Origin of the sequence: Achromobacter sp. AONIH1 (assembly GCF_002902905.1) — a bacterium.
GTDB lineage: Bacteria > Pseudomonadota > Gammaproteobacteria > Burkholderiales > Burkholderiaceae_B > Achromobacter.
In genome coordinates this window covers 5129702-5584183 of sequence record NZ_CP026124.1, presented here as the reverse complement: position 1 = coordinate 5584183, position 454482 = coordinate 5129702, and the positions used below count along the sequence as shown (strand labels likewise).

Genomic DNA, 454482 nt, shown 5'->3' with positions numbered 1-454482 from the left:
GACGAGATGTTGTTGAGGATAGGCCCGTTCACCTTGCCCGCCCCGTAGGCGGGTGGGGCGGGCGCCCTGCCATAACCGGGATGGTGCTGACGGTCCGGCCGCCGCGAGGCGTGGCCGGGCGGGAGCAGGCCGTCTGTCAACTCATGATCTGAAAGGGAGGATTGATCACATGGACTTGAAAATCTTTGACCGGATGGAGTCGGAAGTAAGGGGCTACATCCGGTCGTTCCCCGTGATATTCAGCCAGGCCAGGGGCTCGACGCTGATCGACGAGGAGGGAACCGAGTACATAGACTTCTTCAGCGGCGCCGGCACGCTGAACTATGGCCACAACAATCCTGTCCTCAAGGAAAAGCTGCTGGACTACGTGCGCGCCGATGGCGTGGTGCACGGCCTGGACATGGCCACCAGCGCCAAGAAGGCGTTCCTGGAAACCGTGGACCGCGTGCTGCTCAAGCCGCGCAACTGGCAATACACCTTGCAGTTCACCGGACCCACCGGCACCAACGCGGTCGAGGCGGCGCTGAAGATCGCGCGCCAGGTCAAGGGCCGCCCCAATGTGGTGTCGTTCACGCACGGCTTTCACGGCGTGAGCGGCGGTTCGCTGGCGGCGACCGCGAACATGAAGTTCCGCGACGCGGCGGGCTACGCGCTGGCCAACACCAGCTTCATGCCGTATGACGGCTACTTCGGTCCCGACGTGGACACCATGGCCTATCTTGAGCGCATGCTGGATGACCCCAGCAGCGGCCTGGACAAGCCGGCCGCCGTGATCGTCGAGACCGTGCAGGGCGAGGGCGGCGTGAACGTCGCCACGCTGCGCTGGCTCAAAGAGCTGGCCAAGCTCTGCCAGCGGCACGACATGCTGTTGATCGTGGACGACATCCAGGTCGGCTGCGGCCGCACCGGCACCTTCTTCAGCTTCGAGGCCGCCGGCATCCGGCCGGACATCATCACGCTGTCGAAGTCGCTGTCGGGTTTCGGGCTGCCCATGTCGCTGGTGCTGATGAAACCCGAGCTGGACGTCTGGAAACCGGGCGCCCACAGCGGCACGTTCCGAGGCAACAACCTGGCCTTCGTCACCGCCACGCAGGCGCTGGAAACCTATTGGACCAACGCTGCCTTCAGCGCCGAGATCCAGCGCAAGGAAAGCCTGGTGCGCGACTGGCTGGAAAACCTGGTGCACAGCTTTCCCAATGCCGGCCTGTCGGTGCGCGGCCGCGGCCTGATCCAGGGGCTGGTGTCCAACGCCTCGCCGGCGCTGGCCAACCGTATCGCCAAGCGCGCCTTCGGCAAGGGCGTCGTCATCGAGACCTCGGGCGCGCACGACGAAGTGCTCAAGCTGTTGCCCGCGCTCACCATCGAGGAAGGCCTGCTGATGCGCGGCCTGGAAGTGATCGAGGCCAGCGTGTCCGAGGCGCTGGCCGACGAAGACGGGCAGTCCGCCCGCATTCTGAAATTTGGAGGTAAACGCGGATGATCGTACGCAATGTCAAGGACGTGATCGGAACGGCGGACGAAGTCCGCACGGACACCTGGGTCAGCCGCCGCGTGCTGCTGAAAAAGGACGGCATGGGATTTTCCTTCCATGAAACCACGATCTTCCCGGGCGGCCGCACGCACATCCACTACAAGAACCACCTGGAAGCGGTCTGGTGCGTCGAGGGCGACGGCTCGATCCAGACCATCGCCGACGGCAAGACCTACGCGCTCGAACCGGGCGTGGTCTATGCCCTGAACGAGCATGACGAGCACTGGCTGTGCGGCGGCAAGGAGCCGCTGCGCGTCATCTGCGTATTCAATCCGCCGCTGACCGGTCAGGAGGTGCACGACAAGGACGGCGTCTATGCGTTGCCCGAGGCGGGCGCCGACGCGGTCGCGGCCTGAACAAGGAGGCGAACATGATTTCACCTGCGCAAGATCCGTACGCCTCGCGTACGGATCGCGGTTCCGCCATCATTTCCCGCCAGGATCCGGTGGTCCACGGCGACGGCCTTTACGCCGATGCCCTGGATGCCGCGCAACTGGAACGGTACGAACGCGACGGCTTCCTGCTGCTGGAAGATCTGCTGTCGCCCGGCGAGGTCCGCGCCCTGGCGGCCGAGGTCGAGCGCATGACGCGCGACCCGTCCATCATGCGGCGCGAAGAGGCCATCACCGAGCCGGGCAGCAACGCCGTGCGCTCGATCTTCATGGTGCATGTGCTCAACCCCGTGCTGGCCCGCCTGACGCGCGATCCGCGCCTGGTCAACGTGGCGCGCCAGATCCTCGGGTCCGAGGTGTACGTGCACCAGTCGCGCGCCAACATGAAGCCGGGCTTCAAGGGCAAGGAGTTCTATTGGCATTCGGACTTCGAGACCTGGCACGTCGAGGACGGCATGCCCGCCATGCGGGCGCTGAGCTGCTCGGTGCTGCTGACCGACAACAACGCCAACAACGGCCCGTTGATGCTGGTGCCGGGTTCGCACCGGCAGTTCATTTCCTGCGTCGGCCAGACGCCCAACGAGCACTACAAGCAGTCGCTCAAGAAGCAGGAGTACGGCGTGCCGGATCCGGTCAGCCTGCAGCTGCTGGTGGAGCAGGGCGGCATCCAGGCCATGACGGCCAAGGCCGGATCGGTGGTGTTCTTCGATTGCAACACCATGCATGGCTCCAACAGCAACATCTCGCCCTGGCCGCGCGCCAACGTATTCATGGTCTACAACAGCATGGAGAACACGCTGGGTCCGCCGAAGTACGGCCTGACGCCAAGGCCCGAGCACATCGCCACGCGCAAGGCCTTCAAGGCGGTCACGCCGCTGGACGCGCTCAAACTGGTCGGCGCTTGAGGCAGGATTGCACCGCGATCGGCGCGCCAGCATCCCCTACGTGGAGCGCCGGCGCGCGCAGCCCAGGCCGCGGCCTGGGCTTTTTTTCGACCTTCCGCTATGCTCTGGCGACTTTCACATCTCGCCATCCGCGCCATGTCCGCCCGTATCCTTAGCCTGCATATCTATCCCATCAAATCCTGCGCCGGCATCGATCTGAGCGAATCGCCTATCGACCGCGCGGGGCTGGCGCACGACCGGCGCTGGATGTTGATCGACGGCAGCGGGCAGTTCATGACGCAGCGCCAGTGGCCGCGCATGGCGCTCATCCGCACCGCGATCGACGACGGCGCGCTGCGCGTGTCGGCGCCCGACATGGCCGACCTGCTGATCGCGCTGGACGGCTCCGGCCTGGAAGCGGGCAGCGAAACCGTCACCGTCTGGAAGGACAGCCTGCCCGCGCTGCGCGAAAGCGCCGCCGCCGGCCGCTGGTTCTCGGATTTCCTGGGCACGCCCTGTCGCCTGTACAAGGTCGATCCCGCCGCGCGCCGACCGGCCAAGACCGATTGGGTGTCGCGCTGGCTGGATGCGCATCCGGACGAGTCCGAGCGTTTCTCGGGCACCCATCATTTCGGTTTCGCCGACGGCTTTCCGCTGCTGGTGGCCAACCAGGCCTCGCTGGACGACCTGAACGCCCGGCTGCGCGCGAAGGGCGCGGCCGAGGTGCCGATGGACCGGTTCCGGCCCAATATCGTGGTGCAGGGGGACTGGGAGGCATTCGAAGAGGACCACACCGCGCTGATCGAGGCGGCGGACGTGCGCATGGCTTTCGTCAAGCCCTGCACCCGCTGCTCGATTCCGGACATCGACCAGCGCAGCGCGCAGCAGTTCGACGAGCCGGGCCGCACGCTGGCGTCCTACCGTAACCTGGACATCGGCGTGGTGTTCGGCCAGAACGCCATCCTGGACGCGCCGGCGCAGGCGCGCCTGAAGGTTGGCGACGCGGTGCGGATCGAACTGGATTTCTAGGCCCGGCGGACATGGCCGCCGGGTGGGGGGGCAGGACCGGATTGGCGTCAGGCCGACGACAGCTTCAGGCCGACCAGCCCCAGCACGATCAGTCCCACGCTGACGATGCGCATCCAGCTGGTGGATTCCCCGAACAGCACGATGCCGGCGATGAAGGCGCCGATGGTGCCGATGCCCACCCAGATGGCATAGGCGGTGCCCAGCGGCAGCGTTTTCATGGCCAGGGCCAGCAGCCAGAAGCTGATGGCCATGCAGGCCACGGTGACGAGCGAGGGGACGAGGCGGGTGAATCCGTGCGTGTATTTCAGGCCCACGGCCCAGACGACTTCAAACAGGCCCGCGAGCACCAGGATGATCCAAGTCATGACGACTCCTACGAAAGCCGCGCCGGCATGACCGATGCGCCGATTGCCGGCGCGCCGCCGGCGCGATGGGGTCGTCCCCGGGACAGGATGCGCGGCTTGTTTGATCGCGCGCAGCCGCGGGCCGTCCCGCAGCGGCAAAAATTATAGAATACCGGCTTTCGACGGCAAAACCGGGCGCCGTCGTCCTTCCGTCCCGTTCCGGGCGTCGCCGGCCGAGGCTGGCCGCCAGGACGGGATTCTTGCATCACTTCGCGCTCCGGGTCGCGAAACCAGGATATTTTCTACCATGCAACGCATCATGCTGCGGGCCAAGCTGCACCGCGTCACCGTCACCGAAGCCGACCTGCATTACGAGGGGTCCTGCGGCATCGACGAGGACCTGCTGGACGCTGCCGGCATGCGCGAGTTCGAGCGCATCGAGCTCTACAACGTCACCAACGGCGAGCGCTTCGACACCTACATCATCAAGGCCGCCCGCGGCAGCGGCGCGATCTCGCTGAACGGCGCCGCCGCCCGCCGCGCCCAGGTGGGCGATCTGATGATCATCTGCACCTACGGCCCCATGTCCGAGGAAGACTCGGCCACGCACAAGCCGAAGGTCGTGCTGGTGGACGACGCCAACCGCGTCAAGGAAATCCGCAAGTTCCCGGCCTGAGGCCGGGCCGGGCGGGACGCGCGCGATGGCGCGCCCCGTCAACCCCATACTGTTTCATGCCATGAGCTTCCAGGTCATCATCCAACCCAGCAAGCACCAGTTCCCGGTCGAGCCCGGCCAGACCGTGCTCGACGCGGCCCTGGCCGCGGGCATCGTGCTGCCCTACAGCTGCCGCAACGGCGCCTGCTCCACCTGCAAAGGCAAGGTGGTGTCCGGGGAGTTCGACGCCGGCCAGTACCCCGCGCAGATCCTGTCGCCCGAAGAACTGGCCGACGGCTATACGCTGTTCTGCCAGGCGCGGCCCGAGTCGGATCTGGTGGTGGAATCCACCGAGGTTCGCCTCGCCAGCGATATCCAGATTCGCAAGCTGCCCTCGCGCGTGCAGACGATGGAGCGCGCCGCGCCCGACGTCGCCGTGCTCAAGCTGCAGTTGCCGGCCTCCGAGCAGTTCCGCTATTACGCGGGCCAGTACGTCGAAGTCATCCTGAAGGACGGCCGCCGCCGCAGCTATTCCATGGCCGGCGCGCCGCACACTGGCAGCCCGCTGGAATTGCACATCCGCCACATGCCCGGCGGCCTGTTCACCGACCATGTGTTCGGTGCCGGCGCCACGCAGATGAAAGAGCGCGAGATCCTGCGCCTGGAAGGGCCGTTCGGCTCGTTCTTCCTGCGCGAGGACAGCGACAAGCCGGTGGTGCTGCTGGCCAGCGGCACCGGCTTTGCGCCGGTCAAGGCCATCGTCGAGCACATGATCCACAAGAACATCCAGCGTCCGGTGTCGCTGTACTGGGGCGGTCGCCGTCCGCAGGACCTGTACATGGACGCGCTGGCGCAGTCGTGGACCGAGGCGCTGCCCGGATTCCGTTACGTGCCCGTGGTCTCCAACGCGTTGCAGGAAGACGGCTGGACGGGCCGCACCGGCTTCGTGCACGAGGCCGTGATGCAGGACATCGCCGACATGTCGGGCCACCAGGTCTATGCCTGCGGCACGCCCTTGATGGTGGACGCGGCGCGGCGCGAATTCAGCGTCCAGTGCGGCCTGCCGGCGGAAGAGTTCTACGCCGACGCCTTCACGTCGGAGGCCGACCTGGCCAAGGCCGCTGGCTGAGCCGGGCCTGGCCTGGCCGGCTGGGTGCAAGGGGCGGATCGGGCAGGCTGGAGCCGGGCCGTCGGATTCCGCCCCAATTTTTGCCTGCGGGCATCGTAGGCGGCGGCAGGCCGCCGGAGTAAACTGCAGTGTCATTTCGGCAGCGGCCTGGAGCGGCGCGCGGACATCGGGTCCGACGCCAGACTCCGCGCATGGAGCAATGCGGGCATGAAAGTAGCGGTATTGGGTAGCGGCATCATCGGAATTTCCAGCGCCTGGTGGCTGAGCCAGGCGGGCCACGACGTCGTGGTGATCGACCGCTGCACCGGCCCCGCCCAGGAAACCAGCCTGGCCAACGGCGCGCAGATCTCGGTGTCCTACGCCGAACCCTGGGCCAATCCCCAGGCGCCGTTCAAGCTGCTGAAGTGGATGTTCCAGGAAGACGCGCCGCTGCTGTTCCGCCCGCAGCTCGACTGGCGCCAATGGATGTGGGGCCTGGCGTTCCTGCGCGAGTGCTTGCCCGGCAGGCTGGCGCCCAACATCCGCGCCATGGTCCGCATGGCCGAATACAGCCGCGCCACGTTGCGCGCCATGCGCGCCGACCTGGGCATCCAGTACGACCATCTGGAGCGCGGCATCCTGAATTTCTATCGCGATCCGCAGGAATTCGAAAATTCCCAGCGCGCCGCCGGGCTGATGCGCGACTTCGGCGTCGAGCGCCGCGTGGTGTCGGCCGACGAGGTCATCGCCATCGAGCCCGCGCTGGCGCCGCATCGCAATACCATCGTCGGCGGCGACTACACGCCGGAAGACGAAAGCGGTGACGTGCACCTGTTCACGGTCGCGCTGGCCGAGCATTGCGCGCGGGCCGGCGTCGAGTTTCGCTACAACACCCAGGCCACCCGGCTGCTCACGGCCGGCGGCAACGTGCAGGGCGTGGAGCTGATCGATCCGGACGGCCGCTACGGCACGCTGTCGGCCGACGCCTACGTGGTGGCGATGGGCAGCTTCAGTCCCGCCATGCTGCGTCCACTGGGCATCCCCTGCAACGTCTATCCGGCCAAGGGTTATTCGGCGACCTTCCCGATCGTCAGGCCCGATGCCGCGCCCGTGGTCAGCCTGACGGACAGCAGCCACAAGATCGTCTTTTCGCGGCTGGGAGACCGGCTGCGCATGGCCGGCACGGCAGAGCTGTCGGGCTATTCCCGTGGCCTGAACACCGCGCGTTGCGAGGCGCTTACCCGCCTCGCCCGCCAACTTTTTCCCGACGCGCTCGATTTCGAGCGCGTCGGCTATTGGTCGGGCCTGCGCCCGTCCACGCCTTCCAACGTGCCCATCATCGGCCGCAGTCGTATCCCCAATTTGTATGTCAACACGGGACACGGTACGCTCGGCTGGACGATGGGTGTTGGCTCGGGCCGGGCCCTGGCTGACGTGGTCAGCGGGCGCCAGCCTGAACCGGAATTTCCTTTCCTTGGTCTGTGAACCTATGAAGAAACTGCAATTGGCGGGTGTTGCCCGCGCGATGTTCGCCAGCCGGCGGGCATGGGTCTTTGGCGCCGCCATGGCGGCCGCGGGCGTGGCGCATGCCGCCCCCGTGGAAATCCAGGTCTGGCATACGCTGACCGACGCGAACAAGGCCGAGTTCGAAAAGCTGGCCAAGCAATACAACAAGGAGCAGGATCAGGTCAGCGTCACGCTGCGCGCCTTTGCCTCGCAGGCGCAGCTGCAGCAGGAAACCACTGCCGCGGTCAAGGCCAAGAAGGCCCCCAATCTGCTGCAACTGGCCGACAACCGTTCGCCCGAAGTCGTGGCCGAGCACAAGGCCGTGATGCCGATGTACGAACTGCTGGCCAAGTATCCGATCAAGGACCTGAACTGGTACGTGCCCGCCACCAGCAGCTTCGTGCGCGACGGCAAGGGCCGCTTGCTGGCCTTCCCCTGGATGGCCGAGATACCGGTGATGTTCTACAACACCGCCGCCTACAAGAAGGCCGGGCTGGATCCGCAGAAGCCCGCCCGCACCTGGTCCACCCTGCAAGGCGAGCTGCTCAAGCTGCGCGACGTGGCCGACATCGACTGTCCCTATGCCTCCAGCGACCAGGTCGCGGTGCACCTTGAGAACCTGGCGCCCGTGAACGGCCAGCTGTTCACCAGTAACAACAATGGCCTGGACGCCGTCACCAAGAAGACGCCGGCGCCGACCATGCAGTTCGACACGCTCTACATGCGCCACATCTCGCTGATGGTGAGCTGGAAGCGTTCGCTGCTGTTCATGGCGCACACGGCCGACAACGGCGCCGACAAATTGTTCGCCAAGGGCGAGTGCGCGGTGCTGACGTCCAATTCCGGTTCGTTCGGTCAGTTCCTGGCGACCAAGTCGCTGTCCTTCGGCGTCGCGCCGCTGCCGTACTACGACCAGGCCACCAGCAATGGCGGCCAGCCCTTCGTCAGCGGCTCGGCCCTGTGGGCGATGGAAGGCCATCCGAAGGACCAGGAAAAGGCCACGGCCCAGTTCCTGGCCTGGCTGTCCAAGCCCGTGGTCGCCGCCGAATGGCACCAGCGCACCGGCTATCTGCCGCTGACCGAGGCCGCTTTCCGCGCGTCCGATGTGTCGTTCTACAAGAGCATTCCCGGCGCGCAAGCCGTGATCGCTTCCATGAGCGCCCGTCCGTCCGCCAGCAGCCGCGGCTTCCGCATGGCGAACTACACGCGTATCGAACCGGTGCTGAACCAGCAGCTGACCGACGCGTTCGAAGGCAAGACCCCGCCGATGGCCGCGCTGAACAACGCCGCCAACCAGGCGCGCACCATCGCCACGCAACGCTGAGCGCGACGCCGTCGGCGGTCGCCTAAGGCAAGGCCCGGTCCTCGGACCGGGCTTTTTTTCGCCCTGCCGACGCGCCGGACCTGGTTGCCAGTCATCGCCGGGCCGCGTCTTTCCGGCCTGTGCCGTCACCCGGCGCGACGGTACGGGGATAAATCCGTCCCTCCGTACATGCCAGTCTGGCGCCGGATTTCGCCGCCCGCGATCATGCCTGCAAGCGTGCGCCGTCCGGCGCGCCGGTGACGGAGGAGAAGGCATGTCTTGGCGGATCATCATCGCGGCCGGCTTGGGCGGGCTTGGGGCGTGCGCAAGCCCGCCGGGCATGGACGGGGCGGCCTGGCCGGTGCCGGCGCCGTCGGCGTGCCCGTTCGATTTTGGCTGGCGCCTGTCCGGCGATCAGGCTGTCGCGCCGATGCAGGTATTCGACGACGGCCGCAAAACCTGGCTGCATTTCGCTCCAGAGGCCCGGCTGCCGGCCATCCTGGGCGTGGACGAAGAGGGCGAGCGCCCGCTGCCCCATACGCGCCGCGCGCCCTACGTGGTGCTGCCCGGCGTCTGGCCCGAACTGCGCTTCCAGGGCGGCGGCCTGAGGGCCACGGCGCTGCGCAATCAGGAGCCGGGCGGCAGCGTCCGGGAGGGACTCCATTGCCGCCAACCCTCTATATAATCAAAGATTCGCCTAAATTCCGCGTCGTCCACGATGAAATCCTCCGAGATTCGCCAGCAGTTCCTGCAATTCTTCAAGTCCAAGGGACACACCATCGTTCCTTCGTCGTCGCTCGTGCCGGGCAACGACCCGACCCTGCTCTTCACCAACTCGGGCATGGTCCAGTTCAAGGACGTGTTCACGGGCAAGGAGACGCGCTCGTATTCGCGCGCGACGTCGTCGCAGCGCAGCGTGCGGGCCGGCGGCAAGCACAATGACCTGGAAAACGTGGGCTACACCGCGCGCCACCACACGTTCTTCGAGATGCTGGGCAACTTCAGCTTCGGCGACTACTTCAAGCGCGACGCCATCTCGTACGCCTGGGAGCTGCTGACCCAGGTCTACAAGCTGCCCGCCGAGAAGCTGTGGGTCACGGTGTACCAGGAAGACGACGAGGCCTACGACATCTGGGCCAAGGAAGTCGGCGTGCCGGCCGAGCGGATCATCCGCATCGGCGACAACAAGGGCGCGCGCTACGCCTCCGACAACTTCTGGCAGATGGCCGACACCGGCCCCTGCGGCCCGTGCTCGGAAATCTTCTACGACCACGGCCCGGACGTATGGGGCGGCCCCCCGGGATCGCCCGAGGAAGACGGCGACCGCTACATCGAGATCTGGAACCTGGTGTTCATGCAGTTCGAGCGCGACGCCGCCGGCAACATGCCGCGCCTGCCGCGTCCCTGTGTCGATACCGGCATGGGCCTGGAACGCATCGCCGCCGTGCTGCAGGGCGTGCACTCCAACTATGAAATCGACCTGTTCCAGCGCCTGATCGCCGCCGCCGCGCGCGAGACCGGCGTCAAGAACCTGGAAGACAACTCGCTCAAGGTCATCGCCGACCACATCCGCGCCTGCTCGTTCCTGATCGTCGACGGCGTGATCCCCAGCAACGAAGGCCGCGGCTACGTGCTGCGCCGCATCGTGCGTCGCGCGCTGCGCCATGGCTACAAGCTGGGCCAGACCAAGCCCTTCTTCCACCGCCTGGTGCCGGACCTGGTCGCCGAAATGGGCGAAGCCTATCCCGAGCTGGCCGCGATCGCCGAGCGCGTGGCTCAGGTGCTCAAGCAGGAAGAAGAACGCTTCGGCGAAACGCTGGAGCACGGCATGCGCATCCTGGACGGCGCGCTGGCCGGCGTGGCCAAGGGCGGCCAGCTGGACGGCACCACGCTGTTCACGCTGTACGACACCTACGGCTTCCCGGTGGACCTGACCGCCGACATCTGCCGCGAGCGCGATGTCGACGTGGACATGGCAGGCTTCGAGGCCGCCATGGAGCGCCAGCGCGACCAGGCCCGCGCCGCGGGCAAGTTCAAGATGGCCGAGGGCCTGAGTTACGAAGGCGCCGACACGCGCTTCGAAGGCTACGAGCAGCTCGAGCTGAGCGGCGCCAAGGTCACCGCCCTGTACGTGGACGGCACCCAGGTGCAGCAGGTGCAGGCCGGCCAGAGCGCGGTCGTGGTGCTCGATGCCACGCCGTTCTACGCCGAATCGGGCGGCCAGGTCGGCGACACCGGCCTGCTGGAAGCCGACGGCCTGCGCTTCGCCGTGGCCGATACGCTCAAGATCCAGGCCGGCGTGTTCGGCCATCATGGCGTGCTGGAATCGGGCACGCTGTCGGTGGGCGACAGCCTGCTGGCCCGCGTCGACGCCGTGCGCCGCGCGCGCACCGTGCGCAACCACTCCGCCACCCACCTGATGCACAAGGCGCTGCGCCAGGTGCTGGGCGCTCACGTCCAGCAGCGCGGCTCGCTGGTCGATCCCGACAAGACCCGTTTCGACTTCGCGCAGGACGCGCCGCTGACCGCCGAGCAGATCGCCCGCGTGGAAGCCATTGTCAATGCTGAGATCCTGGCCAACCAGCCCACCGTGGCGCAGGTCATGCCCTATGACGACGCGGTCAAGGGCGGCGCCATGGCGCTGTTCGGCGAGAAATACGGCGACACCGTGCGCGTGCTGGATATCGGCTTCTCGCGCGAACTCTGCGGCGGCACCCACGTGTCCCGCACCGGCGACATCGGCCTGTTCAAGATCGTGTCCGAGGGCGGCGTGGCCGCTGGCGTGCGCCGCGTCGAAGCCATTACTGGCGACAATGCGCTCGCCTGGGTGCAGAACCAGAACGCGCTGCTGACGCAGGTCGCGGGCATGCTGCGCAGCACGCCGGCCGATCTGCCCGCGCGCATCGCGCAGGTGCAGGATCAGGTCAAGGCCCTGGAAAAAGACCTGGAGCAGTCGCGCAGCAAGCTGGCCGCCAGCGCCGGCAACGACCTGGCGTCCAGCGCCGCGGTCGAGGTCAAGGGCATCAAGGTCCTGGCCGCCAGCATCGCCGACGTCGATCCCAAGGCCCTGCGCGGCATGGTCGACAACCTCAAGGATCGCCTGAAGCCCGCGGTTGTGCTGCTGGCGACCGGCGCCGAAGGCAAGATCAGCGTGGTGGGCGGCGTCACGGCCGACCTGACCGGCCGCGTCAAGGCCGGCGACCTGGTGGGCTTCGTGGCCGGCCAGGTGGGCGGCAAGGGCGGCGGACGTCCGGACATGGCCATGGGCGGCGGCACCGACGCCGCGGCCCTGCCTGCGGCGATCGCCAGCGTGCAGAAGTGGGTGGAAGAGCGTCTCTGATGAATGCGTCGGACGTACAGGCAGGGCAGGGCGGCGAGACGCCGGTTTTCGATATGGAAGTCGACGCCAGCGGCCTGACTTGCCCCCTGCCCATCCTGCGCGCCAAGAAAGCCCTGGCGCAGATGGAAAGCGGGCAGGTGTTGCGAGTGGTCACGACCGACCGCAATGCTGTCCGCGACTTCCAGGCGTTCTCGCGCCAGACCGGCAACGCGCTGCTCGCGCAGCAGGAGTCGGACGGCGGCTGCACGCATTTCCTGCGCAGACGCTAGGCGGCGAGCGGGTTCCGGCCCGGATTTGTACAATGCAGGGATGTGGCGTTTTGGCGTGCTGTTTGTCGTATAAAACGCGCTTCCCAATGAAATTTGGCGCCTGGATTTGCCAGCCGGCTTCTTTAGGTGCTAGAATTTCCCGTTTTTCACAACTAATTCAAGGGATTACCTATGGTGGTGATTCGCCTGGCCCGCGGTGGGTCCAAGAAGCGTCCGTTCTACAACCTGGTGGCTGCTGATTCGCGCAACCGTCGCGATGGCCGTTTCATTGAACGCGTGGGTTTCTACAACCCGGTGGGCAATGATGGTGCCGAGAACCTGCGCATTGCGCTGGATCGCGTGCAACACTGGACCAGCAACGGCGCCCAACTGTCGCCCGCTGTCGAGCGTCTGGTCAAGGATTACTCGGCCAAGGTTTCCGCCGCGGCCTAAGTGCCTGCGCGGTAGCCCTGCCGGTTTTTTCTGCCTGCTACAGCTTCAATAGCTGCCATTACGCAACCCATACTCACGACATGTCTGCTGCCGCACCCTCCAACGCGGCGCCTGCGGATCTGATCGAGCTGGGCCGCATCACTGCGGCCTACGGCATCAAAGGCTGGGTCAAGGTGCAGCCACACTCGGCGCAAGCCGAAGTGCTGCTCACGGCTTCTGAATGGTGGTTGACTCGCCCTGTGCCCGAATCGGCGCGGGGCGTTGTCGCGTCTGGGCCGGTCGCATACAAGGTCCTGCAATCCCGTTCCCAGGGCGCCACGGTCGTGGCGCAGTTGGCGGGCATTGCCGATCGCGATCTGGCCGAAGCCTTGCGCGGATTTTCCGTGCAGGCCTCGCGCGGGTCCTTCCCCGCGCCCGAAGAAGACGAATACTACTGGGTCGACCTGATAGGCTGCGCGTTGTATACCAACGCCAATGGCGAACCCGCGCTGATCGGCGTGGTGGACGAGGTCTTCGACAACGGCGCCCACGCCGTGCTGAAGGTCCTGTGCCAGAGGGAAGGGGCCGACGGTCCCGAAGCCATCCTCAATGCCAAGGGCAAGCCTGCCGATATGCTCGTTCCGTTCGTACGCGCGCACATTCTTTCCGTGGACCTCGCCGCTCGCCGCATTGACAGCGACTGGCCGCTGGACCTCTGATGCGTATCGACGTCGTTACGCTCTTTCCCGAAATGTTCGGGGTAGTGCGCGACCTCGGCGTCACCGGCCGGGCGCACGCCCAGGGCCGGTGGTCCCTGCATGCCTGGAATCCCCGCGACTTCACGCACGATGTCCATCGCACCGTGGACGACCGTCCCTATGGGGGCGGTCCGGGCATGGTGATGATGGCCGCTCCGCTGGAGGCGGCTGTCAGCGCCGCCCAGCAGGCGCGGGCTGCCCAGGGGCTGGGGCCTGCGCCGGTCGCCTTGCTGGCGCCGGTGGGGCGCCGCTATGACCAGGCCGGAGCCGAGGCCCTGGCCGCGAGCGACGGGCTGATCCTGATCTGCGGCCGCTACGAGGGCGTTGACCAGCGGTTCATCGAACGTTGCGTCACCCAGGAAATCTCGCTGGGCGACTTTGTGCTGTCCGGCGGCGAGATCGCCGCGCTGGCGGTCATCGATGCCGCCGTGCGCCTGCTGCCCGGCGTGCTCAACGATGGCGACTCGGCCTTGCAGGATTCGTTCAACGACACGCTGTCCGGCTTGCTGGACAGTCCGCATTACACGCGCCCGGAAGTCTATGAGGGCGCGGCCGTGCCCGCGCCGCTGCTCAGCGGTCACCATGCGCACATCGCCGCCTGGCGGCGCGAGCGCTCGCTCGAACTGACGGCTGCCCGGCGACCCGAGCTGATCGAGGCGGCCCGTTCGCGCGGCCTGCTCGACAAGGCCGATGAGCGCCATCTGGCGGCATTGGCCGGACTGCCTGATCCCTATCCGCCCAGGCCGGCGCGTCGCCGCAAATCCAAACCGTCCCAGGCCAGCTGAGTCGACGGCTTGGTTCCGGCCGCTGGAACCCGCCGTATTGCGTTGCTGCCTGGCGCGCTGCGCGGTGCATTCATCGCGAGGTCGGGCGCCGGCAAGAACCCGCCAAAAATGTGGACGGTCAAGAGCGGCCAGTAAAGAACGGTCGATAAAAAACCCCGGACCTGCGTCCGGGGTTTTTGCCATCAGGGCCTTGCGCGACGATCAGGCGCCCAGCTTGGCGCGCTGTTCCTGCACCTTGCGCAGCGTTTCGCCGAATTGCGCGACGCGGGCCTTTTCCTGCTCGACGACCGCGGCGGGTGCGCGTTCGACGAAGCTGGCGTTGGACAGCTTGCCGTTGGCCTTGGTGATCTCGCCTTCCAGGCGGGCGATTTCCTTGTCCAGGCGCACGCGTTCGGCGGCGACGTCGATCTCCACGTGCAGCATCAGGCGGCTGGCGCCGACCACCTGCACCGGCGCGCCGGCATCGGGCAGGGCATCCAGCACATCGACCTGGCTCAGCTTGGCCAGCGCGGCCAGGTAGGGCGCGTTGCGCTTGAGCATGTTCCGGTCTTCGCCCTGGGCGCACAGCGGCACCTTCTGGGCCGGCGACAGGCTCATCTCGCCGCGCAGCGCGCGCACGGCCTCGACCTGGGCCTTGAGTTCGGCCACGTCGCCTTCCGCCGCCGCGTCCTGGGCGGCGGGGTTGGCGACCGGGAAGGGCTGCACGCTGACGCTGCCGGGCACGCCGGCCTGACGCTTGCCGGCCACCACCGAGACTGTCTGCCACAGTTCCTCGGTGATGAAGGGGATGATGGGGTGCGCCAGGCGCAGCACCGCTTCCAGCACGCGGATCAGCGTGCGGCGCGTGCCCAGCTGCTGAGCGGGCGTGCCGGTCTGGATCTGGACCTTGGCCAGCTCCAGGTACCAGTCGCAGTATTCGTCCCACACGTAGCGGTACAGCGCGTTGGCGACGTTGTCGAAGCGGTAGTCGGCGAAGCCGCGCGCCACATCGGCTTCCAGCGTCTGCAGCTGGCTGATGATCCAGCGGTCGACGAACGAGGTCTCGCCGGCGTCCGAACCCGTCAGGTCATGCCCCTCGGTGTTCATCAGCACGAAGCGGGTGGCGTTCCAGAGCTTGTTGCAGAAGTTACGGTAGCCCTCGCAGCGCTTCAGGTCGAAGTTGATGTTGCGGCCCAGCGTGGCATAGGCGGCCATGGTGAAGCGCAGCGCGTCGGTGCCGAAGGCGGGGATGCCGTCCGGGTACTGGCGGCGCGTGGCCTTCTCGATGGAGCCGGCCTGCTTGGGGTTCATCAGGCCGTAGGTGCGCTTGGCCACCAGCCCATCCAGGTCGATGCCGTCGATCAGGTCCACGGGGTCCAGCGTGTTGCCCTTGGATTTGCTCATCTTCTGGCCGTCCGCGTCGCGGATCAGGCCGTGCACGTAGACGTGCTTGAACGGGATCTGGCCGGTCATGTGCGTGGTCAGCATGACCATGCGGGCGACCCAGAAGAAGATGATGTCGAAGCCCGTGACCAGCACGCTGGACGGCAGGTAGCGCTGCAGGTCCGGCGTGTTCTCGGGCCAGCCCAGCGTGGTGAAGGGCACCAGGCCGGACGAGAACCAGGTATCGAGCACGTCGGGGTCGCGCGTCAGCGCGCCGGTCACGCCGGCGGCGCGGGCCTGTTCGATGGCTTCGGCCTCGTTGTGGGCGACGAACACCTGGCCGTCTTCCGAGTACCAGGCGGGGATCTGGTGGCCCCACCACAGCTGGCGCGAGATGCACCAGTCCTGGATGTTGTTGAGCCACTGGTTGTAGATGGTGGTCCAGTTGTCGGGGTAGAACTGGATGCGGCCGTCGGCCACGACTTCCAGCGCCACCTGGGTGATGCTCTTGCCCGGGTTCAGCGTGCCTTCGGGCGCCGGCTTGCTCATGGCGACGAACCACTGGTCGGTCAGCATGGGTTCCAGCACCACGCCGGTGCGGTCGCCCTTGGGCTGCATCATCTTGTGCGGCTCGACCTTGACCAGGAACTGCTCGGCTTCCAACTGGGCGACCACTGCCTTGCGGGCCTCGTAGCGCTCCATGCCCTGGAATTGCTTGGGGCCGTTCTCGTTGATGTGGGCGTCCAGCGTGAAGATCACGATCATGGGCAGATCGTGGCGCAGCGCGCAGGCGTAGTCGTTGAAGTCGTGCGCGCCAGTGATCTTGACGCAGCCGGTGCCGAATTCGGGGTCGACGAAATCGTCGGCGATGATGGGGATGTTGCGGTCGCACAGCGGCAGCTCGACCAGCTTGCCGACCAGGTGCTTGTAGCGCGGGTCTTCCGGATGCACGCAGAGCGCGCCGTCGGCCAGCATGGTCTCGGGGCGCGTGGTGGCGATGGTCAGGCCGCGCAGCGTGACGCTCTGGCCGTCCTTGTCGGTGATGGTCTGCGGGCCGTCGACGAAGGGGTAGAGGATGTGCCACATGTGGCCGTCGGTTTCCTCGGACACCACTTCCAGGTCGGACACGGCCGTCAGCAGCTTGGGATCCCAGTTGACCAGGCGCTTGCCGCGGTAGATCAGGCCCTGTTTATGCAGGCGCACGAAGGTCTCGACCACGCCGCGCGACATGCGCTCGTCCATGGTGAAGTACTCGCGCGGCCAGTCGGCGGACGCGCCCAGGCGGCGGACCTGTCCGGTGATCGTGCTGCCGGACTTTTCCTTCCATTCCCAGACTTTTTCGACGAACTTCTCGCGGCCCAGGTCGTGGCGCGAAACCTTTTGGGCGTCGAGCTGTCTTTCAACGACGATCTGCGTGGCGATGCCGGCGTGGTCGGTGCCGGGAATGAACACGGTGTCGTTGCCCGACATGCGGTGGTAGCGCACCAGGCCGTCCATGATGGTCTGGTTGAAGGCATGGCCCATGTGCAGTGTGCCCGTCACGTTGGGCGGCGGGAACTGGATCACATAGGGCGTGGCTTCCGACCCCGTTTTTACGTGCTGGCCGGCCGTGAAATATCCGCGCTTCTCCCATTCCGCGTACCAGCGGGATTCGAGTTCGGCGGGTTCGAAGCTCTTGGAAAGCTCCGGGGATTCGGTGGCGCCAGCGGCGGCGTTCGGGGTTGCGGCTTGGGTCATTGCAGGGTTCCGGCAGACAGGTGGCCCGGTCGATGGAGGCGGGCAGCAAACCGATCATTTTAAGATGTAATGCGGTCTTCTCGCCGTGTTAGAATACCGGGTTACTGTAAACCTTTTGGAAGTCCCTGAATTCATTGAGGATTCATTGAAAAAGTTCATATTGAAACTTCAATGAAAACGCGGTGAGATTTCAGAACATGCCGTCCAGCGCGTCCGTTGGGCATTGCCGGACCATTACTTCGGCAGGGCCGCGGGCCGGCGGATTCCCTCAGACGGAATGCCGGCGGCCTGGCGGGATATCGGCGCAGGCCGGCATGGGATGGACATAGGTGGGCAGTGTCGAATCCTGCCTCGGCCGTGTGGTACGGGCCGGCCTGGAACGGTGATGCGTTCCGGACCGCTTGCGCGCAGGCAGCGCGACGGCGCCTGAAGGGTGAAACCGACAGGCGCGGAACCATGCCGGGCAATTAATCAGAAACCAGTCAGAAACCAGTTTTCGGAGTTCTCCATGTCCATCCAACGCACCCTCTCGATCATCAAGCCCGACGCCGTCGCCAAGAACGTCATCGGCCAGATCGTCGCCCGCTTCGAGCAAGCCGGCCTGAAGGTCATCGCCGCCCGCCTGCAACAGCTGTCGCGCGCCGATGCCGAGCGCTTCTACGCCGTGCACAAAGAACGCCCCTTCTTCAAGGACCTGGTCGACTTCATGGTCTCGGGCCCCGTGTTCGTGCAAGTGCTGGAAGGCGAAGAAGCCATCCAGAAGAACCGTGACCTGATGGGCGCCACCGACCCCAAGAAGGCCGCCCCGGGCACCATCCGCGCCGATTTCGCCGACAGCATCGACGCCAACGCCGTGCACGGCTCCGACGCTCCGGAAACGGCCGCTGTCGAAGTCGCCTTCTTCTTCCCCGAAATCAACATCCACAGCCGTTGATTCTCGCGGAAACGCCGTAATCGTTTTTTAGCTTTGCCAGGTCATGGAATCCGTCGAACGAATCAATCTGCTGGGGCTTGATGGCGCCGCCCTGTCCGAACTCGTCGGGCAATGGGGGGGCAAGCCGTTTCGCGCCCGCCAGCTGCAGCGCTGGATGCACCAGCGCGGCGCCGATTCGTTCGACGCCATGACCGACCTGGCCCGCGAGTTCCGGGGCCAGTTGGCCGAGCGCTGCCGCATCGAGGCCCTGCCGGTCAATACCGAGCAGCGTTCGTCCGACGGCACGCGCAAGTGGCTGTTCGACGTGGGGCAGGGCAACGCCATCGAGACGGTCTTCATCCCCGAAGACGATCGCGGCACGCTGTGCATCTCCAGCCAGGCCGGCTGTGTGGTGAACTGCCGTTTCTGCTCGACCGGACACCAGGGCTTCAACCGCAACCTGAAGACCAGCGAGATCATCGGCCAGCTGTGGTGGGCCAAGCGCGTGCTCGAGGCCAATATCGGCACGGCGCGCCTGGAAAGCGCCAAGGCATCCGAAGACACCCGCGTGGTCAGCAACGTCGTCATGATGGGCATGGGCGAGCCTCTGCTCAACTACGACCAGGTCCTGCCGGCGCTGCGCCTCATGTTGGACGACAACGCCTACGGCCTGTCGCGCCGCCGCGTCACCGTGTCGACCTCGGGCGTGGTTCCCATGATGGACCGCCTGTCGCAGGACTGTCCGGTGGCGCTGGCCGTGTCGCTGCACGCGCCCAACGACGCGCTGCGCGACGAACTCGTGCCGCTGAACAAGAAATACCCGTTGAAGGAGCTGCTGGCCGCTTGCGAGCGCTATCTGGCGCATGCGCCGCGCGACTTCATCACTTTTGAATACTGCATGCTGGACGGCATCAATGACACCGACCAGCACGCCAAGGAATTGATCCAGCTTGCACGACTGGTGCGCTGCAAGCTCAACCTGATCCCGTTCAACCCTTTCCCCGAGTCGGGCCTGAAGCGCTCGCCTTCGGCGCGTGTGAAAGTCTTCGCGCAGCGCCTGATGGACGCGGGCATCGTCACGACGGTGCGCAAGACACGGGGAGACGACATTGATGCCGCTTGCGGCCAACTGGCCGGGGAAGTGCGCGACCGCACCCGGATCACCGAGCGCAACGCCGCACAGCGCCAGACCATACCAATTAAACAGGTGCATGCATGACGCAGGAATTGGCTTCCGCAGCGGTGTCCGAGACGTCCGCGGCCGGTACTGGAAAGATCGGCTCGGCGCTGCGCGCGCTGCGCGAATCCAAGGGCTGGTCGGTGGACGAAGTGTCCAGCCGGATCAAGTTCTCCGCCCGTCAGATCGAAGCCCTTGAAAACGAGCAATGGGCCGACCTGCCCTCGGGCGTGTCGCTGCGCGGCCTGATCCGCAACTATGCGCGTCTGCTTGGCGCGGACTCGCAGGCCATCGTCGAGTCGCTCGATCCCAAGGAACGCGTCACCGGGCCGGTCAAGCTCAGCCCGGGCGCGCTGCATTCCGCGCATTCCATTCCCCAGTCCGGGGCCGACGACGAGCGTTCCTCGTCGGCGTCCTGGGGCTGGCTGATCGCCATCGTGCTGGTGCTGGCCGCCGGCGTGGCCTATGCGTTCTGGCAGGGCTGGCTGCCCCAGCATTGGCTGGCGTTCGACTGGCTCCCCAAGCTGTCCAAGTAAACCCGGTTTCCCCGATGCAAGAATCCTCTCTGCCTTGCCAGGATGCGCCGCCTCCCGATGTGGGAGCCGCGCCGCGCCGCGCCACGCGTTCAGTGGACGTGAAGTGGGGCGAGCGCGTGGTGACGATCGGCGGCAGTGCGCCGGTGGTGGTCCAGTCCATGACCAATACCGACACCGCCGACGCCATCGCCACCGCGATCCAGGTCAAGGAACTGGCGCTGGCCGGTTCCGAAATGGTGCGGATCACGGTCAACACGCCGGAAGCCGCCCGTGAAGTCGCGGCCATCCGAGAGCAGCTCGACCGCATGGGCGTGGACGTGCCGCTGGTGGGCGACTTCCACTACAACGGCCACAAGCTGCTGACGCAGTTCCCGGAATGCGCGCAGGCCCTGTCCAAGTACCGGATCAATCCGGGCAACATGGGTGGCGGCAAGCGCCGCGACGACAATTTCGCGCAGATGATCGAGGTTGCCTGCCGCTACGACAAGCCGGTGCGCATCGGCGTGAACTGGGGCAGCCTGGACCACGAGCTGATGGCCCGCAAGATGGACGAGAACAACCAGCGCGCGGTGCCCTGGGAGGCTCAGGCGGTGATGCGCGACGCGCTGGTCGTGTCCGCCATCAGCAATGCGCAGCGCGCGGAAGAGCTGGGCCTGCGCCGCGATGCCATCATCCTGTCTTGCAAGGTCAGCCATGTGCAGGACCTGATCGCCGTCTATCGTGATCTGTCCGCCCGTTGCGACTATCCGCTGCACCTGGGCCTGACCGAGGCCGGCATGGGCAGCAAGGGCATCGTGGCCTCGACGGCGGCGCTGGCCGTGCTGTTGCAGCAGGGCATCGGCGACACCATCCGCATTTCGCTGACGCCCGAGCCGGGCGGCGACCGCAGCCGCGAGGCCGTGGTGGCGCAGGAAATCCTGCAGACCATGGGTCTGCGCGCATTCACGCCGCTGGTGGTGGCCTGCCCGGGTTGCGGCCGCACCAGCAGCACGTTCTTCCAGGAGCTGGCCGACAGCATCCAGTCCTATCTGCGACGGCAGATGCCTCTGTGGCGCACGCAGTATCCGGGCGTCGAGAACATGAACGTCGCGGTCATGGGCTGTGTGGTCAACGGGCCGGGCGAAAGCCGGCACGCGGACATCGGCATCAGCCTGCCGGGCACGGGTGAAGTGCCCGCAGCGCCGGTGTTCGTGGACGGCGAGCGCACGGTCACGCTCAAGGGTGATCACATCGCCGAAGAGTTCCAGGCCATTGTCGAAGACTACGTCGCGCGCCGTTACGGCGCGCACGCCTCTCACTAAAAGTAAGGGTAGGGTCGTTGCGTGCGCCGGCAGGCGCGCGGGACGGCATGATCAAGATGACTCAAGCTTTCCAGAAAGTGGCCGCGATACGCGGCATGAATGACCTGTTGCCGGGGGCCAGCGCCCGCTGGGAACAATTCGAGGAAATCGTGCGCAGCTGGCTGCGCGGCTACGGCTATCGCAACGTGCGCACGCCGGTGCTTGAGCATACGCGCCTGTTCGCGCGCGGCATCGGCGAGGTCACCGACATCGTCGAGAAGGAGATGTACACCTTCACCGACGCGCTCAACGGCGAATCGCTGACCATGCGTCCGGAAATGACGGCCGGCATCGTGCGCGCATCCATCGAGCACAACCTGCTCTACGATCGCCCGCAGCGCGTCTATTCCATCGGCCCCGTGTTCCGCCACGAGCGCCCGCAGCGCGGCCGCTACCGCCAGTTCCACCAGATCGACGTCGAGGCGCTGGGCTTCGCCGGTCCCGACGTGGACGCTGAACTCATCGTCATGCTGGCCCGCCTGTGGAAGCTGCTGGGCCTGACCGACGTGCGGCTCGAATTGAATTCGCTGGGCCAGCCGGCCGAGCGCGCCGCGCACCGCGCCGCGTTGATCGAGCACCTGGAAAAGCACCGCGACATCCTCGACGAGGATGGCCAGCGCCGCATGTACACCAATCCGCTGCGCGTGCTGGACACCAAGAATCCCGCCATGCAGGAAATGGCCGACAGCGCGCCGCGCCTGTTCGATTTCCTGGGCGAGGAATCGCGCGCGCACTTCGACGGCGTGTGCCAGCGCCTGGCCGATGCCGGCATCGAATACCGCCTGAACCCGCGCCTGGTGCGCGGGCTGGACTACTACAACCTGACCGTGTTCGAGTGGGTGACCGATCGCCTGGGCTCTCAGGGCACGGTGTGCGGCGGCGGCCGCTACGACGGCCTGATCGAGCTGCTGGGCGGCAAGCCGGCGCCGGCTGTGGGCTTCGCCATCGGCATGGAACGCCTGCTGGACCTGTGGGAGCAGAGCGTCGAGGTCCAGGCCGAGCCCGAGTGCGAGGTATACGTGGTGCACCAGGGCGAAGAGGCCCAGCGCCTGGCCGCGCAGGTCGGCGAGGACCTGCGCGACGCCGGTCTGTCGGTGATCGTGCACGCGGGCGCGGCCAGCTTCAAATCCCAATTCAAGCGCGCCGACGGCAGCGGCGCGCGGGTTGCGGTTATTCTTGGCGCCGACGAAGTGGCCGCGCGGACCGCCAGCGTCAAGTTCCTGCGGGCCGACGCGCAAGGCGAGGCCGAGCAGCGGCAGGTTGCCCTGGCGGAGTTGGCCAGCGTATTGAAGAACAAGGGTTAAGGCATGGCATACGATCTCGAAGAACAGGAAAAACTCGACGCAATCAAGGCCTGGTGGGCCCGCTACGGCACGGTGGTCATCTCGCTGGTGGCCGCCGTGGCCCTGGCCTGGGGCGGCTGGTGGAGCTGGAAGGCCTATGAGTCGCATCGCGCGAACCAGGCCATGAGCTACTTCGAGGCGCTTGAGGACGCGGCGCGCCTGGGCACCGCCGATTCGGTCGTGCGCATCAAGACCGCCGCCGCCACGCTGCGCGAGCAGTACGGCTCCACCGGCTACGCCGCCCGCGGCGCGCTGGTGGCGGCCCAGGCCCTGCTGATCCAGAAGGATACGGACGGCGCGCGCGAGCAGCTCGAATGGCTGGCCGCCCAGAACAAGAACCCGTCCATGCAGTCCGTCGCGCGCCTGCGCCTGGCGGGTCTGCTGCTTGACCAGAAGCAATACGATGCCGCGCTGACGCAGCTGAACAGCCCGCCGCCCGCGTTCGCGGCCTTGTTCGCCGACCGCCGTGGCGATATCCTCGCTGCCCAGGGCAAGCGCGACGAGGCGCGGGCCGCATGGCAAAGCGCCATCGATGGCCTGGGAACCGCGAATCCGCTGACCCAAGTCGTGCAATTGAAACTGGATGCCCTGAGCGGAGCCTGACTGTAATGCGTAAATTTGCCACTGGCCGTGCCCTGCGCGGCGCCGTATGCCTGACGGGCCTGCTGGTCCTGGGCGGTTGCGGCATGTTTTCCCGGGACGACGGCCGTTACGACCCGGCGCCCCTGACCGAGTACAAGGCCGGCATGTCGGTGCGTCAGGTCTGGTCCGTTTCGGTGGGCAGCGGCTCGGGCCTGGGCTTCGCGCCCGCCGTCGTCAACGACGCCGTCTATGCCGCCACGCCCGACGGCTCGGTCGGCAAGTTCGACCTGCAAAGCGGCCGCCAGATCTGGAAGGTCCGCGCCGAGACCAAGCAGCTCTCCGCCGGCGTCGGCAGCGACGGCACGACCACGGCCGTGGCTTCGCCCGACGGCGACGTGATCGCCTTCGACGATACTGGCAAGGTCAAGTGGAAGGCCCGCGCCACCAGCGACGTGACGATTCCGCCCGTGGTGGGCTACGGCATCGTCGTGGTGCGCAGCGGCGACTATCGCATCCAGGCCTTTGACGCCAACAGCGGCGACCGCCTCTGGAGCGTGCAGCGGCCCGGCCCGGCCCTGGCTCTGCGCAGCGCCGCCCAGATGGTGCTGGCCGAGGGGCTGGTCATCACCGGCCTGCCCGGCGGCAAGCTCATGGCCATCGCCTCCGACAGCGGCAACGTCCAGTGGGAAGGCACCGTGGCCACGCCGCGCGGCGCCAGCGACCTGGAACGCCTGACCGACGTGGTGGGCTCGCCCCGCATCGCCGGCAACCTGCTTTGCGCGGTTGCCTACCAAGGGCGTATCGTATGCTTTGACGTGACGGCCGGCGGCCGTCCGATCTGGGCCAAGGACTTCTCCAGCGTCAGCGGCATGAGCCTGGATGAGCGCTTCGCCTACGCGTCCGACCAGAACAGCGTGGTCAGCGCCTTCGCGCTGGACAATGGCGGCAACGTCTGGAAGCAGGCCGCGCTGAAGAACCGCCAGCTGACCGCGCCGGCCCTGCTCGGCGGCGCGCTCGCCGTCGGCGACCTGGACGGTTACGTGCACTTCCTGTCGCGCAGCGACGGCAGCCTGATGGCGCGCCTGTCGGTGGGCGGCGGAGCGATCGTCTCGCCGCCGCAGACCACGTCGCAAGGCGTGCTGATCCAGACGGGCAATGGCAACCTTGCCCTGATCGGCTCCAACTGAAACCCATAGAACAAAAGCCCTTACCGTGTCTTTCAAGCCTGTCGTCGCCCTGGTCGGCCGCCCCAATGTGGGGAAGTCGACCCTTTTCAACCGCCTGACGCGATCGCGCGCCGCGCTGGTGGCCGATTATTCCGGCCTGACCCGCGATCGCCACTATGGCGAGGGCAGGGTGGGCGAGATCCCGTTCATCGCGATCGACACGGGCGGCTTCGAGCCGGTGGCCAAGGACGGCATCCTGCTGGAAATGGCGCGCCAGACCCGGCAGGCCATCGCCGAGGCCGACGTGGTCGTGTTCCTGGTGGACGCGCGAGCCGGCCTCAACGCCCATGACCACGAGATCGCCCAACTGCTGCGCAAATCCGGCCAGCAGCGCGTGCTGCTGGCGGTCAACAAGGCCGAGGGCATGGGATCCGGCGCCGCCGTGGCCGAGTTCCACGAACTGGGCCTGGGCCAGCCGTATGCGATTTCGGCAGCGCACGGCGATGGCATCGTCGACCTGATCGAGCTGGCGCTGAAGGACCTGGCGCCGCCGGTCGAGGAAGAGCCCGTCGAGGAAGGCCCGCACGATCACCGCATCAAGCTGGCCATCGTCGGCCGTCCCAACGTCGGCAAGTCCACGCTCATCAACACGCTGATGGGCGAAGAGCGCGTCATCGCGTTCGACATGCCGGGCACCACGCGCGACGCCATCGAAATCGACTTCGAGCGCGACGGCCGCCGCTACACGCTGATCGACACGGCCGGCCTGCGCAAGCGCGGCAAGGTGTTCGAGGCGGTCGAGAAGTTCTCGGTCATCAAGACCCTGCAGGCCATCGAGGCCAGCAACGTGGTCCTGCTGATGCTGGACGCGCAGACCGAAATCTCCGAGCAGGACGCCCACATCGCGGGCTTCGTGCTGGAGACGGGCCGCGCGGTGGTGGTCGCCATCAACAAATGGGATGGCCTGGACGCCGACCAGAAGGAACGCATCGAGCGCGAGTTCCAGCGCAAGCTGCGCTTCCTGTCCTTCGCCCGCATGCACACGATTTCGGCGTTGCGTGCACAGGGCATGCGGCCGCTGCTCAAGTCCATCAACGCCGCCCACAGCGCCGCCTTCGCCAAGCTGTCCACGCCCAAGCTCACCCGCGAGCTGCAGGCCGCGGTCGAGCAGCAGCCGCCGCCCCGCAAGGGCATCTTCCGCCCCAAGATGCGCTACGCGCACCAGGGCGGCCAGAACCCGCCGCTGGTCGTCATCCACGGCAACGCGCTGGATGCGGTGCCGGATTCCTACCGGCGCTACCTGGAAACGCGTTTCCGCAACGCCTTCGACCTGGCCGGCACGCCGCTGCGGATCGAATTCAAGTCATCGCACAATCCTTACGCGCAGGAAGATTGACCCCATGAGCAGATTCTGGAGCCCCGTGGTGGGGACGTTGAGCCCCTACGTGCCGGGCGAGCAGCCCAAGCTTCGGAATCTGGTCAAGCTCAATACCAACGAGCATCCCTACGGGCCGTCGCCCAGGGTGCTCGAGGCCATACGCGGCGCCTGCGACGATACGCTCAAGCTCTACCCGGATCCGTCTTCCGACAGCCTGCGCCAGGCCATTGCCGACAACTGCGGCGTGCGCCCGGACCAGGTCTTCGTGGGCAATGGCTCCGACGAGGTGCTGGCGCACGTGTTCCTGGCGCTGCTCAAGCATCCGCGTCCGCTGCGCTTTCCTGACATCAGCTACAGCTTCTATCCGGTCTACTGCGGCTTGTACGGCATCGACTATGAAACGGTGCCGCTGACCGACGATTTCCGCATCGATCCGGAAGACTACCTGCCAGGCCGCAATGGGCCGGCGGGCGCCATCATCTTCCCCAATCCGAACGCGCCCACGGGTCGGGCGCTGGCCGTGGGCGACATCGAACGCATCGCGGCCGGCAATCCCGACGCGGTTGTGGTGGTGGACGAGGCCTATGTCGATTTCGGCGGCGAATCGGCCATTCCGTTGATCGCGCGGCACGACAATGTGCTGGTGGTCCAGACCCTGTCCAAGTCGCGTTCGCTGGCGGGGTTGCGGGTGGGTTTCGCCGTCGGCAGTCGCGAGCTGATCGACGGGCTGGAGCGGGTCAAGAATAGTTTCAATTCCTACCCCATCGACCGGCTGGCCTCGGCCGGCGCGATCGCCGCGCTGCAGGACCGCGAATACTTCGAGCGCACGCGCCAGGCGGTGATCAAGACCCGCCAGGACATGGCGCGGGGGCTCGGCGCGCTGGGATTCGACGTGCTGCCTTCGGCGGCGAACTTCGTCTTCGCCCGCCACCCGGGCCACGACGCGGCGGCGCTGGCCGCCGCGCTGCGCGAGCGCGGCATCATCGTGCGCCATTTCCGGCAGCCGCGCATCGAGCAATTCCTGCGCATCACCGTCGGCACGGACGAGCAGACAGGGCTGTTGCTGGCCGCGCTGGCGGACATCCTGAACGCCCGCTGATGGCCTCGCCAAGGATGTTTTTCCGGCCGGAAATCTCTTGTGCCACTTTGTGCGTGGCGCAAGTAGCACGGGCCGGGAAAACCCTGTAGAGTACGTATTTCGGTGCGCGCCACCAACATTTTCAGCGCGCCGCCACTTAAATAACAAACAAATGGAGCCTGGCCAATGAGCAATAAAGGGCAAACTCTGCAAGATCCGTTCCTGAACACGCTGCGCAAGGACCATGTGCCCGTGTCGATCTACCTGGTGAACGGCATCAAGCTTCAAGGGCAAATCGAATCCTTCGACCAGTATGTGGTGCTGCTGCGCAATACGGTCACCCAAATGGTTTACAAGCATGCCATTTCCACCGTGGTCCCGGCCCGCGCCGTGAATTTCCAGGTGGAAGTCCCCGCTGAATAAACCTGCTCCGGCCGCTTTACCTTTTATTGCCCGCCTGACGGTCCACGTCGGCGGGCATTTTCGTCGCCAGGACGAAATTCCCGTTTCAGGGGAATACAGGCGCCCGCTGTCGCGCCCTGGTTTGGTTTCGGGCTTCAAAATGGTGCATGTATGCGCGCACTGATCATCAGCGTCGACCTCGGGGACCCGGATTTCCTTGCCCATGCCGAGGAATTCGCCATGCTGGCCAAGGGCGCCGGCGCCGAAATCGTCGGCACGCTGACGGCGCGGCGCGACCGCCCCGACGCCAAGTTCTTCATCGGCTCGGGCAAGGCGGACGAGGGCGTGGGCATGGCCCAGGCCCTGCTGGCCGACATCGTGCTGTTCGACCAGCCCCTGTCGCCGGCCCAGCAGCGCAACCTGGAACGGCTGTTCAACCTGCGCGTGGTCGACCGGGTCGCGTTGATCCTGGATATCTTCGCGCTGCGCGCCAAGAGCCACGAAGGCAAGCTGCAGGTCGAGCTGGCCCAGCTGCAGCATCTGGCCACGCGCCTGACGCGCATGTGGAGCCACCTGGAGCGTCAGCGCGGCGGCATTGGCATGCGCGGTCCCGGCGAATCGCAGCTGGAAATGGACCGCCGCATGATCGGCGCCAAGGTCAAGGTGCTGCGCGAGCGCCTGGACAAGGTCGAGCGCCAGCGCGTCACGCAGCGCCGCGCCCGAGCCCGGGGCGGCGCGCTGTCGGTGTCGCTGGTGGGCTATACCAACGCCGGCAAGTCCACGCTGTTCAATGCACTGACTCGCGCCGACAGCTACGCGGCCGACCAGCTGTTCGCCACGCTGGACACCACCACGCGGCGGATCTGGATCGAAGGCGCAGGCTCGGTCGTGGTGTCCGACACGGTGGGCTTCATCCGCGACCTGCCGCACGGCCTGATCGCCGCGTTCCGCGCCACGCTGGAGGAAACCGTGCACGCGGACCTGCTGCTGCACGTGGTGGACGCGGCCAGTCCCCAGCGCGATGAGCAGATATTCGAAGTGAACAAGGTGCTGGCAGAAATCGGCGCCGCCGCCATCCCGACCATTCTTGTATATAACAAGATCGACAGGGCCGGACTGGAGCCGCGAGTGGAGCGCGACGCCCATGGTACGATTGCGCGAGTATTTGTAAGCGCCACCGAGCGCGCCGGTCTGGATGCGTTGCGCGGGGCAATTGCAGAGATCGGACAGATTGTGGGAAACAATGCCTCGAATTTCCAAACTATTCAATCTGAATGACCCCGGCTGGGGTCGTGGCAACAACAACGGCTCCGAGCCGCCGCCCAAGCGGCCGCAAAACGGAGGCGATGGTCCGCCCGACCTGGACGAGGTTTGGCGCGATTTCAATAATCGCATCGGCTCGCTGTTCGGGCGCAAGGGCGGCGGGGGAAACAACCGTCCTGGCAACCGTGGCGGCATGCAGCCGCCTTCGCCGCGCGGCGCCCGCATCGGCCTGGGCGTCATTGCCCTGGTCGCGATCGGCGTCTGGGCGGCCAGCGGCTTCTACATCGTGCAGGAAGGCCAGGTCGCGGTAGTGACCCAGTTTGGCAAATACAAGAGCACATCGCAAGCCGGCTTCCAGTGGCGCCTGCCGTATCCCATCCAGAGCCATGAAACCGTCAACGTGTCGCAGCTGCGCACGTTCGAAGTCGGTTTCCGCGGCGGCGCGCGCAACAAGGTGCTGCCCGAGGCGCTGATGCTCACGACGGACGAGAACATCGTCGATATGCAGTTCGTCGTTCAGTACCGCCTGCGCGCCGACGGCGCGCCCGATTACCTGTTCATGACCCGTGACCCGGACGAGTCCGTGCGCCAGGCCTCCGAGACCGCGATGCGCGAGATCGTCGGCAAGCAGACCATGGACTTCGTGCTGTACGAAGGCCGGACCACCGTGGCCAGTCAGGTTCAGGCGCTGATGCAGCAGATCCTGGATCGCTACCAGACCGGCATCCAGGTCAGCACCGTGGCCATCCAGAACGTGCAGCCGCCCGAGCAGGTGCAGGCCGCGTTCGACGACGCCGTCAAGGCTGGCCAGGACCGCGAGCGCCAGATCAACGAAGGCCAGGCCTACGCCAACCAGGTCGTGCCGCTGGCCAGCGGTCAGGCCTCGCGCATGCAGGAGCAGGCCGAGGGCTACAAGGCCAAGGTGATCGGCGATGCGCAGGGTAATACCGCGCGCTTCACCAGCATCCTGGGCGAATACGAGAAGGCGCCGGCGGTCATGCGCCAGCGCATGTACCTGGAGAGCATGCAGGAGATCTTCACGCGCGCCAGCAAGGTCATGGTCGATACCAAGAGCAACAACAACATGTTGTATCTGCCCCTGGACAAGATCATGCACCTGGCCGCCCAGGACGCCGCCAAGTCCGCCGCTGCCGCCGGCTCGGCTTCGTCCTCGCTGGTCAATCCGCCGTCCCAGCCGCCGCTGCGCAGCGGCGCCGTGCCGGCCGCGCCATCTTCCGGCAGCAGCAATAGCAACACGCTGCCTCGCGACCGTGCGTCGCGTTAATCCGGAGGACCACTGATCATGCAACGTCTCATGCCTATCCTGGTCGGCCTGCTCATCGTGCTGGCCGCCCTTTCTTCCTGCGTCTTCGTGGTGCGCGAGCGTGACTACGCCCTGGTGTTCTCGCTGGGCGAAGTGCGCAAGGTCATCAGCGAACCGGGCCTGTACTTCAAGGCGCCGCCGCCGTTCCAGAACGTGGTGACGCTGGACAAGCGCATCCTGACCATCGAAACCAACGACGCCGAGCGCATCCAGACTTCCGAAAAGAAGAACCTGCTGATCGACTCCTACGTCAAGTGGCGCATCGCGGATCCCCGCCTGTACTACGTGACCTTCGGCGGCAACGAACGCGCCGCGCAGGAACGCCTGCAGGCGCAGATCCGCGACGCGCTGAACGCTTCGGTCAACGTGCGCACCGTGCGTGACGTCGTTTCGTCCGAGCGCGACAAGGTCATGGCCGAAATCCTGACCAACGTGGCCAAGCGCGCCGAGCCGCTGGGCGTGCAGGTCGTCGACGTGCGCCTGCGCCGCATCGAGTTCGCGCCCGAGATCTCCGAGTCGGTGTATCGCCGCATGGAAGCCGAGCGTACCCGCGTGGCCAACGAGCTGCGCTCGATCGGCGCGGCCGAGGGCGAGAAGATCCGCGCCGAAGCCGACCGCCAGCGCGAGGTCATCGTGGCCCAAGCCTATGCCAAGGCGCAGGGCGTCATGGGCGAGGGCGATGCCGCGGCGGCATCGATCTATGCACAGGCCTATGGCAAGAACCCGCAGTTCTACACGTACTACAAGAGCCTGGAAGCCTACCGCGCTTCGTTCTCGAAGCCGGGCGACGTGCTGGTGGTCGACCCCAGCTCCAGCTTCTTCCAGTTCATGAAGGATCCGGGCGCGGCCCTGGCGCCGGTGACCGTGCCGGCCAAGTAAGCCCGCACGGCCCCCGGCCGGCAAAAGCCCCTTGGCTCGCCAAGGGGCTTTTGCTTTGCGGCCCGCGCAGATCGGGTCGGGAATCGGGGACGGCTTGAGCCTCGGTGCGGGGCGGCTGGCGCGCGTCGCTGAACCATGTACAATACCGCGTAAGCTAGAAAACATTCCGCAGCGGCTGAGCGGGCTTACGCCCCTCAGCCGCTTTTCGTTTGGGCGACGCCCACGCATCACTAGGCGTTCTTCAGGGAAACACTCATGGGTAACTGGTTGCTGCCCGAGAGCCTCGCCGACGTACTTCCGGCCGAGGCCCGGCGCATCGAGGAACTGCGCCGCGAACTTCTCGATCTGTATCGCACTTACGGTTTCGAGCTGGTCGCGCCGCCCCTGGTCGAATACATCGATTCATTGCTGTCGGGCACCGGCAGCGATCTGGATCTGCGCACCTGCAAGCTGATCGACCAGCTTTCGGGCCGCACGCTGGGCGTGCGGGCGGACATGACCCCGCAAGTGACGCGCATCGACGCCCACCTGCTGAACCGCGCCGGCGTGACCCGCCTGTGTTATTGCGGCAACGTGCTGCACGCTCGCCCGGCGGACCTGCTGTCCAGCCGCGAGCTGCTGCAGATCGGCGCCGAGATCTACGGCCATGCCGGCTTCGAGGCTGACCTGGAAATCATCCAGCTGGTCCTGGAGACCGTCGCCATCGCCGGCGTGCGCAATCCGCGCCTGGACCTCTGTCATCCCGGCGTGCTGCGGGCCATCCTGGAATCGGATCCGGTGGCCGAGAGCCTGTCGGAAGCGCTGTTCCCGCTGCTGCGCGAGAAGGACGTGCCCGGCCTGGTCGAACTGGCCAGGCGCGCGCCCGGCCTGCGCGACGAGACGCTCAACGCGCTGCGCCTGCTGCCCAACCTGTACGGCGGGCCCGAGGTGCTGAAGCAGGCGCGCCGCGAACTGCCGCTGTTGCCCGGCGTGGCGGCGGCGCTGGACGCGCTGCAGGCGCTGACCGATGCGATGCCCGACACGGCATTCAGCATCGACCTGGCCGATGTTGGCGGCTATGGCTATCACTCGGGCGTGAAGTTCGCGCTCTACGCTGAAGGCTGGCGCGATGCGCTGGTTTCCGGCGGCCGTTACGACGACGTCAGCCGGGCTTTCGGCCGCGCGCGTCCGGCCACCGGCTTCAGCCTCGATTTACGCAAGCTGGCGGCCGGTCTGCCGCCGGCGGAACGGGCTCGCGCGGTGCGCGCGCCCTGGGGCCAGGAGCCCGCCCTGACCGAGGCGGTGCGCCGCCTGCGCCGGTCGGGGGAAATCGTCGTTCAGGTATTGCCCGGTCACGAGCAGGATCAGGACGAATTCGTTTGCGATCGCGAGCTGGCGCTGCAGGATGGCGCCTGGACGGTCAGAACGCTGTGACTAACCCCCTCTTGGCGACAAGAGGGCCGCGGGGAGATTTCCGGATTTCCCGAGAAACTCGATATTGATTCGTAACATGAGCAAGAACGTAGTCGTGATCGGCACCCAGTGGGGTGACGAGGGCAAGGGCAAGATCGTCGATTGGCTGGCGGAGTCCGTCCAGGGCGTGGTCCGCTTCCAGGGCGGCCACAACGCCGGCCATACGCTGTGGATCAACGGCCAGAAGACGATTCTGCGCCTGATCCCGTCGGGCATCATGCATCCCGGCGTGACCTGCTTCATCGGCAATGGCGTGGTGCTGTCGCCCGAGGCCCTGCTCAAGGAAATCGAAGAGCTCGAGGCCGCCGGCCTGGACGTGCGTTCGCGCCTGCAGATCTCCGAGGTCTGCCCGCTGATCCTGCCGTACCACGTGGCCGTGGACAAGGCGCGCGAAGCGCGCAAGGGTGACGGCAAGATCGGCACCACCGGCCGCGGCATCGGTCCGGCCTACGAAGACAAGGTCGCCCGCCGCGCCATCCGCGTGCAGGACCTGTTCAATCCCTCGCTGTTCGACGAGAAGCTCGCCGAGGTGCTGGATTACCACAACTTCGTGCTGACCAAGTACCTGGGCGCCGAGGCCGTCTCGGCCAACGAAGTGCGCGATCAGGCCATGGCGCTGGCTCCGGCCATCGCCCCCATGGTCAAGGACGTGTCCAGCAACCTGTACGCCATGCAACAGGAAGGCAAGCGCCTGCTGTTCGAAGGCGCGCAGGGCGCGCTGTTGGACGTGGACCACGGCACCTACCCCTACGTCACCAGCAGCAACTGCCTGGCGGGCGCGGCCTCGGCCGGCGCCGGCGTCGGTCCGCAGTCGCTCGACTACGTGCTGGGCATCACCAAGGCCTACACGACCCGCGTGGGCTCGGGCCCGTTCCCGACCGAGCTGGTCGACGAGATCGGCACCCGCCTGGCCACCATCGGCAAGGAATTCGGCTCCGTCACGGGCCGTCCGCGTCGCTGCGGCTGGTTCGACGGCGCCGCGCTCAAGCGCTCGGTGCGCCTGAACGGCATTTCCGGCCTGTGCATCACCAAGCTGGACGTGCTCGACGGTCTGGAAACCATCCAGCTGGGCGTCGGCTACCGCGTCAACGGCGAATTCCGCGACGTGCTGCCCTACGGCGCGCATGCCGTGGCCCAGGCGCAACCGGTGCTGGAAGAGCTGCCGGGCTGGAGCGAATCCACCGTCGGCATCACCGAGTACGACAAGCTGCCGGCCGCCGCCCGCCGCTACCTGGAACGCGTGGCCGAAGTCTGCGGCGTGCCCATCGACCTGGTGTCGACCGGCCCGGACCGCAACGAGACCATCGTCCTGCGTCACCCGCTGAAGGGCTGAACGCCGGCCGGGCCGCGTTGCGGCTCGGCTTCGCGCCGGTCTTGATGTGAAAAGCCCCCGTTCATCGGGGGCTAATGAGATGGTCAGCCCGATCCCCACGAAGCGGTACGCTGAGTGGGGATTGTTCTTTTTGGGAGACCTCTCATGAGCACCGTCACGCTGATTGGCATCGATCTGGGCAAACACAGCTTCCATCTGCATGGGCAGGACGCGGCCGGCAGGATGATGTTTCGCAAGAAGTGCTCGCGCCAGGATCTGTTCAAGTTACTGGGCAACACACCGCGCAGCACAGTGGTGATGGAGGCCTGCGCCGGCGCGCACTGGATGGCGCGCCGCATCGAAGAACTGGGCCACCAGGCCAAGCTCATTTCCCCCCAGTTCGTGCGCCCCTTCGTACAGGGCAACAAGAATGACTTCGCCGATGCCCAGGCGATCTGCGAGGCGGCCTCGCGCCCGAGCATGCGGTTCGTGAGCGTGCGCAATCAGGCTCAGCAGACCGTCTCTGCCCTGCATCGGGTGCGTGAATCACTGGTCGCTCAGCGCACGGGCGTGATCAACCAGGTGCACGCCTTTTTGCTGGAGTTTGGCATCAGCCTGCCTCGTGGTCAGGCGATTCTGCGACGCTTGCCAGCGGTTCTGGCCGAACACGCGCTGCCGCCCCAACTAGGCGCGCTGCTGGAGCGGCTGCGATCGCACTTTCAGTATCTGGATGAGCAGGTAGGCCAGATTGAGCGTGAGCTGTGTCTACAGCTGCGCGAGGATGAACGCAGCCAGCGGCTGCTTCAGATCCCCGGCATCGGGCCAATCACTGCTAGCGTGCTGATGACTGAGCTGGGCGATGCGCGGCAATTTGGTTCGGCGCGCCAGTTCGCCGCTTCGGTAGGCTTGGTGCCTCGCCAGTACAGCACGGGCGGCAAACCCACGCTCCTGGGCATCAGCAAACGGGGCGACAAGAACCTTAGACGATTGTTGGTACAGGGCGCTCGCGCGATCATGCGACACGTGGAGCGACGAACCGACCGGCTAGGCGCCTGGGTGCGCGAGCTGCAGGCCCGACGTCACTCGAACGTGGTCGCTTGTGCGCTGGCCAATAAATTGGCGAGGATCGCCTGGGCCATCCTCGCCAATGGAACGAACTACCGAAGTGAGCAGACTGTAGCGCCAGCCTGACCTTCATCACCGTTTTACGCAGTCACTTCCTGGTTTTGCGACGCGAGTACGTGAAGACATAAACGGCTCAACGGCCTGGCAAGAAACCTGACATGAAATCCAGCACCGCGATGCTGAGGGGCTTTTTAGGTTTGCCGGGCGCGACTCTCATCATGGAGCGGGGGGCCTAGCCCCAACTGACTCCGAATAGATTTGAGCAAGCCCAATTTACGCCTACACCGCCTCGCTTGCAAAAATCGGGCTGACCATAGATTTTCCATTGCTGCGCGCTTCCCGAGGAAACGTGTTGCCAGGCAGGCCGCACGCGCGTGGCGACTGCGGTTGCGCAGCCCTTATTTCGGTTGCGCCGCCGCCAGCGGCCGCTTCAGCAGTCCGATCGCCAGCGCGCTGACCAGCGTCCCGGCGATCAGCGCCGCGACATAGCCCAGCAGGTGCGTGACCGCGCCGGGAATGGGCAGCACGAAGATCCCGCCGTGCGGCACCTTCAATTCCGCCCCGATGGCCATCGAGATGGCGCCGGTGACGGCCGAGCCCGCCATCAGCGACGGGATCATGCGCAACGGGTCGCGCGCCACGAAGGGAATTGCGCCCTCGGTGATGAAGGCCAGGCCCAGGATGCCGGTGGCGCCGCCGGCTTCGCGTTCTTCGGCGGTGTAGCGGTTGGCGAACAGCCGCGTGGCCAGCGCGATGGCCAGCGGCGGCGTCATGCCGGCGGCCATGGTCGCGGCCATGGGCGTATACACGTGGCTGGCGATCAGCGAGGTGGAAAAAGCATAGGCCGCCTTGTTGACCGGGCCGCCCATGTCGAAGGCCATCATGCCGCCCAGCAGCATGCCCAGCATGACGGCGCTGGCGCCCTGCATGCCGCGCAGCCAGTCGGTCAGGAAGGTCTGCGCCGCCGCCACCGGCGCGCCGACCACCTGGGTGATCAGCAATCCGGTCAGCAAGGTGCCCAGCAGCGGCAGGATCAGCACGGGCTTGAGTCCCTGCAACTGCTTGGGCAGCGGGATACGCCGGTTCATGAAATCCGTACCGTACCCGGCGATGAATCCGGCCACGATGCCGCCCAGGAAGCCCGTGCCCATGTTCGCCGCCAGCAGGCCGCCGATCATGCCGGGCGCGATGCCGGGCCGGTCCGCGATGGAGTAGGCGATGTAGCCGGCCAGCGCCGGCACGATCAGCGCGAATCCGCCTTGCGCACCGATCTGGAACAGCGCGTGGGCCAGCGTGCCGGCCTGGGATTCGTCGCTGGCGTAGATGCCGCCCAGCGCGAAGGCCAGCGCGATCAGCAGGCCGCCGGCCACGACGAAGGGCAGCATGAAGGACACGCCCGTCATCAGGTGTTTGTACGGTCCCGCGCGGCGCGGCTGGGCCTGGGTCGGGCCGGCGGCGTCGCTGCTCGCGGCTTGCAGACTGGCCTGCTCGAAGGCGTGCGCGATCAGGGCCTGGCCGTCGCTGATGGCGGGCTTGGTGTTGGACGCATGGACGCGCTTGCCGCCGAAGCGCGAGCGGTCCACCTCGCGGTCGGCGGCGATGATGACGAGATCGGCCGCCGCGATTTCCTCGGTCGTCAGCGGTGTTCCCGAGCCCACCGATCCCTGCGTCTCGACGCGGATGTGATGACCGAGGGCGTGGGCGGCCTGTGTCAAACCCTCGGCCGCCATGAAAGTATGGGCGATGCCGGTGGGGCAGGACGTGACGGCAACGATGCGTTTGGCGCCGGCGCGAGGAGCGCCAGGGGACGCGGCGTCGGAGGAGAGGGGCGCCGCATTGGCGCCGGCCGCGTGGGCGGCGGCCCGGGCGCCCGCGCCGGTGTCCGGGGCCTGTCCCTGCGCGATCGCTGCCGCGATGACGCGGTCGGGCGCCGCCAGCGCTTCATCCAGGCCCGCCACGCCGCGAGCCAGTCCTGCCTGCGGCACGGCCGGCTGCGCGCCGCCGATCAACAGCAGGACATCGCCGGGCTTGGGCGCGGCGCCGGCATAGGCCTGCTGCATGCCGGCGGCGTTGCGGATTTCGATATCGCAGTCCCAGCCGCGTTCCGTGGCCGCCTTGCGCAGGGCCGCGCTCGCAAGCGCGCCGGCGACCGCACTGCCGCCGGCCTCGATGGCTATCCAGATCTTGTTCATGCTTGGTTTCCCGGAGTCGAGATGGGCCGCAGCGACACGCGCTCGGCCAGTTCGGCGACGATGGTCGCCGAGGGCAGGTTGGGGCCGGCCAGCCCGAGCTTGGCGACGGCGAAGGCGACCGCCAGGCGCGCCACGCGCTCGGTATCCGCCTGTTCGGCCAGGGCCGCGGCGATGCCGGCGACCATGGCGTCGCCCGCGCCGACGGTGCTGGCCACGGCGGTGGCTGGCAACTGCGCATGCAGCACGCCATGCTCCGTGGCGAACAAGGCGCCTTGCTCGCCCATCGATACCGCCACCAGTCCCAGGCCCTGTTCGCGCAGCCGTTGCGCTTGCGCGGCGATGTGCCTGACCGTGTTCAGCGGCTGGCCCGCCCATTCGGCCAGTTCGTCGCGGTTGGGCTTGATGGCCCAGGGCAGGGCGGGGCCCGCCAGCGCATCGGCCAGCGCATCGCCGCTGGTGTCCAGCAGTACGCGCACGCCCCGGGATTGCAGCCGGGCGATCAGGCGGCCGTAGTGGTCCGGCGGGCAGCCTAGCGGCAGGCTGCCCGCCAGCACCACGAGCGCGCCGGGTTCGGCCAGGGTCAGCAAGGTGGCCTCGGCTTCAGTCAGCAGTTCCCCGGTCGCGGTCAGGCCGGGCAGATTGATGTCGGTGGTGGCGTCGCTGTCCACCAGCTTGATATTGGTGCGGGTCGCGCCGTCGGCCCGCACGAAGCGGTCCTCGATGCGCTTGGCGCGAAACAGGGCCTCGAAGACGCCGGCGTTCTCGCGGCCCAGCAGGCCCGTGGCGGCGACGTCCAGCCCCCAGTCCGCCAGGCAGGAAGCGACGTTGACGCCCTTGCCCCCGGCATCGTGCCGGATCGACTTGGCGCGATGTACGTGTCCGCGTTCAAGCCTGTCCAGTGTGACGGTGGCGTCGACCGCCGGGTTCAGGGTGACGGTGATCAGCTTCATGTCATGTCTCCGTCCAGCGCGCGCACGGCCTGTGCGCTGGTCAGTGTCTGCGCGTGCGTGGCCAGGGCCTGCAGCTCGGGCAGCGCCGAGCGGCGCAGGCGCGCCTTGACCGGGGCGATCGCGCGCGGCGCCATCGACAGCTCCGCCACGCCGAGGCCCGTCAGCAGCGCTGCGCCAAACGGGTCGCCGGCCAGGTCGCCGCACACGCCCACCCATCGCCCATGCGTCCGCGCGCCTTGCACGGTCTGCGCGATCAGGCGCAGCACCGCCGGGTGCAGGCTGTCGGCTTCGCTTGCGAGCGCCGGGTTCTGGCGATCGATTGCCAGCGTGTACTGCGTCAGATCGTTGGTGCCGATCGAGAAGAAGTCCGCGTGCTCGGCAAACGCATCCGCCAGCAGCGCCGCGGCCGGGACTTCGATCATGACGCCCAGCGCGATCCTGGGCGCGGCCAGTTCGGCGCGCACGCGCTCGCAGGCATCCTTAAGCTGAAGCAGTTCGGCCAGCGATGTGACCATGGGAAACATGATGGACAGGTCGCCCCCTTGCGCGGCGGCGCGGTAGAGTGCGCGCAGTTGGGGTTCCAGCAGATCGGGGCGGCGCAGCAGCAGGCGCGCGCCGCGCACGCCCAGGAAGGGGTTTTCCTCCACGGGCAGGCCCAGGTGCGGCACCTGCTTGTCGCCGCCGATGTCCAGCGTCCTGACGATCAGCGGTCGGCCGGCAAGCGCGTCCAGCATGCCTCGATAGGCGTGGAACTGTTCGTCCTCGCCGGGCGTGTCGTGGCGCTCGAGGAACAGGAATTCGGTGCGCATCAGGCCCACGCCTTCGGCGCCCTGTTCGAGCGCGGACGCGACCTGTTCGGCGCGGATGATGTTGGCGCCGATGGCGACGGTATGGCCGTCCCGTGTATTGGCCGGCAGTTGACGCTCGGCGGCGGCAGCCTGGCGCGCGGCCTCGGCCTGCGCGATCCAGGCACGCGCGCTGTCCAGGTCTGCCTCGGTGGGCGACAGGTGGATGCGTCCGGCATCGCCGTCGATGATCACCTGCGCGCCGTCGACAAGATCCAGCAGCTCCGCGCCCGCGGCGACGATCGCCGGCAGTCCCAGGGTGCGCGCCAGGATGGCCGTATGCGAGGTGGGGCCGCCCAGCGTCGTCGCCAGGCCGGCCACGCGGCGGATATCCAACGCGGCGGTATCGGAAGGCGCGAGATCGGCGGCGATCAGCACGACCGGGTCGCCGTGCGTGGCGGCCTGCTCGGAGTCGCCGGCGAGCGATGGCTCCATGTGCCGCAGCGCACGCAGGCCGACATCGCGCAGGTCGGCCGCGCGGGCGGCCAGCATCGGATTGCCCAGCGCGGAAAGGCGTTCGGCCTGGGCTTGCACCGCTTCATGCCAGGCCCAGGCCGCGCCGTGGCCCGCTGCCATCAGCTGGCAGGTGTCGGTGATCAGGCCGACGTCGTCGAGCAGGCCGGCCTGGGCCTGGAAGATCGCGGCATCGGCCGCGCCCAGGCGCTTGGCGGTGGCATCGGCCAGGGCCTGCGTTTCCTGGCGGGCAGCGGCCAGCGCGGCTTCCAGCAGCGCCTTGCCGTTGAGTAGCGGCGCGGGGCGATCGGGCACCTGCGCGTCGGCGCTGGCAAGTCGGCGGACGCGGCCGACCGCCAGGCCCGCGCTGGCTGCGACGCCCGTGACGGCGGCGAGCGCGGTGACGGGCTGCCAGGTCCGGCCTGGCGCGGCGGAGGGCGCCTGCGCCTGGGCGGCGCTGCGTTCCTGGGCGGTCAGGCCATTGACCACGGCGAGGAACTTCGCCAGCGCCGCAGGCGCTTCGCTGCCCGACGCGGAGAACACCACGCGCGCCTTGGCCGTCAGGCCCAGCTGCAACAGGTCGACCAGACTGCGCGCGTCGGCGCTGTCCGCGCCGTGCCGCACCCGTATCGGCAGGCCGCTGGCCTGTGCGGCCTGCGCCCAGGTCGAGGCCGGCCGGGCATGCAGGCCGGACGGATAGGAGACGATCCATTCCAGGCTGTGCTCCAGATCGGTGGCGGGCTCCGCGGCTGCCGCGGTCTTTGGCGCAGCGGCGGTCAGTGCTGCGATGATGTCCTGCGGATCGCGGGTCGCGGCCAGTTGGCGCAGACGGGCCTCGTCCTGAATCAGGCCGGTGAGCCGTTTGAGGATGGCGATATGTCCATCCGAGCGGGCCGCGATGCCGACCACGAGCCGGACGCGTTGGCCGGGGTTCCATTCGATGCCGCCTGGAATCTGCAGCACCGCCAGTCCATCGCGGCGCACCAGATGGCGGTCTTCGACCCGGCCGTGCGGAATGGCCACGCCGGCGCCCAGGAAGGTATCCGCCAGGGCCTCGCGCTGCGCCATGCTGTGCCCGTACCTTTCGTCCGTGCAGCCGCCGGCGGCCAGGAGCTGTCCGAGCAGTGCGATGGCCTGCCGCTTGTCGGTCACGGCCGCATCCAGGCGCACGCAATCCGGGCGCAGCAGGGATTCAACCTGCGTGGTTGTCATGATCTGTCTCCTGGAACCCATGCTTGGGAAAACGTTTTCTGGATTTTAGAAGAAAAAGTGCCTGGATCTCAAAGGGTATTGAAAATACAATCGGGATTCCCTGGGGCGCTTGTTTTTTCTATTTCAGGAAACGTTTTCCAATGAAGGTGGGCATCAAGGATGTGGCCAAGGCGGCCGGCGTGTCGCCGGCCACGGTATCGCGGGCGCTGGCGGGCAAGGCCATCGATCCGGAGATGCGCAGCCGCGTCGAAGAGGCCGTCCGGCGCACCGGCTACCTGCCCAACCTGGCGGCCCGGCGCCTGCGCTCGCGCCACAGCAATACCATCGGCCTGATCGTCGCCGACATCCGCAATCCGTTCTTCACGGCCATCAGCCGCAGTGTCGAGGATCTGGCCTATGCGCGCGGCCTGCGGGTGATTCTCTGCAATACCGACGAGAATCCCGAAAAGGAAGAGATGTACTTGCGGCTGATGGAAGAAGAGCGCGTGCTCGGCGCCATCTGCGCGCCGACGCGGCGCACGGCCGGGCAGGTCGGGCGCGTGCGGCGCGGTTTTCCGATAGTGATGGTCGACCGGGCGGAGCAGGGCCAGTTGCACGATTGCGTGGTGCTGGACAATGCCGGCGCGTCGGCGGCGTTGGTCGAGCATCTGCATCGCCAGGGATATCGGCGGATCGCAGGCCTGTTCGGCGCCGCGTCCGCCACCGGCGCGGAGCGGCGCCAGGGCTACGAGTCGGCGATGCAGCGTCTGGGGCTGCCCGTGCGCGCCGCCTATGTCGAGCACCGCGCGGGCGATGTGGATGCCCGGCTGGCGGAGCTGCTGGCCGCGCCGGGCCGGCCCGATGCCCTGATCGCCAGCAACGGACTCATGCTGCTGGATGTCATCCGCGCCTTGCAGCGCGCTGGCCTGGTCGTGCCGCAGGATATCGCCCTGGCGGGATTCGACAACGAGCCGTGGACGGAGATGGTCGGGGGCGGCATCACGCTGATCGAGCAGCCGGTGGAGGAAATCGGCCGCAGCGCCATGATGCTGTTGCTGGACCGCGTCGAAAACGCCGCCGCGCCGCCGCGCCGCATCGTGCTGGACGGGCATTGTCTGGAACGCGGCTCGACACCCGCGCGCCGGTCCTGATATCCGCGGCGCCGGCCGCCGGGTTATGATTTCGCCACATCGCCGCCGCAGCTCACGCCAGCAGGCGGCCTTTTCGTATTTTCATGCAGGAGAATTCCGCCTATGAGCGCGCCGACCAATGATGACAGCCATCTGTGGGTGACGTGGGACGACTACAACCGCCTGATCGAGCGGCTTGCCTTGCAGGTGCACCAATCCGGTTGGCAGTTCGACAAGATTCTTTGTCTGGCGCGCGGCGGTGTGCGTGTCGGCGATGTGATGTCGCGGATCTTCGACGTGCCCCTGGGCATCCTGGCCACCAGCAGCTATCGCGAGGCGGCCGGCACCAAGCAGGGTGATATGGACATCGCCCAGTTCATCACCATCACGCGCGGCACCCTGTCCGGGCGGGTGTTGCTGGTGGACGACATGGTGGACACCGGCATGACCTTCAACAAGGTTTTCGACCACCTGAAGAACCAGTTCGCCGAGATCACCGAATTGCGCAGCGCCGTGCTGTGGTGGAAGGGCCACTCTCAGGCCACGCCGGACTACTACGTCGACAAGCTGCCCACCAATCCCTGGATTCACCAGCCGTTCGAGGACTACGACAGCCTGCGGCCGCACCAACTCGAAGCCTGGATCCGCAAGGGCTCCAAGAGCTGAGCCGCCGGATCGCGAGGCGGCAGGGCGGGGCCGGGCGCCGATTGTGCCCGGTCTATGGTCAAAATCCGGCCGCCCGTGCTAGAATCGCTGGTTATCGCTAAACCGAACTTGGCTTTCCGCCCTTCCTTTGGGCCACGCCTTGGGCATTCGAATAAGAATGCCCAACATTGGCGGGGCCGGACTGCAAGGTGAACTGTGTCTCACGGGTAACGGGAACAGCCAGCTGAAATAGCGTTAAGAGAGATTGTCAGGAGATCCCAGCCGGGGTTGTACTGGCGCCAGAGCCGGGCGTTTGAACGCCAGGGCAGGCGCCGGCAGGCTGGACCTGTGCAGCGTCGCTGGTAAGCAAGCCAGGTTTATCATCAACTTTTGTTACCCCTTAAGCAGGCCCAATACTTTATGCCTATCGTTCGACTGAAGGAAAACGAACCGTTTGAAGCCGCTCTGCGTCGCTTCAAGCGCACCATCGAAAAGACCGGTTTGCTCACCGAACTGCGTTCGCGCGAGTTCTACGAGAAGCCCACGGCCGAGCGCAAGCGCAAGCACGCCGCCGCGGTGAAGCGCCACTACAAGCGGATTCGTAGCCAGCAACTGCCCCCGCGCCTGTATTGATCTTTGATTCCCGAATCTATTGATTCCAGAATCATTCATCCAGGATTTGCTCGCCCGGGTCGACGTCGTCGATGTCGTCGGGCGATACGTGCAGTTGCGAAAGGGTGGGGCCAACTTGCTTGGCCTGTGCCCCTTTCATAACGAAAAAAGCCCGTCGTTCACTGTCAGCCCCACCAAGCAGTTCTATCACTGCTTCGGTTGTGGAGCGCATGGCAGCGCCATCACCTTCCTGATGGAGCATACGGGCGCCAGTTTCCCCGAAGCCGTGCGCACGCTCGCGGCTTCGGCGGGAATGACGGTACCCGAAGAAAATCGCAGCCCCCGACAGCAAGCCGAAACCGCGCGCCGCAAGGCCGAGGAATCCCGGCACACGCAAGTGCTGGACGCCGCCCAGGCGCAGTACCTGAAGCTGCTGAAGGCCTCGCCGGCCGCGATCCGCTATCTCAAGCAACGTGGCCTGACCGGCGAGATCGCCGCGCATTTCGGGCTGGGCTGGTCGGGCACCGACCGCCATGGGCTGTCGCAGGTCTTTCCCAATTACGACGATCCGGCGCTGGTCGAGGCCGGGCTGGTGATCGAGTCGGAAGACGGACGTCGCTACGACCGCTTCCGCGAGCGGGTCATGTTCCCCATCCGCAATGCGCGCGGCAGCCTGATCGGCTTTGGCGGCCGCATCATCGGCAAGGGCGAGCCCAAGTATCTGAATTCGCCCGAGACGCCGCTGTTCTCCAAGGGACAGGAACTGTACGGCCTGTGGGAGGCCCGCCAGGCGATCCGGCAGGAAGGCCAGGTCATCGTGGTCGAGGGCTACATGGACGTGGTCGGCCTGGCGCAGCAAGGCATCGCCAACGCGGTGGCGACGCTGGGCACGGCGACGACGCCCGACCATGTGAAGAAGCTGCTGCGCGCCAGCGACAAGGTCATCTTCAGCTTCGACGGCGACGGCGCGGGCCGCCGCGCGGCCTGGCGCGCCCTGCAGGCCTGCCTGCCGGTGCTGCGCGACGACATCGCGATCCGCTTCCTTTTCTTGCCGGCCGAGCACGATCCCGATTCCTATGTGCGCGAACTCGGCGCTGAGGCGTTCCGGGCCTGCCTGGGCGAAGCCGTCGCCTTGTCGCGATTCCTGCTGGACGAGCTGGCCTCGCGCCACAACATGGACGAGGCCGAAGGGCGGGCGAGCTGTCTGCACGAGGCCAAGCCGCTGCTGGCCGCGATCCCGGAATGCGCGCTGCGCGTCCAGATCGAGCGCGAGATGGCCAAGTTGGTCCAGCTCACGCCGGAAGAAATGGCCCAGGTGCTGGCGCAGCAGCCGGCCAAACCATTCGGCGCGCCGGCGGCTGCCAAGGCGCAGCCGGCAGGCGACGCCCCGACCGGATCCTCGGGATCGGATACGGGCTTCGTGGATGGGGGCTATGACTTCGCCGGCCATGACTTTCACGACATTCCGGCGGAAGAGTCCGATTACACCGATTACGGGCATTTTCACGGCGCCCATGGCGAGCCCGCCGGTGCGCCAGGCGGTCAGCAGGGCGGCCAGCGTCGCCAGGAATGGAAGCCCAAGGGCGACTGGAAAGGCAAGGGCGACTGGAAGGGCAAGGGCAATTGGAAAGGCCGGCGCGAGGACGACGTCGGCGGTTTCGAAGGCCGCCGCACCATGCCGTCGCTGGCCAAGCGCCTGCTCGGCTTGCTGCTGGCGCATCCCGAGCTGGTGGACTCTATGGGAGACCAGCAGCTTGAAGTGATCGACCACGGCCCCCATCTAGGTCTTGTGCGGGACTTGATCATGCTGGCGCAATCCAGCGGCGCGCGCCATGTGGGCGCCTTGCTGGAGGCGGCCGAGCCGGATTCGGATCTGGCCACCGTGCTCAAGGGCCTGCGCGCGGACGTGCTGTCGCAGGAGGATCTGCCCGATCCCCAGACCGAATGGGACGACGCCTTGCGGCGCATCGAGTTCGACTCGGCCAAGCTCGAAATGGCCAAGCTGGCCGCGGGCGGGCTGGCGACGGAAGAGGCGCGCAAGCGTTACATGGAGCTGAATCAGCGCATGATGGTGCTGAAAGGTGCCGGCATACGCTAAATACGTTAAAATCAAGGGTTTTCCGCACTGGCTGCGGATAAGTCCTTGATTGTGGCGGGGCCGGATTGGTCAGAAGTGCCGGGAGGCCCAGGCGGCAGGATCTATTTCCGCCGTATGTGATCTAAGCACCATGGCGGTCGCATGGCTTGGGCGGCCGGATCCAGGACGGATCCGAGGGTTCAAGGCAGGGCCGTAGCGCCGGGCAACAGGCAGGAAAGCAGGCAGGACAGCAGCGCAAGATTGCGGGGCCGGATTGTCGGACAGTTGCCAGTCGGGTCCCGAGTTTGCCGGATGTGCGGTTTTCGCGGGCCTTGTGTAAAGCCGGAAAAGATTAAGCAGAATCGAAGTGCAGTTTGGCGAGTCTGGCGTTTGGCACGTGTTTTCGCGGCTGAGCGGCAACGGCAAGTCCGGATGCCCCGCCTGAAAAACGCGGGTGCTTACGTCAGGGGCGCCAAGCTTGTTACACAGTTAATTACTATACAGAGGTGAATCGAGCAGTTCGGCGGATGATGCTTCCGCGTAGCGTTCGAGGTTTGGGTGCTGTGTCTACTCAGCTGCTAAGGGCAACGACCCGATAAGCAAGCGTCGCCTATTTATAGGCAGGCAGCCCCCCCGACGCCCGGGCATCCCCGCGGGATGAGTCCATGTATGCCAAGCGCCCCAACGGTTTCGCACCGGCATGGCGCAAGGCGGGTCCGCAAGGACAGGCGCTGCGACCAACGCAGCCGCATGGAGTCGGCCGGTTCATCAGTTTTACCCGCAACGCCGCCGCGGCAGGCCCAGCCTCCCGCGGCTCCGCGCGGTGCAACATGCCCGAACGGGTTGCGACGACCACGGAAGCGACTATGACCAAATCCACTGGCAAATCCTCCTCTGCAATTGATGCGGCTGAAACCAAGGTCACGACGGCCAAGCGCGCCGTCAGCATGGCGGCGGAAAAAGCGCCCGCCAAGACTGCGGTGAAGGTCGCCAAGCCCGCTGCGAAGACGGCCGTCAAGAAGGCCGCCAAGACCGCCGCGGCGGATAAGCCCGAGAAGGCCACCAAGACCCGCGCCAAGAAGGCCGAGGACAAGCTGGCCGACCTGGTGGGCAGCGCGCGCCCGGCCCCCAGCGGCCGCCGTCCTGGTCGTCCGGCCAAGAACGCCAACAATGATTCCGACGGCTTCGACGATCCGATGGACGGCGAAGGCGAAGTCCTGCCCGACCTGAAGCCGCCCAAGCGCGGCGGCAAGCGCGGCAAGGCCGATCCCAAGGACCTGATCGCCCGCGGTCCGGTGTCCGCCGAGGAATACGAAGCCCGCCGCAACCGCCTCAAGCAGCTGATCAAGCTGGGCAAGGACCGTGGCTACCTGACCTACGGCGAAATCAACGACCATCTGCCTGACGACCTGGTCGACGCCGAGGCCATCGACGGCATCATCAGCACCTTCAGCGACATGGGCATCGCGGTCTATGACCAGGCTCCCGACGCTGAAACGCTGCTGATGAGCGAGAACGCGCCGGTCGCGTCCAACGACGACGACGTCGAGGACGAAGCCGAAGCCGCGCTGACCACCGTGGATTCCGATTTCGGCCGCACCACCGATCCCGTGCGCATGTACATGCGTGAAATGGGCTCGGTCGAGCTGCTGACCCGCGAAGGCGAAATCGAAATCGCCAAGCGCATCGAAGACGGCCTGAAGCACATGGTCATGGCCATCTCGGCCTGCCCGACCACCATCAACGAAATCCTGGCACACGTCGTGCGCGTGCGCGAAGGCCAGGCCCAGATCGACGAAGTCGTCGACGGCCTGGTCGACCCGGAAGACGGCGAGGAATACGCCGGCGCCGGCGTCAGCGCCGACGAAGACGAGAGCGATGACGGCCCGGCCGGCGGCATGTCCAGCAAGCAGCTGGAAGACCTGCGCGTCAAGGCCCTGGCCAAGTTCGACGAAGTCGGCAAGCAGTTCGACAAGATGCGCCTGTCGTACGAGAAGGACGGCTACAAGTCGGACATCTACGTGCGCGCCCAGGAATCCATCCAGAACGAACTGATGGGCATCCGCTTCACCGCCAAGATGGTCGAGAAGCTGGCTGACACGCTGCGCAACCAGGTCGAGGAAGTGCGCCAGCTCGAGCGCGCCGTCCTGCACACGTGTGTGGACCGTGCCGGCATGCCGCGCACGCACTTCATCAAGGTCTTCCCCGGCAACGAAACCAACCTGCAGTGGGTGATGGACGAAGTCGCCGCCGGCCATCCCTACGCCGAGACGCTTGAGCGCCAGATCCCGGCCGTCCAGGAACTGCAGCAGAAGCTGATCGACCTGCAGACGCGCGTCGTGTTGCCGCTCAAGGACCTGAAGGACGTCAACAAGCGCATGGCCACCGGCGAAGCCAAGGCCCGCAAGGCCAAGCGCGAAATGACCGAGGCCAACCTGCGCCTGGTGATCTCGATCGCCAAGAAATACACGAACCGCGGCCTGCAGTTCCTGGACCTGATTCAGGAAGGCAACATCGGCCTGATGAAGGCCGTGGACAAGTTCGAGTACCGTCGCGGCTACAAGTTCTCGACCTACGCCACGTGGTGGATCCGTCAGGCCATCACGCGCTCCATCGCCGACCAGGCGCGCACCATCCGTATCCCGGTTCACATGATCGAAACGATCAACAAGATGAACCGGATCAGCCGCCAGATCCTGCAGGAAACCGGCGCCGAGCCGGATCCCGCGACCCTGGCGCAGAAGATGGACATGCCGGAAGACAAGATCCGCAAGATCCTGAAGATCGCCAAGGAACCGATCTCCATGGAAACGCCGATCGGCGACGACGACGATTCGCACTTGGGCGACTTCATCGAGGACACCTCGACGCTGGCGCCTTCGGACGCGGCGCTGCACGGCTCCATGCGCGACGTGGTCAAGGAAGTGCTAGACTCTCTCACCCCGCGTGAAGCCAAGGTCCTGCGCATGCGTTTCGGCATCGAAATGAGCACCGACCAGACCCTGGAAGAAGTGGGCAAGCAATTCGACGTGACCCGCGAGCGCATCCGCCAAATAGAAGCCAAGGCACTGCGCAAGCTGCGTCACCCCAGCCGGGCCGACAAGCTGAAGAGCTTCCTGGAAGGGCAGTAAGTTTCCTGGGCCTCTAGCTCATGCCTGGTTAGAGCAGCGGACTCATAATCCGTTGGTGCCGAGTTCGACTCTCGGGGGGCCTACCAAGTAAACATGCGGGTCTCGGAGCAATCCGAGGCCCGTTTTGTTTTCCGCAATCCTGGTCCATTTCCGCAATTCGGATTACCGCGTGGGCGCCGCCTTGTCGCCCTTGCGGCGCCGGACGTACCTTTCGGTGGTCGTGACCGACCCATGCCCGAGCTATTTCTGGGCTTGGCGGATGTCGCCGGCGGCCTCGGTCTTGTCGGTGCCAGCTTTGGCGCGCAGGTCGCGGAACTGGAACGCCGCGTTGGGCACGCCGGACGCTTCCCTGGCCTTGTCGGACCGGTCACGCAGCGCCCCAGCGGTCAGCGGCAGTCCCGCCTCGTTCACGACCAGGTATAGGCTCACCACCTTGTTGTCGGCGCGGTATCGGGCCTTCCGGGCCTTGATCCGATCGAGCACTTGGGCCAGTTCGCCGGTGATCTCGGTGCGCAGCTTCTGAGCGGTCTTGCCTTGGCGCACGTGCAGGAAGCCGTCGCGCATGTCCGTTTCCAGAAAGCGCAGGGTGTCGGCCGGCCGCTGGCCCGCTAGGTAGGCCAGGTCCATCGCATCCTGCAACGGCTCATCAGCGACCTTCCAGACCAGCGCGTGTAGGTATCGCGGCCGCGCTCCTTGTTCTTGCGCACGCCCTGCGCGGGTTGGGAGCGTCCGTCAGCCCGATCTCGCGCGCGTAGTTGAAGATGGCGCTGAACAGCGCGATTTCCCGGTTGGCGCGCACGTGGATCGCCGCGTGGTCAGGGGTCAATATGCCGTGCGTCATCTATTTCTCCTCACGCCGCACTTCAACGGACGCGATTAGCTGCCGCGAAATCTGCGCACCCAGCGCGAATAGCATCCGTTGTTCCACAGTCTGGTGCTGCGGCTGGGTGCACTCTGAGCACAGCTTGCCTTGCGCATCGATGTAGACCCAAAGCGGCGAATTGGTCCAGTCAGGGCCTGATGTGTACTCCGGTACGGCTGCGACGATGTGCTCGCCGCGGCCGAGCTGGATTTGCGGCTTGGGCTTTGTCATGATTGCTCCTTGTGCTCGTCCAGCGCGGCTCGACGCAGCAGCGCTTCACCGGCCTGGGACAATGTCCACTTGTCGAACGAGATCCGGCCGTGCTCGATGTTGTGATCGCCGTACTCACTCAGGATCTCCAGAGCCTCGATGTTGTCAGCGGCAGGGGCGCTTGCCAGGGCGGCCCGCCGCTGCCACGACCTCCAGGCATCCGGAACGTCCGGGAATGTCAGCGGAGTTGCGGCTGGCACGGAGAAGAGCGTGCGATAGGATTCGTCGAATGCCGCCCGCTCGCCCTGAGCTACAGGGGCGCGCAGCCTGGACTGCAGGTGGTCGAGCCGGTCGATCAGTTCGCCTTCTTCGTCGGCCACGCTCCCGGCCTGGCGCGGTTGCTGCACGACGTATTCGAGGTCTTGCACGGACACCAGGGCGGCTTTGTTCTGGTTGGTCATGCTGCTTTCCCTTCGCCCCACCTACCGAGAGAACGCCGCCCAAGTCGCCAGCTATACTCGCCAGCGTTGCCAACAGACCGAGGTGCACTTTGACTGCTTACACCGAAGCCATCGCGCCCGTTGATAGGGCCATTGCCGAAGAACTGATTCAGGAAACGCCGGAGACTTGGCCAGAGGCGACATTGAGCGTTGTTTCCACACGCGATGAGACGACGCCAATTCAAGTTGAGATTCGAGGGCCCGAGGAATCGACTGAGCGCGTGGGTGCTGGGCCGTACCTGTGCGAATTGCTCATCAAGCACTATGACGTGTCCAGACAACATGGCGTCAACTGGTCCGGGCTTACCTATGCGATTTCCCTTACGGAGGAGGGGGACTGGCGCTATAGAGTGCATTACCACTACGAACAGTGAAGCTGAGGGCAGTAGTTGCGATGCGATAACCGCCTGACTTTTTGAGTTCATGCGGCATCCCTCTGTCGGTGGGCGGAAATGGCTTCATCGATTGCGGCGTTTATCTCAGCTTTGAATAGATCGCCGTCATTCATGATGGATTCGTTGCCGTCAGGATTACTCAGATAGACGGCCTCTGCGTGGTATTCAAGGGCTTTACGAATGCTCCAGCCTTCGGGCAGCGAGCGGCATGCGCGCTCCAGCGCTCGGCCCATCGCCAGATACTCATGGTCGCGGGTGTGGTCGGTCGCGGTCACGTTTCGCTCCTTTGGTTCGGGGGGGGGGCCGGCGAGCTTTCCGGCTGAACATGACCTTGCCGGCCCTGCGCAGCGATTGAATGCGGCGGTCAATGATGTGGATTGCGGCGATGTTGTGCTCGCGGTGTAGCGCCAGGGCTGCGTCACCGGCTTTGCTGCCGTTGATCTCATGGCCGAAGCGATCGCCGGCGCGGATCCGATCCAGGATCGCGCGGTCCTGGGTGCAGTACGGCAGGCCAGTGAGGATTATTCTTCGGTGTCCCAATACGCCTCGGGGGCGGATTCAGGCTCGACGTCCTCGTCTTCCAGCACCCAGCGCAGCTGCGTAATCGCCTTGGGCCTCAGCAAGCGCGGCCTGAATCTGTTTCTTCGATTTGACGCGGGGGAGGCGCCCAGCACGGCGGCCTGCCTGCGGCTGTGCGCATGGGGCTTGGCACCGTTGCCGGCGGCAACCAGTTCGGCCTCCTTCGCGCGCTGCTCGTCCGGCTGGAGCTTCACCAGGGTCTTGACGTGCGTCAGCGTGATGTTGCCCGACTCAAGGGCATTCTTGACGTTGGCCGGGCAGTCCAGAATCGCCAGCGTGTCGCGTATCGTGACCGTGGAGCAGTCGAACTGCAGCGCCAATTCGCTTTTCGAGCATCCCCGATTCAGCGCGGCCGCCATCTTGTTGGCTTGCCCCGCGGCGTGTCCGCCTGCCGGATTTCGTTTTCGCTGATCATGCCGGCGGCGACCTGATGTGCGGTGCGTCCACGGCGGGGACCAGCAGGGTCGGTTTGCCTTCGGCAGCCAAGCGCTTGTCTGCTTCAAGCGTGTGCTTCACGCGTTGGCGACCGGCAATGACAAGGGTCTTGCCAGATTCGGGATCCTTCCACACCAGGATGGATTGCAGTACGCCCAACGCCATGATGTTCAGCACCATCGCTTCGTCAAGCGGAAGGTGTACGCGTTCGTCGTAGAGCGGGTGGTCGTGTTCCGTGATCAGGTGCAGATCCTCGGGTGCGAACATCAGTACATTGGATTTGCCGCTGGCGCCGTATACGTCGATGCTGTTCTTAGCCACGCCTGTTTTTCGTTGAGAGGTTGAAAAATCGAATTTCGGGTTTGGGTCAGATCAGTACTTGATCCAGCCGAGAATGGGTTTTTTGGTGGCCGTGCTGATACGCGGGGGGCGCCGTTCTTGTTCACGGTTTCGCCACGGACCATGACGCGTAGGCGGGACGTGTGCTCGGTCTTGCGGGCCAGCCTGATGTAGTCGTTGGCGAACTGCGGGGCATCGAACGTTCCGGACAACTGGACCAGTTTGGAAGTGGCCAGGTAGTAGTCCGTTTTGGTGGCCATCCAGTCCACCAAGTCGGACGGCCGGACGCAGGCCCGAACTTCGGGCGTCATCTGGTTGCGGTGCTTCTTCCACGCCTTCTCTGCGGCTTTCTTGGCAAGAGGCTCGGTCATGCCGAAAACGCGAAATGCGCTCTTAGGGGACCCCGAAGGGAATAGGGGAGTCGGCCGCCCATTGCTGCCGTGGCTGACACTCCGAGGAGGGTTAGGATACGATGCGCCAGATCCTGATCAGCGAGAGGAGCTTCATGAAAAATGGTTGTTCATGGCTGCCGGAGGCGGTGGCGATCGCCGGCGTGGCCATCGGTGTTGGCGTTGCGTTTCAGGGATGGCCTAGCTGGCCCAAAGTCAACGGTGCAACATGGGCGTCGTGGGCTCAGGCCGTGGGTACCGTTGTCGCAATCATTGCGGCCTATTTCGAAGGCCGGCGACAGGCGGCGGCTGCATTGCGGGCTGCTCGTGAATCTGCCACCGTCGCGCTCAAGAGCAAGCGCGCGTCGGTACTGGCGGTAGTTGACGCGGCCTGTGGGCGTACGGATGAAATCTGCTCGGTGATTCAACCAACCGAAGAGGGGCGGGCGGGTCTGTGGCTTGTCTACCACGCCTCAATCGTTGAAAGCATGAGCGCTGCGTTGAGTGCTGCGCCTGTTTTTGAACTGGAGTCGGCACCTGCGGTCGAGGCTCTATTGCGCTTTCGTGATCAATTCGTCTTCTTCGGAGACGCTGTTGGGAGATTTCATGCCGGGCCGCATGTTGACAACCAATTCGAGCAAATTCGGCGCCAATTTGACCTGACGGATGACGCACAGAGACAGCGATTTCAGGAGTCCCAGGATCTTTGGTATCACATCGCCGTATCGAACATCGAAACCCATGTGAAGGCGATGCGGAGATACAGAGCGACGCTGGCCAATTCGCTAAATGGCGGCGCCGAAGTGGAGGCTGGCGCAGTGGCTGCTTAAGGTGGGGGCAGCGTCACGGTCGGCATTGTTAGATTTGTAGCCGCAGCAGCCATCCCAATATTTCTGGGCCGAACAGGAAAGAGCCAACGAGCACCAAGCTGGCGGGCCATGCCCTCAGCGGGATATCTGCGTTCGTGCTCCAGCTTCCGTCGCCTGCGTGTCCCTTCGGCGCGATGAAGTTGCTCAGCTTGCACGCGCCGGTCGAAACGAGTCGCAGGGGGCGGAGTCGCGCTGGGGCAGCGCTTGTGCTGACGCTGTTCACGTAGGTCTCCTGGTATCTGCTGCCGCGTGGCGGCGTGCGATGTAGTCGCCAAGGGGAGCCAGCAACAGCCACGCGAACGCGAGCTGGCCCAGGCCCTTGGCGAGGGTTTCGATGTAGGTCATGGGGATTTGCGCGTTAGGCGCCGTGAAGGCCAGATAGATGTCGAATTAGCTGCGGCGCGCGGGCTTGTTCAATATCATCTCACCCATGTTAATGGGGAGAACCTGCCGTGAAACGTAATGCTGGAGATTTTGATCGTTGTCCAACTGGCGATGAGGTTTTTGTTCGCCAACCTCGGCGCGTCAGGCAATGGATTCAGAGGGCGGTGCTTTTCTTAATCGTTGGATCGGTACTCCTGTGTGTGGCCCGTTATGCAACCCTGATCCTTGAGCTTGCGGCGGACTCAATGCGTTCGAATGAGAACCAACTTGCCAGTTGGATGCAGGGGTTGATCGCGGTGGGGACTTTTGGAATCACAACGGTCTTGTTGTGGCTCCAAATTCATGGTCAAGTTGCGTCGAGGGAAGACGAAGTTGACGATGGGCTGTATCGGACCGTTGCTAGCTTCGCGTTGATTGCGGATCGCTTGATCGCGCACATCAAGGAAGGGCGGACTGATGAGTACGTCAATGACATCCACGATCAGCCTCACTTTCTTTTAGTACAGCTGCAAGAAGCGCCGTTCTATGCATTTCCTAATGGGGATACTCTGGCACACGCAATTTCAATCGCGGACCAATTGAGTCGAATCCTTCAGCGTCGGAGCTCGGCTGCGACAATCGTGGCGAAGCATGATGCGAATGATCAAGTGCATCTTCATCAGGCTATCAAGGCAATAGAAGGCGAACTTCATTTGCTTCGAGTCGCTGCGGTTCACTGGGCGCCTACGTACAAAGGGTGGCGTATTCGGAAGTCGCTGGCTCGTGCCTTGCACCCTGCAATTGGACGATAGTGAAGCGATGTAGACGTTCGAGAGGTTCGCCCCAAGAAGCTGTGTCGATGTGCTTGCTGGTTTTTTGGGTTACTTGCTTACGCGTGGCCAAAGTTGGCAATGTCGATCAGTTCTTCCTGGACTCGTATGAGGGCGGCGAGCATGGGGAAAGTCTCCAGGGGTTGATGGGGCGGGATCAGGCGACAGCGTCTGCCGATGCCCCGCGCACTGCGAGGCATGAGCATGAGCCGGGGGCTGTCATTGAAGGCCGGCAGGCGCGGCGGATGGCGAATTTTTCGAAGGTGCCCAAGTCATTCCTCTGTGGTTGCTGGGGCTGTCACAGTGCAACCTGCTCGGCGCGAGCGTCCGCGCGGATCTTTTCTTTGTCGGTCATGGCGTCTACTTCGGTAGCCCGGCAAGCCGGGGTGGGTGGGGTGACGCCACATTAAGCCTGATACGCCAGATGAATCAACGGATAAGGCCTGCCCTGATCATCAAGCGCCGACCGGCCGATGCGCTTGAACCCCATCCTTTCATAGAAACCCACGGCCTGGCCGTTCTGCTCATTGACGTCGGTCGTCATCCGGGGATGCAGCGCAAGGCCGTGGCGCACCAGCGCGGCGCCGATGCCGGTGCCGCGGCAGGCCGGGTCGACGAACAGCGCCTGCATGTGGCCGTTGTCGATGAGCATGAATGCCTGCGGATAGTCATGCGCGTCCACGGCAAGCAGCAGCGGCGCCTGGGGCAGGAAGCCGCACACCATCTCGTCGATGGCCTGGCGGTCTTCAGGGGAAAGAAAATCATGGGTGGCGTCAACCGCGCGGCGCCAGATTTCGACGACGCGGGCGCCCTCGCCGGGGCGGGAAGATCTAATCGTTATCATCGCAATAGAGTAGTCCATTGCCCGTTGACGATCAAGCCGGCGCTTGCCGGCAAGCCGCGAGGGCGGCGCCCGCAACTCCTGGTCGGTGATGCGGGCCATGCATCAGAATTGATGCGTGTATGTCAGTTGCACCGTATCGAGTCCCGGATTCGGTCGCTTGATGCCCGCGTTGGAGAAATGCGAATAGCGCACGCCAACACGGCTGTTGGGCGTCAGCAGAAAGCCCACGCCGATGTGGTCGCCAAACTGAAACGCCGAGCCGATGTTCCGATTCGAGAATCGTGTGCGCGTGAGCACCGTGGCGCCCACGCCGGCCTCTATGTAGAAGCGTTCGCTGGTCCACCATCGGAACATCGGGATCGCGCTGAACTGCCAGGCCTGGCCGGGCGAGCGCGGGCGGTCTGCGGTCCAGTACGAAACGCCGATCTCCGGCGTCAGGTCCAGGCGGCCCCAGCGTCCGCCGAATCGCGTGGTCCAGACCGAGGGCGTTTCATAGTTCAACGTGTAGCGCTGGTATCGATCCCCGACGCCATAGTGCACGCTGATGCCGCCTTGCGTACCACCGGAGCTTGCGGTGGCCGGGCCCGCGGCATTGAATAGCATCAGGCAAGTGATGCCTGACAAGATCCCGTTCCTGCTGGATTGCTTCCTGCTTGTTTTCTGATTGTTGGTTTTCATGTTGTCGACTGAAAGATGAGTGCAACGCAACGGCAATCCGCCCTTGGATGAATCGAGAATCCGTGGCGGGCTTCCGGGATGCGGGCGCAGATATGGCAGCCTCTCTCCGCTATGGAGGCCTTGTCCATGCAAGCGTCGCTGCCGAACCAATTTGTTCAACAGTCCGGTCACTCTATCAATCGCGTCGACGAGAAATTTGAAGTTTCGTGAACAATTGATCGTCGGTCTTGCGAGTTGTTCAAGAAAACTGACTTCTTTTTGTCATGCCGTGGGGAACGGCCACATGCGGATGCCGGGTATTCGCGCTCAGCAGGCCCCTGGGGCCACCATGCCCGCATGGTAGGCATGAAAGTGCTCGCGCCGGGCCGGCGCGGGGATGCCCAGGCTTCGGGCCGCGGGCAACAGGGTTTCATCAACGAAGTGATCGAAGTCCTCCTGCGACCGCCAGGCGTCGACGATGCGCCAGCCATTCGGAACCGCGCCGCAGGAATGGAAGAGGATGCCTGCGGGCGCGCCTTGCGCCTGCAGGCTTGCGCCCAGTCTGTCGTAGGCCTGCCGATCCATGCCGGCGAATTCGAGCAACGTCATGATGGTCATCGCGTCGGGTCCTGGAGATGGGCGTCTGTGCTGTGGCATACAGGCTGGCGCCTGTCGTGGGAGGCCATGATACTGCCGATGCATGCGACGTTGCGGACAAGGACGGCGCGAGCGGTGGCTCGGTTTTTGGGTGCGATGCGTTCGGACGATTGCGACGGGAAAAAGAAATCCCCGGCTGTACCGGCCGGGGATCAAGTCCACAGCATGCGCTCTTTTAGACTCGTCCGTCCATGTGATGTGGCGCTGTGCCAAGAAATAGCATGGAAGCTTTTGTGTAAAAGACAAATCTGCCATCGTCGTTGCGGATGAGCGCAACAGGCGCGCAATGAAAAAAAGCGCATGCCTGCTTGCGCGGGCATGCGCTGCGACGATTCCCGTCCCTTCGCGGAGGAGGGATGTCCGTCAAATAGACCGATTGCCGCTGGCACGCCGTGGGTCTGTCTCGACCTGTCTCATTGCAGGCGGCGTGCGGTTGGAGGCCGGCTATCGGCAGGAGCGGCGCGTCACGCCTTCAGGCTCGCATCCTGGCGTGCCGCGCCGACGCTCGTCAGAACGCGTGCCGCAAGCCCACGCTGACGTCCGTGTACTTCGCGTCCCTCAGGAACGCATAGTTGTTGGTATAGGACGCCAGTCCGTAGATGGCGGTTCGCTTGGACAGGCTGTAGGTATAGCCGAGCGAGAACGTGTTGGTGGTGGCGTCATCGGAGGTCAGGCGCGAATTGTTCGCGTCGGCGCGCTGCCAGGACGCGAACATGCTGCCGGCCGCGCCGACCGGCGCTGAAATGCCTGCCAGGTACGAGTTGGACTTGAAGCCGTCGACGAAGGCGTTGGTTGGTATGCCGCTGAATTTGCCGATCGCGGCGCCGGCGGGCAATGAACTGCCGCCAAACCAGCCATCCGTGGTACGGCCATACGCGAGCAGGAGTTTCACGACCTCAAAGTCGTATGAGGCGCCGATCAGGTACGAGCGAGGGGTGGCGTTGCGCTCGCTCGGCTGTGACAGCTTGTTGGAGCCGTTCAGCTGGTCATAGGAAAGGAACGCGGCGAGCGGTCCATTCAGGTAGCGCAGCCCGGCCGTGACGGCGCGGGTATTGTCCGCTGTCGCGAATCCGGTTTCGCCGTCCCGCTTGTCGTCGATGTTGCTCGAGTAGCTGATCGCTGCGGTCAGCCCGCCCATGGACGGTGTTTCATAGAGCACCATGTTGTCGTAGCGGCCAAAAGCCGCTCCGCTCAGGCCCAGGCCCGCGCCGGTGTTCCACTGCGTGAAACCGTTGCCGAAGTTCGCGCCGAATAGGCTCAGCATGTACTGAGTGCCGATGTTGAATTGGCGGCCGAACTCGAGTTTTCCCAAGTCAGCGCTGGTCAGGCCGGCCACGGCGTCGCGGCCAAACAGCCGGTTGTTCTGTCCCGGCGTGCCATTGGCCGAGTTGAAGCCCGATTCCAACTTGAATGTTGCATACAGCCCGCCTCCCAGGTCTTCCTTGCCGCGCAGGCCCCAGCGGGATCCTGCGGTGGTTCCGTTGGTCATGCCGACATGGCTGTTGTCCAGGCGATTGACCGCGCCTGTCTTCGGATCGCGGTAGTCGCCGCTTACCTTGGCGTAGCCGAGGCCCGTGTCGATGACGCCATACAGCGTTACGGATGATTCGGCGGCAACGCTTGCAGAGGTGACTGCAAGCGCAGTGGTCACACTGGCCGCGAACAGGTGTTTCTTCATGGAGTGGCTCCCCTTGTTTGGTTTTGATCGCTATCGGGTAGATCGCCATTCGCGCGCGGCAGGGGACGAAACCGCCGGCGGCATGACGCCACCGGCAGCTGCCCAGTGCATGCCGTCCCCTCTTCGCGGCAGCCTGGTCAACGCACTCTAGTCCCGTGCTTCTGTCATTCACCGAACAGGGGAATTACATGTTGATCCGCTTCTGTAACGATGGCGTCGCGCCGTGCTGGGGGGCGACTGATGGATGAGGGAAAACGATAGGCGCGTTCGCGTATCGATTCGGCGTGGCGGACACGCATTCGCCGCGCTGCAGGCTTGTTCTTGGTGATGTGAGCGAGCGCGTCGGGGCAGGAATGATGATGGCGGCGTGCATGTCGCGCGGGTCGACGCCGGCATGTGCCGCATGTCAATTCTCAGACTGATCCTGGTGCCACCCAATGGCGCTGCCGATCCATCGGTGGCACGAGCGGAGCCGTCAGTCGATGATGTCGGCGCAGGCGTCCGTCGGCGTTGCGACGGTGTGGCCGACGACGGGAACAATCTTGATGGCGGCCGATGCAACGCGGCAGGGCGCGGCGGCCAGGCCACAGCCCGATGCGAGCGCGCAAAGCGCCGCGACCAATAGCCATTTCATTTGATCAGTGTGAATCCTGGTTGATCGAAACGAAATTGTGCGGCGTCGCGGCGCGCGGAATAGTGGAGATTTGCGGGTCGACTGTAAGGATTCTTGCTTGCCGTGGCACGGGATGTAACCGCACGCGGCCGATGCCGCGTGCTACGCGCCTTTATAGGCGTCGAGCAGCGCCCGGCCTTTGTCTGTCAGCACGATGATGGATCCGGCGCTGGCGGGACCGTGGGCGGTGTCGACCAGGCCGTTGGACGTCGCGTCTTCCCAGGCGGACAGCCGGGGGCAACTGGTTTTCCAGGCTTCCATGGTGTCGGCGTAGCTGCGGGGGCGCTCGGACAGCCAGGCCAGGAACTGCAGCAGATTGCCCGTCTGGGATGTGCCGGCTTCGATAAGAGGGCTGCGGGACATGATGGTCTCCGGCATGTCGTGAATGCCACGCCAGATTACTCCCGAGGCTCGCCCGGCGCCAATGCCTGGCGATGGACATCGTCGCCGCGGGCGAAGCCGCCGTCCGGCGCGGGATGATGGCGTTGCGCCGCCCGCGCCGGGTTGGCTGCCTGGCGGCGTCAGTCCGGCCGCTTGCAGGCCTGCAGCTGTTCGAGCGGCGTGGTCGTGTCCAGCAGCGCGGCTTCCGTGCTGGGGACCTTGTTCATGCGGGCGATGCCGGTCCGGTCCACGATGTACAGGCGCGTGCCGCCATCCTCCATGTCGCGGCACACCCAGCCTTTGACGGCGCTGGCGCCGGGCGCGGGGTTCTGCAGTTTCTTGAGCTGTTCGATCGTGTCCTGCATTTCCTTCTGGGACACGGCAGGCGCGGATTGGGCGAGGGCGGCGCCGCTGGCGGCGGCGAGGGTCAGGCAAAGCAATAGCGCTTTCATCGGATGCAGGCTATCTATACAGGTGTGGGGACGGAGGAACGTCGCGTCGTGCATGGAAGGGCGCGATGCGAACGTGGCGGAGCCGCTCGATTGTATGGGATGAATCTTGCAGCCTGCGGGCGCTGGCGCAAGGGCGCGCGGGGGCGGTTCGCGCGCAATGTTCACGCAATCGACCCCTTCGATACTGGCGGCCGTGGCGGGGATGCGCCCCGCGTTTCGGGAAAAGCCATGCTCCAGGAATTCGCCCATACCGTTGCTTCCAGGCCGTCGCGCCTGGCCTTGCTGCTTGTCGCCTGCGCCTGCCTGGCGCCGGCCGCCGCGCCGGCCCAGGATTGGGTCTACGGCGGCCCGCCGGTGATCGTGATGCCGCCGCCGGCCGTGGTGGTGCCCGCGCCGCACTACGACCCCTGCCGCGATGGCAGCATCAACTGGGGACGTCCCGTGAACTGCGAGGAGCTGATGCGGCGCGGTCAGGGGCCGGTCATACTCTACGGCGCCGAGCCGGCATATGATCCGTGCCGGGACGGCCGCATCCATTGGGGACGGCCGGTGGATTGCGAGGCGCTGTTTCGCGGCCGCCGCGCGTTGCCGCCCGTGATCCGGTACTAGGGATAGGGAGACTGCACGTGCGGATTCTTCTGGTCGAGGACGAGGCGGGCATGGTCGACGCGCTGACGGCCGCATTGCGCCACCATGGCATCGCGCTGGATCACGCCGGCACGCTGGCCGCGGCGCGCAGCCTCGCCGACAGCGGCCAGCACGACGCGGTGCTGCTGGACCGGCGGCTGCCGGATGGCGACGGGCTGGAGCTGCTGGTCCGGCTGCGCGCCCGGCAAGAGGGCGTGCCGGTCATCGTCATGACGGCGGTGGGCGAGCTGGCCGACAAGGTCGGCGGCCTGAACGCGGGCGCGGACGATTATCTGGTCAAGCCCTTCGCGTTCGATGAACTGCTGGCACGCCTGCGCGCCGTGCTGCGTCGTCCCGTGCTGATGCAGCCCGACGTGGTCCGGCTGGGGGGACTGGCGTTCGACCTGACACACAGCGAGGCCAGCGTCGCGGGCCAGCGGCTGGAACTGCCGCGCCGCGAATTGCTGGTGCTGGAAACCCTGGTCCGGCGGGCCGGCCGCACCGTGGTGCGCGCCGCGCTCGAGAGCGCGGTGTTCAGCCTGGATGATGATATCCAGTCCAACGCGCTGGACACGCATGTGTCGCGCCTGCGGCGCAAGCTGGAACAGGCGTCGGCGGGCGTGGAGATCTGCGGCATCCGCGGCGTGGGTTATCTGCTGCGGGCCCTGCCGTCCCAGGCTGTCGCATCATGACGGCGGACGGCCTTTCCGATCCGCCGGCCGGACGCCGCGCCTCGCTGGGACGGCGGCTGGTCTGGCGATTGGTGCTGGCGCAGGTGGGCATACAGATCCTGGTCGTGGCGCTGTTGTTCGTCACCGGCAATCTGGTCGAATTCTCGTCGCAGGAGAACACGGTGGAGATCCTGCAGGAGGCCGTGGCGCGCGATGCGTCCGGCGCGCTGGTGCTGCGCGACACGCCACGCCTGCGCGGCCTGCGCGCCGAGCAGCCCGATCTATGGGCCGTGTTGCGGGACGGCCAGGGCAGGGAGCTGCGCGATGGGCCCGTGCCGCCGGAATTCGCCGCCGTTGGCGGCGCGCTGGACGGCGTGGGCCAGGCGCGGCTGGGCTGGAACCTGGGCGATCCGCCGCGCGGCACGGCGCGGATGCGCAAGGTCGAGACCGGGGCGGGGCGCGTGGCCGTGCTGACGGGGCCAGCCAGTTCGATCACGGCGCGCAATGCGCTGATCGGGGCGGGCCTGGTCCTGTGGAAGATGGTGTTGCCGATCGCGTTGATGACGCTCGCGGCGACGCTGCTGGCCACCCATCTGGTGGTGCGGCGCACGCTGGGCGGATTGCGCGCGGCGGCCGAGCAGGCCGGTCGCATCGACATCGATCGTCGCGAAACGAGACTGCCCCTGGGCGACGTGCCGGAAGAAGCCGCCGCGCTGGTGCGGGCGGTCAACGGCGCGCTGGCCAGGCTGGACGAAGGCTATGCGCGCCACCAGCGCTTCCTGGCCGATGCCGCGCATGAGCTGCGCACGCCGATCGCCATCCTGAACATGCGCCTGGAGGCCTTGCCGGCCGGGCCGGAGCGCGCCCGCCTGCTGGAGGACGCGGCGCGCCTGTCCTTGCTGGCGGGACAATTGCTCGACGCGCAGCGGCTGGAGCGCGACAGCGCGCCGCTGCTGCCGCTGGACCTGGTCGAGCTGGTGCGCGGCGTCACGGCGGAGCTGGCGCCGCTGGCCGTTGGCGCCGGGTACCAGATCGCATTCGAGTCGGGGGCAGGGCCGGTGACGGTGGCCGGGGATCGGCCCGCGCTGGAGCGGGCCGTGTCGAACCTGGTGCAGAACGCCATCCAGCACGGCGGCCGTCGCGGCGTCATCACCTTGCGCGTTCATGGCGTTCGCGCGGTCGAGGTCTGCGACCAGGGCGACGGCGTGCCGCCAGGCTGGCGGGAAGACATCTTCAAACCCTTCGTCAAGGAGTCGCCGCACAGCACGGGTGCCGGCCTGGGCCTGAACCTGGTGGCCCGCATCATCCGCCGCCACGGAGGCGAAGTTTCCGTGGCGTCCGGGCCGGACGGCGGCGCCTGCTTTCGCCTTGATTTTCCCGAGCCTGGCGACGCCGATGTCGCGGCCGAACTCTCCCGGAGTCCGATATGAAGTTTCGCGTCGTGGCCTTGCGCCTCGCGCGTTGCCGTTCACTCGCGCGCGAGGCGCTGCGGGTGCTCGCGTGGCCCGCCATCCTCTGCGCCGGACTGGCCGGCACCAGCGCCGCGCTGGCGACGGCGTCGCCGATGTTCTGGTTCAATCTGGTCTATCTGGGCGTGGTCCTGTTGATCCTGGCCTGCGAGCGCATCCTGCCCTATGAGCGGGCCTGGCAAGCCAACGACGGAGAGATGCGCGAAGATCTGGCTCATACCTTGTTCACCAAGGGCGTGGCGCAGCTAGGGGCCTATCTCGCCACGCTGGCCGGCGCCGCCTCCGCGATCGCATTGCAACCCGCCGCGTCGCAGGCCGGACCGTGGCCCGCGCAATGGCCCATGGCCCTGCAGGTGGTCCTGGGGCTGGTGGTGGCGGAGCTGGGCCTGTATGTGGCGCATCGCGCCGCGCATGAATGGCGGCCGCTATGGCGCTTCCATGCGCTGCATCACAGCGTGCGCCGCCTATGGGTGATCAACACCGGGCGCTTTCATATCGTGGACACGCTGATGAAGATCGCATGCAGTCAGACGCCCTTGTTGCTGCTGGGCGCGCCCTTGCGCGTGTTCCTGTGGGTCAGCGCGGCCACCGCCTTCATCGGCCTGCTCACTCATTGCAACATCGACGTGCGCACGGGCTTCCTGGATCGGATCTTCAGCACGCCGCCGCTGCATCGCTGGCATCACTCCAAGCGCCTGCCCGAGGGCAATCGCAACTACGGTGAAAACGTGGTGCTGTGGGATAGGCTGTTCGGCACCTACTATCATCCGCGCGACCGTCGTCCACCGGTGGATATCGGCATCAGCGGGCGGATCCATGACGGATTCCTGCGCCAGTTGTGGCAGCCGTTCTCGGCGCGCGGCGCGCGCGACATCATGGAGCCCGCCGCCAAGGCGGAACGGCCGGCCTCGTGAGTCGGCCAGGATCCGTTGGCTGCGGTGAGCGGCCAGGTCTTCGGATGGGACAGCGCATGTCAGGCGGCGTGCTGCGATTCGGCGCGCCGCGCCTCGGGCGCAGGCCAGCGCAGGATGAAGCGCGCGCCGCCCAGCGGGCTGCCATGCACGCTGATGTCGCCATGATGCGCGGCCGCCACGCGCTGGACAATGGCCAGCCCGAGGCCGGCGCCGCCGGTGCCGCGGTCGCGGCTCTCGTCCAGACGGATGAAGGGTTCGAAGATCTTGTCGCGGTCCCTGGCCGGTATGCCCGGGCCGTCATCGTCGACGATCAGTTCGTAGGCGCCGTCCGCGCGAGCGGCCAGGGATACATGCACCAGGCGGCTGGCATAGCGTACCGCGTTCTGCACCAGGTTGAGCAGCGCCCGGCTCATGTAGCGGCGGTGCAGGCGGACCTGCGGCGGGCAATCGCCGTGCACTACGCAACGCACGGCGCGCGCTTGCGCCAGGTGGTCGACTTGCGCCAGCGTGTCGCCGAGCCAGTCGCGCGCGTCGATGGTTTCCTGCGGCATCATGTCGTCCGTCGGCCGTTCCAGACGCGCGTAGACCAGCAGTTCCGCCACCATGCTTTCCAGCTCGTCGATGTCCGCCTGCATGTCCTGCAGGATATGCTCGCGGCGCGCGCCGCTGCGGTCCTGCCGCAGCAGGTCGACTTCGAAGGCCAGCCGGGCCAGCGGCGTGCGCAGTTCATGCGAGACGGCGTTGGTCAGGCTGCGCTGGTTCTCGATCAGCGCGGCGATGCGCTCGGCCATCTGATTGAAGCTCTCGCCCACGTGCCGGATGCCGGCCACACGCGACAGGCGCACGCGGGTGCCCAGGTCTCCCTGGCCCATCAGCTGCGTGGCGTTGCGCAGCACGTTCAGGTCGCGCCAGATCGGCAAGGCCCACAGCAGGAACAGGGCGGTGGCCACGATCAGGCTCAGGAGCAGCCAGGCGCTCCACGCCAGCAGCCTGTCGGCCGGACTGTCGCCGGGCTGGCGTACCTGCAGCCATTGCGCCGGCTCGCCGGGCAGGGGGAAGAGGTAGATGCCGTTGTCTTCGCGAAAGACCACGCCCAGGCGGGTGAGCTGGTCCCGCTCCTTGTCGCCCAGCCTGACCTGTTCCTGGGGCAGCAAGTGGATGTCGGCGCCATACAGCGGCGCGATCTCCGCGTGGAGGATGCGCGCCCGGTCCGCCGGCGCGATGGCATCCAGTTCCTTGTGCAGGGCATGCAGTTCGCCGCGCACCGCGCGCAGGGCGACGCTCTCGATCTGCGGCCTGAAGAAATAGTTCAGGCTCCGGTCCACCATGAAGTACGCCACGAAGAAGCTGACGATGGCGACGACGAGTATGCGGAGGATGAATTTGATCATGGTGGACGAATGCGCGCGTGGCGCTGGCGAAGTGGCGCGGTCGTACTGCCAGGCGCGCTCGGGTTCCGGCTGGCTCTGTGCCGAATTTGTGAATAAATTTGCAATCCGGACCCGCTTTGTCCGTTGGCGGCGCAGGCTGTCTGGCGGCGGGACGCTCGCAACCCAGGCCGGGCCTGCCGTCGTGTGGAACGCTGGCTGCCGCGTTGACAAATCTTGCTCAAATCTTGACTGTTGGCTTGCATCTCGATGCGCCGGATCTGTCTATGATGACGATCCCTTTTTCGGGCAGGTGCCGTGGCTGCCATGACATTCCGTATGCGTCGTCGTGTCGGGCAGATCCGTCCGTGGCGGCGCGGCGCGGCCAGCGCCGCGCTGGCGTTGCTGGCGTCGCTCCTGCCGCTGGCCGCCCCGGCGGCGCAGGCGCAGGGCTCCTGCCTGGAAATCGTCCTGCTGGAAAAAGGCGGACGCCTCGCGTTGCGCGCCAGCGATGGCAAGACCGCCCTGACCGTGACCAGCGAGCGTTCCGTCAATGCCATCGCCAAGGAGTTCCTGAAGGTCTATGAGGCGTTGGATGGCAACCAGGGACTGGATGCCAGGTTCGATGCCAGGCTGGAGCTGCTGTCGGTGGAATTGCTGGGGCCCTTGCGCCCGGCCCTGAGAGAGGCGGCTTGCGTGGTGTTCGAGATCAACCCCCGCTTCCTGCATTTCGCGCTGGATCTGCTGCCGGTGGACGGCGAGCCCTTGTTCCTGGTCAAGCCAACCGCCTTCGCCCTGTCCCGGCCATCGCCCACGGCAATCGAAGGGCCTGCCGTCGGCGGACCGCTGCGCGGCCTGATCGTGCGCGATCCAGAAACGGATCCGGAGAATGGCGCGGGCGAAGCGCAGCGCTTGTTCCCGGCGTCAGACCTGTTGCACATCGAGCAGGCCGATCCGCGCATGTTCGCGCACGCGGACTACGACTTCCTGCTGATCAGCGCATACGGATCGGTAACGCCATCCTGGGGATCGGCGCCGGCGGACGAGGATGACGTCATCGAGCTGGGCGAGCGGGACATGGAGGCGGACGCGCTGGACGGGTCCCGGTTCAAGCTGGTCTATCTGGATTCGAGCCAGCTGGGCATCAGCGAATCATTCATCGCGTCGGCGCGCCGCAATGGCGTCCGCCATTTCCTGGCGCCCCTCATCAACAACGAGGCCGGCAATTCATCCACGCTCATGATCCGCTATTTCTTTGGAGGCTTGAGCCAGGGCCGCTCGCCGATGGACGCGCTGTTCCAGGCGCGCCGCGGCATACATCAGGAGTTCCAGGGCAAGGCAGGCCGGACCGAGCGGCTGTATTACGCCTATCCTTTCCGGCTGTATTTGCTGTGACCGCCGCGTCAAACCGGCGCGTCCCGCTCCAGGGGAAAGCCTTCATCCATCCAGCCGGTGATGCCGCCGGCCATGATCTTCACCGGATAGCCCAGGCGCGCGAGCGCGGCCGCGGCACGGGCCGCGCCGTTGCAGTGCGGCCCCGCGCAGTACGTCACGAACAGCGTGCCGGCTTCGTATTGCTGCCGCATGCGCGAGGCGATGATCTTGCGCCGCGGCAGGCTGAGCGCGCCGGGCACATGGCCTTGCGCATAGTTCTCCGGGCTGCGCACGTCCAGCAGCACGAAGCCGGGATCAGCCTGCTGGCTCAGCGCCTCGTGCGTGTCCCAGCAATCCGTCTCGAACCGGAACGCAGCCTCGAAATGCCGGACGGCCTCATCGGCGGGGGCGGCGGGGATCTGGGTCACGGCATTGACTGGCATGTTGGGGCTCCTGGTTCGGGATGAATGCGCAAGCGCGCGCAGGCCCTATTGTTGTCGGCCGCGCATGAGCGGACAATTGGCGGATTCGCCATTTATCGATCAAATCATGCCAAAACCGAAATTGCCCCGGAAACCGCTGAATCCCCTGGTCGCGGCATTGGTGTACGACGGCTTGTGCGTTTTCGAATTCTCATGCGCGGCCGAGGTGTTCGGCCTGCCCCGGCCTGAGTTCGGCGCCGACTGGTACCGCTTCGAAACCTGCGCCGTCGGCAGGCGCAGGGTCAGGAGCCAATACGGCCTGATCATGGAAAGCGATGGCGGGGTGGACAGGCTGGCGCAGGCCGGCACCATCATCGTTCCGGGTTGGCGCGGCGCTGACGAGCCGGTGCCGGCCGCCGTGATCGACGCCTTGCGCCTGGCCCACGCGCGCGGCGCGCGCCTGCTGTCGATCTGTTCCGGGGCCTTTGTGCTGGCGGCGACCGGCTTGCTCGACGGCAAGCGCGCGACCACGCACTGGCGCTATGCCGATGCCCTGCGCAGCCGGTATCCGCGCATCCAGGTCGATGCGGACGTGCTGTATGTGGACGAGGGGCAGCTGCTGACGTCGGCGGGCAGCGCGGCGGGCCTGGATCTGTGCCTGCACCTGCTGCGTCGCGATTACGGGCCGGCCAGGGCCAACCAGGTGGCGCGTAGGCTGGTGATCCCGCCGCATCGCGAGGGCGGTCAGGCGCAGTTCGTGGAGTCGCCGGTCGACCAGGAAGAGGGCGGTTCGCTGGCCCCGGTGCTCGATGCGCTGCGCGCGCGTATCGACCAGCCCTTGCGGATCGCCGATCTGGCCGCGAGCGCCGCCATGAGCGAGCGCACGTTCCTGCGCCGCTTCCAGGCGGCCACGGGCATGACGCCGGCCGATTGGATCGTGCGGGCCAGGCTGGATATCGCGCGCGAGCTGCTGGAACGCACGGGGCTGTCCATCGAGCAGATCGCCACGCGGACGGGGCTGGGCACGGCCATGACCATGCGGCATCATTTCCGCCGCAAGATGGGAGTGAGCCCCACTGAATACCGCCGCCAGTTCGGGCAGCGGGAGGGTGTGGCGGTCGCGTAGCGCGGTGGCAAGGGTTCAGGCGCGCATCCGCGCCTGACGCCGTCGGGGCAGGCCGCCGGTCAGCTGCGTGAGCCGGCGTCGCATGGGCGTGGAATAGTAGCGCGCGACCAGGCTGCCCAGCAGCGCCGACAGCAGCACGGCCAGCGCCGCACTGGCGCTGAGCGCGGCCGAGCACCAGCCGTCGGCCGCGATGGCGTTGCGGCACGACACCGAGGCCAGCAGCATCACCGGGAACATGTGCGTCAGATAGATCTCGTAGCTGTTCACACCCATCCAGCGCAGGAACGCCAGGCATAGCCCGGGCGGCTCCAGGCTCGGCTTGCGGCGGCTCCAGGCGATCAGCAGCAAGGCCGCGCCGATTTCCAGCGCCGTCACGTTCAGGCCGGCGCCGGTCAGTCCCAGCGCGTAGGTCGCCTTGCGCAGGAAGAACACCAGCGCGAACAGAACGCCGCCGCACAGCATGAACAGGCGGGTCGGCACATGGCGCGCGCGGGCGCTGTACAGCGCGGCCAGGCAGCCGATGGCGATGCCGTCCAGGCAGGAAAGATAGGAGTGGTCCGCCCAGATCTCGTTGTCGGGGAAGGCGACGCGGGCGAACGGCCCCAGCGCCACGAACAGCAGCAGCGTCAGCTTCAGCAGCCGTTCTCCCGTCGCCAGCGCCAGCATGCAAAGCAGCGGAAACGCCAGGTAGAACGCCTCTTCCACCGACAGCGACCACAGCACGTTCCAGGCGGCGGGCAGATAGCCGGTGCGCGCTTCCAGCCAGTTCAGGTGCATGCCCAACGCTGCCAGCGCCGCGCGCGCTAGGCTGGTGGTCTCGATGACGAATCCGGGCACGTCCAGCCCGTGCAGCGCCGCCAGCACGATCAGCAGGAGCAGCAGGCAGGGATAAATGCGCGCCGCGCGCCGCAGCAGAAAGGCGCGCCAGGGTACGGCATCCAGGGATCCCCAGCGTTCCAGCGCCGAGCGCGTGACGAGGAATCCGGAGATAACGAAAAAGATGATCACGCCGTAGTAGCCGCTGCGGAACACGATGTTGAACAGCGCCTGGGGCAATATCCTGCCAAGCAGGCTCTGCTCCTGCGGCATGTGGATCTGGATGTGCAGCAGCACGACGCACAGCACGGCGCAGCCCCGCAAGGCGTCGATCGCCGGCGTGCGCTGCGCGTCCATGCTGATGTGCGCCAAGGCGGCCGACGGTCGGTTTGCTGGCATGGGTAGTCGGGCGGGGGTGTGCAGCCGCCATGCTAGCCAGGCATTCGTGATGGGATTGGCGGACTCTGTATGGATTTTGTAATCGCGACGGCCTTGCGTCTTGAAATTAGGATTTTTCCAAATTAATATTTTTCCGAAATGAACGACACTTTCAAGGCACTCTCCAATCCCACCCGCCGGGAGATCATCGCCGCGTTGCGCGAGGGGCCGATGGCGTCCGGCGATATCGCCCGGCTGTTCGACATGAGCTGGCCCACCATCACCGGGCATCTGGCCGTCTTGAAGGATGCCGGGCTGATCGAGGCCGAGCGCGCCGGCACCTCGGTCCGTTATCGGCTGGTCTCCGGCGCGTTCGAGGATGCGCTGGCGTTCCTGCTGGATCTGGCGGGAGCGGGGCGCCCGGGTGCGCGGGCGTCCAAGACCAGGAAACCGGGAACATCATGAAAAGCGTGGAATCATCGGACGGCCTGCTGGGCAAGGGCGTTTATGCGCTGTTCGCGGCGCAGGTCGGCCTGGCCGCGTACATCGCTCTGTACGGACCGCAGGGGCCGTTGCCCATGCACTTCGACATGCACGGCAATGTCGACCGTTGGGGCAGCAGGCTGGAGGCCGCGGGCGTCCTGCTGGGCTTCGCCGTCCTGACGCTGGGCCTGGAGTCCATGATGAAACGCGTGCTGGCGCGCGCGGACGTGGCGGCCGGCACCCGCAAGTCCCTGGTGGCGGCCCGCGTCTGCACGGCGCTGGGCTTTGCGTTCGTGACCGCGCTGCTGGTGGCGCTGGGGCTGGGCCGGGTGCAGCCGGGAGCGGACCCGCTCTGGATCGCCCGTTGGGGGCTGGTGCTGGCATGGGTGGGAGTCCTGGTCGTGGGCGCCTTGCTCGGCAAGGCCGGGCCCAATCCCTGGGTAGGGCTGCGCGTCTACTGGACGCGGCGCAGCCGCCTGGCCTGGGAGCGGGCCAACCGCATGCTCGGCCACATCTATTTCCTGGGCAGCCTGACCGGACTGGCGCTCTTGCCCATCGTGGATGAAGCGCACGGCTACGCACTGCTGCTGGCCGTGGTCCTCGGCGGCGCGCTGGTGGCCACGATAGAAAGCTGGCGGGTCTGGCGCGCGGATCCCGAGCGACAGGCTTGAGGCCGACCGGGGCAGAGGCACCGGCATGCGGCGCAATGGCGTCCCCAAATGGAAGAGCGCCCCAGCTCTGGATGAGTCTGAGGCGCTCCTGCCCGGCTTCGCACGCGATGGGTGTCAGACAGCCCGGCGAGTCCAATCTACTGCCGGGGGTAGCGGCGGGCAATAGGGAAAACCCCAGAAAATCAGGGTGTTACACGTCCCCATATGGCGGGGCGCGGGCCGTGGCCGGCCGGCGGCGGCAGCCCGGATTGCTGCTGTCAAGGCGAGCGGGCCGGTTTTGTCCGTCTCGGCATGCGCGAATGGTCGGGCGTTCGCGCGCCGCCGACACTGTGGATCCCTACACAGTGTCGGAGAACGGAAATGCGGCGCAATTTGAAGCGGCAGGCGGGCCAGGGCATGACCGAATACATCATCGTCGTGGCCCTGGTGGCGGTGGCGGCCATCGCGGTCTATCAGTACTTCGGCCAGGTGGTGCGCGCGCAGGTCGCGGCCATGGCCCATGAGCTGTCCGGCGAAGACGGCAGCGCGTCGCTGCGCGCGGGGCGGCAGGCCGCGCAGAAGGCAGCGGGCGAAACCCGGGCCGTGTCACTCAAGGCCTATGGCGGCAACGTGGCGGGCGGCAAGTGATGGCGCGCCACGGCCATGCGTCGGCGCAGCGCGGGCAGGCCTTGGTCGCGGGCCTCGTCCTGCTGGCCGGCGCCGTCGCGGCGCTGGTCGCCATGCACAGACTGGGCAGGATCATCGAGCAGCGCGTCCGGCTGACCCACGCCGTGGACGCGGCCGCGTACAGCGGCGCGCTGCTGCAGGCGCGCCACCTCAATGCCATCGCCTATGCCAATCGCAGTCAGATCGCGCATCAGGTTGCGATGGCGCACCTGGTCACGCTGGCCGCGTCGGCGCGCTACCTCGATAGCGCGCAGGCGCAGGCCCGACGCCGCAACCCGCCTCCCAGTCTGCTGGGTAATCTGTTCGGCGCCCGCGCCGGGCAGGCTTATCGCGACATGCAAGGCCTGCCCGGCGCCGGGGCCGGCCTGGCGGATGCGCTGGCGCGGCACGACGCCGTCGTGCATGGCGTGCTGGCGGATGTGGCGGCGGCCGAGGCCCGCGACCTGATCGCCGAGCGCGACCGCATCATGTCGCGGGTGTTGCATGCCAGTTTTTCTGGCGAGCAAGCGGATGGGACGCACACGGTCGAAGTCGTCGACACGCCGCTGGCCGGTCTGAGCCTGCGCGTGCTTGATGACAGCGCGGCGGGATTCATCGAACGCATCGCGCCCGGCTCCGGCTCCGGCCTGGCCGATGCCGCGCGGGCGGCGGCGCGGCGCTACGGTTTCCTTGCGTCTCGCGATGCCACCCGCAGTGGCGCGACGGCGGTGCTGTCGTCGTGCCCATCGCTGCGCAACGAGCTACGACGCGGCGGCGCGACGTGGCTGGGGCCGGACGGCCGTTGGGCGGCAGTCGACACGCAGTCCTTCCACGCCTTGCGCAGCAATCGATGGATCGGCTGCTATTTTCGCGAGTACGCAATGGGTTGGGGCATCGCGCTCGATGGCGCCAGCCCGCCGCCCGCGAGTCTGCGCTACGCGGACGCGCCACCGGCGGACTTCTCGCAACAGGACTTCTGGCGCTGGGTGCAGGCCTTTGCGGGCTGGGACCTTGTGGCCGGGACGGGCAATCCGTTGGCGAATTCCTACGGCATGGCCCAGGGGCGGCAAGCGGCGGGCTCGGGGCTGCCCGCGTACCACGATATCGCGCGGTCCAGGCGGGGGCTTCCCTTGAGTTTCACTGTGCAGGCGCGCCTGGCGCCGAATGGCGTGCCGGAAACGGCGCGGCCGGGCAATCCGTATGCCCGGACCATCATGGCGTCCAGCACGGCGCAGACCTATTTCGTCCGGCCGTCGCCGAGCCCGGATGGGCGAGACGAGCTTGCCACCTTGTTCCGCCCGTATTGGCAGGCCCGGCTGGCTGCTGCCGGGCCTGCGGAGGAAGGCCAGGAGGGCAGGCCATGAGGGACGTGTGCCTTCCGCTTGCCGCGCAACGCGGGCAGGCCTTGATCGAGTCCGTGCTGTTGCTGTCCTTGCTGACGTTGTTGCTGCACGCCGCGCTGGGCCTGGGGCGGGCGCAGCTTGCGGCCATGCAGCTGGGCAATTCCAGCCGCAAGGCCGCCATGACCGCCGCGCGCGGGCAGGCCATGTCCTTGCACGACGTGCGCAATGGCGTGGCCCTGCGCGGCGTCGCGCAGGTGGCTCGCGGCGGATCCGCGTCCGCCGCGAGCCAGTCCTTGCGCAACGATTGGTTGGGCGAGGCCCGGCTGGTGCAGGTGCGCGCCGATACGACGGTCGCTATGCCACCGCCGTTTTCCGGTTTGCGCATCAGTCGCCAGGTCCAGGTGCTGAGCGGGGCGGGACATGCACGCGATGATGCGGACGCGCAGCGTCGTGTCGGCGCCGCGAGCCTGTCGTGGCGGCGGGTATCGCAGGTTTCGCAGGAACGCGCGCGCGCCATGGGTCAACTGCTGGAGACGGCCGAGTCCCCTTGGGGCCGGCCCGCGCTGTCCATGGATTGGCTCGCGGCATGGCATGACGTGGCAGCGGCCGACAGCCTCTTCGCGGATGGGGGGCGGCCGTGAGGTTACTCCTGTCCCCGTTCTTTGCCACATCCTGCGCACGGGGCGGCGCACGCCCGGCGTCATGCTTCGGCTCCGTGGCTGAAATATGCCGCCGCGCGCTGGCCGCGACGTTGGCCTTGACGGCTGGCGCGTTGCCCCGCGCGGGCGCCCAGACCGTGCAAGCCTTGTGGCCGGATGCGGCGACTCGCGGGCTCGTCACCGATGGCATGGCATTGGCGGTTACGCGGCCCGCAACGCCTGCCAACCTGCAGCTGGCCGCCGGTGCCCGGCGGCAGTGGTTGGCCGACCGTCTCTGGCTGTATGGCCAGCCGGCGGGCGTGCTCGTGTTCGACACGCCGCAGGACGTGCCGGAACTCATACGTTCGCTGTCCGGGCAGCAGCCCGCCCTTGTTGATCTGCATGTGTTGCCTGGACAGGTTTTGCTGTCGGGAAAGGTGGGCGACGCGCAATGGGTGGCGCAGATGGAAGCCGTGGGGGCGCGGCGTACCGTCGGCAGCATTTCTCAGGTCCGGCTTGGCGCGCCGGCCGCTTTTGTGCCGCCCGCGTGGCTGCCTGCGGACGCGAGCCTGAAGCTGGATTTTGAAATCCATGAAGACGGCCGCCGCATGCGGGAACAGATCTGGCGCAGCGCCTTGTCCCCGCGTCGGGCGCAGGCCTTGGCGCAGCGTCGCCTGCGCGACGCGGGTTGGCGCGCCGCGCGAGTTCCGGCAGGCGCGGCGCAGCGCTGGGAACGGGACGACGCGGCATTGCAATGGACCGCGACCCCGGTGGAACAGGGCAGCGGCATATGGATCAGGAGCTGGACACGATGAAAACCCTGTTGATGCGGGCGTGGCGCCGTTTTGGCGCCTACGGGCTGGCGCTGGCAGCGGCCCTGGCCACGGCCTGGGCGGTGCGCGAACATGTCGGACAAGTCGAGCCCGAGCCGGTGGCGGCCAACGCGCCCGTTGTCGAACGACTGGTGGCGGCCGAGGACCTGGCGGCGGGCACGCGGCTGGACGAATCGCACCTGCAGCGACGGCAGGTTCCCGCGGCCTGGGCGCCCCGTGCCAGCCTGGATCCGCTGGCGGCGCAAGCATTGCTGGGCGCGGTGCTGTCAGCGGATATCGATGCGGGCGAGATTATCCTGCCGGCACATCTGCTGGGCCAACCCGCCGGGCAGGCGTCGACGGCGCCTGCGGCGCAGCTTGCATTGCCAGCAGGAATGCGCGCCTTGAATGTGACCGTTGCCGATCTCGGGCCGTTGGCTGGCCGGCTGCGCGTGGGCGACAGCGTCGACGTCTACGCATCCTTTGTCCACGACGGCAAGCGCAACGCCGCTCCGGTGCTGTTGGCGGCCCGGGTCCTGTCCGTCGGCGCGCCGGCCGACGATGGCGCGCCGGACACGGCGAACGCCATGCTGGCGGTCCGCCCCGAGGATGCCCTGCGCTTCGTCGCTGCCCGACAGGGAGGCATCCTGACGGCCATGCTGCGTCACCGGGACGACGCGGTGGCCGTGCGCGACGAGGATCAGGCCGATCCGGCCGCCTTGCAGCGCATGCCCGCCGAACTCCCTCCGGCGGGCGGCGTTGTCATCCTCTACGGAGACCGGCTGGACGGCCGGGCGCCGCGCGGTGCGGGCGACGGATACGGCGTCGGGGCAGACGGGGGGGCGACATGGCGCTGAACCGTTATCGGCTGGCCGCCATGCTGGGTCTGTGTGGCTGCCTGGCGGGCGTTCAGGCGCAGACCATCCTGGTGGAACTGGAGGTGGGGGAAAGCCGGGTGCTGTCCCATCCGGGCGTGCGGCGCGTGGCGGTCGGCAACGGACAGGTGTTGCGCGCGGCCGACGCCGACGGGCAGGAAATCGTCATTTTCGGCCGCGCCGAGGGCGAGTCCTCGGTGCATGTCTGGACGGACGCTGGACGGCCCACCGCCTATGCGTTCAGAGTCGTGCCGGCAGGCGTGGCGCGCCAACGTGCCGAGGTCGAGGCGCTGCTCGCGCGCATTCCGTCGGCCCGGAGCATGCACGTCGGCGGCAGCATCGTCATCGAAGGCGACGATCTGTCCGACCAGGACCGCGCCCGCATCGCCGCGCTGGCCGAGCGCTATCCGTCAGTGCTGGACCTCACGGGACAGGTCGGCTGGGACCGCATGGTGCTGCTGGACGTGCAGGTCGTGGAGATCCCGACCTCGCGCCTGCGTGAGTTCGGCCTGAAGTGGGATGGCCTGACGCAAGGCGGGGTGAATGTCGGGCTGGCCTGGGACGGTGGCTCCACGAGTCGTCTGGAGCGGCCCGGCGAATCGCCGGTCGCCACGAACGGCCCTGTTTCCAACGCGGCCGGCTATTTTGGCGTCAATGCGCTGCTGTCGGCGCGCCTGGCCTTGCTGGCGCAGCGCGGCGAGGCGGTCATGCTGGCCCAGCCCCAACTGCTGGCGCGTAGCGGCGCCAGCGCGACCTTTCTGGCTGGCGGCGAATTGCCCTATGTGTCCACGGATGCCAATGGCAGAAACGCCACGGTGTTCAAACCCTATGGCGTATCGCTCAAGATCACGCCGCGCATTGACCGCAACGACGTGATCCGTTCACTGATCGAAGTCGAGGCGAGTTCGGTGGACACCAGCCTGAACCTGCCGGGCGGACCCGCGCTGCGCATGCGCCGCGCGTCCACCGAGTTCAATGTCCGATCCGGCAGCACATTGGTCATCGGTGGCTTTCTGTCGCGCGAGCAGGGCCGGGACGTGAGCGGTTTGCCAGGGTTGCTGGACGTGCCTGTGCTGGGGGCTTTGTTTGCGTCGCGTCGCTATCAGTTGCGCGAAACCGAGCTGGCGATCTTCGTGACGCCGCGCATCGTGTCCGCGCAGGATCCCGGCCTGGCCGAGCGGGCGCGACGCGGCCGGGACCTGCTCGACGCGGCGTTTCCCGACCCCCCGCGTCTGGGCACCTCGTCCCTGGCCGCCGACCCTGGCCCGGCGGCGGGGTGGGACCCCTACCGCGGCCCCGGGTCCCAATGGTCGGACGCCGCTGCCGTGCGTACGCCGCACAACCAGGAGTGATGCCGTGCTGGATATTGAACTGAACTTTCCCGATGCCGCGCCGCGCCGGATGAGCCTGCCGTCGCCGGTGCTGGTGGGACGCGCGGCGCCTTGCGGGCTGCGCATTGCCCATTGGCGCGTGGCGCGCAGGCACGCGTGGCTGCGCGCCGTCGAGACGGGCGTGCTGCTGGAAGACCTGGATTCGCTGTCGGGAACCCTGCTCAACGGCGCCAGAGTGGAGCGTCTGGCGGCCGTGCTGCCGGAGGACGATATCTTCATCGGGCCATGCCGCCTGCGGGTGTCGCGTGGCGCGGTCCCTGACGTGCAAGTGCCTGTGGCCACGCCGGCAGGGCCGCATTCCGGCGCGGCGCCGCTGCCGCGCGAAACCGACATCCTGCTCGAGTCGGCGTTCGCATCCAGGCTGGCGCATCGCCGGCGCCTGCATGCCGCGCTGCTGGAAGCGCTGGACCTGCGGCGGCGCGACCTGGCCGGCGTCAGCGATAGCGCCTTGCGCGCCGAGGCGGGGCGGTTGCTGACGCAGATCGTCGCCGACGATCAGGACATGCCGGCGGGCGTCGACCCTGCCGCGCTATGCCAGGAAGTGCTGGACGAGGCCGTGGGCCTGGGGCCGCTGGAACCCTTGCTGGCCGCCGCCGATGTGACCGAGATCATGGTGAACCGCCACGACGAGATCTATGTCGAGCGGCAAGGTCGCCTGTACCGCCATCCGGCCGCGTTTTCCAGCGAGCAGTCCGTGCGCTGGGCGATCGATCGCGTCGTCACGCCGCTGGGCCGCCGTATCGACGAAGCGGCGCCGATGGTCGACGCCCGGTTGCCGGACGGGTCGCGCATGCACGCCATCATCCCGCCCGCCGCGATCCGGGGCGCGAGCCTGACGATCCGCAAGTTTCCCGGGCGCAGCCTGACGCTCGATGCGCTGACGCGTGGCGGTTCGTTGAGCACGGCCATGGCGGCCTTCCTGGCGTTCGGCGTGCGAGCCCGGCGCAACCTGATCGTTTCGGGCGGCACGGGGTCCGGCAAGACCACGCTGTTGAACGTGCTGTCCAACGAGATTCCCGACGCCGAGCGCGTGATCACCATCGAGGATGCCGCAGAGCTGCGCCTGGAACACGCGCACCGGGTGGCGCTGGAGGCGCGTCCGCCCAACGCGGAAGGCAAGGGCAGGATCGACATTCGCGAACTGGTGCGCAATGCGCTGCGCATGCGGCCGGACCGGATCGTCGTCGGCGAATGCCGCGGCGGCGAGGCGTTCGACATGCTCACGGCGATGAATACCGGTCACGAAGGTTCGCTGACCACGTTGCACGCGAACTCGCCGCGCGATGCGCTGGCCCGCCTGGAAGCCATGGTGCTGATGGCCGGGCTGGATCTGCCTCTGGCCGCCGTGCGCGAGCATATCGCCGCCAGCGTCGACCTGATCCTGCAATCGGCGCGCCTGGCCGATGGCCGGCGCCTGGTGACGTCCATCGTCGAACTGACCGGCATCGAAAGCGGCCGCATCCAGCTGCAGGAGCTGTTCCGTTTCGATCGCCGGCAGGGATTCGTGGCTTGCGGCGTGTTCCCCGCTTTCGCACGGGTTGGAAACGAGATCGGAGGCCTGTGCGACCCTGCCTGGTTTCAGGCGCCGCCATCCGAGGCGGTCGACGGCGCGAGTCGTCCGGGCCGAGGCATGGCGGAGCGGCCATGACCGGAATCGCGGCCGGACTGGCCATGTTCTGCGTCGCGTTGCTGGCAGGGCGGATGCTGGCAGCGCGCCGGCGTCGAGCGGCACGGGCTGTCCCATGGCCCTTGAGCGCCTTGCACCGGGCTCGGATCCGCCGGCGCGCCAGCATGTTCGAACGGCAGCTGTCCGTGGCCTTGCCGATGCTGAGTTCCTCGCTGCGCGCCGGCGCCGCACTCAACACGGCACTGCGCCATCTGGCCGAGAACGGCGAGGCGCCGTTGTCGCAGGAGCTTGGCCTGCTGCTGCGCGAGCAGCGGCTGGGCATCCCCTGGGATGAGGCGCTGGCCCGGCTGGAACAGCGGGTGCCGTCCGAGGCAACCGCCCTGACCGCCGCGGCCTTGCGTATCGCCACGCGATCCGGCGGCAATCTGGCCGAGGCGCTGGACCGCATCGCGGACACCTTGCGCGCCCGTTCGCAGTTGCAGGCCCGGCTGCGGGCGCTGACGTCCCAGGGGCGCATGCAGGCCTGGATCGTCGGCGCCTTGCCGGTGCTGCTGCTGGCGGTGCTTTACCTGCTGGAACCGGCGATCATGAACCTGCTGTGGCGCACACCGGCCGGCTGGGGCGTGCTGGCGCTGCTGGCCGCGCTGGAGACCGCTGGCGTGGTGCTGATCCGGCGCATCGCAAGGATCGATGCATGAGGCGCCGCTCCGTGCTCCGAGGCAGACATGCCGCCTGATGTCGCAACGGCCGTCGCAGCGGGTTGCGCGGGCTGGCTGACATGGCTGGCATTGCGATGGCTGGGGGTGGGGCGGACGCGCAGGCGGGCAGCCCGCCTTGCGCGCGACATCGAGCGCGGCCTGCCCTTCGTGTTCGACATGATGGTCCTGTGCGTGGAAGCCGGAATGAGCGTGCAGGGGGCGCTGCAACTGGCCGCGCGCAGCGGTCCGCCGGGCCTGCTGCGTGACGCGCTGGACCGCGCGCTGGTCGAGATGCGCGCCGGCGTGCCGCAAGCGGTCGCGATCCGGCTGCTGGCCCGGCGCAGCGGCAGCACCCTGGCGGCCCACTGGGCCGTGGCGATGGCGCAGGCAGAGGCCCTGGGCGCAAGTCTGGGGCCGGTGCTGCGCACGCTGGCCGCTCATGGCCGCGACGACAGGCGGATCCGGGCGGAGCAGATGGCCTTGCAGGCGCCGGTGAAAATGCTGTTGCCGCTGATCGGCTGCATTTTTCCCTGCACCTTCATCGTGCTGGCCTTTCCTGTCGTGGTGCAGCTGTCGTGGAGCCTGCCTTGACACGCCGGGCGCCGCCGATGGCGCGGCTCCGGCTGCTGCGGGTGGATGGTTGGTGGGGGCGGATGCGGGGGCTGGCGTGGCGCAAGCCGCCGGGCCCGAGAGTGGGCATCCTGCTCACGCCGTGTTTCGCGGTGCATACCTTCGGCATGCGCCATCCCATAGACGTGGCCTTCGTATCGCGCTCGGGACGCGTGCTTGAACTGCGCCGGGCGCTGGCGCCGCGGCGCGTGGCGCTATGCCTGGGCGCCGTTGCCGTTGTCGAGCTGCGCGGCGGCGTCGTTGATGCCGAACACGGAGGTATAGGCCGGATAGAAGCTGCAGTACAGCACGCCGCCCGCCGCGATATTGAACGGCACCTGCAGCGTGCCCGCGAACTGCGGCGACAGGCCGATGGTCACGAGCATGCCGGCGCACAGGTCGATGAACAGGAACACCATGACCCAGGCGGCGCCGTACACCAGGAAGGCCCATTTGTTGCGCCAGCAGGCGACGCCGGAGAAGAACAGCGCCTGCGTCAGGCGCAGACCGTGCCAGGCCACCAGCACTGGCGCATGCCAGAACAGCGCGGCGACGATCACGTACAGCACGCCAAAGACGGTCAGGGGGACCATCAGGGCGGACAACAGCGGCGTGATGTCCTTTTCCATCGAGGCCACGCGCACGGCCTCGGACAGCGAGCCGGAGAACGGCAGGAAGGCCAGCAGGCCGATCACCATGCAGAGCGCCGCATAGAGCAGGCCCATGAGGAACAGCTTGCGAAAGACGCCGGGTTTCTGCAGCGGCTTGGGCCACATGGACGGCAGCATGACGCGGTCGGCCTCGACGTGCTTGCACGCGGACAGCGTCATCAGCGTGACGATGGGCATGAGCGCCACGAACAGGATCGGCCCTACCGGCGGGATCGCCGTCGCGAAAATGACCAGGAGGCTGATAGCCATGGCCCAGAGGAACATGGCCAGGGGCTGCTTGCGGAACAGGCGGAAACCGTCCCGGACCCATTGCCAGCCGGAAGACGCGGGGAGGTATGCTGCTTGCATGGTGTGGTCTGTTGGATGATCTCTCGAAAGTGAACGCGCTGTGCCCCCCATTATGGGGGGCACGATTGTTACGGCAACTCCGGCAGGCCCGGGAGGTGGCGCGCTTGCAACACTCTTTCGAAATGGCGGGGGTCGTGCGGCTTCAGCGTCTGGGCCGGCCTGGGCAGGAAATAGTCGTACAGGCGCGACAGCCAGAAGCGCAGCGCGGCGCCGCGCAGCATCAGCGGCCAGGCCTGCCGTTCGGCGTCGGTGAAGGGCCGCACCTCGGCATAGGCTCGCAGCCAGGATTGCACCAGCTCGGGAATGAACGCGCCGGTGTCCCGCTCGATGCACCAGTCGTTGACGCTGACCGCCACGTCGAACAGCCAGGTATCGCAGCCCGCGAAATAGAAGTCGATGAAACCGCCCATCAAGGGGTCGTCGAAGGTACCGGCGAACAGCACGTTATCGCGGAACAGGTCGCAGTGCGCAGGACCCGAGGGCAGACTTTGCCAGGACGCGGTGGCGCTGGCGGCCTGCTGTTCGGCCAATTCCGTCGACAGCAGGCGGGCCTGGCCTTCGTCCAGGAAGGGCATGACCTTGGGGGCGGTTTCCAGCCACCAGGACAGCCCGCGCAGATTGGGCTGGCGTATCGGGAAGTCCTGGGCGGCCAGATGGGTGCGGGCCAGCGTGGCGCCGGCCAGTGCGCAATGCGCTGCGCCGGGCGCGGGTTCGTAGCCGCCCGGTAGGCGCGTGACGATGGCGCAGGGCTTGCCGTGCAGGGTCGTCAGGCGCGTGCCGTCGCGCAGGGTCTGCGGCTGCGGCACCGGGATGCCGCGTTCGGCCAGCTGGTGCATCAGCTCGATATAGAACGGCAGCTGCGCGTGCGTCAGCACCTCGAACAGCGTCAATACATATTCGCCGCGCGAGGTGTAGAGGAAGTAGTTGGTGTTTTCTATACCTGCCGTGATCCCCCGCAGCGAAATGAATTCGCCCAGGTCGAAATGCGCCAGCAGGGCGCGCGCGTCGTCGTCGGATACGGGGGTGAATACGGCCATTGAGCTTGAGGAAACCAGGGGTTGACGGGCGGGCGGCTTGGGCGCGGGCGCGCCTGTCCGGGCGACCGCGGCGCAATTTTAGACCACATGGCGGGCGCGCTGCGCAAGACCGCTGGCAGCGCGGCGGGCAGAATCTCCGCGGGGGCCGTAAAATACCGCATCCCCTTGTTTTGACGAGCTATTCTTGGACTCCCCCGACTGGCGCCTGTGCGTCGCCCCCATGATCGACGTGACCGACCGCCATTGCCGTTATTTCCACCGGCTGCTGGCGCCGCGGGCGCGGCTGTACACGGAAATGATCACCACCGGCGCGCTGCTGCATGGCAACGTCGCGCGGCACCTGGATTTCGACGAGGCCGAGCATCCCGTGGCCTTGCAGCTGGGCGGCAGCGAGCCGGACGCGCTGGCGCAATGCGCCAGGCTGGGCCGTCAATGGGGCTACGACGAAATCAACCTGAACTGCGGCTGCCCCTCGGAGCGCGTGCAGCGCGGCGCGTTCGGTGCCTGCCTGATGGCCGAACCCGACCTGGTCGCCGACTGCATCAAGGCCATGCAGGACGCCGTGGACATCCCCGTGACCGTCAAGCATCGCCTGGGGCTGGACTACGACGACTCGTATGCATTCGTTCGCGACTTCGTCGGCAAGATCCACGACACCGGCTGCCGCGTCTTCATCGCCCATGCGCGCAACGCGGTGCTCAAGGGCCTGTCGCCCAAGGACAACCGGGAAATCCCGCCGCTGCGCTACGACGTGGTCGCGCGGCTGAAGCGCGATTTTCCGGATTCCGTATTCGTGCTCAACGGCGGCCTGGCCGATGCGGCCCAGTCGGTGGGCGCGGCGGCCGAGTTCGACGGCGTGATGCTGGGCCGCGCGGCCTGGCATACGCCGCGCGTGCTGTCCGAGGTGTCCTTGCAGCTCTGGCCCTCGGTCCGCCTGCCCAGCGACGCCCAGGTGGTGGACGCCATGACGGCCTACGCCGCCAGGCAGGTGGCCCAGGGCGTGCCGCTGCGCGTGATGACGCGCCCCATGCTCGGCCTGGTCAACGGCCAGACCGGCGCGCGCCGCTGGCGTCGCATGCTGTCCGACCCGACGCTGTTGGCCGCCAACAATCCCGGCCTGATCTACGACGCCTGGCGCACCCAGACCCAGGCCCCGAGCCGCCACGACGCCACGCTCGAAGCCGCCCAGGCCGGCATCTGAGCGACGCACAAGCGACAAACAAAAACGCCCCGGGTACAAGCCCCCGGGGCGTTTGAATTTACGGCACACGCCAACCTCTCAAGAAGAACGCCACCTCACAAACTGGCAACCCTCTCCCAAAGCCGGGCCGCACGGAGCCGGCTTCGCCGGTCCGTAGCGGCGCCCCCTTGAGGGGGGAAGCGCGAAGCGCTTCGGGGGGGGGCTTATCCCTCCGGTCCGTAGCGGCGCACCTTGAGGGGGACGCGCAGCGCTCGGGGTGGGCCTACCTTTCAGCGCCTTCCAGCGGCCAGTCGCGGATATACGCCTTGAGCATGTTGTTCTCGAACTTCTGCGCCGCGACGATGGCCTGCGCCATGTCATAGAAAGAGATCACGCCCATCAGCGTCGGGCCGTCCATGACGGGGATGTAGCGCGCGTGTTTTTCCAGCATCAGGCGCTGGACCTCGTCGGCGCTGGTGTTGGGCGACACGCTCACCGGGGCGTCGTCCATGATGGCGCGGATGGTGGTGTCGCCCAGCATGCCGCCATGCTCGTGCATGTGGCGGATGATCTCGCGGAACGTGAGCATGCCCGTCAGGGTGCCCAGTTCCATGATGACGAGCGAGCCGATATCCTGCTCGCTCATGGTTTGCACGGCTTGCGACACCGGCATGTCCGGCGACGCCGTATAGAGCGTGTCGCCCTTGACGCGCAGAATCTCGCTGACCTTCAACATCGGTTCCTCCCGGGCGGGTTGCGCCCTGATTTCATTTAAGTGTTCTTGCGCGCTTCCGTCTCGAGGACTGGAACCACTTCATTTCCGGTATTTTGCGCTTCTTGGCACAGATCTTCCAGCGTGGGCGCCGGCTGGCCGCCCAGGACGGACGCCGCCACCCGCAGGATTTCGGCGTCGTTGCGCACGCGCGGGCGGGTCTGGTCCAGCAGGAAGCGCTCCACCACGGGCGCCATCGAGGTCTGGCGGGCGTCGCAGGCCAGCATCCAGTTGCCTTCCGTGCTGCGCGCGATCAGGCCCATGTCGTTCAGGGTTTCGAGCACGGCGTTCAGCTCGTCCTGGTGCAGCCGCAACTGCCTGGCCAGGGCGCTGGCCGCCAGGCCAGGCGGGTTGGCGGCCTGGGCGCGGCGCAGCGCGCGCAACGCGTCCAGCGCATCGACGTAGGCCGCGCCCGGGTAGCGGTTGATCTCCCAGCGTCCCAACCGGATCAGCGGCGCGCTGGCGGCCAGGGTGGCGCCCAGCAGCACGGCGAGCCAGGACAGATAGATCCACAGCAGGAAGATCGGCAGGGTGGCGAAGGCGCCGTAGATGATGGTGTAGGTGGGGAAGCGGGTCAGGTAGTAGGCGAAGGCCGACTTCATGATTTCCAGCACGATGGCGGTCACGAAGCCGCCAACCAGCGCGTCGCGCCACAGCACGTCGCGATTGGGCACCACCACGAACAGGCCGGCAAAGCCGAGCCCCGTCAGCATCAGCGGGATCAGGGACACCGCCATGCTGACGATCTCGGGCACGTCGCGCACCAGCCCCATCGATTCGCGCGCCACGAAGGACGTGGCCCAGAGGCTGGCCCCTGCCACCACCGGCCCCAGCGTGATGACCGCCCAGTACACCAGCGCCCGTTGCGGCAGCGGCCGCTGGCGGGTGACGTGCCAGATGTCGTTGAACGCCTTGTCGATCGTCATGATCAGCAACAGCGAGGTGACCAGCAGGAAGGCGCCGCCGATGGCCGTCAGCCGGGAGGCCTGGCGCGCGAACTGGTTCAGGTACTCCATGATGTTGTCCGAGACGGACGGCGGCATCAGGCTGTTGGCCAGGAAGTCCTCCAGCGCCACGCGGAATTCCTGGAACACGGGAAAGGCGGTGAACAGCGACAGCACCACGGCCAGCATGGGCACGATGGCCAGCACCGTGGTGAAGGTGAGGCTGGACGCGACCTGCAGCAGCTTCTCTTCGTCGGCGCGCTGGGACGTGAAGCGCCAGGCGCGGCGGACCCTCGTCACCCAGGACGCGCGCGGGGACGAAGGCGCAGTGGCCGCCGACGCGGCGGCGGCTGGCTCGGCGGGGCGATTCATCGGGTGATAATAGCAGCATGAACCCTGAACTCAATCCTCGCCTGCGCCTGCTGGCGTCGGCATCGCTGTTCGCCCTGATCGTGCTGTGCGTGGCCTGGGAAAGCGTGGTCGCGCCGCTGCGTCCCGGCGGGTCCTGGATGCTGCTCAAGGCGCTGCCGCTGGCCTTTCCGCTGCGCGGCATCCTGCGCGGCAACCTGTATACCTATCAGTGGGCGTCCATGCTGTCGCTGCTGTATCTGATGGAAGGCGTGGTTCGCGCCATGTCCGATCCCGCGCCCTTGTCCGTGGCCATGGCCTGGGGCGAGATCCTGCTGTCGACCGTCTTCTTCGTCAGCGCCATTTTCTATGTGCGGCCCGCCAAGCGCGCCGCGCGGAGGCAACGCGCATGACTGCCCGCACCTTGAACGCGCTGACCACGGTCAATTCCTTCGCGGCCCTGCCCGACGCCTTCTATACCCGGTTGGCGCCGCAGCCGCTGAACCATCCGCGCCTGTTGCATGCCAATCCCGATGCCGCCGCGCTGATCGGGCTGGACCCGTCGGCTTTCGCGACGCCGGAATTCCTGGCCGTGTTTTCCGGCCAGCAGCCGCTGCCCGGCGGCGACACGCTGGCCGCCGTCTACAGCGGCCACCAGTTCGGCATCTGGGCCGGCCAATTGGGCGACGGGCGCGCGCATCTGCTGGGCGAAGTGCAGGGGCCGGCCGGCAGCTGGGAGCTGCAGCTCAAGGGCGCCGGCATGACGCCGTATTCGCGCATGGGCGACGGCCGCGCGGTGCTGCGCTCGTCGGTGCGCGAATACCTGGCCGGCGAGGCCATGCATGGCCTGGGCATCCCGACGACGCGCGCGCTGTGCCTGGTGGCGTCGGACGATCCGGTGTACCGCGAGACCGTGGAAACCGCCGCCATCGTCACGCGCATGGCGCCCAGCTTCGTGCGCTTTGGCTCGTTCGAGCACTGGTCGGCGCGACGCGATCTGGACCGCCTGGCGACGCTGGCCGATTACGTGATCGACCGCTACTATCCCGAATGCCGCGAGACGCGGGCGGGCGAGCCGGCGGACCCGAACGCGTCCGTCACCAACCTGCTGCGCGAAGTGACGCGGCGCACGGCGCTGCTGATGGCCGACTGGCAGTCCGTGGGCTTTTGCCACGGCGTGATGAACACCGACAACATGTCCATCCTGGGACTGACGCTGGACTACGGTCCGTATGGTTTCATGGACGGGTTCAAGCTGGCGCACATCTGCAATCACTCCGACACGCAGGGCCGCTATTCCTGGAACCGGCAGCCGTCGGTGGGGCTGTGGAACCTGTATCGTCTGGGCGGCAGCCTGCACAGCCTGACGCAGGACGCGGATGCGCTGCGCGCGGTGCTGGACGAATTCGAGGCGGTGTTCACGCGCGCGTTTCATGCCCGCATGGGCGCCAAGCTGGGCCTGGCGTCGTGGCGTCCCGAGGACGAGGCGCTGCTGGACGACCTGCTCAAGCTCATGGATGCGAACCAGGCCGATTTCACGCTGTGCTGGCGCCGCCTGGCCGATGCGGTGCTGGGGCGTCGCAGCGCGTTCGAGGACCTGTTCATCGATCGCCCCGCTGCGTCGGCATGGCTGGATCGCCTGCTGGCGCGTCAGGCCGCCGATGGCAGGCCGGCGCAGGACACGGCCCAGGCCATGAACCGGGTCAATCCGCTGTACGTGCTGCGCAATCATCTGGCGGAGCAGGCGATCCGGGCGGCGCAGCAAGGAGACGCGGGCGAGATCGGGACGCTGCTGCAGCTGTTGCGCGACCCATACACCGAACGCAGTGGTTACGAGGCGTATGCGGCGCTGCCTCCGGATTGGGCGGGCGGCATCGAAGTCAGCTGCTCGTCCTGAGCAGTGGTTTAAGGTTGCGAAAGCGGGGGCAGGCGCTGATCTGACGGCTATTTACGCGAAAAACCAGTGTTAGGAAGTGAAATATGGCGGTTTTTTTCACTGCAATCATTCGTTTCCATTGTAAAAGTCGTAAGATTGTCGCCTGCGGGACACTCGGGATGGCTTGCCGCATCCCTGGGGCATTTGTCGACAATATTTGAATAAAGCACTCTGAATATGCCTGGCGCGGATGGTTTGCTGTGTATCGGCTTGCTTGAGGATGATGCGGACTTCCGGGAGGAGTTGGCGTTGGGCCTGGGCGGCTATGGTTTCCGGGTGGCGTTCGCCTGTGACAATGCGGCGGCGTTCTATCGCCGGCTGCAGGAGCAGCCGTGCGACATCGTCATACTCGACGCGCACCTGCCCGGCGAGGACGGTTTCTCGGTCGCGACCCGCTTGCGGGCGCTCAGTCCGGTTGGCATCGTCATGCTGACCGGCCGCAGCGCGCTGGAGGATCGCGTGCGCGGCCTGGAGGGCGGCGCCGACGTGTACATGACCAAGCCGGTCGACCTGCTCGAACTGAGCTCGGTGATCCGCAGCCTGGCGCGCCGCATGCGGCTGGCCAAGGCGCCGCGGCCCGCCGATGCCGAAACGCGCACGCCGGCCGAGTCTTCCTGGTCGTTGCAGGATGGCGGCTGGATCCTGGTCGCGCCCGATGGCGCTTCGCTGCACCTGAGCGCGCAGGAGCGGACGTTCCTGATGGCCTTGATGGACGCCGCTGGCAGCGCCGTCAGCCGGCAGGCGCTGGCTGAATTGTTCCTGCCCGAGAGCCCGGGCGGGTTCGAGTTGCGTCGCATCGACGTGCTGGTCAGTCGCCTGCGCGCCAAGGCGCAGAGCGCCGGCCTGAAGCTGCCCGTGTTGTCTGTGCGCGGACAGGGCTACGTGTTCGCGGCCTGAGCGCTGCGTCCGCCGGCCGCGTCAGGCGGCGGGCGGTGATACCGGCAGGGTGATGACGAAGCGGCTGCCCGCGCCGACCCGGCTGGTCATGGTCAGCGAGCCGCCCTGGCTTTCGCAGATGCGTCGCGCCAGATAGAGCCCGACGCCCAGTCCGGATGTCTCGCGATGCGCCGCGCGCCGGAAGCGCGGCTCGAAAATTCGCTGCTGGTCTTCTTCCCCGATGCCCGGGCCACGGTCGACGACGGCGATCCATGCCTGGTGCACGCCGTCCTTCATGCTCGCGCCGGCCTCGATCCGGATGGGCTCGCTGGCGGGCGAATACTTGACGGCGTTATGGATCAGGTTGCGCAAGACCACGCTGGTCAGCGAACGGTCGCAATAGGCGGGCAGGGCGCCGTCCGCGTCCAGCACCAGGGCATGCGCGGTATCGGGGCGCATGGCGGCCACGACGTCGCGCGCCATCGTCGCCAGGTCGATGGCTTCGCCGCGCGGGGTCAGCGCCTGTTCCTCGCGGCGGTCCTGTGTCAGCAGCTGTTCCAGCAGTTCGGTCATGCGCGTCACCGAGCGGTGGATACGCGCCAGACGGTTGTCCACGGCCTCGCCATTGCCCGCCAGGATCATGTCCAGCGACTGCGCCGCCGCGCTGATGGTGGCCAGCGGCGCGCGCAGTTCGTGCGACAGCAGGGCGTTCATCTGGCGCTGCGTGTCCAGGGCGCCGGCCAGTTCTGCCAGGCGCAACTCGTCCTGGGCCTGATGACCCGCCGCCGCGGGCGGCTGGACGGGCGTCGGCGCGGCGCTGGCGCGCGCATGCCGATCCTCCAGGGCGCAATACCAGAGCGCAAGCGCCACCAGCAGCAGGCGCGCCAGTTCCAGTAAGCTGTCCGGCGCGCCTGCGCCGGCGCCCGGCCAGGCATCGCGCCCGATCAGCCAGACGGACAGCGCATGGCCGGCGGCCAGGACCAGGCAGGCCACGCGGCGCGGACCCGGGCGCGCGCCGGCGGCCAGCAGGGCCGCCGTCAAGGGCAGGCTGGCCGCCGCGCAAGCGCCCGCGATGGCGGCAGATGCCGCGCCGTCATGCGTTTCGTAGATGAAGATCAGGGCCAGCGAGGCCAGCGCGGCCAGTCCGATGCTGCCCCAGCGGCAGGCCGCCGCCAGCCCGCGCAGGCCGCCGGATCCCGCGAGGAAGGGCGCTGTCAGCGCGAGCAGCGCGGCATAGGAGCCTGCCTGCAGGGCGCCGGCCGGCAGCAGGTTTGGCAAGGTGCGGAACAGCCCTTCGAGCAGCAGAAACACGACGCCCGCGGCCTGCACGCTGTCGCGGGTCCGCGTCCACGCCGCGGCGCAAACCAGCGCGCACGCCAGTGCGGCGCCGGCGATCAGGCCCGCGTGCACGCCCGCCTGGGCGGCAAGGTCCGCCTGGGCCCAGGCGGCGCCGGGCCACGCCAGCAGAGCGCACAACGCGCCCGTCTAGCGTCGGGTGGATGCCGCCGCGGCGCGGGCGGGCGGCAGGCGAGTGCGGGAGCGGGGCAACAGTCCTTCCGTCAACTAGGAACCCATTGGTGGTCGGGAGCAAGATCATGCGGGCGGGCGAAGTTTACGCCAGCGCCGCGCAGGGCGTGGATGCCGATTTTCTCCAGAATGGATTGCGTGGCTGTGTCCGGCACGTCCTCGGCGTATACGGCCATGCCCAGCGTTTGAGCCGCCGCCGCGACCGTGGCGGCCAGATGCTGGCTGCCGGGGCTGTGCAGCAGCCCGGCGACGAACCCGCCGCCAAGCTTCAGGTAGGAAAACGGGAATTCGTGCAAGTGCTCCAGGGCGCCGAATTGCTGTGACAGGCGGGTCAGTCCTACGCGCGCGCCGGCTTGCGTGGCCAGACGGCACAGCTCGCGCATCTCGGTGTTCTGTTCGAGCAGGCCGGCGGCATCCACTTCGATGATCAGCCGCCGGGTGAGGGCGGGCCGGTCGCCGAGCATCTTTTCCAGCCGGGCCAGGAACCCGGGTTGAGACAGCGAGCCCAGCGCCACGGGCGCCGCGAGCGCCCCATGTTGCGCGTACAGCCAGTCCAGTCCCAGCCGCAGCGCCTGGATATCGCATTCGGCCGACAGGCCGAGCCGCACCGCCGGCGGCATGAAAATGGAGGCTGGCACGGGGTCGGCGCCCGACGCGTCATGCAGCGTCAGGCTGGCCTCGTGATGCAGCAGCCCGCCCGAGACGTCCTGCAGGGCCTGCACCGCCAGCGCGAACTTGTGCTGTTCCAGCGCGGTGGTCAGCGCGTCGTGCCAGCTGTATTCGCCGATGCGGGTGCTGTCGGCGGCCTGGCTGGCGGGCGCGACCTGGTCATCGTCGGCGCTTTCGGAGCACATCAGCGCATGGTCCAGCCGGGCCAGCGTGTCGCTCATGCCGTCGCCGGGCGCGAATTCAGCCATGGCCAGCGCCCAGCGGCACCAGCCGTGCTTGCCCATCGGCACGCGTAGCGAGCGCAGCTCGCGGCGCACGCGCTCGGCCAGCACGCCGGCTTGCGGTGCGCTGCTGCGCGGCATCAACAGGGCGAAATCGGAGCCGCCGATCCGGGCCAGCAGCGCCTGGGAGCCGCCTTGCGCGTCGACCAACCTGCGCAGGCGGTCGGCGGAAGAGCGCAGCCACTGGTCGGTGAACGCACGCGACAGGTGGCGGTTGATCTGCGCCAGGTCGCGCTGGCGGAACATGAGCAGGTGGCCGCCCGCCTCGGCGGTCCGGTCGCTCAGCGCCGCGCGGAAACGGTCCATGAAATACTTGCGGTTCGGCAGCCAGGTGACGGCGTCGCGGTGGATCTCGCTTTGCAGCGACTCGATCCGCGCGTTCTGCTCCTCGACCGTGGCGTCGACCCGGCGGCGGGCGTCGACCAGGGCCTGGTCGACGCTTTCCAGGCCACAGGAGCCGGATGGCGAGGCATCGGCGCCCGGCGCCAGGGCGCGCACGCGCTGGCTGATGTCGCGCGACGCGCTGGTTTCGATGCGGCGCGCCAGGCTGATGGCGAACAGCGCCCAGAACAGGCCGGCGCTCAGCGCCAGTCCCACGGCGCGGACGCCGCCCTGCCAAAGCGTATCGTTCGCCAGCGTGGCGTCGCCCTGGACGGTGACCGTGCCGCGCGCGGCGCCGTCGGGGCTGGCATAGGGGAGCGAGACCGCCGGCGCGCGCAGGGAGAACCAGCGTTCGAGCCAGGCGCCTGAGCTGGCGTCCGTGGTGGCGTCCGGGCCGCGATCCACGCTGTCGCCGGATGCCTCGTCGGCAATCCTGATACGTGCGTACAGCCCCTGGCTGTACAGTTCGTCAGCCAGAACCTCACGCTCGTGAGGAGTGGAGGGCGCGCGGCCCAGGACCCAGGCAAGCGTGCGCGCGCCGCTTTCGCTTTGCTGCGCCAGTTGCCGGCTCAGGTGGCGATGGGCTGTCAGCATGCCCAGCGCCTGGGCGCCGAGCAGGACGATGCCTGCGAGCAGGGCGGAACACAGGAGTAACCGGCGTAGTTTCGACATGTGTGCGGAATTCCCTTCGTGGCCAGCGCCGTTGCCGGTGTCGCGGATTGCCGGCTAGCCCGTCAAAAAGGGGGACGACGGGCCGCCGATGTGCCCGATCGGGAAGAAACCTGGATAAGAAACGTGACACACGTTACTAATACCTCAGCGGCGCTTCCTGCGCTGTAATTCGGCATGTCACAGAACATACAGAATATTACGAAATCTGCTGCGACATCAGACAACCTGTGCAATTATTTCGCTCGTGATAATTGCTCCCGATGACAACTATTGAGATAAGGCGTATTAATTTTTCGGGCTCATGTGTCGTAGTAGGAGCAAGGCATGGCGCGATGCGGCGGCCGGTAACCGCTATCGCAGGACTGTCATGCATAAACGCGAGCAATCACCAGACAGCAGCAATCGAGGGAAACGGGGCGCGTTGCCCCCAGAAGTGTGGCGTTTTTTTGCGAAAATAATGCATAATTTAAAAAATGTTACAGACCTTGGGTTCAACTCCGGACCGCGACGCCAAGGGTTTCTAGATAGGGGGGCTCCGTGCGTGAGAGTTACCTGCTCGCACTGTGCCTGACGCTCGCGGGCGCACTTGCGGCGATATGTTTGCTTTTCGTGCGGAGGGAGCGCGTGCTGCGCCATCGCCTGACGCGCGACGAGGCGACCGGGGTCCTTAGCCAGCGGGAACTGCAGCGCCGCGCGCGCGCCTGGCTGGTCCAGGCCGAGGGCCATGCCCGCCGCGGCGCTTTTTTCCTGGTGCGTTTCGAGCAGTACGCCGAGATCAGCGCCATGCTGCGCGCGGGCGAGGACCAGGCCTTGCTGGCGCTGGTCGCGCAGCGCCTGAGCCTGGTCGCCCGGGCGCTGGGCGGCATCGTGGGCCGCTGCGGGCTGGACACGTTCACGGTCTGCGTCCCCGATGTGGACGAGCAGGGCGCCGCCCAGGTCTCCACCAAGCTGCTCGAGGACCTGGGCGCGTCCTACGAACTGGGCGGCCGTCCGCTGATCGCGGTGTTCCGCGTGGGCGCGGCGCTGTATCCCGAACATGGCCGCACGGTCGAGGAACTGCAGCGTTGCGTGCAGGTGTCCATGGTGCCGCTGAAGGAGCGCGAGGGCCCGGGCTGGAACATGTTCGATTTCCGCCTGCTGGCGCGGCAGCGGGACCGGCAGGGCCTGGAGAACGATCTGCGGCTGGCGCTCACCACGCGGAACATGGAGCAGTTCGAGCTGTACTACCAGCCCGTCTGCGACAGCGCCTCCGGCCTGGTCGAGGGATGCGAGGCGCTGCTGCGCTGGCATCATCCCGTGCTGGGCAGCGTCTCGCCGGCCGTGACCATCGAGCTGGCCGAGCGTAGCGGCCTGATCGTGCCGCTGGGCGCATGGATCCTGGAGCGGGCGTGTTCCCAGGCCACCCAGTGGCCGGCCGCCTGGCGCGTGCACGTGAATCTGTCGGTCAAGCAGATGAACGAGGACGGCCTGGTGCAGCTGGTGGCCGACGTGCTGGCCGAGACCAAGCTGGCGGCGCGCAAGCTGGTGCTGGAAGTCACCGAATCCATCTTCATCCTGCACTACGAACGGCACGTCAAGATCCTGAACACCCTGCGCGCCAAGGGCATCGGCGTGGCCCTGGACGACTTCGGCTGCGGCTATTCCAGCCTGAACCATCTGCGGCACCTGCCGATCGACTGGGTCAAGATCGACCGTAGCTTCATTTCCGCGCTGGAGTCCGACGCCGGCAGCAGGGAGGTCGTGTCGGCGCTGTTCGGCCTGTGCCAGGCCATGCACCTGCCGGTGGTGGCCGAGGGCGTGGAGACCGAAGGCCAGCGCGAGATCCTGAAGGCGCTGGGCTGCCGCGTCATGCAGGGATTCCTGCTTGGCCGGCCCGCGCCGGCGGCGGAAATCCAGGCTTTGGCCTCGGCGGTGTCATAATCTGGGTTGCGTGCAAACCCCGACCTCATTGGCTTCCTTATGTCCGGCAATACCCTCGGTACCCTTTTCACCGTCACGAATTTCGGCGAGTCCCACGGGCCGGCCATTGGTTGCGTTGTCGACGGCTGCCCCCCGGGCCTGGAACTGGACGCGGCCGACATCCAGCGCGAACTGGATCGCCGTCGTCCCGGCACCTCGCGCCATGTGACCCAGCGCCAGGAAGCGGATCAGGTCGAGATCCTGTCGGGCGTCTATGAAGGCGTCACCACCGGCACCCCCATCGGCCTGCTCATCCGCAACACCGACGCGCGCAGCAAGGATTACTCCAATATCGCCGACACCTTCCGCCCCGGCCACGCCGACTACGCCTACTGGCGCAAGTTCGGCGTGCGCGATCCGCGCGGCGGCGGGCGTTCGTCGGCGCGGCTGACGGCGCCCACGGTGGCGGCCGGCGCCATCGCCAAGAAATGGCTGGCCGAATGCCACGGCGTGCGCGTGCGCGGCTACATGAGCCAGCTCGGCCCGATTCCCATTCCTTTCGTCTCCTGGGACGAAGTGCCCAACAATCCGTTCTACGCGCCCAACGCCGACATCGTCCCCGAACTGGAAGCCTATATGGACCAGCTGCGCCGCGACGGCGATTCGGTCGGCGCGCGCATCGAGGTCGTGGCCGAGAACCTGCCCGCCGGCTGGGGCGAGCCGATCTATGACCGGCTCGATGCCGACATCGCCCACGTCATGATGGGCCTGAACGCGGTCAAGGGCGTGTCCATCGGCGCCGGCTTCGATTGCATCGCCCAGCGCGGCTCCGAGCATGGCGACGAGATCACGCCCGACGGCTTCCTGAGCAACAACGCCGGCGGCGTGCTGGGCGGCATTTCCACCGGCCAGCCGGTCACGGTGTCGCTGGCGATCAAGCCCACGTCCAGCATCCGCGTCGAGCGCCAGTCGGTCAATCGCGCCAACGAGCCCGTCATGGTGCAGACGCTGGGCCGCCACGATCCCTGCGTCGGCATCCGCGCCACGCCCATCGCCGAAGCCATGCTGGCCCTGGTGCTGATCGATCATGCGCTGCGTCACCGCGCGCAGTGCGCGGACGTTTCCGTCTGATAAGCTTGCCGTCCTGTCGCCATGATGGCGGATCTGAGGTCTTCATGAGTCGGATTTTCCCTGCCATGCGCGCCCTGGGGGCCGCCTTCGTCTTTGCCGTGCTTGCGGGTTGCACGGGCATGAACACCACGCAGTCGGGCGCCATTGGCGTCAACCGCACGCAATACATGTCCAGCATGGTGCCGGCTCAGGCGCTGGAGCAGGAGGCCGGCCAGCAGTACGGCGACATCCTGAAGCAGGCCAAGGCCAAGAACCTGCTGGACCGCGATCCCGCGCAAGTGGCGCGCGCCCGCACGATCTCGCAGCGGCTGATCGCGCAGGCCGGCGTGTTCCGGCCCGATGCGGCGAGCTGGAAATGGGAAGTGCACGTGCTGTCCAGCGACGAGGTCAACGCCTGGTGCATGCCGGGCGGCAAGATCGCCGTCTACACGGGACTGCTGAACAAGATCAAGCCCACCGATGACGAGCTGGCCGCCGTGCTGGGCCATGAGATTTCCCACGCCCTGCGCGAACATGCGCGCGAGCGCGTGTCGCAGCAGATGGTGACCAATCTGGGGCTGTCGGTGCTGTCCATCGCCACGGGGTCCAAGGAGGCCGGCGACCTGGGCGGCAAGCTGACCAGCGTGATGTTCACGCTGCCCAACAGCCGCACCCATGAAACCGAGGCCGACCGCATGGGCGTGGAGCTGGCCGCGCGCGCCGGCTACGATCCGCGCGCCGCCGTCACGCTGTGGCAGAAGATGGGCGCGGCGGACGGTGGCCAGGCGCCGCCCGAGTTCCTGTCCACCCACCCGTCGGCCGCCTCGCGCATCAGCGATCTGCAGGTGGCGTCGGAGCAGGTCCTGCCGCTGTACGAGCAGGCCAAAGGCAAGGGCCGCGCGGCCCGCTGAGGCGCGCCGCCGTCCGGCGCCGATGGCGCCGGCGTCGGATCGTGCAGGGCAATCCCGGGCGGCTACCGCGCCATCATGCCCAGCGCCTCGAGCAAGGGCAGCAGCGCCGCCCGCTCGGCCCGGTATTCCTCCTCGAAGGCTTGCGGCGTGTTGCCGATGGCCTCGAAGCCGATCGATACCAGGAATTCCCTCATGTCCGCGTCCTGCACGCTCACGCCGATGGCCTGCGCCATGCGCGCCAGCGCCGCGGGAGGCATGCGGGCGGGAGCGGCGATGCCGGCCCAGGTCGGGTTGCCGAAGACGAAATCGTCGTAGCCCGCTTGCGCGAAGGTGGGCACGCCGGGCAACAGCGCGGCCCGGCCGCCGCCGACCACGGCCAGCGGCTTGATCCTGCCCTGTTCGATCAGCGGCAGGGCCACCTGCGGCGACAGGAAGGTCATGTCCACTTCGTTCGCCAGTACGTCCTGCAATGCCGGCGGCGATCCGCGATAGGGCACCTCGGTCAAGGCCACGCCGGCCTTGCGCGCAAGGCTCTCCATCACCTGCGCGGGCATCGTGCCGGGTCCCCACGATCCGTAGGTGACGTTGGCCTTGCCCGGCTTGAGCAGGGCGACCAGCTCGGCGAGCGAGCCCGGCCCGAACTTCGGATTCGCCACCAGCACGGTCGGACTGGCGCCGATCTTGCTGATCAACGCGAAATCCGCCTGGGGATCGTAGGGCAGCGACTTCATCACCGCCAGCGCGGTGATGAAGGGCGAGTTGGTGGTGACCAGGAAGGTGTGCCCGTCCGTGGCGCGGGCGACTTCGGCGGCGGCCAGCACGCCGGCCGCGCCGGGCTTGTTCTCGACCACGACGGCCACGCCGAGCTGCCGGGACAGCGATTCCGCCAGCCGGCGCGAAATCACGTCCAGCGGCGCGCCAGGCGGCGAGGAGCAGATCAGCCGCAACGTGCGCGACGGAAAGGTCTCGCGCGCCGGCGCGGCGGTCGCGGACGCCGGCAGGGCGAGGGCGCCGGCCAGCGTACCAGCCAGGGCGCGGGCGAGGAATCTGCGGCGGGTATGCATGGGGCTTCTCCTTGGGTGACGAGAGGTCAGGCCTGGGCCGCGGCGCCGCTCGGCGCGTGGCGCGCCAGGAAGGCGTCCAGCGTCCGATTGAAGGCGGGCGCATCCTCGAAGTAGGTGGAGTGTCCGGTGTCGGGGAAGGTATGGGCGGTGGCGCCGGGGATCAGCGTGGCGACGTGCAGATGGCTTTCCCCGTTCAGGAAGTCGTCGTGCGAACCGCCGGCGACGAGTGTCGGCACGGCGTAGCCGGCGAAGTCCCGGGGATGCAGCCGGACGCGCTCGTCCATCATCGGCGTGGAGTCGAAGCCGGGGTTCAGCTGCTTGATCTGGCCGTACAGGAACATCAGCTCCGGGCGTTCCCGGGCAGTCTTGCGGTTCCAGCCCACGGCCGCGTCGCGTTCGGCGCCGGCCTCGTTGAAGATGCCGGTGGCGCGGCGCAGCGTGCGCCAGTTTTCCTCCGAATAGGCCGGCGTGGGCGAGCCATTGATGAACAGGCAGCTCACGCGTTCCGGGTGGCGCACGGCCAGCGGCAGGCCTGCCCAGGCGCCCAGCGACTGGCACACCAGCGCCGCGGACGCGACGCCCTCGGCATCCAGCACGGCCAGCAGGTCGTCGGGGAAGTCCGCCGGATGCGAGACCACGCCGGGCGCCAGCACCGAGCGGTGAAAGCCCCGCAGATCCATCGTGATGACGCGGTAGCGGTCGCGAAAGTGCATGACCTGCTGGTAGAAGGCCAGCGTGTTGCCGCCGCCGCCGTGGATGAAGACCAGGGGATGGCCCGAGCCATGCGTTTCATAGTAGAGCGTGGCGTCCTGGCGAGCGATCGTGGGCATGGCGATGTCTCCTTGAGGGTTGTTCTTGTGTATTGAGTGTTGGCGCATTGTTCGGCACGGCGCCGCGCCGCGCAAAACACAAATTGTTTGAGGCATGCGTTTTGCTTATCGCCTCCGGGACGCGCGCCAGGCGCGGGGCCTGTCCGCGGATTGCCGCGCCTGTGGCTTATTGCTATCGTTCGCGCGAACGCGGGCATTCCGGACGGAAGCCCCCGGACGCGGATATTCCATTACACGCGGGCATTCCTCTTGGGGCCGCCATGAAACTCAAGCAATTGCAGGCCCTGCGGGCGGTCGCCGAAACCGGCAGCCTGCAAGGCGCGGCCGGGCGTCTCTGCGTGACCCAGCCCGCCGTCAGCCGCGCGATCATCGATCTGGAGTCGGAACTTGGCGTTCCGCTGCTGACGCGGACGGCGCGCGGGGCATCGTTGACCGGGTTCGGCGCGTCCATCCTGAAATGGGCGCTGCTCATCGACCGCGAGGTAGGGCGCATCTACGACGCCGCCGATGCCGAGCGCGGCGCCGCCGGAGGCAGCCTGTGCATCGCGATCACGCCCGTGTCCGCCACCGAGGCCTTCCTCGACGCCGTGACCGCGTTCGCCGCCGAGCGGCCCGACGTGCGGCTCAGCATCCTGGAGCTGCGCCGCGCGCAGATCGTGGCCGGCCTCAAGGACGGCAGCCTGGATATCGCCCTGTATACGGAATACGGCCTGCTGGAGGACGCCGCGCCGCACTACCGGCTGGAATCGCTGTATGAGATCGGCTCGGCGCTGGCTGTCAGCGGCGGATATGCGGGTCCGCTGGATGTCAGCGCCGAAGACCTGCAGGCGCAGCGCTGGATGGTGCTGGATGCGGCCAGCGATGAATCAAGCCTGATGCGCGTGCTGTTTTCCAAGCACGGCCTGGCGCCGCCTGCGCGCGTGCTGCGCTGCTCGTCCGCCTATGTCTACGCCAATCTGGTCACGCGGATGGATGTGGTGTCGATCTGGAGCGATGCCGGCGCGAAAGTGTTGGCCGAGCGTCTGCGCAGCGGGGCGCTGCGCAGGCTGAACGTGGCCGGCGGCATGCCGCAAGGCGCGGTGTGCCTGGCTTACCCGGACGAGAACCTGATGACGCCGGCCGCGCGCGATTTCATCTCCTGGCTGCGCATGGCCTTGCGCAAGCCGGGTTCGAGCGCGGGCGTGACCGTGGGCATCGACTAGCGCGGAGCGCGGGCCGGCCCGGCGTGGACCGCCGTCAGGCGGCCATGACCCTCAGCCCTGCCGGCCCTGCGGCCTGACGCCGGGACCGCGCATCACGTTGATGCCCAGGCCGGCCAGGATGCGCTGGGTTTCCGCGTCGGGCACGTCTTCCGCATATACCGCGATGTTCAGGGCGCGCGCCGTCTGCAGTACCGAGGCCGTCAGCTGCTGGCTGCCCGGGCTTTGCGACATGCCGCCCACGAAGCCGCCGCCCAGCTTCACGTAGGACAGCGGCAGCGTATGCAGCTGCGCCACCGCGCCGAATTGCTGCGCCAGCCGGCGCACGCCGATATGCGCGCCAAATTCCGACACCACCCGCGCCAGCGTGGCGATCTGCTCGTGGCATTCGACCAGGCCGTGAGCATCGATTTCCAGGAACAGCCTGGGCGCCAGCGGGCGCTTCTCGGTCAGCAGCAGGGCCAGCTGGCGGAAGAATTTCTGGCCGCGCAACGAGGGCAGGGCGACGCGCACGGCCAGCTCGCCTTCGTTCGCGGCCAGCCATTGCAGGCCCAGCGCCACCGCCTGCAGGTCGCAGTCGGCCACCAGGTCCAGCCGCACCGCCGGCGGAATGAAGAGCGTGGCGGGGATGGGCATCTGGTCCGCGGCGGTGCGCAGCATCAGCATGGCCTCGGTCCGCACCAGGCTGCCGTTGGCGCTGGTCAGTGTCTCGGTGGCCAACTCGTAGCGGTTTTCCTCCAGCGCCGACTGGATGGCCTGCTTCCAAGCCTGTTCGCCGGCTTCCGACGGCGATTGGGTATCCGTGGCGCCCAGGATCACCACCTGGTCGTTGCCGGCGCTCTCGGCCCGCATCAGGCCGAAATCCAGGCGCGACAGCACCGGACCCGCCTGGCTGCCGGCGCTGTAGTCGGTCATGGCCTGGGCCCAGCGGCACAGATGGCCCTCGCCCACGGGGATGCGCGAGGCGTGCAGGTCGGTGCGCACGCGCTCGGCGATCATCATGGCTTGCGGCGCCGCGCAGCGGGGCAGCAGCAGGGCGAAGTCCGAACCGTTCAGGCGGGCCAGCAGCGCCGATCCCGCGTTCAGGCTGGCCAGCGAGGCCTGCACGCGCTCGCAGACCGCGCGCAGCCATTGGTCGATGAACTCGCGCGGCATGTGGCGGTTCAGATCTGCCAGGTCGCGCTGGCGCAGCACCAGGACATGGCCGCCGGTTTCGCCGCCGCGTCCGGAATCGGTCGGGGCGGACGCCTCCAGCGCGCGGCGGAATTCGTTGACGAAGTACTTGCGGTTGGGCAGGCCGGTGACCGGATCCTGGTTCAGTTCCAGCTTCAGCGACTCGATCTGGGCATTCTGTTCCTCGACGCTGGCGTAGACGCGCTCGCGCGTCTGGTTCAGCGCCTGCACCACGCCGGACAGTTCCGGCACGCGCGCCTCGACCTGCTGCGGCGGCGTGCTTTGGCCGATGCTGCGCACGTGCTCGCTGATCTCGCGCAGCAGGCGGTTCTTGATCCAGCGCACCAGCGCGAAGGCGAACAGGGCCCACAGCACGCCGGCGCCCACCACCAGCGCCACCATCTTCAGGCTGCTGCGCCACAAGGCTTCCCAGGCGTAGGCGTCGTTGGCGACCAGTGTCACCTCGCCGATCTGCCGCCAGCCGTCGCTGACCGCGTGGCTGGCCGTGCCCGAGGCCAGCGGCGCCAGCGTGCGGAACCAGCCCGGCACCGAGGCGGCCGTGGCGGTGGAGCGGCGCTCGATCAGCACCTTGCCTTCCGGATCGCTCAGGCGCACCAGCGAGAAATGGCCGCCGTCGAACAGCGCCGACACCAGCAATTCCTGCAACACCGGGTCATTGTTGGCCGGCTGCGACAGGGACAGCGCCAGCGACACCGAGGCGTCCGTGCTCTGCACCTGCAGCTGGCCGGACAGGTATTCGCGCGCGGCGTTGACGCTCAGCGCCAGGGTGCCGAGCAGGATCACGCCGATGGCGATGGTTACGCTGAGCAGAAGCTGTCGAAGTATGGACATGGTCTTATTTCCAGGCGTCAGGGGCGGATGCCTTCCCGTTCCATTCGTTGAAGAAGGTCGCGCCAGCGGCTGAGGCGGTCAACCGGCGCGGCGGGCTTGCCATCCACATAGACCCCGTCGGCGTTGAAGCTGAACACCGGCGTCAGGTCGCGGCGCTGCGTGGCGGGCAGGATCGTCGAGATCAGGCTGTCCAGCACCAGCGGTACTGCGTTGGGCGTTTCGTAGTAACCCAGCACCATGTGGGCGACCTGCGAGCTGCTGGCCGGGCCGCCGATGCGGGCGCGGACGTAGATGAAGCGCAGCTTGTTGGCCGGCACGCCCATGGCCAGCAAGGAGAAGTATTTGCCGATGACATAGTCCTCGCAGTCCCCGGCGCCCTTGCCCAGCGATTCCAGCGGCGTGGCCCAGTAGTCGGGCTGGCCCCAGATCACGGAGTCCTCTCCGGACATCACCGAACGGTTCCAGAAGTCGTTGACCAGCGTCAGCTTGTCGCGCTCGGCCGGCGGCAGCGGGCCGCGCAGCAATTGCAGCCAGCTGGCCACCGCCTTCGCGCCCTTGGGGCCATAGCGGCTGGCCGAGAGGCTTTGCAGCTTGTCGGCGTTGATCTCCAGGGCGAACGAGCCGCCCCAGATGCAGACCAGACAGAGCAAAGCCAATCGGCACAGGTTCAGCGCGACGCGGAAACGGCGGGTCGATGGCATGAAACGGATTTTCACATTTTTCGCGTTACTACTGGCGACATCCGTCGAAAAAATGCAGGGGGAGGGGAGGCCGAATCCGGCCAACCCCTCCCCCGGGTACTGCGTACTACGGTTTAGCTGTGGTCGACGTTCAGCTTGCCCTTCTGCAGCAGGTCATTGATGATGGCCTGGTTGTTGAGCTGGCCGCCTTGCGTCAGGTCGACGTTCTCCAGCACGATCTTCTGGTCGGCGCCCTGGGCAGCGAGCTGGCCCTTGGTGTTGACGTCGATGACCGTGTTGTTGCCTTCCTTGTGGAAGTTCAGGTACTGGGTCAGCGTGCTGTCCTTCTCGCCGACCAGCAGTTCCTTCAGATCCAGGATGTCGCCGCCATCGGTCGGCTTGGCGATCGAGAAGTCCTTGATCGTGTCCACCGCCGGCTTGGCCGTCGTGCCCTGGTCGTTCAGCTCCCACTTGAAGGTGTCGCTGCCGGCGCCGCCGACCAGCGTGTCGTCGCCCTTGCCGCCGACCAGCAGGTCGTTGCCGTTGCCGCCTTCCAGGTAGTCGTTGCCCGAACCGCCGTACAGCTTGTCGTCGCCGTCGCCGCCGTACAGCTTGTCGTCGCCCGCGCCGCCGTAGATGATGTCATTGCCATCATCGCCGTACAGGGTGTCGTTGCCGCCCTGGCCGTAGATGATGTCGTCGCCAGTGCCGCCGTGGATGATGTCATCCCCGCCGCGCGGGTCGTCGGGCAGATTGAAGTCGGCGTGGTGGTCCTTGATGTACTGGTACAGGTCGCCGTTGGTCGGCGCATGTCCGTCGCGCATCTCCAGGAACACCTGCAGCGCCTTCAGGCCCGAACCCGCCGCCAGATCGGCCGGACGGCCGCCCACGGAGGCCCAGTTCAGGACCGCGCCGTCAGTGTTGAGCGTATCGCCGAAGATGATGTCGTTGCCGGCGCCGCCGTTGATGATGTCGTTTCCGACAGCCGCCGGATCCGTGCTGGTCGAGCCGCCTTGCAGCGCGGCGGCGAGATCCTTGGCGGTGTTGACGATCTGGGGCTGACCGGTGGGGCCGGTGACAGTCTGGTAGCCTTCCCACCAATTCCCGGTCGGGAGCGAAACCGAGCCGGTCCCGGTGACATTGGTGTTGTCGAAGAACTTCAGGTAGCCCTCGTTGACGCCATTGCCGATACCGATGGCATGCACGGTGCTCTTGCCGCTCAGGCTCTTGAAGGCATTGATGGCATCCAGCATGTCGCGGTACTCGGTGGAATTGCCGCCGCCGTTGCTGCCGTTGTTGCTGAAGGTGGGGTCACCGTCGGTCAGGAAGTACGTGACATTCTCGAACGGCTTGCCGTTGGCCGAGGTGGGCTGTTTGTTGAACCAGCTGACCGTCGTCAGGAATGCGTCTTCGTAGTTGGTGCCGCCATTGGCGGACAGCTTTTCGATGGCCTTGATCAGGTCGCCGACGTTGTCCTTGGTCAGGCCGTTGATGCTGTACTTGCTGGAAGCCGACGACTCGAAGCCGATCAACGTCACGTTGACGATGCCGTCATGCTTGGACAGGGTGGTGGCCAGGTTCTTGAGCGCGTCGATGGTGAGCTGCATGCGGCTCAGGTTGTTCGTGCCGGAGGCATCCTTCATGCTGCCCGACGTATCGACGACGATTGCGATGTTGTAGTTCTTGCCCGGCTCGACTGTCGTGACCGTGCCGCCCTTGTCGCCAAGGATGACGTCGTCGCCGCTGCCGCCGTTGATCGGCGGATTGGTGCCGGTGCCGCTGCCTTCGTTGCCGCCCGAGATGAAGTTGTTGGTCTTGATGGCGAAGTTGTAGTCGCCCGACGTGTCCTTGCCGCCGTTGGCCGTGCCGCCGTCGTCGCGGACCTGGAAGCCGAACGAGGTGTCCTGGCCCGAGGTGGACGGCGTGTAGACCAGCTTGCCCGCGGCGATATCAGCGGCCGAGATCGCGGTGTTCGCCGTGACCGGCTGGCCGTTCAGCGTCAGCGTGCCGTCGGTCGGCAGGCGCGTGATGATCACGCTCTGCAGGTTGTTGCCTTCGGCGCCGTCGTTGAAGTTGAACTCGGCGATGTTGAACGTGTGGCTGGCGCCCACGTCCACGCTGGTGGCGTTGTCGGCGGCCACCGGCGCGTCGTTGGTGCCGACCACGTCGATCGTGATGGTCTGCTTGGCCGAGCCGTCGGTGGAGCTGACTTCGAAGTTCTCCTTGATCACATCGCCGGCCTTCAGGTTCTGCACCAGCGGCGAGTCGTTGTTCAGCTTGTAGGTCCAGTTGCCGTTGGCGTCGATCGAGAACGTGCCGTACTTGCCCTGGACATTGGTCTGGGCGATGACGCCGCTCTGGCCGGCGTCCGCATCGGTGACCGTCAGCTTGCCGGACGAGGTCTGCGTGAAGTCCTCGATCACCTTGCCGGTGCTCTGGCCGGTGATCTTGGCGATGTCGTTGGTGCCGGTGATTTCGACGGAGATGGTCTTGGTGTTGATGCCGCCATTGCCGTCGCTGACGGTCACGGTGATCTTGTCGGTGACCTTCTGGCCTTCAGTCAGGCCCTGGACGTTGGAGCTGTTGTTGTCCAGTACATAGGTCCACTTGCCATTGGCGTCGATGGTGAAAGTGCCATACACACCCTTGCCATCGCCACCCAGGGTCCAGGTGTGCTTGTCGTTGACGTCGACGTCGGTCTTGGTCAACTGGCCGGACGTGGTCAGCGTGCCGTCTTCCTTGACGGCGCCGGTGAGCACGCCGCCCATGACCGGAGCGTCGTTGGTGCCGTTGATGGTGATGACGACCTGGCCCTTGGTGCCGTCGGCGGTGGTGACGGTGAAGGTCTCGACCAGTTTCTCGCCGACGCCCAGGGCTTGCACCTTGGGATCGGTGTTGTTGAGGTCGTACTTCCAGTTGCCGTCCTTGTCGATCGAGAACGTGCCGTGCTCGCCCTTGACGTTGGTCTGGGCGTTGAACACGGCTTCGCCGGCGTCCTTGTCGGTGACGTTGAGCTTGCCGCCGGTGGTGAGCGTATCGTCTTCCTTGACCGTGCCCGCGCCGTTGCCGGTGATGACGGCGCCGTCGCTGGTGCCATTGACCGTGATGGTGATGGTCTGAGTGGCCGTGCCGCCGTGGCCGTCGTCGACGGTCACGGTGATCTTGTCGGTGGCGGTCTCGCCCTGCTTGAGGGCCTGAACCTTGTCGCTGTCGTTGTTCAGCGTGTAGGTCCAGTTGCCCTTGTTGTCGACGGTCAGCGTGCCGTACTCGCCCTTGCCGCCGTTGCCCAGCGTCCAGGTGTGTTTGTCGTTGACGTCGACATCGGTCAGGTCGAGCTTGCCGGTGGCGGTGGTGGTGCCGTCCTCGGTCACCGCGCCGTCGGTCTTGCCGGTCAGCTTGGGATCGTCATTGGTGCCGTCGATGGTGACGGTGATGACGCTCTTGGTGCCGTCGGCGGTGGTGACGGTGAAGGTCTCGACCAGTTTCTCGCCGACGCCCAGGGCTTGCACCTTGGGATCGGTGTTGTTGAGGTCGTACTTCCAGTTGCCGTCCTTGTCGATCGAGAACGTGCCGTGCTCGCCCTTGACGTTGGTCTGGGCGTTGAACACGGCTTCGCCGGCGTCCTTGTCGGTGACGTTGAGCTTGCCGCCGGTGGTGAGCGTATCGTCTTCCTTGACCGTGCCCGCGCCGTTGCCGGTGATGACGGCGCCGTCGCTGGTGCCATTGACCGTGATGGTGATGGTCTGAGTGGCCGTGCCGCCGTGGCCGTCGTCGACGGTCACGGTGATCTTGTCGGTGGCGGTCTCGCCCTGCTTGAGGGCCTGAACCTTGTCGCTGTCGTTGTTCAGCGTGTAGGTCCAGTTGCCCTTGTTGTCGACGGTCAGCGTGCCGTACTCGCCCTTGCCGCCGTTGCCCAGCGTCCAGGTGTGTTTGTCGTTGACGTCGACATCGGTCAGGTCGAGCTTGCCGGTGGCGGTGGTGGTGCCGTCCTCGGTCACCGCGCCGTCGGTCTTGCCGGTCAGCTTGGGATCGTCATTGGTGCCGTCGATGGTGACGGTGATGACGCTCTTGGTGCCGTCGGCGGTGGTGACGGTGAAGGTCTCGACCAGTTTCTCGCCGACGCCCAGGGCTTGCACCTTGGGATCGGTGTTGTTGAGGTCGTACTTCCAGTTGCCGTCCTTGTCGATCGAGAACGTGCCGTGCTCGCCCTTGACGTTGGTCTGGGCGTTGAACACGGCTTCGCCGGCGTCCTTGTCGGTGACGTTGAGCTTGCCGCCGGTGGTGAGCGTATCGTCTTCCTTGACCGTGCCCGCGCCGTTGCCGGTGATGACGGCGCCGTCGCTGGTGCCATTGACCGTGATGGTGATGGTCTGAGTGGCCGTGCCGCCGTGGCCGTCGTCGACGGTCACGGTGATCTTGTCGGTGGCGGTCTCGCCCTGCTTGAGGGCCTGAACCTTGTCGCTGTCGTTGTTCAGCGTGTAGGTCCAGTTGCCCTTGTTGTCGACGGTCAGCGTGCCGTACTCGCCCTTGCCGCCGTTGCCCAGCGTCCAGGTGTGTTTGTCGTTGACGTCGACATCGGTCAGGTCGAGCTTGCCGGTGGCAGTGGTGGTGCCGTCCTCGGTCACCGCGCCGTCGGTCTTGCCGGTCAGCTTGGGATCGTCATTGGTGCCGTCGATGGTGACGGTGATGACGCTCTTAGTGCCGTCGGCGGTGGTGACGGTGAAGGTCTCGACCAGTTTCTCGCCGACGCCCAGGGCTTGCACCTTGGGATCGGTGTTGTTGAGGTCGTACTTCCAGTTGCCGTCCTTGTCGATCGAGAACGTGCCGTGCTCGCCCTTGACGTTGGTCTGGGCGTTGAACACGGCTTCGCCGGCGTCCTTGTCGGTGACGTTGAGCTTGCCGCCGGTGGTGAGCGTATCGTCTTCCTTGACCGTGCCCGCGCCGTTGCCGGTGATGACGGCGCCGTCGCTGGTGCCATTGACCGTGATGGTGATGGTCTGAGTGGCCGTGCCGCCGTGGCCGTCGTCGACGGTCACGGTGATCTTGTCGGTGGCGGTCTCGCCCTGCTTGAGGGCCTGAACCTTGTCGCTGTCGTTGTTCAGCGTGTAGGTCCAGTTGCCCTTGTTGTCGACGGTCAGCGTGCCGTACTCGCCCTTGCCGCCGTTGCCCAGCGTCCAGGTGTGTTTGTCGTTGACGTCGACATCGGTCAGGTCGAGCTTGCCGGTGGCGGTGGTGGTGCCGTCCTCGGTCACCGCGCCGTCGGTCTTGCCGGTCAGCTTGGGATCGTCATTGGTGCCGTCGATGGTGACGGTGATGACGCTCTTGGTGCCGTCGGCGGTGGTGACGGTGAAGGTCTCGACCAGTTTCTCGCCGACGCCCAGGGCTTGCACCTTGGGATCGGTGTTGTTGAGGTCGTACTTCCAGTTGCCGTCCTTGTCGATCGAGAACGTGCCGTGCTCGCCCTTGACGTTGGTCTGGGCGTTGAACACGGCTTCGCCGGCGTCCTTGTCGGTGACGTTGAGCTTGCCGCCGGTGGTGAGCGTATCGTCTTCCTTGACCGTGCCCGCGCCGTTGCCGGTGATGACGGCGCCGTCGCTGGTGCCATTGACCGTGATGGTGATGGTCTGAGTGGCCGTGCCGCCGTGGCCGTCGTCGACGGTCACGGTGATCTTGTCGGTGGCGGTCTCGCCCTGCTTGAGGGCCTGAACCTTGTCGCTGTCGTTGTTCAGCGTGTAGGTCCAGTTGCCCTTGTTGTCGACGGTCAGCGTGCCGTACTCGCCCTTGCCGCCGTTGCCCAGCGTCCAGGTGTGTTTGTCGTTGACGTCGACATCGGTCAGGTCGAGCTTGCCGGTGGCGGTGGTGGTGCCGTCCTCGGTCACCGCGCCGTCGGTCTTGCCGGTCAGCTTGGGATCGTCATTGGTGCCGTCGATGGTGACGGTGATGACGCTCTTGGTGCCGTCGGCGGTGGTGACGGTGAAGGTCTCGACCAGTTTCTCGCCGACGCCCAGGGCTTGCACCTTGGGATCGGTGTTGTTGAGGTCGTACTTCCAGTTGCCGTCCTTGTCGATCGAGAACGTGCCGTGCTCGCCCTTGACGTTGGTCTGGGCGTTGAACACGGCTTCGCCGGCGTCCTTGTCGGTGACGTTGAGCTTGCCGCCGGTGGTGAGCGTATCGTCTTCCTTGACCGTGCCCGCGCCGTTGCCGGTGATGACGGCGCCGTCGCTGGTGCCATTGACCGTGATGGTGATGGTCTGAGTGGCCGTGCCGCCGTGGCCGTCGTCGACGGTCACGGTGATCTTGTCGGTGGCGGTCTCGCCCTGCTTGAGGGCCTGAACCTTGTCGCTGTCGTTGTTCAGCGTGTAGGTCCAGTTGCCCTTGTTGTCGACGGTCAGCGTGCCGTACTCGCCCTTGCCGCCGTTGCCCAGCGTCCAGGTGTGTTTGTCGTTGACGTCGACATCGGTCAGGTCGAGCTTGCCGGTGGCAGTGGTGGTGCCGTCCTCGGTCACCGCGCCGTCGGTCTTGCCGGTCAGCTTGGGATCGTCATTGGTGCCGTCGATGGTGACGGTGATGACGCTCTTAGTGCCGTCGGCGGTGGTGACGGTGAAGGTCTCGACCAGTTTCTCGCCGACGCCCAGGGCTTGCACCTTGGGATCGGTGTTGTTGAGGTCGTACTTCCAGTTGCCGTCCTTGTCGATCGAGAACGTGCCGTGCTCGCCCTTGACGTTGGTCTGGGCGTTGAACACGGCTTCGCCGGCGTCCTTGTCGGTGACGTTGAGCTTGCCGCCGGTGGTGAGCGTATCGTCTTCCTTGACCGTGCCCGCGCCGTTGCCGGTGATGACGGCGCCGTCGCTGGTGCCATTGACCGTGATGGTGATGGTCTGAGTGGCCGTGCCGCCGTGGCCGTCGTCGACGGTCACGGTGATCTTGTCGGTGGCGGTCTCGCCCTGCTTGAGGGCCTGAACCTTGTCGCTGTCGTTGTTCAGCGTGTAGGTCCAGTTGCCCTTGTTGTCGACGGTCAGCGTGCCGTACTCGCCCTTGCCGCCGTTGCCCAGCGTCCAGGTGTGTTTGTCGTTGACGTCGACATCGGTCAGGTCGAGCTTGCCGGTGGCGGTGGTGGTGCCGTCCTCGGTCACCGCGCCGTCGGTCTTGCCGGTCAGCTTGGGATCGTCATTGGTGCCGTCGATGGTGACGGTGATGACGCTCTTGGTGCCGTCGGCGGTGGTGACGGTGAAGGTCTCGACCAGTTTCTCGCCGACGCCCAGGGCTTGCACCTTGGGATCGGTGTTGTTGAGGTCGTACTTCCAGTTGCCGTCCTTGTCGATCGAGAACGTGCCGTGCTCGCCCTTGACGTTGGTCTGGGCGTTGAACACGGCTTCGCCGGCGTCCTTGTCGGTGACGTTGAGCTTGCCGCCGGTGGTGAGCGTATCGTCTTCCTTGACCGTGCCCGCGCCGTTGCCGGTGATGACGGCGCCGTCGCTGGTGCCATTGACCGTGATGGTGATGGTCTGAGTGGCCGTGCCGCCGTGGCCGTCGTCGACGGTCACGGTGATCTTGTCGGTGGCGGTCTCGCCCTGCTTGAGGGCCTGAACCTTGTCGCTGTCGTTGTTCAGCGTGTAGGTCCAGTTGCCCTTGTTGTCGACGGTCAGCGTGCCGTACTCGCCCTTGCCGCCGTTGCCCAGCGTCCAGGTGTGTTTGTCGTTGACGTCGACATCGGTCAGGTCGAGCTTGCCGGTGGCAGTGGTGGTGCCGTCCTCGGTCACCGCGCCGTCGGTCTTGCCGGTCAGCTTGGGATCGTCATTGGTGCCGTCGATGGTGACGGTGATGACGCTCTTGGTGCCGTCGGCGGTGGTGACGGTGAAGGTCTCGACCAGTTTCTCGCCGACGCCCAGGGCTTGCACCTTGGGATCGGTGTTGTTGAGGTCGTACTTCCAGTTGCCGTCCTTGTCGATCGAGAACGTGCCGTGCTCGCCCTTGACGTTGGTCTGGGCGTTGAACACGGCTTCGCCGGCGTCCTTGTCGGTGACGTTGAGCTTGCCGCCGGTGGTGAGCGTATCGTCTTCCTTGACCGTGCCCGCGCCGTTGCCGGTGATGACGGCGCCGTCGCTGGTGCCATTGACCGTGATGGTGATGGTCTGAGTGGCCGTGCCGCCGTGGCCGTCGTCGACGGTCACGGTGATCTTGTCGGTGGCGGTCTCGCCCTGCTTGAGGGCCTGAACCTTGTCGCTGTCGTTGTTCAGCGTGTAGGTCCAGTTGCCCTTGTTGTCGACGGTCAGCGTGCCGTACTCGCCCTTGCCGCCGTTGCCCAGCGTCCAGGTGTGTTTGTCGTTGACGTCGACATCGGTCAGGTCGAGCTTGCCGGTGGCGGTGGTGGTGCCGTCCTCGGTCACCGCGCCGTCGGTCTTGCCGGTCAGCTTGGGATCGTCATTGGTGCCGTCGATGGTGACGGTGATGACGCTCTTGGTGCCGTCGGCGGTGGTGACGGTGAAGGTCTCGACCAGCTTCTCGCCGACGCCCAGGGCTTGCACCTTGGGATCGGTGTTGTTGAGGTCGTACTTCCAGTTGCCGTCCTTGTCGATCGAGAACGTGCCGTGCTCGCCCTTGACGTTGGTCTGGGCGTTGAACACGGCTTCGCCGGCGTCCTTGTCGGTGACGTTGAGCTTGCCGCCGGTGGTGAGCGTATCGTCTTCCTTGACCGTGCCCGCGCCGTTGCCGGTGATGACGGCGCCGTCGCTGGTGCCATTGACCGTGATGGTGATGGTCTGAGTGGCCGTGCCGCCGTGGCCGTCGTCGACGGTCACGGTGATCTTGTCGGTGGCGGTCTCGCCCTGCTTGAGGGCCTGAACCTTGTCGCTGTCGTTGTTCAGCGTGTAGGTCCAGTTGCCCTTGTTGTCGACGGTCAGCGTGCCGTACTCGCCCTTGCCGCCGTTGCCCAGCGTCCAGGTGTGTTTGTCGTTGACGTCGACATCGGTCAGGTCGAGCTTGCCGGTGGCAGTGGTGGTGCCGTCCTCGGTCACCGCGCCGTCGGTCTTGCCGGTCAGCTTGGGATCGTCATTGGTGCCGTCGATGGTGACGGTGATGACGCTCTTGGTGCCGTCGGCGGTGGTGACGGTGAAGGTCTCGACCAGCTTCTCGCCGACGCCCAGGGCTTGCACCTTGGGATCGGTGTTGTTGAGGTCGTACTTCCAGTTGCCGTCCTTGTCGATCGAGAACGTGCCGTGCTCGCCCTTGACGTTGGTCTGGGCGTTGAACACGGCTTCGCCGGCGTCCTTGTCGGTGACGTTGAGCTTGCCGCCGGTGGTGAGCGTATCGTCTTCCTTGACCGTGCCCGCGCCGTTGCCGGTGATGACGGCGCCGTCATTGACGCCGACCACGGTCACTTCCACGGTGGCCGTCGAGGTGGCGCCGCTGGGGTCGGTGACGACGTAGGAAATCGTGGTGGTGGCGGTCTGGCCTTCGGGCAGGTGCTGGAAGCTGGTGCCCGGCACGAACACGTAGCTGCCGTCCGGCTGCACGATGAAGGTGCCGCCATTCGAGCCGGTGACCGCGACGCCGCCCGGGGTCATGGGGCGGCCGTTGATCGAGACGATGCTCAGCGGATCGCCATCGGGGTCGCTGTCGTTGGCCAGCAGGTTGCCGCGGATGGTGGTCTTTTCGTCGCCGCGGGCCGTGTCGTTGACGGCGATGGGCGCGTTGTTGGTGTTGCCGGCGCCGCCAGCGCCGCCGCCACCGCTACCGCCGAGCAGGTTCAGCGTGTCCAGGCCGCGGTTCGGATTCGGATAGGCCAGATCCAGCGGGGACGTGGTTTCAAGGATGCGGGCCAGGCGCACGAAACTGCCGCCGCCATCATCGCCAGGACCGCCGCTGACCACGGCGGCGGTCGGATCCAGGACTTCAAACGGGTCCTGGCCGGATTGCAGGGCCGCCAGCAGGCGCTCGGAATCGGTGCCCTTGGGCGGGGTGACGGCGGCTTCGGTCGGATCGGGCAGCGCCCCCGATACGTCCCCATTCATGGCGACCTGACGGCCTTCGCCGATCACGATGGGCATGCCGTTTTCCACTTGCAGGGCGACGGTGGCGCCCGAGGCGGTGACGACGTCGCTGCCGGCGGGGACCTTGCTGCCTTGATGCAGCTCGGTCAGCGAGCCGTCGCTATTGCGAATCCAGGCGCGGCCGGTGAGTTCGGTGACGACGGCGGGAGAGGAGTTGGCCATGATGGGTTCCGTTGAGGGATTGATCCAAGATGGCCAGATACTAGAGGAGGCCCGCAGGCCGGGGTATTGTCCTTGAGGACAATTCAGGAGGGGATTTTGCTGCGGGATTCGCTAGGCGAGGAGATGCCGTGCACCAGCAGCGCCAGCTGCAGGCGGTCGGACACGCCCAGTTTCTCGAAAACCGCCGACAGATGGGCCTTGACGGTGCGTTCGGTGATGCCCAGCGCCTCGGCGATCTGGGCATTGGCCCAGCCGCCGGCCGCGTAACGGGCGGCGGTGGTCTCGCGCTCGGTCAGCAGGCCGCCATCCCAGTCGCCGGCGTCCTGGCCTTTCTCGGCCACCAGGCGCAGCAGGCGGCTGACCAGGGAACGGCCCATCCAGATGCCGCCCGTGGAGATGACCTCCAGGGCCTGTGCCAGCGCCTGCGGCGGGGCGTAGCTGTGGCAGTAGCCTTGGGCGCCCGCGGCCAGGACCTGGGTGCCCTGTTCGTCGTGGGGGCTGGCGCTGGCGACCAACAGGCTGAGGCCGGCCAGGGTCTGCGCCCAGGCGGCGTCCTGCCAGGACGGCAGCCGCGGCAGGTCGGCGTCCAGCACGGCCAGGGAACGGCCCTGGTCGCGCCAGCGCTGCAGGTCGGCCAGCCCGCGCCCGCGGGCAACCAGCCAGCGCTCGGGATCGAGCTCTCGCCAGCGCTGCCACAACAGATCGTCGTGCGTAATCAACAAGACGGGAACGGATTTCATAAAGCCTTCTCGCTCTCCTCTAATCAAGTAAGGGGGGTCAACGCTCGGTAAAGGCGTTGGCCTTGGCGCGCAGGACCGGCTTGAGCAGGTACTGCAGCACGGTGCGCTTGCCAGTCAGGATGTGAACCTCGGCCACCATCCCGGGGATGATGGGCAGGTTCTTGTCCCCCACGGTGCTGCGATCGGTGCGGACCCGCACCACGTAGTACGAATTGCCTTTCTCGTCCGTCACCGTGTCGGCGCCGATCTGCTCGACCTTGCCTTCCAGCCCGCCATAGATGGCGAAGTCGTAGGCGGTGAATTTCACCTCGGCCTTCTGGTCGGCATGCAGGAAACCGATGTCGCGCGGCAGGATGCGCACTTCCAGCAGCAGCGTGTCGTCCTTGGGCACGATCTCGATGATGTCCTTGCCCGGCTGCACCACGCCGCCGACCGTGTTGTTGAACAGGGTCTTGACGGTGCCGCGCACCGGCGCGCGCACCTCGGCCAGCTTGACCCGGTCGGCCAGCGCCAGCTTGCCCTCGCGCAGCGTGGACAGCTTGGTGTTGGTCTCCGACAGCTCGTTGCGGGCCTGGTTGCGGATATTCAGCTCCGATTCCTCGAGCTTGCTCTGGGCTTCCTTGATGGAGGCCTGGATACGGTCGATCTGGGCCTCGGCGCCTTTCTGTTCGCCGCAGTAGCGAGCCACGTCGCGCTGCAGGCGCAGCAGGTCCACCTCGGACACGGCGCCGCTCTTGAGCAGCGGACGGGTCACCTGCAGCTCGCGCGAGGTCAGGCCGCAGCTGGCCGAGGCCTGGTCGCGCTTGGCAATGGTTTCGCGCAGTTCTTCCTGGCGTTGCTTGAGTTGCTCGCGGGCGACGTTGACGGTGGCGTTCAGCTCGCTGGTGCGCGCCTGCCAGGCGTTGCGCTCCATTTCGATCAGGTTGGGCGCCTGCTTGAGCACTTCCTCGGGCGCGACGAAGGGCTCGCCGGTCGCCAGCGCCTTCAGGCGCGCCGACTTGGCCAGCAGCGACAGGTACTCGGCGTTGTTCTCGCCCAGCGAGGAGGCGAAGCGGGTGGAGTCGATCTTGAGCAGGATCTGGCCGGCCTCGACCTCCTGGCCGGGTTTCACCAGGATTTCCTCGACGATGCCGCCGTCCAGGCTCTGGATGATCTGCACCTGGCGCGAGGGCACGACCTTGCCTTCGCCGCGCACGACTTCGTCGATGCTGCCGAAGCCTGCCCACAGCAACAGCAGGGCAACGGCCAGCAGGCTGGTCCACAGCAGCACGCGGGCGCCGCGCGCCTGCGATTCGTGGATGACCCATTCGGCGTTGCCGACGTAGTCGTTGCGCTGCTGCGGCTTGCCCTTTTCGGCGCCGTCGAGCAGGCGGTCGAAGCCGTACACGAAGACGTTGCGCAGCCTGAGCCAGAGCCGCGTCAGCAGGCCCGGCCGGGCGGCGGGTTTTTGGGTGGCGATGTTCTCCATGAGTCCCTCAGCTTCCGCGTCCGACGCGTCCTTGACGCAGGGCTTCGATGACTTGCTCCTTGGGGCCGTCGGCCATGATCTGGCCGTTGTCGATCACGATGAGGCGGTCGACCAGCTCGAGCAGGGCGGTGCGGTGGGTGACCAGCATGATGGTCTTGCTGGCGCTGACCTCGCCCAGGCGCTTGCGCAGCTGCGCCTCGCTCTGGTGGTCCATGTTGCTGCTGGGCTCATCGAGCAGCAGGATGGGCGGGTCGTTGATCAGCGCGCGGGCCACGGCCACCGACTGGCGCTGGCCGCCGGACAGGGACTCGCCGCGCTCGCCGATCAGCATGTCGAAGCCATTGGGATGCAGGTTGGCGAACTCGGACACGCCGGCCAGGTTGGCCGCGGCCAGGATGCTGGCGTCGTCCGCATAGGGCGCGCCCATGGCCAGGTTGTGCTTGAGGCTGCCATAGAACAGCAGCGGATCCTGCGGCACGTGGCCGATGGCGCGGCGCACGTCGGCCGGATCGATCTGGCGCACGTCCACGCCGTCCAGCAGCACGGCGCCCTCGGTGGGCTTGTACAGCGCCAGGGCCAGCTTTTCCAGCGTGGTCTTGCCCGAGCCGATGCGGCCGATGATGCCGACCTTTTCGCCCGGCTTGATCTTGAACGACACCTTTTTCAGCGCCGGCTGCGAGCTGCCGGGGTAGGCGAAGGTGACGTCGCGGAATTCCAGCGCGCCATGGAAGACCGGGCGGTGCAGGAACTCGGCCTCGGCGGGGCGTTCGATCGGCAGCTTCATATAGTTGTCGATCGAGGCCAGCGAGGTGCGCGCGTTCTGGTACTGCATCAGCAGCCCGGCGACCTGGCCCAGCGGCGCCAGGCAGCGGCCTGCGATCATGGACGCGGCGATGATGCCGCCCATGGAGATCGCGGATTCCTGGGCCTGGTACACGCCGATCACCACCACGGAGATCGACACCAGCTGTTGCACCGCCGCCACGAAACCCACCGTGGACGAGGAGATCAGCTTGAGCTTGCCGCCGGTCTGGGCGATGAACTCGGTGGCGCGTTCCCAGTTGCGCTGGATCGCGCCCTGCGCGTTCAGCGTCTTGACCGCTTCCAGGCCGGTCAGCGCCTCGACCAGGGTGGCGTTGCGCTGCGACGAAGCCTGGAACGAGGCCATGGTCAGCGCTTCCATGCGGGCCTGGGCGGCCAGCGACACCAGCAGGATCAGCACGATGGCGACCAGCGGCGGCAGCACCATCCACGGCGAGATCCAGACCAGCGCCAGCAGGAACAGCAGGATGAAGGGCAGGTCCACCAAGGTGGTGATGGTGGCCGAGGCGATGAAGTCGCGGATGGACTCGAACGAGCGCAGATTGGCCGCGAAAGAGCCTACCGACACCGGCCGGCCCTCCATGCGCAGATCCAGCACGCGCTCCATGATCTGCGCCGACAGGCGCACGTCCACGCGCTTGCTGGCGCTGTCCACCACGTGCGAGCGCGCGGTGCTCAGGATCATGTTGAAGACGACCACCAGGGTGATGCCCAGGGCCAGCACCCAGAGCGTTTCGACGGCGTTGTTGGGCACCACGCGGTCATAGACGTTCATGGTGAACAGCGGCATCGCCATGGCGAAGATGTTGATCAGCAGCGCGGCGATCAGCGCATCGCGGTACAGCCGCCGGTTTTCCATGATGGCGGCCCAGAACCAGTGGCGTTCGCGCACCTTGGCCACTTCGGGCGCGCGGGCGTCGAAGCGGAACTGCGGCCGCACGAAGCACACCAGGCCGGTGTATTGCAGGGCCAGTTCCTCGGGGCTCATCTCCACCGAGCTGCCGCCAAGTTCGGGATGGCTGACCAGGTACTGGCCGCCTTCCTTCTTGAGCAGCAGGCAGGCGCGCTCGCCCTGCAGCAGCAGGATGGCGGGCAGCAGGTCCTGGGGGATCTCGTCCAGCGCGCGCTTGACCACCCGCGCGGACAGCTGCGCGCGCGCGGCGGCGCGCGGCAGCAGGGCCGGGGTCAGGCGGTGGGCTTCCAGCGGCAGGCCGGCGGACAAGGCCTGGGCCGTGGTGGCGACGCCATGCAGCCGGGTGACTTCCACCAGGCAGTCCAGCAGCGGATCATCGTGGGCGGCGCGGGCGTCGGCGCGCCATTCACGGGAGGCCTTCTCAGATAACTTGTCCATCTTCGTCATCCAGCAGGTCCAGATGCTCCGCGAGACGCGCGCGATGCTGCTTGCGCTGCGTCAATTTTTGTTGTGCCTGCACAGGCAAATCGGTCAGGCGCAAGGTGCCATTGGCGATCAAAGCGTCGATCAGGTCTTCCAGAACGCGGACGAAGTCCGCGTCCAGTTGTGAGAAACCGTTGTTCTCAGTGGCCATGTGGCCTCCCTTGCCCAGGCCGGAATCACGGCCTGGCTTGCGGCGCGCGCCGGGCGCCGTCGGCGCCGGAAGCGTTGACCGGCACCAACGTCGGCGGCAGCGTGCCTTCGTTGTATTGCACGCGCACGGGAGCCAGGCGGGTAGCGTCGGGAACCGTCGAATTGCACTGCTTGATCACTTCGTCGGACACCACCAGCTTGCCGTTTTCCTCGGGCATCTCGTTGCGCGCGGGCTGCAGCGACAGCGCCGGCAGCAGCGCGTGCGAGAGCGCCAGCCAGCGGTACTGCGCAAGCTTGAGGTCATATTGCGCATTGGTCAATGCGCGGCGCGATTCGAACAGCTCGTTTTCGGTGTTCAGCAGGTCCAGCAGGGTGCGCTGACCGATCTGGAATTGCTGGCGATAGGCGTCGCGGACCTTGGCGGTGGCGACTTCGTGGTCACGCAGGAACGGCATGCGCTGGTTCAGGCTGGTGATGTTGTTCCAGGCCACGGCCAGGTCCTGCTGCACGTTGCGGCAGGTGTAGTCGCGGATGTCGCGGGCGGCATAGGACTGCGCGGACGTCTGGCGCACGCGGGCCGAGTCGGCGCCGCCGCGATACAGGTTATAGGACATCATCAGCTGGACGCTGGTGCTGTTGATGCGGCGGTTTTCCGGGGTCGGATCGTTCTGGTTGCGGCCGGTGGAGGCCACGAACTCGAACTTCGGCGAAAACGCGCCCTTGGCCGAGGCGATGCCGGCTTCGGCGGCCTGCAGGCCAGCCTGCTTGGACAGGAAGCTGGGGTTGCGGCGCAGCGAGTCGTTGAAGTCGCCAGGCTTGGCGGGCAGCTTGGCGTCGACGTCGGGCACCGGCTGCAGCGTTTCGGGGGGCAGGGCGCCGGTCACGCGCTGGAAGCGCTGCTGCACGTCCAGCAGGTTGGCGGTTTCCGTCATGAGGTTGGTCTGCGCCAGGGCCAGGCGGCCGCCGGCCTGTTCCAGATCCACGCGGCGGCCCACGCCCGATTCGGCGCGCTGGCCGATCTGCTTGAGCGTTTCTTCGTGCAGCGAATAGTTCTGGCGCGCCAGCAGCTCCATGTCGCGGTAGCGCTGCAGGTCGATATAGGCCTGGGTGGCGGCCAGCGCGGTGGCGTCGCTGGTGGCCAGCACGTCATAGAAGCGGGCCAGCTTGTCGAAACCGGCCTGCTTGACGTCATTGCTGGTGCGGAAGCCGTCGAAAATCAGCTGGCGCAGTTCCAGGTTGTAGCCCGGGCGGCTCCATTGCTGGGAACCCACGCCCGGTACGTTGTTGCGGTATTCGCGGCCCACGTAGCCCTGCGCGTTGACCTGCGGGAAGAACGCGGCGCGCGCCACCGACTGGCCTTCGAGCGAAGACTGGAAGTCGTGGTACTTGGCCTGGATTTCCGGGTTGCTGAGCAGGGTCTGTTCGATGACCTGATTCAGGGTGGTGCCTTCAGCCGCGGCGGGGTCTGCGCCGGTGGCGGGTTGCGCGAATGCTGCGGGAGCGAACGCGAGAGCGATGACGAGAGTCGTGCGCTTGAGCAAGAACGTAGCCATGATGATTATTCGCGAGTCGAGTTGGGTTTAGATGGCCGACATAATGTATGTAAATGTCAAAAGAGACGATTAAAGATTTGTTAATTCGTAAACGATAATCGCCGGCCGTCTGGTGCTTTTTCGCGCAACATCGATGAAAACGGTCGAACTTGCACGATTCTTCCCTTTGATGACAGGTTTTATTCTTAAAAATGCGTTTTGTTTCGCATTATTTCGAATCAGCTTTCGAAAGGGAAAGCAAGTTTATAGCGTTTTGCTAACTCTGTATCAAATTAGTTTAAATTGACGAAGATATGTGATTATTTGTCGGAATTTGATGCTTGCGACGGATGCGCGTTCGCGCTTGTCTCGAACATGGGCGGCGGCGGCAGCCGGCGCCTGGGCCGCCATGGCGGCATGGGCATCATGGTAGTGTTAATACTAGGATAACTACTGTGGTTGTACTAGGTTCAGCGCCTGTGCATAATTCCCACATGCCGCAGCGGCCGGCACGGGCAAGCCAGTCTTGATCCCGCGCCGGCACAAGACGGACCGTCCATCAGCCGAGCGCATCCATGGCCCAAACCCTTTACGACAAACTCTGGGACGCCCACATCGTCCATCAGGAATCAGACGGCACCTGTCTGCTCTATATCGACCGCCATCTGGTGCATGAAGTCACCAGCCCGCAGGCGTTCGAAGGCCTGGCCATCGCCGGGCGCAAGCCCTGGCGCACCGGCGCCAATCTGGCTGTCGCCGATCACAACGTGCCCACGCTGAACCGCGCCCAGGGCATCGACGATCCGGTTTCCAAGCTGCAGGTGGACACGCTGGACGCCAACTGCGACAAGTACGGCATCACCGAATTCCGCATGAATGACCTGCGCCAGGGCATCGTGCACGTGATCGGACCGGAGCAGGGCGCCACGCTGCCCGGCATGACCGTGGTCTGCGGCGACTCGCACACCAGCACGCACGGCGCGCTGGGCGCGCTGGCTTTCGGCATCGGCACGTCCGAGGTCGAGCACGTGCTGGCGACGCAGACGCTGCTCATGAAGAAAGCCAAGAGCATGCTGATCAAGGTCGAGGGCGAGTTGCCCTTCGGCTGTACGGCCAAGGACGTGGTGCTGCACATCATCGGCATCATCGGCACGGCCGGCGGCACCGGCCATGCCATCGAATTCGCCGGCAGCGCCATCCGCGCGCTGTCCGTGGAAGGCCGCATGACCGTCTGCAACATGGCCATCGAGGCCGGCGCCCGGTCGGGGCTGGTGGCGGTGGACGACAAGACCGTCGAATACTTCCGCGGCCGTCCTTTCGCGCCCAATGGCGTGCTGTGGGACCAGGCCGTCAAGTATTGGCGCACCCTGCACACCGACGAGGGCGCGAAGTTCGACACCGTGGTCGAGGTCGACGCGCGCGACATCAAGCCGCAGGTCACCTGGGGCACCTCGCCCGAGATGGTGCTGCCGGTGGATTCCCGCGTGCCGGATCCCGACCGCGAAAAGGACGACGTGCGCCGCAGCGGCATGGAGCGCGCGCTGGAATACATGGGCCTGAAGCCCAACACCCCGCTGACCGATATCCGCGTGGACCGCGTGTTCATCGGTTCCTGCACCAACTCCCGCATCGAGGACCTGCGCGCCGCCGCGGCGGTCGCGCGCGGCAAGCGCGTGGCGTCGAATGTGCGCCAGGCCATGGTGGTGCCGGGTTCCGGCCTGGTCAAGCAGCAGGCCGAGCGCGAAGGGCTGGACAAGATCTTCATCGAGGCCGGCTTCGAATGGCGCGAGCCCGGCTGTTCGATGTGCCTGGCCATGAACGCCGACCGGCTGGAGCCGGGCGAGCGCTGCGCCTCCACGTCCAACCGCAACTTCGAAGGCCGCCAGGGCCAGGGCGGCCGCACGCACCTGGTCAGCCCGGCCATGGCCGCCGCCGCCGCCGTGGCCGGCCACTTCGTCGACGTCCGCTCGTTCCGCTGAGCGCCCCGCACCGAGATCCGACATCATGCAAGCATTCACCACACACGAAGGCCTGGTGGCTCCGCTCGACCGCGAAAACGTCGACACGGACCTCATCATCCCCAAGCAGTTCCTCAAGTCCATCAAGCGCACGGGCTTCGGCCCCAACCTGTTCGACGAACTGCGCTACCTGGACCACGGCGAGCCGGGCATGGACAACAGCAAGCGTCCGCTGAATCCGGACTTCGTGCTGAATCAGCCGCGTTACCAGGGCGCGTCCGTGCTGCTGGCGCGCAAGAACTTCGGCTGCGGCTCGAGCCGCGAGCACGCGCCCTGGGCGCTGACGCAGTTCGGTTTCCGCGCCATCATCGCGCCGTCCTACGCCGATATCTTCTTCAACAACAGCTTCAAGAACGGCCTGCTGCCCATCGTGCTGTCCGAGCTGGAAGTCGCGCGCCTGTTCGACGAAGTGAAGGCCTTCCCGGGCTATAAGCTCAACATCGACCTGGACCGCCAGGTGGTGGTGGCGGCCGACGGCCGCGCCATGAAGTTCGACATCGAGCCGTTCCGCAAGTACTGCCTGCTCAACGGCTTCGACGACATCGGCCTGACCCTGCGCCACGCCCACAAGATCCGCGCTTTCGAGGCCGAGCGCCTGGCGCGCCATCCCTGGCTCGAAAGCCGTCCGATCGCCTGAATCTCCATACCGACCACTGGATCCCTAAGCACATGACCCACAACATCGCAGTCTTGCCGGGCGACGGCATCGGCCCCGAAATCGTCGAGCAGGCCGTCCGCGTGCTCAAGGCGCTGGACGTGCCTTTCGACATCAAGCAGGCCCCGGTCGGCGGCGCCGCCTTCGACGCGTTCGAGCACCCGCTGCCGCCCGCCACGCTCAAGCTGGCCAAGGAATCGCACGCCGTGCTGTTCGGCGCCGTGGGCGACTGGAAGTACGACAGCCTGCCGCGCGAATTCCGTCCCGAGCAGGCCATCCTGGGCCTGCGCAAGGCGCTGGGCCTGTTCGCCAACCTGCGTCCCGCCATCCTGTACCCGGAACTGGCCAGCGCCTCGTCGCTCAAGCCCGAGATCGTGTCCGGCCTGGACATCCTCATCATCCGCGAGCTGACCGGCGACATCTATTTCGGCACGCCGCGCGGCGAGCGCGCCTCGCCTGACGGCGCTTTCGCCGGCGAGCGCGAGGGCTTCGACACCATGCGCTACGCCGAATCCGAAGTGCGCCGCATCGCGCGCATCGGCTTCGAATCCGCCCGCAAGCGCGGCAAGAAGCTGTGCAGCGTGGACAAGGCCAACGTGCTGGAGACCTCGCAGTTCTGGCGCGACCTGGTGATCGAGGTGGCGCGCGAGTATCCGGACGTGGAGCTGTCGCACATGTACGTGGACAACGCCGCCATGCAGCTGGTGCGCAACCCGCGTCAGTTCGACGTCATCGTCACCGGCAACCTGTTCGGCGACATCCTGTCGGATGAGGCCGCCATGCTGACGGGCTCCATCGGCATGCTGCCCTCGGCCTCGCTGAACGCGGGCGGGCAGGGCCTGTACGAACCCAGCCACGGTTCCGCGCCGGACATCGCCGGCCAGGGCATCGCCAATCCGCTGGCGACCATCCTGTCGGCCGCCATGATGCTGCGCTATTCGCTGAACCTGGCGCCGCAGGCCGACCGCATCGAGGCCGCCGTGCGCCGCGTGCTGGCCGACGGCTTGCGCACCGCCGACATCTACGAGCCCGGCACCACCAAGGTCGGCACCGCGGGCATGGGCGACGCCGTGCTCAAGGCGCTGGCCTGATGCGCGCGCATGCCGCGCCTTCCCGGCGCGGCATGCCGTGCTTGCAGGGGCCGTGGGATGCCTGTCCCCGCCGCCGCCTGGCGGCGCCGGTTCGCGGCAAATCTTGCGGCCCCGTTTTCCGCCCCACCCGATGAAAACGCGCCGCAGGCGCCGGCGCGCATGCCGGCCGCGTGGCGCGCCGGCCACTATTCAAGCTGCGCCGCAACATATCCCCGTGCATTCTGATAAATTGTCAGGAGTTGCACGCCTTTTTCCCTCCCCGGACTAGTCTCCACCTTTATAGAGCGATTGAAATGAAGCAAGCAGTAGGCCTTGTCGGCTGGCGCGGTATGGTCGGCTCGGTGCTCATGCAGCGCATGCGCGACGAGAACGACTTCGCACTGATCGAACCGGTGTTTTTCTCCACCAGCAACGCTGGCGGCGCCGCGCCCACCTGGGCCGATGGCGCGGGCCCGCTGCAGAACGCCTACGACATCGACGCTCTCAAAAAACTGCCCATCATCATTACCGCGCAGGGTGGCGACTACACCTCCGAGATCTACCCGAAGCTGCGCGGCGCGGGCTGGAACGGCATCTGGATCGACGCCGCCAGCACCCTGCGCATGGCCGACGACGCCATCATCGTGCTGGACCCGGTCAACCGCCCGGTCATCGACGCGGCGCTCAAGCGCGGCGTGCGCAACTTCATCGGCGGCAACTGCACGGTCAGCTGCATGCTGATGGGCCTGGCCGGCCTGTTCAACAACGACCTGGTCGAGTGGATGACCACCATGACCTACCAGGCGGCCTCGGGCGGTGGCGCGCAGCACATGCGCGAACTGCTGACCCAGTTCGGCGAGATCAACCAGGCGGTCAAGCCGCTGCTGGACGATCCCGCGTCCGCCATCCTGGAAATCGACCGCGGCGTGCTGGCCAAGCAGCAGGATCCGGCGCTGCCCCACGAGCACTTCGGCGTGCCGCTGGGCGGCAACCTGATTCCCTGGATCGACAAGGATCTGGGCAATGGCATGTCCAAGGAAGAGTGGAAGGGCGAGGTCGAGACCAACAAGATCCTGGGCCGCGGCGCCGCCTTCGGCACGCCCGCCACCCCGATCGACGGCCTGTGCGTGCGTATCGGCGCCATGCGCTGCCACAGCCAGGCGCTGACCATCAAGCTCAAGCGCGACCTGCCGATCGACGAGATCGAATCGCTGATCGCCCAGGGCACGCAGTGGGCCAAGGTCGTTCCCAACACCAAGGAAGACACCGTCCGAGCGCTGACCCCGGTGGCCGTGACCGGCACGCTGGACATCCCGGTGGGCCGCCTGCGCAAGCTGTCGATGGGCCCGCAGTACCTGGGCGCCTTCACCGTGGGCGACCAGCTGCTGTGGGGCGCCGCCGAGCCGCTGCGCCGCATGCTGCGCATCGCGCTGGCCGAAGCCTGATCCCGGTTCGCGCGCCGCGCGCAGGCGCGGCGCAGGGTCGGCCGCCAGGCCGCGACACAAGGGCACCTGCGGGTGCCCTTGTCGCATGCGCGCCGCGCGCGGCGCGACAAAGCCCTGCCGGGCCAGCGCCGCCGCGCCTTTCAGGTTTGTGAAACGCGCGGCATCCATTACACTTTTCCGATGTATTGAGGCCGGTTCTCACTGCTGTGCCGGGAACGGGCGCATGTCCGCCATTCGATCGCAAGTACGGAATTCCAAGCTTATGACCCAGCGTTCGCGCCAAGTGATGCAAGCCCGCCGTCTCAAAGCCCTGCAGTGGGCGGTAGCGCTGGCCCTGGGCACGAGCGTCTGCGGGTCTGCGTATGCCATGCGCGTGGGTCATTCGCGCGTGGTTTCGGTGCCGGGCGCGCCGTTGCAGGCCGTGGTCGGGCTGCAGGAACTGACACCCGACGAGATCGCATCGCTGCGCGTCTCGGTGGCCGACGAGGCCGCCTGGCAGCGCGCCGGCCTGAAGCCGCCGGTGCCCCTGGCCGACCTGGTGGTGGGCGTCGAGAACGGCATGGACGCCACGCGCAAGAACCTGCGGGTCCGCTCGAGTCAGGCGCCGGCCAGCGGCGCTGTCGATCTGTTGCTGGACATCAGTTCCAGCGCCGGCCAGCGCCAGGTCCAGGTCAGCATCCTGGTGCCGCTGCGCGGCGCGGGCGCCGACGCCACGCCGGCCTCGGTGGGCGGCAAGGCGCGCGCGGGCGCCAGCGCCGGCGGCGCCACGCTCAATGTCAAGCCAGGCGACACGCTCTACGCCATCGCGCAGCGCAACGCGGTGCCGGGCGCTTCCATCTACCAGATGCTGGTGGCCCTGTGGCGCGCCAATCCTCAGGCCTTCATACAGAGCAACATGAATCTGCTCAAGGCCGGGCAGAAACTCTCCATTCCCGACGCTGATGCCGTGCGCGCGATCGATCCGGCCGAGGCGCGCCGGATCTTCAACGAGCATGCCGAAGCCTTCGCCAAATACCGCTCGCGCCTGGGCGCGGCGGCGGGCGCCAATCCCACCGTGGTCAAGGGGCAGAGCGCCGCGTCCGGCACTGTCAGTCGTTCCGGCGATACAGGCGCCGCTTCCGCCGCGTCCGCCCAGGACCGCCTGCGCCTGTCCAACGGACAGGACGGTGGCCAGGCGCAAGCCGACGCCCAGGGCGATGCCAAGGCGTCCGCCGGACACGCGATGGCCGATGCGCAGGCGCGGGTGACTACGTTGCAGGGCAACGTGGACGCGTTGAACAAGGCGGTGGGAGAGCAGGGCGCGGCAGGACAGGCCGGTGCGACGGGCGCTGGCGGCGTAGCGGGATCGGCGGGTGCTGCCGGCGCTGCGGGTGCTGCGGGCTCGACGGGGGCCGCTGGGGCGGCTGGATCTGGCGGTGCGGCAGGCGCGGCCGGTACCGCGGGATCCGCCGCCGCGGCGGGTGGTGCTGGCGCCGCCGGATCGACTGGCGCGACCGGCGCGCCAGGCGCTGCCGGATCGACCGGAGCAACGGGCGCCGCCGGGTCGGCAGGAACGACGGGCGCGGCAGGCGCCGCGGGTTCGAGTTCTGCTGCGGGAGCGGCGGGCGTCGCGGGTGCTGCGGCTTCCGTCGGCGCCGCTTCGGGTGCGGCCCAGGCCGCCGCTTCCGGCGCTTCGGCACCAGAAGGCAAGAGCGCTGCGGACCAGAAGCCGTCCGATCTGCTGGCCGGCGCGCCGTCCTGGCTGACCGACAATCTGCTGGTGATCGTCACCGCCGTGCTGGCGCTGCTCGTCTTCATCATCGCCTGGGCGCTGCGCCGCGCCGGCGCGCGCCGTGGCGATGACGACGAGGAAACCTACGCTTACGCCGAGCCGGCGCTGGACACGGCCGCGCTGAACCGCAAGCTCGAGACCATCAGCCTCGACCTGGACGAGCCGCCTTCGGATGAACCGCGCCGCCCTGGCGCTCCCAAGGCCTGATCGATGTCCAGAGTCGCATTGGGGCTGGCCTACGACGGCTCGGCCTGGCAAGGTTGGCAGACGCAGCCGCACGGCCAGACCGTGCAGGACACGCTGGAGGCCGCGCTGGCCAGCTTCTGCGGCGTGCCGGGCACGGTGCCCACCATCTGCGCGGGTCGCACCGACACCGGCGTGCACGGCGCCATGCAGGTCGTGCACCTGGACACGGCGCTGGACCGGCGCATGGAGTCCTGGGTGCGCGGCGTGAACGCCTTCCTGCCGCCGTCGATCTCCGTGCAATGGGCCAGGCAGGTTCCGGACGATTTCCACGCCCGTTTCTCGGCTCGTTCGCGCACCTACGTCTATCTGCTGTGGCGCGGCCGCGTGCGTCCCGCATTGTGGGCCGGGCGCGCTGGCTGGTGCTTCCAGCCGCTGGACGTGGCCGCCATGCGCGCGGCGGCCGGCGCCCTGCTGGGCGAGCACGATTTCTCCAGCTTCCGCTCGTCGCAGTGCCAGGCCAAGCATCCGGTGCGCCACCTGCATCGCCTGGACATCGAGGAACGCGGCCCGTTTCTTGTTTTTACGCTTCGGGCCAACGCTTTCCTGCATCATATGGTGCGCAACATCATGGGCGCGCTGCTGCAGGTCGGGCAGGGCAGGGAACAGGCGGAATGGATGGCGCAGCTGCTGTCCTGGCGCGACCGCAAGCGCGGCGCGCCGACCTTCGCGCCTGACGGCCTGTACCTGTCGGCCATCGAGTACCCCGAGGCCTTCGGCCTGGACGAGCTCGACGGCGGCGCGCTGCTGTTGTCGCCCTTCACGCAAACCTGGGGCTAGCGGCCGGCTGCGGCCTGCCGTTCCCTTTCGCTCGAGAGGTTCCTGCCATGCGCCGCCGCGCCTTCCTCAAGCAAACCGCCCTGGGCGCCACGGCCGGCGCTGCCGCCCTGGCCTTGCCGGCGCATGCGCAGGAAGCGCCCGTGGTGACATGGCGGCTGGCATCCAGCTTTCCCAACGAATCCCCCACGCTGTACGCCGGCGCGGAGGACGTGGCGCGCTATGTCAGCGAGGTCACCGATGGCCGTTTCAGCATCGTGATCGCCGCCGGCGAGGATGCCGTGCCAACCGGGCAGGTGCTGCAGGCCGTCAGGGACGGCGTGGTCGAATGCGGCCACACGGCCTCGACCCGCTATTTCGATATCGACCCGGCGCTCAGCTTCGACGCCGGCGTGCCGTTCGGCCTGAACACGCGCCAGATGCACGCCTGGATGACGCAGGGCGAGGGCCTGGCGCTCACGCGCGTGCTGTTTGGCAAGCACAACATCCTGAACTTTCCCTGCGGCTACACCGGCGCGCAGATGGGCGGCTGGTTTCGCGGCGAGATCAAGACCGTCGATGATCTGCGCGGCCTGAAGATCAAGGCCAACGGCTTCGCCCGCCAGGTGCTCGCGCGCATGGGCGCGGCGCCCGTGGATATGCCGGTGGCCGACACCTACGCCGCGCTGGAACAGGGCGAGGTCGACGCGGTGGCCTGGATCGGTCCCTATGACGACGAGAGCCTGTCGCTCTACAAGGTCGCGCGCAACTACTACTTTCCTGGCTGGTGGTCGGGCACGTGGCAACTGTCGCTGTACGTGAACCAGGCCGCGCACGACGCCTTGCCCAAGTCCTACCAGACCGCGCTGGCGCTGGCCTGCCGCATGGCCAGCGCCAACATGATCGCCAAGTACGACGCCGGCAATCCCGATGCGCTGCGCCGCCTGGTGGCCAAGGGCGCGCAGCTGAAGGCGTTTCCCCGGCCCGTGCTGCAGGCCTGCCGCGAGGCGTCGCAGAAGGTGTTCCAGGAGCTGGGCGCCAAGGACCCGATGTTCAAGAAGCTCTACGACAGCATGACGGCGTTCAGGGACAAGGAGATTCCCTGGTTCCGCGTCGCCGAGGGCGGGTTCGACGGCCTGATGGCCGCGCCGGCCCAGTCGGAAGCCTGAGCGTTTCCGTCCTGCCTGCGGCTCCGGCGATATACTGTTTGCCGATATGCTCCTTGCGCAAGGCGTTCGCATTGCCCGTATGCGGATGCCTTTGCTGCTGCGGTGTGTTCCGCCCCGACGGCGCACGCGAACCTGGGGCCTGTAGTTTTTTCGCCGCGCCTTGCGCGGCGCATGCCTGGAACTCCATGCGTACACGCATCAAGATTTGCGGCCTGACCCGCGAACAGGACATCGACGCCGCCGTCTCGGCGGGCGTGGATGCCATCGGCTTTGTCTTCTATCCCAAGAGCAAACGCTGCCTGACGCCAGCGCGCGCGGCCCAGCTGCGCCGCCGCGTGCCCGCCTTCGTCGACGTGGTGGCGCTGTTCGTCAATCCCGCCGATGACGAGGTGCGCGCCGTGTTGGATCAGGTCGGCCCCGAGCTGCTGCAGTTCCACGGCGACGAAACGCCGCAGCAATGCGCGCACCACGGCCAGCGCTTCCTGCGCGCGTTCCGCGTCGGCGCGCCCGGGCTGGATACGGCCGCCGGACTGGCCGCGCAATGCCGCGCCTACGGCGAAGCCGCGGGCTGGCTGTTCGACAGCTACAGCACCGGCTATGGCGGCAGCGGCCTGGCCTTCGATCACGCGTTGCTAGACGAAGTGCGCGCCGATCCCTTGTCGCGCCCGCTCATCCTGTCCGGCGGCCTGAAGCCGGAAAACGTGGGCCAGGCGGTGCGCTTGCTGCGGCCGTGGGGCGTTGATGTGAGTAGCGGCGTCGAGGTCGAGCAAGGAATAAAAAGTTCTGATAGAATCTCTGTCTTCGTTGCAGCGACGCAAGAAGCTGATGCGAATTGAAGAGAGTGAATTAAATGCAGGCCAGCGCGGCTGCGAAGTTCGGAAGCTTGAGTCCTGGATTCAAGGCTTTTAGAGCGAAGCAAATAAAGCCGCGCGGCGCAATGAAACAAGCAAAAAATCTGAAAAGACGATTTGCATGCTTCAAAAAAGCACTATATAATTCTTCTTCTTTGCAGGCGGTTAGCTCAGCTGGTTAGAGCGCCACGTTGACATCGTGGAGGTCGTTGGTTCGATTCCAATACCGCCTACCAAATTCCTGCAAAGTGCTGTGAAGCACGGCAAAGAAAAAGCCGCCAAGTCCATGACTCGGCGGTTTTTTTGTTTTTGCTGCCGGGGTTTGCGGGGAAGCGCAAGACAGATGACGTTCGGGCACATGTGGCGCGCAAGGCAAATATAACCGGAGCGCGCCGATACAAGCCAAGGCCAATACGGCCGGTAACCGGTGCTAGAGCCTTGTTTCAAGGAACGGCAATACACTTCGCCCACCTTGAACTCTGCGTGTATGACATGAAAATTCTCTGTGGCCTGATCGTGATGGCTTCGTTGCTTGCGGGCTGTGCCGTGTACACCCCCGATGGCGCGGTGATCGTTGACCCGCATCGCGGCGGCGGCGGCGGTGGCGGCGGGTTCTGTCCGCCGGGGCAGGCAAAGAAGGGAAATTGTTGAGTGGGAACGGCGGATCGCCGTTGAAAAGGGCGCTCCAGGCACGGGGCGCCCTTTTCCTTTGCGTGGGTCCGGCCAGGTTTGGGCAGTCTTGAAGCCGGGGCAGCCGAAATCGGCATTGCCTTCTGTTTCGTGCGGGCGCGGGACCATCGCGTCAGGCTGGAACCAACATGACGACGGGCGTCACCCACCGGCTGTTCTCAATTGCAGAGGGAGTGGCGCCATGGTTGACAAGGTCTATGAGCAGCCTGGTATCAACCGTATTCCGCCCCGCGAACGGGAGGACGGAAATGGCAAGCCATCGCCTTCAACCACGCTTTCGGTCACGCCGCTTGACGATCCAAAACCTGTCGTAGTCCCGCGCTTCAAGCCCAAGCCTGATGTCGGGGCGTTCAAGCCATCGCCGGCGCCCGCGCCGATCAATTTGGCGACCAGGCAGGCGGCGGAGTCGATCGCCAAACCAACGCCAAAAACGGCGCTGAAACCGGCGCTCAAGCCGGAGTTCAAACCGGCGTCCAAACCGACGGCAAAACCAAAGGCCAAGCCGGAGATCCTCAACGCTGCGCTCGCCAATCAAACCGGCAAACGCGATTTTGCCGATGGCGAGAGTCTGCCAAGATTGGCTGTGCAACAGGCCATCTTTCGTTTCGCGCTGGAGCAGAGCAAGCGCATTGATGACACGGATGACTATATGAGGATGAGCGAGGCCCTGGGGCTTGTGAGCAAAGCCACGCGGAAAATCGTTCATCCGTTCGTCGAACTCCACCATGCGATCGACAACGATGATTTGTCGCGCTTGATTCGTTTGCAGAAGAAGGGCTTTATCCAGTACTCAGGATCGACGGTCCTGCGGGCAGATGTGACCTTGCCGGCGGCCGGCCTGAGAAAGCTGCCCGATTGGGTCAGGCATATCGATCTGGCGCATGCGTCTTATCGTCCCACCGCGCAGAATCAACAATCGCGCTATTTCTGGGAGATGCTTTCCGACCTCAAGAAGAGATCGGTTTCCCTGGACACGCTGGTATTGCCGCACTGCGTAGCCTACCTTGACGCGGCACAGGAGTTCCTGGATCGGGGGCTTCGATTCGAGCAGGCCGAAGGTCAGGGGTTCGAGACGCTGAGGAAGCTGGTGGTGCCCGGCGAGCGCGTCCCCGGCGGCTTGCCAAGTTCGCTGCTGAGATGCTGCCCCGCGCTGGACACGCTGGTCATCGAGCATTTTGACGACGACAGCGACCTGACTGCCGTTGGGGCGCTGCGCAACCTCAAGAGACTGGAACTGAAGTTCAGGGGCAGCTATGCGGCGCCCATCGATCTGCTCATGGGGAAGCTGGGCGTCATGACTGGCGTCGAGGAATTCGATGGCGGCACCATCGACCGTGCGTACCTGCTTCCCTCGTTGGAACGGCATTTTCCCCGGCTCCGGTCTTTTACTTGCGGGGAGGGTTTCATGGCCCCGCAGACGGTTCCCGACGGCATGCGTCTTGATAACAACAAGCACTTGTCGGCGGTGACATGGCTCGACGCGGAGGTTCCCAAGGCGACGCTCGACATGCTTGATACGCTGCCCAGGCTTGACACTTTGCGAGCGCCGAATTTTCCAATTCTTCCTCCTCAGGTCGGCCAGATGCAGCAATGGGCGGATCATCAGATCTTTGGCAAGATCAAGGCGCTGGAACTCGCCTGGTCCAGGATGAACGACGCGACGGTGGCGGTATTGCGAGCGCAGCTGCCGGAATGCGAGTTCGTGGGTCTGCCTGGCGATCTGTCGAGATATGCGCAGCCATTGCGTGCAAATACTGCCCCCTGATGCGTCCAGTGTGACGCAGCGGCAGGATGCGCCCGCGCCCAATGGACGGAACGCCCGCGATCGCGGGCGTCACTAAGCTCCTGACCGATCATCGGTCTGGAGGTTGCAAGATGTCCATCGTGCAGAACTATCGCAATGCCAAGCTGCTGCTGAACGCGGCGCGCAAATCGCGGGCGCCGCTGGGCAAGCTCGGCAACGCCAACATCGCCGCGGCGGGCCAAGGCGATAGAACGCCGCCGCGTGCGCCGTCACGTTTGCGCGAGCGCTGCAGCGTGGCGATCCGTTCGCTGTCTTTCGCTCTCAAGGCCGTGGTTGTCCCGCAGCCGCGGCTGTTCACTGTGGTCAACAACGTTGCTTACGGTTATCCGCTGGAGGAAGATCCGCTCGGCCTGGTCATGAAAGCGCGGTGGAACGACCGGATCGCCGAGTTGTATAGCGCCCTGACGGAACAGCAGACGGCCGATCATCCCTTGGACCTCGCGCCGACGCCGCGCCAGCGTCTGGCGCTTGAGCGCTTGCAGGCGCTGGCGGATACATGGACTGGGCAGGGGCGGTCGCTGCTGGCGCTGCGTCCCGCGACGCTCGATCATCTGGCCCGGCTGCGCCCCGATGATCGGTTGGATATGGAGACCACCATCAATGCGCTGGACTTCGCCGACGAGATGTCGCCCGAGCTGAGGGCGGTGGCGCTACCGTTCGTCCGGGCGCCGGCGCTCAATACCGGGCAGCAAGTGTCCCTGTCCGTCGCGGCCATGGATGCATAGAACAGGCTCCCTGGCATGGCGCCGCCGGCTATCTTGATTCGGCCCTCGTTCGCGTGCCGCTTAGCTTCGCGTAAGGTTTCGCTGCTACCGTGATTCCAGCGCCGTTGTCTCGCGTGAGACGGCGTCCATTGTCATCACCCGTTTGCAAGAGTGTTGCAATGCCGAGCCGTATTGTCGAACGCAACCACCACGGGAGATGCGCCATGATCGATGGACTCTGGCTGCTTCAATGGAGCATAGAAGGCACGGAACGCAGTGGCGTCATCGTGGTGAACGAGGGCCGGGCGTTGGGCGGCAACGCCGGCTTCATCTGCACGGGCATGCTGAGCGCGACCGGCGAGAATGTCATCGGCCAGCTGCACATCCGACAGGTCAACCAGGCGCTGCCGCCGATCCTGCCCGGGCTGACCGATTACCGGCTGAGGATCGTCGGCATGCTGCACGGCGACCGCATCGACATCGCGGGCGACATTCCGGATCGTCCGGAATTGACCGTGCGGATCCGCGCGACCCGGCATGCCGTGTAGCGACGGGCCGAGTCGATATCGGTCACTTGCATTCCATCGAATAGCCGCAACGCAGCTGGTCCGGAATATTCCTGCCTTCGGCGCCGTCGATCAGGCCGGCGGGCACGTCCCAGGTGGTGAGTTCGCTGGGCGGGCCGTTGCCTTGGGCGCGGGCATGGATCCACAGCTTGTCGCCGTTCCATGAGAAAGCCATGGCGCTGACGGCATGGCTGTCGGACACGCGCAGGTTGAGCGCGATCTGTCCGCTTTTCATGTCGATTACCGTCACCGCCGATTCGCCGCCGCTGATCGCCAGCAGGCGGCCGTGCGCGCTGCGCGCCACGCTGGACGTGTAGTTCGCGGCGGGCGTGGCCAGATCGAAGCGGGGCAGGCCGCTGGCCGGATCGATGATGCGGAATATCTGGGCGCCTTCGGCATCGGTCGCGGGCGCCAGCGCCCAGCCGCCGGCATGGCTGCCGAAGAAGAGCTTGCCGGTCGAGGTCTTGATGCTGCGGCTGACGCGGGCCGTGTCCGGGTCGATGCCGTAGCCGTCGCGATCGGCGGCCCAGAACAGGCCATCGCCGAAATGGATGGCCGGGCTGTGGATCCAGGGCAGGGCGTGTTCCACCGCATCGCTGGCGGCGCTGCGCGGCTTCGCGTCCCAGGTGTGCTGGCTCCAGGGGCCTTGCGGCGTCAGCGTGTATAGCTGGTCATCCAGGCGCAGGGCGACGCCGCCGCCGGCGCGTATGGTCCAGTTGCTGACGCGCCAGGTTTGCATGCCGGGGGCGGGCGCGTAGGCTACCGGCTTGCCGCCAGGCCGCCAGGCCTGCAGGCGGGGCGCGCCGTGCTCGTCCGTGGACAGGCTCCAGACCTGACCGTCCGGAGCGATTTTCAGGCCGCGCGCGCCGTTCAATCCGCTGACGGCCTGCCGCTGTACGCCATCGCCTTGCGTCACATAGCGATGCGTCGCGGCGCCGGAGGCCAGCAGGCTGCCGTCAGGCAGGGCGAGCAGACGCCAGTCGGCGTTGTCGTAGCGGCGCAGCTCGGCCTCGTCGGCGGGCAGGGCGATGCCGGGCAGGCTGGTCGGCGTCAAGGCGGAAGCCTGGAGGGTCGACGAGGCCGGCAGGGGCCTGCCGTGCGCGTAGGCGTCGAAATAGGCCTGCATGATGTGGCCGGCGCTGGCCGGAGGCAGGGCCTGCATGCGCGAGGCCAGTGCGTCCAGATAGCGCTCCAGCGCCGGGTCCAGGTGTTCGGCGGCGTGGGTGTCGCGCTCGATGTGCGGATCCGGGAAGCAGGTCACGCCGACCATGCAGCTCATCAGCTTGAACTGCCGCGTGACGGTGGCGGCGGTGCCGCCGTACCAGACCAGGGTCAGCGGCGGCGTGTCCACCAGCGACGAGAGGTCCATGACCGTGCCGTAGTCGATCTGCTGCGCGCGCGATTTACCCTGCGTGCGCTGGAACGACCAGCGCGCGATGGGTTGTGCCACGAACGGGACGGACTTGAGCGTGTCGTCGGCGTAGTCCTGTTGCGATGCAATCGCGTCGCGGAAGGCGGTGTTCTCCTCGCGCGTGATCGCGCCGGTCTTGAGCGCCTGGTCCAGCACGGACGCCGCCTGCGCGCCGGCCTGGGCGGCCAGGGCCTGGCGCAGCGCCGGGAGATGGCGGGCGCCGACCTGCACCCAGTAGAACTCCATGCCCGACAGGGGCGCGGTGTCGTCGCGCGGCTGGAATCCGCGCAGCGCGGCCGTGGCGGCGAAGCCCTGTTCGATATCGCGCTTGACCGTGGCGTAGGGTTGCGGGATCAGGTAGTAGCGGCCGTGGACGTAGGCGGCGCCGGGTTCGGGCTGCATCAATATCCGGGCATCGTTGGCGTCAGCGGCGGCTGCCGCTGACGCTGCCGCCAGCATCAACGCCACGCCGGCCGCGCGGGCGGCCCAGGCGCTGGAGGCGCGGACCTTTGGGCCGCGCGGGCGCATCCATGAGGACTGCACTGTGGAGCTCCGAAGAAGAAGGGGGCCGACAGGGGAAAGCGTCTTGCGGCGCGATCCGGACGGCGCGCGCATTGTCGCATGTCGGTCTTAGTCGAACGCCGCCGCTCTTGCTTCGTCGGCCCGGAACGCGAATGCCGCCTGGATATCGCTTTCCACCACCCGGCCCCGCGACAGCGGCGGCAGCCGATCGGGCGCGAAGAAGTCGGCATCCATCGTTTCCAGGCCCGGCGTCGGCGTGCGCTCATCGCCGTCGCGCGCGCACAGGAAGAACAGCTTGTAGAAATCCCGCACGTCGGGCTCGTATTCGCGCTTGGCCTTGTGGCGCACGCTGTACAGGCGCGTGGCGGACACGGCGATGCCCGCTTCTTCGCGGATTTCCTTGATCACGTTCTCGGCTGGCGACAGGCCGACGTCGGCATAGCCGCCCGGCAGCGTCCAGCAGCCGTCGCTTTTCTCGCGCACCAGCAGGATCCGGTCATGCTCGATGAGCGCGCCGCGTACATCCACCTTCGGCGTGGCGTAGCCCTGGGCGAAATCGGAGACCAGTTCCAGGATGCGGGCCGGCGGCACGCCGCCCAGCTCGGCGAGCATGCGATGGGCGATGTCGGCGATCTCCTGGTAGCGTTCACGGTCGTATTCGTCGCGGCAGAAGTGCAGGCCCGTGGAGGCGATTGCCTGCAAGCGCTTGGCCTGGGTCAGCCATGTGTTGTCCATTTGCGGAACTCCTGGAATCGGATCGGGACAGGATTCAGTTATAGCGCGTCACCGGAAGGCTTTGATTGTGGAGGGCGAGGAGGCGCATTTTCCGGAAAACAGGAAAACCCCGTTTCAAAATCACGGCCTTGACGATTCTTGGCATTATCGGCCCCGCATTGCTCCTATACTGGCGCAGCTTCAGGCCGCCATTCCGGTGTTATTCGAATCGCGCGGCCGCACGACAGGCCTTGCGGTTCCGCTGATGGCCTTACCCCTTATCCCCGGTTTGACTTCGAGACCATGCGCCCCCCTTCCTTGAATGAAGGCGTTAATCCCTTGGCGCCGCCTGCCGACGCCGCCGGTATATTGCTTGCGGTAAACCGATTATTGGCCGACGCCCCCGAGCAGGGCTTCTTCCATTATCTGGTCGATCAGGCCCGCGCCGCGCTTGGGGCGGATATCGCGTGGGTGCTGCTGACGCGCGATGGCGAGTCCGAGCTGATCGTCGCGGAGCGCTCCGACGCGCCCTTGCGCCAGGCTGCCCAGGCGATGCACGTGGCCTTGGCGGCGGGCGGGGATGCCTTCCGGGTAGATGAAGGCGGTGGCACGCTGCCGGACGCGCCCTGGTTCGTCCGCGAAGGCGCGCGGGCCTGCACAGCCAGGGCCTTGCGCGATCCGGACGGCGCGTTGCGCGGGCATGTGGCATTGGTTTTCCGGCGGGCGGTGCCCGCTGCCGCCGCGTATGGCGATGCCCTGGGCATCCTGGCGTCCTATGCGCGGCGCAGCGTGCTCGGCTATCGCGAACTGCGCCGTCGCGCCGACGATTGGCGCGGGCTGGTGACGCAGTATGAGGCGCTGTTCCACAGCGCGCCGGTGCTGATCAACGCCTTCGACTCGGACGGCCGCTGCACCTTGTGGAACGAGGAGTGCGAACGCCGCTTCGGCTGGTCGATCGCCGAGATCAACCGCCAGGACGATCCGCTGGCGCTGTTCTATCCCGATCCCTCGGACCGGGCGCGGGTGCGCGAAAGCGTGGACAGCGCGCCGTGCCGGACGTTCCGCGAGTGGCACCCGCTGACGCGCGCGGGCGAGCGGCTGACCGTGATGTGGTCGAACGTCAGCCTGCCCGACGGCCGCATCATCAACATCGGGCTGGATGCCACCGAAAGCCGGCGGGCGCAGGCCGCGATCGCCAGGATGGCGACGGTGGACAGCCTGACCAGCTGCTGGAACCGGGCCGAGATCCTGCGGCGCATGAGCCTGAAGCTGAACGCCGCGCGCCTGGATCCGGGCGCGGCCTTCACCGCGCTGATGCTGGACCTGGACTTCTTCAAGCAGGTCAACGATCGCTACGGGCACCTGGCCGGCGACGCCGCGCTGCGGCACTTCTGCGACCAGCTGCGCGCCTGCGTGCGCGGCGGCGACGCCATCGGACGCCTGGGCGGCGAGGAGTTCCTGGTGCTGCTGGACGGCGATGATCCCGGCACGGCGCTGGCGGTCTGCGACCGGCTGCGCGAGGCCCTGCGCAACCATGCGCTGGAATTCGGCGACGATCCCCTGATACTGTCGGCCAGCGGCGGCATCGCGCGCTTCGTGCCGGGCGACACGGGCACCTCGGACGTGATCCGGCGCGCCGACCTGGCGCTGTACCGGGCCAAGCGCGAGGGCCGTGATCGCGCGGTGGTGTACGACGGCTGAACGCGGCGCTCCGGGCCGGCCGGGCGGCGCCATCGGCCGCATCGCTTTTGCGATATCCTGCTGTCCATCATGATGAGAGCGATCTGGCTGGTTCTGGGCTGCGTGATGGTGGCGCTGGGCGTCATCGGCGCATTCCTGCCGGTGATGCCGACCACGATTTTCCTGATCCTGGCGGTGGGCTGCTTTTCCCGCTCTTCTCCCAGGCTGGAAAAATGGCTGCTGGACAGCCCCACCTATGGTCCTTCGCTGCGCGCCTGGCGCGAGCAGGGCGCGGTGTCGCGCAAGGGCAAGACCTACGCCACGCTGGGCATGGCGGTCGGCTACGCGCTGTTCTGGTGGGGGGCGCATCCGTCCTGGCCGCTGGCCCTGGGCGTGGGCCTGTTCTTCATCGCCAGCGCGGCCTACGTGCTGTCGCGCCCCAGTCCGCGCGCGCAGGCGCCGTCCGGCGGACCGGACGACGCCTGAACCCTCAATGCGAATGCCGGGGATCGCCGCGCGTTTCCACCACCTTCAGGTATAGCGTCGCCGGCTCCAGGCAGCCGCCGGTGGACAGCTGGCCGACCATCTTCCGATAGATCTCCTGCCATGGCGTCTGCGCGGTCGGCGGCTGCATGGCCGGCTCGGCGCGGCGCTTCTCCAGCTCGGCCTCGTCGACCAGGGCCGTGACCGAGCGCTGGTTCAGGTCGACGCGGATGCGGTCGCCGGTGCGCAGCAGCGCCAGCCCGCCGCCCACGGCCGCCTCGGGCGACATGTTCAGGATCGAGGGGCTGGCCGAGGTGCCGCTCTGGCGGCCGTCGCCCAGGCAGGGCAGCGAGTCGATGCCGCGCTTGATCAGGTGCGAGGGCGGGGCCATGTTGACCACCTCGGCGCTGCCGGGATAGCCGACGGTGCCGGCGCCCCGGATCACCAGGATGCAATGCTCGTCGATGTTCAGCGCCGGGTCCTCGATGCGCGCGTGATAGTCCTCGGGGCCGTCGAACACGATGGCGCGCGCCTCGAAGGCGTTCTCGTCGCCGGGCTCGGACAGGTAGGCGCGGCGGAAGGCCTCGCCCACCACCGACATCTTGATGACCGCGCTGTCGAAGAAATTGCCCGACAGCACGATGAAGCCGGCGCGGTGCTTGAGCGGCTGCGCGCAGCTGCGGATGACGTCGGGATCGCGGGTCTTGGCGGCGGCGGCGATCTCGCCGATGGTCTGGCCGGACACGGTCAGGCAGCCGTCGTGCAGCCGGCCGGCGGCCTGCAATTCATGCAGCACGGCGGGCACGCCGCCGGCGCGGTGAAAGCCCTCGCCCAGGTGCTCGCCGGCGGGCACGCAGTTGGCCAGCAGCGGCACGTCTTCGCCCAGCCGTTGCCAGTCGTCCAGGCTCAGGTCGATGCCGGCGTGGCGCGCCATGGCGATCAGGTGCGGCGGACAGTTGCTGGACGCGCCCAGCGCCGAGGCCACCACGATGGCGTTCTCGAAGGCTTCGCGGGTCAGGATGCGCGACGGCCGCATATCCTCGCGCACCATGTCGCAGATGCGTTTACCGGTGGCGTAGGCCATCTGGCCGCGCTCGCGGTAGGGCGCGGGGATGCTGGCGCAGGTCGGCAGCGACATGCCCAGCGCCTCGGCCAGCGAGTTCATCGACAGCGCCGTGCCCATGGTGTTGCAGTGGCCGACGGACGGCGAGGACGCGGTCGCCAGCGTCATGAAGCCTTCGTAGTCGAGCTTGCCCGCCGCCATCAGGTTGCGCGCGTGCCAGATCACCGTGCCCGAGCCCACGCGCTGGCCGTCGTGCCAGCCGTCCAGCATGGGTCCGCCGGACAGCACGATCGCGGGAATGTCCACGGTGGCCGCGGCCATCAGGCAGGCGGGGGTGGTCTTGTCGCAGCCGGTGGTCAACACCACGCCGTCCAGCGGATAGCCGTGCAGGATTTCCACCAGTCCCAGGTAGGCCAGGTTGCGGTCCAGCGCGGCGGTGGGGCGGCGGCCCTGTTCAGCCAGCGGATGGACCGGGAACTCCATCGGGATGCCGCCCGCGTCGCGGATGCCGGCCTTGACGCGCTCGGCCAGCGCCAGATGGTGGCGATTGCAGGGCGCGAGGTCGCTGCCGGTCTGGGCGATGCCGATGATGGGCCGGCCCGATTGCAGCTCCTCGCGCGTCAGGCCGTAGTTGAGGTAGCGCTCGACGTAGATCGCCGTCATGTCGGCGTGGGAGGGGTCGTCGAACCATTTCTGGCTGCGCAGTCTGCGGGGTGTCTGGGACATGGGAATCTCGCGTGCTTCGTTGCTTGCTTCGGGGGAGCCGCGCCCCGGGACGATGCCCCGGGGCGCAGGACTCAGTTGCGGGCCTTCTGTATTTCCTCGTTCAATTGCTTGATCAGTTCGGGGCCGAGTTCCTGCGTGTACTTGTCGACGACCGGCTGCACCTTCTGGCGCATGCGCGCCACTTCATCGGCCGACACGGTGTTGATCTTCATGCCGTGCTGCTCCAGCGTGCCCATGGCCTTGAGCGAGTCGGCGCGGCTGTCCTGGCGCTCGAAGTCGCGCGACGACGCGGCGGCCTGGCGGATCAGCTGCTGCTCGTCGGCCGACAGCTTGTCCCACCATTTCTTCGAGGCCAGCACCACCCAGGGCGTGTAGACGTGGCGCGTGATGGTCAGGTAGGGCTGCACTTCATAGAACTTGCTGCTCTGGATCGTGGTGATGGGGTTTTCCTGGCCGTCCACCGTGCGCGTTTCCAACGCCGTGAACAGTTCGGAGAAGGGCATGGGCACGGCGTTGGCGCCCAGCGTATTGAACACGCCCAGCGCGATCTGGTTCTGCATGACGCGCAGCTTGATGCCTTGCAGGTCCTCGGCGCGGGCGATGGGGCGCTTGGAGTTGGTCATGTTGCGAAAGCCGTTCTCCCAATAGACCAGGCCCACCAGCCCCTTGGCCTCCAGCTTCTTGAGCAGGTCCTGGCCCAGCGGGCCGTCCAGCACCGCGTCGGCTTCCTTCTCGCTGTTGAACAGGAACGGCAGGTCGAACACGCCGAATTCCTTGACCATGCCGGCCAGCGGCGCGGTCGAGCCCACCATCATTTCCTGGGCGCCGCCGGCCAGCGCGCCCTGCATCTGTTCGTCCGAGCCCAGGTTGGCCGAGCCGAAGGTCTTCATCTTCAGCTTGCCGCCGCTGATCTTCTCCAGTTCCTGCGCCAGGTGGCGCGCGGCGCGGCCCTGCACGCTTTCCTCGTTCAGGCCGTAGCCGAAGCGGATCAGGCGCGGCTTGACGTCGGCCGCCGAGGCGGCGCCCGCCACGGCGCAGGACAGGGCGGCGGCCAGGACCAGGATGCGGGTCTTGAGCGGGGTCTTGATCGGGGTATGGAACAGCTTGAACATGTCTTTCCTCCTTGGCTTTTCTCTTATGGGCGCCTTAGTGCATCCAGCGCGCGGGGACGGTGATCAGTTCGGGGAAGATCACCAGCAGGACCAGCAGCAGCGTGTAGGCGACCACGTAGCGCCACACGCCCCTGCAGATGGTTTCCATATTGATGCGGGCCACGCCGCAGACCACGTTCAGCACGGTGCCCACCGGCGGCGTGAGCAGGCCCACGCAGCCCACCATGACGAACATCACGCCGAAATAGACCGGGTCGATGCCGGCCTTGGTGATGACCGGCATCAGCACCGGCGCCAGGATCAGGATGGTGGGCGTCAGGTCCATCACCGTGCCGACCAGCGTCAGCAGCACCAGCAGCGCGAACATCAGCAGCCTGGGCTGGTCCAGCACCGGATCGAGCAGCGCGATCAGGTCCTGCGGCATGTCGGCCAGCGTGATCATGTAGGACGACACCATGGCCGCCGCCACCAGGAACATCACCACCGCGGTGGTGCGCGCGGCGTTGATGAACAGCGGCATCAGGTCGCGCGCCTTGATCTCGCGGTAGACGAACAGGCTGACCAGCAGCGCGTAGACCGCCGCCACCACGGCCGCCTCGGTCGGCGTGAAGATGCCGCCGCGCAGTCCGCCGATGATGATGACGGGCAGCATCAGCGCCCAGCCCGCCTCGCGCAGCGCCCGCAGCCGTGCGCCCCAGGGCTGGCGCGGCGAGGGCTTGATGGCGCCGTGCTTGCGCGCCACCCAGGTCCACACCGCCACCAGCGTCAGGCCCATCATCAGGCCCGGTGCGATGCCGGCGAAAAAGAGCTTGGTGATGGACACATTGGTGGCGACGCCGAAGATGATGAAGGAGATCGACGGCGGAATGATGGGCGCGATGATGCCGCCGGCGGCGATCAGGCCGGAAGCCTGGCCGGCGTCGTAGCCTTTTTCGCGCAGCATGGGGATCAGCAGCGAGCCGAGCGCGGCGGCGTCGGCCACCGCCGAGCCGGACAGCGCCGCCAGCAGCACGCTGGCGAAGATGGCCACATAGCCCAGGCCACCCTGGATGTGGCCGACGAACATGCTGGCCAGGTTGACGATGCGGCGCGAGATGCCGCCGGCATTCATCAGCTCGCCGGCCAGCATGAACAGCGGCACGGCCATCAGCGTGAAGCTGTTGGCGCCGGACAGCATGTTCTGCGACAGGATCTGGGTATCGAAGAAATCCAGCTGGAACATCATGGCGATCGCGCTGAGCAGCAGCGCGAAGGCGATGGGCATGCCCAGGGCGATCAGCCCCAGCAGCACGATCAGGAAGACGGTCAGGATCATCTTTCGGGTCCGGGCGGTGTGGGGAGGGGATCAGTCCAGCGGATTCTCGGCGCTGGATTCGGCCGGCAGGGGGCCGCCCGCCAGGACGCGGACCAGGTCCACCAGCGTCAGCAGGCCCATGGCCGCCGCCGCATACAGCGCCGCGGCGTTGAACACCGCCAGCGGCAGGCCGGTGACCGGCAGGCGCGTGTCCAGGCCGATCAGGGTCTGGGTCCAGCTGCCCTCGGCCATCAGCCACAGCACCCACAGCGTCAGCAGCTGGCACAGCACGTGCGTGACGCGCCGCGCGGCCGGGCCGAAACGCTCGACCAGCATGGTCACGCCGATGTGCTGGTGTTCGCGCAGCGCCAGCACCGAGCCCAGGAAGATCATCCAGACGAAGGCCAGCCGCGACAGTTCGTCGGACACGTTGATGCCGGAGTTGAACAGGTAGCGCAGCGCGACGTTGCCGAACAGCAGCAGCACCATGACCGCCAGGCAGGCGACCATGAGCAGTGTTTGCAGACGGGCACAGCAGTCGGCGGCGCGGGCTAGCGCCGACGCGCCGGGCCGCCCGGGCGGGGAAGCTCGCATGGGGGGGTGTCTCCTCGTTTTTTCCGTCCGGCATCGGGTTCCGGCGGGTATTTGTGTTTCGGATGTTAGTGCTAACATTTTCCGTTTGGCAAGCCCCGCGCTTTCGTTCAGACTACGCGCTTCCCTCCGCCTTCCCGGTATGTCCTGGCCCAGGCCCATGTCGATCCGCAAACCTCGAAGCACCCGCGCCGGCCGCGTCACCATGCAGGAAGTGGCGCGGCGCGCGGGCGTGAGCGCCATCACCGTGTCGCGCGCGCTGCGCACGCCGGACAAGGTGGCCGAGCCCGTGCGCCTGCGCATTGCGCAGGTCTGCCAGGAGCTGGGCTATGTGCCCAACCACGCGGCCAGCGCGCTGGCCTCGGCCCGCTCGCAGACGGTGGTGGTGCTGATCCCGTCGCTGAGCAATGTGGTGTTCGTGGACATCCTCAGCGGCATCAAGGAGGCGCTGGACGCCCAGGGCTATCTCATGCTGATCGGCGTCACCGGCTATTCGCCCGAGGCCGAGGAAAACCTGCTGCGCACCTATCTGCGGCACGCGCCCGACGGCCTGATCCTGACCGGCATCGACCACACGCCCGGCGTCTGGGACCTGTTGCGCGCCCGGCAGATTCCCACCGTCCACACCATCGAGACGCTGGACGACGGCGCGGACATGAGCGTGGGCTTCTCGCAACTCGAATCCGGCTACGCGGCCGGGCGGCATCTGCTGGATTGCGGCTACCGGCGCATCGCCATCGTGGGCGCGCAGCTCGATCCACGCTCGCTGCGCCGCTGCGAGGGTTGCCGCCAATCGCTGCGCGACGCCGGCGCCTACGATCCGGCGCTGGAGATCATGACGCCGGAGAAATCCTCGATCGGCCTGGGGGCGGCGCTGATGGACCGGGTGCATCGCGAGCATCCGGATTGCGACGCCGTGTTCTTCGTCAACGACGACCTGGCCCAGGGCGCGGTGTTCCAGTGCGCGCGGCTGGGGCTGGCCGTGCCGGGCCGGATCGGGCTGGTGGGTTTTCACGATCTGGCCGGTTCGGCCTGGACCACGCCGCCGTTGTCCACCATCGCCACGCCGCGCTACGAGATCGGGCTGGCCGCCGCCGGCCTGCTGATGCGCCACCTGGCCGGCGAGGCCATCGAGCGGCGTCACGTGGACCTGGGGTTCGAGCTGGTGCGCCGGCAGACGACCTGAACCGCCGGCGGCCAGGCGCTGAATGGCGCGTCGCCGTCAGCGCCGCAGCGCCAGGAACATGCCCGCCGCCATGATCAGCAGCATGCCGGCCATGGCCAGGCTGTCGGGCGGGCGTTGCAGCCAGAAGGTGCTGAAGATCACCGCCAGCAGCAGCTGGAAGTAGTTCAGCGGCGCCAGCGTGGCCGCCGGCACGCGCTGGAAGGCGGAGATCAGCAGGATCTGCGCCAGCCCGCTGCACAGGCCCAGGCCCACGATCAGCGCCAGGTCCGGCGCCGCCGGCCAGGGATCGGGCAGGAAGAACGGCGCGGGCAGCGCGGTCGCGATCAGGCAGATGAGGGCGGTGTAGGCATACTGCACCGGCCCCGGCACCGGGCCGGCGAGCTTGCGCGTCAGCACCTGGAACACCGCGTAGCTCACCGCCGACACCGCCATCAGCAGTGTGCCCAGCCAGGGCAGGTCGGCGCCGGGCCGCACGATCAGCAGCATGCCGGCGAAGCCGACGGCGACGGCGGCCCATTGCGCCGCGCGCACCCGCTCGCCCAGCAGCCAGGGCGACAGCGCCACCATGATCAGCGGCGACGTGAAATAGATGGCGGTGGCTTCGGACAGCGGCATCCAGATCAGCGCCGTCATGAAGCAGGTGCCGACGGTGGCCAGCATCAGGCCGCGCAGCACCAGCAGCCCCTTGTGTGGCGCGTCGCGCAGGCGCGGCCGTCCCGCGCGCCACAGCAGGAACAGCGCCAGTGTCGCCACGGCGACGTAGCGCACCACGTTCAGGAAGGGCGCAGGATAGTGTTCCAGCAGCCGCTTGGCGCCGGCGTCGAAGGTGGCGAAGGCGACAAGCGCGGCGAAGAACAGCAGCACGCCGGCGCGCCGCGAGGCGGCCGCGCCGGCGGCCGGCGAGGACAGGGCCTCGGAGCGGGCGGGAGGAGGCATCGCGGCGTTCAGCTCCGGCCCAGGCCTTGCAGGAAGGCGTCCAGCGCCGGCCCGATGGCCTCGACCATGTAGCCGCCTTCCTGCACCACCACGGTGGGCAGTCCCAGGGCGCCGATGCGCGCGCCGATGTCGCGGTACGCATCGATGTCCAGGCGCAGCACGCTGATGGGATCGTCCTTGTAGGTGTCGAAGCCCAGCGCCAGCACCAGGGCCTGGGGCGCGTGGCCGGCCAGCGCCGCCAGCGCCGTGTCCAGCGCGCGCAGGAAGGGATCGTTGCCGGATCCGTGTGGCAGCGGCAGGTTCAGGTTGAATCCTTCGCCTTCGCCATGGCCGCGTTCATGGGCATAGCCGCTGTAGAACGGGTAGTAGCCGGCCGGGTCGGCGTGCAGCGACGCCGTCATGACGTCGGCGCGGCGGTAGAAGATCTGCTGCGTGCCGTCGCCATGGTGCGCGTCCACGTCCAGCACCGCCACGCGGGCATGCGTGCGCCGCAGCCGGGCTGCGGCGGCCGCGCTGCTGTTCAGGTAGCAGAAGCCGCCGGCGCGGTCGCGGTGGGCGTGATGGCCGGACGGGCGGCACAGCGCATAGGCCGCGCCGCCGTGCGCCGCGACGTGGTCGGCCGCCGCGACCGCGCTGTGCGTGGAGCGCAGCGCCGAGCGCCAGGTGTGCGGGCCGATGGGGCAGGACAGGTCGCTCAGGTAATAGCCGGTCTGGGCGACGATGGACGGCGAGGGGCAGGGCGGCCGGCCGTCCGCCTCGACGCGGCCGTTCAGGTAGGGCGACAGGTTGGGCAGCACTTCCGGGCCGGGATCCACGCCGGGCCCCTTCAAGGCCTGCCAGCGGGCGTAGGCGTGTTCCAGATAGTCCAGATAATCGGCGCTGTGCACCGCCAGCAAGGGTTCACGGCCGAAATCGGGCGGCGCCTGCACCGCGATGCCTCGGGCCGCCAGCGCGGCCTGCAGGCTGCCGGCGCGCGATGGCAGATCGGTGGGCGCGCTGATGCGGCCCAGCCGCATGAACTGGCGCGGCTCGTGCAGCAGTTGTTCGTCGGAGAAAAAGGCTTGCATGGGGTTCCCGTCAGTGCGATGCCTGTTTGATCTCGACCTCGACGAATACGAACTCGGCTTCGCCCGGGTTGATCACATTGTGTTCCACGCCAATCGAGCGATAGTACGACACGCCGGCGGTCAGCTGGCTGGTGACCGGGCCGTTGGGCGTTTCCAGCAGCAGCGGGCCGGTGGTCTGCGGCACCACCACGTAATTCATGCCGTGGCGGTGCCAGCCGGTCTCGCCGCCCGGCGGGAAGCGCCATTCGGTGACGGTGACGAATTCGTTGTCGATCTGCACGGTGGGAACGGCCTGGGGGCGTTGCATGGATGCGTCTCCTGTGTGGTGTGGGGGGGCGTCATGCCGCCTGGGCGCGGGCCTGGGTCGGATCCCAGTGCTGGCCGGGCACGGCGGCGATCAATTGCTTCGTATAGGCGTGCTGCGGGCGGTCGAAGATCTGCGATGGCGTGCCGTGTTCCACGACCTTGCCGCGATGCATGACCAGCACGGCGTCGCAGATCTGGGCGGCCACGCGCAGGTCGTGGGTGATGAAGACCAGGGCGATGCGCAGGCGCTGTTGCAGCTCGCGCAGCAGCTCCAGCACCTGGGCCTGCACCGATACGTCCAGCGCCGATACCGACTCGTCGGCCACCAGCACCTTGGGCTCCAGCGCCAGCGCGCGCGCGATGCCCACGCGCTGGCGCTGGCCGCCGGAGAACTGATTGGGGTAGCGGTCGAAGGCGGATGGCTCCAGCCCCACCAGCGCCAGCAGTTCGCGCGCCCGCGCCTCGGCCGCCGCCTGCGGCACGCCGTTGGCGCGCGGGCCATCGCTGATGATGCGGCCCACGGTGTGGCGCGGATTGAGCGAGGCGAAGGGATCCTGGAAGATCATCTGGATGTCCTTGCGCATCGGGCGGAAGCGCGATTCGGGCATGGCGGCGATGTCCTGGCCGTTGAACAGCAGCTGGCCGCCATTGATGCCGACGAGCTTCAGCAGGCATTTGCCGATGGTGGACTTGCCCGAGCCGGACTCGCCCACGATGCCCAGCGTCTCGCCGCGCCGCACGCTGAAGCTGACGCCGTCCACCGCGTGCACCTCGCGCCGGCCGCCGAGCCAGCCATGGCCGATCACATAGGTCTTGCGCAGGTCGCGCACGTCCAGCACCGGCGGCTCGCCGCCACCGGCCGCGCGTTCCTCGCCGCGCCGATGCGGCACGGCGGCGATCAGGCGCTGGGTGTAGGGATGGCGCGGACGATTCAGCACCTCGTCCGCCGGCCCCTGTTCGACCAGCACGCCTTTTTCCATCACGGCGACGCGGTGCGCGATCTCGGCCACCACGCCGAAATCGTGGGTGACGAACATCACGCCCATGCCTTTTTCCTTCTGGATGCGGGCAATCAGCGCCAGGATCTGCGCCTGCGTGGTCACGTCCAGCGCGGTGGTGGGCTCGTCGGCGATCAGCAGCGCCGGTTCCAGCGCCAGCGCCATGGCGATCATCACGCGCTGGCGCTGGCCGCCGGACAGGCGGAACGGATAGGCGTGGTACAGCGTGGCCGGATCGGGCAGGCCGACGAAGGCCAGCAGTTCCAGCGCGCGCGCCAGCCGCGCGGGGCCGGGATAGGCGTCGTGCACGCGCATGACTTCGCTGATCTGCTCGCCCACCGTCATCAGCGGGTTCAGCGCCGACAGCGGCTCCTGGAAGATCATCGCCATGTCCTTGCCGCGCATGGCCTGCAGGCTGGCCTCGTCCTGGCGCAGCAGGTCCGCGCCTCGGAACAGGATGCTGCCCTGCTGCGGCGTCAGGTAGTCGGGCAACAGGCCCATGATGGCGTTGGCGCTCATGGATTTGCCGGAGCCGGATTCGCCGACGATGCACAGGATCTCGCCGGCGCGGATGTCGTAGGACACGTCGCGCACCGCATAGGCGCGGTCGCCGCCGGCGGGCAGGGCGATGCTGAGGTTGCGGATGGACAGCAGCGGGGCGTCGCCCGTGGCCGGCGCGGCGGCCGGCATGCCTTGGGGTTTCATGGCTGGGCTCCTATTCGCCGCGCTTGCGCAGCTGCGGGTTGAGGGCATCGTTCAGGCCTTCGCCGATCAGGTTGATGGCCAGCACGGTCAGGAGGATGGCCACGCCCGGCCACACGCTCATCCACCAGGCTTCGCGGATCATGGTGCGGGCCGCGCCGATCATGAAGCCCCAGCTCATCTCGTTGCGGTCGCCCAGCCCCAGGAAGGACAGCGAGGACTCCGTGAGAATGGCGGTTGCCACCATGAACGAGGCCGACACGATGATGGGCGACATGGCGTTGGGCAGGATCTGGGTGCCGACGATGCGGGCCGGCGCCTGGCCGATCACGATGGCCGCCTGCACGAACTCGCGCTGCTTGAGCGTCATGAACTCCGAGCGCACCAGCCGCGCGGCCGGCGGCCACGACACCAGCGCGATGGCGCCCATGATGGAATACACCGAGGGCCCGATGATGGCCACCAGCACCACCGCCATCGCCAGCTGCGGGATGGTCTGGAAGAACTCGGTGAAGCGCATCAGCGCGTCGTCGATGCGGCCGCCACAGTAGCCGGCGATGGCGCCGACCACGATGCCGAAGCCCAGCGCCACGGCGGTGGACAGCAGCCCCACCAACAGCGACACGCGCGCGCCCCAGACCAGGCCGGCGGTGATGTCGCGCCCCAGCATGTCGGTGCCGAAGGGATAGTCGGCGTTGGTGAAGGGCGGGATCAGCGGATCGGCCACCATCATCCACGGCGATTCTTCATACAGCAGCGGCGCGGCCAGGGCCACGGCCACCACCAGCAGCACGATGACCAGGCCGGCCACCGCGCCATGATTGCGCATATAGCGGCGCGCGAAGGATTTCATGCGGCGGCTCCCTGTTGCGCTCCCGCGCCGATGCGCGGATCGATGAGCCGGTACAGCACGTCGGTGAGCAGGTTGAAGACCACCACCATGATGGAAGTGACCAGGAAAATGCCCAGCAGCAGCTGATAGTCGCGCTGCAACAGGGCGTCGAACATCAGCCGGCCGATGCCGGGCCAGGCGAACACGGTCTCGGTCAGCACCGCGCCGCCGGCCATCTGGCCCAGCTGGATGCCCGCGAAGGTGATGACCGGCAGCAGCGCGTTGCGCAGCACGTGGGCGCGGATCACGCGCCCCGGGCCGACGCCCTTGGCGCGCGCGGTCTTGACGAAGTCCATGCCGATCACCTCCAGCATCGAGGCGCGCGTCAGGCGCACGTACACGGCCATGAAGAAGCAGCCCAGCGTCACGGTGGGCAGCACCAGGTGCTGCGCGATGTCGCCGGCGCGCGCCCAGCCCGTCAGGCCCGCGCCCACGGTTTCCATGCCGAAGGCCGGCAGCCAGCCCAGCACCACCGAGAACAGCAGGATGCCCATCAGCGACAGCCAGAACAGCGGCGTGGCGTACAGCAGCAGCGCGCCCGTCATGACGCTGCTGTCGATCCAGCGTCGCTTGTTGCGGTAGCGCGCCTTGGCGGCGACCACGCCCAGCAGCACGCCCAGCACGATCGAGAACACGAAGGCGCAGGACATCAGCAGGAAGGTGGCGGGCAGCCGCTCGACGATCAGGTCCAGCACCGGCACGTGGTTGCGGTAGGAAAAGCCCAGGTCCAGCTGCGCCACGCCCTTCAGGTAGAGCATCAGCTGCGTCAGCAGCGGCTGGTCCAGGCCAAAGGCCGCGCGCAGCTGCTCGATGTAGGCGGCGTCGCCCGCGCCGGCCTGGCCGGCCAGCACCGCGGCCGGATCGCCGGGCGCGAGCCGGATCAGGAAGAAATTGATGATGACCACGCCTAGCACGACCACCAGGGCCTTGCCGATGCGCGAGACGAGGAAAGACAGGAATTTCATGCTCGGGTCCTCCGTGGGCGGACTGGCCGCCGCGCGGTCCCGGCGCCGCCGCCCCGCGCGGCGGCGCCCAAGACGCTTGCTTCTGGACTTATTTCTCGATGTAGACGTCGTCGAACGACTCGTTCAGGCCGATGGCCGTCCTGACCAGGTTCTTCACGTTGGCGCGGTACAGCGTGGGGAACTCCATGTCCACCAGGAAACCGTTGGCCACTTCCTTGACCAGCGTGGTCTGCAGCTGGCTGTACAGCGCCTGGCGCTTGGCCGGATCGATCTCCGAGGCGGCGGCTTCCCACTGCTTGTCGGTCTCGGGGTTGCTGTAGCCCTGCACGTTGGCGAAGGGCGAGCCCTTGACGATGTTCGACGAGATGTACAGCCGCTGCACGCCCAGCGCCGGATCGCCGTACTGGTAGGTGAAGTTGGTGGTCAGATCGAAGTCCCAGTTGCCGGTGCGGCTGGCCCAGCCGCCGGCGTCGGTGGACTCCAGGTTGACCTTGAAGCCCAGCTGCTCCAGCGCCTGCTTGGTGTATTCGGCCAGGCGGTCCCAGGTGGAGCCGTAGGGGAAGCTCAGCTGGCGGATGGTGTAGTCGCCCGGCTTGATGCCGGATTCCTTGATCAGCGCGCGCGCCTGCTTCATGTCGAAGGGCATGGCCGGCATGTTCTTGTCGTAGAACATCTCGGTGGTGACGAAGGGGCTGGTGGCGACCTTGCCCAGGCCGAAGAAGATGTTGTTGACCACCATGTTGCGGTTCATGGCCGCCATCACCGCCTGGCGCACCTTGAGGTTGTCGAACGGCGGCTTGCGCATGTTGAAGATCAGGTAGGCCTGGGGCGAGAACATCTCCCAGCCGGCGGTGGTGTATTCCACCTTGGGCAGGGCGCGCAGGCGCTTGATGTCGACGTTGTCCACGTCGCCGCCGCGCAGCACGTCCACGCTGCCGCGCTCGAAGGCCACGGCGCGCGAGGCCGCGTCCGGGATCACGTTGAAGACCAGCTCGTCCAGGTAGGGCTTGCCGGGTTTCCAGTAGTCGGGGTTGCGCGCCAGCTTGATGTACTCGCCGCGCTTCCATTCCTTGAACATGAACGGGCCGGTGCCGACCGGCTTCTGGTTGGCCGGGTTGGTCATGTAGTCGGTGCCGGCGTAGATGTGCTTGGGCATGATGGGCGCGAAGCCCGGCTCGAACATCAGCATGAAGGCGGGGAAGGGCGACTTCAGCTTGACGACCACGGTCTTCGGGTCCGGGGCCTGCACCGACTCGACGAATTTGTTCAGGATCACGCGCGCCCGCGCATGCGTCTTGGGCAGCATGTCGGACAGCGAGAACACCACGTCGTCGGCGCTGAAGGGCTTGCCGTCATGCCACTTGACGTTGTCCTGCAGGTGGAAGGTGTAGCTCAGCCCGTCGGGCGCGGCTTCCCAGGACTTGGCCAGGCCGGGCTGCGGCTTCAGGTCGGTGGTGTAGGTCAGCAGGCTTTCATAGATCTTGCCGGCCACGAACTGCGTCGGTCCCTGCTGGTTGATGGCGGTGACGATGACCGGCGGTTCGGGCTGGACGATCATGTTCAGCGTGCCGCCCTTGGTCTGGGCCAGGACGGACGCGACCGGCAGCAGGGCCGCCAGGGCCAGCGCGCCCAGGACCTTGCGGGATGTCAGGCGGAACGTCGGGCGATGCATCGGGCGATTCCGTTTGTTCGTGTTCACTGCGAGCCTCCGGGCTGGAAAAAGGGGGGATGAGGAGCGCACGCCCTTGCGGCGGTCGCGGTGTATTGCAAGCAAGCCTCATGCCACCTGGGTTCTCGGGGTACTGCGGGTCTGTTCGCTACAACGGTGCTGCGTGCCGGCGCCGCGTTCTGGTGCGGGACCCGGTGCATGCCGGGCGCCGCGCACCATCGCGGCGTTTTCTGGGTATGGAATTCAGCGCGGCGCTGGCGCCACGCCGCACCAGTCCACGATGAACTGCGCCATCGCCGTCGCCACGCGCTTCATGCTGGCGATCGACACGGATTCGTCGATGCCATGGATGTTGCGCGCCTCGGGGCCGTAGCAGGTCACGGGCAGGTCTGTCATCAGGCGGAAGTGGCGCGCGTCGGTGGTGGCGGTGCAGGCCAGCTTCGCCGGCGCCTGGCCGGTGGCCTTTTCATGCGCGGCGGCCAGCGCCCGCATGGCGGGCGCGTCCAGGTCGAACTCGCAGCCCGGCGCGAACTGGCCCTGCCAGCGCAGCTGCACGGTCAGCGCCGGATTCAGCCGCGCCACCGTGGCGCGCACGCGCGCGGCCACGATGTCGCGCGCGGCCTCCGGCGTCATGTCCGGATAGAAGCTGAAGCGTATGCCCAGCGTGCAGGTGCAGGGCACCGACGAATTCCATTCGCCGCCTTCGATGCGGCCCAGGTTGAAATTGATCGGATGCGGCTGGTCGGCGAAGGCGGGGTGGCGGTGCTCGGGCGCGTTCCACTGCGCCTCCAGTTCCTTCAGGTCCGCCATGACGGCGATGCCGGCCTCGATCGGATTCACGCCCGAGCCCATGTAGGCCACGTGCGCGGGCTTGCCGGTCAGGTCGACGAACATCCAGCACACGCCCACCTGCGCGCGCAGCATGGCCTCGCCGAAGGGTTCGGGGATGATCACCGCGTCGAAATCCTCCAGCCGGGCGCGCGCCGTGGCCCGGCTCAGGGCGTTGAGCGTGGCCAGCGTGCCGGCGCCGGTGTCTTCCTCGTTCAGCACCGCGTTGAAGCCGACCGTGCCGGCCGGCCTCAGGCCCATGTCGAGCAGCGCCTTGTAGGCGGCCATGGCGCAGACGATGCCGGCCTTCATGTCGCCGCTGCCACGGCCGTACAGCCAGCCGTCCACCACCGCCGGCTCGTAGGGCGGGCGCGACCACATGGCGGCGGGGCCGGTGGGCACCACGTCGATATGGCCGTTGAACAGCACCGAGCGGCCGCCCGGCGCGGCCGGGACGTGGCGCGCCAGCAGGTTGTAGCGGCCATCGTCGGGGCCGCAGGGGCAGGCGTAGAGCGGCAGCGCCTTGAGCGCGGCGTCGTCCAGCAGGATGCGTTCGGGCGCCAGCCCGAGTTCGCGCCAGGCCTGCTCGATGTAGCGGGCGGCGGGTTGTTCCGCGCCCGATGGGCTTTGGGCCGCGACGAAGTCCGACAGCGTCCGGACCATATAGGGTTCCAGGGCGTCGATGGCGGCGGCGATGCGTTGCGTGTCCGGCTGCAAGATTTTTCCCCTTTGCATGTTCTGGGACGGTGCGCGCGTGAGCGATGGGCGGCTACACGGTGAGATCGATCCAGGTGGTCTTCAGGTCGCTGTACTTGTCCAGCGCGTGCAGGGACTTGTCGCGGCCGAAGCCCGATTGCTTGACGCCGCCGAACGGCACGGTGACGTCGCCGTCGGCATAGCAGTTGACCCATACCAGCCCGGCGCGCAGGCGGCGCGACAGGCGGTGGGCGCGTCCCAGGTTGGCGGTCCACAGGCCCGCGCCCAGGCCGTAGGAGGAATCATTGGCCAGCGCGATGGCCTCGTCCTCGGTGCCGAAGCGCTGGGCGGCCAGCACCGGGCCGAAGATCTCCTCGCGCATCAGCGCGCCCTGGGGGCCGGCGCAGTCGAAGATGGTGGGCTCGATGTACCAGCCGCCGCTGTCCGCGCGCACCTGGCGGCCGCCGACGCGCAGCCGCGCGCCCTCGGCCTGGCCGGCGGCGATGCGCGCCATGACCGAGCGCGTCTGCCGTTCGTCCACCATCGCGCCCAGCGCGGTGGCCGGGTCCAGCGGATTGCCCGGCGCCATGGCGGCCGCGTGGCGCGCGACCTTGTCCATGAAGGCGTCGTAGATGCCGTCCTGCACGTACAGGCGCGAGCCGGCGATGCAGACCTCGCCCTGGTTCGAGAAGATCGCCAGCGCGGCGATCAGGGCGGCGCGGTCCAGGTCGGGGCAATCCTCGAACACGATGTGGGGCGACTTGCCGCCGCATTCCAGCCAGACGCGCTTGAGGTTCGATTCGCCGGAATACGTCATGAAGCGCTTGCCGGTGGCGGTGGAGCCGGTGAAGGCCACGCAGTCCACGTCCGGGTGCAGGCCCAGCGCCCGCCCGGCCACCGGGCCTGCGCCGGGCAGCACCTGGAACGCGCCGGCCGGGATGCCGGCCTGCTCGACCAGCGCGGCCAGCCGGATCGCGCTCAGGGACGATTGCTCGGCGGGCTTGAGGATGACGCTGTTGCCGGCCGCCAGCGCCGGCGCGACCTTCCAGGCCGCCATCAGCAAGGGGTAGTTCCAGGGCACCACGGCCGCCACCACGCCCACGGGTTCGCGGGTGATGGTGGCCAGCGCATTGGCGCCGGTCGGGGCGATCTCGTCGTAGCGCTTGTCGACCGCCTCGCCGTACCAGGCGTAGGTCTGGATGGTTTCCGGCAGGTCGAACTGCAGCGCGTCGCGGATGGGCTTGCCCATGTCCAGCGTTTCCAGCAGCGCCAGTTCCTCCTTGTGGGCCTCGATCAGCGCGGCCAGGCGCAGCAGCGCGGCCTTGCGCTCGCGCGGCGCCAGCGCCGACCAGGCGCCGGCCTCGAAGGCGCGGCGGGCGGCGGCCACGGCGCGGTCGACATCGGCCTGGCCGCAGGCGGCCACGTCGGCCAGCTTGCGGCCGTCGATCGGGCTGCGGGCCTCGAATGTCGCGCCGTCGGCGGCATCGGCGTAGGCGCCGTCGATGTAGGCGCGGCCTTCCGGGCGCAGCGCGGCGGCTTGCGATTGCCAGTAATCCAGCGTGTGCAGTGTCATGTCGTTCAGCTCCCGCTGCGGCCGGCGCGCGCCACCATGGCGTCCAGCAGCACGTTGCAGCCGGCTTCCAGGTGCTGCGGTTGCGCGTCCTCGATTTCGTTGTGGCTGACGCCGTCCTTGCAGGGCACGAAGATCATGGCGGTGGGCGCGACCGAGGCCATGTACACCGCGTCGTGTCCGGCGCCGGTGACGATGTCCATGGCCGGCAGGCCACGGCTGGCGGCGCCCTGGCGCACCTTGCCGACCAGGTCGGGATCGAAGGGCGTGGGCCGGAAATACTGCACGTCCTTCAGTTCCACCTCGACATGGTGGGCCGCCGCCACGTCCTTGCAGGCCTGGCGCAGCGCCTGGTCCATGCGGGTGAGCGTGGCTTCGTCCTCGTGGCGCAGGTCGGCCGTCATGCGCACCTGTCCGGGGATGACGTTGCGCGAGCCGGGATGGGCGTGCAGCTCGCCCACCGTGCCTCGGCCATGCGGCTGGTTGGCGTTGGCGATGCCGATCACCGCCTGCACCAGGTGGCTGGCCGCCAGCAGCGCGTCGCGACGGATCGGCATGGGCGTGGGGCCGGCGTGCATTTCCATGCCGGTCACGATGATGTCGTACCAGCGCAGGCCCAGCGATCCGGTGACCACGCCCACGACCTTTTCCTCGTGCTCCAGGATCGGGCCCTGCTCGATGTGCGCCTCGAAATAGGCGTTGACCGGACGGCCGCCCACCGGGTCCGCGCCGGCGTAGCCGATGGCCTGCAATTCGTCGCGCACCGACAGGCCCTGGGCGTCGCGGGCGGACAGCGCGGTTTCCAGCGTGAATTTGCCGGCGAACACGCCCGAGCCCATCATCACCGGCACGAAGCGCGAGCCTTCCTCGTTGGTCCAGATGGCGACTTCCAGCGGCGCTTCGGTCTGCACGCCGGCGTCGTTGAGCGTACGGATCACTTCCAGGCCCGCCAGCACGCCGTAGCAGCCGTCGAACTTGCCGCCAGTGGGCTGGGTGTCGATGTGGCTGCCCGTCATGACGGGGGGCAGCGTGTCATCGCGGCCGGCGCGGCGCGCGAAGATGTTGCCCAGCTGGTCCACGCGCACGCGCATGCCGGCGTCACGCATCCAGCCCGTGACCAGGTCGCGGCCCTGGCCGTCCAGCGCGGTCAGGGCCAGGCGGCAGTTGCCGCCCTTGGCGGTGGCGCCGATCCGGGCCAGGTCCATCAGGGACTGCCACAGCCGGTTGCCGTTGACGGACAGAGGGGAATTGCTCATGGTCGGCCTCTAGGGTTCAGGAGTGGAGGGGAGCGGCCTGGCGCGCCAGGGCGGCGTCGCGGATGGCCGACAGGGTCTGGCCGGGCGCGATGCCGTCGGCGTCGTAGCGGATGTCCAGCAGCGCGGGCAGGCGTTCGCGCTCGGCATAGGCCAGCGCGCGCTCGAAGGCGGCGGCGAAGTCCTCGGTGCGCGTCACGATTTCGCCGTAGCCACGGTAGCCGCGCGCGATCTGCGCGAAATCGGGATTCTCGAAGCCCAGCGCGATCGGACGGCCGGGAAACTCGCGTTCCTGGTGCGCGCGGATGGTGCCCCACATGCCGTTGTTGAACACCAGCACCACGACGCCCAGGCGGTACTGCTGGGCCACGCCGAGTTCCTGCATGTTCATCTGGAAGCAGCCGTCGCCGGCGTAGCAGACCACCGTGCGCTGCGGATGTTCGAGCTTGGCGGACAGGGCCGCCGGCAGGCCGTAGCCCATCGCGCCCAGCGTCGGCGCCAGACTGGTGCCGGGGCCGGCGAACTGGCGGTAGCGGTGCGGATAGAGCGCATAGTTGCCCGCGCCCACGGTGACGCAGGCGTCGGCCGGCAGGCGTTGATTGACGCCGGCGGCCAGCGCGTCCAGGCTCAGCGGGCCGGGCGCGGGCAGCGGCTCCAGGCTGTCCAGGTATTCCTGGTGGGCCTGGCGCACGGCCTGCGCGCGGGACGCGGCATGGCCGGGGATCAGCGTCGCGGCGGCCTCGGCGAATTCGGCCGGGCCGGCCACGACGGCCTGCCAGGGCTGGTAGACGCGGCCCAGTTCTCCCGGGTCGGGGTGCACGTGGATCAGCCGCTGCGCCGGCAGCGGGCAGGCCGGCAGCAGATAGCCTTCGGTGGTGGCCTCGCCCAGCCGCGTGCCCACGGCCAGGATCAGGTCGGCGGCCGCGAGGCGCGCGCGCAGCGCGTCCGTCATGCCCCAGCCGACCTGGCCGGCGGCGTTGGGATGGCGCTGGTCGAAGCATTCCAGCCGCCGCCAGGCCGTGCCGACCGGCAGCTCGAAGGCCTGGGCGAAGGCGGCGATGCGCTCGACCGCCCTGGCGGTCCAGCCGCTGCCGCCCAGCAGCAGGAAGGGATGGCGCGCGGCGTCCAGCGCGGCGCGCAGGCGTTCGAGGTCCGGCGCGCCGGGATGGTTCGGCACGCGTTGGTAGCGCGGCATGTCCGGGACGGCGGCCGTGCCCCACAGCGTGTCTTCGGGCAGCGCCAGCACCACCGGGCCGGGCCGGCCGCTGGTGGCGGTGGCGTAGGCGCGGGCGATGAACTCGGGGATGCGGTCGCAGCGGTCGATCTGGGCGACCCACTTGGCCATGGGGCCGAACATGCGGCGGTAGTCGATTTCCTGGAAGGCCTCGCGCTCCATGAAGTCGTTGCCGACCTGGCCCACGAACAGGATCATGGGCGTGGAATCCTGGAAGGCCGTGTGCACGCCGATGCTGGCGTTGGTGGCGCCCGGACCGCGCGTGACGAAGCAGATGCCCGGCTCGCCGGTGAGCTTGCCGTAGGCCTCGGCCATGTAGGCGGCGCCGCCTTCCTGGCGGCATACGACGGGTTCGATGGCGCCCGCGTGTTCGTGCAGCGCGTCGATGCAGGGCAGATAGCTTTCGCCCGGGACCAGGAACACGCGCCGCGCGCCGTGGATGCGCAGCTGCTGCATCAGTATCTGGCCGCCATTGCGCGGGACAGGAGGTACTACCGTCATGCAGGCACTCCCTGGAGTGGGCGCCGGGGGCGCCGATGGGTTTCGGAGCGACCGTCGCGGCGTCAGGCCGTCGGCGGTCGCGCGCAAGGGTCAGAGATCGGGGCGGATGCTCCCGTCGTCGTCGCCGAAGTCCTCCCGCAGGCGCGCCAGGATGCCGATCAGGTGCACATGCATGGCATGGCGCGCGCGGATCGGGTCGCGGGCGAGGATGGCGGTGAGGATGCGTTGGTGCTCGGCGTGGGCGACTTCCCACACCTTGGTGTTGACGAAGTAGTCCTGCATCCGGCTGAACACGGGGCTGCTCTGGCTCAGGTTCCACAGGTGCGCCACGCTGGCGGCCAGGGCGGCGTTGCCGCAGGCGGCGGCGATGGCGCTGTGAAAGGCGCGGTCGTGCTGGCCGGGCATGTCGGTCAGCGACATGCCCTCGTGCGCGGCGCGGATGGCGGCCAGCTGCGCGGGCGTGGCCTGTTGCGCGGCCAGCGCGGCGCATTCGGGCTCGATCAGCATGCGCGCTTCCAGCAGGTCGAAGGGGCCGATGTCCTCGGCGCCGGCGGCGGGCGCGGGCGCCGGCGGCGCCGCGCCTTCGCGGGCGGTCACGAACACGCCCGAGCCGACGCGCACTTCCACGTAGCCTTCGATTTCGAGCGCGATCAGCGCCTCGCGAATCGAGGCGCGGCTGACCTGCAGCTGTTCCGCCAGTTCGCGTTCCGACGGCAGGCGACTGCCGCGCGGGAAATCGCCCGCGCGGATCCGGCCGGCGATTTGGTCGGCGATCATGCGGTACAGGCGGGTGACGGCAACGGCTTGGAAGGTGGTCATGGCGGAAGAAGAATGCCGCGAATCTTGGTCAAGTGGTCAGGCCAGTAAATATAGACCTGAAAATCCAGATAAAAGAAAAATATATTGAATTTAAAGGGAAAACGATCTCAGGGTATGTACTGAGAACTATCTGGTGGTCAGGCCAATTTGCCTGAAATTCGGCCCCTGACGCCGCTCCGCAGAATGCTTTACAGATTCTGAACAAATGCTAAACAAAAGCCCGTCCCAGGCCCCGGGGATGCGTCTGATAATGCCGTGCCGCCCGATGCCGGGCGATCGGCGGGACCGGCGGCCGCGATGCGCGGGAAATGGGAGCAAGAGGGTTGAAGGACACGCTGCACGCCATCCGGCCGCGAGCCTGGCAGGTCGTTCTGGGCATGATCGCGTTCGCCGCGCCCTGGCTGTGGCTGCTGGAGCGCTCGACGCTGGCGCCGCCGACGGACAATATCGAGCAACTGACCTGGGTGCGCAGCCTGGAGTGGGGCTACTACAAGCATCCGCCGCTGCCGACCTGGCTGTTGTGGCCCTTCGTGCAGGCGCTGGGCTGGTCCGCGTGGACCACCTATGTGCTGGGCGCGCTCTGCACGCTGGGCGGGTTCTTCATCTATTGGCGCATGCTGCGCGGCATGCGCGGCGGCGCGTATGCGTTGGTCGCGCTGCTGGCCGGGCTGTGCGTCACGTTCTACAACGGCCGGCTGCATTTCTACAACCACGAGATCCCGCTGATCACCTTCGTGGCCGGCGCGGCGGCCGCCTGCTGGCGCGCCTGGCAGACGCGCAAGATCGTCTGGTGGGTGGCGCTGGGCCTGTGCCTGGGCCTGGGCGCGCTGTCCAAGTACCAGGCGGCCGTGGCCGCGCTGTGCGTGTTCGTGTTCTGGCTCAGCCAGCGCGGCTGGCGCGATCCGATGCAGGTGTTCGGCCTGCAGGTGGCGGCGCTCACCGCGCTGGCGGTCTTCTTCCCGCACCTGTACTGGCTCATCGAGCACAACTTCGAACCGCTGGGCTATGCGATGTCGTCCTCGCTGGGCGCGGACCTGTCCTGGGGCGCGCGTTCGCGCGAAGTGGGGCGCTGGTGGGGCGACCAGATCCTGAACCGCGCATTGCCGGCCTGGGCCTTGCTGGCCGCCCTGTGGCTGGTCACGCGCCGGTTGCGTCCGGCGGCTCCCCAGGTGGCGGCCGATGTCGCGCCCGATGCGGCGCGCGCCCTGCTGCTCGCGTTCGGGCTGGTGCCGCTGCTGTTCGTCAGCATGATGGCCCTGGTCTCCGGCGCCCACGTGCAGCTGCATTGGGGCACGCCTTATCTGCTGTTCGTGGTGCCGGCGGCGTTGGAGTTGGCGGGCGGCGGCGCCTGGACTCGGCGGGTGCCCCCGCGCGCCGCGCTGGTCGCCTTCCTCGTGGTCCAGGCCGCCCTGATGCTGCGCATGGCGCTGGTGGCGCCGACCGGCGGCGCGATCGCGCGCAAGCCGGACGATTGGCGCTATTTCGATTCGCGGGCGCTGGCCGAGGCCCTGCATGCGCCGGCCATGCGCGCCTTGGGCGGACCCGTCAGGCTCGTGTCCGGGCCGCCCGCCGAGGCCGGCGCGCTGGCCCTGCGCCTGCCGGAGCGGCCCCTGGTGCTGATCAAGGGCGAGCCGCGTTTCAGCCCCTGGGTGCCGGCCGACCTGGCCAGCCGTTGCGGCGCGCTGGAGCTGAAACGGGCGCCGGCCCGGCCCGAGGGTTTCGAGCCGGTGGCGGCCGAGTTCCGCAACCTGTACTGGCGCGTCAGGCGCCCGGACGGCAATGGCTGCGGCGCCTCGGACCCTCATGCTTCGTAGCGGCCGCCATCCGGGGCCGCTCCCGGGCCGCGCCGCGCGGCGCCCGGAGCCGGCGCGAACGGGCCTAGGCGTCGGCCGCGCCGGGCTCGGGCGTCTGCGTGAAGGCGCGCACCAGCCGGGCGATGCCGTCCAGCTCGTCCTGGGCGCCGGCCACCCAGGCCGGCACCTCGAAGGGGCTGTCGGACGGCGCTTCGTGCATGTGCGCCTTCAGGTCGCCCAGCAGTTCCAGCGCCATGTCGGTGGCCTGGGGATTGCTGCGGGTCGACAGCGCGATGGCGATGGCCAGCGCCTGTCTCATGGCCAGCAGGCGGCCATCCAGTTCTGTACCCATGTCTGTGTCCATGCGGGACTCCTAGTCTTGCCGGTTCGGGGGCGAGGGCGGATTTTAAGGGACGCGCCGGCGGAGCAGCCGCCAGGGCGTCGGGGCGCGCCCCGTTTGCGCGAGATCAAGGCGGCGCGCGCGCCGCGAGCGAATAATCCAAGGTATGCAAGCCGCCCTACGCCCTCAATTCTCGCAAGCCCCGGCGTCGTCCGCCGCCGAGCCCTTTTTTCCTCCCCAGCTCCTGGCGCGGCTGGACAAGAATGGTCCCCGCTATACCTCGTACCCGACCGCCGACCGTTATCACGGCGGCTTCGGCGAGTCGGCGTACCGCCAGGCGCTTCGGCAGCGGCGCGCGAGCAGTCCGTCCGAGCCGCTGTCGCTGTACGTGCACATTCCGTTCTGCGATTCAGTTTGCTACTACTGCGCCTGCAACAAGGTCGTGACCCGGCATCATGACCGCGCCGCCCGCTATCTGGACGCCCTGGCGCGGGAAATCGCGCTGCACGTGGAGGAACTGGGAGCGGGCGTGCCCGTGTCGCAGCTGCATTTCGGCGGCGGCACGCCGACCTTCCTGTCGGATGAGGAACTGACCGGGCTGATGGGCGACCTGCGGCGCGCCTTCCGTTTCGAGCCCGAGGCCGAGATATCCATCGAGGTGGATCCGCGCACGGCCACGCCCGAACGCCTGGGGCTACTGCGCACGCTGGGTTTCAACCGGCTGAGCTTCGGCGTGCAGGATTTCGACCCGCGCGTGCAGGTCGCGGTGCACCGGGTGCAATCGTTCGAGGACGTGCGGGCGCTGGTGCAGAGCGCGCGGGCGTTGGGCTACGCCTCGGTCAACGTGGACCTGATCTATGGCCTGCCGCTGCAGACCACGGAATCGTTCGCCTGTACGATTTCGCAGGTGATCGCGCTGCGACCCGACCGCATCGCGCTGTACGCCTATGCGCACCTGCCGGAGCGGTTCAAGCCGCAGCGCCGCATCAACGAGGCGGACCTGCCCGACCGCGCCACCCGCGTGGGCCTGCTGAGCGCGGCCATCGAGGGGTTCCTCAAGCATGGCTATGCCTACATCGGCATGGACCATTTCGCGCTGCATTCCGATTCGCTGGCGCAGGCCAAGCAGCGCGGCGAGCTGCACCGCAATTTCCAGGGCTACAGCACGCAGCCGGACCGCGACCTGGTGGCGCTGGGCGTGTCGGCCATCGGCCGCATCGGCAATACCTACAGCCAGAACGTCAAGACGCTGGACGCGTACTACGAGGCCATCGAATCCGGGCGCTTCGCGACCGAGCGGGGCCTGGAGCTGAGCCCCGACGATCTGGTGCGGCGCGAGATCATCATGGACATCATGTGCCAGGGCGACGTGGACTTCGCCCAGGTCGAGGCCCGGCACGGCCTGCGCTTCGGCGACTACTTCGGCCGCGAACTGTCCCAGCTGGCGAATCTGGCCGAACTGGGCCTGGTCAACCTGCGCGCCGGCGGCGTGCAGGTGACGGGCCTGGGCTGGTACTTCGTGCGCGCCGTGGCCATGACCTTCGACGGCTATCTGCGCGCCGCCAGCAGCGGCGCCAGCTACTCGCGCATCATCTGAGGCGCGGGCGCGCCCCGCGCCTGCCTCATCCGGCGAACTTCTCGCGCAGGTACAGGGCCAGGGATAGATCGTCCGAGAGCTCGAGCTTGCGCATCGCGCGGCGCTTGTGCGTGCTGATGGTCTTCTTGCTGCGCATCAGGCGGGCCGCGATCTGCGTCACCGACAGGCCCTGGCTGATATGGCGCAGGATCTCGACTTCGGAGGTCGTCAGCTGCGCGTGCGGCGGCGTCGGCCGGATGGCGCGTATCTTGCCGTCCTGCACCGACAGGAAGGCGTCCTTGCCACTGAGCACGCCACGGATCATGTCCGGCAGCAACACCATGCCCCATTGCTTGGCGAGATAGCCGCTGGCGCCGCCACGGAAGGCTGCGTATTGCGTTTCGTGCCGGTTGCCCGCGGAAAAGGTGATGAGCGCCATCGTCGGGTGATAGCGCTTGAGCCGCCGCAGGTAGTTCACGCCGTCCCAGGGTTCCTGGGGCAGGTAGAAATCGATCAGCGCCACGTCGCAGGGCGAGGCGGCCAGCTTTTCCAGCAGGCCCCGCGCCGACGTTTCCTGGTGCACGACCCGGAAGCCCTGGCGCATTTCCAGGTAAGCTCCCACTCCCAGCGCCACGACGGGATGGTCGTCCAGGATGGCGACCCGGATGGGGGCGGGCGGGCGCGACAGCAGCAGGTGTCGGCGGCCGCCCGAGCGGGCGGCGCCGGGACCCGGGCGTTCGGGACCCGAAGCGTCAGACGCCGAGAATGATGTCGTATTGACCGGTTTCATCGATGCTCCGCTGGCAGGTGGACAAGACTGGGATGGCGCGGGGCCATCGAGGGCGGCCATGGTTCGCATCCTCAATAGTCTTAAATTTGCGAAGTCAGATTACGTTTTAGTATGGCTATCCGGATGCGACTCAGGCCAAAATCGGACCATTGCACCGTCAGATTCGCGGCGTGACGGACACAAGGGCATGAAGGCGGGCACATCGGCCGGTATTTGCGCGATAAGCAGGCGATCAGCGCGGAGCGGAGCGGGCCTGTGGAGATACGCGGCAGGCGCCGCAGAGCGAGAGCATGACCAAGAAGATTCTGCTGCTGGGCAGGGATGGGCAATTGGGTTTTGAACTGCGTCGCAGCCTTGCGCCGCTGGGCGTGGTGTCGGCGGCGGGCAGGAATGACTGCGATCTCACCTATCCCTTGCAGATCGCCAGGCTCGTGCGTCGGGAAAAGCCCGATGTGATCGTCAATGCGGCGGCCTGGACCGCCGTGGAACGCGCCGAGGCAGACCCGGTGCGCGCCATGCGGATCAACGCCGAGGCGGCTGGCGAACTGGCGGCGCTGGCCGCCGCGCGCGGCGCGCTGATGGTGCACTACTCGTCCGATCATGTGTTCGACGGCGCCAAGTCCGCGCCCTATGTCGAGGATGACGAGGCCGCGCCCCTGAACATGTACGGACGCAGCAAGCTGGCCGGCGAACGCGCCGTGCAGGCGGCCAATCCGGCGCACCTGATCTTCCGGGCGTCCTGGGTCTATGGCGTGTTCGGCCACAGCTTTCTCAAATCCATGCTGATGGCCTTGCGCCAGCCCGAGGCCTTGCGCGTGGTCGGCGACCAGCGCGGCGCGCCGACCGACGCGGCCTATATCGCCGACGTCACCGCGCTGGCCGTGGCGCGCTATCTGCATGGCCAAGGCGACTATCCGTTCGGCCTGTACCACCTGAGCGCCTCGGGCGATGCCAGCTGGCATGAGTACGCCTGCTTCATCGCGCGCCAGGCCCGCCGCGCCGGCCTGGCCCTGACGCTGACGCCGGCCGACATCCACGCCGTGCCGGCCAGCGAGTATCCGAACGCCGCGCAGCGTCCGGCCAATGCCACGCTGGACTGCGGCCGGCTGGCCCGGGCCTTCGGGGTGCGCGCGCCGCACTGGCATGACGGCGTGACGCATGCGCTGGCGGCCATCGCGGGCACGCGGAACCTGATCTAGCCTTCGGGGGCGTGCAGCGGGCCGGGCTGGCGCGGCGGCAAAGCGGCGGCGACGCGTCGGGAACGACGCGATCAAGCGGCAACGAAGAGTCCAGGAAGAGCGCGGGAAGAGCCCATGAAGAAGCCACGAAGAAACCACGAAGAAACGGCGGGAAACATCTGCACGGCATTGTGTTGCGTCTTGGCGCGCGCAGGCGGACTACCATAGGCCGGCGCGCAAGCCCGCCGGACGCATGGTCGGGCGCGGCCTGCGCCTTATTTTCCGAGAGGTCGCCATGAAGAAAACCATCGTTTCCGCTTTCCTGTTCGCCGTCGCCTGCACGGCGGGTCTGGCGCAGGCGCAGACCGCCGCGCCCGCCAGCCAGGAATTCCAATACCCCAGCGTCCGCTCCAAGGACGGCAGCCTCTCGCCGCCCTCGACGCTGCGCATCACCGTCACGGGCGAGGCCGGGGCGCAGGCGCCGGCGGCGATCAGCGATACCCCGGCCAGCAGGTCCGAGTACGAACGCTGCCGCCGGGTCTCGGACCGCGCCGCAGTGTCCAACGCGCAGATGCAGACCGGCGTGGCGCAATGCCTGCGCGAGCTTGAACAGCGCCGCCAGCAGCAATAGCGGGGCGGCCAGGACGGCGGGCCGGGGCGCCCCGGCGGACGAGGGCGGGGGCGGGCAAGGAGCGATCCGGCGCGGGCAGGGTACACTTGTGCGCCGTTTTGCCCCCAAGCCTTTGAATTCCATGATTTCCTCCGCATGCGGCGTCGACTTCGGCACGTCCAATTCCACCGTGGGCTGGAGCCGCCCCGGCCAGCACGCGCTGCTGTCGCTCGAGGACGGCAAGCCCACCCTGCCGTCGGCCATCTTCTTCCATGACGAAGACAACGAGGTCAGCTATGGCCGGGGCGCCATCGCCGACTATCTGGCCGGCTACGACGGGCGCCTGATGCGCTCGATGAAGAGCCTGCTGGGCAGCTCGCTGATCGACGGCTCCACCGAGGTCCAGGGCCGTTCGATTCCGTTCCGCGTGCTGCTCACGCGCTTCATCGCCGAACTCAAGCGCCGCGCCGAGACCGCCGCCGGCCGCGATTTCCAGCGCGTGGTGCTAGGCCGACCGGTGTTCTTCGTGGACGACGATCCGGCCGCCGACCAGACGGCGCAGGACACGCTGGGCGAGATCGCCCGCCAGGTCGGCTTCACCGATATCGAATTCCAGTTCGAGCCGCTGGCCGCGGCCTTCGACTATGAATCGCAGATCGACCGCGAGGAACTGGTGCTGGTCATCGACATCGGCGGCGGCACCTCCGACTTTTCGCTGATCCGGCTGGGCCCCGGCCGCGCCGGCAAGGCCGACCGCCGCGAGGACATCCTGGCCTATGGCGGCGTGCACATCGGCGGCGCGGACTTCGACAAGCAGCTGAGCCTGGCCCACGTCATGCCGCTGCTGGGCCTGGGCAGCCAGCTGCGCAGCGGCAAGGACGTGCCGTCCACGCAGTACGGCAATCTGGCCTGCTGGCACACCATCAACCAGGCGTATACCCGCAAGGCCGCCGAGCACTTCGCCTACATCCGCGCCGAGGCCGGCGATCGCGCCAAGATCGACCTGCTGCTGAATCTGGTCAAGGAGCGCGCCGGCCACTGGGTGGCGGTGCAGGTGGAAGAGGCCAAGATCGCGCTGTCCGAAGCGCCCGAGGCCCGCATCGACCTGTCGCGCGTCGGCGCGGGGCTGGCCGTGGACGTGACGCGGCCGTCCTTCGACGCCTGTGTCGGCCGGCTGATCGAAAAGGTGGAAACCACCGTCGGCGCGCTGCTGCGCGACGCCGGCGTGGCGGCGGCGGACGTGGACACCGTGTTCTTCACCGGCGGCTCCAGTCGCGTGCCCCGGCTGCGCGAAAGCGTGTCGGCGCTGGTGCCCGGCGCGCGCAGCGTCGAGGGCGACCTGTTCGGCAGCATCGGCGCCGGCCTGGCGCTGGACGCGTTGCGCAAGTTCGGCTGAACGAGGTATTCGGCGCGCCGGTCTCGCCGGCATTCTCTACCCCCTGATCCGCGCGGGTACGCGCGAGGCCGTCCCCGCTACGGCGCCAGCATCGCAGGCACGCGCGCGGCCAGCGCGTCGATCGCGGTGCGGGTCTTGGAGGGCAGGTGGCGCGCCTGCGGCCAGACCGCGTGCACCTCGTGGGCGGCCAGCTGGTCGCCGTGCATCAGCACCTCCAGCTCTCCCGTGCCGACATAGCGCGCCAGCATCCAGCAGGGCAGCCAGGCCAGGCCGGCGCCGGCGATGGCCGCGTCGGCGATGGCCTGCAGGTCGTCCAGGCGCAGGCTGGGCCGCAGGCGCAACTGTGTCGCGCGGCCATCCTCGTCCTGCATCGTCCAGGCCTTGTCCTGGCCGCCGCGCGCATAGATGATGCCGGCGTGCGCCTGCATCTCCTGCGCCGTGACGGGACGGCCGTGAGCGGCGATATAGGCGGGCGACGCGCCGATGCCCATTGTCTGCAGGCCCAGCCGGCGGGCCGCGAGGCTGGAACTGTCCGGCAGGTCGCCGACGCGGATGCCCAGGTCATAGCCTTCGTCGATCAGGTCCACCACGCGGTCGCTGAACGAGATGTCGACCTCCAGCTGTGGATAGCGGCCCGCCAGCTCGCGCAGCACCGGCGCGACGCAATGCCGGCCAAACACCAGCGGCGCGGTGACGCGCAGGCGGCCCTGCGGCTCGCGGCGGCCGCTGTCCAGCTCCGCCTCGGCCGCCTGCAGCTCGGCCAGCGCGCGCACGCAGCGGTCGTAATAGGCCTGGCCGTCGTCGGTCAGGCTTTGCTGGCGCGTGGTGCGGTGGAACAGCCGCACGCCCAGCCGGGCCTCCAGCCGCGCGATGGACTTGCCGACGGCCGAGCGTGTCAGGCGCAGGCGCTCGGCCGCCAGCGCGAAGCTGCCGGCCTCGGCCGCCTGCACGAAGGCTTCGATGCCGTTGAGCCGGTCGTGGACATTGCGGGTATTCATGGCAATCCTTGATTGGTGCCTTTCGGGAATCATTGAAAGGAAAAAAATGCGCCACTAGGGATATCTATTCCCCTATATCTTAGCGATACCGGGCGACGCCGGCACGGCGCGCCTTCCATTACGTATCGCAAGGAATCTCATCATGCAGGCCTATCACGTCACCGGCGGCAAGGGCATCGAATCGCTCAAGCGCGTCACGCTGGAATCGAAAGCGCTCGGCCCGTACGACGTGCGCGTGCGCGTTCACGCCGTGTCCCTGAACTTCCGCGACCTGATGGTCGCGGACGGCATTTACCTGAAGGGCAGCGGCGCGCCCGTGATCCCCGCCTCCGACATGGCTGGCGTGGTCGCCGCCGTGGGCGAGCGCGTCACGCGTTTCCGCGTGGGCGACCGTGTCATGGGCGCCTTCATGCCGGACTGGGTCGATGGCGAGCCCACGCCGGCCAAGACCGCGCTGGCGCCGGGCGCGGCCACCGATGGCGTGCTGGCCGAGGAAGCCGTCTATGCCGAACACGGGCTGGTCGCCACGCCGGCGGGTCTGTCGGACGAAGAGGCCGCGACCTTGCCCTGCGCGGCGGTGACCGCGTGGAACGCCCTGTTCGTCGGCGGCCGCGCGCAGGCGGGCCAGACGGCGCTGCTGCTGGGCACGGGCGGCGTGTCGATCTGGGGGTTGCAGCTGGCCAAGGCCGCCGGCCTGCGGGCCATCGTCACCTCGTCCAGCAACCGCAAGCTGGAACAGGCGCGCGAACTGGGCGCGGATGTGCTGATCAATTACCGCGAGACGCCCGAATGGCAGGTCGAAGCGCTGCGCCAGACGGGCGGCGACGGAGCGCACGTCGTGGTGGAAGTGGGCGGGCAGGGCACGCTGGAGCGCTCGGTGGCCGCCGTGCGCATGGGCGGCACGGTATCCATGATCGGCGGCGTCAGCGGCTTTGGCGCGACGCCGGTGGCGCCGCTGGCGCTGATCGGCGGCGCCAAGCGCCTGGAAGGCATTTTCGTGGGCAGCCGCAAGATGCTGGAGGACCTGGCCCGTTTCGTCTCGGTCGCCGGCATCAAGCCCGTGATCGACCGGGTCTTTGGCTTCGACGAGGCGCCGGCCGCCTTCGCGCACCTGGCGTCCGGCAGCCATTTCGGCAAGGTGGTGATCCGGGTAGCGCCGTAGGCGCGGGGCCGGGCGCGCGGCCCCGCGGGACCGTCGCGGCGCGATGGTAAGCTCATGCACTCCTGCCGGGCGGACGGCGCAGGCCGCCGCCCTCCCGGCCGCCATCCGCACGCGCCATGACGACCAAACCCGAATCCCATCTGCACGAAGAGCTGGTTTCCAGCGTGGCGGCCTATGACGGCCGCTTCCTGAAGATCCGCAACGACACCGTCCGCCTGCCCAACGGCAACACCTCCACGCGCGAATACGTGGTGCATCCCGGCGCCGTGGTGGTGATCCCGCTGCTCGACGACGGCCGGGTGCTGCTGGAGCGGCAGTTCCGCTATCCCATCGGCCGCGTCATGACGGAGTTTCCCGCCGGCAAGCTGGACCCGGGCGAGGATCCGCTGGCCTGCGGCAAGCGCGAGCTGCTGGAGGAAACCGGCTATACCGCCGCGCAATGGGCCCACGCCGGCGCGCTGCACCTGGCGATCGCCTATTCCACCGAGATCATCCACATCTTCTTCGCGCGCGGCCTGCGCGCCGGGCCGAGGCAGCTGGACCAGGACGAGTTCCTGGACGTGATCAGCGCCCAGCCGTCCGAGCTGTATGAGGCCTGCGCCCGGGGAGAAGTGACGGACGCCAAGACCCTGACCTGCACGCTGTGGCTGCAGAACGTGCTGTCCGGCGCCTGGCAGCTGGACTGGCGCGACGACGCGGCCGGCTGAGCCCGTCCGCCTTCCGCCATGCCCTCGCATCCGGTCCTGATCCAGCCCTCGGGCCTGCGTTTCGATGCCGACGAGGACACGCCGCTGCTGCTGGCCGCGCAGGCCGGCGGCATCAAGCTGCCCAGCTCCTGCCGCAACGGCACCTGCCGCGCCTGCATGTGCCTCATGCTGGAGGGCGAGATCCGCTACCGCATCGAATGGCCGGGCCTGTCGCGCGACGAGAAGGAAGAGGGCTGGATCCTGCCCTGCGTGGCGCATGCCGTCACGGCGCTGGAGATCCAGTCCTTGCAGGCCGCGCCGCTGGAGCCGCCCGCGCCCGCGCCCGAGCGGGCGCTGACCGGAGCGCGACGCTAGCCGGCGCATGCCGGCGTGTGGCGCGTGGCCGGCGCGGGCCTATTGCGGCGGGCCGCCCGCGTCAGGCCCGCTTGCGCCCGCTGTCGCTATTCATGTCGGTGCATGGCCGATTCGCGGCGCGTGTCGCGCATGGTCGCGTACACCAGCAGCGACAGGAAGATCACGCCGGCCAGGTAGTAATAGAACCATTGCTCATGCCCCTGCTGCTTGAACCACAGGGCGATGGCGGGCGCCGTGCCGCCGAAGATCGACACGGTCACCGCATACGGCACGGCCACGCCGGTGGCGCGGATGTTGGTCGGGAACAGCTCGGCCTTCACCACGGCGTTGATCGAGGTGTAGCCGGCCGTGAAGACCCAGGCGCCGCAGATCAGCAGGAAGGCGATGAAGGGCGAGCGCGTCTGCGCCAGCGTGTACAGGATGGGCACGGTCAGCAGCGCGCCCGCGACGCCGAAGAACACCAGCAAGGGCTTGCGCCCGATGCGGTCGGACAGCGCGCCATACAGCGGCTGCAGGATCAGCGCGAAGATCAGCGAGGCGGCGATCACATAGGTGGTGACGATGTCAGAGAACCCCGCCGTCTGCCGGACGAAGGTCTGCATGTAGGTGGTGAAGGTGTAGAAGGCCGCCGTGCCGCCCGCCGTCAGGCCCACCACGATGGCCACCTCGCGCGGGTACTTCAGCAGGCCGCGCAGCGAACTGGTGCGCGGCTGGGTCTTGCTGGCGGCCTTGTAGGAGTCGGTCTCGGGCATGTCGCGCCGCATGAAGGCGGTCACGATGGCAAGCAGCGCGCCGATCACGAAGGGGATGCGCCAGCCCCAATCCACCAGCTGCTGGTGAGTCAGGAACACGTTCTGCAGCAGCAACAGCACCAGGATCGCGCTGAGCTGGCCGCCGATCAGCGTCACATACTGGAAGCTGGAATAGAAGCCGCGGTGCTCGGCGTCGGCGATCTCGGTCAGGTAGGTGGCGCTGGCGCCATATTCCCCGCCCAGGCTCAGCCCCTCGATCACGCGCGCCAGCGCCAGCAGCGCCGGCGCGGCCAGGCCGATGGAGGCGTAGGTGGGCGTGAGTGCGATGATCAGCGAGCCCACGCACATCATGCCCACCGACACCATCAGCGACAGCCGCCGGCCGTGCCGGTCCGCGATATGCCCGAACAGCCAGCCGCCCAGCGGCCGCACGATGAAGCCGGCCGCGAACAGCGTGGCGGCATTGAGCTGCTGGACGACGGGATCGTGCGAGGGGAAGAAGGCGGGGGCGAAGTACAGCGCGAAGGCGGTGTAGGCGTAGAAGTCGTACCACTCGACCAGGTTGCCCATGGAGCCGACGAAAATGGCCTTGATGCGGCGCTTCGCGTCGGCGACATCCAGATGCGTGTGCGTCATGGCGGTCCTTGCTGCTTGCCGGAATGGGAAACGCCGGCGCGGCCGCAAGCGCGCCGCCGCCAGCATGTCCCTATATTGCTCCCGGCCGCGCGAAATTGCACGCGCCGCCGCGCCATCGTTCAGCTTGCTGTCATGATTGGAGGGCGCCCTGGACGGTGCCTGGCGGGCGCTACTTGCCGCGCGGCTTGATCGGCTCGCAGGGCGCGGCCTTGTCCGTCCCGCGCGCGCCTTCGCCCAGCAGGGCCTGGGCGCCGCATTCCGAGCCGAACATGTTCTTGCCGTCGTGGCCCACGCCGCGCACTTCGTAGCCGGCGCGGTGCAGCGTGACCGGCTTGCCGCCGCGCGACGCGAGCAGGAACTCGTATTGCAGGTAGGCGGTGCCGCGCGCCAGTCGCGTGGAGCCCTGGGCTTCGGCGCCGCAGGTCTTGTCCAGCAGCCGGTGCTCGGGGTTGTTGTCGGCGCCGCCTAGCAGGTAGGTGACGTCGCGCGCCGCGTAGCGCACGAACAGCCGGGATTCCTCCTGGCCGCGCGCGTAGGCGGGCAGCTTGTCGGTGCCGTACTTGTACTGGTTGTAGGTGGGGCAGATGCCGCGTTCGTAGGGCGCGTAGCCCTTGCCGTCCGGGCGTGGCCGCTCGTTGGTCAGGTACAGGTAGGAAGAGGGATTGGCGATCACGTAGCGCAGCGCCAGCCCGTCGCGGCGCAGCGGGCCGTCGACGTTGTTCAGCACGGCGTAGCGTTGCACCAGCTGCGCGCCGCCGGAATGGCCGGCCAGCACGATGCCGGCCAGCGCGGGCAGGCGCTGGCGGTCGTCCAGGCTGCGCAGCAGGTCATCCAGAACCTGGAACGAGCTGACCGGCGCCGGCCGGCCGGCGGCCTGCACGCTGTCCTCGCCTTCTTCCCAGCTGGCCTTGCGCCACGCCGCCATGCCGGCGAAACCGGAATCGATGGAACCGGAAAAACGCGGCGCCAGCACCAGCGTGTCGCGCGCGCGCTCCGGATTGCGTTCCAGCAGGTCGGCCACGTATTCGTAATAGCGGTCGGCGTCGCGCTTGACGCCGTGGATCACCACCACCACCTGCTTGATGTCGGCCAGTTCGCCCTTGCCCAGCGGACGGTTGGCGTAGACCGGGATCTTGTAGCGATGGCCCGGCTTGCCCAGCTCGACGGTCTGCCAGCGCGCCGGCTTGGCCGGCTTGGGCGCGGGCGTGGCTTCGTCGTAGTCGTAGGGATCGGGCAGGGGCGTCTGCGCGGCGGCCGCCAGCGGGGCCATCAACGCCGCCAGCATCAGGCTGGCGGCCGGCAGGAAGGCGCGCGCGCGGCGCATGGGCGGCTTCAGCAGCTTTCTTGGCCCAGCAGCTGCTTGAGCGCAGGCTGGTCGAGGATGCGGACTTCGCGCTGGTTGATGCGGATCAGCCCATCGCGCGCGAAGCGCGAGAACAGCCGGCTTACCGTTTCCAGCGTCAGGCCCAGGTAGTTGCCGATTTCCTCGCGGCTCATGCGCAGCACGAACTCGGTGGACGAATAGCCCAGCGAGGCGTAGCGCTGCGACAGGTTCAACAGGAACGCCGCCAGGCGCTGCTCGGAACGCATCGAACCCAGCGAGGCCAGCATCTGGTGCGAACGCGTGATCTCGCGGCTCATCAGACGGCGGAACTGCTGCTGCAGCGAGGGCAGGTGGGTGGCGACGCGGTCGACTTCATTCAGGCGAATGACGCAGACTTCGGAGTCTTCCAGCGCGACGGCGGCCGACACGTGCTTGCCCTCGAGCATGCCGTCCATGCCGACGATCTCGCCGGGCAGGTGGAAACCGGTGATCTGGATCTGGCCAGTCGCGTCTTCGAGCTGCGTCTTCAGGCTGCCGAAGCGCACGCCATAGACCGCATCGAGGGGGTGATCCAGCGAGTACAGCGTCTTGCCCTTTTCAAGGCGCACGCGTTCCTTCACCAGTTCGTCCAGCTTTTCTACTTCGGCGGCTGCCATGCCCACGGGCACGCACACGTGTCCCAGCATACACGTGGAGCAATGGGCGGCATCTGGGGCTACGGGGACCCTTTTTTGCATATTGACCTCTATAGCGCCCGTCGAGCGGCGGGTAGCCGATGCGGGCATGAAGCGTGATGACAATTGGTATTGTAGTCCGTTGTTACTACGGGTGTCTTACGCGCTCGCGGCGTCCTTGGACAGGGACGCCGCGCGAGCGTTCCCCGCGTGGCGGTAAACGACCCAGTCCGTGACGTGATCGACGGCCGCGATGTCGCTGGCGGCGCCACGCCGCGCGGGATCTATCGGGTAGTACTGACAGGGCAGCTCCGCGCCGTCCGGGCCCGGCTGCGCGAGGCGCGCCAGCACGTCGCGGCGCAGGAAGCAGCCGGGCCGGCCGGGATGGTAGTCCTCGATCTCGTCCATCAATTGGATATGGGCCGGCTCGACCTGATAGATATCTCCTAGGACGCGACGCCCGTCAGCCACGGGAATCAGGCCGGGCCAGGCGCCGAAGTCGACCAGCCGGCCCGGCACGCTGGCCGCGCCGACCCGCCGTACCGCCGGCAGTCCACGGTCGGAGGCGGTCCGCTCCAGGTCGTTGATCTCGCCCGCGCGTAGCGTGCCGTAGACAAAAACGTATATGCTCATGATTCCTCAGGTTGCCGCACGTCGATAGAGTCCGCAAGGCCGGCAGGGTATTGAAATTCCCCGTCCCGGCCGCATATTCAGGTCATCGAGCCAGCCGGCGATGCATCGGTCAGGCTCCTCAACAAGCCAAACGACCACTATGCGATTCGACAAACTTACCACCAAGTTCCAACAGGCATTGGCGGACGCCCAGAGCCTGGCCGCCCGCAACGATCATCCCTACATTGAGCCCATACATGTGCTGTCCGCGCTGCTGTCCGATCCCGACAGCGGGGCCGGCAGCCTGCTGGCGCGCGCCGGCGTCGCCGTGAACCGGTTGCAGCCGGCCATCGAGCAGGCGCTCAAGTCCCTGCCTCAGGTGCAGGGCGATGACAACGTCCAGGTCGGCCGCGAGCTGCAGGGCGTGCTGACGCGCACCGACAAGGAAGCCGCGCGCCGGGGCGACACCTACATCGCCAGCGAGTTGTTCCTGCTGGCGCTGGCCGACGACAAAGGCCCGGCCGGCCGCATCCTGCAGGAAGCCGGCCTGCAGAAGAAGGCGCTGGAAGCCGCCATCGACGCCGTGCGCGGCGGCGAGTCGGTGTCCGCCGCAGAGGGCGAGTCCAACCGCGAGGCCCTGTCCAAGTACACGATGGACCTGACCGAGCGCGCCCGCCAGGGCAAGCTCGATCCGGTGATCGGTCGCGACGACGAGATCCGCCGCACCATCCAGATCCTGCAGCGCCGCACCAAGAACAATCCCGTGCTGATCGGCGAACCCGGCGTCGGCAAGACCGCCATCGTCGAAGGCCTGGCGCAGCGCATCGTCAACGACGAAGTGCCCGAGACGCTGCGCGGCAAGCGCGTGCTGTCGCTGGACCTGGCCGCGCTGCTGGCCGGCGCCAAGTTCCGAGGCGAATTCGAAGAGCGCCTGAAAGCCGTGCTGAAGGAACTGGCGCAGGACGATGGCAGCAACATCGTTTTCATCGACGAGTTGCACACCATGGTCGGCGCCGGCAAGGCCGAGGGCGCGATGGACGCCGGCAACATGCTCAAGCCCGCGCTGGCGCGCGGCGAGCTGCATTGCATCGGCGCGACCACGCTGGACGAATACCGCAAGTACATCGAGAAGGACGCCGCGCTGGAGCGCCGCTTCCAGAAGGTGCTGGTCGACGAACCCGACGTGGAATCGACCATCGCCATCCTGCGCGGCCTGCAGGAACGCTACGAGATCCACCACGGCGTCGAGATCACCGACCCGGCCATCGTGGCCGCGGCCGAGCTGTCGCACCGCTACATCACCGACCGCTTCCTGCCCGACAAGGCCATCGACCTGATCGACGAGGCCGGCGCGCGCATCCGCATGGAAATCGATTCCAAGCCGGAAGTGATGGACAAGCTCGACCGCCGCATCATCCAGCTCAAGATCGAGCGCGAGGCCGTCAAGAAAGAAACCGACGATGCCTCCAAGCGCCGCCTGGGCGTGATCGAGGACGAGCTCGAAAAGCTGCAACGCGAGTACAACGACTTCGAGGAAATCTGGAAGGCTGAAAAGGCCGCCGTGCAGGGCACGCAGGCCATCAAGGAAGAGATCGATGGCGTGCGCGCCGAGATGGCCGAGTTGCAGCGCAAGGGCCAGTTCGACAAGCTGGCCGAGCTGCAGTACGGCAAGCTGCCCGACCTGGAGGCGCGCCTGAAGGCCGCCGAGATCGGCGCGGCCGAGGCCGCCACCGAGGCCGAGGGCGATGAGGGCCGGCCGCGCCTGTTGCGCACCCGCGTCGGCGCCGAGGAAATCGCCGAGGTCGTGTCGCGCGCCACCGGCATCCCGGTGTCCAAGATGATGCAGGGCGAACGCGAGAAGCTGTTGCACATGGAGGAATACCTGCACAAGCGCGTGGTGGGCCAGGACGAGGCCGTGCGCCTGGTGTCCGACGCCATCCGGCGTTCGCGCGCCGGCCTGGCGGATCCGTCGCGGCCCTATGGCTCGTTCCTGTTCCTGGGCCCCACGGGCGTGGGCAAGACCGAGCTGACGCGCGCGCTGGCCGAGTTCCTGTTCGACTCCGAAGAGCACATGATCCGCATCGACATGAGCGAGTTCATGGAAAAGCACTCGGTGGCGCGGCTGATCGGCGCGCCTCCGGGCTACGTGGGCTATGAAGAGGGCGGCTACCTGACCGAGGCCGTGCGCCGCAAGCCCTACAGCGTGGTGCTGCTGGACGAAGTGGAAAAGGCCCATCCGGACGTCTTCAACGTGCTGCTGCAGGTGCTGGACGACGGTCGCCTGACCGATGGCCAGGGCCGCACGGTGGACTTCCGCAACACCGTCATTGTGATGACCTCGAACCTGGGTTCGCATCACATCCAGAGCCTGGCCGGCAAGCCCTACGAGGTGGTCAAGGAAGTGGTGTGGGACGAGCTCAAGCAGACGCTGCGGCCCGAGTTCCTGAACCGCATCGACGAGGTGGTGGTGTTCCACGGCCTGGAAGCGCAGCACATCGAGTCCATCGCCCGCATCCAGCTGCGCCGCCTGGGCGAGCGCCTGGAACGGCAGGAGATGCGGCTGGAAGTGACCGAGGCCGCGCTGGCCGAGCTGGCGCGTTCGGGCTTCGATCCGGTGTTCGGCGCGCGGCCGCTCAAGCGCGCGATCCAGCAGCAGATCGAGAACCCGGTGGCCAGGCTGATCCTGGAAGGCCAGTTCGGTCCGCGCGACGTGGTGCCGGTGGACTGGCAGGACGGCAAGTTCGTCTTCACGCGCACCTTGCAGTAAGCGGGGCCGGGCGCGGCGGGAGCCTGCCGCGCGCCGACACGACCCCGGCGGCTCAAACCCGAGCCGCCGGGGTTTTTTTACGCGCCTCGCATGCGAGGCGGGGCCGCTCCCCCGCGCGCGGGTTCTCGCGCGGGCTCTCGATGCGCCAGCGCGGCCTACGAGGCGTCCGCGTAGTCCTGCCGCTGGGCCTTCATCTGCCGGCCCAGCGTCTGCAGCGCCCGCAGCGCCACGGCCATGCCGCGCCGCGTGTCCTCGTCACGCAGCAGGCCGATGAGGCCCGTCAGGCTGGGCGGCCGTTCTTCCCGCAGCGTGCGGGCGTGGGCGTCGCGCAATGTATTGGCGGCGATCCAGGCCGCGCTGGTGGCCTGCTCGGACAGCAGCGCCAGCTTTTCCACCATGGACTGGTCCAGCAGGTCCACCAGGTCCGAGGCCAGCGACAGCAGGTCGGCGATGTTGTCGAGCCGGCCGGCCTCGGCCAGCAGGCCCAGCCGGTCGGCCAGGGCGCGCGCGCCCGGCCCGCCGCCGAGGAAAGGGGCGGACGCGGGCGTGTCGGCGGGCAGCGCGGCGGTTCCTTCGTGTGGCGCGTTCATAGCATTCCCCTTGCGACGGCCCAGTACAGGCCGCGATTGAAGCCGTGGCGCAGCAGGCCGCCGAGCTTGGTGGGCGGCGTGGGCAGCACGTCGTGGGTGTAGTCGTACCAGAGCGGCATGCCGGCGTTCAGGCCCATCTGGGCCACCGCCTGCACCCGGCCGTCATAGGCGCTGCAGACCTGGCCCAACCGGATCTCGCCGGCGATGTTGTTGGCGATGACCGGCGCCTGGTTGTGGCAGGAGCCGCCGGCCTTGCTGACCGGCAGGTCGACCGTGTCGCCGATCACGTAGACGTTCTCCAGTCCGTAGACCTTCAGGGTCTCGTGGTCGGTCGGCAGCCAGCCCTCGTTGTTCTCGGCCTGCGACACGCCCGACTCCAGCACCACGTCCACGGCGCGTATCGGCGGCGTGGCCATGAGGATGTCGAAGGGCTGTTCGCCGCCTTCCTCCGAGTACGCGATGCGCCGTTCCGGATCGACCCGCGACAGCGTGAAGCCACGCTGGAAGCGGATGCCCTTCTGTTCGAAGATGCCGGGCAGCACCTCGCAGGTCGGGCGCTGCAGGAACAGGCAGTTGCGCAGCAGCTGCGAGGTGGTCGGGTAGGTGTAGACGATTTCCACCTTGTCGCGCACGCCGCGACGCCGCAGGTAGTCGTCCAGCATCAGTGTGGTCTCGATGGGGGCGATGCCGCATTGGTGCGGAACGTTGGGCGTCTTGGGGAAGGTGACGCTGACGAAGACCCGCCCGCGTTCGATGCGCGACAGGCGGTCCGCCAGCTGGCGGGCGGCGGCGTACTGGTAGAAGTGGTCGCCGGCTTCTTTCAGCCCTTCGATGCGCTCAGGGGATGGCACACAGCCTGTCGCGATGACCAGATAGTCATAGCCATGGCGTTGCCCGCTCTGCGTGGACAGTTCCTGACGGTCGAAATGAAAGCGCGTGACCTTGTCCACGCGGAATTCGATCTCGGGTCGCAGCAGGGAGCGTTCCGGCCGCTTCAGTTCTTCGCGGAAGAAGAGATTGAAGGCCACGTACATGAAGGCCGGCTTGTAGTAGTGATCCGGCGAATCCGAGAGCAGCGTGATGGAGACTTCGCCGCGTTGGATCTCGGGGTACAGCTTTCCGGCGAGCTGATTGGCCAGCATGGTGCCGCCTACGCCGCCGCCTACGACAACAATACGCTTGCTCATAAACCACCTCCAGGTAGAGAGAAGTTTCTGGGACCAAGTGCAATTGCGTCTGTTGGTGTAGCAAGCGGGGATGACCGCGTCAACCGGTCCATGCGGCGCCAGGCGCGGCGCGGATGTCCGTTACGCGTCCGCGCCGCGCCTGGCGCTGGCCGGCTCAGTATCCGAGGGCCGCGTCGGCGCAGGTGTCGGGGCGACGTCCCGCCTGCAATGCCGCCAGGTTGTCCAGCGTCTGCCGCGCGATGGCGGCGGCCGGCGTGCGGGTGGCGATGTGGGGCGTGATCATCACCTTGGGATGTCGCCACAGCGGATGGTCCGGCGGCAGCGGCTCCTGCGGGGTGGCGTCCAGCGTGGCGTAGGAGAGCTGGCCGCTGTCCAGCGCCGCCAGCAGGGTGGCGGCGTCCAGGTGCTCGCCCCGGCCCGCGTTGACCACATGGGCGCCGCGCGGCAATCGGGCGAAGGTCGCGGCGCCCAGGAAGCCGCGCGTCTCGTCCGTCAGCGGCAGCAGGCAGACCAGCGTGTCGGCCTGGGCCAGCAGCGCCGGCAGGCCGTCGGCGCCGTGATAGCCCGTGATGCCCTCGGCCAGATCGGGCTTGGGCGTGCGGCTCCAGCCCGAGACGCGATAACCCAGCGCCGCCAGCGCGCGCGCGGCGGCCAGGCCCAGCCGGCCCAGCCCGGCGATGGCCACGCGGTGTTCCGATGGCGGCACGATGGGGCTCTCGCGCCACACCCCCTGGGCATGGTTGCGCACGTAGTCGGGGAAATGGCGGTGATGGTTGATCACCGCCCAGGCGACGTAGCTGCTCATGCCCGCCGCCATGCCCGCCTCGGCCACGCGGCAGACCGGCACGTGGCGCGGCACGGCGGGGTCGGCGTAGATGTGGTCCACGCCGGCGCCGATGGACTGGATCAGGCGCAGGTTGGGCAGCGCGCCCAGCAGACCGGCGGGCGGCAGCCAGCATACCGCGGCGTCGATATCGGCCGGATCGCCCAGGTCGTCGGCGGTGCGCCAGGCGATGTCGGGCCGCAGCGCCTGGAACGCCGGCACCAGGTAGCGCATGTCCAGCACCCGGCTCAGCAGCGCGATACAGGGCGGCCGATCGGTGGCGTGCAGGGGCAGGGCGCTCATGCCGCGACCTCCGCCAGCCGCGCGTGGCCGCTGATGCGCGCGCGTCCGGAAACGATGCTGGCGAAGTCGGGCACGGCCCGCACCAGTTCACGCGTGTAGCCCTGGCCGGGCGCGCCGATGATCTGCGCGGCGGGCCCGCATTCGATGATGCGGCCCTGCTGCATGACGGCGATGCGGTCGCACATCTGCGCCGCCACGCGCAGGTCGTGGGTGACGAATAGCATGCTCAGCTGGAACCGCCGGCGCACGCTGGCGAACAGCTCCAGCACCTGGGCCTGCACGGATACGTCCAGCGCCGACACCGGCTCGTCCGCCACGATCAGCTCGGGCTCGCTGGCCAGCGCGCGGGCGATGCCGATGCGCTGGCGCTGGCCGCCGGAGAACTCATGCGGATAGCGTCCGGCGGCATCGGGATTCAGGCCGACCAGCTGCAATAGTTCCGCCGCCCGGGCGCGGGCGCGTTCCGGCGCCATGCCTTGCGCCAGCGGGCCGGCCATGATCGAGCGGCCCACGGTATGGCGCGGGTTGAGCGAGGCCTGCGGGTCCTGGAACACCATTTGCACACGTCCCGGCGCGGGGCGCGCATTGCCCGCCTGGCCGTTGAAGAGGATCTGGCCGCCGTCCGGCGCCAGCAAGCCGGCGATGCAGCGGCCCAGCGTGGACTTGCCCGAACCGGACTCGCCCACCAGGCCCAGCACCTCGCCGCGCTGGAGGGTGAAGCTGATGCCGCGCATGGCGGCGGTTTCGCGGCCGCGCCGGAACAGGCCGCCGCCGGACACATAGGTCTTGTGCAGGTCGCGCACGTCCAGCAATACCGGCTGGCGCGCGGCCTCGCGCGCCGTGTCGGGCATGCCGTGCGGGATGGCGGCGATCAGCTTGCGGGTGTAGTCGTGACGGGGATGGCCCAGCACGTCGGCGGCCGCGCCGGCCTCGACGATCTCGCCCAGCTGCATCACGGCCACGTGGTCGGCGATCTGCGAAACCACGCCGAAGTCATGGGTGATGAACAGCACGGCGGTGCCGCGCTTGGCCTGCAGGTCGCGGATCAGCTCCAGGATCTGCGCCTGGGTGGTGACGTCCAGCGCGGTGGTGGGCTCGTCGGCGATCAGCAGCGCCGGCTCCAGCATCAGCGCGCAGGCGATCATGACGCGCTGGCGCTGGCCGCCGGACAGGCGTCCGGGATAGCTGGCGGCGATGCCCTCGGGATCCGGCAGCCGCACGTCGCGCAGCGCGCCCAGGATGCGGGCGCGCTTGTCGGCGGGCGACAGGCGCAGGTGCGCGTCCAGCGCCTCTTCGAGCTGGTCGCCGATGCGCATCACCGGATTGAGCGCCGACATCGGATCCTGGAAGATCATGCCGATGCGGTTGCCGCGCAGCGCGCGCCATTGCGGTTCGGCCAGGGCCAGCAGGTCGTGGCCCTGGAACACGATGGCGCCGGCCACCGGCGCCACCATGGGCTGCGGCAGCAGGCCCATGACGGCGTTGGCGATCATGGACTTGCCGGAGCCGCTTTCGCCCACGATGCACAGCGTTTCGCCGCGACCGATGCGCAGGCTGGCGTCCTTGACCGCGAGCGGGCGGTCGGCGCCGGCCGGCAGGCGGATCGACAGGTCGCGGATGTCGAGCAGGGCGTCCCCGGATGGCGGGGCGGCGGCATGGGAGGTGACGAGGTTCATGCGCGGCTCCTGGGATCCATGCGGGTGTTCAGCCCGTCGCTCAGGCCTTCGCCGATCAGGTTCAGCGCCAGCACCGTCAGCAGGATGGCCACGCCGGGGAACAGGCTGATCCACCAGGCCTGGCGCAGCGCGGTGCGGGCCGCGCCGATCATGTAGCCCCAGCTCATCACGTTGGGATCGCCCAGGCCCATGAAGCTCAGGCTCGATTCCAGCAGGATGGCCGTGGCCACCATCAGCGAGCCCATCACCACGATGGGCGCGGCCGCGTTGGGCAGGATCTGGGTGACGATGATGCGCAGGTTCGATTCGCCCGCCAGGTGCGCGGCATGGACGAAGTCGCGGTGGCGCAGCGTCAGGAATTCGCTGCGCACCAGCCGCGCCACCGGCGGCCACGAGACCAGGGCGATGGCCGTGACGATGGACGCCACCGAGGGCTGGAAGATCGCCACCAGCACGATGGCCAGCGCGAAGCTGGGAATGGCCTGGAACAGCTCGGTGAAGCGCATCAGGCTGTTGTCGATCCAGCCGCCGTAGTAGCCGGCCAGCGCGCCGACCGACACGCCGATCAGCAGGCCCGCCAGCGTCGAGACCAGCCCGATCAGCAGAGAGATGCGGGCGCCGTAGGCCAGCCCCGAGCCGATGTCGCGGCCCATGGTGTCGGTGCCGAACGGCAGGCCGGCCAGGTCCAGCGGCGGCAGGAAGGGGCGCTGCACCATGGCCCAGGGATCGTGCGGCGCGACCAGCGGCGCGGACAGCGCCAGCAGCAGCACCACGGCCATCACGGCCAGCCCGGCCAGGGCGCCCTTGTTGCGGCGGAAACGCCGCCAGAATCCGTTGTTCATTGCAGTTCTATCCTCGGATCGGCCAGCGTGTAGAGCAGGTCGGTGATGATGTTGAACGCCACGGCCAGCGCCGCCGTGATCAGGAACGTGCCCAGCAGCAGGTTGTAGTCGCGCTGCACCAGGGCGTCGAACATCAGCCGGCCGATGCCGGGCCAGGCGAACACGGTCTCGATCAGCACCGTGCCGCCCACCATGGAGCCGGCCTGGATGCCGGCCAGCGTGATGACCGGCAGCAGTGCGTTGCGCAGGATGTGGCGGCGTTGGATGCGGCGCGGCGACAGGCCCTTGGCGCGGGCGGTCTTGATGAAATCCATCTGCGCCACTTCCAGCATGGCGGTGCGCGTCATGCGGGCATACACCGCCATGTAGAAGAGCGCCAGCGTGGCCGCCGGCAGCACCAGGTGACGGGCGATGTCGGCCGCGCGAGCCAGTCCCGCGTGGCCCGCGCCCACCGTTTCGAAGCCGAAGCCCGGCAGCCATTCCAGCTTGACCGAGAACAGCAGCACTCCCATCAGCGCCAGCCAGAATAGCGGCGTGGCGTAGAACAGCATCGACAGCGTGCTGACCAGGCTGTCGAGCCAGGTGCCGGCGCGGGCGCTGCTCCAGGCGCCCAATGCCACGCCCAGGGTCAGCGACACGACGAAGGCCGTCAGGGTCAGCAGCAGCGTCGCGGGCAGCCGTTCGCCGATCAGGCTCATGACGGGCCGTTGCTGGCGGTAGGAATCACCCAGGTCCAGCCGGGCGGCGTGTCCCAGGTAGGTCGCCAGCTGCTGGGGCAGCGGCTTGTCCAGTCCAAAGCGCTCGCGCAGCTGCGCGACGAAGGCTTCGTCCGCCGCGCCGGCCTCGCCCGCCATGACGGCGGCCGGGTCGCCGGGCGCGGCGCGGATCAGCAGGAAATTGATGACCGCGATCAGGGCCAGCACCAGCAGGCCCTGCGCGACGCGGCGCATCAGGTAAGCGAGTTTCTTCATGGCATTCCCCCTGTTGCCGGGCTGCGCGCCGTTCAGGCCAGCGTGGCGCGCGCCAGGCTATCGTTCAAACCGATGCCGGAATTGATCAGGTTCTTGATGTTGTTGCGGTAGAGCGTGGGGAATTGCAGTTCCAGCAGCCAGGCCACCGGCGCCTCGTCGACCAGGATGCGCTGCACCTCTTCGTACAGCGCGCGGCGCTTCTGCGGATCGGCTTCCTGCGCGCCGCGTTCGAACAGCTCGTCGACCTTGGGGTTGCTGTAACCCTCGACGTTGTTCCAGGGCGAGCCCTTGGCGATGGTGGACGTGAGGTAGTTGCGGCTCACGCCCAGCGCGGCGTCGCCGTATTGGTACAGGTAGCAGAAGGCGATGTCGTAGTCCCAGTTGGCGGTCTTCTCGCTCCAGCCGGCCACGTCGGTGGCGGTCATCTCCAGCTTGATGCCAACCTCGGCCAGGTTCTGGCGCGCGATCTCGGCGTAGCGCTGCCAGGTCTCGCCGTAGGGCAGCGGCAGCAGGCGCAGCGTCTGACCCTTGTAGCCGGCTTCCTTGAGCAGTTGTTTGGCGCGCGCCACGTCGCGCGGATAGCGCGTGACCTGGTCGGTGTAATAGCGCACGCTGCTGTTGAACGGCCCGGTGGCGACCTTGCCGAAGCCATACCAGGCCACGTTGCGCATGGCCTCGCGGTCCAGCGCGTACATGATGGCGCGGCGCACGCGCACGTCGGCGAGCACCGGATGGCGGTTGTTGAGCCACATGAAGGAATGCGGGCCGAAGAATTCCCAGCCCTTGGTGGTGGTCTCGACGTTGGGCAGCGCCTTCAGGCGCGCGATGTCGAAGTATTCGACGGTGCCGCCGGGCAGCACGTCCATCTTGCCGGATTCGAAGGCGGCCGCGCGCGAGGCGGCGTCGGGGATCACGTGGAAGTACAGCGTGTCGACGCTGGGCAGGCCGGCCTCGTGGTACTGCTCGTTGCGCACCAGCTGGATGTACGAGCCGCGCCGCCATTCCTTGAACTTGTACGGGCCGGTGCCGATGGGCGTGTTGTTGGCCGGGTTGTTCAGGTAGTCGGTGCCTTCGTAGATATGGCGCGGCACCATCGGCATGGTGCCGACCTCGAACAGCCCCAGGAACGGGCCGAACGGCCGGGGCAGGCGGAATTCGACCGTGTGCTCGTCCAGCGCCTTGATGCTGTCCACGAAGGCCAGCCCGGCGCGCAGGCGCGCGTGGGTCTTGCGCAGGAACTGGTCGACGCTGAACACCACGTCGTGCGCGTTGAAGGGCTTGCCGTCGTGCCACTGCACACCCTGCTTGAGCGTGAAGGTGTAGACGGTGGCCGCGTCGTTCACCGTCCAGGACGCGGCCAGGCCGGGCATGGGCTCAAGCTTGTCGTCGTAGCGCAGCAGGCTTTCGTAGATCTGGCCGCCGATCATCTGCGTGGGGCCGTTCTGCACGATGCCCAGCATCAGGCCCGGCGGCTCGGGTTGCACGGCGATGTTGAGCACGCCGTTGCGCGCGGCCGCGGCCCAGGCGGGCAGGGCGGTCGCGCCGCTCAGCCAGCCGGCCGTGACGGCGCTCGAGATCAGAAAGTCGCGTCGGTTCATGAGGTTCTCCTGGTGACGGGGCCGGGGCGGCGGGAAAGAAAGCGACGCGCGCCGTTCAGGCGCGCAGCGCGGAGCCATCGAGGGCATCCGCGAGCCGGGGGGCGGGCGGCGGAGGTTCCACCAGCTTGAGCAGCGCGCGCCATTCGCGTTCGCTGGGGTCGGGCGAGCCGGGCAGGCGGTTGGTGTCGCCGCTGGCGTACTGGCGCGCGGTCTTCTCGCTGACCTGCGCGCTGACCGGGTAGGTCGCCTGGCCGGTGGACTGGATCGCCAGCTGCACGCGGCAGGCGCGGTCCAGATTGAGCATCAGGATGAAGGCCTCGGCCACCGTGGCGCCGACGGTCAGCAGGCCGTGGTTGCGCAGGATCATGGCGTTCTGTTGACCCAGGTCGGCCACCAGCCGCTCGCGTTCGTCCAGGTCCAGCGCGATGCCTTCGTAGTCGTGATAGGCGACGCGGTTATAGAACTGCAGCGCCCACTGGTTCACCGGCTGCAGGCCGCAGGCCAGCGAGGACACGGCCACGCCGGCGACGGTGTGGGTGTGCAGCACGCAACCCGCGTCGGGGCGTCCCATGTGCACGGCGCTGTGGATGGTGAAGCCCGCCGGATTGACGTCGTGGGGCGTGGGCGCGACCGGATGGCCGTCCATGCCGACCTTGACCAGCGATTCGGGCGTGATGTCGCGGAACAGGTGGCCGTAGGGATTGATCAGGAAGGCCCCTTCCTCGCCGGGCACGCGCGCCGAGATGTGGGTGTAGATGCTGTCGTCCATGCCGAAATGGGCGACCAGCCGGTAGCAGGCCGCCAGGTCGCGGCGGGTCTGTTGTTCGGCCGCGCTGCTTGGCTGCGCGGATTCCTGGGAGAGGGCCATCGATGCGTCCTGGTTGGGTGGCTGCGGCGCGGGGCCGGGTGCAGGGCATTATGCGTCGATCGTCAACTGTCGACAGTTAGCAGTAGTACTGATATGCTTGAAAAAAACGGGGTGCTATATAGCTGTCGCGCCGGGTTTTCTTGTGCAGGAAAGCCGGGCGCATTCCCGCCCCAGACAGAGACTTTCCATGCCCGAAACCCAGGCCGTCCTCAATGCTTTCGAATCCGTCAATGTTCCCGACCTGGTCGGCGTCGTCGAAGAACGGCTGACCCAGGCCATCGTGCAGGGCCGCCTGCCGCCGGGCAGCCGCGTGGTCGAGGCCGAGATCGCCCGGCAGATGGCGATCAGCCGGGCGCCGGTGCGCGAGGCCTCGCGCCGCCTGGAACGCCAGGGCATCCTGGTGTCCAGGCCGCGTCGCGGCTTCTTCGTGCGCGAGATGTCGGTGCGCGAGATCGACGACCTGTTCCAGGTGCGCCTGAGCCTGGAGATGACCGCCGTGGCGGCCGCCTGCGAGCATGCCGACGCCGCCGGCCTGGCGCGCCTGCGCGGCTTGCTGGAACTGATGATCGCCGAGGCCGCCGACGCGCCGCAGCATCGCCGCATCGAGCTGGACCTGAGCTTCCATACCCTGATCTGCGAGCTGTCGGGCAACGCCTACCTGCTGCGCCTGTTCTCCAGCACGCAGACCGAGATGCGCATGATCATCTCGCTGATCGACAACGTCTACCAGGATCCGGAAATGGTCGCGGCCACGCACCAGCCCATCCTGGACGCGCTGGCGCGCCGCGATGCAGCGGCCGCGCAGGCCTGCATGAAGGTACATCTGGACGATGCCTGGGAGCACGTCCGCAACCTGTTCGTCTCGCAGCATGGCGCGGCGGGCGAAAAACCAAGGGGCAGCAGGAAAACATGAAAGTAGTCTACAGCGATAAGCACCAGCTTCATGATCCGCAGTTCTTCATCGTGCGCGGCAAGGTCCGGCGCAGCAACGAGCAGCCCGAGCGCGGCGCGCGCCTGCTGGCGGCGGTGCGGCGCGACGGGCACCAGATCGTCGCGCCGGCCGACCACGGCGCCGCGCCGCGCGCCGCGGTGCACACGCCGCAATACCTGCGATTCCTGGAAACCGCTTACGCGCGCTGGCGCGAATTGCCCGACGCATCCGAGGAAGTGGTGGCCAATGTGCACCCGTTTCCCGGCCAGCCCTGCACCTATCCCGAACACATCGTCGGCCTGGCCGGCTATCACATGGGCGATACCGCGTGTCCGATCGGCGCGGGCACCTGGGAAGCGGCGGCCTGGTCGGCGCATTGCGCCACCCACGCGGCCCAGCTGGTGCTGGACGGCGAGCGCGCGGCCTACGCGCTGTGCCGTCCGCCCGGCCACCACGCCTATGTCGACCGCGCCAACGGCTTCTGCTACCTGAACAACGCCGCCATCGCGGCCCAGCAGCTGCGCGCCGCGCACGCGCGGGTCGCCATCCTGGACCTGGACGTGCATCACGGCAATGGCACCCAGGGCATCTTCTACCGCCGCGCCGACGTGCTGACCGTGTCGATGCATGCCGACGCGCACAACACCACGCCATTCTTCGTCGGCCACGCCCACGAGACCGGCGAGGGCGACGGGCTGGGCTACAACATCAACCGCCCGCTGCCGGTGGGCACCGGCGACGCCGGCTACCTGGAGGCGTTGCGCCGCGTGTTCCTGGACATTCGCGCCTACGCGCCCGGCGCGCTGGTGGTGGCGCTGGGCCTGGACGCCCACGAGCGCGATCCGTACAAGGGGCTGGCCGTCACCACCGAGGGCTTCGGCCTGATCCTGGCCGAGGTCGCGCGGCTGGGCCTGCCCACGGTGCTGGTGCAGGAAGGCGGCTACCTGTCCGACGACCTGGGGCCCAACCTGGCCAGCGCGCTGCGCGGCTTCGACTCCGCCGCCTGAGGAGGCCGCCATGAAGGATCAGGACGACGCCCAGGACGTGCTGGCCGTGGCCTCGCCGGACATCGGCGAGGACGAGGCTGCGCAGGCCGCGTGGCGCCATTTCGGCATAGCTGCCGAGGCGCGCCGCCTGGCCGGCGAGCGCGACCGCAATTTTCGGCTGCGGGCGCGCGACGGCCATGAATACGTGTTGAAGTTCTCGCACCCGGCCGAGGATCCGCGCGTGGCCGATTTCCAGGCCCGCGCGCTGCTGCACGTGGAATGCGCGGATCCGGCGCTGCCGGTGCAGCGCGTGGCGCTGGCCGTCGACGGCCAGCCCTGCGCCTGGCATCGCGCGCCGGACGCGCCGCCGCGCGTGCTGCGGCTGTTCAGCTACCTGCCGGGCCTGCCGCTGCCGGACGCCGCGCGTTCGGCGGCGCAGCGCGACAACCTGGGGCGGACCCTGGCGCGGCTGGGGCTGGCGCTGCGCGGCTTCGAACACGAGGCCGGCGCGCTGGCGCTGCCCTGGGACATCCAGCGCGCCGACGAAGTTGCGCCGCTGCTGGCGCACGTGGCCGACCCGGCGCGTCGGGCGCTGGCCGAGCGCGCCATGGCGCGCTTCACCGAGCATGCCCGGCCGGCGCTGCCCGGCTTGCGGGCGCAGGCCATCCACAATGACCTGAATCTGTACAACGTGCTGGTCGATCCTCGGGATCACGACGTCATCGCCGGCATCCTGGATTTCGGCGACATGGTGCGCGCTCCGCTGGTCAACGACCTGGCCGTGGCGGCTTCTTACCAACTGGAGCCGGGCGCCGATCCGCTGGCGCCAGCCATTCGCTTCGCCGCCGCCTATCACGCGGTCAGCCCGCTCCAGGAAGCCGAGCTGGACGTGCTATTCGATCTGATGATGGCGCGGCTGGCGATGGTGGTGGCCATTGGCGGCTGGCGCGCGGCGCGCTATCCGGACAATGCCGACTACATCCTGCGCAACAACGCGCTGTCCTGGGCCCGCCTGCAGGCCTGCGACGGCATCGCCCGCGACGCCGCGCGGCAGCGGTTGCGCGCGGCCTGCGGTTTTCAATAGGATCACAGCCATGACCATGACCCATTCCGGCGACGGCGCGGCGCAGGCCGCGGCAAATACCGAGGCGCTGATCGCGCGGCGGCGGCAACTGCTGGGCCCGGCCTATCGCCTGTTCTACGACCAGCCGCTGCACTTGGTGCGCGGCGAGGGCGTGTGGCTGTACGACGCCCAGGGCAAGCCCTATCTGGACGCCTACAACAACGTGGTGCCGCTGGGCCACTGCCACCCCGCCGTGGTCGAGGCGATCGCGCGGCAGGCCTCGACCCTGAACACGCACACGCGCTACGTGCACGAAACGGTGCTCGACTACGCCGAGGCGCTGCTGGCGACCTACGCGCCGGGGCCGGGCCATGTGATGTTCACCTGCACCGGCAGCGAGGCCAATGACCTGGCGCTGCGCATCGCGCAGGCGCACACCGGCGCCGCCGGCCTGATCGTCACGCGCCACGCCTATCACGGCGTGACGCTGTCGATCGCGCAGGCCTCGCCGTCGCTGGGCCGCTATGTGACGCTGGGGGCGGCCGTGCGTACCGTGGCCGCGCCGGACAGCTACCGCCAGGCGCCCGGTGAAACCGGCCCGGCCCTGGCGCGCGCGGTGCGCGAGGCGATCGCGGACCTGGCTCGCCACGGACTGCGTCCGGCGGCGCTGATGGTGGACACCATCTTCTCCAGCGACGGCGTGCAGGCCGGACCGGCGGGCTTTCTGCGCGAAGCCGTGGACGCGATCCACGAGGCCGGCGGCCTGTTCATCGCCGACGAGGTGCAGGCCGGCATGGGGCGCACCGGCGAGACGCTGTGGGGCTATATGCGGCATGGCGTGGCGCCGGACCTGATCACCATGGGCAAGCCGCTGGGCAATGGCCATCCCGTGGCCGGCGTGGCGGCCAGGCCGCAAGTGCTGGAGGCTTTCGGCCGCAACAGCCGCTACTTCAACACCTTTGGCGGCAATCCGGTATCGGCGGCGGCCGGCCTGGCCGTGTTGCGCACGGTGCAGCAGGAAGGGCTGATGCAGAACGCGAGGCGCGTCGGCGCCTATCTGCGCGAGCGCCTGCAAGGATTGGCCGCGCGTCATGATCTCATCGGCGATGTGCGCGGCGCGGGCCTGTTCATCGGCGTGGAACTGGTGCGCGACCGCGCCACGCGCGAGCCGGCCACCGAGCAGGCGGCGCGCGTGGTCAACGGCTTGCGCGACCGGCAGGTGCTGATCAGCAGCGCCGGCGAGCATGCCAACACCTTGAAGATCCGTCCGCCGCTGCCGTTTTCCACGGCCGACGCGGACCGCCTGGTGGCGGCGCTGGACGAGACGCTGGCCGCGCTGTAGCGCGGCCGGCAGGGCCTACGGCTTGACCGTCACGAACACCGGGTTCGAGTAGAACCACAGGTCGTTGTAGTTGCGCGCGTTGATGGCGTTGAAGCGCGCCGCGTTGTCGGTCAGGTCGATCTTGGCGTCCGGCAGCGGCTCGCCATTGGCGGTTTCGCCGGCCACGTCCGGCGCCAGGTTGGTGCCGCGCAGGCGCAGGTACTGGCTCTTGTCGGCGCTGAGCTTGACCTTGATGACGTTATAGCCTTCCTTGTCCACGGTCCAGTCGGCGCGCGTGTAGCGACCCAGCACGCGGGTGCTGGGATTGGTGGCCTGGTCATACGCAGGCGTGCCGGGCGCGGCGCGGGGACCGACGTCGCCCACGATAAGGTCCACGTGATGCACGGTGGGCTTGACGTAGGTGGGGTTGCCGCTTTCGATCGGGTACTCGTAGCGGTTGCTGTCGGGGCTGCGGAAGCGGATGGTCACTTCCACCTGCTCGCCCTTGGCCGCGATCAGCTCTGCGCCCATCTGCGCCGTGCCCGAGGCGCCTTGCGCCTGGAATTCCAGCGCGTCGATCAGGTCGCCGAACACGCCGTACATGCGGCCGCTCTTCAGGCCCGCGACCACCGCCGCCATGTCCTTGCCGTCCTTCCAGACGTAGGTGCGGGCGTACTCGCCGGGGGCGTAGCCGCTGCTGTACTGGCCGGTGGCGTTGACGCGGAAGTGGAAATCCGAATCGGCCACGGTCCAGATGCGGCGTCCCTCGCCGAGCAGCGCGTCCCAGGTGCCGCCCAGCTGCGCGACCAGATAGTCGACGCCGCCGTAGGTGCGGTTGGGCAGCTTGGCGGGCGTGTAGGCCTCGGCGTAGCCGCCGCGATCCGGCTCCATCTGGTTGCCCACCATGCCTTCGATGGCGAAGAAGATGGACGGCGCCAGATCGTGCATTTCGCGCAGCTGGCCGATGGTGTATTTGCCGGCGTAGCGCGACGGGTGGTTCAGCAGCATGTAGCTGTCGGGGTGCTTGTCGCGCAGCCATTTCAGCGCGGCCAGCGAGTCGGCGTGCGTGCTGTAGGCGCGCGGCTGGCCGGCCAGGTCCGCCACCAGCTGCGGATCGAACAGGTTGGCGGCCTTGTTGGTGTACAGGTATTCGAACTCGGCCACCGCCCGCAGCGACTTGGCCGACATCGGCTCGTTCACGCCGATGCCGATGTTGACGTGGTCATGCGTGGGCATGTCCCACTCGAACGACGAGAAGATGATCTTGCCGGCGTAGCGGCCCGCCGCCTGCGCCTGCTGGATGAACGGCGCTTCGTAGCGCGCCATGCCGGTCGAGAACGGAACCGGGCCGCCGGGAATGTCCAGGCCGGTATGGTCGCGCTTGGACATGCGCAGGTGATTCGACAGCGCGGCCCAGTCCAGCTTGTAGCGGTTGAAGGCCTGGTCCAGCACGGTTTCCAGCGTGGTCTGGGCGTCGTCGGACTGGATGGTGTGCACGTGCAGGTCGCCGGCGCTCCACGCGCCCGTGATCACGGGGGGCTTGGGGGGCTCGGGGGTGGGCTCGGTCACGACCGGCGGCTTGGCGGGCGCGTCGTCATCGTCGTCGCTGCCGCCACAGGCGCTCAACAGGGTTACGCAAGCCAGCGACAAGGGCATCAGGGCCCGCCGCAGGCGGGTTACTTCGAACTGCATTCATGGCTCCAGCATCAGGGCGGCCCGCAACTCGCGGCGCCGCGCAGGGCGGGACTATGCCGGTTGCCGGTGACGTGGGAATGACAGGCTGGCGCTGGCGCGCGCCGCTAGCGGGGACGTGGCGCCGGCGCGCGCGGCCAGCGGCGCGACCCGGGGCGGCCTAGCCGCCGCGCCTGTCGCTGTTCTTGCCGCCTTTCGTGGGTTTGTCCTTCTTGCCCGGCGTCGCAGCCTCGGCGTCCGCCAATGCCTGCCTGATGATGGCCTGCGCGGTCCAGCGCGCCACCTCGGTCACCGCGGGCAGATCCAGCCGCCAGATGTCCTTGAGCACCAGGAACACCTCGGTGCCATAGACCAGCGACAGGGCCTGCGCCACGCGTTCCTGCTGCGCCGGCGTCAGCGCGCCGGCCAGCGGCGCGATGGCGCGCTTCAGGATGTCGACACGGTGGCCGCGCACCAGGCGCGGCTCGTTGCCGGCGCGGCCGGCGCTGGCCTCGGCGTGCTGTTGCAGCGAGACCTGGATGGCGGCGCGCAGCGGCGCCTCGTGCGCCTCCAGGCGCGGGTAGGCGAAGCGCAGCAGCTCGTCGACGCGCGCGCCGGCGTCGTCGGCGCTCGATTCCCAGGCCAGGATCGGGCCCAGGCTTTCGTCGACCACGGCGGCGATCAGCGCGCTCTGGCTGGGGAAATAGCGATAGGCGGTGGCGCGCGACACCTGGGCGTGCTCGGCCAGTTCGGCCACCGAGGGCGTGATGCCCTGGCCCATGAGCTGCTGCGCGGCGTCCAGCAGGATCTTGCGCATGCGCGCGCGCGGCCCGTGCGGCGGCTCGCCGCTGGCCTCGGCCTGGCGGCTGGCGGGGGCGATCAGGGCGCGCGCGGACGCCGCTTGCGGGGCGGTTCGGGTTTGACGTGAGACAGGCGTCTCAGTATGATTCTTTCGTCTCATTTCTGAATTCTACAAGCCGGGCTCGCCCCGGCACATATCGAGGCGCGCATCGAGTGTAGCCGCCCGCGGGAGGAGTCATGACGAATACCAAGCGGCGGGTCTACGTGGCCGCCACCTACGACACCAAGGGCCATGAGGCCGAATACGTGGCCGGCCTGCTGGCGCGCGACGGTCTGGACGTGGTGACGGTGGACGTGTCCACCACCGGCGCGTCCAGCGCCGCCCGCGTGCAGGCCCGCGAGGTGGCCGCCCGTCATCCGGGCGGCGCGCAGGCGGTGTTCACTGGCGACCGTGGCACGGCCATCGCCGCCATGGCGCTGGCCTTCGAGCGCTACGCCGCCGCCGACGCCGGCATCGGCGCGCTGCTGGGCCTGGGCGGCTCGGGCGGCACGGCGCTGATCACGCCGGCCATGCGCGCGCTGCCCATCGGCGTGCCCAAGCTGATGGTATCGACCATGGCTTCGGGCAACGTCGCGCCCTATGTCGGGCCGTCCGACATCGCCATGATGTACTCCGTCACCGACGTGGCCGGGCTGAACCGCATCTCGCGCCGCGTGCTGGCCAATGCCGCCGGCGCCATTGGCGGCGCGTTCCGCCAGGCCGACAGCGCGGCCCAGGACAACGACAGCCGTCCCGCCGTCGGCATCAGCATGTTCGGCGTGACCACGGCCTGCGTGCAGCAGGTGGTGCCGCTGCTGGAGCCGGACTACGACTGCCTGGTGTTTCACGCCACCGGCACCGGCGGCCAGTCCATGGAAAAACTGCTGGACAGCCATCTGCTGTCCGGCGTGCTGGACCTGACAACCACCGAGGTCTGCGACTTCCTGTTCGGCGGCGTGCTGGCCTGCACCGAGGACCGCTTCGGCGCCGTGGCGCGCACGCGCGCGCCCTATGTGGGCGCCTGCGGCGCGCTGGACATGGTGAACTTCGGCGGCATGGAGACCGTGCCGGAACGCTACCAGGGCCGCCTGTTCTATCCCCACAATCCGCAGGTGACGCTGATGCGCACCACGCCCGCCGAGAACGCCCGCCAGGGCGAGTGGATCGCCAGCCGGCTGAACCGCTGCGACGGGCCGGTGCGCTTCCTGATCCCCGAGGGCGGGGTGTCGGCGCTGGACGCGCCGGGCCAGGCCTTCTGGGATCCGGAGGCCGACGCCGCGTTGTTCACCGCGCTGGAAACGCACCTGGTGCAGACCGCCGACCGCCGCCTGGTGCGCGTGCCCTGCCACATCAACGACCCGCTGTTCGCCCGCACGGCGGTCGAGCAGTACCTTGAAATCGCCAAACACTGAGGACCGTCGCCATGCCGCGCTTTGACCGCAACCAACTCATGGACAAGTTCCGCGCCATGGTGCGCGACCGCCAGCCCATCGTGGGCGGCGGCGCGGGCACGGGGCTGTCGGCCAAGTGCGAGGAAGCCGGCGGCATCGACCTGATCGTGATCTACAACTCGGGCCGCTACCGCATGGCCGGCCGGGGCTCGCTGGCGGGCCTGCTGGCTTACGGCAACGCCAACGAGATCGTGGTCGACATGGGCCGCGAGGTGTTGCCCGTGGTCAAGCGCACGCCGGTGCTGGCGGGCGTGAACGGCACCGATCCGTTCTGCGACTTCGACGTGTTCCTGGACGACCTCAAGCGCCAGGGCTTCGCCGGCGTGCAGAACTTTCCCACCGTGGGCCTGATCGACGGCACCTTCCGCGCCAACCTGGAAGAAACCGGCATGGGCTACGGATTGGAGGTGGACATGATCCGCCTGGCGCACGAGAAGGGCATGCTGACCACGCCCTACGTGTTCAACGAAGCCGACGCCGTGGCCATGACCCGCGCCGGCGCCGACATCATCGTGGCGCACATGGGCCTGACCACCGGCGGCTCCATCGGCGCCGAAACCGCGCTGACGCTGGACGACTGCGTGGCCGCGATCGACCGCATCGCGGCCGCCGCGCTGGCGGTGCGCGATGACGTGATCGTGCTGTGCCATGGCGGTCCCATCGCCACGCCCGAGGACGCCGCCCACGTGCTGCGCGCCTGCAAGCATTGCCATGGCTTCTACGGCGCCAGCTCGATGGAGCGCCTGCCCACCGAACAGGCGCTGACCGCGGCCACGCGGGAATTCAAGGGTCTGACCTTCTAAGCTGTTTACCAGGCGCCGCGCACGGCGCCTTTTTCTTGTCTTTCACCGCATCACATCCTTCCTTTCACCGCATCCGCTTCGACAGGAGCCCCGCATGTCGCACACCGTGTATATCAGCGCCATCATCCATGCGCCGCTTGAGCAGGTCTGGCCCATGTTCCGCGATTTCAACGGCCTGGCCGGCTGGCATCCCGGCGTGGCCGTCAGCCGGCTTGAGGACGGCGGCCGCGCGGATGCCCTGGGTTCGGTGCGGCACCTGACGCTGCAGCCGTCCGGCTTCGTGCGCGAACAGCTGCTGATGCTGGACGACCAGGGCACGGCGCTGCGCTATTCCATCATCGAGACCGACCTGCCCATGCGCGACTACGTCGCCGGCGTGCAGCTGCGCCGCTTCACCGAAGGCGGGCTGACGCTGGTCGAATGGTGGGCCGACTTCCGCGTCGAGGCCGGCGCCGATCTGGCGGCCGTGGCCGGCGCCGTGGGGCAGGGCGTGTTCGCGGCGGGGCTGAAGGCGCTGGACGAGAAGCTGCGCCGCTAGGTCCCTAGGCCCTGCCCGCGCGCTTGCGCGCGGCGCGGGCGCAGCCGGGCGGCAGCTCGGCCGTTTTCAAATAATCGCGGATCGCGCCGATCAGCGCATCGGCCGCCGGACTCAAGGGATAGTCCAGGTGGCGGATCAGGCAGACCGTGCGCACCATGGTGGGCCGGGCCAGCAGCGCGTAGGCCAGTCCCGGCTCGCGCACGCGCTCGGCGGCCAGCGCCGGCAGCAGCGCCACGCCCAGTCCTGCCTTGACCAGCGCCGCCTGCGAGGTGGTGCTGGACGCCTCATGGAAGGGCGCGGCGGCCTCGATCGGCAGGTCGGCGCGGGCGCGCAGCAGCGCGATGATGCCGGTCTCGTCCACCACGCCCACCAATTGGCGGCCGGCCAGGTCCGCCCAGCGCACCGTGCCGTCCCGGCCCGGGCGCAGCCCGGCGTCGTCCTCGCGGTACAGCACGCCGAAGCGGTCTTCCAGCAGCGGCTCGAAATCCAGCCCGGGCGCGTCCGCCCAACGGCTGGTCAGGCCGAAATCGACCTCGCGCGCGGCCACCTTGCGCTGGATGCGGCCGGAGTTGTCGTCGCTCAGGTACAGGCGCACGGCGGGATGGCGCGCGGCGAAGGCGGCGGCCGCCGGCGCGATGATCTGGGTGATGGCCGACGGCGCCGCCGCCACGCCCACGCGTCCGCGCTCCAGCGCGCCGAAGCGCACCACGTCGCCGATGGCGCCGTCGAAGTCGGCCAGCAGGCGCATGACGCGCGGCAGGAATTCCTCGCCCGCCGCCGTCAGCAGCACGCGCCGGCTGGTGCGCGCGAACAGCAGGGTGGACAGCGCTTCCTCCAGCTGGCGCACCAGGCTGGTGACGGACGACTGGGTCTGGAACAGGCGCTCGGCGGCGCGCGTGAAGCTGGACTCCTGGGCCACCGCCACGAAGGCGTTCAGGTGCTTGAGCGTGACGTGCTTGGGCAGGCGATTCATTTCAAATCACGATGGATGGATCGATAAAAACAATTTTTCCAGATTGATTGGCCGGCCGATACTAGGGCCTTCATCAAGCCGGGACACGCGCATGCGGCAGGACAAGCTGGATCTGATCATCGAAGGCGGCTGGGTCATCGACGGCCTGGGCGGGCCGCGCGTGCGCGCCGACGTGGGCGTGGCGGATGGCCGCATCGCGGCGCTGGGCGACCTGTCCGGCTATATCGCCGACAGGCGGCTGGACGCGGCGGGACGCATCGTGGCGCCCGGCTTCATCGACGTGCACGGTCACGACGACCTGATGTTCGTGGAAAAACCGGACCTGGCCTGGAAGACCAGCCAGGGCATCACTTCGGTGGTGGTGGGCAACTGCGGCATCAGCGGCGCGCCCGCGCCGCTGCCGGGCAATCACGCGGCGGCGCTGGCCCTGCTGGGCGAGTCGCCGCTGTACGCCGACATGGATGCGTACTTCGCCACGTTGCAGGCGCAGCGGCCGATGATCAACGTGGCGGCGCTGGTCGGCCACGCCAACCTGCGGCTGGCGGCCATGCGCGATCCGTCGGCTCAGCCCACGGCCGATGAGCAGCGCGCCATGGAGCGCATGCTGGACGCCTCGCTGGCGGCCGGCGCGGTCGGCTTCAGCACCGGGCTGGCGTACCAGCCGGGCGGCATGGCGCGGGCGGCCGAGCTGGAGGGACTGGCCCGCGTGGCGGCCGCGCGCGGCGCGCTGCACACCAGCCACATCCGCAACGAGGGTGACACGGTCGAGGAATCGGTGGACGAGGTGCTGTCCATCGGCCGCCAGAGCGGCTGCGCCACGGTGCTGTCGCATCACAAGTGCATGATGCCGCGCAACTGGGGCAAGAGCCGCGCCACGCTGGCCAATATCGACCGCGCCCGGGCCGAGGGCGTGGACGTGGCGCTGGACATCTATCCCTATCCCGGCAGCTCCACCATACTGATCCCGGAGCGCGCCGAGCAGATCGACGACATCCGCGTCACCTGGTCGACGCCGCATCCCGAGTGCGCGGGCCGCTACCTAGCCGATATCGCCGCCGACTGGGGTTGCGACAGGACCGAGGCCGCGCGCCGGCTCTGTCCGGCCGGCGCGATCTATTTCGCCATGGACGAGGACGAGGTGCGCCGCATCTTCCAGCATGACTGCTGCATGGTCGGCTCGGACGGCCTGCCCAACGACGCGCATCCGCATCCGCGCCTGTGGGGCAGCTTCACGCGCGTGCTGGGCCGCTATGTGCGCGAAGCCGAGTTGCTGACGCTGGAGGCGGCGGTGGCCAAGATGAGCGCTCTGCCGGCGCGCGTGTTCGGCCTGGCCGGACGCGGCCGCATCGCCGTGGGCGCCTGGGCCGACATCGTGGTGTTCGATGCCGACACGGTGGCCGACCTGGCCACCTGGGAAGCGCCGACGCTGCCCTCGGCCGGCGTCGAGCGCGTGCTGGTCAACGGCGTACAGGTGCATCCGCCCTTGCCGGACACGCCGCGTCCCGGCCAGATCCTGCGCCGCTCGGTCGCGGCGCAAGCATAACGATTCCATCCACAGGAGACTCCCCATGTTCCGCAAGACCTGCGCCGCGCTGGCGCTGGCCGCCGCATTGCCGGCCGCCCATGCCGCCTTCCCCGAACGCCCCATCACGCTGATCGTGCCGTTTCCGGCCGGCGGCCCCACCGACATCGTGGGCCGCCTGGCGGCGGCCAAGGCCGGCGAGATCCTGGGCCAGCAGATCGTGGTGGAAAACCGCACCGGCGCGTCCGGCACCATCGGCATGGCCGCGACCGCGCGCGCCAAGCCCGACGGCTACACCGTCGGCCTGGCCACCGTGAGCACGCACGGCACCGCGCCACACCTGTTTCCCAACCTGGCCTATGACCCGGTCAAGGATTTCACGCCGGTCAGCAATCTGGTGACCAGCCCCAACATCCTCAGCGTCAATCCGCGGTACCCGGCCAAGAGCCTGGCCGGGTTCGTCGAGCATGTGCGCGCCAATCCGGGCCGGGACGGCTACGCCAACGCCGGCGCGGGCGGCGTCAACGACCTGGGCATGATCTGGTTCCTGCAGATCATCGGTGGCAAGATGAACAGCATCTCGTATCGCGGCTCGGCGCCGGCGCTGACCGACACGGTGGGCGGCGTCGTGCCGGTGATCTTCGACAATTTCCCGTCGTCGCTGCCGTATCTGAAGAGTAATCATCTGCGCGCGCTGGCCATCACCGGCCCGGCGCGCAACCCGCGCCTGCCGGACGTGCCGACCTTCGCCGAGCAGGGCTACAAGGACTACGACGTGACCGCCTGGTACGGCGTGGTGGCGCCGGCGGGCCTGCCCGACGACGTGCGCGACAAGCTGGCGCAAGCCTTCGCGCAGGCCGTGCGCGACCCGGCCACGGCGGCGAAAATGGAGGAAACCGGCGCCTTCCCGCTGGGCAACACGCCGGCCGAGTTCGGTGCGCAGATTCAGGCCGAGCGCGACCGCTGGAAGAGCGTGATCGACAAGGCCCAGATCAAGCTGCAATAAGGGCGTATCGCGGCGGCGTGGCGCGCGGCCGGCAGGCCCCGCGCGCGCCGCTTCAATACACGTCGCGGCGGTAGCGGCCGTCGTGCAGCAGCTGTTGCAAGCGGGCGTCGCCCAGGATGTCGCGCAGCGCCTCATCCACGCCGCCCGCCATGCCTTGCAGGCTGCCGCAGACGTAGACCGCCGCGCCCGCGTCGGTCCAGGCGCGAACCATGTGGGCCTGTTCGCGCAGCAGGTGCTGCACGTAGCGCCTTTCTTCCTGGTCGCGCGAGAACACGGCGTCCAGTCGTTCGATCTGGCCGGCGTCGCGCCAGCCTTCGATCTCGGCGCGGCAGAACCAGTCATGCGCGGCCTGGCGCTCGCCGAACACCAGCCAGTTGCGATGGCGGCCCGCCGCCAGGCGCGCCTTGAGCAGCGCGCGCAGGCCGGCCAGGCCGGTGCCGTTGCCGATCAGGATCATCGGCCGGTCGTCGTCGGGCGCGTGGAAATTGCGGTTGGACCGCAGCCGGAGATCGATCTCGTCGCCCAGCCGCGCCACGTGGGTCAGCCAGCCGCTGCCCAGGCCCAGGTCGCCATCGGGCCCGCGCATCTGGCGCACCAGCAATTGCAGCGCGCCGTCGACGGGCAGCGAGGCGATCGAGTATTCGCGGTGCGGCAGCAGTTCCCCGCCGCGTTCGCGGCGCGGGCCGATCTCGGCGATGTCGCCGGCCTGCCAGGCGGGCGCGGCGCCGGGCGGCGGCGCCAGCGTCAGCAGGTAGCAGGGGCCGCCCTGGCTGTCCGGGTTGAGTCGTTCGCGGCCTTGCAGACGCCAGGGTTCGTAGGCCGGCGTTTCCCAGTCGGGCAGGTCGCCGCGGCCGGCCAGCAGGCCCAGATGATGCTGCCAGTGGCGCAGCGCGGCGGCGTCGCCGTTGTCCACGTCGACGCGGTCGAACAGCGGCTGCGCGCCCTGTGCGCGCAGCCATTCATCCAGCGCGCGGCCGAAGCCGCAGAACTGCGCGTATTCGCTGTCGCCCAGCGCCAGCACGGCGTAGCGCAGGCCCGAAAGTTGCGGCGCCGCGCCGGCGGCGGCCGGCTGCATCAGGCTGGCGAAGGCGGCGGCGGCGTCGGGCGGATCGCCTTCGCCGTAGGTGCTGGCCACGAACAGCACGCGTTCGTAGCCGCGCAGTCGCGCCAGGTCGAGCTGGCCCAGCGCCGCGACGCGCACGTCCAGGCCGCCGGCGCGCAACGAGTCTGCGGTCTGGCCGGCCAGCGTCTCGGCGCAGCCGGTCTGGCTGGCGTGCGCGACGAGCACGGCGGCGCGCGGCGGCGGCTGGTCCAGCGCCTGGCGGGCCCGCGTTTCGCGCGCGCGCTCGCGGCGCGCGCGGCGCCAGGCCCAGGCGCATAGCAGCAGCCAGCACAGCACCACGCCGGCCGTGGCGGTCAGGCGCAGGGTCATGGCGTTCAAGATTGCGCGGCCAGCGCCTGGAACGCCGGGGTGGCGGCGAGCCGGAAGCCGCCGGTTTCGCGCAGGATGAACAGCGCCGCCAGTCCGTGGCGGCGGGCCAGGTCCAGGCCCTCGGTTTCGCCCAGCACGGTCAGCGCCGTGGCCAGCGCGTCGGCCTGCATGCAGTCGGCGTGCAGCACGGTGACCGAGGCCACGCCGTTGCGCACGGGCTGGCCGTCGCGCGGGTCGATGGTGTGGGCGTAGCGCGCGTCGCCGCTGCCGGCGTGGCGGCGGTAGTCGCCCGAGGTGGCGATGCTCAGGTCGCGCAGCGGCAGCGCCAACGCGTGGGCGTCGCTGGCGTCGGGCACTTCCACGGCCACGCGCCAGGGCTGGCCGTCGGGCCGCAGGCCGCGCGCGCGCAGCTCGCCGCCGACTTCCACCAGATAGCCGGTCGCGCCCAGCGCGTCCAGCGCCTGCGCGGCGCGGTCCACGCCATGGCCCTTCGCGATCGAGGACAGGTCCAGGTAGGTGCCGCCTTCCTGCCAGGCGGCGCGGCGTTCGGGGTCCAGCTTCACGCGTCGCCAGCCGCAGCGCGCGCGGGCCGCTTCGACGGCGGCGGGCGAGGGCGGTTCGAAGGCGCGCTGGTGCGGGCCGAAGCCCCAGGCGTTGACCAGCGGGCCGACGGTGGGGTCATAGGCGCCGCCGCTTTCTTCGGCCAGCGCCAGCGCGTGCGTCAGCACGTGCCAGAAGCCGGCGGGCAGCGCGCGCCAGCCGGGACCGGCGCGGTTGTAGCGGGTGATGTCGCTGTGGTCTTCCCAGGTGCTCATCTCGGCCACCACCTCGTCCAGCGCGGCCTGGATGGCCTGGCGCGCGGAGGTTTCGGCGCAGCCCTCGGGCAGCGCCAGCCGGGCCGACCAGGTGGTGCCCATGGTGGCGCCCGCCAGCGCGGCGGCCCTGGTGGCTGGCCGCGAGGGCGGGGCAGCGTAGGCCACGCGCACCACGGGCGCGGGCGCGCCCCGGGGCGCGTAGGACGCGGGCGCGGACATGGCGGCCTGGGCCTTCAACCGGATCAGGGCTTGAGCACTTCGAAGGTGCCGGCGTAGGACAGGCGGCGCTTCTTGGCCTGCGGCACGCTGACCTTGGCGTCTTCCATGCCGGCCTCGACCCAGTACAGGCCCGGCTGCGGCCACTTGACCGAGAACTTGCCGTCCTTGTCGGTCTTGGCCTTGATCTCGCCGACCTGGTCGCGATAGCGGATGCCGCCGGCCACGATGGTCATTTCCAGGTCCGGGGCGGGCTGGCCGTCCAGCAGCATCTGGAAGGTGGTGGTCTCGCCCGCGTACAGGTCGTTCGGGTGCGTGACGGGCGCCAGTTCCAGGCCTCGGCCCACGGGCTTGACGGCGCTGGGCTTGCCGGCGGTGACGAAGGTTTCGACGCGGCCCAGGCTTTGCGAGACTTCCAGCTCGTCGGCCTTGGCAGGCACGGCCTGGGCCATGCCCTCGGGCTTGCCGAAATAGCGCTTGGGCTTGCCGTCTTCCTTCCAGCGCGCGAACACGCCGTCGTTGACCACGGCCACGCGGTAGGTGCCGCTCTGCTTGAGCTGCAGGTCGAAGGTGCTGCGCAGCTTGCCTCGATTGAGGTTCTCGGCCTCGGCGGCCGAGCCGTCCGGCGCGGTCACGGCCAGTCCGTCCAGGCGCAGCGGCGCGTGGTTGAAGTGGAACTTGTCGTTGCCGACGGCGGCGTCCACGGTGATCCAGCTGTCGGCGCCCGACAGCACGGTGGAGGACGGCACGACCCAGACGTCGTGCGCGCCGGCGGCGAAGGGCAGGCACAGCGCCAGGGCGGCGGCCAGGTGTTTCATGGATTGCTTCATGGTTGCGCTCCTCGCGGTCGATTGGGCGTTGGCGTTCGTATTGCGGTTCATCACGGCTTCAGGTCCAGCGCGATGGCGCCCAGCTCATGCTCGCCGCGCGCGCTCAGCTGTTCGGCCTTCTGCGGCGGCCATTGGAAGGGGATGCGCAGCAGCTCGCGACCGCCGACCTCGCGGGCCGCTTCCACCACCACGGCGTACTGGCCGGGCTTGAGCTGGGCCAGCGGCTTGGCGGCGCCATTGAAGGCCAGCGCGTGCTTGCCGGCGGGCTTGGTCGCGCCGCTCACGCCGTCCACCGGGAACTGCTGGTTGCGGCCGCTGCGGCGCCACCACTGGCGCATGTCCTTGAGCCATTCGGTGCCTTCGTTGTTCTTCTTGGCCACGTCGTACCAGACGGCCAGGTCGGCGGCCACGCTCTGGTCGGGGTTCTCGATCCAGATCGCCACATAGGGGCGGTGGTATTCGGCCACGTCCAGGCGCGGCACCTCGATGGACAGGCCCAGGTCGGCCGCGTTGGCGGTCCGGGCGATCAGTCCGGCCACGAGGGCCGGCAGCAATAGCTTGCGCATGGATGTCTCCAGGGCGGATCGTTGAATCAATGGATGAAGAGCAGGGCCAGCACCACGGGGATCACGATCCCCAGGCCGACCATGGGCCAGGTCGCGGCGCGGTTGCCGGCGTGCAGTTTCAGCAGCACCAGACCGGTCAGCGAAAAGACCAGACAGGCCACGGCGAACACGTCCAGGAACCAGCTCCAGGCCAGGCCGGTATTGCGGCCCTTGTGCAGGTCGTTCAGGTACGAGATCCAGCCCCGGTCGGTGCGTTCGTATTCGATGTCGCCGCTGGCCAGGTCGATCGACAGCCAGGCGTCGCCGCCGGCGCGCGGCAGCGACAGGTAGATTTCATCGGCGGACCATTCGGCCGGCTTGCCGGCGGTGGACGTGTCCAGTTCGCGGTCCAGCCAGCGCGACACGGCGTCGGGCAGCGGCGCCTTCTTCCGGCCGGGCGCGGGCGCGAGCTGGCCCAGCGCGTCTTGCGGCAGCGTGGCATGGCGCGTGGTGACCACGGCCTTCGATTCGATATGGGAAGCGTTGTTCAGCGTCAGCCCCGTGACCGCGAACAGCAACATGCCCAGCAGGCAGATCGCCGAACTGATCCAGTGCCATTGGTGCAGCGTCTTGAGCCAGTAGGCCCGGCGCCGGGAGGGGAGATGACTGTCCATGTGATCGTGGGATAGCGCAGCGCCGGATTCTAGCACTTAATGAGAATGAATCTTATAAGTGAAGGAAGAAAGATCACGCTGCCATTTCAACCGGTTTCGCGGCGTGCCGCGAAGGCGACGGCGGAATCATGGCGAGCGCCGGAACGGGGCGATTGGCGCGGGATCGGAGTTTTTCGGCATACTGCTACGGTGCAATCCATCCAGCCCGAACCGCGCGGCTTTTCGATCCCATGTCCGCATACCAGACCCTGATTCCCCTGAACTTCCTGGCCGTCGGCCTGGGCGCCGCGCTGGGCGCGTGGGCCCGCTGGCTGGCCGGACTATGGCTGAACATCGAGTCCTGGCCCTGGGGCACGCTGGCCGTGAACCTCGTCGGCGGGTATCTGATCGGCCTGCTGCTCGCGCTGGTGACGGCGCATCCGGAATGGCCGGCCTGGGTGCGTTTGGGCGCCATCACCGGCTTTCTGGGTGGCCTGACCACGTTCTCGACCTTTTCCGCCGAGACCGTGGCCATGCTGGAACGCGGCGCCTATGGCAGCGCGCTGGGCTATGCCGGCATCAGCCTGGCAGGTTCGCTGCTGCTGACGGGGGCAGGGCTGGCGACGGCGGCGTTGTTCCGCTGAATTCGTCGGCGCAGGCGTTTCGCGCTCGCCTTCGGAGCGGACCGTCGCCGGATCCGGCGGCATGCAAGCCACCGATGCGCAATCAACCCGCGCGCCTCAGGTGGCGCGCGGGTTGAGCGTCCTGGCGGCGGCCAGCCCGCTCATCACCGCGCCTTCCAGCACGCCGGGATAGCCGGTGTCGGTCCAGTCGCCGGCCAGCGCCAGCGCGCGCCAGGGCGTGGTGTTCAGCGGCCGGGTCAGGCCCGGCACGGCGGCGAAGGTGGCGCGTTTTTCGATGAACAGTTCGGCCGCCCGGATCTCGGGCAGCGGCGGCAGCCGCGCGGGGTGGCGGGCCGCCTGCTCGGCCACCTGGTCGATCAGGGCCTCGATCACCGGCTGGCGGTTGCGCTCGGCCACGCCGACGGCGGCGCTGGCCACGACGGCCAGCTCGCCTGTCTTGTCGTCACCGACCAGGCGCGCGCGGTCGAACAGCCATTGGCCCAGATGGCCGCGCGCGGGATCCTCGCGCAGCATCATCATGGGTTCGGGCAGGCGCCAGGGGCCGGCCAGCCGGAGATTCAGCGTGGCGATCGGCAGGTAGTCGAAGGACTTGAGCGCGTCCAGCAGGCCGCCGGCGCCGGCCTCGCGCAGCGGCGCGTCCAGCAGGCGCGCGGCGAAGGCGGGTGGCACGGCCAGCACGGCGGCGTCGAAGCGCTCCTGGTTGACGACCACGCCGTCTTGCGAGGGCTGCAGCTGGCGCACCGTGTTGCCGTAGCGCATGGTCAGGTGCCGCGCGGCGGCGTCCGGCCACAACGCCGACAGGTCGGTGCAGGGCAGCAGCAGGTCGCTGGCTTCGCGCCTGCCGCCCAGGCTGTCGCGCAGCACGCGCGCATAGAGCCCGGCGCTGGCCTGGGCGGTGGGCGTGTTCAGCGCGGCCAGGCAGAGCGGATCCCATAGCTGGCGGATCAGGGTGTCGGATTGCGCGTAGTGGCGCAGCAGCTGCAGCACGGTCCATTCGCGCGGCGGCGCCCAGGACATGGCCTTGAGTCCGCGCATCAGGCGCAGCATGCCCAGGCGGTCGGACCAGGACAGGCCGCGCGCGCCCAGCACGGCCACGGCCAGGTGCAAGGGCGCCGGCAGGCGCGGAGCCGACAGGCGGAAGCGGCCGTCCAGGCTGGCCAGCCGCAGCGGGCGGCGCATCAGCAGGGCGTCGGGGTTGCGGCCGACGCGCCGCATCAGCGCCAGCGTGTGGCGGTAGGCGCCGGACAGCAGGTGCTGGCCGTTGTCCAGCGGCGTGTCGAATTCGCCGTGGAAGACGCGCCGCGCGCGTCCGCCGGGCGTGTGGCCTGCTTCGAAGACAGTGACCTTGGCGCCGGCCTCGCGCAGCGCCACGGCGGCGGCCAGGCCGGCCCAGCCCGCGCCGATGACCGCGGCCTTCACCGCGCCAGCCGGCGGACCAGCCCGCGGCCGCCGCCCACCCAGGTTTTCCAGGCTAGCCAGAGCTTGCGCAGGGGCGTCAGCGAAATGCGCTGGTGCAGCACCTGCCAGTTGTCGCGCTCGATCTCGTCGAGCAGCGCGTGATAGATGGCCGCCATCATCAGGCCCGGCCGCTGCGCGCGCCGGTCGGCCTCGGGCAGGCTGCGCATGGCCTCGCGGTACAGCTCGCGGGCGCGGTCGGCCTGGAACTTCATCAGCGCCGAGAAGCGCTCGGAGTATTCGCCATTGAGGATGTCCGAGGCCTTGACCTCGAACTGCTGCATGTCGTTGACCGGGATGTAGATGCGGCCGCGGCGGGCGTCGTCGCCCACGTCGCGGATGATGTTGGTCATCTGGAACGCCAGGCCCAGCTTCTCGGCGTAGACCAGGGTCCGCGGGTCGCTGTAGCCGAACACGCCGGCCGACAGCTCGCCCACCACGCCGGCGGCGTGCCAGCAGTATTTGCGCAGGCCCGGCCAGTCCAGGTAGCGGGTCTGGTCCAGGTCCATTTCCATGCCGTCGACCACCGCCAGCAGCCGCTCGCGCGTGATCGAACAGCTCTGCAGGTGCGGCCGCAGCGCGAGCGTCACCGGGTGCTCGGGCTTGCCTTCGAACATCTGGTCGATCTGGGTGCGCCACCAGGCCAGCTTGACGCGGGCCAGCGAGGGGTCGGTGCACTCGTCGACCACGTCGTCGACCTCGCGGCAGAAAGCGTACAGCGCGGTGATCGCGCGGCGGCGCTCGGGCGGCAGGAACAGGAACGAGTAGTAGAAGCTGGAGCCGCTCTTGGCGGCCTTGTCCTGGCAGTATTCGTCAGGGGTCATATTCGGCGGGGCCTGTTGCTTGTCTTGTTGCTTACTTGATGGAGCGCCACAGCATGATGGCCCAGTCCTTGGCGCCCAGTTCGGGGCGGTTCATGAATACATCGTAGCCGCCGGCCTCGATGCGTTCGAGCACGCGCAGCCCGCCCTGCACCACCATGCGCAGCTCCAGGCCGATGCGGCCCGGCAGCCGGCGCGCCAGCGGAGCGCCGAAGTGTAGCAGCGCGCGCGTGCGCTCCACCTGGAAGGCCATCAGTTCGCGCCAGGCGGGCGTCAGCCGGGCGGCGGCCAGGTCTTCCTCGGAGACGCCATGCCGGCGCAGGTCTTCCTGGGGCAGGTAGACGCGGTGCTTGTGCCAGTCGAGGCGCACGTCCTGCCAGAAATTGACCAGCTGCAGGCCGGTGCAGATGGCGTCGGATTGTTCCAGGTTCTGCGGGCTGGCGGCGTGGAACAGATGCAGCATCAGCCGGCCGACCGGATTGGCCGAGCGCGCGCAGTAGTCCAGCAGCGAGGCGTAGTCCTGGTAGCGCGCGACGGCGATGTCCTGCTCGAAGGCTGACAGCAGGTCGTAGAACGGCGTGATCGGCAGCTGGTGGCGCGCGATGGTGGCCGCCAGCGGCCCGAATATCCGCGCCAGCGCCGGATCGCCGGGGGCGGGCGTGGCGCCCGGCTCGGCGCCGATGCGGTGCAGCTCGGCGCGAAAGGCCGCCAGCTGCTGTTGCCGTTCGGCGTCGCTGGCGGGTCCTTCGTCGGCGATGTCGTCCGCGGCGCGGGCGAACCGGTATATATCGGTCACGGCGCCGCGCAGCCTGCGCGGCAGCAGCAGCGAGGCGACGGGGAAGTTCTCGTAGTGATCGATGGGCATGGTCCTGTGTTGCGGTCTGGCGGCGCCGGCCCGTCGGGGGCCGTGCCGGGGTTGTGTCCAGCCAAATATATGCCGGACCTCATGTCCTGGCCCTCATTGTAGTAATCCCTTGCGCATTCGCCGGTGGGGACGATCGGCTACATCTCGCCAAGGTGCGCCGGCATATGCCTGGGCGCTGACGGAAGGAGGCGCAAGGGGGCGGGTCTTCGCCAGCCGCCGGCCCGATCGGGGCTGCCGCGGATCCGGCTCCGCCGGTCCGCGCGCAGCGCCCCCTGGGGGGAAGCGCCGCAGGCGCCTCGGGGGGGGATATACTCCCCTCTGCTCAGGATTTCGCCATCATGCCGCGTCCCATATCCGCCACCATTTCCGTTTCCGCGCTTACCCACAACCTGGCCACGGTGCGCCGCCACCTGGATCAGACCGCCGCGGCGGCCCAGGGCCTGCCGCCGTCCATCTGGGCCGTCATCAAGGCCAATGCCTACGGCCACGGCATCGAACAGGCGGTGGCGGGGTTCTCCTCGGCGCAGGGGCTGGCGATGCTGGACCTGGACGAGGCGGTGCGCTGCCGCGAGGCCGGCTGGGGCGGTCCGATCCTGCTGCTGGAGGGTTTCTTCGAACCCGCCGACCTGGACATCGTCGACCGCTATCACCTGAGCACCAGCGTGCATCACCGCGAGCAGCTCGACATGCTGGCGCGGGCGCGCCTGTCGCGCAAGGTGGACATCATGCTCAAGCTGAACAGCGGCATGAACCGGCTGGGTTTCAGCCCGGCGGCCTATCCGGCGGCCTTCGAGCGCGCCCAGCTTCTGCAGCAGCAGGGCGTGCTGGGCTCGGTCGGCAAGATGACCCATTTCGCCTGCGCCGATGGTCCGCAGGGCGTCAACGAGCAGCTGGGCCTGTTCAATTCGGTGACGCACAGATTCCCGGGCGCGGTCAGCGTCTGCAATTCCGCCGCCACGCTGCGCTTCGCGGAAATCGCCGTCGGTTCCGAGACCCAGGCGCACTGGGTGCGGCCGGGCGTCTGCCTGTACGGCGCCTCGCCCTTCGCCGACGCGGACGCGGCCTCCTTCGGCCTGCGGCCTGCCCAGTCGCTGCGTTCCGAGATCATCGCGGTACAGGAACTCAAGGCCGGCGATTCGGTCGGCTACGGCGCCATTTTCCGCGCCGAGCGCGCCATGCGCATCGGCGTCGTGGCCTGCGGTTACGCCGACGGCTATCCCCGGCACGCCTCCACCGGCACGCCCGTCATGGTGGCAGGCGTGCGCACCCAGCTGGTTGGGCGGGTGTCCATGGACATGCTGATGGTCGATCTGGACCCGGTGCCCGCCGCCGGCGTGGGCTCGCCGGTCTCGCTCTGGGGCGAGGACGGCCCGTCGGTGGACGAGGTGGCGCAGGCCGCCGGCACCATCGGCTACGAGTTGCTGTGCGCGGTGGCGCCGCGCGTGCCGGTCATCCGCGAACCCTGAAGCGGCCACGGCCCGGAGTCGGTCCGTTTTTCGTTCCGCGCGCGCTGGCGCGAGGCGCCCCGTGGCGGGCGCGGGCTCCGCTTTGGCGCGGGGTGTACGCCGGGCAAGAATTGCTACGCAATTTACAAGACAGCCGGCCCCGGATGGTGTCTACTTGAATTTGTAAATTGAAAACCGGGCGCTCATGCGCCCGTTTTCACCCCAGAAAACAGACTGCGAGGTTTCGATCCATGAAGGACAAATGCGTGCTCATCACGGGAGCCACCAAGGGCATAGGCTGGGCGCTGACCCAGCGGCTGTCCGATCTGGGCTGCCACGTGGTCGGTATCGCGCGCAACACCACCGACGTGGATTTCCCCGGCTACCTGTATGCCTGTGATCTGTCCGACGCCGGCCGCACCGAGGAAGTGCTGCGCGAGATCCGCGACAAATTCCCCGTGGACGCGGTGGTCAACAACGTTGGCCTGGTGACGCCGCAGCCGTTGGGCGAGATCGACCTGGCCTCGCTGTACAGCGTGCTGGACCTGAACGTGCGCGTCGCGGTGCAGGTGACGCAGGCCTTCGTCGAATCGATGAAGGTGCGCCGCGCGGGCCGTATCGTCAACGTGTGCAGCCGCGCCATCCACGGCGGCCTGGAGCGCACCGCCTATTCGGCGGCCAAGAGCGCGCTGGTCGGCTGTACCCGCACCTGGGCGCTGGAACTGGCCGAGTACGGCATCACCGTCAACGCGGTGGCGCCGGGCCCGATCGAGACCGAGATGTTCCGCGCCACTCGTCCCGCCGGCAGCGACGCCGAGAAGCGCGCATTGGCCTCCGTGCCGATGAAGCGCCTGGGCGCGCCGGCCGAAGTGGCGGCCGCCATCGCCTTCCTGCTGTCCGACGACGCCGGCTTCATCACCGGCCAGGTGCTGGGCGTGGATGGGGGCGGCAGCCTGGGCGGACGCACCTGAGCCCGTGTCGGCCCTGGCATGAAAAACGCGCACCGTGGGTGCGCGTTTTTCATGGGCGGTCCGCAGACGATGGCGCTAGTACGGTCCCTTGGCGGGCGCTGGCGCCGCGACGTTCTTGAACTCGCCGGCCAGCCGTTCGGCGGCGCGCGCCAGCAGCACCGCGTCCACGCCCACCGCCACGAAGCTGGCGCCCAGCGACAGGTAGTGCCTGGCCCGCTCGACATTGCTGTGCAGGATGCCGGCGGCCTTGCCGCTCTGCACGATGCGGCGGATGGCCTCGTCGATGGCCTGCGTGACCTTGGGATGGTCGGGCTGGCCCAGGTAGCCCATGTTGGCGGACAGGTCGGCGGGGCCGATGAAGGCGCCATCCACGCCGTCCACCGCCAGGATGTCATCCAGCGCGTCGACGGCGCGCGGGGTTTCGATCTGCACCAGCACGCACATTTGATCGTTGGCGCGCGTCAGGTAGTTGGGGATGCGGTTCCAGCGCGAGGAGCGGGCCAGCGCGCTGCCCACGCCGCGGATGCCGGCGGGCGGATAGCGCACCGCGGCGACGGCGGCGGCGGCTTCCTCGGCCGACTGCACCATGGGCACCAGCAGCGTCTGCGCGCCGGTGTCCAGGATCTGCTTGATCTGCACGGGGTCGTTCCAGGCCGGGCGCACCACCGGCGCGACCGGATAGGCGGCCACCGACTGCAGTTGCGCCAGCGTGGTCTGCAGCGTGTTGGGGGCGTGCTCGCCGTCGATCAGCAGCCAGTCGAAGCCGGCGCCGGCGCAGATCTCGGACGTATAGGCGCTTGCCAGGCCGGCCCACAGGCCGATCTGGGGCTTGCCGGCGCGCAGCGCCTGCTTGAAGGGATTGGTCAGGATGTCCATGTACGACGGGCTCAGATGAATTGGCAGTTGACGGAGCCGAGCACGCCGTAGTCGACGTTGAAGGTGTCGCCGGCGCGGGCCGCGACCGGCCGGGTGAAGGAACCCGACAGGATGATCTCGCCCGCTTCCAGCGCCACGTCATGGGCGGCCAGCTTGTTCGCCAGCCATACTACGCCATTGGCCGGATGATTCAAGACGCCGGCGGCCACGCCGGTCTCCTCGATGACGGCGTTGCGCGACAGGATGGCGCCGATCCAGCGCAGGTCCAGCTCGCCGATTTTCACTGGTCGCCCGCCCAGCACCACGCCGGCGTTGGCGGCATTGTCGGCGATGGTGTCGAAGACCTTGCGCGGCCGCTTGCTGTCGGGATCGATGCCGTGCGAGCGCGCGTCGATGATCTCCAGCGCAGGGATCACGTAGTCCACCGCGTCGTAGACCTGGAACAGCGTGACGTTCGGGCCTTGCAGGCGCTTGCCCAGCACGAAGGCCAGCTCGACCTCCAGGCGCGGCAGGATGAAGCGGCCGGCGGGAATCTCGGCGCCGTCCTGGAAGAACATGTCGTCCAGCAGCATGCCGAAATCGGGTTCGTCGATCTGCGAGGCCTGCTGCATGGCGCGCGAGGTCAGGCCGATCTTGTGGCCGCGCTTGACGCGCCCCTCGGCCAGCTTGATTTCCATCCAGGCCTTCTGGATGGCGTAGGCGTCGGGGATGCCGATGTCGGGATGGTCGAGCGAGATCTGGCGGATCTGCGTCCGGGTGCGTTCGGCTTCGTGCAGGCGCGCCGCGAGGGCGCGCACGGTGGCGGTGTCCAGCATGGAGAGGTTCCAGGAGTGGGGGATGTCAGGCGGGCAGGGGGACCAGGGTGTTGACCAGTCTTCCCACCCCTTCGATTTCGGTCACGACCTCGTCGCCGGGCTTCACGTTGACGATGCCGTCGGGCGTGCCGGTCAGGATCAGATCGCCGGGCGAGAGCGTCATGAAGCTGCTGAAGTACTCGATCAGCGCGGGCACGTCGAACACCATGTCGCGCGTGTTGCCGAGCTGGGTGCGCACGCCGTTGACGTGGGTGGACAGCGTCAGGTTCATGGGGTCCGGGATGTCGTCGCGGTCCACCAGCCAGGGGCCCAGCGGCGTGCAGGTGTCGCGACTCTTGACGCGCAGGTTGGGGCGGTACCAGTTCTCCAGGTAGTCGCGCAGTGCGTAGTCGTTGGCCACGGTGTAGCCGGCCACATGGTCGTAGGCCTGATCTCGGCGCACATTGCGGGCGGTCTTGCCGATAACCACGGCCAGCTCGCACTCGTAATGCATGAACGCCACGTCGGCTGGACGGAAAGTGCGGGCGCGGTGGCCGACGAAGGTGTTGGCGGCCTTCAGGAAGCCCAGCGGTTCGGCGGGGGCTTTGAAGGCCAGTTCCTTGGCATGGTCGGCGTAGTTGATGGCCAGGGTGAAGGTGGTGCGCGGCTCGATGGGCGGCAGCCACTGGACCTGGTCCTCGGCCAGGACGCGGCCGTCCGGCAGGCGCACCAGGCCGGGGCCGGCTTCGGTGGCGGCGTGGACGATTCCGTCCAGGACGATGCGGGCGTGTTTCATGGCGGGTCCGATAGGGGAAGGATTCAGGCCGCCTGCAGGCGGTTGGCCAGCGAGCCGACGCCGGCGATGCGGATCTCGTAGCGCTGGCCGGCCCGCAGGCGCGGCGCGCCGGCAGGTACGCCCGCGAGCAGGATGTCGCCCGGCTCGAAGCTCATGAAGGCGGTCACATCGGCGATCAGCCGCGCCACCGGGCGGACCAGGTCGGCGGTGGTGGCGCGCTGCGCGGTCTGGCCGTCAACCAGCACCTCGATGTCCAGCGCGTCGGGATTGGCGACCGATGCGGCGGGCGTCAGGTCCCGGCCGATGGGGCAGAAGCCGTCGCGGCACTGCTGCTTGAGCGCGGGCCGGAAGTAGCTGGCGTGCGGCTCGGACAGGTCGGCCACCACCCGGTAGCCCGCCACGTAGTCGAGCGCCTGTGCCGCGCTGACGCGGGTGGCCGTCCGGCCGAACACGATGCCCAGGCAGGCGCCCACCTGCACCTCGGCCACGTCGGCCGGCACCAGGATGGCGTCGCCGTCCTGCGCGTGGGTGTTGGCGGGTTTGATATACAGCACGGGGGCTTGCGGCGGCCGCTGGTAGGGCGGGGCGTGCGCGGCTTCGCCCAGCGCCTCCAGCTGCTGCCGGTAGTTGAGCGCCGCGCCGACCACGGTGCGCGGCGGCCGCAGCGCGGCCTCGGCGCGCGCCTTCAGGTAGTCGCGGTAGTTGTTGAGCTTGTAGTTCAGCACCGGATCCGCTTCCTCGATCTGCAGCGACAGGCCCAGCGGCCGCGCCGCCATCTGCGCCGCCATGGCGTCGGTCAGCGCCCGGAACACGCGTTCCCCCAGCGCGGACTTCTGCGCGTCGCTGCGGCCGTGGCCGATGCGCAGCAGCACATGGACGAAGGCATTGTCGGGATGGCCGTCGACGATCAGGCAGTCGTCGATCCTGACGGCGCGGGTGCGCGCGCCGGCCAGCGGAAACAGCGACCCGTCGCCGATGGCGGCATCCTGCACGGTGCGCATCAGCGCGCGCGTGTCCAGGTCCAGGTTGCCTGAATACTCGATCCAGATATGCGGCATGGCGGTTGCGGGAACGGGGTTCCCCTCCGTGCTAAGTGGTTATCATGTTAATTAATGATAGTGAAAAAGCCCGCCAGCGGCAATGCGCCAGCGCCGCAAACGGCCTTGGGGATTTCCCGCTGCGGGCCGCGGGCTGTTGACAGGCGTGGTTCTTCGATAATAATGTTAACGAGTTAACTAATAGGATATGTCCGACCGCGCGGCGCCGCCCGCGCGTCGGTCCGCAGCCAGGAGTCGAGCGTGAGCATCAAGCATTGGATCAACGGCAGGCAGGTCGACAGCAAGGATCGCTTTGTCACCTATAACCCAGCCACGGGCGAGGCCATCGCCGAAGTCGCCGCCGGCGGTCAGGCCGAGATCGACGCGGCCGTGGCCGCCGCCGCCGAGGCCTTTCCCAAGTGGGCCAACACGCCCGCCAAGGAGCGCGCCCGCCTGATGCGACGGCTGGGCGAGCTGATCGATCAGAACGTGCCCATGCTGGCCGAGTTGGAAACGCGCGACACCGGCCTGCCGATCTCGCAGACGCGCAAGCAGCTGATTCCGCGCGCCTCGGAGAACTTCAATTTCTTCGCCGAAGTCTGCACCCGCATGAACGGCCACACCTATCCGGTCGACGACCAGATGCTGAACTACACGCTGTATCAGCCGGTGGGCGTGTGCGCGTTGATCTCGCCGTGGAACGTGCCCTTCATGACCGCCACCTGGAAGACGGCGCCGTGCCTGGCGTTGGGCAACACGGCGGTGCTGAAGATGTCGGAGCTGTCGCCGCTGACCGCCGACCAGCTCGGCATGCTGGCGTTGGAGGCAGGCATTCCGCCCGGCGTGCTGAACGTGGTGCAGGGCTATGGCGCCGATGCGGGGGATGCGCTGGTGCGTCATCCGGGCGTGCGCGCCATCTCGTTCACCGGCGGCACCGTCACCGGCAAGAAGATCCTGGCCAGCGCCGGCGGCGTCAAGAAATACTCGATGGAGCTGGGCGGCAAGTCGCCGGTGCTGGTGTTCGACGACGCCGATGTCGAACGCGCGCTGGACGCGGCGCTGTTCACCATCTTCTCGCTCAACGGCGAACGCTGCACCGCCGGCTCGCGCATCTTCGTGCAGGAAACCATTTACGACGATTTCGTGCGCCGCTTCGCCGAGCGCGCGAACCGGCTGGTGGTGGGCGACCCGACCGACGAGCATACCCATGTCGGTTCGATGATCACGCGCCAGCATTGGGAAAAGGTCACTGGCTACATCCGTCTGGCCGAGGAAGAGGGCGCCCGCGTGCTGGCCGGCGGTCCGGAACTGCCCGCCGGCCTGCCGGCGCGGCTGGCTGGCGGCAATTTCGTGCGTCCCACGGTGCTGGCCGACGTGGACAACCGCATGCGCTGCGCCCAGGAAGAGATCTTCGGCCCGGTCGCCTGCCTGCTGCCCTTCAAGGACGAGGTCGACGGCCTGACGCTGGCCAACGATGTGAAGTACGGACTGGCGTCCTACATCTGGACCCGCGATATCGGCCGCGCGCATCGGCTGGCGCGCCGCATCGAGGCCGGCATGGTGTTCATCAACAGCCAGAACGTGCGCGACCTGCGCCAGCCTTTCGGCGGCACCAAGGAATCGGGCACGGGCAGGGAAGGCGGTGAATACAGCTACGAGGTATTCGCCGAGGTCAAGAACGTCTGCGTTTCCATGGGCAGCCATCACATCCCGCGCTGGGGCGTGTAGGCCGTCCTTCATATCCCCACAACACAAGACCAGAACCAGGAGACAAACACCATGGGCAAGCTCGCGCTGGCGGCCAAGGTGACGCATGTGCCGTCGATGTATCTGTCGGAAATGCCCGGCAAGCATCAGGGTTGCCGAGAGGCGGCGATCCAGGGGCATCGGGAGATCGGCCGGCGTTGCCGCGAACTCGATGTGGACACGATGGTGGTGCTGGACGTGCACTGGCTGGTCAACGCCGGCTATCACATCAATTGCAACGATCGCTTCGAGGGCTGCTACACCAGCAACGAGCTGCCGCATTTCATCAAGGACATGCGCTACGCCTACCGTGGCGATCCCGAACTGGGCCGCCGCATCGCCGAATGCGCCAACGCGGCGGGCGTGGGTACGCGCGCGCACGAAATCGGCAGCCTGGAACTGGAATACGGCACGTTGGTGCCGATGCGCTACATGAACGGCGACGACCGTTTCAAGGTGGTGTCGGTGGCTGCCTGGTGCGCCTGGCACACGCTGGAGGACAGCCGACGCTTCGGCGCCGCGCTGCGCCAGGCGATCGAGCAGAGCGACAGCCGTGTGGCGGTGCTGGCCAGCGGCTCGCTGTCGCATCGCTTCAACGACAACGGCAGCGGCGAAGCCACCATGCACGAGATCAGCCGGGAGTTCTTCCGGCAGGTGGACTTGCGCGTGGTGGATCTGTGGCGCCAGGGCGACTGGAAGACCTTTTGCGCCATGCTGCCGGAATACGCGGACCTGTGCGTGGGCGAGGGCGGCATGCACGATACCGCCATGCTGTTGGGCCTGCTGGGCTGGGATGCCTACGACCAGCCGGCGGAGATCGTCACCGAGTACTTCGCCAGCTCCGGCACGGGCCAGCTGAACGCGGTCTTTCCGGTGCCGGCCTGAGCGCGCGGCGCGGACCGGCGCCCGCCGGTCTTACTCCGCGTCGCGGCGGACCTGCTCGACCATGGCGTCCACATCGCGGTAGAGCCGGTCCAGCAGTTCCTTGCCGATGCGGGCTTCGAGTTCTTCGTACTTGGCGTCGACCTGCGGTCGCATGCGGTCGATCAGCTTGTTGCTCTTGGACGTCAGCGAGATTTCCTGGCGGCGCTGGTCCTGGCTGGAACGCGCGCGCTTGATCAGGCCTTGCTCTTCCATGCCGGCCAGCATGCGGGTCAGGCTGGGGCTGAGGATCTGGCAGCTGCGCGCGATCTGATTGGGCTCCATCGAGCCGACTTCGCTCAGCGTGCGCAGGACCCGCCATTGCTGTTCGGTGACGCCGGCCGCATGCAGCAAGGGCCGGAAATGTGCCATCAGGGTTTCGCGCGCGTACAGCAGCAGATGGGGGAGATTGCGGTGGTGGAAGCTCGGACTCATGGCGGCTATGTTAGCAAGAAGCCGCCGGTTCTTACCCGCAATTTCTCGCCGGACCCGCATGAAACAGGGGTCCGGCGTAAGGAGGATGACAGGTATGGTCAGGCGGCCTTGCGCCGCCCGTGCCTGGACCGGGACGACGGTCAGGCGGGATGCTGCTGGGCCAGTTCCTGCAGGTCGTCCGGCACGGTCAGGTCGGGAACGGCCTGGCGCAGTTCCTGCAGCGCGTGCGCGGCATCTTCCTGTTGATCGTCCTGCATCAGGCTGCGGATATGAGCCAGCCGCGACTCGATCTCTTCGTCGCTCAGGGCCGCCTGCGCCTGGGCGGGTTCCTGCGCGGCCGCCTCGGGCTGGGCGGCGCCAGGCGCTGACGCTTCGGCCGCGGGGGCGGCCTGTTGTGGCGGCAATGCGGACTCCGGCGCGGGCAGCGCGGCGCGCTGCACGGCCGGCGCTTCCTGGGGCTGAGCGACGGCGGACTCGGCGGCGGCGGGGCGATCTTTATCCGTCCCTGATTCGCTGGGCGCCATCAGTTGCGCGATCGGATTGCTGTCCGGCGCGTCGGCGTTCTCGCGCATGTTGGTCCAGGTGAACAGGCCGGCGACCAGGAAGGCGCAGGCGGCGGCGGCCCAGCCTGGGTGCCAGCTATGTCCGGGATGCCAGCTGCGTCGTACCGCCGCGTCCAGTTCCGGACTGCCGGATCTGGTCTTACGGTACAGGGCGCGCAGGTCCAGCTCGTCGTCTTCGTCGAATGGGGGGCGATACGTAGTGCTCATGCGCGTACTCCTCGCGGATGCGCCCGGTGGCAAGGCGCATGCACGTTTGACCTTCGCGTTCGCCGCGCCGGTGGTCCGGCGGTCTCGTCAGGCTTGGGTCGTGTTCCGGTTTAGTGCGGCGTCCTGGAAAGCCGCCCAGCGATCACGCGGCGATTTCGCCATTGCGCCCGGACCAGGACCGGGCGCCGGCACCGCCTTAAAGGCCGGCGGATTGTCGTTGCGTGTGATCGCCTGATTATGCGCGATTTGCAAAAATCCGGCAGTTAATTTCTTGTATCTGGCCCCCAGTTTCTCGAATTCTTGTGGTTTTCGAAAGTCTGTTGAAAGATCCATGCACCAAGCCGGGGCATCCGTGCTGGTTGGTGACGCGAAATCGTCCACATGCCGTGGCCGCGAGCGCCAAGCAGGGGAAGGGATATCGGTAAACTCTGGGGGATGGCAAAGAATCGAACCGTCTACGTTTGCGCCGAATGCGGCGGCACCACCCCGAAGTGGCAGGGCAAATGCCCGCACTGCAATGCCTGGAACACGCTGGAGGAAACCGTGGAGTCGTCCGCCCCGTCGGCGGCGGCCCACCGGTATGCGCCGCTGGCCAGCAGCAGTCCGGTGCGCAGCCTGTCCGAGATCGAGGCCCGCGAGACGCCGCGCCAGCCTACTGGCCTCGATGAATTCGACCGTGTGCTGGGCGGCGGCCTGGTGGCCGGCGCCGTGGTGCTGATCGGCGGCGACCCCGGCATCGGCAAGTCCACGCTGCTGCTGCAGGCGCTGGCGTCCCTGTCCGAGACCACCCCGGTGCTGTACGTTACCGGCGAGGAATCGGCCGAGCAGGTCGCGCTGCGCGCCCGCCGGCTGGGCCTGGCCACCGGCAACGTCAACCTGTTGGCCGAGATCCGGCTGGAGGCGATCCAGGCCGCCGTGTCCGAGCAGAAGCCGACGGTGGCCGTGATCGACTCGATCCAGACGCTGTACAGCGGCGAGCTGACCGCCGCGCCCGGTTCGGTGTCGCAGGTGCGCGAATGCGCCGCGCAGCTGACGCGGCTGGCCAAGCAGACCGGCATCGCCATCGTCATGATCGGCCACGTCACCAAGGACGGCGCGCTGGCCGGGCCGCGCGTGCTGGAGCACATCGTCGACACGGTGCTGTACTTCGAGGGCGACACGCATTCCTCGTACCGGCTGGTGCGCGCGTTCAAGAACCGCTTCGGCGCGGTCAACGAGCTGGGCGTGTTCGCCATGACCGACCGTGGCCTGCGCGGCGTGGCCAATCCGTCCGCGCTGTTCCTGTCGCAGCACGAGCAGCAGGTCGCCGGCTCCTGCGTGATGGCCACGCAGGAAGGCACGCGGCCGCTGCTGGTCGAGATCCAGGCGCTGGTGGATAGCTCGCACGCGCCCAATCCGCGGCGCCTGACCGTGGGCCTGGAAGGCAACCGCCTGGCCATGCTGCTGGCGGTGCTGCACCGGCACGCGGGCGTGTCCACCTTCGACCAGGACGTGTTCGTCAACGCCGTCGGCGGCGTGCGCATCACCGAGCCGGCGGCCGACCTTCCGGTGCTGCTCGCCATCATGTCGTCGCTGCGCGACCGGCCGCTGCCGCGCGGACTGATCGCGTTCGGCGAAGTCGGCCTGGCCGGCGAAATCCGGCCCGCGCCGCGCGGACAAGAGCGTTTGCGCGAGGCCGCCAAACTGGGCTTCAGCGTGGCGCTGATCCCCAAGGCCAACGCGCCGCGCCAGCCCATCGAGGGCCTGGAGATCTGGGCGGTCGACCGGCTCGACGCCGCGCTGGACAAGTTGCGCTGAGGATCGCTTGTGAATCTGTTCGTCATCGTGCTGTGCCTGGCCGCGGGCGGCCTCATCGGCTTCATGGGCGGCGTGCTGGGCATCGGCGGCGGGCTGATCGCGATTCCGGCGCTGGTGCTGCTGATGGACATGCCGCAGCAGCTGGCGCAGGGCACGGCGCTGATCATGGTGCTGCCCACCATCATGATGGCCGTGCGCAAGTACAACCAGCAGGTGCGGATCGACAAGCGCGTGGCCGCGGCCGGCGCGGCGGGCGCGGTCGTGTTCACCTGGTTCGGCGCGCGGTTGGCGCTGGGCATCGACTCAAGCAGCCTGCGCCTGAGCTTCGCGGTATTCCTGTTCTTCATCGCGCTGTTCTATGTATGGCAGACCTGGCGCGCCTCGCGGCCGACGGCGGCGCGCGATGCCGGCAAGGGCGCGCACAAGGATCGGAACAAGAACGCAAGCAAGGAGGCTTCGCCGCAGACCGCCGCGCCTGTCTTCACGCCGCGCCGCGCCAGCGCGCTGGGCATGCTGTGCGGCACGCTCGGTGGATTCTTCGGCGTCGGCGGCGCGGTGCTGGCCGTGCCCATCATCACCTCGGTGTTCCGCCTGCCGCAGACCACCGCGCAGGCGCTGGCCCTGAGCATGGTGATACCCGGCTCCACCATCGCGCTCATCACGTACACCTGGGCCGGGCAGGCCAACTGGATGGTGGGCGCGCCGCTGGCCGTGGGCAGCCTCGCCTTCGTGCCGGTGGGCGTGCGCCTGGCCTATCGTCTGCCTGAACGCCGGCTGAGAGCCTGCTTCGCGCTCATGCTGTTCGCCACGGTTGCGCTGCTGGCATTCGAAGCATGATTGTCACGATCTCATGACCAAGCGTTAGCGCGGGAAAATTTCTGGTTCCGCGCAGAACCTTCGCGCCGGTCTGCATTCCAACGAAGTACGGGGCTTGCGGTGAACACCTCGCCGCACCTTGCTGGAAGAAGGCCCTGGGCCTTTGATCATTCAGGAGTACATGACATGACGACCCACTCCCGTATTGCCGCGTTCCTTTCCACCTCGGCGCTGTGCCTGGGTCTCGCGGCGGCGCCGGCGGCCTTCGCCGCGGACGCGACCGCCAAGCCGGGCGAAACCAAGAGTCAGATGGAACACACGGGCAAACACCACAAGGCCGATAAGACCTCGGCCAAGCCGGCAGCCGCCAAGCCCGCCGCCGCCAAGTCCGACAAGATGGACAAGACCGACAAGGCCGGCGCGATGACGCCGGCGACCACGCCGGCCAAGTAAGCCGGCGCGGGCCACACCCGCAGTTCCTTTGCAAAAGAGATTCCGACGCGGCGCCGTCGCCGCCCGGAAACTCAAAAGCCTCCCGGTATGGGCGCCGGGAGGCTTTTTTCATTCCGGTGTCCCGGCACAACCGCTACGCATCAACTTCGCTTGCAAGAACCAGGTGCCCCCAAGCGGGGCCGCGCGGAGCCGGCTTCGCCGGGCCGCAGCGGCGCCCCTTGAGGGGAAAGCGCGTAGCGCTTTGGGGTGGGCTCACCCTCCGGTCCGCTGCTGCGCCCCTGGGGGGAGCGCGCAGCGCTCGGGGGGACCTACTCCACCGGCGTCACCACGCGGCCCGTCTCGAAAAACGCGCGCAGATTCTCCAGCATCAGGTTTTCCATGTCCTGGCGCGTTTCCAGCGTGGCGCTGCCGATATGCGGCAGCAGCACGGCCTGGTCGCTGCCCAGCAGCGCCTGCGGCACCTTGGGCTCGTGCTCGAACACGTCCAGGGCGGCCCAGCCGAGCTTGCCCGCTTCCAGCGCGGCGACCAGCGCGGTTTCGTCGATGACCGGGCCGCGCGCGATGTTCACGACAATGCCCTTGGGCCCCAGCGCTTCCAGCACTTCCTGGTTCACCAGATGGCGCGTGCCCGCGCCGCCCACCGTGGCCACGATCAGGAAATCGGCCCAGCGCGCCAGTTCGACCAGCGAGGCTTCGTAGCCGTATGCCACGTCGTCGCGCTTCCTGCGGTTGTGATAGCGCACCTGCATGTCGAAGCCCGCGCCGCGCTTGGCGATGGCGTCGCCGATGCGGCCCAGGCCGACGATGCCCAGCTTCTTGCCGCTGACGCGCATGCCCAGTGGAATGCTGCCGTGAATCTGGCCCCACTGCCCGCTGCGCACGAAGCGTTCGCCCTGGCCCATGCGGCGCGCGGCCGCGATCAACAGGCCCCAGGCCAGGTCCGCCACGCAGTCGGTCAGCACGTCGGGCGTATTGCTGACCTGCACGCCGCGCGCCTGCGCCGCCGCCACGTCGATGGTTTCATAGCCCACACCCCAGCTGCAGATGGCCTTCAGGTCCGGCAGGGCGTTGATCAGCTCGGCATTGGCGCCGAAGTTGGCCGAGGTGACGATGGCCGTGATGCCCTTGCCGTGTTCGGCCAGGGCGGCCTTGCGGTCGGGGAATTTCCAGAGTTCGACGACGTCGTAGCGGTCGGCCAAGGTCTGGTTGGCGGAGGGGGAACCGGCCAGCGAACCGACCTGGATGATGCGAGGCTTGGTGGTCATGTTGTCGTACAAGTGGGTGGCGAAAGGTCCATGCTACTTGATTCGGGCGCAGTGGCCGGGGGCGGCCTCAGGAGGCTGCTGGCTCCTTGTCCATCTTGGACTGTCGCGCGTCCCATGGCGTGGCGCCCGCGCTGCGTCCGGCCTTGCGAACGACGGGCGCGGCGTCGATGCTTTTCATCGGTTGTTCGGCCCTGCGGGCTATTGAATGCGCCGGGCCCATCGGTCTGGGTTATTGTTCGGGGGGAAGGGAGTCCAGCCATATGGATTCCCGGATATTCAGAATATTTTTGATCTTGGTTTTCCAAAATGAATGCGGCTCCGCAGGGGCGGACAGGCCAATCGGCCTGGTCTGAGTGAGTCGCGTCGCAAGCCGGATATGAAAGATGCGTTGTCTAATATGAAATCCAATAATTTCTTCGAGTTGTATCAGGTTCAGGTATCAGACAACCCCGTAAAGCACGAGTATCTCAAAGAAGTTTTCATCGCCGCGATCGAGGACGGTTACTGGCGCGATGGGGAGAAGTTCCCCACCGAGCAGGAGATGGCGGCGCTGGTTCCGTTCAGTCTCGGAACGATTCAAAAGGCCGTCGGCTCGTTGGTCAGCAGCGGGTACGTCCAGAGAAAAAGAGGGGCTGGGACGTTCATTATTCCCAGAGAGAAGCGCTTGGGGGAGCCTTGGATTTATCGAGTGCTCTCGGTTGACGGGACCCGATTCGTTCCCATGACGAGCACGGTGTTGCGGCGGATTCAGATCGAGTCCGATGCGCTGTGGGCGCATTGGTTGCGTGGTGATGCCAACGATTGCGAGATCGTTCGCCTTGATAGAAAGATCGTCGCCGAAGACTATGCATTCATCAGTCAGTACTTTGCGGACGTAAACAGATTTCCGTATTTCATGGAGGCCGACCTGGACAGCATGAAAGGAGAGAATTTCGTGCAATTGACCAAGAACATATATAAGGTTTCGGCATCCAATGTCATCAAGTCGGTTCGCACCGTGGCGCTTCCAAAGAGCATCGTCGGCGAGCTCGATATGTCTGGAAAGGTCTATGGCACCCATGTGGAAATAATGGGGAGCACCTCCGCCGGGCAGCCGGTTTTCTACCAGCAGCTGTTCTTGCCCGCGGGCGGGCTGCGTCTGTGCATCTGAATTCCAGCGCCGACGTTTTCTGAGGGGGCGGCCGCCCGGACGGCTGCCCTGGCGCCGGGTCGGATGCGCTGAGGGGGTATTGGCTCGATATCCGCCCAAGGCGATGCCCGCGCTGTCTTCGAGCGCACGGCCCTCGACTCCGGCCCCTGGGTCTCTCCGCGCGAATGCGCCGCGCACCGTGCTCTGTTTGATGCCTTCCATTATTAGAAAAAACATCAACAGCAGCCGATCAGTCCCATCGCGATATCCCATCTGACGCTCACCATGGTGGCCACCGCGCGCGGCGCCAGCTGATCCATGCATCCCGCGGCCTTGCGCGGAATCGTCCCATGGGGCGGCTGTCCGCCATCGCTGGCCGCGCGGCGGGTCGACCTCCCATGCCATGAGGTTCCGGCGCTGACGTCCGTCAAGTTAGAGGTTCCTTGATACGCCATAGTATTGAATTCTTGCTATGACCGTCCGGATGGTCTGCTTCTCTATGAACCCCTGTTTTTTCGAAAGATCAGCCGAAAGAATCAGGGAAAACACTGATCTGAAGTCTGTCTTTTCCTCTATTACTATATAGTAATTGAACATTAGAGGAGACATCCATGGACGTGCAACGCAAGAAGATCGGCATCGTTGACACCACGCTGCGCGATGCCCATCAGTGCCTTTGGGCGACACGCATGAAGACGGCGCACATGCTGCCCGTGGCGGAAGCCATGGACAAGGCAGGCTTTGCGCAGATAGACCTGGTCGCGCCGATTCAATTCGACGTCAGCGTCCGCTACCTGAAGGAGGACCCCTGGGAGCGGGTGCGGTTGATGCGCAGCAAGGTGCAGAACACGCCGCTGCGCTTTCTTGTCCGAAGCAAGAACCTGATGACGTTCGACACCTTGCCCGACGACATTCTGGAGTTGTGGGTCGAGCGGGCCGTGGCGAATGGCTTTCGCATCGTCGGCGCCTTCGACGGCCTGAATGACGTTGAGAACATTCTGGCGTCCACGCGCGTTGCCAAGCGCTTGGGGGTCACGACGTTCGGCGCCTTGTCGTACTCGCTCAGCCCTGTCCATACGGACGAGTTGTACGTCAAGACCGCGCGCGAACTGGTACAGAGCAAGGCCATCGACGGGATCATGCTCAAGGATGCCGCTGGCCTGCTGACGATCGATCGGATCCGGACGCTTGTCCCCGCGATCAAGCGGGTGATCGGCGACATGCCGCTGGAGATTCACAGCCACTGTCTGACCGGACTCGCGCCGCTGGTGTACCTGGAGGCGGTGAAGTGCGGCGCGGATATCCTGCATACGTCCATCGCGCCGCTGGCGAACGGCGCGGCTCAACCCGCCACGCAAAGCGTCGCCCGAAACCTCAGGCTGATGGGTTACGACGTGCCGATCGACGATCTGACGGTCGATCATGTGGGCGAGCATTTCAGGCGTATCGCCGAGGCGGAGGGAAAGCCTGTAGGCGAGGTGCTGGAGTATGACGCGTTTCATTACCAGCACCAGATGCCGGGCGGCATGCTGAGCAATTTCAAATCGCAATTGGCCGAGGCGGGTCTTTCCGACCGGTTCGATCAGCTGCTCGAGGAAGTGGCCAGGGTGCGCGAGGAGTTGGGCTACCCGATCATGATCACGCCCTTTGCGCAATTGGTCGGGACCCAGGCGGTACTCAACGTGGTTCACGGCGAGCGATATCGCGTCGTGCCGAATGAGATCAAGAAATATGCGTTGGGATACTACGGGAAGCTCCTGGCGCCTGTCGCCCCCGACGTGCTCGATCGCATCGTCGAGAATGGCTCGAAGCAGATCGCATTGAAGCCGGTCGCACCCGAGCCCGCGGTCGCCGCGCTTCGCAAGAAATATCCGTCGGCGTCGGACGATGAGCGACTGCTGCGATACATGTTCGCGGGTTCTCAGGTCGACGACATGCTGCGCGAGAAAGGGTCGACCACGTATGAGTATCAGCACGAGCATTCCATCGTCGCCTTGCTCAAGCATCTCTCGCAGCGTCCCAAGATCGGTCGCGTGCATATTTCGCACGGCGATTTCCAATTGAACATCGTGGGATCCTGAAATACCCAAATCCACTCCAGGAGAAAATTGAATGACCGACAAGACACTCACCTACCAGGACGTCAGGGAAATCATCAAGCTCGTCGAGGAAGCCGACAAGTTCGGCGAGTTTCGATTGCGCTACAACGACATCGAGATTTCGCTGAGCAAGCATGCGCCGCTTTCCGATGTCGCAACGCAGGCGCAGCGTTCAGCCCCCGCTCCCGAGCTTGCCGTTGCGCGCGCGGAACCGGCGCCGCAAGCGGCGATCAGCGCTCCCGCGGCAGCATCGAACATGGCGGCGGCAAGCGCCGCCAATGCCCGCAAGGAATGGCCCGCCCATTTCGTGACGGTCCGCGCGCCCATGGTCGGAACGTTCTACTGCGCGCCGGAGCCGGGCGCGAAACCCTTTGTCGGCGTCGGAGACACGATTGCCGCGCACGAAACGGTGTGCATCATTGAAGTCATGAAGTTGATGAACGCACTTTCCGCGGAGTCCGGTGGCGTTGTCCGGGACATCCTGGTCTCTGATGGGGACACGGTGGAATACGGACAGCCTCTCATCGTGATCGAGCCTGCCAACTGAGAGGGGTGTGTAGATGGGGTCGAAGATCAAGCGGCTGCTGGTTGCGAACCGTGGCGAAATCGCCGTTCGCATTCTGCGCGCATGTCGCGAGTTGGGCATTGAAACGGTTCAGGTCTTCTCCGAGGCCGACAGGGATTCGCTCGCCGTTCGCATGGCGGACCGTTCGGTGTGCATTGGCGGTCCCAAGCCGCAAGAGAGTTACCTGGACGCACGGCGGATACTCGCGGCGGCGTCGGCGCTGGGCGTGGACGCGATTCATCCGGGTTATGGATTTCTCTCGGAGAACGCCGATTTCGCCGATCTCGTCGAAGCGGAGGGCTTCATTTTCGTGGGGCCGACCGGCGCTTCGATACGAGCGATGGGAGACAAGGCCACGGCGAGGAAGCTGGCCGAAGAGGCCGGCGTGCCGACCACTCCCGGTTCCAAAGGCGTGGTGGCCTCGGCCGCGGAAGCGGCAGCGATTGCCGAGCGCATCGGCTATCCCGTGCTGTTGAAGGCGTCGGCGGGCGGCGGCGGGCGAGGAATGCGGGTTGTCAACGATCCGTCGATGATCGAGAAGGCGTTTCTCGAAGCCTCGCGCGAAGCCACCATTGCGTTCGGCAATGGCGCCATGTATCTGGAAAAATTCCTGACCGATATCCGGCACATCGAGATCCAGGTGCTGGGCGATGGGCACAATATCCTGCATCTGGGCGAGCGGGACTGTTCCTCTCAACGTCGGAATCAGAAGCTTGTCGAGGAGAGTCCGTCGCCGGTATTGAGCGCGTCGCTGCGCGCGCAGATCGGCGAGGCGGCGGTCCGCCTGTGCAAGCACGTGAACTATCGAAGCGCCGGCACGATCGAGTGCATTCTCGATCCCGCATCGCAGCGCTTCTACTTCATGGAAATGAACACGCGGATCCAGGTCGAGCATCCTGTCACCGAAATGGTCTGCGGCATTGACTTGGTCAAGGCGCAGATCCGCATTGCGTCGGGGGAGCGCATCGAGCTGCTTCAGGCGGACGTCCGGCTGCACGGTCACGCGATCGAGTGCCGCATCAATGCCGAAGACCCGGAACAGGATTTCCAGCCCAAGCCCGGCAAGGTGCAGCGGTATTCCCCGCCTGGCGGCATCGGCGTGCGCATGGATAGCCATATTTTCTCCGGCTATGTCGTGCCGCCCTTCTATGACTCGCTCCTGGGCAAAGTGATTTGCTGGGGGGAGTCGCGGGCCGAAGCGATCGCGAGGATGCAGCGCGCGCTTCAGGAGCTTGAAATCGACGGCGTGCAAACGACCCGTGAATTCCATCTTCAGCTGATCGGCAGTCCTGACTTCGCGCAGGCCAAGATCCATACCCGGTATATCCAGGATACCTATCTGAAGCAACTGGCCGAAGCGCGAAAAGCCAGTTAGCGCGCAGAGCGATGCCGCAGGAATGCGGCATCGCTTCCCGAATCAATGGTTCATGCGCCAGCCGCGATGCGGAAAGGAGGCCGTCGGAGGTGCGGCCGAAGTGCGATTTCCATGGGGCGCCGGAAGTCGAGCATTCATATACAAAAAATAAATTCCAGTGCAGGCAATGACGGACGCCGCGAGCGCCCGCGATTGTCTGAAATCCAAAGGAGACAGTTTTGTCTGATAGCCATTCCGTGCCTACTCAGGTAAACAAGGCCGCCGCGGAAGTCTCGCTGCAAATTGAGAAGATATATGCCAACAAGAATTTCTCGAAACTGGTTTCCGGCAGGAATCGTCTTGTTTGCTCGCTGTTGTCCATTATTTTCATTGGGTATTTCGGATTTCTGGGCGTGGTCTGCCTCATGCCGGGATTCGCTGCCAAGCCGTTTTTTGCCGGCAGCGGGCTGACGGTGGGCATTGCCGCCGAGTTGGCCCTGTTCCTGCTGTTCCTGATCATCTCCACGATTTATGTGTCGTTTGCGAACGGCAAGTTCGACCCGATGCTCCGCCACCTCGTGGAGAAGGCTGGTGATGGGAGGGCGCAATGAGCCGCGCCGGAAAGTTCTCGGTTCTTTTCATGGGGATGGCGTTGGCGTCTCCCTTGGCCTGGGCGGATGTCGCGATCGGGGAAACGTCGCGCCAGCCCGTCAACCTGCACGCCATCGCGCTGTTCTTTTGCTTTGTGCTGTTCACGCTGGGAATCACCGTATGGGCGGCGAAGCGGAGCCGTTCCGCTTCGGATTTCTACAGCGCGGGTGGCGGCATAAGCAGCATGCAGAATGGGCTGGCCCTGGCGGGAGACTATATGTCCGCCTCGACGCTGCTGGGGATCACCGCGATCATCTACACGGATGGCATCGACGGCTATATCTATCTGATCGCGTTCTTTACCGGTTGGCCGGTGCTGCTGCTTCTGATGACCGATCGGTTGAGGAACCTGGGTAAATTCACCTTCGCGGATGTCACGTCGTACCGCCTGGCGCAGCGTCCGATCCGCGCCATGTCGGCGCTGGGCTCCCTGGTCGTGGTCTGCTTCTATCTGATCGCCCAGATGGTTGGCGCGGGTCAGTTGATCAAGCTCCTGTTCGGGCTTGAATACAACTGGGCGCTGATCATTGTCGGCTTTCTGATGATGGCATACGTCATTTTCGGGGGGATGGTGGCCACCACGTGGGTGCAGATCACCAAGGCGTTTCTGTTGTTGATCGGTGGCACGATCGTGGCCTTGCTCGCGTTCTCGAAATTCGACTTCGATTTCGAGACGCTGGTTTCCAAGGCCATGGAGATTCACCGGAGCGGGGCAGCGTTGCTGATGCCGGGCAAGCTTCTGGGAGATCCCGTCGCCGCGATTTCGTTGAGCCTTGGTCTCATATTCGGCACGGCGGGGATGCCTCATATCCTGATGCGATTCTTCACGGTGAAGGATGCAAAGGAAGCTAGGAAATCCGTGCTGTACGCCAGTGGCTTCATCGGATATTTCTTCAATGTGCTGCTGATTCTGGGGCTGGCGTCCATTGTCATTGTCAGCCAGGACTTGAGGTTCTTCGAGGCTGGCGACATCAATGGCAAGTTGCTGGGCGGCGGAAACATGGTGGCGATGCACCTTGCACATGCCGTGGGCGGTGACTTGATGTTCGGTTTCCTCGCGGCGATCACGTTTGCCACCATTCTGGCCGTCGTGTCGGGTCTGGCGCTTGCCGGGGCATCGGCGATCGCGCGCGACTTCTATGTTCACGTCATCTGTCGAGGCGTGGCGGACGAAGCCAAGGAACTGCGGCTCACGAAGTTCGCGACGCTGGCACTGGGTGTCGTGGCCATCCTGCTGGGCATCGTCTTCCAGAAAGTGAATGTCGCTTTCATGGTGGCCATCGCATTCGGCGTGGCGGCTTCGGCCAATTTTCCCGTCCTCTTCCTGTCGATGTTCTGGCGAGGCCTCACAACAAGGGGAGCGCTGGCTGGCGGATACACCGGTCTGGTGTCCGCCGTCGCCCTGGTCTGCGCCTCGAAATCCGTGTGGGTCAACGTTCTGGGCTACGCGGACGCGCTCTTTCCGTATGAACAGCCGGCGCTGTTCTCGATGCCCCTGGCATTCGCCGTCGCCATCGTCGTTTCGTTGTTGGATCGTAGCGAAGCGGCGGCATCGGAGCGCGCACGATTCTTCGATCTGTATGTGCGCAGCCAGACCGGTGTGGGCGTGAGCGCTCCCGCCTCGCACTAGCGCGGGCAGTCGATCGCCTTCGTCGACGTTGGCCAGAGCCGGCGGCAGCGAAGGCGATCGTGTCGACAGAAGCCGCGGTGTTTCGATCGCGTGGCGTTTCTGCCTGCACCAATCTTTGAGTCGGCGTGGCCCGCCGGGTCAATCCGACCCGGCCACCGCTGCGCCCCGGGCCGGCCCGCGCGCCCACCACCATGTCATCAGACCGGCCGCCAGCACCACCGGCAGCATGGTCGCGTTCAGCGCTTGCCACCCGAAGGCGTCCAGCGCCGGTCCGGCCGCCAGGGTGGCCAGCGCGGTAGCGGCATAACGCAGCATCTCGGCCGCGCCTTGCGCGCGGGCGCGTTCCGACGGACGGTAGGACTGCGCCAGCAGCGTGGTGCCGCCGACGAACATGAAGTTCCATCCCACCCCCAGGCAGAACAACGCCGCATAGAACGCGGGCAGCGACGGCGACGTCATCGCGATCAGCGAGCACGCGACGTTCAGCACCATGCCGGCGCCCAGCACCCGCGGCAGGCCGAAGCGCTGGATCAGCGCGCCGGCGAAGAAAGCCGGCGCGTACATGCCGACCAGGTGCCATTGCATGATGTTGGCGCCGTCTCCGATGCCGTGGCTGCACGCCACGGCGGCCAGCGGCGCGGCGGTCATGATGAACATCATCGAAACCGACCCCACCACGTTGTTGGCAAGCGCGGCGACGAACACCGGCTGGCGGGCCACTTCGCGCAGCGGCCGCGCGGGCAGGCCGGCCTGGGTCTCGCCTGCGGCGGCAGGCGCTTCGGCGTCGCGATAGCCGACCCACAGCAGCGCGGCCGACAGCAACGCCAGCAGGGCCACCATCAAATACGCGCCGGCGAAGGCTACCGGCGCGAAAAGGTCGCGACTCCAGGCGGCCAATGCCGGGCCGGCAATGGCGGCGATGACGCCGCCCGCCATCACCACCGAGATCGCGCGGCTCTTGGCGGCGGGCTCGACCGCGTCCGCCGCCGCCAGCCGGTAATACTGGGCAAAGGCCTGGAATACGCCGACGAGCGCGGTGCCGGCGCAGAACGCCCAGAAATCGGCATGAAACACGGCCCATACCGATAGGCCGCCGCCCGCCGCGCCGGCCAGTGCGCCCAGTGTGAACCCCCTGCGCCGGCCGATGCGCTGCATCAGCAAGGAGGCAAACCAGGTGACCACTGCGCCGGCCACCGTGATCAGCGCGAATGGCAGGGTCGACAAGGCCTTGTTGGGCGCGAGCATGTGGCCGGTCAACGCGGTCAGCGTCAGGTCGATGGAAATGGCGGCGACGAACAGGCCCTGGCAGATGGCCAGGACGCGGGCGTTGCGGTGGCCGGTGGTGGGGGAGGCTGACGTGGGCATGGCGGAATCGGTGGGGAGTGATCGGTATGGGGGCGCCGCGGCAAGCGGGGCTGGCGGGTTTGACAGGCCTCACTGTATCGACGCAAACTCTGGCGTAAATGACATAATTCCCTCAAAAATCGCCATGCCACACGACGTCATCTTCCTGCTGGTGCCGGACTTCCAATTGCTGGATATGTCTGGCCCCGCCGCGGTGTTCCAGACCGCCGGCAAGCAGGCGCGCACCGCCGCCGGTCCGGCCTATGCGGTTCACGTCGTGTCGGAGCGTGGCGGCCCGGTGCGGAGTTCTTGCGGGGTCGAAGTCCTGACTCGATCCTGGCGCGACGCGCCTTCAGGCACGCTGGTGGTGCCGGGCGGCGAGGGCGCGCGCGCGGCCGCCGTCACCCCGGCCATGCGCAGGTATCTGCACGCGCATCGCCAGGTCGGCCGGCGCCTGGCCAGCGTCTGCACGGGCGCATTCGTGCTGGCGGCCGCGGGCCTGCTCGATGGGCGGCGCGCCACCACTCACTGGCGTCATGCCGCCGAGCTCGCGCGCAACCATCCGGACGTGCGAGTCGACGCCGACCGGATCCACGTCTGCGATGGCGATACGTGGACCTCGGCCGGCATTACCGCCGGCATAGACCTCGCGCTGGCGATGGTCGAATCCGACCTGGGCGCGGAGGTGGCGGGCGCCACGGCGCGCGAGATGGTGGTCTACCACCGCCGCTCGGGCGGCCAGTCGCAGTTCTCGGCGCTGCAGGACCTGGCGCCCGACAGCGAACGCATCCGCGCCGTGCTGGAGCACATCCGCGGGAATCTTGGCGCGGTGCTGACCGTCGAGCATCTGGCCGACGTGGCCTGTGTCAGCCCGCGCCAGTTCCTGCGCAGCTTCAAGGCCGAGACCGGCGAAACGCCCGCCAAGGCGGTCGAACGCATTCGGGCGGAGGCGGCGCGCGCGCACCTCGAGGCGGGCGCCGACAGTATCGACAGCGTCGCGCGACGGGCAGGCTTTACCGACAGCGAACGGATGCGGCGGACCTTCCTGCGTGTCTACGGCCAGCCGCCGCAGGCGCTGCGGCGCATGGCCAGGCAAGGATAAAAAAAGCGAACCTTGTTCCTGTCGCTCATGACGCCGGCGCGCAAGGCGCGGCATCCTGCCGGGACAGCTTGTAAAACAAAGATGGGTATTGAGCTTTAACTTGTCAATCAAGTATGCTGTGCCTGCCTTGATCATCCGACAAGCGAACCTGCCCGGAGCCGCCCATGAAAACCTCCCCGGTCACCCACCAGGACCTGCGACGCTCGGTCATCGCGGTGCCGCCGCTGGCGCGCCGCGCGGACCTGTCGCTGAACGAGGCCGCGAACCGGGCGCTGCTGGCGCATCTGGAGGCCGGCGGCGTGCGCAGCGTCATGTACGGCGGCAACGCCAACTTCTACAACGTGGGGCTGGGCGAGTACGCGCGCATCGTGGATATGCTGGCCGCGCTGGCAGGCCCCGACACCTGGATCCTGCCGTCGGCGGGGCCGGACTACGGCAAGATGATGGACCAGGCCGCCGTGCTGCGCGCTCGCGCTTTTCCCACGGCGATGCTGCTGCCCATGTCCTTCCCGTACACGGACGATGGCCTGGCGGATGGCGTGCGGCGCTTCACAGACGCGCTGGCCAAGCCGGCCGTGGTCTACATCAAGTCGGCCGGCTACCTGGCGCCGGCGACGGTCGCGCGGCTGATCGAGGAGGGCCGCATCGTGGCCTTGAAGTACGCGGTGGTGCGAGAGGATCCGCTGCGCGACGACTACCTGCGCGCGCTGCTGGGCGAGGTCGAGGCGCGCTGGATCGTCAGCGGCATCGGCGAGCGGCCGGCCATCGCGCATTACCGGCATTTCGGCCTGTCGAGCTTCACGTCCGGCTCGGTCTGCGTGGCGCCGCGGGGTTCCATGCGCCTGCTGCGGCTGCTGGCCGAGGGGCGCTACGACGAGGCCGACAGCGTGCGCCGGCGCTACCTGGGTCTGGAGGACTGCCGCGACGGCATCAGCCCCATCCGCGTGCTGCACGACGCGGTGACACTGGCCGGCGTGGCCGACATGGGGCCGATGCTGCCCTTGCTGACGGGGCTGTCCGCCGCCGAACGCGAACGCGTGGCGCCGGTGGCGCGCGCGCTGGCCGCGTGGGACCGGGAAACCATGGCGGCGTGAGCCTGTGCATCGTCCGTCGGGCTCGCATTTGACGGTACGATGTGCGCTGTCTTTACGCCCGATGCCGAAGGAGATTCCGTGGCCCGAAAACCGACCCCCTCGCCAAGCGCGCTGCAAGCGCCCGCGGACGCGGAAACCGCGCAGCCGCTGGAGCGTCGCCATCGCGTGCGGCTGGCGGACCAGCTCTACGGCCAGATCTTCGAACAGCTCGTCTCGGGCAATCTCAGCGTCGGCGACAAGCTGCCTTCCGAGAACGAAATCTCCGAACGCTACGGCGTTTCGCGGCCGGTGGTGCGCGAGGCGCTGCTGCGTCTGCGCGCCGACGGGCTGGTCACGGCGCATCAGGGGCTGGGCACCTTCGTCAGCCACCAGCCCGCGCCCAGGCTCAAGACCTTCAGCGACGTGGAGCACGTCAGCGCCTATCTGCGCGCGCAGGAGGTGCGGGTGGCGCTGGAAGGCGATGCCGCGCGCCTGGCGGCCCTGCGCCGCACCGACGAGCAGTTGCGCAAGATCGAGGAGGCGCACCAGGCCTTCGCCGAATCGCTGGCGCAGGGGCGCATGTCGGCCGAGGCCGATCTGGCGTTCCACGCCAGCATCGCCGAAGCCAGCGGCAATGACTTCTATCTGGGCGTGCTGGAGAGCATTCACGATTCCATCAGCGGCTTCATGCGCCTGACGCTCAGCCTCACGCGCACCGGCTCGCGCCAGCGCGCCCAGACCGTGCTGGACGAGCACGCCACCATACTCGCGGCCATCCGCGCGCAGGACGGCGAGCACGCGCGCGTGGCCATGCAGTTCCACCTGGGCCGGGCGCGGCACCGGCTGGTGGACCGCGAGCGCGACTGAGCGCGGCAACAGGATTTTCACCACCCAAGCGCGGCACAACAAGCGCAGAGGACCAAGAGCAGACAAATGAGCGATTCTTCCAAACCCAAGACCCGCAAGACTCCCGAGGAACTGCGCAGCCATCGCTGGTATGGCGTGAAGGACCTGCGCGCGTTCGGCCACCGTTCGCGCACGGCGCAGATGGGCTATCACCGCTCCGACTACGCGGGCAAGCCGGTGATCGCCATCATCAACACCTGGAGCGACATCAACCCCTGTCACAGCCACTTCAAGCAGCGCGTGGAAGAGGTCAAGCGCGGCATCTGGCAGGCCGGCGGCTTTCCGGTGGAAATGCCGGCCATGAGCCTGTCCGAGCCGTTCCAGAAGCCCACCACCATGCTGTACCGCAACCTGCTGGCCATGGAAACCGAGGAGTTGCTGCGCTCCTATCCGGCCGACGGCTGCGTGCTGATGGGCGGCTGCGACAAGACCACGCCGGCCTTGCTGATGGGCGCGGTGTCGATGGACCTGCCCACGCTGTTCGTGCCGGCCGGCCCCATGCTGCGCGGCAACTGGAACGGCAACACGCTGGGCTCCGGGTCCGACACCTGGAAGTACTGGGCCGAGCTGCGCGCGGGCAATATCACCGAGGAAGACTGGCAGGGCGTGGAGGACGGCATCGCCCGTTCGCCCGGCCATTGCATGACCATGGGCACGGCCTCCACCATGACCGCCGCGGTCGAGGCGCTGGGCATGTGCCTGTCGGGCTACTCCTCGATTCCGGCGCCCGACTCGCGCCACGCGCAGATGGCGAGCCTGTCGGGCAAGCGCATCGTCGAAATGGTCTGGGAAGACCTCAAGCCTTCGGACCTGCTGACCGCCGCGTCCTATGACAACGCGGTGCGCACGGTGCTGGCCCTGTCCGGCTCGACCAACTCGGTGGTGCACCTGATCGCGATGGCGCGGCGCAGCGGCTTCGGCCTGGACCTGGACCGCTTCGACCATCTGGCGCGCACCACGCCGGTGCTGGCCAATCTGCGGCCCGCCGGCAAGTACCTGATGGAAGATTTCTATTACGCGGGCGGCCTGCGCGCGCTGCTGGTGCAGCTGGGCGACCTGCTGGACCTGTCGCAGCGCACCGTCGATGGCCGCACGCTGGGCGAGAACATCGCCGGCGCGCGCGTGTTCAACGACGACGTGATCCGCGCGCGCGGACAGGCGCTGGTCGAGCGCGACGGCCTGGCCGTGCTGCGCGGCAACCTGGCGCCGGACGGCGCGGTGATCAAGCCGCCGGCGATGGAGGCGCATCTGCAGGTGCATACCGGCCCGGCGGTGGTCTTCAAGGACTACAACGACATGGCCGCGCGCATCGACGATCCGGCGCTGGACGTCAGCGCCGACAGCGTCATCGTGCTGCAGAACGCCGGGCCGCAGGGCGCGCCGGGCATGCCGGAATGGGGGCAGCTGCCGATCCCGCAGAAGCTGCTCAAGCAGGGCGTGCGCGACATGGTGCGTATTTCGGATGCGCGCATGAGCGGCACCAGCTATGGCGCCTGTGTGCTGCACGTGGCGCCGGAAGCCTATGTGGGCGGTCCGCTGGCGCTGGTGCGCGACGGCGACATGGTGGCGCTGGACGTGCCGGGCCGCAGCCTGAACCTGCTTGTGCCGGACGCCGAGCTGGCGGCGCGCAAGGCGGCCTGGCAAGCGCCGCCGCCGCGCTTCGAGCGCGGCTATGGCGTGCTGTACCTCAAGCACATCGGTCAGGCCGATACGGGCTGCGATTTCGATTTTCTGCAGACCGAAGCGCGGGCTGAACCCACGGGCGAACCGGAGATTCATTGACCCGGGCGACGGGTCGCAACGTGCATGCCCCCAAAGCCGCGTCCGACGGCGCGGGCCTGCCGCCCCCGACCGGGCCGCTCATGTCGAGACGGTCCGGCGAAAAACACACAAGGAGGAGACATACATGGAACGCAATGCAATGCCGGCGCGCCGGCGCCTGGCGCTGGCCGCGCTGATCGTGGCGGCGGCCGCGGCGACGCCCGCCGCGCTGTGCGCGCAGACGGGGCAATGGCCGACGCGGCCCGTCAAGCTGGTGGTGCCGTTCCCGCCCGGAGGCAGCACCGACGCGATCGGCAGGCTGCTGGCGGTCGAACTGGCCAAGGATCTGGGCCAGACCGTCATCGTCGAGAACAAGGGCGGCGCCAACGGCAATATCGGCTCGGACGCGGTGGCCAAGGCCGAGCCGGACGGCTACACGCTGCTGCTGTCGGGCGTGGGCTCGAACGCCATCAACTACGCGCTTTACGCCAGCATGCCTTACCGCGACAGCGACTTCGCGCATGTCTCGCTGCTGGCCACCGGCCCCAACGTGCTGGTGGCGGCGCCGGATTTCCCGGGCAAGACCTTCGCGGACTTCATCCGGCTGGCGCGCGAGAGCCCGGACAAGTACACCCACGCCAGCTCGGGCAGCGGCTCGTCCGGCCACCTGGCCATGGAAATGCTCAAGCAGCAGGCCAGGATCGATCTGGTGCACGTGCCGTATAAGGGCGGCGCGGCGGCCATCACGGACCTGCTGGGCGGTCGCGTGACGGTGCTGTTCCTCAACCAGGACACCCTGTTGCCGCAGGTGCAGGCCGGCAAGCTGCGGGCGCTGGCGGTGGCCAGCGTCAAGCGCAATCCGGCGTATCCCGACACGCCGACGGTGGCGGAGTCCGGCTATCCGGGCTTCGCGGCCGAATCCTGGTTCGGCCTGTCGGCGCCGGCCAGGACGCCGCCCGCCGTGATCCAGCGCCTGAGCCAGGCGACGGCCAAGGCCATGGCCTCGGCCGAGATGCGGCAGAAGCTGGAGAGCGTGGGCTTCGTGGTGGTGGGCAGCGACCCGCAAGCCTACTCCGGCTTCGTCACCAGTGAAATCGCCAAGTGGGGCCAGGCCGCCAAGGCGTCCGGCGCCCGCATGGATTGATTGATTCTTGCGGCATTGTTTTCCGCCGGTCTGCCGCGCCGGCATGCCGTGCGGCGGACTTGGCGTTCGCCGCGCGGATCGCGCAGCAACAGAGGACCATAATGGATTCACCCTTGCCCAACCGTTTCCGCCAGCGCATCCTGGCGCGCGAGCGGCTCATCGGATTCTGGATGTGCATGTCCAGCCACATCACGGCCGAGCTGGCCGGGCTGGCCGATTTCGACTGGCTGCTGCTCGACGGCGAGCACTCGCCCAACGAGGTGCCGATGTTCCTGCAGCAGTTGCAGGCGCTGCAATCCAGCGCCAGCGCGGCGGTGGGGCGGCCGTCGTGGAATGACCCGGTCGAGATCAAGCGGATGCTGGATATCGGCTTCTACAACCTGCTGATCCCCTTCATCGAGTCCGAGGCCGATGCGCGCCGCGCCGTGGCGGCCACGCGCTATCCGCCGCAGGGCATGCGCGGCGTGGCCGGCGCGCAGCGCAGCAACCGCTACGGCACGGTGCCCAATTATCTGCAGACCATCAACGACAACATCTGCGTGCTGCTGCAGATCGAAAGCCGGCCGGGCATCGAGGCGGTGGACGAGATTGCTTCGGTGGAGGGCGTGGACGGCGTGTTCATCGGTCCTTCGGACCTGGCCGCCGCGCTGGGGCATCTCGGCAATCCCGGCCATCCCGAGGTGCAGGACGCGATCCGCCACCTGTACCAGCGCGTGTCGGCGCAGGGCAAGGCGGTGGGCATCCTGGCGCCGGTGCATGCCGACGCCAGGCGCTACCTGGACATGGGCATGCACTTCGTGGCGGTGGGCACGGACCTGGGCGTGTTCAAGCAGGCCGTGTTCGGGCTGCGCGAGGCCTTCCCGACGTAGCCTTGGGCCCCGCGCTCGGGCGCGGCGGCGCGATGCCGTCCGCGCCGTGAGGGCTCAGCTTTCCAGCGCCAGCAGATCGGCGACGGTCTGGCGGCGGCGGATCAGGCGCGCCTGGCCCTGGTCCAGCAGCACTTCCGGCGCCAGCGGCCGGGTGTTGTAGTTCGAGGACATGGACGAGCCGTAGGCGCCGGCGTCGTGCAGCACCAGATAGTCGCCGATGCGCGGCCGCGGCAGCAGACGGTCGGTCACCACGCCGCCGGCGTCCTGGGTGAACACATCGCCCGACTCGCACAGCGGGCCGGCCACGGCCAGGCGCGCCGGTTCGCCCGGGGGCGTCGAGCCGTCGGGCGCGTGCACCGAAATACGGTGATAGCTGCCATACATGGCCGGGCGCATCAGGTCGCTGAAACCGGCGTCCACCAGCACGAAGTCACGGCCCGGGCGTCGGTTGATCGCATGCACCTCGGCGATCAGCGCGCCGGACTCGGCCACCAGGAAGCGGCCCGGCTCGATCTCCAGTCGGACAGGATGGCCCAGGTGCTGCTCGATGCGCTTGCGCGCGGCGTCCCACTGCTCGAAGTAATGGTCGCAGTCGATACGCGCTTCGCCATCCTTGTACGGAATGGACAGGCCGCCGCCGGCGGAGATGGCTTCGATGTCATGGCCCAGGTTGCGGACCACGTCGACCATGGCGTCGCAGACGCTGGAAAGGTGGCCGTAGTCCACGCCCGAGCCGATATGCATGTGGATGCCCATCAGCTTCAGGCCGTGGCGGCGCACGATGGCGATGGCCTGGGCCACGTCGTCGATCCAGATGCCGTGCTTGCTTTGCGGGCCGCCAGTGTTGGTCTTGTTGCTGTGGCCGTGGCCGAAGCCGGGATTGATGCGCAGCCAGACCCGATGGCCGGGCGCCTGCTGGCCGACGCGTTCGAGCATGTCCAGCGAGCCGGCGTTGACCGGGATGCCGTGCCGGATCACGGCGGCCATGGTGGCGTGGTCGATCAGGTCGGCGGTGAACACGATGCCGGCCGGCTCGCCCTCGGGTCGGAAACCCGCGGCCAGGCTGCGCTCTATCTCGCCCAGCGACACGGCGTCGACCACCGCTCCCTCGGCGCGCATCAGCTTGAGGATATGGATGTTCGAGTTGGCCTTCTGCGCATAGCGGATCACGTCGAAGCGACGCAGCTGGGCGATGCGTTCGCGGATGACGGCGGCGTCATAGACCCAGAGCGGGGTGCCATGCTGCGCGGCGAGTTCGGTGAGTTGGCGCGGATCGAGAGCCATGGGGGAGAACCTTGTTGTGCGGTAGGGAAACTGGAGCGCCATGATGCCTGTGATGAGCTATCCAGTAAAATGCTTTGAATTTCCTGATCCATTCATTCTTGATATGGAATTGCCATGCTGACGCACCGGCACGTTGAAGTCTTCCGCGCCTTGATGATCGCCGGCAGCGTGACCCGCGCGGCCGAGCTGCTGCATACGTCGCAGCCCACCGTCAGTCGGGAACTGGCGCGCATGGAGCACAGCATAGGCTTCCCGCTGTTCGAGCGCATCCGGGGCCGCCTGCGGCCCACCATGCAGGCGCTGGCGCTGTATGACGAGGTCCGGCAGTCCTACGCGGGGCTGGAGCGGGTGGCCTCCGCCGCGGCGCGGCTGCGCGCCTATTCGGACGGCCAGCTGGCGGTGATCGCGCTGCCGGCCTTTTCCCATTCCGTGCTGCCAGGCGCGTTTCGCCGCTTCCATGCCGGACATCCCGGTGTCAGCCTGTCGGTGGAGACGCAGGAATCGCCCTTCCTGGAGGAGTGGCTGAGCGCGCAGCGCTACGACCTGGGGCTGACCGAGAGCGACGCCCAGCCGGCGGGCACGCGCTTGGAACTGCTGGTCGAGGTGGATGAGGTCTGCGCGCTGCCCGACGGCCATCCGCTGCTGGCGCGCGAGGCGATCGAGCTGCGCGATTTCGAGGGACAGGCCTTTGTCAGCCTGTCGGCCAGCGATCCCTACCGCTTGCAGATCGACGAGGCTTTCGCGGCCGAGGGCGTGGCGCCGCGCTCCATTGTCGAGACGCCGTCAGCCGTGTCGGTCTGCGCCTTCGTGCGCCAGGGGCTGGGCGTGGCCATCGTCAATCCGCTGACGGCGCTCGACTTCATCGGCAATGGCCTGCAAGTGCGGCCGCTGACGCGCTCGTTCCCGTTCAGGGTGAATGCGGTGTATCCCGAACACCGGCCGAAGAGCCCGCTGGTCGACGCCTTTGCCGCGGCGGTGCGCGAGCAGGCTCGCGAGATGGCGGGCAGGCTGGTGGCCGGGGCAGGGCGCGGCGGCCATCCGATCTGAAGCCACCATGAAAAAAGGATGCCCGTGGGCATCCTTTTTTATTTGCCGTATTCATGACGCCCCGGGGACCGGGGCGGCAGAATGGCTTAGGCCAGCGCCTTGATGGCGGCAGCCAGGCGGCTCTTGTGGCGAGCGGCCTTGTTCTTGTGGATGATGTTCTTGTCGGCCACGCGGTCGATCACGCTGGTGGCTTTCTGGAACACTTCACCGGCCGCAGCTTTGTCGCCGGCGGCGATGGATTGGCGAACGCGCTTGATGGCGGTGCGCAGCATCGAGCGCAGGCTGGAATTGTGCTTGTTGCGCTCAACGGATTGGCGAGCGCGCTTGCGGGCTTGGGCGGTGTTGGCCATTGTGTATCAGTAAGTTGAATTCGGCAAAGTCGGACATTGTAGCAAGTCCCAGGGGGATTGCAAGCTCAATGTGCCGTCAAGCCGATGACGCCCGATGGTCGGGCGGGAGCGCCAGGGCGGCGGTTCCGGTCGCGATCCCCGTGGAAAGTTCCGGGGATGTCCGGGTCGGCCGTGCCGCTTGTCGCGGCTGCCGGGAAATCCGGGTGGCGCCTGTTGAGGTAAAAAATGCGGGTAAAAAATGCGGGTAAAAATGCTGTGGCGAGTATACAACGAGACGGTCCCGCTGGACAGCACGTTGCAAGAAGGTGACGGTTCAGGTCGCGACGTTGATCGACACGTACCAGGGGGTGTAGCGGCGGATATGGATGGGCATGCTCTCCTGCAGCGAGCGCAGGGCGGCGTCGGTGTCGTCCAACGGGAAGTGTCCCGACACCGGCAGGCCGCCCGCAGCCATGGAGACGCGCAGCGAGCCGCTGCGGTAGGGGCGCAGCGCCGCGATCACCTCGGCCAGCGGTCGGCCGCGCACGTCGATCCAGCCAGCCTCCCAGGCGGCTTCGGCCATCAGTTCGGCGCGCGGCGTGTCCATGCGCAAGGCGTCGAAGCGCGCGCCGGTGCCGGCCCGCACGGTGCCATGGGCGCCGGACATGGTCTCGACCTCGACTTCGTGCTCATGCACCACCACCACGGTGCGCTGGGCCTGTTGACGCACCATGTAACGGGTGCCGAGCGCGCGCACGGTGCCTTCGGCGGTCTGGACCAGGAAGGGGCGGCGCGCGTCGGGCGCCACGGACACGGTGACTGCGCCGTCCAGCAGGCGCACCTGGCGATAGGCGGGCGTGAAGTCCAGGTTCACCCGGCTGCGCGCGTCCAGCAACAGCTGGCTGCCGTCAGACAGCACATAGCGGCGGCGCTCGCCGGTGGCCGTGGCGGCGTCGGCGGCGACGTTGTTGAGGGGGTAGAAGGCATTGCCGACGTAGCCGGCGCAGGCGCCCGCACCGACGAGCGCCGCCGAGCCGGTCATGAAGCGGCGGCGCGACGGTGAAACGAGAGGCGGGGGCGGGGCGGCGGGCTGCGACGCAGGGGAGGCCGCGGCGTAGCCTATCGGATAGGCATCGCCGAGCCGGCCGAACGTCGACCCTTCCAGAGTGCCTATCAGCTGCTGCCAGGCGTTCTCATGGAGCGGGTCGGCCGCACGCCAGGCCAGGAAATCGTTATAGTCCTGCGGCGTCGCTCGGCCCGAGCGCAGCAGCAGCAACCAGTTGATGACCTGGTCCGCCACGGGTAGTCCTTGGGCGTACTTCACTTCATCTCCCACGCGTTTTCCCAGGTGGGGATCCTTTCATTGGCAATTTGTAAATAATAAAGGTTTTTTACCAAAGATTACGGCGGGCTTGTCAATTCTTGACGAATCGGACGAAAAAAAGCCGGCGGATAAGCCGGCTTTTTACGAGGATGTGGCAAAAACGCCTGGAATTAACGCGCGGAGCGCCGTCCGAAGTCTCGGGGACGGAACCCGAACAGAAACAACAATCCGAAATAGATCACGCCGCTGGCGGCCAGCACGCCGCCCAGCCAGGCCGCCCGCAGGCCGGCATGAGCCTGCAGCGCGATCCAGTCGATGCGGCCATCGGCATAGGCCAGCAGCCCCGCCAGCCCGGCCAGCGCCGGCAGCAGCCGCAGCGCGAACCGGGTCCAGCCGGGCGCGGGGCGGTAGACGCCGCGCCGCAGCAACCCGATGAGCAGGGCCAGCGCGTTCAGGCAGGCGCCCAGGCCGATGGCCAGGGCCAGGCCGGCGTGGGCCAGCAGCGGCACCAGCGCCAGGTTCAGCAACTGGGTCACGATCAGTACGCCGATGGCGATCTTGACCGGGGTGCGGATGTCCTGCCTGGCGTAGAAGCCCGGGGCCAGGATCTTCACGGCCAGCAGTCCGATAAGGCCGGCCGAGTAGGACATCACGGCCACGCGCGTCTGCGCCACGTCCTGCGCCGCGAACGCGCCGTAGTGAAACAGCGTGGCGACAAGCCCGTCCGACAGCAGGGCCATGCCCACCGCGGCGGGCAGGCCCAGCAGCAGCACCAGGCGCAGGCCCCAGTCGAGCAGCGCGCTGTAGCCGGCATGGTCGTCGCGCGCATTGGCGGCCGACAGGCTGGGCAGCAGCACCGTGCCCAACGCCACGCCCAGCAGGGCGGTGGGGAATTCCATCAGGCGGTCGGCGAAGGACAGCCAGGTTACGCTGCCGGGCGTCAGCCAGGTCGCGATATTGGTGTTGATCAGCAGCGAGATCTGGGCCACGGACACGCCCAGCGTGGCCGGCGCCATCTGCTTGAGGATGCGCTGCACGGTGGCGTCGGCCCAGGCCTCGCGCACGCGCAGCGAGAAGCGCGGCGTCAGGCCCAGTCGCGCCAGCGCCACCCATTGCACGGCCAGCTGCGCCACGCCGCCGGCCATGACGCCGATGGCCAGCCCGTATACCGGCACGTCCATGCGCGGCGCCAGCCACAGGCAGGCGGCGATCATGGACAGGTTCAGCAGCACCGGCGTGAAGGCCGGCACGGCGAAGCGCCGCCAGGTGTTCAGCACGCCGGACGCGAAGGCGATCAGCGACATGCACAGGATGTACGGAAACATCACCCGCGTCATCCAGACCGCGGCGCCGAACTCTGCATCTCGCGCCGCGCCGCGCAGCCCGCTGGCCATGGCCGACACCACCCAGGGCGCGGCGACGATGCCGACCAGCGTGACCAGCATCAGCGCCAGCGTCAGCAGCAGCGCCACGCGGTCCAGCAGCGTGCGCACCTCGTCGTCGGACCGGTTGTTGCGCGCCGCGCCCAGGATCGGCACGAAAGCCTGCGCGAAAGCCCCTTCCGCGAACAGCCGCCGCAGCAGGTTCGGAATGCGGAAGGCGACCCAGAACGCATCGGTAATGGGACCCGCGCCAAAGGCGCGCGCCACCAGGACGTCACGGGCCAGGCCGGAAATGCGGGACAGCAGCGTGAAGCTGCTGACGGTGGCCGCGGAGCGGAACAAACTCACTTCAGTTATCCATAAATCCAGGGGTTGCCCGAAGCCCAGAACGGGCATTGCGCCAACCGGAGGCATCAGCCATTTGGTGCCGTTGCCTTGTAAACCCACACACACTACACACTGTCCAGCCACACGGGCGACCAATCCACCCAAGGCGCTGACACCCTCCCCACAGCGCACACCCGCCCATCGCCCATCGGGGCCGCACGGAGCCGGCTTTGCCGGTCCGTCACGGCGCCCCCTTGAGGGGGAAGCGCGCAGCGCTGCGGGGGTGGGCCCACTACTTCGGCGGCATCCGGATCGCGCCGTCCAGGCGGATCGTTTCGCCGTTGAGCATGTCGTTCGTGATGATGCTGTGTACCAGCTTGGCGTAGTCCTCCGGACGGCCGAGACGGGCGGGGAAGGGGATGCTGGCGGCCAGCGAGTCCTGCACTTCCTGCGGCATGCCGAAGATCATGGGCGTGCCGAAGATGCCGGGGGCGATGGTCATGCAGCGGATGCCGGTCTTGGCCAGGTCGCGCGCGATGGGCAGGGTCATGCCGGCCACGCCCGCCTTGGACGCGGCATAGGCCGCCTGGCCGATCTGGCCGTCGAAGGCCGCGACGGACGCGGTGTTGATCATGACGCCGCGTTCGCCGGTGGGTTCGGGCGTATTGGCGCTCATGGCCTCGGCGGCCAGGCGCATCATGTTGAAGCTGCCGATCAGGTTGATGCTCACTACCTTCTGGAACAGGTCCAGCGGGTGGGCGCCGTTCTTGCCGACGATCTTGGCGGCGGGGGCGACGCCGGCGCAGTTCACCAGGCCGAACAGCGTGCCCAGCTCGCGCGCGGCGGCCACGGCGCGCTGGCCATCGGCTTCCTGGGTGACGTCGCAATGCACGTAGCGTTGGCCCAGTTCCTTGGCCAGGGCTTCGCCCGGCTCGTCCTGCAGGTCGGCGATCACCACCTTGGCGCCGTTGGCCACCAGCATGCGCACGGTGCCGGCGCCCAGGCCGGATGCGCCGCCGGTAACGATGAATACCTTGTTCGCGATTTCCATGTCTCTACCACTTGGTTCAAAAGAAAAAGAAAGCGGCGCTGCGGGCGCCGGATGCGAAAAGGCCTTCGGGCCGCGCCTTGACGACTTGCGTCAGGCCTGCGCCGAAGGCCTCATGGCCGAGCGGGCGCCGTTCAGCCCTTGACGGCGTCGAACAGGCGCGACTTGATTTCCTCGACCGCGCCCACGCCCGAGATCTTGCGGTACTTGGGCGCGTCGGCGGGGCTCTTGCTGGCCCAGTCCGAGTAGTAGTCGACCAGCGGACGGGTCTGCTGGCGATAGACGGACAGGCGGTGGCGCACGGTTTCCTCGCGGTCGTCGTCGCGCTGGATCAGGTCCTCGCCGGTGACGTCGTCCTTGCCTTCGACCTTGGGCGGGTTGAAGCGCACGTGGTAGCTGCGGCCGCTGGGCTGGTGCACGCGGCGTCCGCTCATGCGTTCGATGATGTCTTCCTCGGGAACCTCGATTTCCACCACATAGTCCAGCTTGACGCCGGCGTCCTTGAGAGCGTCGGCCTGCGGGATGGTGCGGGGGAAGCCGTCGAACAGGTAGCCGTTGGCGCAGTCGGGCTGCTTCAGGCGGTCCTGCACCAGGCCGATGATGATCTCGTCGGAAACCAGGCCGCCCGCATCCATGACCTTCTTGGCTTCAATGCCCAGCGGCGTGCCCGCCTTCACCGCGGCGCGCAGCATGTCGCCGGTGGAAATTTGCGGAATGCCGAAGTGCTGGGTGAGAAACGCGGCCTGGGTGCCTTTGCCGGCGCCGGGCGGTCCGAGCAAGATGAGACGCATGAGTGCTCCTGAGATGGGGATTATTTTTTGTGATCGGGGGATTATGCCGCAACGCAACAGCCTTTGCGGGGCGGTGCCATACGAAGTAACCCTTATATCAATGGCCTGGCGCGCCGCCTCGCTGCCTAGAGCTTGCCGTAGATCAAGCGCACGCGCTCCAGGTCGGCGGGCGTGTCCACGCCGGCGGCCGGGGGCGTGGACGCCCGGTGGACCACGATGGCGTGGCCGTGCTCCATGGCGCGCAGCTGCTCCAGCGACTCGAACCGTTCCAGCACGCCCTGGGGCAGCGTCGGAAAGCGGCGCAGGAATGACACGCGGTAGGCGTACAGGCCGATATGGTGCAGGGCGGGCAGGCCGTCGGCCAGCACGCGTTCGCCGCCGGCCAGCGCATCGCGCGCCCAGGGAATCGGCGCGCGCGAGAAATACAGGGCGCGATCCGACGCGGTGCAGACCAGCTTGACCACGTTCGGATTGAACAGGGCCTGGGCGTCGGCCAGCGGGCAGGCGCAGGTGGCGATGTCGGCGTCGGGGCTGGCTTGCAGCTTCGCGGCGACGGCGTCGATCAGTTCCGGCTCGATCAGCGGCTCGTCGCCCTGCACGTTGACCACGATGGCGTCGTCAGGCAGGCCCAGTTGCGCCACGGCCTCGGCCAGGCGGTCGGTGCCGGTGGGATGGTCGCCGCGCGTCATCAGCGCGCGCACGCCATGGGCCTGGGCCGCCTGCAGCACGCGGGCGTCGTCGGTGGCGATGCAGACCTGCGCCGCGCCCGAGCGCGCGGCCCGTTCGGCCGTGCGCACCACCATGGGCTTGCCGGCGATGTCAGCCAGGGGTTTGTCGGGCAGGCGGGTGGAGGCGGTCCGCGCCGGGATCAGGGCGATGAAGCTCACGGCGGACGGGTCAGCTGGCGGGGGCGTCGTCGAGCGAGCGCGCCTCGCCCTCCAGCATGACGGGAATGCCGTCGCGCACCGGGAAGGCCAGCCGGTCGGCGCGGCAGACCAGCTCGGCGTGCTGCCGGTCATGTTCGAGGCGGCCCTTGCACAGGGGGCAGACGAGGATGTCGAGAAGGCGGGATTCCATGTCCGGGATTCTAAAACAGTTTGGCGGGCGGCAAGCCGGCGGGCGCGGCGAAAAGCCTGATGCCCGGCAGGTCGCAGCCAGGCGGATCGTCGCCGCCGGCATTGGGGCGAACCCCTTCAATTGTTAAGCAATGTCATATTTTGAAGTAGGTTCAGCCCTATTGCGGGACGGATCGTCGTTATCATCCGCCGCGATCACATGCAGAGGAAAGAGGCACGATGGATCTGAATATGCTCAAGCTGGGGCTGATGCTCATCATCCTGATCTGGTCGATCTACAGCGGCATCACCTACATGGCCCGGCGCAGCGACAACAAGGGCGCCCTGCGCGACTTGCGGCGGGACGGCCAGCCCGCGCGGCGCATGACGGACGAAGAGCAGGCCTTGGTGCAGCCCTTCCTGTTCGACCCGGCCAAGCCGAAGAAGCAGGCGCAGCTGATCAACGACGGCGTCTATCCGCTGCACGGCGCTTTCGTGCGCCACGGCATCGAGGCCAGCCAGGGCGGCAGCACCATGCACGACACGCTGGGCGATGTCGATGTGGTGCTGCCCTACGACGCGCGCAGCTATCTGGTCGAGAACAACCATGCCGAAGTGGTGCTCACCGAGAAATTCGCCATCGTGGTGGCCTTGAACGGCGAGTTCGACCTGGCTGGCGGGCGCGAGCGCGAGCTGCGCCGGCAGAAGCAGGACCAGCAGTGGAACAGCGGCCGGACGGGCGCCCTGCAGAACGTCGTCGACCTGGAGGTCGACCCGCCCGAGGCGGACGAGGCGCCGCCCACGGCCGAGCAGCTGGCCCAGGCCGAGCGCGAGCTGGACGACGCCACGCGGGTCGAGATCCTGGCGCAGCGCGACGAGACGCCGGCCGAAGTGGCCGCGCGTCAGGGGCGCGGTTTCGGCTTCTGGGTGTCGGTGCTGTGGGCCCTGGCCTTCCTGTGCCTGGGGCTGGCGGGCGGGGGCGGGGGCATGCCGTTCGCCGCCGGCGCGGGAGCGCTGGCCGCGCTGGCCTTGTGGCTGACCTGGCGCCGGCCCGCGCCGGCCGCGCCGCAGAAGGTGAACCGCGCGCGCGGCGAGTTGAACGCCATCGTGCTGAGCAATCCGTCCAATTCCCAGACCGTGTCCACCCAGCTGTTCCTGGGCGACAAGCTGCCCGTCAACCTGCCGGACCATTGGCGCGCCAATCTGCAACTGCCCGACGACGGACGCGTCGACATGGACCTGCGCGTGCAGGACTACGCGGTGCTGCGGCTGGGCGGCAATTATTCCGTGGATGAAGAGCAGCGCCTGTTCCCGCGCGTGTTCTGGGGCCGCCACATGACGCTGGCGCTGACCGGTCTGGCGGCGCTGGGCGCGCTGTGGGCCGTGGCGCCGAACCTGCCGGGCGACCTGGCGCTGACGCGCGCCTGGGTGCAAAGCGACGGTCCGCGCAGCTATGCCTCGGCCGAGGCGCTGGCGCAGGATCCGCCCGGATTCGGCCAGCCCGTGTCGCTGCGCGGCGCGGCCCGTTGCGAGCTGGTGCAGGGCACGAGCGAGCAGGCGGCGCGCGCCGATTGCGACCGGCTGCGCTGGGGCGGCGCGGCGCCGACGGTGCCGGAGCTGGAAATTGATCCGGCCATCATGGCGCTGCATACCGGCGAATTCCTGAGGACGCGCGCCAATCCCATGCTGGACATGCTGTTGCAGAGTCAGGTGGCGCAGCGCATGCGGACCAATCCCATGGCCGCCTACAACATGCGCGGCCTGTCGTTCTACCGCGTCTCGGGCCTGACCGATACCGTGCTGGCGGTGGAACGCGGCTGCGCCGTGGCCGGCCGCGATGCGGCGGACGCCTGCGGTGCGTTGAAAGCGGCGCTGGTCGAGCATCTGCTGTTCGCCGACGACGAGCCCAAGAACTGGGCCGAGCTGCTCAAGCTGGCGCAAGACGGCGCGTTCAAGCGCAAGGGCTTGAACGACGAGTCCGCCATCATCTCGCGCAATGCCGAGACGGTTCGCGCGCGGGCCCGCTCCAGCGCCTTTCCGGCCATCATGCAGGCCATGAACCGCGCGGCCGCGGCGGCGCAGGCAAGCCAGACCGGCGGCGTGGCGCTGCGCGTCTGGCCGGGGCCGCATGCGATGTTGCCCAGCATCATCGCCAAGAACGAGGAAGACCTGCTGTCGTCATGGAGCCGCCAGTCGCGCATCGTGGCCCAGGGCGAGCCGCTGCCGTTCCGGGTGGATGGTCTGGTGTCTGGCGTGCGCCGCGACGCGTCGGGCCTGCTGGAGCTGAGCGTGGACTCGGAACGCAGCCTGGATGAGCCATGGTCGTCGCTGGCCTACACGGCATGGCTGCTGCTGGCAGCGCTGCTGGTGCTGGTGCATCTGCCGCTGGCCGTGATCCGCCTGCGGCAGGCGGGCGCGCGCCGGCGGGCCTTGGACGAATACTCGGCGCGCCGCAGCGCGGCCAAGCCGGCGTTCTTCTGAGATGGAGAGGGGCCGACCTGCAACGAGCGTCGGTCCGCCCGCCGCGCTGCGCTAGCGGCGGGCGGGAAGCTGGCGCAGCGCCTGCGCCAGCCATTCGAACAGCTGGGGATCCGAGTAGCGGGCTCGCACCGGCACTTCCCACAGGCGCGCATCATGCAGCGCCGCGCACTTGATGGCGTCCTTGGATGTGACCAGGATGCTCTCGGCATGCCAGTCCCGGAATGGGGACTGCGCGTAGTCATGGTGGTCAGGCAACGCCAGCGCGGGCTCGGGCGTGATGCCGGCGCCGCGCAGCGTCGCGAAGAAGCGCTGCGGATTGCCGATGCCGGCCGCGGCGGCCACGCCCGGCCTGCCGGCGAACGCCGCCAGCGGACGGGTCGCGCCGCCCTCGATCTGGCGCGCGTCGCCGGGTTCCAGCCACATCCGGGCCTGGCGCGGCCGCGCCGCCGGAGCGGCTTCCGGCGGGCCGGGCACGCCGACATTGGTCACCACCGCGTCCACTTCGCGCAGCCGGCTGGCCGGTTCGCGCAGCGGGCCGGCCGGCAGCAGGCGGCCATTGCCGATCCCGCGCTCGTCCTGCACCACGATTTCCACATCGCGCGCCAGCGCCAGGTGTTGCAGGCCGTCGTCCGAGACGATCACGTCCACGTCGGGATGCGCGCGCAGCAGCGCCTGGGCAGCCAGCGCGCGCTTGGGATGCACCGAGACCGGCGCGCCGCTGGCGCGCGCGATCAGGGCGGGCTCGTCGCCGAATGCCGACGCGGCCAGCGCCGCGCCCTGTCCGACGCGCGGCTCGGGGCCGATCTTCGCGCCGTAGCCTCGGCTGACCACGCCCGGATTGAAGCCGCGCGCGCGCAGTCCCTCGACGGTGGCGATCACCATGGGCGTCTTGCCCGTGCCGCCTACATAGACGTTGCCGATCACCACCACCGGCACCGGTGCGCGGTAAGCCGGCAGGCGTCCGTCGCGGTATCGGGCGCGCTTTCGCGCGACCGCCCAGGCGGTCAGCGCCGACAGCGGCAGCAGCAGGGTCGAGAGCCAGCCGCCGTGCTGCCACTGGCGCGCGAGCAGCGTGGCGGAGGATCCAGGGGCGCTCACCGGGCGGTCTGGGCGGCGAAATTGACGCGGCCGATGCCCGCCAGCCGGGCGGCTTCCATGACGTTGATCACGGACTGGTGCGTGGCTTGCGCGTCGGCGTTGATGACGACCAGCGGCTCGGTCTTGCCGGCCGCGGCCTGGCGCAGCGCGTCGGCGATCTCGGGCGGCGTGGACACGTCGATCAGGGTGCCGTTGAGCGCGTAGCGCCCGTCCTGGCTGATGGCGACTTCCAGCGCGGGCGGCGTGTCCTGCTCGGCCGAAGCCTGGGGCAGGGTGACCTTGAGCTGGGTGAAGCGCGCGAAGGACGTGGAGGCGGCCAGGAAGATCAGGATGACCAGCAGCACGTCGATGAGCGGGATCAGATTGATGTCCAGCTCATCGCGCTCGCCGCGGGAACCGCGGAAATTCATGGACGCGCCTCGTGGCGGCCGGGCGGATGGGCGTGGCCGGGCGCGACCGCGCGCGCCAGGCGGGCGGCGGCCTGCTCCATGGCGCTGAGGTAGCCGTCGACGCGGCCGCGCAGGTAGCGGTGGGCGATCATGGCGGGAATGGCGATCAGGATGCCGAAGCCCGTGTTGTACAGGGCGATGGAGATGCCCCGGGCCATTTGGGCCGGGTCGCCGCCGCCGGGCGTGTAGGAACCGAAGATCTCGATCATGCCCACCACGGTGCCGAACAGGCCCATCAAGGGCGCCACCATGGCGATGGTGCCGATGGCGGCGATGTAGCGGCTGAGGTCATGGGCGACGGCGCGGCCGGTGTCCTCGACCGCGCTGCGCAGTTCCTCGCGCGGCAGGTGGCGGTGGCGGATGACGTCGACCAATACGCGGCCCAGTGGGGAGTTGCGTTCCAGCTTGCCGAGGGACTCGGGCGTGTCCTGGTGGTTGCGCAGCATGTCGGCGACCTGTTCGGTCAGGCCGCGCGGCATGACCAGCCCGCGGCGCAGGGACAGCAGGCGCTCGAATATCAGGGCCAGACCCAGCACGGATGTCGCCAGCAGGGGCCAGATCGGCCAGCCGGCCTCGCGCAGTATGGTTAGCAAAGCGGTGAACTCCAGGGCGTGCCAGGGCGCGTGTCCACGCGCATCGGCATCGGATGCAAGCCGGAACTGTAACGGCGCGGCGGGGATGTGGCAAGGCCGCCCGGCGGGCAAAACTATCCACAGAATCTGTGGATAATTCTGTGCAGAAGTTGCCAGGAATGCTTATGGGCGCTGGGCTTACAGTCCTTTGCTTCAATTTCGCGCAGTGTTGTTTTCATGTAAGTCTTATATAAATCAAAGACTTGCTATGAAAATGCTGGCTCTGGGGCCGATGGGCGCACAAGGCCCTGAACAAGGTATGATTGCGGCCCGCCCCGTATGCCCTGTGGACAGGTATGCACCGGAAAGCCTTATGACAATTGAGTTCTCGGTCACAAACAACGTATTCGCGCGGGATATCCTGACGGTTGCCCAGCTGAACCAAGCCGTGGGGCAGTTGTTGGAGCGCAGCATCCCGGCAATATGGGTGCGCGGAGAGATTTCCAACTTCACGCAGGCGGCTTCCGGGCATTGGTACTTCACGATCAAGGACAGCCGCGCGGCCGTGCGGGCGGTCATGTTCCGCAGCCGCGCCAGCGCGGTGGGGTTCGTCCCTCGGGCCGGCGACCAGGTCGAGATCCGGGCGCGCGTGTCGCTGTACGAACCGCGCGGCGACTACCAGTTGCAGGTCGACGCCATGCGGCGGGCCGGGCTGGGCAACCTGTACGAAGCCTTTCTGCGGCTCAAGGAGCAACTGGCGTTCGAGGGGCTGTTCGACCCGGCGCGCAAGCGCGAGCTGGCGCCGCTGCCCCGGGCGATCGGCGTGATCACCTCGCTGCACGCGGCCGCGCTGCGCGATGTGCTGTCGGCGCTGGCCCGGCGCGCGCCGCAAGTTCCCGTCATCATCTATCCGGCCCCGGTGCAGGGCGCCGACGCGGCCGTCCGGCTGGCCGCGCAAGTGCGGCTGGCCAATCAGCGCGCCGAAGTGGATACCCTGCTGCTGGTGCGCGGCGGCGGCAGCATTGAAGATCTCTGGAGCTTCAATGACGAGGCGCTGGCGCGCGAGGTCGCGGCCAGCGCCATTCCGGTGGTCAGCGGCGTGGGCCATGAAACCGACTTCACCATCGTGGACTTCGTGGCCGACCTGCGCGCGCCCACCCCGACCGCGGCGGCGGAACTGGCCTGCACTCCGCGCGGCGAGCTGCTGGGCCGCGTCATGGACGCGGCGCGCACGCTGGCGCGCGGCCAGCAGCGGCGGCTGGAGCGGGCCGCCCAGCGCCTCGACCGCGCCGCCGGCCAACTGGTGTCGCCGGCGCAGCGCCTGGAACATCAGCGCGAGCGCCTGAACAGCCTGGGCTTCCGGCTGGCGTCCGCCTGGTCCGCGCCGCAAGGCGCGCGCAGCGCGCGCGTCGCCTTGCTCGCGCAACGCCTGGAACATCGCAAGCCCGACACGCGCCGCGCGGCCGAACGCGTGGCGAACGCCGCGCGGCAACTGGGCCAGGCCCATGCGCGGCTGCGGCTGCAGGCGCGCAACCGGCTGGCCGCCGCCGGCGCGCAGCTGCGCGCGCTGGATCCAGGCAATACGCTGGCGCGGGGATATGCGATTGCCCACGACGCGCAGGGACGCATCCTGCGCGATGCCGCCAGCCTGCAGCCCGGACAGGCGCTGGAGTTGCGTTTCGCGCGCGGCGGCGCGCAGGCCGAAGTCACCGAGGTTCGGCCGGAATCCGACGCGTCCTGAACAGGATGCCTGGTCCGGGCCGCAAGCGCCCGGTTCGACAGTCTCTTGCAAGGCAAACCATGCTGCGAAAAGCGATTGCTTGGCCCTTCGCCGGCCTGCTGGCCGTTGGAACGATAGGAACCCCGGCCTGGGCCGCTTCGGACGCCGCCGCGCTGGGCGTTCCTTTCGAGGTGCCTCTGGCGGACAGCGCGGTGCCGGTGCCCGCGCCACCTCCGCCCGTGGCGCGGAAGGAGCCGGCCCGGGACTGCGATTGCCAGTCGCCGTACCGCGACTATCCCACGGCGGAAACACCCGAGGTCCGGGCCTTGTTCGAGGCCGCGCGGGCCAACGACGAGGCCGCGTTCACGGCCGCCCTGGCCGGCGTGCCGCATCCCGGCGACTATGCCGACGACGGCCGGCCGTTGCTGCACGTGCTGCTGATGCCGCCGCGCGGCCTGCGTTCCAAGCATGTCTATTGGGACATGCCTAAGGACGAAGCCGCGCGCCTGCGCGATGAGCACCGCGCCGCGCTGCCGGCGCGCACGCGCATGCTGGCGGCGCTGCTGGCCACCAAGCCGGCGCTCAACGATGCCACGTACCAGTCGCGCCGCACGGCGCTGCAACTGGCGCTGCTCTATGGCTCGCCGCAGATCGTGGACATGCTGCTGGCGGCCGGCGCCGATCCGAACCAGGCCGGCGACGAAGGACGCAAGCCGCTGGAGTTCCTGCTTGATCGCGATTTCGAGTTCGCGGTCCGCATGACCTATCTGCCGCGTCTGGTGGATCGCCCGGACATGGCCCGCATGGTGCAGGCGCTGCTGAAGGCGGGCGCGCAGCGGCCCTTCCTGGGGCTGGACGACGCCAAGCCGGGCGGCGCGAGCGCGCTGACCGACGCTGCCGGCGAACCCAGGCGCATGGCGGATTTCCTGAGCTGGAATCCGCTGGTCGAACTGACCGAGGGCGGCGACGTGCTGCGGGCCTTCGCCGCCACCGGCACGCGCCCGGCCTTCGACAACGAATTGAGTCCGCTGGCGCTGGCGGCCTACACCGGCAACGCCGGCGCCGTGCCGGCGCTGATGGAGTTGGTGCCCAGGACCGTGCCGGCGACCGGCTATGGCGAGAAAGGCGTGCGCGATGTGTGGCTGGATGCCGCGCAGGCGGCGGTGATTGGCGGTCATCCGGAGATCGCCGTGCAATTGCTGCAGGCGGGCATGCCCTACGCGCAACGCGGTCCTCTCACCGGGTCGTCCAATCCCCTGTTCCTGCGCGTAGAGGGCGGCGACCGTCCGATCATGAATCTGGCCGCGCAGCGCGGCGACACGGTCACCCTGCGCCGGTTGGTGGAGCTGGGCGCGCCGGTCGAGGGCGACGCCGGCGAGCGCCATGGCAATACGCCGCTGGCCGAGGCGGTGGCGCGGCGGCAGCCGGAAGCGGCCAGGATCCTGCTGGCGGCCGGGGCCGATCCGGCCCTGCAACGGGACAACTACGACAGCCGTTCGGCGCTGGAGCAGGCGGTGACGGCCGGCGATACCGCGCTGTTGCGCGAGTTGCTGAAAGCGGCGCGGCCGGACACCTTGCAGGCCCTGATGCGTCATCCGACCCGCTCGCCGGTGCTGCTGGCCCTGAAGCAGCCGGGAGCTGACGGGCTGGCCATGCTGCGGCTGTGGGTGGACGCCGGCTTCGACCTGAAGACGCTGGACGCGGATGCCATCCGCCAGGCTGTGAGCAGCAGGAACGAGGCGCTGGCCATCTATCTGATCGATGCGGGCGTGCCCGTCAATCCGCGACCGCCGGCGGCGGCCGGTGGCGACGGCGCGTCGCAGGACCATGCCGACGAGCCGCCGCTGCTGGCCGCCGCGATACTGCGCCAGGACGCCATCGTCGACCGCCTGCTGGCCAAGGGCGCAGACCCGGCCGGCCTGGCCTCGGACGGGCAGAGCGCGCTGTACTGGCTGATCGCGCAAGGCAATCAGGCCGGGCTGGACCGTCTGCTGCGCGGCGGCGCGCGCCTGGACGATCCGCGCCTGCCCCGGGCGCCGGCGCCTTACGCCCTGATCAACGCCGCCGCCGGCTCCGGCGACATTGCGCTGGCGCGCCGCGTCGCGCAGGCCACGGGGCAGGGGCTGGACCGCGCCTGCCTGCCCGATGGCGGCGAATTCCGTCTGCTCGACGGACCTGGTTATTTCGCCGGCCTGCAGCAACTGGGCTTCAACGGCGGCTCCGCCGACTGCGGCGCGCCGTTGGGACGGCGCGTGCTGGCGGCCCTGTTGCAGGGCCGCGAGCTGATCGTGGCGCGGCGCGACACGGCCGTGGACGTGCTGCGGCGGCTCAAGGCTGGCGGCACCGACCTGCAGGCGCCGCAGGAAGACGGCGAAACGCCGTTGAACGCCGCCATCCGACTCGGCCGCAAGGATCTGGCCGACGCGCTGCTGGCGGCGGGCGCCGATCCCGATGCGCCCGATCTCCAGGGCCGCAGCCCGGCCTGGACCGCGCTGGAGACCGGGCAGCCCGAGATGCTGGCCCTGCTGGCCACGCACAAGGCGCGCTTCACGCAAGTCGCCGCGCCGCCGGGCCAGGACTTCGCGCAGATCCTGCTGTGCCAGGCCGCGCCCGCGTTCAACGAAGCGCTGGCCGCGCAGGGCGTGTCGCTGCAGCCGGCATGTCCGGCGCAGGCTGCGGCGCCGCACGGCCGCGGCGTGAGCAAGGCGGTCAGCAAGTCGGCCGCGCCGCAGCGGCTGCCGGGCCATTACTACCTGCAAGGCGTGCGCGAGGTCGGTAGCGAACTGGTGCTGTCCGAGGACGGCAGTTTTGACTACCTGATGAGCTACGGCGCGGTGGACATCAGCGCCAGCGGCGCCTGGCGCAGCGACGGCAAGCAGGTCTACCTGGACACGCCGCCGCTGCAGCCGTTCTCGGCGCTGGCGGGCGTGCGCGCCGGCGGCGAGCCGGCCCGGCCGGAAAATCTGACCGTGCGCGTGTACTACCAGGGCAGGCTGGTCAGGGCGGATGTGGCCATGTCCTCGGCCAGCGACGACTATGCCGGCGCGCCGCGCGAGTCCGAAGGCGAGGACGGCGTCAGCGCGCCTGTTGCCTCCGCTGGCGAGCTGCGCGCGCTGGCCGTGTTCGTGCCGCTGCCCTCGGGCGCGCGCTGGCATTTCGTCGACGTGTCGAAGCTGGATCCGGCTGCGCGCGCCATCCGCATCGACCTGGCCTTGCCGCAAGCCGCGTCGGCCTCGCCGCTGCATATTTCAATGACGTTGCGCGAAGATGGCTCGCTGGTGGAAACGCGCGGGGGCAGGGCGTTGCGTTACGCGAAAGAGTAACGTTCGCATTTGCGCGCCGCGACCCGCGCCGGCGCGCATTTGCTCATGCCCGCTTAACCCGCGCCAGCTCGGGGTTAAGCCGGTATCCTCATTGTCTTGCCGATACAATGGACCGGCTTGATCGTGCTCTCAACAGAAGGAACCATCACATGGCACACACTCTTCCCCCCCTGCCTTACGAACTGGACGCCCTGGCTCCGCACATCTCCAAGGAGACGCTGGAGTTCCACTACGGCAAGCATCATCAGACCTACGTCACCAACCTGAACAACCTGATCCCCGGCACGGAATTCGAAAACCTGTCGCTGGAAGAGATCGTGAAGAAGTCCTCGGGCGGCATCTTCAACAACGCGGCTCAGATCTGGAACCACACGTTCTACTGGAACAGCCTGGCTCCCAAGGCCGGCGGCGCGCCGAGCGGCAAGCTGGCTGACGCCATCAACGCCAAGTGGGGCAGCTTCGACGCTTTCAAGGAAGCCTTCAACAAGTCGGCCGCCGGAAACTTCGGCTCGGGCTGGACCTGGCTGGTCAAGAAGGCCGACGGCTCGGTGGACATCGTCAACACCAGCAACGCCGCCACCCCGCTGACCACGGCCGACAAGCCGCTGCTCACCTGTGATGTGTGGGAACACGCCTACTACATCGACTACCGCAACGCCCGTCCCAAGTACCTGGAAAACTTCTGGGCGCTGGTGAACTGGGACTTTGCCGCGAAGAACTTCGCCTGATCCCGCTTTATCCGCCGGACGCCCGCGCCGCCTTGCGGCGCGCGCGCCACGCCGGACCCGGACCCCTCGGCCTTGCCGAGGGGTCTTGTTTTTTCGCGGGAGGCGCGAAAGAACTTTATTGAAGGTTTTGTATCAATGGAACTCATTGATAACGTGAGGTTTTTTCAATCGCCCTGTCGATTGTCGAGTTCATTGCATCGAATTACCTGAGAAACAGCCTTTTCTTTAGGGTTTCCCCTAAAAATGCCGAGCGCTATTGTTGGCGCCAGTCCATGACTGAACCTCGGAGCCGGGGACTGCGGCGTAGCCGCCATAACACCGGGGTAGATCACGGGAAGGGAAGCATGTTGCGGTTATTTTCTGGTCTGCGTATCGGCGCCCGCCTGTCGGGCGCATTTTTAATTGTGGCGGTGATAGGCGGCGTGATCGGCGCCTTCGGCGTCTGGGGACTCGCCAGCATCAACGAAATGAACGACCGGCTCTATGACACCGAGCTGCGCGGCGTTTCGGATATCAAGGAAGCGAACATCAACCTGATCTACGCCGGACGCGCGCGCACCGGGTATCTGGCCGCGACCAGCGAGCAGGAGCGCAAGGCGCTGCGCAAGCAGTTTGACGATGCCGTGCAGACCATGGACAAGCTGCGCGACCGCGCCGGCCAGACCTTCCAGACCGACGAAGGCAAGCGCCTGCTGGCGCAGTTCATCGAGATCGAGAACACCTGGAAGCGCGAGGCCCAGGACTTCTTCAGCGCGGCCCAGTCGCAGGCGCTGACCCAGACCGATGCGGCCGTCAAGGAAATAGAGAAGCGCGTGGTGGTCTCGTCGCAGAAGCTGGACGACCTGATGACGGACCTGGCCGTGAGCAAGGAAAAGGCCGCGGCCGTGTCGGTGCAGGCCGGCACCGACCTGTACGAACGCATGCGCGCGCTGATGATCACGCTGGCGGTGCTGGGCGTGGCCATCGGCATGTTGCTGGGCTGGCTGGTCACGCGCGGTATCGTGCGGCCGTTGCAACAGGCGGTGAACGCCGCGCGCCAGGTCGCCGCGGGCGATCTGACCACCGACATCAAGGTGGCCACGCGCGACGAAACGGGCGACCTGATGGGCGCGCTCAAGGAAATGAACGAAAGCCTGGCTCGCATCGTGCGCGACGTGCGCGACGGCTGTGAGAGCATCGCCTCGGCGTCCTCGCAGATCGCGCAGGGCAACTCCGACCTGTCCCAGCGCACCGAGGAGCAGGCTTCCTCGCTGGAAGAGACGGCCGCGTCGATGGAAGAACTGACCAGCACCGTGCAACAGAATGCCAACAACGCCAGCCAGGCCGACCGCCTGGTCGAGCAGGCCTCGGCCGTGGCGTTGCGCGGCGGCGAAGTGGTGGACGGCGTGGTGCAGACCATGAGCGCGATCTCCGACAGCTCGCGCCGCATCGCCGACATCACGGGCGTGATCGACGGCATCGCCTTCCAGACCAACATCCTGGCGCTCAACGCGGCGGTGGAAGCCGCCCGCGCCGGCGAACAGGGGCGTGGTTTTGCCGTGGTGGCGGGCGAAGTGCGCACGCTGGCGCAGCGCTCGGCGGTCGCGGCCAAGGAAATCAAGGCCCTGATCGACGAATCGGTCCAGCGCGTCGAAGGCGGCACCCGTCAGGTCGACGAGGCGGGCAGCACCATGCGCGAAGTGGTGGACAGCGTGCGCCAGGTCGCCACGCTGGTGCGCGAGATATCCAGCGCATCGGCCGAGCAGTCCTCGGGCATCGGCCAGGTCAACCAGGCCGTGGCGCAGATGGACACCGTGACGCAGCAGAACGCCGCGCTGGTGGAAGAGGCCGCCGCGGCCGCCGCCAGCATGCAGGAACAGGCCGGCCGCCTGGCGCAGGAAGTGCGCCGCTTCAAGGTGGAAGCGGGCGATGCCGGCGGTTCGGCGCGCGAGGCGCAGGCGCGCCTGGTCCAGGCCAGGCCCGTGGTGGCCCGCGCGGTGCCTGCGGCGTCCGCCGCGCGCAAGCCGCAGGCCCAGCCCGCGCTGGCGCATGCCGGCGAGGACGACTGGTCCACGTTCTGAGCGGTCAGGCCCGCCGCCCGCCGGCGGGCCTGTGGGCTGGCGGTCAGCTTGCGATGGTAAGGTGATCGCCATGAACCCATCCCATCCCTTGCGCCGCGCCTATGCGGGCGCGCGCCATCTGGCGCGCCGCAAGCTGCGCCAGATCAACCGGCTGTCGCGCAAGAGCGTGCAGATGGGCCTGTTGCTGGGCGGCGCCGCGCTGGTCGCCCTGGTATCGCTGGGTTTCGCCTGGTTGGCCGACAAGGCGCTGGAATGGAACCGCGCCTGGGTCGGGCACAGCGGCTGGTTGGCGCTGCTGATCCTGCCGCCGGCGCTGGCCGCGCTGCGCTGGCTCACCTTGCGCTTCGCGCCCAACGCCGCGGGCAGCGGCATCCCCCAAGTCATCGGCGCCTTGTCGCTACCGCCCGGTCCGGGGCAGACCAGCCTGGTCTCGCTGGTTCAGGCGTTGTGGAAAGTGCCGCTGGCCTTTTTGGGCATGCTGGCTGGCGCCTCCATTGGCCGCGAAGGCCCGTCGGTGCAGGTGGGCGCGGCCGTGATGCTGGCCTGGGGCGATTTCTGGAAGCGCCGTGGCCTGCGACTGCGCGGTTTCCACGCCAATGAACTGATCGCGGCCGGCGCGGCCGGCGGGTTGGCCGCGGCCTTCAACGCGCCGCTGGCCGGCGTGATCTTCGCCATCGAGGAGCTGGGCCGGGGCACGGTGCTGCGCTGGCAGCGACTGGTGCTGATCGGCGTGCTGGCGGCCGGCTTCCTGGTGGTTGCCGTGGCCGGCAACAACCCGTACTTCGGCGTGTTCGCCGGCGAGCCGCTGAACCAGGGCATGCTGATGTGGGTGCTGGTCTGCGGCGCGCTCAACGGTGCGCTGGGCGGCATCTTCGCCCGCCTGCTGGGCAAGGGCGCGGCGGGCGCCGCGCCGCGCAGGTGGCGCGCCTGGATCCGGGCGCATCCCGTCTGGACCGCGTTCATCATGGGCCTGGCGCTGGCCCTGATCGGCCTGTGCACGGCCGGCGGCGTGTATGGCACGGGCTATGGCTCGGCGGCCGGCCTGTTGTCGGGGAACGACGGCGTGCCCGCCGGCTTCGGGCTGGCCAAGCTGGCGGCCACCGTGGCGTCCTACTGGGCCGGCATACCCGGCGGCATTTTCACGCCGGCGCTGACCACCGGCGCCGGCATCGGCCATCACATCTGGCAATTGGCCGGCGATGGCGTCGACCAGCGCGTGCTGGTGCTGCTGTCGATGGCGGCGTTCCTGGCGGCCGCCACGCAGGCGCCGCTGACCGCCAGCGTGGTGGTGATGGAAATGACGGGCAGCCAGCCCATGCTGTTCTGGCTGCTGGTGGGGGCGTTGCTGGCCTCGGGCGTGTCGCGTCAGTTCTGCCCGCAGCCGTTCTATCACCTGGCCGCCGGCCGCTTCCGGCGCCAGGCGCTGGTCGAGGCGGGACGCGCGGCCAAGCCGGCCGCCTCGCCCGTGGGCGGATCCTGAGCGCGGTACGCTGACTGAACATCAGCCGGACACCGTCCGCGAGGCGGACACACCTTGCAGGCACCAAATTGGCGCGAAATGGGCTGCGTTAAGATCCTGCGATCCGATCGGAAGATCCCGTTTTCCTTACTCTTTCAGAGCGACTCATGACCGTGCATGCCTATATCTGCGATGCGATCCGCACTCCCTTCGGCCGCTACGGCGGCGCCTTGGCGTCCGTGCGGCCGGATGATCTTGCCGCCGTGGCCTTCAAGGCCCTGGTAGCTCGCAATCCCGGCGTGCGTTGGGAAGAGCTGGACGATGCGATCCTGGGCTGCGCCAACCAGGCCGGCGAAGACAACCGCAACGTCGCCCGCATGGCCACGCTGCTGGCCGGGCTGCCCATCGAGGTGCCGGGCGCGACGGTCAACCGTCTGTGCGGTTCGGGCCTGGACGCCATCGGCGGCGCCGCGCGCGCCATCCGCGCCGGCGAAGCCGGCCTGATGCTGGCGGGCGGCGTGGAAAGCATGAGCCGCGCGCCCTTCGTCATGGGCAAGGCCGACAGCGCCTACTCGCGTAGCGCCGCGATCTACGACACCACCATCGGCTGGCGTTTCATCAACAAGCTGATGAAGGCCCAGTACGGCGTGGACTCCATGCCGGAGACCGCCGAGAACGTGGCCGACGACTTCAAGATCAGCCGCGAAGACCAGGATCTGTTCGCGCTGGCCAGCCAGCAAAAGACCGCCCGCGCGCAGAAGGAAGGCTACTTCGACGCCGAAATCGTGCCCGTGTCGATCGCGCAGAAGAAAGGCGATCCCATCATCGTCTCCAAGGACGAGCATCCGCGTGAAACCACGCTGGAAGCGCTGGCCAAGCTCAAGGGCGTGGTCCGCGAAGGCGGCAGCGTGACGGCCGGCAACGCCTCGGGCGTGAACGACGGCGCCGCGGCGCTGCTGCTGGCCGACGAAAAGGCTGCTGCCCGCCACGGCCTGACGCCGCGCGCGCGCGTGGTCGGCATGGCCACCGCCGGCGTCGCGCCGCGCATCATGGGCATCGGCCCGGCGCCCGCGACGCGCAAGGTGCTGGCCCAGACCGGCCTGACGCTGGAACAGATGGACGTGATCGAGCTGAACGAAGCCTTCGCCGCGCAAGGCCTGGCCGTGCTGCGCCAACTGGGCATCGCCGACAACGATCCGCGCGTGAACCCGAACGGCGGCGCCATCGCCCTGGGCCACCCGTTGGGCGCCAGCGGCGCCCGCCTAGCCACCACCGCCATCAACCAGCTGCACCGCACCGGCGGCCGCTACGCGCTGTGCACCATGTGCATCGGTGTCGGCCAGGGCATCGCGCTGATCATCGAACGCGTCTGACCAGGCAACGCGCTCGCCAACCAGCGAGCGCGCAAGCAAAAAGGGAGCCGAAAGGCTCCCTTTTTACGGCATGGCAATGTCGATGCGCCGCGCATCGGCGGTCCAACAATCTTCGCATCAAGCCGACGTAGCCACCGCCATCCGGGCCGCGCGGAGCCGGCTTTGCCGGTCCGCAGCGGCGCCCCTGGGGGAAGCGCGCAGCGCTCGGGGGGGCTCCCTACGGCAATCCGTCGATCTTGCGGCCGGCCTGGATGCCGTGCTGCTCGTACCAGCCCTGCGCCATTTCCAGCGCATAGCGCACCGGCTTCTTCGAGCAGTGCGGGTCTTCGGTCTGCGGCGCCATGTCTTCGATATTGACGATCGTGCCATCATCGGTGATGAAGGCGATCGACAGCGGCAGGAGCGTATTGCGCATCCAGAAGCACTGCACGTCGGGGTTCTCGAACACGAACAGCATGCCGTCGTTGCCGGGCAGTTCGCGACGGAACATCAGGCCGCTGCGACGGCTCTCTTCCGTGTTGGCGACTTCTGCGCGGATAATGTGGATGCCGGCGGACAACTGCGTGCGCGGCAGTTCCGGCTGCGGGCCGGTCTGCGCGCCGGCCAGCGCCGGCAGGGCGAGCAGGGCGGCGGCCAGTGCCGAACGTCCTGCCTCAAACAGCGTACGGCTTACAGGATTCGATACGGCAGTCTTCAGCATATGCGGGAACGGAAATAAGAAAATAACAAGGCGGGGCCCGAAAGCCCCGCCTGGGATAATGGCGCAACCCGGAGGTTGGGCTATATAGGGTAACTCAGGCAGCAGTGATATTGAGCGCTTGCTTGCCTTTGGGCCCTTGGATAATCTCAAAGGCGACTTTCTGACCTTCCTTCAGGGTTTTGAAACCATTCATCTGGATGGACGAAAAGTGGGCGAACAGATCTTCTCCGCCGTCATCGGGCGTAATGAAGCCAAACCCTTTCGCATCGTTGAACCATTTGACGGTGCCCGTCGATTTGGGATTGTCCCCTTGGACGGCGGTTGCGGTCGTATCAGACATGCGGACTGCCTCATTGAATCGTATGTTTGACAGAAGGGCATCGCGGCCGAAACCCCTTACCCCCTCCGGCCTCCTGGCAGCTTTTCAGCGAGCTGAAAACCCCAGAATGCGTGGATAATGCGCCGCTTTTCTTCGGTGAGTCAAGTATGGAAACTACGCATTTCTACGTGTAATTTTGAGTAAGTTGCATGCAAACCGTCCCCAGTTTAAATAGAATACCCGCGCTATGAGTTCTACCTTGGATACCCAGCACGATCTGGCCGTCGAGAAGGCGCCGGCACGCGCCGCGCCGCCGCCGATGTACCAGGTGCTGCTGCTAAATGACGACTACACGCCGATGGAGTTCGTCGTGAAGGTGCTGCAGAAGTTCTTCAACAAGAACCATGAAGACGCGACGCGGATCATGCTGCAGGTCCATCACGAAGGGCGCGGCGTCTGCGGCGTCTACCCGCGCGATGTCGCGGCGACGCGGATCGCCCAGGTGGCTCAGTACGCCCGGGCGCGCCAGCATCCGCTGCAATGCGTGATGGAGCCCGTCTAGGCAGCAAGGAACCAAGCCGCCGCCAGTGATGGCGGCGCCGCGTTTTCCGGTCAATGAAAACGCGGGCCGCGCAATGAGAGGCGCGCGGCGTCATGCAGGTCGGCAGCTCCGCCGCAAAGGAGCGTTGCAGTCGAGCAAACGGGGAGGTTTGCCGTGAGTGGAAAGAACAGCAAGTCCTGGCTGGCGATCGCCGGCGCAATAGTCGTGGCCGGCGCCGTCGGCGTGGGCTGGTGGGTGGGGCAGGGGCGCACGCCGTCCGATGCGGGTCCGCCCGCCGCGTCCACGCCCGCCGCGACGTCCTCGCCGGCTGGCAGCTCCCCCTCGCCGCAGCCGGCATCCGGCGACGCCAAGCCGGCGCTGGCGGCGACCGCGACGGTCGGCAAGGCAGATCCCTTCGCCGCGTTGAACTGCCAGTCGCGCCAGTTCCGCGACAGCCTGGCGCTGGCGGTGACCTTCACCCAGCCGGTCGACGCCAAGGCCGAGCTTGAAGGCTTCCTGCAGGTCACGGACACCGGCTCGAGCTCGGGCAAGGCCGACCAGGACAACGAGTCGGCGGCCAGCGCCGGCGACAAACCCATGTCGGTCAAGAGCGGCGACGCCGCGCCCAAGGGCAAGATCGTCAAGGGCAGCTGGGTCGTGGGCGACAACCCGCGCATGATCTATTTCCCCTACGTGCAGCCGCAGCGCTCGTACTCCATCGGCCTGCGCGCCGGTCTGCCCGGCATCGAGAAGGCCACGCTGGTCTCCTCGTCGCATTGCGAGGTGAGCACGGAAGCCATGCCGCCGTCGTTCTACTTCGCCAGCCGCGGCGTGGTGCTGCCCGCCGGCCAGAACGGCGGCCTGCCGGTGGCCACGGTCAACGTGCCCGAGGTCGATGTGCAGTTCCTGCGCGTCGAGCCGGACCGCGTGCCCGAACTGTTCGATTCCGTGCTGGGCCTGGGCCGCAGCGCCTCGTCCTCCGACGATGACGGCGTCGACTACGACGGCGAAGACGGCTGGCGCTATTCCGACAACCGCAGCCTGAAGGGCTCGGTCAGCAACTGGGACCTGGACCGCCTGAACACGCTGACGACCAGCGTTTACCAGGGCCGCTTCGTCACCGACGACAAGCCGAACCGCCGCCACGTCACCTTCCTGCCGGTCGAAGGCATCAAGGAACTGCAGGAGCCCGGCATCTACATCGCGGTGATGAGCCAGCCCGGCCGCTTCCGCTATGAATACCAGGTCAGCTATTTCTACGTCAGCGACATCGGCCTGCACGCCCGCCGCTACAGCGACCGCATCGAAGCCTATTCCGTCTCGCTCAAGAGCGGCCAGGCCATCTCCGGCGCGGTCTTCGAGCTGGTCGACGGCGCCGGCAAGTCGCTCGCCAAGGCGGCGGCCGACGGCCAGGGCCATGTGCGCTTCGAAGGCAGCTTCACCAATGCGCGCCTGATCCGCGCCTCGCGCGACAAGGAAATGACGGTGCTGGCGCTGGCCGAGCCCGCGCTGGACCTGTCCGAGTTCGACATCGGCGGCCATGTGTCGCGTCCCAACAACCTGTTCGTCTACGCCGGCCGCAATTTGTACCGCCCCGGCGAAACCTTCCATGTGTCGGTGCTGCCGCGCGACCTGGACGGCCGCGTGATGCCGCCGTCGCCGCTGACCGCCACCATCAAGCGCCCCGACGGCCGCGTGGTGCAGACCACGCTGTGGCAGCCCGCGAAGGACCTGCAAGGCTACGTCGAGCGCGCCATCGATCTGCCGCCGGACGCCCAGACCGGCACCTGGCTACTGGAGCTGCGCGTCGACCCCGCGTCGCGCGCTCCGGATGCCTCGTGGAAGTTCCAGGTCGAGGAATTCCTGCCCGAGCGCATGAAGATGACGCTCGATACGGAACAGCAGGTGCTGAGCCCCGACGACGAGCTGTCGATCGATGTGCAGGGCGATTACCTGTACGGCGCGCCCGCCGCCGGCAACCGTCTGCTGGCGACCTTCCAGGTCAAGCGCAACCGCGTTGCCCTGCCGCAGCAATGGCCCGGCTTCATCTTCGGCGACGTGGCCGATGACTCGCGCCGCACGTTCGGCGAGCTGCCCGAACTCGCGCTGGACGACGACGGCAAGGCCATCATCGAAGTGAACCCGAACACCGACGGCACGCATTCGCCCATGAAGGTGCGCGTGTCGGCCAGCCTGCTGGAATCGGGCGGCCGTCCGGTGGTGCGTTCCATCGAGCGCGCCGTCTGGCCCGCCGACACGCTGATCGCCGTGCGTCCGCAGTTCGACGGCGACGTGGCGCGCGAGAACGCGCCCGCCGTGTTCGAAGTGGTGCGCGTGACGTCGGCCGGCGAGAAGGCTCCGCTGGCCCAGGCCCAGATGCGCCTGTACCGCGAGGAACGCCAGTACTACTGGCGCTTCGACGACCAGCGCGGCTGGAACAGCGGCTACACCGAAACCGAGGAACTGCAGGATTCGCGCGCCATCGCGCTGAACGATCGCGCCCAGCTGACCGTCAACGTCAAGTGGGGCCGCTACCGCCTGGAAATTTCCGATCCGGAAACCGGCGAAACCATGCGCTACCGCTTCTACGCGGGCTGGAACGCGCAGGACGCCGACGCCATGGGCAACCGCCCGGACCGCGTGCAGATGAAGCTCGAGGGCGTGCCCGCCAAGCCGGGCGACAGCGTCAAGCTCACGCTGACGCCGCCGCATGACGGCCAGGCCCTGGTGATGGTCGAGGGCGACCGCATGCTGTGGTCCACCTGGGTTTCGGTCAAGGCGACCGGCACGCAGGTCGAGATCCCCATCGACAAGGCCTGGAAGCGCCACGACCTGTACGTCTCGGCCGCGGTGTTCCGTCCCGGCAGCGAAGGCGACCGCGTCACGCCGGCGCGCGCGCTGGGCCTGACCTATCTGCCGATCGCCAGCGCCGACCGCAAGCTCGACGTGAAGATCACCGCGCCGGCCAAGACCGTGCCTGAAACCAAGGCCAGCATCCGCGTCAAGGTGGACGGCGCCCAGGGCAAGCAGGCCATGGTCACGCTGTCGGCGGTGGACGTCGGCATCCTGAACATCAACCAGTACGCCACGCCCAACCCGCTGGACTTCTTCTTCGGCAAGCACCGCTACGCGCCCGAACTGCTGGACATGTACGGCAAGCTCATCGAGAAGATGGACGGCACCAAGGGCAAGCTGAAGTGGGGCGGCGACGCCGCCATGCGCGGCGACAGTAAGAGCCTGCCCAAGAAGGTCAAGCTGGTCGACCTGTTCTCGGGCGTGGTCAAGCTCAACGACAAGGGCGAGGCCGACATTCCGCTGGACCTGCCCGACTTCAACGGCACGCTGCGCCTGATGGCCGTGGCATTCACCGCCGACAACTTCGGCAGCACCGACGCCGAAATGGTGGTGGCCGCGCCCATCGTGGCCGAGCTGAACACGCCCCGCTTCATCACCCCGGGCGACCAGTCCGCGATCGCGCTGGACGTGACCAACCTTAGCGGCTCGCCGCAGAAGGTCACGGTCAAGCTCGAGGCGCTGGATCCGCTGGCCATCGTCGATGGCACGCGCACGGTCCAGTTGAAGGACAAGCAGCGCGTCACGCTGCGTTTCACCGCCACCACCACCGGTTCCTACGGGCTGGGCCTGATGCGCCTGACCGTGGACGGACAGGGTGGCGCGCAGCCGCTGCGCATCGTGCGCGAGTCCGTGCTGCAGGTGCAGCCCGCGCACGCCGCCGAGCGCCAGGTCCGCCGCCTGCGTCTGAACCCGGGTGAAAGCCAGTCGCCGCAGGCTTCGTGGATCTCGTCCTACTATCCGGATTCGACCACGGTCAGCCTGACCGTCTCGAACCGGCCGCCGTTCAACGTCAATCGCCTGGTCGAAGGCCTGCTCAACTATCCGTATGGGTGCACCGAGCAGACCATCAGCGCGACCCTGCCGTGGGTGCTGATCGACGAGGACGCCGCCAAGCAGTTCGGGCTCAAGCCGCGCACGCAGGCCGAGCGCGAAGCCAAGGTGGCCGGCGCCATCGGCCGCCTGTCCGGCATGCGTAATGCCGTCGGGTCGTACAACCTGTGGGGCGGCAGCTCGTCCTCGCGCGACGTGTGGCTGACGGCCTACGCCGTGGGCTTCCTGCAGGATGCCCGCGACCATGGCTTCACGACGCCCGAGGTCTCTCTGGACCGTTCGCGCCAGTGGCTGCTGGAGCAGGTGCAGCAGAGCGCCAACGCGTTCGGCACCTGGTCGGCCAACCTGCGCAAGAGCGTCGACTCGGGCCGCATCGACAGCAGCTACGTCGACACCCTGCGCGAAGACCATCGCCGCTTCGCCGGCCTGGCCACGGCCGCGCTGGTCCTGGCGCGCGACAAGAAGGCGCCGCTGTCCACGGTGCGCCAGCTCTACGACAACTATCAAGAGCGCGCGCGCTCGCCGCTGCCCCTGGTGCAGCTGGCGGTGGCGTTCAAGCTGATGGGCGACGAAGGGCGCATGAAGGCCGCGCTGGATCAGGCCATGGCGCGCGAGTACGGCATCGTCCGTCGCAGCAACAGCTCCTACTACGACGAGTGGATGGGCGACTACGGCAGCAGCGTGCGTGATTACGCGCTGGCCTATGCGCTGATGAGCCAGTACGGCCTGAAGCACGACCGCAGCGAAGTGTTGCTGTCGCAGCTGACGAACCGCCTGGGCAACCGTTCCTATCTGTCCACCCAGGAACAGATGGCCCTGCTGCTGGCGGCCCGCGCGATCGGCGGCGACAAGAACACGCCGTGGGAAGCCGCGCTGACCGTCAACGGCGTGCGCAAGCCGCTGACCGGCGGCAAGGCCGACGCCACGGTGTCGCTGGCGCCCGCCGATCTGGCCTCGACGCAGCTGACCAACAGCGGCAGCCAGTCCCTGTTCGTGGAGTATGACATCCAGGGCAGCCCGACCGTGACGCCGTCTCCGCGCAGCGATGTGATCCAGCTCAAGCGCGGCTGGTACCGTCCGGATGGCCGCGCATGGGACGGCGGCACGCTGCAGACCGGCGACATGCTGGTGGTCTGGGTGCAGGCATCCTCCAACCAGAACATCCCGGATGCGCTGCTGGTGGATCGTGTGCCGGCCGGCTTCGAGGTCGAGAACATGAACCTGTCGCAAAGCCCCGAGATGCAGGAATGGACCATCGGCGGCGTGCGCGTGGCCGACGCGATGTCCAATCCCAACATCAAGCACCGCGAATTCCGCGATGACCGGTATGTGGCGGCGGTGGCGCTGGGCCGAGGCAAGGTGGACGTGTTCTACCTGGTGCGCGTCGTGACGCCGGGCCGCTACGCGGTGCCGTCGACAGTGGCGGAAGACATGTACCGGCCGGAAATCCGTGGCGTGGGCGAACAATGGAGCACCGTGGAAATCCGCGATCGCGGCGCGAAGCGTCCTTGACCGCCCCGGCCACCTCCACGGCGGGCGCCGCGCGCGCCCGCCGCTGGCGGCGGCGCGGCATCCTCGCGGCCAGCGTCCTCCTGACGCTGGCCGCGTTGTTATTCGCGCTGGACCGCCTGTTCCCGCTGCCGCCGATCGATTCCGGCGGCGCCGCCGTGGTCGTCTCGGCCGACGGCACGCCGCTGCGCAACTATCCCAGCCGCGACGGCATCTGGCGCTATCCGGTCACGCCGGCCCAGGTGTCGCCGCGCTACCTCGAAACCCTGCTGACCTACGAGGATCGCTGGTTCTATTGGCACCCCGGCGTCAACCCGGTGGCGCTGGCGCGCGCCGGCTGGCAGTGGGCCACCAACCGGCGCATCGTGTCCGGCGGCTCGACGCTGACCATGCAGACGGCCCGCTTGATCGACCCACAGCTGGCCGGCAAGCCGTCGCGCACGATCTCGGCCAAGCTGCGCCAGGCCTGGCGCGCCGTGCAGCTGGAAATGCACTACAGCAAGGACGAGATCCTGTCCCTGTATCTGACGCATGCGCCCATGGGCGGCATCGTCGAAGGCGTGGAAATGGGATCCCGTCTATGGCTGGGCAAGCCCGCCAGCGACCTGAGCCCGGCCGAGGCGGCCATGCTGACCGCCTTGCCGCAGGCGCCGTCGCGGCTGCGTCCCGACCGCCATCCGCAGGCGGCGCAGGTGGCGCGCGACAAGGTGCTGGACCGCATGGTCGAGCGCGGACGCTGGACGGCTGAAGCGGTCGCCGACGCCAAGATCGAGAACGTCATCGCGCCGCCGCTGCGGGCGCGTTGGCTGGCGCCGCTGGCCGCCCAGCGCCTGTTGCTGGAGGCGGGCGGCCCGCGCCGGCGTCCCGGCGAGCGTCCGCCGCTGGTCGCGTCCACGCTGGACGCGGACATGCAGGCTTCGGTCGAACGCATGCTGCTGGACCGGGTCGACAATCTGCCGCCCAAGGTGTCCATGGCGGTGTTGGTCATGGACAACGACAGCCTGGAAATCAAGGCCTATGCGGGGTCGGCGGATTTTTCCGATGATTCCCGATACGCGCACGTGGATATGGTGCGCGGCGTGCGTTCGCCGGGTTCCACGCTCAAGCCCTTCCTGTATGCGCAGGCGCTGGACGAAGGGCTGATCCATTCGGAAAGCCTGCTGATTGACGCGCCGCTGTCCTTTGGCGGCTATGCGCCGGGCAATTTCCAGGCCGCCTTCTCGGGGCCGATCAGCGTGGCGCAGGCGCTGCAGCGGTCCCTGAATGTGCCGGCCGTGGACCTGCTGGACCGTGTCGGACCGGTCAGTTTCGCCTCGGTTATGCTGGCGGGCGGGGTGCGTCTGCGCCTGCCGGCTGGCGCCGAGCCCAACCTGAGCTTGATTTTGGGCGGAGGCGGCACCACATTGGAAGAGCTGGTGGGCGCCTACCGGGCGCTGGCGCGCGGCGGCCTGTCGGGGCGTCCCCGGTTGCGGCCGGAGCAGCCCCGGGTGGAGTCCCGTATGATGAGCGCCGGAGCCGCCTGGATTGTCCGGGACATCCTGGAAAGCGGCGGCCACCCCGACCGCCCGTTCTATGAATCGGGCAATCAGGGGCGGCGGCTGGCCTGGAAGACCGGCACCAGTTTCGGTTTCCGCGATGCCTGGTCGGTCGGCGTGACCGACAGATGGACGATAGGCGTGTGGGTCGGTCGTCCGGACGGCACCCCCAATCCGGGCTTTTTCGGCGCCAATGTGGCGGCGCCGTTGCTGCAGGACATCGTCGCGGCCTTGCCGGAAGGCGCGCCGCAACCCCGGATCCGGCCCGCCACGGTGCAAGCCGTCGTGACGTGCTGGCCGCTGGGCTACCGGTTGGGCAGCGGCCCGACCGACGCCTGCCCCGAGCAGCGCGCGGCCTGGGCCCTGAACGACACGGTGCCGCCGTCCTTCGCCGGCTACGCCGACGTCACCCAGGGGCCGCTGCGCCTGGGCGGCGTCTCGGCCGGGGCGGTGCTGCGGCCCGTGCCGGGCAGCCGGCAGGTGGCGCTGGACGTGGACGCGCAGGGCGCCGAAGGTGAGGTATGGTGGATGCTGGATGGCCGGGTCGTTAATCATGGCGCGGCGGCTCATCCGTTTAAATTAGTGTTGGCGCAGGACGGCAGGTATACGCTTACGGTCATGGATACCAAGGGGCGCCACGATAGTGTGGTTTTTGAAATCTCTGGTGTTACGCCATGATCGGCATAGAATATGAATCGTGTATTTGACCGCTTCGATGCGTCATCGGAGGAAGCGTGATTTCTCAAGAGCTTGAAGTCAGCCTGCATATGGCTTTCGTCGAGGCCCGTTCGGCCCGGCACGAATTCATCACCGTCGAGCATCTGCTGTTGTCCTTGCTCGACAATGCTTCGGCCGTCGAGGTTCTGCGCGCCTGCGCCGCGAACCTGGACGACCTGCGCCGCAACCTGCGCCAGTTCGTCTCGGAAAACACGCCCGTGATTCCCAGCGGCGCGGAAGTCGACACGCAGCCCACGCTGGGTTTCCAGCGTGTGATCCAGCGCGCGATCATGCATGTGTCGGCGGGCGGCACCGGCAAGAAACCCGTCACGGGCGCCAATGTGCTCGTCGCCATTTTCGGCGAAAAGGACTCGCACGCCGTCTATTACCTGCAACAGCAGGGCGTGACGCGCCTGGACGTGGTCAATTTCCTGTCGCATGGCATTACCAAACAGCCACAGGTGGAGTCCGCCGCCGTGCAGAAAGAGCAGCAGAGCAACGGGGAAGACCAGGGCGAATCGCGTCAGTCGCCGCTGGATCAGTATGCCAATGACCTGAACGCCGCCGCGCTGGCCGGCCGCATCGATCCCCTGATCGGACGCGAGCACGAGGTCGAGCGTGTCATCCAGGTGCTGTGCCGCCGCCGCAAGAACAACCCGCTGCTGGTCGGCGAGGCTGGCGTGGGCAAGACCGCCATCGCCGAGGGCCTGGCCTGGCGCATCACGCGCGGCGAAGTGCCCGAGATCCTGCAGGCCTCGCAGGTCTACGCGCTGGACATGGGCGCGCTGCTGGCCGGCACCAAGTACCGCGGCGATTTCGAGCAGCGCCTGAAGGGCGTGCTCAAGCAGATCCGCGGCAATCCCGACGCCATCCTGTTCATCGACGAAATCCACACGCTGATCGGCGCCGGCTCGGCCTCGGGCGGCACGCTGGACGCGTCCAATCTGCTCAAGCCGGCGCTGTCCTCGGGCCAGCTCAAGTGCATCGGCGCGACCACCTACACCGAATACCGCGGCGTCTTCGAGAAAGACCACGCGCTGTCGCGTCGCTTCCAGAAGATCGACGTGCCCGAGCCCAGCGTCGAGCAGACCGTGCAGATCCTGCGCGGCCTGAAGAGCCGCTTCGAAGAGCATCACAACGTCCGCTATTCGTCGGCCGCGCTGTCGGCCGCCGCCGAACTGTCGGCGCGCTACATCAACGACCGCCATCTGCCGGACAAGGCCATCGACGTGATCGACGAGGCCGGCGCCGCGCAGCGCCTGCTGCCGCGTTCGCGCCAGAAGAAGGTGATCGGCAAGGTCGACATCGAAAACATCGTTTCCAAGATCGCGCGCATTCCGCCGCAGTCCGTCTCCAACGACGACCGCAGCAAGCTCGCCACGCTGGACCGCGACCTCAAGACCGTGGTGTTCGGCCAGGACAACGCCATCGAGGCGCTGTCGGCCGCGATCAAGATGGCGCGCTCGGGCCTGGGCAAGCCGGAAAAGCCGATCGGCGCCTTCCTGTTCTCCGGCCCCACCGGCGTGGGCAAGACCGAGGTCGCACGTCAGCTGGCCTTCACGCTGGGCGTGGAGCTGCTGCGCTTCGACATGTCGGAATACATGGAGCGCCATGCCGTGTCGCGCCTGATCGGCGCGCCGCCGGGATACGTGGGCTTCGACCAGGGCGGCCTGCTGACCGAGGCCATCACCAAGCAGCCGCATTGCGTGCTGCTGCTCGATGAAATCGAGAAGGCGCACCCGGATGTCTTCAACATCCTGCTGCAGGTGATGGACCATGGCACGTTGACCGACAACAACGGCCGCAAGGCGGACTTCCGCAACGTCATCCTCATCATGACGACCAACGCGGGCGCCGAGACCCTGAACCGTCCTTCCATCGGCTTCGCCAATTCGCGGGTGGTGGGCGACGAAATGGCGGAAATCCGCCGCATGTTCACGCCCGAGTTCCGCAACCGCCTGGACGCGATCATCCCCTTCGCCGCGCTGGACCGCGAAATCATCCTGCGCGTGGTCGACAAGTTCCTCATGCAGCTGGAAGACCAGCTGCACGAGCGTCGCGTCGAGGCCGTGTTCACCACGCGCCTGCGCGAGCACCTGGCGAAGGAAGGCTTCGATCCGCTCATGGGCGCGCGGCCCATGCAGCGCCTCATCCAGGACACCATCCGGCGCGCGCTGGCCGACGAGCTGCTGTTCGGCAAGCTGGTCGACGGCGGTTCGGTCACGGTGGATCTGGACGAGTCGGGCAAGGTCACGCTGGATTTCGAGGACAGCGGCAAGCCGCCGTCCTCGGACGCGCCCGACAAGCAGGAAGTCGAACTGGTTGACTGATGGCCGCGGACAGCAGCCAGCCGCTGATCGAGTGCGAACACTGTGCCAGTATCTATCGCAGGCATGAGCTCGAACACGGCGAAACCGCCAGTTGCACCCGCTGCGGCTCCACCTTGTGGCGCTACAGCGGGCTGACCCTGTCCAATTGGTTGGCGCTGGCCATCACCGCGCTGATCATCTTCGGCATCGCCAACGCCTATCCCGTCGCATCCATGTCCGTCCAGGGCATGGTGCAGCAGGCCTCCTTGCTCGACGCTGTCGCCATCACCTGGCGGCAGGGCCACGAGATCGTCGCCGTGATGACCGGCTTGTCCGGTTTCGTGCTCCCCTTGTTGCAGCTGTCCGTGCTGCTGTGGGTGCTGGGCCCCTTGTCGCAAGGGCGCGAACCGCGCGGGTTCCATCAAGCCATGCGCCTGCTGGGGCTGCTGCGGCCCTGGTGCATGGTGCCGGTGTTCCTGTTGGGCGTGCTGGTGGCGGTGGTGAAACTGGCTGGCATGGCCGACGTTTCGCCTGGCATCGGCCTGGCCGGTTTCGGCCTCCTGACCGTCCTGCTCACCATTTTGGGCCGCCTGTCGCCCCATGTGATCTGGCGTTACGCCGAGACGGCTGGCGTGGTGCCGGTGCATGTGCCGCGGGCCGGGCCCGACAGCGTGCTGACCGGCTGCCATGTCTGTGGACAGGTCCAGGCGCTGCCGCGCGATGGCGATCCCGAGGCCGACCATCACTGCGTGCGCTGCCATGCGTTGGTCCACTACCGCAAGCCGGATCATCGGGCGCGCAGCTGGGCGCTGCTGCTGGCCGCCGTGGTGTTCTACATCCCCGCCAACGTGCTGCCGGTGATGCAGGTGCGCTCGGTGCTGGGGGGCGGCGCGCACACGATCCTGGGCGGGGTGGTTGAACTCTGGGCCATGGGCTCCTGGGATATCGCGCTCATCGTCTTCATCGCCAGCGTGGCGGTGCCGCTGACCAAGCTGCTGGCGCTGGTGCTGCTGTTGCTCACCGAGCAGTGGGGCAGTTCCACCAACTTGCGGCCGCGCACGCGCCTGTACCAGATGGTTGAATTCATCGGGCAGTGGTCGATGCTGGACGTTTTTGTCGTTATATTGCTGGCCGCCTTGGCCGATTTCCAGGGATTGATGGAAATCAGCGCGGGCGGCGGAGCGGCGGCCTTCGGCGTTGTGGTCATCCTGACCATGCTGTCGGCCATGAGCTTCGATCTGCGCCGCAGCTGGGACCTGGAAGGTCATGCGGAGCTGGATGATGTACCGCAGGTCGCGGGTGGCCACAAGCCGCCGGCGGCGGCAGCCGAGCGCCAGGCATAGTCCCGGCGCCGCGCGCAACACAATAGGAAGAATCGATGTCCGAGCAAACTCCCGGCAAGGGCGACCCGCAGATCGCCGCGCCCACAATCACGCGCAAGCGCCAGAACCGGATTTCGTGGATCTGGCTGGTGCCCGTGGTCGCGGCCCTGATGGGCCTGTCGCTGGTCGTGCGGACCTGGTTGCAGGCCGGCACCGACATTTCCATCACCTTCAATTCGGCCGACGGGCTGGAAGTCGGCAAGACCCGCTTGCGCTACAAGGACGTGAACGTCGGCACGGTGAAGTCCATCGGCTTCAATGAAGATCGCAGCAAGGTGGTCGTGACGGCCGAGCTGGCCAAGGAAGTCTCCGACCTGGCGCGCGACGGCACCAATTTCTGGGTGGTCAAGCCGCGCCTGGACGTGAGCGGCGTATCCGGGCTGGGCACCTTGTTGTCCGGCGCCTATATCGGCGTGGACGCCATCGAAGGCAAGGGCAAGGCCAGCAAGGCCACCAAGCTGACGTTCGAAGGGCTGGAGATCCCGCCCGCCGTCACGCACGACCGGACCGGCAAGCGTTTCAAGCTCAAGGCGGATAACCTGGGCTCGCTGGATGTCGGTTCGCCGGTCTACTACCGCCGTATCAACGTCGGCCGGGTCATCGGGTACGAGCTCGACAAGAGCGGTGATTCGGTGAATATCGAGGTCTTCGTCGACGCGCCGAACGATGCGTTCGTGACCAGCGGCACGCGCTTCTGGAATTCCAGCGGCGTGGATTTCAGCGTCAACGCGGACGGGCTGAAGGTGCGCACGCAGTCGGTGGTGTCGCTGCTGGTGGGCGGCGTGGCGTTCGAGCCGGTCTACACGGCGCGCGGCGCCAACAAGCCGGCGCCGGCTGACGCCGAATTCGAACTCTATTCGACCGAGGCGCAGGCCAAGGCCAATCCGGATGGCGAAGCCTTCGATATACGCATGCGCTTTGACCAGTCGATCCGCGGCCTGGCCGTGGGCGCGCTGGTCGATTTCAGCGGCATCACGCTGGGCAATGTCACCGGCATCAACCTGGATTTCGACCCGGAGACCAAGCGCTTCTACTCGGTGGTCGACGCCACGCTTTATCCGGAACGCCTGGGCAGCGTCTATGACGAGGTCCGGGAGCTGGCCGATAAGGAAGGCGACGTGGCCGGCAACCGGCTGCTGGGCGGCATGATCAAGCACGGGCTGCGCGCGCAGCTGCGTCCGGCGAACCTGTTGACGGGCCAGCTGTATGTGAACCTGGATGTGTTCCCCAATGCCAAGCCGGTGACGTTCAACCCGTCCGTGCCGGCGATCATTCCGACCGTGCCGGGTAACCTGGACCAGCTGCAGCAACAGCTCAGCAACATCGTCAACAAGATCGAGAAGATTCCGTTCGACAAAATCGGCGAGGACCTGCGCACCACGCTGGCCAGCACCTCCAGGCTGATGAACCGCCTGGACAAGCAGGTCGCGCCCGAGGCGCAGGGCATGCTGAAGCAGGCCAGGGACTCCATGGCCCGCATCAACGAGCTGCTGGCCTCCGACGGCTCGCTGCCGGTCAGCACCGAGCGCGCGCTGCAGGAACTGAACCGCGCGGCGCGTTCGCTGCGCTCGCTGGCGGACTTCCTGCAGGCCAATCCAGAAGCGCTGCTGCGAGGTCGCGGCGCCGATCCCATTCCGGGCTCTGGTCCGGTCAAGAACTGAAGATCATGAACATGACGCCCATGCCGTTCTTCCCGCGCATCGCCACGTCCGCCCTGGCGCTGGCCGCCGCTTTGGCGGGTTGCGCCTCGGCGCCCGTGCATTACTACACGCTGTCCGTGCCGGCTGGCACTGCATCTGCGCCGGCTGGCGCGCAGGCGGCGTACATGATCGACGTGTTGCCGGTCAGCGTGCCCACGCCGGCCGACCAGCCCCAGCTCATGGTGCGCAATGGCGACGGCAGCGTCTCGGCGCTGTATTCCGAGCGCTGGACCGCGCCGCTGGCCGACGAGGTCCGGGGCGCGCTGTCGGACGCGCTGCAGCGCGAGCTGGGCGCGCTGGACGTGCGCGTGGTGAAACCCGCGTCCAGCGCGGCGGTGTGGCGGGTGCAGACCGATGTGCAGCGGTTCGATCTGTCGCCCGGCGCGGCCCAATTGGACGCCACCTGGCGCGTCCGTCCCGTCAACCTGAAGGGCAGCGGGCTGATCTGCCGCACGGTGGTCGACGAGCCGGCATCGGGGCAGGGCGCCTCGGCGCTGGTCGCCGCGCAGCAGCGCGCCTTGTCCAAGCTGGCGGGCGTGATGGCGTCGGCCATCCGCGGTCGCCAGGCGCCGGACGGCGAAGGCGTGCGCAGCGTGGGCTGCGCGCCGCTGAAAGAGTGAATCCGGGGCCGGATCGCGGCCCGGAAACTGTCGCAATCTCAGATAGTTAACCTAGGGTTAACCTTAATATCTGACGGGTTGCAACCTGATTAGCATACGGTCCAACCATTTTCCGGGCTCCAGCAGGGGCCTGGTGACCCTTGCCATGCGACAGGAAGCAATCTCTTATGGCCAGCACGACCCTCGGCGTCAAAGTCGATGACGCACTGCGCGACCGCCTCAAGGCGGCCGCGCAAAAGCTCAACTGCACGCCGCATTGGCTGCACAAGCAGGCGATCCTCGCCTATCTGGACAGGATCGAGCGCGGCCACCTGCCCGCCGAGATGTCGCACCTGGGCGGCGAAGAGGGCGCCGAGGACGAGGCTGGCGAAGGCCAGGCCATCGTCACGCCGCCGTTCTACGAGTTCGGCCAGGATGTGCAGCCGCAATCGGTGCTGCGCGCCGCCATCACGGCCGCCTATCGCCGGCCCGAGCCGGAATGCGTGCCGCTGCTGCTGGGCCAGGCCCGCATGCCGAACCTGGACAAGATCCGCGGCATGGCCACCGACCTGGTGAAGAAGCTGCGCGGCAAGCGCACGGGCGGGGGCGTCGAGGGCCTGATCCAGGAATTCTCGCTGTCCAGCCAGGAAGGCGTGGCGCTGATGTGCCTGGCCGAAGCGCTGCTGCGTATTCCCGACCGCGCCACGCGTGACGCGCTGATCCGCGACAAGGTGTCGCGCGGCGACTGGAAGTCGCACATGGGCGGCTCGCAGTCCCTGTTCGTCAACGCCGCCACCTGGGGCCTGATGATCACCGGCAAGCTCGTGGCCGTGAACAGCGAGCAGTCGCTGTCCAAGGCGCTGACGCGCCTGATCGGCAAGGGCGGCGAGCCGTTGGTGCGCAAGGGCGTGAACATGGCCATGCGCATGATGGGCGAGCAGTTCGTGTCGGGCCAGACGATTTCCGAGGCGCTGGCCAACAATCGCAAGATGGAAGCGCGCGGCTTCCGCTATTCCTACGACATGCTGGGCGAGGCGGCCACCACGGCCGAGGACGCCGACCGCTATTACGCGTCCTACGAGCAGGCCATCCATGCCATCGGCAAGGCCGCCGCCGGCCGGGGTATCTATGAAGGCCCGGGCATTTCCATCAAGCTGTCGGCGCTGCATCCGCGCTATTCGCGCGCCCAGCGCGAACGCGTCATGGCCGAGCTGCTGCCGCGCGTGAAGGCGCTGACCGCGCTGGCGCGCAGCTACGACATCGGCCTGAACATCGACGCCGAGGAAGCCGACCGCCTGGAGATCTCGCTGGACCTGCTGGAGGCGCTGTGCTTCGCGCCCGAGCTGGACGGCTGGAACGGCATCGGCTTCGTGATCCAGGCCTACCAGAAGCGCGCGCCCTTCGTGATCGATTACGTGATCGACCTGGCGCGCCGCAGCCGCCACCGCGTGATGGTGCGGCTGGTCAAGGGCGCCTACTGGGACAGCGAGATCAAGCGCGCCCAGGTCGATGGCCTGGAAGGCTATCCGGTCTATACCCGCAAGATCTACACCGACGTGGCCTACCTGGCTTGCGCCCGCAAGCTGCTGGGCGCGCCCGAGGCCGTGTATCCGCAGTTCGCCACGCACAACGCCTACACGCTGTCGGCCATCTATCAGCTGGCCGGCCAGAACTACTACCCCGGTCAGTACGAGTTCCAGTGCCTGCACGGCATGGGCGAGCCGCTGTACGACGAAGTGGTCGGCCCGTTGGCGCAGGGCAAGCTGAACCGCCCGTGCCGCATCTATGCGCCGGTGGGCACGCACGAGACGCTGCTGGCCTATCTGGTGCGCCGCCTGCTGGAAAATGGCGCCAACACCTCGTTCGTGAACCTGATCGGCGACGAGAGCATTCCGGTCGAGCAGCTGGTGTCCGATCCGGTGGACGCCGCCTCGCGCGTCGTGCCGCTGGGCGCGCCGCACGAGAAGATCCCGCTGCCGCGCGAACTCTTCGGCAACCCGCAGGAAGGCGCGCGCGCCAACTCCGCCGGCCTGGACCTGAGCAACGAGCATCGCCTGGGATCGCTGTCGGCCGCGCTGCTGGCCAGCGCCGGCATGATCTGGCGCGCCGGCCCCATGCTGGGCGAGGGCGCCCAGGCCTGGGATGCGGCGCGCGCCGTCGAAGTGCGCAACCCGGCCAATCTGCGCGACCTGGTCGGCCACGTCGTCGAGGCCAATGCCGAGGAAGCCGAGGCCGCGCTGCGCATCGCGGCCAATGCCGCGCCCATCTGGCAATCGACGCCGGTGGCCGAGCGCGCGCAATGCCTGCGCCGCGCCGCGCAACTGCTGGAAGAGCAGATGCAGACGTTGCTGGGCCTGATCGTGCGCGAAGCCGGCAAGTCGTTGCCCAACGCCATCGCCGAGGTGCGCGAGGCCGTCGACTTCCTGCGCTACTACGCCGATCAGGCGTCGCGCGAGTTCGGCAACGACACGCACCGCCCGCTGGGCACCGTGCTGTGCATCAGCCCCTGGAACTTCCCGCTGGCCATCTTCACCGGCCAGGTCGCCGCCGCGCTGGCGGCCGGCAATACCGTGCTGGCCAAGCCCGCCGAGCAGACGCCGCTGATCGCGGCCCAGGCCATCGAGATCCTGCGCGCCGCCGGCGTGCCGGCTGGCGCCGTGCAACTGCTGCCCGGCCGTGGCGAGACCGTCGGCGCGCAGCTGGTGGCCAGCCCTGGCGTGCGCGGCGTCATGTTCACCGGCTCGACCGACGTGGCGCGCATCATCGCCCGCGCGCTGGCCGTTCGCCTGGACGACGACGGCCACACCATTCCGCTGATCGCCGAGACCGGCGGCCAGAACGCGATGGTGGTGGATTCGTCGGCGCTGGCCGAGCAGGTCGTGTTCGACGTGCTCAGCTCGGCCTTCGATTCGGCCGGCCAGCGCTGCTCGGCGCTGCGCGTGCTGTGCATCCAGGAAGACAGCGCCGACCATGTGCTGACGATGCTGCGCGGCGCCATGCGCGAACTCAGCGTGGGCAATCCCGATCGCCTGTCGGTCGACGTGGGGCCGGTGATCGACGCCGAGGCCCGCAATGGCATCGTGCGCCACATCGACGCCATGCGCACCGCCGGCCGTCGCGTGGACCAGCTCGAACTCAATGGCGAATGCCGCCACGGCACTTTCGTGCCGCCGACCATTATCGAGATCGGCCATATCAGCGAACTGAAGCGCGAGATCTTCGGTCCGGTGCTGCATGTGGTGCGCTACAAGCGCGAGGAACTGGATGCGCTGCTGGAGGCCGTGAACGGCACCGGCTACGGCCTGACCTTCGGCGTGCATACCCGCATCGATGAAACCATCGCGCACGTGACGGGCCAGGTGCATGCCGGCAACGTCTACGTCAACCGCAACATCGTCGGCGCGGTGGTGGGCGTGCAGCCCTTCGGCGGCGAATGCCTATCCGGCACCGGCCCCAAGGCCGGCGGCCCGCTGTACATGTACCGTCTGCTGGGCACGCGCCCGGCGGGCCTGCCGCCGGCGCTGGATCCGGCCGCGCCGCTGCCGCAGCGCATCGCGCTGCCCGGTCCCACGGGCGAGACCAACACCTATCTGGTCGAGCCGCGCGGCGCCGTGTATTGCGTGGCAGCCAGCGAGGCCGGAGCGCGCGCGCAATGGGCGGTGGCCCGGCAGACCGGCAACCATGCCTGGTTCGCCGATACGCCGGCCGCGCAGGCGCTGCTGTCCGGGCTGGATGCCGAGCAGCAGGGGCAGGCGGGCATCCTGGCCGATGCCGACGTCGACCACGCTGATTTCCAGGCGGTGCTGTTCGAGGGGGATGGCGACGCGCTGCGCGCGCTGAACCAGCGCATCGCCCAGCGCGCCGGTCCGATCCTGGCCGTGCACGGACTGACTTCGGACGCGCTGGCCGCGGGCGCGGCCTATGCGCCGGAGCGCCTGCTCGCCGAGCGTTCCGTCAGCGTCAACACGGCCGCTGCCGGCGGCAACGCCAGCCTGATGACGATCGGTTGAGGTGACTGGTGGGTAACCTTTGGGGGACCAAGGGTTATCTCCAATATCGAATGAGGTTGCACTCGAAGCAAAATCCGGTCGCACCTCAAGTGGGGATGCCGCAAACCGGCATCCCCTTTCTGTAGAAAGCTGCAGGCGCCGATTCCGGAGAACCCGGCCGGCGTGGAAGTGAAAAAACGAAAGCCGGGCTATCGGCCCAGGTTATAACAGGCCATAAATCCGACATACCGGAGGACCCATATGAAGTTCCGCACCACTTTGAAGCTTCTCTCGGCCAGCATCGCCGCCGTCGGCATGGCCGCCGCCGCGCAGGCCGCCGACATCAAGCTCGGCTTTGCCGCGCCGCTGACCGGTCCGCAGTCGCATTACGGCGAGGACATGCAGAACGGCCTGAACCTGGCGCTGGAAGAAGCCAACCAGAAGGGCATCCAGATCGACGGCAAGCCCGCCAAGTTCGTGCTGGTGTCGCGCGATGACCAGGCCGACCCGCGCGTGGGCGTGCAGGTCGCGCAGCAACTGGTCGACGAAAGCGTCGTCGGCATCCTGGGCCACTTCAACTCGGGCACCACCATTCCCGCTTCGCGCGTCTACCACGAAGCCGGCCTGCCGCAGATCGCCATGGCGACCTCGCCCGAGTACACCAAGCAGGGCTACGAAACCACCTTCCGCATGATGACCAGCGACACCCAGCAGGGCGCCGCGGTCGGCAAGTTCATGGTGCAGAGCCTGAAGGCCAAGAAGGTCGCCATCATCGACGACCGCACCGCCTACGGCCAGGGCCTGGCCGACGAGGTCGAGAAGGCCGTCAAGGCCGCCGGCGGCCAGATCGTGCGCCGCGAGTACACCACCGACAAGGCCAACGACTTCACGGCCATCCTGACCAACATCAAGGGCTCGGCGCCCGACGCCATCTTCTACGGCGGCCTGGACGCGCAGTCCGGCCCGATGAAGCGCCAGCTGGCCACGCTCGGCCTGAAGGCGCCGCTGGTCTCGGGTGAAATGACCCGCAGCGACACCTTCATCAAGCTGGCCGGCGACGCCGCCGACGGCACCTACGCCTCGCTGGCCGGCGTGCCGCTGGACAAGATGGCCGCGGGCAAGGACTTCGAGCAGCGCTATCAGGCCCGCTTCAAGAAGGCGCCCGGCGTCTACGCGCCCTACGCCTACGACGGCGCGTGGAACATGATCACCGCCATCGAGCAGGCCGGTTCGGCCAAGCCCGAGAAGTACCTGCCGGCGCTGGCCAAGCTGAGCCGCAAGGGCGCCACCAGCGAGAACATCGCCTACGACAAGAACGGCGATCTGAAGGAAATCTCGGTCACCATCTACGAAGTCAAGAACGGCAAGTGGGAGATGGTTGAAACGATGGTCAGCCAGGCCAACTAAGGCCGGATGATCGAGGCGGAAGGCGCTCCCCGCGCCCTCCGCCCGCTTTGCACCGGCAGCGCCGCCAGGCGCTGCCGCGCGCAGCCCGGCACGGGGCTTCCAATGCTCCTCCCGCGCGGCTCGCGCGATTTTTTCCAGGCTTATTCTGCGGCCCCTATGGATATCTTCATTCAACAACTGATTAACGGCGTCACGCTGGGCAGCGTGTACGCTTTGGTCGCCCTGGGCTACACCATGGTGTACGGCATCATCGGGCTGATCAACTTCGCGCACGGCGACGTGGTCATGATCGGCGCCATGGCGGCGACGACGATCGCGATCTCGCTGGTCGGCGGCGATCCCTCGGCCTCGGCCTTCGTGGTGCTGGGCCTGGGCCTGCTGGTGTCGGTGCCGCTGTGCATGGCGATCGGCTGGACCGCCGAACGCGTGGCCTACCGGCCGCTGCGCCGCGCGCCGCGCCTGGCGGCGCTGATCACCGCCATCGGCGTGTCCATCATCCTGCAGAACGTGGCGATGATGGGCTGGGGCCGCAATTACCTGAACTTCCCGCAAGTGCTCGCGCCGCGGGTGTTCGAGATCTTCGGCGCGCGCATCAGCACGCTGCAGATCGCCATCGTGGTCATCGCCGCACTCATCATGGGCGGGCTGCTGGCCGTGGTGCACAAGACCCGCCTGGGCACGGCCATGCGCGCCACCGCGCAGAACCGCGAAGTGGCCGGCCTGATGGGCGTGAACATCAACACCGTCATCTCGGCCGCCTTCCTGATCGGTTCGGCGCTGGCCGCCGTGGCTGGCATGATGGTCGCCACGTATTACGGCGTGTCGCAGTACACCATGGGCTTCATGCTGGGCCTGAAGGCCTTCACCGCGGCCGTGCTGGGCGGCATCGGCAACCTGGTCGGCGCGATGGCCGGCGGCCTGTTGCTGGGCATCATCGAATCGCTGGGCGCCGGCTATATCGGCGACCTGACCGGCGGCTTCCTGGGCAGCCACTATCAAGACGTGTTCGCTTTCTTCGTGCTGGTGCTGGTGCTGATCTTCCGCCCCTCCGGCCTCCTGGGCGAGCGCGTGGGGGACCGCGCATGAACGCGACCATGAAAAAGAGCGGGCTTTCCACCCGCAACCTGATCGGCATCGCGCTGATCGGCATCGTGCTGGCGGTGCTGCCCTTCGTGATCGGCATGGCCGGCCAGAGCTGGGTACGCATCCTGAACTTCGCGCTGCTGTACGTGATGCTGTCGCTGGGCCTGAACATCGTGGTGGGCTTCGCCGGCCTGCTGGACCTGGGCTATATCGCGTTCTACGCGGTGGGCGCCTATGCCTGGGCCATGCTGGCCTCGCCGCACTTCGGCCTGCACCTGCCGTTCTGGGCGATCCTGCCGATCGCGCTGGCGGTGGCCTGCCTGTTCGGCGTGCTGCTGGGGGCGCCCACGCTCAAGCTGCGCGGCGACTACCTGGCCATCGTGACCTTGGGCTTCGGCGAGATCATCCGCATCTTCCTGAACAACCTGAACTCGCCGGTCAACATCACCAACGGTCCGCAGGGCATCAACCGCATCGACACCTTCAAGGTGGGCGAGTTCGCGTTCGGTCGCACCGAAACGCTGATGGGCATACGCTTCACCGGCCCGGAAAAGTACTACTACCTGCTGCTGGCGCTGACGCTGATCATCGTGGTGGTGTGCCTGCGCCTGCAGAACTCGCGCATCGGCCGCGCCTGGGAAGCCATCCGCGAGGACGAGATCGCGGCCAAGGCCATGGGCATCAACACCCGCAACATCAAGCTGCTGGCCTTCGCCATGGGCGCGTCCTTCGGCGGCGTGGCCGGCGCGCTGTTCGCCTCGATGCAGGGCTTCGTCAGTCCGGAGAGCTTCTCGCTGATGGAATCCATCTCCATCCTGTGCATGGTCGTGCTGGGCGGCATGGGCCATATCCCGGGCGTGATCCTGGGCGCCATCATCCTGGCGGGCCTGCCCGAGTTCCTGCGCGCTGTGGTCGAACCGGCGCAGCACATGCTGTTCGGCGCCGTGGTGCTGGATCCGGAAGGCATCCGCATGCTGTTGTTCGGCCTGGCCATGGTCTGCGTGATGCTGTTCCGCCCGGCCGGCCTGTGGCCGTCCGCCGTGCGCAAGCGCGAACTGTCCAGCAAGGCCCAAGGAGATGCCGCATGAGCAAACTGCTGCAAGCCCAGGGACTGGGCAAACGCTTCGGCGGCCTGCAAGCCTTGTCGGACGTCAGCTTCGACATCGAGCAGGGCGAGATCTACGGCCTGATCGGCCCCAACGGCGCGGGCAAGACCACGCTGTTCAACGTGCTGACCGGCCTGTATATCCCGGAGGACGGCTCCTGCACCTTCAATGGTCAGTCCATGTCGGGCAAGAAGCCGCATGAAGTGGCCTATGCCGGCCTGGCGCGCACGTTCCAGAACATCCGCCTTTTCGCCAACCTGAGCGCGATCGAGAACGTCATGATCGGCCGCCACATGCGTACCCGCGCCGGCGTGCTCGGCGCCGTGCTGCGCACTCGCGGCGCGCGCGCCGAAGAGGCCGCCATCGAGGCGCGCGCCCAGGAACTGCTGGAATACGTCGGCATCGGCCACCGCGCCAACGACGTGGCGCGTTCGCTGCCCTACGGCGACCAGCGCCGCCTGGAGATCGCGCGCGCGCTGGCCACCGAGCCGAAGCTGCTGGCACTGGACGAACCCGCCGCCGGCATGAACGCCTCGGAAACGGTGGTGCTGCGCAAGCTGATCGAGAAGATCCGCGACGACGGCATCACCGTGTTGCTGATCGAGCACGACATGAAGCTGGTCATGGGCCTGTGCGACCGCGTGCTGGTGCTGGAATACGGCAAAGTGCTGGCCATGGGCAAGCCCGCCCAGGTGCAGCGCGATCCCAAGGTCATCGAAGCGTATCTGGGCGCGGGCGCGGCCCAGGATCCGCTGATTCATCAGGAGCGCCAGGCATGACGACGGTATCCCAACCCCTACTCGAATTGCGCGGCCTGCAGGTCGCCTATGGCGGCATCCGCGCGGTGCGCGGCATCGACCTGCGGGTCGACGAAGGCGAGCTGGTCTGCCTGATCGGCGCCAACGGCGCCGGCAAGAGCACCACGTTGCGCGCCATCTGCGGACTGGTGCCGCTGGCCGGCGGCGAAGTCGTCTATGGCGGCAAGTCCATCGGCGGCCAGAAGTCGCACGAGCTGGTGCGCCAGGGACTGGTGATGGTGCCGGAAGGCCGGGGCATCTTCGGCCAGCTGACCATTGAGGAAAACCTCGCCATGGGCGGCTACGTGCGCCGCGACGCGGCCCAGATCCGCCAGGACACGGACCGCGTCTTCACGCTGTTCCCGCGCCTGGCCGAGCGCCGCAAGCAGGCGGCCGGCACCTTGTCCGGCGGCGAGCAGCAGATGGTGGCCATGGGCCGCGCGATGATCGCGCGTCCTAAGCTGCTGTTGCTGGACGAACCCTCGATGGGACTGGCGCCGCTGATGGTGGAAAAGGTCTTCGAGGTGGTGCGCACCATCGCCAGCGAAGGCGTCACCATCCTGCTGATCGAGCAGAACGCGCGCCTGGCGCTGGAGAACAGTCATCGCGGCTACGTGATGGAATCGGGCGAGATCATCCTGTCCGGCAAGTCGGGCGACATGCTGCACGATCCCAAGGTGCGGGCGGCCTACCTGGGTGAAGTCGAAGAACACGCCTGAGCCCGAGGTTCGGTGCGTGAAAAAGCCGGCGCGAGAGGATCGCGCCGGCTTTTTTTTCATCGTCAGGCGGGGAGAGGGCAGATGCCCGGACTCATGCCGGCGGGGGCTGGAACAGACCGCGCAGCACGGCGATCAGGATGTCGCCGGCGGACGCCGCGCCATACAGCGCATGATCGATGGCCTGGCTGCGCGCCAGTGCCATGAGGCTGCCGGCCAATTCCTCGGCGGGAACGGGCGGCGTCCGTCCTGCGAGCGCGAACAATCGTTCCAGCAATTGCGCGTAGATCCGTCGCTGGTCCGCCATCAGCGCGGCGTAGGCCCGGCCGAATTCCGGATTGCGCGCGGCCAGCAGTTGCAGCTCGGTCGCGAGCAGGGCCTGGGAGGCATCCATGCCGAAATCGCGCGCCCAGTGCTCCAGCGCCTCGAAGGCCTTGCCGAAGTCCTGGCCCGCCGTGGCCACCGAGCCCGTGATGCGTTCGGCTTCCTGCGCCTTGTGCTGGCGCAGCAGGTCCAGCAGCAGGTCTTCCTTGCTCTGGAAATTGGAGTAGAAGGCGCCTTGGGTATAGCCGGCCTCCCTGGCGATATCGCGCACGGTGGTGGATGCGAAGCCGCGCTCGGCGACTTGCTTGCAGGCCGCGGCGATCAGGCGCTGGCGCGTCTGTTCCTGGCTTTCTTCTCGTGTCAGGCGGGGGTGTGGCATTTTAAATATCGATAGATATCTGGATTGACTGGTTTTGCCGGATGAGGATACCATCTGCTATTTAAATATCATTTGATATCTGAAAAGGGCGCATCCTGGACCTGGGCGCGCGCCCAATCACCCCGGAGAGATCGCTACATGCACCACCAAGACCATCAGGCGCCGTCACAGGCTGGCGCCGTGCGCAACCAGGGTGTCCAGGCACAGGAGCCCCGGGCCCGGCCCATCCGGCAGGCCTTCGTCACCGGCGCCACGGGCCTGCTGGGCAACAACCTGGTGCGCGAACTGGCGGAGCGCGGCATCGCGGTGCGGGCGCTGGCCAGATCCGTGGACAAGGCGCGCCAGCAGTTCGCGGATCTGCCGCAGGTGCAGGTGGTGAAGGGCGACATGGGCGAGGTCGGCGCCTTCGCTGCCGCGCTGGCCGGCTGCGATGTGGTGTTTCATGCCGCCGCCCATTTCCGTGACAGCTACAAGGGCGGCCGCCACTGGGACGAACTGCGGCGCATCAACGTGGACGGCACGGCGGCGCTGATCGCCGCAGCGCACGCCGCGGGCGTGCGTCGATTCGTGCATACATCCTCGATTGCCGTGCTCGACGGACCGCCCGGCACGCTGATCGATGAAACCTGCGACCGCCTGCCCGCCGATGCTGACGACTACTACCGCAGCAAGATACTGGCTGACGACGCGGTGCGCGCGTTCCTGCGCCTGCATCCCGACATGCACGCGTGTTTCGTTCTGCCCGGCTGGATGTGGGGGCCGGGCGATATCGGGCCGACCTCGGCGGGGCAACTGGTCAATGAGGTGGCGCGCGGCAAGCTGCCGGGGCTGGTGCCCGGCAGTTTCTCGGTGGTCGATGCCCGCGACGTGGCGCTGGCCCAGATTGCCGCGGCCGAACGTGGCCGCCGGGGCGAACGCTATCTGGCGGCCGGGCGCCACATGGAAATGGGAGAACTGATCCCGCTGCTGGGGCAGGTGGCCGGAATTCCCGTGCCGACGCGCAAGCTGCCGCTGCCCTTGCTGTACGCGCTGGCGGCCATTCAGGAAGTCTATGCGCGCATCACGGGCAAGCCGGTGCTGCTGGGGCTGGCGACGGTGCGACTGATGGCGCGCGAGGCGGGGCGGACCCGCTTCAATCCGGCCAAGAGCGAGCACGAACTGGGCCTGCATTTTCGTCCGCTGGCGCAGACGCTGGCCGATACCGTGGGCTGGTATCGCCAGCATGGCTGGTTCTGAACGGGTAGCCAGGGCCGTGCCCCCGGGCGCGGCCCTGGCGTGCCAGCGCGATGCTCAGGCGGGCGCCGTCGCGATGCGCCTCCTGCCTATCATCAGCGCGATGAACGCCGCGACGATGCCGGTCATGCCGGCCAGCACGAAGGCCGTCAGGTAGCTGCCTTGCGACTGCCGCACGAAGCCGGCCATCCAGGCCGCGCTGGCCGCGCCCAGCTGGTGGCCGGCGACGATCCAGCCGAACACGATCGAAGCGTCGCGCTCGCCGAAGGCTTCGGTGGTCAGGCGCAGCGTGGGCGGCACGGTGGCGATCCAGTCCAGGCCGAAGAAGATGGCGAAGATCGACAGGCTGTAGAACGAGAAGTCGGAATAGGGCAGGTAGATCAGCGACAGCCCGCGCAGCCCGTAATACACGAACAGCAGCTTGCGCGGATCGTAGCGGTCGGTAAGCCAGCCCGAAGCGGTGGTGCCGACCAGATCGAAGACGCCCATCAGCGCCAGCAGGCCGGCGGCCTGCACTTCGGGCATGCCATGATCGCCGCAGAGCGCGATCAGGTGCGTGCCGACCAGGCCGTTGGTGGTGAAGCCGCAGATGAAGAACGTGGCGAACAGGAACCAGAACGTGCGCGTGCGTGCGGCCCGGCCCAGCGCACCGAAGGTGGCGGCGATCATGCCGGTGCGCGGCGCGGCCGGCGCCGGCGGCGAGGCGGGATCGCTGCCGTAAGGCACCAGTCCGACCTGCGCGGGCCGGTCCGGCACCAGCCACCAGGCCAGCGGCACCAGGGCCGCCGCGGCCGCGGCCACGGCCCAGACCACGCGGGTCCAGTCGCCGGAGGAAGCCAGCGCGGCCAGGGCAGGCAGGAACACCAGCGTGCCGGTCGCGGCGCTGGCGGTCAGCAGGCCCATCACCAGTCCGCGATGGGCGCTGAACCAGCGATTCACGACCGTGGCGCCCAGCACGATGGCGACCGCGCCCGAGCTGATGCCCGAGAACACGCCCCAGCTCAGCAGCAGGTGCCAGGGTTCGGTCATATAGGCGCTGGCCGCGCTGGACGCGGCCATCAGGCTCAGCGCGCCAATGAGCACCCGGCGCAGGCCGAAGTGTTCCATCGCGGCGGCGGCGAAGGGACCGACCAGTCCATAGAGGAAGATCCCCAGCGCGGCGGCGAATGAAATCGAGCTGCGGCTCCAGCCGAAGGATTCCTCCAGCGGCACCAGCAGCACGCTGGGCGTGGACCGCAGGCCGGCCGACACCAGCAGCGACAGGAAGATCACCGCGACGACCACGAAGGCGTACCGCTGGCCGGCGCGGCGGAACGGGAATGGGGGGTGGGGTATACTCATGTTACTGACCGGTACGTGTTGAGATGTGCGAATCGTACGTACCGGTTAGTAACGCCGTCAAGTTGTTTTTGCGCGACCGGGCGGCCCTTCTTTGCACAGGAGCGACACATGGCCAGCAAATCCACCGTTGCGCGCAAGCGTCCGGCCGCCGGCGCGGCGAACGCGCAATCCCCGGACAAGCCGCTGCTGGCGGCGGACCGGATACGCCGCACCGCCAGGGAAATGTTCTATCGCGACGGCATCCGCGCCGTGGGCGTGGACGCCATCGTCACCCAGGCCGGGGTGACCAAGCCCAGCCTGTACCGCAGCTTCGCGTCCAAGGACGAGCTGGCGGCCGCCTATCTGCGCGACTACGACGCCGAGTTCTGGGGGCGCTTCAACGCCGCCTGCGACGCGCATCCGGGCGATCCGAGGGCGCAGCTGATGGCCTACCTGACCGGGCTGAGCCAGCGCGCCGTGCAGGCCGGCTACCGGGGTTGCGGCCTGACCAACGCCGCCGTCGAATACCCGGAGGATCCGCATCCGGCGCGCGCCGTGGCCGTCGAGCACAAGGTCGAGCTGCGCCGGCGGCTGGCCGACATGGCGCGCGGCATGGGCGCGACCGATCCGCAGGCGCTGGGCGACGGCCTGCTGTTGCTGCTCGAAGGGGCGTTCGTATCCAGCCAGCTGTTCCACGAGGGCGGACCCGCCGGGCAACTGGCCCAGGCCGCCGGACGGCTGATCGACGCCTGGGTCGGTCCGACGCCGGATGTTGCGCCGCGGCGCGCGGGCGATTAAGGCGCGGCCGGTCTAGTTCGATAGGTTTAGGGGCTAGTCCGCATTAAGCAAGAGATGAAAATCTGATAGGAAAATTGCATTGCGGCGCGGGTCACGCGGATCTAGCATGGGCTGATGCTGGTTCCTAGTCGTGAGTTCTCCGGGAGAGAATCATGAGCGATGCCACGTTGAAGCATGCACGCATGTCCGACGAGCTGGAACGGACCCTGATCCAGGAAGCCATCCAGGCGCAAGCCTTGTCGGACGGGCCCTTCGGACGCCAGGCCTGGCGGCGGCTGAAGCTGCGCATGGCGGCCTTCGGCGGCGCCTTGGGCGAGATGCTGCATGACATGGATGCCGGACGCCGGCACCATCCGGTGATTTCTGCCTATCGGGACGCCTCCCGCAAGGGCAAGTGAAAAAGACGCCAGCGCGATGCTGGCGTCTTTTTTGTTTGCCATGACGCGGTTGCGCGCGGATGCCGCGTTACAGCAAGGTATCGGCCAGCAGATAGCCATCCAACGCGATGATGCCGACGGTGGCCGCGATGGCAGCCCAGGCCCAGGCGCCGCGCAGCGCGTGCCGGCCCATGATGGACTTGCGGCAGGCCAGCAGCACCAGCGGCGCCAGCGCGAAGGGCAGGGCCAGGCTCAGGATCACCTGGCTCAGCACCAGCAACCCGTCGGGATCCTGGCCGCCCGAGTAGCCGAGCAGGCCCGCCGCGGCCGCGCCCGCGATCAGCCGGGTGGCGAGCGCGCGGCGACGATCGGACCAGTTACTGCCGGCCTGGAAGCCGCGCGACAGGATGCGGCCGGCCAGCACCCCGGTGATGGTGGAGCTTTGCCCCGCGGCATACAGCGCCACCGCGAAGATGATGGCTGCGCCCGCGCCCAGCGTGTGGCCGATGGCCGCGTGGGCGTCGTCCAGGCTGGAGACGATGAGGCCGGGGCCGGACAGGGATGCGGCGGCCACGATCATGATGGCCGCGTTGATCAGCATGGCCACGCCCAGCGACAGCGCGGTGTCATTGCGCGCCACGCGCATCGCGATGTCGCGCGCGTCCGCAGGCAGGCTGCGGGCGCGTTCGGCCAGCGAGCCCGAATGCAAGTAGAGGTTGTGCGGCATCAGCGTCGCGCCCAGGATGCCCAGCGCGATCAGGAAGCCCTGCGGATCGCGCAGCGCGCCGCCGGTCCGGGCGACGCCTTGCGCGACCTCGATCCAGGCGGGATTGGCCTTGAACAGCAAAAACACGAACGATGCGGCCACGATGGCCAGCAGCACGGCGATGACGCGTTCGTGGCGGTCGGCGTTGCCGCGCGTCAGCGCCAGTACGGCGAAGGTGCCGACGCCTGTCACCGCCACGCCGCCCAGCAGGGGCAGGCCGAACAGCAGGCGCAGCGCGATGGCGCCGCCGACCAGCTCGGCCAGCGCGGTCGCGAGAATGGCGGCCTCGCCGGCCAGCCAGGCGGCCTTGGCCATGCGGGGGGAGAGGTGGCGCGCGGTCAGGGTGGCCAGATCCTGGCCCGTGGCCAGCGCCAGCCGCGACACCAGCACCTGGAAGCCCAGGGCCAGCAGCGCGGATGCGATGACCACCGACAGCAGGCCGTAGCCGAAGCCGCTGCCGCCGGCGATGTCGGTGGCCCAGTTGCCCGGGTCGATGTAGCCGACGGCGACCAGCAGGCCCGAGCCGACCATGCGCCGCATGCTGGCGGACAGCTGGGCGTTCTGCGCCAGGGCGGATTTGCCGCCCGACATCGCGACGATGAGTCCGGTCATGAACCACTCCTGAGAATGGTTCTCATTATTCTCTTGGGCAGAACGCCCGTCAAATTGATTTTCGCCAAGCCCGGGATAGGGCGGTCCAATGAGGCGGCGGGCGGCGCGCCCCGGCTGGCCGGGGCAGGCGCGGGGCGGCGGACCGGCCTCAGGCCTTCAGTCGCGCGTCCATGGTGATCTTCGCCTTCAGGACCTTGGACACCGGGCAGCCGGTCTCGGCCTTGCGGGCCGCGTCTTCAAAGGCCTGGGCGCTGGCGCCCGGGATGACGGCTTCCACGGTCAGGTGCACGGCGGTGATGGCGAAGCCGCCGTCGGCCTTGTCCAGCGTGACCTCCGCCTTGGTGTCCAGTCGCTGGGCAACCATGCCGGCCTCGGCCAGGATGTTGGACAGCGCCATGGTGAAGCAGCCGGCATGGGCCGCGCCCAGCAGTTCCTCGGGATTGGTGCCGGGCGTGTCGCCGAAGCGGGTGTTGAAGCCGTAAGGCTGTTCCTTGAGCGCGCCGCTTTGCGTGGAGATCGTGCCCTTGCCGGTCTTCAGATCGCCCGACCAGGCGGCGGTTGCGGTTTTCTTCATGGGTAGACTCCTTCATCAGGGAAAAGGGGAGGCGTCCGCCACGCCGGTGCGCCGTTGCGGCGAAGCCTGGCAGTCATGTTACGGCGACCGGACGCGGGCCCGGGCAAGCCGATGTAACCGCAAGCCCGCGCCATTGCATCGACATCGAGTGCGCGCGCGGCGATGCGCTTGCCAGCAGGCGCGCGCGCCGTCACACTGGCCCTCGAACAATTACATACAGGTGCGGAATCAAGATGCTGGTGATCGACACGGAACAAACCCGCGGCGCGCTGTCCTTCGAACAGGCCATCCCCGCCTTGCGCGAGGCCTTCGCGCAAGGCGCTCACGTGCCGGCCCGCCATGTGCACGCGATCGAGTCCGGCGGCGCGCATGGCACCTCGCTCATCATGCCGGCCTGGAACGAACGCGGTTATTTCGGCGTGAAGGTGATCAATATCTTTCCCGAGAACACGCGCCAGTCGCTGCCGGGCCTGCACGCGACCTATAACCTGTACAGCGCCCGCAGCGGCGTGCCGCTGGCGCAGGTCGATGGCGACATCGTCACGGTGTTCCGCACCGCCGGCGCGGCGGCGCTGGGCGCTTCGTACCTGGCGCGGCCGGACGCCGCCGTGTTGCTGATCGTGGGCTCCGGCCGCATCGCCGGATTGCTGGCGCAGGCGATGCGCGCGGTCCGGCCGATCCGCAAGGTGCTGGTGTGGAACCTGCGGGCGGCCGGCGCGCAGGCGCTGGCCGAGGAGCTGCGCGCGCAGGGGTACGACGCGGCCGCGACCGAGGATCTGGAAGTGGCGGTGCGGCAGGCGGACATTGTCAGCTGCGCCACCTTGTCCACCGTGCCGCTGGTGCATGGCGCCTGGCTGCAACCCGGCACGCACCTGGACCTGATCGGCAGCTTCAAGCCCGACATGATCGAAACCGACACGGCCTGCTTCGACGGCACGTCCGTCTATGTGGATACCGATGAAGCGCCGACCAAGGCCGGCGACCTGCTGGCCGCGTTCCAGGCTGGCGTCCTGAAGCGCGAAGACCTGCGCGGCACGCTGGCGGATCTGGTGTCGGGCAAGGCGCCGGGCCGCCGCGACGCGCGCGAGATCACCGTGTTCAAGGCGGTCGGCAGCGCGCTGGAGGACCTGACGCTGGCGGCGCTGGTCTACGAGAACCGCACGGGCGCGAACCCGATGAACTGAAGACGCGAGGCAGTCGCCACGCCGCGCGCGCCCGGATGCGCCGCGCCACGCGCCTTGACGCGCCGCGCAAGGGACGCCGCCGGTTTGGGCTACTATCCCCGTGCCCGTTTTTGCCGTACCGGCTTTTTGCTTTTCATGAGATCCGCTGTCATGTCCCGCCTGCTCGCGCGCCTCGCCTGCGTCGCCGTCCTGTCCGTTCCCGCCCTGTCCGCCCATGCCGAAATCGTGATCGGGGTGGATGTGTCCACCACCGGCGCCGCCGCGGCCATCGGTATCCAGACCAACAACGCGGTCCGGCTGTGGCCGGCCACGCTGGGCGGACAGCCCGCCCGCTACGTGGTGCTGGACGACGGCACCGATGTGAGCCGCGCCGTGAAGAACATGCGCAAGCTGACCTCGGAGGACAAGGTCGACGCCATCGTCGGCCCAAACATCACGGCGGCCGCGCTGGCCGGCCTGGATGTGCTGGCCGAGACCGGCACGCCGATGATCGCGCTGGCGGCCTCCAGCGTGATTGTCGAGCCGCTGTCCGATCCCAAGCGCGCCTGGGCCTTCAAGATGCCGCAGAACGACTCGCTGATGGCCACCGCCCTGGTCCAGGACATGAAGAAGAAGGGCCTGAAGAACGTGGCCTTCATCGGCTTCGCCGATTCCTATGGCGACAGCTGGTGGAAGGAATTCAGCGCCGCCGCCGGCGCCGACCTGAAGATCGTGGCGCAGGAACGCTTCCAGCGCACCGACGCGTCGGTGATGGGCCAGGTGCTCAAGCTCATCGCCGCCAAGCCCGACGCGGTGCTGATCGCCGGCGCCGGCACGCCCTCGGCCCTGCCGCAGAAGACGCTGCTCGAACGCGGCTACGGCGGCGTCATCTACCAGACGCATGGCATCGGCACGCTGGAATTCCTGCAGGTCGGCGGCAAGGACGTGGAAGGCACGCTGTTTCCCACCGGCCCCGGCGTGGTGGCGCGCGAGTTGCCCGATTCCAATCCGGTCAAGCAGGTGGCGGTCGCGTTCGCGGACAAGTATGAAGCCCAGTACGGCGCCCATACGCTGACCCAGTTCGCCGGCGACGCCTACGGCGCATGGATGCTGCTGGATTCGGCCGTGGCCCGCGCCCTGAAGGGCGGCGCCAAGCCCGGCACGCCGGAATTCCGCAAGGCGCTGCGCGACGCGTTGGAGTCGACCCGCGACCTGGCCGTGCCCAATGGCGTGTTCAATATTTCCAAGGACGATCACCAGGGCTTCGACGAGCGTGCGCGCGTGATGGGCGTGGTCAAGAACGGCCGTTTCTCCTACGCCGGGCAATAAGGACACGTCTTGTAGCGATCCCTCGCATTCGCCGCCGCTGCCCAGGGCGGCGACTATCCAAGCAGGCCTCGGCCTGCTTTTTTATGTTCATATGATTAGTGATGAAATCATTTATTGACGTATGATTTCTAGCGAAGACATTGCGACATGGGAGAAAACGATGAGCGAGACCACTCTGCCGCGCGCTTCCCGCCGCCACGCCTGGCTGGCAGGCATGCTGCTGGTCCTGGGCGCAGCCGGGCTGACAGGCTGCTCGGACTCCGGTTCCGACAGCCAGGCCGGCTCAGCGGGCGCCAAGGGAGCCGTCAGCACGCTGGAGGCGGCCAAGGCGGCCGGCAAGATCCGCATCGGTTACGCCAACGAGGCGCCGTTTGCGTACATGGACAGCCAGCGCGCCGAGGTGACGGGCGAGTCCGTCGAAATCGCCCGGGTCGTGCTCAAGCGCATGGGCGTCAACCAGGTCGAGGGCGTGCTGACCGAGTTCGGCTCGTTGATTCCCGGCCTGCAGGCCAAACGTTTCGACATCATCGCCGCCGGCATGTACGTGACGCCCGAACGCTGCCGCCAGGCGGCGTTCTCCAATCCCACCTATGGCGTGAGCCAAGCCCTGTTGGTCAAGCAGGGCAATCCCAAGAACCTGCACAGCTACGAGGATGCGGCCAGGAACCCCAACGCCAGGCTGGGCGTGGTGGTGGGCGCGATCGAATCGGACTACGCCGCCAGCCTCAAGGTGCCGCCTGACCGCACCATCGTGTTTCCCGACGCGGTGAGCGCGCTGGCCGGCGTGCAGGCCGGGCGCGCCGACGCCTATGCCGCCACCGCGCTGACCGTGAACGACCTGATGGGCAAGGCCGGCAAGGACAGCGGCCTGGAAAAGGCCGAGCCCTTCACCGATCCGGTGATCGACGGCAAGGGCGTGCGCGGCTATGGCGCCTATGCCTTCCGCAAGGAAGACCAGGCCTTCGTCGACGCGTTCAACGCCGAGCTGGCCAAGTTCCTGGGCACCGAGGAGCACAAGAAACTGGTCGCGCCCTTCGGCTTCACGGCCGAGGAGCTGCCCAAGGGCATGACGGCGGCCAAGCTGTGCGCGGGCCAGTGAGGGTGGCGCCATGACGAGCTGGATCGAGACCCTGGGCGAGCTGGCGCCGCCGCTGCTGGACGGGCTGGGCGTGACGCTGCAAGTCATGGCGGGCGCCGCCGCGTTGGCCGCGCCGCTGGCCGTGGTCGCGGGCGTCGGCCGTCTGTCGACGCGGCGTCCGCTGCGCTGGCTGGCCTCCGTCTACGTCGAGGTATTCCGTGGCACCTCCGCGCTGGTGCAGCTGTTCTGGTTCTACTTCGTGCTACCGCTGTTCGGCCTGCAATTGCCCGCCATGCTGGTCGGCATCGTGGTGCTGGGTCTGAACGCCGGCGCCTATGGCGCCGAGGTGGTGCGCGGCGCGATCCGGGCCGTGCCGCCGGGCCAGCGCGAGGCGGGCGTGGCGCTGAACTTCACGCGCGGGCAGATCCTGCGGCGGCTGGTCTTGCCGCAGGCCGTGCCGGCCATGCTGCCGCCGGCAGGCAATCTGTTGATCGAACTGCTCAAGAACACCGCGCTGGTGTCGCTGGTGACCATCACCGACCTGACCTTCCGAGGCCAGCTGCTGCGCAGCGAGACCTTGCGCACCACCGAGATCTTCAGCCTGATGCTGCTGATGTACTTCGCCGTGGCCTTGCTGATCACCGCGGGCGTGCGCCTGCTTGAACGGAGGCTGCGCATCCGATGACGCCGATATTCGACTGGTCATACGCGCTTGAAATCCTGCCCACGCTGGGCGCCGCCCTGGTCGTCACGATCCAGGCGACCGTGCTGGGCATGCTGGTGGCCGTCACGCTCGGCCTGGCGCTGGCGCTGCTGCGACGCTCCCGGCTGCGGCTGGTGTCATGGCCGGCGGCCTGCGTGATCGAGTTCGTGCGCAGCACGCCGCTGCTGGTGCAGATGTACTTCCTGTTCTATGTCCTGCCGCTGACCGGCTTGCGCATGTCGCCGCTGGCCACCGGGGTGCTGGCGCTGGGCCTGCACTACGCCGCCTATTGCGCCGAGGTGTACCGCGCCGGCATCGAAGCCGTGCCCAGGGGGCAGACCGAGGCCGCCATCGCTCTGAACCTGCCGCGCTGGCGCACGGCGGTGGACGTGGTGCTGCCGCAGGCGATTCCGCCGGTGGTGCCTGCATTGGGCAACTATCTGGTCGCCATGTTCAAGGACACGCCCTTGCTGTCGGCCATCACGGTGGTGGAGCTGTTGCAGCAGAGCAAGATGCTCGGCTCGGCCACGTTCCGCTACACCGAGCCCCTGACCCTGGTGGGCGCGCTGTTCCTGGCGTTGAGCCTGCTGGCGGCCTGGGGCGTGCGCGGGCTGGAAACCCGCCTGCAACGCCATGGAGGAAAACGATGAGCGCCAGTGTGAACATCCGCGACCTGCGCAAGCGCTACGGCGATCTGGAGGTGCTCAAGGGCATCAATCTGGAGATCCCGTCCGGCCAGACCGTGGCCGTGATCGGCCCGTCCGGCTCGGGCAAGTCGACCTTGCTGCGCGTATTGATGACGCTGGAGCGGCCCAGCGGCGGCGAGATCGAGATCGACGGCGTGCCCATGTGGACGGACGCCGGCGGCAAGCCGGCGGGGCTGCATTCGCCTCACTTGCGCAAGGTGCGCGGCAAGATCGGCATGGTGTTCCAGCACTTCAACCTGTTTCCCCACATGACCGCGCTGGGCAACGCCATGGAGGCGCCGCTGCGGGTACAGGGCCTGAGTCGCGAGCAGGCGCGCGAGCGCGGCGTCGAATACCTGGAGATGGTGGGCTTGGGCGACAAGCTGGACACCTATCCCGCGCAGCTGTCCGGCGGCCAGAAGCAGCGCGTTGGCATTGCGCGGGCCCTGGCCATGTGTCCGGAGATCATGCTGTTCGACGAGGTGACGTCGGCGCTGGATCCCGAGCTGGTGGGCGGCATCCTGCAGATCCTGCGCGACCTGTCCGCGCGCCGCAGCATGACCATGATCATCGTCACCCACCAGATGAAGTTCGCCGAGCGCAGCTCGGACCGCACGCTGTTCTTCGACGAAGGCAATATCGTCGAGGACGCGGAGTCCGCCACGCTGTTCAGCCAGCCCAGGGAAGCCCGTACGCGGCAGTTCCTGGACAGCGTGATCGAAGGGCAGTGAACGGAGGCGGGGGCGGAGGGCGGGGGCAGGCATGTCGCGCGTGTCCGGCGGCGGGCAGGGAGCGCCGTGTCGTGTGCGCCGGGCGCAGGGCCGCACGGCGGGATTTGACCCTGTCGCGGCGTCAGGGATCGGCCCGTGCGCGGCGCGCCGGCGCTATGCTGTGCGCTTCATTGCCCGGAGACGCTTGCGCATGAGCCAATTGTTCACCCCCACCCAGGCCGGTCCCCTGCGACTGGCCAACCGCATCGTGATCGCGCCCATGTGCGAATACTCGGCCGACGCCGGCTGTGCCACCGACTGGCACATGATCCACCTGGGCCATCTGGCCTTGTCCGGCGCGGCGCTGCTGTTCGTCGAAGCGACGGCGGTGGAGCCCGACGGCCGCATCACGCCCGGCGATCTGGGCTTGTGGTCCGATGAAACCGAGGCCGCGCTGGGCCGCGTGGTGACGGCCATGCGCCGTTATTCGCCGATCAAGCTGGGCATCCAGCTCGGCCACGCCGGGCGCAAGGCGTCCAGCCACGCCCCCTGGGACGGCGGGCAGCTGGTGCCGTCCGCTGAAGGAGGCTGGCAGGGCTGGGCGCCCTCGGCGCTGCCGCACAATGAATCCGAGCCGGCGCCGCAGGCGCTGGATTCCGCCGGCCTGGCCCGCGTGCGCGATGCGTTCGTGGCCAGCGCCCGACGCGCGTTGCGGCTGGGTTTCGACGCCATCGAGTTGCACGCGGCGCATGGCTACCTGATGCACCAGTTCCTGTCGCCGCTGGCGAACCGGCGCGACGACGCTTATGGCGGTTCGCTGGAAAATCGCATGCGCTTCCCGCTGGAAGTGTTCCAGGCGCTGCGCGACGTGGTGCCGGCATCCGTCGCGCTGGGCGTGCGCGTGTCCGCCACGGACTGGGTGGAGGGCGGATGGGACCTGGAGCAGACCACGGCCTTCGCCGACGCGCTGAAGGCGCGCGGCTGCGACTTCATCGATGTGTCCAGCGGCGGCGTGTCGCCGCAGCAGAAGATCCCGGTCGCGCCGAACTACCAGGTGCCTTTCGCCGCTGAGATCAAGCGCCGCGTCGGCATGCCCACGATCGCGGTGGGACTGATCACCGAGGCCGCCCAGGCCGAGGAGATCGTGGCCAGCGGGCAGGCAGACATGGTGGCGCTGGCGCGCGGCATGCTGTACGACCCGCGCTGGCCCTGGCATGCGGCCGCGCAGCTCGGTGGACAGGTCGACGCGCCGCGCCAGTACTGGCGTTCGCAGCCGCGCGAGCACAAGGCGCTGTTCGGGGAAACGCGCTTCGGCCAGCGCTGACGCGGATTCGGCACGCAAGAAAAAGCGCCGCTGGCAAGGCGGCGCTTTTTTTATCTGGAACCGCCGCTGCGGACCAGGAACTACAGCTTGGCGTAGGCCTGCTCCAACTGGTCCTGCAGCTGGTCGGCGAAATCGGCCTGCGCCGGGTCCAGCGCGGACATCAGGCGGGCTAGCACCACGTTGTCTTCCTCGCCATTCCAGATCTTGATGTAGGTGCCTTCCTTGTAGCCGTGCCGCTGGCGGAAGAGGTTCAGCACGTTCTTGGACACGTACTGGGTGTAGGCGTCGTTCCAGCCCATCTCGCAGGCGGTCATGGTGCGTTCCAGGACCTTGAAGCTGGCGCGGCCGCACACGGCCAGTCCGCCGATCAGTTCCAGCAGCTCGGGCACGTCCAGCGTGGCCAGCTCGCGCGCGGCGCCGTCCAGCGTGACGGTGCCAGGACCGGCCAGGTCGCGCATCAGCTCGGCCGCGGCGCCTTCGATCGATCCGCCTGCCTGGACGATGGTGTGCGACAGGTAGAAGTGCAGGATGTCGACCAGTTCCATCTGCACCTGGGGCAGGTCGATGGTCTGCTTCTTCCACCACTTCCAGCCGTGGTGTTCCAGCGCCTCGGCCGATTCCACGAACGCGGCGCGCAGGAAGCGCGAGCCGCTGGTCACCCAGGCGGGATTGATCATGCTGTTCAGGTGATCCTGCAGTTTCAGCATCGTGGCCGCTTGGGCCGGGTTCAATCCGACGGGTGTGTTCACTTTCGCTCCGTATGTTTGACGCGGGAATACCTGCGCGGATCGCGCGCAGGGCGCAGATGTTAGCACTCCGTGGCGTTGCGCCGGCCGTGCCCGGGCGCTGGCCGGGCAGCCGGCCGCACTCCGCATCTGGCTAGCCGTATCCGGTCGGCGGCAGCCGGCAGGCCGCATCTGGCGGGGCCATGCCGGCAGGGGACGCGCCAGGCCTGGCTGCTGCTAGCCATCCTTGCGGTAGGTGGACTTCAGCGGCGGCAGTTTGCCGGCGGGCGGCTTGCCGGGCTTGCGGGCGTCGCCGGCGGCCTTGAACAGCATGAAGGCGAAGAAGGCCAGGAACACCGCGGGCATGAAATCGTCCAGTCCGGCCTGCGGGCTGTTCAGCGCCTGCAGCGCGATGCGCGCCGCGATCAGGCCGACCACCGTCGCGGCCACCGTCAGCACCTTGCCGACGCCGCGCTTGGCGGCGGTCTTGGCCAGCGTCGCGGCGTCGCTATCTGATTGTGCGGGGGGCAACTTGGACTGCGGCGCGGGCGGCGTGCCGCCATTGCCCCAGGGCGCGGACGACAGCGGGCTCGCCGACGAGGACGCGCTGCCGGATGTCGCGCCGGGAGACCGCGTCGCTTCAGGCGAAGGCGCGCTGGGCAAGCCCGACGCGCCGGAACGGCTCAGTTCTTCGACATAGCGCGCGTAATCGCCATTCTTCGGTTCGCCGCCCAGAGCCATCAGCCATCTCCATTTCCGTCATTCCAGCACTATATGCCATCCACGCAGCCCGCAGCCCGTCCAGCGCATCGCAGCTCTCCCAGAGCGTGGCCGCGTGGATCCGGCTTCGCCGGTCCTCAGCGGCGCCCCATCAAGGGAGAAGCGTGCAAGCGCTTCCGGGGGTGTCCATGCTCCGGTCCGCAGGGCGTCCCTAGAGAGGGGGGCGCGTCGCGCTTCGGGGCTGCTGGGGCCTCCCTTTTTTGCGCAGCATGGCGACCAGCAGCCCGACGCCCAGCAGCACTGAAAAGCCGGCGCCGATCAACATGGCGATCTGTTGCGCGTTTTCCGCCGAGCCCAGGCTGCGCGCGGTGACATACCCCGGCGCCAGCATCAGCGGCATCCACAGGATGGCGGAGGACACATTGGCCAGCTGGAAGCGGCCATGCGCCATGCCCATGACGCCGGCCACGGTGGGGATGGTGGAACGGATCGGCCCGAGGAACCGGCCGATCAGCACCGAGGCGAAGCCATAGCGGTAGAAGAACAGCCTGGCGCGCGCCACCGCTGTGCGTTGCTGTTTGAGCGGCCAGCGGCGCAGCACGCCGGGGCCGGCCCAGCGGCCCAGCCCGTAGGACAGCGCGTCGCCCACGATGGCGCCGGCGACACCCCAGGCCAGCACGTTCCAGGGATCCAGCGTGCCGGCGCCGATCAGGCCGCCGGTCAACAGCATCAGCGCCGTGGCGGGAATGAACAGGCCCACCAGCACCAGGGATTCTCCCAGCGTGAGCAGGAAGGTGATCGGTCCGGCCCAGACCTGGTTGGCCTCGATGAACATGCCGATCTGGTCTATGTATTGATCCATGTGCGGAAGTTGAATATCAGCTGAATGCAATCGGGTATCTTAACGCCTGCATTGTGGGACCGGCATGCGTCGGCCATATGAATGAAGCCGATTGTCGGAGGATCATGGATTCCGTTACACAAGCCGTGTTGGGCGCCGGCATACAGGGTGCCCTGCTGGGGCGTTTCCAGGGGCGCAAGGCGCTGCTCTGGGGGGCCGCGCTGGCGACCGTGCCGGACCTGGACGTGCTGATGCGCTATCCAGACCCGGTTTCATTGATGACCTATCACCGGGGGTTTTCCCATTCGCTGTTCGTCCTGACCGGCCTGGCGGCGCTGCTGGCCTGGCTGATACGTCGGTATTGGCCGCAGGCTCCTTATGGGGGCAGGCGGCTGTTCCTGACGCTCTGGCTGGTTTTGGTGACACATCCTTTGCTGGACGCCTTCACCGTCTATGGCACCCAGCTGTTCTGGCCGCTGGCGCCGGTGCCGGAAAGCTGGGCGGCCGTGTTCATCATCGACCCGGTCTATACGGTGCCGCTGCTGGCGGCGTCGCTGTACGCGGTCGCCGCGGGCATGACGGCGCGCGCGCGCGGATTGCTGGCGACGGCGCTGGCATTCAGCACGGTCTATCTGGGTTTCGGTCTGGCGGGCAGGGTGGCGGCCGAACACCGCGTGCGCGATGCCATGGTCGCGCAAGGCATCGAGGTCACGGCCTTGCGCGCCGTGCCCATGCCGTTCAATACGCTGGTATGGCGCGTGCTCGCCAAGACGCCGGACGATCACTATTACGAAGCCGTATCGGGCTGGTTTGATCGGACGTCGCCGGAATGGCTGCGCCTGCCGCTCAACCCGGATGCTGGAGCCAACCTGGCCGGATCCGCGCTGCACGACAGGCTGCGCTGGTTCACCGGCGACTGGCTGCGCCATGACGTGATCGGCGATGCGCTGGTGGTGACCGACCTGCGCATGGGCGTGGCGGGGCACTACACCTTCCGCTTCAAGATGGCCGAGCGCGCGCCGGGGGCCGGCTGGATCGCGGTCGTGCCCAGCCGCTGGCCCAGCGCCAGCGGGGGCTGGCCGGAGCTGAAACTGGTATTGGCGCGCATTCTGGATGAGCAGCCGCCGTTGCCGCTGCGAGCTTGGTCGGACCAGGCCTTGCGCTAGGTTCGTGCCCATGCCGGCCGCGCACCGCCGCGCGGCCGGCGACCGCATCGTCGTCGCCAGGCGCGAGGCCGCGCCATGGCGCTTCACCCTGCGTCGCATTCTTGTCTGCCATTGTGCAAGGGGGAAGGGGGAACTCGTATTTTTACTAGCTAGATTTCGTTTTCGTTCAAGAGACCCGAAATGTGCCCGCTGGCAAAGTACCCGAATCCTTGATCCGGGTGCTTCAAACAGGCTGTATCCGCATCAGGGAACGGCATCAGGATTCCGGGTTTCCGGTACTCCGCCGATGGCAAGGCCTGGATGCGTCGCCGCGGCGCGCCGGTTTCATCTCTCCAATCAATAAGGAACGACAACGATGAAGCGCAGTTCTCTCTCGTATCTCATTTCTGCCGGCGCGCTGCTGGCGGCTCTGGCGCCGGTGGCTTCGCACGCGCAGGCCGCCTGGGACGGTCAGATCCGCTTCACGGGCAGCGTGTCGGACACCACGTGCTCCGTCAATGGCGGTCAAGGTTCTGCGAGCAACATCACTGATGTGCGGCTTGGCAACGTGGATCCCAATGCGGCGACGAAGGCGCTGGCCGTGGGCGCCAACATTGGCTCCAAGCAGACGTTCAAGATCAGCCTGTCCAATTGCAGCTTGCTCACGCCTCTGCCTACCAACCCGGCCTCGGGCACCGCACAAACCGAAACGCGAGGCGCCGCCATTGAATTCGACCAGGGTTCGGCGAACATCAATGGAGCCACGGGCAATCTGATGGTCACTGGCTTCCAGCCGGCGAAAGGCATCGAGATCGGCATCTGGAACGCCGGCAATGGCAAGACCAACAAGCTTGACCTCCGAGGCACCATGTCTCCGAGCGACGTACAGACGCTTCAGTTGAGGTTCTCGAACGATTCGGCCGTCACGCAGATCCTTGCCGGAGACCTCACCTTCGAGGCGGGCTATGTCAGGGCCAGCGGCCCTCTTGAGTCTGGTAACGCCGGTTCGCAAATCGCATACAAGGTGTCCTACCGATAAGTCGAGGTGCAGGCATGACGCCCATGAAGCGTGTTGCAGTACGTTGGTTGTGCATGGGCGTCATGGCTTGGGTTGCCGGCGCTGGCGTGGCGCAGGCAACCCTGGTTCTGGAGGGAACGCGCATCGTCTATCCAGAGAAGGCCAAGGATGTCAGCATCCGGGTGCGGAATCCGGGCAGCTATCCCATACTCGCTCAGTCCTGGCTTGACGACGGCCGCCCGGATTTGTCGCCCGAAGTGATGGTGGTGCCCTTTATCGTGTCACCCGCCCTGACCAGGGTCGAGCCTGACGGCAGCGCGCTGCTGCGTGTGTTCCACGCCAAACGGCCATTGCCCACGGACAGGGAGTCGCTGTTTTACCTGAACGTAATGGAAACTCCGCCGCGCAGCAGCGAGGAGAATGCGCTGACCTTGCAGTTTCGCACCCGGGTCAAGCTGTTCTTCCGTCCGACCGGATTGTCCGGAGATGCCGGGGACGCGCCAGACAGCTTGAAATGGACGCTGGTCCCAGGCGCAGGCGCCGTTGAGGTGCACAACCCGACGCCGTATCACGTGTCCTTCTTGTCCGTCGAGCTGGAAACGGCGGGGCGTCGCGAGATCCTGGACCGGGCAGGCCAGGACGCCATGGTGGCGCCATTTTCCAAGTTGCGTTTTCCTGTTTCGGCCGGTCGAAATCCCGTGCCGGGCCAAAGTCAGATCCACTACTGGGCCATCAATGATTTTGGCGGCAGGCACTCGTATCAGCGCCCCTTGTCATTGCCCTGACGGGTGCTTCTGAAGGCTCCATTTTTTCGCAAGGCTAGAACGATGCATTTGACGATGCAGGTGACGGCTCGTCCTGGAAACAGGCGCAAGTCGCGGCAACGGCGGGTCTGGATAGCGGGCCTTTGCATGTTGGTCATTGTGGCGGATGCGCAGGCGCAGGGTAAATCCAAGCAGTACGTGCAGTTCGATTCCAATATGTTGTTGCGCGGCGTCTCGGACGATTCCGTCGATCTCTCCCGGTTCGAAAAGCCTAACGCTGTGTTGCCGGGTCAGTATCGCGTCGATGTGCTGGTGAACGGAAACTGGCGCGGGGCCTCGTTCGTGGAATTCCGCGACGTCGGCCAGGATGGCGCGGCGCCTTGCTACACCGCCGAACTGTTGCGCAGTTCGGGGTTCGACATGGAAAAGCTTGAACGCCAGGCTGCCGAGCAGGGGCGTCCGGCGCTGGGAGACACGCCCTATTGCGGCGATCTGGCTACCCATGTTCCCGGCGCGCAGGCCAGGTTCGACGCGGCGGAACAGCAGTTGCTATTGACCGTGCCCACCATCTACCTGGGTACGAGACGCGCCAGCATCTATGTGGATCCGGCCCTGTCGGACAGCGGCATCACCGCCGCGCGGCTGGGCTATACCGGCAACTACTATTCACAGTACGTGCGCGGCGGACGTTCCGACGACCGAGGCTACCTGGGCTTGAGCGCCGGGCTGAACGTCGCCTCTTGGCGCGTGCGGCACGATGGCTCGGTGGCTTGGGGATCGCGCGAAGGCTCGCGCTATCAACGGGGCCGGCTGTACGCGGTGACCGGCATCCCGTCCTGGAAATCCGAGCTGCTGCTGGGCGAGACATCTTCCGATGGGCGGTACTTCGATCCGGTTTCGTTTCGCGGCGTGCGCGTGGCCAGCGACGAACGCATGCTGCCCGACGAGCGGCGCAACTACGTGCCGACCATACGCGGCACCGCCCAGACCAATGCCACGGTCAGCGTCTATCAGCGTGGCTTCCTGGTCCATGAAACCACGGTCGCGGCGGGGCCGTTCGTCATCGAGGATCTGCAGGCGGCCAGCTATGGCGGCGACCTGGAGGTGCGCGTCGTGGAGGCCAATGGCGAAACGCGCCGTTTCACCGTGCCTTTTGCCACGACCGTCGAGCTGCTGAAGTCCGGCGAAACGCGTTACTCGATGTCGCTGGGGCAGGCCATGGCCTCGGGCTACCGCAGCGGCGGGCCGGCGGTGTTCGAAGGCCTAGTGCGGCGCGGCCTGAGCAATCTGGTCACGGCATACGGGGGGCTGGCGCTCAGCGGCAACTATCGCTCGGTGTTGCTGGGCGCGGTGCTCAACACCGAATGGGGCGCGTTGGCCGGTGACATCACGGCGGCGACCGCCAAGCTGGCCAATGAAAAATCATCAGGCTCCAGCTATCGTTTGTCATACAGCAAGAATCTGCCCGAGACGGGCACGAATTTCTCGGTGCTGGCATATCGCTATTCGACCAGCGGCTTCGTCGGTTTCAACGAAGCCGTTGCCCAGCGCAACATTCCGAAGTCCGATCGCTACTACGATGCCGGCGGCCGGCTGCGCAACCGTATCGATGTCAACATCAACCAGTCGCTCGGTGACAGGCTGGGCTCCTTTTACCTGAATGGCTCTGCGATCCAGTACTGGAAGCGCGCGGGCCGCAACATCAATTTTGGCGGCGGCTACTACAACAACTGGGGCCGCGTGTCCTACGCGCTGAACGTGCAACGCAGCACTGTCAACGGCGGTTTGTATTCGCTGGGACGCGAGCGCGAGACCACGGTTACTCTCAACCTGAACATCCCCTTGGGCAAGTCCTACGACGCGCCCCTGCTCAACAGCTACACCAGCCATAGCGGCGCGGGCGGTACCAACTCCGGCCTGAGCGTGGGCGGATCGGCCGGCGAGGACTCGCTGTTCAACTATTCGCTCGGCACCAGCTACAACAGCCGCTCGGGTATGTCATCGGCCAACGGCAACCTGGACTACCTGGGCAGCCTGGCCCAGGTGGGCGCCAGCATCTCGCAGGGGCGCGACTATCGGCAGACCAGCCTGCGCGCCTCGGGCAACGTGCTGGCGCACGCGGGCGGGGTCACGCTGGCGCCGGTTCTGGGCGACACCATCGGCCTGCTGCATGCACCGGACGCCAAGGACGCGCGGACCACCCGCGACCGCAACAGCCGCATCGATGGGCGGGGCTATGGCCTGGTGCCCTATCTGATGCCGTATCGAAGCAACAACGTGGAACTGGATTCCGCCGACATGGCCGACGACGTAGAGCTGCTGAGCAATATGCGTACCGTGGCGCCGCGCGCCGGCGCGGTGGTGCTGCTGTCCTATCCCACCCGCCGGTCCAGGCCCGTGCTGGTCGACGGCAAACAGCGGGATGGCGCTCCGCTGCCATTCGGCGCCGAGGTCTACGACCTCGAGGATGGCGAGGTGATCGGCAGCGTTGGCCAGGGCAGCCGCATCGTCATGCGCGTGCGCAAGGATGAAGGCCGCGTCAGCGTGCGCTGGGGATCGAAAGCCGACCAGCGCTGCCGCATCGACTACGCGCTGTCCGAGCGCGAGCGCGGCCAGAGCGGCTTCGACGTGGTCGAGAGCGTCTGCCAGCCGGAGCCGGCATTACCCGCCGGCCCGATGCCGGTGGCGGGGCTGAAGCCATGATCGGCCGGCGCATTCTCGCACTGCGCCACGCGGGCTTGGCCGGCATGGCGATCGTGGCGGCATGGGCCGGGCTGGCCGGCGCCGCCCGTGCGGACATGTCCGTCGATGGCACGCGCTTCGTCTATCCCGCCCGCGAAAAGGCAATCAGCGTCTATGTCGGCAATATCGGCGCCGAGCCGATCCTGGTGCAGTCCTGGCTGGACCGGGGCGAGGCGCGGGACGCCAACGATCTGGCGCGGCTGAAGGTGCCGTTCGTGTTGACGCCGCCGCTCCTGCGCCTGGAGCCGAACGAGCGCAAGGCGGTGCAGTTGCGCTATACCGGTGAGTCCTTGCCCAAGGATCGCGAGTCCCTGTTCTGGGTGAACTTCCTGGAAGTGCCGGTCGTGAGCGACGAGCAGAACAGCCTGCGCCTGCAACTGCACCTGTCGATGAAGGTCTTGTTCCGGCCCGAGGGCCTGCAAGGCAAGGCAAGCGATGCGCCGGGCAAGCTGCGCTGGACCTGGCGCGATGCCGGCAACGGTTCGATGCGCGTGTTGGCGGAAAACCCCACTCCCTACAGCGTCACGTTCCGGACGCTGAAAGTGCGCGGCAGCCAGGGGGATGGCCTGGCGGGGCTGACCGTCCCGCCCCTGTCGTCCGCGTCCTTCGTGGGACGCTGGCCCGCGCCGCGCGATCAGGGCGGGCTGTCGCTGGATTATGAGTCGGTGGACGACCTGGGCGCGGCCAAGCGCGGCAGCGCCCAGGCCGAGTTCGCGCGCGTCGATTGAGCGCCATCGGCTGGCCTCGTGGCCGGCCGGGCATAGCTAGAAGGAGAAACCATGTTCCACCGTCTGTTTCATCGCCCGACCCGCGCGCCACAAGAGGGGCCGGCCAGCCGGCTGCTGGTCGGGCTGTTGCTGGCGGGCGGTGTCGCGTTGCCGGCTGTCGATGCCTGGGCCCAGAACGTGCCGGCGCGCGCGACCACATGCCGCATTGCGTCGCTCGGCGACGGCCAGACATCAGGGGGCGCCTGGATTCCTCCGCAGATCGGCAACGTGGGCGGCAGCCAGGTCATCCCGGACGGCACCGTGTTGGCCGTCAGGTCGGTCACGTTGTCGTCCATCGGCACGCTGGTGCCGACAGCCTCGACGGACAGGTTCTACTTGGCGGCCGGAGCGACGTGGGCCGGGGTTAGGCCAGACGGCAGCACCGTCTTTCCCTCGAATGTGCAGGGGATAGGGATCCGGCTACGAGCGGGGCCCGAGGCCAATGCCGCCGAGGTGTCGGCCGCAACTGAGATACGCGCAGTCCAAAATAGCGAGCAGTTGGCCATGCGAACGGGCGTACACAGTGCGGAAGCGGAAGTCCTCACTGGCCTGCGCGTGGAATTGGTGAAGCTGGGTTCCGATGTCTTGCCCGGAATCGGTGTCTTTCCCGTGACGGGCATGGCGACCGGGTACCAGGGCGCCAGGATGCGTTTCAAGATCGTGCAAGTGAAATCCCAGCCTGTCGCCGAGGGCACGGACCTGGGGCCGATCATGGATCCTTGCAATGCCAGCTTCGACTTCAATATCGATCAACTCATCAGCGGGGGCGGCACGACGCCTCCGGTCGTGACGGCGGTGTGCGCCGTGGATGCCAGCTATCAGGGCAGCGGCAGGGAAGTGCCCATGGGACCCGTGACCCGGGGCAGCTTTCCCGGGCGAGGCGACCGGGCCGGCAGCGTGCCGTTCGACATTTCGCTGAGCAACTGCGCGGCGCGGGCCAAGCCCAAGATATCGTTTTCTCCGGGCTTCCAGGGCAAGGTGCCTGGCTGGCCCAATGTATTGCGGCTGGATCAGAGCGACATCAACCATGCCAGGAATCTCGGCATCGTGCTGACGCGGCGCGACGATCCCGGCAAGGAGGTGAACATCGGCGACGCGCCGGAAGCCGGACCCTATATCCAGTTTCCGCAGTATGGGACGCTGCAGGATGGCGAGACGACCACCTTGGAATTGGCGGCGCATTATGTGCGGACCGACCATGAAGGCCAAGGGGGGGTGACGCCGGGGCCGGCCAACAGCAGCGTGCGCTTCCAGGTGCGCTACGATTGATCGCGGGCGATGCCGTGTGTCTGGGCGGGTATTGGAAAAAATGATCCCCGCCCGGCATTTATTGCTGGGCGGGGATTTGGCATATCGGCGGTTCTCCTGCTAGATCAAGGCTCGATCGTGCCCTTGTTGTCGCCCACGGGTCGAATCAGCGCGGCGTCTTGCAGGGCCGTGTTGTATTGCATGACGCCCTGGTTGGTGCCCACCAACCCGCCAGCCTTGATCCACATGTCATTGTGGTTGGAGAACTTGCTGGTGCTGGTCGATCCCATCAGCAGGCCCTGATTCAGGCCTACCAGACCGCCCATGTTGGCCACGGTGTAGCTGTTGGAGGTGCAAGGGTACCCCGGATAGCACTGGGAGGGAGTCCTGCCTTCCAGCGAGCCGGATGCTTCCGAGTATGCGATCGTTCCCTGCGCGCGATTGATGCCTACCAGCCCGCCCAGGTTCGACCGAGCTCCGCCGGTGACGTGACTCGAAGCGACGGTATGCATGATGCGCCCTTCATTGTCTCCAACCAGGCCGCCCACGTTGCTATAGGTGCCACTACCCAGCACTCTCAGGCTAGCCTCGGAGTCGTAGATGTTGCCGGTATTGTGGCCCACCAGCCCCCCAACCGAGGAGCGGGTGCCGCCACGCACCTCGTTCAGGTGGGCAGTGCTTTGCTGGATGCTTCCGGCATTCGTGCCGACCAGTCCGCCGACACGGCCATTGGTGGCGTTTGTGGCGTGAACGGCGGCGACAGTGGACTTGCTGTTGATGATGGAGGCTGTATCGCTGTTGACTCCGACCAAGCCGCCGATGCTGGTTTCCGTGGAAGACGACGTGAACACTTTGTAGCTACTGCTCGTAGAGTTCATGATCATGCCGTTGTTCCTGCCGACCAGTCCGCCCACGGCGGTCGGGCCGGTCGCCCCGACCTCGCCCGTGAACTGCGCGGAAGAGAAGACGGCGCCGTTATTTTCGCCCACCAGGCCGCCGGCAGTACCGCTGCCCGATTTTGATATGCGACCGCTGCTGGAGCTGTCTATGATCTGGCCGAAGTTTGTGCCGACCAGGCCGCCGGCATTGCTCAGCTGGCTGGAAGTGACCGAAGACGAGCTGGTGGAGTTGATGATCTGGCTGCCCTGATTGAGGCCCACCAGTCCGCCGATATGGCCGATGCCGGCGTGGCTGGCCATGTCGCTCACCGATCCCCAGCTGCCGCTGTCGCGGATGACGCCATCTATGCTCAAGCCAACCAGCCCCCCCGCGATATGGACTTGCGATGAGGTGGCGACGCTGCCCGAGTAGCTGGACCGTTCAATGGTGCCGCCATTGTTGAAACCGACCAGCCCGCCGATCGCGCCATCGGTGATGGTGCTGCCGCCACGCGAGCCGTTGATGACACGGACATTGGAGATGGTGCCCGTGTTAATGCCGACCAAGGTGCCGCTGTACTTGTGTCGCAGGCCGGCGCTGGAAATGTTATCCAGCGTGACATTGCGCAGCGTGCCCGAGGACTCGCTGAACAGGCCGGCGACGCCGTCCGGACTTACTGCCGCCAGCTTGACCAGCTTGTTGCCCAGTCCGTCGAACAGCCCCTTGAAGCCGCCCTGGCCGGCGCCGATGGACTGCACCGAGCCTGGCCCCTGGATGTCCGTGCCCAGTACGTAGTAGCCGGTCAGATGGCCGTTGATGGCGTTCAGTTGCGCGAGGTTCTGGATCACCACATGGCGCAGGCCGTTGGACGTGAATTGCGGATTGGCGCTGGGCAGCTGGATCAGGGCCTGGCCGGCGGGGCCGCTCAGCACGTAGTTGGCGGTCGACGCGAGGTCGGGCGTGCCGGACTGTGTCGTGCGCAGATTGACCTGGCTGGAGACGCCGCTCAGCGTGATCCGCCGCGAAATGTCGATCAGCCGGTCGGCCGACAGGTTCAGGGCGGTGCCCGAGCCCTTGGCGGTGAGGGCGGCGTTGACCATGACCTTGCCGTCGCCGCCGTGGCGCGCGTTCAGGGTCAGCGCGTGGCCGCTGTCCCAGTTCACCGGCGCGTTCACCTCGACGTCGCCGACATTGCTGGCCAGGCTGACATTGGTTGTGCTGAGATTGCTTGCCAGCGTGCTGGCATGGATGTTGTCAGTGGCCGTGGATTCGCCCACCTTGAGCGCATTGCCGATGATCTCCAGGGCGCCGGTGTTGCCGTTGCTCGCCCGTGTGTCCACGAGGGTGCCCTGCAGCATTTTTACGTGTCCGCCGCGGATCGAGACCGAACCGCCGTCGCCATAGGTGCCCAGGGCGCTGGCCGACAGGTGACCACCGACCTGCACCGTGCCGGAGCCGCCATCAAGCACGATCCTGCCTTGGCGGGCCTGCAGCGTTCCGGCCTCGATGAGGCCGGCGTTGTTCACCACAGCCAGCAGCGGGCTGGCCGGCCGCGAGTCGCGGGCCATCAGCAGGGCCTGTCCGCCGTTTGCCCGGATCGTGCCCGTGGCCGTGTTCTGGGCGTCGGCGAACAGGCCGCTGGTGTTCGCGCTCAGGCTGAGCGGGCCATTGCCAAGTCGTACCGTGAAGGAGCCGGCCCCGCCGAGCGCGACGGAGCCGCCGTTGGTCTGGATGCTCCCACTGTTAACTGCCCGATGGCCCAGCAGTACGATGTCCCCGCCCGAGGCGGAGGTGATGTAGCCCCGATTGCTGACCATGTTGTTCTGGCCGGCTGGCGCCTCGAAGTTGAAGACGCCGCTGGTGTTGTTGAAGAACGCGATGGGGTCGGTGACATGCGTCGAGGCGACCAGGCTGCCCACGTTGACCCGCGCGGTGTTGTTGAAAACGATGCCGTTCGGGTTGACCAGGAAGACCTTGCCGACGGCGTTGATCGCGCCCGAGATGTTGGAGGGGGCCAGGCTCGTGACGTTGTTCAGCGTCATATGGCTGGGATCCATATGGTTGAACGTGACGGATTCATTGCCGGCCACGTCGAAGGTGTTCCAGTTGATGACGGCCTTGGACGTGGTCTGGCTGATGACGGTGTTCGTGGGCCGGCCGGCGACGTTGCCGGGATTGTCCTGCCAGATGAAGGCGCTGCCGTGCGTGACCGTGCCGTTGGTGGGCGCGGCCAGGGCCTGCGGCGCCAGGGCGCTCAGCCCGGCGGCCGCGACGGCGGCCAGCACCGCGCGGGCGCCGGAGACGCCGGATTTCCCACGGCGGCGGGCGCATTCGCTGGCCACGGTCCAGCATGCCTTGCTGGCGTTCCATATCACTGTATGAGTCTTGTTCATGGGATTCCTTCTGGGGTTGGATGACGTGCCGGATTCTGCGTGGCACGGTGCTGCTGCACTCGGGGGCGGCCGGTCAGAAGTAGCGCGTGGCGCGTAGCCAGAAGCGCGGTTCCTGCTTGGGGCCGTTCTGTTCGTTTTCGCGCTGGATGGGCCAGGCCATTGCGGCCATGACCTGATGCGACGGGCCGGCCTGCGTGATGCTCAGGCCGGCGGCGGACAGCCGCCGCTGGTTGCGTTCGTCAGTCCAGGGGCGTTGGCTGAGCTGGACCCGGCCCGCGTCGGCGAAGGCCGCGAACTGCAGGCCGGCCATGGGCACGTAGCGCAATTCGAGCGAGGCCTGCCAGCCCGAGTCGCCGCTGCTGGAGCCGTTGGCGTAGGCGCGCACGCCGTAGGGGCCGCCCAGGCTGAACTGTTCGGAACTGTCGAGGTTCTTGGTCGCGCGCTGGGCGCTGATCTGCCCGTACAGGGTGAAGGGGCCGTACAGGTGCTGCAGGCGCAGCAGGGTGAGGTTGAGCTTGCCGAAGCCGCCCGCGCTGCGGTTCAGCGCGCGGTCGCGGATGCGCTGGGCTTCGGTTTCCAGGCGCAGGGAACCATGGCTGTAGGAAATGTAGGCGGCGCTGCGGCCGCCGCCGAACAGGCTGTCCTCGCCGTTGGCCGACAGCGAGGCGGTGCCCAGGCGGATGCGCTTGGCGTGGCGCTGCGAGAACATGTCTATGTCGTCGCGCAGCTGGCGGTCCTCGTATTGCAGGCGCGCTTCCAGGCGGAAGTGGCGGCCGGTGATCAGCGGCTGCTGCATGAAGATGCCGGTGGTGCGCGCGCTGCCATGCGCTTCCAGGATTTCGAAGTCGCGACCCAGCGCATAACGCATGTTGGACACGTTCAGGCCCAGGCGGGTGAGGGCGGGGCCGACCGGCGCCTGGTAGGCGGCGTAGTAGTAGCGCTGCTTGCGGTCGCTGGTCAGCAGGCGCAGGCTGAGCTGGTCGCCCAGGCGCAGCGGGCTGTTCACGTCCAGGCTGCCGCCCAGGCGGTATTCGCCGGTGTAGTAACCGCCGAAGTTGTCGGCGTCGATGCTGCCGGTGACCAGCGGCGTGGGAGCGGCGTTGACCAGCAGCGTGCTGGAGCCTGGGTGCGCGCCCGCGCGTAGCGTGCCTTGCACCGCGGCGCCGGGCAGGTCGCTCAGGCGCAGCAGGCGGCTTTCCAGATTGTCGATGTGCACGGGATCGCCAGGCCGCAGCACGGACAGTCCCCGGCGCAACACCGCGTCGCTCACGCGCGACCGGTTGTCGAGCTGGATCTCGTCGTACACGCCTTCCTGTACGGCGATGTTGACCACGCCGTCGCGGATTTCCTGCGGCGGAAGATAGGCGCGCGCGAGCAGATAGCCCTGGTCGTGGTAGTAGCGGGTGATGCGGTCGGCGGCCGCGCGCAGGCCGGCCAGGTCCTGCTCGCTGCCGTTCAGGTCGGCGAGCTGCGCCTGCAGCGCGTCGGTGTCGACGTGGAGATTGCCCTGCAGCCGGAAGGCGCGCACATGCAGCCGTGCGCCGCCATCGGGATCGCCGGATGGTGCCGGCGCGGGCCGCGCCGCCGAGTCGTCCAGCGGCGCCTGATCGGGCAGGGGCGCGAATTCGGGCTGTGTCGATTCGATCTCGCGCAGGCTGCGTCCGGCGTCGGGCACCTCGGGGATTCTGGCGTTGGGCGATTGGGCGAATCCCGCCATGGGCACGGCCGCGCACAGCAGCAGGCAGGCCGCCCACGCGCGCGATGTCGATATGTGATCGGGATTGCGGCCGGGCGCCCGGGCGGCCATCGATGCGGGCACTGCATGCGGCGGAGTTACCGCCGGGACATTCTTTTGTAGCGACTGCACGTGGTCTAGCCGCGGAGGCCGCGGTTCCTGTTCTTGCCGGCCGGACAGCGATACGGCGGCGGAGCCTATGAATACGCGTTCCGCAATGCAGGATTGCGGGTGAGGGAACTATAGGTAGCGGCTCGACAGGAAGATTTAGTATTTATTCGAATTCTGATTTTGACTAATACGAAACGCACCTGCGGCTCATTGGCAGAGCCTTGTATGACGAGTTCCCCGAGAGCCGTTGTCAGCCTTGGATCTTGCGGTTGTCCGAAGCAATCAGCGAGCGGGCCATGAGGCGAAGCGTGCCCTGAAAGCGGCATGTAGCCACGCTTTGCGCCGAATCCCGTCGTTTAGAATTCTCCGCACCCATGCAGGAAAAGGGCGTGCGCAACCGCGCGGCGTTCCTGTCTTGCGATCCAGATCAGCGGGAGGTGCGGTGTCCGATCTCAGCATACAAGTAGCGGTTGCCGATGATCATCCTGTGGTGCTTCTCGGCGTGGCAATGGAACTGGAGCGCAATCCGTCGCTGCGCATCATCGGGCAGGCAAACGATTCCACCGAACTGGTCGCCTTGCTGGACCAGCACCCCTGCGACGTGCAGGTGCTCGACTACAACATGCCCGGCGGCCGGTATGGCGATGGCCTGGTGCTGTTGTCTCATCTGCGGCGTCGCTACCGCGAGTTGCGGCTGGTGCTGTACACCATGGTGGACAATCCCGCGCTGTTGCTGGCGATCGTCAAGCAGGGCACGTCGGGCGTGGTCAGCAAGTCCGACTCGCTGACGCATCTGGTCGACGCGGTGCATGCCGCGCATGGCGGCCGCCAGTATTACTCGCCGACCATCAAGGACATGCTGCTCAACAGCATGATGGTGGCCGAACCCAACCGGCTGACGCCGCGCGAGGCCGAAATCGTCCGGCTGTTCTGCGCCGGCAGCACCATCACCGAAATCGCCGAGCGGCTGCACCGCAGCGTGCAGACCGTCAGCACCCAGAAGCGCAGCGCCATGCGCAAGCTGGGCGTGAGCCGCGACGTGGACCTGATCAAGATGTACACCGGCGGAGTCTGAGTTCCGCCGAGTATGCCTTCTTTCACCGGCGCGACGCGGTCGCGCCGGGCTTCCTGTCGTTCTTCCCCAGGTCACTCTTGAGTCGGCGTCCATTCCGGCTTGACCCCCGCTTTCCGGCTGCACTATGCTTGTTCTTTTATAAGGAACCGAGTTCCTTTTTAAGGAACTTTCATGAGCATTCTCGACGGCGTTCAACGCGTGCTGTCGCTTTACGCCGAAGGCGCGGTCGAACTGAGCTTCACCGACGTCGCGACGCGTCTGTCTCTGCCTAAAAGCACTACTTCGCGCCTGCTCAACCAGATGCAGCGCCATGGTTTGCTGGATCAGGACGCCTCTTCCCGCCGCTATCGCCCGGGCCTCATGCTGTCGATGGCGGCGCGGGCCGGCATGGCTGGCCGTCCGCTGGACTCGGCCTGTCGCAAGGTGCTGGCCCGGCTTTCCGAACGTTCAGGCCTGACGGCCTATCTGTCGACGTTGAATCAGCGCGAGACGGTGGTGTTGCAACGCCTGGACGGCTCGCATCCGGTGCAGGTGCTGTCGCCGCCCGGATCGCGCCGCGCCGCATCGGGCACCGCCATGGGCAGGGCTCTGCTGTCTCGCCTGAGTGACGCCGAATTCACGGATTTGTACGGTGCCAATCCGGTCTTGCACCTGCCCATGGAGGGACGAGATTGTCCCGGCAGTGTCGGCGAGTTGGCCGAGCGTGTGGCCCGGACGCGCGCCGAGCGCTGCGCCGTGGCGATCGACCAGGCCATGCCTGGCATCGGCGCCGTGGCGGCCGCCGTGCGCGATCCGCTTTCCGGCGAACTGCGCGGCCTGTGCCTGTCGTTCGTGTCGTTCCAGGCCGATGCCGCGCGCGTGGCGCAACTGCGCGAGGCGGTGCTGGAACTGGTCGGCGCGCTGGGCCGTGAACTCAATGATCCATTCTGGCAGGGTTGACGACGAACACGCGCCTTCCCGCCATCTAGCCGCGCGCGGCGTCCGCGGCATTCCAGTCATCGCATTCCGGATATCCGGACCTTCATCATCACGGAACCTCTCCATGAATCTTCTGCTTCTCAGTAATTCCAGCAGCGACGCCGGCTATCTGGCGCATGCCCTGGCCGACATCCGCGAATTGATCGCGGGCCTGCCGGCCGGCGCGCCCGCCGTGTTCGTGCCGTTTGCCGGCGTGACCCGCGGCTGGGACGACTACACCGCCATGGTCGGCGCCGCGCTGGCCGATACCGGCCTGGACGTGCAGCCGCTGCACCGCGCCGCGGACCCGCTGGCGGCGCTGGAAAACGCCGCGCTGATCATCGTGGGCGGCGGCAACACCTTCAATCTGCTGGGACAGCTGCGGCGCCAGGGCCTGCTCGACGCCGTGGCGCGGCGCGTGCGCCTGGGCACGCCTTATCTGGGCTGGAGCGCCGGTTCGAACCTGGCCTGCCCGAGCATCTGCACGACCAACGACATGCCCATCGTCGATCCGGAAGGCTTCGACGCGCTGGGGCTGTTGTCGTTCCAGATCAATCCGCACTACACCAACGCCCATCCTCCCGGCCATCGCGGCGAAACGCGGGCCCAGCGCCTGGCCGAGTTCTGCGTGCTGAATCCGTCCATGCCGGTGCTGGGACTGCCCGAAGGCTCGGCGTTGCGCGTGCGCGGCGATGTCGTCACGCTGCTCGGACCGCACGAGGCGCCGTTGTTCCTGGGACAGCAGGAGCCGCGCGTTTACGCGCCCGGCGCGCTGGAGCTGCCCGCGTGAAACAGGCCATCGACGCCATCGAGCTGTTGTCGTCCGCGCATGTCACGGGCGAAGCGGTCGCCGGGCGCTTGCGCGCGGCCGGCCGTTGCGACGTGACGGTCACGCGGCTGGAGCGGGATGGCGCGGCCACCGAGTTCCTGTCCATCGTGATTCCGGGCGCGGACGACAGCGCGCCCCAGCTGGGCATCGTGGGTCGCCTGGGCGGCATCGGCGCCCGTCCGGCGGTCACGGGATTGGTGTCGGACAGCGATGGCGCCGTGGTGGCCATCGCCGTCGCCTTCAAGCTCATGGCGATGGCCGCGCAGGGCGACGTGCTGCCCGGCACGGTGCGAATCCGCACGCACATCTGCCCGCGCGCGGGCACGCGGCCGCAGCAGCCGGTGCCGATGATGCGCTCGCCCTTTCCCATGCGCGAGATGATGGCGCACGAGGTCGACCCGCGCATGGACGCGATCCTGTCGGTCGACACCACGCGTGGCAATCGCCTGGTCAACCAGCGCGGCGTCGCCCTGACGCCGGTCGCCAAGCAGGGCTATTTGCTGCGCATACCCGAGACCATGCTGGACCTGCTGGGCTGGGTGAGCGGCGAATTGCCGCTGACGCTGCCTTTGACCACGCAGGACATCACGCCCTACGAGAACGGGCTGTGGCATGTGAATTCGCTGATGCAACCGGCGATCGCCACGGATGCGCCGGTGGTGGGCGTGGCGCTGACGGCGCAGACCACGGTGCCTGGCTGCGCCACGGGCGTGACCAATGCGGTCGACGCCGACGTGGCCATGCGTTTCTGCATCGAGGTCGCCAAGGTCTACGGCCAGGGCGCGCTGAAGTTCTACGACGAAGCGGAATGGGCCGCGCTGCAACAGCGCTATGGCTCGCTGGCGCACTTGCAGACGGTGGGGAACGCGCCCGATTGAGCGCTTTGGGGGCAGCGGCTGTCCGATAGCCGGGCAGCCGCCAGTCTTGCCGGCTTCAGTCCGGCAGGCGCGCCGCGATCTCGGCGATCAGGCGCCGCGCGGCGTCCAGCTTGCCGGCTGCGGGCAGGGGATGCACGCCCTGCGCATCGAACAGCACCAGCTCGGTGGTGTCCGCGTCCATGACTTTCTGCGCCAGGTTGCCCACCAGCAGCGGGATGCCCTTGCGCACGCGCTTGGCCTCGGCGTGCTCGGCCAGCTTTTCGGTCTCGGCGGCAAAGCCCACGCACCAGGGGCCGTCTTGCAGCCTGGCCACTTCGGCGAGGATGTCCGGATTGGGTTCGAACTCCATCTGCGGCGCGCCGCCGCCTTCGCTGGTCTTCTTGAGTTTCTGCGCGCTGACGTTCTTCACGCGCCAGTCGGCCACGGCGGCCACGGCGATGAAGATGTCGGCATCTATGGCGCTGGCCATGACGGCATCGTGCATCTGCCGCGCCGTGGTCACGGACAGCGAGGTGACGCCGCGCGGCACGGGCAGCGCGGTGGCGCCCGTGACCAGGGTGACGCGGGCGCCGGCTTCGCGCGCGGCGCGCGCCAGCGCGTAGCCGGTCTTGCCGGACGAGCGGTTGCTCAGCACGCGGATGGGGTCGACCGGCTCGGACGTGGGGCCGGCGGTCAGCAGCACGTGGCGGCCGGCCAGCAACTTGGGCTGGAAGAAGGCGATCAGGTCGGTCAGCAGCTCGTGCGCTTCCAGCATGCGGCCGTCGCCGGTCTCGCCGCAGGCCTGTTCGCCGGCGGCGGGGCCGAGCACGGCAATGCCGTCGGCGCGCAGCTGTTCGACGTTGCGCTGGGTGGCCGGGTTGGCCCACATCTCGCGGTTCATGGCGGGCGCGACCAGCAGCGGACAGGCGCGCGCCAGGCACAGCGTGGACAGCAGGTCGTCCGCCATGCCGTGCGCCAGCTTGGCCATGAAGTCGGCGCTGGCCGGCGCGATCAGCACGGCGTCGGCGCCGCGCGTGAGGTCGATGTGCGCCATGTTGTTGGGCACGCGCGCGTCCCAGGCATCGACGAACACCGGACGGCCGGACAGCGCCTGCATGGTGACGGGCGTGATGAAATGCGTGGCCGCCTCGGTCATGACCACGTCGACCGTGGCGCCTTGTTCGGTCAAGCGCCGCACCAGCTCGGCGATTTTGTAGCAGGCGATGCCCCCGGTCAGGCCGAGGACGATGCGTTTGCGGGCGAGGTCGAGCATGGGGCGGGAGCGGCGCGGAGGGCGCCGCGTAGTCGAGGAATGGATATTGATTCTACAGCGCTCAGCCGCGCGGCTTGCGCGAGCGCAGCAGTTCGTCCAGCACCAGCAACACGGCGCCGCAGCTGATGCCCACGTCGGCCAGGTTGAAGGCGGGGAACTGCCAGTCATTCCAGTAGAACAGCAGGAAGTCCACCACGTGGCCGTAGACCACGCGATCGATCACGTTGCCCACGGCGCCGCCCAGGATCAGCGCCAGCGCCAGGCTGAAGCGCGGCTGGCCGGGCGTGCGACGCAGCATCCAGACGATGACCACCGCCGCCACGCAGCCCAGGCCGGTGAAGAGCCAGCGTTGCCAGCCTTCCTCGGTCGCCAGGAAACTGAACGCCGCGCCTCGGTTATAGACCAGCGTGAAGTCGAAGAACGGCAGCAGGTGCAGCCGTTCGCCGTACTGGAAGGCGGTGTTGAAATAGATCTTGGTCAGCTGGTCCAGGACGATGATGCACAGCGCCAGCGCCAGCCAGCCGCCGATCCGCGCCGGTGCGGCGCGGCCGGACGGCTGGTCCGGCGTCCCGTGGTCGACGGGGCCGGCCATGCTCAGGCCTTGCTGCGGGCTTCACCCGCGCCGAACAGGTTGGACACGCAACGGCCGCAGATCTCGGGGTGGTCCGCGTCCTGGCCCACGTCCAGGCGCCAGTGCCAGCAGCGCTCGCACTTCTTGTGCTGGGACGGCGTGACCTCGATGCGCGTTTCACCCTCGCCGGCATGCACGGTGGCGCGCGACACGATCAGCACGAAGCGCAGATCGTCGCCCAGGCTGGCCAAAAGTGCCTGGTCGGCGCTGGCGGCGTACAGATCGACTTCGGCTTGCAGCGACGAACCGATGTCGCCGGCCGTGCGGACTTCCTCGAGCTTGCGCTGCACTTCGGCGCGGATCGCGCGCAGGCGCGTCCACTTGGCCGTCAGCGCCTCGGCGTCGGCATAGGGCGGCAGGCTGTGGAAGACCTCGGTGAAGATGGTGACGCGCGCGGCGTCGGCCTGGTGCTTTAGCGCCGAGGCGACCAGTTCCTTCCAGGCTTCTTCGGCGGTGAAGGACAGGATCGGGGCCATCAGCTTGAGCAGCGCCTGGGTGATCTCCAGCAGCGCGGTCTGCGCCGAGCGGCGCGCCAGGCTGCCGGCCGCCGTGGTGTACAGGCGGTCCTTCAGGATGTCCAGATAGAACGCGCCCAGGTCCTCGGAGCAGAAGGTCTGCAGGCGCGAGACGGCCGGGTGGAAGTCGTAGCGCTCGTAGTGCGCGCTGATCTCGGCCTGCATCTGCGCGGTCATGGCCAGCGCGTAGCGGTCGATTTCGAACAGCTCGCCATGCGGCACGGCCTGCGACACGGCGTCGAAGTCGGCCAGGTTGGCCAGCAGGAAGCGCAGCGTGTTGCGGATGCGGCGGTAGCCTTCGACCACGCGCTTGAGGATCTCGTCGGAGATCGACAGCTCGCCCGAGTAGTCGGTGGATGCGACCCACAGGCGCAGGATCTCGGCGCCGAGCGAATCGGATACCTTCTGCGGCGCGATCACGTTGCCCACGGACTTGCTCATCTTGCGGCCCTGGCCGTCCACCACGAAGCCGTGCGTCAGCAGGGCCTTGTAGGGCGGCTGGCCATAGAGCATGCAGCCGGTCAGCAGCGAGGAATGGAACCAGCCGCGGTGCTGGTCGGAACCTTCCAGGTAGAGGTCGGCGGGCCAGGCCAGCTCGGCGCCGTGCGAGCCGGCGAAGGCGCCGTCCTTGCCGCCCAGCACGGTGGCGTGGGTGCTGCCCGAGTCGAACCAGACGTCCAGCGTGTCGCGGTTCTTTTCATACTGGTCTGCCTCGTCGCCCAGCAGCTCGCGCGGATCGAGCGTCTGCCAGGCTTCGATGCCGCCTTGTTCGACGCGCAGCGCCACCTGTTCGAGCAGCTCGACCGTGCGCGGGTGCAGCTCGCCGGTTTCCTTGTGCACGAAGAAGGCCATGGGCGTGCCCCATTGCCGCTGGCGCGACAGCGTCCAGTCGGGGCGGTTGGCGATCATGGCGTGCAGGCGGGCGCGGCCCCAGGCCGGATAAAAGGCCGTGGCGTCGATGCCGGCCAGCGCCGATTCGCGCAGCGTCGGGCCGCCGTCCTTGGGGGCGACGTCCATGCCCGCGAACCACTGGCTGGTGGCGCGGTAGATGATGGGCGTCTTGTGGCGCCAGCAGTGCATGTAGCTGTGCTTGTGCTTTTCCACGTGCATCAGCGTGCCCGCCAGCTTCAGGGCCTCGACGATCTTGGGGTTCGCGTCCCAGATCGACAGGCCGCCGAATAGCGGCAGGCTGTCGGCGTACTTGCCGTCGCCCATGACCGGGCTGATGAAGTCGGTGTCCTTCATGCCGTGCGCCTTGCACGACACGAAGTCCTCGATGCCGTAGGTCGGCGCCGAGTGGACCACGCCGGTGCCCGAATCGGCCGTGACGTAGTCGCCCAGGTAGACGGGCGCCGTGCGGTCATAACCGGGGTTGGCCTTGGCCAGCGGGTGGCGGAAGCGGATCCCGGACAGGGCGGCGCCAGGCGCCGTGGCGATGACATCGCCTTCGAGCTGCCATTGCTTCAGGCAGTCCTCGACGCGGTCCTTGGCGATCAGCAGCAGCGGGCCGGACACGGGCGCGGGCGACACGCGCACCAGCGCGTATTCGATCTCCGGGTGCAGGTTCAGCGCCTGGTTCGACGGAATGGTCCAGGGCGTGGTGGTCCAGATCACGATGGCGCCATCGTCGACCGAATCCAGACCGAAGGCCTTGGCCAGCGCCGGACGGTCGGCGAAGGGGAAGGCCACGTCCACGGCCGGATCGACGCGGTCGGCGTACTCGACCTCGGCCTCGGCCAGCGCCGAGCCACAGTCGAAACACCAGTTCACCGGCTTCAGGCCGCGGAACACATAGCCTTTTTCCAGAATGCGGCCGAGCGCGCGGATCTCGTCGGCCTCATTGCTGAAGTTCATGGTCATGTAGGGGCGGTCCCACTCGCCCAGCACGCCCAGGCGCTTGAAGTCCTTGCGCTGGCGGTCGATCTGCTCGAGCGCGTAGGCGCGCGCCTTGGACTGCACTTCCGCCACGGGCAGGTGCTTGCCGTACTTCTTTTCGATCTGGATCTCGATGGGCATGCCGTGGCAGTCCCAGCCCGGCACGTAGTGCGCGTCATAGCCGGCCATGTTGCGGCTCTTGACGATGATGTCCTTCAGGATCTTGTTGACCGCGTGGCCGATGTGGATGTCGCCGTTCGCGTAGGGCGGGCCGTCATGCAGCACGAAGCGCGGACGGCCGCGGCTGGCGGCGCGGATCGCCTGGTAGACGTGGTTTTCCTCCCACTGCGTGATCCAGGCGGGCTCGCGCTTGGCGAGGTCGCCCCGCATGGGGAAGGGAGTGTCGGGCAGGTTGAGGGATTTTTTATAGTCCATGAACGGCAAAATAGGCGCGCGCGTTTCGCGCGTCTTCGGCGATGGCGGCAGTCAGGGAAGGGAGATCGGGAAATTTTTCTTCGTCCCGCAGCTTGTGCAGGAATTCGACTCGCACGAGTTTACCGTAAGCATTGACGGTCTCGTCGAGCAGGTGGGCCTCCAGCAGGACCCGGCCGTGGTCCTCGACCGTCGGGCGCACGCCCAGGCTGGCCACGGCCGGCAGGGCGCGGTCGCCCAGGCCGTAGACCTGGACCACGTAAATGCCCGAGCGCGCCGCGCAGCGCGGCGCCACGCGCAGGTTCATCGTGGGAAAGCCCAGCGTGCGGCCCAGCTTCTGGCCGTGGATCACGTGCCCGCTGATATGGAACGGGTGGCCCAGCAGATGGCGCGCGCGCTCCAGGTCGCCGACCGCCAGCGCGGTGCGGACTTCGGAGCTGGAAATGCGGTGGCCGTGCTGGTCGGTCACGTCGGCCAGGGTCTGCACCTCGAAGCCGTGCCGCAGGCCGGCCTCGCGCAGCAGGTCGATGTCGCCGCTGCGCTTGTGGCCGAAGCGGAAGTCCTCGCCCACCAGCAGCCAGCGCGTCTGCAGGCCCTGGACCAGCAGGTTCTCGATGAAGGCGTTGGCCGACATTTCGGCTAGCCGGGAATTGAAGCGCTCCACCACCACCTGGGAAATGCCATAGCGGGCCAGCGCGGCCAGCTTGTCGCGCAGGCCGGAGATGCGGGTGGGCGCCAGTTCAGGCCGGCGGTTCAGGGCGGCAAAGTACTCCCGCGGATGCGGTTCGAAGGTCATCACGGCGGGCGTAAGGCCGCGTTCGCGCGCGACCTGGCAGACGCGCGCGAGCATGGCCTGGTGTCCGCGATGGACGCCGTCGAAATTGCCGATGGTCAAGGCGCTGGGCGCGCGTTGAGCGGGCGGGGGCAGGGATCGGTGGATGCGCAGCGTAGGTTTCACGGACGAGAGTTTACAATTTTGGATTCAGGATCAGTCCGCACCCCGCGCATTCTTGCGCCAGAGGGTGGCGGACCGGTCCCCAACCCGCCGCCGCTCCTGGGTAAAAATGGCCCGCCGGAGCGGAATGCGCGCCCGGCGCCGCGCGGGGTTTTTCTCGGAAATCGCTATCTTGCCGGATTCTTCTCTTATCAAGCGCCGCCTGGTCATCCTGATCTCGGGGCGCGGAAGCAACATGCAGGCGCTGGTCCAGGCCTGTCGCGACCAGGGCTGGCCGGCCGAGGTCGTCGCCGTCATCGCCAGCCGGCCGGACGCCGCCGGGCTGGACTGGGCGCGCGCCCAGGGCATCGCCGCCTCGGCCCTGCACCACAAGGAATACGCCAGCCGCGAGGCCTTCGACGCCGCGCTGGCCGAGGAAATCGACCGCCATGCGCCGGACTACGTCATCCTGGCCGGCTTCATGCGCGTGCTGACGCCGGGCTTCGTCAACCATTTCGCGGGTCGGCTGGTGAATATCCATCCTTCGCTGCTGCCGGCCTTCCCTGGCCTGCACACCCATGCCCAGGCGCTGGCCACGGGCGTGCGCGTGCACGGCTGCACCGTGCATTTCGTCACCCCGGTGCTGGACCACGGCCCCATCATCGCCCAGGGCTGCGTGCCGGTGCTGGCCGGCGACACGCCGGATTCGCTGGCCAATCGCGTGCTGGAAGTCGAGCACCGGGCTTTTCCGGCCGCCGTGCGCTGGCTGGCCGAAGGCCGGGTTACGCTGACGCCTGACCACCGGGTGGACGTGCAGGGCGATCCCGAGCGCCTGTTCACCTGGTCGCCGGCCGCCTGACGGCCCGCCATCATCCGGCCATCAGGCCCGCAATCGCATTTACCAGGGCGGATCGATGCCGCCTTATTTGGAATACACCATGAGCAAACCCCAATCTCCGCGTTCCCGTCCGGCCGCCGCCAAGGCGGGCGAAGGGCGCGACGGACGGTCTTTCTTCTCGCGCCCGAAGGGCGAGGCCCGCGCCACGGTCGAGCGTTCCGAGCGGCCCGCCCGGGCCTCGGGGCCTGATGGCGGCCGTGGCGGCCATGCCGAGCCGCGCGCGCGCCGTGACGCGCCGGCGGGGCGGCGGGACGACGGGGCGGGCGCCAGCCGCCGCGAATACGGCCGCGACGGGCGCCAGGACGGTCGTCGCGAACACGAAGGCCATCGTGAGCACGCCGGCCAGGATCGCCGCGAGCAAGGCGGCGGTCGCGAGGGGGCGCGCGCTTATGGTCGCAATGAGCGGCAGGGCGATGCCGGCCGTCGCGAGGCTCCGCGCGGCCAGGAAGGACGCCGGGAATACTCCCGTGATGATCGTCAGGATGCGCGCCGGGAATATGCCGGCGGCGCTCGCCAGGACGGCCGCCGGGAGCCGGGCCGTGACGATCGCCAGCAGGATCGCCGTGGTGAATACAACTACAACAGCCGCGACAGCCGTTCGCAGGGACGCCCGGAATACGCCCGGGACGATCGCCGCGATGGCCGTTTCGACGGGCGTCGCGAGCAGGGCCATGCCGGTCGGGGCGATGAACGCCACGGCCAGCGCGCCTATCAGGACGGGCCGAGCGGCCAGAATCGCCAAGGCCCCCGTTTCGACGGCGGCCGCGACGACCGCGATTTCCGTGGAGAGCGTGATGGCCGTCCGGGCGCCGAGCGCCGCGATGGACGCCCGGGCCAGGATTCCCGTCCGACGTCCGGCCACGGCGGTCCGCGAGGCGGGCAGGCTCGCGCATCGCAGCCGTCGCGCCCACGCCAGCCCTATGCCGCCATTCGCATCGACCAGGTGCAGCGCGTGCTGGGCGAGATCCTGCAATGGACCTATCCGGCGGACGCGGCCTTGTCGCACTGGCTGCGCGGCCATCCCGGCCTGGGCGCCCGCGACCGCTCCGAAGTCGCCGAAGCCGTCTACGACGTGCTGCGGCATCTGCGGCGCTACCGCCAGTACGGTGAAAGCGGCGTTGGCCCGGCCTCGCGCCGTCTGGCCATCCTGGGCCTGGCCGCCACGCTGGGCGCGCAGGAATTGGCCGAAGGGCTGGACGCGGCCGAGGCCGAATGGCTGCAGCGCGTGTCGCGCATCGATCCGGCCACGTTGCCGCGCGCGGTGCGGGGCAGCATTCCCGACTGGCTGGACGAGCGTTTGTCCGCCATGGACAGCCCGGACACGCTGATCGAGGCGCTGAACCGCCAGGCCAGCCTGGACCTGCGCGTCAATCCGCTCAAGGCCGAGCGCGATGCCATGCTGGTCGAGCTGCAGCAGAGCGCCGGTCGCTACGAGCCGGTCGCCATGCCGTATTCGCCCTGGGGCATCCGCATGGAGGGCCGTCCGGCCATCAACCGTTGGGCCCAGTTCGAGAACGGCAGCATCGAGGTGCAGGACGAGGGCAGCCAGCTGCTGGCCCTGCTGGTGGCGCCGCGGCGCGGCGAGATGATCATCGATTTCTGCGCCGGCGCGGGCGGCAAGACGCTGCTGCTGGGCGCGCTGATGCGCTCGACCGGCAGGCTGTACGCCTTCGATGTGTCGGCCGCGCGTCTGGCGCGCGCCAAGCCGCGTTTTGCCCGCAGCGGACTGTCCAATGTGGTTCCCGTGGCCATCGACAGCGAGAACGACACCCGCATCAAGCGCCTGGCCGGCAAGGCCCAGCGCGTGCTGGTCGACGCGCCGTGCAGCGGCATCGGCACGCTGCGCCGCAATCCCGACCTGAAATGGCGCCAGCACCCCGAGGCGCTGGCCGAGCTGGGCCAGCTGCAGGAGCGCATTCTGAACAGCGCCGCGCGCTGCGTGGCGCCGGGCGGTCGGCTGGTGTACGCCACCTGCAGCCTGCTGGCCGAGGAAAACGAGGTCCAGGCCGAGCGCTTCCTGGCCAGCCACCCCGAGTTCGAGCGCCTGGACGCCGCGGCCATCCTGGCCGGACGTTGCGAGAACCTGAAGCTGGAAGGCCCTTACGTGCAACTGCGGCCCGACCTGCACGGTACCGACGGCTTCTTCGCCGCCGTGTTCGAGCGCAAGAAGGCGGGCGCGAAGACGGAGCAGGATGCCGAGCCGTTGGCGCTCGAGGCCGAGGGCGAGATGGACGACGCATCGCCGCAAGCCGGGCAGGATGCCGGCGCACAGACGGATTCGGCAGCCGGCGAAACCGCCTGAGTCCCCAGGGGATCTTCGATCAGCGGCGCCCCGGCTTTCCGCCGGGGCGCCGTTTTCATCAGGGCGCGGGCGCGACGTTCAAGGTAGCGCTGTAGCGACGGATGCCCAGTGTCTTGTTCTGGTATTTCACTTCCCAGGCCAGGGTGTCCGCGCCGGGCTGGCCGGTCTGGTAAACCACCTGGGCGATCGGCACAGCCTTGTAGGCGCAGCGACCCGAATCACTCGATTGTCCCTGGGTATGGGCCACGTTGGCTGAACCCAGGTGCGGCGGCAGGGTGATCGTCACTTTTGGCGCCCTCAGGGCCAAGCAATCCGACCCTCTTATTTCGTAGTAAGAAGCCAACACCGTCACGTCTCCCACTTTCAATGACTGGGCGCAGGCGCCGCCGGCATAAGCCAGGGTCGCGGCGGCCAGCAGGGGGATTAAATGGGGACGTATAATTGAAACAGGCATCGGAACGGGTTCGAAGTGGAGGACTGAGGGCAGGGGCGAAGTTTGCCTCCAGTCCGTGGCCGTATCAAGACGGGCGCACCTGACTGGAACTTTAACGGCCCGGGCCGGCCAAAACCTGACGTCCGCGCCAATTCCCTTGAAACAGGCGCTGCGGGCCGCGCCATCCGGCGCGGGCCACGCAGGCGAGGACGTATCGCGACGCGCCTGAAATGTTTTTGCGGAAAATTCGGTTCATTGGCGGCTTGCCTGCGGGTTTTTCAGCAGGTTTCTTGCCAGCCAAACGGGGCTTAGTCCTTGATTTCTCTCAATAACTATTTTGAAACTCCCTTGTCATAAGCAGGCAAAGGTAAGCTAAACTTCAGGCACTCTTTACGCGAGGCTCACAAAAGCTTTATGGATTACATCCTTTCCTTCATTGCCGGCGGTCTGACCCAAGCCACCTGGTGGCAGGTCGTGGTTTTCACGCTGGTGGTGACGCACATCACGATCGTCTCGGTCACCGTCTTCCTCCATCGCAGCCAGGCGCACCGCGGTCTGGACCTGCATCCCGCCGTCATGCATTTCTTCCGCTTCTGGCTCTGGATGACGACGGGCATGGTCACCAAGGAATGGGTCGCCATTCACCGCAAGCACCACGCCAAGTGCGAAAAGGAAGGCGATCCCCATTCGCCCATCCTGTTCGGCATCTGGAAGGTGCTGTTCCGTGGCGCCGAGCTCTACCGCGAAGAATCCAACAACAAGGAAACCATGGCCAAGTTCGGCCACGGCACGCCTGACGACTGGCTCGAGCGCAACGTCTACAGCAAGCACAGCCTGTGGGGCGTGCTGACCATGCTCGCCATCGACGTGGCCCTGTTCGGCGCCATCGGCCTGACCGTCTGGGCCGTGCAGATGGCCTGGATCCCGTTCTGGGCCGCCGGCGTGGTCAATGGCATCGGCCACTACTGGGGCTACCGCAACTACAACAGCCCGGACACCAGCACCAACGTGTTCCCCTGGGGCATCGTGATCGGCGGCGAAGAGCTGCACAACAACCACCACGCTCACGGCACGTCGGCCAAGTTCTCGGCCAAGTGGTACGAATTCGACATCGGCTGGTGCTACATCAACATCCTGAAGTTCCTGGGCCTGGCCAAGATCAAGAAGGTCGCGCCCAAACTCAAGCTGGATGACTCGCGCACCGGCATCGACCTGCGCACGCTGCAGGGCGTGATCACGCACCGCTACGAAGTCATGGCCCGCTACGCCGACATCATCAAGAGCGCCGCCCGCGAAGAGCTGGCCAAGATGAAGGCCTCGCGTCAGGAAGGCAACGCCGAATGCGGCTGGAGCAAGCTGCACAAGGTGCGCCGCGCCATTCACCGCAACGAGGACATCCTCCAGCCCGAGCAGCTGCAGGCCGTCGATCAGGCCATCGCCCAGAACAAGTCGCTGTCCACGCTGGTGCAGATGCGCCGCGAGCTAGGCCGCATCTGGGAAAGTTCCAGCGCCAGCAGCGAACAGCTGCTCCATGACCTGCAGGCCTGGTGCCAGCGCGCCCAGCAAAGCGGCATCGCCGGGCTCGAGCAATTCGCTCAACGTCTGCGCCGCTACGCGGCATGATGCTAGAGAAGCTCAACCCCGAACAACGCGCCGCAGTAACGTTAGAACCGCAGCACGCCCTGGTCCTGGCCGGGGCGGGCAGCGGCAAGACCCGGGTGCTCACCACCCGCATGGCCTGGCTGATTCAAACCGGCCAGGCTTCGCCTTTTGGGCTGCTGGCTGTCACGTTCACCAATAAGGCCGCCCGCGAGATGCTGGCGCGGATGTCGTCCATCCTGCCGATCGACACGCGCGGTCTCTGGATCGGCACCTTCCACGGGCTGTGCAATCGCATGCTGCGGGCGCATCACCGCGATGCCGGCCTGCCGCAAAGCTTCCAGATCCTCGATGTCACCGACCAGCTCGCCGCCATCAAGCGGCTGATGAAGGCCAATGGCGTCGACGACGAGAAGTACCCGCCGCGCGACGTGCAGCGCTTCATCAATGGCGCCAAGGAAGAAGGGCTGCGCCCGGACGGCGTCGAAGCCTACGACAGCCACCGCCGCCGCCTGATCGAGATCTACCAGCTGTACGAGGCCCAGTGCCAGCGCGAGGGCGTGGTCGATTTCGCCGAGCTGCTGCTGCGCGCCTATGAACTGCTGTCGCGCAACGCGCCGGTGCGCGAGCACTACCAGCGGCGTTTCCGCCACATCCTGGTCGATGAGTTCCAGGACACCAACACGCTGCAGTACAAGTGGCTGCGTCTGCTGGCCGGGGGCGGCGCGGCGATCTTCGCCGTGGGTGATGACGACCAGTCCATTTACGCGTTCCGTGGCGCCAACGTCGGCAACATGGCCGACTTCGAGCGCGATTACGCGCGTGGCACGGTGATCCGGCTGGAGCAGAACTATCGTTCCTATGGCCACATCCTGGATTCGGCCAACGCGCTGATCGGCCACAACAGCGGCCGCCTGGGCAAGAACCTCTGGACCGAGCAGGGCGAAGGCGAGCCCGTGCGCGTCATCGAGCAGCCGTCGGACGGCATGGAAGCCCAGTGGGTGGTGGACGAGATCCGTTCGCTGATCCACGAAGGCAGCCTGCGCCGCGAGATCGCCGTGCTCTACCGCAGCAACGCGCAGTCGCGCGTGCTGGAACACGCCATCTTTTCCGCCGGCATTCCTTACAAGGTCTATGGCGGCCTGCGCTTCTTCGAGCGCCAGGAAATCAAGCACGCGCTGGCCTATCTGCGCCTGATGGCCAACCCGCAGGACGACACGTCGTTGATGCGGGTGGTGAACTTCCCCACGCGCGGCATCGGCGCGCGCACGCTGGAAACGCTGGCCGACGCGGCCCGCACCCATGACATCAGCCTGTATTCGGCAGTGGCCATGGTGGGCGGCAAGGGCGGTTCCAACCTGGTGCAGTTCGCCCAGCTCATCAACCGCCTGATCGAGGAAACGCGCGACCTGCCGCTGCCCGAGATGGTCGAGCACATGCTCGAGGCCAGCGGCCTGAACGCCCATTACAAGGCCGAGCGCGAAGGCGCCGAGCGCCTGGAAAACCTGAACGAACTGATCACCGCCGCGGCCGTGTTCGCGTCCGAGGAAAATTACGACGGCATGCCCGCCGGCGTGGTGCCCCAGACCGATGCGTCCTCGACGCTGATGCCGGGCGTGGTCGACGCGCCCATCGTCGCGCCGGACGGCATGACGCCGCTGGCGGCCTTCCTGTCGCACGCGGCGCTGGAAGCCGGCGACAACCAGGCGCAGCAGGGCCAGGACGCGGTCCAGCTCATGACGGTGCATGCCGCCAAGGGCCTGGAGTTCGACGCGGTCTTCATCACCGGCCTGGAAGAGGGCCTGTTCCCGCACGAGAACAGCATCCTCGAACAATCCGGGCTGGAAGAGGAACGGCGCCTGATGTACGTGGCGATCACGCGCGCGCGACAGCGCCTGTACATCACGCTGGCGCAGAGCCGCATGCTGCATGGACAGACGCGCTACGCCATGCGTTCGCGCTTCCTGGAAGAAATCCCCGAGAAGCACCTGAAGTGGCTGACGCCCAAGGCCGGCCTGGCCCAGGCGGGCGCCTCGCAGGCGTCCTGGGGCGGCAGCCGCACCGACGCGTTCGGCCGCAAGCCCACCAACACGATTGCGCCGCGTCAACCGCGCGGCGTCGCCACCGGCGTCACCGTGGGCGACAAGCAGTATCGTGTGGGCCAGGGCGTGCATCACGCGCGTTTCGGCGACGGCACCATCATCGGTCTGAGCGGGTCGGGGCAGGATGCCCAGGCCGAGATCCAGTTCCGCGACGTGGGCGCCAAGACGTTGGCGCTGGGCATCGCCAAACTCGACATAGTCCAGGGTTGAACGACATGGCTGACCACGATTCCCCCAAGGCCGAACTGGCAGCGCTGCGCGCCGAGGTCGACGAGATCGACCAGCAGATCATGCTGCTGCTCGGCGTGCGCTTTCGCTGCACCGACATGATCGGAGAGCTGAAGCAGAACCACGGCATGGATCTGGTGGATCCCAAGCGCGAGGCCCAGCAGGTCGCGCGCATCCGCCGCCTGGCCGAAGAGGCCGGCGTGCCGGCCGCGCTGGCAGAAACCATCCTGCGCGAGGTGATCGACACCGTGATCGACCACCACAGCCGCCTGCGCGACCGTCCGTATTCCTGATCCCTTCCCGGCCTGCCCGCCGGCTTCGCGCCGGCGGACAGCGCGCCCGCTTCACAACACCTTCATGAACGCCATCAGGGCGTCGATCTCGTCCGCGCTCAAATCGAGCGGCCGGATGTGTTCCGACTTGCGCGGCGCCAGCGGATCCGGTGGTTCGCGCGGTACTGGGTCGCGGCCCATGCCGGCGTCTTACATGCGCAGCAGACCTCTCATGTCGGGGAACAGGCCGTTGTGCATCCACGGGCCGGCGCGCGCGACGTTGCGCAGGCTGGGCGTGCGGAACTTGCCCAGGTCCGCCGGATCGCGCGTCGCTTCATAGCGCCCCAGATCCTGGTTGCGCCGGCCGTAGAAAGACAGCCCGATGTTGTGGAAGGCGTGATCGCTCAGCAGCGGGCCGCCGTGGCAATTCATGCAGCGGGCCCGGGTGCGGAACAGGTGCAGGCCGAGCAGCTCGGTGTCGTCCAGCGCATCGGCGCGGCCTTCGATGAAGTCGTCGAAGCGTGTGCGTTCAGGGCGCAGGGTGGCGACGTAGGCGGCCAGCGCGCGCGCCAGCCGGTCGGCATCGATCGGAGAGCCCGGCACGGGCGCCACGGAGATGGCATCGAGTGGAGGGTTTGGCACGGACGACATGGGGACGGCGCCTGGAGGCGAACCCTGTGCGGGCGCTGCGCCAAATGCGCGCAGGAACCGGGCGGGATAGGACTCGGATGCGTCGAGCCGGGCGACCGCGCCGGCCGCGTCGTGGTTCATCTCGCGCGGATCGTGCAGCGGCCCCATCACTTGTTCCTTGAGCGTGGCGGCGCGTCCGTCCCAGAACAGCCGGGGCGCGAAGGGCGCGGCGTACAGCGGCGTGGAGCGCCGCCGTCCCATGAGCCCGTCCTCGCCCACCGCCAGCGGCCTGCCGTCGGTGAAGGCGCGTTCGGGCGCATGGCAGGACGCACAGGATACCTGCCCCTTGCGCGACAGGCGCGCATCGAAGAACAGCGTCTGGCCCAGCGCGACGATCGCGGGCGTGGCCACATCGGCGGCCAGCTGCGCCTGTCCGGCATTGGCGGCGGTCCATTGCAGGGCGGGGGCCGACGCGGCAGGCACCGGCGCCCATTCGGTCCAGGCCACGCCCGGATCGATGGACGGCGCGGGCCATTGTGCTCTTGGCGCCGCATAGCGCGCGCGCAGGCAGGCGAGATCCCAGCCGGCCTGCGCGCGGCAGACGGCCGCGGACGGGTCGGCCGCGTTCGCGGCGGCCCCCAGCGCCGCGCCCAGCATCAATAGCGATAACCGACTTGCAGCCATATTTCACGTCCCACCTGATACAGCGCGCGGCTGCTCTTGAGATTCGGGTTGCTGGCCGTGAGCGCGGGCTTGCTATCGAGCACGTTCAGCACCTCGGCCGAGATTTCGAGATTGCGGGCGAAGGTCGGCCGCCACGCGAGCTTGGTGTCCCAGGTCCAGTACGAGGGCAGGTTGCCGGACTCGTAGCGCTGCAGGTACAGCGGCTTGGGTCCCACGCCCACGTAGATGGTGGCGTCGCGCTTGCTGCGCCAGTGCAGCTTGTTGCTCCAGGTCAGGCCGGCCTTGGGTAAAGCGCCGATCAGGTGCAGCACGGCTTCCTGCGGCTGGTGGAAATTGCTGGGCGGCAGATCCATGGCGCGTATCTGCGCGTTGTTGTAGATCACCTGGTCGTCGGGATCGCGGGCGTCGCCGCTATAGCCCTTCACCAGGTCGCCGTTGGTCTTGCGCTTCTGCCAGCTCCAGGTCGCCAGCAGGTTCCAGCGTGTCTCGCCCAGGCGCCAGGGCTCCAGCGGACGCAGCGTCAGGCTGACGCCATCGGTGGTCGAGCGGCCGTCGTTGGTGTAGCGGTAGCCGTCGGTATCGTTGCCGGCCTTGGTCCATTGATCGCGGCCGTTGCGATGCACATAGCTCAGCGTGCCTTCGATGCCGGCCAGGCGCTGGCGCAGCGACATGGCCCATTCGTCGTCGTAGGGCATGCGCAGGCCCTGATAGCGCACGTAGTATTCCTTGGCGCCGTCGGCGACCGGGCGGCCCTTGGCGTCCAGCACTTGCCGCCGCATGCGGTTGATCTCTTCCTCCAGCGCGGTCTGCAGCACTTCCGAACCGTAGTAGCGCGACCAGCCCGCGCTGAGCAGCGTGTCGCCCGAGCCGAGCACGTCCCAATCCAGGCGGGAGCGCGGCGAGATATTGTTCGTGCCCAGGAAGCTCTCGCGGTCATAGCGCACGCCGGCGTCCAGGGCCAGCCGTTCCCATTCGATGCGGTCGGACAGATACGCGCTGACGCTGTCGTAGTTCACGTCCACGGTGCCGGGCAGGTAGCGGACCTTGCTGAAGTCCTGGTAGCCGCCCTTGTTGTCGTAGGCGCGACGGTAGGAATGCGATTGCTGGAAGCGTTCGAACCCGGCCTGCACCCGCTGCCATTCCAGGCCGGCGTAGGGGATGTGCGTGATTGCGCCGGTGCGCACCGGATCCAGGTCGACGCGGCCTTTGAGGGTCCAGCTGTCCTGCTGCTTCTGTTCCTTGCCGAAGCCGCCCGCCGTATATTGCGGCAGGCCCCGGGGCTGGAAAGTGACCAGCTCGTCGCCGACCGATACGCGGTTGCTGAGCACGCGGTCCCAGCTGGCCTGCAGCGAATAGCGCCCGCCCTGGAACTGGTGGTCGATGTTGACGCTGATGCCGCGCGCCGCATGGTTGTTGTCCCAGCGGGTTTCGCGGAAGAGGTTGCTGACCAGCGTTTCCTTGCGGTCGCTGTATTTGAGCACCAGGTCGGCCGTGGTCCGCGCGCTGACGCGCACGCTGAACTTGCCCAGGAAATTGTCGATCTGGTCGCGATAGTTGTCCTGGCCGGGCAGCGGCTGGCCCTTGCCGTCCACGCCCATGTTCCAGCGCGTGATGTCGGATTGGCGACGCGATACCGCCAGGACCGCGCCGGACTTTTCGTTGAAAGCCAGATCCGCCACGCCGGAGTAGAAGCGCTTTTTCCATTCCGGCGCGTAGCCAGGCTTGCCCTGCGCCCAGCTCGCTTCCTCGCCTTCGGCCACCTTCTGCTGCGTCATCTTGGACGTGTTCCAGCGGTAGTCCAGGCTCAGGTGGTTCTCGCCGGAGTAGCGGCGCAGCCGGGCGTCGACCACGCCGCCAGTGAAGCGGCCGTATTCCGCCGGCACGAAGCTGTCGTAGACGCGAACCTCCTCGAGCAGGCTGGTGTCGACGAAATACGACTGGCTGTTGCTGGGGATGTTGCCGACCTGCAGGTTCAGGTTCTTGCTGGCCGGGTCCAGGCGGTTGGTGGCGTCCATGCCGTCCAGCTGGAACAGGTTCTGGTAGGGGCTGGCGCCGTGGAAGGACAGGTCTTCCACGTCCAGCGAGCCCCGGTTCTGCGAACCGTTGGCGCCGGCATTGACGCGCACCGCCGGGTGGCTGGCGACCAGCGATGTCAGGTCGCGGTTGGAACTGGGCGTCTCGGCGATCTGTTCGCGGGTGTAGGTCCGCTCGCCGGGCTGTTCGCCGTAGACGCGCACCGCGTCCAGGCGGTGGGCAGAGAACAGATTGGTCTTGTCCACGTAGACGATGTAGCGGCCCGGACCGTCCGCTTTCAGGGCCAGGCCGGATCCAGCCAGCAGGTGGTCCAGCGCCAGCAGCGGCGAGTACTCGCCCCGCAGCGCCGGCGCGGTCTTGCCGGCGACGGCGGCTGGCGGGAACGAGATTTCCAGGCCTGCCTGGCGGCCTAGCGCCAGCAGCGCATCGCCCAGGGGCTGGGAGGGCAGGTTGTATGTGGCGGGGCGTGCGGCAGGTTGCGCGTAGACGGGAGCGGCCAGGGCCAGCACGGCGCCGAGCAACGCGGTGCCGGCGCGGCGTCGGCCGATGGAAGAGGTAGACATGCGTGCGTCCAAAAGCGGTGTTGATCTCGGCCGTAGGACGCTGCGGGCGCTGGATTACCTCAGCGCGATCGCCATGAATAATTTATATTGATTCTTATTTACCGATTGGCAAACGGCAAATGGGCCGCCGCATGCCGGTCGTCGCGGTCAACGCAGCAGCAGCAGTCCCGGCAGGTCGGTGATCCGCACGCGGGTCTGCGCGAGCAGCAGTTCCAGCGCGCGTTTCGGGTCGGCCAGGCGCGCGGTGCCGGAGATGCGCGCATTGCGCGCGGCCTGCCCCAGCACCAGCACGCGCTTGCTGGTGTAGCGGGACAATTGCGCCGCCGCCGCCGGCAGCGCCACATCGTTGAACGAGAGCAGGCCTTGGCTCCAGTCCGGCGCCGCTTCGCTTGACGAGGCGACGCGGACGATGCCGTCGGCCGAGACCTGGACGCTGTCGCCGCTGTCCAGGATGTCGGCGCGATCGTCGGCGCAGATCCGGCAATGCACTTGCACGCGGTGTTCGTAGACCGCGACGCGGGTGCCATGCTCCTGGCGCTCCACGGTATAGCGCGTGCCCAGCGCCGTGGCTGATGCATCGGGCGTGGTGACGGTGAAGGCGGGGCCACCTTGCGCGGCAGGGGCGGCCTCGAACAGCGCGCGGCCCGCCAGCAGGCGCACGACGCGCTTGCCCGCCGCATAGTCCAGCGCGATGGCGGACTCCGCGTCCAGCGTGACGCTTGAGCCGTCGGGCAGCTCGACGACGCGCAGCGCGTTGCCGCTGGCATAGTCCGCGCCGGGATGGGCATCGCGCGAGAATTGCCAGACGGGCCAGGCCGTGGCGGCGATCAGCAGCGCCGCGACCGTTGCCTTGCGTCCGCGCGCCGGGCGCTTGGCCAGCCGGGCCTGGTCGATGTCACCCATGCGGCGCCATATCCGCGCCAACCGTTCATAGGCCTCGGCATGGCGGATATCGGCCTGATACCAGGCATCGAACTCCGCCTGAGCCTCCGGGGCCAATGGCTGCCCGCTGCGGCGCACGACCCAACGCGAGGCCTGCTCGGCCAGGCTGGCCTGCCGGCCGCGCGCGTCGGCGGCGCTCACGCCGCCAGCGCCTGGTCGCAGGCGAGCAGGATGCGCATCATGTGTTTTTCGACCGCGCTGACCGTGATCGCGTAGCGTTCGGCGATGGCGCGGTAGGTCAGGCCGTCGTGCCGGTGCATCACGAACACGTCCAGGCTGCGGCGCGGCTGGGACAGCAGCGCGGCTTCGAGCCGTCGCAGCAGCTGGTTGGCCACGGCGACCTCCAGCGTGTCGGCCTCGTGGGTTGGGGGCAGGGCGCTCGCGTAGTCGGCGGCGCCGGTCAGTTCGCGGCTGTGCCGACGGTGCCAGTCGGTGGCGATATTGGCGGCGACGCGGAAGACGTAGGCGCGGTCATTGTCCGGGCGCGTGCGGTCACGGAATTGCGCCAGCTTGATCCAGGTGTCATGGGCGCAGTCCTGGGCCACGTCGCGCGACCCCGTGCGCAGTGAAAGAAAGCCCAGCAGTTCGCGGTAGTGGCGAAGAAATACATCCGTAAGCGTAGACATGACGCCGGCCCGGTCGGCCGTCAGAGCCAGATTCGCGACGAAGTATAAATGATAATAATTATTGATATCAAATAGGCGCATGGAACGGCAGTCAAGAAGGGGGCTTGTCGCCCCCTCCGCTTGCCGTCAGGCTTCGGACTGCCCGATTTCCTCCAGCGAGCCTTGCAGCTCCAGCCACTGCTCTTCCAGCTCGTCCATGCGCTTGCCGTGTTCGCCGTGCTCGGCCATGACCTTCTGGCGTTCGGCGCGGCGTTCGTCGGAGTACAGGTCCGGATCGGCGATGGTCGCATCCAGCGCCTGCAGCTTGGCGCGCAGCTTTTCCATCTCGGTCTCGACCTTGGCGAGCCTGGCTTCCAGCGGCTTGCGCAGGGCGGCAAGGCGTTGGCGCTGTTCGGCCTCGGCGCGGCGCTGGGCCTTGCGGTCGACGACGGGATCGGCGCCTTCCGCGTTTTCACGCGCCTCGGCCCGCTCGCCCGCATTGCGCGCGGCCAGCCAGTCGCGGTAGTCCTCCAGGTCGCCGTCGAACTCGCGCACGGCGCCGTCGGCCACGATCCAGAAACTGTCCACCGTGGTGCGCAGCAGGTGCCGGTCGTGCGAGACCAGCAGCATGCTGCCGCCAAACTCCGCCAGCGCGGCGGCCAGGGCCTCGCGGGTTTCCACGTCCAGGTGGTTGCTGGGTTCGTCCAGCAGCAGCAGGTTGGGCTTTTGCCAGACGATGAGCGACAGCGCCAGCCGGGCTTTTTCGCCGCCGGACATGGGGCCGACCTTGCCGTTGACCGTGTCGCCGGAGAAGCCGAAGCCGCCCAGGTAGTTGCGCAGCTCCTGCTCGCGCGCCTCGGGCGCCAGCCGCGCCAGGTGCGCCAGCGGCGTGCTGTCCACGTCCAGCATGTCGAGCTGGTGCTGGTGGAAATAGCCGATGGCCAGCCCGCGCGAGGCGCGGCGCTCGCCGGCCTGCACCGGCAGCTCTTCGGCCAGCGTCTTGATCAGCGTGCTCTTGCCGGCGCCGTTGGCGCCCAGCACGCCGACGCGGCTGCCGGCGCGCACCATCAGCGTCACGTCGCGCAGGATGGGCACGGTGTTGCCGGCCGCGTCGGTGTACCCGGCGGACAGGTGTTCCAGCGTCAGCAGCGGATCCGGCACCTGATCGGGCGAGGGAATGCGGATGTCGATGCCGGCTTCGGCCTGCAGCGGCGCCAGCACCTGCATGCGCGCCAGGGCCTTGACCCGGCTCTGCGCCTGCTTGGCCTTGGATGCCTTGGCCTTGAAGCGGTCGATGAAGCCCTGCAGGCGGGCGGCCTCGCGCTGCTGGCGTTCGTAGGCGATGTTGCCCAGGCGCAGGCGCTCGGCGCGCTGCGTCAGGTAGTCGTTGTAGCCGCCGCGGTAGCGCACCAGCTTGGCATGGTCGAAATGCAGGATGGATTTCGCCACCGCGTCCAGGAACTCGGTGTCGTGGGAGATCAGCATCACCGTGCCGGGATAGGCCGCCAGCCATTTCTCCAGCCACAGCATGGCGTCCAGGTCCAGGTGGTTGGTGGGTTCGTCCAGCAGCAGCAGCTCGGACGGCGCCATCAGTGCGCGCGCCAGCGCCAGGCGCATGCGCCAGCCGCCGGAGAAGCTCTGCACGGGCTGCATCCATTCCTGCGGCTTGAAGCCCAGGCCGGCCAGCAACTGCTCGGCGCGCGAGGCCGCGCTCCAGGCGCCGGCTTCCACCAGCGCCGCCTCGGTCTCGGCGATCTGCGTGCCCTGGTCGTCGCCCAGCGTGGCGCGGCGCGCCTGCAGTTCGCGCAGATGGGTGTCGCCGTCGATGACGAACTCGCGGGCGGGACGTTCGTCGGCGTGGATTTCCTGCTCGACGCTGGCGATGCGCCAGCCGGCCGGCAGGCTCAGGTCGCCGGCGTCCTGGTCGATCTCGCCGGTCAGGAGCGCGAACAGCGTCGACTTGCCGGCGCCGTTCTTGCCGACGATGCCCACGCGTTCGCCGGGGTGTACAACAAACTCAGCGCCGTCCAGCAGCACCTTGGTGCCGCGGCGCACGGTCAATCCTTGGGCGCGTATCACTTTTTCAGTTGTTCTCGGGTCAATAGCAGAAGCTGGTCGCTGGCTTCCTCGGTGTCCAGCCACACGGGCGACAGCTCGGGGAAGGCGGCTTCGAAGAAGTCGCGCTCGTGGCCGATTTCCAGCACCAGCACGCCCTCGTCGCTCAGATAGCGCGGCGCGGCTTCCAGGATGCGGCGCACCAGGTCCATGCCGTCCGCGCCGCCAGCCAGGGCCAGTTGCGGTTCGTGCAGGTATTCCTGCGGCAGCGCGTCCATCGAGCCGCTGTTCACATAGGGCGGGTTGCACAGGATCACGTCGTAGCGGCGCGCGGGCAGCGCGTCGAACAGGTTGCTCTGGTGCAGTTCCAGCCGCTCGGCCAGGCCGTAGTCGTCGACGTTGCGGCGGGCCACGTCCAGCGCGTCCGGCGACACGTCAACGGCGTCCACCTGCGCATGGGGGAAGGCCAGCGCGCCCAGGATGGCCAGGCAGCCCGAGCCGGTGCACATGTCCAGCACGTGCTCGACGGCGTAGGGATCCTGCACCCAGGGCGTCAGGCCCTGGTCCAGCAGTTCGGCGATGGGCGAGCGCGGCACGATGACGCGCGCGTCCACATAGAAGCGGTGGCCGCGCAGCCAGGCCTCGTTGGTCAGGTAGGCGGCCGGCACGCGTTCGGTGACGCGGCGGTCGATCAGGTCCAGCACGCGCTCGCGTTCCTCGGCCAGCACGCGGGCGTCCAGGAAGGGATCCAGCGTGTCCAGCGGCAAGTGCAGCGCATGCAGCGTCAGGTACACCGCCTCGTCCCAGGCATTGTCGCTGCCATGGCCCAGCGCCACCTGGGCGGCGTTCAGGCGCGACACGCCGTAGCGGATCAGGTCGCGCAGGGTTTGCAGTTCGTGGCGGGCGGCAGGATTCATGTGTACTCGGATTCGTGAAGCCGCCCCCGTCCGACCCGGCGGGCCTTCATGGGGGCGGCGGTCCCGCGCGGCAGGCGCGGGGTGTAGCTCGTCAGGGCTGGACGGGCAGCAGGTTTTCCAGCGTGCGCCGGTAGATGTTCTTGAGCGGATCGAGCGAGGCGATCTCGATACGTTCATTCACCTTGTGGATGGTGGCGTTGCAGGGGCCGAACTCGATGACCTGCGGGCAGATCTTGGCGATGAAGCGGCCGTCCGACGTGCCGCCGGTGGTCGACAGCTCGGTGGTCACGCCGGTCTCGGCCAGGATGGCCGAGGACAGCGCTTCGCTGAGCGAACCGCGCGGGGTCAGGAAGGGCTCGCCGCCCAGTTCCCAGTCCAGCTCGTATTCCAGGCCATGGCGGTCCAGCACCTCATGCACGCGCGCCTTCAGCCCGTCGGGCGTGCTGGCGGTCGCGAAGCGGAAGTTGAACAGCGCCACGGCCTCGCCCGGCACCACGTTGGTGGCGCCGGTGCCCGAGTTCAGGTTCGACACCTGGAACGTGGTGGGCGGGAAGTACTCATTGCCCTGGTCCCACTCGATGGCCACGATCTCGGCCAGCGCCGGCGCCAGCTGGTGCACCGGGTTGCGCGCCAGGTGCGGGTAGGCCACGTGGCCCTGCACGCCCTTGACCGTCAGCGTGCCGGACAGCGAGCCGCGGCGGCCGTTCTTGCAGATGTCGCCCAGCGTATCGCCCGAGGTGGGTTCGCCGACGATGCAGAAGTCCATCTGTTCGCCACGCGCCTTGAGCGCGTCGCAGACGATGGCGGTGCCGTCGATCGAGGGGCCTTCCTCGTCGGACGTGATCAGCAGCGCGATCGAGCCGCCGTGCTGCGGATGGGCCGCCACGAATTCCTCGGCCGCCACCACGAAGGCGGCGATCGAACTCTTCATGTCGGCCGCGCCGCGGCCGTACAGGAAACCGTCGCGCTCGGTCGGCGTGAACGGGTCGCTCTGCCATTTCTCGCGCGGGCCCGGCGGCACCACGTCCGTGTGGCCGGCGAACACCGCCAGCGGGGCGGCGCTTCCGCGCCGTGCCCACAGGTTGGTGACGCCGCCCTGGGCGATGGTCTCGCAGCGGAAACCGATGCGTTCCAGGCGCGCGGCCAGCGTCGCCTGGCAGTCCTCGTCGGCCGGGGTGACAGACGGGCGGGCGATCAGGTCCTTGACCAGGTCCAGGACGGCCGATGATCCGGAAGACGTGCTCATCAAGCCCTCAGCAGGTCGTTGATGCTGGTCTTGGCGCGCGTCTGCGCGTCGACGCGCTTGACGATCACGGCGCAGGCCAGGCTGTGCGAGCCGTCGGCCGAAGGCAGCGAGCCCGGCACCACCACCGAGCCCGACGGCACGCGGCCGTAGGTGATCTTGCCGGTGGCGCGGTCATAGATCTTGGTGCTTTGCGACAGGAACACGCCCATGGCCAGCACCGAGTTCTCTTCGACCACCACGCCTTCCACCACTTCGGAACGGGCGCCGATGAAGCAGTTGTCCTCGATGATGGTGGGGTTGGCCTGCAGCGGCTCCAGCACGCCGCCGATGCCGACGCCGCCGGACAGGTGAACGTTCTTGCCGATCTGGGCGCACGAGCCCACCGTGGCCCAGGTGTCGACCATGGTGCCTTCGTCGACGTAGGCGCCGATGTTGACGTAGGAGGGCATCAGCACCACGTTGCGGGCGATGTAGGCGCCACGGCGGGCCACGGCCGGCGGCACCACGCGGTAGCCGCCTTGCTTGAAGGCGTTGTCGCCGTACTCGGAGAACTTGAGCGGCACCTTGTCGTAGAACTGCAGCGGGGCCTGGCCCATGATGGCGTTCTCGCTCAGGCGGAACGACAGCAGCACGGCCTTCTTGATCCATTGATGCACGACCCAGTCGTCATTGAGCTTTTCGGCCACGCGCAGGCGGCCCAGGTCCAGACCGTCGATGGTGTGCTCGACCGCTTCGCGCACTTCGGCGCTGGCGTCGGCGGGCGACAGGTTGGTCCGGTCTTCCCAGGCCTTTTCGATGGTGGTTTGCAGGTCGAGAGTCATAACGGCTCAGCTTTTCAAAGAGGGGTTGGTCAAACGGAAGTCTTGACGAAATGCGCGATGCGCTCGGCGGCCTGGACGCATTCGGCCAGCGGCGCCACCAGCGCCAGGCGCACCCGGTTCTCGCCGGGATTGACGCCGTGCGCGTCGCGCGCCAGGAAGCTGCCGGGCAGCACCGTCACGCCGGTGCGGCCGTAGAGGTCGCGCACGAAGGCGCTGTCGGGGCCGGACGTGCCGGCCCACAGGTAGAACGAGGCTTGCGGGCGGTCCACGTTGAGGACGTTGCGCAGGATGGGCAGCACCGCGTCGAATTTCTCGCGGTACATGCGCCGGTTTTCCTTCACGTGCTCCTCGTCGGTCCAGGCGGCGATGCTGCCGGCCGTGACGATGGGGCTCATTGCGCTGCCATGATACGTGCGGTACAGCAGGAAGCGGCCGATCAGCGCCGCGTCCCCGGCCACGAAGCCAGAGCGCAGGCCGGGCACGTTGGATCGCTTGGACAGGCTGGAGAACGCCACCAGGTTGCGGTAGTCGTCGCGGCCCAGGCGGCGCGCCGCCTGCAGCCCGCCCAGCGGCGGATTGCCTTCGTCCAGGTAGATCTCGGAATAGCATTCGTCGGACGCGATGACGAAACCGTGGCGGTCGGACAGCTGGAACAGCGTCTTCCACTCTTCCAGCGACATCACGTTGCCGGCCGGGTTGCCTGGCGAGCAGACGAACACCAGCCGCGTCTTGCGCCAGATGTCTTCCGGCACCTGGTTCCAGTCGCAGCCGAAATTGCGCGCCGCGTCGGCATTGACGTAATAGGGTGTGCCGCCGGCCAGCAGCGTCGCGCCTTCGTAGATCTGGTAGAACGGGTTGGGGCAGACCACCACCGCGCCGGCCGAGGGATCGATCACCGTCTGGGTGAAGGCGAACAGCGCTTCGCGCGAGCCCAGCGCGGGCAGCACCTGGGTTTCCGCGTCGGGGGCGGGGATGCTGTAGCGGCGCGCCAGCCACGCGGAGATCGCCCGGCGCAGCGCCGGATCGCCCTTGGTGGACGGGTAGACCGACAGCCCCGCCATGCCGTCCCGGATGGCCTGCGCCACGCGCTCCGGCGCGGCGTGCTTGGGCTCGCCGATCGACAGATTGATGGGGGCAAGCCCGTCCGGCGGCGTGCCGGCCGAGGCCAGCAAGGCCCGCAATTTCTCGAACGGGTAGGGGTGTAGGGCATCTAGGCGCGGGTTCATGCGCACGATTTTAACAAGCAAGCTACAATAGCGGGCTTGGCTAAAGCGAAGGTGGCGAAATTGGTAGACGCACCAGGTTTAGGTCCTGACGCCGTAACAGGTGTAGGGGTTCGAGTCCCCTCCTTCGCACCAAGAAACTCCCATCAAAAACAATGACTTAGGTTTTTACCTTGTCATTGTTTTTGGCTTTTTGGGGGCTGTCTGGGCTATGGGCGACCACTTGATGCCAGGTTCTCCCCGAAGAGGCCGACGGCCTTGCGGCCGGTATTGGCGCGGCTGATGGCGTCCATTTTCCGCACATCTGGATTCAACCCGGATGATCATCGCTCAAGGTTGTGCAGTGTTGGCGCTTGTATGCCTTGAACCCGTGGCGGGCGCTCACGCGCTACGTCGATGGCGGGCGGCTTGAAGCCGGGAACAAGGCGGCCGTGTGCCCGGCGGGATAATGTTGCGCGGCCGGGCTTGCGTTGTCCTGCCGCGCGCTTTGTTCTAGTCTCGTAGCCCTCATGAATGCAAACCGAGGCGGGCAGGATGCCTATCGAACTTGAACGGGAACTGCGCGATACGGCGGTCGCGTCGATCCAGCGGTATTTCGACCAGAACATGGAAGAGCCGATCGGCAATATCGCCGCCGGCGCGCTGCTGGGATTCTTCCTGGAGGAAATCGCGCCGGTCATCTACAACCGGGCGGTTGCTGACGTGCAGGAAAGGCTGCAGGCGCGCGTTGCCGAGCTGGACCTGGAAGTCCACGAGGAAGAATTCGCCTACTGGCGCAAGCATGACAAGGCCAAGCGCGGCCGGTGACCGGATGCCCCGCGCGGGCGTTGATCCGGCGCCAGGCCGGCGCTGTCTGGAGCCCCGTGGCACGCAAGTGCTCCGGGGCTAATGAGATGGTCAGCCCGATCCCCACGAAGCGGTACGCTGAGTGGGGATTGTTCTTTTTGGGAGACCTCTCATGAGCACCGTCACGCTGATTGGCATCGATCTGGGCAAACACAGCTTCCATCTGCATGGGCAGGACGCGGCCGGCAGGATGATGTTTCGCAAGAAGTGCTCGCGCCAGGATCTGTTCAAGTTACTGGGCAACACACCGCGCAGCACAGTGGTGATGGAGGCCTGCGCCGGCGCGCACTGGATGGCGCGCCGCATCGAAGAACTGGGCCACCAGGCCAAGCTCATTTCCCCCCCAGGTTCGTGCGCCCCTTCGTACAGGGCAACAAGAATGACTTCGCCGATGCCCAGGCGATCTGCGAGGCGGCCTCGCGCCCGAGCATGCGGTTCGTGAGCGTGCGCAATCAGGCTCAGCAGACCGTCTCTGCCCTGCATCGGGTGCGTGAATCACTGGTCGCTCAGCGCACGGGCGTGATCAACCAGGTGCACGCCTTTTTGCTGGAGTTTGGCATCAGCCTGCCTCGTGGTCAGGCGATCCTGCGACGCTTGCCAGCGGTTCTGGCCGAACACGCGCTGCCGCCCCAACTAGGCGCGCTGCTGGAGCGGCTGCGATCGCACTTTCAGTATCTGGATGAGCAGGTAGGCCAGATTGAGCGTGAGCTGTGTCTACAGCTGCGCGAGGATGAACGCAGCCAGCGGCTGCTTCAGATCCCCGGCATCGGGCCAATCACTGCTAGCGTGCTGATGACTGAGCTGGGCGATGCGCGGCAATTTGGTTCGGCGCGCCAGTTCGCCGCTTCGGTAGGCTTGGTGCCTCGCCAGTACAGCACGGGCGGCAAACCCACGCTCCTGGGCATCAGCAAACGGGGCGACAAGAACCTTAGACGATTGTTGGTACAGGGCGCTCGCGCGATCATGCGACACGTGGAGCGACGAACCGACCGGCTAGGCGCCTGGGTGCGCGAGCTGCAGGCCCGACGTCACTCGAACGTGGTCGCTTGTGCGCTGGCCAATAAATTGGCGAGGATCGCCTGGGCCATCCTCGCCAATGGAACGAACTACCGAAGTGAGCAGACTGTAGCGCCAGCCTGACCTTCATCACCGTTTTACGTAGTCACTTCCTGGTTTTGCGACGCGAGTACGTGAAGACATAAACGGCTCAACGGCCTGGCAAGAAACCTGACATGAAATCCAGCACCGCGATGCTGAGGGGCTTTTTAGGTTTGCCGGGCGCGACTCTCATCATGGAGCGGGGGGCCTAGCCCCAACTGACTCCGAATAGATTTGAGCAAGCCCAATTTACGCCTACACCGCCTCGCTTGCAAAAATCGGGCTGACCATAGATTTTCTTTTGTCCGCGCGCCAGGGGATGGCCGTGTGCCGCAGATGTCGAATTCCATCGCCGCTCCCGGCGCCACGTCGGACGGACGCGGCGCGGCCGGGATATGGGATATCCCTAATCCCGGGAAAGTTTGCCAAATCTTGATAACCCGTTGAGTCTTTTGGTCATTAGCATCAAAAACGTACCTTTCCTGCTTGCGCGCGGCCACTCCGGCAAGTCGGGCCGAGCGCGGCGGAAGGGTACGCAATGCCAAGGCTGCGCATGCGGACGGTCTCGCCGGCGCAACCCAGAACATGGCAAGGGGCATGGTCCGCGTCCAGAGGCTCCGACAGCCCGTCCGCGGAAGGTCGTAGGCAAGAACGCGCTGACTTGTCCCGAAGGCAGGGGAAGTCATCCTCCGCGGCGCTAGGCACGGCAGCGTGGACCCTCTTCACCGGATGCCGTCCGAGCGTCGGGACGTCCTGTATCAGACACATCGGGAAACGAAAGCATGTCAAATGTGAATTCCCATCCCCATGGCGGATCGACCCAGGGCGGTCTGAAGAAGACGCTGGGCACCTGGCAGCTGTGGGGCATCGCCGTCGGGCTCGTGATCTCCGGCGAGTATTTCGGCTGGAGCTACGGCTGGGCGAAGGCCGGGACGCTGGGCTTTCTGGTCACGTCGGCCTTCGTCGCGGCGATGTACACGACGTTCATCTTCAGCTTCACCGAACTCACCACCTCGATTCCGCACGCGGGCGGGCCCTTCGCCTACGCCAAGCGGGCGTTCGGCCCGGTGGGCGGATACATCGCCGGCATGGCGACACTGGTCGAGTTCGTGTTCGCGCCACCCGCCATTTCGCTGGCCATCGGCGCGTATCTCCATATCCAGTTTCCCGGGCTTTCGCCCACCACCGCGGCGGTGGGCGCCTATCTCATCTTCATGTCGCTGAACATCGTTGGCGTGCAGATCGCCGCGGCGTTCGAGCTCACGATCACGCTGCTGGCCGTGTTCGAGCTGCTCGTATTCATGGGCGTCGTGGCCCCGGGATTTCACTGGTCGAACTTCACGCAGGGCGGCTGGGCCGGCGCCGACAGCTTTTCGATGGGCACGTTTGGCGGCATCCTTGGCGCGGTGCCGTTCGCCATCTGGTTCTTCCTCGCGATCGAGGGCGTCGCCATGGCGGCGGAGGAAGCCAAGAATCCCAGGCGTTCGATTCCGATCGCGTACATCACGGGCATCCTGACGCTGGTGGTGCTGGCGATGGGCGTGATGCTGTTCGCGGGCGGCGTGGGCGACTGGAAACTGCTGGCGGACATCAACGATCCGCTGCCGCAGGCGATGAAGCTCATCGTGGGGGAAAACAGCGGCTGGATGCACATGCTGATCTGGCTTGGGCTGTTCGGCCTGGTCGCCTCGTTCCACGGCATCATTCTCGGCTACTCGCGCCAGATCTACGCGTTGGGCCGCGAAGGCTATCTGCCGGCGTGGCTGGCGAAGCTGCACCCGCGCTTCAGGACGCCGCACCGGGCCATCCTGGCTGGCGGCGTGGTCGGCATCATCGCCATCTTCAGCGACCAGTACGTGCAGTTCGCCGGCCAGGCGCTCACCGCGAACATCGTGACGATGTCGGTGTTCGGCGCCATCGTGATGTACATCATCAGCATCCTCTCGCTGTTCAAGCTGAGGAAAACGGAGCCCGGGCTGGCCCGCCCGTTCCGCGCGCCGTTGTATCCCTTTTTCCCAGGGTTTTCCCTGGTGGCGGCCATCGTCTGTCTGTTGACGATGATCTACTATAACCGCGAGGTCGCGCTGCTGTTCGCGGCCTTCATGGCGCTGGGCTACGTCTACTTCCTGATGACCAGGGGAAGGCGCAAGGACGATGCGGCCTAGTTGCTCGAAGAGGCCGTGAGGCCGGAGTAGGGGAACATGATGCCAGGCGCCAACCGATTCTTCGTGATGCCAAGCCGGCCTCGGCCTCGACATGGGGCGCTGCCGCAGCCGCCTGACGGCAATCGATGAGGTCGCCACGAGATGCTCGAAACCTCTACATCAGTCCGCGAGTTCAAGGCGCGCCAGATCGTGTCGCACGATGCCGACGAGCAGGCGGCGACCTTGTGCGGCTGGAAGCAGACCTACGACCAGCTGACTCCCGGACCGTTTGTCGGCAGTCTTACCGAGCTGAATTTCTCGGCCACGCATCTGTTTTGCGAAACGACCAGCCACAAGCTGCATCAGCTGTGCGAGATTCCGGATGGCGCATGGTGGTTCGGCATTCCGGTCGGACGCGATGCCGCCGGCAGCATCCATGCCACGCCCATCTCGACGGAGGTGCTGGCCTTTCGTCCGGGCGGATGTGAATTCGAACTGCTGACGCCGCCCGACTATTCGATTCTCGGCGTGGTGGTGAACGCGGATGCGCTCATGCGCTACGCCGAGCAGTACTGCGAATCGACGTTGCGGCAGATCCACACCAGCAACGAGATCATCTGTATCGGCGCGCAGAGGCGGCATGCGCTGAGCGAGATGCTGCAGATGATCCTGCGGGAAGGGCGCAGCGCCGCCGATGCCTCCGGGGGCGCCGCGCAGCACAACGTGGAAACGACGATATTCGCCACGCTGGTCGAGTCCGGCGTGTTGCCGACGACGCGCCAGAAGGCCCGCCACATCTCGAGCGCGCGTCGGGTCCAGATCGCTTCCGATGCCCGCGATTTCGCGCTGGCCAACCGGGACAGGGCGGTCGGCATCCTGGAGCTTTGCGGCGTGCTGCACGTCAGCCGCAGAACGCTTCAATACTGTTTTGAATATGCCTACGACACGACGCCGCAGAACTACCTGCGCGCGTTGCGGCTCAATGGCGTGCGTCGAGAGCTGTCAGCGCGCGAGCGCGGTTCGACCACCATCCATCAGGTCGCCTCATCCTGGGGCTTCTGGCACATGAGCCAGTTTGCCCAGGACTATCGGACGCTGTTCGGCGTGCTGCCTTCCGACACCCTGCTCGCGGGCGGCGGCAGCGCGGGCTGAGCCGGCTCACGGCACATCGCATCGCTGGCATGGCCGCCGCGCGGGCGGCGCGGCCATGCGCGCGCCGTCGGCGATTGCAATCACGCTTGATTCACCTCGCTCATGGTTAACCAGTAGAGGGCGATTCTTTGCCAAAAGTCGATACGGGTTGCGCGATGCCCCTCATTACCATGGACGCATCGAAAGGACGGGATGCAATCAGGCCGTCGCGTTCGATGAGCTTGTATCGAAGACAGCAACAGTGGAGACGTCAATCGTGGACACGCAGGGTAAGTCGGGTATCGATATCAAGACGGTCGAGGACGCCATTCGATTGGTCGAGGCCAGCAAGCTGACTCACATCAAGGTGGGGCTGTCCGACGTCGACGGCATCCTGCGCGGCAAGTATCTGCGCAAGGACAAGTTCGTCTGCGCGTTGCGCTCGGGGTTCGCGTTCTGCAGCGTGGTGCTGGGGTGGGACGCTGACGATCAGATGTACGACAACGCGTCGTACACGGGTTGGCACACGGCCTACCCGGATGCGCAGGTCCGCATCATTCCGCAGAGCTGCCGCCGGCTGCCGCTGGAAATCATGAACGGCGAACCGATGCTGTTCTTCCTGGCGGAGTTCGCCGGCGATGCCGAGGACATCTGCCCGCGCGGCGTCCTGCGCCGGGTGATCAAGCGCGCCGGCGACCTGGGCTACGACGTGTATTCGGCGCTGGAATACGAGTTCTTCGTGTTCGAGGAAACGCCTCACAGCGTGCGCGAAAAGAACTACCAGAACCTCAAGAGCTGGACGCCCGGGAACTTCGGCTATTCGATCCTGCGCAGCACGGTGAACAGCGATTTCTATCGCGACCTCATCGACATGACCGAGACCATGGACATGCCGATCGAGGGACTGCACACCGAGACGGGGCCGGGCGTGCTGGAGGCCGCGCTGGCGGTCGACGAAGCCTTGGCGATGGCCGACAAGGCCATGCTGTTCAAGTGCTTCACCAAGGCCCTGGCCCAGCGCAACGGCCTGATGGCCACGTTCATGGCGAAGTGGTCGCACAACGAGCCCGGCCAGAGCGGCCACATCCACATGTCGCTGCGCGAGCGGGAATCAGGGAAGTCGGCGTTCCACGATGAATCGCGGCCGCACAACATGAGCGTGGTGCAGGAGCACTTCATCGCCGGCGTCCAGCAATTCCTGCCGGAATTCATGAGCATGTACGGGCAGACGGTCAACAGCTATTCGCGTCTGGTGCCGGGTTATTGGGCGCCGCTGGACGCCACCTGGGGCGTGGAAAACCGCACCACGGCCTTGCGCCTGATTCCGGGAACGGAAAAGTCGCAGCGCGTCGAGGTGCGCATCGGCTCCGCGGACGCGAATCCGTACATCGCCCTGGCCGCGGCCCTGGGCGCGGGTCTCCACGGCATCGAGCACAAGCTGAAACTCCAGCCCATCGTCACGGGCAATGCCTACACGCAGCAGTTTCCCGATCATCTGAAGCTGCCCAGCTCGCTATGGGACGCGGCGCAGCGCCTGCGCGCATCGGCAGTGGGGCGCGAGCTGTTCGGCGATGCGTTCGTCGAGCATTTCGTGGCCACGCGCGAGTGGGAGGAGCGCCAGTTCCGCCGTCATGTGACGGACTGGGAGCTCAAGCGCTATTTCGAAATCATCTAGGTTCCAGTCGTCGAGAGACCGTCATGAAAAAGCAACTGACCACCATCAGCCCCATCGATGGCAGCCTGTACGTTCAGCGCGATCTGGCGACGGACACGCAGATCGCGCAGGCGCTGACGCACGCGCACGCAGTTCAGAAGGACTGGGCCAGGCAGCCGATCGCGCATCGCATCAGGATCCTGAGCACCGCGATCGACCGCTTTGTCGCCAACAAGGAGATCATCGCCGAAGGCATCACGCGCCAGATGGGGCGGCCGATCCGCTATGCCGGCGGCGAGGTGGACGGATTCGCCGCGCGCGCCCGCCACATGCTGTCGATCGCCGAAGCGTCGCTGCGGCCCATCCAGGCGCCGCCGCAGGAAGGCTACACCCGCTACATCACGCGCGAACCGGCAGGCGTGGTCTTCACGATCGCGCCGTGGAACTACCCGCTGCTGACGGCGGTGAACAGCATCGTGCCGGCGCTGGCGGCCGGCAACGCGGTCATCCTGAAGCACTCTGACCAGACGCCGCTTTGCGCCGAATGGATCCACCAGGCCTTCGTCGAGGCCGGTCTGCCGCCGGGTCTGTTCCAGTACCTGCACGTCGACCATGATGCCGTTCGCCGCATCATCGAATCCAATCAGGTCAACGTCGTCTGCTTCACGGGATCGGTGGCCGGCGGGCGCGCCATCGAGCAGGCGGCCGCCGGCCGCTTCATCGGCGTCGGCCTGGAACTGGGCGGCAACGATCCGGCCTATGTGCGCGAAGACGCCAACCTCGGCCATGCCGTCGAGACGCTGGTGGACGGCGCGTTTTTCAATAGCGGGCAGTCCTGCTGCGGCATCCAGCGCATCTACGTCGCGCAGCGCCACTATGACGCGTTCGTTCAGCGCGCCGTGGCGCTGACGAACCAGTATGTGCTGGGAAATCCGCTGGACCCGGCGACGACGCTGGGCCCGGTCGTCCGCGCCTCGGCGGCTGATGGCGTGCGCGCCGTCATTGCCGACGCGCTGGCGAAGGGCGCGAAGAATCTCATTGATCCGCAGGTGTTCGGCAGGGCTGACGATGGCGGACCGTATCTGGCGCCGGGGCTGTTCGTCAACGTGGATCACACGATGACGCTGATGAACGATGAATGCTTTGGCCCCGTCGTCGGCATCATGCCGGTCCGGGACGACGAGCAGGCGATCGCGCTGATGAACTCCAGCCCTTACGGCCTGACCGCCAGTGTATTCACCACCGACGAGCAGGCGGCGATCGGCATCGGCCAGCGCCTGGAGACGGGCACGTTCTTCATGAATCGCTGCGACTACCTGGATCCGGCGCTGGCATGGACCGGCGTGAAGCACTCTGGGCGCGGGGCCACGCTCTCGCAGGTCGGCTATGAGCATCTGACCCGTCCGAAGTCCTTCCACCTGAAGCGGCATGTCCAACCCTAGTCCTTGAGAAAAACATGACTCTCCCGATTGCAAACTGGAATTATCCGACCTCGGTCAAGGTGGGCGCGGGACGCGCCAGCGAACTGCCGCAATGGTGTGCCAGCCTGGGCATGAAGCGGCCGCTGCTGGTGACGGACCCGGGGCTGGCGGCGTTGCCGATGACGGTGAAGCTGCTGGATTCATGCCGCTCGGCCGGCCTGGACGCGGGCCTGTTCCATGCCATCAAGGGCAATCCGACCGGCAAGAACGTCGATGACGGCGTGGCGGCGTTCAAGGCCGGCGGCCATGATGGCGTCATCGCATTTGGCGGCGGCTCGGCGCTCGATGCCGCCAAGGCGATCGCCTTGATGGCGGGCCAGGACCGGCCGCTCTGGGATTTCGAGGACGTCGGCGACAACCACCTGCGCGTGAACGTCGCGGGCATGGCGCCCGTGGTCGCCATTCCGACGACGGCCGGCACCGGCTCGGAAGTCGGCCGCGCCTCGGTCATCACCGATGAACGCGAGCACGTCAAGCGCATCATCTTCCATGCGAAGATGCTGCCGGCGGTGGTCATCCTGGACCCGGAACTGACGGTCGGCCTGCCGCCGAAGATCACGGCCGCCACCGGCATGGACGCCCTGTCGCACAGCCTGGAGGCGTATTGTTCGCCGTTCTACCATCCGATGGCCGTGGGTATCGCGGTGGAAGGCATCCGCCTGGTCAAGGACTATCTGCCGCGCGCCTGCGAAAACGGCTCGGATCTGGAGGCGCGCCTGCAAATGCTGGTGGCGTCGAGCATGGGCGCGACGGCTTTCCAGCGCGGCCTGGGCGCGATGCACGCCCTGGCGCACCCATTGGGTGCGCTGTACGACGCGCATCACGGCCTGCTCAACGCGATCCTGATGCCATATGTGCTGCGCGCCAACCAGAGCGTCATCGCGTCGCGCATCGGTCTGCTGGCGCGCTATCTGGAGCTGCCGGATCCGTCCTTCGACAGCTTTCTGGATTGGGTGCTGGAGATGCGTGCCGCCCTGGGCATCCCGCACACGCTTGCGCAGATCGGCATCGACGCGAAGGAGGCGGAACGCATCGGCAGGATGGCGCACGCCGATGGCTCGGCCGGCACCAATCCGATTCCATTCACGCCGCAGGCGTATGCGGGCATCCTGGTGAACGCGGTCGAAGGCGTGCTGTAGCGACGCCGTCTTTGTCCGGATGGCCATCGGTGCAGGCGTGGGCGGGGCCATGGCAAAGAAAACGCCCCAGACAACCGCATGTTGCCTGGGGCGCAGTGCCACCGGTTACGGGCGGGGGATGCCAGGAACGGTGGCAGGAGAAGCTTAGCAAGCGCGGGAGCGCATGGTATGAAGTTGTGTGAAGGATTGTTGTGGTTGTGAATCTGCCGCCGAGCCTGGCGTTCAGCGGACGAACTTGACGTAGACGAGTTCCGGGTCGCCTTCGTCCAGGTTTTCGATCATGCCGCTGGGCACGAAACCGGCCTTGGCCATCAGGCGCCGGGCGGCGACATTGGACTGGTTGGTCGACGTGAAAAGCTTGGCTGTATCGCAAGCGGTCACGGCCGCTTGCAGCAGGCGCAGCGCCACGCCCTGGCGCCGGCAAGCGGCGGCGACGACGATGAGCGATACAAAGCCGTGTCCGAAAAAGCCGTGGTCCTGCATCACATAGCCCACGATGCGGCCGGCGTCGACCGCGACCCGGCATTGTCCCTGTTCGATGGCCCGCGTGATCTGCCTGGCGCGCGCGGGATCCGCCAGGGCCAGGGCGTCGACCGCGAGGATGGCTGGCGTGTCCGCCGGCGTCGCCACGCGGACTTGCTGCGCATCCTGGGGCGGCGCGGTCTGGTCGGACGCGCGGGTCGGAGGCGCGCCGGGCAAGGACAGCATCCAGAATCCGTCTTCGCCATCTGCTTCGCGCGGCGGCTGCACGGCCGCCTGCGGCGCGACCGTGCGCCAGAAGCGCAGCGCGCCGGCGTTGTTTGCCATGATGCCGATGCGCCAGGCGCCCGGATGGGCGGCGAACAGCGCGCGCGCGGCCTGCGCGCCCAGGCCCCGCGCGCGGAAGTCGGGCAGCACGCAGAACTCGGCCATTTCGAAGGCGCCGCTGTCGGGCAGTTGCCGGACCAGGGCGAAGCCTGCGGTCCGGCCCTGCTCGCGGATCAGATAGGGAAAGCGGCCGGCTTCGGTCCAATACAGCGGCAGATACGGGTAGTGGGCGTCCACGCCCAGGCCGCGCAGGTAGCCGGGCAGCAGGGCGGTGAGTTCCTCCCGCGCCGGGCCGCCGGCGGGAACGCGTTCGAGCGTGATCGTCATGGCCGGATCCGTGCCGCCTCAGTCGCCCGCCAGTTCGCGCAGCTCCAGCGCGCGGGCGATGTTCAGCAGCATGGGGCAGTGCCCGTACATCGGCGAGCCCACATAGGACGTGGCGAGCGCGCAATGGCCGTTGCGGTATTGCAGCCAGGCCTTCTGCGTCTGTTCCAGCTTGTCGGCGTCCTCGGGCGCTTCCTGCGCGAGTTTGGCATGCAGCCGCGCATAGAGCGTGTTGATCTCGCGCTTGACCTGCGCCGAAACCGATTCCGAACAGCTCAGCACCGATGTGTTGTTGACCGCGCCGGCCTCGGTCAGGCAGCGGTCATACAGCGTGTTGTAGTCGACGGCCGGCGCGGCGCCGGCGGCCAGGGGAAGCAGCAGGGGCAGGGCGCAGAGCAGGCGGGAGATCGGGTTCGGCATGGCGTATTCGGATGGCTATGGTTGGGGATCGCAGGAACGGACGCCAGGTCCGGATCGTCGCGCGGCAAGTCGAAAGGCATGGATAATCGCAGAATGTCGTGCGCCGGATCGGCCGGCCGCCGCTGAACCATAACCGAATCAGGAAGAACCATGAAATTTGGCTACACCATTATCTACGTGCCGGATGTCCCGGCCTCGCTGCGGTTTTTCGAGGATGCCTTTGGCTTTGCGCGCCGTTTCCTGCATGAGTCGAATACCTACGGCGAACTGGAAACCGGCGAAACCACGCTGGCCTTCGCCGCGAGCGAACTGGCTGACCTGCATTTCGAAGGCGGCGTGATCCCGGCAGCCGCGTCGGCCAGGCCGCTGGGCGTGGAGATAGCCTTCGTGACGCAGGACGTGGCCGGCGCGCATGTCCGCGCGGTCAACGCGGGCGCGACCCAGCTCAGCGCGCCAGAGACCAAGCCTTGGGGCCAGGTCGTGTCCTATGTCCGATGCCCGGACGGTTCGCTGGTCGAACTGTGCAGCCCGATCCAGGCATGACCGGCCGGATCCGTGGGTCTCAGGCCCGCAGGTCCAGCAGATAGCCGGTGCTCTTGAGGAACTCGCCGGCCGCGATGCGGTATTCCCCCAGCCGCCACTCCGGATTCTGCGGAATGCTGCGTTCGAATGCATGCAGCAAGCCGCGCCAGTCGCCGTCGTTCAGCAGCGCCGCCTTGAACGCCTCGAACGCGCGCGGCTGCACCACGCCCATCAGGGCGGCCGTGGCGCGGTCCGCCGGGCGCATTTCCATCTGGCCGTTGCTATAGCGCACGCTGGGCAGGTCGACGATGGTGCCGGCCGGCAGGTCGCGGGCCGGGCTGCCGGCCAGGGACTGGCCGGACAGGGGGGCCAGCGGCCGCGTCGGGCCGTCGACGAATTGCGCGGGTTTCTGATACAGGTTTGGCGGCGCGGAGGCGGCATCCGTGATGGACATGAAATCGGTTCCGAATAGGCGATATCTGGAGCTTGCGTTGCCGGGTTGACGGCAATTCGAGCGGCGACTTAAGGCAGCATCCAGGCGCGTGGCGCCGGCGCCGACTTTGCAATGCTTTGAAGTCTGGGATGGCGCGGCGCGATATCTTTGGATTTTCAGTCCAAGGGACCACCATCATGCATGCTTTGTCGAAACGGTGCGGGGCCGAGTTTTTCGGGACTTTCTGGCTGGTGCTGGGCGGCTGCGGCGCGGCGGTGCTGGCCGCCGGCGTGCCCGATGTGGGCATCGGCTATGCCGGCGTCGCCCTGGCGTTCGGCCTGACGGTGCTGACCATGGCCTTCGCCGTGGGCCATATCTCAGGCGGGCATTTCAACCCTGCGGTGACCGTGGGGTTGCTGGCGGGCGGGCGTTTTCCCGCCAGGGACGTCCTGCCCTATGTCGTGGCCCAGGTGCTGGGCGCCGTCGCGGCGGCGGCGGTGCTGGCCTGCATCGCTACGGGCAAGACGGGGTTCGACCTGCAGGCCAGCGGCTTCGCCGCCAATGGCTATGGCGATCATTCTCCCGGCAAGTACTCGCTGGCGGCGGCTTTCACCGCCGAGCTGGTGCTGACCGCCGGCTTCATCTTCGTGATCCTGGGCGCCACCAGCAAGCGCGCGCCCGCCGGATTCGCGGGCATTCCCATCGGCCTGGCCCTGACGCTGATCCATCTGGTCAGCATCCCGGTGACCAACACCTCGGTGAATCCGGCGCGTTCAACCGGCCCGGCCCTGTTCGTCGGCGGTTGGGCGGTGGAGCAGCTGTGGCTGTTCTGGGTGGCGCCGATCGCCGGCGCCGTGGTGGGCGCGATCGCCTACCGCCTGGTCAGCCGGCCCGAGAACGAGTAAGCAGGCTCGCCGACGTCCCAGGTGCGGGGCCGGCTTGCGCCTTGTGGCGTTCTGGCGGGACTCAGGACGCCGTAAGTCGCCGCTCGATACGCTCATAGATTCCGCCACTTTCCGGGCCTGATCCGTGAATCCCCTTCCTTTGTCCGGCGACGCTGGCTCGCCGACGCGCTACGACACGCCCACCATCCTGCTGCATTGGCTGACGGCCCTGCTTGTGATCGGACTGTTCGCTCTGGCCGAGATATGGGACGCGCTGCCGCGCGGCACGCCCGCGCGCAAATTGCTGCAGTCGCTGCATGTGTCCTTCGGCCTGCTGTTTGCGGCCGTGCTGGTGGCGCGCATTGTCTGGCGCTTGACGGCGGGGCGGCGTCTGCCCCGGGCGTCCGGCGGCATCTGGGGACTGGCCGGCTCAAGCATGCATGTCCTGCTCTATGTGTTGATGGCGGCGCAGGTCGTGCTGGGTTTCCTGTTCCGCTGGGCGCAGGGTGAAGCGTTCACCTTTTTCGGCCTGTTCGACGTGCCCACGCTGATCCCCATCGACCGCGAGCAGCGCCGCGCCATCGGCGGCCTGCACGACACGGTGGCCTGGACCATCATCGTCCTGGCGGGTTGCCATGCTCTGGCGGGGTTGGCCCATCATTACTGGCTGAAGGACGGGATCCTGCGCCGGATGCTGCCGCGGCGTTGAGCGCCGCGTCGCGGGAGGATTCCGGGGCAGGGCGGTCGCAGGTTGTACATTACGCACTGTCGTCTGCTCCATTTTTTACAGGATTCCCCCATGAGCGCCCCTGAAGTCCTCATTTCTTCCTCGATTGCCTGCGCCAACGGCCGGCCCTTCGTGCTGTTCGGAGGCATCAATGTCCTGGAATCGAAGGACCTGGCGTTGCGCGCCTGCGAGGAATACCAACGTGTCACGTCCAAGCTTGGCATTCCCTATGTGTTCAAGGCCTCGTTCGACAAGGCCAACCGTTCCTCGATCCATTCGTATCGCGGACCGGGGCTGGAAGAAGGCCTGAAGATCTTCGAGGCCGTTAAGAACGCGTTCGGCGTGCCCGTCATCACCGACGTGCACGAACCCTGGCAGGCCGCGCCGGTGGCCGAGGTGGTCGACGTGCTGCAGCTGCCGGCCTTCCTGGCGCGGCAGACCGACCTGGTGGTGGCGCTGGCCAAGACCCAGCGCATCGTCAACATCAAGAAGCCGCAATTCCTGAGCCCGGGCCAGGTGCTGAACATCGTCGAGAAATTCGTCGAGGCCGGCAACGATCAGTTGATTCTGTGCGATCGCGGCACGAACTTCGGCTACGACAATCTGGTCGTGGACATGCTGGGATTCGGCGTGATGAAGAAAGTCACCGGCAACCGTCCCGTGATCTTCGACGTGACGCATGCGCTGCAGCAGCGCTCGTCGCTGGACGCCGCCTCGGGCGGACGCCGCGAGCAGGTGGCCGACCTGGCGCGCGCCGGCATGGGCGTGGGACTGGCCGGTCTGTTCCTGGAGGCCCATCCGGATCCCAGGAACGCCAAATGCGATGGCCCCAGCGCCTTGCCGCTGGATAAGCTCGAGCCGTTCCTGACCCAGCTCAAGCAGTTGGACGACCTGGTGAAATCCTTTGCGCCCATCGACATCGAACCCTGAGCCGGCTGTCACGCTCGCACAGTCATGCTGTTATACGATCCTGGCCGGATGCTAAGGAGGCCAGGATGTCTTTGTACGTGATCGTCGCCGTCCGCAAGGAGCCGCTCAGCGGCCATGTGGCCTATGTGCGCTGGGGGCAGGCCGAGCGCGGCGTGCCGGGTTGGGTCAGCGAGCCGGTCACGGCGGCCGCGTCGGAAGTCATCGAGCTGATCCGGCAGGGGGCGGAAGTGGAGACGGCATTCAGCGTGGAGGGCACGTCGGTGGCATCGCGGCCGGTGCGCGTGCTGACCGACGACGAGGGCCGCGAGCGGCTGGCCTCGGCGCCGGCGCCCAGTTCGACGTTGCACACCCTGTTCGACTTGCCGGAGTTCTAGTCCGGCGGACGAGCCGCGCGCGGCGGCGGCCCGGGAGCATTCAGAACAGGCACTGCCGCAGGGCGAACCTGCGGCCAAATGCGTGTACCTGGTCGCCGTCGAACGAGGCGCCCAGGTCCCAGCGCCCGCCGCGCGTCACCAGGATGGACTGGCCGGAGCAGGCATGCCGGAAGGCGAACAGCCAGAAGGCGCATTCCGATCCGACAGGCTCCAGGTCGTGCGGGCCGATCATCAGCCGGTTCGGCCGCGGGGTCGCGCCCAGCGTCCAGCGCAATGCGATCGCCAGGAAGGCGAAGCGCGCCGAGAGGGAGGATGGCTGCACGCGCAGCATGCGGATCGTCTCTTTCATGGCCTATACCTGATCTTGCATCCAGGGTGGGGCCAGCGTATCAAAGATGGTCCGGGCCTTCCATACGGCGTTTGGGCGAGGCGCGCCCGCCGTCGGCTGCGCGCAACGGTTCGGGCCTGGCCCCGCGGCTGCGCATGAATGTCGTCATGCGCAGGCATCCACGAAACCGCACACTAGCGTCGCAGGTGGCGGATCAGCAGGATCAGGGCCAGCGCGGGCGCGATGGAAAACGCGGCGAACAGCCACAAGGCGGCCTGCCGCGCGCCTTCGACGCCGCCCGGTTGGGCCAGTCCCGCGCTGTTGGTGATGACGCCGGCCAGCGCCGCCGTCAATGCCGTTGCGTAGAGCTGCACCGTGGTGACGGACGAGGCGGTCAGGGTTTCCTGGCCCGCCGGCGCGGCATTGAAGACGCGGGTCAGCAGATGAGGCCAGCCCAGGCCGATGCCGAAGCCCACCGCGGCCAGCGCCAGCGCGCCGACGGCCAGGCCGGCCGGCGATCCGAAGGCGCCAGGCAGCGGCATCAGGATCGCCAGCAAGACTAGCGCGGCCAGCACCACCGCCGGCCCCAGCCGCATCATGCCGTCGGCCGCCGCGCCGCTGCGCGTGGCGCTGGGCATGGCCGCCAGCGTCCAGCCCGCCGCCATCGCCGCCGTCATGTAGCCAGCGGCCAGCGGCGAGAAACCGTGGATGGTCTGCAGGAAGTAGGGCACGAAGATCTCGGTGGTGATGGCGGCCACTACCAGGCAGATGATGGCGTACAGCGAACCGAGCGGCGTGGCGAGCGTATAGGCGCCGCTGGGCAGCAGTTTCTTGCCGGCGCGGGTGTCGACCCGCGCGATCAGCAGCGCGATGGCCAGGCCGGCGACGATGCCGGCCAGGTTCCAGCGCAGGTCCTGAGACAGGCTGGCCAGCGTGATGGCCAGCACGCTGGCCACCAGCAGTCCGAGCGTGGCCAGCGGTACCGGGCTGGGCCGCGCGTCGCTCACCGTCGACTTGCCGCCCACCTTGGTCGCCACGATGAAGGCCAGCAGCGCGCCGGCGGGCAGCAGCGTCCAGAACGCCAGGCGCCAGTGCCCCGTCTGGGCGAAGATGCCGCCGATGGCCGGGCCGCACAGCGTCGCCACCCCCCACATGCCGGACACCAGCGCCATCGCGCGCGACCACAGCGCCGCGTCGAACACGATGCGGATCAGCGCATAGCTCAGCGCGAACAGCACGCCGCCGCCCAGTCCCTGGATGCTGCGGCCCGCCAGCATCCAGGGCATGGAGGGCGCGAGCGCACAGACGACCGAGCCGGCCGAGAAGACGGCCACGGCCAGCAGGTACGCCGCCTTGGGACCCCATGCCTGGATCAGCCGCGCCGATAGGGCCGAACCGACGATGGAGGTCACCACGAACAGCGTGGTGTTCCAGGCGTAGTACTCCAGGCCGCCGATGTCCTTGATGATGCTGGGCAGGATGGTGGTGACGATGTAGACGTTGATGGCGTGCAGGGCGACGCCGCCGGCCAGCGCGATGGAACGCAGCGCGTTGGCGCCATGCAGCAGGTCGGCCCAGCTGGCGCCTGACGCCTGCGCGGTGTCTGAATTCACGGTGTGCTCCTGCCGCTGCGGGCTTGTGGGTATTTAAACAAGAATTATCTTTGAATAATAAGAGGGAGCGGCCGAGCCGGCAAGGGCGGTGGCGGCGTGGGGTTTCTCGGGGCCGGGCATGCAAGGCGCCACGCCAGCCGCTCCATGCATCTTTGTGTCCGGCGCTTGCCGAAGAGGGCTTCAGCCTTGGCGCAGCCCATCCAGCAGCAGGTCCAGCGCGCGCAGCGCCTGTTCCAGCCGTTCGCCATCGTCGGGCGCCGCGGCGATCCAGAAGGCGCCGTCCATCAGCGCCCCGTTGATGAGCCGTGCCAGCGCCTGAGGTTCGGCGGCGCGGACCTGGCCTTCGTCCATCAGGCTTTGCAGCAGGGTGGCCAGCGACGTGATGCAGGGCTGCTGGGCCGGCTCCGAGGCCGGCCCCAGCACGGCGCGCGCGTCCTGTAGCGCGATGCGCTGGATTTCGGGTTCGGTCGCCATGCGCAGCCAGGCGCGGCAGCGTTCGCGCAGCGCCGTCCAGGCGTCGGGCGCCGCGTCCGAGATGCGCTGCAGCCTCTGGTCCATTTCCTGGTCGAGTTCGGCGGCCACCGCAGCCAGCAGTCCCTGCTTGTCGCCGAAGTGATGGTAGAGCGCGCCGCGGGTCAGGCCGGCCGCGGCGGTCAGCTCGTCCATGGACGCCGCGGCATAGCCCGAGTCGCGGAACGCCTTGCGGGCGGCGGCCAGCAGCTTCACACGGGTTTCCTCGATCATTTCGGCGCGGGTTCGGGACATGGCGGGTTTCCTGGTGGCATACGCTGCGTATGTTAATTGACATGCACCACGTATGTGAATACGATTTGGCATACGCTTCGTATGTAAATCTGGCGCGGCCTGGACGGCGGCGTCCTTTTTTTCACAGGTGCGCGGTTGCGAAATCCTTATCGAGAGTTGTTCAAGGCGCCCGGCGCCGCCGGCTTCGTGCTGGCCGGCCTGATGGCGCGGCTGGCGCTGCCCATGGCGGGCATCGGCATCATCACCATGCTGTCCCAGCTGCGTGGCGCCTACGCATTGGCGGGGGCGGTGGCGGCCACGTTCTCGCTGTCCACCGCCTTGCTGGCGCCGTGGATATCGCGCCGGGTGGACCGGCACGGGCAGACCCGGGTGCTGCCGCTGGCGGCGGCCCTGAGCATCCTGGCGCTGGCGGGGCTGGCGGCCGGCGCGCATGGCAACTGGCCGGATTGGACCCTGTTCGTCTGCGCGGCGGCGGCCGGCGTCATGCCCAGCATGCCGGCCATGGTCCGGGCGCGCTGGAGTGCGCTGTACCGCGACCAGCCGCTGTTGCGCACGGCCTTCGCGCTGGAATCGGTGCTGGACGAGGTCACGCTGATCGTCGGCCCGCCGCTGGCGGTGGGGCTGAGCGTGGCCTGGTTTCCCCAGGCGGGGCCGCTGGCCGCAGCGGCGCTGCTGGCCGTCGGCATCACCGCGTTCAGCCTGCAGACCCGGACCGCGCCGCCGCTGAACCCGGCGCGCGCCGGCCGCGAGCCGACCGTGCTGGGCGTGGCAGCCTTGCGTAAGCTGACGTTCATGCTGGCCGCGATGGGCGTGATCGTGGGCGTCATCGATGTGATGAGCGTGGCCGTCGCCACGCGTCAGGGCGTGCCGGCGGGCGCCAGCATCGTGCTGTCCGTGTATGCGCTGGGTTCCTGCCTGGCCGGACTGGCGTTCGGCGCGATGCGCCTGTCCATGCCCTTGCCGCGCATGCTGGCCATCGCCGGCGCGATGACGGCGGCCACCACGCTGCCGCTGCTGTGGGTCGACGACCTGCTGAGCCTGTCGCTGGCGGTATTGGCGGCGGGCGTGTCGTTCGCCCCGACCATGATCATCGCCATGGGCATGGCGGAGGCGGCCGCGCCCGCGCATCGCCTGACCGAAAGCCTGACCTGGCTGGTGGATATGCATGGCATCCGCGCGGGTTTCGGCGCCGCGGTCGGCGCGGGCGCGGCGGTGCTGGCCATCGTGCTGTCCGGCGCCTTGCGTGGGCGTGACGCTGGCGCGTCTTCGGCGGCCTGAGCGGCGCGCCGACGCAGATAGAATTCCTGGCATGCGTGCCGCGGGGGCGCGTGATCGTCAGGAGAACAATATGTCTAGAACCGTGATCAATCCCGACACCGTCTTCAACTCGGTGCAATACGGCTTCAGCCAGGCCGTGGTCGTTACCGGCAGCCGCCGCATGTTGCTGTCGGGGCAGGTCGGCATCGACGTCCACGAGCGCACCGTGGGACCGGGCCTGCAGGAACAGACCGAGGCCGCGCTGGACAACATCGAGCGCGTGCTCGCCGCCGCGGGCGGACGGATCGATCAGGTCATCATGCTGCGCATCTATATCTGCGAAACGGCGCGTGAAGACCAGGAGGTGATCGCGCAGGCGTTGCGGGAGCGCTTCAAGTCGGATCCGCCGCCGTCGTCGTGGATCGTCGTCAGCGGCCTGTCGTTGCCGGAATGGCTGATCGAGATCGAAGCCGAGGCCATGCTGGACTAGAGGGCGTGGGCGGCGGGTCCGCGATGCCGCTGGCGCTAGGCGGAGGCCGCGCCGCGCGCGGGCTTGTCGCGCCAGGGGGGCGCGGCGAAGGCCTCTTTCAGATACGCGAGAAATCCCGCCGTGCGAGCCGGCAGATCCTGGCGCGATTTCACCAGCGCCACCACATTGGCCGGCGGCAGCGCCCATCCGGCCAGCAGCGGCACCAGCCTGCGGGCGCGCACATGGTCCGCCACGTCCCATTCCGAGCGGGCCACTATGCCCTGGCCGTCCAGCGCCCATTGCAGCGCCGCCGCGCCCGTGTTGCTGGAAAGCACAGGCGCGATACGCACACCGACCGCCGGGCCGCCGCCTTTCTTGAAGCGCCACAGGGTCACGTCCTCGTCGTTCTCGCGCAGCGCGATGCAATCATGCTCGCGCAGGTCCTCCGGCTTGGCCGGCGCGCCGTGACGCGCCAGATAAGCGGGCGAGGCGCAGAGGATGCGGCGGTTCGGCGCCAGCGGATAGGCCACCAGCGTGGAGTCGCGCAACTCGCCGATGTGCACCATCACGTCCCAGTCGTCGCTGGACAGCCGAGGCGGACCGTCGGACAGCGTCAGGCTGGCCGTGATGCCCGCGCTGCGCTGGCGGAACTGCGCGACCAGGCCGGCGATGTGGCGTTGCCCGAAACCCAGCGGCGCCACCACGCGCAGATGGCCGGCCACCATGCCCCGGCGGCCCGCCAGCTCGTCGGCCAGGTCATTGATTTCATTGCTGATCTGGGTGGCGCGCTGCGCCAGCAGGCGACCTTCGTCGGTCAGGGCGGTGCCACGGCCGGAACGGTTCACCAGGCGCACGCCCAGCCGCTTTTCCAGCGCGTTGAGCCGCTGCGTCACGGCGGGCGGCGTCACATCCAGCGCGCGCGCCGCCTGCGCCAGCGAACGGGTCGACGCCAGGCTCAGGAAGAAACGAAGATCGTCGGTGGTGATCATGCGGGCGCCTGGGGGATTCAGAACGGAATTAACTGACAATTAAGGCGATATTAAACATGCGAACGCGCATGCGCGCCATACTGCGGACACGGCGGGACTGCGTCCGCCATTGCTTCCCGACCCTACCGGGCGACCGAACCACGACTACAGAATCCGCCATGAACGACACGCTCAGCGCCTCGCAGCGCCCGACCCTGGAATCCCTGGACACGCCTTGCCTGGTCCTGGACGAGACGCGGATGACGCGCAACATCGAGCGCCTGAACGGCCTGATGGCAGGGCATGGCGTGCGCCTGCGGCCACACCTGAAGACGCCGAAATCCATCGACGTGGCGCGCCGTGTAATGACGGGGCCCACCGGCCCTGCGGCGGTCTCCACCTTGCAGGAGGCCGAGCAGTTCGCCGCCGCCGGCATCACGGACCTGCTCTACGCCGTGGGCGTGTCGCCGGCCAAACTGGATCGCGTGCTGGCCCTGCGCCGCCAGGGGGCGGACCTGACCGTGGTGGTCGACAGCCTTCAGGCCGCGAGCGCCGTCGCCGGGCGCGCGCAGGCCCAGGGCGAGATCATTCCCGCGCTGATCGAGATCGATTGCGACGGCCACCGCGCGGGTGTCCAGCCGGGCAATACCGAACAACTGCTGGCGATCGCCCGCGAGCTGCACGGCGCGGGCTGCCTGCGCGGCGTCATGACGCACGCAGGTGAGTCCTATGGCTGCCGCAGCGTCGAGGCCATCGCCGACATGGCCGAGCAGGAGCGGCGGGCGGCGGTGAGCTGCGCCGACGCCATCCGCGCCGCCGGCCTGCCGTGTCCGGTCGTCAGCGTGGGGTCCACGCCCACCGCCCATTTCGCCCGCAGCCTGGAGGGCGTGACCGAGGTGCGCGCCGGCGTCTACGTGTTCTTCGATCTGGTGATGGCGGGGCTGGGCGTATGTCAGGCCGACGATATCGCGGCATCGGTGCTGACCACGGTGATCGGACATCAGGCCGAAAAGGGCTGGATCCTGGTGGACGCGGGCTGGATGGCGATGTCGCGCGATCGCGGCACGGCGAAGCAGCCCGTGGACCAGCTGTACGGCCTGGTGTGCGATGCGCAGGGCCGGCCGTATCCCGACCTGCTGCTGGCCGAGACCAACCAGGAGCAGGGCATCATCAAGCTGCGCGCCGGCAGTGGCGCGACCTTGCCGGATCTGCCGTTGGGCACCAAACTGCGCATCCTGCCCAATCATGCCTGCGCCACCTGCGCGCAGCATGAGGCCTATGAAGTGGTGCGCGGAGCCTCGCCCGAGGTCGTCGCGCACTGGGAACGTTTCCGCGGCTGGTGAGCCGCGCCTGGACTGGAATCCGCATGGACCTGATTTACACCCCCGACGCCACGCCGCCCGCCGGCCATTATTCGCAGGCGGTGCGTGCCAACGGCTTTGTTTTTGTCTCGGGACAGCTCGGCTTCCTGGCACCGGCCGGGCCGGGCGCCCGGCCCGTGCTGGCGCAGGGCGCGGCGGCGCAGGCCGAAGCGGCGCTGCGCAGCATGGAAGCCATCCTGCTGGCGGCGGACTCGTCGCTGGCGGCCGTGGTCAACGTCACTGTTTACGTGCGCGACGTGGGCTTGTGGGACGAGGTCAACCGCGTTTACGAGCGCCGCTTCGGGGCGCACAAGCCGGCGCGCGCCATCGTGCCGACCGGCGAACTGCATTACGGCGCGTTGGTTGAAATCAGCGCCGTCGCGCTGGCGCAGGCGTAGTCCCGCCTGGCCGGCTGCCTATAATGCGGGCGATTCCAGGCTACGGAGGATGTCCGCGATGCAGTACGAATATCTGTTCTGGTCCATGGCCGCCGTCGTGGCGGCGGCGCTGGCTGGCGGCGCGCTGTGCGGCCGGCTGGGATCGGTCAAACGGACCTTGGTCGGGGTGGCGGCGCTGGCGGTGGCGATTTTCGTCGCGGTGCTGGTGTTGTCGCGCCTGAATGGATTCGCGGATCTGGCGGCGATGCTGTCCATCGCCGCCTTCATGTTCGGACTGGTGATCGCCGCCGCGGCCTCGCTGCTCACGCGGCGCATCCTGCTGCGCCGCGCGGAACGCTGAGCGGGCGGGAAGGGGTCTTATTCCTCTTCTTCGTAGTCCTCTTCGCCGTCCTCGTCTTCGTCCTCTTCGTATTCCTCTTCGTCCTCGTCGTCCTGCTCGAGGGCGTCATAGCCCTTCCAGGTGATGCGCCAGCGGGTCGCGCCGGCATTGGCGGCGGTTTCGCTGATCTGCTTGACCAGCCCGGCGTCTGCCAGCAGGTCCATGTGATGCGCGATGAGCTGCAGGCCTTGCTCTTCGGGGTGCGGCGCCAGGGCGGCGTTCTTGATGTCCAGGGTGCTCAGGTTGGGGCCAGGCGCGTCGCGCAGGGCTCCCAGGATCGTGACGACCAGATCGAAATCGCGTTGCATGATGTCCACCATGTGGGGGTAGGGAAGAAACAGGCCGACAATAGCAGAGTTCCGCGGCAGCGATGCGACAGGGCCGGCGGCTGGGTTACAGTCCGGGATCGTTGGTTTACCGCATTGGCGCTACACGTATGAATGAAGCTATGCACGCCGCGCATGCCGCGCGCGTTTCCCGCCCCTGTCTCGAGGGCGCTTTTCCCTGGGGGGCCGGACGATGAAGAAGCCCGCCGAACGCGACTGCGTCGCCGTGGTGCCTGGTTACACCGGCCAGGTCGCGAAACTGTATCTGGGCCGCGACGAGGAAGGCCGTCTCGCTGGCGTCACCATTTTCGACCTGCTGGGACACGTCAAGCTGCAGGGCACGGCCGAGGAGGCCGCCGCCTGGGTGGGGGAGTGGTTGTCGCAGGAATCCGACAATCGCAAGGCCCGGCGCACCCAGCTGCTGGCGCAGTTGTTCCTGTGCAAACTGACGGGTGACGAGAAGGCCGCGTTCCTGGCCGCGCAGCAGGCGCTGGGGCGGACGCTGGCCGATGCCGGGGTGCGCAGCCGTAGCGTGGCCGCCACGTCGGGGGCGGCGCGCCCGTCGCTCGGGCCGAAAGTCAGGAATCGGTAGCACAAGGCTGTTATAGTCGCGCCTGGGCGTGATCATGCACCGTCATGAGGCATGCTCAAGCGGGCCTGGCCCGCGCATCAAGGAAGAAGGATCATGGAAATACAAAGTCGGCACCTTGCCGACGTGGCGGGCGGCGTCGAACTGCACACGACGCTGGACGGCGAGAGCATCAGCGTCTACGTCGTGACGGGCGTCACCGATCTCAACGCGATCGCAGAGATCGTCCCCCGCGAGAAAGTCGAGGCCGGAGCGGACATACACGCAGCCAATGTCGACAATATTGATAATGCGCAAGACCAGATCGACCAGGTCCTGGAAAATATGAACCCCGGCGACGTGGCGGTTTTCCTGTGCTCGGACACCGACGCTTTCGGCGCGGCGCTCGATCTGCTTGGTTTGCCCATCGACGAGTAAGCCTGGCGGCAAACCAGGATGCCTGTGTAAACGACGTATATGAAGAGTTTGTTCGTATAAGGGTTTACACGGCATTTATATAAGCCTTGCTTGTTTTTTCATCATGCGTTGGTGTTTTGCACCAGTGCAGGGCTTTTTGTTTTCTATAAAAACGTGCGTGAATATTCGTCAGTTTCTCTTTGTTGCATTATTGGCACGCGTTTTTTAAGATTATATTGACTTGTGAGGGGAACCTAACGATAGTGTCGGCACACGATCACAAGCGTTGCGATTTTCGTTCAGTGCCGTGCCTTTTCCGGCTCAGTGTTATTGTTCTACTGTCCCCTCCTTGATTGATTCGTGACCTCCGGGCATTTGCCCATTATCTCTAGGAAATACAGTATGAAAACCGGCGTCGTTAAGTGGTTCAATTCGGAAAAAGGCTATGGCTTTATCACCCCGGAAGCGGGTGGTAAGGACCTGTTCGCCCACTTCTCCGAGATTCAGGGTTCGGGCTTCAAGTCTCTGGAAGAGAACCAGCGCGTCAGCTTCGTGACCGCCAACGGTCCGAAGGGTCCGCAAGCTACGAAGATTCAAGTCCTGTAAGGACCTGATTTTTCGGAAAAGCCCCCGTCAGGGGGCTTTTTTGTTGCCGCGCCACGCCGAACGCCCGCAAGGAAGCCGGCATCGAGCGTCCGGCGATGATGTTGTCCTTGCATCCCGGGCAGGAACGGCCGGGCGGCGTTGTATGCTGCAAGTGCGCGCCCGCGCTGCCGCATTTCTTCTTTCCTGGATGTCCAGCATGTCCTCATCTTCCCTGCCCACGCCGCTTCCGCAGCCCGCCGAGGTCGTCGCCTTCTGGCGCGACGCGGGCCCTCAGCAATGGTTCAGCAAGAACGCGGCCTTCGACGCCGAATTCCGGCGGCGATTCGAGAGCGCCCATATCGCCGCCGCGACCCGCGAGCTGGACGACTGGCTGGGAGATTCCACCGGGGCGCTGGCGCTGATGGTCCTGCTGGACCAGTTCCCGCGCAACGCCTATCGTGGCACGGCCCACATGTTCGCCACTGATCCGTTGGCGCGCTATTGCGCCGAGTACGCGATCGGCGTTGGCCATGACCTGGCGGTCGATGCGCAACTGCGCCAGTTCTTCTATCTGCCTTTCGAGCACGCCGAGGACCTGGAGGCGCAGGAACGCGGCGTGGCGCTGATGGAGGCGCTGGGCGGCGACACGCTGCGCTGGGCGGTCCTGCATCGCGACATCATCAAGCGTTTCGGTCGTTTCCCCCACCGCAATGCGGCGCTAGGCCGCCTGACCACGCCTGCCGAGCAGGCGTTCCTGGATGGGGGCGGTTTTTCGGGCTGACGAATCGCGTGCCGTTTATTCTGGTTTCTTTATGTGTCAACGAACGCCAATTTGAAAATATCCATACATTTCAACAAAATGCATGGTGACGCGGCTCGTTGATGACCAGGCCCGTTCTCCCGGCTCCAGGAGCGCGGCGGGCAGGGGCGGGAATTGCACAATTGACGTTTTTCGAAATTCGCCAATACACTGGTTCCAGCGAGATTTTCAAGCGACGCGGTCTGCGTTTAACTTGTCGCCGTCATTGTTGTTGCGGTTGCTTCCTCTCCCATCCTTGACGATCTGGCGCCCCGCGAGCAATCGCTTCCCCTGGATTCAAGGACATCCGCATATGGCAACCGGCATCGTCAAGTGGTTCAACGCCGAAAAAGGGTATGGCTTCATCGTTCCCGACGACGGCAGCAAGGATCTTTTCGCTCACTACTCCGAAATCCGCAGCGAAGGCTACAAGACGCTGCAGGAGAACCAGCGCGTCAGCTTTGAGGTCGGCACCGGCCCCAAGGGTCCGAGCGCGAAGAACATCAAGGTTTCGGCCTGATCCGCCGCGCCTGGGGTTCGTGGGGCGGCATGCCCGCATGGCCCGGGCTTTCAATGCCTTACACATGAAAAATGCCAGTCAGTGATGCTGACTGGCATTTTTTTTGCCTGGGGTTCGCGGGCGCCGGCTTTCAGCCTTCGATCGGCCGGTTGGGGTACAGGTTCAACGACAGGACGGCATCGGAATAGGTGTCCAACAGCATGCCTGACAGATGGCCGTGCAAGGCGCCGAACAGCGGCCAGGTGAGCGTCTCGCTGCCCGGCAGCAGGTCCAGCAACAGCAACTGGCCGGTCCGCACCGTGCCGACGAAATAGGCGCGCTCATCGTGCTCACCGGTCGGCATGGCCCGATAGATCTTGGTGGCGCGGCCGCTGTCGTCCTTGCGCCAGGTATTGCTGCTGGAGGTGCCCTTGGCGCCGATGGCCGGGATGTCTGCCTGAATCGTGTCCCAAAGGGCGCGGGCGTTGGCGGCATAAACGAGGATGGTCATGGTGGACGCGCTCCTGTCGGGAATGGGGGGCGTGGCAAAAGTAGCAACATCGCCGCTTTCCGGCAAGCCCGGCCCGGCCGTGCTCCACGCCGCAATCATGCTTCGGCATGCGCGGCGTGTCGCCCGCCGTCGGCAACCCGGCACCCGCCGCATTTGCATGCGGCAGGCCGAGGCGTTGTTCAGTGGTGCTTCGCGTGGGAAGGCGACGACAGCCTGTCCACCAGGGCGATGCCCAGGGCCGAGGCGATGAAGAGTGCGTGAATGATGGTCTGCCACATCACGCCGGCCTCGGTGAAACGTGCATTGGGCGTGCCCAGCGTGCCGGCCTCGATGAAGGTGCGCAGCAGGTGGATCGAGGAAATGCCGATGATGGCCATGGCCAGCTTGACCTTCAGCACGCTGGCGTTCACGTGGCTGAGCCACTCCGGCTGGTCCGGGTGGTTTTGCAGGCGCAGGCGCGACACGAAGGTCTCGTAGCCGCCGACGATCACCATCACCAGCAGGTTGGAGATCATCACCACATCGATCAGGCCCAGCACCAGCAGCATGATCTCCATCTCGCCGAAGCTGGTGGCGTGCGTCAGCAGGTGCCAAAGTTCCTTCAGGAACAGCATGACATAGACGCCTTGCGCGACGATCAGCCCCAGATACAGCGGCAATTGCAGCCAGCGCGAGCTGAAGATCAGGCCGGGCAGCAGGCCGAGGCGGGGAGGGATGTTGGTGGACATCATGGGTGGGTTGCGAGCCGTTTGTTGTTTGCGGGAAAAAGCGCGGCGGCAATTCTATCAATGCGAAGCAACAGCGGACACCTGTTTCCGTAACGATTTTCAGGCATCGCATTGCCGCGGATTCGAGGTGGCGTCATCCCGTGCCTAGCATGCCCCATGGGGGTTTGCATGGCTTTTATGTAAGGGAAATTCGCATTTGCGAAACTCTGTGGCGAAACGTCTGCGCCGGTTTTCCCATAGATAGAATTGCCGGCAAATTCGCATAGAGCTTGTCAAAAAGGAGTTTGTTCCCATGAAGATCCGGTACACCGCCGCAGCCCTGGCGCTCGCGCTCGCTCCGTACTCCGTTTCGCATGCCCTCGACATCGGCGGCCTGGTCGGCGCCGGCAGCAAGGTCGTGCAGGCCGCCACCCTGAGCGATGCGGACATCAAGACCCTGTCGGACAAGGCGTGCGCGCAAAGCGATTCGCAGGAAAAGATCGCCGCGCCCGGCAGCAAGTACGACGCCCGCCTGCAGAAGCTGGCCAAGTCGCTTGGCGCCAGCGTCAATGGCCAGCCCGCCAACTACAAGGTCTACATCACCAAGGACGTCAATGCCTGGGCCATGGCCAACGGCTGCATCCGCGTCTACAGCGGCCTGATGGACATGATGAATGACGACGAAGTGCTGGGCGTGGTGGGCCACGAAATCGGCCACGTCGCGCTGGGTCACAGCAAGAAGGCCATGCAGACCGCCTACACGGTCTCGGCCGCCCGCGATGCCGCCGACGCCGCCGGCGGCGCGACGGTCGCCGCGCTGAACAAGTCGCAGCTGGGCAACCTGACCGAGAAGTTCATCAACGCGCAGTTCTCGCAATCGCAGGAAAGCGCTGCCGACGACTACTCGTTCGACCTGATCCAGGCCAAGAAACTCAATGCCCGTGGCCTGGTCACGGCGTTCCAGAAGCTGGCCGAACTGGACGGTGGCAAGAGCGATATGATGAGTTCGCATCCGTCCTCGGCCAAGCGCGCGCAGCACATCGAAGAGCGCATCGCCAAGGCCAAGTAAGGCGTTCGATCCCGCTTCCACCGGGAGGAAAACGGGGCGCGGGCATCCGGATGTATCCGGGGCCCGCGCCCCGTCGCGTCAGGGATCCGGAAGTTTCCGGTAAAATGCCGCGTTTATCCGCCCGTCACCATTCATTTTTCGGAAAATAGGTCTTTTAATGCAGCCTGTGGTTGAAACCCTCTCCGGCCTGGAGCGCCGTGTTGATCTGGCCGTTTCGGTGGCCGACGTCGAAAAGGAAGTCCAGGCGCAGCTCAAGCGCGTGGCCCGCACCGCCAAGGTGCCCGGCTTCCGTCCCGGCAAAGCTCCGCTCGCCATGCTCGAACGCAGCCATGGCCCCGGCATCCGCTATGACGTGATCAACAGCCAGGTCGGCCGCGCTTTCGAACAAGCCGTGGACGGCGCGAAGCTGCGCGTCGCCGGCGCCCCGAACCTGGAACCCAAGACCGAAGGCGTCTCGGATGACACGCTGGCGTTCACCGCCACGTTCGAGGTCTATCCCGAAGTCGCCGTGCCTGACCTGTCGGGCCTGGCCGTCACGCGCTACGAAACCGCCGTGACCGACGCCGAAGTGCAGCAGACCCTGGACGTGCTGCGCAAGCAGCGCGCCACGTTCGAAGCCCGTGAAGGCCGCGCCTCGCAAGACGGCGACCGCGTCACGCTGGACTTCGCCGGCACCATCGACGGCGTGCCGTTCGAAGGCGGCAAGGCCGAAGGCTTCCCCTTCGTGCTGGGCCAGGGTCGCATGCTGCCCGAGTTCGAGGAAGCCGCCCGTGGCCTGAAGGCCGGCGAGACCAAGGTCTTCCCGCTCAAGTTCCCCGATGACTACCAGGGCAAGGAAGTCGCCGGCAAGACCGCCGAGTTCACCATCACCGTCAAGGAAGTGGCTGAAGGCGTGCTGCCCGAGCTGAACGGCGAATTCGCCAAGTCCCTCGGCCAGGCCGAAGGCGACGTGGAAAAGCTCAAGGCCGACATCCGCAGCAACATCGAACGCGAAGTCAAGACGCGCTCGCAAGGCCGCACCAAGGCCAGCGTGATGGACGCCCTGGTCGAAGCCGGCAAGTTCGACGTGCCGAAGGCCCTGGTCGACAACGACGTGCAAGGCCGCGTGGCCGCCGCCCGCGAAGAACTGAAGCAGCGCGGCATCCCCAACGCCGAGTCGGTGCCGATCCCCGCCGAAGCCTTCGCCACCGAGTCCGAGCGCCGCGTGCGCCTGGGCCTGCTGGTGTCCGAGCTGGTCAAGCAAGCCCAGCTGCAAGCCAAGCCGGAACAGGTCCGCGCCCGCATCGAAGAGTTCGCCCAGAACTACGAACAACCCGCTCAGGTTGTCAGCTATTACCTGGCTGACCGCCAGCGTCGTGCTGAAATCGAGGCTATCGTGCTGGAAGACAATGTCGTCGCGCACGTTCTGGAAAAGGCCAAGGTCACCGACGAGAAGGTGCCTTTCGATCAGTTGATGGGGATGGCGTAATTACTATGCAGAGATTCACCGATTTCTATGCGGCAATGAATGGCGGGTCTTCGGTGACCCCCACCGGCCTGGGCTACATTCCCATGGTGATCGAGCAGTCGGGGCGCGGTGAACGCGCCTACGACATCTACTCGCGTCTGCTCCGCGAGCGGCTCATCTTCCTGGTGGGCCCGGTCAACGACGCGACCGCCAACCTGGTGGTCGCCCAGTTGCTGTTCCTGGAATCGGAGAATCCTGACAAGGACATTTCCCTGTACATCAACTCGCCCGGCGGGTCGGTGTACGCGGGGATGGCCATCTACGACACGATGCAGTTCGTCAAGCCGGACGTGTCCACCCTGTGCACCGGCCTGGCGGCCAGCATGGGCGCGTTCCTGCTGGCGGCGGGCAAGAAGGGCAAGCGTTTCACGCTTCCCAACTCCCGCATCATGATTCACCAGCCCTCGGGCGGCGCCCAGGGCCAGGCCTCCGACATCCAGATCCAGGCCCGCGAAATCCTGGATCTGCGCGAGCGCCTGAACCGCATCCTGGCCGAAAACACCGGCCAGCCCGTCGAACGCATCGCCTTGGACACGGAACGTGACAACTTCATGTCCGCCGAAGATGCGGTATCGTATGGACTGGTCGACAAGGTGATGACCTCCCGTTCGGAAGGCTGACTTTCCGGCTTGTCCGAATCAGCTGCCATCACGTTCGAGTATGCGTAGGCTGCGCCGGGTCCTTAGGGCCTGGCGCGTCGTTACCTGAGATACGAAATACATATGCCTGAAAAAAAGGGATCGGCAGACGCAAAGGTGCTGCATTGCTCGTTTTGCAATAAAAGCCAGCACGAAGTCCGCAAGCTGATCGCAGGTCCGTCGGTATTCATCTGCGATGAGTGCATCGACCTGTGCAACGACATCATCCGCGAGGAAGCCCAGGCAACCGCGCGCGCGGCGATTCGTTCCGAACTGCCCACTCCGGCTGAAATCAAGACCTTCCTGGATCAGTACGTGATCGGGCAGTCGCTGCCCAAGCGCATGCTGGCGGTGGCGGTCTACAACCACTACAAGCGGATCCGCCACGGCGAGATCAAGGGCGACGAGGTCGAGCTCTCCAAGAGCAACATCATGCTGATCGGCCCGACCGGCTCGGGCAAGACCCTGCTGGCCCAGACGCTGGCGCGCATGCTGAACGTGCCCTTCGTCATGGCCGACGCCACCACGCTGACCGAAGCCGGCTACGTGGGCGAAGACGTCGAAAACATCATCCAGAAGCTGCTGCAGAACTGCAACTACGAGGTCGAGAAGGCGCAGCGCGCCATCATCTACATCGATGAAATCGACAAGATCTCGCGCAAGTCCGACAACCCGTCCATCACGCGTGACGTATCGGGCGAGGGCGTGCAGCAGGCCCTGCTGAAGCTGATCGAAGGCACGGTGGCCTCGGTGCCGCCGCAAGGCGGGCGCAAGCACCCGAACCAGGACTTCGTCCAGGTCGACACGACCAACATCCTGTTCATCGTCGGCGGCGCCTTCGACGGCCTGGAAAAGGTCATCCGCGACCGCACCGAAAAATCCGGCATCGGCTTCTCGGCCTCGGTCCGGGCCAAGTCCGAGCGCGGCGTGGGCGAACTCTTCTCCGAAGTCGAGCCCGAAGACCTGATCAAGTTCGGCCTGATCCCCGAGCTGGTCGGCCGCCTGCCGGTGGTCGCCACGCTCGATGAGCTGGACGAGGCTGCTCTCATCCAGATCCTGACCGAACCGAAGAACGCGCTGCTCAAGCAGTTCCAGAAGCTGTTCGCGATGGAAGGCGCCGAGCTGGATGTGCGTCCCACCGCCCTGACGGCCATCGCCCGCAAGGCGCTCAAGCGCAAGACCGGCGCGCGCGGCCTGCGCTCCATCATCGAGCAGGCGTTGCTCGACACCATGTATGACCTGCCTTCCCAAGGCAACGTCAAGCGCGTGGTGCTGGACGAGAATGTCATCGAAGGCGACGGCAAGCCCTTGCTGATCTACGCTGACGAGGCCGGCGCTTCGGAAAAGCCGGAGCGCGGGGAAGTCCGCGACGCCGCAGCCTGACATTTCAAGAAAACCCGTTCATGTAACGGGTTTTTTTGGCCTTGTTGGCCACCAGGACGCCGGGACCTTGAATTTTCGGCTATTGTTCCCATAACAGACGTAACTGACGAGGGCGCCCGTGTTTTCGGGCCTTCTCTGTCCCCGATACGCCGAGTCATACCGAGGAACCATCTATGTCTGCCAGCCAGACCCTGCCTTCCGACCCGATCGACCTGCCGCTGTTGCCGCTGCGCGACGTGGTGGTGTTCCCGCACATGGTCATCCCGCTGTTCGTCGGCCGTCCGCGCTCGATCCGCGCGCTGGAAGTCGCGATGGAAGCGGGCAAGAGCATCATGCTGGTGGCGCAAAAGTCCGCCGGCAAGGATGATCCCACTCCCGAAGACGTCTACGAAATCGGCTGCGTCGCCGGCATCCTGCAGATGCTGAAGCTGCCCGACGGCACCGTGAAGGTGCTGGTCGAGGGCACGCAGCGCGCCCGCATCAACACCATCGAAGACGCGGATTCGCACTTCACCTGCCAGGTCACCCCGATCGAGCCGGACGCCATCCAGGGTTCCGAGACCGAGGCGCTGCGCCGCGCGATCGTTGCCCAGTTCGAGCAGTACGTCAAACTCAACAAGAAGATCCCGCCCGAGATCCTGACCTCGCTCGCCGGCATCGACGACGCCGGCCGACTGGCCGACACGATCGCCGCGCACCTGCCGCTTAAGCTCGAGCAGAAGCAGAAGATGCTCGAGATCGTCGGCACCTCCGAGCGCCTCGAAGGCCTGCTGACGCAGCTGGAAACCGAAATCGACATCCTCCAGGTCGAAAAGCGTATCCGCGGCCGCGTCAAGAAGCAGATGGAGAAGAGCCAGCGCGACTACTACCTGAACGAACAGGTCAAGGCCATCCAGAAGGAACTGGGCGAAGGCGAGGAAGGCGCTGACATCGAGGAACTCGAAAAGAAGATCATCGCCGCGCACATGCCCAAGGAGGCCCGTAAGAAGGCCGACGCCGAGCTCAAGAAGCTCAAGCTCATGTCGCCCATGTCCGCCGAAGCCACGGTGGTGCGCAACTACATCGATACGCTCATCAATCTTCCCTGGAAGAAGAAGAGCAAGATCAACAACTCGATCAGCAACGCCGAGACGGTGCTGGACAACGACCACTACGGCCTCGAGAAGGTCAAGGAACGCATCCTTGAATACCTCGCGGTGCAACAGCGCGTGGACAAGGTCAAGGCGCCGATCCTGTGCCTGGTCGGGCCTCCGGGCGTGGGCAAGACCTCGCTCGGCCAGTCCATCGCCAAGGCCACGAACCGCAAGTTCGTGCGCATGGCCCTGGGCGGCGTGCGCGACGAAGCCGAGATCCGCGGCCATCGCCGCACGTATATCGGCTCGATGCCCGGCAAGATCGTCCAGAACATGACCAAGGTCGGCGTGCGCAACCCGCTGTTCCTGCTGGACGAGATCGACAAGCTGGGCATGGATTTCCGTGGCGATCCTTCGTCGGCGCTGCTGGAAGTGCTGGATCCCGAACAGAACCACACGTTCCAGGACCACTATATCGAGGTCGATTTCGACCTGTCCGATGTGATGTTCGTCGCGACCAGCAACACGCTGAATATTCCGCCGGCGCTGCTGGACCGCATGGAAGTGATCCGCCTGTCGGGTTACACGGAAGAGGAAAAGATCCACATCGCCCGCGACCATCTGCTGCCCAAGCTGATGAAGAACAACGGCGTCAAGGACAACGAGCTGACGGTCGATGAGTCCGCGCTGCGCGACATCGTGCGCTACTACACCCGGGAAGCCGGCGTGCGCGCGCTCGAGCGTGAAGTGGGCAAGATCTGCCGCAAGGTCATCAAGCAGCTGCTCACCCAGAGCGACAAGGCCAAGGCTGAAGGCAAGACCGCGGAAGCCAAGGTCGTCAACGTCACCGGTGAAAATCTGTCCGACTACCTGGGCGTGCGTCGCTACACGTTTGGTATGGCCGAGAAGGAAAACCAGATCGGCCAGGTTACCGGCCTGGCCTGGACGGAAGTCGGTGGCGACCTGCTGACGATCGAAGTGGCGGACATGCCCGGCAAGGGCGTGATCCAGCGCACGGGCTCGCTCGGCGACGTCATGAAGGAATCGGTCGAGGCCGCCCGCACCGTGGTGCGCTCGCGCGCCCGGCGCCTGGGCTTCGCGGACAGCGTGTTCGAGAAGCACGACATGCACGTGCACGTGCCGGAAGGCGCGACGCCCAAGGACGGTCCGTCCGCGGGTATCGCGATCACCACGGCCATGGTGTCGGCCCTGTCGCGCATCCCGGTGCGCGCCGACGTCGCCATGACCGGCGAGATCACGCTGCGCGGCGAAGTCCTGCCCATCGGCGGCCTGAAGGAAAAGCTGCTGGCCGCGCATCGCGGCGGCATCAAGACGGTCTTGATTCCGGAAGAAAACGTCAAGGACTTGGCGGAGATTCCGGACAACGTCAAGAATCATCTGGAAATCGTGCCGGTGCGCTGGATCGACAAGGTTCTGGAGCTGGCTCTGGAGCGCCTGCCGGAGCCGCTGGCCGAGGAAGAAGCCGTCAAGGAACCGCTGGTGGCCAAGCCGGCGGAACCGGGCAGCACGGATCCGGTGCTCAAGCACTGATATCCTGAGCAGATAAGAAAAGCGCCGCTTATGCGGCGCTTTTCTTTTAGGGGCAACGACGGCTCCGATGGATATGCCATGGCGTCGGCATGAAGCGTGTGGCCGAGCTGGCGCCGATAAGAGGGGCATGCTGGTGCCAGGGCCAACCTGGTGTCGTGCCCTGACGCATCGCCAAACAAAAACCCCGCCATGGCGGGGTTTCCTGTCGCGGTGTAGCGATCGATGCTGCGGGAGCCGGGCGTGGTCAAGCCCAGGTCGACCGCAATGGCGCGTGCTCAGTGCAGGGCCTGAGTGCGGATCAGCCCGACAGCGATGCCCTCCAGCGCGAACTCCTGTTCGGCGTCCACGACGATGGGGGCGAAATCCGGGTTCTCGGGCAGCAGTTCCAGGCGGCCATTCTGGCGCTGCAAGCGCTTGACCGTCACGTCGTCGCCCAGGCGGGCGACCACGATCTGGCCGTTGCGCGCTTCGGTGGCGCGTTTGACCGCCAGCAGGTCGCCTTCAAGAATGCCGGCGTCGCGCATGCTCATGCCGCGCACTTTCAGCAGGTAATCGGGTGTCTGGGCGAACAGGCCGGGGTCGACGCCGACCTCGCGCTCTACATGCTCGGCCGCCAGGATCGGGCTGCCAGCGGCAACGCGGCCAACCAGCGGCAGCAGCAGCTGGGCCAGGGCGGGATGGGGCAGCATGGCCTGCGCTGGCGCCGTGGCGGCGTCCTTCAGGCGAATGCCGCGCGAGGCGCCGGCGGTCAGCTCGATGGCGCCCTTGCGGGCCAATGCCTTGAGGTGATCCTCTGCCGCGTTGGGGGAGCGGAAACCCAGCGCCTGGGCAATTTCGGCGCGGGTGGGCGGAAAGCCCGTGCGCGCGACGGTTTGCCTGATGAGGTCGAGGATTTGCTGCTGGCGTTCCGTGAGTTTGCTGGCCATGGCGATGATCCGTTGCTTGCGGACTGTACATATATACAGCGCCATTCTGGGGGACATAACGGAAAAATGCAAGCGCACGCCGCCAAAACAAAACGGGACCCGCATGGGTCCCGTCTTGCATCGCCAGTTGCCAGCGGCGGCATGGCGCCGCGCCGGGCGTCAGGCTCAGAGCACCGCGGCGATGGCCTTGGCCACCTTGTCGATGTTGCCGCTGTTCAGCGCGGCGACGCAGATGCGGCCGCTGGAGACGGCGTACACGCCGTGCTCTTCGCGCAGGCGGTCGACCTGGGCGGCGCTCAGGCCCGAGTACGAGAACATGCCGCGCTGGGCCAGGACGAAGCTGAAGTCCTGCTTGCCGCCGTGTTCCTTGATTTTCTCGACCAGCTGCTTGCGCATCAGGCGGATGCGGTCGCGCATGCCGGCGAGCTCTTCTTCCCACAGGGAGAACAGTTCGGGCGAGTTCAGCACCGTCGACACCACCGTGCCGCCGTGGGTGGGCGGGTTGGAGTAGTTGGTGCGGATGACGCGCTTGAGCTGGCTCAGCACGCGCACGGCTTCGTCCTTGCTGCCGGCCACCACGGTCAGGGCGCCGACGCGTTCGCCATACAGCGAGAAGGACTTGGAGAACGAGGAGCTGATGAACATCGTCAGGTCCTGCTCGGCGAACATGCGCACGACCGCGGCGTCTTCCTGCAGGCCGTCGCCGAAGCCCTGGTAGGCGATGTCCAGGAACGGGACCAGCTGGTTCTGCTTGACGACGTCGGCGATCTGCTTCCACTGCTCGAACGTGGGATCCACGCCGGTCGGGTTGTGGCAGCAGGCGTGCAGCACGACGACGGTCTTGGCCGGCGCGGCCTTCAGGTCGGCCAGCATGCCTTCGAAGTTCAGGCCGCGGGTGGCGGCGTCATAGTACGTGTAGGTGTCGACTTCGAAGCCGGCGCGCTCGAACAGGGCGCGGTGGTTTTCCCAGCTGGGGTTGCTGATCAGGACCTTGGAGCTCGGCAGCAGCTGGTGCAGGAAGTCGGCGCCGATCTTGAGCGCGCCGGTGCCGCCCAGGGCCTGCGTGGTCAGCACGCGGCCGGCGGCGGCCAGCGGGGAGTCGTTGCCCAGCAGCAGCGCCTGCGCGCCCTTGTTGTAGCCGGCGATGCCTTCGATCGGCAGGTAGCCGCGGGCCGCGGCGGCCTCGATGCGGGCAGCTTCGGCCTTGCGCACCGCGCCCAGCAGAGGGATGCGACCCTGGTCGTCGTAGTACACGCCCACGCCCAGATTGACTTTACCGGGACGAGTGTCCGCGTTGAATTGTTCGTTCAGGCCAAGGATGGGGTCGCGCGGCGCGAGTTCGACGGAATCGAAAAGGGTGCTCATGGGAGTCTATTGGGCTGGGTGGACGCAGGAATTGGTGCTGTGGATAATGAGGGGTTTACCTCGGGAACAGTCTAGCATGTCCAAGAGCGAGCGACGGGGCCGGAAAACGGTCGAAAAGCAGGCTGAAAGTCTGGACGAAAGCCTGGGCGCGGGCCTGGGAGACGGCCTGGATGTAGGCCTGAATGCGACTGGCCTGGCGGACGAGTCCGCCGGGCAGGCCGGCACGCGCGCCGGTGAGGGCGGCGGCGGGGGTGGGGACGCCACCGTTCCAGGCGCTGCCCCGGGCTTTGTCGAGTATCCGGGCAGTCCATTCCAGCTGTACCAGCCGTATCCGCCGGCGGGCGACCAGCCGACGGCCATCGACAGCCTGGTCCAGGGCATGGAAGACGGCCTGATGTACCAGACGCTGCTGGGTGTCACCGGGTCGGGCAAGACCTACACCATGGCCAACGTGATCGCCCGTCTCGGCCGTCCGGCCCTGGTGTTGGCGCCCAACAAGACGCTGGCTGCGCAGTTGTACGCCGAAATGCGCGAATTCTTCCCGAAGAACGCGGTCGAGTACTTCGTCTCGTACTATGACTATTACCAGCCCGAGGCCTACGTGCCGACGCGCGATCTGTTCATCGAGAAGGACTCGTCCATCAACGAGCACATCGAGCAGATGCGGCTGTCGGCCACCAAGAGCCTGCTGGAGCGCCGCGACACTGTGATCGTGGGCACGGTGTCCTGCATCTACGGTATCGGCAATCCCGGCGACTACCACGCCATGGTGCTGATCCTGCGCTCGGGCGACCGGATTTCCAGGCGCGAGATCCTGGCGCGGCTGGTCGCCATGCAGTACACCCGCAATGACGCCGAGTTCACGCGCGGCGTGTTCCGCGTGCGTGGCGAGACGATCGACATCTTTCCGGCCGAAAGCGCCGAGCTGGCGCTGCGGTTGACACTGTTCGACGACGAGATCGAGAGCCTGGAGCTGTTCGACCCGCTGACCGGCCGCATCCGCCAGAAGCTGCCCCGCTTCACGGTGTACCCGGGTTCGCACTACGTAACGCCGCGCGATACCGTCCTGCGCGCCATCGAGACGATCAAGGAAGAGCTGCGCGAGCGCGTCAAACGCTATGTCGACGACGGCCATCTGGTCGAGGCGCAGCGGCTGGAGCAGCGCACCCGCTTCGATCTGGAAATGCTGCAGGAGCTGGGCTTCTGCAAGGGCATCGAAAACTATTCGCGGCATCTATCGGGCGCCGCGCCAGGCGAGCCGCCGCCCACATTGATCGACTATCTGCCCAGCGATGCGCTGATGTTCATCGATGAAAGCCACGTCACCATCGGGCAGTTGAGCGCCATGTATCGCGGCGACCGGTCGCGCAAGGAAACGCTGGTCCAATATGGATTCCGCCTGCCTTCGGCGCTGGATAACAGGCCGCTGAAGCTGGAGGAATTTGAAGCGCGCATGCGCCAGTGCGTGTTCGTGTCCGCCACGCCGGCTGCCTATGAGCGCGAGCATACGGACAACGTGGTGGAGCAGGTGGTGCGTCCCACGGGTCTGGTGGATCCGGAGGTGCAGGTGCTGCCAGCGCGCACCCAGGTCGACGACCTGCTGGGCCAGATCAAGGCCAGGGTGGCGGTGTCGGAGCGCGTGCTGGTGACCACGCTCACCAAGCGCATGGCCGAGGATCTGACCGACTTCCTGAGCGAGCACGGCATCCGCGTGCGTTATCTGCATTCCGATATCGATACCGTCGAACGCGTGGAAATCATCCGCGACCTGCGGTTGGGCACGTTCGACGTGCTGGTCGGGATCAACCTGCTGCGCGAGGGCCTGGACATTCCCGAGGTTTCGCTCGTGGCGATCCTGGATGCCGACAAGGAAGGCTTCCTGCGCTCGGATCGCAGCCTGATCCAGACCATCGGGCGCGCCGCGCGCAACCTCAACGGGCACGCGATCCTTTATGCCGACCGCATCACGGATTCGATGCAGCGGGCCATGCAGGAAACGGAGCGGCGGCGTGTCAAGCAGCTGCAGTTCAACGCGGACCACGGCATCACGGCGCGTGGCGTCAGCAAGGCGGTGCGCGAGCTGATCGACGGCATCGTGGCGCCGGTCCAGCACGATGCGCTGGAAGCGGCGGTTCCCGCGGAATTCCTGAACGACGAAAAGGCGCTGGCGCGCGAGATCAAGCGCCTGGAAAAGCTGATGATGGACCACGCCCGGAATCTGGAGTTCGAACAGGCTGCCGCTGCCCGCGATGCCCTGACGGCATTGAAGCAGCGCGTCCTGCTGGACGGCGCGGTGTGAGGCGAGGGCGGCTTGGCGGGCCGCCCATCTGCCTCTCGGGTCGCTGACGAAAAGCTGAAAAATGTTGTTCTGGCGCAGCGCAATCGGGCGTTCAAATTTTGCGCAGATTTTTCCCGGACAAGCTTGGGGAAGGTCTGGATTTTTCATTCCAATTCATTGATTTAAAAGTAAATTTTTGATACGGCACTTTGTCCTGCTCCCCCCTTTTGGATGCAAAAAAAGCTTGCCTTATCGCGGGTTTTCCCGCACACTTGCCAGCATGATGACCAAGGTACTTTTCGTTTGCATGGGCAATATCTGTCGCTCGCCGAGCGCAGAGGGCGTGTTTCGCCATTTGGTGAACGACGCGGGTTTGGGCGACGTGGTTCGCATCGATTCCGCCGGCACGCACGCGTTTCACATCGGCGAGGCGCCTGACGCCCGGGCGCAGGCCGCGGCGCGCAAGCGCGGCTACGAGATCACGCACTGCGAGGCGCGTCAGGTCACCGCGGAAGATTTCCGTGAATTCGATCTCATCCTCGCCATGGACTGGGACAATCTGTCCGCCATGCAGCAGCAGTGCCCGAAGGCCTATCAGCACAAGCTGATGCTGCTGATGCGCTTCGCCAATGAGTTCGAAGAAGCCACCGTGCCTGATCCTTACTACGGCGGCGCCGACGGTTTCGGCAAGGTGCTGGACTACCTGGAAGACGCCTGTCAGGGCGTGCTCGAACTGGTCCGCAAGCGCGCCACTCAATACCAGGCGGCCTGAGCCCCTGGTTCGGGTCGGCGATAGCCGGCCTGGGCTGAATTGGCAGTGAATCAACCGCGCGTCAGCGCGGTTTTTTCTGGTTACGAGCCATACCAATTTAGTCGGGAATTTGTTATACTTGAGCCAATTACTCGGGTATTGGCCGTTGGATTCTCTGGCGGCCATGGCCGATTCACAGGGAACCCACCATGCGGTTAACTACCAAAGGGCGTTTCGCCGTGACTGCCATGATCGATCTGGCTATGCGGCAGCATAGCGGTCCGGTCACTCTCGCGGCCATCAGCCAGCGCCAGAATATTTCGCTTTCCTACCTGGAACAGCTGTTCGGAAAGCTGCGCCGCCACGAACTCGTGGATAGCGTGCGCGGCCCCGGCGGCGGTTATTCGCTCGCCCGCCTGGCGCGCAACGTGACCGTTGCCGACATCATCTTCGCCGTGGACGAGCCGCTGGATGCCACCAGCTGTGGTGGCAAGCGCGACTGTACCAGCGGCAACGACGGCAAGCCGGGCAAGTGCATGACGCACGAACTCTGGGCCACGTTGAACCGCAAGATGGTCGATTACCTGGATTCGGTGTCCCTGCAGGATCTCGTGGATCAGCAGCGTGTGCGCCAATTGCAGGAAGCCAATAATCAGGCACAGGCCTGCGCCGTGCGTGTGAACCGGGTGGGTGGCGCGAACGCCGCCAACGCCCCGACCACGACCGTCGCCGCCAACGCCACCGCATAAGCAGCATCAGGAGTTTGTAGAAATGACCACCCGCCCGATCTATCTGGACTACTCGGCCACCACGCCGGTCGATCCCCGCGTCGTCGACAAGATGGTTCCCTGGCTGTACGAGAACTTCGGCAACCCGGCCTCGCGCAGCCATGCCTTCGGCTGGGAGTCCGAGGACGCCGTCGAGCGCGCCCGCGAGGAAGTCGCCAAGCTGGTGAACGCCGATCCGCGCGAAATCGTCTGGACCTCCGGCGCGACCGAGTCCGACAACCTTGCCATCAAGGGCGCCGCCAACTTCTACGCCGAACGCGGCAAGCACATCATCACCGTCAAGACCGAGCACAAGGCCGTGCTGGACACCTGTCGCGAGCTGGAGCGCCAGGGTTTCGAGGTGACCTACCTGGACGTCAAGGAAAATGGCCTGATCGACCTGGACGTGTTCAAGGCCGCGCTGCGCCCTGACACCGTGCTGGTCTCGATCATGATGGTGAACAATGAAATCGGCGTGATCCAGGATGTGGAAACGCTGGGTGAGATCTGCCGCGAAAAGGGCATCATCTTCCATGTGGACGCCGCGCAGGCGACCGGCAAGGTCGAAATCGACCTGCAGAAGCTCAAGGTCGATCTGATGTCGTTCTCGGCTCACAAGACCTACGGCCCCAAGGGCATCGGCGCGCTGTATGTGCGTCGCAAGCCGCGCGTGCGCATTGAGGCGCAGATGCACGGCGGCGGCCACGAGCGTGGTTTCCGCTCGGGCACGCTGGCCACCCACCAGATCGTCGGCATGGGTGAAGCCTTCCGCCTGGCGCGCGAGGAAATGGGCACCGAAAACGAGCGCATTCGCATGTTGCGCGATCGTCTGTGGGCCGGCCTGTCGCAGATCGAAGAGGTCTACCTGAATGGCGACATGGACCAGCGCGTGCCGCACAACCTGAATGTCAGCTTCAACTATGTCGAAGGCGAGTCCCTGATCATGGCGATCAAGGAACTGGCCGTCTCCAGCGGCTCGGCCTGCACCTCGGCCAGCCTGGAACCTTCCTACGTGCTGCGCGCCCTGGGCCGCAACGACGAGCTGGCGCACAGCTCGATCCGTTTCACGCTGGGCCGCTTCACCACCGAGCAGGAAATCGACTACGCGGTCGAACTGCTCAAGAGCCGCGTGGGCAAGCTGCGCGACATGTCGCCGCTTTGGGAAATGGCCAAGGAAGGCATCGACCTGAATACCGTGCAGTGGGCTGCGCACTAAGCGCCCGCGCCTTGAAATACGTGGAGAATCAATATGTCTTACAGCACTAAGGTCCTGGACCACTACGAAAACCCGCGCAACGTCGGTTCGTTCGACAAGTCGGACGACTCCGTCGGCACCGGCATGGTCGGCGCTCCCGCCTGTGGCGACGTCATGAAGCTGCAGATCAAGGTCAACGAATCGGGCGTGATCGAAGATGCGCGCTTCAAGACCTACGGCTGCGGCTCGGCCATCGCCTCCAGCTCGCTCGTGACCGAATGGGTCAAGGGCAAGACGCTGGACGAAGCGCTGACGATCCGCAACACGCAGATCGCCGAGGAACTGGCGCTGCCGCCCGTGAAGGTCCACTGTTCCATCCTGGCCGAAGACGCGATCAAGGCCGCGGTGCAGAACTACAAGGAAAAGCACTCGGTTCCGGCCGAGGCGGCGACGAACTGAAAATGAATAAGGCCCACCCCCGAAGCGCTGCGCGCTTCCCCCTCAAGGGGGCATGCCGGCGGACCGGCGGAGCCGGATCCGTGGCATCGCGATGGAGCGATATCGGTTTCATGCGTGGCGGGTGGTGCGTCGGCACCCTGGAAGAATAATATGTCCGTTACCTTGACCCAGAAGGCAGCCAACCACATCGGCCGCTACTTGCAAAAGCGCGGCAAGGGCATCGGCTTGCGGCTCGGCGTTAGGACCACGGGCTGCTCCGGCATGGCGTACAAGCTGGAATACGTGGACGAGGCAGCGCCCGAGGACATGGTCTTCGAGAGCTTCGGCGTGAATGTCTACGTCGATCCCAAGAGCCTTGCCTATCTGGACGGCACCGAGCTTGACTACGCACGCGAAGGCCTGAACGAAGGCTTCAAGTTCCGCAACCCCAACGAGAAGGCGACCTGCGGCTGCGGCGAGTCGTTCACGGTGTAAGTCTTGGCTGGAGACGATCACTTCAGCCTGTTCGGCTTGCCGGCGCGCTTCGACCTCGATACGCAAATGCTGGAATCGGCGTGGCGCACCGTGGCCGCGCAGGTGCACCCAGATCGCTATGCCACCGCCAGTCCGGCCGAGCGTCGGGTGGCGATGCAATGGGCGGCGCGAGCCAACGAGGCCTATCGCCAACTGCGGGATCCGATGCTGCGGGCGCGCTATCTGTGCGAACAGGCAGGCGTGGACCTGCAGACCGAGAGCAACACGTCCATGGATCCGGCGTTCCTGATGCAGCAGATGAGCTGGCGCGAAGCGCTGGACGACGCGCGCGGCGATGCCGCTGCGCTGGCATCGCTGCAAGCGGAGCTACAGGAGGCGCGCGGACAGATGCGAGAGCGCCTGGCGCAACTGCTGGACGTGGACAAGGACTACGCGGCAGCGGGGCAGAAAGTGCGGGAATGGATGTTCGTGGAGAAGCTGGCGCAGGAGCTGGCCCACGCGCAACCGGCGGAATAGTCCAGGGCGCCGGACGGCCGCCACCGAACTTGCGGCCGGGCTGCGCCCACTGAGCAGAAAAACACAATCATGGCTTTATTGCAGATTTCCGAGCCTGGCGAATCGCCCGCGCCGCACCAGCGCAAGCTGGCGGTGGGCATCGACCTTGGCACCACCAATTCGCTGGTCGCCGCCGTGCGCAGCAGCGTGGCCGAAGTCCTGCGCGACGAGCAAGGCCATGCGCTGCTGCCTTCGGCGGTGCGCTATTTCCCCGGCGGTCGGGTCACGACCGGTCGCGAGCCGCTGGCCGAGCAGGCGCTGGACCCGTTGAACACCGTGGTGTCGGTCAAGCGCTACATGGGCCGTACGCTGGAAGAGGCGCGGGCCTCGCGCGCGCCGTATGAATTCGTGGATGCGCCCGGCATGGTGCGCATCCGCACGGTGCAGGGCGACCTGAGTCCGGTGGAAGTGTCCGCCCAGATCCTGGCCGTGCTGCGCCAGCGCGCCGAGGATGTCCTTGGCGACGACCTGGTCGGCGCCGTGATCACGGTGCCCGCCTATTTCGACGACGCGCAGCGCCAAGCGACGCGTGACGCCGCCAAACTGGCCGGCCTGAACGTGCTGCGCCTGCTGAACGAACCCACTGCCGCGGCCATCGCCTATGGCCTGGATAACGCCGCCGAAGGCGTGTATGCGGTCTACGACCTGGGGGGCGGCACGTTCGACGTGTCCATCCTGCGCCTGACGCAAGGCGTGTTCGAAGTGATCTCCACCGGCGGCGACACGGCCCTGGGCGGCGATGACTTCGATGCGCTGATCGCCGACCACGCCGCGAGCGGCCTGGGTTCCGCCGAACTGCCGCCGGCCGACCGCCGCGCGCTGCTGGTGGCGGCGCGTGCGGCGCGTGAAGCGCTGTCCGACGCCGACGATGCGCGTCTACGCCTGACCTTGTCGGATGGCCGCGAGCTGGACCTCGCGCTCAGCCGGCAGCAATTCGAAACGCTGGCCCAGCCCTTGGTGCTGCGCACGCTGGATTGCGCGCGCCGCGCCTTGCGCGATGCCGAGTTGCGTCCCGCCGACGTGCGCGGCGTGGTGATGGTGGGCGGGGCCACGCGCATGCCCGTGATCCGCGCGGCCGTGGGCGAGATGTTCGGCACGACGCCGCTGACCGACCTGGATCCCGATCAGGTGGTCGCGCTGGGCGCCGCGCTGCAGGCGAACCTGCTGGCCGGCAACCGGGCGCCGGGCGAAGACTGGCTGCTGCTGGATGTGATCCCGCTGTCGCTCGGCCTCGAAACCATGGGCGGCCTGGTGGAGCGCGTGATTCCGCGCAACAGCACGATACCCGTGGCGCGCGCCCAGGAATTCACCACGTTCAAGGACGGCCAGACCGCCATGAGCATTCACGTGGTGCAGGGCGAGCGCGACCTGGTGAGCGATTCCCGCTCGCTGGCCCGCTTCGAGCTGCGCGGCATTCCGTCCATGGTGGCGGGCGCCGCGCGCATCCGCGTGACCTTTCAGGTGGATGCCGACGGCCTGTTGAGCGTGACCGCACGCGAGCAGAGCAGCGGGGTCGAGGCAGCCGTCTCGGTCAAGCCTTCGTATGGCCTGAGCGACGACGAGATCGCCCGGATGCTGGCCGACAGCGTGGCGCAGGCCGATTCCGACGCGCGCGCGCGCATGCTGCGCGAGCAGCAGGTCGAGGCGCGCCAACTGGTGGAGTCGGTGCAGGCCGCGCTGGCCGCCGATGGCGATCTGCTGGACGCCGACGAGCGCAAGCGTGTGGACGATTGCCTGAGCGCCGCCGCCGGCGCGCAGGAGCTGTTGGACGTGGACGCGGTCAAGGCCGCCGTCGAGGCGTTGTCGGCCGCGACCGACGAATTCGCCGCGCGGCGCATGGACCGCAGCATCCGTGCGGCGCTGGCCGGCCGCAAACTTGACGAGATCGCCTGATAACAAGCTATGCCGAAACTGACTGTACTGCCTCACCCCGAATACTGCCCCGAAGGCGCGGTGATCGAAGACGCGCCCAAGGGCGTGTCGATCTGCCGCATCCTGCTGGACAATCACATCGACATCGAGCATGCCTGCGAACTGTCCTGCGCCTGCACGACCTGTCATGTGGTGGTCAAAGAGGGCTATTCCTCGCTGGAAGACGCGACGGATGACGAGGAGGACCTGCTGGACAAGGCCTGGGGCCTGACGCCGACCTCGCGCCTGTCGTGCCAGGCCTGCGTCGCCGACGCCGACCTGACGGTCGAGATTCCCAAGTACACGATCAACCATGCCAAAGAGGGCCATTGATGAAGTGGACCGACACCTACGAGATCGCCGCCGCGCTCTACGACGCGCATCCCGATGTGGATCCCAAGACGCTGCGTTTCACCCAGCTGCGCGATTGGGTGCTGGCCTTGCCGGGATTCAACGACGATCCCGCCCATAGCGGCGAGAAGATCCTTGAAGCCATCCAGATGGCCTGGATCGACGAAGCGGACTGAACCGCTGGCTGAAGACGCTCCCTGACGGGAGCGTTTTGCATTGCGGCGGACATTCCGGATCCCGCAATCCGGGACCGGACGCGCTTCGGGCCGTCGATGACGCCGGGTTCGGGCTGCCGCGCGGCGATATTGCCGCGCGGCACGTCACGTGGGCGGGGCCTCACGGTATCATCAAGGCTTCGTCAGCGCGTTTGGCGCCCCAGCGTCCCGCTGACGCTTTCCGAACGAGTCTGTCGGCCCGAGTTTTCTCGACCAGGTCTGTCAGGCCGAGGCCATTCACCGAGTCCATTCGACCGAGTTCATCGATGCCCGCTGCCCAACTGCGTTTTGGATTGGCCGCCAACCGGCTGCACCATGAAACCCCCGATGCCGCGCTGTTCACCTGGTTGCGCGCCAGTTCCGCCACCATCCGTGAACTGGGCGTGCAGCTGCACACCGTGGGTCGCACGCACGACGCCATCGTGCGCGAGGGCATGTTGCAGGGCTACAGCGGACTGATCCGCTATCCCTATGGCCGCGAGGGCGGGCTGATGAAACTGGTGGCGCGCGTCACCGAAGGTCGCGACGGCCAGGCGCCGTTCGACGGCGCCATCTACCTGATCGATCCGGTCGATCCTTCCTCGATTTTTCCCGAGGCGCTGGCGCTCAAGCGGCAGTGCATCACCCACGGTCGCCCGTTCATTTCGACGCTGGCCGGCGCCATCGAATGGATGGAGGTCGAACGCGTGCACGCGGGCCTGACGCCGGACGCGTCGCTGTCCCGCATGTTCGATTACGAAGGCCAGACGCTGGCCTTGATCGCCCACGATGCGCTCAAGGATGAGATGGTGGCCTTCGCCAGCGAGCATTTCGACGTGTTGTCGCGTTTCGCCCGGCGCGTGGCCACTGGCACGACGGGCGGGCGGCTCAACGACCTGGCCTGGTCGCGCGGCTGGCCCAAGGACAAGCCCTGGGTACATCGCTACCTGAGCGGGCCGTTGGGCGGCGACGCGCAAATCGCCGAACTGGTGCTGGAACACCAATGTCAGCGCGTGATCTTCTTCGAGGATCCCCACGTGGCGCGCCAGCACGAGGCGGATATCCAGTTGCTGGAGCGCGCGGTGCGCGTGGTCACGGAGTCCGCGACCTGCGCGACCTCGCCGTCGGTGGCGCGCCGCTGGGCGCAGGCGGTGGAAAAGCGCGGAGCCTGAGACCGCAGGGTGGATCGGCGGCAGGCAGCGGAGCCGGGCTGCGTCGCAGCAAAGTGTCACGCTTGCGGCGGCGGGCTTCTGCGAGAATAGGGCGCGGGTGCGGCGCGATGCGCCGCGTCCACTCGGCCGCAGGCCACCAATGGCCGGGCCATCTTGTTCAACGCAAGGAGGATGCCATGATGCAAGCAGTATCGTTTGCCCGCATTTGCGCCGGCTTGGCTGGCGCGGTCTTGTTGAGCGCGAGTCTGGCAGCCAAGGCGGCCGACAAGGTGTATTTTGTCGAACCCAAGGACGGGGCCACGGTGGCTAGCCCGGTGAAGGTGAAGTTCGGCGTGGACGGCATGGCCGTCAAACCGGCCGGTGACATGAGCGCCGGTTCCGGGCACCACCACCTGATCGTTGACGGCAAGCCCGTGCCCAAGGGCGAGGTCGTGCCGACGGACGACACGCACATCCACTTTGGCAAGGGCCAGACCGAAACCGAGCTCAAGCTCGCGCCGGGCAAGCACACGCTGACCATGCAGTTCGCCGACGGTGCGCATCGCTCTTATGGGCCGGACCTGAGCAGCACGATCTCGGTGACGGTGAAGTAGTCCTATCTTGCAAGGCTGGGGCCGCCTGCTGGCACGTCATCTGTGCAGCGGCGGCCATCTACGTGCCGTGTGGGTCAAGGCCAGGATCCATACCGTGCCGTCCGGCGCGATTTCATAGGCCAGCCGATACCGTTCATGCGGAACGAGTTCGCGCACGCCGGGAACGTCTGCAGGCTTGCCGATGCGCGGGGGTGTGGCGAGCTTGGCGGCAGCCAGGCTGAAAAGCTGATCCACACGCGCCGCGGCAGCGGCGCTGTCGGCGGCGATGTAATCCCAGATATCAGAGCGATCCTGTTCGGCTTGCGGCGTCCAGACGACGGTCACGCCTTGTCTTCCGTGGCGGTTCGTATACGTCTGGCGGCGTAGACGGCTTCGACCTCGTCGTTCGGGCGGCCCAGGCCGGCGCGCATGGAGGCGCGTGCGGCGTCGATCTTGCCGCGTCGGTAGTCGTCATGGTCGCGAGCCGGCTGATGCTGGGCGACATAGTCGCGCATTAGTTCGCTGACGATCTGGGACGCGGGCCGATTCTCGGCGGCGGCCTGTGCCAGGAATGCGGCGTGCAGAGCGGGTTCCAGGGTCATGGTGAAAATGGTCTCTTCAGGCATGTGGGAGTCCTTTTTTTACCAAGGGGAGTATGGGCGGTACAGTCTCGGCATGTACGACTTGCGATGAATGCAGGACCGATGGCAAGACGTGCAAACCATCGCGTCTTGCGGCTCTCCGAGACGCTTGCCGATGGGGCTAGGCAAGGCCCGCGCCAAAGCACGCTAGCGTGCTGCCCGCAGGCCGTCCATCCTGCGGCAGCCAGCCTCAAGCCCCCGTGAACCGCGGCGGCCGCCTTGCGCGGAACGCCGCCACGCCCTCGGCGAAATCTGCCCGCGTCGCGCTTTGCAGAAAGCAGGCGGTTTCTTCACTGAGCTGGGTTTCCAGCGTGGCCTGCGCCGCCGTGCGCAGCAGCCGCTTGGCGCCGGCGATGCTGTGCGGAGCATGGGCGGCGATGGCGCCCGCGTAGGCCGCCGCCTGTTCGCGCAGCTGACCGGTCGGTGCTACTCGGGTGACCAGGCCCCAGGACAGCGCTTCCTCGGCGCTGAACGGATCGTGCCGCAGCAGCAGGTCCAGCGCCCGCTTTGGTCCCACGGTGCGCATCAGACCGTGCGTCATGCCGGCATCGGGCGTGGCGCCCAGCTTGAGATACGCCGTCATGAAGCGCGTGCCGGCCTCGGCGATCGCCAGGTCGCAGGCCAGCGTCAACGACAGGCCGGCGCCCGCGGCGATGCCATGCACCTGCGCCAGCCAGACCTTGTCCATGCGTGCGACGCGCACGAGGAAATCGTTGAGTGGCGTGAACAGGTCCATGAGCGACGCGCGCACCGCGCAGGCCGCGCCTTCGAACATCGAGATGTCGCCGCCCGCACATAACGCGTTGCCCGCGCCCTGCAGCGTGACCACGCGAATGTCGGCGCGGGTTTCCAGCCACTGGGCGGCGCGCTGCAGGTCTTCGGCCATGGCCACGTCGATGGCGTTGAGCGCGTCGGGCCGGTTCAGCGTCAGCGTGGCGGCGGCGCCGCCGGTTTGGAGGATGAGCGTGCGGAAGGCGGGCAGACCGGTGTTCATGGCGAGTCTCCGGGGTAGGGCGTGGGCTGGGACGGATACCGGGTAAATACCAGCTACTTGTTCAAAAACCGCGATGCTATGTTCTGGACCGAGCGCTTGCTTGGTTTGTTGTCACGCCAAGCTAGCGTAACGCATAGAACGATTTTCCGGCGCTGTATTGGCGTAGGTTAAGACAGGTTCGTTGCATCGCCTGCCTCGCGGGTTGTCGCCAGTGCTTGCTGGATACCGAAGGGCCGTCGCCTCGCGCGCCGGCCTGCCGGCTCGACAAGAAGCGGACTTCGCGTCCCTGCGAGGAGACTACAGGTGGATCAATCCGACAGCGCCCCCTTGCTGGAGGTGGACGGGATCACGCTGGCGTTCGGCGGTATCAAGGCGCTGACCGGCGTGGGTTTTCGCGTGCAGCCCGGCTCCATCACCACCGTGATCGGACCCAACGGCGCCGGCAAGACCTCGCTGTTCAACACCATCTCCGGCTTCTACCATCCCGCCTCGGGCCAGATCCGTTTCCAGGGCGCCGATATCACGCGCAAGCCAGCGCCCGAGCGCGCCAGGCTGGGACTGGCTCGCAGTTTCCAGAACATCTCGCTGTTCCGCGGCATGACGGTGCTGGACAACATCAAGCTGGGTTGTCACGCGCACCTGCGCAGCAACGTGCTGGACGCGCTGCTGTACCTGGGCCGCGCGCGGCGCGAGGAAATGGCGCTGCGCGCCGAGATCGAGGAACGCATCATCGATTTCCTGGAGATCGACCACATCCGCCACGCGCCGGTGTCGGCGCTGTCCTACGGCTTGCGCAAGCGCGTGGAACTGGCGCGGGCGCTGGCGATGCGGCCCAAGGTGTTGATGCTGGACGAGCCGGTGGCCGGCATGAATCGTGAAGAGACCGAGGACATGGCGCGCTTCATCCTGGACGCGCGCGCCGAATGGGGCGTGACGGTGCTGATGGTGGAGCACGACATGGGCATGGTCATGGACCTGTCCGATCACGTGGTGGTGCTGAACTTCGGTCAGGTGATCGCCGACGGCGCGCCGGCGCAGGTGCAGGCCGATCCCGAGGTGATCAAGGCATACCTGGGCGCGGGCGACGTGGGCGACCTGCGCCGCCGCCTGCGGGAGGCGGCCTGATGGACGGGCTGTTCTTTCTGGAGGTGACGCTGGCCGGGCTGGGCAGCGGCGGCCTGTACGCGCTGGCGGCGCTGGCCTTCGTGATCGTCTACAAGGCGACCCGCGTGGTCAACATCGCCATCGGCGAGTTCCTGATGATGGGCGCCTACGCGTTCTATGCCTTCGCCGCCGGCATGGATTGGCCGGTCTGGCTGGCCATCGCCGGCGCGGTGGCGGCCTCGGGCCTGCTGGGCGCGGTGGTCGAGCGCCTGACCATACGTCCGATGCTGGGCGAGTCGCCGATCTCGGTGTTCATGGTGACGGTGGGGCTGGCCTCGATCCTGGTGGGCGTGGTCGAGCTGGTCTGGACGGCCGACCAGCGGCGGCTGCCGGAGTTCATGCCGCGTTCGCCGGTGATGGTGGGCGAGGCGTTCGTGGCGCCCAAGGTGTTCTACGGCTTCTGGGTGGCGGCGGCGCTGATCCTGGTGGTGCTGGCGATATTCCGCTACTGGCGCGGCGGCGTGGCCCTGCGCGCCACTGCTGCCGACCAGGGCGCGGCCTACGCCATGGGCATCAACGTGCCGCGCGTGTTCTCGCTGGCCTGGGTGGCGGCGGGCGCGATCGCGGCGGTGTCGGGCGTGATCGTCGGCGCCATCGGCGGCATTTCCTCGTCGATGGGCGTGTTCGGCCTGTCGGTGTTGGTGGTGGTGATCGTGGGCGGCCTGGACAGCGTCGTCGGCGCGTTGGCGGGGGGGCTGTTCATCGGCGTGCTGGAAGCCTGGGCCGGCGCCTACCTGGGCGGCGAATACAAGCTGCTGGCCACTTTCCTGGTGCTGGTGGCGGTGCTGATGGTCCGGCCTTACGGCCTGTTCGGCACCCGTGAAATCGAGAGGCTCTGAACCATGCGCATCGCGACCGCGAAGCAGACCTACCAGGCGGACGAGGCGCTGTTCGATACGCGCGTGCAGCGGCTCTGGCTGCTGTTCCTGGCGGCGGCGCTGGCGCTGTTTCCCTTCGTTGCCGACGCCTACTGGCTGTACCTGGCCTGTCTGGTGGCCATCAACGTGGCCAGCGCCACCGGGCTGAACATCCTGACCGGCTACACCGGGCTGGTCAGCCTGGGGCAAGCCGCCTTCATGGGCCTGGGCGCGTACACGGTGGCGGTGCTGGAGCAGCGGCTGGGCACGCCGGCGCTGCTCAACCTGCTGGCAGCCGGCGTGGTGGCGATGCTGGGCGGGCTGGTGGTGGGCGTGCCGTCGCTGCGGGTGAAGGGGCTGTACCTGGCGATCTCCACGATCGCCGCGTCCTTCATCGCGCACTTCATCTTCGCCAACGGGTCGTTCACCGGCGGCACCGCCGGCCTGCAGGTGCCGCCCGCGCGGCTGTTCGGGGTCGACCTGGATACCTCGTTCCGGATCTACTGGCTGATCGTGCCGCTGACCGCGCTGATGGTGCTGGGCGCGGCCAATCTGTTCCGCACGCGCATCGGCCGCGCCTTCATCGCCATCCGCGACCGCGACATCTCGGCCGAGGTGCTGGGCATCCGGCTGCTGCGCTACAAGCTGCTGTCCTTCGGCCTGTCCTCGTTCTACGCGGGCGTGGCCGGCGGTCTGTGGGCCTACTTCTTCCGCGTGGTCACGCCGGAGAGCTTTCCGCTGATCATGTCGATCTTCTTCCTGGCCGCCGTCATCGTGGGCGGCATGGGATCGATCCTGGGCTCCATCCTGGGCGCGGCCTTCATGACCATGGTGCCCGAGATGCTCAAGCTGGTGGTGGGCTGGCTGCCGGTCGGCGGCGACGCGCTGAGCCTGATCTCGCCCGTGCGCACCATCGTGTTCGGCCTGCTGATCGTGGGCTTCCTGATCTTCGAGCCGCTGGGGCTCGCGGAAATCTGGCGGCGTGTGCGCCGCTATTTTCACCTCTGGCCGTTCCGCGCCTAGCCCGCGGACGCCGCAGACAAGCAGACTACAAGCAGACCACAAGGAGACATCCCATGAAGCGCATCCCGACAGGCGGTTTGTTGAAATGGCTGGCCCCCTTGGGGCTGGCGGCGGCGCTGGCCGTCGCGCCCGCGGCCCAGGCCGAGGAAGACCTGGTGCTGGGCGGCTCGATCCCGCTGAGCGGCGTGTTCGCCTTCGCCGGCCAGGGCATCCACGCCGGCATCACCGACTATGTGAAGATCGTCAATGACCAGGGCGGCATCAAGGGCAGCAAGCTGCGCTACGTGCCGGAAGACACCGCCTACAAGGTCGACGCCTCGGTGGCCGCCTTCAAGAAGATCACCAGCCAGAACAAGGTCAACTTCTACTACGGCGATTCCACCGGCTTTTCCAAGACCATCAACGCCGAACTCAACCGCGCGGGCAACATCCTGATGACCGGCGCGTCCTTCGCCACCGAGTTGAACGACCCGGCCAAGTATCCGGCCCAGTTCATGCTGGGGCCGGACTATACCGAGATGTTCGGCATCCTGCTGCGCTACATCGCCAAGGAAAAGCCGGGCGCCAAGGTCGCCTTCGTGTATTCGGACACCGAGTTCGGCCGCGATCCCATCGCCAGCTCGCGCGCCGTGGCCGAGAAGCTGGGCCTGAAGGTGGTCACCGAGATCATGACGCCGCCGGGCAGCGTGGACGTGTCCACCGAGGTCATCAAGCTGCGCCGCGCCGATCCGGACTACACCATCTTCCACGGCTACGTGCTGGCGCCGATTCCGGAATTCGTCGGGCAGGGCAAGCGCATGGGCCTGAAGACTCGGTACATGGGCACCTTCTGGACCATGGACAATTCCACCGTGATGCAGATGGGCGAGGACGCCGAGGGCTTCATGGGCGTGATGCCGTACCGCTATTACTACGACCAGGCGGCCGACGCGCCCATGCTGAAGAAGATCCGCGAAATGCGGCCGCAGTACCAGAGCACGGGCTACATGCAGGGCTTCCTGGCCGCCATGCTGTTCACCGAGGCGGCCAAGCGCACGCTGGACGCGGGCAAGGACCTGAGCGCGGCCAACATGAAAGCGGCGCTGGACGGCATCAAGGATTTCGACACCGGCGGCCTGATCGGCGTGCCCATCAGCATGAAGGGCAATTCCATTCCCGTGGGCCGGATCTACCGCGCCGACGTGAAGCAGAAGCAGATGGTGCCGGCTTCCGACTGGATCGTGCTCAAGTAAGGCGGACGCGGCCATGACCGAGGGACAGGAAGCGCCGCGCGCGCTGCTGGACATCAACAACATCGAAGTCGTCTACAACAAGGCGGTGCAGGTGCTGCGCGGCCTGTCCCTGTCCGTGCCGGCCGGCGGCATCGTGGCGCTGTTGGGCAGCAACGGCGCGGGCAAGTCCACCACGCTCAAGGCCGTGTCAGGGCTGCTGGACCTGGAGGATGGCGCGCTGGTGGCCGGGCGCATCGCTTTCGATGGCGGCGACACCGCCGGCGCGCGGCCGCAGAACCTGGTGCGCGCCGGGCTGGCGCACGTGATGGAAGGGCGGCGCGTGTTCGAGGACCTGAGCGTCGAGGAAAACCTGATGGCCGCCACCTACGCGCTGACCGGGCGGCGCGACGCCAAGCCGGACTTCGACCTGGTGTACGGCTACTTTCCCCGGCTGCATGAACGGCGCAAGGGCCTGGCCGGCTATCTGTCGGGCGGCGAGCAGCAGATGCTGGCCATCGGCCGGGCGCTGATCGCGCAGCCCAAGCTCATGCTGCTGGACGAACCGTCGCTGGGCCTGTCGCCCATGCTGGTCGAGAACATCTTTTCCATCATCGCGCGCATCAACCGCGAGCAGGGCGTGGCCATGCTGCTGGTGGAGCAGAACGCCTCCGTGGCGTTGGCGGTGGCGCACTACGGCTACATCATGGAGACCGGCAAGGTGGTGATAGACGGCAGCGCCGACAAGCTGGCGGCGGACCCGGACGTGCGCGAGTTCTACCTGGGCGTGGGCGGCGCCGGCGAGACGCGCGGCTTCCGCGACATCAAGCACTACAAGCGCCGCAAGCGGTGGCTGTCATGAGCGGCGCGCGCGACCGCATGTCGGTGGTGGGCGAAGCGCGCCCGGCCTGGCCCGAGCTGACGCTGCCGCAGATGCTGCGCGAGCAGGCGCGGCGCCAGCCGGACGGGCTGGCCTTGCGCCAGAAGGACTTTGGCATCTGGAAGCCCAGTAGCTGGGCGGAATACTGGCGGCGCGCCTGCCGCGTCGGCCTGGGGCTGCGCGCGCTGGGCCTGGCGCCGGGCGGGCGCGTGGCCATCGTCTCCGAGAACCGCATCGAGTGGCTGCTGACGCAGATGGGCGCGGGCGCGGTGGGCGCGGTCGCCGTGGGCGTGTACGCCACCAGCCCGGCCGAGGAAATGGGCTATGTGCTGGAACATGCCGACATCGAACTGGTCGTGTGCGAAGACCAGGAGCAGGTCGACAAGGTGCTGCAGGTCGCCGACCGCCTGCCGGGCCTGCGCCGCATCGTCGTGATCGAGACCAAGGGCCTGCGTTCCTATGCCGTCGCCGAGCGCGCGCGCATCGTTACCTTCGCGCAGGTCGAGGAAGACGGCCAGCGGCGCCAGGACCTCGAACAGGGGGCGCTGGATGCGGCGCTGGATGGCCAACGCCTGGCCGATATCGGGCTGATGATCTACACCTCGGGCTCGACCGGCAAGCCCAAGGGCGCGATGCTGAGTTACCGCAATATGCGCGGCGTCGCCTGGGGCATCGCCGAGCGGCTGGAGATGGACGCGCGCAGCGTGCACCTTTCCTATCTGCCTCTGTGCCACGTGGCCGAGCAGATGCTGTCCACCTTCGTGCCGATCTACGTGGGTTCGCAGGTGAATTTTGGCGAATCCATCCGCACCGTGCAGGAAGACCTGCGCGAGGTCGCGCCCTCGATCTTCCTGGGCGTGCCGCGCATCTGGGAAAAACTGCACGCGGCGATTTCCATCAAGATGCAGGAAGCCGGACGCCTGCAGCAATGGCTGTACCGGCGGGCGCTGACGGCCTGCGCGCCGTTCCTGGAAAAGTCGTCGGCGCAATACAGCTGGCGCGAACGTTGGACCCATGCGTTGTGGTACTGGCTGGTGCTGCGCGCCTTGCAGAACTTCATCGGCCTGCGGCGCGTGCGGGTGGCGATGACCGGCGCGGCGCCGATTCCGCCGGACGTGGTGCGCTACTTCCGCAACATCGGCGTGCCGCTGCTGGAGGTCTATGGCCTGACCGAGTCCTCCGGCATGATCTTCGGCCAGCATCCCGACCGGGTCAAAGTGGGCACCGTGGGCGAGCCCATCGCCGGCGTGGGCTGGCGCGTCGGCGAATCCGGCGAACTGCAGGTGCGCGGCGACATGGTGTTCGAGGGTTACTACAAGAACCCGCAGGCCACGGCGGATACCGTGCGTGACGGCTGGCTGCACACGGGCGACGTGGTGGCGGTGCAGGGCGGGCGGGTGCGCATCGTCGACCGCATGAAGGACATCATGATCACCTCCGGCGGCAAGAACCTGACGCCGTCCGAGATCGAGAACGCGGTCAAGGGCAGTCCCTATGTGAAGGAGTGCATCGTGATCGCTGACGGACGCAAGTACGTGTCGGCGCTGGTGCAGCTGGAATTCGACACGGTCGGCAAGTGGGCCGAGTCGCGCCGCATCGCCTTCACGCACTTCCGTTCGCTGGCCGAGCATCCGCAGGTGCGCGCGCTGGTCGAGCAGGAGATCGCGCGCGCCAATCAGGGCCTCGCGCCGGTGGCGCAGATCAAGCGCTTCCACCTGCTGACCAAGGAACTGGATCATGATGACGGCGAAGTCACGGCGACCATGAAGGTGCGCCGCGCCAGCATCTATCGCGCTTACGCGCATGAAATCGAAACGCTTTACGCCGAGGAGAACGCGGCATGAATGAAGCGGTGATCGTGCAAGCCGTGCGCACGCCTTTCGGCAAGCGCGGCGGTGTCTGGGCCGATACGAGGCCAGACGATTTGCTGGCCAGCGCGGTGACGGGCCTGTTGCGGCGGGCCGGGCTGCCCGGCGAGCGGGTCGACGACCTGATCGCCGGCTGCGTCAGCCAGGCGGGCGAGCAGGGCGCCAACATCGGCCGCCTGGCCGCCATGCTGGCCGGACTGCCAGAGACGGTGCCGGGCGTGTCGCTGAACCGCATGTGCGGGTCCAGCCAGCAGGCCGTGCATTTCGGCGCCCAGGCCATCGCCGCCGGCGACATGCGCTATGTGATCGCCGGCGGCGTCGAGAGCATGAGCCGCGTGCCCATGTTCCTGGACGTGACGCTGGGCCAGGGTGAGTTCCGGGGCTTCGACACGCTCAATCCCGCATTGCTGCAACGCTATCCGCTGGTGCACCAGATCGAGAGCGCCGAACGCATCGCCGAGCATTGGGGGCTGACGCGCGCCGAGATGGACGACTGGGCGCGCCAGAGCCATGCCCGCGCCTGGGCGGCGGCGGGCGCCGGCCTGCACGACGAGCTGCTGCCAGCCCCCGCCGGCGTGCCGGCGCGCGATGAAGGCATCCGCGAACACACTGACCCCGCGCGCATGGCGGCGATGGCGCCGGCGCTGCGGCCGCCGGGGCAGGGCGGCGTGACCGCCGCCAATGCCAGCCAGCTGTCCGACGGCGCCGCCGCCGTGCTGCTGGCCGACATGGACGCCGCGCTGGCCGACGGTCTGCGTCCGCTGGCGCGCTTCAAGGCGCGGGTGGCGATCGGCTCGGACCCGGTGTTGCAGCTGACGGGCGTGATCCCCGCCGCCGAGCGGGCGCTGGCGCGCGCCGGCCTGACGCTGCGCGACCTGGACTGGATCGAGATCAACGAGGCCTTCGCCAGCGTGGTGCTGGCCTGGCTGCGCGCCACAGGCGCCAATCCCGAGCGTGTCAATCCCTGGGGCGGCGCCATCGCGCACGGCCATCCGCTGGGCGCGACCGGCGCGGGCCTGATGGCCAAGATGCTGGCCGGGCTGCGCGCCATCGACGGACAGTTCGGCATGCAGCTGATGTGCATCGGCCACGGCATGGCCACGGCCACCATCCTGGAACGGCTGTAGCGAACATGGACAAGCGGGGCGACGATCCGGACATCCGCGGCGCGGCGCGCGATGAAGGCCCGGACTCTGCGCGCCGCCGCGAGGTGATCCTGACCGCCGGACGCCTGTTCCGCGAACATGGCTATGAACGCACCACGGTGCGCGAACTGGCGAAGGCCGTGGGGCTGCAATCCGGCAGCCTGTTCCATCATTTCCGCAGCAAGGAGGAGATCCTGGTCGCGGTGATGGACAACGGCATCCAGGAGGTGCTGGACCATGGCCGGCAGGCGCTGGCGCGTTATGCCGCGCCGGCGGACCGGCTGGCCGCGCTGTTCCGCGTGCATATGTGGAGCATGCTGCACGGCGCGGGCGGGGATGCGATGAATGCGCTGGTCTATGAATGGCGCAGCCTGTCGGCTCAGAGCCAGCGCGGCGTCAAGGTCCTGAGCGATCTTTACGAAGGGATGTGGCAGGAAACGGTGGCCGCCGCCGTGTACGCCGGCCTGCTGGCCGGCGACGCGCGTGTGATCAAGCGCTGCGTGCTGGGCAGCATGAACCTGACGGTGCAATGGTATCGGCCGGACGGCCGGCTGGCGCCGGATGCCTTCATCGAGGCGATGTTGCAGGCCTGCCTGCCGGCGCTGCCAGCGGGAGTGGGGAAATGGCCCTTGGCGCCGCCAGGCGATGGCGCAGTGCAACGTCCGCGCTAGGGGATGATTCCGGAAACGCAACTGTGCTCGTTCCAGGGACGTCAATCTGTACTCTTTTTTGTCATCGGCGACTCATTACATTAACCAACATCAAGGTCAATGAGCGCGCAAGGTGCTAAGGAGGCAGTCATGAGCAAGCGAGAGGTTCCGGGCATACGCAGGTACGATGCTCCCGCCGGCGGCTGGGGCGCCCTGAAGGCGACCGCCCAGGCGGTCCGCCAGCAGATGACGGCGCTGGAGGCGCCGCTGGTGCTGATGCGCACCAACCAGCCCGCCGGCTTCGATTGTCCAGGCTGCGCCTGGCCCGACAAGGAGCATCGCTCCACCTTTCAGTTCTGTGAAAACGGCGCCAAGGCCGTCACCTGGGAAGCGACCAACAAGCGGGTCACGCCCGAATTCTTCGAGCGGCACACGGTGACGGAGCTGCTCGAACTCAGCGACTACGAGCTCGAGAACTTTGGCCGGCTGACGCATCCGATGGCCTATGACGCGGCCAGCGACAAGTTTCGTCCGGTGTCGTGGGAAGCGGCGTTCGCGCGCATCGGCCAGGTGTTGCGAGGCCTGGACTCGCCGGACCAGGCGGAGTTCTACACGTCCGGGCGCGCGTCCAACGAAGCGGCCTACCTGTTTCAGCTGTACGCCCGCGAGTACGGCACCAACAATTTTCCCGACTGTTCGAACATGTGCCACGAAGCTACCAGCGTGGGACTGCCGCAGTCCATCGGCATCGGCAAGGGCACCGTGTCGCTGGACGATTTCGAGCGGACCGAGCTCATCATCTCGATGGGTCACAACCCCGGCACCAACCATCCGCGCATGATGGGCACCCTGCACGAGGCGGCGCGCCGAGGCGTGCCGATCATCGTCTTCAATCCGCTGCGCGAGCGCGCGCTGGAACGCTTCGCCGATCCGCAGGACGTCCTGGAAATGGCGACGTTCCGCTCCACGCCGATCGCCTCGACCTATTTCCAGGTCAAGGCGGGCGGCGACGCGGCGGCGCTCAAGGGCATCATGAAGGCGCTGCTGGAGCTGGATGAGCAGCGCGGCGGCATCCTGGACCGCGATTTCATCGCCATGCACACCGAGGGCTACGAGGCGCTGGCGGCCGACCTGGCCGAGACGCAATGGCCGCAGATCGAGAAGGAGAGCGGCCTGACGCGGGCGCAGCTGGAGCAGGTGGCCGAGGCCTATGCCAAGTCCAATGCCACGATCATCACCTACGGCATGGGCCTCACGCAGCACAACACCGGCACCTGGAACGTGCGGCTGATCGCGGACCTGCTGCTGTTGCGCGGCAATTTCGGCAAGCCTGGCGCCGGCATCTGTCCGTTGCGGGGCCATTCCAACGTGCAGGGCAACCGCACGGTGGGAATCACCGAGAAGCCCTCGGAGGCCTTCCTCGACAAGATCGAGGAGGTTTTCGGCTTCACGCCGCCGCGCGCGCATGGCCATGATGCGGTCAAGACCATGCAGGCCATGGCCCGGGGCGAGGCGAAGGCGCTGATCTGCCTGGGCGGCAATTTCGCGGTGGCGATGCCCGATCCGGAGCAGGCGTTCGCCGCCATGCGGCGACTGGACCTGAGCGTCCACCTGGGCACCAAGCTCAATCGTTCGCATCTGCTGGTTTGCAAGGAGAGCTACATCCTGCCCGTGATCGGCCGCACGGAACTGGACATGCAGGCCAGCGGCGCGCAGTCCATCACGGTGGAGGATTCGATGTCGATGGTGCATGCCTCGGCAGGCCGGTTGCGCCCGGCGTCGCCGCAGCTGCGTTCCGAGCCGGCGATCGTCGCCGGCATGGCGGCCGCGACGCTGGATCACAGCAAGGTCGACTGGAACGGGCTGGTGGCGGACTACGACCGCATCCGCGACCTGATCGAGCGCACCATACCCGGCTTCGACGGCTACAACGAACGCATCCGCGTGCCTGGCGGGTTCCGCATGCCGCTGCCGCCGACCGAACGCCGCTGGCCCACGCCCTCGGGCAAGGCCATGTTCTCGGTGTTTCCCGGCGTGCGCGAGAACTACGAGCCCTGGGCCGACGATGTGCTGCGCCTCATCACCATCCGCAGCCATGACCAGTACAACACCACCATCTACGGCCTGGACGACCGCTATCGAGGCGTGTTCGGCCGACGGGACGTGCTGTTCATGCATCCCGCCGACATGGCCGAGCGCGGCCTGGAGCATGGCGACCTGATCGAGATCCAGACGATCTCCGCGAATCGCGCGCTCAGGCTGGGCGGCATCACCGTCATCGAGTACGACATCGCGCGCGGATCGGTGGCGGCCTATTATCCGGAAGCCAATGTGCTGGTGCCGCTGGACTATATCGACGAAGAGTCCGGCACGCCGTCGTACAAGTCGATTCCGGTGCGCATCCTGCGCCAGGAGACAGCGCAGGCGGCCTGAGTCGCCGGGCAGAGTAGTCGCGCCGTCAGCGTCTGGCGCGCAGGGCGCTGGCGGCGATCTTGCCGACGGTGGCCACCGCCTGCTCGACCTCGCGCGACCAGGGGCTGCTGTAGTTGAGCCGGATGAAATTGCGGTAGCTGTCGGAGACCGAGAACATGTAGCCCGGCCCGACGGTGATGCCGCGCTCCAGCGCCCGCTGGTAGATTTCCATGCCGTCGATCGGCGCGGGCAGTTCCACCCACAATACGTATCCGCCTTGCGGGTTCGAGGTGCGCGTGCCTTCGGGGAACCATCGGTGCACCGCGTGGCGCATCAGGCCGGCCTGCTGTGCGTAGGCCTTGCGCATGCGCCGCAGCCTGTGGTCGTAGCCGTCGCGCTCCAGGTATTCCGCGATGGCCAGTTGCGGAATCGCGGGCGTGGTCAGCGTGTTTAGGAATTTCAGCTTCTCGACCTGGTCGCGGTAGCGGCCCGGCAATGCCCAGCCGATGCGGTAGACGGACGTCAGGGTCTTGGAGAAGGACGAGCAGTGCAGTACCAGGCCCTTGGTGTCATGGGCCTTGAGCGTGCCGGGCGGCGTGTCGCCGTAGTAAAGCTCGTTGCAGACCCCGTTCTCGATGATGGGCATGTCGCGTTCCGTCGCCAGCCGGACCAGCGCCGCCTTGCGCTCATCGGGCATGCGAAAGCCCAGCGGGTTCTGGAAGTTCGGCATCACCATGCAGGCGGCGATGGGTAGCTCGCGGGCCAGCCGGGCAAGCATGTCCACGTCGATGCCCAGCTCCGGATCGGTGGGAACCTCGACCACTTTCATGCCCATGCGCTCGATGGCGTGCAGCATCGCGTAGAAGGTGGGCGTTTCCACCGCGATCACGTCGCCCGGCCTGGCCACGGCCTGCAGGCACAGATTGATGGCCTCGGTCGCGCCCACGGTGACGATGGGCTCGGCCGGATCGACGACCAAGCCCTGGTCCAGGTGGCGCCGCACGATCTGCCGCAGCAGCTGGGGGTGTCCTGGGGGCAGGGCGTTGCGCAGCTCGTTCAGCGAGGCGTCCTTGCTCGCGGCATGGGCGTAGCGGCCGAGCTTGTCGAAGGCGAAGCCGGCGGGGTCGGGATAGGGCGAGCCCAGCGGGATGGCGTGGCCTTGCGAGATTGTGCGCAAGGTGGACAGCACCAGCCGACTGACGTCGACCGGGGAAGAAATGGCGATGGGCCGTGCCGTGTCGGCCTGGCCGCCGGCCGGGGCGCGCTCGCCAGCGGGCGGAGTCACGTAGAAGCCCGATTGGGGGCGACTCTTGATGAGCCCGCGGCTTTCCAGCAGCAGATAGGCGCGCAGGACCGTGGTGATGCTGACCTGGCGCTGCCTGCTGGTTTCTCGCACCGATTGCAGGCGCTCGCCGTCGCGATAGACGCCCTTGAGGATCTGCCCTTCGATATCCCGCGCCAACTTCTCGTAGAGCTTCATGGGCTGCCTTGAGGTCGTGGAGGCAATCTTGCTCGAGTCGGAGGAGGCCGGGTGTCAGCCCCTGCGCTTGAGGAACGCGCCTACCGCGCAGGCCACGGCCAGTGCCAGCAGGCACCCTGCCACGGGCAGTAGGTAGTCGGCCTGGCCGCGATAGCCGCCGCCGGTCACGCCGCCGGCCACCGCGCCCATCCACAGCACCGCGCTCATCAGCGAAGCCAGCAGCGACAGCGCGGCGCCGACGCACAGGGCGACGAATGCCGGCTTGCGGCGCGCCGGCGCGGCGTGAAAAGCGCCGGCGGCCTGGCCGCGCCGGGGTTGCTTGATCAGGTAGACCAGCCCGGCGGCGACCGCCAGCAGCACCAGGATCTTGAAGAACATGGCGCGGTTCCCGACCTCAGTCCTCGCGGCGCAGGTGCGGGAACAGGATCACGTCGCGGATGCTGGGGCTGTCGGTCAGCAGCATGACCAGGCGGTCGATGCCGATGCCGCAGCCGCCGGTCGGGGGCATGCCGTATTCCAGCGCGCGGATGTAGTCCGCGTCGTAGTACATGGCTTCCTCGTCGCCGGCGTCCTTGGCTTCGACCTGCGAGCGGAAGCGCTCGGCCTGGTCCTCGGGGTCGTTCAGCTCGGAGAAGCCGTTGGCGATCTCGCGGCCCGTCATGAACAGCTCGAAGCGCTCGGTGATGCCCTCGCGCGCGTCGGACGCGCGCGCCAGCGGCGACACCTCGACCGGGTAGTCGATGATGTAGGTCGGGTTCCAGAGCTTGGCTTCGGCGGTTTCCTCGAACAGCGCCAGCTGCAGCGCGCCCAGGCCGGCGCGCGACAGCACCGGGCCGTCGGCGTCGGCGCCCAGTTTCTTCAGCTCGGCGCGCACGAAGGCGGCATCGTCCAGCTGCGCCTGGGTGTAGCCGGGCGCGTACTTGAGGATGGCTTCGCAGATGGTCAGGCGGTCGAAGGGCTTGGACAGGTCCAGCTCGCGCTCTTGATAGGTGAGCACGGCGCTGCCGGTGGCCGAGATGGCGGCCTGGCGGATCAGCTCTTCGGTGAAGTCCATCAGCCAGCGGTAGTCCGCGAAGGCTGCGTAGAACTCCATCATCGTGAATTCAGGGTTGTGGCGCGGGCTGACCCCTTCGTTGCGGAAGTTGCGGTTGACCTCGAACACGCGCTCGAAGCCGCCCACGATCAGGCGCTTGAGGTACAGCTCGGGCGCGATGCGCAGGAACATTTCCATGTCCAGCGCATTGTGATGCGTGACGAAGGGCTTGGCCGCGGCGCCGCCCGGGATAGGGTGCAGCATCGGCGTTTCCACTTCCAGGAAGCCGGCGTTCAGCATGAACTGGCGGATGCTGCCCATGGCCTTGCTGCGCGCCTCGAAGGTGCGGCGCGTGGCGTCGGTCATGATGAGGTCGACGTAGCGCTGGCGGTAGCGCAGTTCCTGGTCGGCCACGCCGTGGAACTTGTCCGGCAGCGGACGCAGCGACTTGGACAGCAGGCGCGCGGTGGTGGCATGCACCGACAGCTCGCCCTTGTTGGTCTTGAAGACCGACCCCTCGATCGCGATGATGTCGCCGATGTCCCATTGCTTGAAGGCCGCGTACACGTCCTCGCCCAGCGCGCCGCGTTCCAGGTAGATCTGGATGCGGCCGCTGCTGTCCTGCAGCGTGGCGAAGCTGGCCTTGCCCATGACGCGCTTGAGCATCATGCGTCCGGCCACCTTGACGGTGACAGGGTTGGCGGCCAGGGCTTCCTGCTCCTGGCCGTCGTACTTGTCGTGCAGCGCGGCGGCGCGGGCGTCGGGAACGAAGTCGTTGGGGTACGCGACCCCGGTTTCGCGCAGTTTGGCCAGCTTGGCGCGCCGTTCGGCGATCAAGCGGTTTTCATCCTGGGCGGTGGCCGGAGCGGTCGTGTGGTCGGTCATGGTGGGGATCAGTCGTAATTGCGGATGTCGTCGATTTCAGTCGTGCCGAAATCGTCGCGATCCAGGTAGGCGAGGATGCGGGTGGCCACGTTGGCGGGCGAGGACAGCTTGCCGGTGGCGTGGAATTCCTGGAACTTGGACAGCGCGGGGAAATGCGCCGGGTCGCTGGAGCGGATCGCGACCTGCATGTCGGTGTCGACGATGCCGGGCGCCAGCGAGACGACGCGCGCGCCGGTCTCGCCCTGTTCCTGCTTGACCACGCGCGAGTACATGTCCAGCGCCGCCTTGGTGGCGCAGTACACGCCCCAGCCGGCGTTGGGATTGCGGCCCGCGCCGGACGAGATGTTCAGCACGCGGCGGTCGGCCGGAAGGTCCTCGACCGCGGCCAGGAAGCGCGCGGTCAGCAGCATGACGGCGGTGACGTTCAGGTTGAAGGCCGAGGCGATGGCCTGGCCGTCGATCAGCGCGTCGGTGCCGGACACAGGATGCACCGTGCCCGCGTTGTTGATCAGCAGGTAGCGCTTGGCGTCGCGCGGCAGCGCGGCGCAGATCCGTTCGGCGGCCTGTTCGGCGGCGCGCAGGTCGGACAGGTCCACGGCCAGCTGCTCCAGCTGCGCGTCCTGGGCGCGCGCGTGCGCGGCCAGCTCGGGATCCTCGCGGCGGGCCAGCGTGATCAGGCGCGTGCCCGGTTTGGCCAGCTGGCGCGCCATGGCGGCGCCGATGCCGCGCGAGGCGCCGGTGAGGATGGCGACGGTGTGAGTCATTCAGGGACCTCCGGATGCGATCGATGTAAGGGACGGGCCGCTCAGACGCCTTGCTTCAGGCTGGCCTGGATGAACGGGTCCAGGTCGCCGTCCAGCACCTTCTGGGTGTTGGAGATTTCCACGTTGGTGCGCAGGTCCTTGATGCGGCTCTGGTCCAGCACATAGGAACGGATCTGGTGGCCCCAGCCCACGTCGGTCTTGGAGTCTTCCAGCTTCTGCTGCTCGGCCATGCGATTGCGCATTTCCAGCTCGTAGAGCTTGGACTTCAGCATCTGCATGGCTTCGGCGCGGTTGCGGTGCTGCGAACGGTCGTTCTGGCACTGCACCACGATGCCGGTCGGCATGTGCGTCAGGCGCACGGCCGAGTCGGTCTTGTTGATGTGCTGGCCGCCGGCGCCGGACGCGCGGTAGGTGTCCACGCGCAGGTCGGCCGGATTGACCTCGACCTCGAAGGAATCGTCGACTTCGGGGTAGACGAACACGCTGGCGAACGACGTGTGGCGGCCGCCCGACGAGTCGAACGGGCTCTTGCGCACCAGGCGGTGCACGCCGGTCTCGGTGCGCAGGTAGCCGAAGGCGTACTCGCCCTCGATCTTGATGGTGGCGGATTTCAGACCCGCGACTTCGCCTTCGGATTCTTCCAGCACTTCGGCCTTGAAGCCCTTGCGCTCGGCGTACTTCAGGTACTGGCGCAGCAGCATCGAGGCCCAGTCCTGCGCTTCCGTGCCGCCGGCGCCGGCCTGGATGTCCAGGAAGCAGTTCAGCGGGTCGGCCGGGTTCGAGAACATGCGGCGGAATTCCAGCGCTTCCAGCTTTTCCTGGAAGCCGTTGGCGTCCAGCTCGATCGATTCGAGCGTGGCGTCGTCGTCGTCCGAGGCGGCCAGCTCGAACAGCTCGTTCGAGTCGGACAGGCCGGTGCCCAGCGCGGTCAGCGTTTCCACCACGTCTTCCAGGGCTTTCTTCTCACGGCCCAGGTCCTGGGCGTGCTTGGGATCGTTCCAGACCGAGGGATCTTCCAGCTCGGCGTTTACGACTTGCAGGCGTTCGGCTTTGGCATCGTAGTCAAAGATACCTCCGTAGAGCCTGTTCGCGCTCCGCGTAGTCGGCGAGGCGGGCGGCGAGCTGGTTCTGACGTTCGGCTTCCATGATTGATCCTATCCTGATGACTTTTGTGCGAAACCGGGCATTTTACCGTGGATGGAGCCGACCAGCGGGCGGAGGGCGAAGGAGGGGGACGGATACGCTCGACGCGTCGGGTTGCGGCGCCCGGTGGGAACGGCCTGGCGTGGCGTCTAGGGGTTTGCGCGCGGTCCGGCGGATTGTTCAGCTTTCTGTCAATCGGCGGGTTCTAGGCTGGCGTGGCGCCGGCCGCTCCCAAGGCGGACCGGGCGCGCCGCCAGGCTGGCCGGCTGCCAGCCGCATCCCGACAGAGGACAGGAGACTAGCAATGGAAAACACCATGGCCCCCGGCACGGCGCCGGCGGTACCGGCGTCAGAGGAAGACCGGATCTACCGCAAGGTGGGGTGGCGGCTGGTGCCGCTGCTGGTGGTCTGCTACGTCGTGGCCTATCTGGACCGCGTCAACGTGGGCTTCGCCAAGCTGCAGATGCTGCAGGAACTGCAATTCAGCGAGACGGTGTACGGGCTGGGCGCCGGGATCTTCTTCATCGGCTACTTCCTGTTCGAGATTCCCAGCAACATCATCCTGCACAAGGTCGGGGCGCGCGTCTGGATCGCGCGCATCATGATCACCTGGGGCCTCATTTCCTCGTGCATGATGTTCGTGAGCAGCGTGCCCATGTTCTATGCGCTGCGCTTCCTGCTGGGCGCGGCCGAGGCGGGCTTCTTCCCCGGCATCATCCTGTACCTGACCTACTGGTATCCGGCCGCGCGGCGCGGGCGCATCACCACCTTCTTCATGACGGCGGTGCCCATGTCGGGCCTGATCGGCGGGCCCATCTCGGGCTGGATCATGAACACCTTCCATGGCGACCACGGCCTGTCGGGCTGGCAGTGGCTGTTCCTGCTGGAAGGCATCCCCTCGGTCATCATCGGCGTGCTGGTGCTGCTGTGGCTGGACGACCGCATCAACAAGGCCAAGTGGCTGACCGCCAATGAAAAGGCCGTGCTGATCCGCAACATCGCCGCCGAGGAGCAGCACAAGGAAGATCCGCCGATCCGCGCCGCGCTGGCCAAGCCGCGCGTCTGGGCCATGGCGCTGATCTACTTCTCGTTCGTGATGGGCCTGTATGGGGTTGGTTTCTGGATGCCGACGCTGATCAAGGCCACCGGCGTGCAGAGCCCGCTGGCCATCGGCCTGTTGACGGCGGTGCCCAACCTGTTCGCGGTCATCGGCATGATCCTGATCGCGCGCAACTCCGACCGCAACCGCGAGCGCCGCTGGCACGTCGCCATTCCGGCGCTGTTCGGCGCGCTGGGCCTGCTGTTCTCGGCGGTATGGAGCGGCAACACCGTCCTGGCCATCGTCGCGCTGACCGTGGCCAACATCGGCATCTGCACCGTGCTGCCGCTGTTCTGGAGCCTGCCGACCGCGCTGCTGGGCGGCACCGCCGCCGCGGCCGGCATCGCGCTGATCAACTCGGTGGGCAACCTGGCCGGCTTCGTCAGCCCCTACCTGGTCGGCTGGCTCAAGGACATGACCGGCACCACCAACACCGGCCTGTACATGCTGGCCGCCTGCCTGGTGGTCGGCGCGCTGGTGGCGCTGGCGCAGCCCGCCAAGCTAGTCAATAAGTAGACAGCGCCAAGCCGCGGGCAAGGCCAAATCCGGCCTGCCCGCGGCAACCACATTCAAGCAACCGACGGCGCCAAGCGCCTCACGTCCCTAGAAAGACGCTCGCCCCCAGACCGGGGCCACGCGGAGCCGGCTTTGCCGGTCCGCAGTGGCGCCCCCTTGAGGGGGAGCGCGTAGCGCTCGGGGGTGGGCCGGTCCTTCCGGTCCGCAGTGGCGCCCCCTTGAGGGGGAGCGCCATAGGCGCTTCGGGGGTGGGCCCCTTCATTCAGCGTGTTCGATGACCAGCTGCACCGACACCATCCCGTTCCACACGTTCTGCTCCAGCCGGTAGGCCGCCTGGATGCGTTCGGGCAGCGACTGGTCGTGGCCGAACCAGATGGCGTCGAAGCGTTGCTGGCCGCGTTCCAGCGACAGCTTCAGGTGCTTTTCGCCGACCAGGCGCTGGTTGCGCACGGTGAACTCGTCCAGGAACAGCGGCGCGGCGAAGCCGGCGCCCCAGACCTGTTGCTGGAGCAGACCGGCCACTTCCGCGTTGGCGTAGCCCGATTCGAGCGAGCCGTCGGTCTCGATGACCGGCTCGAACGAATCGCGGCCGGTCAGCTCGCGCACCGCGGCGTCGAAGGCCGGGGCGAAGGCGGCGAAATCGTTGCGGCCCAGCGTCAGGCCGGCGGCCATGGCGTGGCCGCCGAACTTGCGGATCAGGTTGGGGTTGCGCTTGGATACCAGGTCCAGCGCGTCGCGCAGGTGCACGTCGGGAATCGAGCGGCCCGAGCCGCGGATCTCGTCGTCGCCGGCCGGCGCGAAGGCCAGCGTGGGGCGCCAGAATTTCTCCTTCAGGCGCGAGGCCACCAGGCCGACCACGCCCTGGTGCCAGCCCGGGTCGAACACGCAGACGGTGGCGCCGGCGGCGGCGTTGGGCTCTTCCATCGCGGCCAGCGCCTGTTCGCGCATCTCGGCCTCGATGGTGCGCCGCTCGCGGTTGATGTTGTCCAGCTCGCGCGCCATCTCCAGCGCCTGGGCCTCGTCGTCGGTGGTCAAGCAGGCGATGCCCAGGCTCATGTCGGCCAGGCGTCCGGCGGCGTTGATGCGCGGACCCAGCGCGAAGCCCAGATCGAAGCCATTGGCGCTGCGCGGCTCGCGGCCGGCCACGGCGAACAGGGCGCGCAGGCCCGGTTGCAGGCGGCCGGCGCGCATGCGCTGCAGGCCCTGCGTGACCAGCAGGCGATTGTTGGCGTCCAGCTTGACCACGTCGGCCACGGTGCCCAGCGCCACCAGGTCGGACAGCGCGTCCAGCCTGGGGCCGCCGTCGGCCGCGTAGACGCCGCGCCGGCGCAGCTCGGCGCGCAGCGCCAGCATCATGTAGAAGATCACGCCCACGCCGGCCAGGTTCTTCGACGGAAAGCCGCAGCCGGGCTGGTTGGGGTTCACGATGGCCAGCGCGTCGGGCAGCGTGTCGCCCGGCAGGTGGTGGTCGGTGATGACCACGCCGATGCCGGCGGCATTGGCGGCGGCCACGCCGTCGACGCTGGCGATGCCGTTGTCGACGGTGATGATGATGTCGGGTTTGCCGTTGCGATGGGTCACGGCCAGGTCGACCACGGCAGGCGACAGGCCGTAGCCGGTCTCGAAGCGGTTGGGCACCAGGAAGTCCACGTCCGCGCCCATGGCCGACAGCGCGCGCAGCCCGACCGCGCAGGCGGTGGCGCCATCGCAGTCGTAGTCGGCCACGATGAGCAGGCGGCGGCCGGCCTGGATGGCGTCGGCCAGCACGCCGGCGGCGTGCGCGGAATGGGTCAGGCCGGCCGGCGGCAGCAGCGCGGGCCAGGCCAGCTTGGTCTGGTCGGGATGGGTGACGCCGCGCGCGGCCCACAGCCGCGCCAGCAGGGGATGGATGCCCGAAGCCTGCAGGGCGCGCAGCGCGTCCTGGTTGGCGGGGCGTACGGTCAAGCGGGGTGAGACCACCAGGCGCTCCAGTTCTTCTTGGGCGCGGGCAGCCAGCCTAGCAGGCTGCCGCGCGGTTTCAGGGTGAGGGCGACGCTGCGGTCGTCGCCCAGCAGCAGCAGTTCGGTCGGGGCGCCGGGCAGGCCCTGCTTGCCGGACCGGGCGCGCAGCTGCGCGTCCAGCGCGGGCAGCGCGTCCAGCCAGGCGGCCCAGTCGCCCGCGCGTTGCGGCGCGTCCAGGCCGTCCAGGATCAGCTCCTGTCCGGGCGGCGCGATGCGCCAGGGGCGGGCGCCGCCGTACAGCCAAAGCGCGTTGACCGGCGCCACGCCGCGCGCGGCGCGCGCCTCGTTGACCGGATGGTCGTGCCAGGCCATCTGTATTTCATTGAGCAGCCGGCGCCACGGACGGGTTTCGGCGTCCTGCTTCCACCAGTCGTTCAGCCGGTGGCCGGCCACGGCCAGCGGGCTGGCGGTGGCCGGCCGCAAGCCTTCGGGCAGGCGCAGGCGCCAGCGGCGCGCGTCCAGCGGCTCGGCCGCGAAGCCGGTGCCGTCGAACAGCGGCCGCACGGTGTCGTACAGCGCGGCGCTTTCCTCGGCGCGCAGGTCCATCTGGTCCGGATCGGCCAGCATGGCCTGGTCCGCGCCCAGCGCCAGGTGCGCCAGTTCTGCCAGCCAGACCGGCTCGCCGTCCTGGGGCTGGTCCTGCGTCAGCAAGGGGCCCAGGCCGGCGCCCAGGGGCAGGCCGGCCTCGGGCCGGTGGCCGGCGCGGCGCAGCTGCCAGGCTTCGAAGGCGGTGCAGCCGTGCGCGCGCAGGTCGTAGGGTTGGGCGCGCGCGGCGCCGGCCTGCAGCCAGACGTGCAGCGCGGGGGCGCGCTCGGGCAGCAGCTTGGCCAGCTCGGCGGCCACGGGGAGGGCGGGCAGGGCGCCCGGTATCACGATCAGCATGGGCGGGATTGTAGTCTGGCGATGGCGGGAACTAAGGCCCGCCGCCATCTGCCATAGGTGGATACGCCTGGTCTTGGAACCGCACATCCGCGGCCCCGATTTCCTGGCCGTTAATGCCATAATGCGCTCGTGCTGAAAATACCCTACGAATTCTGGATCGGCGCCCGCTATGCCGGGCTGGCCCGGATCCGCCAGCGACGCGGCCGCCGCGATCGCTTCATCTCCTTCGTCGCCGCGAGTTCGATGGCGGGCATCGCGTTGGGCGTCGCCGCCCTGATCGTGGTGCTGTCGGTCATGAACGGCTTCCAGAAGGAAGTGCGCGACCGCATGCTGTCGGTGCTGCCGCACATCGAACTCTACATACCCGGCGCCGCGCCCGAGCGCGTGCTGGACCAGTGGCAGCAGTACGCCGACGCCGCCAAGAAGAATCCCGCCGTCAAGGCCGGCGCGCCCTTCGTGGCGGCGCAGGGCATGCTGGTGCGCGGGCAGGCGCTGCGCGGCGTGCAGGTGCGCGGCATCGATCCCGCCACCGAGGGCGGCGTGTCCGACCTGCCCAGGCAGATGGTCACGGGCAAGCTGTCCGACCTGAAGCCCGGCGGCTTTGGCGTGGTGCTGGGCAACGAGCTGGCCGACGGCATGGGCGTGAAGGTCGGCGACACGCTGATGATGATGGCGCCGCAAGGCTCGATCAGCCCCGCCGGCTTCGCGCCGCGCATGCGTCAGTTCACCGTGGTGGGCGTGTTCTCTTCCGGCCACTACGAATACGATTCCTCGTTGGCCTTCGTCGACGACGAGGACGCCGCCCGCGTGTTCCGCGACAGCGGCACGGCCGGCGTGCGACTGCGCGTGGCCGACATGCAGAGGGCGCCCGAGGTGGCCGCCGAGCTGGCCCAGGTGCTGCCGCCCTACATGATGGCCAGCGACTGGTCGCGCAACAACCGCACCTGGTTCGCCGCGGTCAAGACCGAAAAGCGCATGATGTTCCTGATCCTGGCGCTGATCGTGGCCGTGGCCGCGTTCAACCTGCTGTCCTCGCTGGTGATGGCCGTCAAGGACAAGCAATCCGACATCGCCATCCTGCGCACGCTGGGCGCCGGGCCGGGCGAAGTGGCGCGCATCTTCCTGGTGCAGGGCGCGCTGATCGGCGTCATCGGCACATTGCTGGGCGTGGCCGGCGGCATCGCGATCGCCTACAACGTGGACGTGATCGTGCCCTTCATCGAACGCCTGCTGGGTGTGCAGTTCCTGCCGCGCGAGGTGTATTTCATCAGCGCGCTGCCGTCCGACCCGCAGGTCAGCGACATCGTCACCATCGGCCTGACCTCGCTGGTGCTGTCGCTGCTGGCGACGCTGTATCCCAGCTGGCGCGCCTCGCGCCTGCAACCCGCACAGGTGCTGCGCCATGATTGATTCCGCCACCCCCGCGCTGCAGGCCGATCAGCTGGTCAAGTTCTACGACGAAGGGCCGACGCGCATCGACGTGCTGAACAACGTCAGCCTGACCGTGGCGCGTGGCGAGATGGTCGCCATCGTCGGCGCCTCGGGCTCGGGCAAGAGCACGCTGCTGCACATCCTGGGCCTGTTGGACGTGCCGTCCAGCGGTTCGGTCACGGTGGACGGCAAGCTGGCCGTCGGTCTGTCCGAGGCGCGCAAGAGCGCGCTGCGCAACCAGAGCCTGGGCTTCGTCTACCAGTTCCACCATCTGCTGCCGGAATTCTCGGCGCTGGACAACGTGGCCATGCCGCTGATCGTGCGGCGCCAGGATCGCGAGCAGGCCCGCGCGGCCGCGCGCGAGGTGCTGGGCATGGTGGGTCTGGCCGCGCGCGAAGAGCACTATCCCGGCCAGCTTTCCGGCGGCGAACGCCAGCGCGTGGCGCTGGCGCGCGCGCTGGTGACGCGGCCGGCCTGCGTGCTGGCCGACGAGCCCACCGGCAACCTCGACCGCCATACCGCGCACAATATGTTCGAGCTGCTGTCGCGCGTGAACCGGGAATCCGGCACGGCCTTCGCCATCGTCACGCATGATCCGGAACTGGCGGCGCGCGCCGACCGCCAGCTGCTGATGGAAAACGGCCGCCTGGTTTCAGGCTGATCGTTTTCGCGCCGTGGGTCCGGGCGGATGCCGCTTGCGCGTCCGCTGGACTTGCCGGCGCGCCCTCCGGGCAGGCGCGGGCGCATAATGCCCACCAGGAGCCCGCGATGCTGATCGACACCCATTGCCATCTAGACGCCGCAGAATTCGACGCCGACCGGCCCGAGGTGGCCGCGCATGCGCTGCGGGCCGGCGTTACCGCCATCGTGATCCCGGCTGTCGAACGCGCCAACTTCGGCGTGGTGCGCGACCTGGCACGGCGCACCGCCGGCGGCGCCTATGCGCTGGGCATCCATCCGCTGTATGTCGAGCGCGCGGGCGAGGGCGACTTGCAGGCGCTGCGCGAGGCTGTTCAGCAGGCCCTTGATGATCCACGCTTCGTCGCCATCGGCGAGATCGGGTTGGATTTCTTCGTGCCTGAGATCGCCGCCGGCGCGCCGCGCGAGCGCCAGGAACATTTCTACGCGGCCCAGCTGGCGCTGGCCGCCGAATTCGGCCTGCCGGTGCTGCTGCATGTGCGCAAGTCCCAGGACATCCTGCTCAAGCACCTGCGCCGTCATGGCCGCATCGGCGGCATCGCCCATGCCTTCAACGGCAGCGCGCAACAGGCGCAAGCCTTCGTCGACCTGGGCTTCGCGCTGGGCATGGGCGGGGCCATGACCTACGAGCGGGCGCTGCAGATCCGCCGCCACGCCACCGACGTGGCGCTGGAGCACCTGGTGCTGGAAACCGACGCGCCGGACATTCCGCCCGCCTGGCTGCATCCGCCCGACCGGCGCAACCGGCCGGGCGAGCTGGCGCGTATCGCGGACACGCTGGCGACGCTGCGCGGGCTGACGCCGGAACAGGTGGCGCGGGCGACCAGCGCCAATGCCTTGCGGGTGCTGCCCAGGTTGGCCGGGGTTGTCGGACTGACGCCCGCCTGAGATCTTTTGTCCCGATTTGTTGGGACGAGATCGTGAAAATTGTCGTGTAAATACGTCATTTTGATCAGATTTTTCTGAAATCTGTCATTTGTCTGAATAAAGCCTGACAAATAATTGAATCAGTTAATGGGAATAAATACCATTGGCGTTCTCTATATGAACCCAAGCCCAGCGCCTTGCGCGCCGTTCCTTCGGGAACGGTTCTTCTGGTTACTCCCATGTCCACGCACATCCGTTCCAGCGGCTCCAGGCGAGCCCGTTCCATCCCCGTCCTTGCGCTGCGCCAGATTCCCCTGGCGCTGGCCCTCGCCGCATCGGGCGCCGTCCACGCCCAGGGCGCGCAGGATGGCGTGACCCACCAGCTCGATTCCGTCGTGGTCACGGCGTCGGGCTTCGAGCAGCAGATCAAGGAAGCGCCCGCGTCCATCTCGGTCATCACGCGCGAGGAACTCGAAACCAAGCCCTTTCACAACCTGGCCGACGCGGTGGCCGATGTCGAGGGCGTGACGGTCGAGCGCGGCGGCAAGGCCGGCGGCATGAACATCAGCATCCGCGGTCTGCCCAGCGACTACACGCTGGTGCTGGTCGACGGCAAGCGGCTGAACCAGAACAGCTCCGGCGCGCGTCCCAACGGCTTTGGCGACGTCGACACCAACTTCATCCCGCCGATGGCGGCGATCGAGCGCATCGAGGTGGTGCGTGGCCCGATGTCCACGCTCTACGGCTCGGATGCCATGGGCGGCGTCATCAACATCATCACCCGCAAGGTCAGCCAGGAATGGATGGGCCAGATCACGCTGGATGGCACCGCCCAGGGCGATAACCGCTATGGCAACAACTACGGCTCCGCCTTCTACCTGAGCGGCCCCATCGCCACCGACAAGCTGGGCCTGACCGTGCGCGGCGGCCTGTACCGGCGCCTGAGCGCCAACGGCAGCTATCCGGTCAATCAGGCGGAATACAACAGCGGCAACTACACCGGCGACATCGCCGGCTTTAGCGGGCTGGGCGACAGCCTGCAGCGCAACCTGGGCCTGCGCCTGGCGCTCACGCCCAACCGCAACCACGACATCCTGTTCGACATCGACAGCAACTGGCAGGTTTTCGACAACGCCAATGGCGAGCTGGGCACGCTCAACAGCAGCGTGGCCAGGAACCGGCAGGGTGGCGGCTACGAGCCCGAGATGCGCTTCAACCGCCAGCGCTACGCGCTGACGCATCTGGGCCGCTACGGCGGCTCGGTCAGCTCCGACACCAGCCTGGTGTACGACACCACCGAGACCATCGGCCGGACCAATCCCATGAACGCGCCGCGTCAGCCGACCGACGGCGCCAAGCGCGACCTGGAATACGACAACTGGGTCTTCGACACCAAGTGGACCATGCCGTTGTTCAACGAGCGCCACAGCCTCACCATGGGCGGCCAGTGGCGCGAGCAGAAGTTCAAGGACACCCTGGTCTCGGCGCCGCTGAATCTGAGCCAGTACCAGTGGGCGCTGTTCGCCGAGAACGAGTGGCGCATCGTGGACGACCTGGCGCTGACCCTGGGCGCGCGCTACGACCGCAACGAGCAGTTCGGCGGCAAGTGGAGCCCGCGCGGCTACCTGGTCTGGAACGCCACGCCGGCGTGGACTTTCAAGGGCGGCGTGAGCAAGGGCTACAAGACGCCGGACATCAACCTGATGACCGACGGCATCATCGGCCTGGGCGCGCAGGGCACCCGGCCGCTGCTGGGCAATTCGCAACTGCGTCCCGAAACCAGCACTTCGTCGGAGCTGGGCGTGGTCTACGACGACGGCGCAGGCCTGACCGGCAACCTGACGGCGTTCCACACCCGCTTCAAGGACAAGCTCGACAACCAGAACGTGGCCAATTGCCGCGCCAGCGGCGGCCCCGTTCCGGGTTGCCTGGACCTGGGCGTGTGGGAGCGCAACGGCGTGCCGGTGGACAATTTCTCGCAGCGCGTGAATGTGGATTCGGCGACCATCAAGGGTTTCGAGCTGGGCGGCCGCGTGCCGCTGTTCGAGGGCTGGTCGTTCAACGCCAACTACACGCTGACCGCCAGCGAGGTCACGTCCGGCGCCAAGCAGGGCCAGCCGCTGGGATCGCAGCCGCGCCATGCCTTGAACCTGGGCCTGAAGTGGCAGGTCAACGACAAGTTCAGCACCTGGGTGCGCGGCGAATACCGCGCCAAGCAGTTCAACGACATGAACTGGGAAAAGGAACATGTGTTCTACAGCCCGTACTGGCTGGCCAGCCTTGGCGGCTCGTACGCGGTCAGCAAGAACGTGACCCTGTCGGCCTCGGTCTACAACCTGTTCGACAAGAACTTCGAGAACTACGGGCCGACCAAGACCGGCGCCAGCGCGCCGACCGCCGCCACCAACTGGTCCAACTCGTACCGTCAGGTGCTGGAAGGCCGGCGCCTGTGGGTGTCGGCGAACATCACGTTCTGATCGGAACGCGGGCGGGGCCCGGCGCTCGCCGGGCCGCCGGCCGGACCCGAGGTCTCGCCGGCGGGACGTTTCAAGTCGCGGCCAGCGGCAGCTCGATGCGCACGCTCAATCCCTGAGGCAGCACATTGCTGGCCGAGATGCGGCCCTTGTGGGCGGCCACCGCCGCCCGCGCGATGCTCAGGCCCAGGCCGGCGCCGCTGCCCGCCATGGCCGCGCCCGAGGCGCTGCGGTAGAAGGGCTCGAACAGATAGCCCAGTTCCTGCTCCGGCACGCCCGGGCCGCGATCCTCGATTTCCAATTGCACGTCGCGCAGGCCCGCCAGCAGGCGCAGGCGGATGCTGCTGCCCGTCGGCGCGAAGCGCAGCGCATTGCGCAGCACGTTCTCGATCGCGCTGGCCAGGCTCTCGAGGTCGCCCTGGATGCGCAGGGGGGCGGGCCGTTCCCAGGCGATGCCGACGTTGCGGTCGCCCGCTTCAAAGCGCGCGTCCTCGACCACGGCGTCCACGACTTCGGCCAGGTCGAGCATGTCGGCCGGCTCGGGCAGGGCGCCCATCTTCGCCAGCGCCAGCGTATTGCCCACCAGCGCGTCGAGCCGTTCGCCTTCGCGTTCGATGCGGTCCAGCTGCAGGTCCAGCCGTTCGTCCTTGCGCCGCGCCAATTCCACGGCCAGCTGCAGCCGCGCCAGCGGCGAGCGCAGCTCGTGGGCGATGGTGCGTAGCAGCTGTTCGCGCGTGCCGACCAGCGCCTGCAGGCGGCTGGCCATGGCGTCGAAGTCCTGCGCCAGCAGGCCCAGCTCATCCTTGCGCCGCGTCAGCCGGGCCGGCGTGCGCGCGTCCAGTTGGCCGGCCGACAGGGCCTGCGTTGCCAGCCGCAGGGCGTCCAGCGGCGCGGTGACGTTGCGCGTCAGGGCCCAGCACAGCGGCGCCGTGACGGCCAGGGCGAACAGCACGATGACGAGCGCGACGGGCGCCAGGCCCAGCAATTCCCAGTGTGAGGAATCGAAGGGCAGGAACAGCATCAGCAGTTCGCGACCGTCGGGCAGCGTCAGCAGCTGCGGATCCCACCAGGACACGCGCACGCTGGGCGACGGCGCGGACGCGGCGGGGAATGGGTCGGGCGGCGCGGCGCGATAGTCCTTGAGCCAGTCGCGCAGGCGCGCGGGCAGGGCGCGGCCCAGGATGTCGTGGTCGGAGGCGTCCACCAGATAGATGTTCAGCGCGCTGTAGCGCGCATCCATGGCCGCGACCCAGCGTTCCAGCCCGTCCGCGCCGTCCTCGCGCGCGATCTGGGCGGCGTCGTGCGCCAGGCTGCCCGGATTCAGGCCATCGAGCGAGTTCACGCGATACCAGGCGACCGCCGCCGTGAACAGCATGCCGCAGACCAGGATCAGCGCCATCGCGCTCCAGAAGGTCAGGAAGGCTCGCCAGAACAGCGAGCGCACGGGCAGCAATGGCATGGTCACGCGGCGGCGAGCACGTAGCCCAGCCCGCGCAGATTGCGGATGGCGGGCGCGCCGCCGCTGTCCAGTCGCAGCTTGCGACGCAGGCTGCTGATGTGTGTGTCGATGCTGCGATCATAGCGGTCGGGCACGCGGCCCAGCGCATACATGCCGATCTGGTCGCGCGCGACCACCTGCCCGGCCGTGCGCATCAGGATTTCCAGGATGCGCTGCTCGGCGCCGGTCAGCACCACCTCGTCGGCGCCCAGGCGGGCCCGGCCGGAAGCCGGGTCCAGGCTCAGTGCGCCGACCGCCAGACCGGACGGGGCGGCCTCGGGGATTTCGTCGAAGCGGCGCAGCACGGCGGTGATGCGCGCCTTCAGCTCGCGCGGGCTGAAGGGTTTGGTCAGGTAGTCGTCGGCGCCGAATTCCAGGCCCAGCACGCGGTCCGTCTCGCCGCCGTGCGCGGTGAACATGATGACGGGCCGGCGCGAGCGCTGCCGGTACTGCTTGAGCAGGTCCAGCCCGTTGCCGTCTGGCAGCATCAGGTCCAGCAGCAGCAGGTCGAAATCCTGCTGGCTGGCCAGGTGCAGGCCTTGTTCGCAAGTGTGGGCCAGTGCGAGCTGGAAATGGGCGGGTTCTAGGTATTCGCGCAGCATCTGCGCGAGTTCGGCGTCGTCGTCGATCAGCAGGATGCGACGCGCTGTCGGGGTAAGGAATGTAGCCATGGGCGTTGTGCTTCTCGCACCCGGCAGTGTGGCGCATGGCCCCATGCCGCAGCGTCAAGAAGTGCAAAGAACATAAAAGTTGCAGAAAGCGGGTTGCCGCCATCGGATCCCTCCCATTTTAATATGAGAATAGTTTTCATTATGAATCGTAAGAAGCAGGGGCAGCCGGCGCGCGTGGCGCGGCGGTCCACCTGGGACGGGAGCATCAGGAATATGAGCAGCACACACGTCGCGGCGTCGCGTCGCGCCATTGGCACGCCTACGCATTTGCGCACCCGCCTGGCGGTCGCGCTATGCGCGGCCGGAGCGGGCGTTTCGGCCTCCGCCTGGGCTGACGGCGAGGACCGCGCCAGGGTCATGGATACGGTGGTGGTCACCGCCAGCGGCTTCGAGCAGCAGATCCAGGACGCGCCGGCCTCGATCAGCGTGATCACGCGCCAGGACCTGGAAAAGAAGTTCTACCGCGACGTGACCGACGCGCTGGTGGAAGTGCCCGGCGTGGTGGTCACCGGCGGCGCCGATCGCCAGGACATCAGCCTGCGCGGCATGGGCGCCAAGTACACGCTGATCCTGATCGACGGCAAGCGCCAGAACTCCCGCGAGACCCGCACCAACTCCGATTCCTCGGGCGTGGAGGGCGGCTGGACGCCGCCGCTGTCGGCCATCGAGCGCATCGAGGTGGTGCGCGGCCCGATGTCCTCGCTGTACGGCTCGGACGCGATGGGCGGCGTGATCAACATCATCACGCGCAAGGTGCCCAGCGAATGGGGCGGCGAGATCCGCATGGACTCGACCATCCAGGAAAGCAGCAAGTCGGGCGACATCTACCAGGGCAATTTCTACCTGGCCGGGCCGATCAAGAACGACCTGCTGGGCCTGCAGATATATGGCCGCGCCACGCAGCGCGATGAAGACAACATCTACGACGGCTTCCGCAAGCGCAACACCAACAGCGTGACGGCCAAGCTGGCGCTCACGCCCAACCGCGACCACGACATCGTGCTGGAGGCCACCACGGCCCGCCAGAAGATCCAGAACACGCTGGGCAAGACCGTCGCGCCGCTGGCGCCGGGCGAGCGCTGCCCGCGCACGGGCTGCCCGGCCTCGTCCGAGACCGACTACCGCAGCAACAAGTGGGCGCTGTCGCATACCGGCCGCTGGGGCTGGGGCGTGTCGGACAGTTATGTGCAGCAGGAAGAGTTCGACAACCGCTCGCGGCAGATGAAGATCAAGAACCTGGACCTGCAGACCAGCTGGACCCTGCCGCTGGGTTCGCACACGCTCACGCTGGGCGGCAGCTACCTGAACCAGCGCCTGAAGGACCAGACCGGCAATCAGCTGGCCAATGGCCCCAACAAGGTCGAGCGCTACCAGTGGGCGCTGTTTGCCGAGGACGAGTGGCGTCTGACCGAGCGCTTCGCCGTCACCGGCGGGCTACGCATGGACAAGGACGAGAACTTCGGCACCCACTTCAGCCCCCGGCTGTACGGCGTGTGGCACATGGCCGAGCGCTGGACCCTGAAGGGCGGCGTGTCCACCGGCTTCCGTTCGCCCGACCTGCGCCAGACGGTGGCGGGCTGGGGCCAGGTCAGCCGTGGCGGCAATATGTACGGCAACCCCAATCTGACGCCCGAGAAATCGGTGACCGAGGAACTGGGCATCCTGTACGACGACGGCGCGGGCTTCAATGCCGGCCTGACCATCTTCAACAACGACTTCAAGGACAAGATCACGCGCGTGGCGTGCTCGGCGTCGCAATGCACCGACGGGCCGAACCAGTTCGGGGCCAATCCCACGACCTATATGAACGTGGACAAGGCCTATTCCCGTGGCGTGGAAGCGAGCATGAAGCTGCCGCTGGCGGACGATTGGTCCATGACCAGCAGCTACACGTTCACCAAGTCCGAGCAGAAGACCGGCCAGTACCAGGGGCAGCCGCTGAACCAGCTGCCCAGGCACCTGTTCACCACGACCGTGAATTGGCAGGCGTCGGACGCGCTGCAGGCCTGGACCCGCATCAACTTCCGCGGCAAGGAAAGCCAGCCCATCACCGGCCCGTCCGCGTCGTCGGTGGTGGCGCCGTCCTACACCTTCGTGGACCTGGGCGGGTCCTACGCGGTCAACAAGCGTGTGTCGGTCTACGCCGGCATCTACAACCTGTTCGACAAGCAGGTCGGCTATGACGACTACGGCTATGTCGAGGACGGCCGCCGTTACTGGCTGGGCGTAGGCGTGAAGTTCTGAACCAGGAGCCATCGATGCACACCAAGCAAACATCTACCCGCCGCCTGCTGGCGCGCGCCGCCGCCGGACTGGCCCTGGGCCTGGGCATGGCGGCCGCCGCCAGCGCCGCGTCCATCCCCGTCAAGCATGCGCGCGGCGAGACCGCAGTGCCGGCCAATCCGACCAAGACAGTCGTGCTGGACCTGGCCGTGCTGGACACGCTGCACACGCTGGGCGTGGACGTCACCGGCGTGCCCGCCGCCGCCAAGCTGCCGCCGCAGCTGGAACAGTACGCGGACAAGCGCTATCTGAAGGTCGGCAGCATGTTCGAGCCGAACTATGAAGTGATCCACGCCGCCGCGCCGCAAGTGATCTTCGTGGCCGGCCGTTCCGCGCCCAAATACGACGAGCTGTCCAGGCTGGCGCCCACCGTGGACCTGACGGTCGACGCCAAGGACCTGGTGGGTAGCGTGATCCGCAACGCCGAGCTGCTGGCCGCGATCTACGGCAAGCAGGCGCAGGCCAGGGAAAAGATCGACGCCCTGCGCGCCTCGATCGCCGCGCTGCACGGCAAGGCCGGCGCCGCAGGCACCGGCCTGATCGTGCTGACCACGGGCGGCAAGATGAGCGCCTATGGCCCGGGCTCGCGCTTCGGCGTGATCCACGACGCCTTTGGCGTGAAGCCGGCCGCGGCCGGGCTGAGCGTGTCCAACCACGGCCAGGCGATCTCGTATGAGTTCATCGCCCAGACCGATCCCGACTGGCTGTTCGTGATCGACCGCGACGCCGCCATCGGCCGCGAAGGCAGCCCGGCCCGCAGCATGCTGGACAACGCGCTGATCCGCCCGACCAAGGCCTGGAAGAACGGCCGCGTGGTCTACCTGAACAACTACAACTGGTACCTGCTGGGCAGCGCCGGTCTGGATGCCATGCAGCAGAGCGTGGACGAGGTCGCCCGCGCGCTGGCCGGGGCGAAGTAGGGGCATGGCCGGGAGCAGGGCGCTTTGCGGATGCAGGTGAAACCCGCCGGCGGCTGGGCCGGACTGGCGGTCTTGCTGGGCCTGCTGCTGGTCCTGTGCGCGGCCAGCGTCAGCCTGGGCGCCGGGCAGCTGTCGTTCGACGCGCTGCGCGGCGGCCCCGAGGCCGAGCGCGCCTGGCGCCTGTTGCTGGTCAGCCGGGTGCCGCGCACGCTGGCGCTGCTGCTGGCCGGAATGTCGCTGGCGGTGGCCGGGCTCATCATGCAGATGCTGGTGCGCAACCGCTATGTGGAACCGAGCACGGCCGGCACCGTGGAATCTGCCACGCTGGGCATCCTGGTGGTGACGCTGGTGGCGCCGGACACGCCCGTCATCGGCAAGATGCTGACGGCCACCGCCTTCGCCCTGGCCGGCACGCTGCTGTTCCTGGCGCTGCTGCGGCGCGTGCCGCTGCGCACGCCCTTCATCGTGCCGCTGATCGGGCTGATCCTGGGCGGCGTGATCCACGCGGCCACCACCTTCGTCGCGGTCCGCTATGACCTGCTGCAATCGCTGCACGCCTGGACCACCGGCGATTTCTCGGGCGTGCTGCGCGGCCGCTACGAGCTGCTGTGGATCGGCCTGGGGCTGACCCTGGCCGCCTATCTGGCGGCGGACCGATACACCGTGGCCGGCATGGGCCGGGAGTTCGCCGCCAACCTGGGCCTGAACCATGCGCGCCTGATGCTGGCGGGCCTGCTCATCGTGTCGGCGATTTCCGCCGTCGTGGTGGTGACGGCCGGCAGCATCCCGTTCCTGGGTCTGATCGTGCCCAACGCCGTCAGCCTGCTGCTGGGCGACAACATGCGCCGCGCCATCCCTTGGGTGGCGATCCTGGGCGGCGTGTTCGTGTTGGCCTGCGATATCGTCGGTCGGCTGCTGATCCATCCGTATGAGATTCCCCTGGGCACGGTCGTCGGCGTGGTCGGCAGCGTGCTGTTCCTGTGGCTGCTGCACGGACGGAGGAATCGTCATGCCTGAGGCCCGCTCGGCTATCGCCGCGCCGCGTCCGTCGCAGGCGGCCGCGCAGCGCGCCTCGCCCCAGGCGCGGCGGCTGTGGCTGCTGGCGGCCGCCGCCGTCGCCTGCATCGCGGCCTTCATGACGCTGGGCGCGCAGGGCGGCTGGTCCTTCATCCTGCCATTCCGTGGCGGCAAGCTGCTGGCCATGCTGGCCGTGGCCTATGCGGTGGCGGTGTCCTCGGTGCTGTTCCAGACCATCACGCACAACCGCATCCTGACGCCCGCCATCATGGGCTTCGACGCGCTCTACCTGTTGATCCAGGCGCTGGTGGTGTATGTCTTCGGACAGGCGGCCGTGGCCACGGGCCATCCGGTGGCGGCATTCCTGCTGGAAGTCGGCGTCATGACGGCCTTCGCCTGCCTGCTGTTCCGCTGGCTGTTCGCGGACGCCGTGCGCAGCCTGCACCTGATGATGCTGGTGGGCATCATCTTCGGACTGCTGTTCCGCAGCCTGTCCAGCTTCGTGATCCGGCTGATCGATCCGAACGAATTCCTGGTGCTGCAGGACCGCATGTTCGCCAACTTCAATTCGGTGCGCCTTGAGCTGCTGCCGGTGGCGCTGGCCGTCATGGGCGCGGTGTCGCTGATGCTGTGGCGCATGCGCAGCCGCTACGACGTGCTGGCGCTGGGCCGCGACATCGCCGTGAACCTGGGCGTGGACTACCGTCGCACGCTGCTGGCGACGCTGGCGGCCATCGCCGCGCTGGTGTCCGTGTCGACCGCGCTGGTGGGGCCGGTCACGTTCTTCGGGCTGCTGGTCAGCAACCTGGCCTATCAGCTGATGGGATCGGACCGGCATCGGCATGCCCTGCCGGCCGCGATGCTGCTGGCGGTAGTGTTCCTGGTGGGCGGACAGACGCTGCTGGAACGCGTGTTGCAGCTGAACACCACGGTGAGCGTGGTGATTGAATTCCTGGGCGGGATCGTGTTCCTGACCCTGATATTGCGCAGGGGGCGCCGGTGATCGATATCCAGAACGTCAGCAAGCGCTACGGCGACAGCGTGGTGGTCGACGGCGTGACGCTGGCGCTGCCGGCCGGCGGCGTCACCGCCATCATCGGCCCGAATGGGGCCGGCAAGTCCACGCTGCTGTCCATGATCAGCCGCCTGCTGCCGCTGTCCGAGGGGCGCGTCCTGGTGGAAGGCCTGGACGTGGCCCGCGCCGACAGCCGCGAGCTGGCGCGCCGCCTGGCCATCCTGCGGCAGGACAATCATCTGCCGCTGCGCTTGACGGTCAGGGACTTGGTTGCCTTTGGCCGCTATCCGCACAGCGGCGGCCGGCTCACGCTGCAGGACAAGGAACACGTCGACCGCGCCATCGACTACCTGGAGCTGGAGCCCCTGGCCAACCGCTACCTGGACGAGATGTCCGGCGGCCAGCGCCAGCGCGCCTTCGTGGCGATGGTGCTGTGCCAGGACACGCGCTACGTGCTGCTGGACGAGCCGCTGAACAGCCTGGACATGAAGCATGCCGTCGCCATGATGGGCACGCTGCGCCGGGCGGCGGACGAGCTGGGCAAGACCGTGGTGCTGGTGCTGCACGACATCAACTTCGCGTCCTGCTACGCCGACCGCATCGTGGCCTTGAAGCAGGGCCGCGTCGCATGCCAGGGCGCGCCGGCCGAGCTGGTGCGCGCCGAGGTGCTGAGCGCACTGTACGCGCTGCCGATCGCGGTGCACGAGATCGACGGGCGGCGCATCTGCGTCTACTACCGTTGAAGGCCGCCGGCTCCCAGGAAATGGGAGCCGGCGGTTCCGACCGTGGCGGCGGATGTCCGCCGCCGGTCCGCGCTTATTGCGTCAGGTCGATCCTGTAGCGCGACAGCTGCGTCACCGGGTCCGGCGTGGCGTCATGCACGGACACATTGCCCACGCCATGCGCCGTGGCCATCGCCAGTGTGCCCGGCACCGATGCGAACACCACCGGTCCGGCCTGGCCAGCCAGTTTGACGAAGCGCCAGCTGCGGTCCAGGCCATAGGTGGCCAGGTCCAGCGAGGGATGGCGCTTGATGTAGCTGATCAGCACGTCGCGGCTGGCGTCCGGCGCCTGCAGCACGATGTCGCCCTTGCCGCCGGCCAGGCCCGGGAAGTCGCCGCCGCCGCTGGCGCGGTAGTTGTTGGTGACGACCAGGAACTGGGTGGCGGGATTGAGCGGGGCGCCCTTGTAGGTCAGGTTGACGATGCGCGAGCCCACCGGCTGGGTGACGTCTATCTCGTAGCGCAACGCATTGCCCTCGGCATACAGCACGTCGAAGTTGAAGGTCGGGAAGGTCGTGTCGACCAGATCCTGCGGCGCGACTTGGGCGGGGTCGATGCGCCGGAACTGCTCGGCCGTCTTTTCCAGCCACTGGCGCACGATGTCGCCGCTGACGCGCACCACCTGCAGCGTGTTGGGATACAGGTACAGGTCGGCCGCGTTGTTGATCGCGATGTTGCCCTGCTTGACGAAGGTGAAGTCGCCGGGACCATTGCGCCCGCCCTTGAATGGCGCCGCCGCCGACAGGATGGGCAGGGCGGCATAGGACGGGTTGTTGCGGGCGATGTAGTCCTTCAGGTAGTCGATCTGCGCCATGTTGACGATCTGCAGCGCAGACACGTCGCCGGCCATGGCGTAGTAGGTCGACATGTCGAACTGCGCCGCGCCGATCGGCGTCTTGACGTAGGCTATGGTGGCGGCGTGCTCGACCTGCACCAGCTGCTGCGTCGCCGCGTCGGGCGCGACGTAGGTGGCGGGCGTGTTGCCGCTCTGCGCGGTCAGGCGCGTGGAGATCCGCTGCACCTGGGTGGCGTCCTTCTGCACGCTCCAGCCCTTGTCATAGGCGAGCCTGAGCTTGATCTGGCCCAGGTTGTTGCCCCACTGGCCGGCCTGCACCGCCGGCACGCCGTTGATCAGGCCCTTGGCCAGGTCGATGCCGGGCTGGCCGGCGAACTGCGACTTGGGGTTGGTGTCCGGGAACAGCAGATGTTGGTGGCCGGTGATCAGCGCGTCGATGCCCGGCACCTGGGTAAGATAAGCCGCGCCGTTCTCCATGGACGCGCTGTAGGGCGTCTTCAGGTCGATGCCGCCATGCGCCAGCGCCACGATCAGGTCGGCGCCGGCCGCCTTCATTTCCGGCACATAGCGCGCGGCCGTTTCCTTCCAGCCCGTCACCTCGACGTGGCCTTCCAGGTTGGCCTTGTCCCATTGCAGGATTGGCGGCGGCGCGAAGCCGATCACGCCCACCTTCAGCGTCACGTCGACCGCCTTGCCGCCGGCATCGGTGGCCTTGAAAGTCTTGTTCAACACCACCCAGGGCTTGAAGATGGGTTGCTTGCTCTGGGCCGACACCACGTTGGCCGACACGAAGGGAAAGCCTGGCGCCGCGCAATCCTTGGCGCCGGCGGGATTGGTCTGCGGCGTGCCCTTGGCGATGCCCTTCAGGCCGAAGTCCACGTTGGTGATCTGCGACAGATAGGGCAGGCCGTAGTTGAACTCGTGGTTGCCCATCGTGGCCGCGTCATAGGCCAGCAGCTTCATCTGCTTGTAGATGGCGATCATGTCCGTGCACTGCACCGGCTTGACCAGCGCCTGGTAGTCGGACAGCGCCGTGCCCTGGATGGTGTCGCCGTTGTCGAACAGCAGCGTGTTCGGATTCTGCTTGCGGGCTTCGGCGATCAGCGTGGCCGTGCGGTCCACGCCGTAGCTCTTGTCCTCGGCCAGCTTGTAGTAGTCGTAGCCCAGCACGTTGGCGTGCAGGTCGGTCGTCCCCAGGATGGCGACATCTAGCGTGGCGCCCTTGAGCGCGTTGGACGGCGGCGCGTCGTCATCGTCGTCGCTGCCGCCGCAGGCGGACAGGCTGGCTAGCAGGGCGGCGCTGGCCGACAGGGCGAAGATCTTGCGCAGGGCGGGCTTCATCGTCATTCCTCCGGATATGAAGGAGACGAATTCTGGGGACGCCGTGTGACCCATCCATGACACGGAAGACCCGGTTGCAACCGCGACCTGCGGTCTTGCGGTCGTCATCAGGCGGTCATGGGTGCTGAGGCAGGCTCACGGGCGCAGCGGCGATTCCGCGACCAGGTCGTCCGGACGCAAGGCGGCCAGCGCGTCCAGGAAGCGCCACGCGAACGAGCCCGGCCCGTCGGCCAGCGCTCCGGCGCGGCGGCCGGCGATGGCGAAGCAGGACAGGGCGGCGACCGCCGCCGCATAGGCCGCGTGCCGGGAACCGGCTGCGCGGGGCGCCTGCCGTGATCCCGCGCTGTCGGCGGCCTGCCCGGCCACGGCGGCGAAGGCGCCCGTCAGCGCGGTCAGCGCGCAGCCCGTCGCCGTGACGCGCGGCATCAGCGCGTCGCCGCCGGCGATGCGCACGGCGCGGTGTCCGTCGGTGACATAGTCCACTTCGCCGGTGACGGCCACCACGGTCTCCTGCGCCAGCGCCAGCTCGCGCGCCGATTGCTCGGCCTGCGCCACCGGATCGCCCGCATCCACGCCGCGTCCGGCGCTGGCGCCGCCGGCCAGCGCGATGATCTCGGACGCGTTGCCGCGGATGATGGCCGGTTTCAGCGCCAGCAGCCGGCGCACCGCGTCGCGACGGAAGGCGGTGGCATGGTGGGCGACCGGGTCCAGCACCCAGGGCACCGAGGCCTGCGACGCCGCCTGCGCGGTCAGCAGCATGCTGTGCAGCCAGGGCTGGGACAGCGTGCCGATGTTGATCACCACCGCGCCGCTGATGCGCGAGAACTCGGGCGCTTCCTCGGCCGCGTGCACCATCGCCGGCGAGGCGCCGGCAGCCAGCAGCACGTTGGCCGCGTAGTTCATGGAGACGAAGTTGGTCAGGCACTGCACCAGCGGCGCGTCACGGCGCAGCGCGGCGTGGAGGTCGCGGGAGGTGTGGGCGAGGGAGTCGAGATCGTTGCGTGCGTCAGCCATGCCGGCGGATCCTGGTTTGCGCGGCTGGCCGGGGGCGCCGGGCCGCGGATGCGAGGCCGCGCGCGGAGCGGGCGCGACAGCGAAGGCGAGGGCGGCGGCGCGGCGGAACTGGGAGGGTATGTTCCGAGCGGGGGCTGCGCTTGTCAAGTTGGCGGGCGCGCAGCCGTGTCCGGGCCGTCCGGTGAGCGCAGCCCCTACACTATGTGTCCGCCCGGCATGGCTGCACGCCGGTTTCGCCTTCGTCGTCCACGCCCGTCCCAAGGTCTCGCGATGCGCCTGAACCAGTGCCACAACTTTCACGACTTCCGCGCCATGGCGCGCCGGCGCCTGCCCGGGCCGATCTTCAACTACATCGACGGCGCGGCCGACGATGAAACCACCTACGCGCGCAACACCGCCGCCTTCGAGGACTGCGACCTGGTGCCTAACGTGCTGCGCGGCGTGGCCGACGTGGACCTGTCCGTGACCGTGATGGGCCAGAAGCTGGCGCTGCCGGTCTATTGTTCGCCCACGGCCCTGCAGCGCCTGTTCCATCACGACGGCGAGCGCGCCGTGGCCGCCGCCGCCGGCCGGCACGGCACCCTGTTCGGCGTTTCGTCGTTGGGCACCGTCAGCCTGGAGGAAGCGCGCCGGATCAGTGGCGGCCCCCAGGTCTACCAGTTCTATTTCCACAAGGACCGGGGCCTGAACCGCGACATGATGGCGCGCGCCAAGGAGGCCGGCGTGCAGGTGATGATGCTGACGGTGGACAGCATCACCGGCGGCAACCGCGAGCGCGACAAGCGCACCGGCTTCGCCATCCCGTTCCGGCTCAACCTGGCCGGCATCGCCCAGTTCATGGCCAAGCCCGGCTGGGCGCTGAACTACTTCACGCACGAGCGCTTCCGTCTGCCTCAGCTGGACGGCCACGTGGACATGGGCGGCGGCGTCATGTCCATCAGCCGCTATTTCACCGAGATGCTGGATCCGTCCATGACCTGGGACGACGTGGCCGAGATGGTCGCGCACTGGGGCGGCCAGTTCTGCCTGAAGGGCGTGATGTCGGTGGAGGACGCGCGTCGGGCCGCCGACATCGGCTGCACCGGCATCGTGCTGTCGAACCACGGAGGCCGCCAGCTCGATGGCTCGCGCAGCGCTTTCGACCAGCTGGCCGAGATCGTCGACGCGGTGGGCGACCGCATCGACGTGATGATGGACGGCGGCGTGCAGCGCGGCACCCACGTGCTGAAGGCGCTGTCGCTGGGCGCGAAGGCCGTGGGGCTGGGTCGCTACTACCTGTTTCCGCTGGCGGCCGCCGGCCAGCCGGGAGTGGAGCGCGCGCTGGATCTGATGCGGGTGGAGATCGAGCGGGCGTTGCGGTTGATGGGGTGCAAGTCGGTGGGGGAATTGGGGCGGGGGAATCTGCGGTTCCGGTAGGGCGGGGACGGGCGTGCGGCGCGTGAGATTCGGCCGCGCCGCCGCGCCCGTGTACGTGTTCGCGCTGCGGTCGCCACGCAGTGACGAAGCCATTCATTTCCTTCCTTGGCCGTTTGCGCGCGGCCTACGCTGATCCCCTTCGACACCGGCCCGCGGCACGGTCCCGTGGCCTGCATCCCGTGTCGGCAAGGGGCGTCTATCACTGGCCGATTCTTCTGCTTCGCTTTTGTCGCCGGGGCGACGCTGACGCAGACCCTGGCGGAGCTGCCGGGGCCGGTGGCGCGCGCCGCGCTGCTGGCCGCGATCCTGTTGGCGGTGTTGGCGCTGCGACGGCCGCGGCGCGCCGCCTGGAAGCTGACCGCCGCGCTCGCACTGGGCCTGTCCGCCGGCCTGCTCAACGCCAGCTGGCAGGCCCAGACACGCCTCGACGACGGCCTGTCCGACGCGCACCACGATCAGGTGACGCGCCTGATGCTGCAAGTGACTGGACTGCCGGACGGCGACGCCCGTCGCTGGCGCTTCGTCGCGGATACGCTGGAACCCGCGCCGCCCGGCATCCCCTCCCGCCTGCTGGTCACATGGCATGCGTCACCGGACGGACCGGACCTGCCGGCGCTGGCGCCGGGGCAGGTCTGGCGCATGGCGCTGGTGCTGCGCCGCCCGGCGGGACTGCGCAACGCGGGCCTGCCGGATGCGGAAGGCCGGATGTTTGCGCTGGGCCTGCGGGCCACCGGCACGGTGCGCGGCCAGCCCAAATTTGTAGCCGACCGTCCCTGGGCCGGGCCCGGCGTGGTGATCGAACGCGCGCGTCACCGCATCCGCGCGGGCATGCGCCGGGCGTTGGACGGGCATCGCTACGCGCCGGTCCTGATCGCCTTGGCGATCGGCGACCAGGCCGGGGTCGCACGCGAGGATTGGCGGCTGTTCAACCGCAGCGGGATCACGCATCTGGTGTCCATCAGCGGCATGCACGTCACCTCGATCGCCGGCGTGGCGGGCATGCTGGCCGCGTTGCTGTGGCGGCGCGCGCGTTGGCGCGGCATCGGATTGGCCGAGCGCGCGCCGTCGCGCATCGTGGGCGGCATGGCGGCCGCCTGGGTCGCGTTGCTGTATTGCCTGCTCGCGGGCTGGGGCGTGCCGGCCCGGCGCACCTTCTTCATGCTGGCGACGGTGCTGGCGGCGGCCATGTCGCGCCTGCCCTTGACGGGCGGGCGGGTGCTGGCCGTCGCCGCCGCCTTGGTGACGGCGCTGGACCCCTGGGCGCCGATGGCACCGGGCTTCTGGCTGTCGTTCGGCGCGGTCGCCATCCTGCTGCGCATCGTCGCGGCGCCGATGGATCCGTCGGCCGGCCTGGGCCGCCGCGTGGCGGCGAGGCTGGGGCAGGCCAGCCACCTGCAACTGCTGGTGACGCTGGGGCTGACGCCCCCGCTGGCTTTCTGGGTGGGCCAGGTGTCGGTGGGCTCGCCGCTGGCGAACGCGGTGGCGATACCGGCGGTGAGTTTCCTGGTCACGCCCCTGTCCCTGCTGTGCGCGTTGTTCGCGGCGATTCCGGGCGCGGAACGCCTGGCTGCCGGGGTGGGGCAGGTGGGGCTGGCGGTATTCGACCAGACCATGATGCCCGTCGCCTGGGTGGGCGAGGCCGCCTGGGCCAGCTTCGACGTGGCGGCCGCGCCCTGGCCCTGGCTGCTGCTGGCGCTGGCGGGCATGGCCTGGGCCTTGCAGGCGCGAGGCTGGCCGGGGCGCCATTGGGGGTGGCTCTGGATGCTGCCGTTGCTGTGCTGGCGTCCCGAGCGGCCCGAGCCGGGATACTGGCGGCTGACGGCGCTGGACGTGGGGCAGGGCGGCGCGGTGCTGCTGGAAACCGCCACGCGCGCGCTGCTGTTCGATGCCGGGCCGCGCCATCGGGGCGGATCCGATGTCGGCGAGTGGGTGGTGGCGCCCTATCTGCGCGCGCGCGGCATCCGCATGCTGGATGATCTGGTGCTTTCGCACGTGCACATGGACCATGTCGGCGGAACGCGGGCGGTGCTGAACGCGGTGGCGGTGGCGCGCAGCCATGCGTCCTTTGACCTGGATGCCTTTCTGGCGCGGGACGCGCGCGAGGCACGGATTTCGGAGGGGCGGGCGGATGCCGGCGCTTATGTGCCGCCTGTCGCACGGTTGCGCTGCGCGCGAGGGCAGGCCTGGGAAGCCGATGGCCTGCGTTTCGCGTTCCTGCATCCGCTGGCGGCCGAGAAGGATCCGGCGGATCCCAACGCCGATAGCTGCGTGCTGCGGGTGCAGGGCGCGCGGCATTCCTTGCTGCTGACCGGCGATATCGGCGTGGCCCAGGAACGCGCGCTCGCGCCCGCGCTGCCGCCGACGGACGTGGTGATGGCGCCGCACCATGGCTCGGCCACCTCGTCGAGCCTTGAACTGATCGCCGCCACGCGCGCGGGGCACGTCATCGCCCAGGCCGGCATGCTGAACCGCTTCCGCCATCCGGCGCCGGCGGTGGAGCACCGCTGGACGGCGGCCGGCGTGCGCTTCTGGCGCAGCGACCGGGATGGCGCGGTGGTGGCGGAATCCCTGCCTGCCGAATTGCGGGTGCGTGGAGAGAGACAGCGCAACGGGCGCTACTGGCAGGGCCGCTGAAGCCGGCGCGACTTGCCGGGCGATGAGCGGGGCGACGTGCTGGGCGACGTGTGGGGCGAGGGCGAGGCGAGCGCGGGGAAGCGGCGCAGCAAGGCCAGAGCGAGGCCACGCGCTCAACTGGCCGTCAGTATTTCTTCAACCGGCACTTGCGCCAAACTCGCAGGTTTCATATGTTTATGCTTCAAGCACTATTCGGATAATGTAAGCACGAACCGGATAGCTGGCCCCGCCCAAGGCGGGTTTTCCTGTGGCGCGTCGCGCCGGCCTGCGTAGTAGGATCTGTGCAAGTCCCGCGCTACCGCAGGGTTGCGGCGGCGTGGGACTAGGCGTTGCGCGGATGTTGCGGCGCACAGGGCGCAGCCGGCGGGCAACCGGATGCCCAGACAAGATCAGGCTGACAGCCAGGCCCCAAGGGAGGCAGCAACCATGCCCACTACGTTGATCCCGATGTCCCCATCCTCGGCCGCGCCGTCGCGCGCGTCCGCCACCGGCACCTCCGCCACCGGCACGCCCATCGACCGGCTGCTCAACGCGCCGGAAAAGCTGCTGTTCGCCTCCACCGACCTGGATGAGGTGCGCTCGATGGTCGGGCGCGTCATGAAGCCTCACCAGCTGACCCGCACCGCCGGCGGCGAGCGGCTGGACGCACGCATGCACTACACGGGGTTGGGCGACCTGTCGCTGAGCCGGCTGCGCTACGGCGCTACCGTGCGCATCGAGCCGGGGCCGCTGGAAAGCTTCTTCCTGGTGCAGATGCCGCTGTGCGGCACGGCCGCCATCGAGAGCGGCGGGCAGCGCATCGATTCCTCGCCGGAGCTGGCCTCGGTGCTCAGCCCTGAATGCGATACGCGCATGTGCTGGGAGGCCGGCAACGACCAGGTCATGCTGCGCATCTCGCGCTCGCTGGTCGAGCGCACGCTGGTCGGCTATCTGGGCCATCCGCTGGACAAGCCGCTGCATTTCGAGCTGGGCTTTCGCTGGCGCGACTGCGCACCCTGGAGCTGCCTGCTGTCCTATCTGGTCGATTGCGCCACCCATTATCCCGACCTGGAGCAGCACAAGCTGGTGCTGTCGCAGGTCGAGCAGCTGGCCGCCTCGATCCTGCTGACCTCGCATCTGCACAACTACAGCGAGACCGCCCCGGCGCGGCGCAGTTCGATCCTGCCGCGCCACGTGCGGCGGGCGCAGGATTACCTGCAGGCGCACGCGCACGAGCCGCTCAGCGTCGAGCAGCTGGCGCAGGTGGCCGGCGTCAGCGTGCGCAGCCTCTACAGCGGTTTCAAGGAATTCCTGGGCGTCAGCCCCATGCACTATCTGCGCGACCTGCGCATGGAACGCGCGCGCACCGAGCTGCTGAGCGGCGAGGCCGCCAGCGTCGCCGGCGTGGCGCTGCGCTGGGGCTTCGCGCATATGGGCCGTTTCAGCAACGACTACAAGGCCCGCTACCTGGAAACGCCCAGCCAGACGCTGCGGCGGCACTGAGTCCGCGCGCGATTCAGCGCCGGAACCGCAGGCGGTCCCGGCGCCTTTCCCTCAGAACGGAATCACCAGCTTGGCCAGCAGCTGGTTGCCCTCGGGCCGGTTGCGCACCTCGAAGTCCTTCTGCCACTTCAGCGTGAACAGCCAGCCGCCCTGGCTGGCGTAGCGGATCGACGGACCGACGCCCAGGGCGCGCGCCCTGCCCATCGCGCTGTTCGGACCCTTGTCGTCCGTGACCTGCTGGTAGACATAGCCGCCCACGCCCGCCACCCAGCCGCCGCCCAGGCCCCAGCCCAGGCTGTAGTCGGCGTGGATCGCCTGGCCCGAACGGGTGCGCGTGTCGCTGTTGCGCTGGTTGAAGTCGTACATGACCTTCAGGTCGGCGTTCAGGCCGGTGGGCTGCGTGTAGGTCAGCGCGGCCAGGGGCTGGATGGTCCAGTAGTTCTTGCCCAGGCTGGACGGATCCTTGGCGTCGTACTTGCCCGTGGGCGCGTAGACATCGACGCCGAACAGATAGTGCAGCGCCGGCGAGGCGTGATAGCCCAGCGCCGCGCCGACGGCGATGTCGCCCAGGCCCGAGCTCTTGAAGCGCGCGCCGTTGGCGCGGAAGTCCACGTCCAGCAGCGGCACCACCGTGTGCAGCGCCAGGCTGCCGCCCAGCACCGGCTGGGGGGCCACCCAGATGAGGCGTGGCGCCAGCATGTTGACATTGACCTTGAAGTCGCGCACCAGCGACTCGCCGCTGTTGCCGCGCAGCGTGTCGTAGCGCAGCGCGCCGCCGTAGGTCAGGAAGTGCACGCCCGGCGGGGGCAGGGCGCCGACCATGTAGTTTTCCAGGCCGTCGGGATAGATCGGCAGGGCGCCGCCCTCGATGGCCAGCGCCGCGGACGGCCCCAGGGCCGACGCCAGCAGTAGTGCCCAGGCGGGCATGGATTTGCGCATAGCTTTGTCTCCTAACCACGGTGTGTTGTTGTTGGTACGGCAACTGGCTGGCGTGGCGCGCGCCGCCCGCGATGGGCGAAAGGCGCGCGCGGCCGTCCCGGGCGCGCGGACGGATCCACGCGCCGGAAGGTGTGGCAAGGCCCGGGGCGTCGGGCAGTTATTTCCGCGCGATCTCCCGGGCGACCAGCGTGCCCGAGCCCGCGCCCAGTCCGGGACCGGGGTGGGTGGACGCGCCGATGTGGTACAGGCCGGCGACCGGCGTTCGATGGCCGCGCGCGCCGCCGCCGCTGGCGAAGGGGCGCAGCCAGAAGAACTGATCGGGCGAGCAGATGCCCGAGTACGGATCGCCGCCGACCAGGTTGCAGTTCAGCGCCTCCAGGTCGGCCGGCGAGTAGGCGCGGCGGCCGACGATGCGCTCGGCCAGTCCGGGCATGACCCGTTCCAGGCGCGCCTGGACGCGGTCGGCATAGGCCTCGCGCACGGCCTCGTTCCAGCGGCCGTCGGCGGGCGTGTCGATCTGGCCGGCGGCGTCGCCCTTCAGGCGCGCGGGCATTTCCTGCATCTGGATCCACAGGATCCAGCCGCCCTCGGGTGCGCGCGACGGGTCCACCGCCACCGGCTGGCCGATGGCCAACGTCGGGCGCGAGGGCAAGAGGCCGTTGTTGGCCTCGGTAACAGAGGCGCAGACCTGTTCCAGGCTTTCGGTCAGGTGCACCAGCGGCACCTTGACCAGTTCGGGCTCCGTCCAGGCCGGCGGCGCGTTCAGCGCGAAATGCAGCTGCATGCAGCCACGGCCGTAGCGGTAGGCCTGCGCGCGCTCGCGCGCCGGTGGCGGCGCGTCGGGCAGCAGCTGGCCGTAGAGTTGTTGCGGCGTGACGTTGCAGACCACGGCGTCGCGGGCGCGCACGCGGCCGTCGTCGGCCAGCTGCACGCCGACGGCGCGGGCGCGCCGTCCCTGGCCCTCGACCAGCACGCGGTCCACCTGCGCGTTGGTCAGCAGCTGGCCGCCGCGATTCTCGATGACGCGGGCCAGCGCCTCGACCAGCCGGCTGCCGCCGCCCTTGATCACGGGCATGCCGCCGCTGACCACGGCGGCGAAGGTCAGCTTGCCGATCAGCGCCGAACCGGCATCGTCCGGCCCCAGGCCGGAGTGCAAGGTCCAGGGCGCGATCAGCGCGCGCGCCGCGTCCGAGCGCAGCGTGCGCTCGGACCAGCGGCGGAAATTCTCCAGCGCGCCGGCGGCGAAGGCGGTCATGCCGTCCAGCCCGCGCTTGCGCCATTCGCTGTACAGCAGCTTGAGCAGATCCCAGCTGTAGGGATTCTTGCCCAGCAGGCCGAAGGTCAGCGCGGCGTCCTCGCCGAACATGCGCGCGGCCATGTCCTGCAAGGCCTGGCCGTCGCCGGGCGAGAGCGCGTCCAGGCGCCGGGCGGCGTCGGCCATGTCCTGCCTGAGCGCCAGGCCCCGGCCGTCCGGCCCGACCAGGCCGGTCGAATAGTCGCCGCACAGCACTTCCAGCCCGGCCTGCTCCAGCTCGGACTTGAGTTCGGCATAGCCCGGACTGCCGACGAACAGCGGATGCCAGGACGAGAACACCTCGTGCCGGTAGCCGGGGAACAGTTCCTCGGTGCGGATGCAGCCGCCGAGCCGGTCGTTGCGTTCCAGCACCAGCACGCGCTTGCCGCGCACGGCCAGCAGCGCCGCGCCGACCAGCGAATTGATGCCGCTGCCGACGAACACCACCTGGGTTTCGGTCGGCGCGCTCATGCCTGCTCCACCAGCGCCAGCACGCGCAAGGGGCTGCCTGAGCCGCCCTCGATCTTCAGCGGCGCGGCCAGGATCATGGCGCCCTGCGGCGGCAGCTGATCCAGGTTCTTCAGGCATTGCAGGCCGTAGCGGTTGGCGCCATGCATCAGCGTGTGGCAGGGATAGGGCAGCGGCCAGGCATGGGACTGGCCGGCATCGGTGTTGATGGTCTCCACTCCGAAGCCGTGCGCGTCGCGCTCGCGGATCAGCCATTGCACGGCTTCCTGCGTCGGGCCGGGCGTGTGCGCGCCGTCCTCGCGCAGGTTGAGGAAGGCAGCAGGATCCTGCGCGCGCCGCGACCAGTCGCTGCGCAGCAGCACCCAGGCGCGCGGCGGGATGCGGCCGTGGCGGCGCTCCCAGTCCTGGATGAATTCCACGGTCAGCAGCCAGTCGTCGTTCTGCGCGACCTCGGCGCTGGCGTCCAGCACCACGGCCGGCGCGATGAAGTGCTCGGGCGCGATGGTGTCGACGCTGTTGGCGGGATGGTCGCGGCCGCTGATCCAATGGACCGGGGCGTCGAAGTGCGTGCCGGTGTGCTCGCCACAGGAGAAGTTGTTCCAGTACCAGCCGGGGCCGGCCTCGTCGTAGTGCGAGATGCGTTCGATCTTGAAGGCCTGCACCTGGCCGAATTGCGGCGGCAGCTGCAGCGCCGGGAACGAGGGCGACAGGGTCTGGGTCAGGTCGACCACGCGGACGGCGCCCCGCGCCATGCGCAGGGCCAGTTCGGGCAGGAGGGCCGGGGCGCTCATGGCTGGGAATCTCCGGGTTGGGATGAGGGGATGGCCGGGGCGCGGGCCGGCACCGAGGTGAAGCGGCCGGCATGGAACACCAGCGGTTCGCTGGGCTGGCTGGCCACGCGCACCACCTGGCCGACCAGCAGCAGGTGGTCGCCCACCGTGCGACAGTGGTCGTGGGCGCAGACCAGGGTGGCCAGCGCGCCGTCGATGGCGGCCACGCCCTCGGGCGTCTCGCGCACCGTCACGTCGGCGAACTTGTCCGGCACCGCCGGATCGGCGAAGCGCCGCGCCAGCGCCTCGTGGCCGCTGGCCAGGATGTTGATCGCGAAATGCGCGCTGTCGCGGAACACCGCCAGGTTGGGCGAGCGGTTCACCAGGCTCCACAGCACCAGCGGCGGATCCAGCGACAGCGAGGCGAAGGAATTGATGGTCAGCCCCACGTTGCGGCCGTCGGCGGCGCGCGTCGTGACGATGGCCACGCCGGTCGGGTAGCTGCCCAGCAGGTCGCGCAGCGCGCGGGGCGCCAGGTCGACGCTGCCCCAGGCGGCGCAGGCGGGGGCTTCATGGCATTGCCGGACGGCCAGGAGCGTGCTCATGCTGGGTTCCTCATGCACGGGCGGTCAGGCGGCGCGCGCCACGGCCTGGTGCCGCTTGAGCAGCTCGCCGGCCTCGGCGGCGTCGCTCCACCAGGGGAAGTAGCTGGGCGGATGATTGAAGCCGTTGGCGATGAGGCCGGCCAGCCCCGGCGACTGCTGCGCCGCGCCCAGCACCTGCAGGATGTGCGGCGGGGGCGGCAGCAGCAGCGAGTTGGTCCATTGCACCACCCACTTGGCATAGTCCCAATAGCGCTCGAAGGTCTGTTCCATCCATGCGCGCGTGTAAGGCGCGTCGCCGTGCGCCAGGATCGCGTCCAGGTAGACCTTGGCCGCTTTGGTGGCGTTGTTCGAACCCTGGCCGGTGACCGGATCGTTGACCACCACCGCGTCGCCCAGGCCGAACACCAGCTTGCCGGATGGCAGCGTCATCACCGGCTTGCGGATGGTGGGCGCGAAGGCGCCGGCCAGGATGCCCTTGGCGTCGGTCAGTTCCACCTTGGCGGCGCGCGCGCCTTCCGAGGGCAGGTAGGTGTCCAGGAAACGCTTGCTCGCGGCCAGGTGCTCGGCTGGCGATTTGAGGTCGCGCCAGCAGTCCAGCGGGCCGCCGGGCACGCCCTCGAACACCATGATGTCGCAGGGGCCGCTGAGCGTCAGCGCGGGGAACACGAAGTACTCGCCGACGCCGGGCACCAGGTTGAAGGACACGCGCGAATAGTCTGGCGTGGGCGCCAGGCCGTGCACATAGGTCAGCGCCAGCGCGCGTTGCGGCTTGTCGAACTGCGAGCGCGCGGCGTCGCGCTCGAACAGCTTGACCACCTCGCCCTTGCCGGCGGCCAGGATGACCAGGTCGTGGCTTTGCGCCAGCGCTTCCAGCTCGGCCACGCCCACGTCCTGGATCAGCAGATTGCCGCCGCGCGCGGCGAAGCGCTCCAGCCACACCGGCATCTTCAGGCGCTGGTCCACGGCCTGGGCCGGGCGGTCCAGCGGCGCGGCCCAGTCGATGACCTTGGCGCCGGCCTGCTCGGGATGCGGCACGGCGAAGCCGATGCCCTGGACAGGCGGACAGGCATCGCCCCATTCGTCGATGCCCAGGTCGCGCTCGATCCGCAGCGCCGGGTCGAAGATGCACTGGCTGGACATGACCTGGCCGGCGCGCACCTCGTCGGGCTTGCGGTTGGTGGCCACGGTGACGTCATAGCCTTTGTCCAGCAGGCCCAGGGCCAGCGGCATGCCCGCCTGGCCGCCGCCCACGATTGCGATTCGAGTCATCAAGTTCTCCTGAATGGAATGTCCGGATTGCGGCGAAGGATGGCGCGGGCCTTACTCGGCCAGGCGCGGAATGGCGGGCTTGGCCTGCTCGGGACCCATGGCCGAATAGCCGCCGTCGACCGCGTAGTCGGCGCCGGTGACGAAGGACGCGTGTCCCGACAGCAGGAAGGCCACCACGTCGGCGACTTCGCGCGGATCGCCGACGCGGCCGAGCAGGTGGTAGTCGGCGGCCACGCGGTCGGTCTTGGCGCGGTCGCCGCCGGTGATCTCGTCCATCACGCGCGACCAGGTCCAGCCTGGCGACACCGAATTGACGCGGATGCGGTCGCCGGCGAAGTCCATCGCCATGTTGCGTGTGAGCTGCACCAGCGCGGCCTTGGACACCGGATAGAGCCAGCGGCCCGTCTGCGCGGCCTTGGCCGAGATGCTGGTGAAGTTGACGATGGCGCCGCCGCCGGAGGCCACCAGGTGGGGGCGCGCGGCGCGCGCGGCCATGACCGCGCTGACCAGGTTGATGTCCAGCGCGCGCAGCCAGTCCGCGCGGCCCGATGCCGCGCCGTCGTCCAGGTAGGTGGCGGCCAGGTTGACCAGGAAGTCCAGCCGGCCGAAGTGCCTGGCGGCCTCGGCCACGCACTGTTCCAGTCGCGCGTCGTCGGTGATGTCGACCTGCCAGGCGCGGCAGCCTTGCGGGTCTGCGGCGGCGACCTTCTCGCCGCCCGCGCCGTCCACGTCCAGCACGGCGACGCGCACGCCGTAGCCGCGCAGCGCGCGCACCACGCCCGCGCCGATCAGGGTGGCGCCGCCGGTGACGATGGCGACCTTGCCTTCCAGATCCTTCATGCGATTTCCCCTTTGGAGTTGGCCTCGTTCGCGGCGGGCGCTTGCGCCTGGCGCCGCGGTTTCATTGAGACGCATGGTGTGGCCGGGGGGGCGCGCGGACATAGCCGGGACCTGCGCCTGCTATCCGCGCAATGCCGGTATTGCGTGTTTATTTACGCGGCGTCATGTCGGCTGTCCGGATAGCGCGCGCGTTGTCCGCTGCGTGCAGACGCGCGGCTGCCATATCAGGAGAAGGCCGCGCGCACCGCGTCGAAGGCGGCCGCCACCAGCGGTTCCCCGCTGCGCGAGGCCAGGCAGACGAAGGACAGCTCGGTGCGGATCTCCAGTCCCTGCACCAGCAGCAGGCCGTGCGTCTGCGATTCGCGCAGGGCCAGCGAGTCGCGCGCCAGCGACAGGCCCACGCCCGAGCGCACCAGATCCAGCATGGATGCCTCCTGGTCGACCTCGGCCACCGCGTTGGGCACGGCATCCAGCTCGGCGAACTTGCGCGCCAGCAGGCGATGGTGGACCGAGTCCGGCGGCGTCCAGATCCAGGGCAGGGCGGCGATCTCCTTCCAGCCCCGGCCGCTGACCATCTGACCCCAGCCCTTGGGCGCGACCACGTAGTACGAGAAAGCCGCCAGCGGCTGCGCGTGCAGCGCCGGCTGGGCGCGCGGCGCGTCCAGCGGGCCGAGGAAGTATCCCGCGTCCAGCTCGCCCGCGCGCACCAGCCGCGCCGCCGAGCCGGACATGCCGTGGCGCAGCATGGGCCGCAGCTTGGGATAGCGCGCCATCAGGTGCCGCAAGGCGGCGCCCAGGCGCAGGAACTCCGGATCGAGGATGGTGCCCAGCCTCAATTCGCCCTGCAGCGTGTCGCGCAGCGTGGCGATGGCGCGCTGGAAATCGTCCAGCGCGTCCAGCACGCGCAGCGCCGGCGGCAGCAGCGCGCGGCCGTCGGCGTTGGGCGACAGACCCTGCGCGCTGCGCGAGAACAGCGTCAGGTCCAGCGATTCCTGGAAGTTCTTGAGCTGCAGGCTGAGCGCGGGCTGGGTCAGGTGCAGGTGCTCGGCGGCGCGCGTCAGGTTGCCTTCGCGCGCCACGGCGGCAAAGCTGCGGATGTGCTTCAGGTCCATGGCCGGATCCGGAAAGTGGGCTGAGCTTTATTAGAGACGCTTATGAAGCGCTTTTCAACAAATCATTGGACAGCCGTGGATGCCTGGGCGAAAGTGACGGCAAAACAGCGTACTCCCCCGGGACGGCAAGGCCCGGGCGGTTTTCCCGGCCTGCAAAACCGGGGCAACAACCATAAGAAGCGCATATGGAGACATACGACTACATCATCGTGGGCGCGGGGTCGGCCGGCTGCGTGCTGGCCAACCGGCTGAGCCGCGATCCGGCAACGCGGGTGCTGCTGCTGGAGGCCGGCGGGCGCGACAACTACCACTGGATCCACATTCCCGTCGGCTATCTGCATTGCATCGGCAATCCGCGCACCGACTGGATGTACCGCACGGCCAGCGAGCCCGGCCTGGGCGGACGCTCGCTGATCTATCCGCGCGGCCGCGTGCTGGGCGGCTGCTCGTCCATCAACGGCATGATCTACATGCGCGGCCAGCGCGAGGACTACGACCAGTGGGCCGCGCTGAGCGGTGACGAAGCCTGGAGCTGGGACCGGGTGCTGCCCGTGTTCAAGCGCAGCGAGGACCATCATCGCGGCGCGTCCGAGCATCATGGCGCGGGCGGCGAGTGGCGGGTGGAGTCGCAGAGGCTGCGCTGGGACATCCTGGAAGCCTTCGCCCAGGCGGCGGACCAGGCCGGCATCCCGCCGGTGGACGATTTCAATCGCGGCGACAACTTCGGCAGCGGCTACTTCGAAGTGAACCAGCGCGGCGGCTGGCGCTGGAACACCTCCAAGGCCTTCCTGAGGCCGGTGCGCCAGCGCGCCAATCTGCAGGTGCTGACCGGCGCCCATGCGCGCGAGCTGCTGTTCGAGGGCATGCGCTGTGTCGGCCTGCGCCTGCTGCGCGACGGCCGCGAGCAGACCGTGCGCGCGCGGCGCGAGGTGGTGCTGGCCGCCGGCGCGGTCAATACGCCCCAGCTGCTGGAACTGTCCGGCGTGGGCGAGCCGGCGCGCCTGCGCGAGGCCGGCATCGATATCCGCCACGCGCTGCCCGGCGTGGGCGAGAACCTGCAGGATCATCTGCAACTGCGCGTCATCATCAAGGTGCAGGGCGTCAAGACGCTGAACCGGCTGGCCGCCACCTGGTGGGGCAAGGCCGGCATCGGCCTGGAATACCTGCTCAAGCGCAGCGGTCCGATGAGCATGGCGCCGTCGCAGCTGGGCCTGTTCGCCCGCTCGGACGAAGGCCAGGCCCGCGCCAACGTGGAATTCCACGTGCAGCCGCTGTCGCTGGGCGCTTTCGGCGAACCGTTGCACAGCTTCGACGCCTTCACGGCCAGCGTGTGCAACCTGCGGCCCACATCGCGCGGCAGCGTGCACACGCAGGGGGCCGATGCGCAGGCGGCGCCGCTGATCCGGCCCAACTACCTGAGCACGGATGAAGACCTGAAGGTGGCGGCCGATTCGATACGGCTGGCGCGGCGCATCGCGGCCTCGCCCGCGTTGAGCCGCTACCGGCCCGAGGAATGGCTGCCCGGTCCGGCCTACCGCAGCGAGGACGAGCTGCGCCAGGCGGCCGGCAAGATCGGCACCACCATCTTCCATCCGGTGGGCACCTGCGCGATGGGCCGGCGACCGGACCAGGGCGCGGTGGTGGACGCGCGCCTGCGCGTGCACGGGCTGGAAGGATTGCGCATCGCCGACGCCTCGATCATGCCCCTGATCACCTCGGGCAACACCAATTCGCCGACCATCATGATCGCGGAGCGGGCGGCCGACATGATCCGCGAGGATGCAGCGGGCTCGTAAGGTCCCCGGCATCCTGCGCGGCGGCCGCCGCAAGTGTTGACGGTAGCTATCCCAAGCGTAGGCCGTAGCCATTCCAAGCGGGGCCCGCGGATCCGGCTCTGCCGGTCCGCAGCTGCGCCCCCTTGAGGGGGGCGCGTAGCGCTCGGGGGTGGGCCTTCCCCCCTCTAGCGCAGCGAACGATAGGTGTCGCCGCGTTGCGGATGGGTCAGGATCACCTGCCAGAGCTGGCCTTCGCGCGAGCGGAAGAAGCCGGCGCAGCACATCAGGTAGTACTGCCACATGCGGTAGAAGCGCTTGCCGTAGCGTGCCTCCAGCTGCGGCCAGGCGCGCTGGAACCGGTCCCACCAGGCCATCAGCGTGCGATCGTAGTCGGCGCCGAAGTTGTGCCAGTCCTCGATGATGAAGCGGCCCTCGACGGCGGTGGATATTTCCACCGCCGAGGGCAGCTTGCCGTTGGGGAACACGTAGCGGTCGATCCAGGGATCGGTGCTCTGGCTGGTGGCGGCGATGCCGATGGTGTGCAGCAGGAAGATGCCTTCGGGGGCCATCAGCCGCTGCACGTTGGTGAAGTAGGTGTCGTAGTTCTTCGGACCCACGTGCTCGAACATGCCCACCGAGACGACCTTGTCGAAGCTGCCCTGCAGGTCGCGGTAGTCCTGCAGCAGCAGTTCCACCGGCAGGCCCTGCACGCGCTGCTGCGCCAGCGCCAGCTGTTCCTTGGATACGGTCACGCCGGTGACTTTCACGCCGTAGTTCTCGGCGGCGAACTTGGCCAGCCCGCCCCAGCCGCAGCCGATGTCCAGCAGCGTCTCGCCGGGCTTGAGACGCAGCTTGCGGCAGATCATGTCGAGCTTGGCGTACTGGGCTTCTTCCAGCGTCGCGGCGTTTTCCCAATAGGCGCAGGAATAGATCATGCGGCTGTCGAGCATGGCTTCGAACACGTCGTTGCCGGCGTCGTAGTGCTGTTCGCCGACTTCGAAGGCGCGACTCTTGGACTGCAGGTTGAACAGCTTGTGGCGCAGATGCTCGGCGATCAGCTTGACGCGCGCGATACCCATGGCGGCCGATCCCAGGTCGGCGCGCAGGAGGCGGGTGAACAGCTCGTCAAGCGCGTCGCAGTCCCACTCGCCGTCCATGTAGGACTCGCCCAGGCCCAGCGACCAGCTGGTGAAGACGCGTTCGTACATGTGCTTGTCATGTACCTGGATGTCCCAGGGACGCGAGCCGTTGAGCTGCACGTCGGCGCGGGCCAGCAGGTCCTGCAGCACGCGGGGCGGTTCGGGAGGCGGGGAGGCATGCTGGGCGGCTCCCGGCGGGGAAGCATGACGATCGTGATCGACGGAGGAGGGACTGCTTTGCTCCATGTGGACTCCATATCAATTCGGGGATGACTGATCTGGCAAGGCGTGAAGCTGGCTACTTTGGCCCCAAAGCGCGCGCGCATCCAATGCAATGATTGAATGGCGGCGATAGGCTGAACCAATCTTAACCACTATATCCTGCAACACAAGCCTCACAGGAATCTGAAAGTCCCTGACGCCGCGTCGGGAAAAAGGGGCGGGCGGGCCGCGCGCGCCTGCGGCGCATCCGATAAGATACCGGCCATCTTCGCGATTTGGAGCGTCTCGATGCGGCAAGCCAGCCTGGAACCCTGCCTGGAATATGTCACCTGCGCCAGTCCGGCCGGCCTGCACCGCATGGCCTACTGGGAATGGGGCGATCCGGCCAACGACCAGGTATTGGTCTGCGTGCACGGCCTGACGCGCACCGGCCGCGATTTCGACGCGCTGGCGCGACGGCTGGCCGGGCGTTATCGCGTGGTCTGCCCCGACGTGGTCGGACGCGGCCGTTCCGACTGGCTGGCCAATCCCGCGTTCTACACCGTGCCGCAGTACGCGGCGGACATGGTCACGCTGATCGCGCGCCTGAAGCCGGCGCGGCTGGCGTGGGTCGGCACGTCGATGGGCGGCTTGATCGGCATGGCGCTGTCGGGCTCGGCGGCGTTTTCGCGGGCCGCGGCGGCCATGCGACCGCATCCGGGCATGCCGCCGGCGCAGGAAGGGCTGCATTTCGACCGCATGGTGCTGAACGACGTCGGCCCCCGGCTGGAGCTGAGTGCGTTGGCCCGCATCGGCCAGTACGTGGGCATGCCGCGCGAGTTCGATTCCTTCGAGCAGGCGGTCGCGGCGATGCGCGCCGATTCGCTGCCGTTCGGGCCGCACAGCGACGAGCAATGGGCGCAGCTGGCCCGCTACGTCTATCCCGAGCAGGACGGGCGCTGGGTCAAGCATTACGACCTGGCGCTGGCGCAGCCGCTGGCCGCGCAGACCCCGCAGGAACTGGCGGCGGGCGAGCAGCTGTTGTGGCAATGCTATGTGGGCACGGATTGCCCGGTGCTGATCGTGCGCGGCGAACAGTCCGATTTGCTGACAACCGTCACCGTGGACGAAATGCTTCAGCGCAATCCGCGGGCGCGCGCGGTCGTGATACCGGGCGTGGGCCATGCGCCCACGCTGATGTCGGACGCGCAGATAGAGCCTGTGGCCGCCTTCCTGCTGGACTGACGCTGCTGGCGGGGAAACGGGGACGCCGGCCGGCCCCGTGGGGCGGGCAATGGCGCGGTTGCGGCGCTGTGCAGCAATTTCCCGCTTCTCTACAATAGGCCCATGACCTCGCCCATTCTGAACATCGACCTGCATTGCCATTCCACCGTTTCGGACGGCGCGCTCGCGCCGCGCGAGGTGGCGGCGCGGGCGCATGCCAACGGCGTGGATGTCTGGGCCCTGACCGACCACGACGAGATCGGCGGACTGGCCGAGGCCGCCGGGGCCGCCCGGGAACTGGGCATGCGCTTCGCCACCGGGGTCGAGATCTCTGTCACCTGGGCCGGCCTGACGGTGCATGTCGTGGGCCTGCGGTTCGACCCGTCCAACGTGGCGCTGGCCGAGGGTCTGCGCAAGACCCGCGCCGGCCGCGCCGAGCGCGCCAAGCGCATCGGCGAGCGGCTGGCCGGCATGGGCATGCCCGGCGCCTACGAGGGCGCGCTGCCCTTCGCCGGCAATCCCGAGCTGATCAGCCGCACCCACTTCGCCCGCTACCTGGTCGAGGCCGGCTATTGCCCGGATGTGCAGACCGTCTTCAACAAGTATCTGGGTGACGATTGCGCCGGCCACGTGCCGATGCAATGGGCCACGCTGGCCGAGGCCGTGGGCTGGATACGCGGCGCCGGCGGGCGCGCCGTCATCGCGCACCCGGGCCGCTACAAGTACACGCCGCTGCAATTCGCCGCGCTGTTCGATGAGTTCATCGAGCTGGGCGGCGAGGGCATCGAAGTGAACACCGGCAGCCATACGGCCGACGAGGCCCGCAAGTACGCCGACGTGGCGCGTCGCTACGGCTTCCTGGCCTCGCGCGGCTCGGACTTCCACAGCCCCACGGAAAGCCGGATGGATCTCGGGCGCCTGCCCGCGCTGCCGCCGGACCTGAAGCCAGTCTGGCACGACTGGTTCTAGCGGACGCCCCGCGTCCGCTCCGCCACGCCATTGATCCTGATCGCGCCCACGCGGCGCCGCCGCCATGAACAAAGCCTTTGTCAAAGAATCCGACAACGATGACGACGATGACCTGCCACAGGCCCAGGCCCTGCCGGCGGGCACCAAGAATTACATGACGCCTGAAGGCTACGAGCGGCTGCGCGGCGAACTCGCGCACCTGATGAACGTGGAGCGGCCCTCGGTGGTGCAGGTGGTGTCCTGGGCGGCGTCCAATGGCGACCGTTCCGAGAACGGCGATTATCTCTACGGCAAGAAACGTCTGCGCGAGATCGACCGCCGCATGCGCTTCCTGACCAAGCGCCTGGACATCGCCGAAGTGGTCGATCCCGCCATCCAGCCCAACCGCGACCAGGTCTTTTTCGGCGCCACCGTGCTGTACTCGGACAAGGCCGGCGAGGACCACACCGTCACCATCGTCGGGGTGGATGAGGCCGAGCCGCTGGCCGGCAAGATCAGCTGGATCTCGCCCGTGGCGCGCGCGCTGATCAAGGCCAGGGAAGGCGACACCGTGGTGCTGCGCACGCCGGGCGGCATCGAGGAACTGGATATCCTGGAAGTACGGTATCCGCCGGGTTGATGCGGATCCTCGCCAGCAAGAGAGGCTGCAAGTCTGGCATCGCCGACCACTGCAAGAACGCTGTGACCGGGGCCGCGCGGAGCCGGCTTTGCCGGTCCGCAGCGGCGCCCCCATGAGTGGGAGGCGCGTGAGCGCCTCGGGGGTGGCCGTCTACCTGAAATCGGCGAAGGCCTGCACGATTTCCGCCTGCGTGTTCATCACGAACGGGCCGTAACCCACCACAGGCTCGTCGATCGGCTCGCCCGACAGCACCAGGAAGACGGCGTCGTTGTTGGCTTCGACCGTAATATCCTCGCCGTCCCGCGAGAACAGCGCCAGCTGCGCATCGCGCGCCACCGACTCGCCGTTCACCAACAGCGTGCCGCGCAGCGCCACCAGCATGCTGTTGCGGCCCGATGCGATCGGAAAGCGCGCCGACTTGCCGGCCGCCAACCGCACGTCCCAGACATCCATCGGCGTATGGGTGCGCGCCGGCCCCGCGTGGCCCGCATAGCTGCCGGCGATCACGCGCAGCGTGCCGGCGCCGTCGGGCAGATCCACGGACGGGATGTCGGCGGCCTGGATGCCCTGGTAGCCGGCCGGCCCCATCTTGTCCTTGGCGGGCAGGTTGACCCACAGCTGCACCATTTCCAGCTCGCCGCCCTGGCGGGTGAACGCGTCGGAATGGAATTCCTCGTGCACGATGCCCGAGGCCGCCGTCATCCACTGCACGTCGCCGGGACCGATGACGCCGCCATTGCCGGCGGAGTCGCGGTGCGCGACCTCGCCGCTGTAGACGATGGTCACGGTCTCGAAGCCGCGATGCGGGTGCTGGCCCACGCCGCGCGGACGCCCGGCCGGCTCGAAATGCGCCGGGCCGGCGTAGTCCAGCAGCAGGAAGGGGCTGGTGTCCTTGTCCCTGTCGTTGTACGAGAACAGCGAGCGCACCGGAAAGCCGTCGCCCACCCAGTGGGGACGGGGGCTGGCGTGCAGGCCGAGGATCTTCTTCATGGCGTCAGTTCCTGTTGCGCGGCCCCTGCGGGGCCGTTCGTCATGAGTAAGAAGATAAGGGCGGCCCGGCCATAGCGGTAGTGCCGCCGCTGGCAAGCACCGTTCCATCCATCGGACGATCACGGGCCGGCATCGCGCATCGGGCTTGCGCCGTCCGGCAATCGACGTTCGCGAACGGCGCGCTATCCTTGCGGCATGAAAAAGACAGACAGCGCTCCTGCCGCCGGGCGGCCCGCCAGCCAGGCCGCGCGCCACGCGCGGGACGGGGCGGCGCCGGCGGACGCGCCGGTCCTGCAGGGCTTCGCCCCGGTGACGACGCCGCAGGCCCGGGTGCTGGTGCTGGGCTCCATGCCCGGCGCCATCTCGCTGCGCCAGGGCCGCTACTACGCGCATCCGCGCAACGCCTTCTGGCCGATCGCGGCCGAGATCCTCGGCTTCGATCCGGCGCTGGACTATGCCTTGCGGCTGGAGCGCTTGACGCAGGCCGGCGTGGCCTTGTGGGACGTGCTGCAAGGGTGCGAGCGCGAAGGCAGCCTGGACGCCGACATCCGCAATGCGGTGCCCAACGACTTCGCCGGCTTCCTGCGCGCGCATCCGCGGCTGCGCCGCGTTTGCCTGAACGGCGGCAAGGCCGCCAGCCTGTTCCGGCGCCAGGTGCTGCCGTCGCTGCCGGCCGCGCTGGCCGACCCGCTCGTCTGCCTGGACCTGCCGTCGACCAGCCCGGCGCATGCCGCCATCAGCTATGAACAGAAGCTGGCCGCCTGGCGGTCCGGCTTGAGCCTGCCCGCCGGGCAGGGCTGAGCGCCCACGCCCGTTGCCTTTCCGGCCGGCGGATGCCGCCGCCCGCCGCCGTCTGTCGCCTGTGGCCGTCAGACGTCATCCGTCGCCCGCCGCCGGGCATTCGCGCGCGTCCATGTGCGTCCAGGCGTGGCCGGACCGCGATTTTCCCACTATTCCGTCCCCTAATTGATCCAGGTCAACGCTCTATATAACTCCGGGTGATAAGTTAATTCCAACAACTAGCTGAAAGCACGGAGAAGCATATGCGTACCCCCCCAAGCCCCCCGGAAACCCCTCTCCCGGGCAAGCGAGGCTTCCTGAAGGGATTGCTCGGGCTGGGGGCCGCGGCCACCGTCATACCGATACACGCCGAGGCCATGCCCGGCATCAACGGCCAGCCGCCACGGCGGCCGGGCATGGCTGGCAAGCGCTACGGCATGCTGGTGGACATGCGCAAGTGCATCGGCTGCCAGTCCTGTACGGTCAGCTGTTCGCTGGAGAACCAGCCGCCAGTGGGGCAGTTCCGCACCACCGTGCTGCAGTACGAGGTCGTGCCCGACCAGGGCCAGGCCGCCATGGTCATGCTGCCGCGCCTGTGCAACCACTGCGACAACCCGCCCTGCGTGCCGGTCTGTCCGGTGCAGGCCACCTTCCAGCGCGAGGACGGCATCGTGCTGGTCGACAACGAACGCTGCGTGGGTTGCGCCTACTGCGTGCAGGCCTGTCCGTATGACGCGCGCTTCATCAACCACGAGACCCAGGCCGCCGACAAGTGCACGTTCTGCGAGCACCGGCTCGAGGTCGGCCTGCTGCCGGCCTGCGTGGAAAGCTGCGTGGGCGGCGCGCGCATCATCGGCGACCTGAACGATCCGGACAGCGCGATCTCGCGCCTGATGGCCGAGAACAAGGCCGACATCAAGGTGCTCAAGCCCGAGATGAAGACCGATCCGCACGTCTATTACATCGGATTGCCCGACGCGTTCGTGCATCAGGTGGACGGCCAGGGCGGCGTGCGGCTGGCCGGTGGACATTGAGACGGGAAGGGGATTTTCATGCAGATTTCTGAATTGCTCACGCCGGTCTACGACGCCGCCTGGCTGCCCTGGGCCGTGCAGTATTTCTTCCTGGTCGGCATCAGCGCCACGACGGCGTTGACGGCGGCCTTCTCGGCCTTCGGCAAGCCCGGCTCGCCGGCGCGGCGGCTGTTGCCGTCGGCGGTGGCGGTGCTGCTGGTCAGCGCCATCGCCGCGCCCATCTCGCTGCTGGCCGACCTGCACCAGCCGGGCCGCTTCTGGCATTTCTACGCGCATGCCACGCCCTGGTCGTGGATGTGGCTGGGCGCCTTGCTGCTGCCCTGCTTCGTGGGGCTGGCCGTGCTGTTTGGCGCGGCCTGGTGGTGGGGCCGCACGGGCCTGATGCGCCTGCTGGGCGTGGCGCTGGCCCTGTCGGCCGTGTCCATCCTGGTCTACACCGGCGCCGAGGTCATGGTGCTGCGCTCGCGGCCGCTGTGGCACACGGTGTTCCTGCCGGTGAACTTCGCGCTGACCGCCTGGCTGGGCGCGCTGGGCGCCATGTTCCTGGTGGCGCGCTGGCTGCCCGGCGGGCTCAAGGCGCTGCCGGTGGACATGCTGCGCCAGCTCAGCCTGAGCGCGGTGGTGCTGATGGCGCTGGGCGCGGGGGCCTGGGCCGTGCTGGGCCTGCTGGGCGTGGACCCGTCGTTCGAGGCCGCGCTGCGCCTGTTCCGCGAATTCCCGATCTGGCGCATCAGCCTGGCCGGCGCGGTCGCCACGGGCTTCTGCATCGTCGGCCTGCTGCAGAAGCCGGCCCGCGCGCTGGCCACGCCGCTGGCCTCGGGCGCACTGGCGCTGACCATGCTGGCGGCGGCCTGGATCTTCCGCTGGGTGGTGTTCATGAGCGTGCAGGGCGTGCCGAAGTATGGCGCCGGCCTGTACCTGTACGACATGCCCTGGGGCAGCGACGGGCTGCTGGGCATGGCGGGCGTGCTGGGTCTGTGCGTGGCGCTGGTCGCGGCGGTGACTTACGCGCTGGACCTGTTCCCGGCCCGCGACCGCGGCGTGTCGGCCTGAGCCGGCGGCAGCAAGGATTGAGGAAAGAGTAGCTATGGACAAGCAACACGAAGACGACAAGACCGGCAAGCCCGGCATGGCGCAGGACGCGCCGGAATCGACCCAGGAACAGCCGCGCGACGAAGCCCGGCGCAAGCTGATGCTGCGCGGCGGCGTGGTGGCGGGTGGCATGGCCGCGTTCGCCGCCGGCTACGGCGAGACCGTGGTCAAGGCCGTCAAGGGCCTGGCGCAAGGCACGGCCGGCGCGCCCACGGCGCATGCGGTGCGAGGCAATTCGTTGACGCCCGAGTTCCGCATCGACCCGGTCTCCGGCGTGCTGAGCGCCCAGCCGGGACAGACGGTCAGCCCGTCGAGCTGCCTGGGCTGCTGGACGCAGTGCGGCGTGCGCCTGCGCGTGGACGCCAAGGAAAACCGCATCCTGCGCGTGGCCGGCAATCCGTATCATCCGCTGGCCACCACGCGCCCGGCCGCCATGGAGACGCCGGTGCGCGAAGTCTACGCGCAGCTGGGCGGCGACAACGGCCTGGAAGGCCGCGCCACGTCCTGTGCGCGCGGCTCGGCCATGCTGGAGCAGCTGCACAGCCCGTATCGCGTGCTGCAGCCGCTCAAGCGCGTCGGTCCGCGCGGCGCCGGCAAGTGGCAGACCATTTCCTTCGAACAGCTGGTGCAGGAAGTGTGCGAGGGTGGCGACCTGTTCGGCGAGGGCCATGTGGACGGCCTGCGCGCGATCTACGACCGCGAGACGCCGCTGGATCCGGCCAACCCGGAGTACGGCGCCAAGGTCAACCAGTTCCTGTTCACCGACGCGTCGAACGAGGGCCGCACGCCGCTGATCCAGCGCTTCGCGGGCCAGTCCTTCGGCACGGTCAATTTCGGCAACCACGGTTCATACTGCGGACAGAGCTTCCGCGTGGGCGCGGGCGCCGCGCTGGGCGACCTGAAAGGCATGCCGCACGGCAAGCCGGATTGGGACAACGCGCGCTTCGGCCTGTTCATCGGCGCGGCGCCGGCCCAGGCCGGCAACCCGTTCCAGCGCCAGGCGCGGCAGCTGGCCGAGGCGCGCACGCGGCCGCAGGAAGAGGGCTTCCAGTATGTGGTGGTGTCGCCCGTGCTGCCGGCCTCGTCCAGCCTGTCGGCCGGTTCGGGCAATGAATGGGTGCCGGTCAACCCGGCCAGCGACCTGGCGCTGGCGATGGGCCTGATCCGTTGGATCCTGGATAACGAGCGCCACGACGCGCGCGCGCTGGCCCAGCCCGGCCCGCAGGCCATGAAGGCGGCCGGCGAGGCGGCCTGGACCAACGCCACCCATCTGGTGGTGGCCGAACCCGGTCATCCGCGCATGGGCAGCTTCCTGCGCGGCGCCGACCTGGGCTGGGCCAAGCCGGCCGACGCCGACGAGAAATGGGAAGACGTGTACGTGGTGCGCCTGGCCGACGGCACGCTGGCGCCGCACACCGTCGCGGCCGAGGCGCAGCTGTACGTCGAGGACGCCGTGGCGACGCCCGGCCTGGACGGCGCGCCCGGCGCGCTGGCCGTGCGCAGCGCCCTGTGGCTGCTGCGCGAGGAAGCGCGCCGCAAGACGCTGGATGAGTACGCCGCGCTCTGCGGCGTGCCGGCGGACAAGATCGCCGAACTGGCCCGGCGCTTCACCAGCTACGGCAAGCGCGCCGTGGCCGATGCCCACGGCGGCACGATGAGCGGCGCGGGCTTCTACACCGCCTATGCCATCGCCATGCTGAACACGCTGGTCGGCAACCTGAACGTGGAGGGCGGGCTGGTGCTGGACGCCGGTCCGTTTCCGCCCTATGGCGCGGGCCCACGCTACAACATCGCCGGCTTCGCCAACCGCGCCACGCCCAAGGGCGTGGGCCTGTCGCGCAATCGCTTCCCCTACGAGAAGTCGAGCGAATTCAAGCGCAAGAAGGCGGCGGGCCAGCCGGCCTATCCGGCCGCCGCGCCCTGGTATCCGGCCACCGGCGGACTCAGCTCGGAAATGCTGGCCTCGGCGCTGGCGGGCTACCCGTATCGCGCCAAGGTCTGGTTCAACCACATGAGCAATCCGGTCTACGGCATCGCGGGCTTTCGCCAGGCCCTGGCCGACAAGCTCAAGGATCCGCGCGCGCTGCCGCTGGCCGTCTCGATCAATCCGTTCATCAACGAGACCAGCGCGCTGGCCGACTACATCGTGCCGGACACCGTGACCTATGAAAGCTGGGGCATGTCCGCGCCCTGGGCGGACGTGATCGCCAAGGCCTCCACCGTGCGCTGGCCCGCCGTGCAGCCGCGCGTGGCACGCACCGCCACGGACGAGCCGGTGTGCCTGGAAACCTTCCTGATCGCCTGCGCCAAGCGCCTGGGCATGCCGGGCTTCGGCGCCGGCGCCATCACGGATAAGGACGGCGCCAAGTACGCGCTGGACACACCCGAGGACTTCTTCCTGCGCGGCATGGCCAACATCGCCTACGCCGCCGGCAAGCCCGTGCCAGAGGCCAGCGACGACGACATGGCGCTGACCGGCGTGGACCGCTACGCCGCGCTGCTGCAGGCCAAGCTCAAGCCGGGCGAGTGGCGCCAGGTGGCGATGCTGATGAGCCGGGGCGGGCGCTTCGACCGCATGCAGGACGCCTGGACCGAGGCCGGGCAGACGCGCCAGGCCTGGGCCAAGCCGCTGCAGGTCTGGAGCGAGGAGCTGGCGGGCTTTCGGCATGCCATGACCGGCGAGCGCTACAGCGGCTGCCCGACCTGGTATCCGGCGCGCCTGGCCGACGGCCGCGACGTGCGCGCCGAATATCCGCGCCAGGACTGGCCCTTCCTGCTCAGCTCCTTCAAGTCCAACCTGATGAGCTCGATCTCGATCGGCGTGGACCGGCTGCGCCAGGTGCACCCGCACAACCCCGTGTCGATCAACCGCCAGGATGGCGAGCGGCTGGGGCTGCGCAACGGTGACAAGGTCCGCATCGTCACGCCGGGCGGGTCGGTGATCGGGCTGGCGCTGCTGCGCGACGGCATCCAGCCGGGCGCGGTGGGCATCGAGCACGGCTACGGGCATACCGAGCTGGGCGCGCGCGCGCACGTGGTCGACGGCAAGGCCATGCCGCACAATCCGGCGCTGGCCGCCGGGGTGAACCTGAACGACCTGGGCTTCGGCGATCCCACGCGCGGGGCGCATGCCAACGTGTGGATCGACTGGGTGTCGGGCGCGGCGGTGCGGCAGGGTTTGCCGGCCAGGATCGAGCGCGTCTAGACGGATCCGTCGGTTCGTCCGTGAGGTGAGTACAGGCGCCGCCCGCGTGGGCGGCGCCTGTTTTCGTTCGCACCTGGTTTCTTGGCGGCGCTGGCCCGCGCCAATCCGCACTAACAGCAGCTGATCACGACGCTTCTCAGCCAGCAAAGCGCTGGATCGGAATCGCGCCTGCCGTGCCATGCCTGCTGGAATGAGAATGACGGCAGGTCGAAGGGCGGCTTGAACTGTCTCAAGGCCTTGCCCGAGGCGACGTTCGCCAGGGCCCTGCTGGCAACCGTCAGGATCAGGTCGGTGCCGGCCAGCACTTCCGTCGACGCGCTCCAGTGCGGCAGCGTCAGGGCGACATGCCGGCGCAGGCCCTGCGCCTTCAGCGCGGCGTCGATCTCGTTTTCGGCGTCGGGTCGCATCGCGACCAATACGTGGGGGCGCTCCAGCCATTGCGGCAACGGCAGGTCGCCCCTGGGGGGGCAGCGATCGCCGGTCGGCAACGCTGACGAAGTGTTCCTCGAACAGCGTCTCGCGCTTGATGTCGCCGGGCGCGTCTGGAAAGACGCCGAGCGCCAGGTCGATTTCCCCGTCGGCCAGTTGCGCCAGCATGGCCTCGCGGCTGGCCTGGCTGATGGCCATGTCTATCCCCGGCGCCTGGGCGCGCAGTTGCCGCAGCAGCGGCGGCAGCAGCAGGTGGGCCGCATAGTCGGACAGCGCCACGCGAAAGCGGCGCACGGCTCGCGAGGAGTCGAATTCGCCCTTGTGCAACAGCGCGTTGAGTTGCCCGAGCGCCGCTTCCAGCGGTTGCTGCAGTTCCCGAGCGCGTGGTGTCAGGGCCATGCCGCCGCCCTGGCGGATCAGCAGGGGATCCTGGAAGATGTCGCGCAGCTGCGCCAGCGCGTGGCTCACCGCCGGCTGGCTTTTGTACAGGCGCAATGCGGCGCGGGTGACGTGTTTTTCCGCCAGGAGCGCCTGGAGCGTCAACAGCAGGTTGAGGTCGATGCGGCGAAGATCATCCATTACACGAATAGTATATGTGCGGAATTAGAATTTCCATTCCGCATGCGAATGAATCACGATGAAGTCCTTGCTGATTTCATTGGAGCGCCTGCCATGAACGGGTCTTTGTCTCTTTCCAGTCTTTTATCCATGGCCGTTGCCTTGCTGGCCGGCGCCGCCGTGCCCTTCCAGGGCGGCAGCAATGCCGCCCTGGGACGCATGCTGGGTCATCCGCTATGGGCCACACTCACGTCGCTGCTCGTCAGCATCGTGGTGGTCCTGCCGCTGCTGTTCGTCATGCGCGTGCCGGCGCCCACGGTCGGCGCGGCGGTCCAGGGGCCGGCCTGGCTCTGGCTGGGCGGCGTCGCCGGCGTGGCCTATCTGACGGCGGCGCTGGTGTTGACGCCCAAGCTGGGCGCGGCCAGCTTCATCGTCAGCGTGATGGCGGGGCAGATGCTGGCGTCGCTGGTGATCGACCATTTCGGTCTGATGGGATTGGCGCCCAAGCCCATCGCGCTGGGGCGTCTGGTGGGCGTGGGGTTGATCCTGGTCGGGGCGGGCATCGTGCAGGCGCACAGCGTTGCCGCCCCGCCGCCGATTGCGGGTTCAGTTCCGGTGGAACAGCGCTGAGAACCGTATCAGGCAGGTCGCGCTTGTTTCCCGGCCTGTCGCATGCCTGGACCGATTTCCCGATGCAACGCGTCGTTCGGCGACTCTCGGACAAATCTATCACGACCTGTTGCGAGTTCCCTGGCCGCTCAACCGTCTGTCCAGGACTGCCAAGCCAAGCGCGGCCACGCCCAGCGCCACGCCGATCCAGCCCACCGAGGGCAAGCCGTGGCCCAGGCTGAGCGGCAGGCCCGCGAGCAGGGGCGCAAGCGTCAGGCCGGCCTGAAAGGCGGATGAGTTCGTGGCTCCCGCGAGCATCGGCGCATCTGGCGCCAAGGTGTAGACGCGAACCCAGACCGCCGGGTTCAGCAGGAAGCCCGCCAGGCCGAGCAGGAATACCAGTGCGATGGTGGTTTCCCGATGGGAGGCAAACAGCGCCATGGCAGCGGACGCGAGGATCAGGCCGACGGTTCCCGTGACGAGCGTGCGGAACGGGTGGTGATCGGCGGTTCGGCCTCCAATCGTCAGTCCGACGAAGGCGCCGACGCCGAACAGGGTCAGCACGGCGGGCAGCCAGGCGGCGGCGACACCGCTCACGTCCAGCAGCAGGGCGCCCAGGTAGCCGAACGTTCCCATGTAGGCCGCCGTGGTGACCATGGTCGTGGCATAGGCCACCCAAAGAGCGGGACGCTTCATGGCACGCAGTTCCATGCCCAGGTCCGGCACGGCGGCCTGGCCGGGCGTCTTTGCCGGCAGCGCCGCCAGGCCGGCCACCGCGGATATCGCCGTTACCGCCACCACCGCCCAGAAGCCGCCGCGCCAGCCGGCCGCATCGCTGATGAATGTGCCGACGGGTCCGCCGATGACCATCGCGGCGGTCAAGCCGCTTACGACGATGGCAAGCGCCTTGGCGCGCCGATCGGGCGGCGAGAGCTGCACGGCCATTGCCGCCGCGACCGCCCAGAAGCAGGCATAGGCCAGGCCCATCGCGAAACGCGCGGTCAGGATGGACCAATAGCCTTGCGCAAGCAGGCTGACTACCGTCGCGACCATGAAGGCCATCTGGCTGAGGAACAGGGTGCGGCGGCCGGGCCAGCGCAGCGCCAGAATGGCAAATGCAGGCCCGCCAATCAGCGCGCCCACCGCGAACGCTGAGATCAATGCGCCCGCGGCCGGCAGCGTGATGCGCAGATCGGCCGCGATCATCGGGAGTATGCCTCCCATCAGAAACTCGGCGCTGCCCATTGCAAACAGGCTGAGGGCAAGCAGATGGACCGATAGCGGGATGGCCCGCGCCGCGCCGGTCCCTGTCCGGGCCTGCCTTGCCGTTGCGTCCGTCGATATCATTTCCCTTCCTTTCGATTGCGGAGATCCGAATGCGCAGGCATGATAGAAGTTGAAGTCAACTTCAAGTCAAGCGACGCCTCATGGATATCTCGGACGTTGCCCGGCGCACGGGCCTGCCCGCCTCCACCTTGCGGTTCTACGAGAAGAAAGGCCTGATCACGGCGGTCAGCCAGGCGGGCGAGCGACGGCGTTTCGCGCCCGACGTGCTGGATCAGCTGGCCTTGATTGCGCTGGGGCAGGCCGGAGGGCTGTCGCTGGACGAGATCAGCGCCATGCTGCCAGTCGACGGGAGCCCTCGGGTGGACAGACAGGTGTTGCTGGCCAAGGCGGACCAGATCGACGCGACCATCAAGCGCCTGCGCGCGATGAGCCAGGGGCTGCGTCATGCCGCCGAATGTCCGGCCGCCAACCACGCGCAATGCCCGACATTTCAGCGCCTGCTCAAGGCCGCCGCGGGCAGATCCAGGCACGCCAGGGCGGCGGCCCAGGGCGCGTTCACGTCGAGAATTTCCTAGCGCATCAACATCGCCACGAGTACCGCGGCGATGTACAGCGCGACGCCGTAGTACAGATGCGCGATTACGCCCTGGCGGCGCGCCGCCCATGGATCCGGCGCGCGCGCACAGAGCACGCCCATGCCGAACGCGGGAACCACGATGAAGAAGGGCACTGCGAGCGTGAGCAGGCCCGCTCCGATCGCGGCCAGCCATGTCGGATTGGCAATCCAGCCCGCGCCGCCGCCGAGCAGGATCGGCAGGAAGCCGAATGCTGCGCCCAGCGCGTAGTGCGCGATCCAGCCGATGATCTTCTCGCCGGGAATCGGCTGCGAGGCGAAGATCGGCTTGTGCAGGAACTGCCCGCGCGCCATGTGGCCGATCCAGCGGCCGACGACGTCGAAGCCGTAGTTCGGCACCTTGAATGCCTTTTCGAGGAACACTGCCCAAAGATCCGACAGGGCCGTGGCGATCAGGCCGATAAGAACGCCCGCAATGATCATGCTGCCCATATGGCTTTTCTTTCCGCTGCTTGAATGGATGGCTATTATCAACCCTGCACGGTTCTTCCATCCCTACTCATTCCCACGGGCAGGAAACACAGCAATGAAGCAAGTCATGATCGTGACCGGCGCCAGCCGGGGCATCGGCGCCGCCGTCGCCGCGCTCGCGGCCACGCGTGGTTACGCCGTGTGCGTGAACTACAAGTCGCGCGCCGATCGCGCGCAGGCGGTGGTCGACGCGATCCGTGGGCAGGGCGGCACCGCCGTCGCCGTGGGCGCGGATGTGTCGACCGAAGCCGGCATCCTGGCCCTGTTCAGCGCCACGGACCGCGAGCTGGGAC

General features: G+C 67.6%; 402 protein-coding genes, 3 tRNA genes and 3 pseudogenes (2 of these 408 only partly in view). 239 read left to right on the top strand and 169 right to left on the bottom strand.

Features of this window, described 5'->3' with window-relative positions:
- The 5 genes from ectA to C2U31_RS25475 all read left to right on the top strand — a co-directional run.
- Positions 1 to 48, top strand: the 3' end of a protein-coding gene (ectA, locus tag C2U31_RS25495; RefSeq protein ID WP_103275350.1) for a diaminobutyrate acetyltransferase. The gene continues 513 nt to the left of window position 1, outside the view; only the last 48 of its 561 coding nucleotides appear in the window; its start codon lies off the left edge, out of view; its stop codon occupies positions 46 to 48.
- 121 nt (positions 49 to 169) lie between these two features.
- On the top strand, positions 170 to 1480 hold the full coding sequence (gene ectB / locus C2U31_RS25490; protein ID WP_103275349.1) for a diaminobutyrate--2-oxoglutarate transaminase: 1311 nt from the start codon (positions 170 to 172) through the stop codon (positions 1478 to 1480).
- Positions 1477 to 1887: an ectoine synthase gene (locus C2U31_RS25485; protein WP_103275348.1), complete on the top strand. Its 411-nt coding sequence runs from the start codon at positions 1477 to 1479 to the stop codon at positions 1885 to 1887. The genes ectB and C2U31_RS25485 overlap by 4 nt, the downstream gene beginning before the upstream one ends.
- Before the next feature lie 14 nt (positions 1888 to 1901).
- Positions 1902 to 2828, top strand: coding sequence for an ectoine hydroxylase (gene thpD / locus C2U31_RS25480; RefSeq protein ID WP_103275347.1), 927 nt, complete (start codon positions 1902 to 1904; stop codon positions 2826 to 2828).
- Positions 2829 to 2963: 135 nt separating this feature from the next.
- Positions 2964 to 3836, top strand: a complete 873-nt coding sequence (locus C2U31_RS25475; RefSeq protein WP_103275346.1) for an MOSC domain-containing protein — start codon at positions 2964 to 2966, stop codon at positions 3834 to 3836.
- Between the two features lie 47 nt (positions 3837 to 3883).
- Here C2U31_RS25475 and sugE read toward each other — a convergent pair whose 3' ends face one another.
- The gene (gene sugE, locus C2U31_RS25470) at positions 3884 to 4201 is read right to left on the bottom strand and encodes a quaternary ammonium compound efflux SMR transporter SugE (protein ID WP_103275345.1); all 318 of its coding nucleotides are present in this window, start codon (positions 4199 to 4201) and stop codon (positions 3884 to 3886) included.
- A 286-nt stretch (positions 4202 to 4487) separates the two neighbouring features.
- Here sugE and panD point away from each other — a divergent pair, with 286 nt between their 5' ends.
- The 10 genes from panD to trmD all read left to right on the top strand — a co-directional run bounded on the left by panD (position 4488) and on the right by trmD (position 14315).
- Positions 4488 to 4856 carry an aspartate 1-decarboxylase gene (gene panD, locus C2U31_RS25465; protein WP_103275344.1) on the top strand — a complete coding sequence of 123 codons (369 nt, stop codon included), beginning with the start codon at positions 4488 to 4490 and terminating at the stop codon, positions 4854 to 4856.
- A 61-nt stretch (positions 4857 to 4917) separates the two neighbouring features.
- The gene (locus C2U31_RS25460) at positions 4918 to 5964 is read left to right on the top strand and encodes a CDP-6-deoxy-delta-3,4-glucoseen reductase (RefSeq protein ID WP_103276574.1); all 1047 of its coding nucleotides are present in this window, start codon (positions 4918 to 4920) and stop codon (positions 5962 to 5964) included.
- A 207-nt stretch (positions 5965 to 6171) separates the two neighbouring features.
- On the top strand, positions 6172 to 7428 hold the full coding sequence (locus C2U31_RS25455; RefSeq protein WP_103275343.1) for a D-amino acid dehydrogenase: 1257 nt from the start codon (positions 6172 to 6174) through the stop codon (positions 7426 to 7428).
- A gap of 4 nt (positions 7429 to 7432) precedes the next feature.
- Entirely contained in the window at positions 7433 to 8773 is a 1341-nt protein-coding gene (locus C2U31_RS25450) for an extracellular solute-binding protein (protein ID WP_103275342.1), read from the top strand.
- Between the two features lie 253 nt (positions 8774 to 9026).
- The gene (locus C2U31_RS25445) at positions 9027 to 9437 is read left to right on the top strand and encodes a TrbG/VirB9 family P-type conjugative transfer protein (RefSeq protein WP_103275341.1); all 411 of its coding nucleotides are present in this window, start codon (positions 9027 to 9029) and stop codon (positions 9435 to 9437) included.
- 33 nt (positions 9438 to 9470) lie between these two features.
- Positions 9471 to 12092, top strand: a complete 2622-nt coding sequence (gene alaS, locus C2U31_RS25440) for an alanine--tRNA ligase (protein WP_103275340.1) — start codon at positions 9471 to 9473, stop codon at positions 12090 to 12092.
- Positions 12092 to 12361: a sulfurtransferase TusA family protein gene (locus C2U31_RS25435; RefSeq protein WP_103275339.1), complete on the top strand. Its 270-nt coding sequence runs from the start codon at positions 12092 to 12094 to the stop codon at positions 12359 to 12361. The genes alaS and C2U31_RS25435 overlap by 1 nt, the downstream gene beginning before the upstream one ends.
- Positions 12362 to 12532: 171 nt before the next feature.
- Positions 12533 to 12793 (top strand): 30S ribosomal protein S16, encoded by a 261-nt coding sequence (gene rpsP / locus C2U31_RS25430; RefSeq protein WP_103275338.1) that lies wholly within the window; start codon positions 12533 to 12535, stop codon positions 12791 to 12793.
- Positions 12794 to 12873: 80 nt separating this feature from the next.
- Complete coding sequence (rimM, locus tag C2U31_RS25425; RefSeq protein WP_103275337.1) at positions 12874 to 13491, top strand: ribosome maturation factor RimM; 618 nt, start codon at positions 12874 to 12876, stop codon at positions 13489 to 13491.
- A complete protein-coding gene (trmD, locus tag C2U31_RS25420) occupies positions 13491 to 14315 on the top strand; it encodes a tRNA (guanosine(37)-N1)-methyltransferase TrmD (protein ID WP_103275336.1) in 825 nt (274 codons plus the stop codon). The genes rimM and trmD overlap by 1 nt, the downstream gene beginning before the upstream one ends.
- A gap of 201 nt (positions 14316 to 14516) precedes the next feature.
- Here the strand turns inward: trmD and C2U31_RS25415 are convergent, their stop codons facing one another.
- Entirely contained in the window at positions 14517 to 17414 is a 2898-nt protein-coding gene (locus tag C2U31_RS25415; protein WP_103275335.1) for a valine--tRNA ligase, read from the bottom strand.
- A gap of 508 nt (positions 17415 to 17922) precedes the next feature.
- Between C2U31_RS25415 and ndk the strand changes: the two genes are divergently transcribed.
- The 16 genes from ndk to C2U31_RS25335 all read left to right on the top strand — a co-directional run bounded on the left by ndk (position 17923) and on the right by C2U31_RS25335 (position 34750).
- A complete protein-coding gene (gene ndk / locus C2U31_RS25410; RefSeq protein ID WP_103275334.1) occupies positions 17923 to 18348 on the top strand; it encodes a nucleoside-diphosphate kinase in 426 nt (141 codons plus the stop codon).
- 43 nt (positions 18349 to 18391) lie between these two features.
- Positions 18392 to 19546, top strand: coding sequence for a 23S rRNA (adenine(2503)-C(2))-methyltransferase RlmN (gene rlmN, locus C2U31_RS25405; protein WP_103275333.1), 1155 nt, complete (start codon positions 18392 to 18394; stop codon positions 19544 to 19546).
- The gene (locus C2U31_RS25400; RefSeq protein WP_103275332.1) at positions 19543 to 20040 is read left to right on the top strand and encodes a RodZ family helix-turn-helix domain-containing protein; all 498 of its coding nucleotides are present in this window, start codon (positions 19543 to 19545) and stop codon (positions 20038 to 20040) included. The genes rlmN and C2U31_RS25400 overlap by 4 nt, the downstream gene beginning before the upstream one ends.
- A 14-nt stretch (positions 20041 to 20054) precedes the next feature.
- Complete coding sequence (gene ispG, locus C2U31_RS25395; RefSeq protein ID WP_103275331.1) at positions 20055 to 21341, top strand: flavodoxin-dependent (E)-4-hydroxy-3-methylbut-2-enyl-diphosphate synthase; 1287 nt, start codon at positions 20055 to 20057, stop codon at positions 21339 to 21341.
- 56 nt (positions 21342 to 21397) lie between these two features.
- Complete coding sequence (gene hisS / locus C2U31_RS25390; RefSeq protein ID WP_103276573.1) at positions 21398 to 22684, top strand: histidine--tRNA ligase; 1287 nt, start codon at positions 21398 to 21400, stop codon at positions 22682 to 22684.
- Between the two features lie 3 nt (positions 22685 to 22687).
- On the top strand, positions 22688 to 23326 hold the full coding sequence (locus C2U31_RS25385; RefSeq protein WP_103275330.1) for a tetratricopeptide repeat protein: 639 nt from the start codon (positions 22688 to 22690) through the stop codon (positions 23324 to 23326).
- 5 nt (positions 23327 to 23331) lie between these two features.
- Positions 23332 to 24492 (top strand): outer membrane protein assembly factor BamB, encoded by a 1161-nt coding sequence (gene bamB, locus C2U31_RS25380; RefSeq protein ID WP_103275329.1) that lies wholly within the window; start codon positions 23332 to 23334, stop codon positions 24490 to 24492.
- Between the two features lie 25 nt (positions 24493 to 24517).
- Entirely contained in the window at positions 24518 to 25867 is a 1350-nt protein-coding gene (gene der, locus C2U31_RS25375; protein WP_103275328.1) for a ribosome biogenesis GTPase Der, read from the top strand.
- A 4-nt stretch (positions 25868 to 25871) separates the two neighbouring features.
- A complete protein-coding gene (hisC, locus tag C2U31_RS25370; protein WP_103275327.1) occupies positions 25872 to 26948 on the top strand; it encodes a histidinol-phosphate transaminase in 1077 nt (358 codons plus the stop codon).
- Between the two features lie 165 nt (positions 26949 to 27113).
- Positions 27114 to 27350, top strand: a complete 237-nt coding sequence (hfq, locus tag C2U31_RS25365) for an RNA chaperone Hfq (protein WP_006218585.1) — start codon at positions 27114 to 27116, stop codon at positions 27348 to 27350.
- A gap of 150 nt (positions 27351 to 27500) precedes the next feature.
- Positions 27501 to 28607 (top strand): GTPase HflX, encoded by a 1107-nt coding sequence (gene hflX / locus C2U31_RS25360; protein WP_103275326.1) that lies wholly within the window; start codon positions 27501 to 27503, stop codon positions 28605 to 28607.
- Positions 28573 to 29877 (top strand): FtsH protease activity modulator HflK, encoded by a 1305-nt coding sequence (hflK, locus tag C2U31_RS25355; RefSeq protein WP_103275325.1) that lies wholly within the window; start codon positions 28573 to 28575, stop codon positions 29875 to 29877. Before hflX ends, hflK begins: the two co-directional genes overlap by 35 nt.
- Positions 29878 to 29895: 18 nt before the next feature.
- The gene (gene hflC, locus C2U31_RS25350; RefSeq protein ID WP_103275324.1) at positions 29896 to 30795 is read left to right on the top strand and encodes a protease modulator HflC; all 900 of its coding nucleotides are present in this window, start codon (positions 29896 to 29898) and stop codon (positions 30793 to 30795) included.
- Positions 30796 to 31050: 255 nt separating this feature from the next.
- Positions 31051 to 32208 carry an ATP phosphoribosyltransferase regulatory subunit gene (locus tag C2U31_RS25345; protein ID WP_103275323.1) on the top strand — a complete coding sequence of 386 codons (1158 nt, stop codon included), beginning with the start codon at positions 31051 to 31053 and terminating at the stop codon, positions 32206 to 32208.
- 76 nt (positions 32209 to 32284) lie between these two features.
- Positions 32285 to 33580 (top strand): adenylosuccinate synthase, encoded by a 1296-nt coding sequence (locus tag C2U31_RS25340; RefSeq protein WP_199770891.1) that lies wholly within the window; start codon positions 32285 to 32287, stop codon positions 33578 to 33580.
- 144 nt (positions 33581 to 33724) lie between these two features.
- Positions 33725 to 34750: an IS110 family transposase gene (locus tag C2U31_RS25335; RefSeq protein ID WP_103271115.1), complete on the top strand. Its 1026-nt coding sequence runs from the start codon at positions 33725 to 33727 to the stop codon at positions 34748 to 34750.
- 332 nt (positions 34751 to 35082) lie between these two features.
- Here the strand turns inward: C2U31_RS25335 and C2U31_RS25330 are convergent, their stop codons facing one another.
- Genes C2U31_RS25330 through ptsP form a run of 3 tightly spaced genes read right to left on the bottom strand, consistent with a single transcriptional unit; the run spans position 35083 to position 40336 of the window.
- On the bottom strand, positions 35083 to 36876 hold the full coding sequence (locus C2U31_RS25330) for a PTS fructose transporter subunit IIC (RefSeq protein ID WP_103275321.1): 1794 nt from the start codon (positions 36874 to 36876) through the stop codon (positions 35083 to 35085).
- Positions 36873 to 37826 (bottom strand): 1-phosphofructokinase, encoded by a 954-nt coding sequence (gene pfkB, locus C2U31_RS25325; RefSeq protein ID WP_103275320.1) that lies wholly within the window; start codon positions 37824 to 37826, stop codon positions 36873 to 36875. Before pfkB ends, C2U31_RS25330 begins: the two co-directional genes overlap by 4 nt.
- Positions 37823 to 40336 (bottom strand): phosphoenolpyruvate--protein phosphotransferase, encoded by a 2514-nt coding sequence (gene ptsP, locus C2U31_RS25320; RefSeq protein ID WP_103275319.1) that lies wholly within the window; start codon positions 40334 to 40336, stop codon positions 37823 to 37825. The genes pfkB and ptsP overlap by 4 nt, the downstream gene beginning before the upstream one ends.
- Positions 40337 to 40476: 140 nt before the next feature.
- Between ptsP and C2U31_RS25315 the strand changes: the two genes are divergently transcribed.
- The 6 genes from C2U31_RS25315 to C2U31_RS25290 all read left to right on the top strand — a co-directional run bounded on the left by C2U31_RS25315 (position 40477) and on the right by C2U31_RS25290 (position 47996).
- A complete protein-coding gene (locus tag C2U31_RS25315) occupies positions 40477 to 41466 on the top strand; it encodes a LacI family DNA-binding transcriptional regulator (protein WP_103275318.1) in 990 nt (329 codons plus the stop codon).
- Between the two features lie 102 nt (positions 41467 to 41568).
- Positions 41569 to 42111: a phosphoribosyltransferase gene (locus C2U31_RS25310; RefSeq protein ID WP_103275317.1), complete on the top strand. Its 543-nt coding sequence runs from the start codon at positions 41569 to 41571 to the stop codon at positions 42109 to 42111.
- A 399-nt stretch (positions 42112 to 42510) separates the two neighbouring features.
- Positions 42511 to 42723, top strand: a complete 213-nt coding sequence (rpsU, locus tag C2U31_RS25305) for a 30S ribosomal protein S21 (protein WP_006218592.1) — start codon at positions 42511 to 42513, stop codon at positions 42721 to 42723.
- Positions 42724 to 42742: 19 nt separating this feature from the next.
- Complete coding sequence (dnaG, locus tag C2U31_RS25300; protein ID WP_103275316.1) at positions 42743 to 44800, top strand: DNA primase; 2058 nt, start codon at positions 42743 to 42745, stop codon at positions 44798 to 44800.
- An 845-nt stretch (positions 44801 to 45645) separates the two neighbouring features.
- Positions 45646 to 47910 carry an RNA polymerase sigma factor RpoD gene (gene rpoD / locus C2U31_RS25295; protein WP_103275315.1) on the top strand — a complete coding sequence of 755 codons (2265 nt, stop codon included), beginning with the start codon at positions 45646 to 45648 and terminating at the stop codon, positions 47908 to 47910.
- A gap of 7 nt (positions 47911 to 47917) precedes the next feature.
- A tRNA-Ile gene (locus tag C2U31_RS25290) sits at positions 47918 to 47996 on the top strand.
- Positions 47997 to 48150: 154 nt separating this feature from the next.
- On the opposite strand, the gene C2U31_RS31080 is transcribed toward C2U31_RS25290, so the two are convergent.
- The 4 genes from C2U31_RS31080 to C2U31_RS25270 are packed head-to-tail and all read right to left on the bottom strand — an operon-like array spanning position 48151 to position 49443.
- Positions 48151 to 48537 (bottom strand): tyrosine-type recombinase/integrase, encoded by a 387-nt coding sequence (locus C2U31_RS31080; RefSeq protein ID WP_233772502.1) that lies wholly within the window; start codon positions 48535 to 48537, stop codon positions 48151 to 48153.
- Positions 48538 to 48556: 19 nt separating this feature from the next.
- The gene (locus tag C2U31_RS31075) at positions 48557 to 48751 is read right to left on the bottom strand and encodes a hypothetical protein (protein WP_103275314.1); all 195 of its coding nucleotides are present in this window, start codon (positions 48749 to 48751) and stop codon (positions 48557 to 48559) included.
- Positions 48752 to 49003 carry a hypothetical protein gene (locus tag C2U31_RS25275; RefSeq protein ID WP_103275313.1) on the bottom strand — a complete coding sequence of 84 codons (252 nt, stop codon included), beginning with the start codon at positions 49001 to 49003 and terminating at the stop codon, positions 48752 to 48754. It abuts the gene before it with no gap.
- A complete protein-coding gene (locus C2U31_RS25270) occupies positions 49000 to 49443 on the bottom strand; it encodes a hypothetical protein (RefSeq protein ID WP_103275312.1) in 444 nt (147 codons plus the stop codon). Before C2U31_RS25270 ends, C2U31_RS25275 begins: the two co-directional genes overlap by 4 nt.
- An 89-nt stretch (positions 49444 to 49532) precedes the next feature.
- On the opposite strand from C2U31_RS25270, the gene C2U31_RS25265 reads away from it, so the two are divergent.
- The gene (locus C2U31_RS25265; RefSeq protein ID WP_158658461.1) at positions 49533 to 49856 is read left to right on the top strand and encodes a hypothetical protein; all 324 of its coding nucleotides are present in this window, start codon (positions 49533 to 49535) and stop codon (positions 49854 to 49856) included.
- A 47-nt stretch (positions 49857 to 49903) separates the two neighbouring features.
- Here the strand turns inward: C2U31_RS25265 and C2U31_RS25260 are convergent, their stop codons facing one another.
- The 4 genes from C2U31_RS25260 to C2U31_RS25250 form a co-directional block, all read right to left on the bottom strand.
- Positions 49904 to 50152: a hypothetical protein gene (locus tag C2U31_RS25260; protein WP_103275310.1), complete on the bottom strand. Its 249-nt coding sequence runs from the start codon at positions 50150 to 50152 to the stop codon at positions 49904 to 49906.
- A 246-nt stretch (positions 50153 to 50398) separates the two neighbouring features.
- On the bottom strand, positions 50399 to 50815 hold the full coding sequence (locus C2U31_RS31070; RefSeq protein WP_233772501.1) for a hypothetical protein: 417 nt from the start codon (positions 50813 to 50815) through the stop codon (positions 50399 to 50401).
- Positions 50816 to 50867: 52 nt separating this feature from the next.
- Positions 50868 to 51212 (bottom strand): hypothetical protein, encoded by a 345-nt coding sequence (locus tag C2U31_RS31065; protein ID WP_233772500.1) that lies wholly within the window; start codon positions 51210 to 51212, stop codon positions 50868 to 50870.
- Positions 51158 to 51601 carry a hypothetical protein gene (locus C2U31_RS25250; protein WP_233772499.1) on the bottom strand — a complete coding sequence of 148 codons (444 nt, stop codon included), beginning with the start codon at positions 51599 to 51601 and terminating at the stop codon, positions 51158 to 51160. Before C2U31_RS25250 ends, C2U31_RS31065 begins: the two co-directional genes overlap by 55 nt.
- A 101-nt stretch (positions 51602 to 51702) precedes the next feature.
- Here C2U31_RS25250 and C2U31_RS30670 point away from each other — a divergent pair, with 101 nt between their 5' ends.
- Complete coding sequence (locus tag C2U31_RS30670; RefSeq protein ID WP_158658460.1) at positions 51703 to 52449, top strand: hypothetical protein; 747 nt, start codon at positions 51703 to 51705, stop codon at positions 52447 to 52449.
- 258 nt (positions 52450 to 52707) lie between these two features.
- On the opposite strand, the gene C2U31_RS31145 is transcribed toward C2U31_RS30670, so the two are convergent.
- Positions 52708 to 52833 (bottom strand): hypothetical protein, encoded by a 126-nt coding sequence (locus C2U31_RS31145; protein WP_255414602.1) that lies wholly within the window; start codon positions 52831 to 52833, stop codon positions 52708 to 52710.
- 107 nt (positions 52834 to 52940) lie between these two features.
- Here C2U31_RS31145 and C2U31_RS30665 point away from each other — a divergent pair, with 107 nt between their 5' ends.
- A complete protein-coding gene (locus C2U31_RS30665) occupies positions 52941 to 53663 on the top strand; it encodes a hypothetical protein (RefSeq protein ID WP_158658459.1) in 723 nt (240 codons plus the stop codon).
- A gap of 424 nt (positions 53664 to 54087) precedes the next feature.
- Here C2U31_RS30665 and C2U31_RS25235 read toward each other — a convergent pair whose 3' ends face one another.
- The 7 genes from C2U31_RS25235 to C2U31_RS30660 all read right to left on the bottom strand — a co-directional run bounded on the left by C2U31_RS25235 (position 54088) and on the right by C2U31_RS30660 (position 59272).
- Positions 54088 to 54525, bottom strand: coding sequence for an acetyltransferase (locus tag C2U31_RS25235; protein ID WP_103275307.1), 438 nt, complete (start codon positions 54523 to 54525; stop codon positions 54088 to 54090).
- Between the two features lie 102 nt (positions 54526 to 54627).
- A complete protein-coding gene (locus C2U31_RS25230; protein WP_103275306.1) occupies positions 54628 to 55128 on the bottom strand; it encodes an acyloxyacyl hydrolase in 501 nt (166 codons plus the stop codon).
- A 381-nt stretch (positions 55129 to 55509) separates the two neighbouring features.
- Entirely contained in the window at positions 55510 to 55800 is a 291-nt protein-coding gene (locus C2U31_RS25225) for a hypothetical protein (RefSeq protein ID WP_103275305.1), read from the bottom strand.
- A 547-nt stretch (positions 55801 to 56347) separates the two neighbouring features.
- Positions 56348 to 57517: a porin gene (locus C2U31_RS25220; protein WP_103275304.1), complete on the bottom strand. Its 1170-nt coding sequence runs from the start codon at positions 57515 to 57517 to the stop codon at positions 56348 to 56350.
- Positions 57518 to 57992: 475 nt separating this feature from the next.
- Positions 57993 to 58151, bottom strand: coding sequence for a DUF6726 family protein (locus tag C2U31_RS30845; RefSeq protein ID WP_199770890.1), 159 nt, complete (start codon positions 58149 to 58151; stop codon positions 57993 to 57995).
- 141 nt (positions 58152 to 58292) lie between these two features.
- The gene (locus tag C2U31_RS25215) at positions 58293 to 58553 is read right to left on the bottom strand and encodes a hypothetical protein (RefSeq protein ID WP_103276572.1); all 261 of its coding nucleotides are present in this window, start codon (positions 58551 to 58553) and stop codon (positions 58293 to 58295) included.
- A gap of 158 nt (positions 58554 to 58711) precedes the next feature.
- Positions 58712 to 59272 carry a hypothetical protein gene (locus C2U31_RS30660; RefSeq protein ID WP_158658458.1) on the bottom strand — a complete coding sequence of 187 codons (561 nt, stop codon included), beginning with the start codon at positions 59270 to 59272 and terminating at the stop codon, positions 58712 to 58714.
- Here C2U31_RS30660 and C2U31_RS25205 point away from each other — a divergent pair.
- From C2U31_RS25205 to C2U31_RS25190, 4 genes are read left to right on the top strand one after another with little or no spacing between them, the layout of a single operon-like run.
- Positions 59252 to 59632, top strand: coding sequence for a hypothetical protein (locus C2U31_RS25205; protein ID WP_103275302.1), 381 nt, complete (start codon positions 59252 to 59254; stop codon positions 59630 to 59632). The genes C2U31_RS30660 and C2U31_RS25205 overlap by 21 nt on opposite strands.
- A 17-nt stretch (positions 59633 to 59649) precedes the next feature.
- Complete coding sequence (locus C2U31_RS25200; RefSeq protein ID WP_103275301.1) at positions 59650 to 60342, top strand: response regulator transcription factor; 693 nt, start codon at positions 59650 to 59652, stop codon at positions 60340 to 60342.
- A complete protein-coding gene (locus C2U31_RS25195; protein ID WP_103275300.1) occupies positions 60339 to 61751 on the top strand; it encodes a HAMP domain-containing sensor histidine kinase in 1413 nt (470 codons plus the stop codon). Before C2U31_RS25200 ends, C2U31_RS25195 begins: the two co-directional genes overlap by 4 nt.
- Positions 61748 to 62704 carry a sterol desaturase family protein gene (locus tag C2U31_RS25190; RefSeq protein ID WP_103275299.1) on the top strand — a complete coding sequence of 319 codons (957 nt, stop codon included), beginning with the start codon at positions 61748 to 61750 and terminating at the stop codon, positions 62702 to 62704. The genes C2U31_RS25195 and C2U31_RS25190 overlap by 4 nt, the downstream gene beginning before the upstream one ends.
- A gap of 59 nt (positions 62705 to 62763) precedes the next feature.
- On the opposite strand, the gene C2U31_RS25185 is transcribed toward C2U31_RS25190, so the two are convergent.
- Positions 62764 to 64095 (bottom strand): ATP-binding protein, encoded by a 1332-nt coding sequence (locus C2U31_RS25185; RefSeq protein WP_103275298.1) that lies wholly within the window; start codon positions 64093 to 64095, stop codon positions 62764 to 62766.
- 315 nt (positions 64096 to 64410) lie between these two features.
- Between C2U31_RS25185 and C2U31_RS25180 the strand changes: the two genes are divergently transcribed.
- The gene (locus tag C2U31_RS25180) at positions 64411 to 65466 is read left to right on the top strand and encodes a hypothetical protein (protein ID WP_103275297.1); all 1056 of its coding nucleotides are present in this window, start codon (positions 64411 to 64413) and stop codon (positions 65464 to 65466) included.
- 8 nt (positions 65467 to 65474) lie between these two features.
- Here C2U31_RS25180 and C2U31_RS25175 read toward each other — a convergent pair whose 3' ends face one another.
- The gene (locus C2U31_RS25175; protein WP_103275296.1) at positions 65475 to 65888 is read right to left on the bottom strand and encodes a rhodanese-like domain-containing protein; all 414 of its coding nucleotides are present in this window, start codon (positions 65886 to 65888) and stop codon (positions 65475 to 65477) included.
- A gap of 106 nt (positions 65889 to 65994) precedes the next feature.
- Between C2U31_RS25175 and ftrA the strand changes: the two genes are divergently transcribed.
- Positions 65995 to 66993 (top strand): transcriptional regulator FtrA, encoded by a 999-nt coding sequence (ftrA, locus tag C2U31_RS25170; protein ID WP_103276571.1) that lies wholly within the window; start codon positions 65995 to 65997, stop codon positions 66991 to 66993.
- Positions 66994 to 67008: 15 nt separating this feature from the next.
- Here the strand turns inward: ftrA and C2U31_RS25165 are convergent, their stop codons facing one another.
- On the bottom strand, positions 67009 to 68208 hold the full coding sequence (locus tag C2U31_RS25165) for an acyltransferase (RefSeq protein ID WP_233772497.1): 1200 nt from the start codon (positions 68206 to 68208) through the stop codon (positions 67009 to 67011).
- A 138-nt stretch (positions 68209 to 68346) separates the two neighbouring features.
- On the opposite strand from C2U31_RS25165, the gene C2U31_RS25160 reads away from it, so the two are divergent.
- The 12 genes and pseudogenes from C2U31_RS25160 to C2U31_RS31060 form a co-directional block, all read left to right on the top strand.
- The gene (locus C2U31_RS25160) at positions 68347 to 68652 is read left to right on the top strand and encodes a metalloregulator ArsR/SmtB family transcription factor (RefSeq protein WP_103275295.1); all 306 of its coding nucleotides are present in this window, start codon (positions 68347 to 68349) and stop codon (positions 68650 to 68652) included.
- Complete coding sequence (locus C2U31_RS25155; RefSeq protein ID WP_103275294.1) at positions 68649 to 69341, top strand: SdpI family protein; 693 nt, start codon at positions 68649 to 68651, stop codon at positions 69339 to 69341. Before C2U31_RS25160 ends, C2U31_RS25155 begins: the two co-directional genes overlap by 4 nt.
- Before the next feature lie 360 nt (positions 69342 to 69701).
- Positions 69702 to 69968, top strand: a complete 267-nt coding sequence (locus tag C2U31_RS25150; RefSeq protein ID WP_103275293.1) for a hypothetical protein — start codon at positions 69702 to 69704, stop codon at positions 69966 to 69968.
- Positions 69968 to 71350 carry a hypothetical protein gene (locus C2U31_RS25145; protein ID WP_103275292.1) on the top strand — a complete coding sequence of 461 codons (1383 nt, stop codon included), beginning with the start codon at positions 69968 to 69970 and terminating at the stop codon, positions 71348 to 71350. The genes C2U31_RS25150 and C2U31_RS25145 overlap by 1 nt, the downstream gene beginning before the upstream one ends.
- 53 nt (positions 71351 to 71403) lie before the next feature.
- Positions 71404 to 71970 carry a pilus assembly protein gene (locus C2U31_RS25140; protein WP_158658457.1) on the top strand — a complete coding sequence of 189 codons (567 nt, stop codon included), beginning with the start codon at positions 71404 to 71406 and terminating at the stop codon, positions 71968 to 71970.
- A gap of 155 nt (positions 71971 to 72125) precedes the next feature.
- Entirely contained in the window at positions 72126 to 72782 is a 657-nt protein-coding gene (locus C2U31_RS25135; RefSeq protein WP_158658456.1) for a hypothetical protein, read from the top strand.
- On the top strand, positions 72779 to 73636 hold the full coding sequence (cpaB, locus tag C2U31_RS25130) for a Flp pilus assembly protein CpaB (protein WP_199770889.1): 858 nt from the start codon (positions 72779 to 72781) through the stop codon (positions 73634 to 73636). The genes C2U31_RS25135 and cpaB overlap by 4 nt, the downstream gene beginning before the upstream one ends.
- On the top strand, positions 73627 to 75006 hold the full coding sequence (locus tag C2U31_RS25125; RefSeq protein WP_199770888.1) for a pilus assembly protein N-terminal domain-containing protein: 1380 nt from the start codon (positions 73627 to 73629) through the stop codon (positions 75004 to 75006). The genes cpaB and C2U31_RS25125 overlap by 10 nt, the downstream gene beginning before the upstream one ends.
- A 49-nt stretch (positions 75007 to 75055) precedes the next feature.
- Positions 75056 to 76693 (top strand): ATPase, T2SS/T4P/T4SS family, encoded by a 1638-nt coding sequence (locus C2U31_RS25120; protein ID WP_103276567.1) that lies wholly within the window; start codon positions 75056 to 75058, stop codon positions 76691 to 76693.
- Positions 76694 to 76836: 143 nt separating this feature from the next.
- The gene (locus C2U31_RS25115) at positions 76837 to 77370 is read left to right on the top strand and encodes a type II secretion system F family protein (RefSeq protein WP_369869705.1); all 534 of its coding nucleotides are present in this window, start codon (positions 76837 to 76839) and stop codon (positions 77368 to 77370) included.
- Positions 77371 to 77397: 27 nt separating this feature from the next.
- Positions 77398 to 77961, top strand: coding sequence for a type II secretion system F family protein (locus C2U31_RS25110; protein ID WP_103275288.1), 564 nt, complete (start codon positions 77398 to 77400; stop codon positions 77959 to 77961).
- A 17-nt stretch (positions 77962 to 77978) separates the two neighbouring features.
- Positions 77979 to 78188: pseudogene (locus tag C2U31_RS31060) on the top strand (DUF192 domain-containing protein); the annotation flags it as partial.
- A gap of 6 nt (positions 78189 to 78194) precedes the next feature.
- On the opposite strand, the gene C2U31_RS31055 reads toward C2U31_RS31060, so the two are convergent.
- Together C2U31_RS31055 and C2U31_RS25100 are read right to left on the bottom strand one after the other, a co-directional pair.
- Positions 78195 to 78998, bottom strand: a complete 804-nt coding sequence (locus C2U31_RS31055) for a BPSS1780 family membrane protein (protein WP_233772496.1) — start codon at positions 78996 to 78998, stop codon at positions 78195 to 78197.
- Positions 78999 to 79066: 68 nt separating this feature from the next.
- Positions 79067 to 80035 carry a homoserine kinase gene (locus C2U31_RS25100; protein ID WP_103275287.1) on the bottom strand — a complete coding sequence of 323 codons (969 nt, stop codon included), beginning with the start codon at positions 80033 to 80035 and terminating at the stop codon, positions 79067 to 79069.
- A 220-nt stretch (positions 80036 to 80255) separates the two neighbouring features.
- On the opposite strand from C2U31_RS25100, the gene dusA reads away from it, so the two are divergent.
- The gene (gene dusA / locus C2U31_RS25095) at positions 80256 to 81236 is read left to right on the top strand and encodes a tRNA dihydrouridine(20/20a) synthase DusA (RefSeq protein WP_233772923.1); all 981 of its coding nucleotides are present in this window, start codon (positions 80256 to 80258) and stop codon (positions 81234 to 81236) included.
- 262 nt (positions 81237 to 81498) lie between these two features.
- Here the strand turns inward: dusA and C2U31_RS25090 are convergent, their stop codons facing one another.
- Positions 81499 to 81951, bottom strand: a complete 453-nt coding sequence (locus tag C2U31_RS25090) for a CBS domain-containing protein (protein ID WP_103275285.1) — start codon at positions 81949 to 81951, stop codon at positions 81499 to 81501.
- Positions 81952 to 81986: 35 nt separating this feature from the next.
- Positions 81987 to 83303 (bottom strand): YihY family inner membrane protein, encoded by a 1317-nt coding sequence (locus tag C2U31_RS25085; protein ID WP_103275284.1) that lies wholly within the window; start codon positions 83301 to 83303, stop codon positions 81987 to 81989.
- 17 nt (positions 83304 to 83320) lie between these two features.
- Between C2U31_RS25085 and C2U31_RS25080 the strand changes: the two genes are divergently transcribed.
- From C2U31_RS25080 to C2U31_RS25070, 3 genes are all read left to right on the top strand, one after another.
- A complete protein-coding gene (locus C2U31_RS25080; RefSeq protein WP_103275283.1) occupies positions 83321 to 83692 on the top strand; it encodes a DUF2069 domain-containing protein in 372 nt (123 codons plus the stop codon).
- Positions 83689 to 85176 (top strand): YdiU family protein, encoded by a 1488-nt coding sequence (locus C2U31_RS25075; protein WP_103275282.1) that lies wholly within the window; start codon positions 83689 to 83691, stop codon positions 85174 to 85176. The genes C2U31_RS25080 and C2U31_RS25075 overlap by 4 nt, the downstream gene beginning before the upstream one ends.
- A gap of 216 nt (positions 85177 to 85392) precedes the next feature.
- Positions 85393 to 86112, top strand: coding sequence for a response regulator transcription factor (locus C2U31_RS25070; RefSeq protein ID WP_103275281.1), 720 nt, complete (start codon positions 85393 to 85395; stop codon positions 86110 to 86112).
- 21 nt (positions 86113 to 86133) lie between these two features.
- Here C2U31_RS25070 and C2U31_RS31050 read toward each other — a convergent pair whose 3' ends face one another.
- Complete coding sequence (locus C2U31_RS31050) at positions 86134 to 87567, bottom strand: sensor histidine kinase KdpD (RefSeq protein WP_233772495.1); 1434 nt, start codon at positions 87565 to 87567, stop codon at positions 86134 to 86136.
- Between the two features lie 83 nt (positions 87568 to 87650).
- Positions 87651 to 89621, bottom strand: a complete 1971-nt coding sequence (locus tag C2U31_RS25060; RefSeq protein WP_103275280.1) for an EAL domain-containing protein — start codon at positions 89619 to 89621, stop codon at positions 87651 to 87653.
- A gap of 537 nt (positions 89622 to 90158) precedes the next feature.
- Between C2U31_RS25060 and C2U31_RS25055 the strand changes: the two genes are divergently transcribed.
- From C2U31_RS25055 to C2U31_RS25045, 3 genes are all read left to right on the top strand, one after another.
- Positions 90159 to 91541 (top strand): bifunctional diguanylate cyclase/phosphodiesterase, encoded by a 1383-nt coding sequence (locus C2U31_RS25055; RefSeq protein ID WP_103275279.1) that lies wholly within the window; start codon positions 90159 to 90161, stop codon positions 91539 to 91541.
- 39 nt (positions 91542 to 91580) lie between these two features.
- Positions 91581 to 92651 (top strand): chorismate synthase, encoded by a 1071-nt coding sequence (aroC, locus tag C2U31_RS25050; RefSeq protein ID WP_103275278.1) that lies wholly within the window; start codon positions 91581 to 91583, stop codon positions 92649 to 92651.
- Positions 92652 to 92716: 65 nt separating this feature from the next.
- Complete coding sequence (locus C2U31_RS25045; protein ID WP_233772494.1) at positions 92717 to 93541, top strand: M48 family metallopeptidase; 825 nt, start codon at positions 92717 to 92719, stop codon at positions 93539 to 93541.
- 62 nt (positions 93542 to 93603) lie between these two features.
- Here C2U31_RS25045 and C2U31_RS25040 read toward each other — a convergent pair whose 3' ends face one another.
- Positions 93604 to 94605: a tripartite tricarboxylate transporter substrate binding protein gene (locus tag C2U31_RS25040; protein WP_103275276.1), complete on the bottom strand. Its 1002-nt coding sequence runs from the start codon at positions 94603 to 94605 to the stop codon at positions 93604 to 93606.
- Positions 94606 to 94631: 26 nt separating this feature from the next.
- The gene (locus tag C2U31_RS25035; protein WP_103275275.1) at positions 94632 to 95435 is read right to left on the bottom strand and encodes an alpha/beta fold hydrolase; all 804 of its coding nucleotides are present in this window, start codon (positions 95433 to 95435) and stop codon (positions 94632 to 94634) included.
- Positions 95436 to 95695: 260 nt separating this feature from the next.
- Between C2U31_RS25035 and C2U31_RS25030 the strand changes: the two genes are divergently transcribed.
- Positions 95696 to 96637 carry a LysR family transcriptional regulator gene (locus C2U31_RS25030; protein ID WP_103275274.1) on the top strand — a complete coding sequence of 314 codons (942 nt, stop codon included), beginning with the start codon at positions 95696 to 95698 and terminating at the stop codon, positions 96635 to 96637.
- Between the two features lie 51 nt (positions 96638 to 96688).
- Here the strand turns inward: C2U31_RS25030 and C2U31_RS25025 are convergent, their stop codons facing one another.
- From C2U31_RS25025 to C2U31_RS24990, 8 genes are all read right to left on the bottom strand, one after another.
- Positions 96689 to 98659, bottom strand: a complete 1971-nt coding sequence (locus C2U31_RS25025) for a LapD/MoxY N-terminal periplasmic domain-containing protein (protein WP_103275273.1) — start codon at positions 98657 to 98659, stop codon at positions 96689 to 96691.
- Positions 98660 to 98676: 17 nt separating this feature from the next.
- Positions 98677 to 99360: a transglutaminase-like cysteine peptidase gene (locus C2U31_RS25020; RefSeq protein ID WP_199770887.1), complete on the bottom strand. Its 684-nt coding sequence runs from the start codon at positions 99358 to 99360 to the stop codon at positions 98677 to 98679.
- 113 nt (positions 99361 to 99473) lie between these two features.
- Positions 99474 to 109550: a retention module-containing protein gene (locus C2U31_RS31035; protein WP_103275271.1), complete on the bottom strand. Its 10077-nt coding sequence runs from the start codon at positions 109548 to 109550 to the stop codon at positions 99474 to 99476.
- A gap of 83 nt (positions 109551 to 109633) precedes the next feature.
- On the bottom strand, positions 109634 to 110290 hold the full coding sequence (locus C2U31_RS25010) for a response regulator transcription factor (RefSeq protein ID WP_103275270.1): 657 nt from the start codon (positions 110288 to 110290) through the stop codon (positions 109634 to 109636).
- A 37-nt stretch (positions 110291 to 110327) separates the two neighbouring features.
- Positions 110328 to 111758, bottom strand: a complete 1431-nt coding sequence (locus C2U31_RS25005; protein WP_103275269.1) for an HlyD family type I secretion periplasmic adaptor subunit — start codon at positions 111756 to 111758, stop codon at positions 110328 to 110330.
- Between the two features lie 7 nt (positions 111759 to 111765).
- Positions 111766 to 113931, bottom strand: coding sequence for a type I secretion system permease/ATPase (locus tag C2U31_RS25000; RefSeq protein ID WP_369869703.1), 2166 nt, complete (start codon positions 113929 to 113931; stop codon positions 111766 to 111768).
- A complete protein-coding gene (locus tag C2U31_RS24995; protein WP_103275267.1) occupies positions 113915 to 114127 on the bottom strand; it encodes a hypothetical protein in 213 nt (70 codons plus the stop codon). Before C2U31_RS24995 ends, C2U31_RS25000 begins: the two co-directional genes overlap by 17 nt.
- 25 nt (positions 114128 to 114152) lie before the next feature.
- On the bottom strand, positions 114153 to 115679 hold the full coding sequence (locus tag C2U31_RS24990) for a TolC family outer membrane protein (RefSeq protein ID WP_103275266.1): 1527 nt from the start codon (positions 115677 to 115679) through the stop codon (positions 114153 to 114155).
- A gap of 554 nt (positions 115680 to 116233) precedes the next feature.
- Between C2U31_RS24990 and leuC the strand changes: the two genes are divergently transcribed.
- The 13 genes from leuC (at position 116234) to C2U31_RS24930 (ending at position 129382) form a co-directional block, all read left to right on the top strand.
- Positions 116234 to 117637, top strand: coding sequence for a 3-isopropylmalate dehydratase large subunit (gene leuC / locus C2U31_RS24985; protein WP_103275265.1), 1404 nt, complete (start codon positions 116234 to 116236; stop codon positions 117635 to 117637).
- 25 nt (positions 117638 to 117662) lie between these two features.
- A complete protein-coding gene (gene leuD, locus C2U31_RS24980; protein ID WP_103275264.1) occupies positions 117663 to 118313 on the top strand; it encodes a 3-isopropylmalate dehydratase small subunit in 651 nt (216 codons plus the stop codon).
- 32 nt (positions 118314 to 118345) lie between these two features.
- Positions 118346 to 119422 carry a 3-isopropylmalate dehydrogenase gene (gene leuB, locus C2U31_RS24975; protein ID WP_103275263.1) on the top strand — a complete coding sequence of 359 codons (1077 nt, stop codon included), beginning with the start codon at positions 118346 to 118348 and terminating at the stop codon, positions 119420 to 119422.
- Positions 119423 to 119715: 293 nt separating this feature from the next.
- Positions 119716 to 120846 carry an aspartate-semialdehyde dehydrogenase gene (asd, locus tag C2U31_RS24970; RefSeq protein ID WP_103275262.1) on the top strand — a complete coding sequence of 377 codons (1131 nt, stop codon included), beginning with the start codon at positions 119716 to 119718 and terminating at the stop codon, positions 120844 to 120846.
- A gap of 286 nt (positions 120847 to 121132) precedes the next feature.
- A complete protein-coding gene (locus C2U31_RS24965; protein WP_233772493.1) occupies positions 121133 to 122824 on the top strand; it encodes a FimV family protein in 1692 nt (563 codons plus the stop codon).
- A gap of 3 nt (positions 122825 to 122827) precedes the next feature.
- Positions 122828 to 123640: a tRNA pseudouridine(38-40) synthase TruA gene (gene truA / locus C2U31_RS24960; protein ID WP_103275260.1), complete on the top strand. Its 813-nt coding sequence runs from the start codon at positions 122828 to 122830 to the stop codon at positions 123638 to 123640.
- Between the two features lie 47 nt (positions 123641 to 123687).
- Positions 123688 to 124785 carry a TRAP transporter substrate-binding protein gene (locus C2U31_RS24955; protein ID WP_103275259.1) on the top strand — a complete coding sequence of 366 codons (1098 nt, stop codon included), beginning with the start codon at positions 123688 to 123690 and terminating at the stop codon, positions 124783 to 124785.
- Between the two features lie 185 nt (positions 124786 to 124970).
- Positions 124971 to 125621 (top strand): phosphoribosylanthranilate isomerase, encoded by a 651-nt coding sequence (locus C2U31_RS24950; protein WP_103275258.1) that lies wholly within the window; start codon positions 124971 to 124973, stop codon positions 125619 to 125621.
- Positions 125622 to 125795: 174 nt separating this feature from the next.
- Positions 125796 to 125872 (top strand) — tRNA-Val (locus C2U31_RS24945).
- A 247-nt stretch (positions 125873 to 126119) separates the two neighbouring features.
- A complete protein-coding gene (locus tag C2U31_RS30655; protein WP_158658455.1) occupies positions 126120 to 126287 on the top strand; it encodes a hypothetical protein in 168 nt (55 codons plus the stop codon).
- A 220-nt stretch (positions 126288 to 126507) separates the two neighbouring features.
- Positions 126508 to 128091 carry a hypothetical protein gene (locus tag C2U31_RS24940; RefSeq protein ID WP_158658454.1) on the top strand — a complete coding sequence of 528 codons (1584 nt, stop codon included), beginning with the start codon at positions 126508 to 126510 and terminating at the stop codon, positions 128089 to 128091.
- Between the two features lie 110 nt (positions 128092 to 128201).
- Complete coding sequence (locus C2U31_RS24935) at positions 128202 to 128855, top strand: hypothetical protein (RefSeq protein ID WP_103275256.1); 654 nt, start codon at positions 128202 to 128204, stop codon at positions 128853 to 128855.
- 203 nt (positions 128856 to 129058) lie between these two features.
- The gene (locus tag C2U31_RS24930) at positions 129059 to 129382 is read left to right on the top strand and encodes a GrlR family regulatory protein (RefSeq protein ID WP_158658453.1); all 324 of its coding nucleotides are present in this window, start codon (positions 129059 to 129061) and stop codon (positions 129380 to 129382) included.
- Between the two features lie 22 nt (positions 129383 to 129404).
- Here C2U31_RS24930 and C2U31_RS24925 read toward each other — a convergent pair whose 3' ends face one another.
- Entirely contained in the window at positions 129405 to 131213 is a 1809-nt protein-coding gene (locus tag C2U31_RS24925; protein ID WP_158658452.1) for a hypothetical protein, read from the bottom strand.
- A gap of 228 nt (positions 131214 to 131441) precedes the next feature.
- Complete coding sequence (locus C2U31_RS24920; RefSeq protein WP_103275253.1) at positions 131442 to 132068, bottom strand: NUDIX hydrolase; 627 nt, start codon at positions 132066 to 132068, stop codon at positions 131442 to 131444.
- Positions 132069 to 132437: 369 nt separating this feature from the next.
- On the opposite strand from C2U31_RS24920, the gene C2U31_RS24915 reads away from it, so the two are divergent.
- Positions 132438 to 133748 carry a GGDEF domain-containing protein gene (locus tag C2U31_RS24915; RefSeq protein WP_233772491.1) on the top strand — a complete coding sequence of 437 codons (1311 nt, stop codon included), beginning with the start codon at positions 132438 to 132440 and terminating at the stop codon, positions 133746 to 133748.
- 69 nt (positions 133749 to 133817) lie between these two features.
- Positions 133818 to 134213, top strand: coding sequence for a YbaN family protein (locus C2U31_RS24910; RefSeq protein ID WP_199770886.1), 396 nt, complete (start codon positions 133818 to 133820; stop codon positions 134211 to 134213).
- 4 nt (positions 134214 to 134217) lie between these two features.
- On the opposite strand, the gene C2U31_RS24905 is transcribed toward C2U31_RS24910, so the two are convergent.
- From C2U31_RS24905 to C2U31_RS24890, 4 genes are all read right to left on the bottom strand, one after another.
- A complete protein-coding gene (locus C2U31_RS24905) occupies positions 134218 to 135999 on the bottom strand; it encodes an IlvD/Edd family dehydratase (RefSeq protein WP_103275252.1) in 1782 nt (593 codons plus the stop codon).
- A gap of 71 nt (positions 136000 to 136070) precedes the next feature.
- Positions 136071 to 137111: a TRAP transporter substrate-binding protein gene (locus tag C2U31_RS24900; RefSeq protein ID WP_103275251.1), complete on the bottom strand. Its 1041-nt coding sequence runs from the start codon at positions 137109 to 137111 to the stop codon at positions 136071 to 136073.
- Positions 137112 to 137145: 34 nt separating this feature from the next.
- Positions 137146 to 138426, bottom strand: coding sequence for a TRAP transporter large permease (locus C2U31_RS24895; protein ID WP_103275250.1), 1281 nt, complete (start codon positions 138424 to 138426; stop codon positions 137146 to 137148).
- 30 nt (positions 138427 to 138456) lie between these two features.
- Complete coding sequence (locus tag C2U31_RS24890) at positions 138457 to 138999, bottom strand: TRAP transporter small permease (RefSeq protein ID WP_103275249.1); 543 nt, start codon at positions 138997 to 138999, stop codon at positions 138457 to 138459.
- A 157-nt stretch (positions 139000 to 139156) separates the two neighbouring features.
- Here C2U31_RS24890 and C2U31_RS24885 point away from each other — a divergent pair, with 157 nt between their 5' ends.
- Positions 139157 to 140182, top strand: a complete 1026-nt coding sequence (locus C2U31_RS24885; protein ID WP_103276562.1) for a LacI family DNA-binding transcriptional regulator — start codon at positions 139157 to 139159, stop codon at positions 140180 to 140182.
- A gap of 36 nt (positions 140183 to 140218) precedes the next feature.
- Here C2U31_RS24885 and C2U31_RS24880 read toward each other — a convergent pair whose 3' ends face one another.
- The 12 genes from C2U31_RS24880 to C2U31_RS24825 all read right to left on the bottom strand — a co-directional run bounded on the left by C2U31_RS24880 (position 140219) and on the right by C2U31_RS24825 (position 154618).
- On the bottom strand, positions 140219 to 141118 hold the full coding sequence (locus C2U31_RS24880; RefSeq protein ID WP_103275248.1) for a DMT family transporter: 900 nt from the start codon (positions 141116 to 141118) through the stop codon (positions 140219 to 140221).
- An 8-nt stretch (positions 141119 to 141126) separates the two neighbouring features.
- Positions 141127 to 142185: a histone deacetylase family protein gene (locus C2U31_RS24875; RefSeq protein ID WP_103275247.1), complete on the bottom strand. Its 1059-nt coding sequence runs from the start codon at positions 142183 to 142185 to the stop codon at positions 141127 to 141129.
- Between the two features lie 10 nt (positions 142186 to 142195).
- On the bottom strand, positions 142196 to 142492 hold the full coding sequence (locus tag C2U31_RS24870) for a cupin domain-containing protein (RefSeq protein WP_103275246.1): 297 nt from the start codon (positions 142490 to 142492) through the stop codon (positions 142196 to 142198).
- A gap of 31 nt (positions 142493 to 142523) precedes the next feature.
- On the bottom strand, positions 142524 to 144194 hold the full coding sequence (locus tag C2U31_RS24865) for an ABC transporter ATP-binding protein (RefSeq protein ID WP_233772490.1): 1671 nt from the start codon (positions 144192 to 144194) through the stop codon (positions 142524 to 142526).
- Between the two features lie 10 nt (positions 144195 to 144204).
- Positions 144205 to 145044 (bottom strand): ABC transporter permease, encoded by an 840-nt coding sequence (locus tag C2U31_RS24860; protein WP_103275244.1) that lies wholly within the window; start codon positions 145042 to 145044, stop codon positions 144205 to 144207.
- On the bottom strand, positions 145041 to 146048 hold the full coding sequence (locus tag C2U31_RS24855; RefSeq protein ID WP_103275243.1) for an ABC transporter permease: 1008 nt from the start codon (positions 146046 to 146048) through the stop codon (positions 145041 to 145043). The genes C2U31_RS24860 and C2U31_RS24855 overlap by 4 nt, the downstream gene beginning before the upstream one ends.
- Before the next feature lie 88 nt (positions 146049 to 146136).
- Entirely contained in the window at positions 146137 to 147720 is a 1584-nt protein-coding gene (locus tag C2U31_RS24850) for an ABC transporter substrate-binding protein (RefSeq protein WP_103275242.1), read from the bottom strand.
- Between the two features lie 240 nt (positions 147721 to 147960).
- Positions 147961 to 149280 carry an ArgE/DapE family deacylase gene (locus tag C2U31_RS24845; RefSeq protein ID WP_103275241.1) on the bottom strand — a complete coding sequence of 440 codons (1320 nt, stop codon included), beginning with the start codon at positions 149278 to 149280 and terminating at the stop codon, positions 147961 to 147963.
- A gap of 34 nt (positions 149281 to 149314) precedes the next feature.
- The gene (locus tag C2U31_RS24840) at positions 149315 to 150814 is read right to left on the bottom strand and encodes an aldehyde dehydrogenase (protein ID WP_103275240.1); all 1500 of its coding nucleotides are present in this window, start codon (positions 150812 to 150814) and stop codon (positions 149315 to 149317) included.
- 5 nt (positions 150815 to 150819) lie between these two features.
- Positions 150820 to 152067, bottom strand: a complete 1248-nt coding sequence (locus C2U31_RS24835) for a Zn-dependent hydrolase (protein WP_103275239.1) — start codon at positions 152065 to 152067, stop codon at positions 150820 to 150822.
- A gap of 16 nt (positions 152068 to 152083) precedes the next feature.
- On the bottom strand, positions 152084 to 153799 hold the full coding sequence (locus tag C2U31_RS24830; RefSeq protein ID WP_103275238.1) for a thiamine pyrophosphate-binding protein: 1716 nt from the start codon (positions 153797 to 153799) through the stop codon (positions 152084 to 152086).
- A 90-nt stretch (positions 153800 to 153889) separates the two neighbouring features.
- Positions 153890 to 154618, bottom strand: a complete 729-nt coding sequence (locus C2U31_RS24825; RefSeq protein WP_103275237.1) for a FadR/GntR family transcriptional regulator — start codon at positions 154616 to 154618, stop codon at positions 153890 to 153892.
- Positions 154619 to 154941: 323 nt separating this feature from the next.
- Between C2U31_RS24825 and C2U31_RS24820 the strand changes: the two genes are divergently transcribed.
- On the top strand, positions 154942 to 156432 hold the full coding sequence (locus tag C2U31_RS24820; protein ID WP_233772489.1) for a glycosyltransferase family 39 protein: 1491 nt from the start codon (positions 154942 to 154944) through the stop codon (positions 156430 to 156432).
- Positions 156433 to 156496: 64 nt separating this feature from the next.
- Here C2U31_RS24820 and C2U31_RS24815 read toward each other — a convergent pair whose 3' ends face one another.
- On the bottom strand, positions 156497 to 156763 hold the full coding sequence (locus tag C2U31_RS24815) for a hypothetical protein (protein WP_103276561.1): 267 nt from the start codon (positions 156761 to 156763) through the stop codon (positions 156497 to 156499).
- Between the two features lie 154 nt (positions 156764 to 156917).
- Here C2U31_RS24815 and hemN point away from each other — a divergent pair, with 154 nt between their 5' ends.
- Positions 156918 to 158348 (top strand): oxygen-independent coproporphyrinogen III oxidase, encoded by a 1431-nt coding sequence (hemN, locus tag C2U31_RS24810; RefSeq protein ID WP_103275235.1) that lies wholly within the window; start codon positions 156918 to 156920, stop codon positions 158346 to 158348.
- 25 nt (positions 158349 to 158373) lie between these two features.
- Here hemN and C2U31_RS24805 read toward each other — a convergent pair whose 3' ends face one another.
- Positions 158374 to 159117, bottom strand: coding sequence for a response regulator transcription factor (locus C2U31_RS24805; RefSeq protein WP_103275234.1), 744 nt, complete (start codon positions 159115 to 159117; stop codon positions 158374 to 158376).
- A 290-nt stretch (positions 159118 to 159407) separates the two neighbouring features.
- Between C2U31_RS24805 and rfbD the strand changes: the two genes are divergently transcribed.
- The 3 genes from rfbD to C2U31_RS24790 all read left to right on the top strand — a co-directional run bounded on the left by rfbD (position 159408) and on the right by C2U31_RS24790 (position 162301).
- Positions 159408 to 160316, top strand: coding sequence for a dTDP-4-dehydrorhamnose reductase (rfbD, locus tag C2U31_RS24800; RefSeq protein ID WP_103275233.1), 909 nt, complete (start codon positions 159408 to 159410; stop codon positions 160314 to 160316).
- A 274-nt stretch (positions 160317 to 160590) separates the two neighbouring features.
- On the top strand, positions 160591 to 160926 hold the full coding sequence (locus C2U31_RS24795) for a hypothetical protein (protein WP_103275232.1): 336 nt from the start codon (positions 160591 to 160593) through the stop codon (positions 160924 to 160926).
- A gap of 121 nt (positions 160927 to 161047) precedes the next feature.
- The gene (locus tag C2U31_RS24790) at positions 161048 to 162301 is read left to right on the top strand and encodes an Hsp70 family protein (RefSeq protein ID WP_103275231.1); all 1254 of its coding nucleotides are present in this window, start codon (positions 161048 to 161050) and stop codon (positions 162299 to 162301) included.
- 77 nt (positions 162302 to 162378) lie between these two features.
- On the opposite strand, the gene C2U31_RS24785 is transcribed toward C2U31_RS24790, so the two are convergent.
- A complete protein-coding gene (locus tag C2U31_RS24785; protein ID WP_103275230.1) occupies positions 162379 to 163299 on the bottom strand; it encodes a LysR family transcriptional regulator in 921 nt (306 codons plus the stop codon).
- A 142-nt stretch (positions 163300 to 163441) separates the two neighbouring features.
- Between C2U31_RS24785 and C2U31_RS24780 the strand changes: the two genes are divergently transcribed.
- From C2U31_RS24780 to C2U31_RS24770, 3 genes are all read left to right on the top strand, one after another.
- On the top strand, positions 163442 to 164461 hold the full coding sequence (locus tag C2U31_RS24780) for an NAD(P)-dependent alcohol dehydrogenase (protein ID WP_103275229.1): 1020 nt from the start codon (positions 163442 to 163444) through the stop codon (positions 164459 to 164461).
- Positions 164462 to 164577: 116 nt separating this feature from the next.
- Entirely contained in the window at positions 164578 to 165168 is a 591-nt protein-coding gene (locus C2U31_RS24775) for an NUDIX domain-containing protein (protein ID WP_103275228.1), read from the top strand.
- A gap of 18 nt (positions 165169 to 165186) precedes the next feature.
- On the top strand, positions 165187 to 165522 hold the full coding sequence (locus C2U31_RS24770) for a 2Fe-2S iron-sulfur cluster-binding protein (RefSeq protein ID WP_103275227.1): 336 nt from the start codon (positions 165187 to 165189) through the stop codon (positions 165520 to 165522).
- 86 nt (positions 165523 to 165608) lie between these two features.
- Here the strand turns inward: C2U31_RS24770 and C2U31_RS24765 are convergent, their stop codons facing one another.
- The 4 genes from C2U31_RS24765 to C2U31_RS24750 all read right to left on the bottom strand — a co-directional run bounded on the left by C2U31_RS24765 (position 165609) and on the right by C2U31_RS24750 (position 169541).
- A complete protein-coding gene (locus C2U31_RS24765; RefSeq protein ID WP_103275226.1) occupies positions 165609 to 166910 on the bottom strand; it encodes an MFS transporter in 1302 nt (433 codons plus the stop codon).
- Positions 166911 to 167079: 169 nt separating this feature from the next.
- Complete coding sequence (locus C2U31_RS24760) at positions 167080 to 168234, bottom strand: hypothetical protein (RefSeq protein ID WP_233772488.1); 1155 nt, start codon at positions 168232 to 168234, stop codon at positions 167080 to 167082.
- Positions 168235 to 168242: 8 nt separating this feature from the next.
- Positions 168243 to 168971 (bottom strand): fumarate/nitrate reduction transcriptional regulator Fnr, encoded by a 729-nt coding sequence (gene fnr, locus C2U31_RS24755; protein ID WP_103275225.1) that lies wholly within the window; start codon positions 168969 to 168971, stop codon positions 168243 to 168245.
- Between the two features lie 96 nt (positions 168972 to 169067).
- Positions 169068 to 169541, bottom strand: coding sequence for a gamma-glutamylcyclotransferase (locus C2U31_RS24750; protein ID WP_103275224.1), 474 nt, complete (start codon positions 169539 to 169541; stop codon positions 169068 to 169070).
- A 139-nt stretch (positions 169542 to 169680) separates the two neighbouring features.
- Here C2U31_RS24750 and clpB point away from each other — a divergent pair, with 139 nt between their 5' ends.
- Complete coding sequence (gene clpB, locus C2U31_RS24745) at positions 169681 to 172287, top strand: ATP-dependent chaperone ClpB (protein WP_103275223.1); 2607 nt, start codon at positions 169681 to 169683, stop codon at positions 172285 to 172287.
- A 155-nt stretch (positions 172288 to 172442) separates the two neighbouring features.
- On the opposite strand, the gene C2U31_RS24740 is transcribed toward clpB, so the two are convergent.
- From C2U31_RS24740 to C2U31_RS24705, 8 genes are all read right to left on the bottom strand, one after another.
- On the bottom strand, positions 172443 to 172877 hold the full coding sequence (locus C2U31_RS24740) for a DUF1641 domain-containing protein (RefSeq protein ID WP_103275222.1): 435 nt from the start codon (positions 172875 to 172877) through the stop codon (positions 172443 to 172445).
- A complete protein-coding gene (locus C2U31_RS24735) occupies positions 172874 to 174064 on the bottom strand; it encodes an FAD/NAD(P)-binding oxidoreductase (RefSeq protein ID WP_103275221.1) in 1191 nt (396 codons plus the stop codon). The genes C2U31_RS24740 and C2U31_RS24735 overlap by 4 nt, the downstream gene beginning before the upstream one ends.
- Before the next feature lie 154 nt (positions 174065 to 174218).
- Positions 174219 to 175190 (bottom strand): glyoxylate/hydroxypyruvate reductase A, encoded by a 972-nt coding sequence (locus C2U31_RS24730; RefSeq protein ID WP_103275220.1) that lies wholly within the window; start codon positions 175188 to 175190, stop codon positions 174219 to 174221.
- On the bottom strand, positions 175187 to 176866 hold the full coding sequence (locus C2U31_RS24725; protein WP_103275219.1) for an ABC transporter ATP-binding protein: 1680 nt from the start codon (positions 176864 to 176866) through the stop codon (positions 175187 to 175189). Before C2U31_RS24725 ends, C2U31_RS24730 begins: the two co-directional genes overlap by 4 nt.
- On the bottom strand, positions 176863 to 177708 hold the full coding sequence (locus C2U31_RS24720) for an ABC transporter permease (protein WP_103275218.1): 846 nt from the start codon (positions 177706 to 177708) through the stop codon (positions 176863 to 176865). The genes C2U31_RS24725 and C2U31_RS24720 overlap by 4 nt, the downstream gene beginning before the upstream one ends.
- Positions 177705 to 178679, bottom strand: coding sequence for an ABC transporter permease (locus C2U31_RS24715; RefSeq protein ID WP_103275217.1), 975 nt, complete (start codon positions 178677 to 178679; stop codon positions 177705 to 177707). Before C2U31_RS24715 ends, C2U31_RS24720 begins: the two co-directional genes overlap by 4 nt.
- A gap of 32 nt (positions 178680 to 178711) precedes the next feature.
- Positions 178712 to 180277 (bottom strand): ABC transporter substrate-binding protein, encoded by a 1566-nt coding sequence (locus C2U31_RS24710; RefSeq protein WP_103275216.1) that lies wholly within the window; start codon positions 180275 to 180277, stop codon positions 178712 to 178714.
- Positions 180278 to 180332: 55 nt separating this feature from the next.
- The gene (locus C2U31_RS24705; protein ID WP_103275215.1) at positions 180333 to 181145 is read right to left on the bottom strand and encodes a class II aldolase/adducin family protein; all 813 of its coding nucleotides are present in this window, start codon (positions 181143 to 181145) and stop codon (positions 180333 to 180335) included.
- Between the two features lie 187 nt (positions 181146 to 181332).
- Here C2U31_RS24705 and C2U31_RS24700 point away from each other — a divergent pair, with 187 nt between their 5' ends.
- The 4 genes from C2U31_RS24700 to C2U31_RS24685 are packed head-to-tail and all read left to right on the top strand — an operon-like array spanning position 181333 to position 185467.
- Positions 181333 to 182058: a GntR family transcriptional regulator gene (locus tag C2U31_RS24700; RefSeq protein WP_103275214.1), complete on the top strand. Its 726-nt coding sequence runs from the start codon at positions 181333 to 181335 to the stop codon at positions 182056 to 182058.
- Positions 182055 to 183083, top strand: coding sequence for a histone deacetylase family protein (locus tag C2U31_RS24695; protein ID WP_103275213.1), 1029 nt, complete (start codon positions 182055 to 182057; stop codon positions 183081 to 183083). The genes C2U31_RS24700 and C2U31_RS24695 overlap by 4 nt, the downstream gene beginning before the upstream one ends.
- A 10-nt stretch (positions 183084 to 183093) precedes the next feature.
- On the top strand, positions 183094 to 184146 hold the full coding sequence (locus C2U31_RS24690) for a phosphotransferase (RefSeq protein WP_103275212.1): 1053 nt from the start codon (positions 183094 to 183096) through the stop codon (positions 184144 to 184146).
- Positions 184147 to 184156: 10 nt separating this feature from the next.
- A complete protein-coding gene (locus C2U31_RS24685) occupies positions 184157 to 185467 on the top strand; it encodes an aspartate aminotransferase family protein (RefSeq protein WP_103275211.1) in 1311 nt (436 codons plus the stop codon).
- A 15-nt stretch (positions 185468 to 185482) separates the two neighbouring features.
- On the opposite strand, the gene C2U31_RS24680 is transcribed toward C2U31_RS24685, so the two are convergent.
- Both C2U31_RS24680 and C2U31_RS24675 read right to left on the bottom strand, forming a co-directional pair.
- A complete protein-coding gene (locus C2U31_RS24680; RefSeq protein WP_103275210.1) occupies positions 185483 to 187138 on the bottom strand; it encodes an S-layer protein in 1656 nt (551 codons plus the stop codon).
- Positions 187139 to 187298: 160 nt separating this feature from the next.
- Positions 187299 to 188000, bottom strand: coding sequence for a TetR/AcrR family transcriptional regulator (locus tag C2U31_RS24675; RefSeq protein WP_233772917.1), 702 nt, complete (start codon positions 187998 to 188000; stop codon positions 187299 to 187301).
- A 155-nt stretch (positions 188001 to 188155) separates the two neighbouring features.
- Here C2U31_RS24675 and C2U31_RS24670 point away from each other — a divergent pair, with 155 nt between their 5' ends.
- The 3 genes from C2U31_RS24670 (at position 188156) to C2U31_RS24660 (ending at position 190750) form a co-directional block, all read left to right on the top strand.
- A complete protein-coding gene (locus C2U31_RS24670) occupies positions 188156 to 189370 on the top strand; it encodes a Tm-1-like ATP-binding domain-containing protein (protein WP_103275208.1) in 1215 nt (404 codons plus the stop codon).
- A gap of 11 nt (positions 189371 to 189381) precedes the next feature.
- Positions 189382 to 190212: a phosphoenolpyruvate hydrolase family protein gene (locus tag C2U31_RS24665; RefSeq protein ID WP_103275207.1), complete on the top strand. Its 831-nt coding sequence runs from the start codon at positions 189382 to 189384 to the stop codon at positions 190210 to 190212.
- Positions 190213 to 190306: 94 nt separating this feature from the next.
- Positions 190307 to 190750: an SRPBCC family protein gene (locus tag C2U31_RS24660; RefSeq protein WP_103275206.1), complete on the top strand. Its 444-nt coding sequence runs from the start codon at positions 190307 to 190309 to the stop codon at positions 190748 to 190750.
- Between the two features lie 4 nt (positions 190751 to 190754).
- On the opposite strand, the gene C2U31_RS24655 is transcribed toward C2U31_RS24660, so the two are convergent.
- On the bottom strand, positions 190755 to 191723 hold the full coding sequence (locus C2U31_RS24655; RefSeq protein WP_103275205.1) for a LysR family transcriptional regulator: 969 nt from the start codon (positions 191721 to 191723) through the stop codon (positions 190755 to 190757).
- Between the two features lie 91 nt (positions 191724 to 191814).
- On the opposite strand from C2U31_RS24655, the gene C2U31_RS24650 reads away from it, so the two are divergent.
- Positions 191815 to 193266: an amidohydrolase family protein gene (locus tag C2U31_RS24650; RefSeq protein ID WP_103275204.1), complete on the top strand. Its 1452-nt coding sequence runs from the start codon at positions 191815 to 191817 to the stop codon at positions 193264 to 193266.
- 25 nt (positions 193267 to 193291) lie between these two features.
- Positions 193292 to 194251 carry a tripartite tricarboxylate transporter substrate binding protein BugE gene (locus tag C2U31_RS24645; protein WP_103275203.1) on the top strand — a complete coding sequence of 320 codons (960 nt, stop codon included), beginning with the start codon at positions 193292 to 193294 and terminating at the stop codon, positions 194249 to 194251.
- Between the two features lie 52 nt (positions 194252 to 194303).
- Here the strand turns inward: C2U31_RS24645 and C2U31_RS24640 are convergent, their stop codons facing one another.
- From C2U31_RS24640 to C2U31_RS24620, 5 genes are read right to left on the bottom strand one after another with little or no spacing between them, the layout of a single operon-like run.
- Positions 194304 to 195683, bottom strand: coding sequence for a sulfite reductase subunit alpha (locus C2U31_RS24640; protein ID WP_103275202.1), 1380 nt, complete (start codon positions 195681 to 195683; stop codon positions 194304 to 194306).
- 5 nt (positions 195684 to 195688) lie between these two features.
- On the bottom strand, positions 195689 to 196717 hold the full coding sequence (locus C2U31_RS24635; RefSeq protein ID WP_103276559.1) for an FAD:protein FMN transferase: 1029 nt from the start codon (positions 196715 to 196717) through the stop codon (positions 195689 to 195691).
- A 23-nt stretch (positions 196718 to 196740) separates the two neighbouring features.
- Complete coding sequence (locus tag C2U31_RS24630) at positions 196741 to 197544, bottom strand: DUF4198 domain-containing protein (protein ID WP_103275201.1); 804 nt, start codon at positions 197542 to 197544, stop codon at positions 196741 to 196743.
- Between the two features lie 50 nt (positions 197545 to 197594).
- Complete coding sequence (locus tag C2U31_RS24625) at positions 197595 to 198110, bottom strand: DUF2271 domain-containing protein (RefSeq protein ID WP_103275200.1); 516 nt, start codon at positions 198108 to 198110, stop codon at positions 197595 to 197597.
- Between the two features lie 26 nt (positions 198111 to 198136).
- Complete coding sequence (locus C2U31_RS24620; RefSeq protein WP_103275199.1) at positions 198137 to 198763, bottom strand: PepSY-associated TM helix domain-containing protein; 627 nt, start codon at positions 198761 to 198763, stop codon at positions 198137 to 198139.
- A gap of 230 nt (positions 198764 to 198993) precedes the next feature.
- On the opposite strand from C2U31_RS24620, the gene crcB reads away from it, so the two are divergent.
- Positions 198994 to 199386 carry a fluoride efflux transporter CrcB gene (gene crcB / locus C2U31_RS24615; RefSeq protein WP_103275198.1) on the top strand — a complete coding sequence of 131 codons (393 nt, stop codon included), beginning with the start codon at positions 198994 to 198996 and terminating at the stop codon, positions 199384 to 199386.
- 96 nt (positions 199387 to 199482) lie between these two features.
- On the opposite strand, the gene hpnE is transcribed toward crcB, so the two are convergent.
- The 3 genes from hpnE to hpnC are packed head-to-tail and all read right to left on the bottom strand — an operon-like array spanning position 199483 to position 202527.
- Positions 199483 to 200805, bottom strand: coding sequence for a hydroxysqualene dehydroxylase HpnE (gene hpnE, locus C2U31_RS24610; RefSeq protein ID WP_103275197.1), 1323 nt, complete (start codon positions 200803 to 200805; stop codon positions 199483 to 199485).
- Positions 200802 to 201665, bottom strand: coding sequence for a presqualene diphosphate synthase HpnD (gene hpnD, locus C2U31_RS24605; RefSeq protein ID WP_103275196.1), 864 nt, complete (start codon positions 201663 to 201665; stop codon positions 200802 to 200804). Before hpnD ends, hpnE begins: the two co-directional genes overlap by 4 nt.
- Before the next feature lie 31 nt (positions 201666 to 201696).
- Positions 201697 to 202527 (bottom strand): squalene synthase HpnC, encoded by an 831-nt coding sequence (gene hpnC, locus C2U31_RS24600; protein ID WP_103275195.1) that lies wholly within the window; start codon positions 202525 to 202527, stop codon positions 201697 to 201699.
- 338 nt (positions 202528 to 202865) lie between these two features.
- Here hpnC and alr point away from each other — a divergent pair, with 338 nt between their 5' ends.
- Positions 202866 to 203993 carry an alanine racemase gene (gene alr / locus C2U31_RS24595; RefSeq protein ID WP_103275194.1) on the top strand — a complete coding sequence of 376 codons (1128 nt, stop codon included), beginning with the start codon at positions 202866 to 202868 and terminating at the stop codon, positions 203991 to 203993.
- Between the two features lie 230 nt (positions 203994 to 204223).
- Entirely contained in the window at positions 204224 to 204943 is a 720-nt protein-coding gene (locus C2U31_RS24590) for an SDR family oxidoreductase (protein WP_103275193.1), read from the top strand.
- Positions 204944 to 205018: 75 nt separating this feature from the next.
- Here C2U31_RS24590 and hpaI read toward each other — a convergent pair whose 3' ends face one another.
- The 4 genes from hpaI to C2U31_RS24570 are packed head-to-tail and all read right to left on the bottom strand — an operon-like array spanning position 205019 to position 208467.
- A complete protein-coding gene (gene hpaI, locus C2U31_RS24585; RefSeq protein WP_103275192.1) occupies positions 205019 to 205819 on the bottom strand; it encodes a 4-hydroxy-2-oxoheptanedioate aldolase in 801 nt (266 codons plus the stop codon).
- Positions 205820 to 205830: 11 nt separating this feature from the next.
- Positions 205831 to 206634 carry a 2-oxo-hept-4-ene-1,7-dioate hydratase gene (gene hpaH / locus C2U31_RS24580; RefSeq protein ID WP_103275191.1) on the bottom strand — a complete coding sequence of 268 codons (804 nt, stop codon included), beginning with the start codon at positions 206632 to 206634 and terminating at the stop codon, positions 205831 to 205833.
- A gap of 25 nt (positions 206635 to 206659) precedes the next feature.
- Positions 206660 to 207409, bottom strand: a complete 750-nt coding sequence (locus C2U31_RS24575) for a fumarylacetoacetate hydrolase family protein (protein WP_103275190.1) — start codon at positions 207407 to 207409, stop codon at positions 206660 to 206662.
- A gap of 23 nt (positions 207410 to 207432) precedes the next feature.
- Positions 207433 to 208467, bottom strand: coding sequence for a fumarylacetoacetate hydrolase family protein (locus C2U31_RS24570; RefSeq protein ID WP_103275189.1), 1035 nt, complete (start codon positions 208465 to 208467; stop codon positions 207433 to 207435).
- A gap of 240 nt (positions 208468 to 208707) precedes the next feature.
- Between C2U31_RS24570 and hpaE the strand changes: the two genes are divergently transcribed.
- A complete protein-coding gene (gene hpaE, locus C2U31_RS24565; RefSeq protein WP_103275188.1) occupies positions 208708 to 210174 on the top strand; it encodes a 5-carboxymethyl-2-hydroxymuconate semialdehyde dehydrogenase in 1467 nt (488 codons plus the stop codon).
- A 51-nt stretch (positions 210175 to 210225) separates the two neighbouring features.
- Complete coding sequence (hpaD, locus tag C2U31_RS24560) at positions 210226 to 211077, top strand: 3,4-dihydroxyphenylacetate 2,3-dioxygenase (RefSeq protein ID WP_103275187.1); 852 nt, start codon at positions 210226 to 210228, stop codon at positions 211075 to 211077.
- Between the two features lie 30 nt (positions 211078 to 211107).
- Here hpaD and hpaR read toward each other — a convergent pair whose 3' ends face one another.
- The 3 genes from hpaR to C2U31_RS30650 form a co-directional block, all read right to left on the bottom strand.
- Positions 211108 to 211548, bottom strand: a complete 441-nt coding sequence (gene hpaR, locus C2U31_RS24555; RefSeq protein WP_103275186.1) for a homoprotocatechuate degradation operon regulator HpaR — start codon at positions 211546 to 211548, stop codon at positions 211108 to 211110.
- Positions 211549 to 211688: 140 nt separating this feature from the next.
- On the bottom strand, positions 211689 to 212318 hold the full coding sequence (locus C2U31_RS24550; RefSeq protein ID WP_103275185.1) for a hypothetical protein: 630 nt from the start codon (positions 212316 to 212318) through the stop codon (positions 211689 to 211691).
- An 87-nt stretch (positions 212319 to 212405) separates the two neighbouring features.
- Positions 212406 to 212651, bottom strand: a complete 246-nt coding sequence (locus C2U31_RS30650; RefSeq protein ID WP_158658451.1) for a hypothetical protein — start codon at positions 212649 to 212651, stop codon at positions 212406 to 212408.
- A 102-nt stretch (positions 212652 to 212753) separates the two neighbouring features.
- On the opposite strand from C2U31_RS30650, the gene radA reads away from it, so the two are divergent.
- The 3 genes from radA (at position 212754) to C2U31_RS24535 (ending at position 215384) form a co-directional block, all read left to right on the top strand.
- Positions 212754 to 214115, top strand: coding sequence for a DNA repair protein RadA (gene radA / locus C2U31_RS24545; RefSeq protein ID WP_103275184.1), 1362 nt, complete (start codon positions 212754 to 212756; stop codon positions 214113 to 214115).
- Between the two features lie 9 nt (positions 214116 to 214124).
- Complete coding sequence (locus C2U31_RS24540; RefSeq protein WP_103275183.1) at positions 214125 to 214952, top strand: sulfite exporter TauE/SafE family protein; 828 nt, start codon at positions 214125 to 214127, stop codon at positions 214950 to 214952.
- Between the two features lie 165 nt (positions 214953 to 215117).
- Complete coding sequence (locus C2U31_RS24535; RefSeq protein ID WP_103275182.1) at positions 215118 to 215384, top strand: hypothetical protein; 267 nt, start codon at positions 215118 to 215120, stop codon at positions 215382 to 215384.
- Positions 215385 to 215692: 308 nt separating this feature from the next.
- Here C2U31_RS24535 and C2U31_RS24530 read toward each other — a convergent pair whose 3' ends face one another.
- Complete coding sequence (locus C2U31_RS24530; RefSeq protein WP_103276558.1) at positions 215693 to 216649, bottom strand: 2-hydroxyacid dehydrogenase; 957 nt, start codon at positions 216647 to 216649, stop codon at positions 215693 to 215695.
- Positions 216650 to 217025: 376 nt separating this feature from the next.
- Here C2U31_RS24530 and C2U31_RS24525 point away from each other — a divergent pair, with 376 nt between their 5' ends.
- From C2U31_RS24525 to C2U31_RS24500, 6 genes are all read left to right on the top strand, one after another.
- Positions 217026 to 217799, top strand: coding sequence for a GntR family transcriptional regulator (locus C2U31_RS24525; protein ID WP_158658450.1), 774 nt, complete (start codon positions 217026 to 217028; stop codon positions 217797 to 217799).
- Positions 217800 to 218389: 590 nt separating this feature from the next.
- A complete protein-coding gene (locus C2U31_RS24520; protein ID WP_103275180.1) occupies positions 218390 to 219859 on the top strand; it encodes a pyruvate carboxylase subunit B in 1470 nt (489 codons plus the stop codon).
- Between the two features lie 31 nt (positions 219860 to 219890).
- Positions 219891 to 220424 (top strand): acetyl-CoA carboxylase biotin carboxyl carrier protein, encoded by a 534-nt coding sequence (gene accB / locus C2U31_RS24515; protein ID WP_103275179.1) that lies wholly within the window; start codon positions 219891 to 219893, stop codon positions 220422 to 220424.
- Positions 220425 to 220437: 13 nt separating this feature from the next.
- Entirely contained in the window at positions 220438 to 221817 is a 1380-nt protein-coding gene (gene accC, locus C2U31_RS24510) for an acetyl-CoA carboxylase biotin carboxylase subunit (protein ID WP_103275178.1), read from the top strand.
- 218 nt (positions 221818 to 222035) lie between these two features.
- Positions 222036 to 222407, top strand: coding sequence for a DUF485 domain-containing protein (locus C2U31_RS24505; protein WP_103275177.1), 372 nt, complete (start codon positions 222036 to 222038; stop codon positions 222405 to 222407).
- Positions 222404 to 224077: a cation/acetate symporter gene (locus C2U31_RS24500; protein ID WP_103275176.1), complete on the top strand. Its 1674-nt coding sequence runs from the start codon at positions 222404 to 222406 to the stop codon at positions 224075 to 224077. Before C2U31_RS24505 ends, C2U31_RS24500 begins: the two co-directional genes overlap by 4 nt.
- Positions 224078 to 224215: 138 nt before the next feature.
- Here C2U31_RS24500 and C2U31_RS24495 read toward each other — a convergent pair whose 3' ends face one another.
- Positions 224216 to 225442 (bottom strand): MFS transporter, encoded by a 1227-nt coding sequence (locus C2U31_RS24495; RefSeq protein ID WP_103275175.1) that lies wholly within the window; start codon positions 225440 to 225442, stop codon positions 224216 to 224218.
- A gap of 124 nt (positions 225443 to 225566) precedes the next feature.
- On the opposite strand from C2U31_RS24495, the gene C2U31_RS24490 reads away from it, so the two are divergent.
- The 6 genes from C2U31_RS24490 to garL all read left to right on the top strand — a co-directional run bounded on the left by C2U31_RS24490 (position 225567) and on the right by garL (position 232276).
- Entirely contained in the window at positions 225567 to 226523 is a 957-nt protein-coding gene (locus tag C2U31_RS24490) for a GlxA family transcriptional regulator (protein WP_103275174.1), read from the top strand.
- Between the two features lie 164 nt (positions 226524 to 226687).
- Positions 226688 to 227617, top strand: coding sequence for a dihydrodipicolinate synthase family protein (locus tag C2U31_RS24485; protein WP_103275173.1), 930 nt, complete (start codon positions 226688 to 226690; stop codon positions 227615 to 227617).
- A gap of 39 nt (positions 227618 to 227656) precedes the next feature.
- Positions 227657 to 228463 carry a FadR/GntR family transcriptional regulator gene (locus tag C2U31_RS24480; protein WP_103275172.1) on the top strand — a complete coding sequence of 269 codons (807 nt, stop codon included), beginning with the start codon at positions 227657 to 227659 and terminating at the stop codon, positions 228461 to 228463.
- A gap of 66 nt (positions 228464 to 228529) precedes the next feature.
- Positions 228530 to 230284, top strand: a complete 1755-nt coding sequence (gene araD / locus C2U31_RS24475) for an L-arabinonate dehydratase (protein ID WP_103275171.1) — start codon at positions 228530 to 228532, stop codon at positions 230282 to 230284.
- Positions 230285 to 230408: 124 nt separating this feature from the next.
- Entirely contained in the window at positions 230409 to 231407 is a 999-nt protein-coding gene (locus C2U31_RS24470; protein WP_103275170.1) for a tripartite tricarboxylate transporter substrate binding protein, read from the top strand.
- A gap of 101 nt (positions 231408 to 231508) precedes the next feature.
- Positions 231509 to 232276 carry a 2-dehydro-3-deoxyglucarate aldolase gene (gene garL / locus C2U31_RS24465; RefSeq protein WP_103275169.1) on the top strand — a complete coding sequence of 256 codons (768 nt, stop codon included), beginning with the start codon at positions 231509 to 231511 and terminating at the stop codon, positions 232274 to 232276.
- Positions 232277 to 232330: 54 nt separating this feature from the next.
- Here the strand turns inward: garL and lysA are convergent, their stop codons facing one another.
- Positions 232331 to 233560, bottom strand: coding sequence for a diaminopimelate decarboxylase (gene lysA, locus C2U31_RS24460; RefSeq protein WP_103275168.1), 1230 nt, complete (start codon positions 233558 to 233560; stop codon positions 232331 to 232333).
- 114 nt (positions 233561 to 233674) lie between these two features.
- Between lysA and C2U31_RS24455 the strand changes: the two genes are divergently transcribed.
- Positions 233675 to 234607: a LysR family transcriptional regulator gene (locus C2U31_RS24455; protein WP_103275167.1), complete on the top strand. Its 933-nt coding sequence runs from the start codon at positions 233675 to 233677 to the stop codon at positions 234605 to 234607.
- A gap of 86 nt (positions 234608 to 234693) precedes the next feature.
- On the opposite strand, the gene rpsT is transcribed toward C2U31_RS24455, so the two are convergent.
- The 7 genes from rpsT to C2U31_RS24420 form a co-directional block, all read right to left on the bottom strand.
- A complete protein-coding gene (gene rpsT / locus C2U31_RS24450; protein WP_043542310.1) occupies positions 234694 to 234957 on the bottom strand; it encodes a 30S ribosomal protein S20 in 264 nt (87 codons plus the stop codon).
- Positions 234958 to 235270: 313 nt separating this feature from the next.
- Complete coding sequence (locus tag C2U31_RS24445) at positions 235271 to 236236, bottom strand: FecR domain-containing protein (RefSeq protein WP_103275166.1); 966 nt, start codon at positions 236234 to 236236, stop codon at positions 235271 to 235273.
- 194 nt (positions 236237 to 236430) lie between these two features.
- Positions 236431 to 238038 carry a murein biosynthesis integral membrane protein MurJ gene (gene murJ, locus C2U31_RS24440; RefSeq protein WP_103275165.1) on the bottom strand — a complete coding sequence of 536 codons (1608 nt, stop codon included), beginning with the start codon at positions 238036 to 238038 and terminating at the stop codon, positions 236431 to 236433.
- 223 nt (positions 238039 to 238261) lie between these two features.
- The gene (locus C2U31_RS24435) at positions 238262 to 239020 is read right to left on the bottom strand and encodes a 3-hydroxyacyl-CoA dehydrogenase (protein WP_103275164.1); all 759 of its coding nucleotides are present in this window, start codon (positions 239018 to 239020) and stop codon (positions 238262 to 238264) included.
- Between the two features lie 131 nt (positions 239021 to 239151).
- On the bottom strand, positions 239152 to 239808 hold the full coding sequence (gene adk, locus C2U31_RS24430) for an adenylate kinase (protein WP_103275163.1): 657 nt from the start codon (positions 239806 to 239808) through the stop codon (positions 239152 to 239154).
- Between the two features lie 125 nt (positions 239809 to 239933).
- On the bottom strand, positions 239934 to 240695 hold the full coding sequence (gene kdsB, locus C2U31_RS24425; RefSeq protein WP_103275162.1) for a 3-deoxy-manno-octulosonate cytidylyltransferase: 762 nt from the start codon (positions 240693 to 240695) through the stop codon (positions 239934 to 239936).
- A gap of 10 nt (positions 240696 to 240705) precedes the next feature.
- Positions 240706 to 240885, bottom strand: a complete 180-nt coding sequence (locus tag C2U31_RS24420) for a Trm112 family protein (protein ID WP_085479903.1) — start codon at positions 240883 to 240885, stop codon at positions 240706 to 240708.
- A gap of 218 nt (positions 240886 to 241103) precedes the next feature.
- On the opposite strand from C2U31_RS24420, the gene C2U31_RS24415 reads away from it, so the two are divergent.
- Positions 241104 to 243344: an IgaA/UmoB family intracellular growth attenuator gene (locus C2U31_RS24415; protein WP_103275161.1), complete on the top strand. Its 2241-nt coding sequence runs from the start codon at positions 241104 to 241106 to the stop codon at positions 243342 to 243344.
- Between the two features lie 51 nt (positions 243345 to 243395).
- Here C2U31_RS24415 and lpxK read toward each other — a convergent pair whose 3' ends face one another.
- The 3 genes from lpxK to C2U31_RS24400 are packed head-to-tail and all read right to left on the bottom strand — an operon-like array spanning position 243396 to position 245484.
- Complete coding sequence (gene lpxK / locus C2U31_RS24410) at positions 243396 to 244442, bottom strand: tetraacyldisaccharide 4'-kinase (RefSeq protein WP_103275160.1); 1047 nt, start codon at positions 244440 to 244442, stop codon at positions 243396 to 243398.
- Complete coding sequence (locus tag C2U31_RS24405; RefSeq protein WP_103275159.1) at positions 244439 to 244852, bottom strand: biopolymer transporter ExbD; 414 nt, start codon at positions 244850 to 244852, stop codon at positions 244439 to 244441. The genes lpxK and C2U31_RS24405 overlap by 4 nt, the downstream gene beginning before the upstream one ends.
- The gene (locus C2U31_RS24400; protein WP_103275158.1) at positions 244849 to 245484 is read right to left on the bottom strand and encodes a MotA/TolQ/ExbB proton channel family protein; all 636 of its coding nucleotides are present in this window, start codon (positions 245482 to 245484) and stop codon (positions 244849 to 244851) included. The genes C2U31_RS24405 and C2U31_RS24400 overlap by 4 nt, the downstream gene beginning before the upstream one ends.
- Before the next feature lie 352 nt (positions 245485 to 245836).
- On the opposite strand from C2U31_RS24400, the gene xseA reads away from it, so the two are divergent.
- The 6 genes from xseA (at position 245837) to pcaF (ending at position 256126) form a co-directional block, all read left to right on the top strand.
- Positions 245837 to 247204: an exodeoxyribonuclease VII large subunit gene (gene xseA, locus C2U31_RS24395; protein WP_103275157.1), complete on the top strand. Its 1368-nt coding sequence runs from the start codon at positions 245837 to 245839 to the stop codon at positions 247202 to 247204.
- A gap of 59 nt (positions 247205 to 247263) precedes the next feature.
- Positions 247264 to 250506, top strand: a complete 3243-nt coding sequence (locus C2U31_RS24390; protein ID WP_158658449.1) for an ankyrin repeat domain-containing protein — start codon at positions 247264 to 247266, stop codon at positions 250504 to 250506.
- A 149-nt stretch (positions 250507 to 250655) separates the two neighbouring features.
- Positions 250656 to 251234, top strand: a complete 579-nt coding sequence (gene sodB, locus C2U31_RS24385; RefSeq protein ID WP_103275156.1) for a superoxide dismutase [Fe] — start codon at positions 250656 to 250658, stop codon at positions 251232 to 251234.
- A 344-nt stretch (positions 251235 to 251578) separates the two neighbouring features.
- Positions 251579 to 253294: a methyl-accepting chemotaxis protein gene (locus C2U31_RS24380; RefSeq protein ID WP_103275155.1), complete on the top strand. Its 1716-nt coding sequence runs from the start codon at positions 251579 to 251581 to the stop codon at positions 253292 to 253294.
- 70 nt (positions 253295 to 253364) lie between these two features.
- The gene (locus tag C2U31_RS24375; protein WP_103276556.1) at positions 253365 to 254774 is read left to right on the top strand and encodes a chloride channel protein; all 1410 of its coding nucleotides are present in this window, start codon (positions 253365 to 253367) and stop codon (positions 254772 to 254774) included.
- 146 nt (positions 254775 to 254920) lie between these two features.
- Entirely contained in the window at positions 254921 to 256126 is a 1206-nt protein-coding gene (pcaF, locus tag C2U31_RS24370; RefSeq protein WP_103275154.1) for a 3-oxoadipyl-CoA thiolase, read from the top strand.
- Between the two features lie 217 nt (positions 256127 to 256343).
- Here the strand turns inward: pcaF and C2U31_RS24365 are convergent, their stop codons facing one another.
- Positions 256344 to 256826 (bottom strand): DUF192 domain-containing protein, encoded by a 483-nt coding sequence (locus C2U31_RS24365; protein ID WP_103275153.1) that lies wholly within the window; start codon positions 256824 to 256826, stop codon positions 256344 to 256346.
- 94 nt (positions 256827 to 256920) lie between these two features.
- Entirely contained in the window at positions 256921 to 257166 is a 246-nt protein-coding gene (locus C2U31_RS24360; protein ID WP_006220277.1) for a cold-shock protein, read from the bottom strand.
- A gap of 226 nt (positions 257167 to 257392) precedes the next feature.
- Here C2U31_RS24360 and clpS point away from each other — a divergent pair, with 226 nt between their 5' ends.
- The 13 genes from clpS (at position 257393) to C2U31_RS24295 (ending at position 280444) form a co-directional block, all read left to right on the top strand.
- Complete coding sequence (clpS, locus tag C2U31_RS24355) at positions 257393 to 257707, top strand: ATP-dependent Clp protease adapter ClpS (RefSeq protein ID WP_103275152.1); 315 nt, start codon at positions 257393 to 257395, stop codon at positions 257705 to 257707.
- Between the two features lie 153 nt (positions 257708 to 257860).
- A complete protein-coding gene (locus tag C2U31_RS24350) occupies positions 257861 to 263104 on the top strand; it encodes an alpha-2-macroglobulin (protein WP_103275151.1) in 5244 nt (1747 codons plus the stop codon).
- Positions 263059 to 265314 carry a penicillin-binding protein 1C gene (gene pbpC, locus C2U31_RS24345; protein WP_369869700.1) on the top strand — a complete coding sequence of 752 codons (2256 nt, stop codon included), beginning with the start codon at positions 263059 to 263061 and terminating at the stop codon, positions 265312 to 265314. The genes C2U31_RS24350 and pbpC overlap by 46 nt, the downstream gene beginning before the upstream one ends.
- A gap of 56 nt (positions 265315 to 265370) precedes the next feature.
- On the top strand, positions 265371 to 267683 hold the full coding sequence (clpA, locus tag C2U31_RS24340; RefSeq protein WP_103275149.1) for an ATP-dependent Clp protease ATP-binding subunit ClpA: 2313 nt from the start codon (positions 265371 to 265373) through the stop codon (positions 267681 to 267683).
- Entirely contained in the window at positions 267683 to 269005 is a 1323-nt protein-coding gene (locus C2U31_RS24335; protein ID WP_103275148.1) for a paraquat-inducible protein A, read from the top strand. The genes clpA and C2U31_RS24335 overlap by 1 nt, the downstream gene beginning before the upstream one ends.
- 35 nt (positions 269006 to 269040) lie before the next feature.
- Complete coding sequence (locus tag C2U31_RS24330) at positions 269041 to 270705, top strand: intermembrane transport protein PqiB (protein WP_103275147.1); 1665 nt, start codon at positions 269041 to 269043, stop codon at positions 270703 to 270705.
- Positions 270706 to 270710: 5 nt separating this feature from the next.
- Entirely contained in the window at positions 270711 to 271364 is a 654-nt protein-coding gene (locus C2U31_RS24325; RefSeq protein WP_369869699.1) for a membrane integrity-associated transporter subunit PqiC, read from the top strand.
- Between the two features lie 167 nt (positions 271365 to 271531).
- Positions 271532 to 275353, top strand: a complete 3822-nt coding sequence (gene putA / locus C2U31_RS24320) for a trifunctional transcriptional regulator/proline dehydrogenase/L-glutamate gamma-semialdehyde dehydrogenase (protein WP_103275146.1) — start codon at positions 271532 to 271534, stop codon at positions 275351 to 275353.
- A gap of 240 nt (positions 275354 to 275593) precedes the next feature.
- Entirely contained in the window at positions 275594 to 276739 is a 1146-nt protein-coding gene (locus C2U31_RS24315) for a branched-chain amino acid ABC transporter substrate-binding protein (protein ID WP_103275145.1), read from the top strand.
- Between the two features lie 6 nt (positions 276740 to 276745).
- Positions 276746 to 277825 carry a branched-chain amino acid ABC transporter permease gene (locus C2U31_RS24310; RefSeq protein ID WP_369869698.1) on the top strand — a complete coding sequence of 360 codons (1080 nt, stop codon included), beginning with the start codon at positions 276746 to 276748 and terminating at the stop codon, positions 277823 to 277825.
- Positions 277822 to 278910 (top strand): ABC transporter ATP-binding protein, encoded by a 1089-nt coding sequence (locus tag C2U31_RS24305; protein ID WP_103275143.1) that lies wholly within the window; start codon positions 277822 to 277824, stop codon positions 278908 to 278910. Before C2U31_RS24310 ends, C2U31_RS24305 begins: the two co-directional genes overlap by 4 nt.
- Complete coding sequence (locus C2U31_RS24300) at positions 278907 to 279707, top strand: ABC transporter ATP-binding protein (RefSeq protein WP_103275142.1); 801 nt, start codon at positions 278907 to 278909, stop codon at positions 279705 to 279707. Before C2U31_RS24305 ends, C2U31_RS24300 begins: the two co-directional genes overlap by 4 nt.
- Positions 279704 to 280444, top strand: a complete 741-nt coding sequence (locus tag C2U31_RS24295; protein ID WP_103275141.1) for an ABC transporter ATP-binding protein — start codon at positions 279704 to 279706, stop codon at positions 280442 to 280444. The genes C2U31_RS24300 and C2U31_RS24295 overlap by 4 nt, the downstream gene beginning before the upstream one ends.
- Positions 280445 to 280535: 91 nt before the next feature.
- On the opposite strand, the gene C2U31_RS24290 is transcribed toward C2U31_RS24295, so the two are convergent.
- On the bottom strand, positions 280536 to 281144 hold the full coding sequence (locus tag C2U31_RS24290; RefSeq protein ID WP_158658448.1) for a TetR/AcrR family transcriptional regulator: 609 nt from the start codon (positions 281142 to 281144) through the stop codon (positions 280536 to 280538).
- A 138-nt stretch (positions 281145 to 281282) separates the two neighbouring features.
- On the opposite strand from C2U31_RS24290, the gene C2U31_RS24285 reads away from it, so the two are divergent.
- Positions 281283 to 282380 carry an SDR family oxidoreductase gene (locus tag C2U31_RS24285; RefSeq protein WP_199770884.1) on the top strand — a complete coding sequence of 366 codons (1098 nt, stop codon included), beginning with the start codon at positions 281283 to 281285 and terminating at the stop codon, positions 282378 to 282380.
- Positions 282381 to 282434: 54 nt separating this feature from the next.
- On the opposite strand, the gene C2U31_RS24280 is transcribed toward C2U31_RS24285, so the two are convergent.
- A complete protein-coding gene (locus tag C2U31_RS24280; RefSeq protein ID WP_103275139.1) occupies positions 282435 to 283718 on the bottom strand; it encodes an MFS transporter in 1284 nt (427 codons plus the stop codon).
- Between the two features lie 108 nt (positions 283719 to 283826).
- Between C2U31_RS24280 and C2U31_RS24275 the strand changes: the two genes are divergently transcribed.
- Together C2U31_RS24275 and C2U31_RS24270 are read left to right on the top strand one after the other, a co-directional pair.
- Positions 283827 to 284495, top strand: coding sequence for a TetR/AcrR family transcriptional regulator (locus tag C2U31_RS24275; protein ID WP_103275138.1), 669 nt, complete (start codon positions 283827 to 283829; stop codon positions 284493 to 284495).
- 152 nt (positions 284496 to 284647) lie between these two features.
- A complete protein-coding gene (locus tag C2U31_RS24270) occupies positions 284648 to 284893 on the top strand; it encodes an XRE family transcriptional regulator (protein ID WP_103275137.1) in 246 nt (81 codons plus the stop codon).
- Positions 284894 to 284960: 67 nt separating this feature from the next.
- On the opposite strand, the gene C2U31_RS24265 is transcribed toward C2U31_RS24270, so the two are convergent.
- Positions 284961 to 286250, bottom strand: a complete 1290-nt coding sequence (locus C2U31_RS24265) for an Nramp family divalent metal transporter (RefSeq protein WP_103275136.1) — start codon at positions 286248 to 286250, stop codon at positions 284961 to 284963.
- A gap of 148 nt (positions 286251 to 286398) precedes the next feature.
- On the bottom strand, positions 286399 to 286824 hold the full coding sequence (locus tag C2U31_RS24260) for an OsmC family protein (protein WP_103275135.1): 426 nt from the start codon (positions 286822 to 286824) through the stop codon (positions 286399 to 286401).
- A 233-nt stretch (positions 286825 to 287057) separates the two neighbouring features.
- Between C2U31_RS24260 and C2U31_RS24255 the strand changes: the two genes are divergently transcribed.
- From C2U31_RS24255 to C2U31_RS24225, 7 genes are all read left to right on the top strand, one after another.
- Positions 287058 to 288008 carry an ornithine cyclodeaminase family protein gene (locus tag C2U31_RS24255; RefSeq protein ID WP_103275134.1) on the top strand — a complete coding sequence of 317 codons (951 nt, stop codon included), beginning with the start codon at positions 287058 to 287060 and terminating at the stop codon, positions 288006 to 288008.
- A gap of 150 nt (positions 288009 to 288158) precedes the next feature.
- Entirely contained in the window at positions 288159 to 289316 is a 1158-nt protein-coding gene (locus C2U31_RS24250; protein ID WP_103275133.1) for an ABC transporter substrate-binding protein, read from the top strand.
- Positions 289317 to 289530: 214 nt separating this feature from the next.
- Positions 289531 to 290415, top strand: a complete 885-nt coding sequence (gene ehuB, locus C2U31_RS24245) for an ectoine/hydroxyectoine ABC transporter substrate-binding protein EhuB (RefSeq protein WP_103276553.1) — start codon at positions 289531 to 289533, stop codon at positions 290413 to 290415.
- Positions 290416 to 290425: 10 nt separating this feature from the next.
- Entirely contained in the window at positions 290426 to 291079 is a 654-nt protein-coding gene (ehuC, locus tag C2U31_RS24240; protein WP_103275132.1) for an ectoine/hydroxyectoine ABC transporter permease subunit EhuC, read from the top strand.
- Entirely contained in the window at positions 291076 to 291747 is a 672-nt protein-coding gene (ehuD, locus tag C2U31_RS24235) for an ectoine/hydroxyectoine ABC transporter permease subunit EhuD (protein ID WP_103275131.1), read from the top strand. The genes ehuC and ehuD overlap by 4 nt, the downstream gene beginning before the upstream one ends.
- Positions 291744 to 292514: an amino acid ABC transporter ATP-binding protein gene (locus tag C2U31_RS24230; RefSeq protein WP_103275130.1), complete on the top strand. Its 771-nt coding sequence runs from the start codon at positions 291744 to 291746 to the stop codon at positions 292512 to 292514. Before ehuD ends, C2U31_RS24230 begins: the two co-directional genes overlap by 4 nt.
- A gap of 190 nt (positions 292515 to 292704) precedes the next feature.
- Positions 292705 to 293817 carry an NADH:flavin oxidoreductase/NADH oxidase gene (locus C2U31_RS24225; protein WP_103275129.1) on the top strand — a complete coding sequence of 371 codons (1113 nt, stop codon included), beginning with the start codon at positions 292705 to 292707 and terminating at the stop codon, positions 293815 to 293817.
- Positions 293818 to 293897: 80 nt separating this feature from the next.
- Here C2U31_RS24225 and C2U31_RS24220 read toward each other — a convergent pair whose 3' ends face one another.
- The 3 genes from C2U31_RS24220 to C2U31_RS24210 all read right to left on the bottom strand — a co-directional run bounded on the left by C2U31_RS24220 (position 293898) and on the right by C2U31_RS24210 (position 296124).
- Positions 293898 to 294548 (bottom strand): dUTPase, encoded by a 651-nt coding sequence (locus C2U31_RS24220; protein WP_103275128.1) that lies wholly within the window; start codon positions 294546 to 294548, stop codon positions 293898 to 293900.
- 231 nt (positions 294549 to 294779) lie between these two features.
- A complete protein-coding gene (locus C2U31_RS24215; protein ID WP_103275127.1) occupies positions 294780 to 295283 on the bottom strand; it encodes a hypothetical protein in 504 nt (167 codons plus the stop codon).
- Between the two features lie 190 nt (positions 295284 to 295473).
- On the bottom strand, positions 295474 to 296124 hold the full coding sequence (locus tag C2U31_RS24210; protein WP_103275126.1) for a DedA family protein: 651 nt from the start codon (positions 296122 to 296124) through the stop codon (positions 295474 to 295476).
- 104 nt (positions 296125 to 296228) lie between these two features.
- On the opposite strand from C2U31_RS24210, the gene C2U31_RS24205 reads away from it, so the two are divergent.
- From C2U31_RS24205 to C2U31_RS24180, 6 genes are all read left to right on the top strand, one after another.
- Entirely contained in the window at positions 296229 to 297269 is a 1041-nt protein-coding gene (locus C2U31_RS24205; RefSeq protein WP_103275125.1) for a metal-dependent hydrolase, read from the top strand.
- A 355-nt stretch (positions 297270 to 297624) separates the two neighbouring features.
- Entirely contained in the window at positions 297625 to 298287 is a 663-nt protein-coding gene (locus tag C2U31_RS24200; RefSeq protein ID WP_103275124.1) for a fimbrial protein, read from the top strand.
- Positions 298288 to 298301: 14 nt separating this feature from the next.
- The gene (locus C2U31_RS24195; RefSeq protein ID WP_103275123.1) at positions 298302 to 299051 is read left to right on the top strand and encodes a molecular chaperone; all 750 of its coding nucleotides are present in this window, start codon (positions 298302 to 298304) and stop codon (positions 299049 to 299051) included.
- Between the two features lie 126 nt (positions 299052 to 299177).
- Positions 299178 to 301733: a fimbria/pilus outer membrane usher protein gene (locus tag C2U31_RS24190; protein WP_103275122.1), complete on the top strand. Its 2556-nt coding sequence runs from the start codon at positions 299178 to 299180 to the stop codon at positions 301731 to 301733.
- On the top strand, positions 301730 to 302500 hold the full coding sequence (locus C2U31_RS24185; protein ID WP_103275121.1) for a molecular chaperone: 771 nt from the start codon (positions 301730 to 301732) through the stop codon (positions 302498 to 302500). Before C2U31_RS24190 ends, C2U31_RS24185 begins: the two co-directional genes overlap by 4 nt.
- Before the next feature lie 51 nt (positions 302501 to 302551).
- Complete coding sequence (locus tag C2U31_RS24180) at positions 302552 to 303808, top strand: fimbrial protein (RefSeq protein WP_103275120.1); 1257 nt, start codon at positions 302552 to 302554, stop codon at positions 303806 to 303808.
- 104 nt (positions 303809 to 303912) lie between these two features.
- Here C2U31_RS24180 and C2U31_RS24175 read toward each other — a convergent pair whose 3' ends face one another.
- Together C2U31_RS24175 and C2U31_RS24170 are read right to left on the bottom strand one after the other, a co-directional pair.
- The gene (locus C2U31_RS24175; protein WP_103276552.1) at positions 303913 to 307059 is read right to left on the bottom strand and encodes a GLUG motif-containing protein; all 3147 of its coding nucleotides are present in this window, start codon (positions 307057 to 307059) and stop codon (positions 303913 to 303915) included.
- Positions 307060 to 307132: 73 nt separating this feature from the next.
- Complete coding sequence (locus tag C2U31_RS24170) at positions 307133 to 308878, bottom strand: ShlB/FhaC/HecB family hemolysin secretion/activation protein (protein WP_233772486.1); 1746 nt, start codon at positions 308876 to 308878, stop codon at positions 307133 to 307135.
- A gap of 535 nt (positions 308879 to 309413) precedes the next feature.
- Here C2U31_RS24170 and C2U31_RS24165 point away from each other — a divergent pair.
- The 4 genes from C2U31_RS24165 (at position 309414) to C2U31_RS24150 (ending at position 312644) form a co-directional block, all read left to right on the top strand.
- Positions 309414 to 309980 (top strand): response regulator transcription factor, encoded by a 567-nt coding sequence (locus tag C2U31_RS24165; protein ID WP_233772485.1) that lies wholly within the window; start codon positions 309414 to 309416, stop codon positions 309978 to 309980.
- A gap of 171 nt (positions 309981 to 310151) precedes the next feature.
- Positions 310152 to 310919 carry an IclR family transcriptional regulator gene (locus C2U31_RS24160; RefSeq protein ID WP_103275118.1) on the top strand — a complete coding sequence of 256 codons (768 nt, stop codon included), beginning with the start codon at positions 310152 to 310154 and terminating at the stop codon, positions 310917 to 310919.
- 103 nt (positions 310920 to 311022) lie between these two features.
- Positions 311023 to 311727, top strand: coding sequence for a dipeptidase PepE (gene pepE, locus C2U31_RS24155; RefSeq protein WP_103275117.1), 705 nt, complete (start codon positions 311023 to 311025; stop codon positions 311725 to 311727).
- A complete protein-coding gene (locus C2U31_RS24150; protein WP_103275116.1) occupies positions 311724 to 312644 on the top strand; it encodes a DUF1177 domain-containing protein in 921 nt (306 codons plus the stop codon). The genes pepE and C2U31_RS24150 overlap by 4 nt, the downstream gene beginning before the upstream one ends.
- A gap of 55 nt (positions 312645 to 312699) precedes the next feature.
- On the opposite strand, the gene coaBC is transcribed toward C2U31_RS24150, so the two are convergent.
- From coaBC to C2U31_RS24130, 4 genes are all read right to left on the bottom strand, one after another.
- Positions 312700 to 313896, bottom strand: coding sequence for a bifunctional phosphopantothenoylcysteine decarboxylase/phosphopantothenate--cysteine ligase CoaBC (gene coaBC, locus C2U31_RS24145; protein ID WP_103275115.1), 1197 nt, complete (start codon positions 313894 to 313896; stop codon positions 312700 to 312702).
- 61 nt (positions 313897 to 313957) lie between these two features.
- A complete protein-coding gene (gene lspA / locus C2U31_RS24140) occupies positions 313958 to 314488 on the bottom strand; it encodes a signal peptidase II (RefSeq protein WP_103275114.1) in 531 nt (176 codons plus the stop codon).
- Between the two features lie 2 nt (positions 314489 to 314490).
- Positions 314491 to 317352, bottom strand: coding sequence for an isoleucine--tRNA ligase (gene ileS / locus C2U31_RS24135; RefSeq protein ID WP_103275113.1), 2862 nt, complete (start codon positions 317350 to 317352; stop codon positions 314491 to 314493).
- Complete coding sequence (locus tag C2U31_RS24130; protein ID WP_103275112.1) at positions 317342 to 318307, bottom strand: bifunctional riboflavin kinase/FAD synthetase; 966 nt, start codon at positions 318305 to 318307, stop codon at positions 317342 to 317344. The genes ileS and C2U31_RS24130 overlap by 11 nt, the downstream gene beginning before the upstream one ends.
- A gap of 232 nt (positions 318308 to 318539) precedes the next feature.
- On the opposite strand from C2U31_RS24130, the gene purN reads away from it, so the two are divergent.
- A complete protein-coding gene (gene purN / locus C2U31_RS24125; RefSeq protein WP_369869796.1) occupies positions 318540 to 319142 on the top strand; it encodes a phosphoribosylglycinamide formyltransferase in 603 nt (200 codons plus the stop codon).
- 10 nt (positions 319143 to 319152) lie between these two features.
- Here the strand turns inward: purN and C2U31_RS24120 are convergent, their stop codons facing one another.
- A complete protein-coding gene (locus C2U31_RS24120; RefSeq protein ID WP_103275110.1) occupies positions 319153 to 320154 on the bottom strand; it encodes a hypothetical protein in 1002 nt (333 codons plus the stop codon).
- Between C2U31_RS24120 and C2U31_RS24115 the strand changes: the two genes are divergently transcribed.
- Positions 320134 to 321483 carry an RsmB/NOP family class I SAM-dependent RNA methyltransferase gene (locus tag C2U31_RS24115; RefSeq protein WP_103275109.1) on the top strand — a complete coding sequence of 450 codons (1350 nt, stop codon included), beginning with the start codon at positions 320134 to 320136 and terminating at the stop codon, positions 321481 to 321483. The two genes, C2U31_RS24120 and C2U31_RS24115, sit on opposite strands and share 21 nt — an antisense overlap.
- A 58-nt stretch (positions 321484 to 321541) precedes the next feature.
- Here C2U31_RS24115 and C2U31_RS31030 read toward each other — a convergent pair whose 3' ends face one another.
- Positions 321542 to 321769 (bottom strand): hypothetical protein, encoded by a 228-nt coding sequence (locus tag C2U31_RS31030; RefSeq protein ID WP_233772482.1) that lies wholly within the window; start codon positions 321767 to 321769, stop codon positions 321542 to 321544.
- Positions 321770 to 322330: 561 nt separating this feature from the next.
- On the opposite strand from C2U31_RS31030, the gene C2U31_RS24105 reads away from it, so the two are divergent.
- Genes C2U31_RS24105 through C2U31_RS24095 form a run of 3 tightly spaced genes read left to right on the top strand, consistent with a single transcriptional unit; the run spans position 322331 to position 326138 of the window.
- Positions 322331 to 323539, top strand: a complete 1209-nt coding sequence (locus C2U31_RS24105) for a fatty acid desaturase (RefSeq protein WP_103275107.1) — start codon at positions 322331 to 322333, stop codon at positions 323537 to 323539.
- Entirely contained in the window at positions 323536 to 325827 is a 2292-nt protein-coding gene (locus tag C2U31_RS24100; protein WP_103275106.1) for a UvrD-helicase domain-containing protein, read from the top strand. Before C2U31_RS24105 ends, C2U31_RS24100 begins: the two co-directional genes overlap by 4 nt.
- Before the next feature lie 5 nt (positions 325828 to 325832).
- Complete coding sequence (locus C2U31_RS24095) at positions 325833 to 326138, top strand: chorismate mutase (protein ID WP_103275105.1); 306 nt, start codon at positions 325833 to 325835, stop codon at positions 326136 to 326138.
- Positions 326139 to 326189: 51 nt separating this feature from the next.
- Here C2U31_RS24095 and C2U31_RS31140 read toward each other — a convergent pair whose 3' ends face one another.
- The 10 genes from C2U31_RS31140 to dapC all read right to left on the bottom strand — a co-directional run bounded on the left by C2U31_RS31140 (position 326190) and on the right by dapC (position 337840).
- Positions 326190 to 326318, bottom strand: a complete 129-nt coding sequence (locus C2U31_RS31140; protein ID WP_255414601.1) for a hypothetical protein — start codon at positions 326316 to 326318, stop codon at positions 326190 to 326192.
- Between the two features lie 9 nt (positions 326319 to 326327).
- A complete protein-coding gene (locus C2U31_RS24090; protein ID WP_233772481.1) occupies positions 326328 to 327431 on the bottom strand; it encodes a cytochrome-c peroxidase in 1104 nt (367 codons plus the stop codon).
- Positions 327404 to 330028: a TonB-dependent receptor gene (locus C2U31_RS24085; RefSeq protein ID WP_103275104.1), complete on the bottom strand. Its 2625-nt coding sequence runs from the start codon at positions 330026 to 330028 to the stop codon at positions 327404 to 327406. The genes C2U31_RS24090 and C2U31_RS24085 overlap by 28 nt, the downstream gene beginning before the upstream one ends.
- 147 nt (positions 330029 to 330175) lie before the next feature.
- Entirely contained in the window at positions 330176 to 331111 is a 936-nt protein-coding gene (locus C2U31_RS24080; RefSeq protein WP_199770882.1) for a FecR domain-containing protein, read from the bottom strand.
- Entirely contained in the window at positions 331108 to 331596 is a 489-nt protein-coding gene (locus C2U31_RS24075; protein ID WP_103276549.1) for an RNA polymerase sigma factor, read from the bottom strand. Before C2U31_RS24075 ends, C2U31_RS24080 begins: the two co-directional genes overlap by 4 nt.
- Positions 331597 to 331722: 126 nt before the next feature.
- Positions 331723 to 333654, bottom strand: coding sequence for an ABC-F family ATP-binding cassette domain-containing protein (locus C2U31_RS24070; RefSeq protein ID WP_103275103.1), 1932 nt, complete (start codon positions 333652 to 333654; stop codon positions 331723 to 331725).
- Positions 333651 to 334547, bottom strand: coding sequence for a 50S ribosomal protein L3 N(5)-glutamine methyltransferase (gene prmB, locus C2U31_RS24065; protein ID WP_103275102.1), 897 nt, complete (start codon positions 334545 to 334547; stop codon positions 333651 to 333653). Before prmB ends, C2U31_RS24070 begins: the two co-directional genes overlap by 4 nt.
- A gap of 91 nt (positions 334548 to 334638) precedes the next feature.
- Positions 334639 to 335793 carry a succinyl-diaminopimelate desuccinylase gene (dapE, locus tag C2U31_RS24060; protein ID WP_103275101.1) on the bottom strand — a complete coding sequence of 385 codons (1155 nt, stop codon included), beginning with the start codon at positions 335791 to 335793 and terminating at the stop codon, positions 334639 to 334641.
- Positions 335793 to 336614 (bottom strand): 2,3,4,5-tetrahydropyridine-2,6-dicarboxylate N-succinyltransferase, encoded by an 822-nt coding sequence (gene dapD, locus C2U31_RS24055; protein ID WP_103275100.1) that lies wholly within the window; start codon positions 336612 to 336614, stop codon positions 335793 to 335795. The genes dapE and dapD overlap by 1 nt, the downstream gene beginning before the upstream one ends.
- A 29-nt stretch (positions 336615 to 336643) precedes the next feature.
- Positions 336644 to 337840, bottom strand: coding sequence for a succinyldiaminopimelate transaminase (dapC, locus tag C2U31_RS24050; protein WP_103275099.1), 1197 nt, complete (start codon positions 337838 to 337840; stop codon positions 336644 to 336646).
- A gap of 45 nt (positions 337841 to 337885) precedes the next feature.
- On the opposite strand from dapC, the gene C2U31_RS24045 reads away from it, so the two are divergent.
- The 8 genes and pseudogenes from C2U31_RS24045 to C2U31_RS24010 all read left to right on the top strand — a co-directional run bounded on the left by C2U31_RS24045 (position 337886) and on the right by C2U31_RS24010 (position 347330).
- Positions 337886 to 337972: transfer RNA gene (locus C2U31_RS24045), tRNA-Leu, on the top strand.
- 399 nt (positions 337973 to 338371) lie between these two features.
- Positions 338372 to 338644: a DUF2164 domain-containing protein gene (locus C2U31_RS24040; protein ID WP_103275098.1), complete on the top strand. Its 273-nt coding sequence runs from the start codon at positions 338372 to 338374 to the stop codon at positions 338642 to 338644.
- 151 nt (positions 338645 to 338795) lie between these two features.
- A pseudogene (locus C2U31_RS24035) lies at positions 338796 to 339823 on the top strand (IS110 family transposase).
- Positions 339824 to 340563: 740 nt separating this feature from the next.
- Positions 340564 to 341946: an ethanolamine permease gene (gene eat / locus C2U31_RS24030; RefSeq protein ID WP_103275097.1), complete on the top strand. Its 1383-nt coding sequence runs from the start codon at positions 340564 to 340566 to the stop codon at positions 341944 to 341946.
- Positions 341947 to 342087: 141 nt separating this feature from the next.
- A complete protein-coding gene (locus C2U31_RS24025) occupies positions 342088 to 343077 on the top strand; it encodes a helix-turn-helix domain-containing protein (RefSeq protein ID WP_103275096.1) in 990 nt (329 codons plus the stop codon).
- Positions 343078 to 343333: 256 nt separating this feature from the next.
- Complete coding sequence (locus tag C2U31_RS24020; protein ID WP_233772480.1) at positions 343334 to 344731, top strand: glutamine synthetase family protein; 1398 nt, start codon at positions 343334 to 343336, stop codon at positions 344729 to 344731.
- Positions 344732 to 344754: 23 nt separating this feature from the next.
- Entirely contained in the window at positions 344755 to 346152 is a 1398-nt protein-coding gene (locus tag C2U31_RS24015) for an aldehyde dehydrogenase family protein (RefSeq protein WP_103275094.1), read from the top strand.
- Positions 346153 to 346166: 14 nt separating this feature from the next.
- A complete protein-coding gene (locus tag C2U31_RS24010) occupies positions 346167 to 347330 on the top strand; it encodes an iron-containing alcohol dehydrogenase (RefSeq protein WP_103275093.1) in 1164 nt (387 codons plus the stop codon).
- Between the two features lie 222 nt (positions 347331 to 347552).
- On the opposite strand, the gene C2U31_RS24005 is transcribed toward C2U31_RS24010, so the two are convergent.
- Complete coding sequence (locus C2U31_RS24005) at positions 347553 to 348464, bottom strand: GNAT family N-acetyltransferase (RefSeq protein WP_103275092.1); 912 nt, start codon at positions 348462 to 348464, stop codon at positions 347553 to 347555.
- Between the two features lie 18 nt (positions 348465 to 348482).
- Complete coding sequence (locus C2U31_RS24000; protein WP_103275091.1) at positions 348483 to 348881, bottom strand: lysozyme inhibitor LprI family protein; 399 nt, start codon at positions 348879 to 348881, stop codon at positions 348483 to 348485.
- A 150-nt stretch (positions 348882 to 349031) separates the two neighbouring features.
- Here C2U31_RS24000 and C2U31_RS23995 point away from each other — a divergent pair, with 150 nt between their 5' ends.
- On the top strand, positions 349032 to 349424 hold the full coding sequence (locus C2U31_RS23995) for a VOC family protein (RefSeq protein ID WP_103275090.1): 393 nt from the start codon (positions 349032 to 349034) through the stop codon (positions 349422 to 349424).
- A gap of 19 nt (positions 349425 to 349443) precedes the next feature.
- Here C2U31_RS23995 and C2U31_RS23990 read toward each other — a convergent pair whose 3' ends face one another.
- Positions 349444 to 349857: a hypothetical protein gene (locus C2U31_RS23990; protein ID WP_103275089.1), complete on the bottom strand. Its 414-nt coding sequence runs from the start codon at positions 349855 to 349857 to the stop codon at positions 349444 to 349446.
- Between the two features lie 176 nt (positions 349858 to 350033).
- Between C2U31_RS23990 and aqpZ the strand changes: the two genes are divergently transcribed.
- The 4 genes from aqpZ (at position 350034) to C2U31_RS23970 (ending at position 352751) form a co-directional block, all read left to right on the top strand.
- Positions 350034 to 350741 (top strand): aquaporin Z, encoded by a 708-nt coding sequence (gene aqpZ, locus C2U31_RS23985; RefSeq protein ID WP_103276548.1) that lies wholly within the window; start codon positions 350034 to 350036, stop codon positions 350739 to 350741.
- Between the two features lie 124 nt (positions 350742 to 350865).
- Complete coding sequence (locus C2U31_RS23980; protein ID WP_199770881.1) at positions 350866 to 351429, top strand: cytochrome b; 564 nt, start codon at positions 350866 to 350868, stop codon at positions 351427 to 351429.
- Positions 351430 to 351519: 90 nt separating this feature from the next.
- Positions 351520 to 352377, top strand: a complete 858-nt coding sequence (kdsA, locus tag C2U31_RS23975; protein ID WP_103275087.1) for a 3-deoxy-8-phosphooctulonate synthase — start codon at positions 351520 to 351522, stop codon at positions 352375 to 352377.
- A 65-nt stretch (positions 352378 to 352442) separates the two neighbouring features.
- Complete coding sequence (locus C2U31_RS23970) at positions 352443 to 352751, top strand: carbohydrate isomerase (protein ID WP_103275086.1); 309 nt, start codon at positions 352443 to 352445, stop codon at positions 352749 to 352751.
- Positions 352752 to 352791: 40 nt separating this feature from the next.
- Here the strand turns inward: C2U31_RS23970 and C2U31_RS23965 are convergent, their stop codons facing one another.
- The 3 genes from C2U31_RS23965 to C2U31_RS23955 form a co-directional block, all read right to left on the bottom strand.
- Positions 352792 to 353100: a hypothetical protein gene (locus C2U31_RS23965; RefSeq protein WP_103275085.1), complete on the bottom strand. Its 309-nt coding sequence runs from the start codon at positions 353098 to 353100 to the stop codon at positions 352792 to 352794.
- A gap of 173 nt (positions 353101 to 353273) precedes the next feature.
- Positions 353274 to 354692, bottom strand: coding sequence for an MFS transporter (locus C2U31_RS23960; RefSeq protein ID WP_103275084.1), 1419 nt, complete (start codon positions 354690 to 354692; stop codon positions 353274 to 353276).
- 180 nt (positions 354693 to 354872) lie between these two features.
- Positions 354873 to 355457, bottom strand: a complete 585-nt coding sequence (locus tag C2U31_RS23955) for a TetR/AcrR family transcriptional regulator (protein ID WP_103275083.1) — start codon at positions 355455 to 355457, stop codon at positions 354873 to 354875.
- Between the two features lie 156 nt (positions 355458 to 355613).
- Here C2U31_RS23955 and C2U31_RS23950 point away from each other — a divergent pair, with 156 nt between their 5' ends.
- Both C2U31_RS23950 and C2U31_RS23945 read left to right on the top strand, forming a co-directional pair.
- The gene (locus C2U31_RS23950) at positions 355614 to 356735 is read left to right on the top strand and encodes an MFS transporter (protein ID WP_233772479.1); all 1122 of its coding nucleotides are present in this window, start codon (positions 355614 to 355616) and stop codon (positions 356733 to 356735) included.
- A 70-nt stretch (positions 356736 to 356805) separates the two neighbouring features.
- Entirely contained in the window at positions 356806 to 357204 is a 399-nt protein-coding gene (locus C2U31_RS23945) for a RidA family protein (protein WP_103275081.1), read from the top strand.
- A gap of 35 nt (positions 357205 to 357239) precedes the next feature.
- On the opposite strand, the gene C2U31_RS23940 is transcribed toward C2U31_RS23945, so the two are convergent.
- Positions 357240 to 358172: a LysR family transcriptional regulator gene (locus C2U31_RS23940; RefSeq protein ID WP_103275080.1), complete on the bottom strand. Its 933-nt coding sequence runs from the start codon at positions 358170 to 358172 to the stop codon at positions 357240 to 357242.
- Between the two features lie 158 nt (positions 358173 to 358330).
- Here C2U31_RS23940 and C2U31_RS23935 point away from each other — a divergent pair, with 158 nt between their 5' ends.
- The 3 genes from C2U31_RS23935 to C2U31_RS23925 are packed head-to-tail and all read left to right on the top strand — an operon-like array spanning position 358331 to position 360250.
- On the top strand, positions 358331 to 359494 hold the full coding sequence (locus C2U31_RS23935; protein WP_103275079.1) for a DSD1 family PLP-dependent enzyme: 1164 nt from the start codon (positions 358331 to 358333) through the stop codon (positions 359492 to 359494).
- Positions 359495 to 359517: 23 nt separating this feature from the next.
- The gene (locus C2U31_RS23930; RefSeq protein ID WP_103275078.1) at positions 359518 to 359910 is read left to right on the top strand and encodes a RidA family protein; all 393 of its coding nucleotides are present in this window, start codon (positions 359518 to 359520) and stop codon (positions 359908 to 359910) included.
- Positions 359911 to 359968: 58 nt separating this feature from the next.
- A complete protein-coding gene (locus C2U31_RS23925; RefSeq protein ID WP_103276547.1) occupies positions 359969 to 360250 on the top strand; it encodes a hypothetical protein in 282 nt (93 codons plus the stop codon).
- Between the two features lie 17 nt (positions 360251 to 360267).
- Here C2U31_RS23925 and C2U31_RS23920 read toward each other — a convergent pair whose 3' ends face one another.
- Complete coding sequence (locus C2U31_RS23920; protein WP_103276546.1) at positions 360268 to 360597, bottom strand: DUF2513 domain-containing protein; 330 nt, start codon at positions 360595 to 360597, stop codon at positions 360268 to 360270.
- 211 nt (positions 360598 to 360808) lie between these two features.
- Here C2U31_RS23920 and C2U31_RS23915 point away from each other — a divergent pair, with 211 nt between their 5' ends.
- From C2U31_RS23915 to C2U31_RS23895, 5 genes are all read left to right on the top strand, one after another.
- The gene (locus C2U31_RS23915) at positions 360809 to 361207 is read left to right on the top strand and encodes a hypothetical protein (RefSeq protein ID WP_103275077.1); all 399 of its coding nucleotides are present in this window, start codon (positions 360809 to 360811) and stop codon (positions 361205 to 361207) included.
- Between the two features lie 93 nt (positions 361208 to 361300).
- Positions 361301 to 361621 carry a hypothetical protein gene (locus C2U31_RS23910; RefSeq protein WP_103275076.1) on the top strand — a complete coding sequence of 107 codons (321 nt, stop codon included), beginning with the start codon at positions 361301 to 361303 and terminating at the stop codon, positions 361619 to 361621.
- A 381-nt stretch (positions 361622 to 362002) separates the two neighbouring features.
- Positions 362003 to 362206: a cold-shock protein gene (locus C2U31_RS23905; RefSeq protein ID WP_103275075.1), complete on the top strand. Its 204-nt coding sequence runs from the start codon at positions 362003 to 362005 to the stop codon at positions 362204 to 362206.
- Between the two features lie 196 nt (positions 362207 to 362402).
- Positions 362403 to 362966, top strand: a complete 564-nt coding sequence (locus C2U31_RS23900; RefSeq protein ID WP_103276545.1) for a DUF924 family protein — start codon at positions 362403 to 362405, stop codon at positions 362964 to 362966.
- A 331-nt stretch (positions 362967 to 363297) separates the two neighbouring features.
- Positions 363298 to 363504 (top strand): cold-shock protein, encoded by a 207-nt coding sequence (locus tag C2U31_RS23895; protein ID WP_103275074.1) that lies wholly within the window; start codon positions 363298 to 363300, stop codon positions 363502 to 363504.
- 130 nt (positions 363505 to 363634) lie between these two features.
- On the opposite strand, the gene C2U31_RS23890 is transcribed toward C2U31_RS23895, so the two are convergent.
- Positions 363635 to 363994, bottom strand: coding sequence for a hypothetical protein (locus tag C2U31_RS23890; protein ID WP_103275073.1), 360 nt, complete (start codon positions 363992 to 363994; stop codon positions 363635 to 363637).
- A 179-nt stretch (positions 363995 to 364173) separates the two neighbouring features.
- Entirely contained in the window at positions 364174 to 364722 is a 549-nt protein-coding gene (locus C2U31_RS23885) for a TIGR00645 family protein (protein ID WP_103276544.1), read from the bottom strand.
- A 292-nt stretch (positions 364723 to 365014) separates the two neighbouring features.
- Here C2U31_RS23885 and C2U31_RS23880 point away from each other — a divergent pair, with 292 nt between their 5' ends.
- The 5 genes from C2U31_RS23880 to lon all read left to right on the top strand — a co-directional run bounded on the left by C2U31_RS23880 (position 365015) and on the right by lon (position 371922).
- The gene (locus tag C2U31_RS23880; RefSeq protein ID WP_103275072.1) at positions 365015 to 365770 is read left to right on the top strand and encodes a M48 family metallopeptidase; all 756 of its coding nucleotides are present in this window, start codon (positions 365015 to 365017) and stop codon (positions 365768 to 365770) included.
- Positions 365771 to 365927: 157 nt separating this feature from the next.
- Positions 365928 to 367238, top strand: coding sequence for a trigger factor (gene tig / locus C2U31_RS23875; RefSeq protein ID WP_103275071.1), 1311 nt, complete (start codon positions 365928 to 365930; stop codon positions 367236 to 367238).
- Positions 367239 to 367243: 5 nt separating this feature from the next.
- Positions 367244 to 367897, top strand: a complete 654-nt coding sequence (gene clpP / locus C2U31_RS23870) for an ATP-dependent Clp endopeptidase proteolytic subunit ClpP (protein WP_103275070.1) — start codon at positions 367244 to 367246, stop codon at positions 367895 to 367897.
- 102 nt (positions 367898 to 367999) lie between these two features.
- Positions 368000 to 369298 (top strand): ATP-dependent Clp protease ATP-binding subunit ClpX, encoded by a 1299-nt coding sequence (gene clpX / locus C2U31_RS23865; protein WP_103275069.1) that lies wholly within the window; start codon positions 368000 to 368002, stop codon positions 369296 to 369298.
- 173 nt (positions 369299 to 369471) lie between these two features.
- Positions 369472 to 371922, top strand: coding sequence for an endopeptidase La (gene lon, locus C2U31_RS23860; protein WP_103275068.1), 2451 nt, complete (start codon positions 369472 to 369474; stop codon positions 371920 to 371922).
- A 275-nt stretch (positions 371923 to 372197) separates the two neighbouring features.
- On the opposite strand, the gene lexA is transcribed toward lon, so the two are convergent.
- Both lexA and C2U31_RS23850 read right to left on the bottom strand, forming a co-directional pair.
- Positions 372198 to 372848 carry a transcriptional repressor LexA gene (lexA, locus tag C2U31_RS23855; protein ID WP_103275067.1) on the bottom strand — a complete coding sequence of 217 codons (651 nt, stop codon included), beginning with the start codon at positions 372846 to 372848 and terminating at the stop codon, positions 372198 to 372200.
- A 165-nt stretch (positions 372849 to 373013) separates the two neighbouring features.
- Positions 373014 to 374213 (bottom strand): amino acid aminotransferase, encoded by a 1200-nt coding sequence (locus C2U31_RS23850; RefSeq protein WP_103275066.1) that lies wholly within the window; start codon positions 374211 to 374213, stop codon positions 373014 to 373016.
- 76 nt (positions 374214 to 374289) lie between these two features.
- Between C2U31_RS23850 and uvrB the strand changes: the two genes are divergently transcribed.
- From uvrB to C2U31_RS23790, 12 genes are all read left to right on the top strand, one after another.
- The gene (gene uvrB, locus C2U31_RS23845) at positions 374290 to 376512 is read left to right on the top strand and encodes an excinuclease ABC subunit UvrB (RefSeq protein WP_233772478.1); all 2223 of its coding nucleotides are present in this window, start codon (positions 374290 to 374292) and stop codon (positions 376510 to 376512) included.
- A gap of 259 nt (positions 376513 to 376771) precedes the next feature.
- Positions 376772 to 377263 (top strand): low molecular weight protein-tyrosine-phosphatase, encoded by a 492-nt coding sequence (locus C2U31_RS23840; RefSeq protein WP_103275065.1) that lies wholly within the window; start codon positions 376772 to 376774, stop codon positions 377261 to 377263.
- A gap of 188 nt (positions 377264 to 377451) precedes the next feature.
- Positions 377452 to 377991, top strand: coding sequence for a Fe-S cluster assembly transcriptional regulator IscR (gene iscR / locus C2U31_RS23835; RefSeq protein ID WP_103275064.1), 540 nt, complete (start codon positions 377452 to 377454; stop codon positions 377989 to 377991).
- A gap of 22 nt (positions 377992 to 378013) precedes the next feature.
- Entirely contained in the window at positions 378014 to 379225 is a 1212-nt protein-coding gene (locus tag C2U31_RS23830) for an IscS subfamily cysteine desulfurase (protein ID WP_103275063.1), read from the top strand.
- A gap of 33 nt (positions 379226 to 379258) precedes the next feature.
- Entirely contained in the window at positions 379259 to 379663 is a 405-nt protein-coding gene (iscU, locus tag C2U31_RS23825) for a Fe-S cluster assembly scaffold IscU (protein ID WP_103275062.1), read from the top strand.
- 150 nt (positions 379664 to 379813) lie between these two features.
- A complete protein-coding gene (gene iscA / locus C2U31_RS23820) occupies positions 379814 to 380137 on the top strand; it encodes an iron-sulfur cluster assembly protein IscA (protein WP_103275061.1) in 324 nt (107 codons plus the stop codon).
- Positions 380138 to 380140: 3 nt separating this feature from the next.
- Complete coding sequence (hscB, locus tag C2U31_RS23815; protein WP_103275060.1) at positions 380141 to 380653, top strand: Fe-S protein assembly co-chaperone HscB; 513 nt, start codon at positions 380141 to 380143, stop codon at positions 380651 to 380653.
- Between the two features lie 69 nt (positions 380654 to 380722).
- On the top strand, positions 380723 to 382585 hold the full coding sequence (gene hscA / locus C2U31_RS23810; RefSeq protein ID WP_103275059.1) for a Fe-S protein assembly chaperone HscA: 1863 nt from the start codon (positions 380723 to 380725) through the stop codon (positions 382583 to 382585).
- A 9-nt stretch (positions 382586 to 382594) separates the two neighbouring features.
- Positions 382595 to 382936: an ISC system 2Fe-2S type ferredoxin gene (fdx, locus tag C2U31_RS23805; protein WP_103275058.1), complete on the top strand. Its 342-nt coding sequence runs from the start codon at positions 382595 to 382597 to the stop codon at positions 382934 to 382936.
- Positions 382936 to 383130 carry a Fe-S cluster assembly protein IscX gene (gene iscX / locus C2U31_RS23800; RefSeq protein WP_103275057.1) on the top strand — a complete coding sequence of 65 codons (195 nt, stop codon included), beginning with the start codon at positions 382936 to 382938 and terminating at the stop codon, positions 383128 to 383130. The genes fdx and iscX overlap by 1 nt, the downstream gene beginning before the upstream one ends.
- Before the next feature lie 305 nt (positions 383131 to 383435).
- Positions 383436 to 384320, top strand: a complete 885-nt coding sequence (locus C2U31_RS23795) for a methylglyoxal synthase (RefSeq protein WP_103275056.1) — start codon at positions 383436 to 383438, stop codon at positions 384318 to 384320.
- A gap of 176 nt (positions 384321 to 384496) precedes the next feature.
- Positions 384497 to 384913 (top strand): DUF4399 domain-containing protein, encoded by a 417-nt coding sequence (locus tag C2U31_RS23790; protein WP_103275055.1) that lies wholly within the window; start codon positions 384497 to 384499, stop codon positions 384911 to 384913.
- A gap of 36 nt (positions 384914 to 384949) precedes the next feature.
- Here C2U31_RS23790 and C2U31_RS23785 read toward each other — a convergent pair whose 3' ends face one another.
- From C2U31_RS23785 to C2U31_RS23775, 3 genes are all read right to left on the bottom strand, one after another.
- A complete protein-coding gene (locus C2U31_RS23785) occupies positions 384950 to 385237 on the bottom strand; it encodes a type II toxin-antitoxin system RelE/ParE family toxin (protein WP_103275054.1) in 288 nt (95 codons plus the stop codon).
- The gene (locus C2U31_RS23780; RefSeq protein WP_103275053.1) at positions 385234 to 385518 is read right to left on the bottom strand and encodes an antitoxin of toxin-antitoxin stability system; all 285 of its coding nucleotides are present in this window, start codon (positions 385516 to 385518) and stop codon (positions 385234 to 385236) included. Before C2U31_RS23780 ends, C2U31_RS23785 begins: the two co-directional genes overlap by 4 nt.
- A gap of 205 nt (positions 385519 to 385723) precedes the next feature.
- Entirely contained in the window at positions 385724 to 386527 is an 804-nt protein-coding gene (locus C2U31_RS23775) for an enoyl-CoA hydratase/isomerase family protein (RefSeq protein ID WP_103275052.1), read from the bottom strand.
- A 327-nt stretch (positions 386528 to 386854) separates the two neighbouring features.
- Between C2U31_RS23775 and C2U31_RS23770 the strand changes: the two genes are divergently transcribed.
- The 9 genes from C2U31_RS23770 (at position 386855) to C2U31_RS23730 (ending at position 397755) form a co-directional block, all read left to right on the top strand.
- Positions 386855 to 387652 (top strand): ABC transporter ATP-binding protein, encoded by a 798-nt coding sequence (locus C2U31_RS23770; protein ID WP_369869795.1) that lies wholly within the window; start codon positions 386855 to 386857, stop codon positions 387650 to 387652.
- Complete coding sequence (locus tag C2U31_RS23765) at positions 387652 to 388530, top strand: branched-chain amino acid ABC transporter permease (RefSeq protein WP_103275050.1); 879 nt, start codon at positions 387652 to 387654, stop codon at positions 388528 to 388530. Before C2U31_RS23770 ends, C2U31_RS23765 begins: the two co-directional genes overlap by 1 nt.
- A gap of 3 nt (positions 388531 to 388533) precedes the next feature.
- The gene (locus tag C2U31_RS23760) at positions 388534 to 389571 is read left to right on the top strand and encodes a branched-chain amino acid ABC transporter permease (protein WP_103275049.1); all 1038 of its coding nucleotides are present in this window, start codon (positions 388534 to 388536) and stop codon (positions 389569 to 389571) included.
- A gap of 53 nt (positions 389572 to 389624) precedes the next feature.
- Positions 389625 to 390803 (top strand): ABC transporter substrate-binding protein, encoded by a 1179-nt coding sequence (locus C2U31_RS23755; protein ID WP_103275048.1) that lies wholly within the window; start codon positions 389625 to 389627, stop codon positions 390801 to 390803.
- Positions 390804 to 390816: 13 nt separating this feature from the next.
- The gene (locus C2U31_RS23750; protein ID WP_103275047.1) at positions 390817 to 391641 is read left to right on the top strand and encodes an ABC transporter ATP-binding protein; all 825 of its coding nucleotides are present in this window, start codon (positions 390817 to 390819) and stop codon (positions 391639 to 391641) included.
- Positions 391638 to 393503, top strand: a complete 1866-nt coding sequence (locus C2U31_RS23745) for a long-chain fatty acid--CoA ligase (protein WP_103275046.1) — start codon at positions 391638 to 391640, stop codon at positions 393501 to 393503. Before C2U31_RS23750 ends, C2U31_RS23745 begins: the two co-directional genes overlap by 4 nt.
- Positions 393500 to 394654, top strand: coding sequence for a thiolase family protein (locus tag C2U31_RS23740; protein ID WP_103275045.1), 1155 nt, complete (start codon positions 393500 to 393502; stop codon positions 394652 to 394654). The genes C2U31_RS23745 and C2U31_RS23740 overlap by 4 nt, the downstream gene beginning before the upstream one ends.
- 5 nt (positions 394655 to 394659) lie before the next feature.
- Complete coding sequence (locus C2U31_RS23735) at positions 394660 to 395343, top strand: TetR/AcrR family transcriptional regulator (RefSeq protein ID WP_103275044.1); 684 nt, start codon at positions 394660 to 394662, stop codon at positions 395341 to 395343.
- Positions 395344 to 395472: 129 nt separating this feature from the next.
- Positions 395473 to 397755, top strand: coding sequence for an FdhF/YdeP family oxidoreductase (locus tag C2U31_RS23730; protein WP_103275043.1), 2283 nt, complete (start codon positions 395473 to 395475; stop codon positions 397753 to 397755).
- A 25-nt stretch (positions 397756 to 397780) separates the two neighbouring features.
- On the opposite strand, the gene C2U31_RS23725 is transcribed toward C2U31_RS23730, so the two are convergent.
- From C2U31_RS23725 to prfB, 5 genes are all read right to left on the bottom strand, one after another.
- Positions 397781 to 399214, bottom strand: coding sequence for a PLP-dependent aminotransferase family protein (locus C2U31_RS23725; RefSeq protein ID WP_103275042.1), 1434 nt, complete (start codon positions 399212 to 399214; stop codon positions 397781 to 397783).
- A 54-nt stretch (positions 399215 to 399268) separates the two neighbouring features.
- Complete coding sequence (locus C2U31_RS23720; RefSeq protein WP_103275041.1) at positions 399269 to 399592, bottom strand: preprotein translocase subunit TatB; 324 nt, start codon at positions 399590 to 399592, stop codon at positions 399269 to 399271.
- 16 nt (positions 399593 to 399608) lie between these two features.
- Positions 399609 to 401132, bottom strand: a complete 1524-nt coding sequence (gene lysS / locus C2U31_RS23715) for a lysine--tRNA ligase (RefSeq protein WP_103275040.1) — start codon at positions 401130 to 401132, stop codon at positions 399609 to 399611.
- Between the two features lie 8 nt (positions 401133 to 401140).
- Positions 401141 to 401896, bottom strand: coding sequence for an SDR family oxidoreductase (locus tag C2U31_RS23710; protein WP_103275039.1), 756 nt, complete (start codon positions 401894 to 401896; stop codon positions 401141 to 401143).
- Positions 401897 to 401937: 41 nt separating this feature from the next.
- Positions 401938 to 403042 (bottom strand): peptide chain release factor 2 gene (gene prfB, locus C2U31_RS23705; RefSeq protein ID WP_103275038.1). Its coding sequence is split into 2 segments (ribosomal slippage): positions 401938 to 402960 and positions 402962 to 403042, totalling 1104 coding nucleotides; the frame shifts between segments, so codons are not numbered across the junction.
- A 301-nt stretch (positions 403043 to 403343) separates the two neighbouring features.
- Here prfB and C2U31_RS23700 point away from each other — a divergent pair.
- The gene (locus tag C2U31_RS23700; protein ID WP_103275037.1) at positions 403344 to 404654 is read left to right on the top strand and encodes an MFS transporter; all 1311 of its coding nucleotides are present in this window, start codon (positions 403344 to 403346) and stop codon (positions 404652 to 404654) included.
- Positions 404655 to 404912: 258 nt separating this feature from the next.
- Here C2U31_RS23700 and recJ read toward each other — a convergent pair whose 3' ends face one another.
- Both recJ and C2U31_RS23690 read right to left on the bottom strand, forming a co-directional pair.
- Positions 404913 to 406613, bottom strand: coding sequence for a single-stranded-DNA-specific exonuclease RecJ (gene recJ, locus C2U31_RS23695; protein WP_103275036.1), 1701 nt, complete (start codon positions 406611 to 406613; stop codon positions 404913 to 404915).
- Positions 406595 to 407536, bottom strand: coding sequence for a hypothetical protein (locus C2U31_RS23690; protein WP_103275035.1), 942 nt, complete (start codon positions 407534 to 407536; stop codon positions 406595 to 406597). Before C2U31_RS23690 ends, recJ begins: the two co-directional genes overlap by 19 nt.
- A gap of 177 nt (positions 407537 to 407713) precedes the next feature.
- On the opposite strand from C2U31_RS23690, the gene C2U31_RS23685 reads away from it, so the two are divergent.
- The 4 genes from C2U31_RS23685 (at position 407714) to C2U31_RS23670 (ending at position 413010) form a co-directional block, all read left to right on the top strand.
- Complete coding sequence (locus tag C2U31_RS23685) at positions 407714 to 408946, top strand: lipoprotein-releasing ABC transporter permease subunit (RefSeq protein WP_233772911.1); 1233 nt, start codon at positions 407714 to 407716, stop codon at positions 408944 to 408946.
- A complete protein-coding gene (lolD, locus tag C2U31_RS23680; protein WP_103275033.1) occupies positions 408939 to 409628 on the top strand; it encodes a lipoprotein-releasing ABC transporter ATP-binding protein LolD in 690 nt (229 codons plus the stop codon). The genes C2U31_RS23685 and lolD overlap by 8 nt, the downstream gene beginning before the upstream one ends.
- A 107-nt stretch (positions 409629 to 409735) precedes the next feature.
- A complete protein-coding gene (locus C2U31_RS23675) occupies positions 409736 to 410554 on the top strand; it encodes a TatD family hydrolase (protein WP_103275032.1) in 819 nt (272 codons plus the stop codon).
- A gap of 218 nt (positions 410555 to 410772) precedes the next feature.
- Complete coding sequence (locus C2U31_RS23670; protein WP_103275031.1) at positions 410773 to 413010, top strand: TonB-dependent receptor domain-containing protein; 2238 nt, start codon at positions 410773 to 410775, stop codon at positions 413008 to 413010.
- A gap of 70 nt (positions 413011 to 413080) precedes the next feature.
- On the opposite strand, the gene C2U31_RS23665 is transcribed toward C2U31_RS23670, so the two are convergent.
- On the bottom strand, positions 413081 to 414466 hold the full coding sequence (locus tag C2U31_RS23665) for an ATP-binding protein (protein WP_103275030.1): 1386 nt from the start codon (positions 414464 to 414466) through the stop codon (positions 413081 to 413083).
- Positions 414467 to 414468: 2 nt separating this feature from the next.
- Complete coding sequence (locus C2U31_RS23660; protein ID WP_103275029.1) at positions 414469 to 415176, bottom strand: response regulator transcription factor; 708 nt, start codon at positions 415174 to 415176, stop codon at positions 414469 to 414471.
- Between the two features lie 213 nt (positions 415177 to 415389).
- On the opposite strand from C2U31_RS23660, the gene C2U31_RS23655 reads away from it, so the two are divergent.
- Genes C2U31_RS23655 through C2U31_RS23635 form a run of 5 tightly spaced genes read left to right on the top strand, consistent with a single transcriptional unit; the run spans position 415390 to position 421154 of the window.
- Positions 415390 to 417420 carry a ligand-gated channel protein gene (locus C2U31_RS23655; protein WP_103275028.1) on the top strand — a complete coding sequence of 677 codons (2031 nt, stop codon included), beginning with the start codon at positions 415390 to 415392 and terminating at the stop codon, positions 417418 to 417420.
- Between the two features lie 14 nt (positions 417421 to 417434).
- A complete protein-coding gene (locus tag C2U31_RS23650) occupies positions 417435 to 418379 on the top strand; it encodes a siderophore ABC transporter substrate-binding protein (RefSeq protein ID WP_199770880.1) in 945 nt (314 codons plus the stop codon).
- A 30-nt stretch (positions 418380 to 418409) separates the two neighbouring features.
- Positions 418410 to 419396: an ABC transporter permease gene (locus C2U31_RS23645; RefSeq protein ID WP_103275027.1), complete on the top strand. Its 987-nt coding sequence runs from the start codon at positions 418410 to 418412 to the stop codon at positions 419394 to 419396.
- Positions 419389 to 420399, top strand: a complete 1011-nt coding sequence (locus C2U31_RS23640) for an iron chelate uptake ABC transporter family permease subunit (RefSeq protein ID WP_199770879.1) — start codon at positions 419389 to 419391, stop codon at positions 420397 to 420399. The genes C2U31_RS23645 and C2U31_RS23640 overlap by 8 nt, the downstream gene beginning before the upstream one ends.
- Positions 420396 to 421154: an ABC transporter ATP-binding protein gene (locus C2U31_RS23635; RefSeq protein ID WP_103275026.1), complete on the top strand. Its 759-nt coding sequence runs from the start codon at positions 420396 to 420398 to the stop codon at positions 421152 to 421154. Before C2U31_RS23640 ends, C2U31_RS23635 begins: the two co-directional genes overlap by 4 nt.
- Before the next feature lie 73 nt (positions 421155 to 421227).
- Here C2U31_RS23635 and C2U31_RS23630 read toward each other — a convergent pair whose 3' ends face one another.
- Together C2U31_RS23630 and thiM are read right to left on the bottom strand one after the other, a co-directional pair.
- Complete coding sequence (locus C2U31_RS23630) at positions 421228 to 423330, bottom strand: 5'-nucleotidase C-terminal domain-containing protein (protein ID WP_103275025.1); 2103 nt, start codon at positions 423328 to 423330, stop codon at positions 421228 to 421230.
- 135 nt (positions 423331 to 423465) lie between these two features.
- Entirely contained in the window at positions 423466 to 424344 is an 879-nt protein-coding gene (gene thiM, locus C2U31_RS23625; RefSeq protein ID WP_103275024.1) for a hydroxyethylthiazole kinase, read from the bottom strand.
- Positions 424345 to 424614: 270 nt separating this feature from the next.
- Here thiM and C2U31_RS23620 point away from each other — a divergent pair, with 270 nt between their 5' ends.
- The 3 genes from C2U31_RS23620 to C2U31_RS23610 all read left to right on the top strand — a co-directional run bounded on the left by C2U31_RS23620 (position 424615) and on the right by C2U31_RS23610 (position 429876).
- On the top strand, positions 424615 to 425760 hold the full coding sequence (locus tag C2U31_RS23620; RefSeq protein ID WP_103275023.1) for an alpha-hydroxy acid oxidase: 1146 nt from the start codon (positions 424615 to 424617) through the stop codon (positions 425758 to 425760).
- A gap of 276 nt (positions 425761 to 426036) precedes the next feature.
- Positions 426037 to 428394 carry a DNA internalization-related competence protein ComEC/Rec2 gene (locus C2U31_RS23615; protein WP_233772477.1) on the top strand — a complete coding sequence of 786 codons (2358 nt, stop codon included), beginning with the start codon at positions 426037 to 426039 and terminating at the stop codon, positions 428392 to 428394.
- 426 nt (positions 428395 to 428820) lie between these two features.
- Positions 428821 to 429876 (top strand): AraC family transcriptional regulator, encoded by a 1056-nt coding sequence (locus tag C2U31_RS23610; protein WP_233772476.1) that lies wholly within the window; start codon positions 428821 to 428823, stop codon positions 429874 to 429876.
- 51 nt (positions 429877 to 429927) lie between these two features.
- Here the strand turns inward: C2U31_RS23610 and C2U31_RS23605 are convergent, their stop codons facing one another.
- The 7 genes from C2U31_RS23605 to C2U31_RS23575 all read right to left on the bottom strand — a co-directional run bounded on the left by C2U31_RS23605 (position 429928) and on the right by C2U31_RS23575 (position 437173).
- The gene (locus C2U31_RS23605; RefSeq protein WP_103275022.1) at positions 429928 to 430815 is read right to left on the bottom strand and encodes a transporter; all 888 of its coding nucleotides are present in this window, start codon (positions 430813 to 430815) and stop codon (positions 429928 to 429930) included.
- 157 nt (positions 430816 to 430972) lie between these two features.
- A complete protein-coding gene (locus C2U31_RS23600; RefSeq protein ID WP_103275021.1) occupies positions 430973 to 432580 on the bottom strand; it encodes an NAD(P)/FAD-dependent oxidoreductase in 1608 nt (535 codons plus the stop codon).
- Entirely contained in the window at positions 432577 to 433368 is a 792-nt protein-coding gene (locus tag C2U31_RS23595; protein ID WP_103275020.1) for a cyclase family protein, read from the bottom strand. Before C2U31_RS23595 ends, C2U31_RS23600 begins: the two co-directional genes overlap by 4 nt.
- Positions 433365 to 433952: a flavin reductase family protein gene (locus C2U31_RS23590; RefSeq protein ID WP_103275019.1), complete on the bottom strand. Its 588-nt coding sequence runs from the start codon at positions 433950 to 433952 to the stop codon at positions 433365 to 433367. The genes C2U31_RS23595 and C2U31_RS23590 overlap by 4 nt, the downstream gene beginning before the upstream one ends.
- A 24-nt stretch (positions 433953 to 433976) precedes the next feature.
- The gene (locus C2U31_RS23585; RefSeq protein WP_103275018.1) at positions 433977 to 435221 is read right to left on the bottom strand and encodes a styrene monooxygenase/indole monooxygenase family protein; all 1245 of its coding nucleotides are present in this window, start codon (positions 435219 to 435221) and stop codon (positions 433977 to 433979) included.
- A 51-nt stretch (positions 435222 to 435272) separates the two neighbouring features.
- Positions 435273 to 436061 (bottom strand): SDR family oxidoreductase, encoded by a 789-nt coding sequence (locus C2U31_RS23580; protein WP_103275017.1) that lies wholly within the window; start codon positions 436059 to 436061, stop codon positions 435273 to 435275.
- A 224-nt stretch (positions 436062 to 436285) separates the two neighbouring features.
- Positions 436286 to 437173: a LysR family transcriptional regulator gene (locus C2U31_RS23575; protein ID WP_103275016.1), complete on the bottom strand. Its 888-nt coding sequence runs from the start codon at positions 437171 to 437173 to the stop codon at positions 436286 to 436288.
- Between the two features lie 185 nt (positions 437174 to 437358).
- On the opposite strand from C2U31_RS23575, the gene C2U31_RS23570 reads away from it, so the two are divergent.
- Entirely contained in the window at positions 437359 to 438969 is a 1611-nt protein-coding gene (locus C2U31_RS23570) for a GMC family oxidoreductase (RefSeq protein WP_103275015.1), read from the top strand.
- Positions 438970 to 439133: 164 nt separating this feature from the next.
- On the opposite strand, the gene cfa is transcribed toward C2U31_RS23570, so the two are convergent.
- Positions 439134 to 440333 carry a cyclopropane fatty acyl phospholipid synthase gene (gene cfa, locus C2U31_RS23565; protein WP_103275014.1) on the bottom strand — a complete coding sequence of 400 codons (1200 nt, stop codon included), beginning with the start codon at positions 440331 to 440333 and terminating at the stop codon, positions 439134 to 439136.
- Between the two features lie 264 nt (positions 440334 to 440597).
- Here cfa and C2U31_RS23560 point away from each other — a divergent pair, with 264 nt between their 5' ends.
- The 3 genes from C2U31_RS23560 (at position 440598) to greB (ending at position 443100) form a co-directional block, all read left to right on the top strand.
- Positions 440598 to 441533 carry an alpha/beta fold hydrolase gene (locus C2U31_RS23560; protein WP_103275013.1) on the top strand — a complete coding sequence of 312 codons (936 nt, stop codon included), beginning with the start codon at positions 440598 to 440600 and terminating at the stop codon, positions 441531 to 441533.
- Between the two features lie 102 nt (positions 441534 to 441635).
- Positions 441636 to 442481: a 3',5'-nucleoside bisphosphate phosphatase gene (locus C2U31_RS23555; RefSeq protein WP_103275012.1), complete on the top strand. Its 846-nt coding sequence runs from the start codon at positions 441636 to 441638 to the stop codon at positions 442479 to 442481.
- Positions 442482 to 442545: 64 nt separating this feature from the next.
- The gene (gene greB, locus C2U31_RS23550; protein WP_103275011.1) at positions 442546 to 443100 is read left to right on the top strand and encodes a transcription elongation factor GreB; all 555 of its coding nucleotides are present in this window, start codon (positions 442546 to 442548) and stop codon (positions 443098 to 443100) included.
- A 150-nt stretch (positions 443101 to 443250) separates the two neighbouring features.
- Here greB and C2U31_RS23545 read toward each other — a convergent pair whose 3' ends face one another.
- Positions 443251 to 444090: a pirin family protein gene (locus tag C2U31_RS23545; RefSeq protein WP_103275010.1), complete on the bottom strand. Its 840-nt coding sequence runs from the start codon at positions 444088 to 444090 to the stop codon at positions 443251 to 443253.
- Positions 444091 to 444285: 195 nt separating this feature from the next.
- Between C2U31_RS23545 and C2U31_RS23540 the strand changes: the two genes are divergently transcribed.
- The 4 genes from C2U31_RS23540 (at position 444286) to C2U31_RS23525 (ending at position 450201) form a co-directional block, all read left to right on the top strand.
- A complete protein-coding gene (locus C2U31_RS23540) occupies positions 444286 to 444891 on the top strand; it encodes a DNA-deoxyinosine glycosylase (protein ID WP_103275009.1) in 606 nt (201 codons plus the stop codon).
- Between the two features lie 242 nt (positions 444892 to 445133).
- A complete protein-coding gene (gene dsrO / locus C2U31_RS23535; protein WP_103275008.1) occupies positions 445134 to 445904 on the top strand; it encodes a sulfate reduction electron transfer complex DsrMKJOP subunit DsrO in 771 nt (256 codons plus the stop codon).
- A gap of 18 nt (positions 445905 to 445922) precedes the next feature.
- A complete protein-coding gene (nrfD, locus tag C2U31_RS23530; RefSeq protein WP_103275007.1) occupies positions 445923 to 446957 on the top strand; it encodes an NrfD/PsrC family molybdoenzyme membrane anchor subunit in 1035 nt (344 codons plus the stop codon).
- A 76-nt stretch (positions 446958 to 447033) separates the two neighbouring features.
- On the top strand, positions 447034 to 450201 hold the full coding sequence (locus C2U31_RS23525; protein ID WP_103276538.1) for a tetrathionate reductase subunit A: 3168 nt from the start codon (positions 447034 to 447036) through the stop codon (positions 450199 to 450201).
- Between the two features lie 110 nt (positions 450202 to 450311).
- On the opposite strand, the pseudogene C2U31_RS23520 reads toward C2U31_RS23525, so the two are convergent.
- Positions 450312 to 451209 (bottom strand): annotated as a pseudogene (locus C2U31_RS23520) (LysR family transcriptional regulator).
- Positions 451210 to 451251: 42 nt separating this feature from the next.
- Between C2U31_RS23520 and C2U31_RS23515 the strand changes: the two are divergent.
- Complete coding sequence (locus C2U31_RS23515; protein WP_369869697.1) at positions 451252 to 451818, top strand: DMT family transporter; 567 nt, start codon at positions 451252 to 451254, stop codon at positions 451816 to 451818.
- Between the two features lie 99 nt (positions 451819 to 451917).
- Here C2U31_RS23515 and C2U31_RS23510 read toward each other — a convergent pair whose 3' ends face one another.
- Positions 451918 to 453144, bottom strand: coding sequence for an MFS transporter (locus C2U31_RS23510; RefSeq protein WP_103275005.1), 1227 nt, complete (start codon positions 453142 to 453144; stop codon positions 451918 to 451920).
- 80 nt (positions 453145 to 453224) lie between these two features.
- Here C2U31_RS23510 and C2U31_RS23505 point away from each other — a divergent pair, with 80 nt between their 5' ends.
- On the top strand, positions 453225 to 453659 hold the full coding sequence (locus tag C2U31_RS23505) for a helix-turn-helix domain-containing protein (RefSeq protein WP_103275004.1): 435 nt from the start codon (positions 453225 to 453227) through the stop codon (positions 453657 to 453659).
- Here the strand turns inward: C2U31_RS23505 and C2U31_RS23500 are convergent.
- Positions 453656 to 454150: a DUF2938 family protein gene (locus C2U31_RS23500; protein WP_103275003.1), complete on the bottom strand. Its 495-nt coding sequence runs from the start codon at positions 454148 to 454150 to the stop codon at positions 453656 to 453658. The two genes, C2U31_RS23505 and C2U31_RS23500, sit on opposite strands and share 4 nt — an antisense overlap.
- A 94-nt stretch (positions 454151 to 454244) precedes the next feature.
- On the opposite strand from C2U31_RS23500, the gene C2U31_RS23495 reads away from it, so the two are divergent.
- Positions 454245 to 454482, top strand: the beginning of a protein-coding gene (locus C2U31_RS23495; RefSeq protein ID WP_103275002.1) for an SDR family oxidoreductase. It continues 509 nt past the right edge of the window; only the first 238 of its 747 coding nucleotides appear in the window; it begins with the start codon at positions 454245 to 454247; its stop codon lies off the right edge, out of view.

Coding starts and splice junctions, on each gene's coding strand:
- ectB (WP_103275349.1), top strand. CDS start 170: ATGGACTTGAAAATCTTTGACCGGATGGAGTCGGAAGTAAGGGGCTAC.
- C2U31_RS25485 (WP_103275348.1), top strand. CDS start 1,477: ATGATCGTACGCAATGTCAAGGACGTGATCGGAACGGCGGACGAAGTC.
- thpD (WP_103275347.1), top strand. CDS start 1,902: ATGATTTCACCTGCGCAAGATCCGTACGCCTCGCGTACGGATCGCGGT.
- C2U31_RS25475 (WP_103275346.1), top strand. CDS start 2,964: ATGTCCGCCCGTATCCTTAGCCTGCATATCTATCCCATCAAATCCTGC.
- sugE (WP_103275345.1), bottom strand. CDS start 4,201: ATGACTTGGATCATCCTGGTGCTCGCGGGCCTGTTTGAAGTCGTCTGG.
- panD (WP_103275344.1), top strand. CDS start 4,488: ATGCAACGCATCATGCTGCGGGCCAAGCTGCACCGCGTCACCGTCACC.
- C2U31_RS25460 (WP_103276574.1), top strand. CDS start 4,918: ATGAGCTTCCAGGTCATCATCCAACCCAGCAAGCACCAGTTCCCGGTC.
- C2U31_RS25455 (WP_103275343.1), top strand. CDS start 6,172: ATGAAAGTAGCGGTATTGGGTAGCGGCATCATCGGAATTTCCAGCGCC.
- C2U31_RS25450 (WP_103275342.1), top strand. CDS start 7,433: ATGAAGAAACTGCAATTGGCGGGTGTTGCCCGCGCGATGTTCGCCAGC.
- C2U31_RS25445 (WP_103275341.1), top strand. CDS start 9,027: ATGTCTTGGCGGATCATCATCGCGGCCGGCTTGGGCGGGCTTGGGGCG.
- alaS (WP_103275340.1), top strand. CDS start 9,471: ATGAAATCCTCCGAGATTCGCCAGCAGTTCCTGCAATTCTTCAAGTCC.
- C2U31_RS25435 (WP_103275339.1), top strand. CDS start 12,092: ATGAATGCGTCGGACGTACAGGCAGGGCAGGGCGGCGAGACGCCGGTT.
- rpsP (WP_103275338.1), top strand. CDS start 12,533: ATGGTGGTGATTCGCCTGGCCCGCGGTGGGTCCAAGAAGCGTCCGTTC.
- rimM (WP_103275337.1), top strand. CDS start 12,874: ATGTCTGCTGCCGCACCCTCCAACGCGGCGCCTGCGGATCTGATCGAG.
- trmD (WP_103275336.1), top strand. CDS start 13,491: ATGCGTATCGACGTCGTTACGCTCTTTCCCGAAATGTTCGGGGTAGTG.
- C2U31_RS25415 (WP_103275335.1), bottom strand. CDS start 17,414: ATGACCCAAGCCGCAACCCCGAACGCCGCCGCTGGCGCCACCGAATCC.
- ndk (WP_103275334.1), top strand. CDS start 17,923: ATGTCCATCCAACGCACCCTCTCGATCATCAAGCCCGACGCCGTCGCC.
- rlmN (WP_103275333.1), top strand. CDS start 18,392: ATGGAATCCGTCGAACGAATCAATCTGCTGGGGCTTGATGGCGCCGCC.
- C2U31_RS25400 (WP_103275332.1), top strand. CDS start 19,543: ATGACGCAGGAATTGGCTTCCGCAGCGGTGTCCGAGACGTCCGCGGCC.
- ispG (WP_103275331.1), top strand. CDS start 20,055: ATGCAAGAATCCTCTCTGCCTTGCCAGGATGCGCCGCCTCCCGATGTG.
- hisS (WP_103276573.1), top strand. CDS start 21,398: ATGACTCAAGCTTTCCAGAAAGTGGCCGCGATACGCGGCATGAATGAC.
- C2U31_RS25385 (WP_103275330.1), top strand. CDS start 22,688: ATGGCATACGATCTCGAAGAACAGGAAAAACTCGACGCAATCAAGGCC.
- bamB (WP_103275329.1), top strand. CDS start 23,332: ATGCGTAAATTTGCCACTGGCCGTGCCCTGCGCGGCGCCGTATGCCTG.
- hisC (WP_103275327.1), top strand. CDS start 25,872: ATGAGCAGATTCTGGAGCCCCGTGGTGGGGACGTTGAGCCCCTACGTG.
- hfq (WP_006218585.1), top strand. CDS start 27,114: ATGAGCAATAAAGGGCAAACTCTGCAAGATCCGTTCCTGAACACGCTG.
- hflX (WP_103275326.1), top strand. CDS start 27,501: ATGCGCGCACTGATCATCAGCGTCGACCTCGGGGACCCGGATTTCCTT.
- hflK (WP_103275325.1), top strand. CDS start 28,573: ATGCCTCGAATTTCCAAACTATTCAATCTGAATGACCCCGGCTGGGGT.
- hflC (WP_103275324.1), top strand. CDS start 29,896: ATGCAACGTCTCATGCCTATCCTGGTCGGCCTGCTCATCGTGCTGGCC.
- C2U31_RS25345 (WP_103275323.1), top strand. CDS start 31,051: ATGGGTAACTGGTTGCTGCCCGAGAGCCTCGCCGACGTACTTCCGGCC.
- C2U31_RS25340 (WP_199770891.1), top strand. CDS start 32,285: ATGAGCAAGAACGTAGTCGTGATCGGCACCCAGTGGGGTGACGAGGGC.
- C2U31_RS25335 (WP_103271115.1), top strand. CDS start 33,725: ATGAGCACCGTCACGCTGATTGGCATCGATCTGGGCAAACACAGCTTC.
- C2U31_RS25330 (WP_103275321.1), bottom strand. CDS start 36,876: ATGAACAAGATCTGGATAGCCATCGAGGCCGGCGGCAGTGCGGTCGCC.
- pfkB (WP_103275320.1), bottom strand. CDS start 37,826: ATGAAGCTGATCACCGTCACCCTGAACCCGGCGGTCGACGCCACCGTC.
- ptsP (WP_103275319.1), bottom strand. CDS start 40,336: ATGACAACCACGCAGGTTGAATCCCTGCTGCGCCCGGATTGCGTGCGC.
- C2U31_RS25315 (WP_103275318.1), top strand. CDS start 40,477: ATGAAGGTGGGCATCAAGGATGTGGCCAAGGCGGCCGGCGTGTCGCCG.
- C2U31_RS25310 (WP_103275317.1), top strand. CDS start 41,569: ATGAGCGCGCCGACCAATGATGACAGCCATCTGTGGGTGACGTGGGAC.
- rpsU (WP_006218592.1), top strand. CDS start 42,511: ATGCCTATCGTTCGACTGAAGGAAAACGAACCGTTTGAAGCCGCTCTG.
- rpoD (WP_103275315.1), top strand. CDS start 45,646: ATGACCAAATCCACTGGCAAATCCTCCTCTGCAATTGATGCGGCTGAA.
- C2U31_RS31080 (WP_233772502.1), bottom strand. CDS start 48,537: ATGGACCTGGCCTACCTAGCGGGCCAGCGGCCGGCCGACACCCTGCGC.
- C2U31_RS31075 (WP_103275314.1), bottom strand. CDS start 48,751: ATGACGCACGGCATATTGACCCCTGACCACGCGGCGATCCACGTGCGC.
- C2U31_RS25275 (WP_103275313.1), bottom strand. CDS start 49,003: ATGACAAAGCCCAAGCCGCAAATCCAGCTCGGCCGCGGCGAGCACATC.
- C2U31_RS25270 (WP_103275312.1), bottom strand. CDS start 49,443: ATGACCAACCAGAACAAAGCCGCCCTGGTGTCCGTGCAAGACCTCGAA.
- C2U31_RS31070 (WP_233772501.1), bottom strand. CDS start 50,815: ATGGCGGCCGCGCTGAATCGGGGATGCTCGAAAAGCGAATTGGCGCTG.
- C2U31_RS25250 (WP_233772499.1), bottom strand. CDS start 51,601: ATGACCGAGCCTCTTGCCAAGAAAGCCGCAGAGAAGGCGTGGAAGAAG.
- C2U31_RS30670 (WP_158658460.1), top strand. CDS start 51,703: ATGCGCCAGATCCTGATCAGCGAGAGGAGCTTCATGAAAAATGGTTGT.
- C2U31_RS31145 (WP_255414602.1), bottom strand. CDS start 52,833: ATGACCTACATCGAAACCCTCGCCAAGGGCCTGGGCCAGCTCGCGTTC.
- C2U31_RS25235 (WP_103275307.1), bottom strand. CDS start 54,525: ATGATAACGATTAGATCTTCCCGCCCCGGCGAGGGCGCCCGCGTCGTC.
- C2U31_RS25230 (WP_103275306.1), bottom strand. CDS start 55,128: ATGCTATTCAATGCCGCGGGCCCGGCCACCGCAAGCTCCGGTGGTACG.
- C2U31_RS25225 (WP_103275305.1), bottom strand. CDS start 55,800: ATGACCATCATGACGTTGCTCGAATTCGCCGGCATGGATCGGCAGGCC.
- C2U31_RS25220 (WP_103275304.1), bottom strand. CDS start 57,517: ATGAAGAAACACCTGTTCGCGGCCAGTGTGACCACTGCGCTTGCAGTC.
- C2U31_RS30845 (WP_199770890.1), bottom strand. CDS start 58,151: ATGAAATGGCTATTGGTCGCGGCGCTTTGCGCGCTCGCATCGGGCTGT.
- C2U31_RS25215 (WP_103276572.1), bottom strand. CDS start 58,553: ATGTCCCGCAGCCCTCTTATCGAAGCCGGCACATCCCAGACGGGCAAT.
- C2U31_RS25205 (WP_103275302.1), top strand. CDS start 59,252: ATGCTCCAGGAATTCGCCCATACCGTTGCTTCCAGGCCGTCGCGCCTG.
- C2U31_RS30660 (WP_158658458.1), bottom strand. CDS start 59,272: ATGGGCGAATTCCTGGAGCATGGCTTTTCCCGAAACGCGGGGCGCATC.
- C2U31_RS25195 (WP_103275300.1), top strand. CDS start 60,339: ATGACGGCGGACGGCCTTTCCGATCCGCCGGCCGGACGCCGCGCCTCG.
- C2U31_RS25190 (WP_103275299.1), top strand. CDS start 61,748: ATGAAGTTTCGCGTCGTGGCCTTGCGCCTCGCGCGTTGCCGTTCACTC.
- C2U31_RS25185 (WP_103275298.1), bottom strand. CDS start 64,095: ATGATCAAATTCATCCTCCGCATACTCGTCGTCGCCATCGTCAGCTTC.
- C2U31_RS25180 (WP_103275297.1), top strand. CDS start 64,411: ATGCGTCGTCGTGTCGGGCAGATCCGTCCGTGGCGGCGCGGCGCGGCC.
- C2U31_RS25175 (WP_103275296.1), bottom strand. CDS start 65,888: ATGCCAGTCAATGCCGTGACCCAGATCCCCGCCGCCCCCGCCGATGAG.
- ftrA (WP_103276571.1), top strand. CDS start 65,995: ATGCCAAAACCGAAATTGCCCCGGAAACCGCTGAATCCCCTGGTCGCG.
- C2U31_RS25165 (WP_233772497.1), bottom strand. CDS start 68,208: ATGCCAGCAAACCGACCGTCGGCCGCCTTGGCGCACATCAGCATGGAC.
- C2U31_RS25160 (WP_103275295.1), top strand. CDS start 68,347: ATGAACGACACTTTCAAGGCACTCTCCAATCCCACCCGCCGGGAGATC.
- C2U31_RS25155 (WP_103275294.1), top strand. CDS start 68,649: ATGAAAAGCGTGGAATCATCGGACGGCCTGCTGGGCAAGGGCGTTTAT.
- C2U31_RS25150 (WP_103275293.1), top strand. CDS start 69,702: ATGCGGCGCAATTTGAAGCGGCAGGCGGGCCAGGGCATGACCGAATAC.
- C2U31_RS25145 (WP_103275292.1), top strand. CDS start 69,968: ATGGCGCGCCACGGCCATGCGTCGGCGCAGCGCGGGCAGGCCTTGGTC.
- cpaB (WP_199770889.1), top strand. CDS start 72,779: ATGAAAACCCTGTTGATGCGGGCGTGGCGCCGTTTTGGCGCCTACGGG.
- C2U31_RS25125 (WP_199770888.1), top strand. CDS start 73,627: ATGGCGCTGAACCGTTATCGGCTGGCCGCCATGCTGGGTCTGTGTGGC.
- C2U31_RS25120 (WP_103276567.1), top strand. CDS start 75,056: ATGAGCCTGCCGTCGCCGGTGCTGGTGGGACGCGCGGCGCCTTGCGGG.
- C2U31_RS25115 (WP_369869705.1), top strand. CDS start 76,837: ATGTTCGAACGGCAGCTGTCCGTGGCCTTGCCGATGCTGAGTTCCTCG.
- C2U31_RS25110 (WP_103275288.1), top strand. CDS start 77,398: ATGCCGCCTGATGTCGCAACGGCCGTCGCAGCGGGTTGCGCGGGCTGG.
- C2U31_RS31055 (WP_233772496.1), bottom strand. CDS start 78,998: ATGCAAGCAGCATACCTCCCCGCGTCTTCCGGCTGGCAATGGGTCCGG.
- C2U31_RS25100 (WP_103275287.1), bottom strand. CDS start 80,035: ATGGCCGTATTCACCCCCGTATCCGACGACGACGCGCGCGCCCTGCTG.
- dusA (WP_233772923.1), top strand. CDS start 80,256: ATGATCGACGTGACCGACCGCCATTGCCGTTATTTCCACCGGCTGCTG.
- C2U31_RS25090 (WP_103275285.1), bottom strand. CDS start 81,951: ATGTTGAAGGTCAGCGAGATTCTGCGCGTCAAGGGCGACACGCTCTAT.
- C2U31_RS25085 (WP_103275284.1), bottom strand. CDS start 83,303: ATGAATCGCCCCGCCGAGCCAGCCGCCGCCGCGTCGGCGGCCACTGCG.
- C2U31_RS25080 (WP_103275283.1), top strand. CDS start 83,321: ATGAACCCTGAACTCAATCCTCGCCTGCGCCTGCTGGCGTCGGCATCG.
- C2U31_RS25075 (WP_103275282.1), top strand. CDS start 83,689: ATGACTGCCCGCACCTTGAACGCGCTGACCACGGTCAATTCCTTCGCG.
- C2U31_RS25070 (WP_103275281.1), top strand. CDS start 85,393: ATGCCTGGCGCGGATGGTTTGCTGTGTATCGGCTTGCTTGAGGATGAT.
- C2U31_RS25060 (WP_103275280.1), bottom strand. CDS start 89,621: ATGTCGAAACTACGCCGGTTACTCCTGTGTTCCGCCCTGCTCGCAGGC.
- aroC (WP_103275278.1), top strand. CDS start 91,581: ATGTCCGGCAATACCCTCGGTACCCTTTTCACCGTCACGAATTTCGGC.
- C2U31_RS25045 (WP_233772494.1), top strand. CDS start 92,717: ATGCGCGCCCTGGGGGCCGCCTTCGTCTTTGCCGTGCTTGCGGGTTGC.
- C2U31_RS25040 (WP_103275276.1), bottom strand. CDS start 94,605: ATGCATACCCGCCGCAGATTCCTCGCCCGCGCCCTGGCTGGTACGCTG.
- C2U31_RS25035 (WP_103275275.1), bottom strand. CDS start 95,435: ATGCCCACGATCGCTCGCCAGGACGCCACGCTCTACTATGAAACGCAT.
- C2U31_RS25030 (WP_103275274.1), top strand. CDS start 95,696: ATGAAACTCAAGCAATTGCAGGCCCTGCGGGCGGTCGCCGAAACCGGC.
- C2U31_RS25025 (WP_103275273.1), bottom strand. CDS start 98,659: ATGTCCATACTTCGACAGCTTCTGCTCAGCGTAACCATCGCCATCGGC.
- C2U31_RS25020 (WP_199770887.1), bottom strand. CDS start 99,360: ATGCCATCGACCCGCCGTTTCCGCGTCGCGCTGAACCTGTGCCGATTG.
- C2U31_RS31035 (WP_103275271.1), bottom strand. CDS start 109,550: ATGGCCAACTCCTCTCCCGCCGTCGTCACCGAACTCACCGGCCGCGCC.
- C2U31_RS25010 (WP_103275270.1), bottom strand. CDS start 110,290: ATGAAATCCGTTCCCGTCTTGTTGATTACGCACGACGATCTGTTGTGG.
- C2U31_RS25005 (WP_103275269.1), bottom strand. CDS start 111,758: ATGGAGAACATCGCCACCCAAAAACCCGCCGCCCGGCCGGGCCTGCTG.
- C2U31_RS25000 (WP_369869703.1), bottom strand. CDS start 113,931: ATGGACAAGTTATCTGAGAAGGCCTCCCGTGAATGGCGCGCCGACGCC.
- C2U31_RS24995 (WP_103275267.1), bottom strand. CDS start 114,127: ATGGCCACTGAGAACAACGGTTTCTCACAACTGGACGCGGACTTCGTC.
- C2U31_RS24990 (WP_103275266.1), bottom strand. CDS start 115,679: ATGGCTACGTTCTTGCTCAAGCGCACGACTCTCGTCATCGCTCTCGCG.
- leuC (WP_103275265.1), top strand. CDS start 116,234: ATGGCCCAAACCCTTTACGACAAACTCTGGGACGCCCACATCGTCCAT.
- leuD (WP_103275264.1), top strand. CDS start 117,663: ATGCAAGCATTCACCACACACGAAGGCCTGGTGGCTCCGCTCGACCGC.
- leuB (WP_103275263.1), top strand. CDS start 118,346: ATGACCCACAACATCGCAGTCTTGCCGGGCGACGGCATCGGCCCCGAA.
- asd (WP_103275262.1), top strand. CDS start 119,716: ATGAAGCAAGCAGTAGGCCTTGTCGGCTGGCGCGGTATGGTCGGCTCG.
- C2U31_RS24965 (WP_233772493.1), top strand. CDS start 121,133: ATGCAAGCCCGCCGTCTCAAAGCCCTGCAGTGGGCGGTAGCGCTGGCC.
- truA (WP_103275260.1), top strand. CDS start 122,828: ATGTCCAGAGTCGCATTGGGGCTGGCCTACGACGGCTCGGCCTGGCAA.
- C2U31_RS24955 (WP_103275259.1), top strand. CDS start 123,688: ATGCGCCGCCGCGCCTTCCTCAAGCAAACCGCCCTGGGCGCCACGGCC.
- C2U31_RS24950 (WP_103275258.1), top strand. CDS start 124,971: ATGCGTACACGCATCAAGATTTGCGGCCTGACCCGCGAACAGGACATC.
- C2U31_RS24940 (WP_158658454.1), top strand. CDS start 126,508: ATGGTTGACAAGGTCTATGAGCAGCCTGGTATCAACCGTATTCCGCCC.
- C2U31_RS24935 (WP_103275256.1), top strand. CDS start 128,202: ATGTCCATCGTGCAGAACTATCGCAATGCCAAGCTGCTGCTGAACGCG.
- C2U31_RS24930 (WP_158658453.1), top strand. CDS start 129,059: ATGATCGATGGACTCTGGCTGCTTCAATGGAGCATAGAAGGCACGGAA.
- C2U31_RS24925 (WP_158658452.1), bottom strand. CDS start 131,213: ATGCAGCCCGAACCCGGCGCCGCCTACGTCCACGGCCGCTACTACCTG.
- C2U31_RS24920 (WP_103275253.1), bottom strand. CDS start 132,068: ATGGACAACACATGGCTGACCCAGGCCAAGCGCTTGCAGGCAATCGCC.
- C2U31_RS24910 (WP_199770886.1), top strand. CDS start 133,818: ATGATGAGAGCGATCTGGCTGGTTCTGGGCTGCGTGATGGTGGCGCTG.
- C2U31_RS24905 (WP_103275252.1), bottom strand. CDS start 135,999: ATGTCCCAGACACCCCGCAGACTGCGCAGCCAGAAATGGTTCGACGAC.
- C2U31_RS24900 (WP_103275251.1), bottom strand. CDS start 137,111: ATGTTCAAGCTGTTCCATACCCCGATCAAGACCCCGCTCAAGACCCGC.
- C2U31_RS24895 (WP_103275250.1), bottom strand. CDS start 138,426: ATGATCCTGACCGTCTTCCTGATCGTGCTGCTGGGGCTGATCGCCCTG.
- C2U31_RS24890 (WP_103275249.1), bottom strand. CDS start 138,999: ATGCGAGCTTCCCCGCCCGGGCGGCCCGGCGCGTCGGCGCTAGCCCGC.
- C2U31_RS24885 (WP_103276562.1), top strand. CDS start 139,157: ATGTCGATCCGCAAACCTCGAAGCACCCGCGCCGGCCGCGTCACCATG.
- C2U31_RS24880 (WP_103275248.1), bottom strand. CDS start 141,118: ATGCCTCCTCCCGCCCGCTCCGAGGCCCTGTCCTCGCCGGCCGCCGGC.
- C2U31_RS24875 (WP_103275247.1), bottom strand. CDS start 142,185: ATGCAAGCCTTTTTCTCCGACGAACAACTGCTGCACGAGCCGCGCCAG.
- C2U31_RS24870 (WP_103275246.1), bottom strand. CDS start 142,492: ATGCAACGCCCCCAGGCCGTTCCCACCGTGCAGATCGACAACGAATTC.
- C2U31_RS24865 (WP_233772490.1), bottom strand. CDS start 144,194: ATGAAACCCCAAGGCATGCCGGCCGCCGCGCCGGCCACGGGCGACGCC.
- C2U31_RS24860 (WP_103275244.1), bottom strand. CDS start 145,044: ATGAAATCCTTCGCGCGCCGCTATATGCGCAATCATGGCGCGGTGGCC.
- C2U31_RS24855 (WP_103275243.1), bottom strand. CDS start 146,048: ATGAAATTCCTGTCTTTCCTCGTCTCGCGCATCGGCAAGGCCCTGGTG.
- C2U31_RS24850 (WP_103275242.1), bottom strand. CDS start 147,720: ATGCATCGCCCGACGTTCCGCCTGACATCCCGCAAGGTCCTGGGCGCG.
- C2U31_RS24845 (WP_103275241.1), bottom strand. CDS start 149,280: ATGCAAAGGGGAAAAATCTTGCAGCCGGACACGCAACGCATCGCCGCC.
- C2U31_RS24840 (WP_103275240.1), bottom strand. CDS start 150,814: ATGACACTGCACACGCTGGATTACTGGCAATCGCAAGCCGCCGCGCTG.
- C2U31_RS24835 (WP_103275239.1), bottom strand. CDS start 152,067: ATGAGCAATTCCCCTCTGTCCGTCAACGGCAACCGGCTGTGGCAGTCC.
- C2U31_RS24830 (WP_103275238.1), bottom strand. CDS start 153,799: ATGACGGTAGTACCTCCTGTCCCGCGCAATGGCGGCCAGATACTGATG.
- C2U31_RS24825 (WP_103275237.1), bottom strand. CDS start 154,618: ATGACCACCTTCCAAGCCGTTGCCGTCACCCGCCTGTACCGCATGATC.
- C2U31_RS24815 (WP_103276561.1), bottom strand. CDS start 156,763: ATGGGTACAGAACTGGATGGCCGCCTGCTGGCCATGAGACAGGCGCTG.
- hemN (WP_103275235.1), top strand. CDS start 156,918: ATGCAAGCCGCCCTACGCCCTCAATTCTCGCAAGCCCCGGCGTCGTCC.
- C2U31_RS24805 (WP_103275234.1), bottom strand. CDS start 159,117: ATGAAACCGGTCAATACGACATCATTCTCGGCGTCTGACGCTTCGGGT.
- rfbD (WP_103275233.1), top strand. CDS start 159,408: ATGACCAAGAAGATTCTGCTGCTGGGCAGGGATGGGCAATTGGGTTTT.
- C2U31_RS24795 (WP_103275232.1), top strand. CDS start 160,591: ATGAAGAAAACCATCGTTTCCGCTTTCCTGTTCGCCGTCGCCTGCACG.
- C2U31_RS24790 (WP_103275231.1), top strand. CDS start 161,048: ATGATTTCCTCCGCATGCGGCGTCGACTTCGGCACGTCCAATTCCACC.
- C2U31_RS24785 (WP_103275230.1), bottom strand. CDS start 163,299: ATGAATACCCGCAATGTCCACGACCGGCTCAACGGCATCGAAGCCTTC.
- C2U31_RS24780 (WP_103275229.1), top strand. CDS start 163,442: ATGCAGGCCTATCACGTCACCGGCGGCAAGGGCATCGAATCGCTCAAG.
- C2U31_RS24775 (WP_103275228.1), top strand. CDS start 164,578: ATGACGACCAAACCCGAATCCCATCTGCACGAAGAGCTGGTTTCCAGC.
- C2U31_RS24770 (WP_103275227.1), top strand. CDS start 165,187: ATGCCCTCGCATCCGGTCCTGATCCAGCCCTCGGGCCTGCGTTTCGAT.
- C2U31_RS24765 (WP_103275226.1), bottom strand. CDS start 166,910: ATGACGCACACGCATCTGGATGTCGCCGACGCGAAGCGCCGCATCAAG.
- C2U31_RS24760 (WP_233772488.1), bottom strand. CDS start 168,234: ATGCGCCGCGCGCGCGCCTTCCTGCCGGCCGCCAGCCTGATGCTGGCG.
- fnr (WP_103275225.1), bottom strand. CDS start 168,971: ATGCAAAAAAGGGTCCCCGTAGCCCCAGATGCCGCCCATTGCTCCACG.
- C2U31_RS24750 (WP_103275224.1), bottom strand. CDS start 169,541: ATGAGCATATACGTTTTTGTCTACGGCACGCTACGCGCGGGCGAGATC.
- clpB (WP_103275223.1), top strand. CDS start 169,681: ATGCGATTCGACAAACTTACCACCAAGTTCCAACAGGCATTGGCGGAC.
- C2U31_RS24740 (WP_103275222.1), bottom strand. CDS start 172,877: ATGAACGCGCCACACGAAGGAACCGCCGCGCTGCCCGCCGACACGCCC.
- C2U31_RS24735 (WP_103275221.1), bottom strand. CDS start 174,064: ATGAGCAAGCGTATTGTTGTCGTAGGCGGCGGCGTAGGCGGCACCATG.
- C2U31_RS24730 (WP_103275220.1), bottom strand. CDS start 175,190: ATGAGCGCCCTGCCCCTGCACGCCACCGATCGGCCGCCCTGTATCGCG.
- C2U31_RS24725 (WP_103275219.1), bottom strand. CDS start 176,866: ATGAACCTCGTCACCTCCCATGCCGCCGCCCCGCCATCCGGGGACGCC.
- C2U31_RS24720 (WP_103275218.1), bottom strand. CDS start 177,708: ATGAACAACGGATTCTGGCGGCGTTTCCGCCGCAACAAGGGCGCCCTG.
- C2U31_RS24715 (WP_103275217.1), bottom strand. CDS start 178,679: ATGAAGAAACTCGCTTACCTGATGCGCCGCGTCGCGCAGGGCCTGCTG.
- C2U31_RS24710 (WP_103275216.1), bottom strand. CDS start 180,277: ATGAACCGACGCGACTTTCTGATCTCGAGCGCCGTCACGGCCGGCTGG.
- C2U31_RS24705 (WP_103275215.1), bottom strand. CDS start 181,145: ATGGCCCTCTCCCAGGAATCCGCGCAGCCAAGCAGCGCGGCCGAACAA.
- C2U31_RS24700 (WP_103275214.1), top strand. CDS start 181,333: ATGCCCGAAACCCAGGCCGTCCTCAATGCTTTCGAATCCGTCAATGTT.
- C2U31_RS24695 (WP_103275213.1), top strand. CDS start 182,055: ATGAAAGTAGTCTACAGCGATAAGCACCAGCTTCATGATCCGCAGTTC.
- C2U31_RS24690 (WP_103275212.1), top strand. CDS start 183,094: ATGAAGGATCAGGACGACGCCCAGGACGTGCTGGCCGTGGCCTCGCCG.
- C2U31_RS24685 (WP_103275211.1), top strand. CDS start 184,157: ATGACCATGACCCATTCCGGCGACGGCGCGGCGCAGGCCGCGGCAAAT.
- C2U31_RS24680 (WP_103275210.1), bottom strand. CDS start 187,138: ATGCAGTTCGAAGTAACCCGCCTGCGGCGGGCCCTGATGCCCTTGTCG.
- C2U31_RS24670 (WP_103275208.1), top strand. CDS start 188,156: ATGACGAATACCAAGCGGCGGGTCTACGTGGCCGCCACCTACGACACC.
- C2U31_RS24665 (WP_103275207.1), top strand. CDS start 189,382: ATGCCGCGCTTTGACCGCAACCAACTCATGGACAAGTTCCGCGCCATG.
- C2U31_RS24660 (WP_103275206.1), top strand. CDS start 190,307: ATGTCGCACACCGTGTATATCAGCGCCATCATCCATGCGCCGCTTGAG.
- C2U31_RS24655 (WP_103275205.1), bottom strand. CDS start 191,723: ATGAATCGCCTGCCCAAGCACGTCACGCTCAAGCACCTGAACGCCTTC.
- C2U31_RS24650 (WP_103275204.1), top strand. CDS start 191,815: ATGCGGCAGGACAAGCTGGATCTGATCATCGAAGGCGGCTGGGTCATC.
- C2U31_RS24645 (WP_103275203.1), top strand. CDS start 193,292: ATGTTCCGCAAGACCTGCGCCGCGCTGGCGCTGGCCGCCGCATTGCCG.
- C2U31_RS24640 (WP_103275202.1), bottom strand. CDS start 195,683: ATGACCCTGCGCCTGACCGCCACGGCCGGCGTGGTGCTGTGCTGGCTG.
- C2U31_RS24635 (WP_103276559.1), bottom strand. CDS start 196,717: ATGTCCGCGCCCGCGTCCTACGCGCCCCGGGGCGCGCCCGCGCCCGTG.
- C2U31_RS24630 (WP_103275201.1), bottom strand. CDS start 197,544: ATGAAGCAATCCATGAAACACCTGGCCGCCGCCCTGGCGCTGTGCCTG.
- C2U31_RS24625 (WP_103275200.1), bottom strand. CDS start 198,110: ATGCGCAAGCTATTGCTGCCGGCCCTCGTGGCCGGACTGATCGCCCGG.
- C2U31_RS24620 (WP_103275199.1), bottom strand. CDS start 198,763: ATGGACAGTCATCTCCCCTCCCGGCGCCGGGCCTACTGGCTCAAGACG.
- crcB (WP_103275198.1), top strand. CDS start 198,994: ATGTCCGCATACCAGACCCTGATTCCCCTGAACTTCCTGGCCGTCGGC.
- hpnD (WP_103275196.1), bottom strand. CDS start 201,665: ATGACCCCTGACGAATACTGCCAGGACAAGGCCGCCAAGAGCGGCTCC.
- hpnC (WP_103275195.1), bottom strand. CDS start 202,527: ATGCCCATCGATCACTACGAGAACTTCCCCGTCGCCTCGCTGCTGCTG.
- alr (WP_103275194.1), top strand. CDS start 202,866: ATGCCGCGTCCCATATCCGCCACCATTTCCGTTTCCGCGCTTACCCAC.
- C2U31_RS24590 (WP_103275193.1), top strand. CDS start 204,224: ATGAAGGACAAATGCGTGCTCATCACGGGAGCCACCAAGGGCATAGGC.
- hpaI (WP_103275192.1), bottom strand. CDS start 205,819: ATGGACATCCTGACCAATCCCTTCAAGCAGGCGCTGCGCGCCGGCAAG.
- hpaH (WP_103275191.1), bottom strand. CDS start 206,634: ATGCTGGACACCGCCACCGTGCGCGCCCTCGCGGCGCGCCTGCACGAA.
- C2U31_RS24575 (WP_103275190.1), bottom strand. CDS start 207,409: ATGAAACACGCCCGCATCGTCCTGGACGGAATCGTCCACGCCGCCACC.
- C2U31_RS24570 (WP_103275189.1), bottom strand. CDS start 208,467: ATGCCGCATATCTGGATCGAGTATTCAGGCAACCTGGACCTGGACACG.
- hpaD (WP_103275187.1), top strand. CDS start 210,226: ATGGGCAAGCTCGCGCTGGCGGCCAAGGTGACGCATGTGCCGTCGATG.
- hpaR (WP_103275186.1), bottom strand. CDS start 211,548: ATGAGTCCGAGCTTCCACCACCGCAATCTCCCCCATCTGCTGCTGTAC.
- C2U31_RS24550 (WP_103275185.1), bottom strand. CDS start 212,318: ATGAGCACTACGTATCGCCCCCCATTCGACGAAGACGACGAGCTGGAC.
- C2U31_RS30650 (WP_158658451.1), bottom strand. CDS start 212,651: ATGGATCTTTCAACAGACTTTCGAAAACCACAAGAATTCGAGAAACTG.
- radA (WP_103275184.1), top strand. CDS start 212,754: ATGGCAAAGAATCGAACCGTCTACGTTTGCGCCGAATGCGGCGGCACC.
- C2U31_RS24535 (WP_103275182.1), top strand. CDS start 215,118: ATGACGACCCACTCCCGTATTGCCGCGTTCCTTTCCACCTCGGCGCTG.
- C2U31_RS24530 (WP_103276558.1), bottom strand. CDS start 216,649: ATGACCACCAAGCCTCGCATCATCCAGGTCGGTTCGCTGGCCGGTTCC.
- C2U31_RS24525 (WP_158658450.1), top strand. CDS start 217,026: ATGAAAGATGCGTTGTCTAATATGAAATCCAATAATTTCTTCGAGTTG.
- C2U31_RS24520 (WP_103275180.1), top strand. CDS start 218,390: ATGGACGTGCAACGCAAGAAGATCGGCATCGTTGACACCACGCTGCGC.
- accB (WP_103275179.1), top strand. CDS start 219,891: ATGACCGACAAGACACTCACCTACCAGGACGTCAGGGAAATCATCAAG.
- accC (WP_103275178.1), top strand. CDS start 220,438: ATGGGGTCGAAGATCAAGCGGCTGCTGGTTGCGAACCGTGGCGAAATC.
- C2U31_RS24500 (WP_103275176.1), top strand. CDS start 222,404: ATGAGCCGCGCCGGAAAGTTCTCGGTTCTTTTCATGGGGATGGCGTTG.
- C2U31_RS24495 (WP_103275175.1), bottom strand. CDS start 225,442: ATGCCCACGTCAGCCTCCCCCACCACCGGCCACCGCAACGCCCGCGTC.
- C2U31_RS24490 (WP_103275174.1), top strand. CDS start 225,567: ATGCCACACGACGTCATCTTCCTGCTGGTGCCGGACTTCCAATTGCTG.
- C2U31_RS24485 (WP_103275173.1), top strand. CDS start 226,688: ATGAAAACCTCCCCGGTCACCCACCAGGACCTGCGACGCTCGGTCATC.
- C2U31_RS24480 (WP_103275172.1), top strand. CDS start 227,657: ATGTGCGCTGTCTTTACGCCCGATGCCGAAGGAGATTCCGTGGCCCGA.
- araD (WP_103275171.1), top strand. CDS start 228,530: ATGAGCGATTCTTCCAAACCCAAGACCCGCAAGACTCCCGAGGAACTG.
- C2U31_RS24470 (WP_103275170.1), top strand. CDS start 230,409: ATGGAACGCAATGCAATGCCGGCGCGCCGGCGCCTGGCGCTGGCCGCG.
- garL (WP_103275169.1), top strand. CDS start 231,509: ATGGATTCACCCTTGCCCAACCGTTTCCGCCAGCGCATCCTGGCGCGC.
- lysA (WP_103275168.1), bottom strand. CDS start 233,560: ATGGCTCTCGATCCGCGCCAACTCACCGAACTCGCCGCGCAGCATGGC.
- C2U31_RS24455 (WP_103275167.1), top strand. CDS start 233,675: ATGCTGACGCACCGGCACGTTGAAGTCTTCCGCGCCTTGATGATCGCC.
- rpsT (WP_043542310.1), bottom strand. CDS start 234,957: ATGGCCAACACCGCCCAAGCCCGCAAGCGCGCTCGCCAATCCGTTGAG.
- murJ (WP_103275165.1), bottom strand. CDS start 238,038: ATGCCCGTTCTGGGCTTCGGGCAACCCCTGGATTTATGGATAACTGAA.
- C2U31_RS24435 (WP_103275164.1), bottom strand. CDS start 239,020: ATGGAAATCGCGAACAAGGTATTCATCGTTACCGGCGGCGCATCCGGC.
- adk (WP_103275163.1), bottom strand. CDS start 239,808: ATGCGTCTCATCTTGCTCGGACCGCCCGGCGCCGGCAAAGGCACCCAG.
- C2U31_RS24420 (WP_085479903.1), bottom strand. CDS start 240,885: ATGGAATCCCGCCTTCTCGACATCCTCGTCTGCCCCCTGTGCAAGGGC.
- C2U31_RS24415 (WP_103275161.1), top strand. CDS start 241,104: ATGGATCTGAATATGCTCAAGCTGGGGCTGATGCTCATCATCCTGATC.
- C2U31_RS24405 (WP_103275159.1), bottom strand. CDS start 244,852: ATGAATTTCCGCGGTTCCCGCGGCGAGCGCGATGAGCTGGACATCAAT.
- xseA (WP_103275157.1), top strand. CDS start 245,837: ATGACAATTGAGTTCTCGGTCACAAACAACGTATTCGCGCGGGATATC.
- C2U31_RS24390 (WP_158658449.1), top strand. CDS start 247,264: ATGCTGCGAAAAGCGATTGCTTGGCCCTTCGCCGGCCTGCTGGCCGTT.
- sodB (WP_103275156.1), top strand. CDS start 250,656: ATGGCACACACTCTTCCCCCCCTGCCTTACGAACTGGACGCCCTGGCT.
- C2U31_RS24380 (WP_103275155.1), top strand. CDS start 251,579: ATGTTGCGGTTATTTTCTGGTCTGCGTATCGGCGCCCGCCTGTCGGGC.
- C2U31_RS24375 (WP_103276556.1), top strand. CDS start 253,365: ATGAACCCATCCCATCCCTTGCGCCGCGCCTATGCGGGCGCGCGCCAT.
- pcaF (WP_103275154.1), top strand. CDS start 254,921: ATGACCGTGCATGCCTATATCTGCGATGCGATCCGCACTCCCTTCGGC.
- C2U31_RS24365 (WP_103275153.1), bottom strand. CDS start 256,826: ATGCTGAAGACTGCCGTATCGAATCCTGTAAGCCGTACGCTGTTTGAG.
- C2U31_RS24360 (WP_006220277.1), bottom strand. CDS start 257,166: ATGTCTGATACGACCGCAACCGCCGTCCAAGGGGACAATCCCAAATCG.
- clpS (WP_103275152.1), top strand. CDS start 257,393: ATGAGTTCTACCTTGGATACCCAGCACGATCTGGCCGTCGAGAAGGCG.
- pbpC (WP_369869700.1), top strand. CDS start 263,059: ATGGAGCACCGTGGAAATCCGCGATCGCGGCGCGAAGCGTCCTTGACC.
- C2U31_RS24335 (WP_103275148.1), top strand. CDS start 267,683: ATGGCCGCGGACAGCAGCCAGCCGCTGATCGAGTGCGAACACTGTGCC.
- C2U31_RS24330 (WP_103275147.1), top strand. CDS start 269,041: ATGTCCGAGCAAACTCCCGGCAAGGGCGACCCGCAGATCGCCGCGCCC.
- C2U31_RS24325 (WP_369869699.1), top strand. CDS start 270,711: ATGAACATGACGCCCATGCCGTTCTTCCCGCGCATCGCCACGTCCGCC.
- putA (WP_103275146.1), top strand. CDS start 271,532: ATGGCCAGCACGACCCTCGGCGTCAAAGTCGATGACGCACTGCGCGAC.
- C2U31_RS24315 (WP_103275145.1), top strand. CDS start 275,594: ATGAAGTTCCGCACCACTTTGAAGCTTCTCTCGGCCAGCATCGCCGCC.
- C2U31_RS24310 (WP_369869698.1), top strand. CDS start 276,746: ATGATCGAGGCGGAAGGCGCTCCCCGCGCCCTCCGCCCGCTTTGCACC.
- C2U31_RS24305 (WP_103275143.1), top strand. CDS start 277,822: ATGAACGCGACCATGAAAAAGAGCGGGCTTTCCACCCGCAACCTGATC.
- C2U31_RS24300 (WP_103275142.1), top strand. CDS start 278,907: ATGAGCAAACTGCTGCAAGCCCAGGGACTGGGCAAACGCTTCGGCGGC.
- C2U31_RS24295 (WP_103275141.1), top strand. CDS start 279,704: ATGACGACGGTATCCCAACCCCTACTCGAATTGCGCGGCCTGCAGGTC.
- C2U31_RS24290 (WP_158658448.1), bottom strand. CDS start 281,144: ATGCCACACCCCCGCCTGACACGAGAAGAAAGCCAGGAACAGACGCGC.
- C2U31_RS24285 (WP_199770884.1), top strand. CDS start 281,283: ATGCACCACCAAGACCATCAGGCGCCGTCACAGGCTGGCGCCGTGCGC.
- C2U31_RS24280 (WP_103275139.1), bottom strand. CDS start 283,718: ATGAGTATACCCCACCCCCCATTCCCGTTCCGCCGCGCCGGCCAGCGG.
- C2U31_RS24275 (WP_103275138.1), top strand. CDS start 283,827: ATGGCCAGCAAATCCACCGTTGCGCGCAAGCGTCCGGCCGCCGGCGCG.
- C2U31_RS24270 (WP_103275137.1), top strand. CDS start 284,648: ATGAGCGATGCCACGTTGAAGCATGCACGCATGTCCGACGAGCTGGAA.
- C2U31_RS24265 (WP_103275136.1), bottom strand. CDS start 286,250: ATGACCGGACTCATCGTCGCGATGTCGGGCGGCAAATCCGCCCTGGCG.
- C2U31_RS24260 (WP_103275135.1), bottom strand. CDS start 286,824: ATGAAGAAAACCGCAACCGCCGCCTGGTCGGGCGATCTGAAGACCGGC.
- C2U31_RS24255 (WP_103275134.1), top strand. CDS start 287,058: ATGCTGGTGATCGACACGGAACAAACCCGCGGCGCGCTGTCCTTCGAA.
- C2U31_RS24250 (WP_103275133.1), top strand. CDS start 288,159: ATGTCCCGCCTGCTCGCGCGCCTCGCCTGCGTCGCCGTCCTGTCCGTT.
- ehuB (WP_103276553.1), top strand. CDS start 289,531: ATGCTGCTGGTCCTGGGCGCAGCCGGGCTGACAGGCTGCTCGGACTCC.
- ehuC (WP_103275132.1), top strand. CDS start 290,426: ATGACGAGCTGGATCGAGACCCTGGGCGAGCTGGCGCCGCCGCTGCTG.
- ehuD (WP_103275131.1), top strand. CDS start 291,076: ATGACGCCGATATTCGACTGGTCATACGCGCTTGAAATCCTGCCCACG.
- C2U31_RS24230 (WP_103275130.1), top strand. CDS start 291,744: ATGAGCGCCAGTGTGAACATCCGCGACCTGCGCAAGCGCTACGGCGAT.
- C2U31_RS24225 (WP_103275129.1), top strand. CDS start 292,705: ATGAGCCAATTGTTCACCCCCACCCAGGCCGGTCCCCTGCGACTGGCC.
- C2U31_RS24215 (WP_103275127.1), bottom strand. CDS start 295,283: ATGGCTCTGGGCGGCGAACCGAAGAATGGCGATTACGCGCGCTATGTC.
- C2U31_RS24210 (WP_103275126.1), bottom strand. CDS start 296,124: ATGGATCAATACATAGACCAGATCGGCATGTTCATCGAGGCCAACCAG.
- C2U31_RS24205 (WP_103275125.1), top strand. CDS start 296,229: ATGGATTCCGTTACACAAGCCGTGTTGGGCGCCGGCATACAGGGTGCC.
- C2U31_RS24200 (WP_103275124.1), top strand. CDS start 297,625: ATGAAGCGCAGTTCTCTCTCGTATCTCATTTCTGCCGGCGCGCTGCTG.
- C2U31_RS24195 (WP_103275123.1), top strand. CDS start 298,302: ATGACGCCCATGAAGCGTGTTGCAGTACGTTGGTTGTGCATGGGCGTC.
- C2U31_RS24190 (WP_103275122.1), top strand. CDS start 299,178: ATGTTGGTCATTGTGGCGGATGCGCAGGCGCAGGGTAAATCCAAGCAG.
- C2U31_RS24185 (WP_103275121.1), top strand. CDS start 301,730: ATGATCGGCCGGCGCATTCTCGCACTGCGCCACGCGGGCTTGGCCGGC.
- C2U31_RS24180 (WP_103275120.1), top strand. CDS start 302,552: ATGTTCCACCGTCTGTTTCATCGCCCGACCCGCGCGCCACAAGAGGGG.
- C2U31_RS24175 (WP_103276552.1), bottom strand. CDS start 307,059: ATGAACAAGACTCATACAGTGATATGGAACGCCAGCAAGGCATGCTGG.
- C2U31_RS24165 (WP_233772485.1), top strand. CDS start 309,414: ATGGAACTGGAGCGCAATCCGTCGCTGCGCATCATCGGGCAGGCAAAC.
- C2U31_RS24160 (WP_103275118.1), top strand. CDS start 310,152: ATGAGCATTCTCGACGGCGTTCAACGCGTGCTGTCGCTTTACGCCGAA.
- pepE (WP_103275117.1), top strand. CDS start 311,023: ATGAATCTTCTGCTTCTCAGTAATTCCAGCAGCGACGCCGGCTATCTG.
- coaBC (WP_103275115.1), bottom strand. CDS start 313,896: ATGCTCGACCTCGCCCGCAAACGCATCGTCCTCGGCCTGACCGGGGGC.
- lspA (WP_103275114.1), bottom strand. CDS start 314,488: ATGGCCGGCCCCGTCGACCACGGGACGCCGGACCAGCCGTCCGGCCGC.
- ileS (WP_103275113.1), bottom strand. CDS start 317,352: ATGGACTATAAAAAATCCCTCAACCTGCCCGACACTCCCTTCCCCATG.
- purN (WP_369869796.1), top strand. CDS start 318,540: ATGCAGGCGCTGGTCCAGGCCTGTCGCGACCAGGGCTGGCCGGCCGAG.
- C2U31_RS24105 (WP_103275107.1), top strand. CDS start 322,331: ATGGATTACATCCTTTCCTTCATTGCCGGCGGTCTGACCCAAGCCACC.
- C2U31_RS24100 (WP_103275106.1), top strand. CDS start 323,536: ATGATGCTAGAGAAGCTCAACCCCGAACAACGCGCCGCAGTAACGTTA.
- C2U31_RS24095 (WP_103275105.1), top strand. CDS start 325,833: ATGGCTGACCACGATTCCCCCAAGGCCGAACTGGCAGCGCTGCGCGCC.
- C2U31_RS31140 (WP_255414601.1), bottom strand. CDS start 326,318: ATGGGCCGCGACCCAGTACCGCGCGAACCACCGGATCCGCTGGCGCCG.
- C2U31_RS24090 (WP_233772481.1), bottom strand. CDS start 327,431: ATGGCTGCAAGTCGGTTATCGCTATTGATGCTGGGCGCGGCGCTGGGG.
- C2U31_RS24085 (WP_103275104.1), bottom strand. CDS start 330,028: ATGTCTACCTCTTCCATCGGCCGACGCCGCGCCGGCACCGCGTTGCTC.
- C2U31_RS24075 (WP_103276549.1), bottom strand. CDS start 331,596: ATGTCTACGCTTACGGATGTATTTCTTCGCCACTACCGCGAACTGCTG.
- prmB (WP_103275102.1), bottom strand. CDS start 334,547: ATGAATCCTGCCGCCCGCCACGAACTGCAAACCCTGCGCGACCTGATC.
- dapE (WP_103275101.1), bottom strand. CDS start 335,793: ATGAGCACGTCTTCCGGATCATCGGCCGTCCTGGACCTGGTCAAGGAC.
- dapD (WP_103275100.1), bottom strand. CDS start 336,614: ATGACTCTCGACCTGCAAACCACCATCGAAAAGGCCTGGGAAGACCGG.
- dapC (WP_103275099.1), bottom strand. CDS start 337,840: ATGAACCCGCGCCTAGATGCCCTACACCCCTACCCGTTCGAGAAATTG.
- C2U31_RS24040 (WP_103275098.1), top strand. CDS start 338,372: ATGCCTATCGAACTTGAACGGGAACTGCGCGATACGGCGGTCGCGTCG.
- eat (WP_103275097.1), top strand. CDS start 340,564: ATGTCAAATGTGAATTCCCATCCCCATGGCGGATCGACCCAGGGCGGT.
- C2U31_RS24025 (WP_103275096.1), top strand. CDS start 342,088: ATGCTCGAAACCTCTACATCAGTCCGCGAGTTCAAGGCGCGCCAGATC.
- C2U31_RS24015 (WP_103275094.1), top strand. CDS start 344,755: ATGAAAAAGCAACTGACCACCATCAGCCCCATCGATGGCAGCCTGTAC.
- C2U31_RS24010 (WP_103275093.1), top strand. CDS start 346,167: ATGACTCTCCCGATTGCAAACTGGAATTATCCGACCTCGGTCAAGGTG.
- C2U31_RS24005 (WP_103275092.1), bottom strand. CDS start 348,464: ATGACGATCACGCTCGAACGCGTTCCCGCCGGCGGCCCGGCGCGGGAG.
- C2U31_RS24000 (WP_103275091.1), bottom strand. CDS start 348,881: ATGCCGAACCCGATCTCCCGCCTGCTCTGCGCCCTGCCCCTGCTGCTT.
- C2U31_RS23995 (WP_103275090.1), top strand. CDS start 349,032: ATGAAATTTGGCTACACCATTATCTACGTGCCGGATGTCCCGGCCTCG.
- C2U31_RS23990 (WP_103275089.1), bottom strand. CDS start 349,857: ATGTCCATCACGGATGCCGCCTCCGCGCCGCCAAACCTGTATCAGAAA.
- aqpZ (WP_103276548.1), top strand. CDS start 350,034: ATGCATGCTTTGTCGAAACGGTGCGGGGCCGAGTTTTTCGGGACTTTC.
- kdsA (WP_103275087.1), top strand. CDS start 351,520: ATGAGCGCCCCTGAAGTCCTCATTTCTTCCTCGATTGCCTGCGCCAAC.
- C2U31_RS23970 (WP_103275086.1), top strand. CDS start 352,443: ATGTCTTTGTACGTGATCGTCGCCGTCCGCAAGGAGCCGCTCAGCGGC.
- C2U31_RS23965 (WP_103275085.1), bottom strand. CDS start 353,100: ATGAAAGAGACGATCCGCATGCTGCGCGTGCAGCCATCCTCCCTCTCG.
- C2U31_RS23955 (WP_103275083.1), bottom strand. CDS start 355,457: ATGTCCCGAACCCGCGCCGAAATGATCGAGGAAACCCGTGTGAAGCTG.
- C2U31_RS23945 (WP_103275081.1), top strand. CDS start 356,806: ATGTCTAGAACCGTGATCAATCCCGACACCGTCTTCAACTCGGTGCAA.
- C2U31_RS23940 (WP_103275080.1), bottom strand. CDS start 358,172: ATGATCACCACCGACGATCTTCGTTTCTTCCTGAGCCTGGCGTCGACC.
- C2U31_RS23935 (WP_103275079.1), top strand. CDS start 358,331: ATGAACGACACGCTCAGCGCCTCGCAGCGCCCGACCCTGGAATCCCTG.
- C2U31_RS23930 (WP_103275078.1), top strand. CDS start 359,518: ATGGACCTGATTTACACCCCCGACGCCACGCCGCCCGCCGGCCATTAT.
- C2U31_RS23925 (WP_103276547.1), top strand. CDS start 359,969: ATGCAGTACGAATATCTGTTCTGGTCCATGGCCGCCGTCGTGGCGGCG.
- C2U31_RS23920 (WP_103276546.1), bottom strand. CDS start 360,597: ATGCAACGCGATTTCGATCTGGTCGTCACGATCCTGGGAGCCCTGCGC.
- C2U31_RS23915 (WP_103275077.1), top strand. CDS start 360,809: ATGAAGAAGCCCGCCGAACGCGACTGCGTCGCCGTGGTGCCTGGTTAC.
- C2U31_RS23910 (WP_103275076.1), top strand. CDS start 361,301: ATGGAAATACAAAGTCGGCACCTTGCCGACGTGGCGGGCGGCGTCGAA.
- C2U31_RS23905 (WP_103275075.1), top strand. CDS start 362,003: ATGAAAACCGGCGTCGTTAAGTGGTTCAATTCGGAAAAAGGCTATGGC.
- C2U31_RS23900 (WP_103276545.1), top strand. CDS start 362,403: ATGTCCTCATCTTCCCTGCCCACGCCGCTTCCGCAGCCCGCCGAGGTC.
- C2U31_RS23895 (WP_103275074.1), top strand. CDS start 363,298: ATGGCAACCGGCATCGTCAAGTGGTTCAACGCCGAAAAAGGGTATGGC.
- C2U31_RS23890 (WP_103275073.1), bottom strand. CDS start 363,994: ATGACCATCCTCGTTTATGCCGCCAACGCCCGCGCCCTTTGGGACACG.
- C2U31_RS23885 (WP_103276544.1), bottom strand. CDS start 364,722: ATGTCCACCAACATCCCTCCCCGCCTCGGCCTGCTGCCCGGCCTGATC.
- C2U31_RS23880 (WP_103275072.1), top strand. CDS start 365,015: ATGAAGATCCGGTACACCGCCGCAGCCCTGGCGCTCGCGCTCGCTCCG.
- tig (WP_103275071.1), top strand. CDS start 365,928: ATGCAGCCTGTGGTTGAAACCCTCTCCGGCCTGGAGCGCCGTGTTGAT.
- clpP (WP_103275070.1), top strand. CDS start 367,244: ATGCAGAGATTCACCGATTTCTATGCGGCAATGAATGGCGGGTCTTCG.
- clpX (WP_103275069.1), top strand. CDS start 368,000: ATGCCTGAAAAAAAGGGATCGGCAGACGCAAAGGTGCTGCATTGCTCG.
- lon (WP_103275068.1), top strand. CDS start 369,472: ATGTCTGCCAGCCAGACCCTGCCTTCCGACCCGATCGACCTGCCGCTG.
- lexA (WP_103275067.1), bottom strand. CDS start 372,848: ATGGCCAGCAAACTCACGGAACGCCAGCAGCAAATCCTCGACCTCATC.
- C2U31_RS23850 (WP_103275066.1), bottom strand. CDS start 374,213: ATGAGCACCCTTTTCGATTCCGTCGAACTCGCGCCGCGCGACCCCATC.
- uvrB (WP_233772478.1), top strand. CDS start 374,290: ATGTCCAAGAGCGAGCGACGGGGCCGGAAAACGGTCGAAAAGCAGGCT.
- C2U31_RS23840 (WP_103275065.1), top strand. CDS start 376,772: ATGATGACCAAGGTACTTTTCGTTTGCATGGGCAATATCTGTCGCTCG.
- iscR (WP_103275064.1), top strand. CDS start 377,452: ATGCGGTTAACTACCAAAGGGCGTTTCGCCGTGACTGCCATGATCGAT.
- C2U31_RS23830 (WP_103275063.1), top strand. CDS start 378,014: ATGACCACCCGCCCGATCTATCTGGACTACTCGGCCACCACGCCGGTC.
- iscU (WP_103275062.1), top strand. CDS start 379,259: ATGTCTTACAGCACTAAGGTCCTGGACCACTACGAAAACCCGCGCAAC.
- iscA (WP_103275061.1), top strand. CDS start 379,814: ATGTCCGTTACCTTGACCCAGAAGGCAGCCAACCACATCGGCCGCTAC.
- hscA (WP_103275059.1), top strand. CDS start 380,723: ATGGCTTTATTGCAGATTTCCGAGCCTGGCGAATCGCCCGCGCCGCAC.
- fdx (WP_103275058.1), top strand. CDS start 382,595: ATGCCGAAACTGACTGTACTGCCTCACCCCGAATACTGCCCCGAAGGC.
- iscX (WP_103275057.1), top strand. CDS start 382,936: ATGAAGTGGACCGACACCTACGAGATCGCCGCCGCGCTCTACGACGCG.
- C2U31_RS23795 (WP_103275056.1), top strand. CDS start 383,436: ATGCCCGCTGCCCAACTGCGTTTTGGATTGGCCGCCAACCGGCTGCAC.
- C2U31_RS23790 (WP_103275055.1), top strand. CDS start 384,497: ATGATGCAAGCAGTATCGTTTGCCCGCATTTGCGCCGGCTTGGCTGGC.
- C2U31_RS23780 (WP_103275053.1), bottom strand. CDS start 385,518: ATGCCTGAAGAGACCATTTTCACCATGACCCTGGAACCCGCTCTGCAC.
- C2U31_RS23775 (WP_103275052.1), bottom strand. CDS start 386,527: ATGAACACCGGTCTGCCCGCCTTCCGCACGCTCATCCTCCAAACCGGC.
- C2U31_RS23765 (WP_103275050.1), top strand. CDS start 387,652: ATGGACGGGCTGTTCTTTCTGGAGGTGACGCTGGCCGGGCTGGGCAGC.
- C2U31_RS23760 (WP_103275049.1), top strand. CDS start 388,534: ATGCGCATCGCGACCGCGAAGCAGACCTACCAGGCGGACGAGGCGCTG.
- C2U31_RS23755 (WP_103275048.1), top strand. CDS start 389,625: ATGAAGCGCATCCCGACAGGCGGTTTGTTGAAATGGCTGGCCCCCTTG.
- C2U31_RS23750 (WP_103275047.1), top strand. CDS start 390,817: ATGACCGAGGGACAGGAAGCGCCGCGCGCGCTGCTGGACATCAACAAC.
- C2U31_RS23745 (WP_103275046.1), top strand. CDS start 391,638: ATGAGCGGCGCGCGCGACCGCATGTCGGTGGTGGGCGAAGCGCGCCCG.
- C2U31_RS23740 (WP_103275045.1), top strand. CDS start 393,500: ATGAATGAAGCGGTGATCGTGCAAGCCGTGCGCACGCCTTTCGGCAAG.
- C2U31_RS23735 (WP_103275044.1), top strand. CDS start 394,660: ATGGACAAGCGGGGCGACGATCCGGACATCCGCGGCGCGGCGCGCGAT.
- C2U31_RS23730 (WP_103275043.1), top strand. CDS start 395,473: ATGAGCAAGCGAGAGGTTCCGGGCATACGCAGGTACGATGCTCCCGCC.
- C2U31_RS23725 (WP_103275042.1), bottom strand. CDS start 399,214: ATGAAGCTCTACGAGAAGTTGGCGCGGGATATCGAAGGGCAGATCCTC.
- C2U31_RS23720 (WP_103275041.1), bottom strand. CDS start 399,592: ATGTTCTTCAAGATCCTGGTGCTGCTGGCGGTCGCCGCCGGGCTGGTC.
- lysS (WP_103275040.1), bottom strand. CDS start 401,132: ATGACCGACCACACGACCGCTCCGGCCACCGCCCAGGATGAAAACCGC.
- C2U31_RS23710 (WP_103275039.1), bottom strand. CDS start 401,896: ATGACTCACACCGTCGCCATCCTCACCGGCGCCTCGCGCGGCATCGGC.
- C2U31_RS23700 (WP_103275037.1), top strand. CDS start 403,344: ATGGAAAACACCATGGCCCCCGGCACGGCGCCGGCGGTACCGGCGTCA.
- C2U31_RS23690 (WP_103275035.1), bottom strand. CDS start 407,536: ATGCTGATCGTGATACCGGGCGCCCTGCCCGCCCTCCCCGTGGCCGCC.
- lolD (WP_103275033.1), top strand. CDS start 408,939: ATGATTGATTCCGCCACCCCCGCGCTGCAGGCCGATCAGCTGGTCAAG.
- C2U31_RS23675 (WP_103275032.1), top strand. CDS start 409,736: ATGCTGATCGACACCCATTGCCATCTAGACGCCGCAGAATTCGACGCC.
- C2U31_RS23670 (WP_103275031.1), top strand. CDS start 410,773: ATGTCCACGCACATCCGTTCCAGCGGCTCCAGGCGAGCCCGTTCCATC.
- C2U31_RS23665 (WP_103275030.1), bottom strand. CDS start 414,466: ATGCCATTGCTGCCCGTGCGCTCGCTGTTCTGGCGAGCCTTCCTGACC.
- C2U31_RS23660 (WP_103275029.1), bottom strand. CDS start 415,176: ATGGCTACATTCCTTACCCCGACAGCGCGTCGCATCCTGCTGATCGAC.
- C2U31_RS23655 (WP_103275028.1), top strand. CDS start 415,390: ATGAGCAGCACACACGTCGCGGCGTCGCGTCGCGCCATTGGCACGCCT.
- C2U31_RS23650 (WP_199770880.1), top strand. CDS start 417,435: ATGCACACCAAGCAAACATCTACCCGCCGCCTGCTGGCGCGCGCCGCC.
- C2U31_RS23645 (WP_103275027.1), top strand. CDS start 418,410: ATGCAGGTGAAACCCGCCGGCGGCTGGGCCGGACTGGCGGTCTTGCTG.
- C2U31_RS23640 (WP_199770879.1), top strand. CDS start 419,389: ATGCCTGAGGCCCGCTCGGCTATCGCCGCGCCGCGTCCGTCGCAGGCG.
- C2U31_RS23630 (WP_103275025.1), bottom strand. CDS start 423,330: ATGAAGCCCGCCCTGCGCAAGATCTTCGCCCTGTCGGCCAGCGCCGCC.
- thiM (WP_103275024.1), bottom strand. CDS start 424,344: ATGGCTGACGCACGCAACGATCTCGACTCCCTCGCCCACACCTCCCGC.
- C2U31_RS23620 (WP_103275023.1), top strand. CDS start 424,615: ATGCGCCTGAACCAGTGCCACAACTTTCACGACTTCCGCGCCATGGCG.
- C2U31_RS23610 (WP_233772476.1), top strand. CDS start 428,821: ATGCCCACTACGTTGATCCCGATGTCCCCATCCTCGGCCGCGCCGTCG.
- C2U31_RS23605 (WP_103275022.1), bottom strand. CDS start 430,815: ATGCGCAAATCCATGCCCGCCTGGGCACTACTGCTGGCGTCGGCCCTG.
- C2U31_RS23600 (WP_103275021.1), bottom strand. CDS start 432,580: ATGAGCGCGCCGACCGAAACCCAGGTGGTGTTCGTCGGCAGCGGCATC.
- C2U31_RS23595 (WP_103275020.1), bottom strand. CDS start 433,368: ATGAGCGCCCCGGCCCTCCTGCCCGAACTGGCCCTGCGCATGGCGCGG.
- C2U31_RS23590 (WP_103275019.1), bottom strand. CDS start 433,952: ATGAGCACGCTCCTGGCCGTCCGGCAATGCCATGAAGCCCCCGCCTGC.
- C2U31_RS23585 (WP_103275018.1), bottom strand. CDS start 435,221: ATGACTCGAATCGCAATCGTGGGCGGCGGCCAGGCGGGCATGCCGCTG.
- C2U31_RS23580 (WP_103275017.1), bottom strand. CDS start 436,061: ATGAAGGATCTGGAAGGCAAGGTCGCCATCGTCACCGGCGGCGCCACC.
- C2U31_RS23575 (WP_103275016.1), bottom strand. CDS start 437,173: ATGGACCTGAAGCACATCCGCAGCTTTGCCGCCGTGGCGCGCGAAGGC.
- C2U31_RS23570 (WP_103275015.1), top strand. CDS start 437,359: ATGGAGACATACGACTACATCATCGTGGGCGCGGGGTCGGCCGGCTGC.
- cfa (WP_103275014.1), bottom strand. CDS start 440,333: ATGGAGCAAAGCAGTCCCTCCTCCGTCGATCACGATCGTCATGCTTCC.
- C2U31_RS23560 (WP_103275013.1), top strand. CDS start 440,598: ATGCGGCAAGCCAGCCTGGAACCCTGCCTGGAATATGTCACCTGCGCC.
- C2U31_RS23555 (WP_103275012.1), top strand. CDS start 441,636: ATGACCTCGCCCATTCTGAACATCGACCTGCATTGCCATTCCACCGTT.
- greB (WP_103275011.1), top strand. CDS start 442,546: ATGAACAAAGCCTTTGTCAAAGAATCCGACAACGATGACGACGATGAC.
- C2U31_RS23545 (WP_103275010.1), bottom strand. CDS start 444,090: ATGAAGAAGATCCTCGGCCTGCACGCCAGCCCCCGTCCCCACTGGGTG.
- C2U31_RS23540 (WP_103275009.1), top strand. CDS start 444,286: ATGAAAAAGACAGACAGCGCTCCTGCCGCCGGGCGGCCCGCCAGCCAG.
- dsrO (WP_103275008.1), top strand. CDS start 445,134: ATGCGTACCCCCCCAAGCCCCCCGGAAACCCCTCTCCCGGGCAAGCGA.
- nrfD (WP_103275007.1), top strand. CDS start 445,923: ATGCAGATTTCTGAATTGCTCACGCCGGTCTACGACGCCGCCTGGCTG.
- C2U31_RS23525 (WP_103276538.1), top strand. CDS start 447,034: ATGGCGCAGGACGCGCCGGAATCGACCCAGGAACAGCCGCGCGACGAA.
- C2U31_RS23515 (WP_369869697.1), top strand. CDS start 451,252: ATGCGAATGAATCACGATGAAGTCCTTGCTGATTTCATTGGAGCGCCT.
- C2U31_RS23510 (WP_103275005.1), bottom strand. CDS start 453,144: ATGATATCGACGGACGCAACGGCAAGGCAGGCCCGGACAGGGACCGGC.
- C2U31_RS23505 (WP_103275004.1), top strand. CDS start 453,225: ATGGATATCTCGGACGTTGCCCGGCGCACGGGCCTGCCCGCCTCCACC.
- C2U31_RS23500 (WP_103275003.1), bottom strand. CDS start 454,150: ATGGGCAGCATGATCATTGCGGGCGTTCTTATCGGCCTGATCGCCACG.